Origin of the sequence: Streptomyces sp. NPDC088725 (assembly GCF_044751305.1) — a bacterium.
In the GTDB taxonomy this organism is placed as follows: Bacteria; Actinomycetota; Actinomycetes; order Streptomycetales; family Streptomycetaceae; genus Streptomyces.
This window is the reverse complement of the sequence record NZ_JBIVLO010000006.1, coordinates 1-457,077: the sequence shown is the minus strand read 5'-3', so window position 1 is coordinate 457,077 and position 457,077 is coordinate 1. Positions and strand designations below refer to the sequence as shown.

Annotated in this window: 397 protein-coding genes, 8 tRNA genes, 1 rRNA gene, 6 pseudogenes and 1 riboswitch (1 of these 413 only partly in view); of the genes and pseudogenes, 137 read left to right on the top strand and 275 right to left on the bottom strand. The window is 70.7% G+C overall.

Features of this window, described 5'->3' with window-relative positions; translation table 11 throughout:
* On the bottom strand, window positions 1-551 hold the 5' portion of the coding sequence (locus ACIP6N_RS18420; RefSeq protein WP_401816789.1) for a PLP-dependent aminotransferase family protein. It extends 949 nt beyond the left edge of the window; the window shows 551 of its 1,500 coding nt (coding positions 1-551); the start codon lies at window positions 549-551; its stop codon lies beyond the left edge, outside the window.
* Between the two features lie 116 nt (window positions 552-667).
* Between ACIP6N_RS18420 and ACIP6N_RS18415 the strand changes: the two genes are divergently transcribed.
* The 4 genes from ACIP6N_RS18415 to ACIP6N_RS18400 all read left to right on the top strand — a co-directional run bounded on the left by ACIP6N_RS18415 (window position 668) and on the right by ACIP6N_RS18400 (window position 4,158).
* Window positions 668-1,336 (top strand): YitT family protein, encoded by a 669-nt coding sequence (locus ACIP6N_RS18415; RefSeq protein WP_401816890.1) that lies wholly within the window; start codon window positions 668-670, stop codon window positions 1,334-1,336.
* Window positions 1,333-2,097 (top strand): glycerophosphodiester phosphodiesterase, encoded by a 765-nt coding sequence (locus ACIP6N_RS18410; RefSeq protein ID WP_401816787.1) that lies wholly within the window; start codon window positions 1,333-1,335, stop codon window positions 2,095-2,097. Before ACIP6N_RS18415 ends, ACIP6N_RS18410 begins: the two co-directional genes overlap by 4 nt.
* Before the next feature lie 85 nt (window positions 2,098-2,182).
* Entirely contained in the window at window positions 2,183-3,520 is a 1,338-nt protein-coding gene (locus tag ACIP6N_RS18405; protein ID WP_401816889.1) for an MFS transporter, read from the top strand.
* Window positions 3,521-3,783: 263 nt separating this feature from the next.
* Entirely contained in the window at window positions 3,784-4,158 is a 375-nt protein-coding gene (locus tag ACIP6N_RS18400; RefSeq protein WP_401816786.1) for an RNA polymerase-binding protein RbpA, read from the top strand.
* Window positions 4,159-4,328: 170 nt separating this feature from the next.
* Here ACIP6N_RS18400 and fxsA read toward each other — a convergent pair whose 3' ends face one another.
* The 4 genes from fxsA to ACIP6N_RS18380 form a co-directional block, all read right to left on the bottom strand.
* Window positions 4,329-4,910 (bottom strand): FxsA family membrane protein, encoded by a 582-nt coding sequence (gene fxsA, locus ACIP6N_RS18395; protein ID WP_401816785.1) that lies wholly within the window; start codon window positions 4,908-4,910, stop codon window positions 4,329-4,331.
* A 115-nt stretch (window positions 4,911-5,025) separates the two neighbouring features.
* Window positions 5,026-5,793 (bottom strand): polyprenol monophosphomannose synthase, encoded by a 768-nt coding sequence (locus ACIP6N_RS18390; protein ID WP_401816783.1) that lies wholly within the window; start codon window positions 5,791-5,793, stop codon window positions 5,026-5,028.
* A gap of 533 nt (window positions 5,794-6,326) precedes the next feature.
* On the bottom strand, window positions 6,327-7,967 hold the full coding sequence (locus tag ACIP6N_RS18385; protein WP_401816782.1) for an amidohydrolase: 1,641 nt from the start codon (window positions 7,965-7,967) through the stop codon (window positions 6,327-6,329).
* 181 nt (window positions 7,968-8,148) lie between these two features.
* Window positions 8,149-8,589 carry an Lrp/AsnC family transcriptional regulator gene (locus tag ACIP6N_RS18380; RefSeq protein ID WP_401816780.1) on the bottom strand — a complete coding sequence of 147 codons (441 nt, stop codon included), beginning with the start codon at window positions 8,587-8,589 and terminating at the stop codon, window positions 8,149-8,151.
* Window positions 8,590-8,793: 204 nt separating this feature from the next.
* On the opposite strand from ACIP6N_RS18380, the gene ACIP6N_RS18375 reads away from it, so the two are divergent.
* Window positions 8,794-9,192: a hypothetical protein gene (locus ACIP6N_RS18375; RefSeq protein WP_401816779.1), complete on the top strand. Its 399-nt coding sequence runs from the start codon at window positions 8,794-8,796 to the stop codon at window positions 9,190-9,192.
* A 184-nt stretch (window positions 9,193-9,376) separates the two neighbouring features.
* Here ACIP6N_RS18375 and ACIP6N_RS18370 read toward each other — a convergent pair whose 3' ends face one another.
* Window positions 9,377-10,549: an acyl-CoA dehydrogenase family protein gene (locus ACIP6N_RS18370; RefSeq protein WP_401816777.1), complete on the bottom strand. Its 1,173-nt coding sequence runs from the start codon at window positions 10,547-10,549 to the stop codon at window positions 9,377-9,379.
* A gap of 467 nt (window positions 10,550-11,016) precedes the next feature.
* On the opposite strand from ACIP6N_RS18370, the gene ACIP6N_RS18365 reads away from it, so the two are divergent.
* Window positions 11,017-12,291, top strand: a complete 1,275-nt coding sequence (locus tag ACIP6N_RS18365; protein WP_401816775.1) for a glycoside hydrolase family 18 protein — start codon at window positions 11,017-11,019, stop codon at window positions 12,289-12,291.
* Window positions 12,292-12,411: 120 nt separating this feature from the next.
* Here the strand turns inward: ACIP6N_RS18365 and ACIP6N_RS18360 are convergent, their stop codons facing one another.
* Both ACIP6N_RS18360 and ACIP6N_RS18355 read right to left on the bottom strand, forming a co-directional pair.
* Window positions 12,412-13,116, bottom strand: coding sequence for a TetR/AcrR family transcriptional regulator (locus ACIP6N_RS18360; protein ID WP_401816773.1), 705 nt, complete (start codon window positions 13,114-13,116; stop codon window positions 12,412-12,414).
* Window positions 13,117-13,285: 169 nt separating this feature from the next.
* Complete coding sequence (locus ACIP6N_RS18355) at window positions 13,286-14,677, bottom strand: peptidase C39 family protein (RefSeq protein ID WP_401816771.1); 1,392 nt, start codon at window positions 14,675-14,677, stop codon at window positions 13,286-13,288.
* Between the two features lie 222 nt (window positions 14,678-14,899).
* Here ACIP6N_RS18355 and ACIP6N_RS18350 point away from each other — a divergent pair.
* Together ACIP6N_RS18350 and ACIP6N_RS18345 are read left to right on the top strand one after the other, a co-directional pair.
* Window positions 14,900-15,572 (top strand): annotated as a pseudogene (locus ACIP6N_RS18350) (uridine kinase).
* 319 nt (window positions 15,573-15,891) lie between these two features.
* Window positions 15,892-17,790 (top strand): AAA family ATPase, encoded by a 1,899-nt coding sequence (locus ACIP6N_RS18345; protein WP_401816769.1) that lies wholly within the window; start codon window positions 15,892-15,894, stop codon window positions 17,788-17,790.
* 94 nt (window positions 17,791-17,884) lie between these two features.
* Here ACIP6N_RS18345 and ACIP6N_RS18340 read toward each other — a convergent pair whose 3' ends face one another.
* The 11 genes from ACIP6N_RS18340 to ACIP6N_RS18290 all read right to left on the bottom strand — a co-directional run bounded on the left by ACIP6N_RS18340 (window position 17,885) and on the right by ACIP6N_RS18290 (window position 28,118).
* Complete coding sequence (locus tag ACIP6N_RS18340; RefSeq protein ID WP_401816767.1) at window positions 17,885-18,985, bottom strand: hemolysin family protein; 1,101 nt, start codon at window positions 18,983-18,985, stop codon at window positions 17,885-17,887.
* The gene (locus ACIP6N_RS18335; RefSeq protein ID WP_401816766.1) at window positions 18,982-20,346 is read right to left on the bottom strand and encodes a hemolysin family protein; all 1,365 of its coding nucleotides are present in this window, start codon (window positions 20,344-20,346) and stop codon (window positions 18,982-18,984) included. Before ACIP6N_RS18335 ends, ACIP6N_RS18340 begins: the two co-directional genes overlap by 4 nt.
* 213 nt (window positions 20,347-20,559) lie before the next feature.
* Complete coding sequence (locus ACIP6N_RS18330; protein ID WP_401816764.1) at window positions 20,560-21,039, bottom strand: PH domain-containing protein; 480 nt, start codon at window positions 21,037-21,039, stop codon at window positions 20,560-20,562.
* Complete coding sequence (gene hisG, locus ACIP6N_RS18325; RefSeq protein WP_401816762.1) at window positions 21,039-21,887, bottom strand: ATP phosphoribosyltransferase; 849 nt, start codon at window positions 21,885-21,887, stop codon at window positions 21,039-21,041. Before hisG ends, ACIP6N_RS18330 begins: the two co-directional genes overlap by 1 nt.
* 77 nt (window positions 21,888-21,964) lie before the next feature.
* A complete protein-coding gene (locus ACIP6N_RS18320; RefSeq protein WP_401816761.1) occupies window positions 21,965-22,237 on the bottom strand; it encodes a phosphoribosyl-ATP diphosphatase in 273 nt (90 codons plus the stop codon).
* Between the two features lie 35 nt (window positions 22,238-22,272).
* Window positions 22,273-22,758 carry a 6,7-dimethyl-8-ribityllumazine synthase gene (gene ribH / locus ACIP6N_RS18315; RefSeq protein ID WP_401816760.1) on the bottom strand — a complete coding sequence of 162 codons (486 nt, stop codon included), beginning with the start codon at window positions 22,756-22,758 and terminating at the stop codon, window positions 22,273-22,275.
* 88 nt (window positions 22,759-22,846) lie between these two features.
* Window positions 22,847-24,124 (bottom strand): bifunctional 3,4-dihydroxy-2-butanone-4-phosphate synthase/GTP cyclohydrolase II, encoded by a 1,278-nt coding sequence (locus ACIP6N_RS18310; RefSeq protein ID WP_401816759.1) that lies wholly within the window; start codon window positions 24,122-24,124, stop codon window positions 22,847-22,849.
* A complete protein-coding gene (locus ACIP6N_RS18305; RefSeq protein WP_401816758.1) occupies window positions 24,121-24,774 on the bottom strand; it encodes a nicotinamide riboside transporter PnuC in 654 nt (217 codons plus the stop codon). Before ACIP6N_RS18305 ends, ACIP6N_RS18310 begins: the two co-directional genes overlap by 4 nt.
* A complete protein-coding gene (locus ACIP6N_RS18300; protein WP_401816757.1) occupies window positions 24,771-25,436 on the bottom strand; it encodes a riboflavin synthase in 666 nt (221 codons plus the stop codon). The genes ACIP6N_RS18305 and ACIP6N_RS18300 overlap by 4 nt, the downstream gene beginning before the upstream one ends.
* A gap of 1 nt (window position 25,437) precedes the next feature.
* Window positions 25,438-26,544 carry a bifunctional diaminohydroxyphosphoribosylaminopyrimidine deaminase/5-amino-6-(5-phosphoribosylamino)uracil reductase RibD gene (ribD, locus tag ACIP6N_RS18295; RefSeq protein ID WP_401816755.1) on the bottom strand — a complete coding sequence of 369 codons (1,107 nt, stop codon included), beginning with the start codon at window positions 26,542-26,544 and terminating at the stop codon, window positions 25,438-25,440.
* Window positions 26,545-26,686: 142 nt separating this feature from the next.
* A riboswitch (FMN riboswitch) is annotated at window positions 26,687-26,817 on the bottom strand.
* A gap of 113 nt (window positions 26,818-26,930) precedes the next feature.
* Entirely contained in the window at window positions 26,931-28,118 is a 1,188-nt protein-coding gene (locus tag ACIP6N_RS18290) for an ROK family transcriptional regulator (protein ID WP_401816753.1), read from the bottom strand.
* A gap of 175 nt (window positions 28,119-28,293) precedes the next feature.
* Here ACIP6N_RS18290 and ACIP6N_RS18285 point away from each other — a divergent pair, with 175 nt between their 5' ends.
* Window positions 28,294-29,511 (top strand): MFS transporter, encoded by a 1,218-nt coding sequence (locus ACIP6N_RS18285; RefSeq protein WP_401816752.1) that lies wholly within the window; start codon window positions 28,294-28,296, stop codon window positions 29,509-29,511.
* On the opposite strand, the gene ACIP6N_RS18280 is transcribed toward ACIP6N_RS18285, so the two are convergent.
* The 3 genes from ACIP6N_RS18280 to ACIP6N_RS18270 form a co-directional block, all read right to left on the bottom strand.
* Window positions 29,471-29,923 (bottom strand): acyl-CoA thioesterase, encoded by a 453-nt coding sequence (locus tag ACIP6N_RS18280; RefSeq protein ID WP_401816751.1) that lies wholly within the window; start codon window positions 29,921-29,923, stop codon window positions 29,471-29,473. The two genes, ACIP6N_RS18285 and ACIP6N_RS18280, sit on opposite strands and share 41 nt — an antisense overlap.
* A 186-nt stretch (window positions 29,924-30,109) precedes the next feature.
* Window positions 30,110-30,397, bottom strand: a complete 288-nt coding sequence (locus ACIP6N_RS18275) for a hypothetical protein (protein WP_401816750.1) — start codon at window positions 30,395-30,397, stop codon at window positions 30,110-30,112.
* A gap of 168 nt (window positions 30,398-30,565) precedes the next feature.
* The gene (locus ACIP6N_RS18270; protein ID WP_401816749.1) at window positions 30,566-30,712 is read right to left on the bottom strand and encodes a hypothetical protein; all 147 of its coding nucleotides are present in this window, start codon (window positions 30,710-30,712) and stop codon (window positions 30,566-30,568) included.
* A gap of 546 nt (window positions 30,713-31,258) precedes the next feature.
* Between ACIP6N_RS18270 and ACIP6N_RS18265 the strand changes: the two genes are divergently transcribed.
* The 3 genes and pseudogenes from ACIP6N_RS18265 to murJ all read left to right on the top strand — a co-directional run bounded on the left by ACIP6N_RS18265 (window position 31,259) and on the right by murJ (window position 36,425).
* Window positions 31,259-31,444, top strand: a complete 186-nt coding sequence (locus tag ACIP6N_RS18265) for a hypothetical protein (RefSeq protein WP_401816747.1) — start codon at window positions 31,259-31,261, stop codon at window positions 31,442-31,444.
* 120 nt (window positions 31,445-31,564) lie between these two features.
* Window positions 31,565-34,586: pseudogene (locus ACIP6N_RS18260) on the top strand (Tn3 family transposase).
* Between the two features lie 150 nt (window positions 34,587-34,736).
* Complete coding sequence (gene murJ, locus ACIP6N_RS18255) at window positions 34,737-36,425, top strand: murein biosynthesis integral membrane protein MurJ (protein ID WP_401816746.1); 1,689 nt, start codon at window positions 34,737-34,739, stop codon at window positions 36,423-36,425.
* Window positions 36,426-36,517: 92 nt separating this feature from the next.
* On the opposite strand, the gene ACIP6N_RS18250 is transcribed toward murJ, so the two are convergent.
* On the bottom strand, window positions 36,518-36,889 hold the full coding sequence (locus ACIP6N_RS18250; protein ID WP_401816745.1) for a hypothetical protein: 372 nt from the start codon (window positions 36,887-36,889) through the stop codon (window positions 36,518-36,520).
* Between the two features lie 122 nt (window positions 36,890-37,011).
* Here ACIP6N_RS18250 and ACIP6N_RS18245 point away from each other — a divergent pair, with 122 nt between their 5' ends.
* A complete protein-coding gene (locus ACIP6N_RS18245; RefSeq protein WP_401816744.1) occupies window positions 37,012-37,404 on the top strand; it encodes a DUF4440 domain-containing protein in 393 nt (130 codons plus the stop codon).
* A 100-nt stretch (window positions 37,405-37,504) separates the two neighbouring features.
* On the opposite strand, the gene ACIP6N_RS18240 is transcribed toward ACIP6N_RS18245, so the two are convergent.
* Entirely contained in the window at window positions 37,505-38,134 is a 630-nt protein-coding gene (locus tag ACIP6N_RS18240) for a class I SAM-dependent methyltransferase (RefSeq protein ID WP_401816743.1), read from the bottom strand.
* Window positions 38,135-38,240: 106 nt separating this feature from the next.
* Window positions 38,241-39,215, bottom strand: coding sequence for a tyrosine-type recombinase/integrase (locus ACIP6N_RS18235; protein ID WP_401816742.1), 975 nt, complete (start codon window positions 39,213-39,215; stop codon window positions 38,241-38,243).
* 401 nt (window positions 39,216-39,616) lie between these two features.
* On the opposite strand from ACIP6N_RS18235, the gene ACIP6N_RS18230 reads away from it, so the two are divergent.
* On the top strand, window positions 39,617-40,351 hold the full coding sequence (locus ACIP6N_RS18230; protein ID WP_401816740.1) for a DUF5995 family protein: 735 nt from the start codon (window positions 39,617-39,619) through the stop codon (window positions 40,349-40,351).
* A gap of 33 nt (window positions 40,352-40,384) precedes the next feature.
* Window positions 40,385-41,317, top strand: coding sequence for an LLM class F420-dependent oxidoreductase (locus ACIP6N_RS18225; protein ID WP_401816739.1), 933 nt, complete (start codon window positions 40,385-40,387; stop codon window positions 41,315-41,317).
* Window positions 41,318-41,371: 54 nt separating this feature from the next.
* Here the strand turns inward: ACIP6N_RS18225 and ACIP6N_RS18220 are convergent, their stop codons facing one another.
* The 12 genes from ACIP6N_RS18220 to fmt form a co-directional block, all read right to left on the bottom strand.
* Window positions 41,372-43,093 (bottom strand): flavin monoamine oxidase family protein, encoded by a 1,722-nt coding sequence (locus tag ACIP6N_RS18220; protein WP_401816738.1) that lies wholly within the window; start codon window positions 43,091-43,093, stop codon window positions 41,372-41,374.
* 139 nt (window positions 43,094-43,232) lie between these two features.
* Window positions 43,233-44,030 (bottom strand): carbon-nitrogen hydrolase family protein, encoded by a 798-nt coding sequence (locus tag ACIP6N_RS18215; protein WP_401816737.1) that lies wholly within the window; start codon window positions 44,028-44,030, stop codon window positions 43,233-43,235.
* 144 nt (window positions 44,031-44,174) lie between these two features.
* A complete protein-coding gene (locus tag ACIP6N_RS18210; protein WP_401816735.1) occupies window positions 44,175-44,642 on the bottom strand; it encodes an Lrp/AsnC family transcriptional regulator in 468 nt (155 codons plus the stop codon).
* 186 nt (window positions 44,643-44,828) lie between these two features.
* Window positions 44,829-45,710 carry an RNA polymerase sigma factor SigF gene (locus ACIP6N_RS18205; protein ID WP_401816734.1) on the bottom strand — a complete coding sequence of 294 codons (882 nt, stop codon included), beginning with the start codon at window positions 45,708-45,710 and terminating at the stop codon, window positions 44,829-44,831.
* A gap of 138 nt (window positions 45,711-45,848) precedes the next feature.
* Window positions 45,849-47,297 carry a GuaB1 family IMP dehydrogenase-related protein gene (locus tag ACIP6N_RS18200; protein WP_401816888.1) on the bottom strand — a complete coding sequence of 483 codons (1,449 nt, stop codon included), beginning with the start codon at window positions 47,295-47,297 and terminating at the stop codon, window positions 45,849-45,851.
* Window positions 47,298-47,500: 203 nt separating this feature from the next.
* The gene (locus tag ACIP6N_RS18195; RefSeq protein WP_401816886.1) at window positions 47,501-48,517 is read right to left on the bottom strand and encodes a sugar-binding transcriptional regulator; all 1,017 of its coding nucleotides are present in this window, start codon (window positions 48,515-48,517) and stop codon (window positions 47,501-47,503) included.
* A gap of 129 nt (window positions 48,518-48,646) precedes the next feature.
* A complete protein-coding gene (gene rpe, locus ACIP6N_RS18190; protein ID WP_401816732.1) occupies window positions 48,647-49,330 on the bottom strand; it encodes a ribulose-phosphate 3-epimerase in 684 nt (227 codons plus the stop codon).
* Between the two features lie 148 nt (window positions 49,331-49,478).
* Window positions 49,479-51,428 (bottom strand): DUF3732 domain-containing protein, encoded by a 1,950-nt coding sequence (locus ACIP6N_RS18185; protein WP_401816730.1) that lies wholly within the window; start codon window positions 51,426-51,428, stop codon window positions 49,479-49,481.
* A complete protein-coding gene (locus ACIP6N_RS18180; RefSeq protein WP_401816729.1) occupies window positions 51,425-51,916 on the bottom strand; it encodes a three component ABC system middle component in 492 nt (163 codons plus the stop codon). The genes ACIP6N_RS18185 and ACIP6N_RS18180 overlap by 4 nt, the downstream gene beginning before the upstream one ends.
* Window positions 51,913-53,121, bottom strand: coding sequence for an ABC-three component system protein (locus tag ACIP6N_RS18175; RefSeq protein WP_401816727.1), 1,209 nt, complete (start codon window positions 53,119-53,121; stop codon window positions 51,913-51,915). The genes ACIP6N_RS18180 and ACIP6N_RS18175 overlap by 4 nt, the downstream gene beginning before the upstream one ends.
* Window positions 53,122-53,412: 291 nt before the next feature.
* Window positions 53,413-54,846 (bottom strand): RsmB/NOP family class I SAM-dependent RNA methyltransferase, encoded by a 1,434-nt coding sequence (locus ACIP6N_RS18170; protein ID WP_401816726.1) that lies wholly within the window; start codon window positions 54,844-54,846, stop codon window positions 53,413-53,415.
* Window positions 54,847-54,878: 32 nt separating this feature from the next.
* The gene (gene fmt / locus ACIP6N_RS18165) at window positions 54,879-55,823 is read right to left on the bottom strand and encodes a methionyl-tRNA formyltransferase (RefSeq protein ID WP_401816725.1); all 945 of its coding nucleotides are present in this window, start codon (window positions 55,821-55,823) and stop codon (window positions 54,879-54,881) included.
* 278 nt (window positions 55,824-56,101) lie between these two features.
* On the opposite strand from fmt, the gene ACIP6N_RS18160 reads away from it, so the two are divergent.
* Complete coding sequence (locus ACIP6N_RS18160; protein ID WP_401816724.1) at window positions 56,102-56,644, top strand: hypothetical protein; 543 nt, start codon at window positions 56,102-56,104, stop codon at window positions 56,642-56,644.
* Window positions 56,645-57,072: 428 nt separating this feature from the next.
* Here ACIP6N_RS18160 and ACIP6N_RS18155 read toward each other — a convergent pair whose 3' ends face one another.
* Complete coding sequence (locus tag ACIP6N_RS18155; RefSeq protein ID WP_401816723.1) at window positions 57,073-59,220, bottom strand: primosomal protein N'; 2,148 nt, start codon at window positions 59,218-59,220, stop codon at window positions 57,073-57,075.
* A 240-nt stretch (window positions 59,221-59,460) separates the two neighbouring features.
* Between ACIP6N_RS18155 and ACIP6N_RS18150 the strand changes: the two genes are divergently transcribed.
* Both ACIP6N_RS18150 and ACIP6N_RS18145 read left to right on the top strand, forming a co-directional pair.
* The gene (locus ACIP6N_RS18150; protein ID WP_401816722.1) at window positions 59,461-60,777 is read left to right on the top strand and encodes an aldehyde dehydrogenase family protein; all 1,317 of its coding nucleotides are present in this window, start codon (window positions 59,461-59,463) and stop codon (window positions 60,775-60,777) included.
* 202 nt (window positions 60,778-60,979) lie between these two features.
* Window positions 60,980-61,981, top strand: a complete 1,002-nt coding sequence (locus ACIP6N_RS18145) for an oxidoreductase (RefSeq protein WP_401816721.1) — start codon at window positions 60,980-60,982, stop codon at window positions 61,979-61,981.
* 174 nt (window positions 61,982-62,155) lie between these two features.
* On the opposite strand, the gene metK is transcribed toward ACIP6N_RS18145, so the two are convergent.
* The 13 genes from metK to pyrR form a co-directional block, all read right to left on the bottom strand.
* Window positions 62,156-63,364, bottom strand: a complete 1,209-nt coding sequence (metK, locus tag ACIP6N_RS18140) for a methionine adenosyltransferase (RefSeq protein WP_401816720.1) — start codon at window positions 63,362-63,364, stop codon at window positions 62,156-62,158.
* A gap of 308 nt (window positions 63,365-63,672) precedes the next feature.
* The gene (gene coaBC, locus ACIP6N_RS18135; RefSeq protein ID WP_401816718.1) at window positions 63,673-64,905 is read right to left on the bottom strand and encodes a bifunctional phosphopantothenoylcysteine decarboxylase/phosphopantothenate--cysteine ligase CoaBC; all 1,233 of its coding nucleotides are present in this window, start codon (window positions 64,903-64,905) and stop codon (window positions 63,673-63,675) included.
* 130 nt (window positions 64,906-65,035) lie between these two features.
* Window positions 65,036-65,308 (bottom strand): DNA-directed RNA polymerase subunit omega, encoded by a 273-nt coding sequence (rpoZ, locus tag ACIP6N_RS18130; protein ID WP_040019913.1) that lies wholly within the window; start codon window positions 65,306-65,308, stop codon window positions 65,036-65,038.
* An 82-nt stretch (window positions 65,309-65,390) separates the two neighbouring features.
* Complete coding sequence (gene gmk / locus ACIP6N_RS18125) at window positions 65,391-65,954, bottom strand: guanylate kinase (RefSeq protein ID WP_401816716.1); 564 nt, start codon at window positions 65,952-65,954, stop codon at window positions 65,391-65,393.
* Between the two features lie 38 nt (window positions 65,955-65,992).
* Window positions 65,993-66,316 (bottom strand): integration host factor, encoded by a 324-nt coding sequence (locus ACIP6N_RS18120; protein WP_040019917.1) that lies wholly within the window; start codon window positions 66,314-66,316, stop codon window positions 65,993-65,995.
* Window positions 66,317-66,538: 222 nt separating this feature from the next.
* On the bottom strand, window positions 66,539-67,423 hold the full coding sequence (gene pyrF / locus ACIP6N_RS18115; protein WP_401816715.1) for an orotidine-5'-phosphate decarboxylase: 885 nt from the start codon (window positions 67,421-67,423) through the stop codon (window positions 66,539-66,541).
* Window positions 67,420-68,529 carry a quinone-dependent dihydroorotate dehydrogenase gene (locus tag ACIP6N_RS18110; RefSeq protein ID WP_401816714.1) on the bottom strand — a complete coding sequence of 370 codons (1,110 nt, stop codon included), beginning with the start codon at window positions 68,527-68,529 and terminating at the stop codon, window positions 67,420-67,422. Before ACIP6N_RS18110 ends, pyrF begins: the two co-directional genes overlap by 4 nt.
* 102 nt (window positions 68,530-68,631) lie before the next feature.
* Window positions 68,632-71,940: a carbamoyl-phosphate synthase large subunit gene (gene carB, locus ACIP6N_RS18105; protein ID WP_401816713.1), complete on the bottom strand. Its 3,309-nt coding sequence runs from the start codon at window positions 71,938-71,940 to the stop codon at window positions 68,632-68,634.
* Complete coding sequence (gene carA / locus ACIP6N_RS18100) at window positions 71,933-73,078, bottom strand: glutamine-hydrolyzing carbamoyl-phosphate synthase small subunit (RefSeq protein ID WP_401816712.1); 1,146 nt, start codon at window positions 73,076-73,078, stop codon at window positions 71,933-71,935. Before carA ends, carB begins: the two co-directional genes overlap by 8 nt.
* Entirely contained in the window at window positions 73,075-73,683 is a 609-nt protein-coding gene (locus ACIP6N_RS18095) for a hypothetical protein (protein ID WP_401816711.1), read from the bottom strand. The genes carA and ACIP6N_RS18095 overlap by 4 nt, the downstream gene beginning before the upstream one ends.
* A complete protein-coding gene (locus ACIP6N_RS18090; protein ID WP_401816710.1) occupies window positions 73,680-74,966 on the bottom strand; it encodes a dihydroorotase in 1,287 nt (428 codons plus the stop codon). Before ACIP6N_RS18090 ends, ACIP6N_RS18095 begins: the two co-directional genes overlap by 4 nt.
* Window positions 74,967-74,968: 2 nt before the next feature.
* Window positions 74,969-75,979, bottom strand: a complete 1,011-nt coding sequence (locus ACIP6N_RS18085) for an aspartate carbamoyltransferase catalytic subunit (protein ID WP_401816708.1) — start codon at window positions 75,977-75,979, stop codon at window positions 74,969-74,971.
* Window positions 75,980-76,093: 114 nt separating this feature from the next.
* The gene (gene pyrR / locus ACIP6N_RS18080) at window positions 76,094-76,690 is read right to left on the bottom strand and encodes a bifunctional pyr operon transcriptional regulator/uracil phosphoribosyltransferase PyrR (protein ID WP_401816706.1); all 597 of its coding nucleotides are present in this window, start codon (window positions 76,688-76,690) and stop codon (window positions 76,094-76,096) included.
* Window positions 76,691-76,928: 238 nt separating this feature from the next.
* Between pyrR and bldD the strand changes: the two genes are divergently transcribed.
* The gene (gene bldD / locus ACIP6N_RS18075) at window positions 76,929-77,429 is read left to right on the top strand and encodes a transcriptional regulator BldD (protein WP_401816704.1); all 501 of its coding nucleotides are present in this window, start codon (window positions 76,929-76,931) and stop codon (window positions 77,427-77,429) included.
* A gap of 139 nt (window positions 77,430-77,568) precedes the next feature.
* Here bldD and nusB read toward each other — a convergent pair whose 3' ends face one another.
* The 15 genes from nusB to rpsD all read right to left on the bottom strand — a co-directional run bounded on the left by nusB (window position 77,569) and on the right by rpsD (window position 92,052).
* Entirely contained in the window at window positions 77,569-77,997 is a 429-nt protein-coding gene (gene nusB, locus ACIP6N_RS18070) for a transcription antitermination factor NusB (protein ID WP_401816703.1), read from the bottom strand.
* A 2-nt stretch (window positions 77,998-77,999) separates the two neighbouring features.
* Window positions 78,000-78,566: an elongation factor P gene (gene efp, locus ACIP6N_RS18065; RefSeq protein WP_401816701.1), complete on the bottom strand. Its 567-nt coding sequence runs from the start codon at window positions 78,564-78,566 to the stop codon at window positions 78,000-78,002.
* Between the two features lie 50 nt (window positions 78,567-78,616).
* On the bottom strand, window positions 78,617-79,735 hold the full coding sequence (locus tag ACIP6N_RS18060; protein ID WP_401816699.1) for a M24 family metallopeptidase: 1,119 nt from the start codon (window positions 79,733-79,735) through the stop codon (window positions 78,617-78,619).
* Between the two features lie 81 nt (window positions 79,736-79,816).
* Entirely contained in the window at window positions 79,817-80,536 is a 720-nt protein-coding gene (locus ACIP6N_RS18055) for an AAA family ATPase (protein ID WP_401816698.1), read from the bottom strand.
* Between the two features lie 528 nt (window positions 80,537-81,064).
* Entirely contained in the window at window positions 81,065-81,505 is a 441-nt protein-coding gene (gene aroQ / locus ACIP6N_RS18050) for a type II 3-dehydroquinate dehydratase (protein WP_401816697.1), read from the bottom strand.
* On the bottom strand, window positions 81,502-82,593 hold the full coding sequence (gene aroB / locus ACIP6N_RS18045; protein ID WP_401816696.1) for a 3-dehydroquinate synthase: 1,092 nt from the start codon (window positions 82,591-82,593) through the stop codon (window positions 81,502-81,504). The genes aroQ and aroB overlap by 4 nt, the downstream gene beginning before the upstream one ends.
* Window positions 82,590-83,072 (bottom strand): shikimate kinase, encoded by a 483-nt coding sequence (locus ACIP6N_RS18040; protein ID WP_401816885.1) that lies wholly within the window; start codon window positions 83,070-83,072, stop codon window positions 82,590-82,592. The genes aroB and ACIP6N_RS18040 overlap by 4 nt, the downstream gene beginning before the upstream one ends.
* 50 nt (window positions 83,073-83,122) lie before the next feature.
* Window positions 83,123-84,307, bottom strand: coding sequence for a chorismate synthase (aroC, locus tag ACIP6N_RS18035; protein WP_401816695.1), 1,185 nt, complete (start codon window positions 84,305-84,307; stop codon window positions 83,123-83,125).
* A 138-nt stretch (window positions 84,308-84,445) separates the two neighbouring features.
* Entirely contained in the window at window positions 84,446-85,276 is an 831-nt protein-coding gene (locus tag ACIP6N_RS18030; RefSeq protein WP_401816693.1) for a shikimate dehydrogenase, read from the bottom strand.
* Window positions 85,269-87,161: an endolytic transglycosylase MltG gene (gene mltG / locus ACIP6N_RS18025; RefSeq protein WP_401816691.1), complete on the bottom strand. Its 1,893-nt coding sequence runs from the start codon at window positions 87,159-87,161 to the stop codon at window positions 85,269-85,271. Before mltG ends, ACIP6N_RS18030 begins: the two co-directional genes overlap by 8 nt.
* 123 nt (window positions 87,162-87,284) lie before the next feature.
* Window positions 87,285-87,749: a Holliday junction resolvase RuvX gene (gene ruvX / locus ACIP6N_RS18020; RefSeq protein WP_401816690.1), complete on the bottom strand. Its 465-nt coding sequence runs from the start codon at window positions 87,747-87,749 to the stop codon at window positions 87,285-87,287.
* Between the two features lie 6 nt (window positions 87,750-87,755).
* Window positions 87,756-90,425, bottom strand: a complete 2,670-nt coding sequence (gene alaS, locus ACIP6N_RS18015; RefSeq protein ID WP_401816689.1) for an alanine--tRNA ligase — start codon at window positions 90,423-90,425, stop codon at window positions 87,756-87,758.
* On the bottom strand, window positions 90,425-90,760 hold the full coding sequence (locus tag ACIP6N_RS18010) for a DUF6167 family protein (RefSeq protein ID WP_401816688.1): 336 nt from the start codon (window positions 90,758-90,760) through the stop codon (window positions 90,425-90,427). The genes alaS and ACIP6N_RS18010 overlap by 1 nt, the downstream gene beginning before the upstream one ends.
* Before the next feature lie 7 nt (window positions 90,761-90,767).
* Window positions 90,768-91,211, bottom strand: a complete 444-nt coding sequence (locus ACIP6N_RS18005; protein WP_401816687.1) for a DUF948 domain-containing protein — start codon at window positions 91,209-91,211, stop codon at window positions 90,768-90,770.
* 226 nt (window positions 91,212-91,437) lie between these two features.
* Window positions 91,438-92,052 (bottom strand): 30S ribosomal protein S4, encoded by a 615-nt coding sequence (rpsD, locus tag ACIP6N_RS18000; RefSeq protein WP_401816685.1) that lies wholly within the window; start codon window positions 92,050-92,052, stop codon window positions 91,438-91,440.
* A gap of 177 nt (window positions 92,053-92,229) precedes the next feature.
* On the opposite strand from rpsD, the gene ACIP6N_RS17995 reads away from it, so the two are divergent.
* Window positions 92,230-92,922 (top strand): DUF2470 domain-containing protein, encoded by a 693-nt coding sequence (locus ACIP6N_RS17995; RefSeq protein ID WP_401816684.1) that lies wholly within the window; start codon window positions 92,230-92,232, stop codon window positions 92,920-92,922.
* Window positions 92,923-92,947: 25 nt separating this feature from the next.
* Here the strand turns inward: ACIP6N_RS17995 and ACIP6N_RS17990 are convergent, their stop codons facing one another.
* The 4 genes from ACIP6N_RS17990 to ACIP6N_RS17975 all read right to left on the bottom strand — a co-directional run bounded on the left by ACIP6N_RS17990 (window position 92,948) and on the right by ACIP6N_RS17975 (window position 97,234).
* Complete coding sequence (locus tag ACIP6N_RS17990; protein ID WP_401816683.1) at window positions 92,948-94,312, bottom strand: replication-associated recombination protein A; 1,365 nt, start codon at window positions 94,310-94,312, stop codon at window positions 92,948-92,950.
* A 135-nt stretch (window positions 94,313-94,447) separates the two neighbouring features.
* Window positions 94,448-95,086 (bottom strand): vitamin K epoxide reductase family protein, encoded by a 639-nt coding sequence (locus ACIP6N_RS17985; protein WP_401816681.1) that lies wholly within the window; start codon window positions 95,084-95,086, stop codon window positions 94,448-94,450.
* 146 nt (window positions 95,087-95,232) lie between these two features.
* Window positions 95,233-96,495, bottom strand: coding sequence for a histidine--tRNA ligase (gene hisS, locus ACIP6N_RS17980; protein WP_401816680.1), 1,263 nt, complete (start codon window positions 96,493-96,495; stop codon window positions 95,233-95,235).
* Between the two features lie 13 nt (window positions 96,496-96,508).
* Window positions 96,509-97,234 (bottom strand): MBL fold metallo-hydrolase, encoded by a 726-nt coding sequence (locus ACIP6N_RS17975; RefSeq protein WP_401816679.1) that lies wholly within the window; start codon window positions 97,232-97,234, stop codon window positions 96,509-96,511.
* A gap of 144 nt (window positions 97,235-97,378) precedes the next feature.
* Between ACIP6N_RS17975 and ACIP6N_RS17970 the strand changes: the two genes are divergently transcribed.
* Window positions 97,379-98,170, top strand: a complete 792-nt coding sequence (locus ACIP6N_RS17970; protein ID WP_401816678.1) for a peptidylprolyl isomerase — start codon at window positions 97,379-97,381, stop codon at window positions 98,168-98,170.
* A 153-nt stretch (window positions 98,171-98,323) separates the two neighbouring features.
* Window positions 98,324-99,553 carry a DUF349 domain-containing protein gene (locus tag ACIP6N_RS17965; RefSeq protein ID WP_401816677.1) on the top strand — a complete coding sequence of 410 codons (1,230 nt, stop codon included), beginning with the start codon at window positions 98,324-98,326 and terminating at the stop codon, window positions 99,551-99,553.
* A gap of 147 nt (window positions 99,554-99,700) precedes the next feature.
* Here ACIP6N_RS17965 and ACIP6N_RS17960 read toward each other — a convergent pair whose 3' ends face one another.
* The 15 genes from ACIP6N_RS17960 to pgsA all read right to left on the bottom strand — a co-directional run bounded on the left by ACIP6N_RS17960 (window position 99,701) and on the right by pgsA (window position 115,137).
* Window positions 99,701-102,343: a RelA/SpoT family protein gene (locus ACIP6N_RS17960; protein WP_401816676.1), complete on the bottom strand. Its 2,643-nt coding sequence runs from the start codon at window positions 102,341-102,343 to the stop codon at window positions 99,701-99,703.
* Between the two features lie 185 nt (window positions 102,344-102,528).
* Window positions 102,529-103,074 carry an adenine phosphoribosyltransferase gene (locus ACIP6N_RS17955; RefSeq protein ID WP_401816674.1) on the bottom strand — a complete coding sequence of 182 codons (546 nt, stop codon included), beginning with the start codon at window positions 103,072-103,074 and terminating at the stop codon, window positions 102,529-102,531.
* Window positions 103,071-104,186, bottom strand: a complete 1,116-nt coding sequence (secF, locus tag ACIP6N_RS17950) for a protein translocase subunit SecF (protein WP_401816672.1) — start codon at window positions 104,184-104,186, stop codon at window positions 103,071-103,073. The genes ACIP6N_RS17955 and secF overlap by 4 nt, the downstream gene beginning before the upstream one ends.
* Window position 104,187: 1 nt before the next feature.
* A complete protein-coding gene (gene secD / locus ACIP6N_RS17945; protein WP_401816671.1) occupies window positions 104,188-105,954 on the bottom strand; it encodes a protein translocase subunit SecD in 1,767 nt (588 codons plus the stop codon).
* 145 nt (window positions 105,955-106,099) lie between these two features.
* Window positions 106,100-106,594 carry a preprotein translocase subunit YajC gene (gene yajC, locus ACIP6N_RS17940; RefSeq protein ID WP_401816669.1) on the bottom strand — a complete coding sequence of 165 codons (495 nt, stop codon included), beginning with the start codon at window positions 106,592-106,594 and terminating at the stop codon, window positions 106,100-106,102.
* A gap of 165 nt (window positions 106,595-106,759) precedes the next feature.
* On the bottom strand, window positions 106,760-107,845 hold the full coding sequence (gene ruvB, locus ACIP6N_RS17935) for a Holliday junction branch migration DNA helicase RuvB (RefSeq protein ID WP_401816667.1): 1,086 nt from the start codon (window positions 107,843-107,845) through the stop codon (window positions 106,760-106,762).
* Window positions 107,846-107,867: 22 nt separating this feature from the next.
* Entirely contained in the window at window positions 107,868-108,494 is a 627-nt protein-coding gene (ruvA, locus tag ACIP6N_RS17930) for a Holliday junction branch migration protein RuvA (protein WP_401816665.1), read from the bottom strand.
* Window positions 108,491-109,048, bottom strand: coding sequence for a crossover junction endodeoxyribonuclease RuvC (gene ruvC / locus ACIP6N_RS17925; protein ID WP_401816664.1), 558 nt, complete (start codon window positions 109,046-109,048; stop codon window positions 108,491-108,493). Before ruvC ends, ruvA begins: the two co-directional genes overlap by 4 nt.
* A gap of 131 nt (window positions 109,049-109,179) precedes the next feature.
* A complete protein-coding gene (locus ACIP6N_RS17920; protein ID WP_401816662.1) occupies window positions 109,180-109,932 on the bottom strand; it encodes a YebC/PmpR family DNA-binding transcriptional regulator in 753 nt (250 codons plus the stop codon).
* A 62-nt stretch (window positions 109,933-109,994) separates the two neighbouring features.
* Window positions 109,995-110,585, bottom strand: a complete 591-nt coding sequence (gene pdxT, locus ACIP6N_RS17915; RefSeq protein WP_401816661.1) for a pyridoxal 5'-phosphate synthase glutaminase subunit PdxT — start codon at window positions 110,583-110,585, stop codon at window positions 109,995-109,997.
* Between the two features lie 6 nt (window positions 110,586-110,591).
* The gene (gene pdxS / locus ACIP6N_RS17910) at window positions 110,592-111,494 is read right to left on the bottom strand and encodes a pyridoxal 5'-phosphate synthase lyase subunit PdxS (protein ID WP_401816660.1); all 903 of its coding nucleotides are present in this window, start codon (window positions 111,492-111,494) and stop codon (window positions 110,592-110,594) included.
* Window positions 111,495-111,628: 134 nt separating this feature from the next.
* On the bottom strand, window positions 111,629-112,126 hold the full coding sequence (locus ACIP6N_RS17905) for a hypothetical protein (protein WP_401816883.1): 498 nt from the start codon (window positions 112,124-112,126) through the stop codon (window positions 111,629-111,631).
* Window positions 112,127-112,385: 259 nt separating this feature from the next.
* Window positions 112,386-113,552 (bottom strand): glycosyltransferase family 4 protein, encoded by a 1,167-nt coding sequence (locus ACIP6N_RS17900; protein WP_401816659.1) that lies wholly within the window; start codon window positions 113,550-113,552, stop codon window positions 112,386-112,388.
* Window positions 113,549-114,469, bottom strand: coding sequence for a phosphatidylinositol mannoside acyltransferase (locus ACIP6N_RS17895; protein ID WP_401816658.1), 921 nt, complete (start codon window positions 114,467-114,469; stop codon window positions 113,549-113,551). Before ACIP6N_RS17895 ends, ACIP6N_RS17900 begins: the two co-directional genes overlap by 4 nt.
* Entirely contained in the window at window positions 114,466-115,137 is a 672-nt protein-coding gene (pgsA, locus tag ACIP6N_RS17890) for a phosphatidylinositol phosphate synthase (protein WP_401816657.1), read from the bottom strand. Before pgsA ends, ACIP6N_RS17895 begins: the two co-directional genes overlap by 4 nt.
* 369 nt (window positions 115,138-115,506) lie before the next feature.
* Between pgsA and ACIP6N_RS17885 the strand changes: the two genes are divergently transcribed.
* Window positions 115,507-117,162 carry a hypothetical protein gene (locus tag ACIP6N_RS17885; RefSeq protein ID WP_401816656.1) on the top strand — a complete coding sequence of 552 codons (1,656 nt, stop codon included), beginning with the start codon at window positions 115,507-115,509 and terminating at the stop codon, window positions 117,160-117,162.
* Between the two features lie 65 nt (window positions 117,163-117,227).
* Here ACIP6N_RS17885 and ACIP6N_RS17880 read toward each other — a convergent pair whose 3' ends face one another.
* Window positions 117,228-117,791 carry an HIT family protein gene (locus ACIP6N_RS17880; RefSeq protein WP_401816655.1) on the bottom strand — a complete coding sequence of 188 codons (564 nt, stop codon included), beginning with the start codon at window positions 117,789-117,791 and terminating at the stop codon, window positions 117,228-117,230.
* Between the two features lie 75 nt (window positions 117,792-117,866).
* On the opposite strand from ACIP6N_RS17880, the gene ACIP6N_RS17875 reads away from it, so the two are divergent.
* The gene (locus ACIP6N_RS17875) at window positions 117,867-118,535 is read left to right on the top strand and encodes a potassium channel family protein (RefSeq protein ID WP_401816654.1); all 669 of its coding nucleotides are present in this window, start codon (window positions 117,867-117,869) and stop codon (window positions 118,533-118,535) included.
* Between the two features lie 61 nt (window positions 118,536-118,596).
* Here ACIP6N_RS17875 and thrS read toward each other — a convergent pair whose 3' ends face one another.
* Window positions 118,597-120,573 (bottom strand): threonine--tRNA ligase, encoded by a 1,977-nt coding sequence (thrS, locus tag ACIP6N_RS17870; RefSeq protein WP_401816652.1) that lies wholly within the window; start codon window positions 120,571-120,573, stop codon window positions 118,597-118,599.
* 260 nt (window positions 120,574-120,833) lie between these two features.
* Between thrS and ACIP6N_RS17865 the strand changes: the two genes are divergently transcribed.
* Window positions 120,834-121,580, top strand: coding sequence for an exonuclease domain-containing protein (locus tag ACIP6N_RS17865; RefSeq protein WP_401816651.1), 747 nt, complete (start codon window positions 120,834-120,836; stop codon window positions 121,578-121,580).
* 114 nt (window positions 121,581-121,694) lie between these two features.
* On the opposite strand, the gene ACIP6N_RS17860 is transcribed toward ACIP6N_RS17865, so the two are convergent.
* The 3 genes from ACIP6N_RS17860 to ACIP6N_RS17850 all read right to left on the bottom strand — a co-directional run bounded on the left by ACIP6N_RS17860 (window position 121,695) and on the right by ACIP6N_RS17850 (window position 122,598).
* Window positions 121,695-121,766: transfer RNA gene (locus ACIP6N_RS17860), tRNA-Val, on the bottom strand.
* A gap of 181 nt (window positions 121,767-121,947) precedes the next feature.
* A tRNA-Val gene (locus ACIP6N_RS17855) sits at window positions 121,948-122,019 on the bottom strand.
* 72 nt (window positions 122,020-122,091) lie between these two features.
* On the bottom strand, window positions 122,092-122,598 hold the full coding sequence (locus tag ACIP6N_RS17850; protein WP_401816650.1) for a TIGR02611 family protein: 507 nt from the start codon (window positions 122,596-122,598) through the stop codon (window positions 122,092-122,094).
* Window positions 122,599-122,788: 190 nt separating this feature from the next.
* On the opposite strand from ACIP6N_RS17850, the gene ACIP6N_RS17845 reads away from it, so the two are divergent.
* Both ACIP6N_RS17845 and ACIP6N_RS17840 read left to right on the top strand, forming a co-directional pair.
* Window positions 122,789-123,202 carry an SsgA family sporulation/cell division regulator gene (locus ACIP6N_RS17845; RefSeq protein ID WP_003959770.1) on the top strand — a complete coding sequence of 138 codons (414 nt, stop codon included), beginning with the start codon at window positions 122,789-122,791 and terminating at the stop codon, window positions 123,200-123,202.
* 204 nt (window positions 123,203-123,406) lie between these two features.
* Window positions 123,407-123,988 (top strand): CGNR zinc finger domain-containing protein, encoded by a 582-nt coding sequence (locus tag ACIP6N_RS17840; protein ID WP_401816649.1) that lies wholly within the window; start codon window positions 123,407-123,409, stop codon window positions 123,986-123,988.
* 39 nt (window positions 123,989-124,027) lie between these two features.
* Here the strand turns inward: ACIP6N_RS17840 and ACIP6N_RS17835 are convergent, their stop codons facing one another.
* The gene (locus tag ACIP6N_RS17835; RefSeq protein WP_401816648.1) at window positions 124,028-124,198 is read right to left on the bottom strand and encodes a hypothetical protein; all 171 of its coding nucleotides are present in this window, start codon (window positions 124,196-124,198) and stop codon (window positions 124,028-124,030) included.
* A gap of 205 nt (window positions 124,199-124,403) precedes the next feature.
* Window positions 124,404-124,874 (bottom strand): hypothetical protein, encoded by a 471-nt coding sequence (locus ACIP6N_RS17830; protein WP_401816647.1) that lies wholly within the window; start codon window positions 124,872-124,874, stop codon window positions 124,404-124,406.
* A gap of 172 nt (window positions 124,875-125,046) precedes the next feature.
* Here ACIP6N_RS17830 and ACIP6N_RS17825 point away from each other — a divergent pair, with 172 nt between their 5' ends.
* The gene (locus ACIP6N_RS17825) at window positions 125,047-125,565 is read left to right on the top strand and encodes a DsbA family protein (RefSeq protein ID WP_401816646.1); all 519 of its coding nucleotides are present in this window, start codon (window positions 125,047-125,049) and stop codon (window positions 125,563-125,565) included.
* 27 nt (window positions 125,566-125,592) lie between these two features.
* Here ACIP6N_RS17825 and ACIP6N_RS17820 read toward each other — a convergent pair whose 3' ends face one another.
* The 3 genes from ACIP6N_RS17820 to ACIP6N_RS17810 are packed head-to-tail and all read right to left on the bottom strand — an operon-like array spanning window position 125,593 to window position 128,364.
* Window positions 125,593-126,426: a GNAT family N-acetyltransferase gene (locus ACIP6N_RS17820; protein ID WP_401816645.1), complete on the bottom strand. Its 834-nt coding sequence runs from the start codon at window positions 126,424-126,426 to the stop codon at window positions 125,593-125,595.
* 60 nt (window positions 126,427-126,486) lie between these two features.
* Entirely contained in the window at window positions 126,487-127,308 is an 822-nt protein-coding gene (locus tag ACIP6N_RS17815) for an aminotransferase class IV (protein ID WP_401816644.1), read from the bottom strand.
* Window positions 127,309-128,364, bottom strand: a complete 1,056-nt coding sequence (locus ACIP6N_RS17810) for a chorismate-binding protein (protein WP_401816643.1) — start codon at window positions 128,362-128,364, stop codon at window positions 127,309-127,311. It lies immediately after the preceding gene.
* Between the two features lie 146 nt (window positions 128,365-128,510).
* On the opposite strand from ACIP6N_RS17810, the gene ACIP6N_RS17805 reads away from it, so the two are divergent.
* The 5 genes from ACIP6N_RS17805 (at window position 128,511) to ACIP6N_RS17785 (ending at window position 129,002) form a co-directional block, all read left to right on the top strand.
* Window positions 128,511-128,583, top strand: a tRNA-Gly gene (locus ACIP6N_RS17805).
* A 33-nt stretch (window positions 128,584-128,616) separates the two neighbouring features.
* Window positions 128,617-128,690 (top strand) — tRNA-Cys (locus tag ACIP6N_RS17800).
* Between the two features lies 1 nt (window position 128,691).
* Window positions 128,692-128,763, top strand: a tRNA-Val gene (locus ACIP6N_RS17795).
* Between the two features lie 21 nt (window positions 128,764-128,784).
* Window positions 128,785-128,856: transfer RNA gene (locus ACIP6N_RS17790), tRNA-Val, on the top strand.
* Between the two features lie 71 nt (window positions 128,857-128,927).
* Window positions 128,928-129,002: transfer RNA gene (locus ACIP6N_RS17785), tRNA-Val, on the top strand.
* A 62-nt stretch (window positions 129,003-129,064) separates the two neighbouring features.
* Here the strand turns inward: ACIP6N_RS17785 and ACIP6N_RS17780 are convergent.
* The 4 genes from ACIP6N_RS17780 to ACIP6N_RS17765 form a co-directional block, all read right to left on the bottom strand.
* Window positions 129,065-129,361 carry a zf-TFIIB domain-containing protein gene (locus ACIP6N_RS17780; RefSeq protein ID WP_401816641.1) on the bottom strand — a complete coding sequence of 99 codons (297 nt, stop codon included), beginning with the start codon at window positions 129,359-129,361 and terminating at the stop codon, window positions 129,065-129,067.
* 68 nt (window positions 129,362-129,429) lie between these two features.
* The gene (locus ACIP6N_RS17775; RefSeq protein WP_401816640.1) at window positions 129,430-130,494 is read right to left on the bottom strand and encodes a phosphotransferase; all 1,065 of its coding nucleotides are present in this window, start codon (window positions 130,492-130,494) and stop codon (window positions 129,430-129,432) included.
* 770 nt (window positions 130,495-131,264) lie between these two features.
* Entirely contained in the window at window positions 131,265-131,471 is a 207-nt protein-coding gene (locus tag ACIP6N_RS17770; protein WP_401816639.1) for a hypothetical protein, read from the bottom strand.
* A gap of 218 nt (window positions 131,472-131,689) precedes the next feature.
* Window positions 131,690-131,947 (bottom strand): hypothetical protein, encoded by a 258-nt coding sequence (locus ACIP6N_RS17765; RefSeq protein ID WP_401816638.1) that lies wholly within the window; start codon window positions 131,945-131,947, stop codon window positions 131,690-131,692.
* Between the two features lie 204 nt (window positions 131,948-132,151).
* Here ACIP6N_RS17765 and ACIP6N_RS17760 point away from each other — a divergent pair, with 204 nt between their 5' ends.
* Window positions 132,152-133,366 carry a protein kinase gene (locus ACIP6N_RS17760; RefSeq protein WP_401816882.1) on the top strand — a complete coding sequence of 405 codons (1,215 nt, stop codon included), beginning with the start codon at window positions 132,152-132,154 and terminating at the stop codon, window positions 133,364-133,366.
* A gap of 36 nt (window positions 133,367-133,402) precedes the next feature.
* Here the strand turns inward: ACIP6N_RS17760 and ACIP6N_RS17755 are convergent, their stop codons facing one another.
* From ACIP6N_RS17755 to ACIP6N_RS17745, 3 genes are read right to left on the bottom strand one after another with little or no spacing between them, the layout of a single operon-like run.
* Window positions 133,403-134,761, bottom strand: a complete 1,359-nt coding sequence (locus tag ACIP6N_RS17755; RefSeq protein WP_401816636.1) for a tetratricopeptide repeat protein — start codon at window positions 134,759-134,761, stop codon at window positions 133,403-133,405.
* Window positions 134,758-135,510: a class F sortase gene (locus ACIP6N_RS17750; protein ID WP_401816635.1), complete on the bottom strand. Its 753-nt coding sequence runs from the start codon at window positions 135,508-135,510 to the stop codon at window positions 134,758-134,760. The genes ACIP6N_RS17755 and ACIP6N_RS17750 overlap by 4 nt, the downstream gene beginning before the upstream one ends.
* Window positions 135,507-137,207, bottom strand: coding sequence for a DUF4331 domain-containing protein (locus ACIP6N_RS17745; RefSeq protein ID WP_401816633.1), 1,701 nt, complete (start codon window positions 137,205-137,207; stop codon window positions 135,507-135,509). The genes ACIP6N_RS17750 and ACIP6N_RS17745 overlap by 4 nt, the downstream gene beginning before the upstream one ends.
* A 429-nt stretch (window positions 137,208-137,636) precedes the next feature.
* On the opposite strand from ACIP6N_RS17745, the gene ACIP6N_RS17740 reads away from it, so the two are divergent.
* Both ACIP6N_RS17740 and ACIP6N_RS17735 read left to right on the top strand, forming a co-directional pair.
* The gene (locus ACIP6N_RS17740) at window positions 137,637-139,331 is read left to right on the top strand and encodes a nickel/cobalt transporter (protein ID WP_401816632.1); all 1,695 of its coding nucleotides are present in this window, start codon (window positions 137,637-137,639) and stop codon (window positions 139,329-139,331) included.
* 16 nt (window positions 139,332-139,347) lie between these two features.
* A complete protein-coding gene (locus ACIP6N_RS17735) occupies window positions 139,348-139,689 on the top strand; it encodes a hypothetical protein (protein WP_401816631.1) in 342 nt (113 codons plus the stop codon).
* A 49-nt stretch (window positions 139,690-139,738) separates the two neighbouring features.
* On the opposite strand, the gene ACIP6N_RS17730 is transcribed toward ACIP6N_RS17735, so the two are convergent.
* Entirely contained in the window at window positions 139,739-140,236 is a 498-nt protein-coding gene (locus ACIP6N_RS17730) for a hypothetical protein (RefSeq protein WP_401816629.1), read from the bottom strand.
* Between the two features lie 107 nt (window positions 140,237-140,343).
* A complete protein-coding gene (locus ACIP6N_RS17725; protein ID WP_401816627.1) occupies window positions 140,344-141,633 on the bottom strand; it encodes a hypothetical protein in 1,290 nt (429 codons plus the stop codon).
* 366 nt (window positions 141,634-141,999) lie between these two features.
* Between ACIP6N_RS17725 and ACIP6N_RS17720 the strand changes: the two genes are divergently transcribed.
* Window positions 142,000-143,064: a cytochrome c biogenesis protein CcdA gene (locus ACIP6N_RS17720; RefSeq protein ID WP_401816625.1), complete on the top strand. Its 1,065-nt coding sequence runs from the start codon at window positions 142,000-142,002 to the stop codon at window positions 143,062-143,064.
* Between the two features lie 108 nt (window positions 143,065-143,172).
* Window positions 143,173-143,781: pseudogene (locus tag ACIP6N_RS17715) on the top strand (cytochrome c biogenesis protein DipZ); the annotation flags it as partial.
* A 97-nt stretch (window positions 143,782-143,878) separates the two neighbouring features.
* Here ACIP6N_RS17715 and ACIP6N_RS17710 read toward each other — a convergent pair.
* Both ACIP6N_RS17710 and ACIP6N_RS17705 read right to left on the bottom strand, forming a co-directional pair.
* Window positions 143,879-144,607 (bottom strand): hypothetical protein, encoded by a 729-nt coding sequence (locus ACIP6N_RS17710; RefSeq protein ID WP_401816623.1) that lies wholly within the window; start codon window positions 144,605-144,607, stop codon window positions 143,879-143,881.
* Complete coding sequence (locus ACIP6N_RS17705; protein ID WP_401816622.1) at window positions 144,604-145,206, bottom strand: RNA polymerase sigma factor; 603 nt, start codon at window positions 145,204-145,206, stop codon at window positions 144,604-144,606. Before ACIP6N_RS17705 ends, ACIP6N_RS17710 begins: the two co-directional genes overlap by 4 nt.
* A gap of 401 nt (window positions 145,207-145,607) precedes the next feature.
* Here ACIP6N_RS17705 and ACIP6N_RS17700 point away from each other — a divergent pair, with 401 nt between their 5' ends.
* Complete coding sequence (locus ACIP6N_RS17700; RefSeq protein ID WP_401816620.1) at window positions 145,608-146,453, top strand: SAM-dependent methyltransferase; 846 nt, start codon at window positions 145,608-145,610, stop codon at window positions 146,451-146,453.
* 53 nt (window positions 146,454-146,506) lie between these two features.
* Here the strand turns inward: ACIP6N_RS17700 and ACIP6N_RS17695 are convergent, their stop codons facing one another.
* Window positions 146,507-146,851, bottom strand: coding sequence for an ArsR/SmtB family transcription factor (locus tag ACIP6N_RS17695; RefSeq protein ID WP_401816618.1), 345 nt, complete (start codon window positions 146,849-146,851; stop codon window positions 146,507-146,509).
* Window positions 146,852-147,095: 244 nt separating this feature from the next.
* Here ACIP6N_RS17695 and ACIP6N_RS17690 point away from each other — a divergent pair, with 244 nt between their 5' ends.
* Entirely contained in the window at window positions 147,096-148,091 is a 996-nt protein-coding gene (locus tag ACIP6N_RS17690) for a zinc-dependent alcohol dehydrogenase family protein (protein WP_401816617.1), read from the top strand.
* A gap of 230 nt (window positions 148,092-148,321) precedes the next feature.
* On the top strand, window positions 148,322-149,908 hold the full coding sequence (locus ACIP6N_RS17685; RefSeq protein WP_401816615.1) for an MFS transporter: 1,587 nt from the start codon (window positions 148,322-148,324) through the stop codon (window positions 149,906-149,908).
* Here ACIP6N_RS17685 and ACIP6N_RS17680 read toward each other — a convergent pair.
* From ACIP6N_RS17680 to ACIP6N_RS17645, 8 genes are all read right to left on the bottom strand, one after another.
* Window positions 149,881-150,708 (bottom strand): TrmH family RNA methyltransferase, encoded by an 828-nt coding sequence (locus tag ACIP6N_RS17680; RefSeq protein WP_401816613.1) that lies wholly within the window; start codon window positions 150,706-150,708, stop codon window positions 149,881-149,883. The genes ACIP6N_RS17685 and ACIP6N_RS17680 overlap by 28 nt on opposite strands.
* A gap of 50 nt (window positions 150,709-150,758) precedes the next feature.
* Window positions 150,759-151,979, bottom strand: coding sequence for a uroporphyrinogen-III C-methyltransferase (gene cobA / locus ACIP6N_RS17675; protein WP_401816611.1), 1,221 nt, complete (start codon window positions 151,977-151,979; stop codon window positions 150,759-150,761).
* A gap of 570 nt (window positions 151,980-152,549) precedes the next feature.
* Window positions 152,550-155,600, bottom strand: coding sequence for a nicotinate-nucleotide--dimethylbenzimidazole phosphoribosyltransferase (gene cobT / locus ACIP6N_RS17670; protein ID WP_401816610.1), 3,051 nt, complete (start codon window positions 155,598-155,600; stop codon window positions 152,550-152,552).
* Between the two features lie 293 nt (window positions 155,601-155,893).
* Window positions 155,894-157,114, bottom strand: coding sequence for a precorrin-6y C5,15-methyltransferase (decarboxylating) subunit CbiE (gene cbiE, locus ACIP6N_RS17665; RefSeq protein ID WP_401816609.1), 1,221 nt, complete (start codon window positions 157,112-157,114; stop codon window positions 155,894-155,896).
* A 107-nt stretch (window positions 157,115-157,221) separates the two neighbouring features.
* Window positions 157,222-157,860, bottom strand: a complete 639-nt coding sequence (locus tag ACIP6N_RS17660; RefSeq protein WP_401816607.1) for a GNAT family N-acetyltransferase — start codon at window positions 157,858-157,860, stop codon at window positions 157,222-157,224.
* Between the two features lie 81 nt (window positions 157,861-157,941).
* Window positions 157,942-158,829, bottom strand: coding sequence for a MetQ/NlpA family ABC transporter substrate-binding protein (locus ACIP6N_RS17655; RefSeq protein WP_401816606.1), 888 nt, complete (start codon window positions 158,827-158,829; stop codon window positions 157,942-157,944).
* 25 nt (window positions 158,830-158,854) lie between these two features.
* Window positions 158,855-159,526, bottom strand: coding sequence for a methionine ABC transporter permease (locus tag ACIP6N_RS17650; RefSeq protein WP_401816605.1), 672 nt, complete (start codon window positions 159,524-159,526; stop codon window positions 158,855-158,857).
* Entirely contained in the window at window positions 159,523-160,569 is a 1,047-nt protein-coding gene (locus ACIP6N_RS17645; protein WP_401816604.1) for a methionine ABC transporter ATP-binding protein, read from the bottom strand. The genes ACIP6N_RS17650 and ACIP6N_RS17645 overlap by 4 nt, the downstream gene beginning before the upstream one ends.
* A 463-nt stretch (window positions 160,570-161,032) precedes the next feature.
* Between ACIP6N_RS17645 and ACIP6N_RS17640 the strand changes: the two genes are divergently transcribed.
* Window positions 161,033-161,392 carry a hypothetical protein gene (locus tag ACIP6N_RS17640; RefSeq protein ID WP_401816603.1) on the top strand — a complete coding sequence of 120 codons (360 nt, stop codon included), beginning with the start codon at window positions 161,033-161,035 and terminating at the stop codon, window positions 161,390-161,392.
* Between the two features lie 2 nt (window positions 161,393-161,394).
* Window positions 161,395-161,865 (top strand): hypothetical protein, encoded by a 471-nt coding sequence (locus ACIP6N_RS17635; RefSeq protein ID WP_401816602.1) that lies wholly within the window; start codon window positions 161,395-161,397, stop codon window positions 161,863-161,865.
* A gap of 25 nt (window positions 161,866-161,890) precedes the next feature.
* Here ACIP6N_RS17635 and ACIP6N_RS17630 read toward each other — a convergent pair whose 3' ends face one another.
* The 3 genes from ACIP6N_RS17630 to ACIP6N_RS17620 form a co-directional block, all read right to left on the bottom strand.
* Window positions 161,891-162,394, bottom strand: a complete 504-nt coding sequence (locus ACIP6N_RS17630; RefSeq protein ID WP_401816600.1) for a GNAT family N-acetyltransferase — start codon at window positions 162,392-162,394, stop codon at window positions 161,891-161,893.
* Window positions 162,395-162,431: 37 nt separating this feature from the next.
* A complete protein-coding gene (locus tag ACIP6N_RS17625; protein ID WP_401816599.1) occupies window positions 162,432-163,001 on the bottom strand; it encodes a sigma-70 family RNA polymerase sigma factor in 570 nt (189 codons plus the stop codon).
* A gap of 73 nt (window positions 163,002-163,074) precedes the next feature.
* Complete coding sequence (locus ACIP6N_RS17620; protein ID WP_401816597.1) at window positions 163,075-164,241, bottom strand: glycerophosphodiester phosphodiesterase; 1,167 nt, start codon at window positions 164,239-164,241, stop codon at window positions 163,075-163,077.
* Window positions 164,242-164,431: 190 nt separating this feature from the next.
* Here ACIP6N_RS17620 and ACIP6N_RS17615 point away from each other — a divergent pair, with 190 nt between their 5' ends.
* Window positions 164,432-165,139, top strand: coding sequence for a lysophospholipid acyltransferase family protein (locus ACIP6N_RS17615; protein ID WP_401816595.1), 708 nt, complete (start codon window positions 164,432-164,434; stop codon window positions 165,137-165,139).
* 81 nt (window positions 165,140-165,220) lie between these two features.
* On the opposite strand, the gene argH is transcribed toward ACIP6N_RS17615, so the two are convergent.
* Together argH and ACIP6N_RS17605 are read right to left on the bottom strand one after the other, a co-directional pair.
* Window positions 165,221-166,648, bottom strand: coding sequence for an argininosuccinate lyase (gene argH, locus ACIP6N_RS17610; RefSeq protein ID WP_401816593.1), 1,428 nt, complete (start codon window positions 166,646-166,648; stop codon window positions 165,221-165,223).
* Window positions 166,649-166,729: 81 nt separating this feature from the next.
* The gene (locus ACIP6N_RS17605) at window positions 166,730-167,923 is read right to left on the bottom strand and encodes an argininosuccinate synthase (protein WP_401816592.1); all 1,194 of its coding nucleotides are present in this window, start codon (window positions 167,921-167,923) and stop codon (window positions 166,730-166,732) included.
* A gap of 179 nt (window positions 167,924-168,102) precedes the next feature.
* Here ACIP6N_RS17605 and ACIP6N_RS17600 point away from each other — a divergent pair, with 179 nt between their 5' ends.
* From ACIP6N_RS17600 to ACIP6N_RS17580, 5 genes are all read left to right on the top strand, one after another.
* Window positions 168,103-168,801, top strand: a complete 699-nt coding sequence (locus ACIP6N_RS17600; RefSeq protein ID WP_401816591.1) for a L,D-transpeptidase — start codon at window positions 168,103-168,105, stop codon at window positions 168,799-168,801.
* A gap of 126 nt (window positions 168,802-168,927) precedes the next feature.
* Window positions 168,928-169,647, top strand: coding sequence for a GntR family transcriptional regulator (locus ACIP6N_RS17595; RefSeq protein WP_401816589.1), 720 nt, complete (start codon window positions 168,928-168,930; stop codon window positions 169,645-169,647).
* Window positions 169,644-170,660 (top strand): ADP-ribosylglycohydrolase family protein, encoded by a 1,017-nt coding sequence (locus tag ACIP6N_RS17590; RefSeq protein WP_401816587.1) that lies wholly within the window; start codon window positions 169,644-169,646, stop codon window positions 170,658-170,660. Before ACIP6N_RS17595 ends, ACIP6N_RS17590 begins: the two co-directional genes overlap by 4 nt.
* 45 nt (window positions 170,661-170,705) lie before the next feature.
* Window positions 170,706-172,172: a purine-cytosine permease family protein gene (locus ACIP6N_RS17585; protein ID WP_401816585.1), complete on the top strand. Its 1,467-nt coding sequence runs from the start codon at window positions 170,706-170,708 to the stop codon at window positions 172,170-172,172.
* Window positions 172,169-173,215, top strand: a complete 1,047-nt coding sequence (locus tag ACIP6N_RS17580; RefSeq protein ID WP_401816584.1) for a PfkB family carbohydrate kinase — start codon at window positions 172,169-172,171, stop codon at window positions 173,213-173,215. The genes ACIP6N_RS17585 and ACIP6N_RS17580 overlap by 4 nt, the downstream gene beginning before the upstream one ends.
* Window positions 173,216-173,392: 177 nt before the next feature.
* Here the strand turns inward: ACIP6N_RS17580 and ACIP6N_RS17575 are convergent, their stop codons facing one another.
* Genes ACIP6N_RS17575 through argC form a run of 5 tightly spaced genes read right to left on the bottom strand, consistent with a single transcriptional unit; the run spans window position 173,393 to window position 178,339 of the window.
* The gene (locus ACIP6N_RS17575) at window positions 173,393-173,935 is read right to left on the bottom strand and encodes an arginine repressor (RefSeq protein WP_401816583.1); all 543 of its coding nucleotides are present in this window, start codon (window positions 173,933-173,935) and stop codon (window positions 173,393-173,395) included.
* Between the two features lie 24 nt (window positions 173,936-173,959).
* Window positions 173,960-175,165: an acetylornithine transaminase gene (locus tag ACIP6N_RS17570; RefSeq protein WP_401816582.1), complete on the bottom strand. Its 1,206-nt coding sequence runs from the start codon at window positions 175,163-175,165 to the stop codon at window positions 173,960-173,962.
* Window positions 175,162-176,163 carry an acetylglutamate kinase gene (argB, locus tag ACIP6N_RS17565; RefSeq protein ID WP_401816580.1) on the bottom strand — a complete coding sequence of 334 codons (1,002 nt, stop codon included), beginning with the start codon at window positions 176,161-176,163 and terminating at the stop codon, window positions 175,162-175,164. Before argB ends, ACIP6N_RS17570 begins: the two co-directional genes overlap by 4 nt.
* Window positions 176,160-177,314 (bottom strand): bifunctional glutamate N-acetyltransferase/amino-acid acetyltransferase ArgJ, encoded by a 1,155-nt coding sequence (gene argJ, locus ACIP6N_RS17560; RefSeq protein WP_401816578.1) that lies wholly within the window; start codon window positions 177,312-177,314, stop codon window positions 176,160-176,162. The genes argB and argJ overlap by 4 nt, the downstream gene beginning before the upstream one ends.
* Window positions 177,311-178,339 carry an N-acetyl-gamma-glutamyl-phosphate reductase gene (gene argC, locus ACIP6N_RS17555; RefSeq protein ID WP_401816577.1) on the bottom strand — a complete coding sequence of 343 codons (1,029 nt, stop codon included), beginning with the start codon at window positions 178,337-178,339 and terminating at the stop codon, window positions 177,311-177,313. Before argC ends, argJ begins: the two co-directional genes overlap by 4 nt.
* Before the next feature lie 486 nt (window positions 178,340-178,825).
* Between argC and ACIP6N_RS17550 the strand changes: the two genes are divergently transcribed.
* The 7 genes from ACIP6N_RS17550 (at window position 178,826) to ACIP6N_RS17520 (ending at window position 185,509) form a co-directional block, all read left to right on the top strand.
* Window positions 178,826-179,611, top strand: coding sequence for a hypothetical protein (locus tag ACIP6N_RS17550; protein WP_401816576.1), 786 nt, complete (start codon window positions 178,826-178,828; stop codon window positions 179,609-179,611).
* Between the two features lie 519 nt (window positions 179,612-180,130).
* Window positions 180,131-180,886 carry a hypothetical protein gene (locus ACIP6N_RS17545; RefSeq protein WP_401816574.1) on the top strand — a complete coding sequence of 252 codons (756 nt, stop codon included), beginning with the start codon at window positions 180,131-180,133 and terminating at the stop codon, window positions 180,884-180,886.
* Window positions 180,861-181,508 (top strand): hypothetical protein, encoded by a 648-nt coding sequence (locus ACIP6N_RS17540; protein WP_401816572.1) that lies wholly within the window; start codon window positions 180,861-180,863, stop codon window positions 181,506-181,508. Before ACIP6N_RS17545 ends, ACIP6N_RS17540 begins: the two co-directional genes overlap by 26 nt.
* A 318-nt stretch (window positions 181,509-181,826) precedes the next feature.
* Window positions 181,827-182,468, top strand: coding sequence for a hypothetical protein (locus tag ACIP6N_RS17535; protein ID WP_401816570.1), 642 nt, complete (start codon window positions 181,827-181,829; stop codon window positions 182,466-182,468).
* 23 nt (window positions 182,469-182,491) lie between these two features.
* Window positions 182,492-183,823, top strand: a complete 1,332-nt coding sequence (locus ACIP6N_RS17530; protein ID WP_401816569.1) for a hypothetical protein — start codon at window positions 182,492-182,494, stop codon at window positions 183,821-183,823.
* Window positions 183,824-183,837: 14 nt separating this feature from the next.
* Window positions 183,838-184,542, top strand: coding sequence for a hypothetical protein (locus ACIP6N_RS17525; RefSeq protein ID WP_401816568.1), 705 nt, complete (start codon window positions 183,838-183,840; stop codon window positions 184,540-184,542).
* Window positions 184,543-184,771: 229 nt separating this feature from the next.
* Window positions 184,772-185,509 (top strand): dienelactone hydrolase family protein, encoded by a 738-nt coding sequence (locus tag ACIP6N_RS17520; RefSeq protein WP_401816566.1) that lies wholly within the window; start codon window positions 184,772-184,774, stop codon window positions 185,507-185,509.
* 291 nt (window positions 185,510-185,800) lie between these two features.
* Here ACIP6N_RS17520 and ACIP6N_RS17515 read toward each other — a convergent pair whose 3' ends face one another.
* Window positions 185,801-186,526 carry a DUF6193 family natural product biosynthesis protein gene (locus ACIP6N_RS17515; protein ID WP_401816565.1) on the bottom strand — a complete coding sequence of 242 codons (726 nt, stop codon included), beginning with the start codon at window positions 186,524-186,526 and terminating at the stop codon, window positions 185,801-185,803.
* Between the two features lie 453 nt (window positions 186,527-186,979).
* Between ACIP6N_RS17515 and ACIP6N_RS17510 the strand changes: the two genes are divergently transcribed.
* Window positions 186,980-187,363: a hypothetical protein gene (locus tag ACIP6N_RS17510; RefSeq protein WP_401816564.1), complete on the top strand. Its 384-nt coding sequence runs from the start codon at window positions 186,980-186,982 to the stop codon at window positions 187,361-187,363.
* A gap of 180 nt (window positions 187,364-187,543) precedes the next feature.
* Here ACIP6N_RS17510 and ACIP6N_RS17505 read toward each other — a convergent pair.
* Window positions 187,544-187,903 (bottom strand): annotated as a pseudogene (locus ACIP6N_RS17505) (MBL fold metallo-hydrolase); the annotation flags it as partial.
* 236 nt (window positions 187,904-188,139) lie between these two features.
* On the opposite strand from ACIP6N_RS17505, the gene ACIP6N_RS17500 reads away from it, so the two are divergent.
* On the top strand, window positions 188,140-188,742 hold the full coding sequence (locus ACIP6N_RS17500) for an ALF repeat-containing protein (protein ID WP_401816562.1): 603 nt from the start codon (window positions 188,140-188,142) through the stop codon (window positions 188,740-188,742).
* Window positions 188,743-188,812: 70 nt separating this feature from the next.
* Here ACIP6N_RS17500 and ACIP6N_RS17495 read toward each other — a convergent pair whose 3' ends face one another.
* The 6 genes from ACIP6N_RS17495 to ACIP6N_RS17470 all read right to left on the bottom strand — a co-directional run bounded on the left by ACIP6N_RS17495 (window position 188,813) and on the right by ACIP6N_RS17470 (window position 200,797).
* Window positions 188,813-189,124 (bottom strand): acyl carrier protein, encoded by a 312-nt coding sequence (locus ACIP6N_RS17495; protein ID WP_401816561.1) that lies wholly within the window; start codon window positions 189,122-189,124, stop codon window positions 188,813-188,815.
* Window positions 189,125-189,338: 214 nt separating this feature from the next.
* Window positions 189,339-190,472: a Rieske 2Fe-2S domain-containing protein gene (locus tag ACIP6N_RS17490; protein ID WP_401816559.1), complete on the bottom strand. Its 1,134-nt coding sequence runs from the start codon at window positions 190,470-190,472 to the stop codon at window positions 189,339-189,341.
* Window positions 190,473-190,482: 10 nt separating this feature from the next.
* Window positions 190,483-192,024: a cytochrome P450 gene (locus tag ACIP6N_RS17485; protein WP_401816557.1), complete on the bottom strand. Its 1,542-nt coding sequence runs from the start codon at window positions 192,022-192,024 to the stop codon at window positions 190,483-190,485.
* A gap of 8 nt (window positions 192,025-192,032) precedes the next feature.
* The gene (locus ACIP6N_RS17480; RefSeq protein WP_401816555.1) at window positions 192,033-193,067 is read right to left on the bottom strand and encodes a 3-oxoacyl-[acyl-carrier-protein] synthase III C-terminal domain-containing protein; all 1,035 of its coding nucleotides are present in this window, start codon (window positions 193,065-193,067) and stop codon (window positions 192,033-192,035) included.
* An 18-nt stretch (window positions 193,068-193,085) separates the two neighbouring features.
* Window positions 193,086-199,268: an SDR family oxidoreductase gene (locus ACIP6N_RS17475; RefSeq protein ID WP_401816554.1), complete on the bottom strand. Its 6,183-nt coding sequence runs from the start codon at window positions 199,266-199,268 to the stop codon at window positions 193,086-193,088.
* Entirely contained in the window at window positions 199,265-200,797 is a 1,533-nt protein-coding gene (locus ACIP6N_RS17470) for an acyltransferase domain-containing protein (RefSeq protein ID WP_401816553.1), read from the bottom strand. The genes ACIP6N_RS17475 and ACIP6N_RS17470 overlap by 4 nt, the downstream gene beginning before the upstream one ends.
* Before the next feature lie 1,029 nt (window positions 200,798-201,826).
* Between ACIP6N_RS17470 and ACIP6N_RS17465 the strand changes: the two genes are divergently transcribed.
* Window positions 201,827-202,318: a peptidylprolyl isomerase gene (locus ACIP6N_RS17465; RefSeq protein ID WP_401816552.1), complete on the top strand. Its 492-nt coding sequence runs from the start codon at window positions 201,827-201,829 to the stop codon at window positions 202,316-202,318.
* A 439-nt stretch (window positions 202,319-202,757) separates the two neighbouring features.
* Here the strand turns inward: ACIP6N_RS17465 and ACIP6N_RS17460 are convergent, their stop codons facing one another.
* The 6 genes from ACIP6N_RS17460 to ACIP6N_RS17435 all read right to left on the bottom strand — a co-directional run bounded on the left by ACIP6N_RS17460 (window position 202,758) and on the right by ACIP6N_RS17435 (window position 208,765).
* A complete protein-coding gene (locus ACIP6N_RS17460; protein ID WP_401816551.1) occupies window positions 202,758-203,279 on the bottom strand; it encodes a MarR family winged helix-turn-helix transcriptional regulator in 522 nt (173 codons plus the stop codon).
* 165 nt (window positions 203,280-203,444) lie between these two features.
* On the bottom strand, window positions 203,445-204,419 hold the full coding sequence (locus ACIP6N_RS17455) for an amidohydrolase family protein (RefSeq protein ID WP_401816550.1): 975 nt from the start codon (window positions 204,417-204,419) through the stop codon (window positions 203,445-203,447).
* Entirely contained in the window at window positions 204,419-204,976 is a 558-nt protein-coding gene (locus ACIP6N_RS17450; protein WP_401816549.1) for an NADPH-dependent FMN reductase, read from the bottom strand. The genes ACIP6N_RS17455 and ACIP6N_RS17450 overlap by 1 nt, the downstream gene beginning before the upstream one ends.
* Before the next feature lie 32 nt (window positions 204,977-205,008).
* Window positions 205,009-206,478, bottom strand: a complete 1,470-nt coding sequence (locus tag ACIP6N_RS17445) for an aldehyde dehydrogenase family protein (protein WP_401816547.1) — start codon at window positions 206,476-206,478, stop codon at window positions 205,009-205,011.
* A gap of 605 nt (window positions 206,479-207,083) precedes the next feature.
* Window positions 207,084-207,902 carry an SAM-dependent methyltransferase gene (locus ACIP6N_RS17440; RefSeq protein WP_401816546.1) on the bottom strand — a complete coding sequence of 273 codons (819 nt, stop codon included), beginning with the start codon at window positions 207,900-207,902 and terminating at the stop codon, window positions 207,084-207,086.
* Window positions 207,903-207,904: 2 nt separating this feature from the next.
* The gene (locus tag ACIP6N_RS17435; protein WP_401816545.1) at window positions 207,905-208,765 is read right to left on the bottom strand and encodes a DUF5753 domain-containing protein; all 861 of its coding nucleotides are present in this window, start codon (window positions 208,763-208,765) and stop codon (window positions 207,905-207,907) included.
* 148 nt (window positions 208,766-208,913) lie between these two features.
* Here ACIP6N_RS17435 and recQ point away from each other — a divergent pair, with 148 nt between their 5' ends.
* Window positions 208,914-210,956, top strand: a complete 2,043-nt coding sequence (gene recQ / locus ACIP6N_RS17430; RefSeq protein WP_401816543.1) for a DNA helicase RecQ — start codon at window positions 208,914-208,916, stop codon at window positions 210,954-210,956.
* 33 nt (window positions 210,957-210,989) lie between these two features.
* Here recQ and ACIP6N_RS17425 read toward each other — a convergent pair whose 3' ends face one another.
* Both ACIP6N_RS17425 and ACIP6N_RS17420 read right to left on the bottom strand, forming a co-directional pair.
* Entirely contained in the window at window positions 210,990-211,565 is a 576-nt protein-coding gene (locus tag ACIP6N_RS17425; RefSeq protein ID WP_401816542.1) for a histidine phosphatase family protein, read from the bottom strand.
* A 98-nt stretch (window positions 211,566-211,663) separates the two neighbouring features.
* A complete protein-coding gene (locus ACIP6N_RS17420) occupies window positions 211,664-212,914 on the bottom strand; it encodes a glycoside hydrolase family 10 protein (RefSeq protein ID WP_401816540.1) in 1,251 nt (416 codons plus the stop codon).
* A gap of 187 nt (window positions 212,915-213,101) precedes the next feature.
* Between ACIP6N_RS17420 and ACIP6N_RS17415 the strand changes: the two genes are divergently transcribed.
* Window positions 213,102-213,962 carry a 3-hydroxybutyryl-CoA dehydrogenase gene (locus tag ACIP6N_RS17415; protein WP_401816880.1) on the top strand — a complete coding sequence of 287 codons (861 nt, stop codon included), beginning with the start codon at window positions 213,102-213,104 and terminating at the stop codon, window positions 213,960-213,962.
* A 93-nt stretch (window positions 213,963-214,055) separates the two neighbouring features.
* Here ACIP6N_RS17415 and ACIP6N_RS17410 read toward each other — a convergent pair whose 3' ends face one another.
* From ACIP6N_RS17410 to infC, 8 genes are all read right to left on the bottom strand, one after another.
* Complete coding sequence (locus ACIP6N_RS17410; RefSeq protein ID WP_401816539.1) at window positions 214,056-215,099, bottom strand: PP2C family protein-serine/threonine phosphatase; 1,044 nt, start codon at window positions 215,097-215,099, stop codon at window positions 214,056-214,058.
* Window positions 215,100-215,306: 207 nt separating this feature from the next.
* Entirely contained in the window at window positions 215,307-217,835 is a 2,529-nt protein-coding gene (gene pheT, locus ACIP6N_RS17405; RefSeq protein ID WP_401816538.1) for a phenylalanine--tRNA ligase subunit beta, read from the bottom strand.
* Window positions 217,835-218,962, bottom strand: coding sequence for a phenylalanine--tRNA ligase subunit alpha (gene pheS, locus ACIP6N_RS17400; RefSeq protein ID WP_401816537.1), 1,128 nt, complete (start codon window positions 218,960-218,962; stop codon window positions 217,835-217,837). Before pheS ends, pheT begins: the two co-directional genes overlap by 1 nt.
* A gap of 125 nt (window positions 218,963-219,087) precedes the next feature.
* On the bottom strand, window positions 219,088-220,251 hold the full coding sequence (locus ACIP6N_RS17395; protein WP_401816536.1) for an ATP-binding protein: 1,164 nt from the start codon (window positions 220,249-220,251) through the stop codon (window positions 219,088-219,090).
* 116 nt (window positions 220,252-220,367) lie between these two features.
* Window positions 220,368-221,201: a TrmH family RNA methyltransferase gene (locus tag ACIP6N_RS17390; RefSeq protein WP_401816535.1), complete on the bottom strand. Its 834-nt coding sequence runs from the start codon at window positions 221,199-221,201 to the stop codon at window positions 220,368-220,370.
* A 156-nt stretch (window positions 221,202-221,357) separates the two neighbouring features.
* Window positions 221,358-221,744, bottom strand: a complete 387-nt coding sequence (gene rplT, locus ACIP6N_RS17385) for a 50S ribosomal protein L20 (RefSeq protein ID WP_401816533.1) — start codon at window positions 221,742-221,744, stop codon at window positions 221,358-221,360.
* A 102-nt stretch (window positions 221,745-221,846) separates the two neighbouring features.
* On the bottom strand, window positions 221,847-222,041 hold the full coding sequence (rpmI, locus tag ACIP6N_RS17380; protein ID WP_401816532.1) for a 50S ribosomal protein L35: 195 nt from the start codon (window positions 222,039-222,041) through the stop codon (window positions 221,847-221,849).
* 124 nt (window positions 222,042-222,165) lie between these two features.
* Complete coding sequence (gene infC, locus ACIP6N_RS17375; RefSeq protein ID WP_401816531.1) at window positions 222,166-222,864, bottom strand: translation initiation factor IF-3; 699 nt, start codon at window positions 222,862-222,864, stop codon at window positions 222,166-222,168.
* A gap of 351 nt (window positions 222,865-223,215) precedes the next feature.
* Between infC and ACIP6N_RS17370 the strand changes: the two genes are divergently transcribed.
* Window positions 223,216-223,608 (top strand): DUF1844 domain-containing protein, encoded by a 393-nt coding sequence (locus tag ACIP6N_RS17370; RefSeq protein ID WP_401816530.1) that lies wholly within the window; start codon window positions 223,216-223,218, stop codon window positions 223,606-223,608.
* Between the two features lie 46 nt (window positions 223,609-223,654).
* On the opposite strand, the gene ACIP6N_RS17365 is transcribed toward ACIP6N_RS17370, so the two are convergent.
* The 3 genes from ACIP6N_RS17365 to ACIP6N_RS17355 all read right to left on the bottom strand — a co-directional run bounded on the left by ACIP6N_RS17365 (window position 223,655) and on the right by ACIP6N_RS17355 (window position 226,739).
* Window positions 223,655-224,401 (bottom strand): SseB family protein, encoded by a 747-nt coding sequence (locus ACIP6N_RS17365; RefSeq protein ID WP_401816528.1) that lies wholly within the window; start codon window positions 224,399-224,401, stop codon window positions 223,655-223,657.
* 74 nt (window positions 224,402-224,475) lie between these two features.
* Entirely contained in the window at window positions 224,476-225,696 is a 1,221-nt protein-coding gene (mycP, locus tag ACIP6N_RS17360) for a type VII secretion-associated serine protease mycosin (protein ID WP_401816526.1), read from the bottom strand.
* Window positions 225,693-226,739 carry a hypothetical protein gene (locus ACIP6N_RS17355; RefSeq protein WP_401816525.1) on the bottom strand — a complete coding sequence of 349 codons (1,047 nt, stop codon included), beginning with the start codon at window positions 226,737-226,739 and terminating at the stop codon, window positions 225,693-225,695. The genes mycP and ACIP6N_RS17355 overlap by 4 nt, the downstream gene beginning before the upstream one ends.
* Window positions 226,740-227,152: 413 nt before the next feature.
* On the opposite strand from ACIP6N_RS17355, the gene ACIP6N_RS17350 reads away from it, so the two are divergent.
* Window positions 227,153-228,355, top strand: a complete 1,203-nt coding sequence (locus ACIP6N_RS17350) for an amino acid deaminase/aldolase (protein ID WP_401816524.1) — start codon at window positions 227,153-227,155, stop codon at window positions 228,353-228,355.
* A 32-nt stretch (window positions 228,356-228,387) separates the two neighbouring features.
* Here ACIP6N_RS17350 and ACIP6N_RS17345 read toward each other — a convergent pair whose 3' ends face one another.
* From ACIP6N_RS17345 to ACIP6N_RS17335, 3 genes are read right to left on the bottom strand one after another with little or no spacing between them, the layout of a single operon-like run.
* On the bottom strand, window positions 228,388-229,179 hold the full coding sequence (locus ACIP6N_RS17345) for a 3-oxoacyl-ACP reductase (protein WP_401816523.1): 792 nt from the start codon (window positions 229,177-229,179) through the stop codon (window positions 228,388-228,390).
* A 6-nt stretch (window positions 229,180-229,185) separates the two neighbouring features.
* Entirely contained in the window at window positions 229,186-230,562 is a 1,377-nt protein-coding gene (locus ACIP6N_RS17340; protein ID WP_401816521.1) for an aldehyde dehydrogenase family protein, read from the bottom strand.
* Window positions 230,563-230,570: 8 nt separating this feature from the next.
* Window positions 230,571-231,935 (bottom strand): glutamine synthetase family protein, encoded by a 1,365-nt coding sequence (locus ACIP6N_RS17335; protein WP_401816519.1) that lies wholly within the window; start codon window positions 231,933-231,935, stop codon window positions 230,571-230,573.
* A gap of 87 nt (window positions 231,936-232,022) precedes the next feature.
* Between ACIP6N_RS17335 and ACIP6N_RS17330 the strand changes: the two genes are divergently transcribed.
* The 3 genes from ACIP6N_RS17330 to ACIP6N_RS17320 all read left to right on the top strand — a co-directional run bounded on the left by ACIP6N_RS17330 (window position 232,023) and on the right by ACIP6N_RS17320 (window position 235,152).
* Window positions 232,023-232,766, top strand: coding sequence for a FadR/GntR family transcriptional regulator (locus tag ACIP6N_RS17330; RefSeq protein ID WP_401816517.1), 744 nt, complete (start codon window positions 232,023-232,025; stop codon window positions 232,764-232,766).
* 190 nt (window positions 232,767-232,956) lie between these two features.
* Complete coding sequence (eat, locus tag ACIP6N_RS17325) at window positions 232,957-234,387, top strand: ethanolamine permease (protein WP_401816516.1); 1,431 nt, start codon at window positions 232,957-232,959, stop codon at window positions 234,385-234,387.
* Window positions 234,388-234,468: 81 nt separating this feature from the next.
* Window positions 234,469-235,152: a gamma-glutamyl-gamma-aminobutyrate hydrolase family protein gene (locus tag ACIP6N_RS17320; protein ID WP_401816515.1), complete on the top strand. Its 684-nt coding sequence runs from the start codon at window positions 234,469-234,471 to the stop codon at window positions 235,150-235,152.
* 31 nt (window positions 235,153-235,183) lie between these two features.
* On the opposite strand, the gene ACIP6N_RS17315 is transcribed toward ACIP6N_RS17320, so the two are convergent.
* Entirely contained in the window at window positions 235,184-236,125 is a 942-nt protein-coding gene (locus tag ACIP6N_RS17315) for a LysR family transcriptional regulator (RefSeq protein ID WP_401816513.1), read from the bottom strand.
* Between the two features lie 198 nt (window positions 236,126-236,323).
* On the opposite strand from ACIP6N_RS17315, the gene ACIP6N_RS17310 reads away from it, so the two are divergent.
* Window positions 236,324-237,472 (top strand): TDT family transporter, encoded by a 1,149-nt coding sequence (locus ACIP6N_RS17310; RefSeq protein WP_401816512.1) that lies wholly within the window; start codon window positions 236,324-236,326, stop codon window positions 237,470-237,472.
* Here ACIP6N_RS17310 and ACIP6N_RS17305 read toward each other — a convergent pair.
* The 4 genes from ACIP6N_RS17305 to ACIP6N_RS17290 form a co-directional block, all read right to left on the bottom strand.
* On the bottom strand, window positions 237,411-238,133 hold the full coding sequence (locus ACIP6N_RS17305) for a helical backbone metal receptor (RefSeq protein WP_401816510.1): 723 nt from the start codon (window positions 238,131-238,133) through the stop codon (window positions 237,411-237,413). The genes ACIP6N_RS17310 and ACIP6N_RS17305 overlap by 62 nt on opposite strands.
* Before the next feature lie 30 nt (window positions 238,134-238,163).
* The gene (locus ACIP6N_RS17300) at window positions 238,164-238,715 is read right to left on the bottom strand and encodes a helix-turn-helix domain-containing protein (protein WP_401816508.1); all 552 of its coding nucleotides are present in this window, start codon (window positions 238,713-238,715) and stop codon (window positions 238,164-238,166) included.
* Between the two features lie 163 nt (window positions 238,716-238,878).
* Window positions 238,879-241,509: an ABC transporter permease/substrate binding protein gene (locus ACIP6N_RS17295; RefSeq protein WP_401816507.1), complete on the bottom strand. Its 2,631-nt coding sequence runs from the start codon at window positions 241,507-241,509 to the stop codon at window positions 238,879-238,881.
* On the bottom strand, window positions 241,502-242,638 hold the full coding sequence (locus tag ACIP6N_RS17290; RefSeq protein WP_401816506.1) for a glycine betaine/L-proline ABC transporter ATP-binding protein: 1,137 nt from the start codon (window positions 242,636-242,638) through the stop codon (window positions 241,502-241,504). Before ACIP6N_RS17290 ends, ACIP6N_RS17295 begins: the two co-directional genes overlap by 8 nt.
* A 232-nt stretch (window positions 242,639-242,870) precedes the next feature.
* Here ACIP6N_RS17290 and ACIP6N_RS17285 point away from each other — a divergent pair, with 232 nt between their 5' ends.
* The 6 genes from ACIP6N_RS17285 to ACIP6N_RS17260 all read left to right on the top strand — a co-directional run bounded on the left by ACIP6N_RS17285 (window position 242,871) and on the right by ACIP6N_RS17260 (window position 249,693).
* On the top strand, window positions 242,871-243,776 hold the full coding sequence (locus ACIP6N_RS17285; protein ID WP_401816878.1) for a 5'-3' exonuclease H3TH domain-containing protein: 906 nt from the start codon (window positions 242,871-242,873) through the stop codon (window positions 243,774-243,776).
* 111 nt (window positions 243,777-243,887) lie between these two features.
* Window positions 243,888-244,733 carry a siderophore-interacting protein gene (locus ACIP6N_RS17280; protein WP_401816504.1) on the top strand — a complete coding sequence of 282 codons (846 nt, stop codon included), beginning with the start codon at window positions 243,888-243,890 and terminating at the stop codon, window positions 244,731-244,733.
* 292 nt (window positions 244,734-245,025) lie between these two features.
* The gene (locus ACIP6N_RS17275; RefSeq protein ID WP_401816503.1) at window positions 245,026-245,610 is read left to right on the top strand and encodes a sigma-70 family RNA polymerase sigma factor; all 585 of its coding nucleotides are present in this window, start codon (window positions 245,026-245,028) and stop codon (window positions 245,608-245,610) included.
* Entirely contained in the window at window positions 245,607-246,359 is a 753-nt protein-coding gene (locus ACIP6N_RS17270) for an anti-sigma factor domain-containing protein (protein WP_401816502.1), read from the top strand. Before ACIP6N_RS17275 ends, ACIP6N_RS17270 begins: the two co-directional genes overlap by 4 nt.
* A gap of 9 nt (window positions 246,360-246,368) precedes the next feature.
* Window positions 246,369-247,775, top strand: a complete 1,407-nt coding sequence (locus ACIP6N_RS17265) for a cryptochrome/photolyase family protein (RefSeq protein ID WP_401816501.1) — start codon at window positions 246,369-246,371, stop codon at window positions 247,773-247,775.
* Window positions 247,776-248,031: 256 nt separating this feature from the next.
* Complete coding sequence (locus ACIP6N_RS17260; protein WP_401816877.1) at window positions 248,032-249,693, top strand: MFS transporter; 1,662 nt, start codon at window positions 248,032-248,034, stop codon at window positions 249,691-249,693.
* Window positions 249,694-249,708: 15 nt separating this feature from the next.
* Here ACIP6N_RS17260 and ACIP6N_RS17255 read toward each other — a convergent pair whose 3' ends face one another.
* The 5 genes from ACIP6N_RS17255 to ACIP6N_RS17235 form a co-directional block, all read right to left on the bottom strand.
* A complete protein-coding gene (locus ACIP6N_RS17255; RefSeq protein ID WP_401816500.1) occupies window positions 249,709-250,542 on the bottom strand; it encodes a DUF1295 domain-containing protein in 834 nt (277 codons plus the stop codon).
* On the bottom strand, window positions 250,539-251,846 hold the full coding sequence (locus ACIP6N_RS17250; protein ID WP_401816498.1) for a class I SAM-dependent methyltransferase: 1,308 nt from the start codon (window positions 251,844-251,846) through the stop codon (window positions 250,539-250,541). Before ACIP6N_RS17250 ends, ACIP6N_RS17255 begins: the two co-directional genes overlap by 4 nt.
* The gene (locus ACIP6N_RS17245; protein WP_401816875.1) at window positions 251,843-253,081 is read right to left on the bottom strand and encodes a class I SAM-dependent methyltransferase; all 1,239 of its coding nucleotides are present in this window, start codon (window positions 253,079-253,081) and stop codon (window positions 251,843-251,845) included. Before ACIP6N_RS17245 ends, ACIP6N_RS17250 begins: the two co-directional genes overlap by 4 nt.
* Window positions 253,082-253,206: 125 nt before the next feature.
* Window positions 253,207-254,031, bottom strand: a complete 825-nt coding sequence (locus ACIP6N_RS17240; RefSeq protein ID WP_401816497.1) for a DUF1365 domain-containing protein — start codon at window positions 254,029-254,031, stop codon at window positions 253,207-253,209.
* Complete coding sequence (locus tag ACIP6N_RS17235) at window positions 254,025-255,299, bottom strand: NAD(P)/FAD-dependent oxidoreductase (RefSeq protein ID WP_401816496.1); 1,275 nt, start codon at window positions 255,297-255,299, stop codon at window positions 254,025-254,027. Before ACIP6N_RS17235 ends, ACIP6N_RS17240 begins: the two co-directional genes overlap by 7 nt.
* Window positions 255,300-255,452: 153 nt before the next feature.
* Here ACIP6N_RS17235 and ACIP6N_RS17230 point away from each other — a divergent pair, with 153 nt between their 5' ends.
* From ACIP6N_RS17230 to ACIP6N_RS17215, 4 genes are all read left to right on the top strand, one after another.
* On the top strand, window positions 255,453-257,144 hold the full coding sequence (locus tag ACIP6N_RS17230; protein WP_401816495.1) for a molybdopterin-dependent oxidoreductase: 1,692 nt from the start codon (window positions 255,453-255,455) through the stop codon (window positions 257,142-257,144).
* 125 nt (window positions 257,145-257,269) lie between these two features.
* Complete coding sequence (locus ACIP6N_RS17225; RefSeq protein ID WP_401816493.1) at window positions 257,270-257,923, top strand: fasciclin domain-containing protein; 654 nt, start codon at window positions 257,270-257,272, stop codon at window positions 257,921-257,923.
* 102 nt (window positions 257,924-258,025) lie between these two features.
* Window positions 258,026-259,603, top strand: coding sequence for an amino acid permease (locus ACIP6N_RS17220; protein WP_401816492.1), 1,578 nt, complete (start codon window positions 258,026-258,028; stop codon window positions 259,601-259,603).
* Window positions 259,604-259,655: 52 nt separating this feature from the next.
* A complete protein-coding gene (locus ACIP6N_RS17215) occupies window positions 259,656-260,606 on the top strand; it encodes an ADP-ribosylglycohydrolase family protein (protein WP_401816490.1) in 951 nt (316 codons plus the stop codon).
* A gap of 89 nt (window positions 260,607-260,695) precedes the next feature.
* On the opposite strand, the gene ACIP6N_RS17210 is transcribed toward ACIP6N_RS17215, so the two are convergent.
* Window positions 260,696-261,859 carry an FAD-dependent oxidoreductase gene (locus ACIP6N_RS17210; RefSeq protein ID WP_401816488.1) on the bottom strand — a complete coding sequence of 388 codons (1,164 nt, stop codon included), beginning with the start codon at window positions 261,857-261,859 and terminating at the stop codon, window positions 260,696-260,698.
* Window positions 261,860-262,033: 174 nt separating this feature from the next.
* Here ACIP6N_RS17210 and ACIP6N_RS17205 point away from each other — a divergent pair, with 174 nt between their 5' ends.
* Window positions 262,034-262,666: a TetR/AcrR family transcriptional regulator gene (locus ACIP6N_RS17205; protein WP_401816487.1), complete on the top strand. Its 633-nt coding sequence runs from the start codon at window positions 262,034-262,036 to the stop codon at window positions 262,664-262,666.
* A gap of 112 nt (window positions 262,667-262,778) precedes the next feature.
* Here ACIP6N_RS17205 and ACIP6N_RS17200 read toward each other — a convergent pair whose 3' ends face one another.
* From ACIP6N_RS17200 to ACIP6N_RS17150, 11 genes are all read right to left on the bottom strand, one after another.
* Window positions 262,779-265,607 (bottom strand): DEAD/DEAH box helicase, encoded by a 2,829-nt coding sequence (locus tag ACIP6N_RS17200; protein WP_401816485.1) that lies wholly within the window; start codon window positions 265,605-265,607, stop codon window positions 262,779-262,781.
* A gap of 150 nt (window positions 265,608-265,757) precedes the next feature.
* Window positions 265,758-266,711 (bottom strand): twin-arginine translocase subunit TatC, encoded by a 954-nt coding sequence (tatC, locus tag ACIP6N_RS17195; protein ID WP_401816483.1) that lies wholly within the window; start codon window positions 266,709-266,711, stop codon window positions 265,758-265,760.
* Window positions 266,712-266,773: 62 nt separating this feature from the next.
* Window positions 266,774-267,067, bottom strand: coding sequence for a Sec-independent protein translocase subunit TatA (gene tatA / locus ACIP6N_RS17190; protein ID WP_401816482.1), 294 nt, complete (start codon window positions 267,065-267,067; stop codon window positions 266,774-266,776).
* 242 nt (window positions 267,068-267,309) lie between these two features.
* Window positions 267,310-267,507 carry a hypothetical protein gene (locus tag ACIP6N_RS17185; protein ID WP_401816480.1) on the bottom strand — a complete coding sequence of 66 codons (198 nt, stop codon included), beginning with the start codon at window positions 267,505-267,507 and terminating at the stop codon, window positions 267,310-267,312.
* A 55-nt stretch (window positions 267,508-267,562) separates the two neighbouring features.
* Window positions 267,563-267,805 carry a hypothetical protein gene (locus ACIP6N_RS17180; protein ID WP_401816479.1) on the bottom strand — a complete coding sequence of 81 codons (243 nt, stop codon included), beginning with the start codon at window positions 267,803-267,805 and terminating at the stop codon, window positions 267,563-267,565.
* A gap of 60 nt (window positions 267,806-267,865) precedes the next feature.
* A complete protein-coding gene (locus tag ACIP6N_RS17175) occupies window positions 267,866-268,822 on the bottom strand; it encodes a helix-turn-helix transcriptional regulator (protein WP_401816478.1) in 957 nt (318 codons plus the stop codon).
* A gap of 17 nt (window positions 268,823-268,839) precedes the next feature.
* The gene (locus tag ACIP6N_RS17170; protein ID WP_401816477.1) at window positions 268,840-269,796 is read right to left on the bottom strand and encodes a helix-turn-helix transcriptional regulator; all 957 of its coding nucleotides are present in this window, start codon (window positions 269,794-269,796) and stop codon (window positions 268,840-268,842) included.
* Between the two features lie 122 nt (window positions 269,797-269,918).
* Complete coding sequence (locus ACIP6N_RS17165) at window positions 269,919-270,290, bottom strand: FKBP-type peptidyl-prolyl cis-trans isomerase (RefSeq protein WP_401816476.1); 372 nt, start codon at window positions 270,288-270,290, stop codon at window positions 269,919-269,921.
* Between the two features lie 96 nt (window positions 270,291-270,386).
* Window positions 270,387-271,400: an FKBP-type peptidyl-prolyl cis-trans isomerase gene (locus tag ACIP6N_RS17160; protein WP_401816475.1), complete on the bottom strand. Its 1,014-nt coding sequence runs from the start codon at window positions 271,398-271,400 to the stop codon at window positions 270,387-270,389.
* 179 nt (window positions 271,401-271,579) lie between these two features.
* A complete protein-coding gene (gene pafA, locus ACIP6N_RS17155) occupies window positions 271,580-272,941 on the bottom strand; it encodes a Pup--protein ligase (RefSeq protein WP_401816473.1) in 1,362 nt (453 codons plus the stop codon).
* Window positions 272,942-272,950: 9 nt separating this feature from the next.
* Entirely contained in the window at window positions 272,951-274,237 is a 1,287-nt protein-coding gene (locus ACIP6N_RS17150; RefSeq protein ID WP_401816472.1) for an MFS transporter, read from the bottom strand.
* A 120-nt stretch (window positions 274,238-274,357) separates the two neighbouring features.
* Between ACIP6N_RS17150 and ACIP6N_RS17145 the strand changes: the two genes are divergently transcribed.
* Entirely contained in the window at window positions 274,358-275,383 is a 1,026-nt protein-coding gene (locus ACIP6N_RS17145; RefSeq protein WP_401816470.1) for a LacI family DNA-binding transcriptional regulator, read from the top strand.
* 89 nt (window positions 275,384-275,472) lie between these two features.
* Here the strand turns inward: ACIP6N_RS17145 and prcA are convergent, their stop codons facing one another.
* The 6 genes from prcA to arc all read right to left on the bottom strand — a co-directional run bounded on the left by prcA (window position 275,473) and on the right by arc (window position 281,487).
* Window positions 275,473-276,243, bottom strand: coding sequence for a proteasome subunit alpha (gene prcA, locus ACIP6N_RS17140; protein WP_401816468.1), 771 nt, complete (start codon window positions 276,241-276,243; stop codon window positions 275,473-275,475).
* 36 nt (window positions 276,244-276,279) lie between these two features.
* Window positions 276,280-277,125 (bottom strand): proteasome subunit beta, encoded by an 846-nt coding sequence (prcB, locus tag ACIP6N_RS17135; protein WP_401816466.1) that lies wholly within the window; start codon window positions 277,123-277,125, stop codon window positions 276,280-276,282.
* Window positions 277,077-277,253, bottom strand: coding sequence for an endonuclease domain-containing protein (locus ACIP6N_RS17130; protein ID WP_401816465.1), 177 nt, complete (start codon window positions 277,251-277,253; stop codon window positions 277,077-277,079). The genes prcB and ACIP6N_RS17130 overlap by 49 nt, the downstream gene beginning before the upstream one ends.
* Window positions 277,254-277,607: 354 nt before the next feature.
* Complete coding sequence (locus tag ACIP6N_RS17125) at window positions 277,608-277,826, bottom strand: ubiquitin-like protein Pup (RefSeq protein ID WP_401816463.1); 219 nt, start codon at window positions 277,824-277,826, stop codon at window positions 277,608-277,610.
* 134 nt (window positions 277,827-277,960) lie between these two features.
* A complete protein-coding gene (gene dop, locus ACIP6N_RS17120) occupies window positions 277,961-279,472 on the bottom strand; it encodes a depupylase/deamidase Dop (RefSeq protein WP_401816461.1) in 1,512 nt (503 codons plus the stop codon).
* A gap of 248 nt (window positions 279,473-279,720) precedes the next feature.
* Window positions 279,721-281,487 (bottom strand): proteasome ATPase, encoded by a 1,767-nt coding sequence (gene arc / locus ACIP6N_RS17115; RefSeq protein WP_401816459.1) that lies wholly within the window; start codon window positions 281,485-281,487, stop codon window positions 279,721-279,723.
* Window positions 281,488-281,740: 253 nt separating this feature from the next.
* Between arc and ACIP6N_RS17110 the strand changes: the two genes are divergently transcribed.
* Window positions 281,741-282,061: a ferredoxin gene (locus ACIP6N_RS17110; RefSeq protein ID WP_401816458.1), complete on the top strand. Its 321-nt coding sequence runs from the start codon at window positions 281,741-281,743 to the stop codon at window positions 282,059-282,061.
* A gap of 77 nt (window positions 282,062-282,138) precedes the next feature.
* Here the strand turns inward: ACIP6N_RS17110 and ACIP6N_RS17105 are convergent, their stop codons facing one another.
* The 3 genes from ACIP6N_RS17105 to ACIP6N_RS17095 form a co-directional block, all read right to left on the bottom strand.
* Window positions 282,139-282,735, bottom strand: coding sequence for a hypothetical protein (locus ACIP6N_RS17105; RefSeq protein ID WP_401816457.1), 597 nt, complete (start codon window positions 282,733-282,735; stop codon window positions 282,139-282,141).
* Window positions 282,736-283,004: 269 nt separating this feature from the next.
* Window positions 283,005-283,907 (bottom strand): tRNA (adenine-N1)-methyltransferase, encoded by a 903-nt coding sequence (locus ACIP6N_RS17100; protein ID WP_401816455.1) that lies wholly within the window; start codon window positions 283,905-283,907, stop codon window positions 283,005-283,007.
* Window positions 283,908-283,967: 60 nt separating this feature from the next.
* Complete coding sequence (locus ACIP6N_RS17095; RefSeq protein WP_401816453.1) at window positions 283,968-285,218, bottom strand: site-2 protease family protein; 1,251 nt, start codon at window positions 285,216-285,218, stop codon at window positions 283,968-283,970.
* Between the two features lie 78 nt (window positions 285,219-285,296).
* Here ACIP6N_RS17095 and ACIP6N_RS17090 point away from each other — a divergent pair, with 78 nt between their 5' ends.
* Window positions 285,297-286,250 carry a RecB family exonuclease gene (locus ACIP6N_RS17090; protein ID WP_401816451.1) on the top strand — a complete coding sequence of 318 codons (954 nt, stop codon included), beginning with the start codon at window positions 285,297-285,299 and terminating at the stop codon, window positions 286,248-286,250.
* Window positions 286,251-286,325: 75 nt separating this feature from the next.
* Window positions 286,326-286,997 (top strand): response regulator, encoded by a 672-nt coding sequence (locus tag ACIP6N_RS17085; RefSeq protein WP_401816450.1) that lies wholly within the window; start codon window positions 286,326-286,328, stop codon window positions 286,995-286,997.
* 160 nt (window positions 286,998-287,157) lie between these two features.
* Here the strand turns inward: ACIP6N_RS17085 and ACIP6N_RS17080 are convergent, their stop codons facing one another.
* From ACIP6N_RS17080 to metH, 3 genes are all read right to left on the bottom strand, one after another.
* On the bottom strand, window positions 287,158-288,759 hold the full coding sequence (locus ACIP6N_RS17080; protein WP_401816448.1) for an ABC transporter substrate-binding protein: 1,602 nt from the start codon (window positions 288,757-288,759) through the stop codon (window positions 287,158-287,160).
* Between the two features lie 503 nt (window positions 288,760-289,262).
* The gene (locus tag ACIP6N_RS17075) at window positions 289,263-289,964 is read right to left on the bottom strand and encodes an HAD family hydrolase (RefSeq protein ID WP_401816447.1); all 702 of its coding nucleotides are present in this window, start codon (window positions 289,962-289,964) and stop codon (window positions 289,263-289,265) included.
* Between the two features lie 127 nt (window positions 289,965-290,091).
* Entirely contained in the window at window positions 290,092-293,601 is a 3,510-nt protein-coding gene (gene metH / locus ACIP6N_RS17070; RefSeq protein ID WP_401816445.1) for a methionine synthase, read from the bottom strand.
* Window positions 293,602-293,887: 286 nt separating this feature from the next.
* Between metH and ACIP6N_RS17065 the strand changes: the two genes are divergently transcribed.
* The 5 genes from ACIP6N_RS17065 to ACIP6N_RS17045 all read left to right on the top strand — a co-directional run bounded on the left by ACIP6N_RS17065 (window position 293,888) and on the right by ACIP6N_RS17045 (window position 299,708).
* Window positions 293,888-294,652, top strand: coding sequence for an IclR family transcriptional regulator (locus ACIP6N_RS17065; RefSeq protein WP_401816444.1), 765 nt, complete (start codon window positions 293,888-293,890; stop codon window positions 294,650-294,652).
* Window positions 294,653-294,886: 234 nt separating this feature from the next.
* Window positions 294,887-295,675: an MIP/aquaporin family protein gene (locus tag ACIP6N_RS17060; RefSeq protein WP_401816442.1), complete on the top strand. Its 789-nt coding sequence runs from the start codon at window positions 294,887-294,889 to the stop codon at window positions 295,673-295,675.
* Window positions 295,676-295,715: 40 nt separating this feature from the next.
* On the top strand, window positions 295,716-297,269 hold the full coding sequence (gene glpK, locus ACIP6N_RS17055; protein WP_401816441.1) for a glycerol kinase GlpK: 1,554 nt from the start codon (window positions 295,716-295,718) through the stop codon (window positions 297,267-297,269).
* A gap of 53 nt (window positions 297,270-297,322) precedes the next feature.
* Window positions 297,323-298,933 carry an FAD-dependent oxidoreductase gene (locus ACIP6N_RS17050; protein WP_401816440.1) on the top strand — a complete coding sequence of 537 codons (1,611 nt, stop codon included), beginning with the start codon at window positions 297,323-297,325 and terminating at the stop codon, window positions 298,931-298,933.
* Window positions 298,934-299,036: 103 nt separating this feature from the next.
* Window positions 299,037-299,708: a FadR/GntR family transcriptional regulator gene (locus ACIP6N_RS17045; RefSeq protein ID WP_401816439.1), complete on the top strand. Its 672-nt coding sequence runs from the start codon at window positions 299,037-299,039 to the stop codon at window positions 299,706-299,708.
* Between the two features lie 82 nt (window positions 299,709-299,790).
* Here ACIP6N_RS17045 and ACIP6N_RS17040 read toward each other — a convergent pair whose 3' ends face one another.
* The 5 genes from ACIP6N_RS17040 to ACIP6N_RS17020 all read right to left on the bottom strand — a co-directional run bounded on the left by ACIP6N_RS17040 (window position 299,791) and on the right by ACIP6N_RS17020 (window position 305,603).
* Window positions 299,791-300,819, bottom strand: a complete 1,029-nt coding sequence (locus ACIP6N_RS17040) for an ABC transporter permease (protein ID WP_401816437.1) — start codon at window positions 300,817-300,819, stop codon at window positions 299,791-299,793.
* Window positions 300,816-302,345 (bottom strand): sugar ABC transporter ATP-binding protein, encoded by a 1,530-nt coding sequence (locus ACIP6N_RS17035; protein ID WP_401816436.1) that lies wholly within the window; start codon window positions 302,343-302,345, stop codon window positions 300,816-300,818. The genes ACIP6N_RS17040 and ACIP6N_RS17035 overlap by 4 nt, the downstream gene beginning before the upstream one ends.
* A 1-nt stretch (window position 302,346) precedes the next feature.
* Window positions 302,347-303,420: a sugar ABC transporter substrate-binding protein gene (locus ACIP6N_RS17030; RefSeq protein ID WP_401816435.1), complete on the bottom strand. Its 1,074-nt coding sequence runs from the start codon at window positions 303,418-303,420 to the stop codon at window positions 302,347-302,349.
* Between the two features lie 72 nt (window positions 303,421-303,492).
* Window positions 303,493-304,284 carry an SDR family NAD(P)-dependent oxidoreductase gene (locus ACIP6N_RS17025; protein WP_401816434.1) on the bottom strand — a complete coding sequence of 264 codons (792 nt, stop codon included), beginning with the start codon at window positions 304,282-304,284 and terminating at the stop codon, window positions 303,493-303,495.
* The gene (locus tag ACIP6N_RS17020; RefSeq protein ID WP_401816433.1) at window positions 304,284-305,603 is read right to left on the bottom strand and encodes an enolase C-terminal domain-like protein; all 1,320 of its coding nucleotides are present in this window, start codon (window positions 305,601-305,603) and stop codon (window positions 304,284-304,286) included. Before ACIP6N_RS17020 ends, ACIP6N_RS17025 begins: the two co-directional genes overlap by 1 nt.
* A gap of 250 nt (window positions 305,604-305,853) precedes the next feature.
* Here ACIP6N_RS17020 and ACIP6N_RS17015 point away from each other — a divergent pair, with 250 nt between their 5' ends.
* The gene (locus ACIP6N_RS17015; protein WP_401816432.1) at window positions 305,854-306,876 is read left to right on the top strand and encodes a PAC2 family protein; all 1,023 of its coding nucleotides are present in this window, start codon (window positions 305,854-305,856) and stop codon (window positions 306,874-306,876) included.
* 103 nt (window positions 306,877-306,979) lie between these two features.
* On the opposite strand, the gene mshC is transcribed toward ACIP6N_RS17015, so the two are convergent.
* The 5 genes from mshC to ACIP6N_RS16990 form a co-directional block, all read right to left on the bottom strand.
* Window positions 306,980-308,209 (bottom strand): cysteine--1-D-myo-inosityl 2-amino-2-deoxy-alpha-D-glucopyranoside ligase, encoded by a 1,230-nt coding sequence (gene mshC, locus ACIP6N_RS17010; RefSeq protein ID WP_401816431.1) that lies wholly within the window; start codon window positions 308,207-308,209, stop codon window positions 306,980-306,982.
* Window positions 308,210-308,350: 141 nt separating this feature from the next.
* Entirely contained in the window at window positions 308,351-309,217 is an 867-nt protein-coding gene (locus ACIP6N_RS17005) for an alpha/beta fold hydrolase (protein WP_401816429.1), read from the bottom strand.
* Between the two features lie 536 nt (window positions 309,218-309,753).
* Window positions 309,754-310,581: an SCO1664 family protein gene (locus tag ACIP6N_RS17000; protein ID WP_401816427.1), complete on the bottom strand. Its 828-nt coding sequence runs from the start codon at window positions 310,579-310,581 to the stop codon at window positions 309,754-309,756.
* A complete protein-coding gene (locus ACIP6N_RS16995) occupies window positions 310,545-311,135 on the bottom strand; it encodes a DUF3090 domain-containing protein (protein WP_401816426.1) in 591 nt (196 codons plus the stop codon). Before ACIP6N_RS16995 ends, ACIP6N_RS17000 begins: the two co-directional genes overlap by 37 nt.
* 109 nt (window positions 311,136-311,244) lie before the next feature.
* Window positions 311,245-311,931: a histidine phosphatase family protein gene (locus ACIP6N_RS16990; RefSeq protein ID WP_401816424.1), complete on the bottom strand. Its 687-nt coding sequence runs from the start codon at window positions 311,929-311,931 to the stop codon at window positions 311,245-311,247.
* A gap of 61 nt (window positions 311,932-311,992) precedes the next feature.
* Between ACIP6N_RS16990 and corA the strand changes: the two genes are divergently transcribed.
* Window positions 311,993-313,003, top strand: coding sequence for a magnesium/cobalt transporter CorA (gene corA, locus ACIP6N_RS16985; RefSeq protein WP_401816422.1), 1,011 nt, complete (start codon window positions 311,993-311,995; stop codon window positions 313,001-313,003).
* 55 nt (window positions 313,004-313,058) lie between these two features.
* Here the strand turns inward: corA and ACIP6N_RS16980 are convergent, their stop codons facing one another.
* Complete coding sequence (locus ACIP6N_RS16980; RefSeq protein ID WP_401816421.1) at window positions 313,059-313,847, bottom strand: ferritin-like domain-containing protein; 789 nt, start codon at window positions 313,845-313,847, stop codon at window positions 313,059-313,061.
* 280 nt (window positions 313,848-314,127) lie between these two features.
* Window positions 314,128-315,180, bottom strand: coding sequence for an LLM class F420-dependent oxidoreductase (locus tag ACIP6N_RS16975; protein ID WP_401816419.1), 1,053 nt, complete (start codon window positions 315,178-315,180; stop codon window positions 314,128-314,130).
* Between the two features lie 138 nt (window positions 315,181-315,318).
* Here ACIP6N_RS16975 and ACIP6N_RS16970 point away from each other — a divergent pair, with 138 nt between their 5' ends.
* Both ACIP6N_RS16970 and ACIP6N_RS16965 read left to right on the top strand, forming a co-directional pair.
* Window positions 315,319-316,302, top strand: coding sequence for an aldo/keto reductase (locus ACIP6N_RS16970; protein WP_401816418.1), 984 nt, complete (start codon window positions 315,319-315,321; stop codon window positions 316,300-316,302).
* Between the two features lie 41 nt (window positions 316,303-316,343).
* The gene (locus ACIP6N_RS16965) at window positions 316,344-318,638 is read left to right on the top strand and encodes a helix-hairpin-helix domain-containing protein (protein ID WP_401816873.1); all 2,295 of its coding nucleotides are present in this window, start codon (window positions 316,344-316,346) and stop codon (window positions 318,636-318,638) included.
* 65 nt (window positions 318,639-318,703) lie between these two features.
* Here the strand turns inward: ACIP6N_RS16965 and ACIP6N_RS16960 are convergent, their stop codons facing one another.
* Window positions 318,704-319,354: a hypothetical protein gene (locus ACIP6N_RS16960; RefSeq protein WP_401816417.1), complete on the bottom strand. Its 651-nt coding sequence runs from the start codon at window positions 319,352-319,354 to the stop codon at window positions 318,704-318,706.
* 47 nt (window positions 319,355-319,401) lie between these two features.
* Here ACIP6N_RS16960 and ACIP6N_RS16955 point away from each other — a divergent pair, with 47 nt between their 5' ends.
* The gene (locus tag ACIP6N_RS16955; RefSeq protein WP_040020223.1) at window positions 319,402-319,590 is read left to right on the top strand and encodes a DUF5703 family protein; all 189 of its coding nucleotides are present in this window, start codon (window positions 319,402-319,404) and stop codon (window positions 319,588-319,590) included.
* A 56-nt stretch (window positions 319,591-319,646) separates the two neighbouring features.
* Here ACIP6N_RS16955 and ACIP6N_RS16950 read toward each other — a convergent pair whose 3' ends face one another.
* From ACIP6N_RS16950 to ACIP6N_RS16940, 3 genes are all read right to left on the bottom strand, one after another.
* Entirely contained in the window at window positions 319,647-320,507 is an 861-nt protein-coding gene (locus ACIP6N_RS16950) for a chaplin family protein (protein ID WP_401816416.1), read from the bottom strand.
* Window positions 320,508-320,647: 140 nt separating this feature from the next.
* A complete protein-coding gene (gene chpH, locus ACIP6N_RS16945) occupies window positions 320,648-320,881 on the bottom strand; it encodes a chaplin ChpH (protein WP_401816415.1) in 234 nt (77 codons plus the stop codon).
* Between the two features lie 176 nt (window positions 320,882-321,057).
* On the bottom strand, window positions 321,058-322,383 hold the full coding sequence (locus ACIP6N_RS16940) for a M20/M25/M40 family metallo-hydrolase (RefSeq protein ID WP_401816413.1): 1,326 nt from the start codon (window positions 322,381-322,383) through the stop codon (window positions 321,058-321,060).
* A gap of 184 nt (window positions 322,384-322,567) precedes the next feature.
* Here ACIP6N_RS16940 and ACIP6N_RS16935 point away from each other — a divergent pair.
* Window positions 322,568-322,655: transfer RNA gene (locus ACIP6N_RS16935), tRNA-Leu, on the top strand.
* A gap of 370 nt (window positions 322,656-323,025) precedes the next feature.
* On the opposite strand, the gene ACIP6N_RS16930 is transcribed toward ACIP6N_RS16935, so the two are convergent.
* On the bottom strand, window positions 323,026-323,943 hold the full coding sequence (locus tag ACIP6N_RS16930) for a hypothetical protein (RefSeq protein WP_401816412.1): 918 nt from the start codon (window positions 323,941-323,943) through the stop codon (window positions 323,026-323,028).
* Between the two features lie 197 nt (window positions 323,944-324,140).
* On the opposite strand from ACIP6N_RS16930, the gene ACIP6N_RS16925 reads away from it, so the two are divergent.
* Window positions 324,141-324,458 carry a hypothetical protein gene (locus ACIP6N_RS16925; protein ID WP_401816411.1) on the top strand — a complete coding sequence of 106 codons (318 nt, stop codon included), beginning with the start codon at window positions 324,141-324,143 and terminating at the stop codon, window positions 324,456-324,458.
* A gap of 212 nt (window positions 324,459-324,670) precedes the next feature.
* Here the strand turns inward: ACIP6N_RS16925 and ACIP6N_RS16920 are convergent, their stop codons facing one another.
* Together ACIP6N_RS16920 and ACIP6N_RS16915 are read right to left on the bottom strand one after the other, a co-directional pair.
* On the bottom strand, window positions 324,671-324,940 hold the full coding sequence (locus ACIP6N_RS16920) for a hypothetical protein (protein ID WP_401816409.1): 270 nt from the start codon (window positions 324,938-324,940) through the stop codon (window positions 324,671-324,673).
* 111 nt (window positions 324,941-325,051) lie between these two features.
* Window positions 325,052-325,264: a hypothetical protein gene (locus ACIP6N_RS16915; protein ID WP_401816408.1), complete on the bottom strand. Its 213-nt coding sequence runs from the start codon at window positions 325,262-325,264 to the stop codon at window positions 325,052-325,054.
* A 323-nt stretch (window positions 325,265-325,587) separates the two neighbouring features.
* On the opposite strand from ACIP6N_RS16915, the gene ACIP6N_RS16910 reads away from it, so the two are divergent.
* The 3 genes from ACIP6N_RS16910 to ACIP6N_RS16900 all read left to right on the top strand — a co-directional run bounded on the left by ACIP6N_RS16910 (window position 325,588) and on the right by ACIP6N_RS16900 (window position 327,737).
* The gene (locus ACIP6N_RS16910; protein ID WP_401816406.1) at window positions 325,588-325,893 is read left to right on the top strand and encodes a TraR/DksA family transcriptional regulator; all 306 of its coding nucleotides are present in this window, start codon (window positions 325,588-325,590) and stop codon (window positions 325,891-325,893) included.
* Window positions 325,894-326,057: 164 nt separating this feature from the next.
* Window positions 326,058-326,477, top strand: a complete 420-nt coding sequence (locus ACIP6N_RS16905) for a PPOX class F420-dependent oxidoreductase (RefSeq protein ID WP_401816405.1) — start codon at window positions 326,058-326,060, stop codon at window positions 326,475-326,477.
* Window positions 326,478-326,723: 246 nt separating this feature from the next.
* Window positions 326,724-327,737, top strand: coding sequence for an alpha/beta fold hydrolase (locus ACIP6N_RS16900; protein ID WP_401816403.1), 1,014 nt, complete (start codon window positions 326,724-326,726; stop codon window positions 327,735-327,737).
* Between the two features lie 68 nt (window positions 327,738-327,805).
* On the opposite strand, the gene ACIP6N_RS16895 is transcribed toward ACIP6N_RS16900, so the two are convergent.
* Together ACIP6N_RS16895 and ACIP6N_RS16890 are read right to left on the bottom strand one after the other, a co-directional pair.
* Window positions 327,806-331,861 carry a hypothetical protein gene (locus ACIP6N_RS16895; RefSeq protein WP_401816401.1) on the bottom strand — a complete coding sequence of 1,352 codons (4,056 nt, stop codon included), beginning with the start codon at window positions 331,859-331,861 and terminating at the stop codon, window positions 327,806-327,808.
* Window positions 331,858-333,174, bottom strand: a complete 1,317-nt coding sequence (locus ACIP6N_RS16890) for an MFS transporter (RefSeq protein ID WP_401816400.1) — start codon at window positions 333,172-333,174, stop codon at window positions 331,858-331,860. Before ACIP6N_RS16890 ends, ACIP6N_RS16895 begins: the two co-directional genes overlap by 4 nt.
* A gap of 403 nt (window positions 333,175-333,577) precedes the next feature.
* Between ACIP6N_RS16890 and aroA the strand changes: the two genes are divergently transcribed.
* The 6 genes from aroA (at window position 333,578) to ACIP6N_RS16860 (ending at window position 343,999) form a co-directional block, all read left to right on the top strand.
* Window positions 333,578-336,598 (top strand): 3-phosphoshikimate 1-carboxyvinyltransferase, encoded by a 3,021-nt coding sequence (gene aroA, locus ACIP6N_RS16885; RefSeq protein WP_401816399.1) that lies wholly within the window; start codon window positions 333,578-333,580, stop codon window positions 336,596-336,598.
* A 107-nt stretch (window positions 336,599-336,705) separates the two neighbouring features.
* The gene (locus ACIP6N_RS16880; protein WP_401816398.1) at window positions 336,706-337,875 is read left to right on the top strand and encodes an acyl-CoA dehydrogenase family protein; all 1,170 of its coding nucleotides are present in this window, start codon (window positions 336,706-336,708) and stop codon (window positions 337,873-337,875) included.
* On the top strand, window positions 337,872-338,729 hold the full coding sequence (locus ACIP6N_RS16875; protein WP_401816397.1) for an SDR family oxidoreductase: 858 nt from the start codon (window positions 337,872-337,874) through the stop codon (window positions 338,727-338,729). The genes ACIP6N_RS16880 and ACIP6N_RS16875 overlap by 4 nt, the downstream gene beginning before the upstream one ends.
* A 43-nt stretch (window positions 338,730-338,772) precedes the next feature.
* Window positions 338,773-340,989, top strand: a complete 2,217-nt coding sequence (locus ACIP6N_RS16870) for an FAD-dependent oxidoreductase (protein ID WP_401816396.1) — start codon at window positions 338,773-338,775, stop codon at window positions 340,987-340,989.
* A 52-nt stretch (window positions 340,990-341,041) separates the two neighbouring features.
* Entirely contained in the window at window positions 341,042-342,292 is a 1,251-nt protein-coding gene (gene fabF / locus ACIP6N_RS16865; protein ID WP_401816394.1) for a beta-ketoacyl-ACP synthase II, read from the top strand.
* A 45-nt stretch (window positions 342,293-342,337) separates the two neighbouring features.
* Window positions 342,338-343,999, top strand: a complete 1,662-nt coding sequence (locus ACIP6N_RS16860) for a class I adenylate-forming enzyme family protein (protein WP_401816392.1) — start codon at window positions 342,338-342,340, stop codon at window positions 343,997-343,999.
* A 24-nt stretch (window positions 344,000-344,023) separates the two neighbouring features.
* On the opposite strand, the gene ACIP6N_RS16855 is transcribed toward ACIP6N_RS16860, so the two are convergent.
* A complete protein-coding gene (locus tag ACIP6N_RS16855) occupies window positions 344,024-344,908 on the bottom strand; it encodes a DMT family transporter (RefSeq protein WP_401816390.1) in 885 nt (294 codons plus the stop codon).
* A gap of 153 nt (window positions 344,909-345,061) precedes the next feature.
* Here ACIP6N_RS16855 and ACIP6N_RS16850 point away from each other — a divergent pair, with 153 nt between their 5' ends.
* Window positions 345,062-346,000, top strand: coding sequence for an RluA family pseudouridine synthase (locus tag ACIP6N_RS16850; RefSeq protein WP_401816388.1), 939 nt, complete (start codon window positions 345,062-345,064; stop codon window positions 345,998-346,000).
* On the opposite strand, the gene ACIP6N_RS16845 is transcribed toward ACIP6N_RS16850, so the two are convergent.
* The 3 genes from ACIP6N_RS16845 to ACIP6N_RS16835 all read right to left on the bottom strand — a co-directional run bounded on the left by ACIP6N_RS16845 (window position 345,994) and on the right by ACIP6N_RS16835 (window position 348,517).
* Complete coding sequence (locus tag ACIP6N_RS16845; protein ID WP_401816386.1) at window positions 345,994-346,623, bottom strand: MBL fold metallo-hydrolase; 630 nt, start codon at window positions 346,621-346,623, stop codon at window positions 345,994-345,996. The genes ACIP6N_RS16850 and ACIP6N_RS16845 overlap by 7 nt on opposite strands.
* Window positions 346,623-347,708, bottom strand: coding sequence for an S-(hydroxymethyl)mycothiol dehydrogenase (locus ACIP6N_RS16840; protein ID WP_401816385.1), 1,086 nt, complete (start codon window positions 347,706-347,708; stop codon window positions 346,623-346,625). Before ACIP6N_RS16840 ends, ACIP6N_RS16845 begins: the two co-directional genes overlap by 1 nt.
* A 107-nt stretch (window positions 347,709-347,815) precedes the next feature.
* Window positions 347,816-348,517, bottom strand: coding sequence for a FadR/GntR family transcriptional regulator (locus ACIP6N_RS16835; RefSeq protein ID WP_401816384.1), 702 nt, complete (start codon window positions 348,515-348,517; stop codon window positions 347,816-347,818).
* Window positions 348,518-348,637: 120 nt separating this feature from the next.
* Between ACIP6N_RS16835 and ACIP6N_RS16830 the strand changes: the two genes are divergently transcribed.
* Entirely contained in the window at window positions 348,638-349,147 is a 510-nt protein-coding gene (locus ACIP6N_RS16830; protein ID WP_401816383.1) for a gluconokinase, read from the top strand.
* Between the two features lie 50 nt (window positions 349,148-349,197).
* The gene (locus ACIP6N_RS16825; protein ID WP_401816381.1) at window positions 349,198-350,595 is read left to right on the top strand and encodes a gluconate:H+ symporter; all 1,398 of its coding nucleotides are present in this window, start codon (window positions 349,198-349,200) and stop codon (window positions 350,593-350,595) included.
* A 96-nt stretch (window positions 350,596-350,691) separates the two neighbouring features.
* Here ACIP6N_RS16825 and ACIP6N_RS16820 read toward each other — a convergent pair whose 3' ends face one another.
* The 3 genes from ACIP6N_RS16820 to ACIP6N_RS16810 all read right to left on the bottom strand — a co-directional run bounded on the left by ACIP6N_RS16820 (window position 350,692) and on the right by ACIP6N_RS16810 (window position 355,192).
* On the bottom strand, window positions 350,692-352,239 hold the full coding sequence (locus ACIP6N_RS16820) for an APC family permease (protein WP_401816380.1): 1,548 nt from the start codon (window positions 352,237-352,239) through the stop codon (window positions 350,692-350,694).
* Between the two features lie 57 nt (window positions 352,240-352,296).
* A complete protein-coding gene (locus ACIP6N_RS16815) occupies window positions 352,297-353,256 on the bottom strand; it encodes a hypothetical protein (protein WP_401816379.1) in 960 nt (319 codons plus the stop codon).
* Window positions 353,257-353,536: 280 nt separating this feature from the next.
* Window positions 353,537-355,192 (bottom strand): FAD-binding dehydrogenase, encoded by a 1,656-nt coding sequence (locus tag ACIP6N_RS16810; protein WP_401816377.1) that lies wholly within the window; start codon window positions 355,190-355,192, stop codon window positions 353,537-353,539.
* A gap of 145 nt (window positions 355,193-355,337) precedes the next feature.
* Here ACIP6N_RS16810 and ACIP6N_RS16805 point away from each other — a divergent pair, with 145 nt between their 5' ends.
* The 4 genes from ACIP6N_RS16805 to ACIP6N_RS16790 all read left to right on the top strand — a co-directional run bounded on the left by ACIP6N_RS16805 (window position 355,338) and on the right by ACIP6N_RS16790 (window position 357,649).
* On the top strand, window positions 355,338-355,850 hold the full coding sequence (locus ACIP6N_RS16805; protein ID WP_401816376.1) for an NUDIX domain-containing protein: 513 nt from the start codon (window positions 355,338-355,340) through the stop codon (window positions 355,848-355,850).
* Window positions 355,851-355,860: 10 nt separating this feature from the next.
* Complete coding sequence (locus ACIP6N_RS16800) at window positions 355,861-356,256, top strand: YidH family protein (RefSeq protein WP_401816374.1); 396 nt, start codon at window positions 355,861-355,863, stop codon at window positions 356,254-356,256.
* Window positions 356,253-356,588, top strand: coding sequence for a DUF202 domain-containing protein (locus ACIP6N_RS16795; RefSeq protein ID WP_401816373.1), 336 nt, complete (start codon window positions 356,253-356,255; stop codon window positions 356,586-356,588). Before ACIP6N_RS16800 ends, ACIP6N_RS16795 begins: the two co-directional genes overlap by 4 nt.
* 149 nt (window positions 356,589-356,737) lie before the next feature.
* Complete coding sequence (locus ACIP6N_RS16790) at window positions 356,738-357,649, top strand: MBL fold metallo-hydrolase (RefSeq protein WP_401816372.1); 912 nt, start codon at window positions 356,738-356,740, stop codon at window positions 357,647-357,649.
* A gap of 4 nt (window positions 357,650-357,653) precedes the next feature.
* On the opposite strand, the gene ACIP6N_RS16785 is transcribed toward ACIP6N_RS16790, so the two are convergent.
* A complete protein-coding gene (locus ACIP6N_RS16785) occupies window positions 357,654-358,943 on the bottom strand; it encodes a glucarate dehydratase family protein (protein WP_401816371.1) in 1,290 nt (429 codons plus the stop codon).
* A 201-nt stretch (window positions 358,944-359,144) separates the two neighbouring features.
* Here ACIP6N_RS16785 and ACIP6N_RS16780 point away from each other — a divergent pair, with 201 nt between their 5' ends.
* Both ACIP6N_RS16780 and ACIP6N_RS16775 read left to right on the top strand, forming a co-directional pair.
* Entirely contained in the window at window positions 359,145-360,167 is a 1,023-nt protein-coding gene (locus ACIP6N_RS16780) for a phosphotransferase family protein (protein ID WP_401816370.1), read from the top strand.
* 9 nt (window positions 360,168-360,176) lie between these two features.
* Window positions 360,177-361,391: an acyl-CoA dehydrogenase family protein gene (locus ACIP6N_RS16775; protein ID WP_401816368.1), complete on the top strand. Its 1,215-nt coding sequence runs from the start codon at window positions 360,177-360,179 to the stop codon at window positions 361,389-361,391.
* A gap of 359 nt (window positions 361,392-361,750) precedes the next feature.
* Here ACIP6N_RS16775 and ACIP6N_RS16770 read toward each other — a convergent pair whose 3' ends face one another.
* Genes ACIP6N_RS16770 through ACIP6N_RS16760 form a run of 3 tightly spaced genes read right to left on the bottom strand, consistent with a single transcriptional unit; the run spans window position 361,751 to window position 364,794 of the window.
* On the bottom strand, window positions 361,751-362,344 hold the full coding sequence (locus tag ACIP6N_RS16770; RefSeq protein WP_401816367.1) for a TetR/AcrR family transcriptional regulator: 594 nt from the start codon (window positions 362,342-362,344) through the stop codon (window positions 361,751-361,753).
* A 33-nt stretch (window positions 362,345-362,377) separates the two neighbouring features.
* On the bottom strand, window positions 362,378-364,033 hold the full coding sequence (locus ACIP6N_RS16765; protein ID WP_401816366.1) for an AMP-binding protein: 1,656 nt from the start codon (window positions 364,031-364,033) through the stop codon (window positions 362,378-362,380).
* Complete coding sequence (locus ACIP6N_RS16760) at window positions 364,030-364,794, bottom strand: SDR family oxidoreductase (RefSeq protein ID WP_401816365.1); 765 nt, start codon at window positions 364,792-364,794, stop codon at window positions 364,030-364,032. The genes ACIP6N_RS16765 and ACIP6N_RS16760 overlap by 4 nt, the downstream gene beginning before the upstream one ends.
* Window positions 364,795-364,971: 177 nt before the next feature.
* Between ACIP6N_RS16760 and ACIP6N_RS16755 the strand changes: the two genes are divergently transcribed.
* From ACIP6N_RS16755 to ACIP6N_RS16740, 4 genes are all read left to right on the top strand, one after another.
* Window positions 364,972-366,213, top strand: coding sequence for an exo-beta-N-acetylmuramidase NamZ domain-containing protein (locus ACIP6N_RS16755; RefSeq protein ID WP_401816364.1), 1,242 nt, complete (start codon window positions 364,972-364,974; stop codon window positions 366,211-366,213).
* A 186-nt stretch (window positions 366,214-366,399) separates the two neighbouring features.
* Window positions 366,400-367,011: a hypothetical protein gene (locus tag ACIP6N_RS16750; RefSeq protein ID WP_401816363.1), complete on the top strand. Its 612-nt coding sequence runs from the start codon at window positions 366,400-366,402 to the stop codon at window positions 367,009-367,011.
* Window positions 367,012-367,324: 313 nt separating this feature from the next.
* Window positions 367,325-367,840 carry a hypothetical protein gene (locus tag ACIP6N_RS16745; protein WP_401816361.1) on the top strand — a complete coding sequence of 172 codons (516 nt, stop codon included), beginning with the start codon at window positions 367,325-367,327 and terminating at the stop codon, window positions 367,838-367,840.
* A 27-nt stretch (window positions 367,841-367,867) separates the two neighbouring features.
* Window positions 367,868-368,332, top strand: a complete 465-nt coding sequence (locus tag ACIP6N_RS16740) for a MaoC family dehydratase (RefSeq protein ID WP_401816360.1) — start codon at window positions 367,868-367,870, stop codon at window positions 368,330-368,332.
* On the opposite strand, the gene ACIP6N_RS16735 is transcribed toward ACIP6N_RS16740, so the two are convergent.
* The 3 genes from ACIP6N_RS16735 to ACIP6N_RS16725 all read right to left on the bottom strand — a co-directional run bounded on the left by ACIP6N_RS16735 (window position 368,329) and on the right by ACIP6N_RS16725 (window position 370,563).
* On the bottom strand, window positions 368,329-368,973 hold the full coding sequence (locus tag ACIP6N_RS16735; RefSeq protein WP_401816359.1) for a TetR/AcrR family transcriptional regulator: 645 nt from the start codon (window positions 368,971-368,973) through the stop codon (window positions 368,329-368,331). The genes ACIP6N_RS16740 and ACIP6N_RS16735 overlap by 4 nt on opposite strands.
* Window positions 368,974-369,042: 69 nt before the next feature.
* On the bottom strand, window positions 369,043-369,330 hold the full coding sequence (locus tag ACIP6N_RS16730; protein ID WP_401816358.1) for a YiaA/YiaB family inner membrane protein: 288 nt from the start codon (window positions 369,328-369,330) through the stop codon (window positions 369,043-369,045).
* A gap of 81 nt (window positions 369,331-369,411) precedes the next feature.
* Entirely contained in the window at window positions 369,412-370,563 is a 1,152-nt protein-coding gene (locus tag ACIP6N_RS16725; protein WP_401816357.1) for an acyl-CoA dehydrogenase family protein, read from the bottom strand.
* 62 nt (window positions 370,564-370,625) lie between these two features.
* Here ACIP6N_RS16725 and ACIP6N_RS16720 point away from each other — a divergent pair, with 62 nt between their 5' ends.
* The 8 genes from ACIP6N_RS16720 to ACIP6N_RS16685 all read left to right on the top strand — a co-directional run bounded on the left by ACIP6N_RS16720 (window position 370,626) and on the right by ACIP6N_RS16685 (window position 382,872).
* Window positions 370,626-371,273 (top strand): TetR/AcrR family transcriptional regulator, encoded by a 648-nt coding sequence (locus ACIP6N_RS16720; protein WP_401816356.1) that lies wholly within the window; start codon window positions 370,626-370,628, stop codon window positions 371,271-371,273.
* Between the two features lie 565 nt (window positions 371,274-371,838).
* Window positions 371,839-372,861 (top strand): phosphate ABC transporter permease subunit PstC, encoded by a 1,023-nt coding sequence (pstC, locus tag ACIP6N_RS16715; protein WP_401816354.1) that lies wholly within the window; start codon window positions 371,839-371,841, stop codon window positions 372,859-372,861.
* 4 nt (window positions 372,862-372,865) lie between these two features.
* The gene (gene pstA, locus ACIP6N_RS16710; RefSeq protein WP_401816353.1) at window positions 372,866-374,110 is read left to right on the top strand and encodes a phosphate ABC transporter permease PstA; all 1,245 of its coding nucleotides are present in this window, start codon (window positions 372,866-372,868) and stop codon (window positions 374,108-374,110) included.
* Entirely contained in the window at window positions 374,110-375,897 is a 1,788-nt protein-coding gene (pstS, locus tag ACIP6N_RS16705; protein WP_401816352.1) for a phosphate ABC transporter substrate-binding protein PstS, read from the top strand. The genes pstA and pstS overlap by 1 nt, the downstream gene beginning before the upstream one ends.
* Entirely contained in the window at window positions 375,894-378,653 is a 2,760-nt protein-coding gene (locus ACIP6N_RS16700; protein WP_401816350.1) for a hypothetical protein, read from the top strand. Before pstS ends, ACIP6N_RS16700 begins: the two co-directional genes overlap by 4 nt.
* 206 nt (window positions 378,654-378,859) lie before the next feature.
* The gene (locus tag ACIP6N_RS16695) at window positions 378,860-380,833 is read left to right on the top strand and encodes an Ig-like domain repeat protein (RefSeq protein ID WP_401816349.1); all 1,974 of its coding nucleotides are present in this window, start codon (window positions 378,860-378,862) and stop codon (window positions 380,831-380,833) included.
* Between the two features lie 118 nt (window positions 380,834-380,951).
* Window positions 380,952-381,941: a sortase domain-bontaining protein gene (locus ACIP6N_RS16690; protein ID WP_401816347.1), complete on the top strand. Its 990-nt coding sequence runs from the start codon at window positions 380,952-380,954 to the stop codon at window positions 381,939-381,941.
* A 115-nt stretch (window positions 381,942-382,056) separates the two neighbouring features.
* Window positions 382,057-382,872, top strand: a complete 816-nt coding sequence (locus ACIP6N_RS16685) for a phosphate ABC transporter ATP-binding protein (protein ID WP_401816871.1) — start codon at window positions 382,057-382,059, stop codon at window positions 382,870-382,872.
* A gap of 37 nt (window positions 382,873-382,909) precedes the next feature.
* On the opposite strand, the gene ACIP6N_RS16680 is transcribed toward ACIP6N_RS16685, so the two are convergent.
* A complete protein-coding gene (locus ACIP6N_RS16680) occupies window positions 382,910-385,132 on the bottom strand; it encodes a molybdopterin oxidoreductase family protein (protein ID WP_401816346.1) in 2,223 nt (740 codons plus the stop codon).
* A 169-nt stretch (window positions 385,133-385,301) separates the two neighbouring features.
* Here ACIP6N_RS16680 and hmgA point away from each other — a divergent pair, with 169 nt between their 5' ends.
* The 3 genes from hmgA to ACIP6N_RS16665 all read left to right on the top strand — a co-directional run bounded on the left by hmgA (window position 385,302) and on the right by ACIP6N_RS16665 (window position 388,736).
* Window positions 385,302-386,630: a homogentisate 1,2-dioxygenase gene (gene hmgA / locus ACIP6N_RS16675; protein WP_401816344.1), complete on the top strand. Its 1,329-nt coding sequence runs from the start codon at window positions 385,302-385,304 to the stop codon at window positions 386,628-386,630.
* A gap of 12 nt (window positions 386,631-386,642) precedes the next feature.
* Complete coding sequence (locus ACIP6N_RS16670) at window positions 386,643-387,392, top strand: GntR family transcriptional regulator (RefSeq protein WP_401816342.1); 750 nt, start codon at window positions 386,643-386,645, stop codon at window positions 387,390-387,392.
* A gap of 120 nt (window positions 387,393-387,512) precedes the next feature.
* Window positions 387,513-388,736 (top strand): type ISP restriction/modification enzyme, encoded by a 1,224-nt coding sequence (locus ACIP6N_RS16665; protein WP_401816340.1) that lies wholly within the window; start codon window positions 387,513-387,515, stop codon window positions 388,734-388,736.
* Between the two features lie 465 nt (window positions 388,737-389,201).
* On the opposite strand, the gene ACIP6N_RS16660 is transcribed toward ACIP6N_RS16665, so the two are convergent.
* Window positions 389,202-389,465 carry a hypothetical protein gene (locus ACIP6N_RS16660; protein ID WP_401816338.1) on the bottom strand — a complete coding sequence of 88 codons (264 nt, stop codon included), beginning with the start codon at window positions 389,463-389,465 and terminating at the stop codon, window positions 389,202-389,204.
* 227 nt (window positions 389,466-389,692) lie between these two features.
* On the bottom strand, window positions 389,693-390,502 hold the full coding sequence (locus tag ACIP6N_RS16655) for an SGNH/GDSL hydrolase family protein (RefSeq protein ID WP_401816336.1): 810 nt from the start codon (window positions 390,500-390,502) through the stop codon (window positions 389,693-389,695).
* Window positions 390,503-390,816: 314 nt separating this feature from the next.
* Between ACIP6N_RS16655 and ACIP6N_RS16650 the strand changes: the two genes are divergently transcribed.
* The gene (locus tag ACIP6N_RS16650) at window positions 390,817-391,935 is read left to right on the top strand and encodes a DUF5925 domain-containing protein (protein ID WP_401816335.1); all 1,119 of its coding nucleotides are present in this window, start codon (window positions 390,817-390,819) and stop codon (window positions 391,933-391,935) included.
* A 57-nt stretch (window positions 391,936-391,992) separates the two neighbouring features.
* Here ACIP6N_RS16650 and ACIP6N_RS16645 read toward each other — a convergent pair whose 3' ends face one another.
* The 5 genes from ACIP6N_RS16645 to ACIP6N_RS16625 form a co-directional block, all read right to left on the bottom strand.
* On the bottom strand, window positions 391,993-392,367 hold the full coding sequence (locus tag ACIP6N_RS16645) for a GntR family transcriptional regulator (RefSeq protein WP_401816333.1): 375 nt from the start codon (window positions 392,365-392,367) through the stop codon (window positions 391,993-391,995).
* A 169-nt stretch (window positions 392,368-392,536) separates the two neighbouring features.
* Entirely contained in the window at window positions 392,537-394,069 is a 1,533-nt protein-coding gene (locus tag ACIP6N_RS16640) for a trifunctional class I SAM-dependent methyltransferase/NUDIX hydrolase/VOC family protein (RefSeq protein ID WP_401816332.1), read from the bottom strand.
* Between the two features lie 55 nt (window positions 394,070-394,124).
* Window positions 394,125-395,627, bottom strand: a complete 1,503-nt coding sequence (locus ACIP6N_RS16635; protein WP_401816330.1) for a tripartite tricarboxylate transporter permease — start codon at window positions 395,625-395,627, stop codon at window positions 394,125-394,127.
* Entirely contained in the window at window positions 395,628-396,158 is a 531-nt protein-coding gene (locus ACIP6N_RS16630) for a tripartite tricarboxylate transporter TctB family protein (RefSeq protein ID WP_401816870.1), read from the bottom strand.
* Window positions 396,159-396,247: 89 nt separating this feature from the next.
* On the bottom strand, window positions 396,248-397,231 hold the full coding sequence (locus ACIP6N_RS16625) for a Bug family tripartite tricarboxylate transporter substrate binding protein (protein ID WP_401816328.1): 984 nt from the start codon (window positions 397,229-397,231) through the stop codon (window positions 396,248-396,250).
* 283 nt (window positions 397,232-397,514) lie between these two features.
* Here ACIP6N_RS16625 and ACIP6N_RS16620 point away from each other — a divergent pair, with 283 nt between their 5' ends.
* Window positions 397,515-398,198, top strand: coding sequence for a response regulator (locus ACIP6N_RS16620; protein ID WP_401816869.1), 684 nt, complete (start codon window positions 397,515-397,517; stop codon window positions 398,196-398,198).
* A 93-nt stretch (window positions 398,199-398,291) separates the two neighbouring features.
* Here ACIP6N_RS16620 and ACIP6N_RS16615 read toward each other — a convergent pair whose 3' ends face one another.
* The 7 genes and pseudogenes from ACIP6N_RS16615 to ACIP6N_RS16585 form a co-directional block, all read right to left on the bottom strand.
* Window positions 398,292-399,212 (bottom strand): esterase/lipase family protein, encoded by a 921-nt coding sequence (locus ACIP6N_RS16615; RefSeq protein WP_401816326.1) that lies wholly within the window; start codon window positions 399,210-399,212, stop codon window positions 398,292-398,294.
* Window positions 399,213-399,358: 146 nt separating this feature from the next.
* Window positions 399,359-400,396 carry a DNA polymerase thumb domain-containing protein gene (locus ACIP6N_RS16610; RefSeq protein ID WP_401816325.1) on the bottom strand — a complete coding sequence of 346 codons (1,038 nt, stop codon included), beginning with the start codon at window positions 400,394-400,396 and terminating at the stop codon, window positions 399,359-399,361.
* On the bottom strand, window positions 400,393-403,911 hold the full coding sequence (locus tag ACIP6N_RS16605) for a DNA polymerase III subunit alpha (protein ID WP_401816323.1): 3,519 nt from the start codon (window positions 403,909-403,911) through the stop codon (window positions 400,393-400,395). The genes ACIP6N_RS16610 and ACIP6N_RS16605 overlap by 4 nt, the downstream gene beginning before the upstream one ends.
* A gap of 211 nt (window positions 403,912-404,122) precedes the next feature.
* Window positions 404,123-405,208: a S1 family peptidase gene (locus ACIP6N_RS16600; RefSeq protein WP_401816321.1), complete on the bottom strand. Its 1,086-nt coding sequence runs from the start codon at window positions 405,206-405,208 to the stop codon at window positions 404,123-404,125.
* A 325-nt stretch (window positions 405,209-405,533) separates the two neighbouring features.
* Window positions 405,534-406,352 (bottom strand): DUF1684 domain-containing protein, encoded by an 819-nt coding sequence (locus ACIP6N_RS16595; protein WP_401816320.1) that lies wholly within the window; start codon window positions 406,350-406,352, stop codon window positions 405,534-405,536.
* 46 nt (window positions 406,353-406,398) lie between these two features.
* Window positions 406,399-406,583 (bottom strand): annotated as a pseudogene (locus ACIP6N_RS16590) (F420-dependent methylene-tetrahydromethanopterin reductase); the annotation flags it as partial.
* Window positions 406,584-406,711: 128 nt separating this feature from the next.
* Window positions 406,712-408,646 carry an FAD/NAD(P)-binding protein gene (locus tag ACIP6N_RS16585; protein WP_401816868.1) on the bottom strand — a complete coding sequence of 645 codons (1,935 nt, stop codon included), beginning with the start codon at window positions 408,644-408,646 and terminating at the stop codon, window positions 406,712-406,714.
* Window positions 408,647-409,805: 1,159 nt separating this feature from the next.
* Between ACIP6N_RS16585 and ACIP6N_RS16580 the strand changes: the two genes are divergently transcribed.
* Window positions 409,806-410,243: a cell division protein SepF gene (locus ACIP6N_RS16580; RefSeq protein ID WP_401816319.1), complete on the top strand. Its 438-nt coding sequence runs from the start codon at window positions 409,806-409,808 to the stop codon at window positions 410,241-410,243.
* A gap of 19 nt (window positions 410,244-410,262) precedes the next feature.
* Here the strand turns inward: ACIP6N_RS16580 and ACIP6N_RS16575 are convergent, their stop codons facing one another.
* Window positions 410,263-411,459, bottom strand: a complete 1,197-nt coding sequence (locus ACIP6N_RS16575; protein ID WP_401816318.1) for an acyl-CoA dehydrogenase family protein — start codon at window positions 411,457-411,459, stop codon at window positions 410,263-410,265.
* A gap of 106 nt (window positions 411,460-411,565) precedes the next feature.
* Window positions 411,566-413,236: an MFS transporter gene (locus ACIP6N_RS16570; protein WP_401816316.1), complete on the bottom strand. Its 1,671-nt coding sequence runs from the start codon at window positions 413,234-413,236 to the stop codon at window positions 411,566-411,568.
* Window positions 413,237-413,683: 447 nt separating this feature from the next.
* On the opposite strand from ACIP6N_RS16570, the gene ACIP6N_RS16565 reads away from it, so the two are divergent.
* Window positions 413,684-414,670, top strand: a complete 987-nt coding sequence (locus tag ACIP6N_RS16565) for a phosphatase PAP2 family protein (RefSeq protein ID WP_401816314.1) — start codon at window positions 413,684-413,686, stop codon at window positions 414,668-414,670.
* A 76-nt stretch (window positions 414,671-414,746) separates the two neighbouring features.
* Here the strand turns inward: ACIP6N_RS16565 and ACIP6N_RS16560 are convergent, their stop codons facing one another.
* The 3 genes from ACIP6N_RS16560 to ACIP6N_RS16550 all read right to left on the bottom strand — a co-directional run bounded on the left by ACIP6N_RS16560 (window position 414,747) and on the right by ACIP6N_RS16550 (window position 416,290).
* Window positions 414,747-414,962 (bottom strand): I78 family peptidase inhibitor, encoded by a 216-nt coding sequence (locus ACIP6N_RS16560; RefSeq protein WP_401816313.1) that lies wholly within the window; start codon window positions 414,960-414,962, stop codon window positions 414,747-414,749.
* Between the two features lie 85 nt (window positions 414,963-415,047).
* Window positions 415,048-415,215: a hypothetical protein gene (locus ACIP6N_RS16555; protein WP_401816312.1), complete on the bottom strand. Its 168-nt coding sequence runs from the start codon at window positions 415,213-415,215 to the stop codon at window positions 415,048-415,050.
* Window positions 415,216-415,330: 115 nt separating this feature from the next.
* Window positions 415,331-416,290, bottom strand: a complete 960-nt coding sequence (locus ACIP6N_RS16550; RefSeq protein WP_401816310.1) for a hypothetical protein — start codon at window positions 416,288-416,290, stop codon at window positions 415,331-415,333.
* Between the two features lie 325 nt (window positions 416,291-416,615).
* Here ACIP6N_RS16550 and ACIP6N_RS16545 point away from each other — a divergent pair, with 325 nt between their 5' ends.
* Together ACIP6N_RS16545 and ACIP6N_RS16540 are read left to right on the top strand one after the other, a co-directional pair.
* Complete coding sequence (locus tag ACIP6N_RS16545) at window positions 416,616-417,401, top strand: hypothetical protein (protein WP_401816308.1); 786 nt, start codon at window positions 416,616-416,618, stop codon at window positions 417,399-417,401.
* Window positions 417,402-417,622: 221 nt separating this feature from the next.
* Complete coding sequence (locus ACIP6N_RS16540; RefSeq protein WP_401816307.1) at window positions 417,623-417,910, top strand: hypothetical protein; 288 nt, start codon at window positions 417,623-417,625, stop codon at window positions 417,908-417,910.
* An 80-nt stretch (window positions 417,911-417,990) separates the two neighbouring features.
* Here ACIP6N_RS16540 and der read toward each other — a convergent pair whose 3' ends face one another.
* The 18 genes from der to ACIP6N_RS16450 all read right to left on the bottom strand — a co-directional run bounded on the left by der (window position 417,991) and on the right by ACIP6N_RS16450 (window position 438,139).
* Window positions 417,991-419,451 carry a ribosome biogenesis GTPase Der gene (der, locus tag ACIP6N_RS16535; protein WP_401816305.1) on the bottom strand — a complete coding sequence of 487 codons (1,461 nt, stop codon included), beginning with the start codon at window positions 419,449-419,451 and terminating at the stop codon, window positions 417,991-417,993.
* Window positions 419,452-419,517: 66 nt separating this feature from the next.
* Window positions 419,518-420,207, bottom strand: coding sequence for a lysophospholipid acyltransferase family protein (locus ACIP6N_RS16530; RefSeq protein ID WP_401816302.1), 690 nt, complete (start codon window positions 420,205-420,207; stop codon window positions 419,518-419,520).
* Window positions 420,165-420,881 (bottom strand): (d)CMP kinase, encoded by a 717-nt coding sequence (gene cmk, locus ACIP6N_RS16525; protein WP_401816299.1) that lies wholly within the window; start codon window positions 420,879-420,881, stop codon window positions 420,165-420,167. Before cmk ends, ACIP6N_RS16530 begins: the two co-directional genes overlap by 43 nt.
* Before the next feature lie 122 nt (window positions 420,882-421,003).
* A complete protein-coding gene (locus ACIP6N_RS16520) occupies window positions 421,004-422,089 on the bottom strand; it encodes a prephenate dehydrogenase (protein ID WP_401816297.1) in 1,086 nt (361 codons plus the stop codon).
* Window positions 422,086-422,448, bottom strand: coding sequence for a chorismate mutase (gene aroH, locus ACIP6N_RS16515; RefSeq protein ID WP_401816294.1), 363 nt, complete (start codon window positions 422,446-422,448; stop codon window positions 422,086-422,088). Before aroH ends, ACIP6N_RS16520 begins: the two co-directional genes overlap by 4 nt.
* Window positions 422,449-422,565: 117 nt before the next feature.
* Window positions 422,566-423,606, bottom strand: a complete 1,041-nt coding sequence (locus ACIP6N_RS16510) for an ADP-ribosylglycohydrolase family protein (protein WP_401816291.1) — start codon at window positions 423,604-423,606, stop codon at window positions 422,566-422,568.
* Window positions 423,603-424,346, bottom strand: coding sequence for an NUDIX hydrolase (locus ACIP6N_RS16505; protein WP_401816866.1), 744 nt, complete (start codon window positions 424,344-424,346; stop codon window positions 423,603-423,605). Before ACIP6N_RS16505 ends, ACIP6N_RS16510 begins: the two co-directional genes overlap by 4 nt.
* A 50-nt stretch (window positions 424,347-424,396) precedes the next feature.
* A complete protein-coding gene (locus ACIP6N_RS16500; protein WP_401816290.1) occupies window positions 424,397-425,485 on the bottom strand; it encodes an AAA family ATPase in 1,089 nt (362 codons plus the stop codon).
* Entirely contained in the window at window positions 425,482-426,138 is a 657-nt protein-coding gene (gene pnuC / locus ACIP6N_RS16495) for a nicotinamide riboside transporter PnuC (RefSeq protein ID WP_401816289.1), read from the bottom strand. Before pnuC ends, ACIP6N_RS16500 begins: the two co-directional genes overlap by 4 nt.
* A 131-nt stretch (window positions 426,139-426,269) precedes the next feature.
* Window positions 426,270-427,580 carry a pseudouridine synthase gene (locus tag ACIP6N_RS16490; RefSeq protein ID WP_401816287.1) on the bottom strand — a complete coding sequence of 437 codons (1,311 nt, stop codon included), beginning with the start codon at window positions 427,578-427,580 and terminating at the stop codon, window positions 426,270-426,272.
* Entirely contained in the window at window positions 427,580-428,239 is a 660-nt protein-coding gene (scpB, locus tag ACIP6N_RS16485) for an SMC-Scp complex subunit ScpB (protein WP_401816286.1), read from the bottom strand. The genes ACIP6N_RS16490 and scpB overlap by 1 nt, the downstream gene beginning before the upstream one ends.
* Window positions 428,236-429,369 carry a segregation/condensation protein A gene (locus tag ACIP6N_RS16480; RefSeq protein WP_401816284.1) on the bottom strand — a complete coding sequence of 378 codons (1,134 nt, stop codon included), beginning with the start codon at window positions 429,367-429,369 and terminating at the stop codon, window positions 428,236-428,238. The genes scpB and ACIP6N_RS16480 overlap by 4 nt, the downstream gene beginning before the upstream one ends.
* Before the next feature lie 48 nt (window positions 429,370-429,417).
* Complete coding sequence (locus ACIP6N_RS16475; protein WP_401816282.1) at window positions 429,418-430,047, bottom strand: hypothetical protein; 630 nt, start codon at window positions 430,045-430,047, stop codon at window positions 429,418-429,420.
* Entirely contained in the window at window positions 430,044-431,165 is a 1,122-nt protein-coding gene (locus ACIP6N_RS16470) for a ParA family protein (RefSeq protein ID WP_401816279.1), read from the bottom strand. Before ACIP6N_RS16470 ends, ACIP6N_RS16475 begins: the two co-directional genes overlap by 4 nt.
* Before the next feature lie 383 nt (window positions 431,166-431,548).
* Window positions 431,549-432,664 (bottom strand): alanine dehydrogenase, encoded by a 1,116-nt coding sequence (ald, locus tag ACIP6N_RS16465; protein WP_401816864.1) that lies wholly within the window; start codon window positions 432,662-432,664, stop codon window positions 431,549-431,551.
* 170 nt (window positions 432,665-432,834) lie between these two features.
* Complete coding sequence (locus tag ACIP6N_RS16460) at window positions 432,835-434,958, bottom strand: tetratricopeptide repeat protein (protein WP_401816862.1); 2,124 nt, start codon at window positions 434,956-434,958, stop codon at window positions 432,835-432,837.
* A 734-nt stretch (window positions 434,959-435,692) separates the two neighbouring features.
* Window positions 435,693-436,319 (bottom strand): NUDIX domain-containing protein, encoded by a 627-nt coding sequence (locus tag ACIP6N_RS16455; protein ID WP_401816278.1) that lies wholly within the window; start codon window positions 436,317-436,319, stop codon window positions 435,693-435,695.
* A gap of 155 nt (window positions 436,320-436,474) precedes the next feature.
* Window positions 436,475-438,139, bottom strand: a complete 1,665-nt coding sequence (locus tag ACIP6N_RS16450) for a CTP synthase (protein ID WP_401816277.1) — start codon at window positions 438,137-438,139, stop codon at window positions 436,475-436,477.
* Window positions 438,140-438,579: 440 nt separating this feature from the next.
* Here ACIP6N_RS16450 and ACIP6N_RS16445 point away from each other — a divergent pair, with 440 nt between their 5' ends.
* Together ACIP6N_RS16445 and ACIP6N_RS16440 are read left to right on the top strand one after the other, a co-directional pair.
* On the top strand, window positions 438,580-440,388 hold the full coding sequence (locus tag ACIP6N_RS16445; RefSeq protein WP_401816860.1) for a glycoside hydrolase family 15 protein: 1,809 nt from the start codon (window positions 438,580-438,582) through the stop codon (window positions 440,386-440,388).
* Window positions 440,389-440,931: 543 nt separating this feature from the next.
* Window positions 440,932-441,537: a hypothetical protein gene (locus ACIP6N_RS16440; protein WP_401816275.1), complete on the top strand. Its 606-nt coding sequence runs from the start codon at window positions 440,932-440,934 to the stop codon at window positions 441,535-441,537.
* A 927-nt stretch (window positions 441,538-442,464) separates the two neighbouring features.
* Here ACIP6N_RS16440 and ACIP6N_RS16435 read toward each other — a convergent pair.
* The 6 genes from ACIP6N_RS16435 to ACIP6N_RS16410 all read right to left on the bottom strand — a co-directional run bounded on the left by ACIP6N_RS16435 (window position 442,465) and on the right by ACIP6N_RS16410 (window position 448,773).
* Complete coding sequence (locus tag ACIP6N_RS16435; protein WP_401816273.1) at window positions 442,465-443,088, bottom strand: hypothetical protein; 624 nt, start codon at window positions 443,086-443,088, stop codon at window positions 442,465-442,467.
* Window positions 443,089-443,184: 96 nt separating this feature from the next.
* Window positions 443,185-444,267, bottom strand: a complete 1,083-nt coding sequence (locus ACIP6N_RS16430) for a glycosyltransferase family 4 protein (RefSeq protein WP_401816272.1) — start codon at window positions 444,265-444,267, stop codon at window positions 443,185-443,187.
* A gap of 534 nt (window positions 444,268-444,801) precedes the next feature.
* On the bottom strand, window positions 444,802-446,547 hold the full coding sequence (gene recN / locus ACIP6N_RS16425; protein WP_401816271.1) for a DNA repair protein RecN: 1,746 nt from the start codon (window positions 446,545-446,547) through the stop codon (window positions 444,802-444,804).
* Window positions 446,548-446,733: 186 nt separating this feature from the next.
* Entirely contained in the window at window positions 446,734-447,639 is a 906-nt protein-coding gene (locus tag ACIP6N_RS16420) for an NAD kinase (protein ID WP_401816268.1), read from the bottom strand.
* Window positions 447,636-448,451, bottom strand: coding sequence for a TlyA family RNA methyltransferase (locus tag ACIP6N_RS16415; protein ID WP_401816266.1), 816 nt, complete (start codon window positions 448,449-448,451; stop codon window positions 447,636-447,638). Before ACIP6N_RS16415 ends, ACIP6N_RS16420 begins: the two co-directional genes overlap by 4 nt.
* Before the next feature lie 7 nt (window positions 448,452-448,458).
* Window positions 448,459-448,773, bottom strand: coding sequence for a hypothetical protein (locus ACIP6N_RS16410; protein WP_401816265.1), 315 nt, complete (start codon window positions 448,771-448,773; stop codon window positions 448,459-448,461).
* A gap of 43 nt (window positions 448,774-448,816) precedes the next feature.
* On the opposite strand from ACIP6N_RS16410, the gene ACIP6N_RS16405 reads away from it, so the two are divergent.
* Window positions 448,817-449,164: an SCP2 sterol-binding domain-containing protein gene (locus ACIP6N_RS16405; RefSeq protein ID WP_401816263.1), complete on the top strand. Its 348-nt coding sequence runs from the start codon at window positions 448,817-448,819 to the stop codon at window positions 449,162-449,164.
* On the opposite strand, the gene ACIP6N_RS16400 is transcribed toward ACIP6N_RS16405, so the two are convergent.
* From ACIP6N_RS16400 to ACIP6N_RS16385, 4 genes are all read right to left on the bottom strand, one after another.
* The gene (locus tag ACIP6N_RS16400) at window positions 449,153-450,001 is read right to left on the bottom strand and encodes an ABC transporter ATP-binding protein (RefSeq protein ID WP_401816261.1); all 849 of its coding nucleotides are present in this window, start codon (window positions 449,999-450,001) and stop codon (window positions 449,153-449,155) included. The genes ACIP6N_RS16405 and ACIP6N_RS16400 overlap by 12 nt on opposite strands.
* A gap of 129 nt (window positions 450,002-450,130) precedes the next feature.
* The gene (locus ACIP6N_RS16395) at window positions 450,131-451,192 is read right to left on the bottom strand and encodes a FecCD family ABC transporter permease (RefSeq protein WP_401816258.1); all 1,062 of its coding nucleotides are present in this window, start codon (window positions 451,190-451,192) and stop codon (window positions 450,131-450,133) included.
* Window positions 451,189-452,241 (bottom strand): FecCD family ABC transporter permease, encoded by a 1,053-nt coding sequence (locus tag ACIP6N_RS16390; protein ID WP_401816256.1) that lies wholly within the window; start codon window positions 452,239-452,241, stop codon window positions 451,189-451,191. The genes ACIP6N_RS16395 and ACIP6N_RS16390 overlap by 4 nt, the downstream gene beginning before the upstream one ends.
* Window positions 452,242-452,309: 68 nt before the next feature.
* Window positions 452,310-453,341 (bottom strand): HAD-IIA family hydrolase, encoded by a 1,032-nt coding sequence (locus tag ACIP6N_RS16385; RefSeq protein ID WP_401816254.1) that lies wholly within the window; start codon window positions 453,339-453,341, stop codon window positions 452,310-452,312.
* Between the two features lie 74 nt (window positions 453,342-453,415).
* Between ACIP6N_RS16385 and ACIP6N_RS16380 the strand changes: the two genes are divergently transcribed.
* On the top strand, window positions 453,416-454,750 hold the full coding sequence (locus tag ACIP6N_RS16380) for a DUF1015 domain-containing protein (RefSeq protein WP_401816252.1): 1,335 nt from the start codon (window positions 453,416-453,418) through the stop codon (window positions 454,748-454,750).
* A gap of 83 nt (window positions 454,751-454,833) precedes the next feature.
* On the opposite strand, the gene ACIP6N_RS16375 is transcribed toward ACIP6N_RS16380, so the two are convergent.
* The 3 genes and pseudogenes from ACIP6N_RS16375 to rrf all read right to left on the bottom strand — a co-directional run.
* Window positions 454,834-455,688, bottom strand: a complete 855-nt coding sequence (locus tag ACIP6N_RS16375; RefSeq protein ID WP_401816859.1) for a tetratricopeptide repeat protein — start codon at window positions 455,686-455,688, stop codon at window positions 454,834-454,836.
* 102 nt (window positions 455,689-455,790) lie between these two features.
* Window positions 455,791-456,831 (bottom strand): annotated as a pseudogene (locus tag ACIP6N_RS16370) (hypothetical protein); the annotation flags it as partial.
* Window positions 456,832-456,985: 154 nt separating this feature from the next.
* Window positions 456,986-457,077, bottom strand: a 5S ribosomal RNA gene (gene rrf / locus ACIP6N_RS16365); the annotation flags it as partial.

The window sequence follows — 457,077 nt, the reverse complement described above, 5'->3', positions numbered from 1 at the left end:
ATCTGCTCCGGCATGGTCGGGATGCCGGCCCGGGTGTACCGCTCGGCGAGCTGGCGCCGGAGCGCGGGCAGCCCTGCCGGGTAGTCACCGTGGGTGTGCGCGTACGGCGGCAGCTCCTCCAGCGCGCCCTGGACGCCGCGGGTGAGCCAGGGCTCGGGGGCGGGCAGCGCGGCGGTGCCGAGGTCGATGACCGTGCCGAGCGCTTCTGGCGGCAGGGGTTCGAGCCCGCGCGCGGGCAGCGGCTTGCCCGCCGGTACGGAGGTCCAACTGCCCGCGCCCCTGCGGGATTCGAGGAACCCCTCGGCGCGCAGCGCCTCGTAGGCCGCCGCCACGGTCGTCCGGCTGACGGAGAGCGAGAGGGCCAGTTCGCGTTCGGCGGGGAGCCTGGCGGCGACCGGGACCCGCCCTTCGAGGACGAGCAGCCGGATCCCGTCGGCGAGCGCCCGGTAGGCCGGCGGCTTGCGGGTGCCGGGGCCGGCGGGCCCGGTCTGCTGGGCCTTGAGCTGCCGAGCGAGCTGGGCGGCCCCGACCGCCGAAGTCCACTGGGTCATGGAATTCAGTCCACCTTCACCGAATTGGCCATGGTTGACGTCTGTCAGCCAGCCACAGAGTGACATGCGCCAGTCCACTTTCGCCACCAGGGGGAACCACCATGTCCAGAACCGCCATGTCCCTCACCTCCGGCCTCCGGGGCATCCGTCTCCCCCGCCGCCTCGTCCAGCTGTACGCCGGTCTCGCGCTGTACGGGGCGAGTTCGGCGCTGATGGTCAGGGGCGGCCTCGGCCTCGAACCGTGGGGAGTGCTCCACCAGGGGCTCGCCGAGCTGACCGGGCTCTCGATGGGCGTGGTCTCGGTCGTGGTGGGCGCGGTCGTGCTGCTGCTGTGGATACCGCTGCGGCAGCGTCCCGGACTCGGCACGGTCTCCAACGTCTTCGCGGTCGGCGTCGCGCTGGACGCCACGCTCGCGCTGGTACCCGACGCGCACGGTCTCGTGGCCAGGACCGGCCTGCTGATCGCCGGCATCGTCCTCAACGGCGCCGCCACCGGCCTCTACATAGCGGCGCGCCTCGGGCCGGGACCGCGTGACGGCCTGATGACCGGCCTGCACCGGCTGACCGGCCGGTCGCTCCGGCTCGTCCGTACGGCGATCGAGGTCGCCGTCGTCGCCACCGGCTTCGCGCTCGGCGGCTCACTGGGGATCGGAACGGTGCTCTACGCGCTCGCGATCGGCCCGCTCGCCCAGCTCTTCCTGCGCGTCTTCGCCATCCCCGCGGCGCGGAGCGGCAGCGCGGCCGTCGCCGCCGGGTCACCGGAGCAGGCCATACTGCGCCCGTGACTTCTGGACGCCATCCCTACCTCGACCACCCGACCCCCATCCCGTTCGCCCACCGGGGCGGCGCGGCGCACGGGATCGAGAACACCGCCGCCGCCTTCCGCCGTGCGGCCGGTCTCGGGTACCGCTACTTCGAGACCGATGTGCACGCCACCGCCGACGGCCGGCTCGTCGCCTTCCACGACGCGACCCTGGACCGGGTGACCGACGCCCGGGGCCGGATCGCCGATCTGCCCTGGTCGGAGGTGAGCCGGGCCAGGGTCGGGGGCAACGAGCCGCCGCCGCTCTTCGAGGATCTGCTCGAGGAGTTCCCGGAGGCCCGCTGGAATGTCGACATCAAGGCCCTTCCCGCCCTGGTCCCGCTGGTCGAACTGATCCGCAGGACCGACAGCTGGGACCGGGTGTGCGTGGGCTCCTTCTCCGAGGCGAGAGTGCGCGCCGCGTACCGCCTCGCGGGGCCGGGGCTGGCCACGTCCTACGGCGTACGTGGCGTACTCGGCCTGCGGCTGCGCTCGTACCGGATCCCCTTCCCCGTTCGCGCGGGCGCCGTGTGCGCACAGGTTCCCGTGGAACAGAACGGCATCCGGGTGGTGGACGAGCGCTTCGTGAGGACGGCACATGCCCGGGGCCTTCAGGTCCATGTCTGGACGGTCAATGAGGCGGACCGGATCTCGGAGCTTCTGGATCTTGGCGTGGATGGCATCATGACCGATGATCTGGAGACGCTGCGCACGGTGTTCACCGAGCGGGGAGTCTGGAATTGAGGCCGCGTCACGACACGGCCCGCCCGGCTCGGGCGCTTCGTACGGGGAGAGCGGGGGGACGCGGGTGAGCGCCGGCACGGTGGACATGACCGACGGGCCGGCCGGAGCGGCGAAGGACCGGGTGCGCGAGCAGCGCGGCTGGTACTTCTACGACTTCGCGTCGTCCGTCTACTCGACGAGCGTGCTCACGGTGTTCCTGGGCCCGTATCTGACCGCGGTGGCGAAGGCGGCGGCCGACGCCGACGGCTTCGTCCATCCGCTGGGCATACCCGTGCGGGCCGGTTCGGTCTTCGCGTACTCCGTCTCGGTATCGGTCGTGGTGGCGGTGCTGCTGATGCCCCTGGCCGGCGCGGCGGCCGACCGTACCGGCAAAAAGAAGCCGCTGCTGGCCGTCGCCGCGTACGTGGGAGCCGCCGCGACCCTGGGGATGTTCTTCCTCGACGGGGAGCGCTACCTGCTCGGTGCCCTGCTGCTGATCGTGGCGAACGCCTCGCTGTCGGTCTCGATGGTCCTCTACAACGCGTTCCTGCCGCAGATAGCCGGGCCCGAGGAACGCGATGCCGTCTCTTCCCGGGGATGGGCCTTCGGATACACCTCGGGCGCCTTCGTCCTGATCCTCAATCTCATCCTCTTCACCGGTCATGATTCGTTCGGCGTCTCGGAGTCCACGGCGATCAGGATCTGCCTCGCCTCGGCCGGGCTGTGGTGGGGCGCCTTCACGCTGGTCCCCCTGCGGCGGCTGCGCGACCGCGCGGTGCCGCGCGGCGGCGAGGGAGCCGTCGGCACGGGCTGGCGCCAGCTGAGGAACACCCTCAAGGACATGCGGCGCCACCCGCTGACGCTGTCCTTCCTGCTCGCCTATCTCGTCTACAACGACGGCATACAGACGGTGATCTCCCAGGCTTCCGTCTACGGCTCCGAGGAGCTGGGCCTGGACCAGACGACACTGATCACGGCCGTGCTGCTGGTGCAGATCCTGGCGGTGGCGGGGGCGCTCGGCATGGGGCGCATGGCCAGGACGTACGGCGCGAAGCGCACCATCCTGGGCTCGCTGGCCGTCTGGACGCTGATACTCGCGGCGGGGTACTTCCTGCCCGCGGACGCGCCGGTGTGGTTCTACGGTCTCGCCGCGGCGATCGGCCTGGTACTCGGCGGCAGCCAGGCGCTGTCCCGCTCGCTGTTCTCCCATCTGGTGCCGCACGGCAAGGAGGCGGAGTACTTCTCGGCGTACGAGATGAGCGACCGCGGGCTGAGCTGGCTGGGGCCCCTGGTCTTCGGTCTCGCGTATCAGCTCACCGGCAGCTACCGGGACGCGATCATCTCGCTCGTGGTGTTCTTCGTCCTCGGATCCGTCCTGCTGGCAAGAGTGCCGATCAGACAGGCGGTCGCGGCGGCGGGCAACCCCGTACCCGCGCGGATTTAGACGTTGAAGTCAAAGGGCGGTAGTGTACGCGTTTGGCCTGACAGGGGGACCGTTCCTGCATGCCGTAGAAATGAAGACGGCGGGTGACATCTCCTGTCAGATGTGACAAACCGGGCACCGGCGGGTAACCCACCCCTTGGAAAGCAGCGGCACGACGGCGACGCAGACCCAGTACGGGAATCATTACCGCCGACCGGACGTTGACCGGATGACGACGACAGCGACACCTGTCCTGTGGGCGACAAGCCCGGGAGGCACGATTCATGAGTGAGCGAGCTCTCCGCGGCACGCGACTTGTGGTTACCAGCTACGAGACGGACCGCGGCATCGATCTGGCCCCGCGCCAGGCGGTGGAGTACGCATGCCAGAACGACCATCGATTTGAGATGCCGTTCTCGGTTGAGGCCGAAATTCCGCCGGAGTGGGAGTGCAAGGCGTGTGGCGCCCTGGCACTCCTGGTGGACGGGGATGGCCCCGAAGAGAAGAAGGGCAAGCCTGCGCGCACGCACTGGGACATGCTCATGGAGCGGCGCACACGCGAGGAACTGGAGGAGGTGCTGGCCGAACGGCTGGCAGTCCTGCGTTCCGGCGCCATGAACATCGCCGTGCACCCGCGGGACAGCCGGAAGTCCGCCTGACCGCGTAACAGCAGCACAAGAGCGACCGTAAAGCCGCGGGCTCCGACACATGAACGTATGTGGCGGAGCCCGCGGCTTTTGGCTGCGGTTTCTGACTGTGACCCGCGGCTCGCGGCTCGCGGCTGCTGGATTCCGCCGGCCGGTGACCGCCCGGCCTTCCGCCGGCGGTTCTACGGGGTGAGCGGAGGACGCGGGCCGTCGTTCCCGTCGCGGCGGGGCGGCTCGTCGTCCTTGATGACCTCGCCCTGCACCACCTTGCCGTCCTGCTGCCGCATCCGGGCCTGCTGGAAGGCATCGCCCAGCGTGCCGGGCGCGGCCCGGCGCATCCGCCGCTCCACCGACCGCTCGACGTACCGGCTGAGCATCGACCGAACGGGCGGCACGAGTAGTACCAGGCCCAGGACGTCGGTGATCAGCCCCGGCAGCATGATCAGCAGGCCGCCCAGCATCAGGAAGCCGTTGCCGGGGGTGCCGGTGCCCTCCTCGGGCGGAACGGCCGCTCCCGCCTGCTGCTGACGCTGCAAGGTCTCCGTCAGATTGCGGAAGGCACGGCGGCCCGCGCTCTTGATGACCACGGCACCGAGTACCCCAGCGCCCAGCAGCAGCACGAGCACGGCGAAGCCGCCTGCGGCCGTACCCACGAGCACCAGGAGCCAGACCTCCAGCGCCAGCCAGACGGCGATGCCCAGGGGCACGAACCTGAGGGCACGGGAACGCCTGGGAGTTGTCCCGGGGGGATGAGCTGTCGTCATACGACCAGTGTGCCTGGGCGCACGTGAAGATGACGTATGAGAACGATCAAGAGAACGAGCAGAACGAGCAGAACGGGCAAGCCGAGCGGAACGACCGGGGCGACCCGGAAGCCGGTCAGAGGTTCTTGCGTCCGAGGATCCGGTTCGTCCGGGACTCGACACCCCAGGCGGTGACCTTCCAGAGCGCTTCGACCAGGATGTCCTTGCTCATCTTGGAGTCGCCCAGCTCGCGGTCCACGAAGGTGATGGGGACCTCCACGACATGGAAGCCCGCCTCGACCGCGCGCCGGGCCAGGTCGACCTGGAAGCAGTAGCCCTGGGAGGAGACGGCGTCGAGCCCGAGACCCTCCAGGGTGGCCGCGCGGAAGGCCCGGAAACCGCCGGTCACATCGCGGATCGGCAGGCCGAGCAGGAAGCGCGAGTAGGTGGAACCCCCGCGGGAGAGCACCTCGCGGCTCTTGGGCCAGTTGACGACACGCCCGCCGGGCACCCAGCGTGAGCCGAGGACGAGATCCGCGCCCTTGAGCGCGGTCAGCAGCCGGGGCAGCTCCTCGGGCCGGTGCGAGCCGTCCGCGTCCATCTCCACGAGGACGTCGTAGCCGTGCTCGATGCCCCAGCGGAAACCCGCCAGATAGGCGGCGCCGAGCCCTTCCTTGCCGGCCCGGTGCAACACCTTGACGTGGCTGTCCCCGGCGACGAGCTCATCGGCGATGTTGCCGGTGCCGTCGGGGCTGTTGTCGTCGGCGATCAGAATGTCGGCCGCCGGGACGGCAGAGCGCACCCGGGCGACGATCGACTCGATGTTCTCGGCCTCGTTGAAGGTCGGGATGATCACCAGGGCCGCACCGAGCGCGCCGTACAGCCTCTGACCATCGTCGTTCACTACTGCCCCTTAGTCGCCCTACGCCGGTGCCCCACCCTATCGAGCGCGCGGCGGGCCGTGGCCCACTCGGTGGCGGGGCGTCGGACGAAAAGGCCGTGACGGAAAAAAGGGGAGATGTGCGGGGATGCCACAGATCGGGACCCGGCGTCCTTCGGGCCGACCTGGGACCCGCTGGCTGCGGGTCGACCGAAAGCCGTTGTCTACTGAACGCCGGGCCCCGCCCGGGTCGCACCTGTCGGCCGGCTGGAACTCTCCCCTCCCACCCCCGGAACGCGGGTGCTGGACCTGGCTCCCAGTGGTGGTGCGCCGGTGCGACACACCACCCCGTGGCCCAGCGGCGTTCGGCGGCCGCTCGGAGGTTGCCGGACGGACGTCCTGCGGTGGACTCGGCCGAACCTACCCGCCCGTGGCGGCTTGATGTCAACATTCGTTCCACCTGCGTTCATGTTCCGAAAGGGCAGGTCAGGACGAAGAGCCGCAGGTCGCGACCGAGGCCGGGAAACATCGGGCGGGCGGTACGAAATGTCCCTACGTCACTCTTTCGGTCCCACGTACACCGTGCGACCGCCGACGACGGTCCGCAGACATTCGGGCAGCGGGCGGCCCGGCGTGAGATCCGGCAGACCCGGCGTTCCCGAGCGCGGGTCGGTGGACCAGCGGGCCACCCGGTCGTCCGGCGCCTGGACCACCAGCTCCTCGGTCCGCCAGAGGGCGTAGTCGGCCGGCGCGCCCGGGACGAGCGTCCCGGCGTCGTCGCGGCCGACCGCACGCCAGCCGCCCCGCGTGTGGGCCGTGAAGGCGGCGCGTACGGAGATCCGGTGCGCGGGGGTGCGGTGGAAGGCGGCGGCCCGGACGGTGCCCCACGGGTCGAGCGGGGTGACGGGGCTGTCGGACCCGAGGGCCAGCGGAACACCCGCGCGCAGCAGCCCGGCGTACGGGTTGAGGGTGCGGGCGCGCTCGACGCCGAGCCGCTGGGCGTACATGCCCTCGTCGCCGCCCCAGGCCGCGTCGAAGGCGGGCTGCACGGAGGCGGTGAGGCCGAGTTCGGCGAAGGCGGCGACCGTCTCGGGGGTCAGCATCTCCGCGTGCTCGACGCGGTGCCTGGCGGCCCTGACGCGGGCCGGGCCGAGTTGTTCGGCGGCGGCCCGTACGCCGTCGGCCACCGCGGCGATCGCTGCGTCTCCGATGGCGTGGAAGCCGGCCTGGAGACCGGCCTCCGTGCAGGCCGTGACGTGTGCGGCGATGGCGGCGGCGTCCAGCTGGGCGGTGCCGGTGTGGGCGGCGTCGGCGTACGGGTCGAGCAGCTGGGCGGTGTGCGAGCCGAGGGAGCCGTCCACGAAGAGATCACCCGCGGCGCCGAGCGCGCCCAGCTCACGGACGCGCCGCGCGCCCTTCTCGTCGGTGATGTGCTCGGCCCAGTACCCGTGGATCCGGGGTCCCGGCTCCCGCTCGGCCAGTTCGAGCAGTGCGGTGAAGTCCTCCTCGTCGGAGATCTCCGGACCGCCGCATTCGTGGAGGCTGCCGATACCCAGCGAGGCGGCCCGCCGGCGCGTGGCGCGCTGCGCCTCCGCGCGCTGCCGCGGGGTCACGGCGGCGTGCGCGGCGGCGCGTACGGCGTGGTGGGCATCGGCGGTCAGCGGGGCGTCCTGCCGGTAGCCGGTGAGCCCGGTGACACCGGGGACCAGATCGAGCAGGGCGGTGGTGACGACCGCCGAGTGGACGTCGATCCGGGTCAGGTAGAGCGGCCGGCCGCCCGCCGCCTCGTCGAGTTCGTTACGGGAGGGGTGCCGCCGCTCGGGCCAGCGTGCCGCGTCCCAGCCGTGCCCGAGGAGGATCCGGTCGCCCGGGTGCGCGGCGCTGTGGGCCCGCACGAGGGCGAGGGCGTCGGGCAGGCTCCCGGCGCCGGACAGATCGAGGCCGGTGAGGGCCAGGCCCGTCGCGGTGCTGTGTACGTGGGCGTCGGTGAACGCCGGGGTGACGAGGGCGCCCTGGAGGTCGACCACCTCCTCGACACCGGCGGCGAACGCGTCCGCGGCCCCCTCGGAGCCCACCCAGGCGACATGGCCGCGTTCGACGACCATCGCGGTGGCGAAGGGGTCGGCGGGGCTGTGGACTTCTCCACCGCGCAGCAGCACGGTGCGGTGTTCGCTCTGGGGGGCGGTGCTCTCGGTCATGCCCCCCAGTCTCCCGCCTGCGGGAACGCGCCGGACGCGCGGGGCCGGGACCGCCGGCGGCCGGGACGGGAGGTTCACCCCGGCGGAAAGTACCCGTGAGCGGCCCGTACCCGCGACATCCGGGCATGTCGGGGCCTGCCGGACGGCGGTCCGGGAGGCGGAGACGCCCCGGAAGAATCCCCTAAAGGGACGGCGGCCGGGACTCGTACGGGGTGGAGAGGACCACCGTCGTACGGGTCGAGACGCCCGCCAGGGAGCGGATGCGGGTCAACAGGTGCTCCAGCTCCAGCGGGGCCGCGACCCGGACCTTGAGGATGTAGTTCTCGTCGCCCGCCACGCTGTGGCACGCCTCGATCTCCGGGACCCCCGAGAGCCGCTCCGCGATGTCGTCGGCGGCGCTGGGGTCGAAGGGCTTCACCGAGATGAACGCGGTCAGCGGCAGGCCGACCGCCTCCGGGTCCACCACCGCGGCGTAGCCCCGGATGACTCCGCGCTGCTCCAGCCGCCGTACCCGCTGATGCACCGCCGACGTGGACAGGCCGGTGGCCTTGCCCAGGTCGGTGTAGCTCATCCGGCCGTCCTTGACGAGCAATTCCACGATCTGACGATCCAACTCCTCCATGCGGATCAACCTATGGCCCCGGTGGCCTTCCGGCACAGTCGGCGGCGATGCGGCCCGGGACGTGCGCCCGTCATGTGACGAACACCACAGCATCCTGGCGGGGTCCGCCGGGGCCGCACGGTTACCGCGCACGCACGGAGGGAACTGTTCGCTGTGGTCGAGACCACAAGTGCCTGGTCGGCCCACCCGAGGGGGAATGTCTCCATGCAAAACCTGAAGTCCACCGGACACGCCGGACCGGAGTCCGCCGATCTCGCCGATCCGGACGAAACCGACTCGTACGACACCTTCGAGATGTACCGGGTCATCTGCCCGCACTGCGCGCAGCCCATCGCGCTGCTGGCGGACGAGAACGTGCTTCCTGAGCACGCACTGTGCCCGACTCCGTGGAATCCCTTCGTCCTTTCGGTGTGCGCGGGCACAGGCCGCCCGGCGTCGGACGCCAGGCCCGCCGACGAGTCGTCGAAGGCCCAGGAGCAGGACACCGCGCTCCTGCTGACACTCCCTCAGGGGCTCGACTGGCGGACGCAGCCGTTCTCGCACGTCGGCGGTCAGGGCTCGCGTCCGGTCAAGATGGCGCGCGTGCGGCGCCACGCGGCCTGAGCGCACGCTCCAGGAATTCCGCACTCCCGCATCCGGAACCCCCGCACCATGACCGCGTGTTCGGCATGGTGGGGGTTCAGGCTGCCTCCGCGCGTGAGGCCGTCTCCGTGAGGCAAGCCGTCCGGCGGGGCAGGCCGTCCACACGGGGCGGGCCGTCCTCGTGCGCGAGGCCGTCTCCGGCGGGTCAGCGGGTCTCGGCTCCCACCAGGTGTCTGGCGATCACCATGCGCTGGATCTGGTTGGTTCCCTCGACGATCTGCAACACCTTCGCCTCGCGCATGTAGCGCTCCACCGGGAAGTCGGCGGTGTAGCCGTAGCCGCCGAGGACCTGCACGGCGTCCGTGGTCACACCCATCGCCGCGTCGGTGCAGAACAGCTTTGCCATGGCGGCCTGTTGGGAGAACGGCAGGCCCGCGTCCCGCAGCCGCGCCGCGGACAGGTAGAGCGCGCGTCCCGCCGCGACGCGGGTGGCCATGTCGGCGAGCAGGAAGCGCAGCCCCTGGAAGTCCGCGATGGGCCTGCCGAATTGCTGACGGTCCGTCGCGTAGCGGACGGCTTCGTCCAGGGCCGCCTGCGCGAGGCCGACGGCGCAGGCCGCGATGCCGAGGCGGCCCGAGTCGAGCGCGGACAGTGCGATGGCGAAGCCCTGCCCCTCGTCACCGATGCGGCGCGCGTCGGCCACCCGTACGCCGTCGAAGTGGAGTTGGGCGGTGGGCGAGCCCTTCATGCCCATCTTCTTCTCCGGCGCGGCCGCGCTCAGGCCCTCGGCGTCACCGGGGACGAGGAACGCCGTGATGCCCCGCGCTCCCTCAACTCCCGTGCGGGCCAGCACCGTACAGAAATCCGCGATGCCGCCGTGGGTGATCCAGGACTTGGTGCCAGTGATGATCCAGTCGTCGCCGTCCCGTACGGCCCTCGTACGCAGCGAGGCGGCGTCGGAGCCGGAGGCGGGCTCGGAAAGGCAGTAGGCGCCGAGGAGTTCGCCGCCCAGCATGGCGGGGAGGTGATCGGTCCGCTGCTGCTTGGTGCCGTAGCCGGCGAGCGCGTGGCAGGCGAGGGAGTGGACACTGACGCCGAGACCGACGGTGAGCCGGGCCGAGGCCAGTTCCTCGAGCACCTGGAGGTAGACCTCGTACGGCTGGTCGCCACCGCCGTGGGCGGAGTCGTACGGAAGGCCGAGGAGGCCGGATCTGGAGAGAACGGAGAAGAGCGCGCGCGGGAAGTGGCCCGCGTCCTCCTCCTCGGCCGCGGCGGGGATGATCTCCCGCTGGGCGATGTCGCGCACGAGCGCGATGAGATCCCGGGACTCCTCGGTGGGCAGGTGACGTTCCACGGGCTGCGGGGCGCTGTCGGGCATGTCGGCGCTCTCCTCCTTTTCGGGGCGCTACGGCGGTCGCTCGCGGGGTGGGGCGGCGGCGCCGACTGAGATCCGGGGACTGCCCCCGGACGGAGGTCCTCCTCAACCGATGCCGCCCTCCCGGATCGCGGGCGCGGCGGACCAGCGGTTGTGGCGCGTTGAGTATGCCCGATCGGCAGCCTTACGTCACGGATGGACGGTTCCCGTCCGGTACGACTTCAGTTCGCCCTCTCCCCCGCTCGTGTCACGGCCCGACGAGGAGCGCGGTCCGGCTTCGCCGCCGCCCGTATCACGACCCGGCGGGGCGTGGTCCCGCTTCGCCGCCCGGAAGTTGGTCCACACCATTGACCCACTGGTCTAGTCCTTCTAACGTCCTCCTCAGCACCTACCGCGTTCGTCCCCAGCAAGCGGTTGCGCGCTTCTCCCCTCACCTTTCTTCCTGTCTTCCTCCCCCACGAGGAGTCCTCATGCTCAGACCCCACCGCCCCGGCACCCGTCTCCGGGTGCTGCTCGCGACCGCGTGCACCGCCGCGCTCGGCGTCACGCTGCTCGCCGGAGCCGGCACCGCCGCCGCCCGCGAGGACAGCACCGCGGGCGCCGCGAAGGCCGCGTCCGTGACCGCTCCCGCCGCACCGGCGGCCGCGGGAGGCAAGGTCGTCGGTTACTTCACCGACTGGGGCGTCTACGACCGGAATTACCACGTCAAGAACATCGAGACGTCCGGCTCCGCCGACAAGCTGACGCACATCAACTACGCCTTCGGCAATGTGACCGGCGGCAAGTGCGCGATCGGCGACGCCTACGCCGATTACCAGAAGACGTACACCGCCGACCAGAGCGTGGACGGCACCGCCGACACCTGGGACCAGCCGGTGGCGGGCAGCTTCAACCAGCTGCGCGAGCTGAAGAAGCTCCACCCGGGCCTCAAGGTCCTCTGGTCCTTCGGCGGCTGGTCCTGGTCCGGCGGCTTCGGCGAGGCGGCCCGTAACCCGGCGGCGTTCGCCCAGTCCTGCCACGACCTGGTCGAGGACCCGCGCTGGGCCGACGTCTTCGACGGCATCGATGTCGACTGGGAGTACCCCAACGACTGCGGCCTGACCTGCGACACCAGTGGGCCCGACGCCTTCAAGAACCTCGTGTCCGCGCTCCGCACCTCGTTCGGGTCCGATCTCGTGACGGCCGCGATCACCGCCGACGGCTCCGACGGCGGCAAGATCGACTCGACGGACTACGCGGGCGCCGCACAGTACCTCGACTGGTACAACCCGATGACGTACGACTTCTTCGGCGCCTTCGACGCACAGGGCCCGACCGCCCCGCACTCGCCGCTCACGTCCTACGAGGGCATTCCGACGGAGGGCTTCAACTCCGACGCGGCCATCACCAAGCTCAAGGGCCTCGGCATTCCGGCGGAGAAGCTGCTGCTCGGCATCGGTTTCTACGGACGCGGCTGGACCGGCGTCACCCAGGCGGAGCCCGGCGGTACGGCGACGGGCGCGGCGCCCGGCACGTACGAGGCGGGCATCGAGGACTACAAGGTCCTGAAGACGTCGTGCCCGGCCAACGGCACGGTCGCCGGCACCGCGTACGCCTTCTGCGGCAACCAGTGGTGGAGCTACGACACCCCCGCCACCATCGCGGGCAAGATGGACTACAAGAACCAGCAGGGCCTGGGGGGCACGTTCCTCTGGGAGCTGAGCGGCGACACCTCGAACGGTGAGCTGATCAACGCCATCGACTGAGTCCGCGAGGGAGCTCCGGCACGCACTCTCAAAAGGGCACCGGCACGGAAACAGGCCGTACGGGCCGGGGTTCGACGCCTCCGGCCCGCACGGCCACCGTCGGGCCGGCCGGCACCCGACTCACTGCCCGGGAGGCGTGTCCGCCGGACGCGGCTCCGGATCCGTACCGTCCAGGCCGGTGCAAGGCCGCCAGGCGAGGTCCGGTGGCGGGGCCTGGCATTCGGGGGCGAATTCCTCGATGGTGCTCAGCGTGTGACGCAGCATCCGCACCAGCAGATCGCGCGGAATCTCCAGCGGCAGTTCTTCCCGGTGGGCCAGCCATTCGAGCGTGAGCCATTCGACGCTGCTGAGCCAGCCGAGAAGCGCGAGCCGGGCGATCGGCGGAATGTCCGCGGTGCCGTACGCGCCGTCGGCGAGCGTCGAGACGAGTCCGGTACGCACGGCGTCGCGAATGGCCTGGACCTGGGTGTCGAAGCCGACTCCGCCGGTGATGATGGTGCGGTACGCCGCCTCGTTGTCCTGGGCGAAGCGGAGATACGCCTCGACCGTGCGCTGGATCCGCTGGGTGCGCGGCAGTTCACCGCTGGCCGAGGCGAGCACGACGAGTTCGCCCACGGAGTCCTCGATAATGGCGAGGTAATAGCCGCGTTTGTTCTTGAAGTAGTAATAGATCAGGCCCTTGGCGACCCCGGCGTGCCTGGCGATGTCGTCCATCGACAAAGCGTCGTAGGACGTGTCTGAGAACAACTTCCTACCGGTTGCGATGAGTTCGGACCGCCGCAACTGGGAGCGTACGGACGGGCCGCGCTGCTGGCTACGATTCAATTCGCGTCCTGCCCTCCGGCTGCCACAGAATTTAGGCAGTATGGCAGAGACGCCTCAAGGTGTTTCCGCCGGTAGCCCCAGGTTGGAGCGGACGCCGGAACGCCGGACTCTCCCGCGCCTCCGCCGCGCCCCGGGCCCGGAGCACGGCGGAGTGGTCACCCGCGGGACGTCAGAGCAGACCGAACGACCTCAGCGCGCGGCGCTGCCCGGCGTCGGGCTCGGCCGGCCAGTAGACGTAACACACACCTCCGGTGCCGGAGACCACCGCACCCGACGCGTTGTGCCGCTTGGTGCGCAGCCAGACCGTCTCCCACTCCGCGCGGCGGTAGACCCGGCGCACGGCCGCGTCGTCGGCCGAGGCCGGGTCGTTGGCGATGACGTCCCCGGCCTCCGTGAAGCCGATCACCGTCATCAGATGGCCCGCCGTGCCGTAACCGGCGCCCGTCAGCTCCTCCTTGAGGAAGGACTGCGAGGTGATGACCGGGATACCGGCGCGGACCAGGGTCTCCACGTCCGTGAGCGAGCCGAGCCGGGTGACGGCCGAACTCATGACCCGGTACGTCGCGGCGTACGCGGCGTTGAACGGCCAGTTGCCGCAGCCCTCGTACTGGTAGTCGTACGTGTACCGGGCCGCCTGGCAGACCTGTGGGTCCGCGTAGTCCGGGTTCACCCAGGCCAGGTCCTCGGCGGAGGGACCGCGCCCCCAGTACTGGATGATCATCGCCGACGAGGTGGGGCTGCACCAGGCCTCGCCGCCCCCGTTGTACTGCGGGTACTGCCCGGCGTGGACATCCTGCGAGAAACGCGGCACGGCCAGCTCCCGCGCGAGCCCCGGCTCCGAGGCGGGCACGGTGAACCGGTCGGGGATGTCCGAGGCGATCGCGCCGACCCGGTGGACCACGGGCGTCAGCCGGGTGTCCGGCCTGCGGAAGAGCGTGAGCCGCAGCTGGTACGACGCCAGTCGCAGCCCGCTCGCCGCGTCGTCCACCGCGAAGGTGTCCGTCGAGACACTGCTGCGGCCGTCGCCCTGACCGTCGACGGAGGTGCGGCGGATGTCGTCCTCGCCGTCCCCCGAGGTCCAGCGGCCCAGCACGTACCACGGCACCTCCGTGCCGTCGGAGTAGCGGCCGCCCAGTTCGACCTGGAGCCAGGTGCCCGACGGGGTGTGGGCGTTCCAGGAGGCGATGACCTCGGTGGCGGGGACGCGCGGGCGGTGGACGGGCGAGGTCCAGGTGCCGTACTCCCACGCCGCGCTCCTGCCGGTGTGCGGATCCGCGTAGTCGACGCGTCCCGTCGGCGTCGCGATGACCAGTCCGTGTCTGCCGCCGGCGACGGCCTGGGTGCCGTAGGCGGTGCCGGCCCGCCAGTCGTCGTACGAGGCCCAGAATCGGTTGTCCACGAGAGGCGTCCCTGAGTGGTCCCTGCCCTCGTCCGCGCCGCCGCCGGCATGGTCGGGGGCCGGTGGGGCGGCGGCGGCCGGGACGGCGGAGGCCGCACCGGCGCCCGCGGCGGCCGCGAGCGCGGCGGCGAGAACGGTTCGGCGAGAAGTAGGTCTGGTCATGAGACCCCCGGTCGGAAGCGGAAGGACGACGTAGCAGAAGGACGACTTGGCGGGAACCGCGACGGGCGGAACGGCGACTGCTCGACAAGTGGTGGTCAACTATTGCGGTTCGCGGCGGCATTCGGCCAGACATCCGGGCCGCGTCGTCCAAGCAATATTGGTCTCGACCACTGACGTGACCTGCGGCGCCGTCCGGGCGGCCGTGCTCGTAGGCTGGGGCGGATGGACGATCTGACAGAGGTGACCGCGACCCTGCGTACTCTGCCGCCCTCCTGCGGCCCGGTGCGGCTCGTCGCGGTCGACGGCCACGCGGGCTCGGGCAAGAGCACCTTCGCGGCGCGGCTGGCGGAGGCGCTCGGCGGCGCGCCCGTCCTGCACCTCGACGACCTGGCGACGCACGAGCAACTGTTCGACTGGACCGGGCGGCTGGCGGCGCAGGTCACCGGTCCGCTCGCACGCGGCGAGAGCGCGAAGTACGCACCGTACGACTGGACGCTGCGGCGCTTCGGCGCGCCGCGCACACTGGAGCCCGCCCCGGTCGTCCTCGTCGAGGGTGTGGGGGCAGGGCGCCGGGCGGTGCGGCCGCTGCTCGCCCGGCTTCTCTGGATGGAGCGCGGCGCCGACGAGTCGTGGGAGCGGGGGCGGCGGCGGGACGGGCCCGGGCAGTCCGTCTTCTGGGACGGCTGGACGGCCGCCGAGACCAGGCACTTCGCCGGGGACCCGTCCCGTCCTTTCGCGGACGCCCTGGTGCGCGAGGTGCCGGAGGGGTACGTCATGCTCGCGGGACCCGGATCCGGCAGCACCAGCGATCCGGCCAATTACCCGGAGTGATCAGCCCTCACCACCATACCGAGCAATCGGAAATCAGCCTCGCGGCCGCCTCACCGCCGCTTGACCGGGGGCCCGGAGTGGTCTTACGTTCTCAACGCGCGGCTTCTCGCGGCCGCCCGCAGACGCGAAGCCCCCGGTTGTTCCCCCGTGACCGGGGGCTTCGTTCTGCCCTCGGCAGCGTTCCCGGGCTTCTCGCACCGCTCCCTCACTCACCCTGGGTCACTGCTCAAGCTGCTTCGCACCGCCCTTAATTGGGCACCATCTGCGCAGGTACGATGCATCTCGGTGCGGTCAATTCCCGTCCGCCAAGAGGTGGTTCAGCACGCTGCCGACGGGCGCCCGCCCGGCGGGACATCGCGGACGCACATTCTGTGGGGGACCTGATGGACATCGGCACACAGGGTACGGGCGCCCCGGCCGACCTCGCCTGGGTGCGCGGCGTGGACGCCTACACCATGGGGGCGTACGCCCAGGCGGAGAAAGAGTTCAGAACCGCCGTGGGACTCGACCCGGGGATGGCCGACGGCTGGCTGGGACTGCACGCGCTGCGGGTCGACACGACCACCGCCCTGCTGCACATGCACAGCCATCACGAACGCTTCGGCGAGCAGCGCTCTCGCCACCGCCGTACGTTCAACTCCTGGTACTGGCTGGGCTGGTGGGTCCAGCCGGTGCTGGAGAGCGGGCGGGATCTGCTGCTCGCCCACGCCTCGCACTGGCTGGACGGCAGGCATGTGCCCGAGCTGGACCGGGCGTTGGCGGCCCTGCCGCCCGTCGACGCCGATCCGCAGGTGCGGTTCCTGCACGCCTGCCGGGCCTATCTGGTCAAGGACTGGGACCAGTTGGTGCGCCATACCCAGCATCTGACGGACGATCCCATGCTCGGCATCGAGGCGGGACTCTTCGGCGGCATGGCCCGGGTGCGGCTCGAAATGTACGGCCAGGCGGAGCCGGTGCTCTCCGCCGCGCTGATGCGCTGCCGCAGCGAGCAGCCCCAGCGCAAGGAGCTGCGGTACTGGCTCGCCCGCGCCCGGGAGGGTGCCGGGCGCAGTGCGGCGGCGCTGCCCCTCTACCGCGCCGTGCACCGGACAGATCCGGCGTTCATGGACACCGCCGCCCGGCTCGCGGCGATCACCGACTCCGACGGGTACGACGGCTCCGACGATCCGGCGGGTCTCGCCTCCGTGGCGCTCGCCGGCATCGGCCAGGACCTCGCGGACGCCAGGAACGAGCCGGAGGGGCCGCTCGGCTCCGAGCTGCGCTTCGGAAGCGAGCCGCCGGCCGCGCTCGGCGGCGCCAAGCCGGTCGTCCTGCCCGAGAGCGCGCGCACGAAGGCGCCCGCGCCGCCCGCGCACTCCGCTCCCCCGCGCTTCCCCAACGGGCCCACCGATCCGGTGCTGCTCGCCGAGGCGCTGGCCGAACTGGAGCGCATGGTCGGTCTCGAACCGGTCAAGCGTCAGGTCAAGGCGCTCTCAGCGCAGCTGAAGATGGCCCGGCTGCGGGCCGGCGAAGGTCTGCCCGTCCAGCCGCCCAAACGGCACTTCGTCTTCTCGGGTCCCTCGGGTACCGGCAAGACGACCGTCGCGCGGATTCTCGGCCGGGTCTTCTACGCTCTCGGCCTGCTGGGCGGCGATCATCTGGTCGAGGCCCAACGGGCCGATCTGGTCGGGGAGTTCCTGGGGCAGACGGCGGTCAAGGCGAACGAGCTGATCGATTCGGCGATCGGCGGGGTGCTGTTCGTCGACGAGGCGTACAGCCTCGCCAACTCCGGCTATTCCAAGGGCGACGCGTACGGCGACGAGGCCCTTCAGGTGCTGCTCAAACGCGCCGAGGACAGCCGTGACCGTCTCGTGGTCATCCTGGCGGGCTACCCGGAGGGCATGGACCGGCTGCTGTCCACCAACCCCGGGCTCTCCTCCCGCTTCACCACCCGCGTCGACTTCCCCAGCTACCGCCCGCCAGAACTGACCGCCATCGGCGAGGTGCTGGCGGCGGAGAACGGCGACACGTGGGACGAGGAGGCGATCGACGAGCTGCGCTCCATCAGCGGGCATGTGGTGGAGCAGGCCTGGATCGACGAGCTGGGCAACGGCCGCTTCCTGCGCACGCTGTACGAGAAGAGCTGCGCCTACCGCGATCTGCGGCTCTCCGGCTACAGCGGTACGCCCACGCGCGGCGATCTGGCCACGCTGCGGCTGCCCGATCTGATGCAGGCGTACGGCGAGGTCCTGTCGGGCCGCGGCCCGGTCGACCGCGCGCCCCAGGACCCGCCGGGGCAGTGACTGCCTCCGGCGGGTCCTGGGGCGCTGCGGCCCGACGGGCCGCTCGGCGCGCGTTCAACACGGGCTGAGGCCCGGCTCGTTCGGTGCGCGCCGCTCAGCGCGCCAGGACCTGGGCCGCGGGGTCGGCGCGCTGCTCGCCGACCAGCGCCGGCTGCCTCTCGCTCTCCCGGTGGGACGGGTCGTGGACCTCACCGACCAGCATCTCCAGCACGTCCTCCAGCGCCACGAGACCGAGCACGCGCCCGGAGGCATCGGCGACCTGAGCGAGGTGGGTGGCGGCCCTGCGCATCACGGTGAGGGCGTCGTCCAGCGGCAGTTCCGCCCGGAGCGTCGCCATCGGCCGCCAGACGTGCTGCGGTACGGCACGCTCGCCGGCCTCCAGATCGAGGACGTCCTTGACGTGCAGATACCCCATGAAGGCCGCGTTGCCCTCCGCGCACACCGGGAACCGGGAGTAACCGGTGCGTACCGTCAGCTCCTCGATCTCCCTCGGGGTGACCGCGGGCGTCACCGTCACCAGTGAGGCCCGGGTGAGCAGCACGTCGGTGACGGGCCGGCTGCCCAGCTCCAGCGCGTCCTCCAGGCGCTCCTGCGCCTCGGGTTCGAGGAGTCCCGCCTGCCCGGAGTCCTCGACCAGCCGGTTGAGCTGTTCGCTGGTGAAGACCGACTCGACCTCGTCCCGCAGCTCCACGTGGAACGCCCGCAGCACCAGCCGGGCGCAGGCGCCCAGCGCGGCGGTCACCGGGCGGCACAGCCGGGCGAAGCCGACCAGGCCGGGGCTGAGCCACAGCGCGGTCTTCTCGGGGGCCGACATGGCGAGGTTCTTCGGGACCATCTCGCCGATCACCAGGTGCAGGGAGACGACCAGCGCCAGGGCGATGACGTAGCCCAGCGGATGGACCAGTCCCTCGGGAAGCCGGGCCGCGTGGAAGACGGGTTCGAGCAGCCGCGCCACCGTCGGCTCTGCCACCGCGCCGAGGGTCAGGGAGCAGACGGTGATGCCGAATTGGGCCGCTGCCATCATCTGCGGCAGATTCTCCAGTCCGTACAGCGCCTGCCTGGCGCGCGCGGACCCGCGGGCCGCGTGCGGTTCGATCTGGCTGCGGCGTACGGAGACGAGAGCGAACTCCGCGCCGACGAAGAAGCCGTTGGCCAGCACCAGCAGGAGGGCGAAGCCGAGTTGCAGCACGCTCATCGGGAGACCTCCACCCGCTGGGGCGTTCCGGCGACCGCGCCGCCGGGTGCGTCCGGGACGTGCACGAGGCGGACCCGTTCGGCCCGGTAGCGCTCCACCTGGCGTACCGAGAGCCGCCAGCCGGGGAGTTCGGCCCTGTCGCCGGGGGCCGGGATCCGGCCCAGCAGATCGGCGACCAGACCGGCGAGGGTCTCGTACGGGCCGTCCGGCACGTCGAGGCCGATCCGCCGCAGGGTCAGGACGCGGCAACTGCCCGCGGCCTCCCACGCGGGGCTGCCGTCCTCGGGGGCGACGGGGGCCAGTTCGGGCCCCTCGTCCCCCTCGGCGTCGTGTTCGTCGCGTACCTCGCCGACCAGTTCCTCGACGATGTCCTCCAGGGTCACCACCCCGGCCGTACCGCCGTACTCGTCGACGACCACGGCTATCGGCTGTTCACTGCGCAACCGCCCCAGCAACTGCTGTACGGGCAGGGTCTCCGGCACCAGCAGCGCGGGGACGGCGATCCGGCCGGCCTGGGTCCGCAGCCGTTCGTGCACGGGGACCGCGAGCGCGTCCTTGAGATGCACCATTCCCACGATCTCGTCGATGCGCTCCCGGTAGACCGGGAAACGGGACAGGCCGGTGGCCCGCGTCAGATTGAGGACGTCCGCCGCGGTCGCGTCGGACTGGAGGGCGCTCACCTTCACCCGGGGGGTCATGACGTGCTGCGCGGTGAGACCGCCGAGGGACAGGGTCCGTACGAACAGGTCGGCGGTGTCCTGTTCGAGGGTGCCCGCCCGGGCCGAGTGGTGGGCCAGCGAGACGAGTTCGCCCGGCGTGCGGGCCGAGGCGATCTCGTCCGTCGGCTCGACGCCCAGCGTCCGCACCAGCCGGTTGGCGACGGTGTTGAGCAGGGAGATCACGGGCCGGAACACCGCGGAGAAGAGATGCTGGGGGCCGGCCACGAACCGGGCGACCTGGAGCGGCCGTGAGACCGCCCAGTTCTTCGGGACGAGTTCGCCGATCACCATCTGGACGGCGGAGGCGAACAGCATGCCGAACACCACCGCGATCCCGGAGACGGCCCCTTCGGGCAGTCCGGTCGCGGTGAGCGGCCCGTCGAGGAGCTGGGCGAGCGCGGGCTCGGCCAGCATGCCGACGACCAGCGAGGTGATGGTGATGCCGAGCTGGGTGCCGGAGAGCTGGAAGGACAGTTCCTTCAGCGCCTTGACGACAGTGAGAGCGCGGCGGTCGCCCGCGGCGGCGGCGCGCTCGGCGTCCGGCCGGTCGACGGTGACGAGACCGAATTCGGCGGCCACGAAGAAACCGTTGGCAAGGATCAGGAGGAACGCTGCGGCAAGCAGCAGAAGGGAGATGGTCATGCCGCCGCCTCGTCGAAGGGGGCGGCGCACGTACTACCGGATGATCCGTCCATTGCTGGAGGGAATCACTCCTCGGGTCGCAGGGTGCCCCGCGGGCCGGTCACGGCCCTCCGATGCGGGGCGAGGCGCACTCGGCGCCTCAGCACCAGAGTAATCAAGACAGGGGGCCCGAGGGCAGGGGCTCCGGGCTCGGGGTTGCCCCCGGAACGGGGTTTACGTGTGGTCGGTGCCGGTGCCGTGGATCTCGGTGAGCGCGCGCAGGGCGCGCGCGTCGCGCAGGGCGTGTTCCCTGGCGATACCGGGCTGGATGCCCAGCACGGGCAGGCTGCTGCCGTCGCTCAGATCCAGGAAGACCCAGGGGTCTCCGTGGCGCAGATTGACCCGTACGATCTCGGCCCACGCCAGATGGCGCGTCCGGGTGAGATTGACGACGGTCACCCCGGACGCGCCGGCGACGACCTTGGGCCTGCTGAGCAGGGCCAGCACACCGAAGAAGACCAGGGCCGTGAAGACGAAGCTGAGCCGTTCCCCGGTGTCCATGCCCTCCAGCAGGAAGGCGATGCCCGTGATGACCGCGAACATCACCGCGCCGACGCTCAGCAGCACGGCCCTGGTCCGGGTCGGCCGGAAGGTGACCGGGAGCGCGGGGAGCGCGGGCGCGCGCACCGGGTCCCGGTCCTCGGAGAGCGCCATCAGAGGCGGCAGGCGTGGATGGCGGTGGTGAGGATCGCGCGAGCGCCCAGCTCGTACAGATCGTCCATGATCCGCTGCGCCTCCTTGGCGGGGACCATCGCGCGGACGGCGACCCAGCCCTCGTTGTGGAGCGGGGAGACGGTGGGCGACTCAAGACCCGGGGTGAGGGCGACGGCGCGCTCCAGGTGCTCCGCGCGGCAGTCGTAGTCCATCATCACGTAGCTGCGGGCCACCAGGACGCCCTGCAGCCTGCGGAGGAACTGCTGCACCTTCGGTACGTCGGTGTCCGCGCCCGTGCGGCGGACGACGACCGCCTCCGACGTCATGATCGGCTCGCCGATCACTTCGAGTCCCGCGTTACGCAGCGAGGTGCCGGTCTCCACCACGTCCGCGATGATCTGGGCGACCCCCAGCTCGATCGCGGTCTCGACCGCGCCGTCGAGGTGTACGACGGACGCGTCGACGCCGTGGTCCGCGAGGTGCTGGGCGACGATGCCCTCGTACGAGGTGGCGATCGTCATCCCGCCGAAGTCCTCGACACCGCGCGCCGTGCCCGGCCGCGTGGCGTAGCGGAACGTGGAGCGGGCGAAGCCGAGCGGGAGGATCGCCTCGGCCTCGGCGCCGGAGTCCAGCAGCAGATCGCGTCCGGTGATGCCGATGTCGAGCTTGCCCGAGCTGACGTAGATCGCGATGTCGCGCGGGCGGAGGTAGAAGAACTCGACCTCGTTGTCCGGGTCGACCAGGACGAGTTCCTTGGATTCCTTGCGCTGCTGGTAGCCGGCCTCATGGAGCATCGCCGACGCAGGCCCGGAGAGTGAACCCTTGTTGGGAATGGCGATGCGGAGCATGAGGTCGTATTCCTTTGCGCGAAGGGGTGGTTGTGCGGCCTCGGTCAGCCGGACCGGGCCGCTCGGGAGCGGACCGGTCAGAGATGGGCGTAGACGTCGTCGAGGGAGATACCGCGCGCCACCATCATCACCTGGACGTGGTAGAGGAGCTGGGAGATCTCCTCGGCGGCGGCTTCCTTGCCCTCGTACTCGGCGGCCATCCACACCTCGGCCGCCTCCTCGACGACCTTCTTGCCGATGGCATGCACGCCCTTGCCCACCAGTTCGGCGGTGCGGGAGGTGGCGGGGTCGCCGTCGGCGGCCTTCTTCTGAAGCTCGGTGAAGAGCTGCTCGAACGTCTTCTTCGACATGATGGCGCCTACCTTACGGGGCCCCGCGTGGCCTCTCAGCGCCAGGGTTCGGAGATCGAGCGCAGCGTGGTCGCGGTGGCGAGCGCGGCGGTCACGGCCTCGTGGCCCTTGTCCTCGCGCGAGCCCTCCAAGCCCGCCCTGTCGAGCGCCTGCTCCTCCGTGTCGCAGGTCAGGACACCGAAGCCGACCGGGACGCCGGTGTCGACAGAAACCTGGGTGAGCCCCTGGGTGACCCCTTGGCACACGTACTCGAAGTGCGGTGTGCCGCCACGGATGACGACGCCGAGGGCGACGATCGCGTCGTAACCGCGCTCGGCGAGGACCTTGGCGACCACCGGCAGCTCGAAACTGCCCGGGACGCGTACGAGGGTCGGCTCCTCGATGCCGAGGTCGTGCAGGGCGCGTTCGGCGCCGTCGACCAGACCGTCCATGACCTTCTCGTGCCACAGCGCCGCGATCACGGCGACCCGGAGGTCTCCGCAGTTCTTCACACTCAGTTCAGGTGCGCCCTTACCGCTCACGTCTCTCCTCGAAGCTCGGTGGTGCTCGGTGATTCTCTCGGTGGTGCTCTGTAATGCTGGACGGCTCGTGTTACTGGGACGGGTCGTGTTACTGGTTGCCGCAGGCGGCGTCGAGACCGGGCAGGTCGTGACCCATCCGGTCCCGCTTGGTCCGCAGATAACGGAGGTTGTGCTCCCCCGCCTGGACAGGCATCGGCTCGCGTCCCGTGACCCGCAGCCCGTGCCGCTGAAGCGCCTCGGTCTTGTCGGGGTTGTTGGTCATCAGCCGGAGGCTGTGGACTCCGAGGTCTTCGAGGATCTGCGCGCCCGCCGCGTAGTCGCGGGCGTCGGCGGGCAGGCCCAGCTCCAGGTTGGCGTCCAGGGTGTCGCGGCCGCGCTCCTGGAGTTCGTAGGCACGCAGCTTGGACAGCAGGCCGATGCCCCGGCCCTCGTGGCCGCGCAGATAGACGATGACACCGCGGCCGGCCTCGGTGACACGCCTCATCGACGCCTCCAGCTGGGGTCCGCAGTCGCAGCGCTGGGAGCCGAAGACGTCGCCGGTGAGGCATTCGGAGTGCACGCGTACGAGCACGTCCTCGCCGTCGCCGATGTCCCCGTGGACGAGGGCGACATGCTCGACGCCGTCGGCCGCGGAGCGGTAGCCGTACGCGGTGAACTCCCCGGAGACGGTGGGCAGTCGGACCTCGGCCTCACGGCGTACCTTCGGCTCCGAGGTGCGGCGGTAGGCGACCAGGTCCTCGATGGAGATGATCGTCAGACCGTGCTTGCGCGCGAACGGGATCAGCTCGGGCAGCCGCAGCATGACCCCGTCCTCACCCGCGATCTCCACGATCGCCCCGGCCGGACGCAGGCCCGCGAGCCGCGCCAGGTCGACGGCGGCCTCGGTGTGGCCGTTGCGTACGAGGACACCGCCGGGCTTGGCGCGCAGCGGGAAGACGTGGCCCGGCTTGACGAAGTCGCCCGTCCCCGCCGTCCCGTCGGCGAGCAGCCGCAGAGTGGTGGCCCGGTCGCTGGCGGAGATGCCGGTGGTCACGCCGTGTGCGGGGGCCGCGTCGACGGAGACCGTGAAGGCGGTGCGCATCGACTCGGTGTTGTGGTCGACCATCTGCGGGAGTTCCAGCCGGTCGAGGTCCGCGCCTTCCATGGGCGCGCAGATCAGGCCGCGGCACTCGCTCATCATGAAGGCGACGATCTCGGGGGTGGCCTTCTCGGCGGCGATGACGAGGTCGCCCTCGTTCTCGCGGTCCTCGTCGTCCACGACCACGACGGGACGGCCCGCCGCGATGTCGAGGACGGCCCGTTCGACGGGGTCGAGGGCGAAGTCCTCGGCGTTGTCGGTGGAGTACCAGGTAGGCAGTGCTGTCATGCTGCTGCTCCTTCCAGAGCCATGGCACCGGCGCGCCGCGAGCGCAGCCACCAGTCGCGCATTCCCCACAGGACAAGGGCCAGGTAGATCACGTACACGAAGCCGGAGAAGGCGAGGCCGCCACTGAACGCGAGCGGTACGCCGACCACGTCCACCAGCAGCCAGGCGAACCAGAATTCGACCAGTCCGCGGGCCTGGGCGACCATCGCGGCGAGGGTGCCGACGAAGATGTACGCGTCGGGCCAGGGGTTCCAGGACAGGTCGGGCACGGCGACGAAGAGGCCGCCGACCGCGAGCGTGCCCAGGGCAGTACCGCCGATGAGCAGTCCGCGCTCGCGCCAACTGCCGAAGCGGATGGCGACCGAGCCGTCCTGGGCCTGCCGCTTGCCGCGCTGCCACTGCCGCCAGCCCCACAGCGCCACCACGATGACCAGCAGCTGCTTGCCGACTCCGCCGCTGAGGTGGGCGGAGGAGTAGGCGGCGATCAGGATGAGCCCGGAGAGGAACTGCGCGGGCCAGGTCCAGATCGAACGCCGCCAGCCGAGCGCCAGGGCGAGCAGTCCCATGACGTTGCCGATCATGTCGGACCACAGGATGTGCTGGCCGAAGGCCGTGAAGGCCTCGCTGTTCAGCCAGGAAACGGTGCTCACCGGGCACGCTCCTCGGGGGCCGCGCCCAGGTCCTGGCCGGCACCGCCCGCGCCCGGACCGTCGAGCGCCTGGCTGCCGGGGCCGAGCAGCCGCTCGACGTACTTCGCGATGACGTCTACCTCGAGGTTGACCGGGTCGCCGGGTCCCTTGAGGCCGAGCGTGGTCAGGGCGAGGGTGGTGGGGATGAGGCTGATGGTGAAGTAGTCGGGTCCCGCCTCGACGACCGTGAGGCTGACGCCGTCCACGGTGATCGAGCCCTTCTCGACCACGTACCGGGACAGTTCCGGCGGCAGCGAGACCTTGACGATCTCCCAGTGCTCGGAGACCTCGCGCGCCACCACCGTGCCGGTGCCGTCGACATGTCCCTGGACGATGTGCCCGCCGAGACGGCCGCCGACGGCCATGGGCCGCTCCAGGTTGACCCGGGATCCCGTCCGCAGCGCCCCGAGGCTGGAGCGGTTCAGCGTCTCGGCCATCACGTCGGCGGTGAACTCGCCGTCCGCGAAGTCCACGACGGTGAGACAGACTCCGTTGACGGCGATCGAGTCGCCGTGCTTGGCGCCGTCCGTGACGACGGGTCCGCGCAGCCGGAAACGGGAGGCGTCGCCGAGATTCTCGACGGCGGTGACCTCACCCAGTTCTTCGACGATTCCGGTGAACACTTCAGTGCTCCTTCGTGGCAGGTACGGGTGTGGCGGTGATGCGCAGATCGGGGCCGATCGGGACGACGTCGGTGACATGGAGCCGCAACGCGTCCGCGATCGTGGAGATTCCGGCGTCGCCGAGGGCCGCGGGGCCCGCGCCGAGCAGGACGGGCGCGAGGTAGCCGACGACCTTGTCGACCGCTCCCGCGGCGATGAAGGAACCGGCCAGCGCCGGACCGCCTTCGAGGAGTACGGAGCGGACGCCGCGTGCGTACAGGGCGTCCAGCAGAGCGGGGATGTCGAGGCCGCGCGCGGCCCGGGGCAGTCGTACGACACGGTCGGCGTGCCCGGCGGCGGTCAGCTCTCCGGTGTCCGCGTCCTCGGCGACCGCGATCAGGGTGGGCGCGGCGCCGTCCAGGACCCGGGCGCCCGGCCGTACGGCGGTGGCCTCGGTGTCCACGACCACCCGCAGGGGCTGGACGGCGCCCTCGACGCCGCGTACGGCGAGATGCGGGTCGTCCGCACGGGCCGTCCCGGAGCCGACCACGACCGCGTCGGCCCCGGCGCGCAGCCGGTGGACGTCGGCGCGGGCCCCGGCGGAGGTGATCCAGCGGCTGGTGGTGTCGGCGGCGGCGATCCGGCCGTCGAGGGTGGCCGCGTACTTCCACAGGACGTACGGGCGGCCCCGGCGTACGGAGGTGAGCCAGGCGGCGTTGCCGGCTTCCGCCTCGTCCGCGAGGAGGCCCTGCTCGACCGTGATCCCGGCCGCGCGCAGTGTGGCGGCGCCGCCGGTGGCCTGCTGGTCGGGGTCGCCGACGGCGAAGACGACCCTGGTGACGCCGGCCTCGATGAGCGCCTGGGCGCAGGGGCCCGTCCTGCCGGTGTGGTTGCAGGGTTCGAGCGTGACGTACGCCGTGCCGCCACGGGCGCGGTCGCCCGCCGCGCGCAGGGCGTGGATCTCGGCGTGCGGGCCGCCGGCGCGCTGGTGGAATCCCTCGCCCGCGACCTGTCCCGAGGCGTCGAGGATCACGCATCCGACGACCGGATTGGGGCTTGTGGCGCCGAGGGCGCGGGCGGCGAGCGTGACGGCTCGGCCCATGGCGTCCGTGTCGGCGGGGGTGGCCACCGGGTTCTCCTGCCTCTTCGGGCACGGACTCCGGGGCCTGTCGATGACGACAGAGAAGCGGGAACACACGCGGGACGCCGAGAGCGGTCGGCGGCACCGTCCGAAGACGCTCCGCCCACAGCGGCGTACCCTGCATGGCCCGCCGCGCACTGCCTCCCATCCGGACTTTCACCGTCGGTTCAGGAATCTCACCTGATCAACCGTCCACTGGATGCGGACGGGTCGCGGACTATAACCGCCGGCTCGGAATTACACCGACCCCGGAGTGCGCTGCTTCTGGTACCCGACCAGTCTGCCACGTCCGCCCGGCGGCCATGCGGGTGAGTGTTGTGGACTGGCTCACAGGGGCGGCGCCGCGACCGCTCGCGAGCCGGTCACCGGCCCGGTCACAGAGTGAGGGGCGCGGGCGCGAACAGCTCGTCCTGCGCGGCGTCCCGCGCGGTCAGCAGCGCTCCGCGCAGCACCGCGGCGCCGCCCAGCGAACTGGCCCTGACCTCGGTGCGCAGCGGTGACAGGACAGCGAGACGGCGTTCCACGCGCGCGGCGAGTCCGTCGCCTCCCGCGTGCCCGATCTCGCCCGAAAGGACGACCCTGCCGGGATCGAGGAGCGCGGTCGCGGCGGCGGCGCCGACGGCGAGCCGGTCGGCGAGGATGTCGAGGAACGCTGCGCCCGCCTCGCCCGCGTCCGGCGCGGCGCGTACGTACGCGGCGGCGGGTGGCTCCTGGGGCGCGGGGGTGGCCGAGAGCCCGTACCGCTCGGCGAGTTCGCAGATCGCGGCCGAGGAGGCGAGGCTGTGGAAACCGCCGTCGCAGTCGGTCGCGGAGGGCAGCCGGGAGGTGCCGGGCACGGGCAGGAAGCCGATCTCGCCGGCGCCGCCCGAGATGCCGCGGCGGAGTCTGCCGTCGAGCACGACCGCCGCGCCCACGCCGTGGCCGAGCCAGAGCAGGACGAAGGTGTCCTGGCCGCGGGCGGCGCCGAGACGCTGCTCAGCGAGGGCGGCGAGGTTGGTCTCGTTCTCCACGAGGACGGTGGCGGGCAGGCGTTCCTGGAGGGCGGCGACGAGTCTGCGGTGCCAGGCGGGCAGCCCTGTGGTGGGGCGGAGTTCGCCGGTACCGGGAGCGACGAGTCCGGGCGCGCCGATGCCGACGCTGTGCAGGCGTACCGCGCCGCCTTCGCGCGCCGTGCGTTCCAGCAGGGCGGCGGCCTGTTCGACGGCGGCCTCGGTGGCGGTGTCGCTGCCGATCGGCAGGACGGCCTCCGCGAGGGTGACGCCGAGCAGATCGGCCACGACGACGGAGACGCTGTGGGTCCGCACGTCGAGGGCGGCGAGATGGGCCCGGTCGGCGACGATCCCGTACACCCGGGCGCTGGGACCGCGGCGGCGGTCGCTCGTCTGCCCGACCACATGGACGAGTCCGGCCCCGCGCAGCCGTTCGACCAGGTCGGCGACGGTGGGGCGGGAGAGTCCCGTGAGCGTCTTCAACTGTCCTGCCGTCAGCGGCCCTTCCTGCTGGAGCAGCCGCAGGGCGAGCCGGTCGTTGATGGCTCGGGCGGTTCTCGGGGATGCTGCCATGCCGGGGATCCTCCCAGACCTCTCAGACCTCTCAGACCGCCCAGACCTCACGTATGTCACGGCCGGACGGTGCTACTGATGAGTGCACTTTTTATCAGGCAGGGTTCCTGATAATTTGCTTCGGCGCGCCGCGGAAGAGTGCGTGGGACCGGGACTCTCAAGGGGGATGCGGCGGATGTCTGCTGACGTCGACTTCGACAAACAGCGCTTGCGACGGGCCAGGATCGCCGTGGCGCTCGTCTTCTGTGTACATGGCGCGGTCAGCGGCAACTTCGCCACCCGGGTCCCCTGGATCCAGGATCACGCGGGCGTCAGCGCCGGCCAGCTCGGGCTCGCGCTCGCGTTCCCCGCGATAGGTTCCGTGATCGCGATGCCGGTGGCGGGCTCCGTCAGCCACCGTTTCGGCGCCCGCAACGCGCTGCGCGGACTGCTCGCCCTGTGGACACTCGCACTGACGCTGCCCTCCCTCGCGCCGAATCTGATCACGCTGTGCGTCGCCCTGTTCGCCTTCGGCGCCACGGCCGGCATGTCGGACGTGGTGATGAACTCCAACGGCGTGGAGGTCGAGAACCGCCTCGACAAGTCGATCATGTCCGGCCTGCACGGCATGTGGAGCGCGGGCGCCCTGATCGGGTCCGCCTCCGGCGCGCTGGCCGCGCATCTGGGCAGCGACGCGCGGCTGCATCACGCGCTCGCCGCCGCGGTCCTCACGGTCCTCGGCCTGATCGCCTGTCAGGGCATCCTCGACGTGCGCAGCGAACCCGAGGCGGAGCCGCCGCCGCGCTTCACGCTGCCGCCGAAGTCCGCGCTGATCATCGGCCTGGTCGGGTTCTGCGCGGTCTTCGCGGAGGGCGCCAGCCTGGACTGGTCGGCGGTCTATCTCCGGGACATCCTGGGGACTTCACCCGGTCTCGCCGCCGCGTCGACCACGGCCTTCACGCTGACGATGGCCATCACGCGCATGGTGGGCGACAAGGTCGTGGACCGGTTCGGCGCGGTACGGACCGTACGGCTGGGCGGCGGGCTCGCCACGGTGGGCGGCCTGCTCGTGGTGGTGGCGCCGAACCCGGCTGCCGCCCTGGGCGGCTTCGCCTGCATCGGACTCGGAGTCGCGGTCGTCGTGCCGCTGGCCTTCGCGGCGGCGGGGCGCAGCGGGCCCAATCCGAGCCAGGCCATCGCGGGCGTCGCCACCATCACGTACACCTCGGGGCTGGTCGCGCCCTCCGCGATCGGCGGGATCGCGGACGCCACCTCGCTGACGGTGTCCTTCGGCCTGGTGACGCTGCTGGCCTGCGGCCTGGTGGTCGGCGCCGGGGTCCTGCGCGCGGGCGACCGGCGGACGACCCCGCAGGTCAGTGCTCCGGCCTCAGCAACTCCTGAGCCAAAGCCCTGAACGGCTCGCTCCACGCGGCGGGCCGCAGCGTGGCGGCATCGACGCGTACGAGGACGCGGCTGCCGCGGGCGTACGTCCCGGCGCCGTCCGCGGAGCAGAAGCGGAACCCGTACGTGAGCCCGGTACGGCCGAGGCGCTCCAGCCAGAGGTGGACGGCGTAGGGGCCGGTGCGGGTGACGGGCCGCTCGTAGCTGACGCTCAGCTCCTTGACGGCGTTGCAGGCGTCGCCCGCCTCGGCCCAGTCGCCGGTGTAGGCGAAGCCGCGTTCCTCCCAGTAGGCGGTCCAGGCACGCTCGGCCATCACCGGATAACGGCCGTTGTGGAGCAGGCCGAGCGCGTCGAGATCGTCGAAGTGGACGACGGCGGGGACGAGAGCGCCGTAGTGGAGCGCGTGCGGTGCGTCGGCGGTCACGGGCAGGACTCCTGAGCTGCGGGACGAACGCGTGCGCGATGAATGATCGCGCGTGCGGGTGTCACTCCAGTCTAGGCGGCTGCCCTAAGCGGCTGCTCAGGAGTCCTTCCGGCGACGCTCCGCCCGGTCGCTCACCAGCCAGTGAGTGCGCCTCTCCCCCTGTCCTTCGGACCGGGCGGAAGCGTGTCACTTCTTTTTGCCGACTTTAAGTATCTGGTCGACCCGGGCGACGGACAGACCGCCGAGGAGTTGGCCGACCTGCGCGAGCGTCCGGCCCGTCTTCAGTTCGGCGACCGCCGCCGCACGGGCCGACTTGACGTCGTGCCCGAGCCTGGGGAGGAGCGTCTCGCCCACCTCGCGAGCGATGTCCTGGCGCTCTATGGGGTCGGATACGGCCGCCAGTTCGCCGGTGATGGCGGCGGAAGCTGCGGCGAGGTGCTGCTCAATACGGGCGATCGGGGTGTCGTCGGTCATGCACCCAGCCTATTGGTGCCGCTCATTCGGATTGAGGGTTTTGAATCCCCTGTGAGATTGCGGCACTTGCGCGGAAAGCCGTGACAAACGAAGGAGTGACTCGCCGTTGTCGTCGCGACCGAAATCCGCCTGCTCGCATGGCGCAGAGTCCCTGTCTCGTGGTCGCGGTCAGCCGAGGCGGGCGCGCCGTGCAATGACCGCCTCCGTGTAGCGTTGCCGGGTCAGATCCTCAGGCTCGATGCCCAGCGATTGAAGCGCGGTACGAACGTCGGCAAGGGCCGGCTGTACGTCGTCTTCGTCTACGATCGTCTCCACCTCGATGAAAGTGCCGTCGGACGCGGACGAGTGTGGCGAGCATCTGCCGACCACTGGCCTCGAAGCTGTAGTTCCGGCAGCGCTTTTCGAACGCGATGACGGGCACGTAGCCCAGGCCCTTGACGATCAGTGCGCCGCCTCGGCGTCGATGACCTCGGTCTCGTGCTCGGGCTTCGAACCGGACTCCTCATCAACCTTCGCCTCCTTGAAGGTGAGCAAGGTCCGGGTGCCGTGTGCACCGTGCGCACGCGTAGCTCTTGGTCTCTCTTTTCGAGAGATCCGTCCGGCCCGTCGTAGTAGGCATCCTGGTACACCTCGACCCGCGCGGTGGCCAGTTCTTCCAGCTTTCGCGTCACAGCTTCGGGCGCATGCACGCACGCACACCTTCAACTCCGCCTCGATCAAGGGCAGTTCCCCTTTTCTCGTCAGACCGTGCGTTCAGCAGTATCGAGGGTCGCCTCGAACATCCGGCGAAAACCTCGGAACAGAGGGCCGTGAGGCGTCTCCATCACTCTGTACGTCGCGGACTCGTGCCCCTCCCAGCCCGTGTCGAATGCTCCGACGAACATGACCGCGTGCCCGGTGGAGCAGCACTGGAGCGACGCGGACCTCTCGCCGTTCGGTCACGTCGCGACCGTGTACCCGGAGATGACGCCCGAGCACACCGCCGCGTACACCGCCGTCATGGAGCACGCCGAGGAATGTGCGGACTGCGACGCACTAGGGGGTTGAGGAACATCGGAACGAAAACTGGCGCTAAGCCCGTCGCGTGCCTGAGAGCGCTTTGACCTGGTCTTCTGTGGGGGCGGAACCTTCGACAGTCGTGTTGATCATTGACTGTGGAGGTCCGGGGTGCCGGTCGAGTTTCTGACGGATGCACAAGCCGCCGCGTACGCGGCGTTCGACGGGGCGCCGTCCCGTACGGAGTTGGAGCGGTTCTTCTTCCTGGACGACGCGGACCGGGAGTTGGTGGAGGCGAAGCGTCGGTCCCACAACCGGCTGGGCTTCGCGGTACAGCTGACGACCGCGCGGTATCTCGGGGTGTTCTTGGACGACCCGACCGACGTGCCGGCCGAAGTCGTCGACTACCTCGCCGAGCAGCTGGGCATCGAGGACTCTTCGGTGCTGAAGGCGTACGGCGAGCAGCGGTGGAAGACCCCGTTCGAGCACGTGTGGGAGCTGCGCGAACTGCTGGAGTACACGGAGTTCGCCGAGGCAGAAGCCGAGTTGCGGGTGTGGGTGGACGCGCGGGCGTGGACGACCGGGGAGGGCCCGAAGGCTCTGTTCGACGCGGCGGTGGGGTGGCTGCGTGAGCGGCGGGTGCTCCTGCCCGGCGTCACGACGCTCGCCCGGCTGGTGGCCTCGGGGCGGGAGGCGGCGAACCAGCGGCTGTGGGACAGCCTTTACGGGCTGCTGAGCACCGGTCAGCGGGCGGTGCTCGACTCTCTGCTGACCGTTCCGCCCGGCGCGCGGGTGTCGGAGCTGGACCGGCTGCGGCGCGGTCCGGTGCGGATCTCCGGGCCGCAGATGAAGTGGGCGCTTGAGCGGGCGGCGGAGATCGACGCGTTCGGTATGGGTGAGCTGGACGTGTCCGGGATACCGCCGCGGCGGCTGGCAGAGCTGTCGCGGTACGGCGTGGACGGCAAGGCGTCCCTACTGCGGCGCCACGGCGATTCCCGGCGCCTGGCCACCCTGCTGGCCACTGCGGTCTATCTGACGAGCAGGGCGGTCGACGACGCGCTGGACCTGCTGGAGGTGCTGATCGCGACGAGGCTGCTGGCGCGGGCGGAGCGGGAGACGGCGAAGCAGAAGCTGAAGACGCTGCCGAGGATGGAGCGGGCCGGGATCAGGCTGGCGACCGCGTTCCGGGTCGTGTTCGACACCACGAGCGAGCAGGTCGACACCGATACGGGGGTGATCAGCCCGCCGGAGGTGGCGACGCTGACGGCGATGTGGGAGCGGATCGAGGAGGTGGTGCCGCGCGAGGAGCTGGCCGCCGCGATCGCCGCGTTGTTCGAGCTGGCGCCGCCGATCGACTCGGACGCGGACGAGGCATGGCGGTCGATGCTGGTCACCCGGTTCCCCACCGTGCGGCCGTTCCTGGCTCTCCTGGTCCAGGTCGTCGACTTCGGTGCCACCCCGGAGGGCCTGCCGGTCCTCAAGGCGCTGAAGTCGCTGCCGGACCTGATGGGGCGCAAGAAGGTCGGACCCGACGAGATCGACACGTCGCTGCTGGTGGGCTCGTGGCGCCGGCTGGTGCTGAGTGCGCCGCACCTGGAGGCGGGCACGGTGGACTGGAAGGCGTACGTGTTCTGCGTGCTGGAGTCGTTCCATCGGCTGCTGCGCCGGCGTGAGGTGTTCGCGAAGAACTCCTCGAAGTGGGGTGACCCGCGGGCGAAGCTGCTGGACGGTGAGGCGTGGGAGCAGGTCCGCCCGACCGTGCTGGCTTCCCTGAACCTGCCCGGCGAGGCGGGTGAGCATCTGGCGGCGCGGGCCGCGCTGCTGGACGGCACGTACCGGGAGGTCGCCGGGCGGGTGCCGGCGAACTCGCAGATCGTGTTTGACGACGCCCGAACCCGCCTCCCTCCTGGACCTGCGGAAGGCGGTGGAGGCGATGCTGCCTCGCGTCGACCTGCCGGAGGTGTTGCTGGAGGTGTTCTCGTGGACCGGCGCCGACCAGGCGTTCACTTCGATCACCGGCGGTGAGGCGCGGCTCAAGGACCTGCACGTGACGGTTGCCGGGCTGCTGGTCGCGCACGGCTGCAACGTCGGGTACACGCCGGTCATCGGCGGGATCGACGAGCTGAAGTACGGCAGGTTGTCGCATGTCGACCAGACGTATCTGCGTCTGGCCACCTACCGGGCTGCGAACGCCACCCTCATCGAGCACCAGGCGTCCATCGGCCTTGCGCAGGTGTGGGGCGGCGGGCTGGTCGCCTCCGTGGACGGCATGCGGTTTGTTGTTCCCGTCCCCTCGGTCTACGCCCGCCCCAACCCCAAGTACTTCGGGCGCCGAGGCGGCGCCACCTGGCTGAACATGATTAACGACCAGGCGGCGGGGCTTGGCGGGAAGGTGGTCGCCGGCACCCCACGCGACTCCCTGTACGTGCTCGATGTCCTCTACGACCGGGACGGCGGCAAGCGCCCGGAGACGATCGTCACGGACACCGCCTCGTACAGCGACATCGTCTTTGGGCTCCTCACCCTGGCCGGGTTCGCGTACGCGCCGCAGCTGGCTGACCTGCCGGACCAGAAGATGTGGCGCATCGACCGCACCGCCGACTACGGCGCCTTCCAGGAAGCGGCGCGAGGCCGGGTCGACCTGGCCCGGATCGAGCGGCAGTGGGAGGACATCCTGCGGATCATCGGCTCGATCCACACCGGCGCCGTTCGCGCGTACGACGTGATCCGGATGCTGTCGCGGGACGGACGTCCGACCCCTCTGGGCGACGCGATCGCGCACTACGGACGGATCGCCAAGTCCCTGCACATCCTGCGCCTGGCCGACGAGCCCGGCTACCGCCGTCAGATCAAGGCGCAGGCCAACCTCCAGGAGGGCCGCCACGCCCTCGCCCGGAAGATCTTCCACGGCCGCTCCGGGCAGCTCTACCAGCGCTACCAGGACGGCATGGAGGACCAGATCGGCGCCCTCGGCCTGGTCCTCAACGCCGTCGTCCTCTTCAACACGCGGTACATGGACGCCGCAGTGAACCAGCTGCGCGCAGACGGCTTCGACGTCCGCGACGAGGACCTGGCCCGCCTCTCGCCGTTTGTACGGCAGCACATCAACATGCTGGGCCGGTACTCCTTCCAGCTTCCTGACCTGCCCGGCGGACTGCGGCCCCTACGCGATCCGGATGCCAGCGAGCAGTGAGGACCTTCCCGGCCTGACGCGCCTGCGTACGGCATGACCGAACGGCCCGGAGTTTCCATTCGCCGCGATGCATCGACTGGGGACTGCGGGCCGACCTGAGAACCCGGGGCAGTGCCCATGATGATGATGTCTACGCCGTAGATTAGGCACATGGTGGAGGGGACACCGGGCGCGGCGAGAACGCGGTTACCCGGGAAGCAGAAGCGAGGGCGGCACGCCGCTACGAAGTCCGGCGCGGCCAAGGGCGGGCTGATGCGCTCGTCCATGCTGATGGCAGCAGGGACGGTGGTGTCCCGTGCAACGGGCCTGCTGAGAACAATCCTACAGGCCGGGGCACTCGGGACGGGACTCCTCGCTACGACGTACAACCAGGCCAACGTGGTGCCGGCGAGCCTGTACTTCCTGCTCATCGGCGGCGCGCTGAACTCCGTACTGGTTCCGCAGCTGGTGAGGGCCAGGATGGAGCAGCCGGATGGCGGACGGGCCTTCGAGCAGCGTCTGGTCACCCTCACGATGTCCGTGCTGGGAATCGGTACGCTGCTGGCCGTCTGGGCGGCGCCGCAGATCATCAGCCTCTATCAGAGCGATTCACCGGCCAACCACGAAGCGTTTCAGCTGACGGTGGTCTTCGCGCGGTTCCTGCTCCCGCAGATCTTCTTCTACGGACTGTTCAGCATCCTGGGCCAAGTGCTCAACGCCCGGAACAAGTTCGGCGCGATGATGTGGACACCTGTCCTCAACAACGTCGTCCTGATCTCCATGTTCGGCGTATACCTCGGCATGATGACCGTCCCGGACTCCGTCCAGGACATCACCCAGACCCAGGTCACGCTGCTCGGCGCGGGCACCACACTCGCCCTGGCGATCCAGGCTCTTGCCCTGATCCCCTTCGCCAGAGCCGCCGGCTTCCGCTTCCGCCCACGTTTCGACTGGCGTGGCACCGGACTGGGCAAGAGCATCAGCGCGGCCCGCTGGACCTTGCTGTTCGTCCTCACCAACCTCGTCGCCAGCACGGTGGTGACCCGCTACGCCTCCGCCGCGGACACGGCACTGCCCAAAGGCGGCGTGGGCTTTTCCGCCTACACCTACGCGCAGACCATCTGGTCGCTGCCGCAGTCGGTCATCACCGTCTCGCTGGTCACCGCCCTGCTGCCGCGAATGAGCCAGGCCGTCGCCGAACACCGCCTGGACGACATGCGCGGCGACCTCTCCCGAGCCCTGCGGATCAGCGGCGTCGTCATCGTTCCCGCCGCCTTCTTCTTCGTCGCCCTCGGCCCGCAGATGGCACAGGTGATCTTCGCCCACGGAGCGGCCCACCCGGCATCCATCGTGCCGCTGGGCCAGATGCTCCAGGCCTTCGGATTCGGCCTGATCCCCTTCTCGGCGCAGTACATGCTGCTGCGCGGCTTCTACGCCTTCGAGGACACCCGGACCCCGTTCTGGATGGCCGTGTGGATCAGTACCGCAAACATAGCCCTGGCCACCGCCTGTCATCTGCTGCTGCCCCCGCGGTGGGCCGTCACCGGCCTGGCCGCCGCCTACGCCGCCTCGTACGCTATCGGCCTGCTCATCACCGCGCTGCTGTTGCGACGACGCCTCGAAGGCCGGCTGGACGGCAAGCGACTGTGCCGCACGTACGGCAAGCTGACAGCCTCTGCCCTCGCGGCGGGAACGCTCGGCTGGTTCGTGGCCCGCGCATGCTCCAACACCGTCACCTCGACGACCTGGGCACCGGCGCTGGGCCTCGCTGCGGGCGGCCTCACCATGTGCCTGGTGTTCGTGCTGCTCGCACGAATCTTGAAGGTCAGTGAGCTGCGGGGCCTGCCGGGCCTGGGGTGAGCGCACGGTCTCGGCTGAGCACCCGCGGCAAGGGTGCTGGATAGACCGTGATGCGGATGTACCCGGGCCCGCGCCGACACCTGGCCGGACGGTCAGACAGCGCGCAGTCGAGGGGGGTCAGGCTGCTCCGGCCCGACCTCCGCAACGACCGTGAGGGGAACGGGGGTTTCGGCGTCGGTGGTCTCCTCCGCCCGGCGGCGCAGCTTCGACTTGAGGCTGATCAGCCCGCTCTTGACGTGCGGAGCGGCCTTCACCGCAGCGGCCCCCAGCGCCACGCCCGTGCCAAGGATCACCAGAGCCGCCTTCGTCCCGTCGAACAGCACGGCGTGCGTGTTGAGCGTGTTGTCGTCGTTCCGCGCCAGCGGGCTCTTTCCGCCCGGAGTACTCGACTGCGAGAGGTGTGTGTCGGAAGGATGCTCTACCAGCATCAGTTCCCTGATCGAGTCACCCCAGTTGAACTCCATGACGCAACTGTAGAGGCGACCAGGCGGGCCGCGGCCCGGAATGCCATGGTCTCCACTTTGGTCAACGGACGAGGACCCGAAGACCCTTTGCCGAGGGCTCCTGGGCGGGAGAGGATGCGTCCATGATCGACACGAATGAGAACCCCGCGGAACAGGCCGCGATCGCCGCGGCGAAGGACGGTGAACTGCGCCTGCACGATCCCGCCGTCCGGGCCTCCGCCGTCGGCGTCCGGCTGTTCGACCCCGAGTTCGTCGAGGTCGGCGCCTCCGGGCGGCGCTGGACGTACGAGGAGATGGTCACGGCCCTGCCCACCCTTCACGGCGGAGTGGACAGCCCGCGCATCGAGGCATCCGGCATGCGCGGGGTGCTCCTCGCCCCGGACCTCGTGCACCTGACGTACGAGAGCGTCATCGCCGGACACCGGGCTCGCCGCAGCTCCCTGTGGCGCAAGGGCGAGGGCGACACCGGATGGCGGCTCTACTACCACCAGGGCACCCCCGTCCCCGAGGGCTGAACACACCTTCATTCAGGGCCTTCGGGCGCCTTATCTCAGGTCCGAAGTTGAGTGAAGGTATGTCGACCGAACTAACTCAAGAGCTCTCGCAGGTCAGTCTCTACGCGCGGCGGGCCAGCAAGTGTGTGTCGAGGAAGCCGCGCTCGGACGCCGGGTCGTGGAGCAACCGGGCCACCGTGACGAGGCCGGCCTCGGCCAGCAAGTTGGCAAACTGCTGCGCAGGCCAGCTATAGGCGGGCGCCACCTTGTGATCGAAGCGGACTGGCTCCGGCCCCTCCGTCCCGAAGAGGGACACCAGGAGCAGACCCCCTGGTGCCAGAACACGCACCTGCTCAGCGAGCAGCGCGGGCAGTTCTTCAGGCGGGGTATGGATCATCGAGTAGTGGGCCAGCACTCCACCGAGCGCGCCGTCCTCGACCGGGAGGGCCTCCATTCGCGCTTCGTCGAACCGCAACGCCGGCTGGGCCCGCCGAGCGTGGTCGACCATGGCCGGGGAGAGGTCGATGCCGAAGGCGTCCAGCCCCAGGTCGTGCAGCATGGCCGTCAGATGACCGGGTCCGCACCCGACGTCGGCTACCCGCAAGTTCCCCGTATCACGCACCAGCTCGGCGAAGGTGCCGATCATGTTCCGCGCGAACGGCCGCGTCTCCAACCGGCTAGTGAACATCGACGCATAGAGCTCGACGACCCCGTCGTAGGCAGCCCTGGTCTCATTCTGGTGTTCTAACACGGGCAGGAAACTAACACCCCCGCCGTTCACGGCTGTTCTCCGGCCCTTCCCCTCGTGTCGGCGCAAGCAGGCGTGCAGCCGCAAGCCGACTTCATGGGCAGCAGGGTCAGCGGCGCGCGTTGCCGGGGGCGAGCAGGCTGGTCAGCTCAGAGATCGCTTCGGGCGACGGCTTGAAGTAGCGGCGGACGTTCTCCGGCTTCTTGTGCCGGGACTTGGCCATCAGCATCAGCAGGGAGGCTCCCTGCTCTCCGAGGTGGGTGAGGGCGGAGTGGCGGTACTCGTGCAGGTCCCAGCCGGTCCCCGGTCCGTGCACCGCAGTGTGCTCATCGAGCAGGGCGCGGGCCTGGCCGTAGGAGAGGCGCGCCAGGCCAGTGTCCGGGCACACGTCACGCAGGCTGACGATCTTCCCCGGGCCGGGGCGGCGGTGAGTGACGAACACCGGGCCCCGGGTACGGCCGCGCAGCAGGCGGGGCAGAAGCCGGGCGGTGCCGGCGTCCCAGTAGACGGTCTCCAGCACGAAGTCCTCGCGGGCCTGCCCTCGGCGGCGGGCCTTGCTCCGGGCACCCTTGGCCTTCACGGGACAGCTGCGCGCGGCGAAGTCCAGGTCCTCGATGTTCACGCCGAGGATCTCCTCGGACCGCCCGGCGGTCTCGTAGAGCATCCGCCACAGCGTCTTCTCTCGCAGGTGGACCTCGCGCCGGGCGATGAGCCGGTCCACGGCCATATTCGAGCGGGCTGGGGTCTCGGAGTCCGGCACTGCCAGCCGCTTCGTCCAGGCCGGGACCGCCGGGCTGTCATACCCGTACGACTCGCACCAGCCCAGCCACGACAGAACCGCCGCCCGGCGGGCGTTCCAGGTGTTGACCGCCGCGGTGCCCCACAGCAGTTCCAGGGCCTCGCCGATCTCGTCATCCGCGACGGACCCGATCGGGCGAGCCACTCCGAGCCGTTCGGCGGTCTTGCCGACGCCGACTCCGTAGCTGCGGACAGTGTTCGGGTTGCGGAGCGAGTCGAGGAAGGCGTCGGCCACCGCGCGGACGGTCAACGCCTTCCCGGCCGGCAGTTGCACGACGGTGGGCACTGCTTCCCCCTTGCCACAGATAACAGGGCCTCTTCATGTGCGGCCCGGAGAACGTCACCGCAGGTGACGAACCAATCTCCCACAGATAATAGGGCGTTATCTGTGGGACAACTTCAGGGAGTTCCGGTAGCCGAAGCTCCGTCAGCCGCCCACCAGGGCCGATCCAGGCTTAGCGCCAGTTTTCGTTCCGATGTTCCTCAACCCCCACTACTGCCCTGCGAGACCGGCACCGGCCTCCGGAAGGCGCTGCGGGCGGCGCGGCCGTGACGGGCGGGGCACCGGGCGGCCCGAGGGGGCGCCAGGCGCCGCCGCGCGAGGCCCGTTACCCCATTCCGGGGAAGCCGTCGGCGACCGGCGCTTCCGGCGGGGCGAGAGGAGGTCCCGGCTGGGAGCCTTCCCGGATGGAGCGGATGGAAAGCCGTACGACAGGGACCCCGGCCGGCCCGCCGTCGCTCGACCGTGTCGTGGCGCGGCTGCGCGCCCTGCGCGCCGAGTGGCCCGTCACCGACGGGGTCGCGGTGTTCAATCGTGTGTACCTCTCGGTCACGGAGGAGATCGCCCGGCAGATCGACGCGGGCTCGTTCGCCGAGCGGGGGCCCGCCACGACGCTGGATGTGCTCTTCGCCGAGCGGTATCTCTCCGTCGCCGAGGGCATGGCCAACGGCCTCCGAGCTCCCGCCTGTTGGTGGCCGCTGTTCCGCCGGCGCGACCATCCGGACGTGCTGCCGCTCCAGTTCGCGCTCGCCGGGATCAACGCGCACATCGGGCACGATCTGGCGCTCGCCGTGGTGGACACCTGCGCGGCGCTCGACTGCGAACCCGCCGAGCTGGCCGGTTCGTTCGATCAAGTGGGCGGCGTGCTCCGCCGGTTGGAGGAGCGCATCCGGGAGGAGGTGATGCCGGGGCCCGATCTGCTGGAGCTGGCCGAGCCGTTCACTCATCTTGTCGGCAGCTGGAGCCTGGAGCGTGCGCGCCAGGCGGCCTGGGCGTCGGCGCTGCTGCTCTGGCGGCTGCGGGCCGTGCCCGCGCTCGCGGCGCGATTCACCGACCGGCTGGACGCGGGAGTCGGTGCGGTGGGGCACCGCCTCGTGACACCATGGCGGTTGAGTGCTCAACAACTCACCGGCATAAGGTAGTTGCTCCAGTTTCCTGCACGAAGGAGTGCGTTGATGTCGATCAAGCTCGGACTGGGTCTCCCGCAGATGAAGGCGTACGACCTCGGACGGGACGTGCCCCTGGTGGCACGGACCGCCGAGGAGACCGGCTACGAAAGTCTCTGGGTCTTCGAACGCGCCCTGGTCCCCGAGCCCATGACGCAGGGGCTCTACGGCATACCGGGACTGCCCTGGCCGGACCACTACCGCGGCGTCGCCGATCCGCTCGTCACGCTCACGCTGGCTGCCGCCGCCACCCGGAGCGCGCGCCTGGGCACCAGCGTCCTGATCGCGCCTCTGCACATCCCCTTCCAACTGGCGCGCACCCTCGCCACGTTGGACAACGCGAGCGGCGGCCGGGTCGTCGCCGGTCTCGGTACGGGCTGGTCGGTCGACGAGTACGCGGCCGCGGGCGTGGCGCCGATGGACAAGCGCGGCGCGGTCCTGGACGAACTGCTCGACGTCTGCGCGGCGGTCTGGGGCCCCGACCCCGTCTCGTACCAGGGTGAGCTGACCACCATCGCGCCGTCCGAGGTCGGCCCCAAGCCCGCGCGGCCCATCCCGGTCTACCTCGCCGGCTCCGGCGGGCGGGCGCTGCGCCGGGTGGTGGACCGGGCCGACGGCTGGATGCCCGTCTCCATGGGCGCCGCGCAGGTGGCCGAGGACTGGCGGAAGCTGCGGGACCTGGCCGCCGAGCGCGGCAGGGAGCGGCCGCTCGACGTCTGCGTCAGGGCGAACCTCTCGTACAGCGCGAAGCCGTTCGAGGGCGAGGGCCGCCAGGCCTTCCAGGGCAGTGTGGCGCAGATCGTGGAAGACCTCGCGGAGCACGCCGCGATGGACGGTGTCACGGAGCTGCTGATCGATCTGTCGGCGACGGTGCACGACGCCCGGGAACTGATCGACGTCTCCTCGGAGTTGTACGCGGCCGCCCGCGCCGCGGGCATCTGACCGTACGCACCGCACGTGTGGGGGCCGGCCGCCGGGCGGCGGCCGGCCACCGCGTCAGTCCTCCGGCAGCTCGACCGGCGCGATGTCGTCGTAGACGTCACCGGGCCCGGGGTTCGTGCCGTCGGTGGCGCCCCCGAAGTGGTGCATCACGCCCCACACCGCGTTGAGCGCGGTCTGCACGGCTCCCTCGGCCCAGCCCGCCGTCCAGGAGATGTCGTCGCCCGCGAGGAAGATCCCGCGCTTGTCCGCCGCGAGCCTGTCCTGCATGAAGTGGGTGAACAGGCGGCGCTGGTAGCGGTAGTGGCCCGGCAGGTTGGCCTTGAACGCGCCCATGAAATACGGCTCGTTCTCCCAGGAGACCGTGATCGGACTGCCGATGATGTGCCGCCGGATGTCGACCTTCGGATAGATCTCGCGCAGTGAGCTGAGCATGACCTCCATCCGCTCCTCGGCGGACAGCGGCAGCCACTTGAGACTGTCGTCGCACCACGTGTACGAGAGGCAGATGACGGCCGGCTTGTCCGGGCCGTTGTCCAGCAGGTACGTACCGCGCGTCATCCGGTCGGTGAGCGTCATCGACATCACGTCACGGCCGGTGGGACGTCCGCTGTCGTCCACCTCCTCGTCCTTCCAGAACGGCCGGTCGACGGGCACGAACAGTTTGGACGACTCCATGTAGTGGGTGCGCTCCATCGCCGTCCAGTGGTCGATCGGGAACAGCGAGTCGTCACAGGCGATCTTGGACAGCAGCAGCCACGACTGGGCGGTGAAGACCGCCGCGCGGTAGGTACGGATCCGGCCCGAGGCGTCCGTGACGGTGATCCCGTTCCCCGCCGTACGGTGGAGTCGTGTCACCGCGGGCAGCGGCTCGCCGCCGTGCAGCGACGCCAGCGAGGTCCCGGCCGGCCAGTGCGTGATCTTCACCGGCTCGCGTTCCCACAGCCGCAGCGGCAGCTGCTCGCTGCCGCCGACGATGCCCCGGTGGTGGTCGTCGGCCTCGGTGTAGACGACCCGCAGGATCTCCAGGATCGAGTTCGGGAAATCGGTGTCCCAGCCGCCCGTGCCGAACCCGACCTGGCCGAAGATCTCGCGGTGGCGGAAGGACTTGAAGGCCGGTGAGTCGCAGAGGAAACCGTAGAAGGTCTGGTTGTCGAGCTTCTCCACCAGCCGCGACCAGATCTCCCGGATGCGCGGCACGTCACGCTCGCGCAGCGCGCGGTTCATGTCGGAGAAGTCGGCGCCCTCTTCCAGGCAGGTGTTCCAGGCGTCCATCACGTCGCGGAAGACCTGCGGCAGATCCTCGACGGTCCGCGCGTAGTGGGACTCGCCCTTGAGATCCACGACGGTGGACGGGGTGCCGGGGGCCAGCGGGTTCGGGAACGGCCGGGTCTCCAGGCCCACCAGGTCGATGTAGTGCTGGAGCGCGGTGGACGACGGCGGGAAACGCATCGCGCCCATCTCCGCGGTCAGTTCGGGGTCGCAGCCCTCGAAGCCGACGGTACGCAGCCGGCCGCCGATCCGGTCGGCCTCGTACACCACCGGCTTGAGGCCCATCTTCATCAGCTCGTAGGCGGTGATGATCCCGGACAGCCCGCCACCGATGACGGCGACCTCCGCGCCGTGTTCGGTGGCGGGTATCTGGCCGAGGCCGGCCGGATGCGCCAGGAAGTCGTCGTACGCGTAGGGGAAGTCGGGCCCGAACATGGTGATCGGCGGCAGCGTCTCGCCGGCCGGTACGTCGGCGTGCGGGACGGCGGTGGGCACTGTGGACGTCATGGGGGCACAACTCCTTGCGGGTACGACCGGGGCACGGCTCGGGTTCGGCGCGGGCATGGCTGGGGAACGGCTCGCGGCGGACAGCGCGCGCCGAGGGGAGGATCTGAGGGAACTGACTGAGCCCCCGAGGGGGACGGGTTCAGGAAAGCGAGGCGTAGAGGCCGGGACGGCGGTCGCGCAGATACGGGTTGGCCTCGCGGGAGGCGCGCAGCAGCTCGGGGTCGGCGTCCGCGATCAGCAGCTCGTCCCCGCGTCCGGCCCGCGCCCCCGGGACGCCGTCCGGCGCTGCCAGGCAGCTCAGACCGACGAAGTCGAACTCGCCCTCCTGACCGGTGCGGTTCACGTACGCCACATACATCTGGTTCTCGAAGGCGCGGACCGGTACGAGCGTTTCGGCGACGAACTCGAACGGACGCATCTGCGCGGTGGGCACCAGCAGCAGATCGGTGCCGGCCAGCGCGTGGGCCCGTACGTTCTCCGGGAACTCGACGTCGTAACAGATCATGATCCCCAGGCGTACTCCGCCCACCTCCGCCTGCACGACGGGCTGCTCCCCCGGCGTGAACCAGGCGCGCTCGAAGGGGCCGAAGAGGTGGGTCTTGCGGTAGTTGGCGAGCCGCGTGCCGTCAGGACCGATCAGCTGGGCCGCGTTGAAGACCCGCTCGCCGTCGCGCTCGGGGTAGCCGTACAGGACGGCGAGGCCGTGGCGTACCGCGATCTCGGCGACCGCGTCCGCGCCGGGGCCCGCCGCGGGCTCGGCGAGCCGGGCCACGTCCTCGCCGATGGCGTACCCGGTCAGGAACATCTCCGGGCAGACCAGCAGCCCCGCGCCCGCGTGCGCGGCCCGGCCGGCCGCCTCGTCGAGCACCGTGAGATTGCCGGCCACCGAACCAGGGCTTCCTGAGCTCTGGAGCAGGGCGGTACGCAGCGGCGGCATGGCAGACCTCGGGAAGATGAGGGGGACAAGAAGGGGATACGGCGAGACGTATTGACGGTACGGTCCTGCGGCGGGCGCGGACAAGACGCGTCCGTTGCGTGCCGACCACCGATTCGTTGCGCCGGGTGCCGTCCGCGCGGCGATTCATTGCGAAGAGGCGTCCTGCCTGGTCAGGCCGTAGCGCCTGAGCAGGGGCGAGAGGACGAGAACCGACTTCGTGCGCTCCACGTACGGCTCGCCCGCGATCCGTTCGAGCACCTGCTCGAAGTGGCGCATGTCGGCGGCGAAGACCTGGACGACGGCGTCCGCCTCGCCGGTGACGGTGGAGGCGGCGACGACCTCGGGGAAGTGCTCAAGGCCCCGCTGGATGGCCTCGGGCGAGGTGTTGCCGCTGCAGTAGATCTCGATGAAGCCCTCGGTCTGCCAGCCGAGGGCCGCCGGGTCCACCCGCACGGTGAAGCCGGTGATCGCTCCCTCGGCGCGCAGCCGGTCCACGCGCCGCTTCACGGCGGGCGCGGAGAGGCCGACGAGCGAGCCGATGTCGGCGTAGGAGCGGCGGGCGTCCTCGCCGAGGGCGTGGACGATGCGTTCGTCGAGATCGTTGAGTCGCACTGCTGGTGGATCACTTCTCTGCGGGACCGGCGAGCGGCGGTGGCCGTCACCGAAGTAGAACATGCGTGGGTGAACCAGGGGTAAGCGACGACCCGCGACGACGGAGGGGTGTCCCGCAGTGCGGGACACCCCTCCGTCATACATCTGAACACCCGTACGCGTATCTCACGGGATCACCTCAGGCGGTCACTCCACCACGAGCAGCCCCGCGCGCAGCCGTCCGGTGATGCGGGTCAGCAGCCTGGAGACGTGCATCTGGGAGACGCCCAGCTCCGCGCCGATCTCCGACTGGGTCATCTCGTCACCGAAGCGCATCTGCAGGATCCGCCTCTCGCGGTCGTCCAGTTCCTCGATGAGGGGCTTGAGCGCCACGACGTTCTCCGCCGTCTCCAGGCTCGCGTCCGGAGAACCGAGCCGGTCGGCGAGCGGGGCCGAGGTCTGCGACGCGTCGTCCGACGGCATGTCGATCGAACCCGCGGTGTATCCGTTGCTGGCGACGATGCCCTCGATGACCTCGTCCTCCTCGATACGGAGGTGCGCGGCCAGCTCGGCGGTCGTCGGCGCGCGGTCCAGCCGCTGCGCCAGCTCGTCGGTCGCCTTGGCCAGATCGATACGCAGCTCCTGCAGCCTGCGCGGCACGTGCACGGCCCAGCTGGTGTCCCGGAAGAAGCGCTTGATCTCGCCGATGATGTAGGGAACGGCGAAGGTCGCGAACTCCACCTCACGGGTGAGTTCGAACCGGTCGATCGCCTTGATCAGGCCGATGGTGCCGACCTGGACGATGTCCTCCATCTGGTCCGAGCGATTGCGGAAGCGTGCCGCCGCGTAACGGACGAGGGCCACGTTCAGCTCGATCAGGGTGCTGCGGACATAGCTGTACTCGTGGGTCCCTTCCTCCAGCTCGGTCAGCCGGGCGAAGAAGAGCTTGGAGATTTCGCGCGCGTCCTTGGGGGCCACATCCCCAGGGCACTCCACGTACGGAAGGTCCAGCTCAGCCGCTTCCGCGTGCTGCCGGATCCCGTACTGCGGTCGGTCGGTCGGGACCGGGACCGTGCTCGCAGTGGACACTGGGTCCTCCCCTGCTCTGTAGGTAAGTGCTTCAGCCGTGTACCCCGGACTTCGCCGGTCATGTCTGCTGAATCAAAGAAGTTTCTCAGCTCTCCGGGAAACCGGTTCCCCCGGGGTACTCCGACGAGGTCGTGCCGGCTAGCTCCAGCTGGCGTGCAGCGGCTTGCCCTCGGCGAATCCGGCGGCGCTCTGGACTCCGACGACGGCCTTCTCCGCGAACTCCTCCAGGGAGTTCGCGCCCGCGTACGTGCAGGAGGAACGCACCCCGGCGATGATCGAGTCGATCAGGTCCTCGACGCCCGGGCGGGTGGGGTCGAGGAACATCCGCGAGGTGGAGATGCCTTCCTCGAAGAGGCCCTTGCGTGCCCGGTCGTAGGCCGACTCCTCGCTCGTACGGTTGCGCACGGCGCGGGCGGAGGCCATGCCGAACGACTCCTTGTAGAGCCGTCCGTCGGCCGCCTGCTGAAGGTCGCCCGGCGATTCGTACGTACCGGCGAACCACGAGCCGATCATGACGTTGGAGGCTCCGGCGGCGAGCGCCATGGCGACGTCGCGGGGGTGGCGCACCCCGCCGTCGGCCCATACGTGCTTGCCGTGCTTCTTCGCTTCCGCCGCGCACTCCTTGACGGCCGAGAACTGCGGCCTGCCGACACCGGTCATCATGCGGGTGGTGCACATCGCGCCGGGTCCGACACCGACCTTGATGATGTCGGCGCCCGCCTCGATCAGGTCGCGTACGCCATCGGCGGAGACGACGTTGCCCGCGACGATCGGCACCTCCGGGTCCAGCGCGCGGACCGCCCGCACGGCGGCGAGCATCGATTCCTGGTGACCGTGCGCCGTGTCCACGACGAGCGTGTCGACACCGGCGCCGAGCAGCTGCTCGGCCTTGGCCGCGACCTCGCCGTTGATCCCGACGGCGGCGGCGATCCGCAGCCTGCCCCGGGCGTCGGTGGCGGGGGTGTAGAGCGTCGCGCGCAGCGCGCCCTTGCGGGTGAGGATACCGACGAGCCTGCCGTCCGCGTCGACCGCCGGGGCGAGCTTGCGGTTGGCGCCGTCGAGCGCGTTGAACGCCTCGCCGGGGTCCATGTCCGCCGCGATCGTCAGCACGTCCTTCGACATGACCTCCGACAGCTGGGTGAAGCGGTCGACGGCGGTCAGGTCGTGGTCGGTCACGATCCCGACGGGCCGCCGCTCGCTGTCCACCACGACACCGGCGCCGTGTGCCCGCTTGTGCAGCAGGGAGAGCGCGTCGCCGACGGTCTGGGAGGGGGCGAGTGTGATCGGGGTGTCCAGCACGAGGTGACGGGACTTCACCCAGGAGACGACCTCGGCGACGACCTCGATCGGGATGTCCTGGGGAATGACGACGAGCCCGCCGCGCCGGGCGACGGTCTCCGCCATGCGGCGGCCCGCGATCGCGGTCATGTTCGCGACGACCAGCGGGATCGTGGTGCCCGTGCCGTCCGGGGTGGAGAGGTCCACGCCCTGGCGGGAGCCGACGGCGGACCGGCTCGGCACCATGAAGACATCGTCGTACGTCAGGTCGTACGGGGGCTGGAGGTCATTGAGAAAACGCACGTGCAGAACATCCCAGTCGATCGGAGCCGTACCCCGGTCGGTGGAGCCGGGGGAAATCGCACGTACCTCATTGTCCCATGCCCGGTCCGGGAACAGACAGGAGAGAAACCTCCAGCTCAGGGCGGGTGCCTTCGGAGGAAGCTCCAAAGCACGGGCGTCTGTCGCCCGGTGTCACCCGCCACGAGGGACGCACCTTCGCCCCGTGTCCGTCACTGGCTGTCGGGGTCCATCCGCTCCAGCGCGGGCCGCGGCGCCGGGTCGAACTCCGTCAGGAGGTAGTCCGCCGCCACCGTGTCCGTGACGAGGCTGGTGACCAGCCCCGAGCGCAGAACGGCTCCGATGGCCGGCCCCTTGCGCAGCCCGCCGGCGATCGCCACGACCTCGGGGATGCGGCGCAGCCGGTCGGCCTCGACGGTGATGCAGCGCTCGCCCAGGTCGCGGCCGACCCGCCGGCCCTCGGCGTCGAAGAGGTGCGCGGACATCTCGGCGGCGACCCCGAGCGAGGCGTAGTGGCCGCGCTCCTCGTCGGTGAGCATGTCGTGGACCGTGGAGATCCCCGCCTCCCACGATCCGATGGAGACCGCGGCGACGGTGACCTTGTCGAAGTAGTCGAAGGCGCGGGCGATGCCCGGCTGCCTGCGCAGCGCGGCGGCCGTCGCCGGATCGGGCAGCAGCATCGGCGCGTAGATGGGGTGAGCCTCTCCCCCGGACACCTGGGCGGCGCGCCGTACGGCCTCGACCGAGCCGCGCTCCGCCGTCCCCGCGTCGTACACCCCGGTGAGCTGGACGACCGTGCAGGGCGGCAGGCGGTCGAGGGCTGCCGCCATGTGGATGGTGGATCTGCCCCAGGCCAGGCCGAGCACATCTCCCTCGACGACCAGCTCGCCGAGCAGATCGGCGGCCACCTCGCCCAGATTCTCCGGGTCGGGCGACTCGTCCGCGCCTTCCGCGGGCGACTCGACGACCACCGCGTGGCGCAGGCCGTAGCGGGCGCGCAGCGCGTCGGAACGCTCCGCGTCCAGTTCCGCCGGGACGCGGATCTCAATCCGTACGAGGTCGCGCTCCAGCGCCGTCTCCAGCACCCGTGCCACCTTGAAGCGGCTGACGCCGAACTCCTCGGCGATCTGGATCTTGGACTTGCCCTCCAGATAGAAGCGGCGCGCCATGGCCGCCGCCTGCACCAGCTCCGCGGGTCCCATCCGCAGGGCCGACCGACCCGCCGACATACCAGACACCGCGATCTCCTTCTTTCCGCAATTCCGCACTCCGGATCCGCTGTTCATCCTGTCAGACGCAACGGCCCTTGATCAGCCCTGATGGGCCTTGTTCACGTTCCCGACCACGCAGGCCACGGGTCAGTGCGCGCACGCCCATGAGGCGGCGGCGGTGGCCTCGGCGGCCTGGCTACGCAGCATCCGTACGGCCGCCGCGGGATCGTCCGCTCCGTAGACGGCCGAGCCGGCCACGAAGACGTCGGCGCCCGCCTCCGCGCACCGCTCGATGGTGGAGGCGGAGACCCCGCCGTCCACCTGGAGCCACAGCTCAAGACCGTGCTTGGCGATCAGCTGCCGGGTACGGCGGATCTTGGGCAGCATGATGTCGAGGAACGCCTGGCCGCCGAAGCCCGGCTCGACGGTCATGATCAGCAGCATGTCGAGTTCCGGGAGGAGGTCCTCGTACGGTTCGACCGGCGTCGCGGGCTTCAGTCCCATGGACGCCCTGGCCCCCTTGGCCCGGATCTCCCGCGCCAGCCGTACGGGGGCGGCGGCCGCCTCCGCGTGGAAGGTCACGGAACCCGCGCCCGCCTCGGCGTACTGCGGCGCCCAGCGGTCGGGGTCCTCGATCATCAGGTGGCAGTCCAGCGGGGTGTCCGTCGCCCGGGCCAGCGATTCGACCACCGGCACGCCGAGCGTCAGATTGGGCACGAAGTGGTTGTCCATGACGTCGACATGCAGCCAGTCGGCGCCTTCGACGGCCTTCGCCTCCTCGGCGAGACGCGAGAAGTCGGCGGACAGAATGCTGGGGTTGATCTGAGCCATGGCCCAAGCCTGCCATGGACCGCGGGCGCCTCTGTCCACGGCCCACGTCTTGGCACGTGCCGGTGCCCGCGATACGCGCCGGAGCGCGCCATTCGCGCCGCTGACGCCGGTGTCCGTGCTGCTCCGCTCCGCGGCTCCGCCCGGCGGGTCACTCGCCGGAGTCGTAGGTGATCCAGTGCTCAGGGACGAGGGCTTCTCCGTTGCTCCGTCTCCAGCGTGCGCGCACAGCGCTGCGGAAGGGTTCGTCATCCGGCTCGGCATGTTCAAGGACGATGACCTGGAAGGCGCCGGCGAGGGATTCGACGGTCGATTGGATCGTCCGGTAGAGGTCGAGCCGCGCAGCACGGGCGGCCCCGGACCCGCCGCCGGGAGTCTCGTCCGGGAACCCTGCCGGGGAAGGCTGGTCGAGAACGAGAAAACGCGGAACCGGGCTGTCGATCTCGCTGAACCACTCGTGCAGGCTCAGCAGGGTCGCGAGGTGATAGCCAAGGCGGTCGCGCGCACTGCCCGTCTCCGGCACTTTGACGGGCCCGTGCCGTGTGTCGGCGATGAGAGCCAGCGCTCGGGGGTCCAGGCGCAGGGGATCACCGTGGTGCCGCAGCCCCAGGGCGACGGCTTTGGACCGGATCTTCTGGTCGACCAGGGAGAGGCGGCTGCTGAGCAGATCCTCCTGAGCGCTGCTGCCGAGCCGTTCCTCGATCGAGGCGATCTCCGCGGCGATTTCCTCCCGGCGGTCTTCCGGGGGAGTCTGGGCATGGCGGGTCATGGTGTCCAGGAAGAGGCTGATGCGCCCCTGGACGACTGCGGCCCGGCGCCGCGGATCGTCCTGGGCGGTTGCCCGCCGACCGGCGCTCAGGACCTCGATCTCCTCCTGATTGCGGGCCAGCGCCGAGCGCAGGTCCGCGAGCGCGTCCTCCTCCTCCGCGATACGCGCGTCGATCTCCGGCCCGGCCTCTCCCATCGCGGACATCTCAGCGTCCACGCGTTCAAGGTCCCGCCGCATGAGCCGGGACACCTGCCCGGCGCCGGGCGCGTGACCGCCGCACACCGGGCACAGCTCATCCTGCGGGGTCGGCTCCGGGTGTGCCCGCCGCAGCAGGCCGAGGGTCGCGAGCCGGGCGTGCTGCTCACGTACCTGGCCGAGGAAATCGTCCTTCTCTCCGGCGAGGGTCTTGAGGTTGGACATCCGTACGCGGGTCCGGGAGTAGGCCTGACGCAGCTCGCTCCGCGCCGTGTGGAGAGCGGACAGCGGGTCCTCAGTCGCGGGTGGTTCCGTGTCGGGGGCGCTCGCCCCGACGGCTCGGCGCAGTCGGTCGACGACCTCGTCGCCGGACAGCGGGCGTCCCGGCGGGGCCGGGGGCAGCAGATTGGCTTCGACGGCTTCTCCGTGCAGCCCGGCCGCCGTCCCTGAGGCGGGCCGGAAGGGCCGGGCTGCCGTCAGGCGCTCCTGTTGTTCGACCAGCTGCCGGCGCAGGAGCCTGAGGCGGTGTTCGAGCTGGGCGCGTTCGGGATCCGCCGCGCCCAGGAAGTACGGGAGCATCGCTCGCAGGGCGGGGCGGTGGAATTCGTCCGTCTGACCGTGAAAGAGAAGGTCCTGGCCGGCGGCGTCGTTCTGCTTGTGCAGGCAGAAGAACAGGCTGTGCCGCACGGACGGGGAGAGCCGGCGGGGGCTGCGTGCCACCGGCAGCCGCACAGCGGGGTCGATGCCCGTGAACCTGGACAGGACCTTCTTGGCGACGTCCATCGGCATGGAGAAGGTCAAGTCCGCGAAGCCGGGCGGGGGCGCCCCGGGAGCCTGGGAGACAACGCAGAAGGTGGAGTTGGTCGCCGCCTTGCCCGCGGGTGCGGGACGCGCCACGAACAGCTGCTCGTCGCCCTTGACGACGGTGAGCGCGAAGACGTCCACGAAGTTGCGGAGCGGCGCTCCCCTGATGACGAAGTCGTCGCTGCCCAGGCAGTAGTCGACGATGGTCAGGATGGCGCTCTTTCCACGTCTGGAGTCCCCCGTGATGATGTTGAGCGAGCCTGTCCTGAACGAGACTGTACGAATCTCGCCATCCCTGTTGTAGAGGGAGATGGCGCTGATCTGGAACGTCAAGGCCTCACTCCTAGCAGGGTCATGACGGTGCTTGTGCTGCCTGCGCCGGGCAGCCAGCGCCCCAGCAGCAGCGCGGCCTTCTGGACGGCGACGACCTCGTCGCTGCCGCCGGTGATCGCCTTCTTCAAAGCTCTGTGGGGAACGTGGAGGCGCCCTTGCGCATCGCACGTCAGCGTGTGGGTCTGCAGGGCCATCAGCAGCCCGGGGCGGACCACGTCCGCGAGTGCCGTCGCGTTCAGGGCCATCGAGGCGCGCACGCCGGGATGACCCTGCACCCAGCGGTGCAGTCCGCTCGCGATCGAGCGCGGCAGCGCGGTACGGATCGCCGGCTGCAGGGCCATGACCGCGGCGAGGGTCGCGATGACGACCGGGCACGGCGTGTCGAACTCCGTCTGATGGCCTTGCACCGCACGGGCCGCGACCAGACCCGTGAAGGCGGGGTTGTACAGGGCACGCTCGTCGCGGCTGAGAGTGCTGAACCCGCTCATACCGGCGGGGTCCCCACGGGCTCCAGCACGGCCATGAGACGAGCGACGAAGTCCACGTGCCAGCCGATCCTGTAGTCGTCGGCGAGAATGTGGAACGAGCCTTTGGCGACGAACGGCTCATCGCACTCGGGGCGGATGCGCCGCTGCGTCTCGGTCATCGCCCACCGGTAGATCCTCGTGGCCGCGGCGATCTTCTCCGCTTCGGCCGCCTCCCTTCCGAGGGTGTCGACCATGTCGTCGAAGAGTTCTTCCCACTCCTCGATCAGGCGGCGTTCGTAACCGCCCAGCTCTCTGGGCAGCAGAAGGTTCTCGTTCAGCCACCGCGAGCGCTGGGTGACAGCTCTCATGTAGTCGCGCACCGCTCGGTTCACGCGCTTCGATCCCAGCTCGATGAGTTCCATCTGGCGCACGAACGGCCGGCCGGAATACCTGGCGAGGTCCGCCTGCATCTCGGCGATGTCCTCGTCGATGGGCAGGTTCGCCCGCCCGAACTGGTTGCGCAGATCGGAGAAGACCGCGTCGAAGTCCATCCCCGTGATCGCGTCCGAGCCGCCGGCCCGCAGTTGCTGGATGGTGCGCCGGAAGAACCATCCCTCCAGGCGGACGAGGAACGAGGTGGCGTGCTCACGCCCCACGGCCATGATCGCCGCCTGCCGCAGCTTCTGCTCGACGGCGTCCACATCCGGGGCGTTGCCGATCACCTGGATCCTGGACACCATGCGTGCCAGCTGCGAAGGCTCCAGGAGATCGAATGCCGCGAAGGCCTTCGCCAGGGAACCGCTCCTGGATGTCCTGCGGGTGGTCATCAGCGCCTTCAGGGCATTCTCTTCATCGCGCTGCCCCGAATCCGCTGACTGCAGCATGCTGCCCGCGCTCCCCTCGGGCAGTTCCGCGGTGGTGAGCAGGATGAGATCAGTCTGGCCGAGATCGAGGTGACCACCGTGGACCGCGTGGGCCCAAATGCGCAGGGTCTTCCACAGATCCGTACTCGCGTTGGTCATTTTCGTGCCGGCGGCACGGTGTTTGAGCTGGTAGTACGTCCGCCCGTCCCGGCGGACCTCCTCGATGTCGTCCCCCGCCTCGATGGCCAGTGCCCAGTCAAGGCTTCCGAGACGGTTCACGCACAAGTGGAGGGCTTCACGCAGTTGGTAGACGTAGCCGAGTGCTGAGGCCGACGCCTCAAAATGGGGTTCCCGCTCAGCCATGTCCCGCTCCCTGGAGGCTGAAGCTCACCGCAAGGGACCCTATCGTGCCACGTACTGCCTCTGACCAACACCCCCTTCGCACAGCGAAGTTGACGCGGAAACCGCGGAACCACCCGGTGCCGGTTCCACGGACCCCATACCGGCAGGCGACCGGCGGGGCTGCCCGTCGCGGTGTCCGGTGCCTGTGAGCGCGGGGCGGCCGGACGCGCCGCAGCGTCCCGGCTCCCCACCGCGCTCACCCGGACCGCCGGTCGCCGTCTCTCCGGCTCGCCCGGCCGCCGTACCGGCCCGTCAGGCGGTGCGCCGCAGCAGGGCCAGGTACATCGCGTCCGTGCCGTGCAGGTGCGGCCACAGCTGGACGTCGGGTCCGTCCCCCAGCGCGGGGACCCCGGGCATCAGCGGCCTGGCGTCGATCCACTCCGCCTCGACGGGCTGCCCGCCGCGGCCCTTCAGGACGTCCTCGACCACGACGCGCGTCTCGGCGAGGTGCGGCGAGCAGGTCGCGTATCCGACGACGCCGCCGACCCGGACCGCGCCCAGCGCCTCGCGCAGCAGATTGCGCTGGAGCGGGGCGAATCCCTCCAGGTCCGTGACCCGGCGGCGCCAGCGCGCCTCCGGCCTGCGGCGGAGCGCTCCGAGTCCGGAGCAGGGCACGTCGACCAGCACGCGGTCGAAGGAGCCCGGCAGCCAGGGCGGGCGGGTGCCGTCCGCGGTGATCACCTGGTAAGGACCGGGGTTTCCGGCCAGCGCGCGTTCGACCAGCCTCGCCCGGTGCGGCTGCTTCTCGGCGGCCAGCAGCGAGGCGCCGCGCCCCGCGGCCAGCGCCGCGAGCAGCGCGGCCTTGCCGCCGGGTCCCGCGCAGCCGTCGAGCCAGCGCGCGTCCGGACCCTCCACGGGGGCGTTGGCGAGGGCGATCGCCACCAGCTGGCTGCCCTCGTCCTGTACACCGGCACGGCCGTCCCGTACGGCGTCCAGCGCGCCGGGCTCGCCGCCCTCGGCCAGCCGTACGGCATAGGGCGACCAGCGGCCGGGCAGCCCAGACTCCTCGCCGACCGCGTCCATCAGCTCATCGGTGGTGGAGCGGCCGGGCCTGGCGACGAGCGTCACCTCGGGCCGTTCGTTGTCGGATTCGAGCAGATCCTCGATGCCCGCGCGCCCGCCGCCCAGCGCGTCCCAGAGTGCGGAAACGATCCAGCGCGGATGGGAGTGGACCACCGCGAGGTGGTCCTCCGCGTCCTCGTCGTACGGCGGCGCCACCCGGCCGAGCCAGGTGTCGAGATCGTCCTGCGCGATCTTGCGCAGCACGGCGTTGACGAACTTGGCGCGCCCGTCCCCGAGCACCACCCGCGCCAGCTCCACACTCGCGGAAACGGCGGCGTGCGTGGGGATCCGGGTCCCCAGCAGCTGGTGCGCGCCCAGGGCCAGCACGTCGAGCACCGGCGGATCCACCTCGCGCAGCGGCCGGTCGATGCACGCGGAGATGATCGCGTCGTACGTCCCCTGCCGCCGCAGGGTGCCGTAGACGAGTTCGGTGGCGAGCGCCGCGTCGCGCGTCTCGAAGTCCGGATTCTCGCGGGCCTTCTTCAGCAGCGGCGGGAGCACGAGGTTGGCGTACGCGTCACGTTCGTCGACGGCCCTCAGCGCCTCGAAGGCGAGGATCCGCACGGGATCCTTCTTGGGGCGGCGGTACGGCTTGGGGGGACGGCGACGGGCCTGCTCGTTCAAAGGTGCTCCGCGGTGAGAAGAGTCGTTCCCCCTCAGCCTACGTCCGCCGCGCCGAGCCTTTCGCCCTGGGCGATCCGCACCCCGCGGGCCCAGTCGGCGGCGCGCATCGGCTTCTTGCCCTGCGGCTGGACCCACAGCAGCTCGACGGCGTACGAACCGGTGCCCGCGTAGACGTTGTTCTTGCCGACCGCGAGCACTCCGGGGGCCAGCTCCGTACGGTCGGGCGCCGGCGCCGCGTGGATCAGCTTCAGCCGCTCGCCCCGGAAGACGGTCCAGGCACCGGGCGCGGGCGTGCACGCGCGGACCACGCGGTCGACCCGCAGGGCCGGCGCCGACCAGTCCACCCGGGCGTCCTCGACGCCGAGCTTGGGCGCGAGCGAGATGCCGTCCGCGGGCTGCGGCACGGGCTTGAGCGAACCGTCCTCGATGCCGTCCATGGTGGCGGCGAGCAGCCCGGCCCCCGCGAAGGCGAGCCGGGTCAGCAGGTCCCCGCTGGTGTCGGTGGGCCGTACCTCTTCGGTGATCACGCCGTACACAGGACCGGAGTCGAGCCCTTCCTCGATCTGGAAGGTCGCCGCGCCGGTGACCTCGTCGCCCGCCATCACGGCGTGCTGGACGGGCGCGGCGCCGCGCCAGGCGGGCAGCAGCGAGAAGTGCAGATTCACCCAGCCCTGCAAGGGCACGTCGAGGGCGGCCTTCGGCAGCAGGGCGCCGTACGCGACCACGGGACAGCAGTCGGGCGCGATCTCACGCAGCCGCGCGAGGAAATCCTCGTCGCGGGGCCTGGCGGGCCGCAGCACCTCGATGCCCGCCTCCTGCGCGCGCTGCGCGACCGGGCTCGCGACGCGGTGGCGGCCGCGGCCCGACGGCGCGTCCGGCCGGGTCACGACAGCGACGACCTCATGCCGGTCGGAGGCGATCAGTGCGTCCAGGGCGGGTACGGCGACCTCGGGGGTGCCGGCGAAGACGAGCTTCATCGGTGACTGACTGCCTCTCGGGCTGGAACCTGGGACCGGCACCCGGGGCGGGGCCGGTGCCCTGGACCGGGGGCCAGGGCTGGAACGACGAGCGGCGCACCAGTCTATGGGCCGCCCACCGGGGGTGCACACGACCGTCCGCGCGCCTCGGATTACGCGGATACGCCCCCGTAGCGTGACCACATGGCCCGCTGGCGCGTTGTCAAGAGAGATTGACCCCCACGCGGGCCGCACCGGTGCGGCCCGGACCTTTCCACGCCGGTTCGAGAGGCTTGTTCATGGCCGACCACGCAACCCACGACGCCCAAGCCCGAGCGAGTCTGCACCTGTTGGTGCGCGACATCGAGCGGGTCCGCCGCCAGGTGGACGCTCTGCGCACCCTCACCGCTCAGCTGGGCAACGTCTACCGTCCGCGCCGATCGGGGCCGTCCACGGGCTTCGTCGTCTACGGCAGAGCCCCGGCACCGACCGTCCGTCTGGCGCAGGAGCTGCGGGACAGCGTCGAGACCCTGGTGACCGCGGCGGTGGACTTCGACCGCTCGCTCGGCTTCTCGTGGGACGCGGTCGGGTCGGCGCTGGGAGTCACCAAGCAGGCGGTGCACCGCCGTTACGGCTCGCGCCGCAGTGTGGCCCAGCAGCCGGGCCCGGTCGAGACCGACCAGGACGCCACGGCGTCCACCACCACCTCCACCGTGCCGGCCGTGCCCCGGCCGCCGGTTCCTACGGTGCCCGCGGCCCGCTCGATGCCACCGCAGCCGACGGTGCAGTCGCTCCGCGAGGAGACCAGGCCGGGCGCGTTCCCCGGCCCCAGGGGCGGCTGAGCGCGGAACGGCCGCCGGCGGGCACGGGTTTGCGCGCAACCGGCTTGCGCGCGCGCCCGGCGGTCCGCCGGCGGTCACGTGCAGGCGCGGTGCCGGGGCGGAGAGGGCGCCGGACTTGGTTCTCGGTCGCGCCGCGCGGTTGCCCGCGCCGGTCGCGTATGCGGGCTGCGCGAGGCGGCCGTGGCCGGACGACGGCAGACGGTGTCGTCCGCCTCGCGCCCCCGGCGTACTCCTCCGGGGCTTCCCCGCAGCCGTCCCGCTCAATTGGCCGTCGCACTCACGCGGCGGTCCCACGCACATGGCCGTCCGACTCACCCGGCCCTCCCACGCAGGCGGCCGTCCCACTCTCGCGGCCGGTTCGGGAGCGCGTCCCGTCACGGCCGGCTCCCTCACCCCACCCCGCCTGCGTGCGTCAGCCGATGGCTCCGTCAGCCGATGTCCGGGGGATCGATCCGCACCCGTACCGGATCTCCTCCGCCCCGCGCCAACCGACCTGCCTGCGCCGCCTTGAGCGCCGCCGCCAGCGCCGCGCCGCCCCCCGGCCGGACTCGCAGCAGCGCCCGTTCCCAGCTCTCTCCCGGCGGCGGATCTCCCGCCCGGCGCGGTCGCGCCGGATCCGTCATCGGCAGCGGCACGGGGCCCAGCACCTCCACGCCGTCCGGCAGTGACGCGGCCGTCAGAAACGCCTCGAGCACACCGACCCGGCCGGCCACCGCCGCCATCCGCGACACCGGCGGGAACCCCAGCTCGGCCCGCTCCGCCAGCTCCCGCTGTGCGTGCCCCACCGGGTCCCACCGCACCAGCGCCTGCACCGGCCTCAGCGTCGGCTCCGCCACCACGACCACCACACCGCCCTCGCCCTGTCCCCGCACCAGCGCGGCGGCCTGCGTCCAGCGCCGCAGTGCCTCCTCCCCGGCCCGCAGATCGGGCCGGCCGAGCATCGCCCAGCCGTCCAGCAGCAGCGCGGCCGCGTAGCCACCCTCCGCCACCGGCTCCGCCCCCGGCGTGCTCACCACCAGCGCGGGCCGTCCCGGCACCGAGTCGAGCACATGGTCACGCCCCGACGTACGGACCGGCACGGCCGGAAACGCGCGGCCCAGCTCCTCCGCCGTCCGCCGCGCCCCGACGACCTGCGCGCGCAGCCGCGTACTCCCGCACTCCACGCACTGCCAGCCGGCCTCGGCCCGCCCGCACCACGCACAGTGCAACTCCCTTTGCTGAGAAGCCTCCAGCGGGCCGGCGCAGTGCCTGCACCGGGCCGGCGTACGGCACCGCTCGCAGGCGAGCCGGGGTACGTAGCCCCGCCTCGGCACCTGCACCAGCACAGGTCCGGTCTTCAGCCCGTCCCTGACGGCCTGCCAGGCGAGACTGGGCAAACGGGCCGCCCTGGCCGCCTCGTCGCGCGCCAAGTCCCCGTCGCCGACGGTCCGTACGCGCGGCGCCGCGTTGCGCACCTGCTCGCGGTCGGCAGCGATCGGCAGCGCCCATCCCGTCTCGACCAGTTGCGCGGCCTCGACCGTGCACCCCGTACTCCCCAGCAGGAAACCGCACTTGTCGTGCGCGGCGCGGAGCAGCAGCACCTCGCGCGCGTGCGGCTGCGGGGCGTGCTGTTCGCTGTGGCTGCCGTCGCCGTCGTCCCAGATGGCGACGAGCCCCAGATCACGCACCGGCGCGAACATGGCCGCGCGCGTCCCGATCACCGCGCGGACCGAGCCGCGCCGTACGGCCAGCCACTCCCGGTACCGCTTCTCGGGGCCGGCCTCCGCGGTGAGCAGGGCATGGCGGCCCTCGCCGAGCACGGCTGTGAGGGCGGTGTCGAGCCGCGCGGCGACCCGGCCGTCCGGCACGACGACGAGCGCGCCCCGGCCCGACGCCAGCGTCGCCGCGACGGCCCGCGCCAGTTCGTCCGCCCACTCCGGCCCCGGCAGCGCCGTCCACACGGCGCGCGGGGCGCCACCGGCGGCGAGGGCGTCGAGGAACGCCGCGCCCTTCCCGTACCGCACCCATGTCCCCGGGTCGGGCGCGGCGGGCGGCTTCGGCGGTTCGGGAGAGGGCTTCGACTCGGCGCGCGCGTTCCTCGGCGGGATCGCGAGCTGGAGGACGTCCGCCAGGCTTCCCGCGTACCGGTCGGCGACGGCGCGCGCGAGCCCCAGCAGCTCCGCGCTCAGCACCGGCTCGGGCGACACGACTCCGGCCAGCGCGGCCAGCGGCCCCGAGTAGTCGGAGTCGGCGCGCCGCTCCACCACGAACCCGTCGATCAGCCGCCCGCCCTCGCGCCGCCCGCCCCGCACCTGATGCGCCCCGGCCCCGAACCGCACCCGCACCCGCACACCCGGCTGCGCGTCCTCGTCCAGCTCCTCCGGCACGGCGTAGTCGAAGAACTGGTCAAGATGGAGCACGCCCTTGTTGACCACCACCCGTGCCACCGGAAACTCCCGGGCCAGCGCGGCCCCCCGCCACGTCCGCGGCTTGGCCCGCGGCACCTTGGCCTTCCGCACGGTCTCCCGAATGAGCGCAAGCTGCTCAGGGCCACCGCCGTCGGCGGAGCGCCCGGACTGCTCGTCGTCGCTGCTCACAGCCAAATTCCTACCAGACAGCACTGACAGAGCCGACCTGCGTGCGCCATACGGCCTCGGCCCCGGTCCTGGCGTTCCCGCTTCCTGAGCCGGGCGGGCGGCTCCGGCGGAGACTGCGCAAACCAGGCCGGCGGGAGCGCGGCCGCCCTGGGATTCCGGCGAGGGGGCCTCCCCCGGAGGTAACCGGCGCGGCCTAGTGTTGGTACGTACACACATCTGTCGCGCCACTCAAGGAGCCATGTGCAGTCCACCGTTGGACAACCCGCCGATGTCGTCGCCCGGCTGCGTGCCACCTTCCGTACCGGCCGTACCAAGCCGCTCGCCTGGCGTACGGAGCAGCTGCGCGGGCTGCGGGCCATGCTGACCGAGCACGGTCAGGAGTTCGCCGCCGCGCTGCGGGAGGATCTGGGAAAGCCCGAGCGTGAGGCGTTCCGTACCGAGATCGACTTCACCGTGCGCGAGATCGACCACACGCTGGAGCGGCTGGAGGGCTGGCTGCGGCCCGAGCCCGCGGAGGTTCCCGAGCACCTCGGTTCAGCGACCGCCTGGACGGTGCAGGATCCTCTGGGTGTCGTGCTGGTCATCGCGCCGTGGAACTACCCGGCGCAGCTGCTGCTCGCGCCCGTGGTGGGCGCGCTCGCGGCGGGCAACTGCGTTGTCGCGAAGCCGAGCGAGATGGCCCCCGCCACCTCGCGTGTCGTCGCGGAATTCCTGCCGCGCTACCTCGACAGCGACGCGGTGGCCGTGGTGGAGGGCGCGATTCCGGAGACGACCGCGCTCCTTGAACAGCACTTCGACCACATCTTCTACACCGGCAACGGCGCCGTGGGCCGTATCGTGCTGCGGGCGGCCGCCGAGCACCTCACGCCGGTGGCGCTGGAACTCGGCGGCAAGTCGCCCGCCTTCGTCGACCGGGACACCGACCCGGCGACGGTGGCCGCCCGGCTCGTGTCCGCCAAATTCCTGAACGCAGGCCAGACCTGTGTCGCCCCCGACTACGTCATCACCGACCCGGGGACAGCGCGCGCGCTGGAAGAGGCGCTGGCGAAGGCGGTACTGGAGAAGTTCGGCGCCGATCCGGCTGTCTCGCCCGACTACGGCCGTATCGTCAACGAACGGCACTTCGACCGGCTGACCGGCCTCCTCGATTCGGGCCGTACCGTCGTCGGCGGCGAGCACGACCGTGCGAACCGCTACATCGCCCCGACGGTGCTGGCCGGGGTGTCGCCGGATTCCCCGGTCATGGCCGAGGAGATTTTCGGCCCGCTGCTGCCGATCGTGGAGGTCGAGGGGCTGGACGAGGCCATCGCGTTCATCAACGACCGGCCCAAGCCGCTGGCGCTGTACGCGTTCACCGAATCCTCCGCGACCCGCGACCGGCTGACGGCGGAGACCTCGTCGGGTGCCCTCGGCTTCGGCCTTCCCGTGGCCCATCTCACCGTGTCCGACCTGCCGTTCGGCGGTGTGGGCGAGAGCGGCATGGGCCGTTACCACGGCCGCTACTCCCTGGAGACGTTCAGCCACCGCAAGGCCGTGCTGCACAAGCCGCTCAGCTGAGCCGGGAAAGACCTCCCTGTGAGCCCTGTGGCGGCCGGCGCTTCTGCGCGCCGGCCGCCACGCCCGCTCGGGCCCGAGTGAGCGTGGGAGGGGACCGGCTCTTCCCGCGTCCGTACGGTCACGTACGCCGTACGGATCAACAAGCAGTCCTCTCCCGGGAGGCCGGCCGTACGCTGCTCGTAATCACGAGGAGAGGCCTGCCATGCCCACGCCGCAAAAGCCCGTCAATTCCGGTTTCAGCGCGCAGTCCACCACCGCCGATGTCATTGACGGGATCGACCTGTCCGGCAAAGTCGCCGTTGTCACGGGCGGCTATTCCGGTATCGGCCTTGAAACCACCCGAACGCTGCGCTCGGCGGGCGCCGAAGTCGTCGTGCCGGCCCGCGATCACGACAAGGCCGCGAACGCGCTGAAGGGGATCGACGGAGTCGAGATCGAGGCGATGGAGCTGACCGACCCGGTGTCCGTCGACGCCTTCGCGGAACGGTTCCGTGCTTCCGGCCGGCCGCTGCACATCCTGGTGAACAGCGCGGGAATCATGGCCTCCCCACTGATCCGGGACGCCCGGGGATACGAATCACAGTTCGCGACCAACCACCTGGGCCACTTCCAGCTCACGGCCCGCCTGTGGCCCGCCCTGCGCGAGGCGGACGGAGCGCGAGTCGTATCGGTCTCGTCCTGGGGCCACCGCTTCTCACCGGTCGTGTTCGAGGACCCCAATTTCGACCGCCGCGACTACGACCGCTGGTCGTCCTACGGCCAGTCGAAAACAGCCAACGTTCTCTTCGCGTGCGCCTTGGACGAGCGCGGGAAAGACGACGGGGTACGCGCCTTCTCCCTCCACCCGGGCGGCATTGCCAACACGAATCTCGGACGGTACATGAAGACAGAGGAACTTCAGGCGGCGGGTTTCCTCGACGAGAACGGAAATCCCGTGGCCAATGCCGAGGCCACGCTCAAGACGGTGGAACAGGGGGCCGCGACCAGTGTCTGGTGCGCGACGAACCCGCGGCTCGACGGAATGGGCGGCGTCTATTGCGAGAACGTCGAGGTGGCCGGCCTGGTGCCCGAGGACGAGCGGGAGGGCTGGACCCTCGAAGACGCGACCCGTCTGGTGGGCGTGATGCCCTACGCGATCGACCCCGAGGCCGCCACCCGCCTGTGGCACCTGAGCGAACAGCTCACGGGCACCACGACGGCCTGACGCCGGCCGATCAGCCGCGAAGGCCGCGTCGAGCCGGTGGCAGAACGCACATCGTTCCGCGCGCCAGGGCGTCCAGACACTGCCGCATGGAGCCGCACAACGCGACGGGCCCCGGACACCAACTGGCGTCCGGGGCCCGTCGTACGTGTTCAGGACCTTTCAGCCCCTGCGGCCCTAGAGCCCCGTGATCGCGCGGAGCGCGTCCACGCGGTCGGTGCGCTCCCAGGTGAAGTCGGGGAGTTCGCGGCCGAAGTGGCCGTATGCCGCCGTCTGGGCGTAGATCGGGCGGAGAAGGTCGAGGTCACGGATGATGGCCGCCGGGCGGAGGTCGAAGACCTCGGCGATGGCCTGCTCGATCTTCTCGGTGTCGATCGTGGCCGTGCCGAAGGTCTCGACGAACAGGCCCACCGGCTCGGCCTTGCCGATCGCGTAGGCGACCTGGACCTCGCAGCGCGCGGCAAGGCCCGCGGCCACCACGTTCTTCGCGACCCAGCGCATCGCGTACGCCGCGGAGCGGTCCACCTTCGACGGGTCCTTGCCGGAGAAGGCGCCGCCACCGTGGCGGGCCATGCCGCCGTACGTGTCGATGATGATCTTGCGGCCGGTCAGACCGGCGTCGCCCATCGGGCCGCCGATCTCGAAACGGCCGGTCGGGTTGACCAGCAGCCGGTAGCCCTCGGTGTCCAGCTTGATGCCGTCCTCGACCATCCCGTTCAGCACGTGCTCGACGACGAACTCGCGGATGTCGGGCGCGAGCAGCGAGTCCAGGTCGATGTCGGAGGCGTGCTGCGAGGAGATGACGACCGTGTCGAGGCGGACGGCCTTGTCGCCGTCGTACTCGATGGTGACCTGTGTCTTGCCGTCGGGGCGCAGGTAGGGAATGGTCCCGTTCTTGCGCACGTCGGAGAGCCTGCGGGAGAGCCGGTGTGCCAAGTGGATCGGGAGGGGCATCAGCTCGGGCGTCTCGTCGCACGCGTAGCCGAACATCAGGCCCTGGTCGCCGGCGCCCTGCTTGTCCAGATCGTCCTCATCGCCCTCGACCCGCTGCTCGTACGCGGTGTCGACCCCCTGCGCGATGTCCGGGGACTGCGCGCCGATGGACACCGACACGCCGCAGGACGCGCCGTCGAAGCCCTTCTTCGAGGAGTCGTAGCCGATCTCCAGGATCTTGTCGCGCACGAGCTGGGCGATCGGTGCGTACGCCTTCGTGGTCACCTCGCCCGCCACATGGACCTGGCCGGTCGTGATGAGGGTTTCCACGGCGACCCGGGAGGCCGGGTCCTCTCGCAGGAGCGCGTCGAGAATCGTGTCGCTGATCTGGTCAGCGATCTTGTCGGGGTGACCTTCGGTCACAGACTCCGAGGTGAACAGGCGGCGGGACACATCGCTCCCTGGGGTTGCAGCGGCTGCTGGCTCATCATGGTCGGACCGGCCGGAGGCTGCGAGCCCCTCGACGTTCCTGAGGACAGTTTATCGGTCGTATCGGGCCAGAGGTCCAGGTGTCTCGCTCCGTGGGAGTGGCGTGGCTTGAGATCACTGATTTTCAGCACGCGAAAATCTTCCGCACCCCGGGTATCGGAACACCAATTTCCTGTTGCCCAGGCCCACTCCGACGAGAGGAACACCGGCGCCGAGATCGATCGGGCACCGATTCGGCGCGACGAAGAATTCGTACGTTTTCGGGTGCGTCCTCAGCCTCGATGCCCCTCCGACGCCTCCGCCGTCCCAAACCTCGGGACGACCAGATCCCAGATGATGTCCGCCAGCGCTTCCTTCGGACCGTACGGAACCGGCGTCTCGCCGCCGTCCGCCGCCAGGACGACCGCTTCGTTCTGCTCGGATCCGAAGGTCTTGCGCTCCCCGACCTCATTGACGACCAGCAGATCGCAGCCCTTGCGCCGCAGTTTGTGCCGGCCGTTCGCCAGGACGTCGTCCGTCTCGGCGGCGAAGCCGACGATCACCTGGCCCGGGTGCGCCCGCCCGGCCGAGATCTCCGCGAGGATGTCCGGGTTGCGGACCAGCACCAGCGGCTCGGGCTCCTGGCCGTCCTTCTTCTTGATCTTGCCTGTGGCGTAATCGGCGGGCCGGAAATCCGCCACGGCCGCCGCCATGACCACCGCGTCGGCCCCCGCCGCCGCCTTCAGCACGGCTTCCCGCAGCTGGATGGCCGTCCCGACATGCACCACATCCACCCCGGCCGGGTCCGCGATGCCGGTGTTGGCCTCGATGAGGGTCACGCGGGCGCCGCGTGCCGCCGCCGTACGGGCCAGGGCGTAGCCCTGCTTCCCGGACGAGCGGTTGCCCAGGTAGCGGACGGGGTCCAGCGGCTCGCGCGTGCCGCCCGCGCTGACCACGACATGGCGTCCCGAGAGGTCGGGTACGGAGATTCCCCGGGCCAGCACCCGGCGGCAGACCTCGAAGATCTCGCCCGCGTCGGGCAGCCGGCCCTTGCCGGTGTCGACACCCGTCAGCCGTCCGACGGCGGGCTCGATCACGACGGCTCCGCGCCGGCGCAGCGTCGCGACGTTCTCCTGGGTGGCGGGGTGTTCCCACATCTCGGTGTGCATGGCCGGAGCGAAGACGACCGGGCAGCGCGCGGTGAGCAGGGTGTTCGTGAGCAGGTCATCGGCGAGGCCGTGGGCCGCCTTGGCGAGCAGGCCGGCGGTGGCGGGTGCGACGACGACCAGGTCGGCGGACTGTCCGATCCGCACGTGCGGCACCTCGTGGACGTCGGTCCAGACCTCGGTGGACACGGCGTGCCCGGAGAGCGCCGACCAGGTCGCGGCCCCCACGAAACGCAGGGCGGACTCGGTCGGTACGACCCGTACGTCGTGGCCCGACTCGGTGAGCCTGCGCAGCAGCTCGCACGCCTTGTACGCGGCGATTCCGCCGGCCACTCCCAGAACGACCTTCGGCTTGTCCACCGTGTCTCCCTCCGCCCTCGCGCCCCCGCACTGTGCCGTGGCTCTCCTATGACACACCACAGGCCCGGCAGTCACGCTGCCGGGCCTGTGGATAAAGAGCGATTGAACCTATGGACCTACCGGGCTGAACCTACTGGGCCGGGCCCTCAATGGCCTCGGAGGTCAGCAGACCCGCGTTGATCTCACGCAGGGCGATCGAGAGCGGCTTCTCGTGGACGTGGGTGTCCACCAGCGGGCCGACGTACTCGAGCAGGCCCTCACCGAGCTGCGAGTAGTAGGCGTTGATCTGACGCGCGCGCTTGGCGGCGTAGATCACCAGGCTGTACTTCGAGTCGGTTGCCTCGAGCAGCTCATCGATCGGCGGGTTGATGATGCCCTCGGGTGGGGTCATGGAAGAGGACACTCTCTAGCCTTCCGAAAATAAATCAGGAAAATCTGGCAACTCGGTTCGCTCGGACAACTCGGAGCAAACTGAGCACAACGAATCAGACAACTGCCACCAAGGCTAGCAGCTCACGCGCCACATCCTCGACGGAGGTGTTGACCAGTGACGTATCGAACTCCGATTCGGCCGCCAGTTCCACCTTCGCGGCCTCCAGCCGGCGGGCGATCACCTCGGCCGACTCGGTGCCCCGGCCGGTGAGCCGGCGCACCAGCTCGTCCCAGCTGGGCGGCGCCAGGAAGACCAGCCGCGACTCGGGCATCGATTCCTTGACCTGCCGGGCGCCCTGGAGATCGATCTCCAGGAGCACGGGTTCGCCCTGGTCCAGGCGGTCGAGCACCGCGCGGCGGGGCGTGCCGTAGCGGTTGCCCGCGAACTCCGCCCATTCCAGCAGTTCACCGTTGGCGACCAGCTTGTCGAATTCCTCGTCCGAGACGAAGAAGTACTGGACACCGTGGCGCTCACCGGGGCGCGGTTTTCTGGTCGTGGCCGACACCGAGAGCCATACCTCGGGGTGGACCTTGCGCATATGGGCGACGACCGTGCTCTTGCCGACCCCGGAGGGGCCGGAGAGCACGGTCAGCCGCGGACGTACTTCTGCTGCCATGCAGCGATTATCCAGCTTCCCGGGAGTGCCCGGGAACGTCAGGCAGGGCTACCGCCGAACTCGCGCTCCAGAGACGCGATCTGGTTGGAGCCAAGACCGCGCACACGCCGGCTCTCGGAGATACCGAGACGCTCCATGATCTGCTTGGCGCGGACCTTGCCCACGCCGGGCAGCGACTCGAGCAGGGCGGAGACCTTCATCTTTCCGATGACGTCGTTCTCCTGCCCCTGCTTGATGACGTCATGAAGGGATGCGCCGGAGTGCTTGAGTCGATTCTTGACCTCGGCCCGCTCCCGGCGAGCCGCGGCGGCCTTTTCGAGCGCGGCTGCGCGCTGTTCAGGGGTAAGGGGCGGAAGAGCCACGCCTACGTCACCTCGGATGTCGAACTGTCGGATACGGACCGGTGAGGAACCTGTTCGCCCCACACCAGGGCGAGCCACGAACAGCGAACTGCTCACTGGCTCTCGACGGAGACTAGCGGCCAACTCCGCCCGAGTCAGCGAGAACAGACGAAAAGTCCTGGTCAGCATCGATCGACAGGCACATTTACGACAATTTGCTCAGGTTTTGTCTCGTGAACGCCCTCATCCGCTTCCGTACGCACCTCCGACGGCCGTCCGAACGTCCTCCGCGAAGCGCTCCGCGGCGTCCCGCAGCGCGGTCACGTCGGGACCGTGCCGCAGGATCCCCCGGCTGACGCTCGGGACCACGTTGCCGACCGCCGCGCCGAACACACCGGGCAGATCGGCGGGCGTCGCGCCCTGCGCACCGATGCCGGGGGCCAACAGCGGTCCGTTGACGGCGAGATCGGCCCGCGCGTCGCCGAGCGTGGCGCCGACGACGGCGCCGACGGAGCCGAGTGGCGCGCTGTCCGCGTTCTCCGCCGCGATGTGATCGAGCATCACCTGTGCGAGCGAACGGCCGTCGGCGGCGGTGGCGCGCTGGACCTCCGCGCCCTCCGGGTTGGAGGTGAGGGCGAGGACGAAGACACCGGCCCCGGAGACCGCCGCCGCGTCCAGGGCCGGCCTGAGCGAACCGAAGCCGAGGTACGGGGAGACCGTGACCGCGTCCGAGAAGAGCGGCGAGTCCTGGTCGAGGTAGGCCGCCGCGTACGCGCCCATCGTGGAGCCGATGTCACCGCGCTTGGCGTCCATCAGTACCAGCGCCCCGGCCGACCGTGCCTCGGCGACGGCCTTCTCCAGGACGGCGACGCCGCGCGAGCCGAAGCGTTCGAAGAACGCCGACTGCGGCTTGAGCACGGCGACCTGGCCGGCCAGCGCCTCGACCGTCGTGCGGGTGAAGCGTTCGAGGCCCTTGATGTCGTCGGCGAGGCCCCACGCCTCGAGCAGCGCGGCGTGCGGGTCGATGCCCACGCAGAGCGGCCCGCGGCTGTCCATGGCCCGGCGCAGCCGGGTACCGAAGGGCTCCGGAGGGGTGGTGCGGGTCGTGGTGCTCGGCGCGACGATCATGCGGTCACCTTCCGGGTGTCGGCGCCGACCGCGTCGGCGAGGGTCGCGTACGGGCTGACCGCCAGACGCGCGGCGAGGCCCTTGTGCATCGCGCGCATCCAGAACGGGCCCTCGTAGATGAACGCGCTGTAGCCCTGGACGAGCGTGGCGCCCGCGAGGATGCGCTGCCAGGCGTCGTCCGCGTTCTCGACGCCGCCGACCCCGACGAGCGTGATCCGGTCGCCCACACGCGCGTACAGGCGGCGCAGGACGGCCAGGGAGCGCGCCTTCAGGGGTGCGCCGGACAGGCCGCCGGTCTCCGCGACCACCGCCGGGTCCGACACCAGGCCGAGACCGTCGCGCGCGATCGTGGTGTTGGTGGCGATGATGCCGTCCAGACCGAGTTCGACGGCCAGGTCGGCGACGGCGTCGATGTCGTCGTCCGCCAGATCGGGCGCGATCTTCACCAGCAGCGGGACACGGCGCTGCGGGACCGCGCGGTCGGCGGCCTCGCGTACGGCGGTCAGCAGTGGCCTGAGCTGGTCGACGGCCTGGAGGTTCCGCAGTCCGGGGGTGTTGGGCGAGCTGACGTTGACGACGAGGTAGTCGGCGTGGGCCGCGAGACGTTCCGCCGAGAGGACGTAGTCGGCGACCGCTTCACTCTCCGGGACGATTTTGGTCTTGCCGATGTTGACGCCGACAGTCGTACGGAAGACCTCCCGCCGCGCTTCCAGGCGCCGCGCGACGGCGGCGGAGCCGTCGTTGTTGAAGCCCATCCGGTTGATCAGGGCCCGGTCCTTGACGAGCCGGAACAGCCGCCGCTTGGGGTTGCCCGGCTGCGGCTGCCCGGTGACCGTGCCGATCTCGACGTGGTCGAAGCCGAGCATCGACATGCCGTCGATCGCGACGGCGTTCTTGTCGAAGCCCGCGGCGAGCCCGAAGGGGCCGTGCATCCGCAGGCCGAATGCCTCGGTCCGCAGCTCCGGGAAGCGGGGCGCGAGGGTGGCGGCGACGAACGTACGCAGTACGGGGACGCGGACGGCCAGCCGGATCCAGCGGAAGGCCAGGTAGTGGGCGCGCTCGGGTTCCATCCTGCGGAAGATCAGACGGAAGAAGATGCTGTACATGGAGTGGATGCTCTCCTCAAGGAGAGGGGGACACCGCTTCCGGTGTCCCCCTCCAGCCTGCTGGTTCTCTGCTGCCCTGCGAGCGGATAAACCTCAGTCCGGCTAGTCGCGAGCCGCGATCAGATGCTCCGCGTGCTCCTGGAGGGAGCGGACGCCGACGCCACCGTGCTTGAGCGCGTCGATGCCCTGTACGGCGGCGGCCAGCGCCTGAACCGTCGTCAGGCACGGAACTCCACGCGACACGGCAGCCGTACGGATCTCGTAGCCGTCGAGGCGGCCGCCCGTGCCGTACGGCGTGTTGACGATGAGGTCGACCTCGCCGTCGTGGATCAGCTGGACGATGGTCTTCTCGCCGTCAGGCCCCTCGCCCTGGAACTGCTTGCGTACGACCGACGCCTTGATGCCGTTGCGCTTGAGCACCTCGGCCGTGCCGGACGTGGCGAGCAGCTCGAAGCCGTGCGCCACCAGTTCGCGCGCCGGGAAGATCATGGAGCGCTTGTCCCGGTTGGCCACGGAGATGAAGGCGCGGCCCTTGGTGGGCAGCGGGCCGTACGCGCCGGCCTGCGACTTGGCGTACGCCGTGCCGAAGACCGAGTCGATGCCCATGACCTCGCCGGTGGAGCGCATCTCCGGCCCGAGGACGGTGTCCACCCCGCGGCCCTGCATGTCACGGAAGCGCGACCAGGGCATCACGGCCTCCTTGACGGAGATCGGCGAGTCCATGGGCAGCGTGCCGCCGTCGCCGTTCTTCGGCAGCAGGCCCTCGGCGCGCAGTTCGGCGACGGTGGCGCCGAGCGAGATACGGGCCGCGGCCTTGGCGAGCGGCACGGCGGTCGCCTTCGAGGTGAAGGGCACCGTGCGGGAGGCCCGGGGGTTGGCCTCCAGGACGTACAGGATGTCGCCGGCCAGCGCGAACTGGATGTTGATCAGTCCGCGGACCCCGACGCCCTTGGCGATGGCCTCGGTGGAGGTGCGCAGCCGCTTGATGTCGAAGCCGCCGAGCGTGATGGGCGGCAGGGCGCACGCCGAGTCACCGGAGTGGATACCGGCCTCCTCGATGTGCTCCATGACGCCGCCGAGGTACAACTCCGTGCCGTCGTAGAGCGCGTCGACGTCGATCTCGATCGCGTCGTCGAGGAAACGGTCCACCAGGACCGGGCGGGTGGGGCTGATCTCGGTGGACTCCGCGATGTACGAGGAGAGCCGGGTCTCGTCGTAGACGATCTCCATGCCGCGTCCGCCGAGCACGTACGAGGGCCGTACGAGGACCGGGTAGCCGATCTCGTCCGCGATGGCCTTGGCTCCGGCGAAGGTGGTGGCGGTGCCGTGCTTGGGCGCGGGCAGGCCGGCCTCGGCGAGCACCTGGCCGAAGGCGCCGCGGTCCTCGGCGGCGTGGATCGCCTCGGGGGGCGTGCCGACGACCGGTACGCCGTTGTCCTTGAGCGCCTGGGCGAGACCGAGCGGGGTCTGGCCGCCGAGCTGGACGATGACGCCCGCGATCGGGCCCGCCAGCGACTCGGCGTGCACGATCTCCAGGACGTCCTCCAGGGTGAGCGGCTCGAAGTAGAGCCGGTCGGAGGTGTCGTAGTCCGTGGAGACGGTCTCGGGGTTGCAGTTGACCATCACGGTCTCGTAGCCCGCGTCGCTCAGCGCGAAGGAGGCGTGGACACAGGAGTAGTCGAACTCGATGCCCTGGCCGATCCGGTTCGGACCGGAGCCGAGGATGATCACGGCCGCCCTGTCGCGCGGCGCGACCTCGCTCTCCTCGTCGTAGGACGAGTAGAAGTACGGCGTCTTCGCGGCGAACTCGGCGGCGCAGGTGTCGACCGTCTTGTAGACGGGCCGGACGCCGAGCGCGTGCCTGACCTCGCGGACGACGTCCTCGCGCAGATCGCGGATCTCGCCGATCTGCGCGTCGGAGAAGCCGTGCCGCTTCGCTTCGGCGAGCAGGTCCGCCGAGAGCTTGCCGGCGCCCGCGAGGTCGTCCGCGTACTCCTTGATCAGGAACAGCTGGTCCACGAACCACGGGTCGATCTTCGTCGCGTCGAAGACCTCCTCGGGGGTGGCGCCGGCCCGGATCGCCTGCATGACGGTGTTGATCCGGCCGTCGGTGGGGACCTTCGCGGTCTCCAGCAGCGCGGCCTTCTCCCCGGGATCGCCCGTGAAGGAGAACTGGCTGCCCGCCTTCTCCAGCGAGCGCAGGGCCTTCTGCAGCGCCTCGGTGAAGTTACGGCCGATGGCCATGGCCTCGCCCACCGACTTCATGGTGGTGGTGAGGGTCGCGTCGGCGGCCGGGAACTTCTCGAACGCGAAGCGCGGCACCTTGACGACGACATAGTCGAGGGTCGGCTCGAAGGACGCGGGCGTCTTCTCCGTGATGTCGTTCGGGATCTCGTCCAGCGTGTAGCCAACGGCGAGCCGGGCGGCGATCTTCGCGATCGGGAAGCCGGTGGCCTTGGAGGCGAGCGCCGAGGAGCGTGAGACGCGCGGGTTCATCTCGATGACGATGATCCGGCCGTCGTCGGGGTTGACGGCGAACTGGATGTTGCAGCCGCCGGTGTCGACGCCGACCTCGCGAATGATCGCGATGCCGATGTCGCGCAGCCGCTGGTACTCGCGGTCGGTCAGCGTCATGGCGGGCGCGACCGTGATCGAGTCGCCGGTGTGCACGCCCATGGGGTCGAAGTTCTCGATGGAGCAGACGACCACGACGTTGTCGTTCTTGTCGCGCATCAGCTCCAGCTCGTACTCCTTCCAGCCGAGGATGGACTCTTCGAGCAGCACCTCGGTGGTCGGCGACAGAGTGAGGCCCTGTCCCGCGATCCGGCGCAGCTCCTCCTCGTCGTGCGCGAAGCCGGAGCCCGCGCCGCCCATGGTGAAGGAGGGCCGTACGACGACGGGGTAGCCGCCCAGTGTCTCGACGCCGCTCAGGATGTCGTCCATGGAGTGGCAGATGACCGAACGTGCGGACTCACCGTGGCCGATCTTGCCCCGTACGGCCTCGACCACGCCCTTGAACAGCTCGCGGTCCTCGCCCTTGTTGATCGCCTCGACGTTGGCGCCGATCAGCTCGACGCCGTACTTCTCAAGGACGCCCTGCTCGTGCATGGAGATGGCCGTGTTGAGCGCGGTCTGTCCGCCGAGGGTGGGCAGCAGCGCGTCGGGGCGCTCCTTGGCGATGATCTTCTCGACGAACTCGGGGGTGATCGGCTCGACGTACGTGGCGTCGGCGATCTCCGGGTCCGTCATGATCGTGGCGGGGTTGGAGTTGACCAGGATGACGCGCAGGCCCTCGGCCTTGAGAACGCGGCACGCCTGGGTACCGGAGTAGTCGAATTCAGCGGCCTGGCCGATGACGATCGGTCCTGAACCGATGACCAGGACGGACTGGATATCGGTGCGCTTAGGCACGCTGGTCCTCCATCAGGTATACGAAGCGGTCGAAGAGGTACGCGGCGTCGTGCGGGCCCGCGGCCGCCTCGGGGTGGTACTGGACGCTGAACGCGGGCCTGTCGAGCAGGCGCAGGCCCTCGACCACGTTGTCGTTGAGGCAGACGTGGGAGACCTCGGCGCGGCCGTACGGAGTGTCCGTGACCTGGTCCAGCGGGGCGTCGACGGCGAAGCCGTGGTTGTGCGCGGTGATCTCGACCTTGCCGGTCGTACGGTCCTGCACGGGCTGGTTGATGCCCCGGTGGCCGTACTTGAGCTTGTACGTGCCGAACCCGAGCGCGCGGCCGAGGAGCTGGTTGCCGAAGCAGATGCCGAAGAGCGGTGTGCCGCGCTCCAGGACGCCCTTGACGACGGTGAGGTCCGCGGTGGCGGGGTCGCCGGGGCCGTTGGCGAGGAAGACGCCGTCGGGACCGACCGCGTAGACCTCGTCGAGGGTGGCGGTGGCGGGCAGGACGTGCACCTCGATGCCGCGCTCGGCCATGCGGTGCGGGGTCATGCCCTTGATGCCGAGGTCGAGCGCGGCGACGGTGTACCGCTTGGTGCCGATCGCCGGGACGACATACGTCTCGGGGGTGGTGACCTCGGCGGACAGGTCGGCGCCCGTCATCTCGGGGGCCTGCTGGACGCGGGCGAGCAGCGCGGCCTCGTCGGCGAGCGCGTCGCCCGAGAAGATGCCGACGCGCATGGCGCCGCGTTCCCGCAGGTGGCGGGTGAGCGCGCGGGTGTCGATGCCACTGATACCGACGACGCCCTGGGCGACCAGTTCGTCGTCGAGCGAGCGCCGCGAGCGCCAGTTCGACGGGGTGCGCGCGGGGTCGCGTACGACGTAGCCGGAGACCCAGATGCGGCGTGACTCGTCGTCCTCGTCGTTGACGCCGGTGTTGCCGATGTGCGGGGCGGTCATCACGACGACCTGGCGGTGGTACGAGGGGTCGGTCAGCGTCTCCTGATAGCCGGACATGCCGGTGGAGAACACCGCCTCTCCGAAGGTCTCGCCGACGGCACCGTAGGCGCGGCCCCGGAAGCTGCGGCCGTCCTCCAGGACGAGTACGGCGGCGGACGCCTTCTCACGGGCGGTTCCCCGGGGGGAGGTCGTCATGATGCGCCTTCCGTGGTGGTGATGGACGTGTTCGGGGTGATGAAGTGGTTCATGTAATTGATCGCCTCGACCCATTCCGCGTGTTCCGCGGACCGGTCGGAGCGGAAGCCGGAGTCGATCAGCTTGTCGCCGTGCTGCCAGGTGACGACGAGCAGCCCGCCCTCGGTGAGGACCTTGCCCGCGATGCCCTTGTCGAGCCTGGCCTCGCGCAGCTGTCCCGCCGGGACGAAGAAGTCGTTCGCGCCGGGGCGTACGACCTCCAGACCCGCGTCGGTGAGGGTCAGCTCGACGCGGCTGCGGGCGCCGAGGCCGTGGGCGACGATGCGGTCGAGCCACTGGCCGGCCGTGGTCGAACCGTGGTAGCGGCCGGTCATGGAGAGCCTGACCTCACCCCGGTCCCCGCCGGTCGCCCCGGGCAGGCCGGGCAGTTCGGGCACGTCGGACTGCAGGCTCCCGCGCCACTTCCAGCCCTGGCGCATCAGCCAGTACACGAGCGCGATGAAGATCAGCAGACCGGCGACCCAGCCGATGCGGGCGGACCAGTCGGTCACTTCCGCCGACTTCTGCTCCGCGGCCAGGGGGAGGTAGAGCTTCACACTTGTCACGCCAGAATCCCGTCGATGACCGTCGCCTTGCCCCGCAGGAAGGTGTGGGTGACGCGTCCGGGCAGCTCACGCCCGGCGTACGGGCTGTTGCGGCTGCGCGAGGCGAAGCCCGCGGGGTCCACGACACCACGGTAAGCCGGATCGACGAGTGTCAGGTTGGCGGGCTCGCCGACCGCGATCGGGCGGCCGTGGCCCGCCAGGCGGCCGATGCCGGCCGGGCGGAAGGACATCCGGTCCGCGACGCCCGCCCAGTCGAGGAGGCCGGTGTCGACCATCGTCTCCTGGACGACGGAGAGCGCGGTCTCCAGACCGACCATGCCCATGGCGGCCGCGGCCCACTCGCAGTCCTTGTCCTCGTGCGGGTGCGGTGCGTGGTCGGTGGCCACGCAGTCGATGGTGCCGTCGGCGAGCGCCTCGCGCAGGGCCATGACGTCGGCGTCCGTGCGCAGCGGCGGGTTCACCTTGTAGACCGGGTTGTACGACCGTACGAGTTCGTCGGTGAGCAGCAGGTGGTGCGGGGTGACCTCGGCGGTGACGTTCCAGCCCTTCGACTTCGCCCAGCGGACGAGGTCGACGGACCCGGCCGTGGAGAGGTGGCAGATGTGGACGCGCGAGCCGACGTGCGCGGCGAGGAGGACGTCGCGGGCGATGATCGACTCCTCGGCGACGGCGGGCCAGCCGCCGAGTCCCAGCTCCGAGGAGACGGTGCCCTCGTTCATCTGGGCGCCCTCGGTGAGGCGCGGCTCCTGCGCGTGCTGGGCGACGACGCCGTCGAAGGCCTTCACGTACTCCAGCGCCCGGCGCATGATCACCGCGTCGTCCACGCACTTGCCGTCGTCGGAGAAGACGCGGACCCCGGCGGCCGAGTCGTGCATGGCGCCCAGCTCGGCGAGCTGCTTGCCCTCCAGGCCCACGGTGACGGCGCCGACGGGCTGTACGTCGCAGTAGCCGGATTCCCTGCCGAGCCGCCAGACCTGCTCCACGACGCCCGCGGTGTCCGCGACGGGGAAAGTGTTCGCCATGGCGTGAACGGCCGTGAAACCGCCGACAGCGGCCGCCCTGGTGCCCGTGAGCACGGTCTCGGAGTCCTCGCGTCCCGGCTCGCGCAGATGCGTGTGCAGGTCGACCAGTCCCGGCAGCAGGACCTTTCCGCCGGCCTCGACGACGGTGGCGTCCGCGGCTTCGATCCGTTCGGCGATCTCCGCGACGGTCTCGCCGTCGATCAGGACGTCCCGTACCTCGCCGCCGAGCACCCGGGCGCCCCGGATAACGATCTTGCTCATGATTACTTGTTCTCCTCGGTACGGGCGTGGGTGACGGCGGGTTCGTTGCCGCCCAGCAGCAGGTAGAGCACGGCCATCCGGATCGAGACCCCGTTGGTGACCTGCTCGACGGCCGTGCAGCGGTCGGAGTCTGCGACCTCCGCGGTGATCTCCATGCCGCGGTTCATCGGTCCCGGGTGCATCACGACGGAGTCGGCGGGCATGCGGCCCATCCGCTCGCCGTCCAGGCCGTAGCGGCGCGAGTACTCGCGCTCGGTCGGGAAGAAGGCGGCGTTCATCCGCTCGCGCTGCACGCGCAGCATCATCACGGCGTCGGAGTCGGGCAGTACGCGGTCCAGGTCGTACGAGACCTCGCACGGCCAGTGCTCGGCGCCGATGGGCACCAGCGTGGGCGGGGCGACGAGCGTGACGTGGGCGCCCAGCGTGTGCAGCAGCAGGACGTTGGAGCGGGCGACCCGGCTGTGCAGGATGTCGCCGACGATCGTGACGCGCCGTCCTTCGAGGTCGTGGCCGATCCCCGCGTCGGCGCCGACCAGCCTGCGGCGCAGCGTGAAGGCGTCGAGCAGCGCCTGGGTGGGGTGCTCGTGGGTGCCGTCCCCGGCGTTGACGACCGCGCCGTCGATCCAGCCGGAGGTGGCGAGCCGGTACGGGGCCCCCGAGGCGTGGTGCCGGATGACGACGGCGTCGGCACCCATCGCCTCCAGGGTCAGCGCGGTGTCCTTGAGCGATTCGCCCTTGGAGACCGACGAGCCCTTCGCGGAGAAGTTGATGACGTCGGCGGACAGCCGCTTGGCGGCCGCCTCGAAGGAGATCCTGGTCCGCGTCGAGTCCTCGAAGAACAGGTTGACGACGGTACGGCCGCGCAGGGTCGGCAGCTTCTTGATGGGCCGGTCGGCGACCCGCGCCATCTCCTCGGCGGTGTCGAGGATCAGGACGGCGTCGTCACGGGTGAGGTCGGCGGCGGAGATGAGGTGGCCGGGGGTGCGGGGGCTTGCCCCTGGGAGGCGCAGCATCGGGATCGCTCCGGTGTGTGGAGGTGTGCGGGCATGCGGGCGCGCCGGCGCCGCCGGTGCGTCCGGTCCGCGCGTACACGGTGGCGCGCGGGCGGGGTGGCGTACGGGGCGGCGCTACTGCTCGCCGGCCGCTGCCGGCTCCCGCTGACCGAGCAGCACGGTGTCCCGGCCGTCCTCCTCGGAGAGCTGGACCTTGACCGTCTCGCGCAGCGACGTGGGGAGGTTCTTGCCGATGTAGTCGGCGCGGATCGGCAGTTCGCGGTGGCCGCGGTCGACCAGGACCGCGAGCTGTACGGCCCTGGGGCGGCCGATGTCGCCGAGCGCGTCGAGGGCGGCGCGGATGGTCCGGCCGGAGAAGAGCACGTCGTCGACGAGGACGACGAGACGTCCGTCGACGCCGTCACCGGGGATGTCGGTGCGGGCCAGTGCGCGGGCGGGCCGCAGGCGCAGGTCGTCGCGGTACATCGTGATGTCGAGCGAGCCGACCGGAATAGCGCGGCCGGTGATGTCGGCGAGCTTGTCGGCGAGCCTTCTGGCCAGAAAGACACCACGGGTCGGAATGCCGAGAAGCACCACGTCGTCGGCGCCCTTGGCGCGTTCGACGATCTCGTGGGCGATACGGGTCAGGACGCGGGCGATGTCGGGCGCCTCGAGTACGGGGCGTGCGGCACCGGGGCTGTCCACGGCGGAGCTGGGGCTGTCTGTGTCCATGAAAAGGACCTCCTTCTCCGCCTCACGGGACGGACCTTAAAGGACGTCGAAATTGCGCCACCCACGCTACCAGGAGCCGACGGGACGCCGGCCGGACCCCCTGCCGATCCCTCGCGAATCCCCTGCTGATCCTTTACGGATCCCTTGCGGGAAGGCGGTACGGACCCTTCGGCTTGACGCATCCAAGTAACGCTGCGTAACCTCACAGTGAGTTACCAGACTTCGTCCGGGGAGCTATATGTCCAGCGAATACGCAAAGCAGCTCGGGGGCAAACTCCGCGCCATCCGCACCCAGCAGGGCCTCTCGCTCCATGGCGTTGAGGAAAAGTCCCAGGGCCGCTGGAAAGCCGTCGTGGTCGGTTCGTACGAGCGCGGCGACCGTGCCGTGACCGTGCAGCGGCTGGCCGAGCTGGCTGATTTCTACGGGGTTCCGGTGCAGGAGCTTCTTCCTGGCACGACGCCCGGCGGAGCTGCTGAGCCGCCGCCGAAGCTCGTCCTGGATCTGGAGCGTCTTGCCCACGTGCCGCAGGAGAAGGCGGGCCCGCTCCAGCGCTACGCGGCGACGATCCAGAGCCAGCGCGGCGACTACAACGGCAAGGTGCTGTCGATCCGCCAGGACGACCTGCGCACGCTGGCCGTGATCTACGACCAGTCGCCCTCGGTCCTGACCGAGCAGCTGATCAACTGGGGCGTGCTCGACGCGGACGCCCGGCGCGCGGTCGGCCACGAGGAAAGCTGACCGCATTACGGCGCGGATCAGCAGAAACGTCACCTCCGGAGGGTGGCCCCGCAGTGCGCGGGGTCACCCTCCGGTGCTGTGACAGCCATGGGCCGCACGTCCCGCGCCGGCCTGTCACGCAGACCGGCGCCGGGGCGTGTCAGACGCGGCGCAGACTCGGCTTGAGGTCCTTGAAGCGGCCCAGCAGGCCGTTCACGAACGACGGGGACTCATCGGTGGAGAACTCCTTGGCGAGCTGTACCGCCTCGTCGATCACCACCGCGTCCGGCGTCTCGTCCACCCACACCAGCTCGTACGCGCCGAGCCGCACGATGTTCCGGTCGACGACCGGCATGCGGTCGAGCGACCAGCCCACCGAGTAGGTGGAGATCAGCTCGTCGATGCGGTCCGCGTGCTCCGCGTACCCCTCGACCAGCTCCATGGTGAACTCGCCCACCGGCGGCTGACGGTCGTCGGTCCGGGCATGCCGGATCCAGTCCGCGAGGACCGTCTGCACGGACGCCCCGCGCTGGTCGGCCTCGAAGAGGATCTGGAAGGCACGCTTACGGGCCTTGTTCCGGGCAGCCACGGTTAGCTGTTCACCCGGCCGAGGTAATCACCGGAGCGGGTGTCGACCTTGATCTTCTCGCCGGTGGTGATGAAGAGCGGGACACCGATCTCGTATCCGGTCTCCAGCGTGGCCGGCTTGGTGCCACCGGTGGAACGGTCGCCCTGGACGCCCGGGTCGGTGTGCTGGATGACCAGCTCGACGGCGGCGGGCAGCTCGACGTAGAGCACCTCGCCCTCGTGCTGCGCGACGCTGGCGGTGAAGCCCTCGATCAGGTAGTTGGCGGCGTCGCCGACGGCCTTGCGGTCGACCATGAGCTGGTCGTAGGTCTGCATGTCCATGAAGACGTAGTACTCGCCGTCCATGTACGAGAACTGCATGTCACGGCGGTCAACGGTGGCCGTTTCGACCTTCACGCCGGCGTTGAAGGTCTTGTCGACGACCTTGCCTGAGAGCACGTTCTTCAGCTTGGTACGCACGAAGGCCGGGCCCTTGCCGGGCTTGACGTGCTGGAACTCGACGACGGACCAGAGCTGGCCCCCGTCGAGCTTGAGCACCAGGCCGTTCTTGAGGTCGTTCGTGGAAGCCACGGTTGAGGAATCTCCTGGACTGAAAGCTGGCGGACGACCCGGAGTGCGCGCTAGAGCGCGAGCAGTTCCTTGGTCGTGATGGTGAGTAGCTCGGGTCCGCCGTCCGCCTCTGGGCGGACGACGAGCGTGTCATCGATGCGGACACCGCCCCGGCCCGGAAGGTGGACCCCCGGTCCGACGGTGACCGGCACACAAGCGTCCAGTTTACCCATGGCCGCGGGGGTCAGCTGCGGGTCCTCGTCGATTTCGAGTCCGACGCCGTGTCCGGTACGGGCCGCGAGCCCTTCCGCGTGCCCCGCCGCCTCCAGCGGCTGACGCGCCGCACGGTCCACGTCGCGGCAGCCCGCGCCCGGCACAAGGCCCTCCCGACCAGCCCGTTGTGCCGCGAAAACCAGGTCGTAGAGATCCACCTGCCAGTCGGCGGGGCTCGTGCCGATCACAAACGTACGGCCGATCAGACACCGGTATCCGCGGTAGTCGGCGCCGAGACCCACGGAGAGGAAATCGCCCTCCTCGACCCGCCGGTCCGTGGGCCGGTGCCCGTTACGGCCCGAGTTCGGCCCGGTGCCGACCGAGGTCGCGAACGCCGGGCCGTCGGCCCCGTGGTCGACGAGCCGGCGCTCCAGCTCCAGCGCGAGATGCCGCTCCGTACGGCCCACCAGGATGGATTCCAGCAGCTCGCCGAGTGCCTGGTCGGCGATCTCGGCCGCGATCCGCAGACAGGAGATCTCCTCCTCGTCCTTGACGAGACGCTGCTGCTCGACGGCGCCCGCGAGGTCCGTGAGGCGCAGCCGGGGGGCGGTCGCGCCGATCGCGCGGTATCTGACGACCGTCAGGTGGTGTTCCTCGACGGCGAGCGAGCCGGTCGCGGCCGCGCCGCCGGCCGAGGCGAGTACCCCGGCCGCCGCGACGGCGGGGTCGCCGCCGGTGGCGGGCAGCACGGTCAGCCGCAGCTCGGCATCGAGGCGGCCCTCCGCCGGGTCGCCCAGTGGGCTGCCCGCGCACAGGAGGGTGTCCGTGTCCGGGCCCAGCAGCAGTACGGCTCCCGGGGGCGCCCCGCCCGCGAGATAGCGGACGTTGGCCGGGCGGGAGACCAGGGCGGCCGTGCTGCCCGCTGCGGAACATCGGTCGCGCAGCCGCGCACGGCGTACCGCATACACCTCAGACATGATCCGATGGTATGAGCGCAACCCTCGTCCGGCCGGTTCAACGCGTCCGACCGGGGGGCCGGCCGCCGGGACGCGGCCGGGTCACCAGCTCGGCGGGCTCGCTATGGAGCGGGCGAGGACGTCGTCGAGGACCCGGGCCGTCGTCTCCACGTCGTATGCGGAGTTGTCGATGATCGGCAGCCCGGAGCCGTACCAGCCGGCCATCCGGCCATGGATACCGGCCACCTCCTCGTCGGAGAGACGGCGGTTGCCGCTGCGCTGCGCGTTGCGCTCCAGGACGATTTCCAGACCGGGCAGCAGGACGACGGGCAGCAGCCCGGGTCCGACGTGCCGCTTCCAGCCGCCGAGCCCGACCACGGGACGGTCGGGGAAGACCGCGTCGTCCAGGATGCAGGAGATGCCGTTGGCGAGGAAGTTGCGGGCGGAGAAGCCGCAGGTGCGGCGGGCCAGCCGGTACTGCGCCTCCGAGTGGTCGTTCCAGCCGCTCTGCGGGTCGGCGAAGCCGGAGCAGACCCATTCGCGGACGTCGTCCAGGCTGATGTGCGCGGTGGGCACGCGCCGGTTCTGCGCCCAGTGCCTCGCCACGGTCGTCTTGCCCGCGCCCGCGGGGCCGATCAGCAGCACGGCGAGGGTGGCCGCGCCGGTACCGCTGTCGGTGGGCGGCGGCGCGGGCAGCGCTACGGGGCCGCCCGGCGGCAGCTGGATGTGCCCGGTGGAATCGGCCGTCGGCGGTGACGGGGGGCCCTGCGGCGGCGGGGGCGCCTGCCGGGGCGCCGTCGTCGCGGGAGGCCGTCCCGGCACCGGGGGTGTCCCCGGTGCGGCGGCCCGCCGCACCGGGGGTGTCCCCGGTGCGGCGGGCGGTGCGAGAGGCGCGGGAGGTACGGGCGGCGCGGGGGGCTCCCCGGCAGGGCGCGGCGGATACCGGCCCGGAGCCTGCGGGCCGCTCTGCTGAGGTCCCTGGGGCTGCCGAGGCGCCTGGGGCTGGTGAGGTACCGGCGGCTGCTGAGGTACCGGCGGGGGGCCCTGGGGAGGCCCCTGGGGGCGACTGCCGTACGGAGGCCCCTGAGGTGCCTGGGGAGACACCTGCGGCCCCTGCGAGGGCCCCGGGTCTGCCCCGGGCCCGGGAGGCGGTGTCTGGGGCGCCCATCCGCCGGAACCCTGTCCGGGTCCCTGAGGAGGCGGCAGCGGATCCCCCACTGCGTGCTGCATCCGGTGCCACTCCGTCTCGTGCGACTGACGCTGGTCCGCGGCCTGTTGGACCACGTGCTGCCGAACGCTACCGCCCCCGGCCGCCCCCGTGGGAACGGCCGGGACCGGTTCCCGCGCTTGTCAGGTGGTCAGTTCTTCGGCAAGAGCGCGCAGGGCGAGCCGGTACGAGCCGATCCCGAACCCCGCGACCGTGCCGCTGGCCACCGCCGCGACCACCGAGGTGTGGCGGAATTCCTCGCGTGCGTACGGGTTCGAGATGTGCACCTCGATGAGCGGCGCGCGGCGCTGAGCTGCCGCGTCACGCATCGCGTACGAATAGTGCGTGAAGGCGCCCGGGTTGAGAACGACCGGAATTGAACCATCGGCGGCCTCGTGCAGCCAGCGGATCAGCTCGCCCTCGTCGTTCGTCTCGCGTACGTCGACGTCGAAGCCCAGTTCCTTGCCGAGGGTGCGGCAGGCCTCGACCAGACCCGCGTACGACGTCGAGCCGTACACGTCGGGCTCGCGGGAGCCGAGGCGGCCGAGGTTCGGTCCGTTGAGGACGAGGACCCGTCGGGTCACGCCGAGACCTCCCCGTACGCGGCGAGCAGCACCGCCGGGTCCGGGCCCTCCAGCACGGTCGGTTTGGCGAGGCCGTCCAGGACGATGAAGCGCAGCAGGTCGCCGCGGGACTTCTTGTCGACCTTCATGGTCTCCAGGAGCTTCGGCCACTGGTCGCCGCGGTAGGTCAGCGGCAGTCCGACCGACTCCAGCACGGAGCGGTGCCGGTCGGCCGTCGCGTCGTCCAGCCGGCCGGCGAGACGGCCCAGTTCGGCGGCGAAGGCCATACCGACGGAGACGGCGGCGCCGTGCCGCCACTTGTAGCGCTCGTTCTTCTCGATCGCGTGCGCCAGCGTGTGGCCGTAGTTCAGGATCTCCCGGCGGCCCGACTCCTTCAGGTCGCTGGAGACGACCTCCGCCTTCACCCGGATCGAGCGCTCGATCAGCTCGGCGGTGTGCGGTCCGGCAGGGCTGCGCGCGCCCTGGGGGTCGGCCTCCACCAGATCGAGGATGACCGGGTCGGCGATGAAGCCCGCCTTGATGATCTCGGCCATGCCGCTGACGTAGTCGTGGACGCCCAGCGAGTCCAGTGCGGCGAGGTCGCAGAGCACCCCGGCCGGCGGGTGGAAGGCGCCGACGAGGTTCTTGCCCTCGGCGGTGTTGATGCCGGTCTTGCCGCCCACGGCCGCGTCGACCATGCCCAGGACGGTGGTCGGCACGGCGATCCAGCGGACCCCGCGCAGCCAGCTCGCCGCGACGAATCCGGCCAGGTCGGTGGTGGAGCCGCCGCCGACACCGATGATCACATCGCTGCGGGTGAAGCCGGTCTGGCCGAGCGCCTTCCAGCAGTAGGCCGCGACCTCGATGGTCTTGGCCTCCTCGGCGTTCGGCACCTGGATCGCGACGGCCTCGTAACCGGCCTCCGCGAGGTCCTGGCGCAGCGCGTCGCCGGTCTCGGCGAGCGCCTCGGGGTGCAGGACGGCGACCCGCTTGGCGCGGCCGACCAGGCCGGGAAGCTCGCCGAGCAGTTGCCGGCCGACCAGCACTTCGTACGGGTCCGTACCCGCCGTGCCGCCGACCTGGATACGGGTGACTGTCTGGTCGGTCATACGTCCTTCAATCCGAGTGCGTCGAGGACGGCCTGCGCGACCTCTTCTGGGGTGCGGTCGTCCGTCGGGACCACGACACGGGCCACGTCGGTGTACAGGGAGCGGCGGGCCTCCATGAGCTGCTTCCACTGCTGGCGCGGGTTGACGGCCAGCAGTGGGCGCGCGGTGTTGAGGCCCACCCGCTTGACCGCCTCGCCGACCTCCATCGTCAGGTAGACGACCGGCAGTCCGGTGAGCAGTTCACGGGTGGCCGCGTCGAGGACGGCGCCGCCGCCGAGCGCCAGGACGCCCGTGTGTCCGGCGACCGCGTCCTTCACGGCTTCCCGCTCCAGGTCGCGGAAGTACGCCTCGCCCGCGTCGACGAAGATGTCCGCGACCGGGCGTCCTTCGGCGGCGACGATGTCGGCGTCGGTGTCCCGGTAGCCGGTACCGAGCCGGTCGGCGAGCAGTTCCCCGACGGTGGACTTGCCGACGCCCATGGGGCCGACCAGCACCACGAGAGGACCGCCCGCCGGACCGTTCCCGCCGGTCACCGGATCGCCAGGTTCTCGAGGTACGAGCGGACGTTGCGGCGCGTCTCCGGGACGCTGTCGCCACCGAACTTCTCGGCGACCGCGTCCGCCAGCGTCAGCGCGACCATGGCCTCCGCGACGATGCCCGCGGCGGGCACGGCGCACACGTCGGAGCGCTGGTGGTGGGCGCTCGCCGCCTCGCCCGTGGCCACGTCGACGGTGGCCAGCGCGCGCGGCACGGTCGCGATGGGCTTCATCGCGGCCCGTACGCGCAGCAGTTCGCCGGTGGACAGACCGCCTTCGGTGCCGCCGGAGCGGCCCGAGGAGCGCCGGATGCCCTCGTCGGTCCGCACGATCTCGTCGTGGGCCTGCGAGCCGGGTACGCGCGCCAGGTCGAAGCCGTCACCGACCTCGACGCCCTTGATGGCCTGGATGCCCATCAGGGCGGCGGCGAGCCGTGCGTCGAGGCGGCGGTCCCAGTGGACGTGCGAGCCGAGGCCGACCGGGACACCGTAGGCCAGCACCTCGACCACACCGCCGAGGGTGTCGCCGTCCTTGTGGGCCTGGTCGATCTCCGCGACCATCGCCTCGCTCGCGGCGGCGTCCAGGCAGCGCACCGGGTCCGCGTCCAGCTTCTCGACGTCCGACGGCTTCGGGAGCACGCCGTACGGGGCCTTCGCGCCGGCCAGCTCCACGACGTGGGAGACGATCTCGATCCCGGCCGTCTCCTTCAGGTACGAGCGGGCCACGGCGCCGAGTGCGACACGGGCGGCGGTCTCACGGGCGCTGGCGCGCTCCAGGACGGGCCTGGCCTCGTCGAAGCCGTACTTCTGCATGCCCGCGAGGTCGGCGTGGCCGGGCCGCGGGCGGGTCAGGGGCGCGTTGCGTGCCAGTTCGGCGAGGGCGGCGGGGTCGACCGGGTCGGCGGCCATGACCTGTTCCCACTTGGGCCACTCGGTGTTGCCGACCATGATCGCGACGGGCGATCCCATGGTCAGGCCGTGCCGTACGCCGCCGAGGAAGGTGACCTCGTCGCGCTCGAACTTCATCCGCGCGCCGCGTCCGTAGCCGAGGCGCCGCCTGGCCAGGTGGTCCCCGACGATCTCGGTGGTGATCGGCACACCGGCGGGAAGACCCTCCAGCGTCGCGACGAGTGCGGGGCCGTGCGACTCTCCCGCGGTCAGCCAGCGCAACCTGCTCAACGGTGCTCCTCATCCTCGCGCCTGGAACTGCGAACTGCGACGGCGCGACCGGGTGCGCGGCCCTGGCCCGCCGCCCCCGATCCTCCCACGGCCGGGGGCGCCTTCCGGCCCCCGGTCCAGCAGACGGACGTCGGAGAGCTAGCGGGCTTCGAGCGCCTGTTCTCCTGCCGCGCGCATCGCGGCGAGCGGCGCGGGCGAGCGGCCGGTCATCTGCTCCACCTGCAGGACCGCCTGATGGACCAGCAGGTCGAGGCCGCCGACGACCGCGCCGCCGCGCGCCGACCAGGCACCGGCCAGTGGCGTGGGCCAGGGCTCGTAGAGCACGTCGAAGAGCGTGCCGGGATGCTCCGGGACCAGGCCCGCCAGCTCGTCGGTGGCGCCCGCCGGGGTGGTCGCGATCACCAGCGGGGCGTCGAAGGCGTCCCGGGCCGCCGACCAGTCCGCTGTACGGATGTCCACGCCGAGCCGTGCGCCCCAGCCGCGCATCTCGGCCGCGCGGGCCTCGCTGCGTACGTAGGCGGTGACCGGGCCCGTGCAGACGCGGGAGAGCGCGGCGAGCGCGGACGACGCGGTCGCCCCGGCGCCCAGGACCGCCGCGGACTCCACGGCCGTCACACCGCGCTCGTCCAGCGCGGCGATCATGCCGGGGATATCCGTGTTGTCACCCACGCGCAGGCCGTCCTCCCGGAAGACGACGGTGTTGACCGCCTCCACGGAGGCCGCGGTCCCGCTGATCCCGTCGAGCAGCGGGATGACCGCGCGCTTGAGCGGCATGGTCAGCGAGAGCCCCGCCCAGGCCGGGTCCTTCAGCCCGCCGAAGAAGCCGGGGAGCCCGGCCTCGTCCAGCTCGACGCGGTCGTACGTCCAGCCGGCCAGTCCCAGTTCGGCGTAGGCGGCGCGGTGCAGGACCGGCGAGAGGGAGTGTGCGATGGGCGATCCCAGGACGGCCGCGCGACGTGCCTCAGCCACCGCTGCCGCGCTGCTGGTTGTCGAACTTCTCCTTGAGCTTCTGGAACTCCGCGTAGGTCTTGGCGAACTCGGTCTTGTTCGCCCCGTCGGTCGCCACGAAGTAGATCCAGCCGTCCGAGGTCGGGTTCAGCGCGGCGGCCAGCGCCTCGTTGCCCGGGTTGCTGATGGGCCCCGGCGGGAGGCCCTTCTGCGTGTACGTGTTGTACGGGTCGTGATTGCTGTTGATCTCCGACTCGCTGATGTTGATCTCGCTCTGGCCCTTGAGGTAGTTGAACGTCGAGTCGAACTGGAGCAGCTGGTTCGTCTCGGTGTTCGTGGGCTTCAAGCGGTTGTATATGACCTCCGCCATCTTGCGGAAGTCGTCGTGCGTCTTGCCCTCCACCTGGACCAGGCTGGCGACCGTCAGCATCTGCCACGGGCTTTCCAGCTTGTACTTCTTGGCGTTGGCCTCAAGATCGAGCTTGCCGTACTCCGCGTTCGAGCGGGCGACCATCTTCTTCAGGACGGCCTCGGGCTTCGTGCCCTTCGCCACCGGATAGCTCGCCGGGTAGAGGAAACCCTCCAGCGGATCCTTGAGCTTCGGGTGATTCTTGGCCCAGTCCGGCAGGCCGAGGCTGTTCGCCTGCTTCTTCGCGACGTCCTCGGTGGTACCGGTCTTGAGTTCGAGCTGCTTGTCGATCAGCTCGTAGATCTTGGCATTGCGCGTGCCCTCGGGGATGACGAGCGCGTTACGGCTGCCGGGATCCAGCATCTTCGCGACGGCCAGCTCGGCCGACATCCCCTTGCTGAGCGAGTAGACGCCCGCCTGGATCGCATTGCCCTTGGGGTTCTTGTTCTGCGCGGAGACGAAGGCGCCCTGGCTCTTCACCACGCCGCTCTTCACCAGGAGGTTCGCGATCTCGTAGCCGTTCGCGCCCTGCGGCACCTCGATCTGGACGGCGCCCGTGCCCGCGCCCACGTAGTCGGGCGGCGGGCCGAACCTGTCCTGCCAGAAGTTGTAGCCGACGTAACCGACACCGCCGACGGCGCCCACGAACACCAGGGTCAGCACCAGGCACGCACGGCCGCTGCGCCCCTTCTTGGCCTTGCCCCGGCGGTCTCCGCCGTTGCCCCGGCGGCCGCCGTCCCGGTCATCGTCGTCGTCCGCCGGGTCGTCGCCGTGATCCGCCTCACCGGTGAAGAAGGGGTGCTTCTCCTCCTCCTGGCGCTCGGCGTCCCACTCGTTCGCGGCTTCCGGCTCGGGCCCCGGCTCGGGCGGCGCACCGCGCCGGGGCCGGGGCTCCGGCTGAGGGTAGGTCTCGGGAGTGCCGTAGTAGTCGGCGTTCTGGCCCTGGGCGCCCTGCTGGGGGGGCGCCTGCTGCCCGTGGTCCTGCTGAGGGTGGCCCTGCTGGCCCTGGCCGCCCTGCGGACCCGCGTAGGGCACGGCGCCGTTCGGGCCGTACTGCTGCATGGCCGGCTGCTGGCCCGTGTCCCAACCACCGTTGTACTGCGGGTCGTTGTACTGCGGCTGGCCGCCGTACTGCTGGGGGTCGCCGCCGTACTGCGGCTGCTGGCCGCCCCCGTACTGCTGTTGGCCGCCGTTGAACTGCTGCGGGTGCTGGGGGTGCTGCTGCGGCTGCTCGAACTGCTGCTGACCGCCCGGGTGTTGCTGCTGCTGACCACCCTGGTACTGCCCGTTGTACTGCTGCTGGTACGGGTCCTGGCCGTCCCCGTGCGGCGCCTGCGGCTGCTGCGGGTACTGCTGCTGCGGGTATTGCTGCTGCGGCTGTCCGCCGTAGGGAGCCTGGCCGTCAGCGGCCTGTTGTTCGCCCCACCCCTGGTCCCCGTACAAAGGGTCCTCTGGGTGCCACGGTTCGGAGCCGGGGCCCCGGCCATAGTCAGTCATCGATCCCCTAGAGCCGCGAGGCGGCGGCCGTAGCACCCAGCGGTACGGCGTCCGATTCGCCTCTTCGTTGTGCGTCAGCTGTTCGAACGCCGCCGCATCGCGCGGAACGTTACCGTATCGCGATCAGATGACCACTTCGACGCCTTCACCCGGAGCACCGCCCGAGACGCGTTCGGTCTCAAGAGCGCTCTGGAGGATGACGACCGCTGCCGCCTGGTCGATCACGGACCGGCCTTTTCTGGACTTCACGCCCGAAGCGCGCAGGCCCTGGCCGGCCGTTACTGTGCTCATCCGTTCGTCGACCAACCGTACCGGCACCGGGGCGATGCCTCGTGCCACCTCCTGGGCGAATACACGTACCTTCGCCGCGGCGGGCCCCTCGCCCCCGTTCAGGGAGCGGGGGAGCCCGATCAGGACCTCGACCGGCTCGTATTCCTCGACGATCTGCCGCAACCGCCGGTGGGCGGCCGGGACGTCACGTCCCGGCACGGTCTCCACCGGTGTGGCGAGAATCCCGTCGGGGTCGCACGAAGCGACCCCGATCCGGGCGTCCCCGACGTCGACCGCGATCCTGCGTCCGCGTCGCACGGCCGGTCAGGCCGTTTCGCCGACGAGGCGCTCGACGGCCGCCACGGCATCCCCGATGGCGGCCACGTTCTGGCCACCGCCCTGGGCGACGTCCGGCTTGCCGCCACCGCCGCCGCCGAGGGTCTTGGCGGCGGCGCGGACCAGCTCGCCGGCCTTGAGACCCTTCTGACGGGCGGCCTCGTTCGTGGCGATCACCGTGAGCGGACGGTCGTTCGCCGTGGTGAACAGCGCCACGACGGCCGGCCGGTCGCCGGAGATCCGGCCGCGTACGTCGAGCACCAGCCGGCGCAGGTCGTCGGCCGACGTGCCGTCGGGGACCTGTCCGGTGACCAGCGCGGTACCGCGTACGTCCTTGGCGCTGCCGGCGAGCCCGGCGGCGGCGGCAAGCACCTTCTCGGCGCGGAACTTCTCGATCTCCTTCTCGGCGTCCTTCAGCTTGGCGAGCATGCCGGAGATCTTCTCGGGCAGCTCGTCCGAGCGCCCCTTGACCAGCTCCTGGAGCTGGGCGACGACGGTGTGCTCCTTGGCGAGGAAGTTGTACGCGTCCACGCCGACCAGAGCCTCGATACGGCGCACCCCGGAGCCGATGGACGACTCACCGAGCAGCTTCACCAGACCCAGCTGGGCGGTGTTGTTGACGTGTGTGCCGCCGCACAGCTCCTTGGAGAAGTCGCCGATGGTCACCACGCGCACGCGCTCGCCGTACTTCTCGCCGAACTCCGCGATGGCGCCCTGCTTCTTGGCGTCGTCGATGGACATGACCTCGGCCTGGACGTCGAGTTCACGGGCGAGCACTTCGTTGATCTTCTGCTCGACGTCGGTGAGGACCGTGCCGGGTACGGCGGCGGGCGAGCCGAAGTCGAAGCGGAAGCGGCCCGGCGAGTTCTCCGAACCGGCCTGGGCGGCCGTCGGGCCGAGGGCGTCGCGCAGCGCCTGGTGCGTGAGGTGCGTGGCGCTGTGGGCGCGGGCGATGGCGCGGCGGCGCCTGATGTCGATGGCCGCGTAGGCGGAGGCGCCGACCGTGACCTCGCCGACCTGTACGGCGCCCTTGTGCACGTACACACCGGGGACCGGCTGCTGGACGTCCCTGACCTCGATCACGGCGCCGGTGTCGAGCCTGATCCGGCCCTGGTCGGCGAGCTGGCCGCCGCCCTCGGCGTAGAAGGGGGTGCGGTCGAGCACGACCTCGACCTCGTCGCCCTCGGTGGCGGCGGGCGAGGAGATCCCGTCCACGAGCAGGCCGACGACGGTCGACTCGTTCTCGGTCGAGCCGTAACCGGTGAAGTCGGTGGCGCCCGAGGTGTCGGCGACCTGGCGGTAGGCGGAGAGGTCGGCGTGGCCGGACTTCTTGGCCCTGGCGTCGGCCTTGGCCCGGTCCCGCTGTTCCTTCATCAGGCGGCGGAAGCCGTCCTCGTCCACGGAAAGGCCCTGCTCCGAGGCCATCTCCAGGGTGAGGTCGATGGGGAAGCCCCAGGTGTCGTGCAGCAGGAATGCCTTGTCGCCGGAGAGGACCGTGCCGCCGGCGCCCTTGGTCTCCGTGACGGCGGTGTCGAGGATGTTCGTCCCGCCCTTGAGGGCCTTGAGGAAGGCGGCCTCTTCGGCGAGGGCGACGGTCTCGATGCGCTTGCGCTCGCCGCGCAGCTCCGGGTACTGCTCGCCCATCGTCTCGATGACGACGTCGACCAGGTCGGCGACGACCGGGCCGGTGGCGCCGAGCAGACGCATGTTGCGGATGGCGCGGCGCATGATGCGGCGCAGCACGTAGCCGCGGCCCTCGTTGCCGGGGGTGACGCCGTCGCCGATGAGCATCACGGACGTACGCATGTGGTCCGTGACGACCCGCAGGGAGACGTCGGAGCCGTGGGCGGCGCCGTACTGGACGCCGGTCAGCTCGGTGGCCTTCTCGATGACGGCCATCGAGGTGTCGATCTCGTACAGGTTCTGTACGTCCTGGAGGATCATGGCGAGGCGTTCGAGGCCGAGACCGGTGTCGATGTTCTTCGAGGGCAGGTCGCCGAGGATCGGGAAGTCCTCCTTGTCCTCGCCGGCGCCGCGCTCGTACTGCATGAAGACCAGGTTCCAGATCTCCACGTAGCGCTCGTCGTTGACGGCGGGGCCGCCCTCGGGCCCGAACGCGGGACCGCGGTCGTAGTTGATCTCCGAGCAGGGGCCACAGGGTCCCGGCACGCCCATGGACCAGAAGTTGTCCTTCTTGCCCAGGCGCTGGATGCGCTCGGCCGGTACGCCGATCTTCTCGCGCCAGATCTGCTCGGCCTCGTCGTCGTCGAGGTAGACGGTGATCCAGAGCTTCTCGGGCTCCAGGCCGTACCCGCCGTCCGCCACGGAGCTGGTCAGCAGCTCCCAGGCGTGGGTGATGGCGCCTTCCTTGAAGTAATCGCCGAAGGAGAAGTTGCCGCACATCTGGAAGAACGTGCCGTGCCGGGTGGTCTTGCCGACCTCTTCGATGTCCGGCGTACGCACGCACTTCTGCACGCTGGTGACGCGCGGGGCGGGCGGCTTGACCTCGCCGAGGAAGTACGGCTTGAACGGCACCATGCCCGCCGGGACCAGCAGCAGAGTCGGGTCGTCCGCGATGAGCGACGCCGAAGGCACGACGGTGTGCCCGCGCTCCTCGAAGAAGCTCAGCCAGCGGCGGCGAATTTCAGCCGACTCCATCAGTGGTCCTCATTCCGGTTGTGCGGGTCGTGAGACTGCGTGGTTCTGGGGTATGTGCGGTATTCGACGGCGTCGGCGGGGCGACGCGCGGGCAGGGCGCGGTGTGCCGGTGCCTCCAGGCCCAGCGCCTCGCCGAGTTCGGCCTCGCGCCGGTCCATGCCGGACTTGATGTCGACGGCGAAGTCCTTGAGCCGGTGCCCCGTCTCGATGGCCTTGTTCGCCGCCTGCGCGGCGAGGCTCTCCGGGGTCAGCTGCCTGAGCTTGCGGTTGACCTTGGTGGTGGCCCACACGCCGGCCGCTGCGCCCGCGGTGAACCAGAACGTACGGCGGAACATCGCTGGGTCAGCCCTTCTTCTTCCTGCGCCTGGCGGACGGGACGGTCCGGCCGACGACCACTCTGGTACGGGGCTCCTGGGCGGGCCCGTTCGCCTCGGCCGGTGCTCCCCTGCGTCCCATCGCCTGCCGTACGCCGTAGCCGAACGCGGCGACCTTGACCAGCGGGCCGCCGAAGGTCGAGGCGACGGTCGTGGAGAGCGCGGAGGCGTTCGAGGTGACTTCCTGGACGTCCGTCGCGATCGCGTCGACGCGGTCGAGCTGGGTCTGCGCGGAGCGGACCGTCTCCGACGCGTCCGCGAGCAGGGGGACGGCCTGTTCCGTCACGTCCGCCACGAGCTTGGTGGTCGCCTTGAGCGTCTGGGCCAGCCTCACCAGCACCACGGCCAGGAAGGAGACCAGAATCGCCCAGAAGACGGCCACCAGGATCCCGGCAACCTCTCCACCGGTCACACCGCACCGCTCTCTGTCAGTCGTCGCTGTCTGTCGCTTGCCCGGTCACGTCCGGTCGTCTCGACGGGCGCGCCAGGTGCCTTCCGACCCTATCGCGCCGGGGCTCGCGCCCTGTACCGGATTACGCGTGGGACGGGCTCCGGCGGAAAAAGCGAAAACCCGCCCCTCCCCGCCGTGAAGGACGGGGAAGAGACGGGCTGAAACGCTCGGTGGTGCTACGCCGTGATCAGCGGGCGTAGTACTCGACGACCAGCTGCTCGTCGCAGATGACCGGGATTTCCTTGCGGTTCGGGTCGCGGTCCAGACGGAACGCCAGCGCCTTCAGGTTGACCTGGAGGTAGCGCGGGGTCTCACCGTCGGTGTCGTAGCCACCCTCGCGGGCCACCTGGAAGGGGACCTTGTCGCGGCTGCGCTCACGGACCATCACGACGTCGTCGGGACGGACACGGAACGACGGCTTGTCGACCTTGCCGCCGTTGACCTCGATGTGGCCGTGGACGACCATCTGGCGGGCCTGGTAGATGGTGCGGGCGATGCCCGAACGCAGGACCAGGGCGTCGAGGCGGCGCTCGAGCTCGATGACCAGGGCTTCGCCGGTCTTGCCTTCGGCCTTCTTCGCGCGGTCGTAGGCGCGGGCCATCTGGCGCTCGCTGATGTCGTACTGGGCGCGCAGACGCTGCTTCTCCAGCAGACGGACCTTGTAGTCACTGTTCTGCTTGCGTCCACGGCCGTGCTCGCCCGGCGGGTACGGACGGGCCTCGAAGTACTTGACAGCCTTCGGCGTCAGCGCGATACCGAGCGCACGCGACTTCTTGACCTTGGGACGCGACTGGTTAGGCACGTTCTCCAGACCTCCGTTGTAGGTTAGGTTAGGCTCACCTTACTCAAAGGAGATCGCATGTCTCGCCCTGGGAACACCACGCGCATCACAGACAGCCTCGACGCACAGGGCATCGATTCGACGGAGGTCCGATCAGCTCATGGTCAGCCGCGTCCCAGCGGGCTTGAAATCGATCGGATGCCGTCAGCAGCCGAACGCACACGAACTCTCGTACAGAGTACATGCTCAGCAGTACTGATCATTCCGGGCCTGAACGGCGCCGGGGCGCAGCAGCTGGTGCCCGACGAGCGGACCGTGGACGCCGACGGCGACATCCTGCTGGTCTTCCCCGCCGATTCCCCCGCCGTACGGGCCGCGCGGTACGCGCAGGACGACGAGCTGTCCGCCGTACTGGAGATCACCGATGTGGCCCCGGTCTCCGTACCCCACCGGATCCGCGGCCGCGGCTGGGTGTCCGGCTGGCTCACCCGCGTACCCGGACGGGCCGTACCCGGGCGCGGGACCGTACGCCTGGAGGTCGGCGAGGCGTCCGTGGACGACCTCTGGGGCGCCGATTCGGTCGAGCCGGAGGAATTCGCGGCGGCCGTTCCCGACCCGCTGGCCGAGCACGAGGCCGAGCTGCTCCAGCATCTGCACGCCGCGCACAGCGCCGAGGTCCAGCGGCTGTGCGGACTCCTCGGCGAACGGGGCGACGCCGCGACGGGCGCGGGCACCGCCGCGGTGCCCGTCGCACTCGACCGTTTCGGGCTGCGGGTGCGCTTCACCGGTGTGCGGTGCTTCGACGCGCGCTTCGACTTCCCCGAGCCGGTGAGCGGTATGACCGGGCTGCGCCGGGCGGTGCACACGCTCTTCGACGCGGCCGCCTCCTGAGGATGCCCGCACGGAGTAGGGGCGCTCAGGAGCCGTCGCCGCGCAGCCGTTCGCGTACCTTGTCGACGACATCGGCGTAGCGCGCCTCCGCGCCGTACCGCGTGGGTTCGTAGTACCGCTTGCCCCGCACCGTGTCGGGAGCGTACTGCTGCGCGGCGATCCCGCCCGGGACGTCGTGCGGGTAGACGTAACCCTGCGCGTGGCCGAGCTTGGCCGCGCCCTTGTAGTGGCCGTCGCGCAGATGCGGCGGAATGGGTCCGGTCAGTCCGCGCTTGACGTCTTCGAGGGCGGCGGAGATCGCGGTCGTGGCCGCGTTCGACTTGGGGGCCAGGGCCAGGGCGATCGTGGCGTGGCTCAGGGTGAGGGCCGCCTCGGGGAATCCGATCATGGCCACGGCCTGGGCGGCGGCGACCGCGAGCGGCAGCGCGGCGGGGTCGGCGAGACCGATGTCCTCGCTCGCCGAGATCATCAGGCGCCTGGCGATGAACCGGGGGTCCTCCCCCGCGTCGATCATCCGGGCCAGGTAGTGCAGCGCCGCGTCCACGTCGGAGCCGCGGATCGACTTGATGAGCGCGCTCGCCACGTCGTAATGCTGGTCCCCGTCGCGGTCGTACATCACCGCGGCCCGGTCGACGGTCTCCTCGACGGTCCGGAGGCTGATCTCCTCCTCGCCCTTGGAGATCGCGGCGCCGGCCGCCGCCTCCAGCGCGGTCAGCGCGCGCCGGGCGTCACCGCCGGCGATCCGCAGCAGGTGCGCCTCGGCGTCCTCGGGCATCGTGACCGCACCACCGAGGCCGCGTTCCTCCGCGAGCGCCCGCCGCAGCAGATCGCGCAGGTCGTCGTCGGTCAGTGGCTCCAGCGTGAGCAGCAGGGAGCGGGAGAGCAGCGGAGAGATCACCGAGAAGTACGGATTCTCCGTGGTGGCGGCGATCAGCGTCACCCAGCGGTTCTCGACGGCGGGCAGCAGGGAGTCCTGCTGGGCCTTGCTGAAGCGGTGGATCTCGTCCAGGAAGAGGACGGTCTCCTTGCCGTACCCCCCGGAGGCGCGGCGGGCTCCGTCGATGACGGTCCTGACCTCCTTGACACCGGCGGTGATCGCGGACAGCTCCACGAAGCGCTTGTTGGTCGCCTTGGAGACGACATACGCGAGGGTCGTCTTGCCGGTGCCTGGAGGGCCCCAGAGGATGACGGAGGAGGGTCCCGCGGGACCTCCGCCGCCTTCGGAAGCCACATCGACAAGGCGGCGCATCGGCGAACCGGGCTTCAGCAGATGCTGCTGCCCGACGACTTCGCCGAGGACGCGCGGGCGCATCCGGACGGCCAGGGGACTGCTGGCCGGGTCCTTCTCCTGGCGGTCTTCGGCGGCTGCGGTAAAGAGATCTGGCTCCACGCGTGAAGCCTATGTCAGCGCACTGACAAGGCAGCCGGTGCGGGCAGCGGCCGCCGGTGCGGGCAGGGTACGGCCTTGCCGGCAGGGACTCCCTCGTGGGCAGGGGCGCTTCGCCGGCAAGGGCAGCCGGCTCCGTCAGCCGGTCCAGAAGTCCCACCAGCGGGTCAGGATCAGCATCCCGATGACACCGAGGTGCAGCACGGGAAGGACCCAGGTGAACTCGCCGAGGAAGCCGCGCAGCCAGCCGGGCGCGGGCAGGATTCCCTTGCGGAGGTTGTGCGAGGTGACGTACCAGAACATCACGATCGTGCCGACCCAGGCGAGGCAGCACCACAGGCAGAGCGCGTTGATGCTGTAGAGCGACTGGTACTGGAGCCAGGTGCAGAAGCCGACGCCGAACAGCGTGCCCGCGTTCAGTCCCAGCCAGAACCATCCCCGGAAGCGGGCGCCGGCGAGCAGGGCCAGTCCGATGGCGATGACGACGGAGTACGTGGCGAGGCCGAGCATCGGGTTGGGGAATCCGAAGACGGCCGCCTGCGCGCTCTTCATCACGCTGCCGCACGAGACGACGGGGTTCAGGCTGCACCCGGGGGTGAAGTTCGGGTCCTGGAGCAGCTTGAACTTGTCGAGCGTGATCACCCAGGAGGCCAGCAGCCCGGCCGCGCCCGTGACCATCAGCAACACGGCGAACGCGCGGCTGCCGCCGACCGTGCGCGGGGCTCCCTCGTCCTCCCTCCGGGAGGAGGAGACGTCGTCAAGCGCTGTACTCGTCATATCGCGGTTCCATCGGGTCGGTGGTCTGTGGGGGCACGGTCATTGTGCCGCACACCCGCCCGTTGCCACTGTTCGAAGGAGATAAGGGCGCAGGACGGACAGCGGGCCCGGACGGTGACCGTCCGGGCCCGCTTCCGTACAGATGCTCAGCCGAGGCGGCCCGTCAGCTCCGCCACGAGCGCGTCGAGCGGGACCGCGGTCTGCTCGCCGCTCTCCATGTCCTTGAGCTGCGCCACGCCTTCGGCGAGGTCGCGCTCGCCCGCGACGATCGTGAAGCGGGCACCGGACCGGTTGGCGCTCTTCATGGCGCCCTTGAGGCCCTTGCCGCCGTAGCTGAAGTCCGCCGCGACACCGGCCTTGCGCAGTTCGGTGACGACCGCGAAGAGCGTCCGCCTGGCCTCCTCGCCCAGCGGTACGGCGAAGACGCTGGTGGCCACGGGGAGGTCCAGCGTGATGCCCTCGGCCTCCAGGGCCAGCACCGTACGGTCCACACCGAGCGCCCAGCCGACCGATGGCAGCGCCGGGCCGCCGATCATCTCGGAGAGACCGTCGTACCGGCCGCCGCCGCCCACCGCGGACTGCGCGCCGAGACCGTCGTGGACGAACTCGAAGGTGGTGCGGGTGTAGTAGTCGAGGCCGCGCACCAGCCGCTCGTCGTCCTCGAACGCGACCCCGGCCGCCGTCAGCAGTTCGCGGACCTCTTCGTGGTACGCCTTGCAGGCGTCGCACAAATAGTCGCGGAGTACCGGAGCGCCGGTGAGTTGACGCCGGACGTCGGGGCGCTTGTCGTCGAGGACCCGCAGGGGGTTGATGTCGACGCGGCGCCGGGTCTCCTCGTCGAGGTCGAGACCGCGCAGGAAGCCCTGGAGCGCCTCCCGGTAGACCGGCCTGCACTCCTTGTCGCCCAGTGAGTTGAGCAGGATGCGGAACGTACGCAGACCGAGCGTGCGGTACGCCTGGTCGGCGAGGATGATCAACTCGGCGTCCAGCGCCGGGTCCTCGGCGCCGATCGCCTCGGCGCCGACCTGCGAGAAGTGCCGGTAGCGGCCCTTCTGCGGGCGCTCGTAGCGGTAGTACGAGCCCGAGTACCAGAGCTTGACCGGCAGATTGCCGAGCTTGTGGAGGTTGGCCTCCAGCGCGGCGCGCAGGACGGAGGCGGTGCCCTCGGGGCGCAGCGCGAGCTTGTCGCCGCCCTTCGTCTCGAAGGCGTACATCTCCTTGCTGACGATGTCGGTGGACTCGCCGACACCGCGCGAGAACAGCTCCACCTTCTCGAAGCCGGGCGTCTCGATGTAGCCGTAGCCGGAGTTCTTCAGCGGGGCGGCGATCGCCTCGCGTACCGCGAGGAAGACCGCGGAGTCCGGCGGGATCAGGTCGTAGGTGCCCTTGGGGGCCTGGAAAGTACTCATGAGAATCGCTGCTTCACATTCCTCGTCGCGGCGGAGCGCTCGGGCCGCCGCTCGCGTGTGCGGCCGCCACCTCCCGCAGATACGGGTTGGTGGCGCGCTCCTGGCCGATGGTCGTCTGGGGGCCGTGGCCCGACAGCACCACGGTCGAGTCGTCGAGCGGCAGGCACACACGGCCCAGCGACTCGATCATCTCGGCGTGGTCGCCGCCCGGCAGATCGGTGCGTCCGATGGAGCCGGCGAACAGCAGATCGCCCGAGAAGAAGACCGGCGGGATGTCTGCCCCTCCGACGGCCTCGGGCATGCTGAAGGTCACCGACCCCTTGGTATGGCCGGGCGCGTGCGCGACGGTGAAGTCCAGCCCCGCGAGCCTCAGCTCGGCGCCGTCGGCCAGCTCCCTGACGTCGTCCGGCTCCCCCACGGTCAGCTCGCCCATCAGCGGCATGCCGATGGAGCGGCCGAGGGCCTTCTCCGGGTCGCTCATCATGAAGCGGTCCGCGGGGTGGATCCACGCCGGTACGTCATGCGCTCCGCACACGGGAACGACGGAGGCGACGTGGTCGATGTGGCCATGGGTGAGCACGACCGCGACAGGCTTGAGCCGGTGCTTGCGCACCGCGTCCGCGACGCCCTCCGCGGCCTGGTGGCCCGGGTCGATGATGACGCACTCCTCACCGGCGGCGGGGGCGACCAGATAACAATTGGTCCCCCAGGCCCCGGCGGGGAACCCGGCAATGAGCACGATCGTCCTTATATGTCGTCCGGCGGAAGAATGCAGCAGATCAGAGCCTACCGGCGCTCCTCATTCCACAGGTAACCCATATACCGTACGGGGGTCCTTAGCCAGGCCGGACAGCATCACGTGACCTTTGGAGGAGAAGACCCGGTGGTCAACAGCGATCAGCGGCGGCGGGAGCTCGCCCGGAAGAAGTTCGAGCGGCAGCAGGAGCGGCGGGCGGAGGCCCGCCGGAAGGCGAAGCGGCGCAATATCGTCATCGCCGCCGTGGTGGCCGTCGTGGTGGTGGCGGGCGGCGTCGCCTTCGCCATGGGCGGCGACGACGGCACGAAGGACGACGCGGCCGCTCCGTCCGCCGCGCCCACGCCCACTCCTTCGCCCTCGGAGAACGCGAGTGACGCGCAGGAGCCGAAGATGACGGTGGACACGAAGGCGAAGTACACGATGTCGCTCAAGACGAACGAGGGCGACATCGCGTTCACGATGGACGCGGCGAAGACACCGCACACCGCGAACTCCTTCAAGTCCCTCGCGGACAAGGGCTACTTCGACAACACGAAGTGCCACCGCCTGACCACCGAGGGTATTTTCGTCCTTCAGTGCGGCGATCCCAAGGGCGACGGCACCGGCGGTCCCGGCTACACGATCCCCGACGAGAACCTGACCGCGCTCGGCAAGGCGGGCGCCGACGGCACCGTCACCTTCCCGGCCGGCACGGTGGCGATGGCCAACACGGGTCAGTCGCACACCGGCGGCAGCCAGTTCTTCCTCGTCTACAAGGACACCGAACTCCCGCCCACGTACACGCCCTTCGGGACGATGGACGCGGCCGGTCTGAAGGCCGTGGAGTCGGTGGCCAAGGCCGGTGTCGAGGGCGGTGCGGGCGACGGTGCGCCGAAGAAGGCCGTCACCATCTCGAAGGCCACTGTCGACAAGGCGTGAGCCCTGATTGAATTCGGCCCCGCCGAGTGCGGACAGCCGGGCGGCCGGTCGCCTAGATTGGCGTTGTGACAGGGCGGGCACAGCCCGCCCCAGGAAACTGTGGACGATGCCCGGGGGCGAACTCCCCCGCAGGCATCAGGTGGAGGAGGCGCTGTGAGCAGCGACCCGTGGGGCCGCGTCGATGAGACGGGCACCGTGTACGTGCGTACGGCCGAGGGCGAGCAGGTCGTCGGATCGTGGCAGGCAGGCTCTCCGGATGAGGCTCTGGCCTATTTCGAGCGCAAGTACGAGGGCCTGGTCGTCGAAATCGGCCTCCTCGAACGGCGGGTGAAGACCACCGACCTGTCCGCGAAGGACGCGACGGCGGCCATCGACCACCTTCGTGGACAGGTCGAGGAACATCACGCCGTGGGCGACCTGGACGCGCTGCGTGGGCGTCTGGACGCCCTCGTCGCGACGGTCGGCACCCGTCGCGAGGAGCGCAAGGCGCAACGCGCGAAGCAGACCGACGAGGCGCGGGTCGCCAAGGAGGCGCTGGTCACCGAGGCGGAGGAGCTGGCGAAGAGCGACCAATGGCGCTCCGCCGGTGAGCGGCTGCGCGCGCTCGTGGACACCTGGAAGGACCTGCCGAGGCTCGACCGCAAGTCGGACGACGAGCTGTGGCACCGCTTCTCGCACGCGCGTTCCGCCTTCTCCAAGCGCCGCAAGGCGCACTTCGCCGCGCTCGACGCGCAGCGTGAGGACGCCCGTAAGGCCAAGGAGAAGCTGGTCGCGGAGGCCGAGTCGCTTTCGGGCTCCACCGACTGGGCCGCGACGGCCGCGCGTTACCGCGATCTGATGACGGACTGGAAGGCGGCGGGCCGCGCCCAGCGCGAGTACGAGGACGATCTGTGGAACCGCTTCCGCGGTGCCCAGGACGTCTTCTTCGCGGCGCGCGGCGAGGTCTTCGCCGAGCGTGACGCCGAGCAGACGGAGAACCTGAAGCTCAAGGAGGAGCTGGCGGCCGAGGCCGAGCGGCTGGTTCCCGTACGGGACCTCAAGACCGCGCGGGCGGCCTTCCGGTCCCTCAACGAGCGCTGGGAGGCCATCGGTCATGTGCCGCGCGACGCACGGCCCAAGGTCGAGGGCCGGATGCAGGCGGTGGAGCGCGCTCTCCAGGAGACCGAGGAGAACGAGTGGCGCCGGACGAACCCGGAGGCGCGCGCGCGTGCCGCGGGTCTGACGGGCCAGCTCCAGGCGGCCGTGGACAAGCTGCGCGGGCAGATCGACACCGCGCGCGCGGCGGGCAACAACAGCAGGGCCGACAAGCTCTCCAGGGAGCTGGAAGGCCGGCAGGCGCTGCTCGACCAGGCGCTCAAGGGCCTTGAGGAGTTCGGCGGCTGAGGTTCTGACCGCGCGCCGACCGGCGCACGATACGGAAAGGCTCCCCGCACTGCTTGTGCGGGGAGCCTTTCCGTATGACCGCGTTGCCTGCGCGTGGCCGCGTTGCCCGCGTATACGTCCGTGCGTCGGTCGCGGCGCACCCGGGCGTTACGGCCTGCGCGCCGAGGTGACCCGGTAGACGTCGTAGACGCCCTCCACGCCCCGTACCGCCTTCAGGACGTGTCCCAGGTGCTTGGGGTCGCCCATCTCGAAGGTGAAGCGCGAGGTGGCGACCCGGTCGCGGGAGGTCTGGACGGCCGCCGAGAGGATGTTGACGTGCTGGTCGGACAGGACGCGCGTGACGTCCGAGAGCAGCCTGGAGCGGTCCAGCGCCTCGACCTGGATGGCGACCAGGAAGACCGAGGACTGGGTCGGCGCCCACTCGACTTCGAGGATCCGCTCGGGCTGCTGCGAGAGCGAGTCGACGTTCACACAGTCGGCGCGGTGCACCGAGACGCCGCTGCCCCGCGTGACGAACCCGATGATGGGGTCGCCGGGAACCGGCGTACAGCAGCGGGCGAGCTTCACCCAGACGTCGTCGACGCCCTTGACGACCACGCCGGGATCGGCGCTGGACCGGCGCTTGCTGCGGCCGCGTGAGGGCGGGGCGCTCTCGGCGATGTCCTCGTTGGCGGCCTCCTCGCCGCCGAGGGCCTGGACCAGCTTCTGCACGACGCCCTGCGCGGCCACATGGCCTTCCCCGATCGCCGCGTACAGCGACGAGATGTCGGGGTAGCGCATCTCGTGCGCGAGCGTGACCAGCGAGTCGCCGGTGAGGATCCGCTGGATCGGCAGGTTCTGCTTGCGCATCGCCTTGGCGATGGAGTCCTTGCCCTGCTCGATCGCCTCGTCGCGGCGCTCCTTGGAGAACCACGCCCGGATCTTGTTCCTGGCCCGCGGGGACTTGACGAAGCCCAGCCAGTCCCGGGAGGGGCCCGCGCCCGACGCCTTGGAGGTGAAGACCTCCACCAGGTCGCCGTTGTCGAGGGTCGATTCGAGCGGTACGAGCCGTCCGTTGACCCGCGCTCCTATGGTGCGGTGGCCGACCTCGGTGTGCACGGCGTAGGCGAAGTCGACGGAGGTCGCCCCGGCCGGCAGCGCTATGACGTCGCCCTTCGGCGTGAAGACGAAGACCTCGTTGCGCGACAGGTCGAAGCGCAGGGACTCCAGGAACTCGCTGGGGTCCTCGGTCTCCTTCTGCCAGTCCAGCAGCTGGCGCAGCCACGCCATGTCGTTGACGGTGTCCTGGCCCGCGCCCTTGTAGGTGGACCTGGGCACGTCGGTACGGACCTTGGAGGCGCCCGCGACGGCCTCCTGCTTGTACTTCCAGTGCGCGGCGATGCCGTACTCGGCGCGGCGGTGCATGTCGAACGTACGGATCTGCAGCTCGACCGGCTTGCCGTTGGGCCCGATGACCGTCGTGTGCAGCGACTGGTACATGTTGAACTTGGGCATCGCGATGTAGTCCTTGAACCGCCCGGGGACCGGATTCCACCGGGCGTGGACGGTGCCGAGCGCCGCGTAGCAGTCGCGGACGGTGTCGACGAGGACGCGGATGCCCACCAGGTCGTAGATCTCCGCGAAGTCACGGCCGCGGACGATCATCTTCTGGTAGACGCTGTAGTAGTGCTTCGGCCGTCCCGTGACGGTGGCCTTGATGCGGGCGGCGCGCAGGTCCGACTGGACTTCGTCGGTCACTATGGCCAGATATTCGTCCCGCTTCGGGGCCCGCTCGGCGACGAGCCGCACGATCTCGTCGTACATCTTCGGGTAGAGGATCGCGAAGGCGAGGTCCTCCAGCTCCCACTTGATGGTGTTCATGCCCAGGCGGTGGGCGAGCGGGGCGTAGATCTCCAGCGTCTCGCGGGCCTTCTTCTCCTGCTTCTCCCGCTTGAGATAGCGCATCGTGCGCATGTTGTGCAGCCGGTCGGCGAGCTTGATGACCAGGACGCGCGGGTCCTTGGCCATGGCGACGACCATCTTGCGCACGGTTTCGGCCTGCGCGGCCTCGCCGAACTTGACCTTGTCGAGCTTGGTGACGCCGTCGACGAGCAGCGCGACCTGGTCGCCGAAGTCACGGCGCAGGGTGTCGAGGCCGTACTCGGTGTCCTCGACGGTGTCGTGCAGCAGTCCCGCCATCAGCGTGGCCGGGTCCATGCCCAGCTCGGCGAGGATCGTGGTCACCGCGAGGGGGTGCGTGATGTACGGGTCGCCGCTCTTGCGCTTCTGGCCGCGGTGCCAGCGCTCCGCGACCTGGTAGGCGCTCTCGATCTGCCGCAGCGTCGAGGACTCGATCTTGGGGTCGTTGATCCGGACGGTCCGCAGCAACGGCTCGAGCACCGGGTTGTACGGCGAGGAGCGCTGCACGCCGAGGCGCGCGAGCCTGGCGCGGACGCGGTTGGAGGACCCGCCGGAGCGGGGAGCGGACGCGGTGGAGGGCTTGGGGGCGCTGACGGGCGTCGCACTGTGCGGACGCTCGGGCGCGGCAGGCTGGGGCTTCGCCGGGGGCCGCGCCTCGGGGGCCTGAGCGGCCTGAGCGTCCGGGGCCTGCGCGGTCGGCCGGGGTGCGGGCTGCTGGGGTGCGGGCTGCTGGGGCGTCGTACCGCTCTCGACGGGCTTCGCGGGCGTCTGCGCAGGCCTCACCCCGGCGTCGGCAGCGGACTGCGTCTGCGGCGCTTCGGGCGCCGCCGCAGACCGGTCGGCGTGCGGATCGGGCGTTGCGGCAGCCAGTGGCTTGGCCTCGTCTGGCAAGAGCGCTCCTCGTGCGGATCCGGGGACCCCGGTCAGGCCCGGCTACTCCATGGTATCGACCTCGGGCGTACCGCTCGCCCCGGGAGTGGGGGCTGTGGACAACCGCGGACGGGCACCCGGTTGTTCCCGGATGCCCGTCCATGCCTGTCACTAACCGATTCTTTCCGGGGTATCGGTCCCGGTTGTCAGACCGTGATCAGCGCCTCGAGCGGTACTCCGCGCAGTGCCGGTTCCAGCCGGTCCCTGCCCTTGAGGAAGCCCAGCTCCATCAGTACGGCCACGCCCACCACCTCGGCTCCGGCCCGCCGGACGAGTTCGAGCGAGGCCGCCGCCGTACCGCCGGTGGCGAGGACGTCGTCGATGACGATGACGCGGTCGCCCTCCGTCAGATCCTCCGCGTGCACCTCGATCTCGGCGCTGCCGTACTCCAGCTCGTACGTCTGCGACAGCGTGGCCCCCGGCAGCTTTCCCGCCTTGCGTACGGGGATGAAGCCGAGGCCCGCCCTGACCGCCACCGGGGCGGCCAGGATGAAGCCGCGCGCCTCCAGGCCGACGACCTTCGTGGCGCCGTACCGCGCGCACAGTCCGGCCAGCGCGTCGGTCAGTGCCGAAAAGGCCTTCGGGTCGGCCAGCAGCGGCGTGATGTCCTTGAACATCACGCCCGGCTTCGGGTAGTCGGGAACGTCCCGGATGCGGCTGACCAGCAGCTCCCGGGTGCTGTCGTCGGTCACCGGCGCCGCCCTGTCGGACGGCCGCGGCCGTCGCGGCCCCGCGGGCCCACGACCGCTGCGGCGGGGCCGGGGATCTCGTCCTCGTAGCCGTCCCGCTCGTCGTACCCGGACTCGGCCGGTTCCTCGGCGGACTCGCCCCTGGCCGCGGCGGCGGCCCGCTTGGCGAGGACGCGCTTCTTCAGTGCCTTCATCTGCGGCTCGCGTTCCTTGAGGTCGGCGACGAGCGGCGTGGCGATGAAGATCGAGGAGTACGCGCCGGCCGCGAGGCCGACGAACAGCGCGAGCGAGATGTCGTTCAGCGTGCCGGCGCCGAGGACACCGCCACCGATGAAGAGCAGACCCGCCACGGGCAGCAGCGCGACCACGGTGGTGTTGATGGAACGCACCAGGGTGCTGTTGATGCTGCGGTTGGCGATCTCACCGTAGGACCAGCGCGTCTGCTTGGTGAGGCCCTTCGACTGCTCCTTGAGGCTGTCGAAGACCACCACGGTGTCGTACAGCGAGTAACCGAGAATGGTCAGCAGACCGATCACGGTGCCCGGTGAGACCTCGAAGCCGACCAGCGCGTACACACCGACGGTGATGGTGAGGTCGTGGATCAGGGCGACCAGCGCGGCCAGCGCCATCCGCCACTCGAAGGCGATGGCCAGATAGATCACCACCAGGAGCATGAAGACGGCGAGGCCGGTCCATGCCTTGTTGGCGATGGTCTCGCCCCAGCTCGGGCCGACGAGGTCGGCGGCGATGTCGTTCTGGTCGACCTTGAGGTCCTTGGCCAGCTCGCTGCCCACGTGGTCGGCCTGCTGGGTGTCCAGCGCGGTGACCTGGATGCGCAGGGTGCCGTTGCCGAGCTTCTGGACGACCGCGTCGTGTCCGGAGGCCTCCTTGGCGAAGGTCTCCGCCTGCTGCACGGACACGCTCGTCTTCGGGGTGGTGAAGACGGCGCCACCCTCGAAGTCGATGCTCATGTTCAGACCGCGCACCGCCAGGCCGACGATGGCCGTGATGGTGATCAGGATCGAGATCCCGTACCAGATCTTGCGCTTCCCGACGAAGTCGTAGCCGACCTCGCCGCGGTAGAGACGGGCGCCGAATGCTCCGAGTCGCGACATCTCACGCCTCCTTGGGCTGGTCGGTGGGAGAGCCGGTGCGGCGGGCGCGGCGCAGGGGCGGCTTGGCGCCGAGCCGCTTCGGGTCCAGGCCGGACCAGGGACTGCCGCCCGAGAAGAACTTCGTACGGGCGAGGAGCGTCATGACGGGCTTGGTGAAGAAGAACACCACGACCACGTCGAGGACCGTGGTCAGACCGAGGGTGAAGGCGAAGCCCTGCACCTTGCCGACCGTGACGACGAACAGCACCGCGGCGGCGAGGAACGACACGAAGTCGGAGACCAGGACCGTGCGCCGGGCACGCGGCCAGGCCCGCTCCACGGCCGGACGCAGCGTACGGCCTTCCCTGATCTCGTCCCGGATCCGTTCGAAGTACACGATGAACGAGTCCGCGGTGATACCGATGGCGACGATCGCACCACAGACCGCGGGCAGGTTGAGCGCGAAGCCGATACCGGGGCCGAGCAGCGACATGATCGTGTACGTCATGACGCCGGAGGCCAGCAGGGAGAGCAGCGCGATCAGCGAGAGACCGCGGTAGTAGGCCACCAGGTAGATGATCACCAGGCCCAGACCGATCGCACCGGCGATCAGACCCGCCTCCAGCTGCTCGGTACCGAGCGCGGCGGTGACGGTGGTGACGCTCTGCGTCTCGAAGGAGAGCGGCAGCGCACCGTACGACAGGACGTTCGCCAGGTCCTGGGCGGACTGCTGGTTGAAGCTGCCGGAGATCTCGGCGCTGGCGCCCAGCGTCCCGCTCACCGAGGGCGCGGAGACGACGTCGCCGTCGAGCACGATGGCGAACTGGTTCATGGGGGGCTGCTGCTGCGAGATCTTGCTGGTGATCGACTGGAACTTCTTGGTGCCGCCGCCGGTGAAGTCCAGCGTCACGATCCACATGTTGCGCTGCGGGTCGAGGACGCCCTTCGACTTGGCGACGTCGGTGCCTTCGAGTTCCGCCGGGCCGAGCACGTACTTGTCGTACGTCTTGCCCTCGGTGTCGAGACCACAGGCGACGATGGTGTCCTTGGGCGCCGCCGTCTGGTTGACCGAGGTGCGCGCGCTCTTCTTCGAGCAGTCGAGTTCTTCGAACTTCTTCTGCAGCGCGGCCGTGGCCGGGTCGGGTGCCGGCGCGGGGCTGGCGGACGGATCCGCCGGCGGGGCGCTCTCGCCGGGAGCTGAGGCGCCCGGGGTCGGCGTCGCGTCCGCCTTGAGCGCGTCCGTCACCGCACGGCCCTGGGAGGTCGCGCTGTCCGAGGGCTGCGGCGACGAGGAGGGGGCGCCGGCCGAGGGCTTGCCGCTCGGCTTGGCGCTGGGGCTCGGAGAGCCGGTGGTGGAGGGCTGCGGGGGCGTGGGGCTGCCCGGCTGGACAGTCAGCACCGGACGGAAGTACAGCTGGGCGGTCTGGCCGACCTGCTTGATGGCCTGCTTCTCGTTCGTCCCCTTGGGGACGTTGACGATGATGTTCTTGTCGCCCTGGGTCTGGACCTCGGCCTCGGAGACACCAAGACCGTTGACACGCCGCTCGATGATGCTGACGGCGGTGTCCATGTTGGTCTTGTTGATCGCGTTCGGCTTGCCAGGCGTGTTCTTCGCCTGGAGCGTGATGCTCGTGCCACCCGCGAGGTCGATCCCGAGCCTCGGCGTGGTGTGACCGGAGGCGAACATCCCGCCGGTGAGCGCGACCAAGGCGATCAGGAACAGTGTCAGGGTGCGCCCTGGCCTGCCGGATGCCCCGGCTGGCCTTCGACCCTTATTAGGTGCTGCCACCTTCTCGTTTCTCCCTGTCCAACCGCCCCTCGCCCGGTTGCGCCGGAGCGGCCACGAAGTGATGTGGGGACCCTGCCCCCCGCAGAAATCGACACATACCGTGCGCCGCGCGGGCCGCCGTAACGGCCCGCGGTCACGGACGTGGCTACTTCGCGCCGGCCTCGCCGTCGGTCTTGCCGTCCGCGGACTCGTCCTCCGACCCGGACTTGGTGTCCTTGGCCGCGGTGACGTCGGCCTCGGGCTTCTTGCCCAGGTCGATCCTGGCGTCGTCCGGGGTGCTGTCGAGCTCGGTCAGCGACGAGGCGTCGTCGGGAACGACCGGGCCGTCCAGCTCCAGGCCTTCCTCGTCGTTGCTGTCGTCACCGTGGACGATGCGGTTGTACTCGTCGTCGGCGAGGACCGCTCCGATCGCGTTCTTCGCGTATGCGGCGTGCACGCCCGGAGCGACCTCGAGGAGGACCAGTTCGTCATGGACCTCCTTGACGGTGGCGTACATGCCGCCGATGGTCCGGACACCCGAGCCGGGCTGCATTTCGTTACGCATCGAAGCCGCCGCCTTCTGCTTCTTCTTGGCGGACCGGGTCATCAGGAACATGGCCCCGATGAGCACGATGAAGGGGAGGAGGGCTGCAGGACTCACGAGGAGGAACTTCCTTCACACGACCGCATGATGAAGCGGTCTGTATACGGGGGTGGGCATGCCGACCCGGAAGGGTGGCATCGGCGGAGTCTAAGCGAGTCCGCATCGTTGGAACAACGCCCAGCATCGCACCGGGGTTCCTGATTTGGACGACTGCGCCTTATGTCACGTCCTGAACAAGCCCGGCTGCCCGCCGGGCTGCTGCGGCGGGACAAGCCCCAGGTGGGTCCAGGCCGCAGGTGTGGCGACCCGGCCGCGGGGGGTCCTGGCCAGAAGTCCTTCCCGTACGAGGAAGGGCTCCGCGACCTCCTCCACGGTCTCACGCTCCTCTCCCACGGCGACGGCGAGGGTCGACAGGCCCACGGGACCGCCGCCGAACAGCCCCAGCAGCGCCTGGAGCACGGCGCGGTCGAGCCGGTCCAGACCGCGCGCGTCGACCTCGTACACCTTCAGTGCCACGGCGGCGATCTCGCGCGTGATGCGGCCGTCGGCCTTGACCTGCGCGTAATCCCTGACCCGGCGCAGCAGGCGGTTGGCGATACGGGGCGTGCCCCGGGAGCGGCCCGCGATCTCGGCGGCTCCCTCCGCGTCGATCTCCAGGTCGAGGAGCTGAGCCGAGCGGTGGATGACGCGCTCCAGCTCGCCACTCCCGTAGAACTCCATGTGGCCGGTGAAACCGAAGCGGTCGCGCAGCGGGGGCGGCAGCAGCCCGGCCCGGGTGGTGGCCCCGACCAGGGTGAACGGCGGCAGCTCCAGCGGGATGGCGGTGGCGCCCGGGCCCTTGCCGACGATGACGTCGACCCGGAAGTCCTCCATCGCCATGTACAGCATCTCTTCCGCGGGCCTGGACATCCGGTGGATCTCGTCGAGGAACAGGACCTCGCCCTCCTGGAGGGAGGAGAGGATCGCCGCGAGATCCCCGGCGTGCTGGATGGCGGGGCCCGAGGTGATGCGGATCGGCGCGTTCATCTCCGTCGCGATGATCATCGAAAGAGTGGTCTTGCCGAGGCCGGGTGCGCCCGACAGGAGGACGTGGTCCGCGGTGGCGCCGCGCGCGAGCGCCGCCTTGAGCACCAGGTCGAGCTGTTCGCGGACGCGCTCCTGGCCGACGAACTCGTCCAGCGACTTGGGCCGCAGCGCCGCCTCGACCGCCTGGTCCTCGCCGTCCACGGACGCGGACGCGGCGACGAGCCGCTCGGCCGCTCCCACGGTGTCGGTCGCGGACGGCGACTCGGTCTCGTCCCAGTTCACTGTGCATCACCTCGGAGTACGGTCAACGCGTGCGGTTCAGGCTCTGGAGCGCGGCGCGCAGCAGCTGCGGCACCGGCGGCCGGCCGCCCTCGGCGACGGCGGCCTCGGCCTGCGGGGTGACGGCGGCGACGGCCTCGTCGGCCTCCCTGGTGGCGTAGCCGAGGCCGATCAGGGCGGCGTGCAGCTGATCGCTCCAGGAGGCCGCGGACGCCGCGGCGGCGGTGCGGCGGCCCGCTGCCGGGCCGACCGGCTCGCCGAGCCGGTCCTTCAGCTCCAGCAGGAGCTTCTGGGCGCCGCGCTTGCCGATGCCGGGGACGGCCGTCAGCGTCTTCTCGTCGCCTGCGGCGACCGCGATCCGCAGGGTGTCCGGACTGTGCACGGCGAGCATGGCCTGCGCCAGCCTGGGCCCGACGCCGCTGGCGGTCTGCAGCAGCTCGAACACCTGGCGCTCGTCGTCGTCGGCGAAGCCGTAGAGCGTGAGGGAGTCCTCCCTGACGACGAGGGAGGTGGCGAGCCTCGCCTCCTCGCCGACGCGCAGCTCGGCGAGCGTGCCCGGGGTGCACTGGACGGCCATGCCGATGCCGCCGACCTCGATCACGGCGGTGGTCGGGGCGAGAGCGGCGACCGGGCCGCTGACGAAGGCGATCATCGCGTGACCTTCCTGGCAGGTGTGGTGGTGGGGATACGCGAGGCGCGCGCGGCCGCGTGTGCCTGTTGCAGCCGGTTCACGGCGGGGGCGCGCCAGATGTGGCAGATGGCGAGCGCCAGCGCGTCCGCGGCATCGGCAGGTCTGGGCGGCTCCGCGAGCCGCAGCAGCCGCGTCACCATGGCGCCGACCTGGGCCTTGTCGGCGCGGCCGCTGCCGGTGACCGCGGCCTTGACCTCGCTGGGGGTGTGCAGCGCGACGGGCAGCCCGCGGCGCGCGGCGCACAGCATCGCGACCGCGCTCGCCTGGGCCGTGCCCATCACCGTACGTACGTTGTGCTGGCTGAACACGCGCTCCACCGCGACGAGTTCGGGCCGGTACTCGTCGAGCCAGGCTTCGAGTCCCTGCTCGATGGCGACGAGCCGCACGCCGATCTCCGCGTCCGCGGGCGTACGCACGACTCCGACGCCGAGCATCGTCAACGGCCGTCCCGCGACGCCTTCGACGACTCCGACACCGCACCGGGTCAGCCCGGGGTCCACACCCAGGATCCGCATCGCGCCCTCCCCCACCCGCTCGGTCAACTGTTCCCGCTGATCAGCACAGTATCGGTCGCCACTGACAACGCGACGGGCCGACGGAGGTGTGTCCGTCGGCCCGTCAGGCAAAGGCTGCTGAGAAGCGGCGGTCAGGCGTCGACCTTCTCCATGACGTCGTCCGAGACGTCGAAGTTGGCGAAGACGTTCTGCACGTCGTCGCTGTCCTCGAGCGCGTCGATCAGCTTGAAGATCTTACGAGCGCCTTCCTCGTCCAGATCGACCTGCATGGTCGGCACGAAGTTGGCGTCGGCCGAGTCGTAGTCGATGCCGGCCTCCTGGAGCGCGGTACGCACCGCGACCAGGTCGGTGGCCTCGCTCAGCACCTCGTAGGTGTCACCGAGGTCGTTGACCTCCTCGGCGCCCGCGTCGAGGACCGCGCCCAGGACGTCGTCCTCGCCCAGCTCACCCTTGGGGACGATCACGACGCCCTTGCGGTTGAACAGGTACGAGACGGAACCCGGGTCGGCCATCGAGCCGCCGTTGCGGGTCATGGCGACCCGGACGTCGGAGGCGGCGCGGTTGCGGTTGTCGGTGAGGCACTCGATGAGCACCGCGACACCGTTCGGTCCGTAGCCCTCGTACATGATCGTCTCGTAGTCGGCGCCGCCGGCTTCGAGACCGGCGCCGCGCTTGACCGCCGAATCGATGTTCTTGTTCGGTACCGAACTCTTCTTCGCCTTCTGGATGGCGTCGAAAAGCGTCGGGTTGCCCTCGACATCGGCACCGCCGGTGCGCGCCGCGACCTCGATGTTCTTGATCAGCTTCGCGAAGAGCTTGCCGCGTTTGGCGTCGATCACGGCCTTCTTGTGCTTCGTCGTAGCCCATTTAGAGTGGCCGGACATCTGCCTGTCTCCTTCGCGTAACCAATTCTGCTCCGTTCGGCAGCGATCCTACCGGGACACGGTCACCGTGCGGCGCGCACCATGTCCGTGAAGAACCGGTGCAGCCGGTGATCGCCGGTCAGCTCCGGGTGGAACGACGTCGCGAGGGCGTTGCCCTGCCGTACGGCGACGACGTGTCCCCCGTACTCGGCGAGCACCTGTACCTCCGCGCCCACCGATTCGACCCAGGGCGCCCGGATGAAGACGCCCTCGACCGGGGCGCCCCCGACCCCCGCCACCTCGACGGCCGCCTCGAAGGACTCGTTCTGCCGCCCGAAGGCGTTCCGCCTGACGATCATGTCGATACCGCCCACGGTCTCCTGGCCCGAGCGGGGATCGATGATCTTCTCGGCCAGCAGGATCATCCCCGCACAGGTGCCGTAGACGGGCATCCCGGCCCCTACCCGCTCCCGCAGCGGCTCCAGCATCCCGAAGAGCGCGGCCAGCTTGGACATGGTGGTGGACTCGCCGCCCGGGATCACCAGACCCTCGACGTCCGCCAGCTCCTCGGGGCGCCGTACGGTCCTGGCCTCGGCGCCCGCCGAGGCCAGCGCCGCCAGATGCTCCCGGACGTCGCCCTGGAGGGCCAGGACGCCGATCACAGGGGTGCTCATCGGTGCCTACCAGCCACGGTTCGCGTAGTGCTCGGCGTCCGGGAGGGTGTCCAGGTTGATCCCGACCATGGCCTCGCCCAGATTCCGGGACGCGTCCGCGACGACCTTGGGGTCGTCGTAGAAGGTGGTGGCCTTCACGATGGCCGCCGCGCGCTTCGCCGGGTCGCCCGACTTGAAGATGCCGGAGCCCACGAACACGCCCTCGGCGCCGAGCTGGCGCATCAGCGCCGCGTCCGCGGGAGTGGCCACCCCGCCCGCCGAGAACAGCACGACCGGCAGCTTGCCGAGCGCCGCGACCTCCTTGACGATCTCGTACGGAGCGCGCAGCTCCTTGGCGGCCGCGTACAGCTCGTTGGTGTCGAAGCCGCGCAGCTTCGCGATCTCGTTCTTGATCTGCCGCAGGTGACGGACGGCCTCGACCACGTTGCCGGTGCCGGCCTCGCCCTTGGAGCGGATCATGGCCGCGCCCTCGGCGATCCGGCGCAGCGCCTCGCCCAGGTTGGTCGCACCGCAGACGAACGGCGTGGTGAAGGCCCACTTGTCCGAGTGGTTGACCTCGTCGGCCGGGGTCAGGACCTCGGACTCGTCGATGTAGTCGACGCCCAGCGACTGGAGGACCTGCGCCTCCACGATGTGGCCGATGCGGGACTTGGCCATGACCGGTATCGAGACGGCTCCGATGATGCCCTCGATCATGTCCGGGTCGGACATCCGGGCCACGCCGCCGTCCTTGCGGATGTCGGCGGGCACCCGCTCCAGGGCCATCACGGCCACGGCGCCGGCGTCCTCGGCGATCTTCGCCTGCTCGGGCGTGACGACGTCCATGATCACGCCGCCCTTGAGCTGCTCGGCCATGCCTCGCTTGACGCGTGCGGTGCCGGTCTCGGGGGTCTGGGGGGTAACGGACACGGAGCGACCTCACTGGCTGAAAACGGTGGACTTCTTCGCTCCGAGCAAACGCCCCGGAGCAGTCCACAGCAAGGGCCAATGAATGACCGGTGGCTCGTTCTCAGTCCGCCGGGCCGCTGAGGTGCCCCGGGTGCTCAGGTGCCGGGCCGGTCGGCGAGCGCGACGGGCGGCTCGTCGTCCATCTCGAAGGCGAGCGAGAACGGCGCGTGTCCCGCCAGCCGGAACCAGCGCACCTTGCGGTGCCTGCGCAGCGCGCGAGCCGCGCGTACGGCGTCGTTGTGGAACCGCCGGGCCATCGGTACGCGCCGTACGGCGGCGGCGAGTTCATCCGCGGCCTCCTCGCCGCCCGGCTCGGCCCGTACGGCCTCCACCTGCGCCGGCTCGCCGAACACGGCCCGCAGCGCCTGGCTCAACTCGCTCTCGGCGAACTCCCGTTGCTCCTCCTCGGCCTGCCGGGCCGCGTGCGCGGCCTGGTACAGCACGATGGACGCGGCGGGATCGAGCACACCGGAGGTGGCCAACTCCTGCGTGACGGAGGCCCGTCGCAGCAACTGGGCGTCAAGTGCGGCTCGGGAGGCGTCAACGCGCGTGTGGAGCCGGTCAAGACGTCCGGCGGTCCAGCTCAGGTACATCGCGAACGCGACGACGACGATGACGATCCAGATAAGGGTGCTCACGCACGGCAGGCTACCGGCCCGGCCACCACGGCCACGGCTCACCGCCGGCCGGAATCACCGGGCCACCGGGCCACCGGGCCACCGGGCCACCGGGCCACCGGGCCACCGGGCCACCGGGCCACCGGGCCACCGGGCCACCGGGCCACCGGGCCACCGGAGGGGAAGGTTCCCACCCCGCCCCTCCCCGAAACCGTGACAGGCCGTCCCGCCGGGCTCAGTCCCGCGCCGCCAGTCCGAACCTCGCCCGCAGCCCAGTCGTCCGCTCGTCCGTCGCGACCGAGGCCGCGCCGTCCGTGACCGTCTCGTACACGGACAGGATGTCCGCGCCCACCGTCGACCAGTCGAACCGCCGCACGTGAGCGCTGCCCCGGGCACGCAGCCCCGCACGGCCCTGCGCGTCGCCCAGCAGTTCCACGGCGGCGGCCGCCAGCGCGTCCGCGTCCTCGTTCGCGAAGAGCGCGCCCGCCGAACCCTGGTCCAGCACCTGCGCGAACGCGTCCAGGTCGCTCGCCAGTACCGGCGCGCCCGCCGACATCGCCTCGACCAGGACGATCCCGAAGCTCTCGCCGCCCGTATTGGGGGCGACGTACAGATCGACGCTGCGCAGCAGCCGTGCCTTGTCCTCGTCGCTCACCATGCCGAGGAATTCGACGCGTGAGCGCATCGCCTCGGGAAGCGACTCCACCGCCTCCTCCTCGTCCCCGCGCCCCGCCACCAGCAGCCGGGTACCGGGGTGCGCGTCGAGGATCTTCGGCAGCGCCCGCATCAGGACGGGCAGCCCCTTCCGGGGCTCGTCGATGCGCCCTATGAAGCCGATCGTGCCGCCCTGCCAGGCCGGATTGACCTCGGCCTTCGCGAAGAAGCCGACATCGACGCCGTTCGGGATGACCACCGCGTCGCCGCCCAGATGCTCCACCAGCGTCCGGCGCGCGTACTCGCTCACCGCGATCCGCGCGCTGATCTTCTCCAGCGCGGACTGGAGAATCGGATACGCCGCGATCATCGCCCGCGACCGGGGGTTCGACGTGTGGAACGTCGCGACGATCGGTCCCTGCGCCGCCCAGCAGGCCAGCAGGCCGAGGGAGGGCGAGGTGGGCTCGTGGATGTGGATCACGTCGAATGTCCCGTCGTGCAGCCACCTCCGTACCCGCGCCGCCGACAGGAAGCCGAAGTTGAGCCGGGCCACGGAGCCGTTGTACGGGACGGGCACGGCACGGCCCGCCGAGACGACGTACGCCGGCAGCGGTGTCTCGTCGTCGGCGGGAGCCAGCACCGAGACCTCATGACCCAGCCGGATCAGGTGTTCGGCCAGATCTCTGATGTGGAATTGGACGCCGCCCGGCACATCCCACGAGTACGGGCAGACGATGCCGATCTTCACTCGTTCCCCCGCCGGGGCTCACGAGGATCGAGGTCCTCGAGCCATAGCCGCTGCAACATGTGCCAGTCCTCCGGATGTTCCGCGATTCCGCCGGCGAACGCGTCGGCCAGCGCCTGCGTCATCACAGACGTCTTCTCGGCGCGCGTACCTGTCCCGGGTACCTCGACAGGCGGGTGTATCCGGGCTCGCATCACCGGTGACGCCTCGTACCAGAGGTTCACGGGCAGCAGCGCCGCGCCGGTCTGCTGGGCCAGGAGCGCCGAGCCTCCCGGCATCCTGGCGCGGCTGCCGAAGAAGTCGACCTCGATCCCGGAGGCCGACAGGTCGCGGTCGGCGACCAGGCAGACCAGGCCGCCGGCACGCAGCCGCCGGGCGAGGGTGCCGAAGGCGGAGCCCCCGGTGTGCGGCAGCACCTCCATGCCCAGGCTCTCGCGGTAGGCGACGAAGCGGTCGAACAGCGATTCGGGCTTGAGCCGTTCCGCGACGGTCGTGAACGGCACGCCCATCGTCCTCGTCACCCAGGCTCCCGCCAGGTCCCAGTTGGCCAGGTGCGGCAGCGCCACGATCGCGCCCCGCCCGGACTCCAGGACGTCCTTCAGGTGGTGGTCGCCCTCCACCCGGACGTCCGCGGCCACCCGCTCGTCGGTCCAGGTGGGCAGCCGGAACGACTCCATCCAGTACCGCATGTACGAGCGCATCCCGGCCTTCGAGAGCGCCGCGAGCCGTTCGGGGCCCGCGTCCGGCACGACGCGCGCCAGATTGGATTCGAGCCGCAGGACGCTCGGACCCCGCCGCTTCCAGACGGTGTCGGCGATGGTCCGGCCCAGGGCGGCGGCCACGGGCTCCGGCAGCGTTTTCACGGTGCTCCAGCCGAGCCCGTACAGCGCGTCGGTCACGCGGTCGCTCGCCCGGCTCATGACGTGGTCCCACTCCCCCGCGCGGCCGTTCCCGCCGCGTCGGCCTCCGCCGATTCCCGGCGTACGGTCACGACGCGCTGCGCGAGCGTCACGATGCTGCCGACCGCCACGATCCACAGGGCGATCGGAAGCAGAATCTCGATACCGGGCACCCCGAAGGTGCGGTGGAATCCCGCGAGACCGGCCGCGACGAGCGAGATGACCAGCCGCTCCGCGCGCTCGACCAGCCCGTTGACGGCCACCGGCAGCCCGATGGACTCGCCCCGCGCCTTCGTGTACGAGACGACCTGGCCGCTGGCCAGGCAGAAGATGGCGACGGCGCAGAGCACGTTGTTGTCCCCGCTGCCCGCGTACCAGAGCGCGAAGCCGGCGAAGATCGCGCCGTCCGCGACCCGGTCGAGGGTCGAGTCCAGGAACGCGCCCCAGCGGCTGGAGATACCCGCCTGCCGGGCCATATTGCCGTCGACGAGATCGGAGAAGACGAAAATCGTAATGACGATGGTGCCCCAGAAAAACTCCCCGCGCGGGAAGAAGACCAGCGCACCCGCCATCACACCGGCCGTGCCGATGAGTGTGACCGCGTCAGGACTGACTCCCCGGCGGAGCAGAAACGCGGCGAACGGCGTGAGGACACGCGTGAAGAATGCACGCGCGTACTTGTTCAGCATGGCCTTCCCGACGGTCGTGGGCCGGGCGGCCCCGTTGGCCCCCGGCGGCCCCATCGTAGCCAGGACCGCCGCTCCGCATGTCCGAGACCCGCATCACGTTCCCCGGTACGCCGGATGGACGGTCCGTGACGGCGGCGGAAAGGTCCGGGCGCGCGGGCACGAACAGCGTGGCCGCGCGGCGTAGTTGCGTTGGCCGGGACCGATTCATCACGGTGGCTGAAGTCTGCTCGGTTTCATGACGCGGACAGCACAGCCCGGTTACGCTGGGGTGCCCAGCTCAGCAGGTGTGCCGGGCACGGAGGTGTGCGGGACGCGCCGGTCGGGAAGAGGCCGCGAGAGCGATCCGTGCGGCGATGGGTGGGGGCGGCAGTGGCGAATGACTTCTTCGACTTCAGCCCTGGAGCGCAAATCCCGCTCCAGGGCACGGCAGGACAGACCGCGGCGACGCAGGCCCTCGCCTCGGCCGCGTACCGGGACAGCCCGGTCGAGGAGATCCTGAAGGCCGACAACGAGTGGCACAAGTCCACGGTGAAGCCGGGCAGTTCCAAGCTCTTCGCGCCAAATCTGGGCGAGGCGTTCTCGCGGGCCGTCCAGGTCAGGATGCTGGGCGCCGGGCGTGACGCGCTCATCCAGTCGTTCGGCACCGAGCCGCAGACCGTGGTCGAGCACTGCCTGGCCGCGAACCACATCCGCAAGGAACGGGACAAGAAACTCACCGCGGTGACCGTGCTGTTCGGGGTGCTCTTCCTGCCCGGACTGCTGCTGTGGCTGGGCGTGTTCCAGCTCCGCAGGAGCCTGGCGGCCTCGAAGAGCAAGTACGCGGGCGCCATCGGGCCGCTGCTGATGGTCGCGGTGGGTGTGCTGGCGGTGATCGTTCTCGTTGCGCTGCCGTTCTTCGGTTTCCTCGGCCTGTATCTGCGCGCCATGATCATCGCCCCGGCCATCGGCTGGGTGCTGGCCAAACGGATCTGCGAGTCGACAGCCAAGGACCTGCGCGCCCGCTGGAGCGACCTGCTGGCCGGCGGCGGCATCGGCGCGAAGATCCCCGAGGCCGTCCCGGGACATCCCAATGAGACCGCGCGGGAGGAGCTGCGCCAGTCACTTGAGAACCTCACCGCGGAGCAGTACTCCAACGTGGTCTTCTACGCGGGCCGCAAGGGCATACTCGGCATGGGCACCCGCTGGGGCAGCTGGCAGCTCGCCGAGCAGATGACGTCCCGGGTACCGGGCAAGGAGTTCAATCAGTTCCGCAGCTACGACGTGGCGCGGGCGATCCACGACCAGCTGAAGCTGCTGGAGCGCGGCCCGCTCAACTCGGGAGGTTTTCCCGCGCCTTCGGTCAAGCACTGGATCGTGGTCTCGGTGGGTGACGGCGCGGGCTCGGTGAAGAGGCCGGGCGGCCCCGAGGTGGAGCACTTCCAGGTCAAGGGCCACGAGATACAGCGCATCTGCAACCACCAGCAGTTCGACAGCGGCGACCGGCACTACCTGGGCATCCAGTTCGTCACCTGGGGCGGCGATCTGGTGATCACGATGATGATCACGGTCACCGTCCTGTTCAACACCCTGCGCATCGAGGTGACGGGGCACGCGCTGGGTCCCGTGCACTCCCTCTTCAAGGGCGGCCCGTCGGCGAAGACCGTCTCGCGGGCGAAGACCGTGAAGTTCTGGGAGACCACCAGCCGGACGCTGCCGCTGGTCGACGCGGGCGAGGTCGTCAGGATCGCCGTACGGGCGCCTCTCACGTGGTACCAGCCGGTCCTGGACCACCTCGGCGGCAAGCTGGTGCTGCCCGAGCCGTTCGGGCTGCGGCACGCCTGGGCCGAGCAGCCCTGGGGGGACCGCTTCAAGGCCGACGACGTGCTGCGCACCGCCACCCCGGTGCTGCGCGCGACGCATGCCGCGGTGCTGCGGGTGCTGGAGGAGAACGGCGTGGACACCGCGGGCTTCGCGGGCCGGGCGGGCTCCCTCAGCGGCGCGGTGCAGGACGCCTCGCCGAAGAAGGCGGACACGTACGACGCGTAGGGCACATCCAACAGCCGAAGGGCGCGCCGGGCAGGAACCCGGCGCGCCCTTCGGCTGTCCGGACCTTACGGCTGAGCGGGCCAGGCGTCGGCCAGCATGGCGCGGGTGTCCGCGAGGAGTTGCGGCAGCACGCGCGTATGGCCGACGACCGGCATGAAGTTGGTGTCGCCGCCCCAGCGGGGTACGACGTGCTGGTGCAGGTGAGCGGCGATACCGGCGCCGGCCGCCGCGCCCTGGTTCATGCCGATGTTGAATCCGTGCGCGCCGGACGCGGTGCGCAGCGCGGTCATCGCGCGCTTGGTGAAGAGGGCCAGCTCGGCGGTCTCCGCCTCGTCCAGGTCCGTGTAGTCGGCGACGTGCCGGAACGGCACCACCATGAGGTGTCCGCCGTTGTACGGGTACAGGTTCAGCACCGCGTACACCCACTCACCGCGCGCGATGATGAGCCCGTCCTCGTCGGACTTGGCGGGAATGGCGCAGAAGGGACAGCCGTCGTGGGCGCCCGGCCCCGTGGGCTTGTTCTCGCCCTGGATATAGGCCATCCGATGGGGTGTCCACAGGCGCTGGAACGCGTCCGGGTTCCCCACTCCGATCTGCTGCTCCGGCTCACTCGTCATGCTGTGCAGCATATGACTTCGGGCCCGTGAAGCGTGTCGCCGGGCCTCGTCCCCGCCATCCGCGCTCCTCGGGACGATGCTGGGGCGATGCATGTGAGCAACGGGCCGCTGTGGCAGCGCCGCTGGGACCGGCTGGTGGAGGTGCCGCTGTTCGCGGCCTCGCCGGTGTTCCTCGGGTGCTACGCGGTACGCGTCCTCGACCAGGGAGCCGATCCCGTCCTGCGCGATGTCGCGGGGCTGCTGATGCTGCTGGTCTGGGCGCTCTTCCTGGCCGACTACCTGGTCCGGCTGGTGCTCAGCGGCCAGCACGTGCCGCGCTTCGTACGCACGCACTGGCTGGACACCCTGGTGCTGGTGCTGCCCCTGCTGCGCCCGCTGCGGATCGTGAACGCGTACACCGTGGTGCAGCGCAGGCGCGGCCGGCCGCGGCTCAGTCTGTACGGGCGTGTGATGGCGTACTCGGGCATCGCCTCCCTCCTCCTGTCCTTCGCCGCATCGCTCGCCGTCTACCAGCAGGAACGCGGTGCGCCCGGCGCCACGATCCGCTCGTTCGGCGACTCGGTGTGGTGGGCCTGCTCGGCGATCACGACGGTCGGGTACGGAGATGTCACGCCGGTGACCCCGTGGGGGCGGGTGTTCGCGGTGGGACTGATGGTGTGCGGGATCGCGCTGCTGGGAGCGGTGACGGGTTCGTTCTCCGCATGGCTGATCCAGGTGTTCAACCGGGAGGACGAGAAGAGGTCTCCGGGGAACTGAACGTTCCCGGGAGACCTCTGTCCCGTACGAGTGCCGGCCGCGAGTGGCGCCGGGCCGGGTACTACACCTGGACGCGGCTCTCCACGGCGTCGACGAGCTTGGCCAGCGCCTGGTCGCGCGGGACGCCGTTCTCCTGCGTGCCGTCGCGGTAGCGGAAGGAGACCGTGCCCGCCTGCATGTCCTCGTCACCGACGATGATCATGAACGGGACCTTCTGGCGCTGCTGGTTGCGGATCTTCTTCTGCATCCGGTCCGAGGACGCGTCGACCTCGACCCGCAGGCCCTTGCGCTTCGCCTCGGCGGCGAACTCCCGCAGGTATTCGACGTGGGCGTCACCGATCGGGATGCCCACCGCCTGCACCGGCGCGAGCCAGGCCGGGAACGCGCCCGCGTAGTGCTCGAGGAGCACCGCGAAGAACCGCTCGATCGAGCCGAACAGCGCCCGGTGGATCATGACCGGCCGCTGCTTGGTGCCGTCGGGGCCGGTGTACTCCAGGTCGAAGCGCTCGGGCAGGTTGAAGTCGAGCTGGACGGTCGACATCTGCCAGGTGCGGCCGATGGCGTCCTTGCACTGCACCGAGATCTTCGGACCGTAGAACGCGGCGCCGCCCGGGTCGGGGACCAGCGGGAGGCCCTGCTTCTCGGCCACCTTGCGCAGCGTCTCCGTGGCCTCTTCCCACGCTTCGTCCGAGCCGACGAACTTCTCCGGGTCCTTGGTGGACAGCTCCAGGTAGAAGTCGGTCAGACCGTAGTCGCGCAGCAGGTTCAGCACGAAGGTCAGCGTCGAGTCCAGCTCGTCGGCCATCTGCTCGCGGGTGCAGTAGATGTGCGCGTCGTCCTGCGTGAAGCCGCGGGCCCGGGTCAGGCCGTGCACCACGCCGGACTTCTCGTACCGGTACACCGTCCCGAACTCGAAGAGACGCAGCGGCAGTTCACGGTACGAACGGCCCCGCGCGTCGAAGATCAGGTTGTGCATCGGGCAGTTCATGGGCTTGAGGTAGTAGTCCACGCCCTCGTCGAGCTGCATGGGCGGGTACATGCCGTCGGCGTACCAGTCCAGGTGGCCCGACTTCTCGAACAGCTTCCCCTTGGTGGCGTGCGGGGTGTAGACGAACTCGTACCCCTCCTCCTCGTGCCGGCGGCGCGAGTAGTCCTCCATGGTGCGGCGGATGATGCCGCCCTTGGGGTGGAAGACCGCGAGCCCGGAGCCGACCTCGTCGGGGAAGGAGAACAGGTCCAGCTCGTTGCCGAGCTTGCGGTGGTCGCGCTTCTCGGCCTCGGCCAGGAAGTCGAGGTGCGCCTTCAGCTCGTCCTTCGACGGCCAGGCGGTGCCGTAGATGCGCTGGAGCATCGGGTTCTTCTCGCTGCCGCGCCAGTACGCGGCGGCGTTGCGCATGAGCTTGAACGCCGGGATGTTCCGGGTGGTGGGCAGGTGCGGACCGCGGCAGAGGTCCTTCCAGCACAGCTCGCCGGTCTTGGCGTCCAGGTTGTCGTAGATGGTCAGCTCGCCGCCGCCCACCTCGACGTCCGCGCCGTCGTCGGTGGAGGCCGCGCCCTTGATGCCGATGAGTTCGAGCTTGTACGGCTCGGCGGCCAGCTCCTCGCGGGCGGCCTCGTCGGTGACCACGCGGCGCGAGAAGCGCTGTCCCCGCTTCTGGATCTCCTGCATCTTCTTCTCGATGACCTTGAGGTCCTCGGGGGTGAACGGCTTCTCGACGTCGAAGTCGTAGTAGAAGCCGTCCTTGACCGGCGGACCGATCCCGAGCTTGGCCTCGGGGAAGACCTCCTGCACGGCCTGCGCCATGACGTGCGCGGTGGAGTGGCGCAGGATGTTGAGGCCGTCCTCGGAGGAGATCTCGACGGGCTCGACGACCTCTCCCTCGGTGACCTCGTACGCCAGGTCCTTCAGCTCGCCGCCCACACGCGCGGCGACGACGGTGCGCTCACCGGGGAATAGTTCGGCCGCCGTAGTGCCCGTCGTCACCACGCGCTCTTCCCGGTCGGAATCGCGTTGGATGATCACACGGACGTCTGACACCGGTCTCTCCTGACTCACGGGGCGCGTCAGCAAACGCTGCGCGCCCCAATCGTACCGAGCCGGAGGGCGGGGCCGCTCAACGGTTTCCCCCGGCGGCCGCCGGGCCCGCCGTCCCACCCGTCCTCCGGCGCACGCCCCATGGGGCCGTACAGAGGTGACCAGGGCGTCGTAAACAGCGCATACGGCACGACCTGTCCGGGTAGCACCGATTCGTGCCGTGGACGAACGGCATCTGGCAGGTATGCACGAGGAGTTCGGCGATGACGAGTTGGTACGAGGGTCCCCTGGCCGCGTTCGGCACCGAGACGACGGGGGTGGACGTCGAGGAGGACCGAATAGTCTCGGCCTCCCTGGTCGTCCAGGAGGCGGCGGGCGCGGAGCTTCAGGTGACCCGCTGGGTGATCGACCCGGGGGTGCCCGTTCCCGCCGAGGCCACCGCCCTGCACGGGCTGACCGAGGACTTCCTGCACCGCAACGGCCGCTGGCCGGCGCCCGCGACGGAGGAGATCGCGCGGGCGCTGGCCGCCCAGCACGCCGCGGGCAGGCCACTGGTGATCATGGACGCTCCGTTCGGTCTGACCATGCTCGACCGGGAGTTGCGGCGGCACCGCGCCTCGTCGTTCGCCCGCTACCTGGAGCGGACACTGCTGTGCGTACTGGACCCCCGGGTCCTCGACAGGCACCTGGACCGCTACCGCAAGGGCCGTCGCACGCTCACGGATCTGTGCGCCCAGTACGGGGTGGCCCGGGGGGAGGCGCATGAGGCGACCTCCGACGCGACGGCGGCGCTGGACGTGGTCAGGGCGGTGGGACGCCGGTTCGCGCTGCGGATGGAGCGGCTGACCGCCCCGGAGCTGCACACGCTCCAGGCGGTGTGGCACGCGGCGCAGGTACGGGGGCCGCAGGCACGCGCCCGGCGGGCATGGTTCCCGCTCGGCGGCACGGCGGTGGCTTCGGACCCGGCAGACTGGCCGCTGCGGGACGAACTGCCGCTGGCGGCCGCCTGATCGGAAGGTGGGGCCCGGACGCCACGAGGTCCCGACCGCACGGAACGCCCCGAACGCGCGAAGGTTCCGAACGCGCGAAGGCCGGTCCGTCAGTGACGGACCGGCCTTTCCCGGTGGGCGATACTGGGTTCGAACCAGTGACCTCTTCGGTGTGAACGAAGCGCTCTCCCACTGAGCTAATCGCCCGGGAACGGACTGAACCTTACAGGTCTCCGCGGGTTTCGATCAAACCGCGCGACGGCGGCCCCGGCATCACAGGGACGGCGGTCCACGCCCGGCCCCCGGAAGCGCGCCGGGCTCCCCCACCGGGTCGGAAACAGACCGAGGCCCCGAAGACCTGGCAGGTCTTCGGGGCCTCAATTCCGGGTGGGCGATACTGGGTTCGAACCAGTGACCTCTTCGGTGTGAACGAAGCGCTCTCCCACTGAGCTAATCGCCCGGACGCACCGCACACATTACCCGATGCCGGACGAGCTCCCGGACCGTCCCGCACTCACGGACGGATCCTGGCTCACTGATCGATCTTCCACGGCATGACGACGCCGAACTTCACGAGGTAGACGGCGAGCAGCGCCGCGATGATCACCAGACCGACGACCGTGAGGATGATGTTGCGCCGCCGGACCTTGGGGTCGAGAGCCTTCTGAGCCGCTTCCGTGACTTTCCGCCTGGTCCAGCGGAGCACCAGCTGTGCCCAGACGAACTCGGTCGCCCAGATCGCCATGCCGCCGAAGATCACCAGCCAGCCGGGACCGGGCAGAGGCAGCATCACGATGCCCGCGGCAACCACCGCCAGGCCCACGACGAAGACACCGACCTGCCAGCTCACGTGGAGCGGCCGCGACGCCCTGATGAAGGCCGGCGCGCGAGAGCCGAGCGCACGCTCGGCCTTCCGCCCGGACTCCGCCCCGCCCGGCTCCCCCGCCGCGTCGGCCCCACCCGGCGATACCCCCGACGCCTCCGGCCCCTCCGGGATCGCCGACGCTACGTCGTCCTGTTCGTCACTCTCCGCATGCATGCGAGCCAACCTACCCGAAGCGACCGCGTCACTGGAATGGCGGCATAACCTGAAGTTACACCCCGCTGTCCGAGCGACTTGAAACCGCACAAAACAGACAGAGGGGTTTACAACGGCACGGTACGTGGCATGTCGATTTCGCCGACGTGCGAATCCCCGAGCGCACACTGAGCGAAAGGCCCTGGCGCTTATGAACACCACGGTCAGCTGCGAGCTGCACCTGCGCCTCGTTGTATCGAGCGAGTCCTCACTGCCTGTACCCGCGGGCCTCCGGTATGACACGGCCGATCCCTATGCCGTGCACGCCACCTTCCACACAGGAGCCGAAGAGACGGTCGAGTGGGTCTTCGCCCGCGACCTGCTCGCCGAGGGGCTGCACAGGCCCACCGGCACCGGCGATGTCCGAGTCTGGCCGTCCCGCAGCCACGGTCAGGGCGTCGTCTGCATCGCTCTCAGCTCTCCGGAGGGCGAAGCCCTGCTCGAAGCCCCGGCGCGGGCCCTGGAATCGTTCCTCAAGCGAACCGACGCGGCGGTGCCACCCGGTACCGAGCATCGGCACTTCGACCTCGACACGGAGCTGTCACACATCCTGGCCGAGAGCTGAGCCAGGCAGAGACCTGCTCGGCGCCGTCCGACTCGGGGAGACGGCGCCGCGCGGACAACCGCATACAGCAGGACACCGGCGCCGTCGTCGCGGAACCCACCGCGGCGACGGCGCCGGTGCGCGCGGCGCCCCTGCCGGGAAGGGGTATTAGAGTCATGCCGATTCGGCGGGCACCGCGCCCGCCTGACGGCCAGGGAGCGAATCGTGCTGATCCCTCACGACACCCGGACCGCGCTCGACACCGTCGTCGATCTCGTGAACACCATGCCGCAGGACGACGGGGACACCGGCGGTGAGGGCCGGGCCGACGGGCTCGCCGACCTGGAATCCCTGTACGTCTTCCTGCGCGCCCACCAGGTCAGTGGGGTGGGCGACGACCTCGGCCACCCGGATCTGGGCGCCGTACTGGCCGTACGGGACCGTTTCGCGCAGGTCTTCGCGGCGCCCGACGCACCGGTCGCGGCCGCACTGATCAATCAGCTGGTGGCGGCCGCGGGGACGACCCCGCAGCTGACCGACCACGACGGCTACGACTGGCATGTGCACTACTTCGCGCCGGGCGCCTCCGTCGCCGATCACCTCGCGGCCGACTGCGGCATGGCGCTCGCGTTCATCGTCGTGGCGGGTGAGCAGGAGCGGCTGCGCCGCTGTGAGGCCCCGGACTGCGGGCGCGCGTTCGTCGACCTGTCGCGCAACCGCTCCCGCAGGTACTGCGACAGCCGCACCTGCGGCAACCGCCTGCATGTGGCCGCGTACCGGGCGCGCCGCAAGGAAGCGGCCGGCTGAGCCGCACGGGAGTCACAGGCGTCGCGGGAATCACGGCAGTCACAGGAGGAAGAGATCGTGCACGGCCGCCAGCAGCAGCAGCGCGCCGACCACGGTCAGGAAGATCATCAGCGGTGGCTGGGAGAGCGCGAAAAGGCAGCCGCGCGGCTCTTCGGCGGGTACGGGGGCTACGGGGGCTACGGGGGTTTGATCCCGTGATGTATCGAGCATCTCGGGAGCGATGATGACGCAGCACGTCACCGGCTCATGACCAAGAGAACTCGTTCGAGCGGGAGTTCGTCATATTCCGTGGAATCTGCCGCGGAATATGCTTGGGTGACGGCTCGCCGCTGACGTCGGCCCTGGTCAGATGCTGTGTTTCAGACGCGGTGTTCCGGTCGCAGCGGTCCGGACGCGGCGATTCGGACGCGGCGATTCAGATGCCGTGCTTCTTCAGGATGGCCTCGATGTCGCTGAAGTCGTCGCCGTTCTTCGTCCCGCCAGGCGCGGCCGTGCCCTTCCCGGCGGGCGTCGACCCGGTTCCGGCGCCCGTTCCCGTCCCACCCCTGAGCGAGGGCACGGATGCCGTCGGCGCGACCGCGTCACGCTGCGCGGCCCTCGCCGCTTCCTTCCGCTGCTTGCGGGTCCCGACGGTACGCCGTTCCACCGCACGGGTCGTGATGAAGAGCAGCCACGCGAGCGCGAGGACGGCGAATCCGCCCCAGGCCACCGGACTGAAGGCGGTGTGCGCCAGCCATTTGACGACGCCCGTCATCACCAGACCGATCGGCACCAGCGCGAACGCGGCGATCCGCGTCGCCCGGAGGAAACGCTTCCGGTACGCGGTGACGGCGGCGATGCCCAGGCCCGCCACTGACACCGCTGACAGAACGGTCTCGGCAATCATCGGGAGCCTCCAGGCAGCGTGCGGTCGACGGTCGGACGTGACTCTTTCTCCACTGTGCACCCCGGAGGGGTGAGAGGCCACGTTCCAGGGTCACCATCAGGGAGATCTGAGGGACGCTGTCCTCCCCAGGTGCCGGTTCCGCGTGGTCGCGCGTGCTGCGAGACTGGCCCCCATGAGCGACTCCACCCCCGCGCGCCCCGTCGTCCTCGACATCTGGTGCGAACTCCAGTGCCCCGACTGCCGCAGCGCCCTGGCCGACGTACACGCCCTGCGCGCCCGCTACGGGGACCGTCTGGAGCCCCGCCTCCGGCACTTCCCGCTGGAGAAGCACCGGCACGCGTTCGCCGCAGCCCAGGCGGCCGAGGAGGCCGTGGAGCAGGGGCAGGGGTGGCCGTATGTGGAAGCCGTGCTGGCCCGCACCGACGACCTCGCGGCCGGAGGCGAGTCCTTCCTGGTGGAGATCGCGGGCGAGCTGGGTCTGGACGCCGAGGAGTTCGACACCGCCCTGATCGACGGGCGCCACATGCTGATCGTGGACGCCGACCAGGCGGAGGGCAAGGCGATCGGCGTGACCGGCACACCGACGTACGTCATCGACGGGGAGCGTCTGGACGGCGGGAAGAGCCAGGACGGGCTGCGGGAGCGCATCGAGGAGATCGCCGACCGGCTGCTCGGCGACGACGCCCCCTGAAGCGGGCGCCTCTCTGAAGGCTCCTCTCTAGAGCAGCTTCTTGTAGAAGTGCCCGCTGGTCGTGGTGTATCCGAGCGACACGTAGAGCCCGACCGCCGGGGCGTTGTCCGCGAAGACGTGGAGGCCGAGCCGCGCCGACCCGGCCTCCGCGCAGAGGCGTTCCGCGAGCAGCATCAGCGCCCGCCCGAAGCCCCGGCCGCGGTGCGCCTCGCCGACCCTCACGTCGTACACGTACGACGTCCTCTCCCGGCCCTCGCGGTGGCTGACCCAGACATGGCCGAGAACGGTGGCGCCCTCGACCAGGACCCACATCGCGACGCCCGGGGTGGCGAGGCCGTCCGGCAGGTTCTCCCGGTGGCTCGCCACTGATTTGGCGCGGGCCTCTTCCGGGCGGGCTCCCCGGTCGGTCCACGACCGCGCGTAATTCTCCACCGAGTCAGCCCGCCAGCGCGCGAACTCCGCCTCGTTCATGGGGCGGCCCTCGACGCCCGCGGGGAGCGCCGGTGGTTCGCCGGGCAGTTCCTTGACCATGTTGCGGCTGCGTTCGGTGTAGCCGAGCGACGCCAGCATCCGCCGTGCGGCGGCGGCTCCGGGCGGCGCGGAGGCCAGGACCTGATCGCATCCCCAGCCGCGCAGCACCTCTTCCGCCGCGAGCGCGGCGACCGTACCGCGACCGCGGCGGCGGTCCGGTTCGTCGATCCGCAAGGAGCCCAGGAGACCGACCGCGGGGCCGAATCCCGGATCCGTGCCGATGTCGATCGTGCCGACACGACGGCTGTTGACGCACACGTCGTACGTGCGCGACTTCGTTCCGTCATCGGCCTGCTGAAGCGGCCCGGCCGGCCGCAGTGTGGTGGTCACCCTGGGAGTTCTACCCGCCCCGGGAGGCCCGCGTCACCTGCTGTGCGGGCCGTCGCGGGTTCACGGGTCGAGGTCCGCGCCGGACCGCTCCTCGAAGATCCGCATCGCCTTGGCGGTCACCGGGCCCGGGACGGCGGTCAGTTCGCGGTCGTCGACGCGGTGAACCGCCTGGACGTCGCGCAGACTCGACGTCAGGAATACCTCGTCCGCGCGCTCCAGGACCGCGACCGGAAGGTCCGTCTCCCTGGCGCCCGTCCACTCGGCCACCAGGGCGCGGGTGATGCCCGCCAGGCAGCCCGACGCGACGGGCGGGGTGTGCAGTTCGCCGTCGAGGACGACGAAGACATTGGAGCCCGTTCCCTCGCAGAGCTGTCCGACCGTGTTGGCGAACAGCGCCTCGGTCGCGCCCTGTTCGTGGGCGCGGGCGAGGGCGACGACGTTCTCCGCGTACGACGTGGTCTTCAGCCCGGTCACCGCGCCGCGTTCGTTGCGCGTCCAGGGGACGGTGATCGCGGCGGTGGTGTCGGGGCGGCGCTTCGTCCCGCCGAGGGCGACGACCAGCGTCGGTCCCGTGTCGCCCCGGTCGGAGCCGAGCGGGGACAGCCCGCCCGTGTACGTGATCCGCAGCCGGCCCAGTTCCACGGGGTTGGCGTCGAGGACGGCCGCGCAGGCGCGGCGCACCTCGTCGAGGTCGGGGTCCGCCAGCCCGAGGCCGCGGGCCGAGCGGGTCAGCCGGTCCAGATGGCGGGTGAGGGCGAAGGGGCGTCCCTGGACGGTCTTGACCGTCTCGAAGATGCCGTCGCCCACGGTCAGTCCGTGGTCGAACACGGACACCTGTGCGTCTTCGGACGATCGCAGCCCGCCGTTGACCCAGATCTTCATCTACGCGGTCCTTCCACTCGGGGCGTACACGTCCGACGCTATCGCGAGCAGCCGGCCCGCCTTCAGCTCGGTCTCGTCCCACTCACGCTCCGGATCGGACCCCCAGGTGATCCCGGCGCCGGTGCCGAAGCGCAGGACGGGGCCCGGCACGGTGGTGCGGTCGATCCAGAACGTCCTGATCCCGACCGCCAGTGAGGCCGTGCCGCGGTCGGCGTCCACCCAGCCGATGCCGCCGCAGTAGGGACCGCGCGGTGCGGTTTCCAGCGCCTGGATGATCTCCAGTGCACTGGACTTGGGCGCTCCGGTCACCGAACCGGGCGGGAAGGTGGCGGCCAGCAGCTCAGGCCAGCCGGCCGCCGCGTCGAGTTCGCCGCGTACGGTCGAGACGAGATGGACGAGACCGGGATGGGGCTCGACCTCGCAGAGCGCGGGGACGGTCACGGATCCCGTGGCGCAGACCCGGCCGAGATCGTTGCGCACGAGGTCCACGATCATGACGTTCTCCGCGCGGTCCTTCTCCAGGAGATCGGCCGCGGTGCGGCCCGTGCCCTTGATCGGCCCCGACTCGACGGTACGGCCGTCGCGGCGCAGATACAGCTCGGGCGAGGCGGTGGCGATCTCCACGCCGTGCGCGGGCAGCCGGATCGTTCCGGCGTAAGGGGCGGGGTTGCCCACCGCGAGCAGCGCGGTCAGCGCGTCGATGTCGGCCCCCGCCGGATCCGGCAGGGGCGCGGAGAGCACCCGGCAGAGGTTGGCCTGATAGACGTCACCGGCAGCGATGTGCTCGCGTATACGGCGGACGCCGGTGAGATACGCGGCGCGGTCGAGCGAGGACGTCCAGTCACCGGGCAGGGGCCCGCGCCACCGGCCCGGGACCGGGGCGGGCACCGGACTGGACCGTACGTCGGCGAAGCGGGCGCAGGTGAGACGGCCTTCGAAGTCCGCGGCGACGGCCCAGAAACCGGTGGAGTCAAGGGCTTCCGGATCATGGGTGACGTCGCGGAGACCGGAGGCGACGAGGCCGCCGAAGCGGGCCAGGGGAGCGAGGGCGTGCACGGCGCCGAGTGTAGAACGGGGTCCTCCGGGTTGCTCTGGCGTGAACGCACCGCAGCACGCTGCGTAAACGCGTTTTTGTGCTGGACCCGGAATCCGCTAGAGTTCACCACGTCGCCGGGCCGCACAAACGGACCGGGAAACGGCACGCGGACGTAGCTCAGTTGGTAGAGCGCAACCTTGCCAAGGTTGAGGTCGCCAGTTCGAACCTGGTCGTCCGCTCGATGTGGGGGATATTTCGCGGCCCCCGCTCTTGGTGGAGTGGCCGAGAGGCGAGGCAACGGCCTGCAAAGCCGTCTACACGGGTTCAAATCCCGTCTCCACCTCCAAGGACGATTAGCTCAGCGGGAGAGCGCTTCCCTGACACGGAAGAGGTCACTGGTTCAATCCCAGTATCGTCCACTGGATCCGCAAGGATTCCCCGCGCGATTAGCTCAGCGGGAGAGCGCTTCCCTGACACGGAAGAGGTCACTGGTTCAATCCCAGTATCGCGCACGCGTTCAGCAGTAGGCAGTGTGGTTCAGCAGTACGCAGTGCATGGATGTTCGCAGTAACGCAGGTCCCGCGCGCGATTAGCTCAGCGGGAGAGCGCTTCCCTGACACGGAAGAGGTCACTGGTTCAATCCCAGTATCGCGCACCACCAGAAGCCCCGGTCGTCACGACGACCGGGGCTTCTTCGTGCTTTTCGTGTGACCGGACCGGTCAGGACGAGAACAGCATGTGCCCGAAGCCCTTCTTGCGGTGGTGGCCGCCATAGTGACCGCCGCCGTGCTGCGGGGCGCCCCAGGCAGGCGCGTGGGCCGCCGGGTAGGGCTGCGCCGGGTACGCCGGCGGGGCGGGCGGTACGGGGCCCTGCTGCTGCCACTGCGACTCGATCCGGCTCAGAGCCTCCAGCTCGCCGTAGTCGAGGAAGATCCCCCTGCAGCCGCTGCACTGTTCTATCTCGACGCCATTGCGGTTGTAGGTGTGCATCGGTGCGTGGCACTTGGGGCACTGCATCGTCGGGTCAGCTCCTCGCCGTTCGTCTGGCACCGCCGGAACGTGGTTCCGGCGACGGTCGGTTCACTTTACGACGACGCGTCGCAGGCCAACTCGGTTGCGAGCGCGGCGATCCGGCCGCAGGCGTCGATCATCAGCTGTTCGGCCTCGTCGACATCGCGGTCCTCGGCGGCGGACCTGGCGATGGCGAGTGCGGCGGTCTGGACGGTCAGGGCCCGGGCAGCGACGTCGAGTCGGGGCCAGGGGTCGCCCTCGGCAGGCACGGCGGGACCGTGCGCCGACCGGTAGCCGGCGAGAAAACGCTGCCACGCTTCCTCCGGCAGCAGCCCGGCGGCGTACCAGGCGGCCGGGCGGGCCAAGTCCCAGGCGGGGGCGCCGATTCCGAGATCGTCCACGTCGATGAGCAGCCATGGCCCTTCGGGGGCGGGGTGGCGCACGAGCTGGCCGAGGTGCAGGTCTCCGTGGCAGAGCGTGACGGCCTCGTCCGGGCCGGCGGCGGCCGGGCTGCGGGCCTCGTCACGTGCCCAGGCGGGCAGCCGTGCCCAGGCGCGCTCCACGGGGACGACGGCAGCCGGCCGGCGCCCCCCGGCCACCGCTGCCCGCATCCGGGCGAGGGCACGAGCGGCCTTGGCGGGCCCGCGCATGGCGGGCAGCGGACCGGGCAGCGCGGCGAGCGGTACGGAGTGCAGCCGGGCGGCGAGGGCACCGGCCTGCTCCCAGGGGGCGGCGTCGGGGTGGTCGGGGTCCACGGGGGCGCCGTAGGGCCACAGGGTGACGAGCCTGCCGGGCCCGCCCTCGCGGGGTGCGTCGTCGCCGGGCGCGTCCTCGTCGGATTGGGGCGGGGGAAGCGGCGGCAGCAGGACGCCGGTGAGCAGCGGGTGCGCGGCGACGGCCGTCCTGGCCCGGTGCGCGTGCGGGTCGGTGTCGTCCGCGTGGGCCTTGGCGACGGCGCTGCCGTGCCGTACGACGGTGCCGTCGCGGCGGTCGGCCAGTACGGCTGCTTCGCGGCCGCCGGGATCGTCGCGGCTTTCGCGCCCGTCACGCGCGCAGGCGGGGCAGTGGGGCGGGGGGAGTTCACGGTGGGCGGCGGCGCGGGCGGCGCGGGTGAGCGTGCGTACGACGGATACGGTCATGGTGCGCTCCCCCGGTGCGGTGTCCTGCCGGGCGGGAGCATACGTGGGAGCGGGTGGCACGCTGCGCGGGGCTGTCCCCTCCCCGCCCCTTCCCGAAACCGGGGCAGGCCCCGGACCCCGAAGGGCACAAGGGACGCGGGGCTGACGCCCCCACTCCCAAGCGCCCGCCTCGCGGCGCGATGCGCCGGTGCGTCGGCAACGCCTCGAAGCGCATGATTCGCCGCGCACGCAGGCCGGAGCTAACGGCGGGAGGTCCCCGGTCGGCGCCTCCCGAGACCGGGCAGCAGCACGAGGGCGTACAACCCGATGCGCCCGCTTCGCTGCGCGGACAGGACCGGAGCCCGCGTCCGGCGGGATATCTGCCCGCGCTGCCGGAAGCAGGGCAACCCCGACACCCCTGAAGACCACCCGACGCGCAAGCCGTGGTGAGAAGCAGGCACACCGCACTGAGCCCGCGTCAGAACAAGCCCCGGCCCCCGAACACACAACGCACGACGCGGCCCGGCTGCAAAAGACACACGCCCGGCCCGGCAGCTGCCCGCGCTTCCGGAAACGGCGTAACTCCCGCGCCGGAGCAGGCCCCGGCCCCCGGGCGCACGGTGCCGCCGGTGGCCGCGGACGCGCCGACCGGCTCTCGCCCAGGTAGCGCGATGGCCGGTCAGCTCCCCAGCTGACCGGCCAAACGCTGCCGTCCGCCGCACCCCCGTCCCCACGGGGTTTATTGGCCGTATGTGCCTGACTCGGGCCGCTCTCCCTCGTCCGGGACGCCGTCAGCGCCCCAGCATCACGCCTACGGACGACGCTTGTGTGACCACCGCTTCCCAGCCGCCGAAGACGACTACGAGCAGCGCCGCCAGAGGAAGGACCATCGCCGCCGCGACCAGCGGATGGCGTCTGCCGGACGGGCGCGTGCCGGACGCGGCGAATGCCCTGCGTCCTCGCATGCGGATCATTGCCCGCGACGCCGTGTCCGCCATGGTCCCTCTCCTGTCCAGTCGTACGGCAGCGTGGGTCCGGCCCCGGGAGAGGGGGGCACCATTCGCCGCTCGACTTCAACATTAGGGATCCGGCGCGGTCACGTCGTCATGCCCGCGTACCGATTGCCGGGCCTGCGGGAGGATGAGTCCCGGCCGTGCCGACTACTCCCCTGGGTGGAGAGCGGGACACGGCTGTGCATACATGAGCGGGAAGGGAACTAAGAACCGGATACTTCCAGGACGGAGTGGTCCGGGGAGTCCTCCCTCGGTACCGGCTGTTCCACGAGCGCGAGCACGCGCGTGGCCATGAACCGCGCCGTACGTACCGCCGATCCGTTCCTGGTGACTTCGCTCACTTCCACCACCCCTCTGCGCACCGCCGTCTCGACCCGGCGGCCCGCTCTGCTCGCGATCACCTCGTACGTACGCGTCGTGTCACCCGCGTCCACGACTATCTCGACCCGGTCACCCTTCACGATCCAACTCCCCCTTCCGCGACGGACCATTGCGATCTCGCACGGGTCAGGGGATCTGGATCCGCCGTCCCCTGACCACCCCTCAAGTTTCCCACCCGGCACTGACAATCGGTCGGCCCGGGAGGGCGCGGCCTATGAGCGCGCCGGGCGGGCTGTACGTAAGCTGTGCCACGGCACACGGACGACCGGGCAGCGGGGATGGACATGGCGATGATGCGGCTCCGGCGCGAGGACCCGCGTGTCGTCGGTTCGTTCAGGATTCACCGGCGGCTCGGCGCGGGCGGTATGGGTGTGGTCTACCTGGGCTCCGACCGGCGTGGGCAGCGCGTCGCGCTGAAGGTGATCAGGCCGGATCTGGCGGAGGATCAGGAGTTCAGGTCCCGTTTCGCGCGTGAGGTGTCCGCCGCGCGGCGTATCCGCGGTGGCTGTACGGCGCGGCTGGTGGCGGCGGATCTCGACGCGGAGCGGCCGTGGTTCGCCACCCAGTACGTACCGGGGCCTTCGCTGCACGACAAGGTGAACGAGGAAGGTCCGCTGAGCGCCGCCGACGTGGCGTCCGTGGGTGCGGCGCTGTCCGAGGGGCTGGTGGCGGTGCACGAGGCCGGGGTCGTTCACCGTGACCTCAAGCCGTCGAACATCCTGCTCTCCCCCAAGGGCCCGCGCATCATCGACTTCGGCATCGCCTGGGCGACCGGGGCGAGCACGCTGACGCATGTCGGTACGGCGGTGGGCTCGCCGGGGTTCCTGGCGCCCGAGCAGGTGCGGGGCGCGGCGGTGACTCCCGCGACCGACGTGTTCTCGCTGGGCGCGACGCTGGCGTACGCGGCGACCGCCGAGTCGCCCTTCGGGCACGGCAGTTCGGAGGTCATGCTCTACCGGGTGGTGCATGAGGAGGCGCAGCTGCACGGCGTGCCCGACGCGCTCGCACCGCTCGTACGGGCCTGTCTCGCCAAGGACCCGGAGGACCGGCCCAGCACGCTCCAACTGTCCATGCGGCTCAAGGAGATCGCGGCCAGGGAGGCCCAGGGACTCTCGGACAGCCGGCCGCCCGCCCAGCGGGAGCGGCGCGAGCAGGAGCTGCCGACCGGGCGGATGACCGAGCGCTATACGGAGCGGAGCGCCGACCGGTCCGCCGAGCGCGGTCCGCACGCCGAGCGCGGTCCGCACGGCCACGCACCGGGTGCTTCCGGCACCGCGGCGCCCCGGCCGCCCGCTCAGCGCGGCACTTCGCCCCGCAGCGGACGCTCCCGCCCCCAGCGGCAGCGTCAGGGGGCCGGCCGGCGCGGGAACGGCGTCGCGCGTATCGCCTCCGGTGTTCCCAGGCCCGCCAATCCGCGTCTGCTGCGGCAGCGCATCATCGTCTTCGTCGTGGTGACGCTGATCGTCGCTCTGGGCATCGCGGCCGCGCAGCAGCTCTGAGGCGTTCGCGCCGCGCGGGTTCACCCGCGCGGCAGGTCAATTCCCTCTCGCCACGGCGGTCAGGGCCGCCCGTGCCTTCGGCGCGTGCAGCGGGCTGAAGCGGGGGTTGAGCGCCAGGGCCCGGGTCAGGTCGCGGTGGGCGGAGGCGGTGTCGCCGAGAGCGCGGTGGATCATCGCACGGTGGTAGTGGAAGAGCGCGTTCCTGGTGCCGAGAGCCAGTGCCCGGTCGGATTCCGCGAGCGCCTCGCGGTCGTGGCCGTTGACGTGCAGGGCCCAGGCAAGAGCGTCGTGGGAGTCGAGGAAGGGGCGGCTCTTGATCCCCCGGCGCGCGATGACCAGGGCTTTCACGGGACTTCCGTGGTCGGCTTCGAACAGCGCGGCATCGGCGTCGGGAGTGACGCCGTTGCGGGTGAAGAGTTCCTGTTCGGCCCGGAAGATCTGGTACTGCTGGTCGGCTTCCCAGGTACGGCCGAGCGACTGGTAGAGCTCGCCGAGCTGGAGGACGTATTCGGGCAGCGGGACCCGTTCCACGGCCCGGGTGAGATCGGTGACGGCGGCGTCGGTCTTTCCGAGAGCGGCCTCGGCCCTGGCTCTGGCCTGGAGCAGGGCGGTGTAGGAAGGGGCGGCGCGCAGGCCGGCGTCGGCTTCGGTGAGCGCGGCGGCCGGGTCGCCGCTGTTGAAGGCGAGTTCGCTGAGGTAGTAGCGCGCGAAGGCCTGGTCGGCCGGTCCGCCCGCGTCCTGGAGCGCTCGCCGCATGTCGGTGCGGGCGGTGGCGGTGTCACCGCGCAGTTCCGCGACGTAGGAGGCTCGGGCGAGGGACGGTGTGCCGGGTTTGAGGTCGACCATGCGCTGTACGGCGTCCGCGGCCTCGGAGTAGCGGCCGAGCTGGGTGTAGGCGTCGGCGAGGGTCCCGTACAGGGAGGAGTTGTACGGGTTGACGGCGAGGGCACGCCGGGCCCAGTCCCGCGCCTGGCCGAAGCGGTGGCGGCCCGCTTCGAGGGCGGCCATGCCTCCCATCGCGGTGAAGTTGTCCGCCGGCTCCACCGCCAGGGACCGCTTGAGGACCGCTTCGGCCTTGGGGTAATACGTCGGGTCGGCGGTCGACTTGGCCTGCTGGACGTAGTTCAGCCCCAGGGTGCCCAGCGCGACGGCGTCCGTCGGTGTCTGCCTCAGGTGGGCCTGGAGCGCGGTGATGCCCGTGGACAGCGGGTCGGCCCCGGTGGCGTGAGCGCCCTGTTCGGTGGGCGGCGCCTCGTGCCGGTCGCTCCGGCCCGCGGGCCAGGGCGCCAGGCCCAGTCCTCCTGCGAGGAACAGCCCCGCTCCCAGCGCGGTGGCGACGGCGGCGGACAGCAGAGGGCGTCGGTACTTCGGATTCCGACGGAGGAACGTGGTCAATTCCTGCTCCGGTGGTGGGTGTGGGAGGGCGGGGTGGACGGCTTCGGGGTGCCGGGGGCGGCGAGTGTCGCGTAGAGGACGACGTTGTCGCTGTATCCGCCCTGCTCGTTGTCGTAGGTGCCGCCGCAGGTGATCAGCCGCAGGGCGGGAGGTCCCGCGGCCGCGTAGACCTGGTCGTCGGGAAACGCGTCCTTCTCGTACTGGCGCAGGGCCCGGACGGTGAACGTGACGCTGCTGCGGTCGCCGCGGTCGACGGTTATCGCGTCTCCGGGACGGAGCGAGGAGAGGCTGTAGAAGGCGGCGGGGCCGGTGGCCGAGTCGACGTGGCCCACGATGATCGCGGCGCCCGGGTCGCCCGGCCTCGGGCCCTCGCTCCACCAGCCGACCTGGCTCGGGTTCTCCGGGGCGCCGAGACGGCCGTCCTCCTGTATGCGCAGGCGGGTCAGAGGCCGGTCGAGTCCGATACCGGCGATCCGTATGCGTACCGGCGGTGCCGCCCGGGCCGTTCGGGCGCCCTGGTCGGCGGCGCCCTGCGGGAGGGGGAGAGAGCCGATGTCCGCCCGGGCCGGGGTCCGGTGCGGGGCCGCGACCAGCGCGGAGGTGCCGACGGCTGCCAGGACTATGCCGGCCGCGGCGGCCGCCGCCGCGAATACGCGGCCCTGGCGCGTGGGGCGGCACCGGCGGATGTGCCGCGGTCGCCCGCCCTGCCGTGAGGAGGGCGGGCGACCTTCTGCGGTGGGGGTGGTCATACCTGGCCGGCACGCCGTCGGCGCAGGGCCAGAAGTCCGGCGCAGGCCAGCAGGGCGCCGCCGCCGACCGCGGTCACCGGCACGACGGGGAAGCCTCCGCCGGCGGTGCCGCCGAAGCCCGCGCCGACGCCGCCGTCGGGATGCAGGGAGTCGGCCTGGTTGACGGCGGCCGTGTTGGGCAGCGCCACGTACGGGAAGGTGGCACCGGGCTGCCGGTAGGGGGAGTCGACCCCGTCGCCCGCAGCCAGCGCGGGCACGATCTTGCCGGTCTGCGCGGCGCCTTCGAGGGCCTGGAGCTCGATGTCGACGACATCGTCGTTGAGCCGGCGGCCGTTGGGGAAGCCCTGGAGGTCGTTGCCGAGCACTCCGAGACGGTTGGGCTTGGCGGAGACCGGCACGGACATGTTCAGCCGCAGCTCTTCGGCGGGAACGAACGCGCTCTTGTTCACATCGGCGTTGAGCAGCTGCGAGTTCAGGTCCGCCTTGATGGGCCCGCACGCCTTGCAGATGCCGGTGAGGAAGATCTCCACGAGGTCGTTGCGCGGAGTGGGCGGCGCCGGGATCCCGTAGATGCTCTGCACGACCATGGGCAGGATCGGGTCCTTGACCTTGTTCACGACCGGAGTGACCGTGTGGTCCTCGTACGGGGACAGGGTGTTGAAGGCGTCCTTGTACTTGAGCGGCACGACCACCTCGTTGACCAGCGGGTTGCCGAGCCGGGAGACCTGGTGCCAGCCGGGTTCCGCGCCCTTGTCGGGTGCGCCCTGCCCGCTTGTGAGCTGCCCGCTCGCGCCCTGTCCGCTCGTACCCTTGCCGTCCTGCGGCGCGGCGTTCTCGCCGCCCTTGCCGCCTGCGGCGGTGACGACCGCGCCCTGACGGTCCGTGGTGGCCCACACGCCGATCACGGGGTTGCGGGTGGCGTCGCCCTTGAGAGCCACGCTCTTCTTGGGCACCTCGATGGCGATGGTGTTGACGTTGTAGCCGGCGAGCGTGTTGTGGCCGGTCTCCGAGAGATTGCCGCCGTAGAGGAGGTCGAAGATCCGCAGATCCAGGAAGAACGGGTCGGACGCCTGCCCGGCGTACGTCTGGCCGCCGCCCGGGAGCTGCACGACGGCCTCCTTGCGCAGCGCGGCGTAGTCGGGCATCGACGCCTTGCCGACCTTGGAGGGGGCGGCGGGGGCGTCCTTGAGCAGCGTCCTGGTGTTGCCGGTGCTGTCGGTGACCGTCAGGGAGTACGTCTGACGGAAGTTCAGCGTCGTGTCGTTCAGGGAGTTGACGACACCGGTGTTGTAGAGGAACTGGTTGGCGGAGTCACGGATGTGATCGGTGAACGCCCAGGTGTAGGTCGTGTCGGGCTTGCCGTCCCCGTCTCCGTCGACCTTGATGTGGTAGCGGGCGTCGTTGGCGAACGGGTAGAAGTTCGGTCCGCCGTTGGGCTCCTCGAACGGGATCCAGTTCGCCACCAGGGTCACCATGTCGTGGTTGTCCGGGCTGGTGAACGCGTAGAGGTCGGTGTTGTCGGCCTTCGGGTCACCCGCGGTCAGCGGCGCCTCCCGGTGGCTGGACGCGGAGCTGACGCCGGGGGTGAGGCCGGTGAGCGCGGCCGAGGTCACCAGGGCGAGGGTGCCGAGGGTGGCGAGAGCGCGTTCGGCCGGCCGGGCCGGGGGCCTGCGACGCGATGGGCTGGAGAACTGCATGTGCCGTCCGTTTCCTGTGAGAGCCGCTGCCCCGTGGGCGGGGACCTGAGCGGCTGAGGGCGTCGGGAAGCTCGGAGACCCACACGGACCCGCCCGCTTCCGTCGCGAGTGACGTCAGCTTTAAGGCGATAGGCACGTAATGTGACCGAAGCTATGAATAAGGCACCATGCATGAGGTATGACCGCAATGCCGCTGAGCCGAATGAGCTCTCCGGCGCCTTCTCCTGAGCAACGTCTCCTGGACTACTCCTCCTGAGCCGACCCGATGGCCTTGATGCCCCGTGCGGGTGACGGGACGTCCGGGTCAGCGCGCACGCCGGTCAATCGGGTACGTGTGACTTCACGTCCTCGGACAGACCGTGAGGGCGGCGGGTGCCCGGCCAACGACTCGGGGCGCGTACCCGCGCCGTCCGGCCCTCGGAGGGATTCATGACGTACAGCCACCTCGTCAGTCGCGCGGCGGCGACGGCCGCGGGCGTGGTGTGGCTGCTCGGTGTGTCCGCCCCTGCCGCCGAGGCCCACCCGCTCGGCAACTTCTCCATCAACCACTACACGGGATTCACCCTTCGTCCCGGCCGGGTCAGCGTGCTGGCGGTCACCGACGCGGCGGAGATCCCCACCCTTCAGGCCGCACCGGGAGTGGACACCGACGGCGACGGCAGCCAGAGCGAGAGCGAACGCGCCGCGTGGGCCACCGCCCGGTGCGCCGAGACGAGCAGGAGACTCGTCGTCACCACCCCACGGCGGCTGGCCTGGACGGTTTCCTCCGCCACCTTCGGCTACCGGCCGGGGCAGGGCGGCCTGCGCACCAGCCGGCTCGAATGCCGGCTCCAGGCCCCGCTCGACCTTTCGAGCGGCCCGGTGACGCTGCGGGCCGACACCGGCGTTGACGCCTCCCGGGTCGGCTGGAACGAGATCACGGCGCAGGGGGTGGGCGCCCACCTCCAGCACTCCAGCGTGCCCGGCACCTCGTCCACCGGAGAACTCCGCGACTACCCGCGCGACCTGCTCGCCACCCCGCGCGGAGACACGAAGGCGCGGTTCACCGTCCTCGCGGGTGACACGGCGCCGGGCGCTGACGGAACGTCGTCCGAGGCGGGCTCCGGGGGCGGCCTCACCGCGCGCTTCGAGGCGCTGTCCCAGTACGTGACCTCACTCGCCGGTGCCCGGAACCTCACCGTCCCGGTCGGGCTGCTGGCGGTCCTGCTCTCCTTCGTCCTCGGCGCCGGCCACGCGCTGCTGCCGGGCCACGGCAAGACCGTCATGGCCGCGTACCTGGCCGGACGGCGGGGCCGTACCCGCGACGCCGTCACCGTCGGTGCCACGGTGACGGCCACGCACACCGCAGGCGTCCTCGTCATCGGCCTCTGCCTCACCGCTTTCTCCTCGCTCGCGGGCGACACCGTGCTGAACTGGCTCGGAGTCGCCGGCGGCGCTCTGGTGACGCTGGTCGGGGCGAGCCTGCTGACCGACGCGGCGCGCCGGGCGCGCCGCGACCGCGGAGTCAGCATCGCCGACGATCCGGCGGCCGACGTGCCCCAGTCCGCGCTGGTCGGCGCGGCCGGCTCCGCCGCGACGCCCGGAGCGGAACTCGGTACGGTCTCGACGGAGCATCACGTCCGGGCTCACGGTCATGACGAGGGACCTGCCCACGGCCACGGCGAACACACGCACGATCACGCGCACCCTCACCCGCACGCGGGCCCCCACCCTCACAGGCACGGCGAACCACACCGTCACGGCCTGCTCGGCCACCGCCACACCCACACGCCGTCCGGCGCCGGGGACCAGCCGTTCACCACCCGTGGTCTCGTCGGTCTCGGGATCGCCGGAGGTCTGGTGCCGAGTCCGTCCGCCCTGATCGTGCTCCTCGGGGCCGTCGCGCTGGGCCGGACCTTCTTCGGCGCGGCCCTTGTCCTGGCGTACGGGGTCGGCATGGCGTCCGCGCTGACCGCCGTCGGCCTGCTCCTCGTACGGCTCGGGGGCCGGCTGGGCAGGCTCGCGAACCGTCCGGCGTTCGCCCTGGTACGCCGCGTTACGCCGTACACCGCCCTGCTGACAGCCCTGCTCGTCCTCGTCGTCGGGCTCGGCCTGATGGCCCGCAGCCTGCCACCCGTCCTGTAACGCACCGGGAGCGCACATGACGTACCGCCGGATCATCTCCTCCGTGTCCCTGCTGGCCGCCCTCGCTCTGAGCGGCTGCGCGCCGTCGCCCGGCGGCTCCCTGGACGCGCAGCCCGGCACGCCGTCTCCCACCTGCCGGGTGCACCAGAGGAACGAGCCCGCCGCCAAGTACAGCGCGGGGTCGCGCGCCGACACACGGGCCGTCCTGGAACTGCTGCGGTACTACACCGCGAACGGGACGAAGTCCTTCTGCGACGGCAAAGCCGCCAGCCGCACGGACCGCCGATGGAGCGACCTCTACACCAGGCTCGTGGGCGAACACGGCAACCGTCCCGGGCGTGACACGCAGGTCCGCTGAACCCTCCTTCACGGGAAGGCCCGCGAGGTGTCCCATTGAGGCGCGCGCCCTAAATATGCTGCAACTGCCCGGCGGTGACGCCCGGGACGGTATCGAGGGCGGGCCAGGTGTGGGTCTGGAGCGCCAGGCGTGCGGCGACGGCGGGGTCGGTACGTCCGAGGAACGCGAGGTGCCTGATCGCGTGCGCGGCGACGTTGTCGAGTGACAGATCCGGCGGTGCGGGACGGCCGGGACTGGGTGAGCGTGCGATGTCGTGCGGGTCTGTCAGGGGGATGCCCGGACGGCTCGGGTCGGGGTCCGGGTGGACGAAGTAGGTCAGGATGATGTGGCCCTCGTCCGTGGCGCGCCAGCTGCTGGAGTGCACGATGTGCCGGTCGTCGTGCTCGTCCAGGAGCGCGAGGCGACGGGCGGTGTCGTCGGGGCGGGCGCGGCGGTCCAGGCCGGTGACCAGCCTGCGGTAGGCGAAGCCCTCGCCCGGATCGTGGCGCAGGAGCAGTACTTCGACGAGGACGGGCGGCGGAGTGACGGGCGGGGCGGGCGTCATCACGTGACGGCTCCTGGGTCGGCGGGCGGGCCAGGTCCTTACAGGACCCACCCCAGCCTCATCGCAGGCATGACGCAACTGCAACATATGCGCAGTTAGGCGGTCGCGCTTTATTTTTCCGCGGATACGGAGTTTCCGGAGGCCGGTGGAATGAGGGCGCCGCCCTCGGAAAGCTGCCACACGCTGCCTTCGGAGGCATCCCGTATCCGGACCCCGCCGGCCGCGAGGACCTCGCGTAACTGGTCGGCCAGTTCGTACGCGCCCTGGGCGCGCAGGCGCCGGCGGAGACCGAGCAGGGGGTCGAGGACGCGACCGAGGGTGTGTTCTGGCTCCACCATGCCCCGTTGAGCGGGCTGGGCCATCTGGCGGATCATGCCACGCAGGACCGTGCGGGCCCATTCCCCGCCCTGGTCCTCCTCCATGTCGGCGGCCCACGCGGCGATCACGGCCTCCAGGCCGAGGATCGCCTCGACCATGCCTGTGGCGTCCCGTGCCGAGCGAGCGGTGTCGAAACGCGCTTCCGACGCGGCGACCGCCTCCTGGAGGGTGACCGGACCGTCGTCCGAGGACGCGTCCGTCCGGTCATCGGCGGAGGGCTGCCGGGGCGCGGGAACGTTTCCCGGCGTCTTGCCGCCGACCGAGTCGCGCAGTTGATCCAGTGTCAGGACAGTACCGGCCGGGATCGGTGTGCTGACGCCCCTGCGCCGAATGGTCATCACGCCACGCCCCCACACCCGCGCCGCGGACGCGGCGAGGTCGATGATGACCGCGGTGTGCTCGTCGATGCCCAGGACTGCGCTGTCGTCAGGCAGTTCCCGCTCCAGGGCGGCCAAGCGGGGTTCGCCGAGATAGCAGAAACGGGTGTCGTGGGTGCCGCCTTCGGCGTTGTCGTAGTGCGGGATGACCGCGACCTTCACGCCGAGTACCCCGAGCAGGTCCAATCCGTCCAGCCAGACGGGGGGATGCCCGGCCTTGTAGACCTCGTAGACAGGCAGCGCGGCGAACCCGGCGGTGCACGCCGCCGCGGACGCCATGACCGTGACCCCGTACCCCCGGCGCACCCGCTCCGACAGGACCTCTCCCAGGCGCTGGGCGTGCCAGCGGCTGAGCGCGTAGGAAGGGCTGCCGGGGCCGGAGAACACCCAGGCCGCCCTTCGCACCTGATCGCGCACGCCGTCCATGTCCCCTGCCCCCGTACCGGTGTCCAGGTCGGGTGCGACTTGGGTGGTGAGGCCCACGCTGCGGTGGAAGTAGTCCCGCGCCCGCGAGGAGATGTCATCGCGGTTCACCTGGAATCCGTAGGGCGTCTCCAGGATCACCGCGCCGGGATCGCCGCCCAGGTGCGCGACCAGCTCCCGGTGCAGAGTCACCATCGTGGGACTGGTCTCACCCGAGCCCATCAGTGCCAGAACTCCCCGACCAGTGTCCACCCGGCCCCGCCCCTCCGCCCGGAGCGTCCGTCCACCGGGCATGGGCGCCCCTGGATCCGACTCCCCCCAGCGCCCGTATCCGTACCCTGCGGACATCGGGCCCATACCACCGTTTCCGCCGGGTTGGCGGAAGTACGAGGCTCCGTCACGGCGGGGAAGCCGGACGCGCAGGGCACAACGGCCGCCCCTGGAAAGGCATTTGCCAGGCTTTTTTGGCATCGGCCTTGCCAATGAGAGGCCTGAGGCGCGAGCCGGGTCCAATCCGCGAGGCGGGTCTCTCCGAATAGCCCGCGTGGAGGCCGGGAACCCGGACCTCCGAAGCGGAGGGCCTCACCCATGGTGACCTTGATTTTGATCGGACTGCTGGGAGGGCTGATCACGGCGGTTTCGCCGTGCATCCTGCCGGTCCTGCCCGTCGTGTTCCTGGCCGGCGGGCCGGGGACGGACGCGGCTGACGAGACCGTCTCGCGGCGTGCGGACACCTCGGCGGGAACACGCGAGGCCGCGTCGGCCGGAGAGCACGGCGACGTCCTGGTGGCGCCCGCTCCGGTGCGGCCGCGCACCGTTCGCAATCGCCGCCCCTACGCGGTGGTGGCGGGCCTGGTGGTCAGCTTCAGTTTCTTCACTCTGCTGGGAGTGACGCTGATCTCCGCGCTCGGGCTGCCCGAGGACATCATGCGGTACGTCGGCCTGACGCTTCTCGTCCTGATCGGTCTCGGGCTCGTCTTCCCCCGCGTCGAGAGCCTGCTGGAGAAGCCGTTCGCGCGGATTCCGCAGCGTCAGGTCAACAAGGAGGGCAGCGCGCTCGTCCTCGGACTGGGGCTCGGCCTGCTGTACGTACCCTGCGCAGGTCCGGTACTGGCCGCGATCACGGTGGCCGGAGCGCGCGGTGAGACCAACGCCGGCATCGTCGCGCTGACGGTTTCCTTCGCCGTCGGCACGGCGATCCCGCTGCTCGCCTTCGCGCTCGCCGGCCGCCGGGTGGCACAGCGGGTCGCGGCTTTCCGTACCCGGGCGCGCAAGCTGCGGATCACCGCCGGTGTGCTGATGATCGCTCTCGCCTGCGCGCTGGCCTTCAATGTCACCGACGCCATCCAGCGGGCTCTGCCCGACTACACGGCCGCGGCGCAGCGCACGATCGAGGACAGCGACACGGCCCGCCAGCAGCTCTCCGGTCTCTACGACAACTCCAACAAGGAGCTGTCCCGCTGCGAGGACGGTGTCGACGAGTTGCGTTCCTGCGGCAAGGCCCCCGCCATCGACGGCATCTCCGCGTGGCTGAACACGCCGGGCGGACAGCCCGTCGACCTCGCGTCTCTGCGCGGGAAGGTCGTGCTGATCGACTTCTGGACCTACTCCTGCATCAACTGCCAGCGCAGCCTGCCGCACATCGAGGCCTGAGACCGTGCCTACAAGGACGCCGGGCTGCGCGTCATCGGCGTCCACTCACCGGAGTTCGGCTTCGAGAAGGACGCGGGCAACGTAGCGGACCAGGCCAGGAAGCTCGGCGTGGCCTACCCCGTGGCCCTCGACAACAAGCTGTCCACCTGGAACAACTACCGCAACCGGTTCTGGCCCGCCAAATACCTGATCGACACCGACGGCACCGTCCGGTACTTCAAGTTCGGCGAGGGCACGTACGACCGGACCGAAGACCTCATCCGTGACCTGCTGAAGCAGGCCGACCCGGCCGTCAAGCTCCCCGCGAAGACCACGGGCACCGCGGACGCCCTCACCAAGGACCGGACGCCGGAGACCTACCTGAGCACCCTGCGCATCCGCGGATACGCCGGCGACCCGATCGTGGACGACAAGGCCACGGTCTACCACTTCCCCGACAGCATCCCGGCCAACGGGGTGGCGCTGGACGGCACATGGACGGCCGGGTACGAGCACTTCACCGCCGGTGCCGGCGCCGGGCTCGCGCTGAACTACCGTGCCAGGAACGTCAACGCGGTCCTCGCGGGCGACGGACCCGTACAGGTCCTCGTCAACGGCAAGGTGACCAGGACCATCCAGGTGAAGGGCACACCCACTCTCTACCCGCTGGTCGACCACGACCGGCCCGAGGACGCCCGCCTCGAAATCCGTCCGGCGGCCGGCATCCAGGCGTACTCCTTCACCTTCGGACAGGGCCGGCGCACCTCAGGCCCTGCCGGGCACAACCGCGTTCTCCCGGCGGGGCGTTGGCCCTGTCCGATGCGTGGCGCGGGCGTCATCCGCGGTCACGGTGCACGCCGTCCGGAGCCAGTGGGTCCCACTCAAGGGCCGCGTCGGCCAGATGCTGTACGAGGCCGGCCGACACCTGCGGCATCTCGCCGTGCTCCTCGTCGGCGCTCTCGACCGGGAGTTGGTGGATGACGGCGGCGACGCGGGAGGGAAGCATCACGTCAAGTCCGTTGTGGCAGCGGGAGATTATGTCGGCGCGTATCGCGGCGGGCAGCAGTTCGACCGGGGAGTCCAGGACGCGCTCCACCCGGCGGGGACCCGCGGCCAGGGCCTCCGCCTGAAGGCGCCAGACGTCGGCATCGGCGCCTTCGCCGAGACTCCGGTGCAGCAGGCTCAGACAGGACGCGGAGGTGTAGTTACCGCCGCCGGCCGCGAACTGCCACCAGAACTGGGCGGCGTCGCGGTATCCGACGACGTACAGAAGAGCGCCGAGAACGACCGCGCCCTCGGGATGAATACGCCGGTCGTTGACCAGCCGGCCGAGGGAAACGGCCGCCGTCGGCGTCGCCAGGACGAGAGCGGCGGCCAGTCCCAACTCGTGCTCGGCCTGGCGCTGGTCCGAGGGCAACGGCGAGGGCGCGGCCATCAGTTGCCGCCATGCCATGCCCGCGGGGGCGGAAAGCTGTTCCGAGGGCGGTTCGGCGAGCCTTACGTGGTCCGCCGCGACGGGCGACCGTTCGTCCTCCCGCAGGAGAGATTCCCGTCCGCTGCTCACTGTTCGCCCTCCTGCCGGCTGCCCAGCCTCCGGGCAAGCGCTTCACCGGCCTGTTCTGCCGCGGAACGCGCGCCGGCTTCCGTGATTCCGAGGTACTCGGCGATCACCCGATACGTCAGGCCGAGGTGATACCGGAGGATGATCACATCACGTCTCCGCTCGGAGAGTGCGCAGATCTGCTCGTGGAATCGCCTCCGGCCGTCTTCGCCGCCCCCCGCTACTGCCCCCGGCGGCCCGGCCCCCGCACGCCCAGTCTCCACCGGGCAGACGGAGTCCCGCACCTCGTCCACCCACTCCGGCACGGCCTCCTGGCGCCGGCCCGGCCCGGTGTTGAGCGCCGCGGCGACGCGCATCTCTTTCCGGACGTGCTCCTTGATCAGCATCCAGGCCTCGAAAGCCGGGACAGGCTCCCGGAGGGCCGTCGGCCAGTTCCGCCAGAGGTGTTCCTTCATCTCCTCGACCACTCTGGCGGCGGCGGTCAGGTCCCACAGCCAGGTCCGGGCGAAGCCGGCCCATGCCCGCTCGTGCGTCTCGCAGAACGCGTCGAACGTCAGGCGGGGCCGATGGTCGCGCCGTACCGCCCAGTCGCTCTCTTTCACGCGCTATTCCTCCCCGGCGACCGCCCGATCGGGGCATCGCCCGGCGCTGTGCCTCCCCGCCTCCGGCCGGTAGTCCGGGACGGCTGGGACGGCTGACGAACAGGGAACTGCCGTCCCCCGCAGGAACATTGGAGCGCATCCACCGCCCGGATGGTGAGCCCATCGAGGTACGACAGTTCAACCGTTCACATGGGCAATTGAGATCGCCACATCAGGTCGGACATCGCCTCTCCGCGATCACCGAACGATCGGGTTCTGTCGCACCACGCCCGCTGGAGCACGGTCCGTCCGATGGTCGGCGCACCCTTGCCTGCTCCGGTGCGGGTGTGGGACAAGTAAAGAGGCCCCTGCACCAGGGTTCGCCGGTCTTTGCCGACTCCTGGTGCGCGAGGGGACGGTCCATGACTTTGGGGGAGCAAATGGACGACGACCGGGCACAGACGGCGGCAACCGAACCGGACACCGCGGTGAATCTCGACATCCACCTGGCGCACTCCGCCCGGATGTACGACTACTACCTCGGCGGCACGACCAATTTCCCGGCCGACCGGGAGGCGGCGGGCCGAGCGCTGGCCGTGTTCCCCGTCGCTCGGGCCGCCGCCCGCTCCAACCGCGCGTTCATGCACCGCACGACGCGGGCGCTCGCGGAGTCCGGCATACGCCAGTTCCTCGACGTCGGCACCGGAATTCCCACCTCACCGAACCTGCATGAGATCGCTCAGCGAGCAGCACCCGAGGCGGATGTGGTCTATGCCGACAACGACCCGATCGTCCTCATCCACGCCCAGGCACTGCTGCGCAGCACCTCCCAGGGCCGTACGGCGTACGTGCAGGCCGACGTGCAGGAACCCAAGGCGGTGCTCGACGCCGCCCGAGAACTGCTCGACTTCACACAGCCGATCGCGCTCAGCATGAACGCGCTGCTCCACTTCGTGCCGGGCACCGCCCACGAGATCGTCGAGTCGTTCAAGGACCGGCTGCCGAGCGGCAGCACCCTCACGATCAGCCACCTCACGCCGGATTTCGCGGCAGAGGAAACCGCCCGGCTCGTCGAGGTGTACACCGCGTCCGGCACCCAGGTGGAAGCCCGCACGAAGGAGCAGTTCACGCGGTTCTTCACCGGCTGGGACCTGCTCGACCCAGGCGTCGTCGCGACGCCGCGATGGCGTCCGTCTCCGTCGTCTGATTCCGAGCCCGTGACCGACGCCGAAGCGTCTTGTTACGGAGCGGTCGCCATCCGGCCCTGACCGCCCAGCGCCGCTCAGGGGCGGCCGGCGGGCCCGTCGGCAGGCGGGTTCCGTCAGGCGGGCGCGCCGGCGGTCGCGACATGGGCGTCGGCGATGCAGGCGTCGAGGAGGCCGGGGAAACGGCCGTCGAGGTCGTCGCGGCGCAGTGTGTTCATGCGCGACGTGCCGACGTAGTGCTGGCGGATGATTCCGGCCTCGCGCAGGACGTTGAAGTGGTGCGTCGCGGTCGAACGGGCCACCGGCAGGTCGAAGTTTCCGCAGCTGATGTCCGCCGGGGCGTCATGGAGCTGCGTCACGATGCTGCGGCGCACGGGGTCCACCAGCGCCTCCAGAACCGCCTGGAGGGCGATCTCCTGAACGCTCGGATGCTCGGGCACCCGGCTGCTTTGACGAGTCACCGGCTCTCCTCCTCGTCCGTAGCACGCTCGGTGATGAGCCTGCTGAGCGGTGTGCACATGGGGGCCAGAGTACGTCGACACTCTTCGAATGTCGACATGGTTCGAAGTTCCACAGTTCACACAGTTCGACACCCATCAAAGTTTGACAGTGGTCGTCATAAGAGTTCTAGTGAAGAGGCGGGGCGGAGCGGGCGCGAAACCGGCATTCCGCACACACGCCTCCATGACGACCAGGAGATACACCATGAACCGCACTGTCCGTTTCCACAAGACCGGTGGGCCCGAAGTCCTGCGCCTGGAGGACGTACCCGATCCCGTCCCCGGACAGGGCGAGGTCCTCATCAGGACCAGGGCCCTGGGGCTGAACCGGGCGGAGTCCATGTTCCGCGGCGGCGATTACGGCGTCGATCCTGTCTTCCCCTCGGGCATCGGCTACGAGGCCTCCGGTGAGATCGAGGCCCTCGGTGCGGGCGTCACCGGCCTCGCCGCCGGCGACAAGGTCAGCATCGTGCCGGCCTTCGCGATGACGGACTACGTGGTGCACGGCGAACTGGTCGTCGCCCCCGCGCACGCGGTCGTCATCCATCCCGAGTCCCTGTCCTGGGAAGAGGCCGCGTCGGTGTGGATGATGTTCATCACCGCCTACGGAGGTCTCGTCGACCTGGCCGGTCTGCGCGCCGGAGAGACCGTACTGATCCCCGCCGCCTCCAGCAGTGTCGGGATCGCCGCCATCCAGATCGCCCGCATGGTCGGCGCCAGGCCGGTGGCCCTGACCCGTACGAGCGCGAAGCGCCAACCGCTCCTGGACGCGGGCGCGGACGCGGTCATCGCGACCACCGAGGAAGACGTCGTCGCCCGGGTCAGGGACCTGACGGACGGCGCCGGAGTCCGGGTGATCTTCGACCCTGTCGGCGGTCCGGCCCTCGCGGACCTCGTCGCCGCCGCCGCTCCCGGCGCCACCATCGTCCTCTACGGACGGCTCGACTCCGAGCCCGCGCCTCTCGACGTCGGCGCCGTCCTCTTCAAGCGCCTGACCATCCGGGGCTACGAACTCTTCGAGATCACCCTGGACGAAGCACGCCGCCGCAAGGCCGTGGACTTCGTCCGCACGGGCCTGGCCGAGGGACATCTGACGGCCGTCATCGACGCCACCTTCCCCCTCGACGCCGTCGTCGACGCCCACCGCCACCTCGAAGCGGGCGGACAGGTCGGCAAGGTCGTCGTCACCGTCCCCCGGTGACAGTCCCCCGTTCGCACTCCCCCGGCGGCACTCTCCGCCGGTGACACAGGGACCGGACCTCCGGCCTCGGTGAGCACACGGGGCTCCGGCCGGCCGGAAGCCGGCCGGAGCCCCCGCACGGCCAACTCGTCCCCACCTCCCGGGCCCCGGTCAGGTGAACCGGAGGACGCCGAAGAACCACGGTGAAAGCCCCTCCGTACACAAGCGCAACGAAAGTCAGGTCCCTGGCCATGAGCAACACAACCACCGCAGAGGAAGTCCCGGCCCTCTCACGGAAACCCGCCTGGGCCACGCTGCTCCTCGTCAGCGTGGCCGTCTTCCTCCTCCCCATCGCCATGACGGGCGCGGGAGTGGCACTCCCCGAGATCGCGAAGGACTTCCACCCCAGCTCGCAGGCGCTCCAGTGGGTGGTCAGCGGTTACAACGTGACCTTCGCCGCGCTGATGCTGGCCTTCGGCACCATCGCCGACCGGGTGGGCCGCCGCCGCATCTTCCAGATCGGCATCGCGCTGTTCGCCGTCAGCGCCCTCGTCGGGATGCTGGCCAACTCGGTCATCCTCCTCGACATCACCCGGATCACCGGAGGCATCGGTGCCGCCGCGACGCTGACCGCCGGTTCCACGCTCGTCGCGTCCCGCTTCGAGGGAACCCAGCGGGTGCGCGCCTTCGGCATCTTCGGCACCGCCCTCGGCGCCGGACTGGCCTTCGGGCCGCTCGTCTCCGCCCTGATGATGGAATTCATGGGCTGGCGCGGCATTCTGCTCCTCCCGGCGGCTCTCGGCATGCTGGTCGCCGTCTTCACGCCCGCGCTGAGGGAATCGCGCAACCCGGACGCCAAGCGCGTCGACTGGACGGGAACCGTCACCTTCACCCTCGGACTCGTCCTCCTGATCTTCGCGCTGGTCGAAGCGCCGACGTACAGCTGGACGTCCGGCCTCGTGCTCGGCTCGCTCGCCGCGACCGTCCTGCTGTTCGCCGCCTTCGCGGTCGCCGAGAAGAAGCAGCGGCACCCGATGTTCGACCTGTCCCTGCTGCGCAACACCGGCTTCATGGGCGTCAACGCCGCCGCGGTCGCGATGGCCTTCACCCTGCTGCCCCTGCTCGTCCTGCTGCCGACCTACTTCAGCGCCGTCAAGGGATACAGCGCTCTGGGCGCCGGATCCGTTCTGATCATCGTCACCATCCCGACCCTGATCATCCCGATGCTGGCCCCCGTCATCGCCAAGTGGCTGTCGGTGCGCGTGCAGCTCACCGCCGCGATGCTGATAGCCGCCGGCGGCATGATCTGGCTGAGCACCATCCAGCCGGACACCGGCATCGCCGCACTGGTCGGTCCGCTGCTGCTCACCGGTACCGGCTACGGCATGACGCTCGCCATCGTCGACGGGGCCGCCATCTCCAGCGTGGACCTCAAACGCGCCGGTATGGCCTCCGGGATGTTCAACGCCATGCGTCTCACCGGTGACACGGCGGCCGCGGCCGTCGGCGGATCGCTCCTCCTGACGATCACGTCCTCGCACCTCGCCGGCAAGGTCGCCGACCCCGGAAAAGTGACGGCAGACCTGAACAGCGGTGTGCACACCACCTCCGCCGTCGCGGCCGACGCCTTCACCAGCGCCCTGCACGTGGTGATCTGGGTGAGCGTCATACTCGCGCTGATCACCGCGCCGCTGCTGTGGCGCGCGCTCCGTCCGAAGAAGACGCCGAGCACGGTGGTGGCCGCGGGCGGTCCTTCCGGCACCGGACCCGCCATTGCCGCCGACGCCGGCCCGGCCGGCGAGGATCTGGTTCAGGCGGACCGCGGGCGGGTCGTGTAGAAGACCACGGCCGAAGCCGCCGCCACATTGAGTGAGTCGACGCCGGCGTCCATCGGGATACGAACGTGCTCATCGGCGGCGGCGAGCACCCCGGTGGTCAGGCCGGCGCCCTCCGTGCCGAAGACCAGGGCCAGTTTCTCGTCCTGCCGCGCGGCGAGCTGGTCCAGGGTGATCGCCCGGTCGCTCAGGCAGAGCGCGGCGACCGTGAAGCCGGCGGAACGCAGGATCCCGATGTCGGCGGGCCAGGACTCCAGACGGGTCCACGGCACCTGGAACACGGCTCCCATCGAGACCTTCACGGACCGCCGGTAGAAGGGATCCGCGCACCGGGGCGTCAGCAGGACGACGTCGACGCCGAGAGCGGCGGCGTTCCTGAACGCGGCCCCCAGGTTGGCGTGATCCACGATGTCCTCGAACACGGCCACGCGCCGGACCGTGGACTGCCCGGCCTCCCCCAGCAGTTGGCCCGGCGCCGGCAGCGGCTTGCGCTGCATGGAGGCGAGAGCCCCGCGGTGTACGTGGTACCCCGTGACGCGTTCCGCCAGCGCCGGGTCGACCGCGTACACCGGGGCGTCGGCCTCGTCGATGACGTCCCGCATGACGTCGACCCACTTGGCCGAGAGGAGCATCGACCTCATCGCGTACCCGGCCAGCCCCGCACGGCGGATGACCTTCTCGCCCTCGGCGATGAACAGCCCCTCGGCGGGCTCGCGCCTGCGCCGCAGTTCGACGTCGGTCAGGTCGGTGTAGTCGCTCAGACGGGGGTCGTCCGGGTCGTCGACGGTGATGAGTTCAGCCATGGGGTGATCGTGCCTTCTCCGGGGCGGCGGGGGTTTTCGGGGGCCTGCGGTCAGCCGAGGGCCACGACATCGCCGATGACGATGACGGCCGGCGGCCGCACCCCGGCGGTCCGCGCGGTCTCCCCCACCGTCGCGAGCGTGGCGTCCACCCGCCGCTGGGCCGCCGTCGTGCCTTCCTGCACCAGGGCCACGGGCGTCCCGGGGTCCTTGCCGTGCGCGATGAGCGCCTGCGAGATCGGGCCGATCTTGTCGACCGCCATCAGCAGGACGAGCGTCCCGCGCAGCCGGGCGAGCGCCGCCCAGTCGACCAGCGAACGTTCGTCGTCGGGGGCGACATGGCCGCTGACCACCGTGAACTCGTGCGCCACACCACGGTGGGTGACGGGGATTCCCGCCGCGCCCGGCACACTGATCGAGCTGGAGATACCGGGGACCACCGTGCAGGCGATCCCGGCCGCGGCGAGCGCCTGGGCCTCCTCCATCCCGCGCCCGAAGACGAACGGGTCACCGCCCTTGAGGCGGACCACTGCCTTGCCCGCTTTCGCGTGCTCGATCAGCGCCTCGTTGATCGCCTCCTGAGCCATGGCACGGCCGTACGGGATCTTCGCGGCGTCTATCACCTCGACGTGCGGCGGCAGCTCGTCCAGCAGATCGCGCGGGCCGAGGCGGTCCGCGATGACGACGTCCGCCTCCGCGAGGAGTCTGCGGCCGCGCACGGTGATCAGATCCGGATCGCCGGGACCACCACCGACGAGCGCGACAGGGGGTGTGCCGGTGCGGACGCGGTGACGCGGAGCCGCGAGGGTGCCCTCGCGCAGGCCCTCCACGATGGCGTCCCGTACGGCGGCGGAGCGGCGGGGGTCACGGCCGGTGAGCACCGCGACGGTGACGCCCTCGCTGCGGCCGGTGGCAGGCGTCCACGCGGTGGCGGCCTCGGCATCGTCGCTGCGCACGCACCAGACCCGGCCGCGCTCCGCTTCGGCGGAGGCCGCGGCGTTGGCGGCGGGGTCGCTGGTCGCGACGAGCGCGTACCACGCACCGGCCAGGTCGCCCTCGGCGTACCGCCTGCGCTCCCAGCGGACTTCGCCGGTGCCCGCCATGGCCTCCACGGACGGGGTGGCCGACGGCGAGACGAGAACGATGTCCGCGCCGGCCGCGATGAGCGCCGGGAGCCTGCGCTGCGCGACCTGTCCGCCGCCGATGACGACGACGCGCCGCCCGGAGAGGCGCAGTCCGACGGGGTAGGCGGGGTGCTCGGCGTGCTCGGCCATGTCGGTAGGGGCTCCTCGGGCGACGGGCGGGGTAGGCGGTGGGCCGCGACTACGGTGAAGCGGCTGGTGGGGCGGGGTACGCCCTCAGACGACCACCTTACGGGCGGTTCTGGTCGGGGTGGTCTCGGTACGGGGTTGCCGTCCGGCGGGGGTTCGTTGTCCGGCGTGGGCCGGGTGTTGCGCGCTGCGGTCGCGCTGTCCTGTGCGCGCCGCCCTGGGCCGGGGCGTCTTGGGTGCGGTCGGTGCCGGGTTCCGCGGAGGGGAAGTGTCCGCCACTGCATGATTTACGGCGTGTACAGGCGCGGTGGACACCGGGCCGGTGGTTTCCACGCCGCAAAGTCACGCTTTACGTTCTGGACACCACCCCTCCACGGCCCCCTTCCACCCGCGAGCCGTCATTCCCGCGGGTTGTTCCTCCGACACGCCCGCCACCTCGCACCCGCTTGTTCAGGGCCGCTACGTGGCCCGGGTCCGCGCTGCGGTGACCGGCGATGCGTGATGTACGGCCTGTACGGGCGCGGTGGACACCAGGCCAGTGGTGTCCAGCCGCAAAGCCGTCATTTGCGCGGGTTATTTCTCCGTCACGCCCGCGGAGTCGAACGTCGCCACCTCGTGCATCGCGCGCGCCGCGCTCTGTACCAGCGGCAGCGCCAGCAGCGCGCCCGTGCCCTCGCCCAGGCGCAGGTCCAGGTCGACCAGCGGGCGCAGGCCCAGCTTGTTCAGGGCCGCTACGTGGCCCGGCTCCGCGCTGCGGTGGCCGGCGATGCAGGCGGCCAGGGCCTCCGGCGCGATCGCCCGTGCGACCAGTGCGGCCGCTCCCGCGCTCACGCCGTCCAGGATCACCGGCGTACGCATGGACGCGCCGCCCAGCAGGAAACCGACCAGTGCCGCGTGTTCCAGGCCGCCGACCGCCGCGAGGACGCCGATCGGGTCGGCCGGGTCCGGCTGGTGGAGGTCCAGACCGCGCCGGACCACGTCGACCTTGCGCGCGTGGGTCTCGTCGTTGATGCCGGTGCCGCGCCCGGTGACCTCCGCGGGGTCCACGTCGGTGTACACGGAGATCAGCGCCGCGGACACCGTGGTGTTGGCGATTCCCATCTCGCCTGTGATCAGCGCCTTGTTGCCCGCGGCCACCAGGTCGCGCGCGGTCTCGATACCGACCTCGATCGCCGCGAGTACGTCGTCCCTGGACAGCGCGGGGCCCGTGGTGAAGTCGGCCGTTCCGGCGCGGACCTTGCGCGGCAGCAGTCCTGTGGTCGTCGGCAATTCGCTCGCCACACCGACGTCCACGACACAGACCTCGGCCCCGACCTGCGCGGCGAACGCGTTGCACACCGCGCCGCCCGCCAGGAAGTTGCCGACCATCTGCGCCGTGACCTCCTGCGGCCAGGGAGTGACCCCCTGGGCGTGCACGCCGTGGTCGCCCGCGAAGATCGCGACCGCGGCCGGTTCCGGGACCGGCGGGGGGCAGATCCGGGAGAGGCCGCTCAGCTGGGCGGCGATGATCTCCAGCATGCCGAGCGCGCCGGCCGGCTTCGTCATGCGCTTCTGGCGGTCCCACGCCTCGCCCAGGGCCTTGGCGTCCAGCGGCCTGATGGCCGAGACGGTCTCCTGGAGCAGGTCGTGCGGTTCCTCGCCGGGCAGGGCACGGCGGCCGTACGTCTCCTCGTGGACGACCCAGGACAGCGGACGGCGCTTGGACCAGCCCGCCTGCATCAGCTCGGGCTCCTCCGGGAACGCGTCCACGTATCCGACACAGAGGTAGGCCACGACCTCCAGGTGCTCGGGCAGGCCCAGCGCGCGCACCATCTCGCGCTCGTCGAAGAAGCTGACCCAGCCGACTCCCAGGCCCTCCGCACGCGCCGCGAGCCACAGGTTCTCGACGGCCAGCGCCGAGGAGTACGGCGCCATCTGCGGCTGGGTGTGCCGGCCTAGGGTGTGGCGGCCGCCGCGGGTCGGGTCGGCGGTGACCACGATGTTCACCGGGGTGTCGAGGATGGCCTCGATCTTCAGTTCCTTGAACTGCTTGGCCCGGCCCTTGGGCAGCGACTTGGCGTACGCGTCCCGCTGGCGCTGGGCCAGTTCGTGCATCGAACGCCGGGTCTCCGCGGAGCGGATGACGACGAAGTCCCAGGGCTGGGAGTGGCCGACGCTCGGCGCGGTGTGCGCGGCTTCGAGGACGCGCAGCAGCACTTCGTGCGGGACGGGGTCGGAGCGGAAACCGTTGCGGATGTCGCGCCGCTCGCGCATCACGCGGAGTACGACGTCACGCTCGGCGTCGTCGTAACCGGACGCGGCGGCGGGAGACTGGGGCGCCTCTGCGGGTGCGGATGCCGGCGCGGGCTCGGCGGGTGTCTCCGCCGCCGGCTCGGGTTCGGCGGCGGGCTCGGGTTCAGGGGTGGGGGCGGGCTCGGTTTCGGGCTCGGGGGGCAGTTCGGCCTCCGGGACCGGGGCCGGTTCCGGCTGTGCCTCGGCCTCGGGAGCCTGGATCGGTTCGGGCTCGGGCTCGGGGACCTGGGCTGCCTCGGGCTCGGGTACCGGTGCGGGTTCCGGGGCCGGTTCGGGCTCCGGGGCCGTCGCGACCGGCTCGGGCTCCGCCGCCGGGGCGGGCTCCGCAGCGGCCTCGGGCTCTGCCTCCGGGGCGGGCGCGGGCTCTTCCGCCGCTTCCGCGACCTGGGCCGGGGCGGGCTCCACGACCGGCTCGGGCTCGACGGGCTCGGGCTCGGCCTCAGCGACCGGCTCGGACTCCACGACCGGTTCGGGGGCCGGTTCGGGCTCGGGCTCGGGGGCCGGCTCCTCGGCGGCCACCGGCTCCTGCGCCGGTTCCTCTGCCAACTCCGGTACCGGAACGACCGTTTCCGCCGGTGCCTCCGCCTGCGCCGGGATCTCGCTCAGCTGCGGGCCCGGCAGTGCGTCCGGCTCCTCGCGCGGGATGTCCAGGTGCCCGGGCCCCGCGGCGTGCGGCCCGACCGCCTGCGCCTGCACCGGGGCGGGCACGGGCACGGGCTGTACGGTCCGGCCGGCGGGCCCGCGGTCGGCGAGCGAACGCACCACACCGCCCGTGGCGTCGGGCACCTGCGGGCCCAGGTGGAGCGGCCGGCGCGCGGGGGCCGGCGTCGGGGCGGGTACGGGGGTGGGGGCGGGGATCGACGCGGGCGGCGGGACACGTACGGCGCTCAGGTCCACCGGGCCGGAGTGCCGGCCGCTTGATTCCTGCGCGCCCTGCCCGGCCGGATACTCCGGCACGGCTTCCGCCTGGAACCCCTGCTCGGCCCACTGCTGCTCGGCGGCGAACTGCTGCTCCGCGAACTGCTGATCGCCCTCCGGCATCGGCGCCGGCTGTTCTATGGGCGGCTCCTGGGCGTGCGCCTCTTCGACGGCCGCCGGACCCGCGTGCGCCCCCGGAGTCCCGTACCCGCCCGGAGCCTCCGACGGCACCGGCTGGGGGTCTCCCCACGCGCCCTGGGCACTCGGCATCAGCAACAGGTCCTCGTCCTCGGTGGTCGCGCCCGCTGAGGGGGCCTGGTACGGGTACGCGCCCGGAGCGGGGATGCCCGGCTGCTCCACCGTGCCCGCGTTCTCCGGCAGTACCTCGCCCGGGACCTGGCCGGTGTCAGTCATGCGTACCCCTCGCCCATTGGTTGTGCTCCTTCGGCCCTTCACCGGGGCGCCCGTTCCGCGGCGCCGCCGGCGCCCGTCAGGAACAACGAGCGTGGGCGCCGTGCGGCACGAATGGCCGACGGTCGGCACGTCGTGCGTCCTCCCGGATCCGCCGTATCACATCAGGGTCCAAAACGGTCCCCTTTTCCGGACATTGACGAACGAAGCGACGAACGACCGGCTGCGGTACAACGATCGGCCAGCCTACCTCCCGCCGTCCGGCAGGAGGGCGGGGGGCGTGGTCAGGGGCCCGGTCAGGCGGCGTTCTCCGGCCGCTGCGCCGAGAGGAGAAAGACGACGGAGCGCTCACGCTCCGCCCAGTCGCCGGTGTCCATGCCGACGGACTGGAGCAGCACGCACTCCACCGCGTAGCCGCCCTCGCGCAGCGCGGTGGCGATCGCCTCGGCCTCGTCGCGGGTCGCCGCGTGCGTGACGATGCGCTCGGGCCTGCGGTCGGCGCAGGCGATGACGACGTCCACGCCACCGCCGCCTATCCGTACGACGTCGGGCTCGGGCAGCCGTTCCAGCACGTGCGGCGCGCGGCCCTGGACGACCTGGAGCTGGACGCCGGCGCGGCGGGCGGCCGCCGCGGTGCTCGCGCAGGCGCCCGGTTCGTCGTCCACCGCGATGACGGCGGCGCCGAAGCGGGCCGCCTCGGCGGCGATCGCTCCGCTGCCGGAGCCGATGTCCCAGATCAGGTCGCCGGTGCGGGCACCGATCCTGGCGAGTTGGGCGGCGCGCAGCCAGGTCGACTCTCCCTCGTCCAACTCGATGCCGTACTCCTCGGTGGGCAGTGCCCAGCCGCGGGCGGCGGCCGGGTAGCCGGGGTCGCGTCCCGCGATCCAGCCGCTCACCGGGGAGGCGGCGGTGCCGATGCCGCCGATGACGATGACGACGTTGGGGTCGCGCCAGTTGTGGTCGGCCGCCTTGTCCGAGGTGAGGACGGAAACCTGTTCGCGCTCGGTGCCCAGTTCCTCGCAGATGACGAAGGTGCGGTGAACGCCTTCGAGGAGCAGGGCGAGTTCGGCGGGTCCCGCGCCGGGTGAGGTGAGGACGGCGACCTTGGTGTGCGCCCGGCAGACGTTGACGGCGCGGCGCAGTGTTCGGGGATGGGCGGCGACGATCTGTGCGTCGTCCCAGGCCATGCCGGCCCGCGCGAAGGCGGCAGCCACGGCGGAGACCGCCGGGACCACTTCGACCTCGAGGCCGTGTTCGGGCGCGCGCAGGGTGCGTACGACGCCGAAGAAGCCGGGGTCCCCGTCGGCGAGGACGACGGCGCTGCCGCGGTGTCCCGCGATGTGGCGGGCCGCCAGGTCGATGCTGCCGAGCTGGATGCGCTCCGCGCTCTCCGGCACCTCGGGGAGGCTCAGGTGATGGGCGGCTCCGGCCACCAGCGTGGCGGCGGAGAGTGCGGACTCGGCTGCCGGGGTCAGGGGTGAGCCGTCCCAGCCGATCACCGTGACGCGGTCGGCCATGGTCGTCAGTCTCCCGGGGGTTGTCGCAGGCGGGGGCAGGCTGAGATTACCCGCCCGCCGCGTGCCGCTTCGCGGCGGCCCGGCTCCGAGCGGGCGCGGAGCGGCTGTCAGTTGCGGTCGGTGAAGGCCCCGTAGCCGCCGGCGTCGGCCATGTGGTCCGGGGCGCCTTCGAGGTCTTCGGGCAGCAGGCTCCAGACGATGAGGTCGGTGCGGATGTCCGTCCAGCCGCCGTCCTCGGTCTGGGTGCGCGCTATCCAGGCGTTGCGCAGCACGCCTTCGCTGATGCAGCCGATGTTCTGCGCGACCTGCTGGGAGGCGGTGTTGTTGGCCGGGGTGCGCAGCTCGATGCGTTCGAACTCCTGGTCGCGGAAGAGCCATTGGGCGACGGCCAGCAGTGATTCTGTGGCGTATCCCTCACCGCGCGCCCAGGAGGCGGTGACGTAGGCCGCCTGGGCCGCGCGGACGCGCCAGTCGGTGCTGTGCAGCCGTACGAAGCCGACGAGCCGCTGGGTGAGGAATTCGTTGACGGCGAAGACGATGCCGCGCCCCTGGGTGCGTTCCGCGGGGGCGATCCTCCTGACCCAGGCCTCCGCGTTCTCCCGGGTGTACGGATACGGCACGGACGTCCACGCGGTGACCATCTCGTCGTTCATCATCTCGATGTGCGCGGGGATGTCGGCGGGCCGGAAGGCCCGCAGCACCAAGCGCTCCGTGCTGATGGAAACGTCCGGAAAGGTGGTAGTCATGCGCAGCTCCATGCCTCAGTCCGTCGTAAACGCACAGCATGCAGCATGCGGTGGGGGGTGCGCATCGCGCACCCCCCCGCACTACTTGACGGGTCCGGAGGCGGGAATGACGGAGCCTTCGTAGGTGTCGTCGATGTACTTCCTGACCTCGGGCGAGTTGAGCAGCTCGGCGAGCTTGAGCACACGCGGGTCCTTCTCGTTGCCCTTCTTCACGGCGAGGAAGTTGGCGTACGGGTTGTCCCCGGCACTCTCCACGGCCAGGGCGTCCGTGGCCGGCTTGAGCTTCGCCTCGACCGCGTAGTTGCCGTTGATGACGGCGGCGTCGACGTCGTTGAGGGCGCGGGGCAGCGTGGCGGCCTCCAGCTCCTTGAACTTCAGGCCCTTGGCGTCCGCGACGTCGGAGAGGTTGCCGTCGGAGCCGACGCCGTCCTTCAGCGTGATCAGACCGTTGTCGGCGAGGAGGCGCAGCGCGCGGCCCTCGTTGGTGGTGTCGTTCGGTACGGCGACGGTCTTGCCGGAGGTGAGGCCCTTGAGGTCGTCGGTCTTCTTGGAGTAGAGGCCGAGGGGCTCCAGGTGGACGTTGACGACGGGCACGATGTGGGTGCCCTTCTTCTTGTTGAAGTCGTCGAGGTACGGCTTGTGCTGGAAGTAGTTGGCGTCGACCTCACCGCTCTCGGTGGCGGTGTTCGGCAGCACGTAGTCGGTGAACTCCTTGACTTCCAGCTTGAGTCCGGCCTTCGCGGCCAGGTTCTTCCTGACGAAGTCGAGGATGTCGGCGTGCGGGACCGGGGACGCTGCCACGACGAGCGGCTTCGACGCGTCGGCCGTGCCGTCCTTCCCGGACGAGGCGCCCGGGTCTGAGGAGGTGCCGCAGGCGGTGAGGACGAGGGCGGAAGCAGCGGCGGCGGCAACCGCGGTGAAGGTGAGTTTCGTGCGCACGAAAAGTGCCTCTCTCAGTGTGTCGGACATGGGGGGTGGGGGGTGCGTGGGGAAGTCAGGAGGTGGCGCGGACGCGGCGGGCCAGCAGCCGTACGGCGAGGTCGCCGATCAGCTGGATCACGGTCACGATGACGATCAGGACGACGACCGTCGCGATCATGAAGCCGTTCTCGAAGCGCTGGAACCCGTAGGTGACGGCCTTGGATCCGAGCCCTTCGCCGCCGACGGCGCCGGCCATGGCCGAGTAGCCGATCAGCGCGATGACGGTGGTGGTGGCGCCGGAGACGAGCGACGGCAGGGCCTGCGGGAGCAGCACCTTGCGGACGATGGTGGGGATGGAGCCGCCCATCGCCTGGACGGCCTCGACCAGTCCGTGGTCGACCTCGCGGATCGCCGTCTCCACCAGGCGGGCGAAGAAGGGGATGGCTCCGATCGCCAGCGGCACGATCATCGCGGTGGGACCGATGAAGGTGCCGACCACCAGTGTGGTGAAGGGGATCAGCGCGATCAGCAGGATGATGAACGGCAGCGAGCGGCCGACGTTCACGATCGCGCCCACGATCTTGTTCACCGGGGTGTTCTGCAGTAGTCCGCCCTTGTCGGTGAGGACGAGCAGGATGCCGATGGGCAGTCCGCCGGCGACGGTGACGAGCCCGGACCACAGCACCATGTAGAGGGTGTCCACGGTGCCCTGGGCCAGCAGGGGCTGCATCTGCGACCAGGTCACTTGGCATCTTCCTTCACGGGCGCCGCGCCGGTCGCGGAAACGGTCTCGAGCTGGAGCCCCTGCTCGCGCAGGAATCCGATCGGCACGACGTTGTCCTCGTAGCGGCCGGGCAGTTCGACGCGCATGCGGCCGATCTGGCGTCCGTTGACGGTGTCCATGGCGGCGCCCAGGATCGAGATGTCGATGTTGTACGTACGGGAGAGCTGGGAGATCACGGGCCGTCCCGCGGTGTCGCCGTGGAAGGTGATGTCGATGACCGTACGGCCGGGGTCCGAGGGCGCGCCGCCGACCGGGAACAGCTCACGTGCCAGCTCGGATCCGCCGGTGGCGAGCAGTTCGCCGACCGTGCCGGACTCGACGATTCTTCCTCCGCGCATCAGCGCGGCCGAGTCGCAGATGGTCTTCACGACGTCCATTTCGTGCGTGATGAGCAGGATGGTCAGGCCGAGCTGCTGGTTGAGGTCGCGCAGCAGCTGGAGGATCGAGCGGGTCGTCTCGGGGTCGAGGGCGCTGGTGGCCTCGTCGGAGAGGAGCACCTGGGGGTTGCCGGCCAGGGCGCGAGCGATCCCGACCCGCTGCTTCTGCCCGCCGGAGAGCTGCGCGGGGTAGGACGCGGCCTTGTCGGCGAGGCCGACCAGGTCGAGCAGTTCCAGGGCGCGCGTGGAGCGTTCGCGGCCGGAGACGCCGAGGATCTCCAGCGGCAGTCCGATGTTGTCCTTGACGGTGCGCGAGGAGAGCAGGTTGAAGTGCTGGAAGACCATGCCGATCGAACTGCGCGCCCGGCGCAGTTCCTTGCCGGCCCGGCGGCCGCGGCCCGCGAGGGCGGTGAGGTCCTGGCCGGCGACGGTCACGGTGCCGGCGGTGGGCCGCTCCAGGAGATTGACGCAGCGGATGAGCGAGGACTTGCCCGCGCCGCTCCTGCCGACGACGCCGAACACCTCACCTTCGCGTACGTGCAGGTCGACGCCGTCCAGGGCGGTGACTTCGCGGTCCGGGGCGTGCGCTGACCGGTAGACCTTGGTCAGGCCCGTAGTCGTGATCACAGGGGTATCCGTCACTGTCGAGTGCGCGGCGAAGTGTCAGCCGGGCACGGGGCATTCGTCATTCGGGGCGGGGGCGGGGCACGTCCGGGAGCGGGACGGCGAGACGCGGCCCACGGCCGTCAGGGCGTGGGCGGGCGGTCTGTCCGTGGACTGCCGGGGCTCGCTTCGGGGCGCGAGAAAGTCAGGCGGGGACCCTCAGTGGGCGCACATTCGACACAGACAACGAGCACCGGGCGTCAACATCGCCTCGGTCGCGGTGGCGCGCTCGCTCGTCGTGGTCATGCGGGTAAGTAAAGCAGACGTCAAGACGAACCCAGGAAGATCGTCCGTATAGCGGACAGTTCCTTCATCACATCCGGCCCGTCCACGGCGTTCCGCTCCGTCTGTCCGCTCCGTTCCACGCCCTTCGCTCTCTCCGGGGGCGCGCGCGGCGGACCCTTCGGGACGTAATACGCTCGGGCTCATGCTTGTCGCCCTGACGATCGCGGTGTCGGTGACCGCGCTCGCCCTCGCCGCCTGGTGCGGTTTCGCCGCGTACCGGGACCAGCCCACGAAGGACTGGCACTTCATCGGCATGGCCGTCGTGTCGGTGCTGGCGCTGGCGCAGCTGGTGGTCGGGATCGTGCAGCTGGCCCGCGGCCAGGAGGCCGACCAGGGCACGGTGATCTTCGTTTCGTATCTGGTCGGCGCCGTATTGGCGATCCCCGCGGCGGGCTTCCTGTCGCTGACCGAGCGGACGCGATGGGGCTCGGTGACGGTCAGCGCGGGTGCGGTCGTCCTGGCCGTGCTGGAAGTACGGCTCTACGACATCTGGGGACACTGACGATGGACACGACGGCGACCGGCGCGACCCCGGAGACACGGCCGGAGCGGAGCCCGGGGGCGCGGCGCGAGCGCCTGGTCCGGGGCCCCGGGGTGCTGCTGGTCTGGCTCTACGGTGTGATGTCGGTGGGCGCGGTGTCCCGGTCGGTCTACCAGATCGCCACCGACTACGGGCGCGCCCCGCTGTCCTATCTGCTGTCCGCCGCCGCGGGCGCGGTGTACGTGTTCATCACGTACACGCTGGTACGCGGTGGAGAAACGGCGCGGAAGGTGGCGCTGGTGTGCTGCGCCGCCGAACTCTTCGGCGTACTCGCCGTCGGTACCTGGACGCTGATCGAGCCGTCGGTCTTCGCGGACCACACCGTCTGGACCTGGTACGGCATGGAATACCTCTTCATCCCGGTGGCCCTGCCCGTCACCGGCATCATGTGGCTGCTCGCGTCCCGGCGGGGTCAGGACCTTCCCAGGCCCTGACCCCGGAGCCATGGCGGCCGGCGCCTCAGACGCCGGCCGCGTGCAGCCCGGCCTTCGCGTCCTTCCGCAGGGTGACGACCGTCAGACGGGGGCCCGCCTCCTCGCTGGAGACCGGCACATAACCGCGGCCGCGGTACAGGCGCAGGTTCCCCTCGTTGCGGTGGCCGGTGACGAGCTGGAAGCGCTCGACCGACGGCTCCGCAGCGAAGTGGGCCTCGATCGCGTCGAGCAGCCGGCCGCCCAGGCCGTGCCTGCGCAGGCGCGGGTGGACGATCAGCCGGGAGATCCCGGCGGTGCCCGTCGCGTCGGCCACGCCCCGTACGGACGCCACCACTTCGTCGCCGAGCCGGGCCACCAGACCGTGCCCGCCCTCCAGCTCGGTGCGCAGTTCGTCGAGGGTCTGGGTGAGCGGCGCGATGGAGTAGTCGCCGTACACCTCGGCCTCGTTCTGGTAACACAGGTACTGCAGCTTCAGGATGTGCTCCGCGTCCTGCGCTTTCGCCGCTGAGATGGTCACGCTCATGCCCATGTGTGCATGCCTCCCGCTCACCTGGTTCGCCGGTTGTCTACCGCTCCTTTCCCCCGACTTCCGGAGCCGCAACCTCCGCCGCCAGCATTCGGCGCAGGCATCCCAGACATCGGGAACGCATCGGCCCCAGACTCCCCTGTGAGATACCCAACTGCCCGGCGATCTCGCGGTAGGTGGGGTCCTGCGACGAGAGCATCGCGGTCAGTACCGGAGGGCAGAGGCCCGGCGTACGGGCGATCGCCGCGCGGAGCACGCGGTGCCGTTCCGCACGCAGCGCGACGGGCTCAGGGCCCCATTCGGGGTTCGTGGCGGGGTCGTTGCCGTGTGCGCGCGGGGGCGGGTACGGCCGCTCCCTGGCAGCCGTACGCCGGGCTCTGCGCGCTTCGGCCCGTACGGCGGTGCGCACCCAGCGCGCGGCGTCGAGGGGCGGGCCCTCGCGCTCCAGCCGCTCCAGCAGCCTTACCCACACGGCCTGTTCGAGGTCCCGGGGCTCCGTGCAGGCCGCGGGCGCCTCGGCCCTCGCCTCGGCGCGTACGAGCGGGGACAGCGCGCCGATGACGGCGTCGGACGCGGAGCGCGGGGCGGGGGTGCTTTCAAGGCAGGTCATGTCCGGCGGGACGTCCCGCCGGACATGACGGTTGCTCCCCGGACCAGTCATCACCCGACCGGGGGACGGTGGATCAGCGGCTGACGAAGTCCGCGCGGGCCAGCAGGCCGGTGTCCGCGTTGTCGGTGAAGATGCCGTCGATGCCCGTCTCGAAGTACGCCTTGAACGCTCCGAAGGCGTCGCCGTACGCGTTGGGGTCGCTGCCGCGCCGGAAGTCCGCGGGCAGGAAGGTGTTCTCGTTGCGCATGGTGTACGGGTGCAGGAGCAGGCCCTCGGCGTGCGCGTCCCTGACGAGCGTGGTCGGCTCCGTCAGCCTGCCCGAGGCGTCCCTGGGGATGATCAGGTCGAGCGTCGGGCCGATGCCCTGCGCGAAGGACGCCAGCCATGCCAGGCCCTTGGGCGTGACCAGGTCGTCGACCGTACGGGGGTCTCCCGCGACCTTGAAGTCCCACGGAGTGGTGCCGGCCGCGTCGAGCAGGACGACCCGGGGCGCGTCGACGAGCCGCGCCATCCGCCGCATGCTGTCCGGCTCGAAGGACTGGAGGAAGACAGGCGCGTCGGCGCGGTCGCGGCCGTACCTGCGCAGCAGCTTCGCGAAGCGCTCCTCCAGGCCGAGGCCGATCCCCCGGAAGTAGGTGGGGTGCTTGGTCTCCGTGTACAGCCACACGGGCCGGCCGCGGCGCCGGCCCTCGTCCTCCGCCCAGCGCAGGACCTCCTCGTAGGTGGGGATCTCCCAGTGACCGTCGTAGAGGGTGTTGTGCGGACGGTTCGCGGGGATACGTTCCTTCGCGCGCAGCGTCTTGATCTCGGCGAGGGTGAAGTCCTCGCTGAACCAGCCGGTGATGCTCACACCGTCGACGATCTTGGTGGTCTTGCGTCCCGCGAACTCCGGGTGGTCCGCGACATCGGTCGTCCCGGTGATGTCGTTCTCGTGACGGCAGACCAGATGGCCGTCCTTGGTGGGGACGAGGTCCTGCTCGATCACGTCCGCGCCCATGTCCAGCGCCAGCTGGTACGAGCCGAGAGTGTGCTCGGGGCGGTAGCCGGAGGTCCCGCGGTGCCCGACGATCGTGGGCACGGGCAGCCCGGGACGCGGGGAGCCGTGCCCGGCGCGGGGTCGCTCCGCGGCCTGCGCCGAGGCGGCCCGCGCGGTGGCCGGCAGTGCCACAGCGGCGGAGCCGAGCACGGCCGCTCCCAGTACGGTCCGCCGTCCGGGCGTGTTCCGCGCACCCTGTGTCATGAACTCTCCTTGGTCCTGGACGTTTCGCTCACCGAACGCGCTTCGAGCGTAGGCGGATTCGCCTCCCGAACATCAGAACGCGCGCGAACGTCGCACAAACAAACACACGTCAACAATGTGTATCCGTCCTGTGAACCCGATGTGCGATCACCCGTGACCCGCGAGTATCGTCCTCAACTGCACAGACTTCGTGCCCGTTCAGCACCGCCACGACCCGGAGGACCCGTTGTCCCGCTTCACGTTCATCAAGGCAACGCTCGGATCCCTTGTGCGCCTGATGTTCCGGATCCGGGTGGAAGGCGCGGGAAACATCCCCGGGGACGGCCCTGTCATCCTCGCCGGCAACCACCTGACGTTCATCGACTCGATGATCCTTCCGCTGGTCTGCGACCGGCAGGTCTTCTTCATCGGCAAGGACGAGTACGTCACGGGCAAGGGCATCAAGGGCCGTGCCATGGCGTGGTTCTTCACCGGCGTCGGCATGATCCCGGTGGACCGAGACGGCGGTCGCGGCGGTGTCGCGGCGCTGATGACCGGCAGCCGCGTGCTGGAGGGGGGCAAGATCTTCGGTATCTACCCGGAGGGCACCCGCTCCCCCGACGGCCGGCTCTACCGCGGCCGTACCGGCATGGCGCGCCTGACGCTGATGACGGGCGCGCCCGTCGTCCCCTTCGCGATGATCGGCACGGACAAGCTCCAGCCGAACGGCAAGGGCATGCCGCGCTCGGGCAAGGTGACGGTCCGCTTCGGGAAGCCGATGGAGTTCTCGCGCTACGACGGCATGGAGCGTGACCGGTACGTGCTGCGCGCCGTGACCGACTCGGTGATGACCGAGGTCATGCGGCTGGGCGGCCAGGAGTACGTGGACATGTACGCCACGAAGGCGAAGGCGGCCTGACCGCCATCGGCTGAGGACCGCAGTCTTCGAGGCCCCGGGCCGCCTGTGGACAGGCGGCCCGGGGCCTTCGGCCGTTTCCGGCTACTTCTTCGCGTCGGACCAGGCGCGCTGGATCACCAAGTCGGCCTTGACCTCTGCGAGTTGCACGGCGACCGCCGAAGGGGCGGTACCGCCGCGGCCGTTACGGGAAGCCAGCGCGCCGTGCACGTTGAGGACCGACCTGACCTCCGGCGTGAGGTGCTCGGAGATCTTGGCGAACTGCTCGTCGGTGAGCTGGTCGAGCTCGATGCCCTGGGCTTCGCACTCCTTGACGCACTCGCCCGCGACCTCATGCGCGACCCGGAACGGCACGCCCTGCTTGACCAGCCATTCGGCGATGTCCGTGGCGAGCGAGAAGCCGGCCGGGGCCAGCTCTTCCAGCCGGGCGCGGTTGACCGTGAGCGTGGCCATCATGCCGGTGAACGCCGGGAGCAGCACCTCCAGTTGGTCGCAGGAGTCGAAGACCGGCTCCTTGTCCTCCTGGAGGTCGCGGTTGTAGGCGAGCGGCAGCGCCTTCAGCGTGGCCAGCAGACCCGTCAGATTGCCGATGAGGCGGCCCGACTTGCCCCGGGCCAGTTCGGCGATGTCCGGGTTCTTCTTCTGCGGCATGATCGAGGAGCCGGTGGAGAACGCGTCGTGGAGCGTGACGAAGGAGAACTCCTTCGTGTTCCAGAGGATGACCTCTTCGGCGATCCGCGACAGGTTGACCCCGATCATCGCGGTGATGAAGGCGAATTCGGCGACGAAGTCCCGCGAGGCGGTGCCGTCGATGGAGTTGCCCGCGGAGCCGCGCTCGAAGCCGAGGTCCGCGGCGACCGCCTCGGGGTCGAGGCCGAGCGAGGAGCCCGCCAGGGCGCCGGAACCGTACGGGGAGACCGCCGTGCGCTTGTCCCACTGCCGCAGCCGCTCGGCGTCCCGGGACAGCGACTGGACGTGGGCCAGCACATGGTGGGAGAAGAGGACGGGCTGGGCGTGCTGGAGGTGCGTACGGCCCGGCATCGCGACGGCCGGGTGCGCCTCGGCGAGGCCGACCAGCGCGTCCTGGAGTCCGGCGATCAGGCCGCCGATGATCCGGGCGTGGTCACGGAGGTACATCCGGAAAAGCGTGGCGACCTGGTCGTTGCGGGAGCGGCCCGCGCGCAGCTTACCGCCGAGATCGGGACCGAGCCGCTCCAGCAGGCCGCGTTCCAGGGCGGTGTGGACGTCCTCGTCGGCGATGGTGCCGGTGAACGAGCCGTCGGCGACGGCGGCTTCCAGGTCGTCGAGCCCGGCCTGCATCCGGGCCAGCTCGTCATCGGTGAGCAGCGCCGCCTTGTGGAGCGCGCGGGCGTGGGCGCGGGAGCCGGCGATGTCGTACGGCGCGAGCCGCCAGTCGAAGTGGACCGAGGCCGAGAGGGCCGCCAGCGCGTCCGACGGGCCGTCCGCGAACCGGCCGCCCCACAGCCGGACATCACCGTTGTTGCTGCTCACTGCTGCTCCTCAGAAGGGGTGGGAAAACGAACGCCTCCCCGCCGCGAAGGACGGGGAGGCGGCTGTCGTACGGCAGGTGTATCAGGCGAGGTCGCGGCGCGCGGCGATCTTGGACGAGAGGCCGAAGATCTCGATGAAGCCCTGGGCCTTGGACTGGTCGAAGGTGTCGCCCGAGTCGTAGGTCGCCAGGTTGAAGTCGTACAGCGACTGGTCGGACTTGCGGCCGGTCACCACGGCGCGGCCGGCGTGCAGGGTCATCCGGATGTCACCGGTGACGTGCTGGTTGGCCTCGTTGATGAAGCCGTCCAGGGCGCGCTTGAGCGGCGAGAACCACAGGCCGTCGTAGACCATTTCGCCCCAGCGCTGCTCGACCTGCCGCTTGTAGCGGGCGAGTTCACGCTCGACGGTGACGTTCTCCAGCTCCTGGTGCGCGGTGATCAGCGCGATCGCGCCGGGAGCCTCGTACACCTCACGGGACTTGATGCCCACGAGCCGGTCCTCGACCATGTCGATCCGGCCGATGCCCTGGCCGCCGGCCCGCTCGTTGAGCTGCTGGATCGCCTGGAGGACGGTGACGGGCTTGCCGTCGATGGCGACCGGGACGCCCTCCTTGAAGGAGATGACGACCTCGTCGGCCTCACGCGCGACGGCGGGGTTCTCGGTGTACTCGTAGATGTCCTCGATCGGCGCGTTCCAGATGTCCTCCAGGAAGCCCGTCTCGACGGCGCGTCCGAAGACGTTCTGGTCGATGGAGTACGGGGACTTCTTGGTGGTGGCGATCGGGAGGTTCTTCTCCTCGCAGAAGGCAATCGCCTTGTCCCGGGTCATCGCGTAGTCGCGGACCGGGGCGATGCACTTCAGGTCGGGGCCGAGCGCGGAGATACCGGCCTCGAAGCGCACCTGGTCGTTGCCCTTGCCGGTGCAGCCGTGGGCCACGATGCCGGCGCCGTGCTTCTGGGCGGCGGCCACGAGGTGCTTGACGATCGCGGGCCTGGAGAGAGCCGAGACCAGCGGGTAGCGGTCCATGTAGAGGGCGTTGGCCTTGATCGCCGGGAGGCAGTACTCGTCGGCGAACTCGTCCTTGGCGTCCGCGACCTCGGCCTCGACCGCACCGCAGGCGAGCGCGCGCTTGCGGATGACGTCCAGGTCCTCGCCGCCCTGGCCGACGTCCACGGCGACGGCGATGACCTCGGCGCCCGTCTCCTCGGCGATCCAGCCGATGGCGACGGAGGTGTCCAGGCCGCCCGAGTAGGCGAGTACGACGCGCTCGGTCACGGGTATCTCCTTACGATGCATTCACTGATGGGTATAACTATGCAGTGGTCCGTATGCTTTGTCAAAGTGCCTGGTGAGAGGCCCAGCGGCGCGGTGTGCTCCGCTCGTTCGGGTGGCGCCGGACCCGGACGGCCCAGGATGTGCGGCCGGTGGCGGTCCTCCGGCATACCGTCCTGAGCATGCGTATCGCTCTGGTTCTCGGTTCCGTCCTGCTCACGGTCGTCGGCGCGACCGGCGCCTCGCCCGGGGAGCCGCCGCTGCCCGCGCGGATGGCGGACACCGGTGGCGGCAGCCAGCTGATCACCGCTGAGGCCGCGAGTACGTCGGCGACCAGCGGGCGCCTCACCTGGTGGGACCGGCGCGGGGACTCGTGGGTGGCCGCCGGGTCCGCGCCGGCTCGGTTCGGGTCCGGCGGTCTGGTCGAGGGCGAGGCGCGACAGCAGGGCACATCGACCACGCCGACCGGTCTTTACGACCTGCCGTTCGCGTTCGGGATCGCGCCGCCGCCCGCCGGGACCACGTACGCCTACCGGCCGGTGACGGACGCGTCCTGGTGGTGCGAGGACAACGCCTCGCGGGCGTACAACCGGTGGGTCGAAGGGCTGCCCGCCGACTGCCGGCCCGGCGAGGCCGAGCATCTGGCCGACTACACGGTCCAGTACGCGCGCGCCCTGGTGGTCGGCTACAACTACGACCGCCCGGTGCACGGCCGCGGCGCCGGGATCTTCCTGCATGTGAACGGCAAGGGCGCGACGGCCGGCTGCGTCTCCGTACCGGCGGAGGCCATGAGCGCGATCCTGAGCTGGGCGGATCCGCGCCGTGAGCCGCACATCGCGATGGGGACGACGTCCGGGAGCACCGCGATCACTCGCTACTGAGAGGGTCGCAGGAGGCCACCGAGGGCTGTCGGTCCGACAGCCCTCGGAGCCCGGCCGCCGGGCCCGGCGGAAAAAATCCGCCGGACGCTATGGACCGGCCCGATGGGCCGAGCCTAGTGTTCGGACATGCCTGGACAGGTCCACAAACACCATCACATAGCCCGGGTCCTGGAGGACGAGATCCGCGCCGGGATCCACTCCGCCGGTGACCGGCTGCCCGGCGAGCACGCGCTCCGGCAGCGGTTCGGCGTGAGCCGCACGACGCTGCGGCAGGCGCTGCGGGTCCTCGGTGAGCAGGGACTGATCGCCACGCACGCGGGGATCGGCTCCTTCGTCACCTTCGACGGTACCCCGCTGGACAACCGGCTCGGCTGGACCCGGGCACTGGCCGGTCAGGCGGTCGAACTGACCACCGAGATCCTGCGCTTCGAGACGGTCGCCGATCAGGAACTGGCCGTTCTCCTCGGCATACCGTCGACCGCCTTCGTCGCCCTCGACCGGGTCAGACGGCTCTCCGACGGGCAAGGAGTCTCGCTCGAACGCAGCAGAGTCCCCGCCGTCGGAGACCTCGCCCGGCTTCCCGAGCGCGGCCTCGACGGCGGCTCGCTGAGCAGGACACTGATCAGCGCGGGCCGCCTCACCCACTCCGGCGAGGGAAAGGTCTCGGTCCGCGGGACGGACGCGGCGGAGGCCGCCGTACTGGGCCGCTCCCCCGGGGAACCGTTCCTCCACCTGGACCAGGTATACCGCGCCGCCGACGGCACCGTGATCGAGCAGGTCAGCAGCCTGCTGGACCCCGTCAGATTCCACCTGCACGTCCGATCGGGCCGAGGAGGCCAGCTGTGACCGACCGACACGACCGCGCGCTCGGCGCGTACTACGGACTCGCCCTCGGCGACGCGCTGGGCATGCCCACCCAGGTGATGTCCCGGGAGGAGGTCGTACGGGTCTACGGAACCCTCACCGGCTTCGAACCCGCCCGGCCCGACAACCCGGTCAGCGCGGGCATGGCGGCCGGCTCCGTCACCGACGACACCGACCAGGCCGTCATCGTCGGCAGGCTGCTCGCGGAGGGACACGGCAGGATCGATCCGCTGCGCCTCGCCCGTGAACTCCTCGACTGGGAGAAGGAGATGAAGGCCAAGGGCTCCTTCGACCTTCTCGGCCCCTCCACCAAGGCCGCGCTGGACGCCGTCTCGCGCGGTGTGCCGGCCCGCGAGGCGGGACGGTACGGCTCGACCAACGGCGCCGCCATGCGCGTCACCCCGGTCGGGATCGCCTTCGCCGCGGATCCTGTCGAGGACTTCCTCGACCATGTCGTGGAGTCCTGCCAGGTCACCCATGACACGACCGTCGGCATCGCGGGCGCCGCGGCCGTCGCCGCCGCCGTCAGCACGGGAGTCGGTGGCGGCACGCTCGACGAGGCCGTCCGCGCGGCCGTCACCGCCGCGCGGGCCGGCGCCCGGCGCGGGCACTGGATCGCGGGCGCCGACATCGCGTCCCGTATCGCGTGGGCGTGCGAGCTGGTACGGGGGCTGCCCGAGACCGAGGCCCTGGACCGGATCTGCGCGCTCGTCGGGACGAGCGTGGCCAGCCAGGAGTCCGTACCCGCCGCCTTCGCGGTGCTCACCGTGGCCGGCGGCGACCCGTGGCGCAGCGCGCTGCTCGCCGCCAGTCTCGGCGGTGACAGCGACACCATCGGCGCGATCGCGGGCGCGGTCACCGGTTCCGTCGCGGGGCTGTCCGCGCTGCCCGAGGACGCCGTACGCACGCTCCGTACCGTCAACGATCTCGAACTGGAGCCGCTGACGGACCGCTTGCTCGCGCTGCGCCGGCCGCGGCCCGCCGCTTCCGCGTGACCCCGCGTATCCCCGCCCCTTCGTACCTTGCTAGGAGGTTCCGTCATGACCCGTTCGGAGTCGAACGATCGCGTCGGCACCATTGAGACCCGGGGCATCGAGCCCGTCCCCGACAACGAACGTCACGGCCACGCCGGGCAGATGTTCTGGACGTGGTTCGCCGCCAACATCTCCCTCCTCGGGCTGCCGCTCGGTGCGACGCTCGTCGCCTTCCGGGGGCTGAACATCTGGCAGGCGATTCTGGTCGCCGTCGTCGGCTCCTTCGGGTCGTTCGCGCTGGTGGGCGTGTTGAGCCTGGCGGGCAAGAAGGGCGGCGCGCCCGCGCTGACCCTCTCCAGGGCGGTCTTCGGGCAGCGCGGCAACGCGGGGCCGACCCTGATCAGCTGGCTGAGCCGGGTCGGCTGGGAGACGATCACCACGACCACCGCCGCGTACGCCCTGCTCGCGCTGCTCGGCATCGTCTTCGGGGTGGACCAGAACACCGTGCTGACCCTGGTGTGTCTGCTGGTCTTCATCGTCTGCACACTGCTGATCAGCGGTCTCGGCCACGCCACCATCATGTGGATCAACAAGTGGGCCACGGTCGTCTTCGGTCTGCTGAATCTGATCGTGATGGGCTTCCTCGTGGCGACCGTCGACTGGGCCAAGGTCCTCGACGCGCCCACGGGTCCGAGCAGCGGGGTCATCGCCGGTATCGGCTTCATCGCGGCGGGCACCGGTATCGGCTGGGCCAACGCCGGTGCGGACTACGCCCGTTACCTGCCGCGCGCGATCCCGGGCCGGCGGCTGGTCACGGCCTCCGCGTTCGGCGCCGGGATTCCGCTCGTGCTGCTGATCTCACTCGGCTCGCTGCTGTCGGCGGGCGACACGACGCTTGCGAGCGCCGCCGATCCGGTGGCCGCCATCAACGGGATGCTGCCGTCGTGGATGGCGATCCCGTACCTGATCGCGGCCTTCGGCGGACTGCTGATGTCGAACCACCTCTCCACGTACTCTGCCGGGCTCACGATGATCACGCTGGGCGTGCGGGTGCCGCGACCGCTGGCCGTCGGGCTCGATGTGGTGCTGATGTTCCTCGGCGGTATCTACTTCATGCTGATCGCCAAGGACTTCTACGGTCCCTTCTCCACCTTCCTGACGCTGCTCGCCGTGCCCATCTCGGCGTGGGTCGGGGTGATCCTGGTGGACGCGCCGCGCCGCCGTACGTACGACCCGGCGGCCCTGATGGACACCACCCACACCAGCCGTTACTGGTACACCGGCGGCTTCCATCTGCCGGCCGTCCTCGCCTGGGCCGCGGCGATCGTGGCCGGACTGCTGTTCACGGAGGCGTCGACGAGCGCCGACGACGTCTGGTTCGCCGGTCCGTTCGCCGGCAGCTGGCTCGGCGTGAACGGGCTCGGCTGGGCGATCTCCATGGCCGTCGCCGCCGGGGTGTACGCGGTGTCCGGCGGTCGGCCCCGGACCGCGCCCGAGGCCCACTCCCCCGCGCTCCAGGAGGCCGGACGATGAGCCGCCTGGTGCTCGCGGGGAACGTCATCGCCGATCTGGTGATCGAGATCCCCGCGCTGCCCGAGCGCGGCGGTGACGTCATCGGCACCCGTACGGAACTGACGGCGGGCGGCGGCTTCAACACCCTGGTCGCGGCCGGCCGCCTCGGTACGGAAGCGGTCTTCGCCGGGCTGCACGGCACGGGCCCGTACGGCGACCTCGTGCGCGAAGCACTCGCGGCCGAGGGCATCCGGGCACTGCTGCCGGTCCGCGAGGACGGCGACACCGGGTTCACGGTGGCGATGGTCGACGCCGGAGGCGAACGTACCTTCGTCACCGGCTTCGGGGTCGACGCACGGCTGACCGAGGCCGATGTCGCCTCCGTGGAGCGGCAGTTGAGGCCGGGCGACCTGGTGCAGCTGTCCGGGTACGGTCTGGTGATGCCGGTCAACGGCCCGCTGCTGTCCCGCTTCACGGCCGCGCTGCCCGCGGACGTCACGGTCTGCTTCGATCCCGCGCCGCTGGTGGCGGACATCCCCCAGGCGCTGCTCGCGCCCGTACTCGCGCGTACGGACTGGCTCAGCTGCAACGCGCGCGAGGCGCGGCTGCTGTCGGGACACGCGGACCCCGGTACGGCCGCGAAGGCGCTCCGGGAGCGGCTGGCCCCGGGCGCGGGTGTGCTGGTACGGGCGGACAAGGACGGCTGCTGGCTGGCGGCACCGGGTTCGGCGGACGGTGGCGGGAGCGAGCCGGTGCATGTGCCGGGGTTCCCGGTGCGGGCCGTCGACAGCAACGGCGCGGGGGACGCGCACGTCGGCGCGTTCCTGGCGCTGCTCGGCCAGGGCTTCGATCCGCTGACGGCCGCGCGCGGCGCCAACGCGGCAGCGGCGTACGCGGTGACCCGGCGCGGCCCGGCGACCGCGCCTGACCGGACGGAGCTGATGGCGTTCCTCGGCGACGATCCGCTGGCGCAGCGGCTGGCCGGCCGCCGGGGCGGGAGCCGCCCAGCGGGTCGCCGTACGGATGGCCGCAGTGAGCGTGGGCCGTTGAGCGGATCACCGTAGGGTTGACCACGGTGCGCGGGCCGTTGACCGGGGCGCCGTACGGTCGGGCGCACGGCTGACCATGGCGAGCGGGGCCGCTGAGCGGGTCGCCGTACGGTGGCCACGGTGCGCGGCCCGTTGACCGGGTCGCCGTTCCGCCCGGGAGCCGCCCAGCGGGTCGCCGTTCCGACCGGGCCGTCAGCTGGAGCGGTCGCTCCGGGTCAGTTTCAGCAGGTGTTCCGCGAGCGCCTGGCCGCCCGCCGGGTCGCGGCTGATCAGCATCAGGGTGTCGTCGCCCGCGATCGTGCCGAGGATGTCGTTCAGCTCCGCCTGGTCGATGGCCGAGGCGAGGAACTGGGCGGCGCCCGGCGGTGTCCGGAGTACGACGAGGTTGGCCGAGGCCTCCGCGGAGATCAGCAGTTCGGCGGAGAGCCTGCGCATGCGCTCCTCCTTCGCCGACTCGCCGAGCGGGGCGTGCGGGGTGCGGTAGCCGCCCTCGCTGGGAACGGCGTAGATCAGCTCACCACCGGTGTTGCGGATCTTCACCGCGCCCAGCTCGTCCAGGTCGCGCGAGAGCGTGGCCTGCGTGACGCTCAGACCGTCGTCCGCGAGCAGTTTCGCCAGCTGGCTCTGGGAGCGCACGGGCTGCCGGTTGAGGATGTCCACGATCCGGCGGTGGCGGGCCGTGCGCGTCTGCGGCACGGACGGCCCGCCGTGCTCTGTGTCCTGGATCTCGGTCATCGCCGTCTCTCGGTCATCGTCGTCTCATTCTCCGGCTCGTCCGTCCTCGTCCCCCTGTGCCGCGTCGAGGACGCCGGGCAGCGCCCGGAGCAGGGCGTCCACCTCGTCGTCGCCGATGATCAGCGGTGGCATCAGCCGTACGACGCCGGGGGCGGGCACGTTCACCAGGAATCCGGCTTCCTGAGCCGCCTGCTGCACCCGGGGCGCTACCGGCTCGGTGAGCACGATACCCAGCAGCAGGCCGGAGCCGCGGACATGCGAGACCAGCGGATGGCCGATTCCCTCGATCCCGTCCCGCAGCTTCTCGCCGAGCCGCTTGACCTGGTCGAGCGCGCCGTCGGCGCCGAGCGTGTCCAGTACGGCGAGTCCGGCGGCGCAGGCGACCGGGTTGCCGCCGAATGTCGTGCCGTGGTGGCCGGGCAGCAGCAGGTCGGCGGCCGGGCCGAAGGCGATGGTCGCGCCGAGCGGCAGTCCGCCGCCGAGGCCCTTGGCGAGGGTGACGACATCGGGCTCGACGCCGTCGTGCGCCTGGTGCTCGAACCAGCTTCCGGTCCTGCCGACGCCCGTCTGGACCTCGTCGAGGACGAGCAGTGTGCCGGTGGCGCGGGTGATCTCGCGCGCGGCCTCCAGGTATCCCCTGGGCGGGACGACCACGCCGATCTCGCCCTGGATCGGCTCGATGATCACGAGCGCGGTCTCTTCGGTGACGGCCGCGCGGAGCGCCTCGATGTCGCCGTACGGGACATGTGTGACGTCTCCCGGCAGTGGCAGGAACGGTGTCCGCTTGCCCTGCTGGCCGGTGAGCGCGAGCGCGCCCATCGTGCGGCCGTGGAAACCGCCGTCGGTGGCGACCATGTGCGAACGGCCGGTCAGCCGGCCGATCTTGAACGCGGCCTCGTTGGCCTCCGCGCCGGAGTTGCAGAAGAACACCCTGCCGGGCCGGCCGAACAGCTGGATCAGCCGTTCAGCGAGGGCGACGGGCGGTTCCGCGATGTAGAGGTTCGAGACATGTCCGAGCGAGGCGATCTGGCGGGAAACCGCTTCTACGACGGCGGGGTGGGCGTGTCCGAGGGCGTTCACCGCGATACCGGCGACGAAGTCGGTGTAGCGCGTGCCGTCCGCGTCCCAGAGCGTGGCGCCCTCACCGCGTACGAGCGACAGCGTCGGCGTGCCGTAGTTGTCCGCCATGACGCCCTGCCAGCGCTGGACGAATTCCTCGTTGCCGGTCACCGCGCTCCCCCTTCTGTTCCTGTGAGGTTGTGATCGGTCACGTCCCGCTCGGACTCGCTCTGGCCGTCGGGTACGACCATCGTGCCGATGCCCTCGTCGGTGAAGATCTCCAGCAGGATCGAGTGCTCGACCCGGCCGTCCAGGACGCGGGCGGTGTTGACGCCGTTGCGTACGGCGAACAGGCAGCCCTCCATCTTCGGCACCATGCCGCTGGACAGCTCGGGCAGCAGCTTCTCCAGCTGGGCGGCGGTGAGCCGGCTGATCACGTCGTCACTGTTCGGCCAGTCCTCGTAGAGGCCCTCCACGTCGGTCAGCACCATCAGCGTCTCGGCACCGAGCGCGGCGGCGAGCGCGGCGGCGGCCGTGTCGGCGTTGACGTTGTAGACGTGGTGGTCGTCGGCGCTGCGGGCGATGGAGGAGATGACCGGGATGCGGCCGTCCGCGAGCAGCGCCTCGATGGCGCCGGTGTCGATCTCGGTGATCTCACCGACCCGGCCGATGTCGACGAGTTCGCCGTCGATCCGCGGGCGGTGCCGGGTCGCGGTGATGGTGTGCGCGTCCTCACCGGTCATGCCGACGGCGAGCGGGCCGTGCTGGTTGAGCAGCCCGACCAGCTCGCGCTGGACCTGGCCGGCCAGCACCATCCGTACGACGTCCATCGCCTCGGGCGTGGTGACGCGCAGCCCCGCCTTGAACTCGCTGACCAGGCCGTGCCGGTCGAGCTGCGCGTTGATCTGCGGGCCGCCGCCGTGCACGACGACCGGCTTGAGCCCGGCCTGCCTGAGGAAGACGACGTCCTGCGCGAAGGCCGCCTTGAGTTCGTTGTCGATCATGGCGTTGCCGCCGAACTTGATGACGACGGTCTTGCCGTAGTGGCGCGTCAGCCAGGGCAGCGCCTCGATGAGGGTCTGCGCCTTGGGAAGCGCCGTGTGCTTGCGCGCGGTGGGCTGGGGGACGACGCCCCCGGCCTTCTCCGGGCCGTTCTCCTGGGCGCTCATGAGCTGTACGCGCTGTTCTCGTGGACGTAGTCGGCGGTGAGGTCGTTGGCCCAGATGACGGCCGACTCCGCGCCCGCGGCCAGATCCGCGGTGATCTTCACTTCGCGGTAGCGCATGTCGACCAGGTCGCGGTCCTCGCCCACCGAGCCGTTCTTGCAGACCCACACGTCGTTGATGGCCACGTTCAGCTCGTCGGGCTCGAAGGCCGCGCTCGTCGTACCGATCGCGGACAGCACCCGGCCCCAGTTGGGGTCCTCGCCGTGGATGGCGCACTTGAGGAGGTTGTTGCGGGCGATGGAACGTCCCACCTCGACGGCGTCGTCCTCGGACGCGGCGTTGATCACCTCGATCCGGATGTCCTTGGACGCGCCCTCGGCGTCGCCGATCAGCTGCCGCGCGAGGTCGGCGCAGACCGTACGGACCGCCTCGGCGAACTCGCCCTGGTCCGGGGTCACGCCGGAGGCGCCGGAGGCCAGCAGCAGCACGGTGTCGTTGGTCGACATGCAGCCGTCGGAGTCGACGCGGTCGAAGGTGGTACGGGTGGCCGCGCGCAGCGCCGTGTCCAGGGCGTGGCTCTCGACGTCCGCGTCGGTGGTGAGTACGACCAGCATCGTGGCGAGGCCCGGCGCGAGCATGCCGGCGCCCTTGGCCATCCCGCCGACCGTCCAGCCGGGGCCGCTCGCGACGGCGGTCTTGTGGACGGTGTCGGTGGTCTTGATGGCGATGGCGGCCTTCTCGCCGCCGTGCTCGGAGAGTTCGGCCGCGGCCTTCTCAAGTCCGGGCAGCAGCTTGTCCATCGGGAGGCGCAGACCGATCAGTCCGGTCGAGGCGACGGCGATCTCGCCCGCGCTGTGCCCGTCGAGGATCTCCGCCGCCTTCTCGGCGGTGGTATGGGTGTCCTGGAAGCCCTGCGGCCCCGTACAGGCGTTGGCGCCACCGGAGTTGAGAACGACAGCGCTCACCTCGCCGCCCTTGAGCACTTGCTCGGACCACAGGACGGGCGCGGCCTTGACACGGTTCGAGGTGAAGACACCCGCCGCGGCGCGACGCGGTCCCGTGTTGACCACGAGGGCCAGGTCGGGGCCGCCGTTCTCCTTGATCCCGGCGGCGATGCCCGCGGCCGTGAATCCCTTCGCTGCCGTGACGCTCAAGGTGCCACTCCGATCGTGGAGAGTCCGGTGTCCTCGGGGAGTCCGAGGGCGATGTTCATGCTCTGCACCGCACCACCTGCGGTGCCCTTCGCCAGGTTGTCGATGGCGCTGATCGCGATGATGCGTCCCACGGCCTCGTCGTACGTGACCTGGAGCTGTACGGCGTTGGAACCGTAGACGGACGCCGTGGCGGGCCACTGCCCCTCGGGGAGGAGCTGGACGAACGGCTCGTCGGCGAAGGCCTTCTCGTACGCGTCCCGTACGTCCTGGGCGCTCGTGCCCGGCTTCGCCCTGGCGGAGCAGGTGGCGAGGATGCCGCGGGGCATCGGGGCCAGCATCGGCGTGAAGGAGACGGCGACCCGCTCCCCCGCGGCGGCGCTGAGGTTCTGGATCATCTCGGGGGTGTGCCGGTGGCCGCCGCCGACACCGTACGGCGACATGGAGCCCATGACCTCGGAGCCGAGCAGATGCGGCTTGGCGGCCTTGCCCGCACCCGACGTGCCCGACGCGGCGGTGATCACGGCCTCGGGCTCCGCGAGCCCGGCCGCGTACGCCGGGAAGAGCGCGAGCGAGACGGCCGTCGGATAGCACCCGGGCACCGCGATGCGTTTGCTGCCGGCCAGCGCGGCACGCGCGCCGGGCAGCTCGGGAAGCCCGTAGGGCCAGGTCCCGGCGTGCGCGGAGCCGTAGAACCGCTCCCAGTCACCGGCGTCCTTCAGCCGGAAGTCGGCGCCCATGTCGACCACGAGCACGTCGTCGCCCAGCTGCTCGGCCACAGCGGCGGACTGCCCGTGCGGCAAGGCGAGGAACACCACGTCATGCCCGGCGAGCACCTCGGCGGTAGTCTCTTCGAGCGCCCGCCCGGCGAGCGGCAGCAGATGCGGCTGAAGCTCCCCGAGCCGCCGGCCGGCGTTGGAACTGCCGGTGAGCGCGCCGATCTCGACCCCGGGATGCGCGAGCAGCAGACGGAGCAGCTCCCCACCCGCGTACCCACTCGCCCCTGCCACCGCTGCGCGTACAGCCATCGAACACCCTCCTCGGTTAGGCATGACTATACGTTTCGCCGCAGGTTTATGCAATGAATGGCCGGGGGGCGTCCTCGGCACTGCGACCGAGATTTTTACTTGGAGGACGAGCGCAGTAGTTGGCGGATCTTGCTTCGGTAACGCTGCGTTGTTGAGACTTGGCCCTTGAGCGTTGCAGCTAACTTGTGCCTACCTGTGACTGAGCTCGGTAGATGGCCCTTGAGCATTCCGGTTGGCTTCTGTGCATGATGGGTGGCCCCGTATGAACCGCTGGATCACCGTCGAGGCTTCCGGTGGGCCGCCGGGCCAGCCATGATCAAGTTGCGGGGATTCGACGGTGGGGGTGTGACGTGGACTGGCGGACCGATCCGACGTTCGAGATGTGTCGGAGAGTGACGGACGGGGCGGACCTGGCCTCGTTCTCGGGGGGGTCCGTTCGACGTGCGGGCGGCGGTGGCCAGCATCCTGCCCGAGCCTCGACAGGCCTTGGACTTGGATGCCGTCCCGTGGGGTAACTTCCCCCATGGGTACGACGTCCGGGAGGCGGTTTCCCTCCTGCGCGCTGGCGGCGAACCGGTCGTGGACGCGACGGGTGTGCTGTGGGGCCTGTGCGCCGACGACAGCCGGGCCGCCGCTGCCCTTGCCGTGCCGTTCCTCATTCCCCTCGCCATCAACGCCCACCACCCACACCGCACCGCCGCCCTCGCAGTCCTCTCCGGCCCCGCCCGTGCCAGGCACCACGGCGTCGCCTCTCGCGAGGAATTCCTCCTCCACCGCAACGATTCCCGGCGCCACGCCCCCGATACCCACGACGACTACGGCTACGAGGTGACCGGCTACCCGGCCGGCTGGTCGGTGGCCGCCGCCCGAGCCGCGATCACCACCGCCACCACCGCGCTCCTGCCCCTTCTTGGAGACTCCGACCCCACCGTCCGCGTCGACGCCGCCTACGCCCTGGCGACCGCCGCCGATCCCGCCCACACCATCCGGACTGCCTTGGCCAGCGGATTCGCCACCGAAGGCGACGCCATGGTCCGCGCCGCCCTGCTCCTGGCCGCCGCCGAGATCACCCGGGCCCACCCGCACCCGCCGACTGTCAGGTGGCTGCGCGAACGGTGGCACGACCGAGCGGAGGCCCCCGAAGCCCGTCTGTCGGCGGCGGTCGGCTGGCTCTGCCTCACCGACCAATCCGCACCGGAGGAGCTCCGCCGGGCCGTCGACACCCTCGCCGACAACGAGCGCGCACACGCCATGGAGGCCTGCCGTGGATGAGCGCCGCCTCGGGCACCAACGAACCAGGACTCCTGCGCTGCAGACGCTGCATGCTCCACCCAGAAGAACCTGACCCGGAAGAGGTCTTCTGGGACTCCTTGTTCTGAGTAACCGGTCTGTGGTCGTGCATCGGAATTGTCCAAGGGGGGGCCAACTGCGGTATTCGGTCACACCACCCAACTCGGGCCCACACCGCCCCGGCTCATGAGGTTCCTGAGCGGGCGTTAGCCTCAGCGGATGATTCCTGAGTCGCCACCGAAGGTCATCACGCGTCTCCGTGACGGGCGGATCCACGCCTACGTCGTGGGCGCTGGCATCTACGGGACGCTGGAGCCAGCAGCGGTTTTCCAGCCGAGGGATGGCGAGGAGGTCGTAGAGTCGGTGGTTCGGCAGGATTTGGAGCGGGTCGTGTACACGACGCTGAACGGAGTCGTCTGCCTTACGCGCGCTGGCGACATCATGTGGGCCTCGGACTTCGAACCGCGCTCTGACGTACGCCATGGCCACCGGCCTGGATGCGTGCTGTCTCTGGACGGCCGGACGGTGTGGGTCTACCGGCCGGACGCGATGGCGGGCCGCGGGGGCGGGGACCAGTGGGTCGTGCACGACGCCGACAGCGGTGTGGTTCTCGCCCGCCGGGAACTGGAGACGGTCGGGCACGGCGCCTTCCACCACGTGCATCCCGTGGACGGCAGCATCTACCTCGACATCGGTGAGGGCCAGGACGGCTCCGTCATTCTCCGGGGCACGGTCGGGGCGGACAGTGAGCCGGAGTTCGTGACGTACCCGTGGCAGGACCGCTGCCTGATCGACCTGGCTCCGTCCGGGCGCCAGTTTATGACCGTGGACCACGGGCAGGCGGACGTCGCCTTCCATGGCCACCCCAACGGGGACGTGCTCTTCACCTTCCCTGTCGAAGCCTTCGGGTACGACCCGGAGGAGTCCTTCGTGGAATGGAGCGGCGGCTACCTGACCGAGGACACGGCCATCGTCACCCTAGGCGGTGAGAATGAGGACGAGGAGGAGTGGTTCCGTCACCACCTGGTCGACGTACACACGGGCACCCTCAGCGGCGAGTTCACCGTTGAGGCGAGCAACCCGTACGAGCTTTTGCCCCTGGGCGACGGTTCCTGGCTCACCGGCGGCGCCGGTGGCGACCCCGTCCGTTGGTCCAGCGCTCCACAGCCCTCGGCACCGCCGCACCAACCTCTCCATACGAGAGGCAGCAACCGTGACAGCAGACCCCCGAGTGCCGCTGATTCCTCAGGCGCCTGAAGGCTTGAGCCGGCGAGCTCGCTACTTCGTCGAGGGACACGGGCTGCGTGTTCCACACCGCGACCTAAAGCCCTTTCGGGAGGCATGGCTCAAGCAAGGAATTCCGGATGCCGAGATCGACCGGGCCATCGCCTTCCAAGAGTGCTGGGGCGGTCTCGCCCTGCCCCCGGCCCCCGAATACGAGGGCGGCCCGCGCATTCTGGATGCCGAGGCCCCCGAGGGCTCGGCCGCGAACGGATGGCGGTTCCCGGCCGGCGACTGTCGCGTCTCCATGGCCCACGGGTTCATGATCGGGCCAGGAGGTGAGTTCGGGATCGACGCTGACCACTGGACGCCGCTGCACGCCAGCACAGAGGGATGGGTGGAAGCCCTGGCACTGGCCAGCCACGCGGGCTACTGGGCCAAGACCATCACGAAGATCAAAGGCACCGCCGTCGAGGACCTGAACCTCGACGGATTCGAGCCGGTACCCGAAGTCCAGGGACTCGCTGACACCTGGTGGCGGGGCAAGGACTCGCTCATCGCCATCTACCGCGGCGAAGCCTCAGGCTTCGGCGCCCCTCATTGCCTGAGGGCCCATATCTACGGCGGGCTCGATGCATGGGGCCTGGCCGGCAACTGACTCCCGAAGGCCGAGCCCTCGGTCCCGCCGCCGAGCGTTCGGGTTGCCACAGAGGCCAAATTACAGCGCTAAGTCACAGTTGTGATCAGTTCCGAAGATCGTGCCTTGTCGCCATGCGGGTGGTGATGCTCTGAGTGAGTGAGCGAGGTAGCCAGGGCAAGGATCCGGTCGAACTCGAGTCGCCTCGACGAGCTCGTCGAGGAGTACAGCGGGGATTTCGCATTTCGGGACGAACTCGATCTCGCGGATGGCTGGATCTGTCGGTGGAGTTCGACGTGGCGGGTGGGTGCCGGGGAAGTCTGCTGGCCGGTCCGCGACATGGCTCATGTTCCGGTGCTGTCGTCGCGGCCGATGCGGGGATTCACATGGCGAGCGAAGCAGCGGCACCGGCCCGGCCTGGAGGTGATGGCGTCCACGGGCAGGGGGCACGGCTTCGAGTCGCTGGAGGAAGTGCGGCTGCTGGTCGCGCTGGACTTCGTGGGGGCCTCGGAGGTGCTGTCGCAGCCGTTCCGGCTGGACTTTGCGTACAAGGGCGGGTCGTCCTGGCACATCCCGGACTACTTGGCCGTGATCGGCGGCGGGATGTGGCTGCTGGACGTACGCCCGATGGGACTGATCAAGGACGAGGACGCACTGAAGTTCGCGGCCGCCAGGGAGATGGCGGCTGCGTGCGGCTGGCAGTACTCGGTGATCGCGGGCTGGCGCCCGCACGTCTGGAGCGTCCTTGACCACTTGTCGTCGCGTCGTCGGCCGGTGAGGGATCTGCTGGGCATGCGGGACCAACTGCTCACGATCATCGACGGCCGAGAAGGGCGCGTGATGACGTTCTCCGCGCTGGCGGACGCGACCAGCGTGCCCGCCGTCGGCCGGGCCAACATCGTCCGGCTGCTCTGGCAGCGCGAGCTCGGCGTCGATCTGGGCAGCACCCTGCGCGACAGCTCGCTGATCTGGGCGGCGTGATGGCGGCGCGGGCGTTTCTACAGATGGCGCCGGGCAGACGGGTCGCGCTCAACGGCGTCGAGTGGACAGTTGAGGATGTCCACGGCCAGCACGGCCGGCTCGTGCTCGTGGATGGCGGCGGCAACGCTGAGACCCGCTCCTTCCGCTGGCTCATCAACCACGCCGACCTGCGACTCCTTCCGGCGTCCGAAGCGCCTGGGCGGCCGGCGCCGGTCTCCCGGCAGCCGAGGACACTGGCCGACCTGACCGAGGACCAGCTGGAGCGGGCCCGGCTGCGGGCTGCGCATGTGCTGGAGGCTGAGACAGGGTTCCGGGAGGGGCACCCGGCTCGAGCCCTGCCCGGAGAGCCTCGCCCGGCTTACGACCCGGACCGCACGACACTGACCCAGCGCCGGCACGCGAAGGCGGTGGAGATGAAGGCGATGCCCCGTCCGGAGGCGGTCCGGCTCGGGCTGCAGCACCTCAGTTTCCGGACGCTGGAGCGTCTGTCGGGACTCGCGGGCGACAGTCTGCTGCTGGCCTGCGCGGACGGACGCTGGACCCGGCGACGCAGTGGCCATCGCAGCGTGACCGAGGAGGTCCGTGAGGCGATCTTCGCGGTCAAGGCCGAGTGCGGGGAACGCGCCCGCCTCAGTCTGGCCGCCCGGCACCGGTTGATGCACCAGTACATGCGCGAGCGGTTCCCGGCGTTTCCGGCCGAGAAGATCCCTTCCCGTTGGACGTTCGCGGACATCTGGAGAGAGTGGTTCGGGCCCGGAGGCGCCCGGCCGCGCTACGGACGGACGGCGCAGGCCGCCGCGGAGGCCGGCGTTTCGGGCCGGATGGTGGTCCACCGCCCGGGCCAGGTCCTGGTGCTGGACTCGACACCGATGCCGGTGAAGCTGCGCGAGACCGTGTTCGGGGACGCGGTCACCGCGACGCTGACCCTCGCGCTCGATCTCTACACGCACGGGCTGCCGGCCTTCCGGCTCACGCTGCAGTCCGACACCTCGGTCGACATCGCGATGCTGCTGCGGGACGTGATGCTGCCGCTTCCGATGCGGGAAGGCTGGGGCGAGGAAATGGAGTGGCCCTACGCCGGGGTCCCGGCCGACGTGATCGCCGAGTTCACCGGGCACAAGGTCGCCGCCCTGCCGTTCTTCGCCCCGGAGACGGTCACCACCGACCACGGCGGCCCCTACAAGAACCACGACCTGGTGGAGGCCGAGCGGGAGATCGGCTGCCGGATCCTGCCCGCCCGGGTCTCATCCGCGAAGGGTTCAAGGACAAAGCCGGACGGGCGTCCTGGAACGGGCTCGTATCCAGGCACGAAGGAACTTGCTCTCAGGGATTCCGAGCCGCCATTGAACCACTGACACGATCATTTCGGATGGCCAAGGGCACCGCTAATGTCCGCTCGGCCACGCGCAATGACTACCAACCTGAGCAGATCCCTGCATTCTTGGAGAAAGACTGGTTCACGCACCATCTTCCCAAGCTTCCTGAGACATCCCCCAAGCTCTTACGCAGGACAGCGGCGGTTCGTCTAGTGCAGTGGGTTCTTGGCGGTTCCATGGGGGATTCTGCGGCATACCTGGGAATTCCCAGCCGTGGAGCAAAATTCCATACAGGAGTAGCCGTGAGCCGGGTCGATCCTTTTGAGTTCCACATGGCGCTTGAAGGTATTGCCGGTGAGATCTGCTCGACGTCGTCTCCGGTCGACTATCGTCGGCGCCGAGAAGCCCTGAAAGGTTGGGCGCTTGATCAGGTTGCCTGGGAGGACATCATCAAACAGCTGACACCGGCCCCGGCCAGCTGGCATCCACCAGCGTTCGACGATCGCAAGCGGCAAGTCGCCTCCGTCTTCGTCTGGGTTCAAGTGACCCAAGGCGAGCACGTCTTCGCCCCGAGACCGATTGAGGCCGCTCAGACGCCGGACGTCCAGCGCAAGTGGGGGCTCACGCGCAACACAACGTGGTGCCATCTGACCCGCCCCGATGCCGCCCCTCACTACGCCGACCTGCGCAAGGTCCTCACCGAGTACGCATGCCAGCTGGCCCGGAGCATCGATGACAGGGAGTCCCTTCCCCAGTGACAAGGCCACGCGGCTTCGGAACCGCCCACCACCCTCATACGCAGTGAGCGTTCATGGTCATGATCCGCCGGTTATCCCTCCAGGGGTGTGACATCGGCACGCCATGAGGGCAACGAGATGATCTTGACGTCCTGAGCGCTCGGCCGTATGTCAGACGGACACGAGCACTGTTCTGCCAGCGGCAGAACACCGGCCGGACCGGGCTGGACGATCACTACAGTCCAGTCTCATGACGACGATTACGACGCGTACGGTTGAGTACCCGGCCGACGGTTTGACGATGATCGGGCACCTCGCGCTCCCGGCCGGTATCGACCGCCGACCTGCGGTACTGCTCGGACCAGAGGGCATGGGGCTCAGCGATGTCGAGCGTCGCCGGGCCGATGCTCTCGCCGAGCTGGGATACGTAGCGCTGGCCTTCGACCTTCACGGCGGGCGCTATCTGGGCGACCCCGAGGAGATGCTGGCCCGTTGCATACCACTGCTCGCTGATCCCGACCGGTTGCGGGGCATCGGCCATGCGGCGCTCGACGTGTTGCGCACCGAATCGCGGGCCGACCCCGACCGGATCGCCGCCATCGGCTACGGCACCGGGGGCGCCATCGGGCTGGAACTCGGGCGCGACGGCGTCGACCTGCGCGCGATCGGGACAGTCAACGCAACTACCACGGGCCGACCGGGCGAGGCAGCACGCATTCGCTGCCCGGTGTGGGCAGGGGTCGGCTCGGAAGACCCGATCATGCCGCCCGCGCAACGGGACGCGTTCACCGCCGAGATGCAGGCCGCAGGCGTCGACTGGCGCCTCGTGGTCTACGGCGGCGCCCTGCACGCCTTCCACCACCCGACGGTCGACCACCCCACGGTCCCCGGCGTCGGCTACCACCCACAGCACGCGCAGCGCGCCTGGCGCGACGTCGTCGACCTGCTCGCCGAGTGCCTGCCCGTGACGGAAGATCTGCGGGCATGACCCAGGCAAACAGCCTGGCGCCAGGCTGGTCCGCGTCGGGCACTCACAGTCCCCTCCCCTCAAGTCCTCATAGCAGAAGCACATTCGGGCGGATGCTCGATCGCGGAGACTCGTTCGCAACTGCCGCAGTAAATACCGGACCTACTGCGACGGAGCCCCTGCCGTGATTCTCGCGACCTGCGGCGGTCCATTCCGGCCGCCAGGGCGAGGTCTACGCATCTACTGCGGCCTCACTGTGCTGACCTCGCAGTCCGCTGCTGCGCTGTCGACCGAGCCGTTTGCCAGGCGGGATCATCCGCCGAGTCCGGACGGCAGTTGGCGCGCTGCCACTGCTACGGCCTCCTGCGCTGTGGCGAATTGGCCGAGGTCCTGGCTGATGAGGCCCCTGCCCACTCCGTATGTGCCGTCGCTGTTGGCGCTCAGGCACGGTCCGACGACGGTCAGGTCCGGGCGGGTGGTGGTCGAGAAGCGCAGTGCCCAGTGGCTCGTGAATGGGTAGAGAGCGCGCAGCGCCGGATCGGCGTGCGCCGCCTCGATCAGGTTGTGGTACGTCTCCCGCCAGGCGTATTCCAGTTCGGCCGCCTCCTGGCGCATGCCTCGCCATTCAGATTCCGTCAAGCGCGCGGGATCGTTGTCGGGCACCTCGAACCGGCCGGTCAGGTGCACGAAGGGTGCCGCTTGTCGGATGTCGTCCAGGGTCGCCCCGTCGTGCCACGCTCGGGCAGCTCTGGCGACCTCCGCAAGGTCGTCCGTCCTGCCGTCGATGAGGGACATGCTCTGGAACGGTTCCTCGCCGCGGATCGACCACCGCCGTTCGTGGGCCCAGGCGCTGATCGCCAGCGGCTCGCGGTGCGGCAGGGTGCTTGCGACGGCCGCGTGGCGCAGCGGAGCGAAGTCCGGGGACGTGACGGGGAAGGCGTCGAGGCGGCCGTCCGCCTCGGCCCGGAGCGCTGCGGCGAGGCTGCCGCAGGCCGCGACGTCGGGGTACAGGACGGAGGGATCGGGAGGTGTAGGCACGGCTCCGGATTGTGCCCGAGTCGCCGATCCCAGGGCAGCCGGATGGCGCGCTAGAGGCTTGGCCGGCTCCATCAAGGTGCTGATAGCACCCGGTCAGGCCGTGCAGGACGTCGGACCGCCTCACGAGACACTCACGCACAGTGAACATCCACAATCATGATCCGCCAACTAACCCTCTCAAGATCCGCCAACAAGAATTCTCCAGGCGCTCGTGACCTGCTCAGTTCAGCTCATGATCCGCCAACTAAAATTCTCGGTCACAGCTGTGACTGAGCGATTCTCCTGGCGGACGAACGGTTGAACCGGCGAGACCAGGTTTCTCAGCCGACGCATCCAGAGCGGTGCCCGGTGCCGACATCAGCAGGGAGGAAGGGGTATGCGCCTTTCGCGCAACGCGTTTTCCGCTTGCGACGCGCCATGGCTTTCGGACGGCCCGGCGAGCAGACTGCGCATATGCAGCTCCCCGCCGAAGCCGTTTCCGCCGCCGAGCTGATCGAGGTCGTCAGGGTCTCCGCCCTCCCGACCGAGCGGGGAGTCCCCTACCCCGGCAGGACGGTCGCCCATTGGATCGGGAGCGAGGTCACGGACGTTCTGACCTTGATCGAGAAGCTGCCCGACAGCGAACAGGGCCGCTGCGGCTTCTCGCCGGGCTGGAGCGTGCGGGCGTACGAGGGCTCTCTCGACCTGGCACTGTTCGAGGCAGCGTTCTGTTTCAGCTGCCACGAGGTCCGCATGCATGGAAGGGCCGTGCCACCCGCGCTGGCCACGCAGTTCTTCGACTCGGACGCCACGCAGGGCCAGGCCCTCCTGGCCCTCTTCCGCGCGGCGGCCCTGTAGCCGGCCGGCCCGGCCGAGCGGAACGGGTTCGCGCAACCCTGTGGCGTCCCTGAGCAGTTCATCCGTCTTCCCGAGCATCGTGCCCGGCCTGGCAGGGGAAACGAGCGCTCCGTACGCGGAGGCCGGCCGGGCCAGGGCGCCGCCGCGCTCCGCCCGGCGCGGGCTGTCCGTGCGTATCCGGTGGTAGATCTCTTTTTCGGTGATGTAGCCGCGGTTCACACAGTCCGGTTGGCCGCTGTAGACGAACGCGTACGCCCGCCGATCGCCCGTACGTGGAAGCCCGCGGCCGTGAACTCCGCTCCGGACGTCACCCCGATGACCTCCAGCCGCGGAATGTTCGCTTCGGCCGACGCGTATACCGGTACACCTAGCCCAGCCAGGCGAAGGACATCGATGTGATCGGCGTGTTCGTGGGTCACCAGCACGGCGTCCGCGCCGGTCAAAGCGGATGGCTCGCTCCATACGCCGGAATCGACGACGAGTACCCGGCCGTCGTGTTTCGAGCCGCACACAAGCATGGGGGTATTTCGTGACCCGCACGGCCACCCCACGTACAACGCTGCGGCCAGCGTCGCGGCCGATCTCGCTCGGGATGTGCGCCTGAGCACGGCAGTTGGCGCGTCGGCGCAGTGGGCGCAAGGCAACTAACGGGGTGTCAAGACTGCCGGAACACAGCAGTGGTCTCCGGTCGGGGCCGGTGGGATCATCCCGGGGCCGGTAGGTGGATGCGGCTACCGGGGTCCTGAAACCACCTCGTTCTCAAGGCAGGTTCACACATGAGACAGACCCGTACAGCCTTCGCTCTCGCGGCAACCGCCCTGGCTTCCGCGCTTCTGCTCACCACCCCGGCTCTCGCCGCACCACCGGCCGCCACAAACACCGCCGTCGCGGCGGCGGCTGCCCCGGACGGTTCCACAACGCCGATGGGCGAGATGTCCGAGGAGGATCTTCGCATCGCGATCCTGCGCATCATGGCCGGCGAGAACAGCGGCAGGGGTGTCGTCCGGGAGGCCAGCGCGGCTCTCGACGGCACCGTGGAGGACATGCGTGCCTTCCTGAAGACCGGCTACCGCCTCGCGCAGGCCGAGGACGACCGCGTCGCCATCGCGACCATCCTCGCCACCACCGATCCCCAGAGAGACAAGGGGGTCATCCGCGAAATCAACAAGGTCCTCGACACCAACACCCCCGAAGCCCTCCGCGCCTTCCTCGAAACCGGCTACCGCCTCGCCCGTGCCGAAGACGACCGCGTCGCCATCGCCCGCATCCTCGCCGACAAGAACATCAGCGACGCGCTCCGTGCGGCGGCGGAAGACGTCATCGACGGCACGCCGGAGGAGCTGCGGTACTTCCTGGAGCACGGTCAGTACGAGGTCTAACGCCGCGGAACCGGCGACAGGCGCCGGCCATGGGGGTGCCCAGCGGGCGGAACCGCCCGCTGGGCTCGCTTCACGCGCCCGAGGCGCCGGGGGCCGGCTGGCGGAGCCGTTCGACCAGCTCCGACATCCGCAGCACCGTGCGGAAGTTTTCCGTCCGCAGATCGGCGCCGCGTATGGAGATGTCGTACGTCCGCTCCAGATGCACCACCAGTTCCATGGCGAAGAGCGAGGACAGCCCGCCCGAACCGAAGACGTCCGCGTCGGTCGTCCAGGTCCTGCCCGTACGCTTCGTCAGGAACCGCAGCAGGTCTGCCTGGACGGCGCCGGGGTCACCGGGGTCGCCGATGGATTCCGGCACCGGCTGGTCGGATGACGTGGTCATGCCTGTTCTCCCTGTACTCGTTTGAAGCCGCGCCCGCTCTCGCGGCCGAGGTGGCCGGCCTTGCCGACTCGGCGCCCGCGGTACGCGCCACCACTCGGACCGCATCGTTGATCATGGGGCCCGGGTGGCGCGCACGACAAGGGGGGCACGTCCGCGAAACCCTTCGCCCGGGCCCGGGAGCGCGCCGTGCGCGCCACCCGGGCCCAGGTCCTGCTCACTCCTCCGAACTGCTCACCTCTGCCTGGGCAGTTCGCTCGGACTCGCTCCGGGAGGCCCGCTTGGCCGCGAGGCCGCCCGTCGGTTCCGTGTAGAACTGCTGCGCCCACTGCCGGTACCGGCCGATCGGACCGTCGCCCTTGGCCAGCTTCGGCTGCTCGACGTGTTCCTGGTGGTGCCACATCAGCAGGTCCGCGCCGGTGTCGAGGCTCGCCAGCCGCTGGAGGAGCGTGCTGAACAGCCGGGCAGCCGGCAGCGCCGTCAGGCGCGCGATGTTCTCCGGCAGGCCGGGGATGCCGGTCAGCTCCAGCTTCGTGCCGAACCGGAGCTGGATGCGGCCCGGGCTGGTCGGGGTCGCGTGCAGCATCACGTACAAGTTGCCCGCACCCGCGGGCAGTTCCGTACGCGCAGCGATGCTGGCCAGGCCGATCACCGTGAGCGTGTAGGACTGGCGGAATCCGCGCATCATGGTGCCGTACGCGGTCGCGGTGACGGTGCTGACCGGCTCCCCGGTCACCGGCATGCCGCCGATGTCGAGATCCTTGAGGCCGTGCAGCGCCGGCAGGTGACCCCAGTCGAACGCGTTCTCGATGACATCCTGCGGGTGGCCGGCGATGTCATAGGTGTCGTGGCTGAACGGCTGCCGGTCGTCCATCGGGAAGGCCGGGACCTCCCACTGCGGTGGCAGGCCGAGGGCGTGCCACCACACGTAGACGGAGCCGTTGGCCTCGCACACCGGGTACTGAGTCAGCGACGCCTTCGGCGGCGTCTTGTCGTAGCCCGTGCGCACACAGGTACCGGACGGGTCGAACTCGAAGCGGTGGAAGGGGCAGACGATGTTCTCGCCCTCGACCGTTCCGCCGACCCCGAGATGCGCTCCCAGATGCGGGCACTGGGGCCGGACCGCGCGCAGCACACCTTTGGACGTCCGGTAGAGGACGACCTCCGCGCCCGCGAGCGGACGGGTGGTGATGGATCCGGACCGCACCTCGTCGGAGAAGGCCAGGCAGAACCATCCGTTGGGGTACGGACGGGAGGGTGCGTGCAGCGCGTCGGCCGGGGCCGCGGCCGGCATGCCGACCTCCCGGGAGCTGAGCAACTGCTTCACCAGTGGTTTCAGGTGAGGCCTCATGGCATCACTCCTAGTGCTTCACCGGGCAGGTGGCCGCGCCCGGCTGGGTGGACGACTGGGCGGGTGTGGCGGGCTCGGCCTCCGCGGCGGGAGCGGCCGCTGTCGCGGGCTCGGCCGGCGTGGCAGGGGCTGCCGCTGCAGCGGGTTCCGAGGACGTGGACGGCTCGGCCGCGCGCAGTTCGGCGTCGCCGGCGCTGTCCTTCTTGCGCTCGGTGAGCCGCAGGAACAGCCCGCGCGAACTGAGGCTGGTCTCCACCTTCGGCTTGAACGGCTCGTCGCCGACGGGGGTCAGCTCCCAGCGGGAGACGATCGCGGTGAGGGCCAGGATGGCCTCGGTGAGGGCGAACTGGTCCCCGATGCACTTGCGGGGCCCCGCGCCGAACGGGATGTAGGTGGCGCGGTCGGGCTGGCCCTCGAGCCAGCGGTCCGGGTCGAACCGGTCGGGCTCGGTGTAGAGGTCGGGCCTGCGGTGCAGGAGGTACGGGCTGAGCACGAGCGTGCTGCCGCTCTTGAGCTTTACGCCGCCGAGTTCGGCGTCCTGCCTGACCGTACGGGTCATCATCCAGGCCGGCGGGTACAGCCGCAGCGTCTCGGTGACGACCCGGCCCGCCAGTTCCAGCGAGGGCAGGTGCGCGGCGTCGAGCTTGCCGCCGGCCAGGACGCTGTCGGTCTCGGCCTGGAGGCGCCGCTGGACGTCCGGGTTCGTGGCGAGCAGGTGCAGCGCCCAGGCCAGGGTGATGGCCGTGGTCTCCATACCGCCGAGGAAGAACGTGAGGGCCTCGTCCGCCAGTTCGGCGTCGCTCAGCTGCTTCTGGCCGTCCTCGCTCTCCTCGTCGACCGCTCCGACCAGCGTGGAGAGCAGGTCGGCGTGGTCGGTCGGGTCGGCGCGCCGGTCGGCGATGACCTCCGCGATGGTCTCGGCCAGCCGGTCGCGCGCGGCGTCGTAACGACGCTTCTGCGGCGTGGGCAGCTGGCGGAGGAAGGCCGGGGTCATCATGCGGCGGAAGAACGCGCTCACGATGGTGGCGGTGTCGGCGAGCGCGCGCCGCATCGTCTCCTCGGGCAGCGCGCCGCTGAACATCGTCTCCATGGTGGCCCGCGTCGTCAGCGTCATCATTTCCTGGGTGACGTCCAGGATGTCGCCCTCGCTCCAGGATTCCGCCTTCGCCTCGGACGCCCTGGCGAACACCGCCCCGTATCCGGGGAGCCGGGTGGGGTGGAACGACGGCTGGCACAGCCTGCGCTGGCGCCGGTGCAGGGTGTACGAGCAGGTGGACAGGCCGTCGCCGATGACCTCGCGGATCCGGTCGTAGATCGGGCCGCCCTTGTCGTAGACCTTGTCGTTCAGGAACACCTGGCGGGTCAGGGCCGGGTCGCAGATCATCACGGCGGAACTCGGGCCCAGCTTGACGCGGACCATCTCGCGGTACCCGGACAGGGACATGATGAAGGCGAGGGGGTCGCGGAGCAGGGGCAGTGCGTGGCCCAGCAGCGGCAGGCCCTGCGGAGCGACCGGCACCGAGGCGGCGGTCGCTGTGGTGGTGTCTGTCATGGACTGTCTCATTCCGTGTGTGATCGACCGGACGGTGCCGCGTCGACGGGATCGCGGGTGATCTCGATCAGCGCGGTGGTCCAGCGGAAGCCGAGTCCGAAACTCACGACGAGGATCCGTTCCCCGGCTCGCAGGGTGCCCGAGCGGAACGCCCGGTCGAGTGCGAGCAGGACGTCGCACGGTCCGGCGTGGCCGAGGTGCCGGCCGAAGGTCCAACTGGTCTCGTCGGAGCGGAGGTTGAGCGGTGAGTTGCCGAGTACCAGGTCGAGCACGCCCGACCCGATCGCGATGGTCGCCACGTGCGCGATGTCCGCCGGTTTCACGTCGGCCTCGTCGAGGACGTTCTCGACGCAGCGGCGGGTGGACCGCTGGAGCGCGTCGATGTGGGGCATCAGCCCGGTTTCCTCGATCTGGAACGGACGGCCGGTGGCCGCGGGACGGCCGGCTCCGGCGTAGCCCTCCCTGGCCCGGGTCAGCTCCTCCAGCCTCGGCTCCACGACCTGGGAGGTCGCGACCAGGCGGGCGAAGCCCGTACCCCGGGTGAGGACGGCCGCGGCGCCCGCGTCACCGGCCACGTAACCGATCTCCCGGACATGGCCCCACCGTTCTTCGGGGAACCGGGCCGCGGCCGTGACCAGCGCGGCTTTCGCGGCCGGCCGGGCGGTGAGGTGGTCGGCCGCGGTGACGAGCGCGGCGGCCCCGCCGTCACTGGCGGCGCCGAGTTCGATCCCGTTGGTGTCCGGCCCTCCGAGCACCCGCACCAGGTAGGGCGCGGGCGTGTAGTGGTCCTCGTCCTGGAAGTTGGCGTGCACGAGCAGACTCAGGTCGGCGCCGGTGACGTCGGCGTGGCGCAGTGCCTTGAGTCCGGCGCGGGCCGCCATCTGTGTGGGCGTGTGGTCCGCCGAGACGGCGGACGAGGTGAATCCGTTGAGCGCCGCCATGGAGGGCTTCCCGGTGGCGGGTGCACCCCACGGCTGTCGCTCGGGCTTGATGGGGGGTATCCACGCGCCGGTCCCGGCGATCGTGATGTCCTGCCACAACACTGGCTGTCTCCTCGGCTCTCACGAAAGGGACGACTGGGGAACGCGGACGCGGGGCCTGACCACTTCTCCGCTGTGGTCCAGGGCATGTGCGCTGACTCCGGTGATCCGGGCCAGCACCCGGCCGTGACCGGTCGAGGCGGTCAGGGTCCCGGTGTCGAAGTCGCAGTGCAGCCGGATGGACGGGTCCTCCTCGCTGAGCCGGCAGTCGTTGCCGGGCCCGCCGAGATCGACCTCGTCGAGGCCGGCCATCGGGCCGAACAGCGGCGCCTGGTCACCGTCCGGTGGCAGCAGCAGCAGATGCACCATCGCGTCCAGCAGGATCGTCGGTACGGTCATCCCGGCCAGGACCGGAGCCCAGGCGGCGTGGTCCAGGCTGAAACGGGCGCTGTTCCCGTCCGCCCCACGGGCGTAGTCACTGGTCCCGGCGAACGGTCCGGTGAGCGAGATGGGCGGGTCCGGGGAGTAGACCGGCATCGCGAAGTCGGGTTCGGGTGCGTAGGACGACGTGTCGGGCGGGCCCGCGAGCGCGGGGTAGCGCTCCGCGAGCACGACCGTCGTCTCGCACAGCAGGTCGTTGAAGCGCAGCACCTTGCCGTTCTTGCCGATCCGGTGCGCCGTCATCTTGACGGACACCTCGGTGCGGTCACGCCCGCGGCTGATGACCCGGGCCTCCACCGAGACGGTGCGCGGCGGTCCGGCGAGCCTGACCTTGATCGACGCCCGGCAGACGAGGCCGCGGAATCCGGTGACCACGAGACCGGGGCAGAGGGCCGCGGCCGCGCCGGCCGCGGCTTCGAGGGTGAACGTGCCGGGCAGCGTGTACTCGCCGTTGACCCGGTGGTGGCGCATCCACCGTCCGTCCTGTTCGGCCAGGGTGGCCGGGTCCCAGGTCTTGGTGAAGACGGCCCAGTCCGTGCCGCGGTGCAGGACACCGTCGAGCAGCGGCGTGGCCAGCGCCGGGTCCGGCGTGGCGGGCGGCGGCGCGTCCGGCGCGGGGACCCGCAGGTCGGTGGAGGAACCGTAGGTGCTGATTCCGCGCAGGCCCAGCAGGTGCCGTTCCTCTTCCCGGATGAAGAACGCCACTCCGGCGGCCGGTGGCCGGGTCACGGCGGAGAGGAACTGCGCGCAGCCCTGCGCGGTGCTGATGTAGGCGTCCATCTGGTTGCGCTTGAGGGTCTCCCGCATGCTGACGCTGCTGGCGACGCCGACTTCCCGCCAGCCGCTCCAGAGGACCGCGATCTCGTGGTGGCCGGCGGGTCCGTGCCGCTGGGCCCTGGCACTGGCGTACGCGAGGTATTCGTTGACGGCGCAGTAGTCGATGTCACCGGGCGCGGGAGCGAGCGTCGCCAGGGTGCTGAAATTGCACCAGATCCGGGGCGGCCGCCCGGCCAGGGCGCGTTTGAGGTTGCGGTAGCCGGTCGCCTTCGTGGCCCTGACCGCCTGGAAATCGGTCAGGGTCTTGGCGTGCAGCGCGCGCGAACGCAGGTCGAGGACGGTGTTGATGAGCAGGTCGATCTGTCCGTGCCGGTCGAGGACCTCGCCGAGGAGCGCGGTGGTGCCCTCGGCGTCGAGGACGTCGCACACCCGGTGGTGGACCCGGTCGGGGCCGCACAGTTCGCCCAGCCGCCGCACCGTGTCGCGTACTTCCAGACGCGCCTGGGCCTTCTCGTAGGCGGTCCGCAGCTCGCGCACCGAGGCGCCGGGGCGCTTGCGGCGTTCCGCTGCCATGAACTCGGCCTGCGGCGGCAGCGCGTCGTCGGTCTCCGGCAGCGGGGTGCGGCCGATGACGTAGACGTGCGGCCGGTCGCTGGTGCGGGCGACGGCGTGCAGCAGCTCGGGGGTGATCCCCCGGGCGCCGCCGAAGGCGACCACGACCGCGCCGGGCGGCAGCGAGGCCTCTCCCGGCCGGAGCGGTGTCGCCGGGTCGTCGGCGACGGCCAGCGCGAACCAGTCGTCCCCGCGGCAGGCCAGCGTGTGCGTCGGCACCTGGGCGGCGCCCGCCCGTGCCAGCTGGTCCAGGGCGGTCGCCGCGTCCGGCGCGTCGCTGAGCAGGGTCACCCCGTCGCACTGCGGGACCTCGGCCCGTACGGAGCGTACGAGACCGGTGAACAGTCCGCTGAGCGGCGGCGGCAGGTCGTCCGGCACCGGCCCGAGCAGGACCGCGCTGAGCGAGCCGCCGGTGCGCAGCGTGGGCAGCGCCGCTTTGAGCGTGGTGAACGTGAGGTCCTGGAGCGCTTCGATCCGGGCGGCCTCCGCGTCGTCGCACCCGTCGTCGTCGACGGGCAGCCGGGACAGGACCCGGATGTGGCGCGGGACGAACGGCAGGCCGGTCAGGGCGTCCTGGGCCTCCTCGGGCGGGACGTGGGTGGCGGCTGCGAGGCCGGAGCGCGTCGACCAGACGGCGATGTCCTGACCGCTGATCGCCGCGGCGAGATCCGCGGCGTCGGTGATGACGACGGTGCCGGGCGGGATCGGTGGCGTGGCCGGGTTGTCCCGCGGCGGGGCCGTCGGAACGAGACGGAAGGTCTGGCGGCGGCCCGTGGCCTCCTCGGCGGCTTCCGGCGAGGCGGTCGCAGCGGGCGGGGCGGCGGGCGCGACCGCAGCCGGCGCGGTGCCCTCCGGGATGGTGTGTACCGGCTCGGTGCGGTCCGGCTCCGTGCGCGGCGACGGCTCCGCCGCCTCCCGCGCCGAACCGGGGTGGCCCGGGTCGCCCGGCGGGGTGAACCGGATCAGCGGCGATCCGGCGGCGGCGGGCGCCACCACGGTGCCCGTTCCGGTGACGACGCCCTTGAGGACCGACAGCAGCGCGTCCAGCGACAGGTACGTGTGACCGGAGCCGGCCAGGACGGGCAGGGCGTGCGCGGGCGTGACCGGGTGCCGGGAATCGGCCGGGCCGACCGCGGTGGAGAGCGTGCCCATGACGGGCAGGCCGTGCTCCACCGCGATGGAACGGCGGGTGACCGCCAGGACGGCGGCACCTTCCGCGATGGACCTGCCGTCCGGCACCAGGCCGTCGAGGTGACGGTCCCAGCCGCTGATCGGCCGCAGGCAGACCGCGCCGATGAGTGCGAGGTCGCAGGCCCGGTGCCGGAGCTGGCGCAGGGCCAGGTCGACCGCGGTGTGCGCGGAGTCCCGGTGGGAGTAGACGCTGGTCCCCATGCCCTGGAGGTCGTAGTAGTTGGCGGCCCTGCCCGACAGGATGCAGGAGACCGCCCCGGTGAAGTCGTCCTCGTTCAGGTCGCCGGGGATCACGCCGCGGGCTTCCGCCATCCCCTTCGCGAGGTATTCCTTCAGCGACCGCGCCTGCTCCTTGTCGGGCAGGATGTCGAACGTGGTGGCGCACTCATTGGCGTGCACACGCAGCGCGGCCCGGGTGTTGTGCGTGGTCGGCAGCGTCGAGCCCACCATCACCGCCGTGCTGGGCCGCAGCGTGGTGCCCGGCTCGCCGAGCTGGTCCAGCAGCGGGCCGAGCGCCTGGAGCATCATGAGGTGCGCCGCGTCCATGTGACGCATCGTCAGCGGCGGGATACGGATCTCACGGGGGGACGGCAGGGGGTACGGCGAACCGAAGCCGGACTCCGGAAGCGATCCCTCACCACCGAGCCAGGCGGGCACCTGAGCGGCTTCCAGGCCGGGCAGGTGGGTGTTCCACCCGACGACTACCAGGTCCTCCGTGTCGGCGGCGGCGTCAGCGCCCTGCCGTTCGGCGGGGGCGGCCTGCGGCACGCGGTCGGACAGGACCACGTGCGCGTCCGCTCCGCCGAGGCCGAACGACGAGATCCCGACGACGCGCGCTCGCGCGTCGGACGACGACCAGGGCGCGTCCGTGACCGGCACGGTCAGCCGTTGGCCGTCCTCCAGCAGCGGGTGCGGATCAGTGACCACGGGCTGGCCGGGGACCGCGCCGCGTTCGAGAGCGACCAGCGCGTGCGCGACCGAGACCAGACCCGCCAGCACGCCGGTGTGGCCGAATACCTGCTTGTTCGACGTCAGCAGGCACGCGTTCTGCTCCCGCTCCTCCCGTGAACCGAGCCGGGAGAGCAGCGAGCGCAGCTCGATCTCGTCGCCGACCGGCGTGCCGGTGCCGTGTGCCACGACCCAGTCCACCTCGTCGGCCTCGACACCCGCGTCGGCCCAGGCCCGGGAGATCGCCATCTCCTGGCCGCGCGTGGCCGGGGCGTGGATGCCCTTGCCGCGGCCGTCGGCGGCGAGACCGGTGCCCCGGACGATGCCGAGCACCTTGTCGCCGTCCTCGACGGCACGCGCGTACGACTTGAGGGTGAGCATGACGGAACCCTCACCGATCAGGGTGCCGTCGGCGGCCTGGTCGAAGGGGCGGATCCGGCCGCTCATCGAGATGCCCTGGGCACGGCAGAAGAGCGTGAACCCGATCGGCTCGATCACGGACGTACCGCCGACCAGCGCCACGTCGCAGGAGCCCTCGCGCAGCGCCTTGACCGCCGCGTCGATGGCGAACAGCCCGCTGGCACAGGCCGCGTCGAGTGTGAGGTGCTGCGAGTCGTCGGGGATCAGCCCGCGCAGCGCGTTGCGGGAGACGGCCGCCGGCAGGTAGTCCTTCGGGTCGCCGCCGTCGCCGCCGTAGTACGAGGTGATCGCGTGGTCGGCCAGCTCGGCCAGCCACTCGCCGTCCTGGCCCTCGGGGATCGCCTCGCGCACCATGCGCCGGTACTCGTCACCGAGCACGACGCCCTGCGGGCCGAGCCCGGTCTGGTCGTGGATGCCGGTGGTCGCGGCGAGCCACCGGTCGGTCGGGCGCCGGCCCACGCCCGCCAGGGCCTGGACGGTGCAGTGCCGCAGCCAGTGCGTGGGCCGCGGCCACCCGGGGTGGTCGGCGTTCCCGTCCGGCTCGGTGACCGAGGCGGGGTCGGGGACGAAGTCGTGGAGGTATCCGGCCTCGCGGACGTAGAAGGCGTCGGTGTCCTCCCGGGTGGGCCCCCAGAAGTGCTTGAGGTCGAAGGCGGACGGTTCGCTGGAGAGCAGGACGCCCTCCCTGAGCCGGTCCCAGAACTCCGACGGGTTGTTCGCGCCGGGCAGGGCCAGGCCGAGGCCGACGACGGCGATGGCTCCGGGGTCCACGTCCGGTCCGGGGTCCGACGCCGGCTTGTTCACCGGTGCGGGCGCCTGACGGACGGCCGCCGGAGGTTCGACTTCTTCCACGGTCTCCGCCTCCGGCGCCGCGACCGGCGCCTCATTCGTCACTGGAACCGTCACTGGGGTGGCCGCCGGCGCCGGAGCGGGCGCCGGCGGAGCTTCGGCTTCCGCCGGCTCCGCCTCGGCCGCCGGTGCTTCGGCCTCGGGGACGGGCACGGTCACCGCACGCGGCGGTGCCACCGCCGCCGGGACCGGAGCCGGCCGGCGCCGGGCGGACGTACTGACCTGGTCCGCGAGCTTGCTGTGCAGTCGCAGGCCCTGCATCCCGCCGATGCCGATACCGCCGTCGGCCACGATGCTCTGGCCGGTGATGAAGCCGATGTCCTCGTGCAGGAAGTGGACGATCAGCTTGGCCGCGTCGGGGGTCGAGAGGGTGCGGCGCATCAGGTCACTGGTCGCGGCCGGATCACCGAGCGCCGCCGACGGGTCGTCGAGGTTGACGACGATCTCGCTGGCGATGGAGCCGAGCAGCACGGTGTTGACGCGAGTGCCCTGGTCGACCAGTTCGAGCGCCAGATAGCGGACCAGCGATTCCAGGGCCGCTTTGGTGATGCCGCCGGGGCCGTATCCGGGAACCGGCTGGTGTGCGCCGACGCTGGACAGGCAGAGGATGGTCGTGTTCTCCCTGCCCACCATCAGCTCGGCCGCCCGGCGCGAACAGTGGTAGGCCCCCATCACGTTGGTGGCCCAGGCCCGCTGCCAGTAGGTGTCGTCGATCTCGAACAACGGCAGGAACGCGCCACCCGCGGCATTGTTGATCAGAATGTCCAGGCCGCCGTGCCGCTCCTGAATCTGATCGAACATGCGGTCGATCTCACTGGTCTTGGCGACCGAGGCGCGGATGAACTCGCAGCTGTGACCCGCCTGCTCCAGTTCCTCCTGGAGCAGCTTCGCCTGATCCACCGAGTGGAAATAATTGACGATCACATGCGCGCCGCTCTGCGCCAGGCGGCGGACGATGTCCGCGCCGAGGCTCTTCGCGGCCCCGGTCACCAGCGCGACCCGGCCGCGCAAGTCCGTGGAGGTCATCGACCCGCAGCCTCCGCCCGGGCCTGCACGATGGCTTCCGCGATCCGGCGCAGTGTGCCGGAGGTCAGCAGGGAGGAATTCGACCGCAGGTCGGGCAGGTCGAACTTGTCGGAGACCCGGCCGAGCAGGACGACCTGCTTGAGCGACTCCACACCCAGCTCGGACTCCAGGCCGTCGTCCTCACCGAGCAGGTCCGGCGGGTAGCCCAGGAAGTCGCCGTAGAGCGTCCGCAGTTCCTCCAGCACCGTTTCGTAGTCCAGCCCGCCGGACGCCGGCGCGGCGGCGGGCGCGGCAGGGGCCGCCTCGACCGGGGCGACGGGTGCGGGGGCCGTGGCGACCGGGGCCGGAGCCACGGGCGCGGGGGCGACGGGTGCGGGAGCGGGAGCGGGAGCGGGGGCCGGTGCGGGAGCGGCGGCGACCGGGGCCGGCGCGACGGGTGCGGGAGCGACCGGGGCCGGGTCGGCGACCGGCACGTAGGACCGGGGAGCCGTCAGCGTGGGCACGGGAGCCTGCGCCAGCGGAGGAGCAGGCGGCGCGGGTGCGCTCACGCGCGTGGCGGCACCGAGCCTCGACGACGCGGACAGGCGCGAGCGGTACGCGCCGGCGTCGGCGGGATCGTCGATCAGCGCCCGGACCGCTTCGACCGCGTTGCTCTCGTTCAGCGGGACGACGCTCTGCACGCCGGGAACCGACGCCTCGACGAACTTGGTGACGACGGGCCACTCGCCGCACTCCACGAACGCGTCGGCGCCCGCCGCGTGCAGTTCACGGATCGTCTGCAGCATCCGGACCCGGGCGGTGAGCGCGCCGGCGACCAGGTCGACCGGATCGTCGTCGCCGATGTCCCGGCCCAGCCACGGCGAGCAGACGCGCCAGCGCCCGGCGCCGTAAGGAACGCGCGGCGCGGTCTCCCGCAGGTCACGCGCGGCCTGTGCCATCGCGGGGGTGTGGGTCGGGTGCGGGACGTCCAGCGGGAGGCTCGGCCAGCCGAGCGAGTCGGTCACCCGCTCCAACTGCTCGATCAGCGCTTCCGGGCCACTGATGACGCTCTGCCGGGGGGCGTTCTCGCAGGCCAGTACGAGGTGGGGATGCTCGATCAGCCCGGTGAGCGCCTCCGCCCTGCGGCCGTCCACACCGACGGCGAGCATCTTCCCTTCCCAGCTCTGCCGGGTCAGCACCTGGGAACGGGCCACGGCGAGGCGCGCGGCGTCCTCCACGGACAGGTGTCCCGCGGCGGCCAGGGCCCACAGCTCACCGATGCTCTGCCCGACGATCGCGACGGGCTGAACGCCCTCGGCGATCAGCATGTGGTGCGTCGCGATACTGACCGCGAATATCTCCAGATACTGAACTTCCGGGCCGCGCCGCTCACTGGTGTCGTTCTCCCCGATCAGCCGGGGGCTGATATTGGGCAGCTCCATTTCCCGAGCTGCCTTGTCAATACGGGACAGCGCTTCACGTACGGACTCGTAGCGGTTGTAGAAATCGCGCAGAATACCCCCGCGCGGAGCAGCCACCGTACCGGGCATGACAAAGACAGAATTCACCACGTGCACCACCCACAATCTCCGTCCCGACCGCCGGCGAAGTCGCATCAGCCAGTCGGGGCCCTTAAACGCCATGACGAAAGCAACGGCACATGTTCACTTGCTTCGCAGCACCCGAACGATGGACACAGCGAAAGGCGACCCAGATCTCCCCTCGGTGTTTTCCATTCTCCAGCGAATGCTGAGCCTGAACGGAATGTTCCTTGCTAACGGGGTCGCGATTGACGTTAACCGTGCCGCTCCCGGAGGGTCAACGATCCCCGTACCTAACTTTCGGCCTACCGATCATTTTTATGTTTTCCAATCATGTAACGACAGGTGGCAATTGCACTCTTGCCGCCGGACGGACTTTCGTGTTAGCCGCACCCGAACAATTGCGGTATTAATTACCACCGTGTCCGTTTCGATCCGGCGCGGCCCAGGGGCTCGAACGTGACACGCCAGGGAGCTCGGCCGGATTTTCGACCAGTCAGCTTGGCCGAGAACGATCGTTTGGAATGCCGATCGTCGATCACTGACTTCCTAGGGGGTGGCCTGTGGCTGATAGTGGTCGACTCGCGATCAGGCCTGGTGACAGCGGTGTGAGCAGGCGCTCGGGGTCGGGCACGAGTCGGGCTGTGGTCGCGCCGAAACGGGGAAGAACGGGCGCGGAACCTCTTCACAGGCGAGCGGTATCAGCCGCTCCGCTCCTGGGTGACGGGGCCGGGGTGTCGCGTCCCGAGCCGCCGGCGAGTCCGCGGCTCGGACGGCGAAAGGCGGAAGGCGGGGCCCCTACCGGCCGGATCACCCCCCAGGACCGTGCGGAGGGGCCCGCCATCCCCCTGGGTGGTCACTCTCCGCGACCGTCGACCGATCACCACGTCACGGCACGGGGCCGCGACAGCACCGGACCACGTGAAGGCCCACCGGGAGGAGGAATCCGCGCGGGAGTACGGCGGGATCCGCGCAGCCAGTGACGCTCCGGCGGGACGCGAGGAGGCCCGGCGGATCGGGAAATGCCAGAATGGCTGTATGACGAGCAACGTTTACTTCGACATCACCATCAACGACGAGCCCGCCGGGCGGATCACGTTCAAGCTGTTCGACGACGTCGTGCCCAAGACGACGGACAACTTCCGCAAGCTGGCCACGGGCGAGCTGGGCTTCGGCTACGCCGGATCGGGCTTCCACCGCGTCATCCCGCAGTTCATGCTCCAGGGCGGTGACTTCACCGCGGGTAACGGCACGGGTGGCAAGAGCATCTACGGCGAGAAGTTCGCCGACGAGAACTTCAAGCTCAAGCACGACAGGCCCTTCCTGCTGTCGATGGCCAACGCGGGCAAGAACACCAACGGCTCGCAGTTCTTCATCACCACCGTCGTGACCAGCTGGCTGGACAACAAGCACGTCGTGTTCGGCGAGGTCGTGGAGGGCCAGGAGCTGGTCAGCAAGATCGAGTCGCTCGGCTCGCAGTCCGGCGCCCCCAAGGCCAAGATCACCATCTCGGCGTCCGGGACCGTCTGAGTCTCACCACTTCCCGACCCCGAGGGGGCGGGCCGGCCGGACGCGCCGGCCCGCCCCCTCGGGACGACGGGAGCCGCGCGGCGGCGGCGCCCCGGTCCCGTCGCCGCGCGGCGCGCTCCCTCACACGAGCCGAGCGGGACGCTCCCTCGCACGAGCTGCGCGCAACGCGCTTCCGGGACTCCGCGCCGGCAGACGCCCTGGATTCGACCAGGCGACCCACTCCGGCCGCTTCACGTACGCCGTGACTTTCTTCCTGACCTCGGGCACCCTGCCCGCTGTCCGAGGAACCGCCGCCCGGGAGATACGGGGACGATCCGGCGTACGGCGGCATCGCCGGCCAGGAGTCGGCAGCCGAACCCGGCCCCCGGACACAGCAACCCGGCCCGGACACCCGGCGGCGGGCGGTCGGGCCGGGCGGTCGGGTCCGGCGGCGGTGAGGTCAGCGGGGGCGTGCGAGCGCGTGCGGCCGCCGGTCGCCCAGTGCCACCAGGACCTCACGCAGCCCCTCCGCCGCCTTGGCGGTGGCGTCGGCGTCAACCGGGCCCAGCACGCTCAACTGCGCTCCGACAGCTGCCTCGACGACCGCCTGCGCCGTTTCGACGCCCAGGGCCGTCAGCCGCACCCAGGACGAACGCGCGTCCTCGGGGTCGGGTTCGCGGTCGACCAGCTGCGCGGCCGCCAGCTTCCGCAGCGCGTTGCTCGTACCGCCGGACGTCAGAAGAAGTCGTTCGGACAGGTCGGTCGGTCTCAGGCGGTAGGGCTCCCCCGTCGAACGCAGCGCGCTCAGGATGTCGTACTCGGCTCTCGTCACCCCGTACGGGGCCAACTGCTTGACGAGCACGTCCGCGAACAGATTATGCAGCCGCGCCACGCGCTTGATCAGCTCGAATTCGGGTCCGACGATCGCCGGCATCTCGGCACGCCAGGCGGCCGCGATCGAGTCGACCAGATCCTCAGTCATTCTCAGTCCTCTCGTGCCGCCCCCTGCGTGGCGCCAACTTGTCACCCTATAGGAGCACATCGGAAAAGCTTCCTGAACAGCTTCATGAGCGCGGGCCGGTTCGTGATATCTGCGTTCACGACCCGGCCCGCTGTACTTCATATCCGCTTTTTCACACCGACGGCGTCAGGAGACGGCGCCTCCGGACAGGCGCGGGAACACATCCCCCGCCGTGTGCCGCAGCATGTTCTCGCGTTCCGCCGGTTCCAGTACGGCCGTGTCGGCCAACTGCCCGGCCAGTGACCGCACGACGCCCGCAGGCGTGAACGGGTAGTCGCTGCCGTAGAGCAGACGCGACGGGTCAACCAGCCCCAGCAGGGCGGGAAGCGCCCGGGGAAGTGCCGCGCCGGCCGTGTCGTAGTACAGCCGCCGGAGCACGCTCACGACGTCGGCGGGTGTTCCCTCCACGTCGAAGGCGTTGCCGAGTGACTGGACGCGATCGGCCAGCATCGGCAGCATTCCGCCGGTGTGCGGGACGATGAACCGGATGCCGGGGTAGCGCTCCAGGCTGCCGGAGAACACGAGGTCCAGCACGGCACGGGTCGTGTCGAACGGGAACTCGATCAGCGGACGGGGGCGGTTCGGCGATACGTGCTCCCACCCGCAGGCCGACGTCGGGTGCAGCAACACCGCGGCCTCGCGCCGGTCGAGTTCGGCGAGTACCGGAGCGAAGGCGGGGTCGCCGGGGTAGCGGCCACCGGCGTTGGTCAGCAGGACCACACCGTCCGCGCCGAGGTCGTCGAAGGCGTGCCCCAGCTCGGCGAGCGCGCCGTCCACGTCCGGCAGCGGCAGGCTGGCCAGCAGCCCGAACCTGTCCGGATGACCGGCCACGATCTCCGCGCCCTCGTCATTGACCCGACGGGCGAGGGCCCGTGCCCTCGCGTCGTCACCGAAGTGGACGCCCGGCGAGGAGACCGACAGAACCATCGCGCCGATCCGCAGCTCGTCCATGAGGCTGAGCGCCTCGGGGGCGGACCACGTCGGGACGGCGGGGATTCCGTCGGCCTGGCCGAGACCCGCTTCCCGCAGCGCATCCTGGTAGGAGGGCGTCAGGAAGTGGCTGTGTACGTCGATGGCCCGGGACAGTGAGATGTCGGCCATCACGCACTCTCTCTGATCTCGTCCCGGAAGACGGTCAGCAGCTCACGCAGCAGCGAGAGGGTGGTCTCGTCGCTGAATTCGCCGTTCTCGTCGCATCGCTGATGCGCGCCGAAGACCATCAGCTCGGGCTGGACAAGCACCTCGCAGCGGGTCGCCATGAGCACCTGGCGGAGCGCCATCTGCCCGCGCGCCGTGCCGAAGTTGCCGGGTGAGGCTCCCGTGACCGCGACGGGCTTTCCGCCGAGGCTGGACGCGCCGCCGGGGCGGGACGCCCAGTCGAGGGCGTTCTTGAGGACTCCCGACACCGAGTAGTTGTACTCGGGCGAGGAGATCAGGAGACCGTCGGCACGGGTTATCGCGTCACGCAGGTCCGCGACGGGCTCGGGGGGTTCCGTGCCGTCCAGGTCCTGGTTGTAGGGCGGGATGTCGCCGAGGCGCTCGTACAGCTCGATGGTGAGACCGTCCGGCGCGTGGTCGCGGGCGGCGCGCAGCAGGGCTGTGTTGAGGGACTGCTCGCGCAGGCTGCCCGAAATGGCGAGCAGGGTGACGTCGTTCATGAAGGTGGCTCTCTGCCTTTCGGTCTGTGCCGTCAGAGCGGCAGCTGGCGCTCGCCGCTCTGGACGTTCACCCAGACCAGCTCGGTGAAGTCGTCGCGGGAGTGCGGTCCGCTGCGGCCCCATCCGCTGTCCTTGACGCCACCGATGGGAGCGGTGACGTCGTCGTCGATGGTCGGGATGTTGATGTGCACGGCGCCCGAGTTGATCTGCTGGGCGAGCTCCAGGCCGCGGAAGCGGTCACCGGTCAGGATCGACGAGGTCAGGCCGTACTGTGACTTGTTGATCACTTCGAGCGCCTCGTCGGCGCTGTCGACGGGCTGCACGATCAGCAGCGGGCCGAAGGTCTCCTCGTAGGAGGCCTCCGCGGTGTCGGGAACGTCCACGAGGATGGTCGGCTCGTGCACGAGGCCCTTGAAGGAGCCACCGGTGACGACGCGGGCGCCCTTGTCGACGGCGTCCTGGATGCGGGTCTGGACGAGCTGCACGGCACGCTCGTTGATCAGCGGACCGACGACGGTGGACGGGTCGCGCGGGTCACCCTGCGGCAGGGCCTCGGCGCGCTCGGTGAGCCGGGACAGGAACTCGTCGTAGAGGGGTCGCTCGACGAGGATCTTGCGGGCGCACAGGCACACCTGGCCCTGGTGGAAGAAGGCGCTGAACGTGGCGACGCGCACGGCGTAGTCGAGGTCGGCGTCGGCGAGCACCACGATGGGGTTGTAACCGCCCAGCTCCATCACGGTCCGCTTGAGGGTCTTGCCGGCCCGGTCGGCCAGGAAGCGGGCGGTGCGGGAGCTGCCCACGAAGTTGATGATGCGTACGTCGCGGCTCTCGTAGAACACGTCGGCGATCGGGCCAGCGGCTCCGGGAGCGTGCGAGACCACGTTGACGACACCGGCCGGGAAGCCGGCTTCCTCGGCGACCTGGGCGACGATCAGACCGGCGGAGATCGGGGCTTCCTCGGACGGCTTCACCACGACGGTGTTGCCGGCGGCGATGGGCTGGACCACGGAGCGCCAGGCGAGGACGTTGGCACCGTTCCACGGGGTGAAGCTGGCCACGACGCCGAGGGGGCGGCGGACGGCCATGGAGAAGTCACCGGCCACGTCCGTCGACAGGATCTCGCCCTTCGGCTCCAGGACCCAGCCGGCGGCCTGGCGCAGGACCTTCTGCACCACGTTCTGCTGGAACTTGGCGAAGAAGATGGAGCAGCCGGTCTCCTCGGCGAGGATGGCGGCCAGCTCGTCGTGGCGGCGCTCGACGATGTCGGCGGCGCGGAGGAAGAGACGCTGCTTCTCGGTCGGGGCCAGCGCGGCCCAGGCGGGGAAGGCGCGGTTGGCGGCGGCGACCGCCTGCTCGGCGTCCTGCGCGGTTCCCGCGGCGGCCCGGGCGTAGACGGATCCGTCGTACGGGTTGAACACGTCGAAGTGCTCACCGCTGGACGAATCGGCCCACTGGCCGTCGATGTAGTGCTGGTAGACGCGGGGGTTCTGCGACTCGGTCATGACCGACTCCTCACGAAGGTGTGATGTGGAGGTGCCCACCCTGCGGTTCGGGGTGAACCGCATGAGGAAAGCTTGTTGAAAAGCTATCTCCAAACCTTTGTGTTGGCAATAGTTCGGCGAGATGGGTTTCCACGAGTCAGAAACTCGCAGGTCACAGCCGTGATTCACGGGTCGGGCGACCAGAGTGGGACCGCCCGAGGAGGCAGGAATGCACACGCGTGGCCGGTCACGGCCACCTTGCGGTCGATGAGGCCCCGCACAGATCCGTCCCCGGGGAGGACGGCGCGGTGACCCGGAGGGGAACCCGGCGTCCAGCCCCTTCGCCGCCGGGCGCCGGCGGTCCCCGCACGCGGCCGGACGGGCCCGATCCGGCCCTGCTCGATCCCGCACGGCCCCGCGGGCGGTCGCGTCGGCGCCGGCCTCGTCGCTCGCGTACACGGCCGGGCCGGCGCCGGTCTCATCGCTCGCGTACGCGGCGGGCCCGCACCGGTCGCGGAGACGATCCGGCCCGCGAGCGCGCAAAGGGGCGCAGCCCGGTCAGGGCTCTCGGGCCGGACCCGCGCGGAACCGGTCAGGACCGGCGGGCCATACCGGCGCGGAACCGGTCAGGGCTTGCGGGCCACACCCGCGTAGAAGGAGACCGCCTCGTCCGTGGCGCCCGCCAGGGTCTCGCCGTCCGGACGCCAGCGGTGCGGCACCGTGAGACCCGGCTCCACCAGCTCCAGGCCGTGGAAGAAGCGGCGCACCTCGGCCTCCGTTCGCACCTGCGCCGGAATGCCCCCGCCGTGATAGACGTCCAGGACGCGGTCGATCATCTCGCGGTCGAAGTCCGGCGTGCAGTGGGAGAGCACCAGATAGCTGCCGGAGGGGAGCGCGTCGAGGAGAGTTCTGACGGTGTCGTACGGGTGGTCCTCGTCCGGCACGAAGTGCAGCAGGGCGTTCAGGGACAGCGCGACCGGGCGGCTCAGGTCCAGGATCTCGTGCAGTTCCCGCGCGGCGAGGATGCTCTCCGGGTCCCTGACATCGGCCTGGATGTAGGCGGTGCGGCCCTCGGGGGTACTGCGCATCAGCGCCTCCGCGTGCCGCAGGACGATCGGGTCGTTGTCCGCGTAGACCACGCGGGCGTCCGGGGCCGCCCGCTGGGCGACCTGGTGCAGGTTGGGCCGGGTGGGGATGCCGGTGCCGATGTCCAGGAACTGGCGTAAGCCCGCCTCCTCGGCGAGCCAGCGTGTCGCCCGGTGCATGAACAGACGGTTGGTGCGGGCGCAGATCTGGACGGTCGGGAAGACCTTCTCGACCTTCGCGGCGGCCAGCTTGTCGGCTTCGTAGTAGTCCTTGCCGTGGAGGTAGAAGTCGTACATCCGCGCGGAATGAGGCTTGGTGGTGTCGATCTCGTCGACCGACGGCTGATCGAGGTCCGTCACGCTCACAGCTCCTTGCGTATGCGTTGGAGGAAGTCCCTGCTGCGCCGTACGGACGCGGCCCGCGCGGACATGCTGTCGAGGACTTCGAGATAGGCGGAGACGTCCGGCCGCTGGTCCAGATAGACCGCGCCCGTCAGGTTCTCGGTGTAGACGATGTCCGGCAGTTCGAACGTGTCGAAGCGGAACAGGTGGAACGGCCCGAACGCGCCGAGGTGCGGGCCGACGGCGAACGGCATGATCTGGAGCGTCACGCTCGGCAGGGCGGTGGCTTCGAGCAGCCGGTCCAGCTGCTCCCGCATCACCTCCGGGTCGCCGACGGGCCTGCGCAGCACCGCCTCCTCCAGGAGGATCCACAGGATCGGCGCGTCCGGCTTCACCAGCAGTTGCTGGCGCTTGGTCCGCAGCGCGACGCGCCGTTCGACCTCCTCGGGGTCGCGGTGGAACCCGGCGCTGAGCACGCCTCTGGCGTACTCCTCGGTCTGGAGCAGCCCGGGGACGTAATGGGGTTCGTACGTCCTGATCAGGCTCGCCTCGTCCTCCAGGCTGACGTAGGCGCTGAACCAGCCGGGCAGGGCGTCACGGTAGCGGTGCCACCAGCCCGGGCGGTTCGCCGCCTTCACCAGCGTGACGAACTCCTCGGCCTCCTTCTCCGCCACCCCGTACGTCCGCAGAAGCACGCGGACATAAGGGATTTTCAGGCTTACTTCGGAATTTTCCATACGGCGGATCGTCAGCGCTGCCACATCGAGCGCGGCCGCTGCCGCTTCGCGCGTCACCCCCGACTTCTCGCGCAGGGCTCCCAGCCGCTTGCCCAGCACGATGCGCAGGACCGTAGGAGCGGTACTCGTACGAGCCTCGGTCACGTAGCCACCTCCTGACGCTTCATCATCAGGGCAATTCTCGCAGGTAGTTGGAAAGGCAACCAGGCATATGCCACCGTCCTCCGTACGGACCGCGTTCCCGCTTCCGGCGGCGGAGGGCGCTGTCGTGCCGCGCACGTAGAATCGGCGGATGAGCGCTCCCGAAATCGCCGAAGAGACAGGGCACGAGACCGAGGAAGCGGGGCCCGGGGCCGAAGAGGCAGGCCACGGGGCCGGTGAAGCCCTGCGGGTGCTGCACCGCGTCTTCGGCTACGACTCCTTCCGGGGGAGCCAGCAGGAGATCATCGAGCATGTGACCGGCGGCGGTGACGCGCTGGTCCTCATGCCGACCGGCGGCGGAAAATCCCTCTGCTACCAGATCCCGGCGCTGGTGCGCGGCGGGGTCGGCGTGGTCATCTCTCCGCTCATCGCCCTCATGCAGGACCAGGTCGACGCCCTCAGGGCGCTCGGGGTCCGGGCCGGATTCCTGAACTCCACGCAGGATTTCGAGGAGCGCCGGCTCGTGGAGGCCGAATTCCTCGCCGGGGAGCTGGATCTGCTCTACCTGGCACCGGAGCGGCTGCGTGTGGAGGCCACGGCACGGCTGCTCGACCGCGGCACGATCTCGCTCTTCGCCATCGACGAGGCACACTGCGTCGCCTCGTGGGGCCACGATTTCCGGCCCGACTACCTCGCGCTCTCCGCGCTGCACGAACGCTGGCCCGATGTGCCGCGTATCGCGCTGACCGCGACCGCCACCGAGGCGACCCACGCGGAGATCGCGTCCCGGCTGAAGCTCCAGGACGCGCGGCACTTCGTGGCGAGCTTCGACCGGCCCAACATCCAGTACCGCATCGCGCCGAAGAACGAACCGAGGAAGCAGCTGCTCGGTCTGCTGCGCGCCGAGCACCCCGGGGACGCGGGGATCGTGTACTGCCTGTCCCGCGCCTCGGTGGACAAGACCGCCGAGTTCCTGGTGAAGAACGGGATCGCCGCGCTGCCGTACCACGCGGGGCTCGACGCCCGTACGCGAGCGGAGAACCAGGCGCGCTTCCTCCGGGAGGACGGCCTGGTCATGGTCGCGACGATCGCGTTCGGCATGGGCATCGACAAGCCGGACGTACGGTTCGTCGCGCATCTCGATCTGCCGAAGTCCGTCGAGGGCTACTACCAGGAGACGGGGCGCGCCGGACGCGACGGGCTGCCGTCCACCGCGTGGCTGGCGTACGGGCTCCAGGACGTCGTCCAGCAGCGGAAGATGATCGACACCTCGGAGGGCGACGACGCGCACCGGCGGCGGCTCGGCGCTCATGTCGACGCCATGCTCGCGCTGTGCGAGACGGTCGAGTGCCGCCGGGTCCGGCTTCTCGCGTACTTCGGCCAGAAGAGCACCGCGTGCGGCAACTGCGACACGTGCCTGACGCCCCCGGAGTCGTGGGACGGCACGGTCCCCGCGCAGAAGCTGCTGTCGACGGTGGTCAGGCTCAAGCGCGAGCGCAACCAGAAGTTCGGGGCCGGCCAGATCACCGACATCCTGCTCGGCAAGAAGACCGCCAAGGTGATCCAGTTCGACCACGACGCGCTGAGCGTCTTCGGCATCGGTACGGAGCTGCGCGAGTCGGAGTGGCGCTCAGTGGCGCGCCAGTTGCTGGCCCAGGGGCTGATCGCCGTCGAGGGCGACTACGGGACGCTGGTCCTGACGGACAAGAGCACGGAGGTGCTGGGCGGCCGGCGGCCGGTCGTGCTGCGGCGCGAGCCGGAGAAGGCGGCCAGGCCCGCCAAGGCGGAGAAGACCGCCAAGCAGCGGTCCGCGCCGGTCGAGCTGCCCGCGCAGGCGCAGCCGGTGTTCGAGACCCTGCGCGCGTGGCGGGCGGCGACGGCGAAGGAGCAGGGCGTTCCCGCGTACGTGATCTTCCACGACGCGACTCTGCGCGAGATCGCCACCCTGTCCCCGTCGAGCCTGACGGAGCTGGGCACGGTGACCGGGGTCGGCGAGAACAAGCTGGCCAAGTACGGCGAGCAGATCCTGGAAACGCTCGGCGCCGCGCCGGATCCGGGCCCGGCCCCATCCCAGGCCCCGTCCCCGGCTCCGTCCCCGGCGCCGTCCACGGCCACGGAGCAGGAGCCGGATCCGCACTGGGACACGGAGCCGGACTGGGACTGGGACGCGGAGCCGGAGCCGGAATCCGACTGATCGTCGCCGGCCGTCCCCCGCGCCGGGGCCGCTTCAGGGCCTCGCGCCGAGTGTGAGGGTCCAGCGGCCCGGACTGCCTGTCAGGGTGAGCGTGGAGAGCGGCTGGACGTCCACGTACCAGTACGTACGCGGCGACGCCTGGAGCGCGTAGACCAGCGCGGCCCGTACGACGGCCGGTTCCGTGACCGCGACGATCGCGGCGATGTCCTCGGTGGGCCGGGTGTCCAGCCAGCCCCCCACGCGGGTGATGAACGCGACCAGCGGTTCGCCGCCGTGCGGCGCCGCGCGCGGATCCGCGAGCCAGGCCTCCACGGCGGCCGGTTCGCGTAACGCGGCTTCGGCGAGGGTGAGGCCGCGCCAGCGGCCCATGTCGCAGTCGCGCAGCGCCGGCTGGGCCATCGGTGCGAAGCCGAGCGCGTCGCCGGTGGCGTGGCTGCGGAGAGTCGGCGAGCAGTAGCGGAGTTCCGCGGCCGCCAGCGGGACCAGGCTGTGCGAGGCGAGCTGCGTCTCGTGCCAGCCGGCCCGGTCGAGGGGGCGGTCGTCGCCGAAGCGCACGTCGTAGGGCTCGGAGTTCCGCGCGGCGGCGACCAAAGTGACCCGAACACTCATGGCGGTGATCGTGGGGCCCGGAGCCCGGCTGGTCAAGAGGTCGCGGCGAGTGTAAATCCGGGGTCCGCCCGGGGCGCCCCACGGCTTCCCGCCCGCGCTCAGCGATAGTGGTCGGCCACCAGCCTGCTCATCGCGCCGATCGGGTCGCTGCCGACTTCCCTGCCGGAGAAGAAACAGTGGCCGCGCACCCCGGCGAAGCCCTTGGCGAGAGCGAGATGCCGGGAGAGTTCCGCCGGGTCCTGCCAGGGCTCGACCTGGGCGGGATCGCCGGCCTTGTACAGGGCCTCGCCGACGTAGAGCGCGACGCCGGTGTCCCGTACGACGCCGTCCCACCAGCGCACCAGCTTCGCGTAATCGGCCCCGGCGAAGCCGATGCTCCAGTAAAGCTGCGGGACGATGTAATCGACCCAGCCGTTCCTGACCCAGGCGCGGGTGTCGGCGTGCAGATCGTCGTAGGTCTGGACGCCGGCCCTGGTGTCGGAGCCGAGCGGGTCGGTGGTGGCGTTGCGCCACACGCCGAAGGGGCTGATCCCGAAACGGAGGCCGGGCTTGATCTTCTTGATCTCGGCCGCTGTCCCGCGCACCAGTTGGTCGGTGTTGTCGCGCCGCCAGGCGGCCCTGTCGGGGAAGTCGCCGCCGTACCGCCGGTATGCCGCGTCGTCCTGGAAGGTCTGTCCGGCGACGGGATACGGGTAGAAGTAGTCGTCCCAGTGCACGGCGTCGATGTCGTAACGGCGTACGGCGTCCAGCATCGCGTCCTGGACGAAGCTCCTCACCTCGGGCAGACCGGGGTTGTAGTAGAGCTTCCCGCCGTACGGCAGGATCCAGTCCGGGTGGACCCGGGCCGGGTGCGCGGCGGACAGCCGTCCGGGGTCGGTGTGTTCGGCGACGCGGTACGGGTTGAACCAGGCGTGCAGTTCCAGGCCGCGGGCGTGGGCCTCTTTCACCGCGGTGCCCAGCGGATCCCAGCCCGGGTCCTTGCCCTGGGTGCCGGTGAGGCAGGTCGCCCAGGGTTCGTACGGGGACGGCCAGAGGGCGTCCGCGGACGGTCTGACCTGGAGGATCACGGCGTTGAGCCGGCGGGCGGCGGCGGTGTCCAGGTGTGTCAGCAGCTCGGTGCGCTGTACGGCGGCCGTGAGCCCCGGTTGTGAGGGCCAGTCGCGGTTGGCGATGGTCGCGAGCCACATTCCGCGCAGCTCCGCGGTGGGCGCGCGGCGACGGCGGGCAGCCGTGGCGCCGGCGGCGGTGAGCGGGTCCGCGGCCACCGGGAGAGCAGCAGCCGCCAGGGGGACCGCCGCCCCGGCCGCCGCCATCGCCGCCATGAATCCTCGTCTGCCGATCTGCCGCATGCGCCGTCCCTCGCCTGGTGAACCCGGTCCGGCCGAGCATGCCCTGCCCCGGGCCGTCCGCCGTGGACCCCGGCGGGTAACGTCGGGCCGTGGCGAGCACGGGAGATTCCGCCGGCGACCCGCGCAGGAGTACGGACCGGACACGGACCGGACACGGACCAGCGAAAGGCACGATGTGACCGACACCCTGACCGACATCGCCCGCGTCGGAGTGGTGGGCTGCGGCCAGATGGGCGCAGGCATCGCGGAAGTCGCCGCCCGCAGCGGCCTTGAGGTGAGGGTCGCCGAGACCACCGGCGAGGCCCTGGAGATCGGCCGGAGCCGTCTGCTCAACTCGCTCACGAAGGCGGCGGAGCGCGGCAAGATCACCGAGCAGGAGCGCGACGAGGCGCTGGGCCGGCTCAGCTACACCACCGATCTCGGGGAGTTCGCGGACCGCGACCTCGTCATCGAGGCGGTCGTGGAGAACGAGCAGGTCAAGACGGAGATCTTCCAGGTGCTCGACCAGGTCGTGACGCGTCCCGACGCGATCCTGGCCTCCAACACCTCCTCGATCCCGCTGGTGCGTCTCGCGGTCGCGACCTCGCGTCCCGACCAGGTGATCGGGATTCACTTCTTCAACCCGGCGCCCGTGCAGAAGCTCGTGGAGCTGATCCCCGCGCTGACGACGTCCGAGGAGACCATCAAGCGCGCCGAGGCCGTGGTGGAAGGGACGCTCGGCAAGCACGCGATCCGCGCCCAGGACCGGTCGGGCTTCGTGGTGAACGCGCTGCTGATCCCGTATCTGCTCTCCGCGATCCGGATGTTCGAGTCGGGCTTCGCGAGCCGCGAGGACATCGACAGCGGCATGGAGCTGGGCTGCGCCCACCCGATGGGGCCGCTGAAGCTCTCCGACCTGATCGGTCTGGACACGGTCGCGTCGGTGGCCGACTCGATGTACGCGGAGTTCAAGGAGCCGCTGTACGCCGCTCCCCCGCTGCTCCAGCGGATGGTGGACGCCGGACGGCTCGGCCGCAAGACGGACTCGGGCTTCTACACGTACTCCTGACGTACTCCTGACAGCAGGTCCTCGGGCCCGTCCGGCGTGCGGACGGGCCCGGGCCGTTTCCGGGAGGGCGCCGCGAAAATCCCGGGGTGACTCTCACACGGCCTCGCGGCGGGAAGGGCCCTGGCGGTCGCGGCCCGCGTCCGGGCCGGCGGACTGCGCGGGCACCCGCGAGCGGTCGTTGCGCAGCACGAGCAGCGCCACGTCGTCGGTGACCCGTCCCCGGGTGTGCCGCAGCAGCGCGCCGTGCACCCGGCGCACGACGGCCGCGGGCGAGACCGGAGCGTCCGCGGCGGCCGCCGCCAGTACGTCCACGAGACCGAAGAAGTGTCCCGAGCCGTCCCGGGCGTCCGTCGCCCCGTCCGTGTGCAGGAACAGCGCCTCGCCCGGCAGCAGCGTCCCGCACCGCCGGGGCGCGAGTTCGGCGGGCAGCGGAACGGCGCCCATGGGCGGCAGCGGCGCTCCCTCGGCTAGCGGCCGCGCGCCGCCGCCGAGCCGGTAGGGCCACGGGTGCCCGCAGTTGAGGGCCGCGATGGCGTCATCGGCGCCGATCTCCAGCAGCAGGACGGTGACGAACTCCTCGGCCGGCGGACACGGCGTCCCGAGGCTCGCCAGATGGCGCTGGTGCGCGCGGTCCAGGCGGCGCAGCACGCCGGCGAGTTCCGCCTCGTCGTACGCGGCCTCACGGAAGCTTCCGAGTACGGCGGCCACCGCCCCGATCGCGCCGAGACCGTGGCCCTTGACGTCTCCTATGACGATGCGGACCCCGTGCGGCGTGGCAACCACCTCGTACAGGTCGCCGCCGACCTCGGCGCCGCGCGCCACGGACAACTGCCGTGCGGCGAGGGCGAGTCCGTCGATCCTCGGCGGCAGCGGCCGCAGCAGCACGTCCTGCGCTGCGCGCGCGACCGCGCGCACCTGCCGCAGCTCGCGCACGGAACCGCGCCGTACGCCGGCCAGCAGCCAGGCCGCGGCCAGGAGGAAGGCCACACAGGTCGCGAGGCGCTGCAGCAGGCTGTCCATGACGGCCAGCGGGCAGGTCAGCTCCCAGACGACCACCAGCGAGAGACAGAGAACCGGAACCACACAGTCGACCACGCGCCGGCAGAACACGGCGTCCTCTGTGCACCTGCGGATCATGGGCCGCCCCCTTCGGCCGGGTGGCCGCTGGACGATGAAACAGGCCGTCGTGGCCGGATCGGATCGATTGTGTCGATCACCCGGAACCGTTCGCGCGCCCCGACCGCACTTGTCATCCGAACGAGTGAGGGGCGTGTCCGGAGATCCGGACACGCCCCTCAACAGGCGACACGCGTTCGAGCAGCCGGGCCGGCCGCCGCACGGTGACTACGCGCCGCGCAGGACCGCCCCGGTCAGCTCGGCGGCGCGGGCGACCGCCGCGTCGCGCGCGGCCGTGGCCTCGTCGACGGTCAGTGTGCGGTCCGGCGCCCGGAAGCGCAGGGCGTACGCCAGCGACTTGTGGTCCGCGCCGGTCTGCTCGCCGGTGAAGACGTCGAACAGCCGGATGAACTCCAGCAGTTCACCGGCGCCCTCGTGCAGCGCGCGCTCCACGTCGGCGGCCGGTACGTCCTTGGGGACGACCAGCGCCACGTCCTGGGTGGCGACCGGGAAGGTGGAGATGCGCGGCGCGCGCAGCGCGCCCTCGCCCGCACGCTCCAGCAGGTCGAGGTCGACCTCCATGGCGCAGGTGCGCTCCGGCACCCCGAGCGACTTGACGACGCGCGGGTGCAGCTCGCCCGCGTGACCGATCAGCGTCTCGCTGCCGTCCACCACGGCGAACAGCGCGGCGCAGCGCCCCGGGTGCCAGGGCTCGTACCGGGCGGCGCGGACGACCGGCTCGACGCCCGCCTCCCGCGCGACGGTACGGGCCGCCTCGATGGCGTCGGCCCAGTCGGCCGGGCGGCCCTTGCCCCACCAGCCGGCCTGCTCGCGCGCCCCGGCCAGTACGACCGCGGCGCGGCGCGGCTGGCGCGGCAGCGTGGCGTCGAGCGCCGCGATCTCCGCCTCGGTCGGCCGCCGGTCGACGGGAAGCCGTACGGGTACGGTCTCCTCGCCGGTCGGCAGGAACACCGAACCGGTCTCGAAGAGCGCCAGGTCGTGCGCGCCCCTGCCGTCGTTGCGGCGCAGCGCTCCGAGCAGTCCGGGCAGCAGCGTGGTGCGCAGCGCGGGCTCCTCGTCGGAGAGCGGGTTGACCAGCTTCACCGTGCGGCGGCGGTCGTCGTCGGCGGGCAGGCCCAGCTGGTCGAGCACCGCGTCACCCGTGAACGGGTAGTTCAGGGCCTCGACGTAGCCGGCGCCGGCCAGCGCGCGGCCGACGCGGCGGTGCAGCCGCTGCCGCTCGGTGAGGCCGCGGCCCGACGGCGGGGTGGGCAGCGTGGAGGGAAGGTTCTCGTACCCCTCCAGGCGGATGATCTCCTCGGCGAGGTCGTTGGGCGCGCCGAGGTCGGGGCGCCAGGACGGGACGGTGACGACCAGTTCGTCCTGCCCGTACACGTCGCAGCCGATCTCCTGGAGCCGCCGTACGACGGTCTCCCTGCCGTACGCGACGCCCGCGACCCGGTCGGGGTGGTCGGCGGGCATGGTGATGGTGTGCGGTGCGGACGGCGTGACGACCTCGGTGACGCCGGCTTCCGCGGAGCCGCCCGCCAGCAGGACCAGCAGGTCGACGGTCCGCTGCGCCGCCGCGGTGGTGGCCTCGGGGTCGGCGCCGCGCTCGAAGCGCCTGGACGCCTCGGAGGACAGCTTGTGGCGGCGGGCCGTGCGGGCGATCGAGAGCGGTTCGAAGTGCGCGGCCTCGATGACGACGTCGGTGGTGCCCAGGACCTCGCCCGTCTCGGCGTCGGTCCGCGTGTCGGCGATCTCCGTGTCGGCGCCGCCCATCACGCCCGCGAGGCCGATGGGGCCCCGGTCGTCGGTGATGACCAGGTCCTGGGCGTCCAGGACCCGCTTCGCGCCGTCGAGCGTGGTGATCTTCTCGCCGGGCGCCGCGCGGCGGACCCCGATGGGTCCCTGGAGCCGGGAGCGGTCGTACGCGTGCAGCGGCTGACCCAGCTCCAGCATCACGTAGTTGGTGATGTCGACGGCGAGCGAGACCGGCCGCATGCCGGCCTTCTGGAGCCGGCGCGTGAGCCAGATCGGGGACCGGGCCTCGGGGTCGAGGCCGGTGACCGTACGGGCGGTGAAGCGGTCGCAGCCCATCGGGTCCGCGACGTTCACCTCGTAGCCGAAGGAGTTGGGCGCGGGGACGTCGATGAGCGCCGGGTCGCGCAGCGGCAGGCCGTACGCGATGGCGGTCTCGCGGGCGACTCCGCGCAGGGAGAGGCAGTAGCCGCGGTCGGGGGTGACCGCGATGTCCAGGACCTCGTCGACGAGTTCGAGCAGTTCGATGGCGTCGGTGCCGGCTTCGTGCTCGGGCGGCAGCACGATGATGCCGTGCGTGCCGTCGTCGCCCATGCCCAGCTCCTCGCCGGAGCAGATCATGCCGTGCGAGGTCTTGCCGTACGTCTTGCGCGCGGCGATCGCGAAGTCGCCCGGGAGCACTGCTCCGGGCAGGACCACGACGACCTTGTCGCCCACGGCGAAGTTCCGGGCGCCGCAGACGATCTCCTGCGGTTCGCCGGTGCCGTTGGCGGTGCCGACGTCGACGGTGCAGAAGCGGATGGGCTTCTTGAAGCCCTCCAGCTCCTCGATGGTGAGCACCTTGCCGACGACGAGCGGGCCCTTGAGCCCGGCGCCGAGCTGTTCGACGGTCTCGACCTCGAGACCGGCCGAGACGAGCCTGGCCTGGACGTCACGGCCGGTTTCCGTCGCCGGCAGGTCGACGTACTCCCGCAGCCAGGAAAGCGGGACGCGCATCAGATCTCCATCCCGAACGGCCGGGTGAACCGGACGTCAGCCTCAACCATGTCTCGCATGTCTTCCACGTTGTGGCGGAACATCAGCATCCGCTCGATGCCGAACCCGAAGGCGAATCCGCTGTACTTCTCGGGGTCCACACCGCAGGCGACGAGCACCTTGGGGTTGACCATGCCGCAGCCGCCCAGCTCGATCCAGCCTTCGCTGCCGCAGGTGCGGCAGGGCCGGTCCGGGTTGCCGACGGACGCGCCGCGGCAGACGTAGCAGACCATGTCCATCTCGGCGGACGGCTCGGTGAAGGGGAAGTAGTTCGGCCGCAGCCGGGTCTTCATCTCCGGGCCGAAGAGCGCCTGGACCATGTGGTCGAGGGTGCCCTTGAGGTCGGCCATGGTCAGGCCCTCGTCCACGGCGAGCAGCTCGATCTGGTGGAAGACCGGGGTGTGCGTGGCGTCCAGCTCGTCGGTGCGGTAGACCCGCCCGGGGCAGACGACGTACACGGGCGGCTCACGGTCGAGCAGCGTGCGCGCCTGCACCGGCGAGGTGTGGGTGCGCAGGACGACACCGGACTCGTCGCCGCCGGTCCCCTTCGGGCCCTGGACGAAGAAGGTGTCCTGCATCTGCCGCGCGGGGTGGTCGGGCAGGAAGTTGAGCGCGTCGAAGTTGAACCACTCCGCCTCGACCTCCGGGCCCTCGGCGACCTCGTAGCCCATCCCGACGAAGACGTCGGCGACCCGCTCCATGAAGCTGGTCAGCGGGTGCCGGGCGCCGGCCGGGGTGCGGTCGTAGGGCAGGGTGACGTCCACCGCCTCCTCGACCAGGACCCGGGCGTCGCGCTCGGCCTCCAGCTCCGTCTGGCGGGCGGCGAGGGCCTTGCTGACGGCGCCGCGCGCCTGCCCCACGCGCTTGCCCGCCTCGGCCTTGGCCTGCGGGGGCAGCGCGCCGATCTCCCGGTTCGCGAGAGCGAGCGGCGAGGTGCCCGAGGTGTGCGCGGTCTTCGCGTGAGCGAGCGCGTCGAGGTCACCGGCGGCGGCGAAGGCGGCGAGCGCCTCGTCCCGCATGCGCTCGATCTCTTCCGGTTTGAGTGCGTCGACCTCGACCGGGTCGTACGACTTGTTGGGTGCCGACATCTCTTCCCGTACTTCCGATTGGCTGGCGAAACGACCCTGCTCGATTTTGCTCGATCACAGAGGGCGCGAAGGTGCCAAAGGTCGAGTCTAAAGGCCGTACGAAGGTGAAGAAGCCCGCGGGCCGCTCAGGTCAGATAGGCCGGAGCGCCGACGGGCAGGATAAATCGGAATTCGGCACCGCCGCCGGGTCCGCGGCCGACGGTGATCGTCCCGCCGTGCGCCTCGACGATGCCCTTGACGATGTACAGACCGAGACCGGTCCCGCCGCGCTTGCTCCCCCGCCAGAAGCGGGTGAAGACACGGCCCATCGACTCCTCGGGGATGCCGGGGCCTTCGTCGCACACGGTGACTGCCGTCCCTCTCGCTGTGTTGTCGGCGTGCTTGAGCAGCGCCGCCGCCACCTCGATGGTGACAGTTCCCTCTCCGTGGCGCACCGCGTTTTCCAGCAGGTTGCCGAGGATCTGGTCGATCTTGTCGGGGTCGGCCCACAGGTCGGGCAGCGGCTGCTGTATCCGGACGAGGAACCGGTCGGGGTCCTGCCCCGCCGCGGTGTGCGACTGGACGTGCCGTCCGACGGCCGCGCCGATGTCGACCGGCTGGCGGCGCACCTCCAGTCTGCCCGAGTCGATCCGGGAGATGTCCAGCAGTTCCGCGATCAGCCGCGTGACGCGGTTGGCGTCGGCGTCGACGGTCTCCAGCATCAGCCGCTTCTGGTCGTCCGTGAACCGCTCCCACTTGGCGAGCAGCGTCGCCGTGAACCCCTTCACGGACGTCAGCGGGGAGCGCAGCTCGTGGGCGACGGTGGCGATCAGCTCCGCGTGGCTGCGTTCGGTGCGGCGCCGCGCCTCGGTGCCGCGTACGCAGATCACCAGCTTGCGCACGGGCCCCTGCGGATACGGGCGTACGTAGCGCGCGGAGACCAGCACCTCGCGGCCCCCCGGCAGCAGCAGGTTGCGCTCGGGCTGGCCGCTGCGGGTGGCGAGCCCGCCGTACGGATCGGTCAGCGCCCACCAGCGGCGGCCTTCGAGGTCGGTCAGCGGCAGCGCGCGCTCCAGCTGACGGCCCAGCGCGTCGGCGGGCGACACGGCGGTGATCCGGGCGGCGGCGGCGTTGAAACAGGTCACGCGGCCGGTCTCGTCGGTGACGACCAGCCCGTCGGGGAGGTCGTCGGGGTCGAAGCCGGCCGTCGCGAAGCCGCCTGTGTCACAGGCGCCGGTACGGCCGGGGGGCTCGGAGGCATCCGTGAAAGGTTCCTGGACCCCGGCGGGCCTGCTCGCACCGACAGTCATCCCCGCATCCCACCTCTTTCACCCGGCTCAGTGGGCCCTCGAAGCCGTCACCTTACTAGCTGAACGTGATCGAGCGGACCCCCTCAGCACTGATGGACGGGCTGGGGCCTCAGATCCTAGGGGCGGACCCGCTGCGCGCGTGCGGAGGCGTAGAGGCAGACGGCTGCGGCCGTCGCGAGGTTCAGGCTCTCGGCCTTCCCGTGGATCGGGACGCGTACGACCGCGTCCGCGAGCGCGCGGGTCTCCTCGGGCAGGCCCCAGGCCTCGTTGCCGAAGATCCAGGCGGTGGGGCCGCTCATGGTGCCCGCGTCCAGCTCGTCGTCCAGGTCGCTGTCACCCGCTCCGTCGGCGGCGAGGATCCGCACGCCCGTGTCCCGCAGCCCCTGGACGGCCTGTTCCACGGGGACGCCCACGGCGACCGGCAGATGGAAGAGCGAACCGACCGACGCCCGGACCGCCTTGGGGTTGTAGAGGTCGACGGAGGCGTCGGTGAGGATCACGGCATCGGCGCCCGCGGCGTCCGCGCAGCGCAGCACCGTACCGGCGTTGCCGGGGTCACGGACGTTGGACAGGACGGCGACGAGCCGGGGCCCGGCCTTCAGGACGTCCTCGAACGGCGCGTCCAGGAAGCGGCAGACGCCGAGCAGCCCCTGCGGGGTGACGGTGTCGGACAGGTCGGCGACGACGTCGTCCGGCGCGTACAGCACCCGGGCTCCGGCCTCCCTGGCCGCGTCGAGGAGGTCCGCGTAGCGCTCGGCGGCCTCCGGTGTGGTGAACAGCTCGACGAGGGCCGGCTGCCCGTCCTCACCGCGGTGCGCGACCGCTTCCCGCACGGCCTGCGGGCCCTCGGCGAGGAACCGGTGCTCCTTGGAGCGGAAGGCACGCTTGGCGAGCCGCCGCGCGGCCGTGACGCGCGGGGATCGCGGGGAGATCAGCTCGGGGGTGCCCATGGGCGGCGGCTCTCTCACTTCTCGTACGGGCGTACGTCGTGCGGGCGGGGACCGGGGCCCGCGGCGGGCGCGGGGGCCGGGTGAAACACGCCGGACCCGCAGGCACGAGGCCTGCGGGTCCGGTGATGCGGCGGGTGCGCGCGAGACCGCGAGGTCTCAGGCAGCGGCCTTGGGGGCGTTGACGTCGCTCGGAAGCGCCTTCTGGGCGACCTCGACGAGCACGGCGAACGCGTTGGCGTCGTTGACGGCCAGCTCCGCGAGGATCTTGCGGTCCACCTCGATGTTGGCGGCCTTCAGACCCTGGATGAAGCGGTTGTAGGTGATGCCGTTGGCGCGGGCAGCGGCGTTGATGCGCTGGATCCACAGCTGACGGAAGTCGCCCTTGCGCTTCTTGCGGTCGTTGTAGTTGTAAACGAGGGAGTGGGTGACCTGCTCCTTCGCCTTCCGGTACAGGCGCGAGCGCTGGCCGCGGTAACCGCTGGCCGCCTCGAGGATTGCCCGGCGCTTCTTGTGGGCGTTGACTGCCCGCTTGACGCGTGCCACGTGTTAACTCCTTGTAGCGGGGCCGTGGTTGGACTCACACGGCCCGGAAGTGGATGGGTCCCGGTCTTGAAGCCGCGCCCCCGGTTACCGGGGGCCGCGACCTCACTTGCCGAGAAGCTTCTTGATCTTCGCGGAGTCGCCCGGGGCCATCTCGGCGGTGCCGGTGAGGCGACGCGTCACGCGCGACGACTTGTGCTCAAGCAGGTGGCGCTTGCCGGCCCGCTCGCGCATGACCTTGCCGGAGCCAGTGATCTTGAAGCGCTTGCTGGCACCGCTGTGCGTCTTGTTCTTCGGCATGGCGCCGTTCTCTCCTCGTCAGTGACGCTCCCCGCCGACCGGCGAACCGGCGCGCGGAAGCGTCAGATCTCTGATGTGTGGTTCCGGACCTGAACCGAGGGCGCCTGGATGACGCCCTCTCGGATCACGCGTCGGAAGATGCCTCGGCCGGAGCCTCGGCGGAGGCGTCGGCGTCAGCCGCTGCCTGCTGGTTCTCGTCCGCCTCGGCCGCGTCGTCGGTCGCGTAGCCCTGGCGCTCCGCCTTGCGGGCTGCCTGTGCCTCGCGAGCCTCGGCCATGGCCTCGGTCTTCTTCTTGTGCGGGCCGAGCACCATGATCATGTTTCGGCCGTCCTGCTTCGGGTTCGACTCGATGAACCCGAGCTCCTCGACGTCCGAAGCGAGCCGCTGGAGCAGTCGGAAGCCGAGTTCCGGCCTGGACTGCTCACGACCGCGGAACATGATCGTGATCTTGACCTTGTCGCCCTGCTTCAGGAACCGGACGACGTGACCCTTCTTGGTGTCATAGTCGTGCGGGTCGATCTTCGGCCGGAGCTTCATCTCCTTGATGACCGTGTGCGCCTGGTTCTTGCGCGCCTCACGGGCCTTCATGGCCGACTCGTACTTGAACTTCCCGTAGTCCATGAGCTTGCACACGGGCGGACGTGCGGTCGCCGCGACCTCGACCAGGTCCAGGTCGTACTCCTGCGCCAGCTCCAGGGCCTTCGCAAGCGGCACGATGCCGACCTGCTCGCCACTGGGACCGACGAGTCGGACCTCGGGAACACGAATCCGGTCGTTAATGCGGGGCTCAGCGCTGATGGATCCTCCTCGGTAGCACCACACGACTGTCTGGCAGACAGCCGCGTAACGTCTGTTTCTCAGACCAACCGCGGGGATTAATGAAAAATGCCCCGGACGGGACACAGGCGGCAGCTCCTGGAATACCGGAGCACCGCCGCGTCAACCGCGGGGCGCGCTTCGGGCAGCTCCATCGTCCGTACGGAACGATGGGGACCGCCTGACCGGTGACCCGCCGCCCGCGAGGGCAGTCAGGTGGGAGATCGGAGCCTCCACTTGTGGGCCGAACACCTATGCGTCCGGCCGGTCGTCACTCCAGGTTAGCACCAACCTCCCGGGGTGGCTAACCGGCAGCGGGCGCGGGGGCCCCGCGGACCCGGGGCATATCGTGTGAGCATGAGCGACGCGACCTCCCCCGAGCAAGCCCCCGACGTGCAGCTGCCCGAACAGCAGTCCCCCGACTTCGACGCCATGGCCCGCGACATCGCGGAAGTACCCGCCGTCGAGGTCATCGTCACGGTCGCGGTGAACCTGATGAGCGCGGCCGCCGTGAAGCTCGGCCTGACCGATGACGGCGACGACCACAAGGACCTGGACGAGGCCCGCAAGCTCGTCCACGCGCTGGCCGGACTGCTGGACGCCAGCACGACGGAGATCAGCTCGTTCCACGCGGCTCCGCTGCGCGACGGCCTGAAGTCCCTCCAGCTGGCCTTCCGCGAGGCCTCGCTCGTACCGGACGAGACCGGTCAGGGGCCCGGCGAGAAGTACACGGGCCCGGTCTACGGCTGACCGCCGCGCACCACCGGTCCCGCGCTCCCTGTTCCGCCGCGTGGCGTCACTGTTCGGTCGCGCGGGACCTTACGAAAAGGGGCTCGCCCGGCGGCGTGGCCCCGGCCGGCAGGATCGCCAGGTCGAGTCCGCGCACCAGGCGGGCCCTCAGTACGCCGTCGGCCGCCAGCGACGCGGCGACCCTGCGGGCCGCCTCCGCCGGGGACGCGTCCGCGGCGAGCACGAGCGCGAGCGTGCCGTCGGCGCTGCCGGGGCCGAGATGGGCCCGGAGCACCGCGGGCTCGGCCGCGACGGCGGACCGCACGGCCCCGGTGACCGCGGGGTCGTCCAGTGGACGCGTACTGGCGCGGCCCTCGGCGGCGGCGACCAGGGCGGCGCCGGTGAGCTGGTACGGGACAGGGCCCGCAAGATCGAGGACCAGCGTGTCCGCCCGCTCGTGCGCCGCTGCCTGGAGCGCCTGGTGCAGCGGTACGGCGACCGGGCGCGCCTCGGGGTCCCAGCGGGCCAGCGCGGCGAGCGACGTGAACGCGGGCAGCGCCCTGCGGTCCCCGGCCGTCAGGGTGGGTACGGCCATGTCGCTGGTCTTCTCGCGGCGCAGGCCGTTCTCGTCCGTCTCACTCTCACCGAGGACGGCGACCACGGGGACCAGCAGCCGGGCGCCCCTGAGCGCCGCGAGCACCTGCCCTTCGGCCGTCCGGTCCGCGGCCCAGGCGGCGAGGGCCGCCGTCAGGGCCGGGTCGGCGGTGCCGTCGTCGTCGGAGAAGCCTGAGTCCGGGATGTTCTTGAGCGCCACGGATCGAGGGTAGGCCCTGCTCGGGGGCCCGGCGGTCGTGGGGTGGAGCTCCGGCCGCCACGCCCTGTCCGCGGTCAGCGCACCGAGTTCCAGCGCCTGACGCCACCGCGCCACAGCACCACGGCGCCCGCGAGCAGCACCGCGCCGAGGCCGCCCACGACCGGCGCCAGCCAGCCGGCCGGTTCCGACTCCTCGCGCGGGGCGTCGGGGCCGCTGCCGAAGTACTTCTCCCGGTAGCCCGCCGACGCGCCCTTCAGGTCCGTACGTCCGGCCTTCCCGCCGGCCGCGATCGCGGCGGCGGGGTCGACGAGGCCGTACCCCTTGGCGTCGTCGCGTCCGCCCGCCGGCGCTTCGCGTGCCGTGTCCGCGAGCACCTTCTTGATCTGCGCGGGGGTGAGACCGGGGTGGGCGGAGCGTACGAGTGCGACGGCGCCCGAGACGAAGGCCGCCGCCGCGCTGGTGCCCCAGCCCTCGTAGTAGTGGCGGTCCGGGTCCGCTATGACGACGTCGTCGCCCGGGGCGCTGACGGTGGCGTACCAGCGGCGCGTGGAGAACGAGGCGCGTGCGCCGTACCGGTCGACGGCGGTCACCGCGATCACGCCGGGATAGGCGGCGGGGTAGGAGATGTGGTCGCCCTTCTCGCCTCCGTTCCCGGCGGAGGCCACGACGACGGCGCCCTTGGCGAGCGCGTACTGGACGGCGTCGTCCTCGCCGGGCTCCGGGTGGGCGGACGCGCTGTCGTCGCCGAGGGAGAGGTTGATGACGTCGGCGCCGTGGTCGGCGGCCCAGCGGATGCCCTCGGCGAGTGCGCCGCCCTTGGAGGTGCGGGCCTTGTCGCGGCCGGGGTCGGTGCCTTCGAGGATGACCCGGACGGGAAGGATCCTCGCCTTCGGCGCGATGCCGAGGACGCCTTCGGAGCGGCCCGGACCATGGCCGTGGCCCGCGATGATGCCGGCCATCGCGGTGCCGTGCCTGGCCCAGGACCGGTCGCCGCTCGTGGCGCCGAAGCCGATCAGGTCCTTGCCCGGCAGGACCTGTCCCGCGAGGTCGGGGTGGGTCCCGTCGACGCCGGTGTCGAGGACGGCGACGGTGACACCGGCGCCCTCGGTGGTGCGCCAGGCCTGTTCGGTGTGCATGGCTTCGAGGGCCCACTGCTGGGCGCGGATGGAGTCCGCGCGGGCGGTCGGCGCGGACAGCAGGGCGAAGGAGGTGGCGGCGAGAAGGACGGCCGTCAGGCGGTGCCGGGGGTGCGGTGCCGGGGGCCTCTGTGACGTGAGCGGGGTTCTGGTCGTCATGGGGAGGTCACCGTGTCCGTGCTGATCTCTTCGCGCAGTCCGTGCTCGATCCGGTCCGCCACGCCCTCGGCCTCGAAGCCGAGTCCCGCCTGCGCCGCCGCGGTGGTCGCGCCCCCGGTCATCGCCTTCGCCGCGGGCTGCGGGTCGGGGACGGCGCGCGCGTCGGCGAAGCCGGAGACGGCGTAGACCACGACGGGTTCCTGGTCGAGGACGTGCACCGTCCAACTGGCGCGCTGCCGGTCGCCGAACCCGGCGGCGACCGTGCCGGGCACGGGGAAGGTGCGGGGCATCAGGTCGGCACGTCCGGTCAGGTTCTCGTCCTGGAAGCGGGTGCGCAGGGCCTTCATGGCGGCCGGGTCGGCCTGGGTGAAGACGAGCCCGACGGTCGTGACGCTGCTGGACGTGGCGTCCGCGTACGTCGCCCGCACCACACGCGCGCAGCCGGCCTGGCGCAGTGTGTCGAGCAGCAGGGTGTCCAGGGTGCCCGCGCAGCCGCTGTCGGGCGCGACGGCGACCCGGGTCCAGGTGCGGTCGGCGCCGCCGGGGCCCGCGCCTTCGCCCTTCAGGGTGCGGGGGAAGAGGGTGTCGACGGGCACGCTGTGCCAGAGGGTGCGTGCGGTGGTGAAGCCGTCGGAGGCCGCGCTGTCGGCGGCGGAGTCGCCGGTCAGCCAGCTCCCGGTGGCCGCGCCGCCGATCAGCCCGAGCCCGAGGACCACGCAGGCCACGGCGAGCGCGGTCCTTCCGGGATGCCGGGCGGGTACGGGGCGCAGCCGGGTCGTGGTCTCCGCTGTCCCGGAGGGAGCGCCGGGCCAGGAGGGGAAAGGCGCCGGATGCCCGGGCAGCGGGGGGAGGACCCCGGCGTCGGCGGGCGTTCGGCTCGCGGGCACGAACGGGGGCCTGGGCGGGTGCGCGGGCCGGGGCGGCACCACGGGGGCCGGCGCGGCGGGCGCGGGCGGGGCAGGTACGGACGGCACGGGCGGCGCGGGTACGGGGGCTGCCTGCGGGATCTCCGGGAGCCGCAGCTGCCTGGTGGGCTCGTCCATGAGCTCGTCGGACGCCTGGTCCGGTGCCTCGCCGGGGGCCGGCTCAGAGGCAACGCGGGGACTCGGCACCGGTATACGGGGATCGGCGGGCGGATCCGTGAGCGGCTTCGGGGGAAGCGACGCGCCGGGCACCGTGCCCGGGGCGGACGTGTCCGGCGGGTCCTCCGACGAGGGCGGTACGGGCACACGTCGCGCTTCCGTACTCATCCGCCCCCCTGTGCTGTCCGTTCCGCCAGTCCGGTCCACAGCTCACCGCAGGCCCGGCCGCCCGCCGGGGCAGTGCCGTTCCCGGCCGCGTGTGCGGTCACTCTACGGGCTCCCGCGGGCCCGGCGGGAACACAGGCGCGGGCCCGGGGTGATCTGCCCCGATCGTCCCCCTACCGAGTGGAATTCAGGTCTGGCAGGCTCACTCCATGACTCCGCGTGCCACTGACAGGGCCCGGTACGACCGTGCCACCGCCGCTCTCGACGCCCCGCTCGCCGTGGTCGATCTCGACGCGTTCGACGCCAACGCCGAGGACATCCTGCGGCGGGCCGGCGGCAAGCCGGTCCGGGTGGCGAGCAAGTCGGTGCGCTGCCGGAACCTGCTGGAACGGGTGCTCGCCCGGGACGGCTTCGCGGGGATCATGTCGTTCACGCTGGCCGAGTCGCTGTGGCTGGCGCGCTCCGGTTTCGACGACGTACTGCTGGCGTATCCGTCGGCGGACCGCGCCGGGTTCGCGGAGCTGGCGGCCGATCCCGGACTGTCCGCCGCCGTCACCGTCATGATCGACGACCCGGCGCAGTTGGAGCTGATCGACGCCGCGCGCGACGGCGGCCGTGAGGAGATCCGGGTCTGTCTGGAACTGGACACGTCCCTGCGGCTGCTGGGTGGCCGGGCACGGTTCGGCGCGCTGCGCTCTCCGCTGCGCGAACCCGCCCAACTGGCCGATTTCGCCAGGTCCGTTGCCCGGCGTCCTGGCTTCCGGCTGATCGGTCTCATGGCGTACGAGGGCCATGTGGCCGGTGTCGGGGACGCCGTGCCGGGGCGGCCGCTGCGCTCGCGCGCGATCCGGCTGATGCAGGCCGCGGCCCGCAAGGAGCTGGCGGAGCGGCGGGCCGCGGTGGTGGGCGCGGTGCGGTCCGTCGCGCCCGATCTCGCCTTCGTCAACGGCGGTGGTACGGGCAGTGTGCAGCACACCGCGGCGGAGGACGCGGTGACGGAGATCGCCGCGGGGTCGGGGCTGTACATGCCGCGGCTGTTCGACAACTACACCTCGTTCAGCGGCCGTCCGGCCGCGCTCTTCGCGCAGCCGGTGGTGCGCAGGCCGGGCGTCGGTGTGGTGACGGTGCTCGGCGGCGGCTATCCGGCGTCGGGCGCGGCGGGCGGGGACCGGCTGCCCGTGCCGTATCTGCCCGAGGGCCTGCGCTACGACGCCCAGGAAGGTCCCGGCGAGGTGCAGACCCCGCTGCTCGGGGCCGCCGCCGACGATCTGCTGATCGGCGACAAGGTGTGGTTCCGGCACGCGAAGGCCGGTGAACTGTGCGAGCGCTTCGACCAGTTGGTGCTGATCGAGGGCGAGAAGGTGACGGCCGTCGTCCCGACGTACCGGGGCGAGGGCCGTACCTTTCTCTGATTCCCGAGCGGCCCTCTCAGGCCCGCGGGCGCTTATACGGGGGTGACGTACGCCCCCGAAATGCCGCCGTCCACCAGGAAGTCGGTGGCGTTGATGAACGAGGAGTCGTCGCTCGCGAGGAACGCGACGGCCGCCGCGATCTCGTCGGCCTCCGCGAACCGGCCGACCGGGATGTGCACCAGCCGGCGCGCGGCCCGCTCGGGGTCCGTCGCGAACAGCTCGCGCAGCAGCGGGGTGTTGACGGGCCCCGGGCACAGCGCGTTGACACGGATGCCCTCGCGGGCGAACTGCACACCCAGTTCACGGGACATGGCGAGCACCCCGCCCTTGGAGGCGGTGTACGAGATCTGCGAGGTCGCCGCCCCCATCCGCGCCACGAACGACGCGGTGTTGATGATGGAACCCCGTCCCTGGCGCTGCATGTAGGGAATGGCGGCCTTGCAGCACAGGTACACGGAGGTGAGGTTGACCTCCTGGACCCGGCGCCAGGCGTCGAGTCCTGTGGTGAGGATCGAGTCGTCGTCGGGCGGCGAGATGCCCGCGTTGTTGAACGCGATGTCGACGCTGCCGTAGGTGTCGAACGCCGTTTTGAACAGCGCCTCGACCTGGTCGGCGTCGGTGACGTCGACGGAGACGAACGTACCGCCGACCTCGTCGGCGGCGGCCTTGCCCGCGGTCGCGTCGATGTCGCCGCAGACGACGTGCGCGCCCTCGGAGGCCAGCCGCCGCGCGGTGGCGAGGCCGATGCCGCTGCCGGCTCCGGTGATGACGGCGGTACGGCCGACGAGGCGGCGGCAGACGGTGCCGGTCGTGGGTTCGGTCATGGGGGGTCAGGCCTCCGTGCTGATGAAGACGTTCTTGGTTTCGGTGAAGGCGGCGAGGGCGTCCGGGCCCAGTTCGCGGCCGAGTCCGGACTGCTTGTAGCCGCCGAACGGGGTCCCGTAGCGCACCGCGCTGTGGGAGTTGACGGACAGGTTGCCCGCGGCGACGGCGCGCGAGACGCGCAGGGCGCGGCCCACGTCACGGGTCCAGATGGAACCGGCGAGGCCGTACTCGGTGGCGTTGGCGAGCTGTACGGCGTCCTCCTCGTCCTCGAACGGGAGAACGACGGCGACCGGCCCGAAGACCTCTTCCGTGGCGACCGGGGAGTCCACGCCGGCGTCGGTGAGGACGGTCGGCGGGAACCAGAAGCCGGGCCCTTCGGGCGCGGTACCCCTGATGCCCTTGGCGCCGTCGGGGACGTACGACCGTACGCGCTCCAGCTGGACCGCCGAGATCAGCGGTCCCATCTGCGTGCGCTCGTCGGCCGGGTCCCCGACGACCACCGATTCGACGGCGGGGGTGAGGAGTTCGAGGAACCGGTCGTAGACGTCACGCTGGACGAGGATGCGGCTGCGCGCGCAGCAGTCCTGTCCCGCGTTGTCCAGGAAGGCCATCGGCGCTGTGGCGGCGGCCTGTTCGAGGTCGGAGTCGGCGAAGACGATGTTGGGGCTCTTGCCGCCGAGTTCGAGCGTCACGCGCTTCACGAGCGCGGCGCTCTTCGCCATGATCCGCTTGCCGACGCGGGTGGATCCGGTGAACACGATCTTGGCGATGCCGGGGTGCTCGACCAGCGCGTCGCCCGCGACCGCGCCGGCGCCGGGCAGCACCTGGAACAGGTGCTCGGGAAGCCCTGCCTCCAGGGCGAGTTCGGCCAGCCGGAGCGCGGTGAGCGGGGTGGTCTCGGCGGGCTTGAGGAGAACCGCGTTGCCCGCCGCGAGTGCCGGGGCCGCGGCCCAGCCGGCGATGGGCATGGGGAAGTTCCACGGGGCGATGACGCCGACGACACCGAGCGGTTCCAGGAGGGTGATGTCGAGTCCGCCCGCGACCGGGATCTGCCGGCCGCTGAGCCGTTCCACTCCGCCGGCCGAATAGTCCAGCAGATCCCGGAAGTTGCCCGCTTCCCAGCGGGCGTTGCCGATGGTGTGGCCGGCTTCGCGGACCTCCAGCCGCGCCAACTCCTCGTTGTGCGCGTCGACGGTGGCGGCGAAGCGGCGCAGCAGCCTGGCGCGGTCCGCGGGGGCCGCGGCCGCCCAGCCGCGCTGCGCGGCGGCGGCCCGCCGGACCGCCGCGTCGACCCCGTCCCGCGTGGTCGCGGGGATCGTGGCGACGGTCTCGCCGGTCGCGGGGTCGAGGACGTGGTGTTCCGCTGCGTGGTGCTCGTGCACGTCGTTCCTCACAGGCGTTCGAAGGAGCGGCGCAGCTCCCAGTCGGTCACCGCGGCGTCGAAGGCTTCCACCTCGACGCGCGCCATGTTGCGGTAGTGCGCGACGACTTCGTCGCCGAAGGCGGCACGCGCGATAGGACTGTTCTCCCATATTCCGGCTGCTTCTCGCAGGCTGGTGGGCACGTGCGCGTAGTCGCCGTTGTAGGCGTTGCCCGTGCATTCCTCGGGCAGTTCCAGCTTGTTCTCGATGCCGTGGAGACCGGCGGCGACCAGTCCGGCGACGGCGAGGTACGGGTTGACGTCGCCGCCGGGCAGCCGGTTCTCGAAGCGCATGGAGCGGCCGTGGCCGACGACACGCAGCGAGCAGGTGCGGTTGTCGTAGCCCCAGGCGGCGGCGGTGGGTGCGAAGGATCCCGGCTGGAAGCGCTTGTAGGAGTTGATGTTGGGCGCGTACAGGAGGGTGAAGTCGCGCAGCGCGGCGAGTTGTCCCGCCAGGAAGTGCCGCATGACGTCCGACATGCCGCCGGGGCCGTCTCCCGCCATGACGTTGGTGCCGTCGGCGTCCTGGAGCGAGAGGTGGATGTGGCAGGAGTTGCCCTCGCGCTCGTTGTACTTGGCCATGAAGGTGAGCGAGACGCCTTCCTGCGACGCGATCTCCTTGGCGCCGGTCTTGTAGACCGCGTGCTGGTCGCAGGTGAGGAGCGCCTCGTCGTACTTGAAGGCGATCTCGTGCTGGCCGGGGTTGCACTCGCCCTTGGCGGACTCGACGGTCAGTCCCGCGGCGGCCATCTCGTTGCGGATCCGGCGCAGCAGGGGCTCGATGCGTCCTGTGCCGAGGACGGAGTAGTCGATGTTGTACTGGTTGGCGGGCGTCAGGGAGCGGTAGTTGGCGTCCCAGGCCTGCTCGTAGGTGTCCTTGAAGACGATGAATTCGAGTTCCGTGCCGACGTGCGCGGTGAAGCCGTGTTCCGCCAGCCGTTCCAGCTGGCGGCGCAGGATCTGGCGCGGCGCGGCGACCACGGGTGAGCCGTCGTTCCAGGCGAGGTCGGCGACGAGGAACGCCGTGCCCTCGTTCCACGGGAGGCGGCGCAGCGTGGCCAGGTCGGGGCGCATGGCGAAGTCGCCGTACCCGCGCTCCCACGACGACATCTCGTATCCGTCGACCGTGTTCATCTCGGTGTCGACGGCGAGGAGGTAGTTGCAGCCCTCCGTGCCGTGTTCCAGGACGTCGTCCAGGAAGAACGGCGCGGCGAACCGCTTGCCCTGGAGCCTGCCCTGCATGTCGGGGAAGGCGAGGACGACCGTGTCTATCTCGCCGCTCGCCACCAGGGCGCGCAGTTCCTCGACGGTGAGCGGGGGTGTGCGGTCTGCCACGGGTTGCTCCTCCTTCGGTCGGCCGGAAGCCATCCGGAAGCCATAAGGTATGCCGGTAGACCATTGCTTGGGAAGGGGAACAGCGGCGTGGCGAAGAAGATCGAGCCGGCGGACCGGCTGACCCCCGTCCTGCGGCCGGTGCGCGCGGGCAACGGCTTCGAGGAAGCGCTCGAACAGATCCTCCAGGTGCTGCGGCTCGGCCTGGTGGCGGGCGGCGAGCGGCTGCCCGCGGAGCGTGAGCTGGCCGACCGGCTGCGGATCAGCCGGGTCACGCTCCGCGAGGTGCTGAAGGTCCTCACCGACCAGGGCCTGGTGGAGAGCCGCCGCGGCCGGTACGGCGGCACGTTCGTCCTGCCCGGGCCCGGCACGCCGGCCGCTGGCGCGAGCGCGGAGAAGGAGCTGCGGCGGCGGGTGGAGGCCGTGGACCTGGAGGACATTCTGCGCTTCCGCGAGGTGCTCGAAGCCGGCGCGGCGGAGCTGTGCGCCGTCCAGGGGCTCGGCGGTGAGCGGCGGGAGGTACTGGAGGCGGCGCTCGCGGCGACGCATGACGCGCCGCTGGCCGAGTACCGCAGGCTGGACACGCTGCTGCATCTGACGCTCGCCGAGCTGTCCGGATCGGCGACGCTGACCGCGCAGTACGCGGCGGTGCGGGCGACCGTGAACGGCCTGCTGGACTGCATCCCGCTGCTGGTGAGAAATCTGGAGCACTCGCAGCAGCAGCACACCGCGCTGGTCGGGGCGGTCCTCGACGGGGACGCGGACGGCGCGCGGGAAATGATGCGCGAGCACTGCGCGGGTACAGCGGCGCTGCTGCGGGGCTTTCTCGCCTGAGGCCGGGTGCGCGGGCTTTCTCGCCTGAGGCCGGGTGCGCGGGGTAGTGGAACGAGAGCCGGCGCCGCCGGACGCGGAGCCCGCGCCGACCGTATACAGGACGCCCCGAGGGGCTTGCGTACGGCCGTTCGAGCCGCAAAGGTGTGCTCCCACACCTTTAACCGGCTTTACGCAGAGGCAGGAGCTGCCCATGCTCGACAGCACCACCACCGAGGACGCCGACTACCTCAAACGGCGAACCCTGCGCCGCGGCAGCGCGGGCTGGCTGCTGCTCACCGGTCTCGGTGTCGCCTACGTCGTCTCCGGGGACTTCTCCGGCTGGAACATCGGCCTCTCCGAGGGCGGCTTCGGCGGGCTCGCGATCGCCACGCTCCTGATGGGCGTGATGTACGCGTGCCTGGTCTTCTCGCTCGCCGAACTGTCCGCCATCCTGCCCACCGCGGGCGGCGGTTACGGCTTCGCCCGGCGCGCGCTCGGCACCTGGGGCGGCTTCCTCACCGGCACGGCGATCCTCATCGAGTACATCCTCGCGCCGGCCGCCATCTCACTGTTCATCGGTGAGTACGTCGAATCCCTCAACCTCTTCGGTCTGACGGCCGGTTGGCCGGTCTATCTCGCCTGTTTCGTGATCTTCATCGGCATCCATCTGTGGGGCGTGGGCGAGGCGCTGCGCTTCAGCCTCGTCGTCACGGCCATCGCGGTGGCGGCTCTGCTCATCTTCGCGGTCGGCGCCTTCACCGAGTTCGACGCGAACGGCCTCAACGACATCCCCGTCGACACGGCGGCGTTCGGCTCCAACTCCTGGCTGCCGTTCGGCGTTCTGGGCATCTGGTCCGCCTTCCCCTTCGGCATGTGGTTCTTCCTCGGTGTCGAAGGCGTACCGCTGGCCGCCGAGGAGGCCAAGGACCCGGTGCGTTCGATGCCGAAGGCGCTGTCCATCGCCATGGGCGTGCTCGTCCTGCTCGCGCTCGTCACCTTCTTCGCCGCCACCGGCGCGCACGGCTCGGCCGCCGTACAGGAAGCGGGCAACCCGCTGGTGGTCGCGCTCCAGGGGGACGGTGGTCCGACGCCGCTGAGCCGCTTTGTGAACTACGCGGGTCTCGCCGGTCTCGTCGCCTCCTTCTTCTCCCTCATCTTCGCCGGTTCACGGCAGTTGTTCGCGCTGTCCCGCGCGGGCTACCTGCCCCGCTTCCTCTCGCTGACCAGCGGGCGCAAGGCGCCCTACCTGGGCCTGCTGATCCCCGGCGCGATCGGCTTCGCGCTCGCGGCGGGCAGCGGCGACGGCGGACGGATGCTGAACGTCGCGGTGTTCGGCGCCACCATCTCGTACGCGCTGATGGCCCTGTCGCACCTCGTACTGCGCCGCCGCGAGCCCGGCCTGCCCCGCCCGTACCGCACACCCGGTGGCATGCTCACCTCGGGCGTGGCCTTCTTCCTTGCCCTGTCGGCGCTGGTGGCGACGTTCCTGGTGGACAAGGAGGCGGCGTTCATCGCCCTGGGCGTCTATGTCGTCGCGCTCGCCTACTTCGCCTTCTACAGTCGTCACAGGCTGGTCGCGGCGGCGCCCGAGGAGGAGTTCGCCGCGCTCGCCGCGGCCGAGGCCGAACTGACCAGAGACTGACCGCGCAGCACAGCACCGCACCCGTGAGCAGGCATACGCGCACGAGCACGCGGGTGAACGAGAACGCCGGAGGACCGCACAGTGAAGCCGCTCATCGGCATCAGCACCTATCTGGAGGAGTCCGCCACCTGGGGCGCCTGGAATCTGCCGGCGGCGCTGCTGCCCGTCGGCTACCCCAGGATCGTCCAACGGGCGGGCGGACTCGCCGCGATGCTCCCGCCGGACGACCCGGCCGCCGCCGCCTCGGTGGTGGCGCGCCTGGACGGCCTGGTGATCGCGGGCGGCCCCGACGTGGAGCCCGTACGGTACGGAGCCGAGCCGCACCCCCGTACCGGGCCGCCCGCGCGCGAGAGGGATGCCTGGGAACTGGCCCTGATCGGGGCGGCTCTGGCGTCGGGCACTCCGCTGCTCGGGATCTGCCGGGGGCTTCAGCTGCTCAATGTCGCGCTGGGCGGCACGCTCGTCCAGCACATAGAGGGTCATGTGTCCCAGACTCCGGGCACGTTCGGCGCGCACCCGGTGAATCCGGTGCCCGGCACCCGCTACGGCTCGCTGGTGGCCGAGGAGTTCACCGTACCGACGCAGCACCACCAGTCGGTCGACCGGCTCGGCGAGGGGCTGACCGTCTCGGCGGTCGCGGCCGACGGCACGGTCGAGGCCATCGAACTGCCCGATCCGCACTGGGCGTTGGGGGTCCAGTGGCATCCCGAGATGGCCGAGGACACCCGGGTCGTGGCGGCGCTGGTCCGCGCCGCCGCTTCCTGAGCCGGGATCCGGTCCTGGCGGGCGCGGCGCCTCAGGAAGTCTCCCGCCTGGTCAGGGACAGCAGTTCACGCGCGGGACCGGCCGGTCTGGTGCCGGCCGGCCAGACCGCGCGCAGGTCCCGGCGCAGCCGTACGCCCTCCACCGCGACCCTGACCAGGCGGCGGGACGCCAGTTCCTCGCCGAGCGCGAGTTCGCTCAGGACGCAGGGTCCCGCGCCGCTCACCGCGGCGGCCTTGAGCGCGGTGGTGGAGGCGAGTTCGAGCAGGGGCTCGGCGAGGCCGCCGTACGCGGCGAGCCCGGCGTCCAGCACTTCGCGGGTGCCGGAACCCGGCTCGCGCAGGATCAGCGGGGCCCCGGCCAGCTCCGCCGGGCCGACCGGGGCCGAGCGGCGGGTCCACGGATGGCCGGGGGCGACCACGACGAGCAGCCGGTCGTGGCCGACGACGGCGGAGTCCAGCCCCTCGGGCGTGGCGAGCCCTTCGACGAAGCCGAGGTCGGCCTCGTGTGCGAGCAGCCGCTGCGCGACCACCGCCGAGTTGCCCGCGTGCAGCGAGACCGCCGTGTCGCGAAGCGTCGCGCGCAGCGCGACCAGCCAGCCGGGCAGCAGGTATTCGGCGATCGTCATACTGGCCGCGACCCGCAGCCGTGAGTCCCTGCGGTCGCGCAGCGCCTGCGCGCCCGCGTCGAAGGTGGCGGCGGCCTCGATCAGCGGCCTGGCCCAGCCGGTCACCAGCACCCCTGCGTCGGTCAGCAGGGAACCGCGCGGCGAGCGGTCCACCAGGGCGACCCCGAGTTGGCGTTCCATCGCGCGGATACGGCTGCTCGCGGCGGGCTGGGTGATGCCGACCTCGCGGGCGGCCCTGCCGAGACTGCCGAGTCGCGCGACGGCGAGCAGCAGCTCCAGCGCTCCGAGGTCGGGCACCCGGCGGGAGAGCGGCGCGTCGGCCGCCGGTCTGATCAGGGGCGCGGTCATGGCTCAGGTCACCGATCCGTCGCGGTCACGGCCGTCGACGCCACGGCCCGCACCCTCACGGTCATGGGCGTCGCGTCACGGCCAGGCGTCGCGGTCATCAGCTTTACGGTCATCAGCTTTACGGCCATAAGACCAGCCTATGGCCCCATAAACACAACGGGTCTGGTGACGGCCGTTCGCCACCGCGAAGGTGGACCCATGGTCCTCCTGGCGCCCCCGCTCTCCCCCGTCCTCACCCGCACCATTTCCGGGGCGCCCTCACTGGGCCGTCTCGGGCCCAACTGGTACGCCACGGTGATGGGCACCGCGATCGTCGGGACCGCCGGGTCGGCGCTGCCCGCACACGTTCCCGGCCTGCGGGCCGGCTGCACGGTGCTCTGGGGTCTGTCCGCCGTCATGCTCGCCGTCCTGCTGACGGCCCGCGCGTGCCACTGGGCGCGCCATCGCGAGCAGGCCCGCGCCCATCTCCTCGATCCGGCGGTGGCGCCGTTCCACGGATGCGTGCCGATGGCGCTGCTGGCCGTCGGCGCGGCGACGCTCGCCGTGGGCCGGGACGTGCTCGGCGAGCGGACGGCCGTCGCGGTGGACGCGGTTCTCTTCGGCACGGGGACGGCGCTGGGGCTCACGGTGGCCGTGGTGATCCCGTACCTGATGGTCGTACGCCACCGGCTCACGCCGGCCGACGCGTCACCGGTCTGGCTGCTGCCCGTCGTGGCGCCCATGGTCTCGGCTGCGGCCGGCCCGGCGCTCGTGCCGTATCTGCCCGCGGGCCAGGGCCGCGCCACGCTGCTGCTGGGGTGTTACGCGCTGTTCGGGATCAGCCTGCTCGCGACGCTGACGATGCTGCCGCTGATCTTCGGCCGGCTGGTGACGCACGGCCCGCTGCCGCTCGCGATGACGCCGCTGCTCCTGCTGGTGCTGGGGCCGCTCGGGCAGTCCGCGACCGCGGCCGGCCAACTGGCCCAGGTCGCGCCGGAGGCGGTCGGCGCACCGTACGGGCGGGCCTTCGGCGCCTTCGCCGTCCTCTACGGGGTGCCGGTGCTGGGGTTCGCGCTGCTGTGGCTGGTGCTGGCCGGGGCGCTGGTGCTGCGGGCGCTGCGGCGCGGGATGCGGTTCTCGATGACGTGGTGGGCGTTCACCTTCCCGGTCGGTACGTGTGTGACGGGCGCGGCGGGTCTCGCGCGCCGCACCGGCCTGGTGGTGTTCGACGTACTGGCCGTCGGGCTGTTCTGCCTGCTCGTCCTCGCCTGGGCGGTGGCCTGGTCGAACACGCTGCGCGGGCTGCTCAGCGGAGCGCTGCTCGCAGCGCCGCCGGCGCCCGGACCAGGGACGGTCCGTACCAGGTGAGGAACCGGCCGTCGACGAGCGCGGCGGGCAGCCCGGGAAAGGCCTCCGGGCCGTCGCCGGCGGTGAAGCGGTACGGCTCGTCGGGCAGGACGACCAGCTCCGCGCCCGCGGCCGTCAGTTCGTCGAGCGGGATCCGCGGATAGCGCTCGGGGTGTGCGGCGTACAGGTTGTGGACGCCGAGACGGGCCAGCAGATCGCCCGCGAAGGTGTCGCGTCCGAGGACCATCCAGGGCCGGCGCCAGATCGGTACGACGGCCGTGCGCTCGCCGTACGGGGACGGCGGCGGCGACTGCCAGGCGTCGCGCGCGTCGTCCAGCCAGCGCGGCCGCGCGGCGAGGCCGCAGCCCGCGACAAGCACCCGTGCCAGCTCGGTGAAGGCCTGATCCAGTGTTCTGACCTCGGTGACCAGTACCTCGATCCCGCGCGCCCGGAGCGCGTCGAGGTCCGGAGCCCGGTTCTCCTCCTCGTTGGCGACGACCAGATCGGGGCGCAGGGCGGTGATCGCTTCGGCATCGGGGTTCTTCGTGCCGCCGATCCGTACGACGTCGAGTCCGGCCGGCCGGACGCACCAGTCGGTGGCGCCGACCAGCAGGCCGGGCGCGCTGACCGCGATGGCCTCGGTGAGCGAGGGGACGAGCGAGACGACGCGCGGGCCCGTCACAGAACGAGGCCTTTCACAGCGGGACGCGTCTCAGCGCCGGGGATCGACGGCCGCGTCGATGTTCTCCGCGACGGCCACGACCAGCACCCGGGTGCCCGGCTCGGTGGCGCGCCAGCGGTGCCGTACACCGCCGGAGAGGTAGAGCGTGTCCCCGCGCTCCAGGCGGTGTGCCCGTCCCTCCGCCTCGACTTCCACGGCGCCGTCGGCGATGTACATCACTTCGTCGTTGCGGTGCTGGTACTCCCGGCCGGTGTCGACCTCGCCGGTGAACTCCTGCGCGTTCAGCTGATGGCCGCCCGGCACCACGCGGCGGGCTCCCGGCACCGCCGGGACGGCGGCCCGTACGACGTCGACGGTGCGCGCGGAGTCAGCAGCCGCGCGCAGCCGCTCCGGGGTGGTGTCCAGCGCGTCGGCCACCCGCTCCAGGGAGCGGGTGCTCGGCCGGGCCCGTTCGTTCTCGATCTGGCTGAGGAAGGGCACGGACAGCCCGCTGCGCGCGGCGACCGCCGCCAGAGTCATGCCCAGGGACCTGCGCCGCCGACGGACGGCGGCGCCCACCCTGAGGGCTTCCTTGTCGTCCATGCGGGGCTCCCTCCAGACCGGACCGTCATCCTCTCAGAGCCGGCCCCTCTCCGAGGGCCGGAATACCCAGAAGGGGTGAGCTTCGCACCAGGCGACGCCCACCCCTCCATTCAACTCCCATTCAACCGAGAGGAACAGCTCGGTCAGTCAGGGAACACCTCGGTCACTGAGGAGCCATCTTCTCAGCGATGCCCGGATTGTCGTCCATCCAGGTCTTGACGGCTTCTTCCTCGTGTCCCGTACCGCTCTTCTGGATCTGGTTCTCCAGGCTGCCGAGCTGCTTCTCGGTCATCTTGAAGTCCTTGAGCCACTTGGTCAGCTGCGGGTACTGCTCCGGGAAGTCCTTGCTGGAGACGTTGGTGAGCTCGTCACCGTCGCCGAAGGTCTTCTTGGGATCCGCCAGCCTGGTCAGGTCGTACTCGTTGTAGGACCAGTGCGGGCTCCACAGCACGACCGCGATCGGCTCCTTCTTCGCGTACGCGCGCTTCAGCTCGGCAAGCATGCCCGGCGTGGAGGCGTCGAGGACCTCGTACTCCTTGTCGAGGCCGTACGACGGCAGGACCTTCTGCTTGAGGACGTTCATCTCCTCGGTGCCCGGCTCGATACCGACGATCCGGCCCTTGAACTCGTCGCCCCGCCCCTTGAGGTCCGCGAGGGACTTGACGCCCTTGACGTACGACGGGACGGCGACCTCTCGCGTGGTCGGTCCGTACCAGGAACCGACCTTGTTCAGCGAGTCGTGGTACTTGTCCCAGTAGGTCTTCTGCGCGTTCGGCAGCCAGCCGTCGAACTGGACGTCGAGCTGACCGCGCGCCATCGCCGCGTACATCGGGCCGAGGTCGAACTGCTTGAGGTTCATGGTGTAGCCGCGCTCTTCGAGCACCGCCTTCCACAGGTACGTGGCGGCGATGTCCTCGTCCCACGGGAACCACGCGACCTCGAGGGGACGCTTCGTCTCGTCCTTGCCGTTCGCGGCCTTACCGCCCTGGGCGACCGGGGTCCAGGTGTCGGCCAGGCCGGGATTGTCCTTCAGCCAGATACGGACGGCTTCCTGCTCCTTGCCCGTACCGGTCTTCTGGATCTGCGCCTCGAGACTGCTGAGCTGCTTCTCGCTGATCTTGAACTTCTTCAGCCAGGCGGCGGCCTGCGGGCTGTCTTCCGTGAAGCCCTTGCGGGCCAGGGTGTGGATGCCGTCACCCGTACCGAAGGCCTTCTTCGGGTCCGCCAGCTTCGTCATGTCGAAGGTGTCGTACGCCCAGTGCGGCGACCAGAGCACGACCGCGACGGGCTCCTTCTTCTGGTACGAGCGCTTCAGCTCGGAGAGCATGCCCGACGTGGAACCGTCGACGACCTTGTACTCCTTGTCGAGGCCGTACTCCTTGAGCACCTTGGTCTTGAGCAGACCCATCTCGCCGGCGCTGGGCTCGATGCCGATGATCCGGCCCTTGAAGGTGGACCCCTTGCCCTTGAGGTCCGCGAGGGTCTTGACGTCCTTCACGTACGAGGGGACCGAGACCTCCAGGGAGGTCTCGTCGTACCAGGAGCCCAGGTCTTCGAGCTTGTCCTTGTACTTGGCCCAGTAGGTCGCGTGGGTGGTCGGCAGCCAGGCGTCGGTCTGGACGTCGATCTGGCCGCCCGCCTGGCCCGCGTAGAGCGGACCCGCGTCGTACTGCTTGGCGTCGACCTTGAAGCCGCGCTGCTCCAGCAGCTCCTTCCAGAGGAACGTGGTGGCGATGCCCTCGTCCCAGGGGATGTATCCGAGGCTGACGGACTGGCCCTGGCCGATGGCCGACGGATCGGCGCCCGCGGTCTTCTCCGAGGAGTCCGAGCCGCCGAAGACACCCATGCCGCCCGCGACGAGCGCGAGGACGAGCACGCCGGCAAGCGCCACGACGGGCTGCGGGCGGTGGTTCCAGATCTTCGCGCCGCCGGCCAGTTCCTTCGCCTTGGCCAGCGCGCGGCGGCCGAGCGGGGAGACCTGGAGGCTGAGCGAGCCGGTGATGCGGTCCAGGTAGATCGCCAGGATGACGACCGAGAGGCCCGCTTCGGCGCCGAGGCCGATGTTGATGTTGCCGATGGCCTGGAAGACGTCGCCGCCGAGGCCGCCGCCGCCGACCATGCCGGCGATGACCACCATGGACAGCGCGAGCATGATGACCTGGTTGATGCCGGCCATGATCGTCTGAAGCGCCAGCGGCAGCTGGACGCGCAGCAGGGTGTTGCGCGGGGTGGTGCCGAACGCCTCCGCGGCCTCGACCAGCTCCCCGTCGACCTGGCGGATGCCGAGTTCGGTCATCCGGACGCCGGGCGGCAGGGCGAAGACGATCGTGGCGATGATGCCGGGGGTGACTCCGACGCCGAAGAAATAGACGCCGGGGATCAGATAGACCATGGCGGGCATGGTCTGCATGAAGTCGAGCACCGGTCGTACGACGGAGCTGACGGTCTTGGAGCGTGCCGTCCAGATGCCGAGGGGCACCGCGATGACCAGCGTGATGATGGTCGCGACGAGCACCATGGTGAGCGACACCATCGCGTCGTCCCACAGCTCCATGGAATCGATCAGCGCGAAGCCGATGAACGCGAGCACACCCGCGCTCAGGCTGCGCAGCCACCAGGCGATGACGGCGAAGATACCGGCGAGCAGCAGCGGCTCGGGGGCCGAGAGCGCCGCGTTGATGCCGTCGTTCATGTGAGTGAGCAGCCAGCTGATGGCGTCGAACAGCCAGGAGAAGTTCCCCTGGAGCCAGTCGACCGCGCTGTCCACCCAGTTACCGAGAGGGATCCTAGGCACGAGCGACCGCCTTGTCGGTGGAGACCGGTGCGGTGTCCCGCGCGTCGGTGAGCGTGCCCGGGGTCATCGGCTCACCGAGGACGGCGAGCAGCCTGGAGCGCGGTACGACTCCGACCAGCTCGCCCGCCTCGTCGGTGACCGCGACCGGGATTCCGCTGGTGGAGCACGGTGTGAACAGTTCGATGATCGGCGTGGACTCGGCGACGGTGGCGGGCGTCGCGGCGAGTACGTCCGCGGCGGTGCGCAGCGTGGTGCCGCTGTCCGTCGTGACGCCGAAGGCGGTGTCCACGTCGGCCATGATCGCGCCGGCGGTGAGCACCCTGGAGCGGTCGACGTCCTGGGTGAAGGACGCGACGTAGTCGTTGGCGGGTGTGACGAGGATGTCCTCGGCGGTGCCGAGCTGGACGATCTCGCCGTCACGCATCACGGCGATCCGGTCACCGAGGCGCATGGCCTCGTTGAGGTCGTGCGTGATGAAGACGATGGTCTTCTTGAGCCGCTTCTGGAGTACCAGCAGCTGATCCTGCATGTCGCGGCGGATCAGCGGGTCGAGTGCGCTGAAGGACTCGTCCATCAGCAGCATGTCCGCGTCGGTGGCGAGCGCGCGGGCGAGGCCCACGCGCTGCTGCATACCGCCGGAGAGCTCGTCGGGCCAGGACTTCTCCCAGCCGCCCAGGCCCGTCATCTCCAGCGCCTCGGCGGCGCGCTTCTGGCGCTCGGCGCGCGGTACGCCCTGCACTTCGAGCCCGTACCCGGCGTTCTCCAGAACGCTGCGGTGCGGAAAGAGCGCGAAGTGCTGGAACACCATGCTGATCTTGTTGGAACGGACGTCGCGCAGCGCCTGCGGGCTCAGGGCCGTGAGGTCCTGGCCGTCGAAGAGGACGCGGCCCGAGGTCGGCTCGCTCAGCCCGTTGAGCATCCGCAGCAAGGTGGACTTACCGGATCCCGAGAGACCCATCACCACGAATATCTGGCCCGGCTCGACCGTGAACGAGGCGTCGATCACCGCTGCGGTCGTGCCGTCGGCACGAAGCTCTTCACGGCCCGTGCCGCTTTCGAGTTTCGCCACCGCTTCGTCTGATCGTCTGCCGAACACCTTGTACAGGTGTTCCGCTTGCAGCCTGGACACATACACCTCACGTGTAGGAACGAAAACGCCCCGCCACCCCCGCCGGCGGGCCGTGGAGCGGGCGGGGTCTGCCCGCCTTCCCGCCGCAATATGTGCATGTGCAACTGGATTCGCTCCGTTCGCGCCCCTGCCCCCGCCTTTACGGCGCAAACACATCAGTGACCCACATCACATTGACCGAAAGCCGCTGTCAGTCCGGTGCGGCATGATCAGGGGTGTGACGCGACGCCTGATGCTCCTCGACACCGCCTCCCTGTACTTCCGCGCCTATTTCGGCGTGCCCGACTCCGTGCGGGCGCCCGACGGCACCCCGGTCAACGCGGTGCGCGGTTTGCTGGATTTCATCGCCCGGCTGGTGCAGGACCACCACCCGGACGATCTGGTGGCGTGCATGGACGCCGACTGGCGGCCGCAGTGGCGGGTGGATCTCATCCCGACCTACAAGGCCCACCGCGTGGCCGAGATCCGTACGGAGGGTCCCGACGAGGAGGAGACGCCCGACACGCTCGCGCCGCAGGTGCCGGTGATCGAGGCCGTGCTGGACGCGCTCGGTATCGCCCGGGTCGGCGTCGCGGGATACGAGGCGGACGATGTGATCGGCACCCTCGCGGGCCGGGCGGACTGTCCCGTGGACATCGTCACGGGCGACCGCGATCTCTATCAGCTGGTGGACGACGCCCGGGAGGTCCGGGTGCTCTATCCGCTCAAGGGCGTCGGCACGCTCCAGATCGTGGACGAGGCGCTGCTGCGCGAGAAGTACGGCGTGGACGGGGCCGGATACGTCGATCTGGCCCTGCTGCGCGGCGATCCGAGCGACGGGCTGCCCGGCGTGCCCGGCATCGGCGAGAAGACCGCGGCGAAGCTGCTCGACGCCTTCGGCGATCTCGCCGGGATCATGGCGGCCGTCGACGATCCGGGCGCGAAGCTCACGCCCTCGCAGCGCAGGCGGCTCGACGAGGCCAGGGAGTACGTGGCGGTCGCGCCCACCGTGGTGCGGGTCGCCGGTGACGTACCCCTGCCCGGCTTCGACCCCGCGCTGCCCTCCGAGCCGCGCGATCCGGCGGCGCTGGACGCCCTCGCCGAGCGGTGGGGGCTCGGTGGTTCGCTGCACCGGCTCCTCTCCACGCTCCAGGACTGAGACGACCGCGCTCCCGGGGGTGCCCCCAGGAACCTCAAGTGTTAGCTTAGGTAAACCTAAGCAACACTGGTTTCCGGGGTTTCTGGCATCCCGGGGAGACGGGGAGACGCCATGGCAGGACAACCGGCCCGTACGGCACCGAAGGCCCGCGAGGCACAGGTCGTGCGCACCGAGTGGATCACCCCGCACATGGTGCGGCTCGTGCTGGGTGGTGACGGTCTCGCCGGTTTCGAGGCCGCCGAATTCACCGACCACTACATCAAGGTGCTGTTCGCGGCGGAGGGTGTGACCTACCCCGAGCCGTTCGACATGGAGCGGATCCGTGCCGAGTTCCCGCGCGAACAGTGGCCCACCACTCGGACGTACACCGTGCGCGCCTGGGACCCCGCGGCCCGCGAGCTGTCGGTCGACTTCGTGGTGCACGGCGACGAGGGCCTGGCAGGCCCCTGGGCGGCGCGTGCGCGGCCCGGCGAGACGGTGCGTTTCCTCGGCCCCGGCGGCGGATACGTCCCGGACCCGGCGGCCGGCTGGCATCTGCTGGTCGGCGACGAGAGCGCCCTGCCCGCGATCGCCGCGTCGCTGGAACGTGCCCCCGTCGGCGCCACCGTGCACGCCTTCGTGGAGGTCCCGGCCGCCGAGGAGGAGCAGAAGATCGTGACCCCGGACGGCGTCGAGATCACCTGGCTGCACCGCGCGGACCGGCCGGTGGGCGAGGCGCTGGTCGAAGCCGTACGGGCGCTGGAATTTCCCGCGGGCGACGTGCTCGCCTTCGTCCACGGCGAGGCCGGTTTCGTGAAGGAGCTGCGCCGCCATCTGCGCCTGGAACGGGGCATCCCCCGCGAGCGCCTGTCGATCTCGGGCTACTGGCGGCTCGGCCAGAACGACGAGGCGTGGCGCTCCGTGAAGCGCGAATGGAACGAACAGGTCGAGCGCGAGCAGGAGAACGCCGCCGCCTGAGCGAGGCATACCGACGCCCGCGACACGCGCGTACGACACACGGGTCCCCGGACAGCGACGCCGGGGGCCCGTCGCGCTGTCCGGGGACCCGACAGGCGGGACCCGTGAGCGGCGCGATCCGTGCCGGGCGCGTGCGGTCCGTGAGCGGCGCGATCCGTGACCGGCGGCCGGCCCGTGACCGGCGGAATCTCGGACCAATCCGCGACTGCTCCGGTTCCGAATCCCCGATGAAGTCCGTCCGTACCCGTTCGGACGCCGCAGGACGAAGGTCCGCACCCTGGAGGAAAGCCGCGTGAAAGAAGCCGTGTACATCGGCGGCCCCGCTTCGGCGGGGCCTGATCTGCCCGAGCTGCTGGGACAAGTGGCCCGGGGCGATCAGGAGGCGTTCTCACGCGTCTACGACCAGGTCAGCGGGCCCGTGATGGGCCTGGTGCGCTCCGTGCTGCGTGATCCCGCGCAGTCGGAGGAGGTCATGCAGGAGGTACTGCTCGAAGTCTGGCGTTCGGCGGCCCGTTTCCAGCCGTCCCGCGGCAGCGGCATGACCTGGGTGCTCACGCTCGCCCACCGGCGCGCGGTGGACCGGGTGCGCTCGGCCCAGGCGTCCAGCGACCGCGAGCACAAGGCGGCGCTGCTGGACCGGACCCCCGCCTACGACGAGGTCACCGAACAGGTGGAGGGACGGCTCGAACGGGAACAGGTGCGCCGCTGTCTGCGTACCCTCACCGAGCTTCAGCGCCAGTCGGTGACGCTGGCGTACTACCAGGGGCTGTCCTACCGGGAGGTGGCCGAACTCCTCGCGGTCCCGCTGGGCACGGTCAAAACTCGACTGCGCGACGGGCTCATCCGGCTGCGCGACTGCTTGGGGGTGAACGCGTGAACACCGCGGATCTGCACACGCTGACCGGCGCGTACGCGCTGCACGCTCTGGCGCCCGAAGAGCGCCTGGCGTTCGAACGGCATCTGCGGGTGTGCCCCGCCTGTGCCCAGGAAGTGAGTGAACTGGCCGCCACCACCGCGCGGCTGGGCCAGGCGGTCGCGGTGACCCCGCCGGCCGCGCTCAAGGAACAGGTGATGCGGCGCATCGCCACCGAGCGCCAGGACCCGCCGAAGGTCCCGGCGCAGTCCCGCGCGGGCGCCGGCCTGCGCCGCGGCAACACGGTCTCGCGCTTCGTGCTCGCGGCCTGCCTGGCCGCCGCGGCCGGGTTCGGCGGGATAGCGGTGTGGCAGCACCAGGAGGCACAGGACGCCCGCACCCAGGCTCAGGCGTCACAGCGGCAGTCGCAGGCCCTGGCCTCGGTGCTCGCGGCGCCGGACGCCCGGGTCCGCACGGGAAAGCTGACGGACGGCGCGACCGGCACGGTCGTGGTCTCGCGTGACCAGGACAAGGCCGCGTTCATCGCGTCGGGGCTGCCCAAACCGCCGAGCGGCAAGACGTACCAGCTCTGGTACGACGACGGCGGCAAGATGCGGGCAGCGGGTCTGCTCGACCCGTCGGCCGGCTCGGACGCCGTACTGATGACCGGCCGGCTGGGTCCTGCCTCCGGCATGGGAATCACCGTCGAGCCCGCGGGTGGTTCCGATCAGCCCACCTCCGATCCACTGGCCCTGATGAACTTCCCCGCGTAAGGAACGCACATGACGGTCGCCGTGCTGCTCTTCACCTCCGATCTGCGGGTGCATGACCAGCCGGTGATACGTGCGGCCCTGCGCGGCGCGGACGAGGTGGTGCCGCTGTTCGTCCTCGACCCCGGGGTACGGGCAGCGGGCTTCGACGCGCCCAACCGGCGGGCCTTCCTCGCCGATTGTCTGGGCTCACTGGACGCGGGGCTGCGTGAGCGGGGCGGCCGGCTGATCATCCGTACGGGGGATGTGGCCGCCCGGGTCCGTGAGGTGGTGCACGAGAGCGGTGCCCATCAGGTCCATGTCGCGGCGGGCGTCAGCCGGTACGCGGCGCGCCGGGAGGAGCGGCTGCGTACGGCGCTGGCGGGCACGGGGTGCGCGCTGGAGGTGCACGACGCGGTCGGCAACGCCGTACCGCCCGGCCGGATCACCCCGGCGGGCAACGACCACTTCGCGGTCTTCACGCCGTACTTCCGCCGCTGGCAGGAGACGGGGCTGCGCGAGACGATGGCCGCGCCGAGGTCCGTACGGGTGCCCGCGCTCGACAGTGATCCGCTGCCGGAGCGCGCCGCTGTCCGGGGGACCTCGCCCGGTCTGGCCGAAGGCGGCGAGCAGGCCGGACGCAAGCGGCTGACGGCCTGGCTCGGCGGCAGAACCTCCGGGAGCAGGGCCTCGGGCGACGGGACCTCCGGCAAGGGGGTCGGCGCGTACGAGGACAACCATGACGACCTGTTCGGGGACGCCACTTCCCGGCTCTCCCCGTACCTCCACTTCGGGTGTCTCTCCCCCACCGAGCTGGTCCACCGGGCCAGGCGCGGGGGCGGGGCGGGCGCCGCGGCCTTCGTACGCCAGCTGGCCTGGCGCGACTTCCACCACCAGGTGCTCGCGGCGCGTCCCCGGGCCGCGTGGTCGGACTACCGGACGCGCGGCGACCACTGGCGCTCGGACGCGGACGAGATCAACGCCTGGCGGGAGGGACGTACGGGCTATCCGGTCGTGGACGCGGCCATGCGGCAGCTGCGGCACGAGGGCTGGATGCACAACCGCGGCCGACTCCTGACGGCGAGTTTCCTGACCAAGACGCTGTACGTGGACTGGCGGACCGGCGCACGCCACTTCCTGGATCTGCTGGTGGACGGGGACATCGCGAACAACCAGCTGAACTGGCAGTGGGTGGCGGGCACCGGCACGGACACCCGGCCCAACCGCGTGCTCAATCCGCTGATCCAGGCCAAGCGGTTCGATCCGCGCGGTGATTACGTACGGCGCTGGGTGCCCGAGCTGGCGGGGCTGGCGGGCGCCGCCGTGCACCAGCCGTGGAAACTGACGGCTCCCGAGCGCGCGGAGCTGGACTATCCGGACCCGATCGTGGACCTCGCCGAGGGCCGGGAGCGTTTCTCCCGGGCACGCGGGCTCGACTGAGGCGTACCCCATACGTGCGGAGCACCGACCGAGTGCGTACGGAGCGGGCGGCACCACGCGGCAAATGGCCCAGGTGGCGCGTCCGTGCCGGAGCGGAACAGGGCCGACCGGCATAAATTGGCTGACGTCATGCACGTATACGTGACGGGAGTGATGCCCGGTGCGCAAGCCGTTCGCGGGCCGGGCCGAGGCAGGGCCGGCCCTCAACCGTGAACCGGGGCCCCGCTACAAGTGGATCGCCCTGACCAACACCACCATGGGTGTCCTGATCGCGACGATCAACCAGTCGATTCTGCTGATCGCGCTGCCCGACATCTTCCGCGGCATCGGCGTGAATCCGCTGGAGCCCGGCAACATCAGTCTGCTGCTGTGGCTGATCATGGGCTACCTGGTGGTCACCGCAGTGCTCGTGGTCAGCTTCGGGCGCCTCGGTGACATGTACGGCCGGGTGCGGATGTACAACATGGGGTTCGCGGTCTTCACCGTCTTCTCCGTGCTGCTGTCGGTGACCTGGACACACGGCACCGCGGCGGCCCTGTGGCTGATCGGCATGAGGATCCTGCAAGGCGTCGGCGGCGCGATGCTGATGGCGAACTCCAGCGCCATCCTCACCGACGCCTTCCCCACCCGGCAGCGCGGTCTGGCCCTGGGGCTGAATCAGGTGGCGGGCATCGCGGGTTCGTTCATGGGCCTGATCCTCGGCGGCCTGCTCGGGCCCGTCAACTGGCACCTGGTGTTCCTGGTGTCCGTGCCGTTCGGTCTCTTCGGGACGGTATGGGCCTATCTGAAGCTGTACGACACCGGTGTACGGGCCCCGGCCAGGCTCGACTGGTGGGGCAATATCGGCTTCGCCGCCGGGCTGGTCGCCGTCCTGGTCGGCATCACGTACGGGATCCAGCCCTACGGCGGCCAGACCATGGGCTGGACCAACCCGTGGGTGATCGGCGCGATCGCCGGCGGGATCGCGGTTCTGGCCGGGTTCTGTGTGGTGGAGACCAAGGTCGCGGAACCGATGTTCCATCTCGGGCTGTTCCGGATCCGCGCGTTCACCGCCGGGAATGTGGCCAATCTGCTGGCGTCGCTGGGGCGCGGCGGCCTGATGTTCATCCTGATCATCTGGCTCCAGGGCATCTGGCTGCCCCGGCACGGCTACGACTTCCACGAGACCCCACTGTGGGCCGGTATCTACATGGTGCCGCTGACCATCGGATTCCTGGTCGCGGGACCGTTCTCCGGCTGGGCGTCCGACCGCTTCGGCGCCCGGACCTTCGCCACCGGCGGCATGCTGCTCGCCGCCGCCACCTTCGCGGGTCTTGAGGCACTGCCCGTCAATTTCAGCTATCCGGTGTTCGCACTGATTCTGTTGTGCAACGGGCTGGCCATGGGCCTGTTCGCGTCTCCCAACCGGGCGGCCATCATGAACAGCCTGCCGCCCGACCAGCGGGGCGTGGGCGCCGGGATCAGCACCACCTTCCAGAACACGGCGACGGTGCTGTCCATCGGCATCTTCTTCACGCTGATGATCACCGGGCTTTCCAGCTCACTGCCCGCCGCGCTCACCCACGGTCTGACCGCCCAGGGGGTGCCGGCCTCCGACGCGGCCAAGGTCGCCGCGCTCCCGCCGGTCGGCGTGCTGTTCGCCTCGCTGCTGGGCTTCAACCCGATCCAGAGCCTGCTGGGGCCCGGTGTGCTCGCTCACCTGCCGCGGAGCAGGGCCGACTTCCTGACGGGCCGCGCCTTCTTCCCCGAGCTGATCTCCGGGCCGTTCTCCGACGGTCTGTCCGTCGCCTTCGACTTCGCGATCGCCGCCTGCCTCGTCGCGGCGCTCGCCTCCCTGCTCCGCGGCGGCCGCTACATCCACGACGAGCAGCGGCCGGCCTCCGAGGAGGCCGCGCCGCCCACGATCGAGGGCCCGTGACGTCCGCCGCGCCGACTACGTACGGCTGTCCCCGGCCGCGTCCGCCGGTCGCCCGCGCGGTGGCAACGGGAAGAAGCCGCTGGTGCGGGCCACGTACGCGGCGTATCCCGGACGGTCCGCCATGTGCCGCTCCAGCAGGCGCTTCCCGCTGCCCATGGTCAGCAGGAAACTCATCACCAGCGGGCTGACCACCGTGGCGGCGGCCACGACCGGGTCGTCGCAGACGATCAGGAAGAGCCCCCACCAGACACAGAAGTCACCGAAGTAGTTGGGGTGCCTGGTCCAGCTCCACAGCCCGCGGTCCATGATCCGGCCCTTGTTCGCCGGGTCCGCCGTGAACCGGGCGAGCTGGCGGTCGCCCACCGCCTCGAAGAACAGCCCGACCAGCCACACCGCCACCCCCGCGTACGCCACCGGGCCGACCGGGCCTGTGACGTACTGCGCCGCCTGTACGGGCAGCGAGATCAGCACGACCAGCAGGCCCTGGAGGAGATAGACCATGCGCAGGGCGTACGCGTTCCGGTTGCCCGGCGCCTTGTCGAGCATCCGCTCGTACCGCTTGTCCTCGCCGTGCCCGCGCCCGCGCGCGGCGATATGGGCGGCGAGGCGCAGGCCCCAGACGGCGGTCAGCACGGTCACCAGCAGCCGCCGCGCCTCGTCGCCCTGTCCGGTGGAGACGGCGTACGAGGCGACCGCGACCGCCGTGAAGCCGATGCCCCACGCGATGTCGACGATCCGGTGCAGGCCTCTGGCGACGGCGATCGCGAAGGTGACGAGCATGACGGTGAGGGCCGCGCCGGCCGCCACGCCGATCCCCTGGCCGAACGCGCCCCACGGGTAGCCGTTCACCGCGGGCCGCCGTCCCGGTGCCAGTCGCGCGGGGTCGGTGCCATCCCGCTGGTGCCGTCGGCCTCCGGGCGCACGGCGAGGATCTGGTCGACGCCCATGCGCCGTTCCTCGAACGCGAGCCGCCCGCCCACGAGGTACAGCCGCCAGACCCGCGCGGTCTCCTCGCCCACCAGCGCGGTGAACTCCGCCCAGCGCTCCTCCAGCGTGGTGTGCCAGGCACCGACCGTACGGCCGTAGTGCTCGCGCAGCGACTGCACGGACCGCACCTCGAGTCCCGCGCCCTCCAGCAGCGAGACGGTGTCGCCCAGCGGGCGCATGTGCATGTCGGGGGCGATGTACGACTCGATGAAGGCGCCGCCGCCCGGAGCGGTGGCGCCCCGGGACATCTGCTGCACGAGCACCCGCCCGGCCGGCCGGAGCATGCCGTGCAGGGTGGCGGTGAACGCCGGGTATTCGGCGTCGCCGACGTGCTCACCCATCTCGACGGTCGACACCGCGTCGTACGCGCCGCGCTCGATGTCGCGGTAGTCGCTGAGCCGCACCTCGACCAGTTCCTCCAGACCGCGTTCCCTGACCTGGGCCCGTACGTACTCGGCCTGTTCGCGCGCCAGGGTGACGGCGGTGACCCGCGTCTTGTACCGCTCGGCCGCGTACAGGGTCAGCGATCCCCAGCCGCAGCCGATGTCCAACAGCCGTGCGCCGGGCCGCAGTCCGAGCTTGCGGCAGATCAACTCCAGCTTGTCGCGCTGCGCGTCGGCGGGGGTGTAGTCCGGCTCGTCACTCGTCCAGTAGCCGCAGGAGTACGCCATCGTCTCGTCCAGCAGCAACGCGTAGAAGTCGTTGGAGAGATCGTAGTGATGACTGATCGCGGCCCGGTCGCGTGCCTTGCTGTGCCGGGTGCCCGTCAGCCGCGCCTGGGAGGACGGCGCGGGCGGACGCGGCCCCACGGCGCCGAGGCGCAGCGCGGTGCGTACCGCGCGGGCGCGGTCGGCCAGGGTGAGCTTCGGCGGGCGCAGACCTCGCTCGCGCACAGCGCTCCACACGGTGCGCAGGCCGTCGGCGAGGTCGCCCTCGATGTCGAGTTCGCCGGTGATGTACGCCTGGGCGAGGCCCAGTTCGTCCGGCTGCCAGACCAGCCTGCGCAGCGCGCGGCGCGAACGGAGCACGACGACGGGCGCGCCTTCCGGGCCCGCCGTACTGCCGTCCCAGGCGCGCAGGCGCAGCGGCAGCCGGTCGCCGAAGAGCTGTTCGGCGAGGGGGAACAGCTGCTGGGCGGCGCCGGTGCGCCGCTGAGGACCCGTCATCGGGAAGTCTCCTCCTTGGTGAGCAGCATCTGCTGCACGTCGAGATAGCCGGAGCGGAAGCCCGCCTCGGAGTAGGCGAGGTAGAAGCTCCACATGCGCCGGAACGTCCGGTCGAAGCCGAGGGCGCCGACCTGTGGGGCCTGCTCCTCGAAGCGTTCGCGCCACAGCCTGAGCGTCTGCGCGTAGTGCGGTCCGAATCCGTCGCGCTCGCGTACGCGCAGCGCGGTGTGGTCGGTGGTGACCTGCTCGATCGCCTCGACGGAGGGCAGGAGTCCGCCGGGGAAGATGTACTTCTGGATCCAGGTGAAGGTGTCCTTGGTGGCAAGCATGCGGTCGTGCGGCATGGTGATCGCCTGGAGCGCGATCCGGCCGCCGGGCGCGAGCAGCCGGTCGAGCGTCCGGAAGTAGTCGGGCCAGAACTCCGCGCCGACCGCCTCGATCATCTCGACGCTGACCACGGCGTCGAAAGTGCCCTCGACCCTCCGGTAGTCGCGCAGTTGGATGGTGACGCTGTCCTCGTGACCCGCCTCTCTCACGCGTTCCCGGGCCAGCTCCCGCTGTTCCTGGGAGAGCGTCACGGTGAGCACGCGCGCGCCGCGGGCCGCCGCGCGGATGGCCAGTTCGCCCCAGCCGGTGCCGATCTCCAGCAGCCGGGTGCCCTGTCCGACGCCCGCCTGGTCGAGGAGCCGGTCGATCTTGCGGTGCTGTGCGGCGGCGAGCAGGGACCGGTCGGCGGGGAAGCCGCGGAAGAGGGCGGAGGAGTACGACAGCGACTCGTCGAGGAAGAGCGCGAACAGCTCGTTCGAGAGGTCGTAGTGGTGGCTGATGTTGTCGCGCGAGCCGTCGGGGGTGTTCCGCTGGGCGGCCGGCTGCTTGAGCGCCCACGCCGAGCGGAGCTTCTGGAGGGGCGCGGGGATCAGGCTCGCGGCATGGTCGGCGAGGACGGTCAGCACGCCGACGAGGTCGGGGGCCTCCCACTCCCCCGCCATGTACGACTCACCGAAGCCGACCAGGCCGCCGGCGCCGATCCTGCGGAAGAACGCGCGCGGTTCGCGCACCTCCATCAGCGGACCGCCGCGTCCCAGCGTCTCGGTCGCGCCGAGCCTGATCCGCAGGGGGAGCCGGCCGAGCGCGTACCGGACGACGCGTTCCGCGACGGCGGTGCGGATCCAGGACGCGCGGGGCAGCCGCGCCACGTCGGGCCAGCGGCGCGCGTCGACGGCGTCCGTTTCCAGTACGTGTGTGTCGACGGCGTCCGTTTCCGGTGCGTGTGTGTCAACGGCGTCCGTTTCCGGTGCGTGTGTGTCAACGGCGGGTGCGTTGACGGCGGTTGTCGATGGGGAAGACTGGGCTGAAATGCTCACTTCACACCCTCCTGGGGCCGATGACGGGGACGGGGCAGCACGGGAAGTCCGCGCAGCCAGAGCCGGATGCCGTGCAGCCGGATTCCGGCGGAGACGACAGCGGTGGACCACGGGTGGCGCAGTGCGGCGCGCACCAGGGACCTGGATGTGGCGGGGCGGCGTTCGCCCCGCACGGTCGCGGCGAACGGACTGCCTCCGGCACGGTCGAGCCGCACCGCCAGGCGAAGTTCCGCGCCCGGTTCCGGCAGCCGCATGGTGTAGGCGCCGTCGACCGGGAAGAACGGGGAGACGTAGAACTCCTTGGCCACGGTGGCCTGTTCGCTCGCATCGGGGCGCAGCAGATAGCAGTGTCGCTCGCCGTAGGTGTTGTGGACCTCGGCGACCACGCATTGCCGCTCGCCGTCCGGTCCGTGGCACCAGAACAGCGTCAGCGGATTGAAGACGTGCCCGAACACCCGGGCGTGCGCGAGCATCGTCACCTGTCCGCCGCGCAGGTCGATCCCGCGGGCGGCGAGGAAGGCGTCCAGGCCGGCGCGGATGGTGGGATGGGTCCCGCCGAAGTGGTCACGGGCGTCGAATCCGGCGAGCGGACGCAACAGGCGGGGCAGGCGCGGTGGTTGATCGGGGTCGATCAACCACATATAGGTGCGCAGGCTCAGCGAGTAGCGGCTCGGGGCGGTCCGTACGTGGCCGACGGTGCAGGTGTAGAGGGCGGGGACGCTGCCGATCGCCTCGTCATTTCCGTCCGAGCCGGGCTCGTCTGCCGTGCCGCGCCCGCCGGCCGTACCGGTGCCACCGGCCGTGCCGGTGCGGCTCACCATGTCACGCCCAGCGCGGCGGCCGCCTCGACTCCCGAGCGGCAGCCGTCCTCGTGGAACCCCCAGCCGTGGTATGCCCCCGCGAAGGCGGTGACCGGCCCGCTGAGCGAGGGCAGTTCTTCCTGGGCAGCCACGGACTCGGGCGTGTAGACGGGGTGTTCGTAGACCATGCGGGCGAGCACCTTGTCGGTGTCCACGCGTTCGGCGCCGTTCAGTGTGACCACATAGGTCTCGGGGGCGTCGAGCCGCTGGAGCCGGTTCATGTCGTAGCTGACGCGTACGGCGTCGGCGCCCGCCTCGCAGGAGGGCAGCCACAGGTTCCAGGAGGCGCGGGCGCCCCCGCTGCGCGGCAACACGGCCGTGTCGGTGTGCAGTTGGGTGGGGTTACGGGAGTACTTGAACGCGCCGAGCACCCGTCGTTCGTCGTCCGTTGCGTCCGCGAGCAGCCGCAGCGCCTGGTCGGGGTGGACGGCGACGACCACGGAGTCGTACCGCCGGGGGACCCCGTCGTCGGCGGTGATCTCGACGCCGTCCGCCAGGCGGCGGACGGACCGTACCGGCGTGGAGGTGTGCACGGCGGCGAGCCGCTTGGCGACGAGGTCGACGTACGCGCGTGATCCGCCGCCGACCGTGCGCCACACGGGCGAGCCCTTGATCGCGAGCATCCCGTGGTGGTCCATGAAGCGGAACAGATAGCGCGCCGGGTAGCGCATCGCCGTCGTGGCGTCGCACGACCAGACCGCCGAGACGAGCGGCGTCATGAAGTGGGCGGTGAAATAAGGGGAGAAGCGGCCGCGTGCGAGGAATTCGCCGAGCGTGAGAGCCGCGTCCGCGCTGTCCCGGGACGCGAGGAGCCGGCGCGCCTGCCGGTGGAAGTTGGGGACTTCGGTGAGCATGCGCAGATAACGCGGGCGCAGCGCGTTGCGCGGCTGGGCGAAGAGGCCGGTCAGGCCGCGCGCGCCGGCGTATTCGAGCCCGCACCCCGCGCACCGTACGGACATGCTCATCTCCGACTCCTGGGTGGTTACTCCCAGTTCACCGAAGAGCCGCAGCAGGCTCGGGTACGTACGCTCGTTGTGCACGATGAAGCCGGTGTCGACGCGGTGCACCCGGCCGTCGGCCGACGGTACGTCGTGGGTGTGCGCGTGCCCGCCGAGCCGGTCGTCCGCCTCGTACAGCTCCACGTCGTGCTCGCGCCGCAGTACGTACGCGGCGGTCAGTCCCGCGACTCCACTGCCGACCACGGCCGTTCGCCGCCGTTCGCCACTCATACCGCTCCCTCGTACGTCCATTCGGGCAGGGCCCTCACAGAACCTTCGAAGCCACGGGGGCCGGGGATTGGTCCCGTCAGCGATCTTTCTCCCGGGACCGGAAAACTTAATTCCTTCGGGTGAACGACCAATCCGCCATGCTTCCCGCACCGAATGGCCGGTGTGAGCGAAGATCTGAAAGCCCCGCCTTCAGCCGTACGGGCGCCGGAGGCCGGACGTCCCCGGTGGACGGCCCGGCTGCCGCGCGTCGTGGCGGCCGCGTCGAGCGGATTGATCACGGGCTTCGCGGCGCTGGGCGTCGCCGAGCTGGTCTCGGCGGCGATCAGGCCCGAGGCGAGTCCCATCACGGCGGTGGGCGGCGCGGTCATCGACCGCACTCCCCCGGCGCTGAAGGACTTCGCCGTACGGAACTTCGGGACCAACGACAAGCTGGTGCTGCAGCTCGGCATCCTGGCCCTCCTGGCGGTCTTCGCCATGACGGTCGGCGTGGTCGCGCTGCGTCACCGGCTCGCCGGTTCCGCAGCGGTTCTGGTCTTCGGCGCGGTCGGCGCGGTGTCGGCGGCCGGGCGGCCGGACAGCGGTCCGCTCGACGCACTGCCGTCGGCGGTCGGCGCTCTGCTCGCCTGCGGGGTGCTGTATCTGCTGGCCGGCAGGCTGGTGCCCGGTACGTCCCCGCTGTCTCCCGCGTCCCCTCCGGCCGGCGGGCCGGACGGTACGCGGGACGGGGCGGGCGGAGCGGCCGGAGCCGGCGGGGCTTTCGACCGGCGCGGCTTTGTGATCGCCGCGACCGCCGCGGTGGCGGCCTCTGCCGGAGCGGGCGTCGTGGGACGCCGGCTCAACGCATCAGGGGCGGCCGAGGCCGCCGCCTCACGGCAGGACATCGTCCTGCCACACCCCGCCTCGCCGGCCCGCCCCATACCCACGGGCGCGGATCTGCGGGTGCCGGGGATGAGTTCCTTCACCACGTCCAACAAGGACTTCTACCGGGTGGACACCGCGCTGGTGGTGCCGCGGGTCGATGCCGCGAACTGGCGGCTGCGGATCCACGGCAGGGGCGTTCCGGAGCCGCTGACCGTCAGCTACCAGGACCTGCTCCAACGGGAGCTGATCGAGCGCGACATCACCCTGACGTGCGTGTCGAACCCGGTGGGCGGCCCGTACGTGGGCAACGCGCGCTGGATCGGCGTACGGCTGGCCGATCTGCTGCGCGAGGCGGGCGTTCGTCCGCCCTCGGAAGGCGGGCCCGCCGACCAGCTCGTGGCCCGCTCGGTGGACGGCATGACCATCGGCTCACCCGTCGACACGGTCATGGACGGCCGCGACGCCATGCTCGTCCTGGGCATGAACGGCGAGCCGCTGCCCTTCGAACACGGCTTCCCGGTAAGGATGCTGGTGCCGGGACTGTACGGTTATGTCTCGGCCTGCAAGTGGCTGGAGGACCTCGAACTCACCACGTTCGACGACTACGACGCCTACTGGGTGAAGCGGACCTGGTCCCGGCGGGCGCCCATCAAGACCGAGTCGCGGATCGACACCCCGCGGCCGTTCGCCGGCCCCAAGGCCGGAAAGGTGCCGGTCGCCGGGGTGGCCTGGGCGCAGCGTCGCGGTATCAGCAAGGTCGAAGTACGGGTCGACGGCGGTCCCTGGCACGAGGCCAGGCTCGCGGCCGAGGACTCGCGCGACACCTGGCGGCAGTGGATGTGGGAGTGGCCTGCCACCTCCGGCAGCCACACCCTCGAAGTCCGCGCCACCGACCGGGACGGCTACACACAGACGGACGAACGGGCCGAGACCGTACCCGACGGCGCGACCGGCTGGCACTCGGTGGTGGTCGCCGTGACCTGACGCGGCCGTTGCCCGGCACTCTCCCGCAGCTTGTGCGAACAGCACCTTCTGAACGCACCTTCCGAACAACACCTTCCGAACAACACCGCACAGATTCCGTGCGTCCTCTTTCAAGGAGAAACCTCATGAACGCCACTCGTTTCCACCGTGCCGCTGTCGCCGTCGTCGGCCTCGCCGTTCTGCCGCTCGCGCTGAGCGCCTGCTCCAGCGACAGCAGTGACAGCAAGGACAGCGGCGACAAGGCGTCGTCGGCCGCCCCGCAGGCGCCCGACACCTCGGACGACGCGGCCGCCGGTATGGGCGACAAGCCGTTCGGCTCGGCGTGTGCCTCGGTTCCCAAGGAAGGCGCGGGCAGCTTCGACGGCATGTCCAAGGACCCGGTCGCCACCGCCGCCTCCAACAACCCCGCCCTGTCCACGCTGGTCACCGCGGTGAAGAAGGCCGGCCTCGTGGACACACTCAACAACGCGGAGAACATCACGGTGTTCGCCCCGACCAACGACGCCTTCGCCAAGCTCCCGAAGGCCGACCTGGACAAGGTCCTGGCCGACAAGGCGATGCTGACCAAGATCCTCACGTACCACGTCGTCGGTGAGAAGCTCACCACCAAGCAGCTGGCGAGCGGCACGTACCCGACGCTGGAGAAGTCGACGCTGAGCACGTCCGGTTCGGGTGAGGCGTACAAGGTCAACGACACCGCGAACGTGGTCTGCGGCAACGTTCCCACCGCCAACGCCACGGTCAACATCATCGACACCGTTCTCATGCCTAAGATGTAAGCGAGGAGTTGGGCGCCGTTCGGACACGGACGCGTAAGGCCGGGGAAACAGCGTCTCCCTCATTTCTGTCTCACCCGACAGGGATCAGCGACAGGGGCTGCCATGACCGGCACCGCGTCCACGGACGTACGGCAGGAACCATCCGGGACCGGCCGGCGCGACTCAGTCGCGCTGGCCGGTTTCGGCTATCGGCAGGAACTGCACCGGAGCATGGGGCGCTACGCCTCGTTCGCCGCCGGGTTCTCCTTCATATCCGTCCTCACCACCGTCTTCCAATTCTTCGCGTTCGGCTACTCGTTCGGCGGCGCCGCCTTCTTCTGGACCTGGCCCGCGGTGCTCACAGGCCAGCTTCTCGTGGCGGCTTGTTTCGCCGAACTGGCCGCCCGTTACCCGCTGTCGGGCGCGATCTACCAGTGGTCGACCCGGCTCAGCACCCCGTCCTTCGGCTGGTTCGCCGGCTGGACCATGGTGATCGGTCAGATGGTCGTGGTCGCGGCGGCCGCGCTGGCGCTCCAGGTCGTCCTGCCCGCCGTCTGGTCCGGCTTCCAGCTCATCGGCACCGATCCGGCGCCCGCCTCGGTGAGCGGAGCGGCCAACGCGGCTTTGCTGGCAGTGGTGTTGCTGGCTCTGACAACCGCGGTGAACATGCTCGACAACCGGGTGATGTCGGCCGTCAACCGCATCGGGGTCACCGCCGAGATCATCGGCGCCGCGCTGATCGTGGTGCTCCTCTTCACCCACAGCGCGCGCGGGCCCGGCATCACCCTGCACACGGGCGGCCAGGGCGGCGCCGTCGGCGCGCTGCTGGTGGGGTCGTTCACCGCCGCGTACGTCCTCATCGGGTTCGACAGCGCGGGCGAGTTGAGCGAGGAGACGCGCAGCCCGCGCCGTACCGCACCACGCACGATCCTCCTCGCCCTCGCGTCCGCCGGAGTGCTGGGCGGACTGCTGCTGCTCGGCGGACTGCTCGCCGCTCCCAGCCTCACCGACGGGCGGCTCGGCACGGAGGGGCTTTCGTACGTCCTGACCAGCACGCTCGGCGACGGCGTCGGCCGGGCGCTGCTCGTCGACGTGGCGATCGCGATCGGCGTCGCCACGCTCGCCATCCAGACGTCGGGCTCCCGCATGCTCTTCTCGATGGCGCGCGACGGCGCGCTTCCGGGGGCGCACCGGCTGGCGAAGGTCTCGCCGCGCACCGGCATGCCCGCCGCCACCGCACTGGTCGTGGGGACGGTGGCCGCGGCGCTCTGTCTGCTCAACCTGGCCTCGCCGGAGGCGTTTCTGGCCATCGGTACGACGTGCATCGCGATGGTCTACCTGGCGTACGTCATGGTGACGGGCCCGATGCTGGTCCGCCGGCTGCGCGGCACGTACACCGCGAAGCCGGGCGAGGCCGCGGCGGCCGAAACCGGGACCGACGAGACGGGCAAGCCGCTTTTCTCACTGGGCCGTTGGGGACTTCCGGTCAATGTGCTCGCCGTGCTGTACGGAACGTTCATGGCGGTCAATCTGGCCTGGCCCCGGGCCGCCGTGTACGACCCGGCGGGCGGGCACTGGTATTTCCAGTGGTTCACGATCCTGTTCCTCGCCCTCACGGTGAGCGCGGGCGGCGCGATCAAGTGGCGTGAAATTAAAAGCAGTTTCAACAACTTCCGGCGCCGGAACGGGGATCGCAGCTAGCCTCGGCGGCCGGAACCCGCACACGTCAGCAGAGGCAGTCAGGGAGTGTTCTGTGCATCGAGCGGACACAGCGGACAGAGGAGACAGAGACAACAGAGCAGCCGGAGCTGTCGTCGGCTCCGCCGTCGGAGACGCCCTGGGCGCACCCTTCGAGTTCGGTTACGCCGGTTTCTACTCGGTGAAGTTCCCGGACGGTGTGGGCGAGATGTGCGGGGGCGCCGGCTGGGAACCCGGCGAGGCCACCGACGACACGCAGATGGCGGTCCTCGTCGGCGAATCACTGCTGGCGTGCGGGGGGCTGGACGCACCGGACATGTTCGAGCGGTTCAGGCGCTGGGCCGCCGGGGACCCCAAGGACATCGGCCTGCAGACCGAGTCGGTCCTGACGAGCGGCGACGCCTGGGATCTGGCGGCGGCCATCCACTATCAGCGCACCGGACGGGCAGCGGGCAACGGCTCGTTGATGCGCGCGGCCACCTCCGCCGTGTACTTCGCGTCGGCCGGCCAGGACGCCACGATGTCCGCGGCCCGGAAGATCGCCGCGCTCACCCACGGCGACCGCGCCGCCTGGGAGGGCACGGCCGTGCTGCACGAGCTGATACGGGTCGCCATCGAGGGACGCGACCCGCTGCGCGCGGTCCCCGGCGCACTCACCAGGGTCCACGAACATCACCGCGGGCGCTGGGCCACCGTGCTCTCCGCCGACTGGCGCCCCGATCTGGCGACGGAGTTCAACGGAGCGGTGTGGCCGTGTCTGGGCTCGGCTCTCTGGGCGCTGCGCACGACGGACTCGTACGAATCGGCGCTGGCTGCCGCGATCGACCTCGGCGGTGACACGGACACGGTCGCCGCCGTGACCGGCGCTCTCGCGGGCGCGCTCTACGGGCTCGACGCGATCCCGCGACGCTGGACGCGGGCGCTGCACGTACCGCTGCCCGGGTACGGCGACCGGGTCATGGACGCGGCCGAACTGACGGCGATGGCACGGGCCCTGGCCGGCTGAGGCCACCGGCCCGGACGCGCTCTCACAGCCACCCGCCACCACGACCGAATCCCTCAGGCCGCCGTCACGCTTCCTGTCGGAGATGCGGCTCAGGCCTGTCCCGGCGCCCCGTCCTGGTCCTGGGGACCACCGTTGAAGAGCTCAAGGAATCCGAAGGGCGCGCGGTCGCCGAGCAGGAGATCCAGCATGTCGCGCGCGTCGGCGTAGAAGGGCTCGGTGCGCGGGAACAGCGCCTCTTCGTAGGCGGTGAGAGCCGCTTCGGCGTCATCGGGGTGAGCGGCGATCGCCTTGCCGAGTTCGGCTCCGTCGAACATCGCCAGGTTCGCGCCGTCACCGGACGGCGGCATCAGGTGAGCGGCATCGCCGAGGAGCGTCACTCCGGGCACGCGCTCCCACCGGTGTCCGTCCGGGAGTGAGTGAATCATGCGGGCGACCGGCGCGGTCTCGCCGTCGGTGATCAGCGCGGTGAGTTCCGGTGCCCACCCGTCGAACTCGGCCGCGACCCGAGCGGTCGCGGTGGCGGCATCCGTGAAGTCGATGCCGGCGATCCACTCGGCGGGGCGGTTCAGCTCCACGTACGTGTGCAGGATGTTCCCCGCCTCGCGGTGCGCGGCGATTCCCTTCCCCGGGGTCAGCGCACACATCGCGCCGGCGCCGACCGCCCCGGCCGTCGCGGCGTGCCGCTCGTCGGCGTCGTAGAGGTAGGTCTCGATGAACGTCGTGCCGGTGTACGCGGGCTCGGCGCCGGAGAGCAGCGGGCGGATCTTCGACCAGGCGCCGTCGGCGCCGACGAGGAGACCGCTGGTCACGGTCGAGCCGTCGGCGAAGGTCAGTTCGTGCCGGCCGTCGCCGAGGGACCTGACACCGGTGACCTTGTGTCCCCACTGGACCGTCCGGTCGGGCAGGGAGTCGAGCAGGATGCGCCGCAGGTCTCCGCGGAGCACTTCGGGACGCCGCGCCGTGCCGTCGTCGGGTTCGTCGTACAGCAGTGTGCCGTGCTGGTCGAGCACGCGCATCGCCTCGGCGCCCTCGTGGATGATCGCGCGGAACTCGCCGGTGAGGCCGGCGTCGGCGAGCGCGCGCTGCCCGTCGCCCTCGTGGATGTCCAGCTGGCCGCCCTGCGTGCGGGACCCGGGCGACGCTTCGGCCTCGTAGACCGTCGCGGGGATGCCGTGGACGTGCAGGACCCGGGCGAGAGTCAGGCCGCCGAGACCGGCGCCGACGATGACGATCGTGGGGTGGCTCGCGTTCATGGGCTTCCTCGTTTCTGTACGGACGGAACGCGAGGCGTCGGCCCGGACACTCATATGGATCGGCGTTCCAAAAGTAATATGGAACGCCGATCCACTGTGTGTCAAAATGAGGCCATGCCACGAACACGGGGAAGAGCACCCACAGGGGGTCGCGCCGGCGCCCTTTCGCGAGAGGTGATCGTCGGCGCGGCCGTCGCGCTGCTGGACGAACACGGCGAGCGGGGGCTCACCTTCCGGTTGCTGGCCCAGCGGCTGAACACCGGACCCGGCGCGCTGTACTGGCATGTGGCGAACAAGGACGAACTGGTCGCCCTGGCCGCCGATCAGGTGCTCGGCCAGGCCCTCGCCGAGGCCCCGCGCGGCGGGGAAGGCGCCGGGCTGCGCGCACTTGCCGTGTCCGTCTTCGACGCCCTGCACCGGCACGCGTGGGCGGCGTCACGCGTCAAGGCGCCGGTCAAGCTGCCGAACGCGCTGCGCCTGCTCGACCGCATCGGCACCCTCGTCGCGCGAACCGGGCTGCCCGCCGAACGGCGTTTCGCGGTCGCCACCGCGATCTCGTACTACATCACCGGCGTCAGCGCCCAGATCGTCGCGCCGTTCACCACCGCCGACGTGACCACCGACCGTGACGCCTTTCTCACCCGGACCGCCGAACGCTGGAAAGAACTCGACCCCGCCGAGTATCCCTTCCTGACGCACACCGCCACGGACCTGCGCGACCACGACGACCGCGACCAGTTCACCACCGGCCTCGACCTGCTCCTGGGCGGCCTGAACGTGACGGCGGACCCGCGACCGCCCGTGTGAGGCCGCGCTACACCGGACACGACGGCGAAAGGCCCCCGCCGCATCGATTCGGACGCTGAATCGATGCGGCGAGGGCCTCATCCACCTCGCTCCGCGCACACAGGCGCCGGTCTCAGCCGACCGAGCTGTACGCCACCACTCCGCGCAGCACCGCGTCGACCGCCTTGCGCGCGTTCTTCGCCACCGTGCTGTCCTCACGGGGCGCGGCGGCCGCGATCTGGCCGAGGACATCGATCACCTGCTTGCACCAGCGCACGAAGTCACCGGCCGGCATCTCCGCCTCGCGCAGTACCTCGTCGAGTCCCTTGCCCGAGGCCCACATGTAGACGGGCCAGGCGAAGCCGAGGTCCGGCTCGCGCTGGCCGACCCCTTCCGTCTGGCTGATCTTCAGGTCTTCCTCCAGCGCGTCGAGACGGCCCCAGATCCGTACCATGTCGCCCAGCGCGGCTTTCGCGTTGCCCGAGGGGACCTTGGGCGTCACCGCGTCGTCGGCCTGCCGCGCCTCGTACACCAAGGCCGAGGCACAGGCGGCCAGTTCGGCGGGGCCGAGCCCCTCCCACACGCCGTCGCGCAGGCACTCACTGGCGAGCAGATCCAGCTCGCCGTAGAGCCGGGCGAGCCGCTTGCCGTGCTGGGTGACCTCGTTCCCGCGCAGGTAGTCCAGCTCGGTGAGGAGCGCCACGATCCGGTCGAAGGTACGGGCGATTGTGTTCGTCCGCCCCTCGATCCGCCGCTCCAGCTGCCGGGTGTCACGCTGGAGCCGGTGGTAGCGCTCGGCCCACCTGGCGTGGTCCTCCCGCTCGTCGCAGCCGTGGCAGGGGTGCGCGCGCAGCTCGGTGCGCAGCCGGGCGATCTCGCGGTCGTCGGCGGCCTCCGCGCGCTTCTTGCGGCGCCGCTCGGGCTCGATGTGCCCGGCCTTCGCGCGCAGCGCGGACGCCAGGTCCCGGCGGGACTGCGGCGAGCGCGCGTTGAACGACTTGGGGACGCGCATCCGCTCCAGCGGCTCGACCGGCACCGGGAAGTCCATCGACGCGAGCCGCTTGACCTGCCGCTCCGCGGTCAGTACGAGCGGGCGCGGCCCTTCCTGGTACTCGAGGCCCCGGTGCCCGTTGGCCCGGCCCGCGGGCACGCCGGGGTCGAGCACCAGCGCGAGGCCGGCGAACTTCCCCGTCGGCACGTGGATGACGTCGCCCGGCTTCAGCTTCTCCAGCGAGGAGGCCGCGGCCGCCCTGCGCTGCACCGCGCCCTGCTTGGCGAGGTCGTTCTCCCGGTCCTTGAGGTCGCGGCGCAGCCGCGCGTACTCCTCGAAGTCCCCGAGGTGGCAGGTCATGCCCTCGCGGTAGCCGTCGAGCCCTTCTTCGTTCTTCTGCACCTGCCGGGAGATCCCGACGACCGACTTGTCGGCCTGGAACTGGGCGAAGGAGGTCTCCAGCAGCTCGCGCGAGCGGTGCCTGCCGAACTGCTGCACCAGATTGACCGCCATGTTGTACGACGGCCGGAAACTGGAGCGCAGCGGATACGTACGCGTCCCGGCGAGCCCGGCGAGCGCGCCCGGATCCATGCCGCGCTGCCAGAGCACGACGGCGTGGCCCTCGACGTCGATGCCCCGGCGGCCGGCGCGGCCGGTCAGCTGGGTGTACTCACCGGGGGTGATGTCGGCGTGCTGCTCACCGTTCCACTTGACCAGCTTCTCCAGCACCACGGACCTGGCGGGCATGTTGATGCCGAGCGCCAGGGTCTCCGTGGCGAAGACCGCCTTGACGAGGCCGCGCAGGAACAGCTCCTCGACGACCTCCTTGAAGGTGGGCAGCATGCCCGCGTGGTGCGCGGCGACACCGCGCTCAAGACCTTCGAGCCATTCGTAGTAGCCGAGGACATGCAGGTCCTCGCGCGGAATGGACGCGGTGCGCTCCTCCACGATCTCGCGCACCCGCTGCCGCGCGTCGTCCCCGTTCAGCCGCAGGCCCGCGAACAGGCACTGCTGTACCGCGGCCTCGCAGGCGGCCCTGCTGAAGATGAAGGTGATGGCGGGCAGCAGGTCCTCGGCTTCGAGGCGCGCGATGACCTCGGGCCGCGACGGTGTCCAGACGCGGCTGCGGCTTCTGCGCTCGCGCTCCCGGTCGGCCTCGCGGACCGACTTCCCCCGGCGGCGGTCGCGGGGGTTGTACGTACGCTGATTCTCCATCCGGGCCATCCGGACGAGGTCGGGATTGGTCTCGCGCCTGCCCGCGCCGCGGCCGCCGTGGTCGCTCTCCTCCTCGAAGAGGTCGTACATCCGGCGGCCCGCCATCACGTGCTGCCAGAGGGGCACGGGCCGGTGCTCGGAGACGATCACCTCGGTGTCGCCACGGACCGTGTCCAGCCAGTCACCGAACTCTTCCGCGTTCGACACCGTGGCGGAGAGGGAGACCAGCGTGACGGAGTCGGGGAGGTGGATGATCACCTCTTCCCAGACGGCGCCCCGGAAGCGGTCGGAGAGGTAGTGCACCTCGTCCATCACGACATAGCCGAGCCCGCGCAGCGACTGCGAGCCCGCATAGAGCATGTTCCGCAGCACCTCGGTGGTCATGACGACCACCGGAGCGTCGGAATTGACGCTGTTGTCCCCGGTCAGCAGGCCGACCTTGTCGGCGCCGTAGCGCTTGACCAGGTCCGCGTACTTCTGGTTGGACAGGGCCTTGATGGGCGTGGTGTAGAAACACTTGCGGCCCTCGGCCAGGGCCAGGTGCACGGCGAATTCGCCGACGATGGTCTTGCCCGAACCGGTGGGCGCCGCGACCAGCACGCCCTTTCCGGCCTCAAGGGCCTGGCAGGCCTCGATCTGGAAAGGGTCCAGGCCGAATTCGTACATCTCGCGGAAAGGCCCGAGCTGCGTGGCCTGCTCGGCGGCGCGGGTCCGGGCAGCGGCGTACCGCTCGGCTGGTGAGAGGTCCTCAGTCATCTTGCTCTCGAGCCTACCCGTCACGTCTGACAGTCACCGCGATCTTTTACCGCGCTCGCCCCGTACCGGCCGAGCACCCGGTGGCGCGTACCCGGGCCGGATCACGCGCGGCACCGCGTCGGCCGCCGCGCGCACCGCACCGGCTCGGGCTCAGGTGATGTCGTCGTAGCCGTTCACCCGGTTCGACCGGCCGCCGTCGGCCTGCTCCGGCAGAGAGGGCGACGCGGAGACCGGCTCGATCGCTCCGACGCTCTCGGGTGTCAGGTCCAGCTCGGAGGCTTCGTCGTCGTCGGGTTCCGAAGCCGCGCGCAGCGCCCTGCGCCGGTCATTGAAGAGCGCGATCGCCACGGCGACGAAGTACAGCACCCAGATCGGGCCCGCCAGCGCCAGCATGGTGAGCGGGTCGGTACTGGGCGTCGCGACCGCCGCGAACACCGTGATGCCCATGATCATGATCCGCCACCAGCCGGCCATCCGCTTGCCGGTGATGATCCCACCGAAATTGAGCATCACGAGGAGCAGGGGCAGCTCGAAGGAGAGGCCGAAGACGACCACCATGCGCGTGATCAGATCGAGCAGATCGTCCAGCGGAAGCTGGTTGTCCAGCCCGGCGGGCGAGAAGTCGAGGAGAACCTGCGCCATCGTGGGCAGGGTCTCGTACGCGAAAAAGCCCCCCGCGAGGAAGAGCGGGAAGCCTGCGGCGACGAAGCTGAGCGAGTACTTGCGCTCGTGCCGGTGGAGACCGGGAGCGACGAAGGCCCACAGCTGGTAGAGCCAGACCGGCGACGAGAAGACGACGCCGGCCATCAGAGACACCTTGAGCGCGAGCGTGAACGGTGTCAGCAGGCCGTTCAGGACGATACGGGCGCACGTCCCGTCCTCCTGCTTGGACAGGTCCGCGAACGACGAGTGGCAGCCGACGGCGTGGAGCACCGGATTGGTGAAGAACTCGATGATGTCCTTGTAGACGAAGGCGGAGGCGATCGTCACGACGACGATCGCCAGCAACGCCTTGGCGACGCGGTTGCGCAGCTCACGCAAGTGCTCCACGAGGGGCATGCGTCCCTCGACGTCCTTCTCCTGCTTGCGGGCAGACTTAAGCAACCCACGTCCTCATCTCGTGCGGCGGACGGTCCCTGCCGGCACCGTCCGCTCCGGCCCTGGTGTCAGCGCTGTGCGGAATCCGTCGGCTCGTTCACCGGGCGGGCGCTGGTGACGTCGCCGGGAGCGGCCCGGATCGTGCGCGGCACGGCCTGGTCCTGGGTGGTGTCGTGCGGCGGGTCCGCCGGGGTGGCGGCCTGCTGGCCGCCTTCCGACTTCATCGCCTTGGCCTCGCTCTTGAGGATACGAGCCGACTTGCCGAGCGAACGCGCCATGTCTGGAAGCTTCTTCGCGCCGAACAGCAGGACGATCACGACGAGGATGAGAATGATCTCGGGGGCTCCGAGCCTTCCGAACATAAGCGTTTCCTTCTCACCGAGGCGGCATGGGACGGGGCCTGCACCGAATTCGGCCGACTCCGGACCGGGATCCGCCGTGTGTACGTGCAGCGATCGTAACGCTCAGGGGTAAACCGGGGGCAAGCCCTGCGCGTACTTCCGGTTGCGGCCCGTTATCGCACTGCCGGGGCCGCGCTGTGCAGCGTACCCTCCTGAAGCCCGCCGCAGCAGGGGGCGTTCGCCATGACGGTGCTTCGCGTTCACTACCGCAGGGCTTCGCCGGTCGTGGCGAGCCGTGTGGCGGCGTGTTCCAGGTCCTCCGCCGCGCGGTTGATCCGGTCGGTCGTGGCGGCGACTTGGCGGCCGAGGCGCTGGGCTTCGAGGAAGACACGGATCGCCAGCAGGCCGAGTACGGCGATGCCGCAGAACCCCAGAGCGATGGCAAGCATAGGCCAGAACATGGGACGAGCCTAGTGCCCCTGACCGGCGGGTTCCGCCGGTCGGGCGGACGAGGGCTCAGACGGTGGAGTGGAGGCGCAGCGTCCGCACCCCGCCGCCCGTGAGGAGTTCGACGATGCGCTCACCCGCCGGCTTGCGGACAGCGGTCTCGCACTCCGGGCAGGTGAAGGAGTAGAACGTGGTCTTCCTGCTGGCGCCGATCGCCAGCAGGATCGCGCCCGCGGACAGTTCGAAACGGGCACGGCACTCCGGACAGGCCGCCTGGAAGAGAACCGGAGGAGCGGGCGGCACCTCGGACATGGCTGCACATTCGGAAAAACCGGAATTTTCGGAAGCGGCCGGCATCTTTCGCTGATCTCCTTATTCCTGGCCGTCGTAGGCCGCCAGGGCCTCGAGCGCCGCCGACCGCGCACTGTCCGTCAGATCCTGCGGGGAGACGATCCTGCCGTCCCCGCCGAGCCGCAGCGCGAGCCGCCTGAGCGAAGCCGGTGCGGGGGTACGCAGGGTGATCCGCAGTCCGCCGTCGGGAAGTTCGACCGCGCTGTCGTGCGGGTAGTACTCCGCCACCCACCGGCCGCCCGGACCGACATCGACCACCACTTCGGGATCGTCGGCCGACGGCTGGACAAGCCCCTCCGACAGATCACGCAGTTCCAGCTCCGGCGGCGCGGCCGGGGCGTCGAGCAGCCTGATCTCGGCGACGCGGTCGAGCCGGAAGGTCCGGCGCGCCTCCGAGAGCCGGCACCACGCCTCCATGTACGTGTGCCCCACCGCGAACAGCCGGATCGGGTCGACCTCGCGCTCGGTCAGCTCGTCACGAGCCGGTGAGTAGTAGCGCAGCCAGAGCCTGCGGCGCTTGGAGATGGCCCGGTCCACCTCGGCGAACACGCCGCCCTCCGACTCGAAGGTCACCGAGAGCCGGGAGCTGGCCCCCGCCGCCTCGCCCGCGGCTGCCTCCAGCTTCGCGGTGGCGCGCAGCAGCGCCTGCCGGTCGCTCTCGCGCAGCCCGGGCAGGGTCGCTACGGCGCGTGCGGCGACGAGCAGGGCCGTCGCCTCGTCGGCGGCGAGCCGCAGCGGCTGCGCCACGTCGTCCGCGTTGTGCCACCAGATGCGGTCGCCGTCGGTGTCGATGTCGAGCAGGTCACCGCCGCGGAAGCTGGTCCCGCACATGGGCAGCACGTCGAGGTCGGCGATGAGTTCGTCCTCGGTGATACCGAACGCGCGGGCGACATCACTGACATGGGCGCCGGGGCGCTCCCGCAGATAGGTCACCAGCGAGAGCATCCGCCGGGTCTGGTCGATGGCGTTGGCTGCCATGGTGTGTACGAGCCCTCTCAGCCCTTGGCCACGGCGCGCAGCCGCTCCACGACGTCGGCCCGCAGATCAGCGGGCTCCAGGACGACCACATCGGGGCCGAACTCCACCAGCCAGGCGTCGAGCCCGTGCCCGTACGGCACATTCAGCTCGTCCCACCCGTCTCCCAGGTCCCGTGACGACAGCGCCCTGGCGCGCAGCGGGTATCCGCAGCCGGAGCGCAGCCTGATCAGGGCGGAGCGGGTCGCCGTCTCCCCCGCCCAGCTCTCCACGGTCTCGCGCACGGTCACGGCGTCGGGCACCGGCGCCTGGAACTCCCCGGCGCGTGAACGGACCCGTCCGGCGATCCTGGAGAGCCGGAAGACGCGCTCGGCGCTCCGGTCGCGGTCCCAGCCGGCCAGGTACCAGTGGCCGCGCCAGCATTCCAGCGTCCAGGGCTCGACCTGGCGCTGCTCGGAGAGCGCCGCGTTGGCCTTGCGGTAGTCGAAGACGACGGGACGGCGGTCGCGGCAGGCGAGCATCAACGGCTCGAAGGCGGCCTCGTGGACGGGGATGCGCGGTTCGAGGGCGCTGTGATGGACCTCGTACGAGTCCTCGGCCTCGGGCATCCCGGCCGCGCGCAGCTTCTGCAGGGCACCGCTCGCGGCGCCCGCCAGGCGTGCCTGCTGCCAGACCTTGGCCGCGAGTCCGAGGGCCGCGGCCTCCTCGCCGTCGAGGGTGATGGCGGGCAGTCTGTTGCTGTCGCGACGGGCCAGATATCCGGTGTCGCCCTCGATGTTCTCGACCGTCTCGATCACCAGACCGAGTTCGCGCAGATCGTCCTTGTCCCGCTCGAACATCCGGTTGAAGGAGTCGTCGGAACCCGCTTCGAGGTAGGCCTCGATGGAGCCACGCAGCTCCCGTTTGCTGAGCGGGCGCCGGGTACCGAGCAGGCACAGCGCCAGATTCATCAGCCGCTCGGCCTTGGCAATGGCCATCGACGCTCCGCACCCCTTTTGATCGTGCCGCCTCCGCGCGTCGACCGTACCGCCCCGGGGTGCCCCGGCAAAGCCGAGGGCCCATGCCGGACAGCATGGGCCCTCAGGGTGTCATGAAGTGATCAGACGGAGATCAGATCGCAGACGAAGATCAGCGTCTCGCCCGGGGCGATCGCGTCACCGGCGCCGCGGTCACCGTACGCGAGGTGCGCGGGGATGGTCAGCCGGCGGCGGCCGCCGACCTTCATGCCCTGCACGCCCTGGTCCCAGCCCGCGATGACCCGGCCGGCGCCGAGCGGGAAGGAGAGCGGCGCACCGCGGTTCCAGGAGGCGTCGAACTCCTCACCGGTGGAGAAGGCCACGCCGACGTAGTGGACGGAGACCTTGTCGCCGGCCTTGGCCACCGGACCGTCACCCTCCCAGATGTCCACGATCTGCAGATCGGTGGGCGCCGGGCCTTCCGGGAAATCGATCTCGGGCTTTTCGATACTCACTGAACTGCTCCTCCACAGATGAACGGACAACCGGGACAGTCTTGCACCCGTCCCGGGTGCTCACGCCGTCGCCAGGTCCTGAGCGGGCGCCGGACCCTACGCGGTCGCCACGATGTCCACGACGAAGACCAGGGTGGAGTTGGCCGGGATGGTGTCACCCTGCGCCTGGTCCTTGTAGCCGAGCGCCGGCGGGATGACGAGCAGCACGCGGCTGCCGACCTTCTTGCCCACGAGGCCCTTGTCCCAGCCCTCGATGACCTGGCCCTGGCCGATGACGGTGGCGAACGGCGAGCCGGTCTTCCAGGAGGAGTCGAACAGCGTGGCCTCCGGCTTGCCCTCGTTGGGCTTCCAGGTGGCACCGCTGTACTGCATGTAGACGGTCTGGCCGTTCTTGACGGTGGCGCCCTTGCCCTCGATCAGCACCTTGTCGACCAGCTCCTTGGGCGGGTCGTTCTTCGGCACGGAGATCGTGGCCGGCGCGTCCTTGTCCGCCTTGATCTGCGGCAGGTCCGACGGGATCGACGACTGGGTGCCCTGCGCCCTCTTCGGGATCACCTCTTTGATGTCCAGCACGAAGATCAGGGTGTCGGTGCCGGTGACGCCGAGCTGCTGGCTGCCCGCGGATCCGAAGGCCGCGGCGGGCGGCGCGACGACGAGCACGCGGCTGCCGATCTTCTGGCCCACGACCGCGTCGGCGAAGGCCGGGATGACGGTCTTCGCGCCGGCGGGGATGAGCTGCGGCGAGGCGCCCTTGTCGTACGAGCTGCCGAGCTCCTTGTTGCCCTGCCAGATCTTGCCGGTGAAGTTGGCCATCACCAGTTCGCCCGACTTGACCGTGGCGCCGTCACCCTTGTCGAGCGTCTTCACGACGAACTTGTCGCTCGGCTTCTCCTTCGGGGCGGTGATCGTCGCCTTCTTGCCGTCCGCCCCTGTGACCTTCGGCAGGGGGCTCGCCGTGTCGACGGGCTTGGGAACGGGCGCCTGCGAGGGCGGCGCGGACGCGGAAGGAGAAGAAGCGGCGTCGTCCTTCTTCTTGGAGTCGTCACCACCTCCGCAGGCGGTCAGCACCAGTGCCGGCAGGATGAGCAAGGCTGCAAGGCGGCGTCGCACAGTGGATCCTCGTGGGGGTAGCAGGGATGTCGGTGGCGCCACTCTACGACCCCATGTCGGCCGTCCCGGCGTGCGGCATGCGCGTGGGCCCCGTGCAGAACTCGCACGGGGCCCACGCGCATACGGTGCGCACGACCGCCCACAAACCGCCCGAACCGGTGAAACCGGCGCCACGCGGCCTACATTCCGGCGATCAGCTTCTCCACCCGGTCGTCCACCGACCGGAACGGGTCCTTGCACAACACGGTGCGCTGCGCCTGGTCGTTGAGCTTGAGATGCACCCAGTCGACCGTGAAGTCCCTGCGCTGCTCCTGGGCCCGGCGGATGAAGTCGCCGCGCAGCCGCGCCCTGGTGGTCTGCGGGGGCACCGACTTGCCCTCGAAGATCTTCAGGTCGTTGCAGACCCTGGCGGCCTGGCCCTTTTTCTCCAGGAGGTAGTACAGCCCGCGCCGGCGGTGGATGTCGTGGTAGGCGAGGTCTATCTGAGCGACTCGCGGATGCGACATGGTCATGTTGTGCTTGGCCCGGTACCGCTCCAGGAGCTTGTACTTCATGACCCAGTCGATCTCGGTGTCGATGCGGTCGAGATCTTCGGCCTCGATGGCGTCGAGTGTGCGGCCCCACAGCTCCAGGACCTGTTCGACCACACCGGTGCGGATGCCCCGGCGGTCCACGAAGTCCACGGCCTTGTCGTAGTACTCCCGCTGGATCTCGATGGCCGAGGCCTCACGGCCGCTGGCCAGGCGCACCTTGCGCCGGCCGGTGATGTCGTGGCTGACCTCGCGGATGGCCCGGATGGGGTTCTCCAGCGTGAGATCACGCATCACCGTGCCCGCCTCGATCATGCGCAGCACGAGATCGGTGGCACCGACCTTGAGCAGCATGGTCGTCTCGGACATGTTCGAGTCACCGACGATGACATGGAGACGCCGGTAGCGCTCCGCGTCGGCGTGCGGCTCGTCACGGGTGTTGATGATCGGACGGGAACGGGTGGTGGCGGAGCTGACACCCTCCCAGATGTGCTCGGCGCGCTGGCTGACGCAGTAGACCGCGCCCCGCGGGGTCTGGAGCACCTTGCCGGCTCCGCAGATCAGCTGTCGCGTGACGAGGAAGGGAATGAGAATGTCCGCGAGCCGCGAGAACTCTCCGTGGCGGGCGACGAGATAGTTCTCGTGACAGCCGTAGGAGTTTCCCGCCGAGTCGGTGTTGTTCTTGAAGAGATAGACGTCGCCCGCGATTCCCTCCTCGTGCAGGCGGCGTTCGGCGTCGACGAGCAGGCCTTCAAGAATGCGCTCGCCTGCTTTGTCGTGGGTGACCAGCTCAGTCAGATTGTCGCATTCGGGAGTTGCGTATTCCGGATGCGAACCCACGTCGAGGTAGAGGCGGGCGCCGTTCCGCAGGAAGACATTGCTGCTGCGGCCCCATGAGACAACACGGCGGAAGAGGTAGCGCGCCACTTCGTCAGGTGACAGTCGGCGCTGTCCCCTGAACGTGCACGTGACGCCGTACTCGTTCTCCAGCCCGAAAATGCGGCGGTCCATGTCTGAACATTACGCTTGATGGCCCGTGCTGAAACCGGGTTCGACCGCCCCGCTTGGATCATTTTCCGTTCCGGGCGTGGCATTGGAAGGACGGCCGGGAGCCGCGAGTACCCGCTGAGTGGTCAGCAGCACGAGCAGTGCGGCGATTCCGCCGCCTGCCGCGACCGCGAAGCTCGCGGACGTACCGCCGATCTCGACGGCCGGGCCGGCCACCGCCGTGCCCAGCGCGGCGCCGACCCCGAAGGTCGTCACGAGCCACGAGAACGCCTCGGTGACGGTGCCCCGCGGGGCATGCCGGTCGACGACGATGAAGGCGCAGGCGAGCGCGGGCGCCAGGAAGATCCCGGCGACCAGGCCGAGCCCGGTCATCGCGACCACGCCCGGCGTGAGCATCAGCGGCAGATAGCCGAGGGCGAGCAGCGCGACGATCACCCGCAGCCTGCGCTCGGGCGTGCCCGTCCAGCGGACGGCGCCGTACGCCACACCGCCGAGCAGCGCGCCGAGGCCCAGAGCGGCCATCAGCCAGCCGTACGCCGACTCCTGCCCCTGGTCGTCGGCATAGGCGACGCCCGCGACCGTGATGGAGCCGAGCGCGACCCCGACGAAGAGGAACGCGCCGAGCAGCGCGAGCAGTCCTGGCGCGCGCAGGGCGCCGAGCCAGTGCGCTTCGCGGGGCTCGGAGCGCCAGGCACGCGAGGGCTCGGACACGACGACGGAGAGCGCGCCGAGCACGCCGACGGCGTTGAGGACGAGCAGCGCCGCGGCCGGCGACCAGAGGCCGACCAGCAGCGTGACGAGCAGTGGGCCGACCGTGAACATCACTTCCTGCGCCACGGCGTCCATGGCGTACGCGCGGTGCACCCGGTCCTCGCGGCCCAGCACGCTCGGCCACAGGGCGCGCAGCCCGCCTTCGAGCGGCGGTGTGAAGAGGCCGGCGACCGCGACGGCCAGGTAGGCGAGCAGCGGTGTGCCGGTCCCCGCCACGACGAGCAGCACCGCGCCGAGCGCGGACACGAGGGCGGCGGGCAGCTGCACACGCGGCTGCCCGTACAGGTCGACCGCCCGGCCGAGCAGCGGCTGCCCCACGGCGTTGGCGATGCCGTACACGGCGGCGAGCGCGCCGGCGAGCGTGTAGCTGCCGCCCGCCGCGCGGACGAGCAGCACGATGGCGATCGGCGCGGTGGCGTTGGGCAGCCGTCCCACGAGGGTGCCGGTCAGCAGCCGGGCGGCGTGCGGCGCCTTGAGGATGTCCGCATATCCGCCGGCGCCGGGGTTACCGCTGGATGCCGCGGCCATGTCTCTCTCCGTCCCCCCGGTGCTGACCGGGGTTGTACGTATAACGTCCGGCGTTATACGTACCATGTGCGCAAGGCGCGGGTCCACCGCGGTCTCACCATCCGACGGAGAGCGGCAGCCATGACCGAGCAGGCCGCCAGGCCCACCAGCAGGGATGTCGCCCGGGTCGCGGGCGTCTCGCAGGCCACCGTGTCGCTGGTGCTCGGCGGGAAGTGGCGCGGGCGTGTCTCCGAGCGCACCGCGGGGCTGGTCCGGGACAGCGCCAGGGATCTGGGCTACCGGCCCAACCTCGCCGCCCGCAGCCTCAGGCTCGGCCGCACCAGAACAGCTCTGCTCGTCGTGCCCGCCCTCACCCACGAGTTCTTCGCCCGCGTCTACACCGGAGCGGCCGAAGTCGCCGCGGAACACGACTTCGGGGTGGTCCTCTACCCCTCACCCGCCGGAGTGGGCCCCGCGAAGGACCCCTTCGGCTCCGCGCGCACCGCGCTGGACGGCGTGATCGCCTCCTCGATGGCGACGGACGCGCTGAGCGCGCTGCGGGACGCCGACCTGCCGCTGGTCATGCTCGACAGCGACCCGGCCGGCCCCGGCGCCGCCGCCCGGGTGAACCTCGACATCGCGGACGGCATGCGGCAGGTGATGGCCCATCTGCTCGGACTCGGCCACCGCCGCTTCGCCCACCTCTCCTCCGCCGTCGCCTCCTGGACGTTCGACGTCCGCCGCGACGCGGTGACCAGGGCGGTACAAGGCGTGCCGGACGCGACCGTACGCACCGTGCCCGCGCCGCTGGAGGTGGACGCCGCCAGGAGGGCGGTGGAACGGACGCTCACCGCACCGGGACCGCGCCCCACCGCGCTGGTCTGCGACGGCGACATCCTGGCCGCGGGCGCCTGCAAGGCGGTACGGCGGCTCGGCCTGCGGGTGCCCGAGGACATCTCCGTCACCGGTTTCGACGACCTCGCGCTCGCCACGGCCGTGGAACCGGAACTCACCACCGTGCGGCTGCCCGCGGAAGAGGTCGGCGCGCGCGGCATGTCGGCGCTCCTGGCGGTCCTCGACGGCCGCGGCCCCGAGACCGGCGATCTGCCGGTCACCCTGGTGCCCCGGGGATCCACAGCTCCGGTGGCGGTCGCGGACCGGCCATGAGCCCGTCCGTGCACCGCCCGCCGTGCGGGCTCCGCGCACACGGCTGTGCCCCGGTCCGCGCGCGGACCGGGGCACAGCACGGGCAGAACCTACGCGTCGGAGTCGGTGTCCGTCGTCTCGTCCGTGTCCGACGGGGCGTCGGTCGGGGTCGACGCGGCGCCGTCCGCCTCCAGCAGGCGGGAGAGCTGACGGCCGACGATCCGCTTGAACTTGCGCTGCTGCGGACGCTCACGGTCCAGGACCGCCACCTCCAGCCGCTCCGCGGGAATCTCCCGCTCGCTGCCGTTGGTGTCCCTCGACAGCGCCTGGACGGCCAGCTTCAGCGCCTCGGCGAGCGACATGCCGTCGCGGTGCCGCTGGTCGAGGAAGGTGCTGATCTGCTCGGAACTGCCGCCGACCGCGACCGAGCCGTGCTCGTCCACGATGGAACCGTCATGCGGCAGGCGGTAGATCTGGTCGCCTTCCGGGGTGGCGCCGACCTCAGCGACGACCAGCTCCACCTCGTACGGCTTCTCGCCTGCGCTGGAGAAGATCGTGCCGAGCGTCTGGGCGTAGACGTTGGCGAGACCGCGGGCCGTCACATCCGCGCGGTCGTAGGTGTATCCGCGCAGATCCGCGTAGCGCACACCGCCGATGCGCAGATTCTCGTACTCGTTGTACTTGCCGGCGGCGGCGAAGCCGATCCGGTCGTAGATCTCGCTGAACTTGTGCAGCGCACGGGACGGGTTCTCGCCGACGAAGACAATGCCGTCGGCGTACTGCAGCACGACCAGACTGCGGCCGCGGGCGATGCCCTTGCGGGCGTACTCCGCCCGGTCGGCCATCGCCTGCTGGGGTGAGACATAGAACGGCGTCGACACCGGCTATCCGTCCCTTTCTGTCAGTGGCGGGTTCATTCAGAGCAGGGCGGCGCGCGGGCCGTCGGGCTGTTCCATCCGGCGCTCGAGGATCGACCGGGCGATGCCGGCGGACTCCGTGTCGGACAGCCGCCGGAAACCCTCCTCCGTGATGACGGTGACAATCGGATAGATCCGGCGGGCCACGTCGGGACCGCCCGTCGCCGAATCGTCGTCCGCGGCGTCGTACAGCGCCTGGATGACCAGCGTCGTGGCCTGCTCCTCCGTCAGATCCTCGCGGTAGAGCTTCTTCATGGCCCCGCGGGCGAAGATCGACCCGGATCCGGTGGACGCGTAGCCGCTCTCCTCGGAGCGGCCGCCCGTCACGTCGTACGAGAAGATGCGGCCCCTCTCGCGGTCCACGTCGTAGCCCGCGAAGAGCGGGACGACGGCCAGGCCCTGCATGGCCATGGCCAGATTGGAACGGATCATCGTGGAGAGCCGGTTGGCCTTGCCCTCCAGCGAGAGCTGTGCGCCTTCGACCTTCTCGAAGTGCTCGAGCTCCAGCTGGAAGAGCTTCACCATCTCCACGGCGAGACCGGCGGTCCCGGCGATGCCCACGGCCGAGTACTCGTCGGCCGGGAAGACCTTCTCGATGTCGCGCTGCGCGATCATGTTGCCCATCGTCGCGCGGCGGTCACCGGCGAGCACCACACCCCCGGGGAACGTCACGGCGACGATCGTGGTGCCGTGCGGCGCCTCGATCGCCCCCTGCAGGGGCGGCAGCGACCGCTTGCCCGGCAGCATGTCCGGCGACTGGTCCGACAGGAAATCCATGAACGAGGACGAGCCGGGCGTCAGGAAGGCAGCTGGTAGACGCCCGGTGCTACGAGTGTTGGCTTCCACGCGTTTCCCTCCAGGTAGGCGGTGGCCCGCCGCAAGGTGTCGGGACCATCCCCCAACTTGCCGATGGCCGAATTGCAGTTGAAGCACCGTACGCCACGGACCCTACCCGCCTGACGGCGGTGATCCACATGAAGTGCGGGAGCAGACAGGCAGATCGTGCGGCTTCCTGTCCGGAGCGGGATCGGCCGTCGCGCACAGCCGCGGTGGCGCCGTCATCAGGCACGGAGATTCCGTACCGGACATTCTCCCGTCCGGGCGGATTCCCACGGTCTGTTGTCACGGCGAATTGCCACGGCCGATTGCGGCTGCCGACAGCCGCAACGGCACGCGGGGAAGCCGGACCCGCAGGCCGTCGCGCCGAGATGTCGCTCGCGATGGCCTGCGGCGGAAGCGTTTGTCCCCGTCGGGAACAGCTCTTCCCGGGCACGGAATCGAACGTGCCCGGCCGGGGCGTCACTGCCAGGGCGTCAATGCCCGGGCCCTCACTGCCCGCCCTTCTGCACGAAGGAGCGAACGAAGTCCTCGGCATTCTCCTCGAGCACATCATCGATTTCGTCCAGAACGGAGTCCACGTCGTCCGACAGCTTCTCCTGCCGTTCCTTCAGGTCTTCCGAGCCCTGCGCGTCCTGCGCCTGCTCTTCGGCCTCCTCCGTGGAATGCGTTGCCTTCTGCTGTCCGCCGCCGGTGTCCTTGGTCGCCATATCCCTCACCCCGCTCGGTTCGCCCCGCTCGATGTGACCTTCAAGATCCGACCCTACAAGCAGGGTCCGACATCGGCCCCGTAGTTCTCACAACGCACGGGGCCTACTCCGATGATTCCCTGACCGGGACCATTTCAGCCTCCGGAAAGCACCCGGACCAGGTCTTCCGCGGTACGGCACCGGTCCAGCAGATCCTTGACGTGTTCACGAGTGCCGCGCAGCGGTTCCAGGGTCGGCACCCGTTGCAGTGAGTCGCGGCCCGGAAGGTCGAAGATGACCGAGTCCCACGACGCGGCCGCGACGTCGTCCGCGTACTGCTCGAGGCAGCGGCCGCGGAAATACGCCCTGGTGTCCTCCGGCGGCTTGGTCCTGGCCCGCTCGACGTCCTGCTCGTCCAGGATCCGCTTCATCCTGCCGCGGGCCACCAGCCGGTTGTAGAGGCCCTTCTCCGGGCGTACGTCGGCGTACTGGAGGTCCACGAGGTGCAGGCGGGCCGCGTCCCAGTCCACGTTGTCCCTGCGGCGGTAGCCCTCGAGAATCTCGCGCTTGGTGATCCAGTCGAGTTCACCGGACAGACTCATCGGATCGTTCTCGAGCCGGTTGAGGGTGTCCTCCCAGCGGGCCAGGACATCCCTGGTCTGCTCGTCGGCGTCGGAGCCGTACCGCTCCTCGACGTACTTCCTGGCCAGCTCGAAGTACTCCATCTGAAGCTGGACGGCGGTGAGTGTGCGGCCGCTGCGGAGAGTGACGAGGTGGCCGAGCGCCGGGTCGTGGGAGACCTGGTGCAGGGTGCGGACCGGCTGGTCGACGCCCAGGTCGACATTGATGAAACCGTCCTCGATCATGGCGAGGACGAGCGAGGTCGTACCGAGCTTGAGGTAGGTCGAGATCTCCGAGAGATTCGCGTCCCCGATGATCACATGCAGCCGCCGGTATTTCTCGGCGTCCGAGTGCGGTTCGTCGCGGGTGTTGATGATGGGGCGCTTGAGGGTGGTCTCCAGGCCGACCTCGACCTCGAAGTAATCCGCCCGCTGGCTGATCTGGAAGCCGTGTTCGCGGCCGTCCTGGCCGATACCGACCCGGCCGGCGCCCGTGACGACCTGCCGCGAGACGAAGAACGGCGTCAGATGGCGCACGATCTCCGAGAACGGGGTCTCCCGCTTCATCAGGTAGTTCTCGTGGGTGCCGTAGGACGCGCCCTTGTTGTCGGTGTTGTTCTTGTACAGGTGGATCGGCTGGGCGCCCGGAAGCTGGGCGGCCCGCTCGGCGGCCTCTGCCATGATCCGCTCGCCGGCCTTGTCCCAGAGGACGGCGTCACGCGGGTTGGTGATCTCGGGTGAGCTGTACTCCGGGTGGGCGTGGTCGACGTACAGCCGCGCGCCGTTGGTGAGGATCACATTGGCGAGACCGATGTCCTCGTCCGTGAGCTGACTGGAGTCGGCCGTCTCGCGAGCGAGGTCGAAGCCGCGCGCGTCCCGCAGCGGATTCTCTTCCTCGAAGTCCCAGCGGGCGCGCCGCGCCCTGAGCATCGCCGCCGCGTACGCGTTGACGATCTGGGATGAGGTGAGCATGGCATTGGCGTTGGGGTGACCCGCGACGGAGATGCCGTACTCCGTCTCGATGCCCATTACTCGCCGTACGGTCATGCGGCCCTCCTTGCCCGGCGGCGCTCCCCTTCGGGAGCCCCGCTCAAGTACCGCTGTCTCTCCGGTGCGTGTGCGGTGCCCGTCCCCGCACTGCGTGACTCGGCGGTACCGGAGAGCCTAGAACGCCATTGCGCTGCTGGGGAGATCAATTACGCCATTGCTTGATGTCAGGACGGGTCCGGGAAAAGAACCGGCTGCGGATGCCCCTACGGACCTCCGCAGCCGCCCTTCGCCACTACAGACACTGATTACAGGTACTGGCCCGTATTCGCCACCGTATCGATGGAGCGTCCGGAGTCCGCGCCCTGCTTTCCGGTCACCAGGGTGCGGATGAACACGATCCGCTCGCCCTTCTTTCCGGAGATCCGGGCCCAGTCGTCCGGGTTGGTGGTGTTCGGCAGGTCCTCGTTCTCCTTGAACTCATCCACGCACGCCTGGAGGAGATGGGAGACCCTGAGGCCCTTCTGGTTGTGGTCGAGGAAGTCCTTGATGGCCATTTTCTTGGCCCGGTCGACGATGTTCTGGATCATCGCGCCGGAGTTGAAGTCCTTGAAGTAGAGGACTTCCTTGTCGCCATTGGCGTACGTGACCTCGAGGAAGCGGTTCTCCTCGGACTCGGTGTACATCCGTTCGACAACTGTCTGGATCATGCCCATGACCGCGTCCTCGCGGGACTCCTGGTGCTCGGACAGGTCGTCCGTGTGGAGCGGCAGCGAAGAACGCAGGTACTTGGCGAAAATGTCCTTCGCGGCCTCCGCGTCCGGACGCTCGATCTTGATCTTCACATCGAGACGTCCCGGCCGCAGGATCGCGGGGTCGATCATGTCCTCACGGTTGGAGGCACCGATGACGATGACGTTCTCCAGGCCCTCCACACCGTCGATCTCGGCGAGCAGCTGGGGGACGATGGTGTTCTCCACGTCCGAGCTGACACCGGATCCACGGGTGCGGAAGAGGGATTCCATCTCGTCGAAGAAGACGATGACGGGGGTGCCCTCGCTGGCCTTCTCCCGGGCACGCTGGAAGACCAGGCGGATGTGCCGCTCGGTCTCACCGACGTACTTGTTGAGGAGTTCGGGGCCCTTGATATTGAGGAAGTAGCTCTTCCCCGCGGGCTGTCCGGTCACCTCGGCGACCTTCTTGGCAAGGGAGTTGGCCACGGCCTTGGCGATGAGCGTCTTTCCGCAGCCGGGCGGACCGTAGAGCAGGATGCCCTTCGGCGGACGCAGCTCGTGCTCCTTGAAGAGGTCCGGGTAGAGGTACGGAAGCTCGACCGCGTCGCGGATCATCTCGATCTGGCCGCCCAGACCGCCGATCTTGTCGTAGTCGACGTCCGGGACCTCTTCGAGGACCAGCTCCTCGACCTCGCTCTTGGGAACCACCTCGTAGACGTAACCGGAGCGTGAGTCGAGCAGCAGGGCATCACCGGAGCGGATGGTGATGTCCAGCAGCGGCTCGGCGAGCCGCACCACCCGTTCCTCGTCGGTGTGCCCGACCACCAGGGCGCGCTCGCCGTCCTCAAGGATCTCCTTGAGGGTGACGATGTCCCCGGCACGCTCGAACTCCATGGCCTCGACCACGTTGAGCGCTTCGTTGAGCATGACTTCCTGGCCGCGCCTGAGCTCGGCGAGCTCGACGCTGGGGCTGACGTTCACCCGGAGCTTGCGGCCCCCGGTGAAGATGTCGGCCGTATCGTCCTCATTGGCCTGCAGGAATACACCGAAGCCGGCCGGCGGCTGCGCGAGCCGGTCCACTTCTTCCTTGAGAGCCACGATCTGATCGCGGGCCTCGCGGAGCGTATTCGCCAGCCGCTCGTTCTGCGCGGACACGCCTGCCAGGTTCGTCTGCAACTCGACGATCCGCTCTTCGAGAATCCTCGTGTGTCGCGGAGAGTCGGCAAGCTTGCGTCGCAGGACGGCGATTTCCTGCTCGAGATAGGCAACCTGGCCGGCTGGGTCTTCTGACCCCCGCCCGGGCCGGTTGCCGCGGTTGATGTCGTCGTCGTGGGCTGCCACGGTCCTCACCTCCTCCAAGGGGAGCTGGACGCTTCCTGACCCTACCTGGGTGGGTGGGTGTTGAAACCCCTAGATCACAAAGACTGTCGGGGCGTGTCCGATCTTCACCCTTGCGCTCTCCCCTACGCCAGGGAATACCCACGGTTCAACATCGGAAAGCCGCCGGTTGTATCGTCGGTTGTGTTCAACACCCGTCAGGGTTGGCGCGACTTACTTCATAGTGCATCACCCGACGCACGAAATGGCAGGAGAAATGACCGTGCAGCAGGAGGTCCCCACCGAAGGCGCCGCCGAGGTCCGTGAGCCGCTGGAGGTCTGGATCGACCAGGACCTGTGCACCGGGGACGGAATCTGCGCGCAGTACGCCCCCGAGGTCTTCGAGCTGGACATCGACGGGCTCGCCTACGTGAAGAGCACCGAGGACGAGCTGCTGCAGTCGCCGGGGGCCACCACGCGCGTCCCGCTGCCACTGCTGCGCGACGTGGTCGACTCGGCGAAGGAGTGCCCGGGCGACTGCATCCACGTACGCCGTGTCTCGGACCGGGTAGAGGTGTACGGCCCGGACGCGGAGTGAGTTTCCCGCGACACCGGTGGCCTGATCCGGAGTGGCCTGATCCGGCCCGTCACACGGCGTGAACGCTGTGTGACGGGTCAGACGCTCCGGCCGTCGGCGAGGTCGTTGCGTACGAAGGAACCGTTCCGCCACTGCCAGGAGACCCGCTCCTGCTCGTCGGGGCAGCAGCTGGGCACCTGGTCCGAGGAGTAGCCGAGGAGCGTCGCGAGGACCACGCCGTCCCGTACGGCGAAGCCGTCCGCGACGCTCTGCTGTTCCTTCGGGTCGAGCAGGGTGGCCACGACGCGCGGCTCGGCCGCCGCGTCCTTACCGGCTCTGGTCAGCACATAAACGCCGCTCGGCGGGGTGCCCGCGGCCGTGTCACAGCGGACCACCGCGACCGTCTCGGGGTTGTGGTCGCCGTCGAGATCGCCCGAGGCCTGCTTCGTGACGACGGTGCCGATCCCCCCGCATTCGAGCGGGAAAGCCACTCCCCCGGTGTCGGGCGCAGGGAGCGGGGAGTCGTCGTGGGCGATGGCGCCGGCCGGCCCGGAGGCGGACTGGGACGCCGTGGCGGCGCCCGGCTGGAGCAGACCCGCGAGCGCGACGACCCCTGCCATGGCGGTCGCGGTCGTGAGCCAGTGCATCACGTGGGGCCGGGTGTGCGCGAGGTCCGGGACGTCGGAGAGCTGCACGCGGAGTGTCTCCTGTGAGGGCGGTGCCGGGGGGACAACGAAAAGAGCCGGGAGGGTGGGGGAGAGACAGCATCGTGCCACAGGTCACAGCGCGGCGGAACAGCGGGGTCCGAACGATCGTCGCAGCGTAGGGCCAACATAAAGGCGCCGCCGCCGAGTTCCCCCGTGCGGGCGGGAACTCGGCGGCGGCGGTGTCGTGTTGACGGCCCGGGGCCGGGCCCTGAAAGCTCGGATCAGCTGCGCCGGCCGCTGGTCCTCGGGACCTCGGATCAGCCGCGCGAGCCGCCGGCGCTGCCGGGACCGTCGTAGTCGTCGCCGTACGAGCCCTTGGCGGGCCGGCGGCGGCGCAGCGGCGGCTCGACGCCGTCGGCGAGCCTGCGGGCTGTCACCAGGAAGCCGGTGTGGCCGATCATCCGGTGGTCGGGGCGTACGGCCAGGCCCTCGACGTGCCAGTTGCGGATCATCGATTCCCAGGCGGCCGGCTCGTTGAACGTGCCGAACTCGCGGATGGTCTCGACGGTCCGGGAGAGCTGCGTCGTCGTGGCGACGTAGGCGCAGAGGATGCCGCCGGGGACGAGCGCCTTGGAGACGGCCTCGACGCACTCCCAGGGGGCGAGCATGTCGAGGATCACGCGGTCGACCTCGGTGTCCGACAGGTTGTCCTGGAGGTCACCGACCGTCAGCTGCCACGCGGGGTGGGGTTCGCCGAAGTAGCGTTCCACGTTCTGCCTGGCGATCTCGGCGAAGTCCTCGCGGCGCTCGTAGGAGTGCAGCATGCCCTGGTCGCCGATGACGCGCAGCAGGAAGGCGCTGAGCGAGCCGGAGCCCACACCGGCCTCGACGACACGTGCGCCGGGGAAGATGTCGGCGAAGGCCAGGACCTGGCCGGCGTCCTTCGGGTAGACCACGGCGGCGCCGCGGGGCATGGACAGGACATAGTCGGGGAGCAGGGGGCGCAGCGCGAGGTAGGCGACGTTTCCCGTGGTACGGACAACACTGCCCTCGGGAGCACCGATCAGCTCGTCGTGCGGGAAGGACCCTTTGTGGGTGTGGAAATTCTTCCCGGCTTCGAGCGTGAAGGTGTAGTGGCGTCCCTTGGGATCGGTGAGCTGGACCTGGTCCCCGACCTTGAAGGGCCCGCGTCGGCGGGCGGCACCGGTCGGTTCGGACATGTCCTCAGACTAACGCCTCTTCCGGGGCCCGATTCGCCGTCGGGCCCCTTCGCCCCGCGGTCAGTGGGCGTCGGGCCGGGCCATGGCCGCCACGAAGGCGCGTTCGACGTCCGTCGTGGACAGGACGCCGTAGATCTCGCCCGTCTCCTCGACGACCAGGTACTCGGTGGCGGGACTGGCCCTGAGGCGGTCCAGGAGCGCTTCTCCGGCGAGGTCCGCGGGCACCTTCATGCCGTCGGTCAGGTCCTGCGAGAGACCGCTCACAGCGACCCAGGGGCGGCGGTGCTGCGGGACGCCGACGATCGCCGTCTCACGGACCAGGGCCGTGGGATCACCGTGCGGGTCCACGACCACCAGGGCGCGGGCTCCCGCCTCGTTCGCACGTCGCAGCGCCTCGGAGAGCGGGGTCTGCGGCTCGACGGGCACGGCCCTGCGGGTGAGTGTGCGGGCGGCGAGCTCCGGGAGGTGTTCGCGCAGCCGCGCCATCCTGAGACTGTTGCCGGCTCCGGTCCAGATGATGGCCGCGAGGATCGCGGCGAGCAGGGCGTCGGTGACGGTCTCCACGCCGCCGGCGTGCTGGCTGGAGCTGCCGAAGCCGCCGGTCTGGGTGAGCAGCGGAAGACCGATGAGGACGACGACGGCGAGCGCCCTGCCCACCCACGCGGCGGCGATGGTGCCGCTCATCGGCTTTCCGGTGATCTTCCAGACGACGGCGCGCAGCATCCTGCCGCCGTCCAGCGGGAGGCCGGGGAGCAGGTTGAAGGCCGCGACGATGAGGTTCGAGATCATCAGGCCGGCGAGCAGGACACCGGGGATCGTTCCGGCTTCGACGGCCAGCAGGGAGAGGTAGAAGACGCCGGCGAGCACCAGCGAGAGCAGGGGGCCCACGAAGGCGAGTACGAACTCGCGGCCCGGGGTCTCTGTCTCCTTCTCGATCTCGGAGACGCCGCCGAAGAACTGGAGCTGGATCCGGCGTACGGGCAGCTTGAAGCGGAGGGCCGCGACCGTGTGGGCCAGTTCGTGGACGAGTACGGAGGCGTAGAACGCAACCGCGAAGAACAGCGCCACCAGGTAGCGGGACGCGCCGAGGCCGGGCAGGACCCGGTCGAGCTGGCCGCCGAAGATCCAGGTGATGAGGGCGGCCACCAGGAACCAGCTGGGAGCGACGTAGACGGGTACGCCGAAGGGGCGGCCCATGAGGATGCCGCCGCCGGGATCCGCGGGCCTCGGCGGCTTGCCGCCCGGGGCCTCGGTTCCGGTGCCGGACCGCGGCTCCTTCTTGCTCCCGCCGCTCTCGTCGTCCTCTTTCACGGGTTCCCTTCGTCGGCGGCAGTTCCTCGGCGACCGTGTCGCTCACTCGATCATGCAGTGCGAGACGCTCTTCAGTCGATGGTATTCCGCTTGCTGTCAGTGTCGGGTCGTAGGGTCTGCGTCATGAGTACCAGCCTGCCGCCCTCTTCGCTGTCGCCGTCGCGTGCGAGCGACTTCATGCAGTGCCCTCTGCTGTACCGGTTCCGCGTCATCGACAAGCTGCCGGAGAAGCCGAGCGAGGCGGCCACGCGCGGCACGCTGGTGCATGCGGTGCTCGAGCGGCTTTTCGACGATCCGGCGGTGGAGCGTACGGCGCCGCGGGCCAGAGCGATGGTCCCCGGCCAGTGGGACCGGCTGCTGGGGTCGCGTCCCGAGCTGGCGGAACTGTTCGCGCAGGACGAACGGGGAGAGCGGCTCGCGCGCTGGCTGAGCGAGGCGGAGGGGCTGGTGGAGCGGTGGTTCTCGCTGGAGGATCCGACCCGCCTCGAACCGGCGGAGCGCGAGTTGTTCGTGGAGACGGAGCTTTCTTCCGGGCTGCGGCTGCGCGGGGTGATCGACCGGGTCGATGTGGCGCCGACGGGTGAGGTGCGGATCGTCGACTACAAGACGGGCAAGGCGCCGCGTCCGGAGTACGCGGAGGGCGCGCTGTTCCAGATGAAGTTCTACGCCCTGGTGATCTGGCGGTGGAAGGGAGTGGTTCCGCGCCGTCTCCAGCTGGTGTATCTGGGCAGCGGGGATGTACTGACGTACGACCCGGTGGAGGCGGATCTGGAGCGGGTGGAGCGCAAGCTCCTGGCGCTGTGGGACGCGATCCGGACGGCGACGGAGACGGGCGAGTGGCGGCCGCGGCCCACGAAGCTGTGCGGCTGGTGCGACCACAAGGCGGTGTGCCCCGAGTTCGGCGGTACTCCCCCGGTCTATCCCCTGACGGTCCCGCCGGTGAGTGCCGCGCCGGACGTACCGGACACGCCTGGCGGACCGGCCGCACCGGGCCGGGAATCCGTCCGGGAGGGTGCCGGGGAGCCCGCGTAGGTCCTGTCCGCCGGAGCCGGGGGCGGAGGGCTCAGGGCAGAATGGGGCCGGCCCCCTGACTGAAGGAGACTCCTTGTGACTGTCCGCGTCCTACTGGTCGACGACCAGCCGCTGCTGCGCACCGGCTTCCGGATGATCCTGGAGGCCGAGGGGGACATCGCGGTCGTGGGCGAGGCCGGGGACGGCCTCCAGGCCATCGATCAGGTCAGGGCGCTCCAGCCCGATGTCGTGCTGATGGACATCCGGATGCCGCGGATGGACGGGGTCGAGGCGACGCGCCAGATCACCGGCCCCGGCCGGGACGGTCCGGCCAAGGTGCTCGTCCTGACCACCTTCGACCTCGACGAGTACGTGGTGGAGGCGCTGCGCGCGGGGGCGAGCGGCTTCCTGCTCAAGGACGCGCCGGCCAACGAACTGGTGCAGGCCATCCGGGTGGTGGCGGCGGGCGAGGCGATGCTCGCGCCGAGCGTCACGCGCCGGCTGCTCGACAAGTACGCCGACCATCTGCCGTCCGGCGACGAGACGGTGCCCGACGCCCTGCACACGCTGACGGAGCGTGAGGTGGAGGTGCTGAAGCTGGTCGCGCGCGGCCTGTCGAACGCGGAGATCGCCGCGGACCTCTTCGTGAGCGAGACGACGGTCAAGACGCACGTGGGCCATGTGCTGACGAAGCTGAGCCTGCGCGACCGGGTACAGGCCGCGGTGTACGCGTACGAGAGCGGGCTGGTCCGCCCCGGGGCCCAGTGAGCTGATCAGGCGCGGGGCCCGGCGGGGAGGGTCCGGCACGCGGTACCCGCCGCCCGGTGGGAGGTCCTGGGGGACGACGCCGGCGCCCGACCACGTGGCGCTCGCCGCGCGGTCCCGCCGGCCGCGTGCCGAAGCGTGCGGCCGGCGGAGTGGCACAGGGTCAGGAAGTGCCGCGTCCCAGCTCCCAGAGGTGGAGGTTGGAGCCCGAGTCGAGCGTCCATTCCACACCCGTGATGTCCGAGCGTGCCGCGATGTACTGCTTGCCCTGCCACAGCGGCAGCAGCGGGACATCCTCGGCCACGATGTCCTGCAGCTCCGCGAAGGTGGGCGCGGCGGCGCTGCGGTCGGCCTCGCGGCGCGAAGCGGGGATCAGCTGCTCGCGTGCCTTCTTGCTCACGTACGGGGTGTTGAGGATGTTGTCCGCGTCCAGGAACGGCGCAATGTAGCTGTCCGGGTCGGGGAAGTCGGGGTACCAGCCGAGTCCGAAGACCGGGAACTTGCCGTCGTTCTTCGTGGGGAGGAACGTCGCCCACGGCTGGCCCTTGATGGTGATGTCGAAGAGCCCGCTGGCGTTCAGCTGGTCGCGGAGGTTCTCGAACTCCTTCGCGGTGGCGGCGCCGTAGTGGTCGGTGGTGTAGTTCAGTGTGAGCTGCACCGGGGTGACGATGCCGGCGTCCTGCAGCAGCTGCGCCGCCTTCGCCTTGTTCGCCTCGCCGTACTTGTTGAAGAACGAGTTGGTGTGACCGGTGATGCCGGAAGGGATGACGGAGTAGAGCGGGTCCGACACACCGCCGTAGACCTTGCTGACGAGAGCACCGCGGTCGATGAGCGCCGCCATGGCCTGGCGTACCGCTTTCTCCTTCACGACCGGGGCACCGGTGTTGAAGGCGAGATAACGGATTTCCTGGCCCGGGATCTCGGTGAGGTTGATGTCTTCCTTGGGCGCGGTCTGCATGCCCCGGATCTGCTCCGGCGTCATGGAGCGGTTCATGACGTCGATGTCGCCCTTGTCGAGGGCCGCGGCCATCTTCTCCGCGGTCTCGAAGTACCGCATCTCGACCTTGTCGTTGTGCAGCTTGAGGGCGCCCTTGTAATTCGGGTTCTTGGTGTAAGTCGCCTTCATCAGCTTGCCGTTGGCGGTCTCGGCCTTGAACGTGTACGGGCCCGAGCCTTCGACGGTGAAGCCGTTCAGGAGCTTCTTCGGCTCATAGACCTTCGGGTCGATGATGCCGGCGATAGGGGTCGACAGCTTGTACGGGAACGTCGCGTCGGCCCGCTTGAGGTGGAAGATCACCTCAAGGTCGCCCTTGGTCTCGATGGTGTCGATGTTGGTGAGCAGACCGACGGCGCTGTTGGGGTCGTTGATGTTCCGCACGCGCTCGATGGAGTACTTCACATCGGCGGCCGTGATCGGGTTGCCGTTGGAGAACTTCAGCCCCTCGCGCAGGACACAGCGGTAGCTTTCACTGCTGGTGTCCGTGAAGGTGCACTGGCTGGCCGCGTCGGGCAGCGGCTCACCGCCACCGCGCGGTATGTAGAGCAGCGACTGGACGGTCTGGCGCAGCAGGTTCCAGATGTTGGTGTCGTAGGTGTACGCCGGATCGAGGGGCGCGGGCTCCGTCTTGGTCGCGACGAACGGGTCCGTGGTGCCCACGACGATGGCCTTATCGCCGTCGTGGGCACCGTCCGAACCGCCGCAGCCGGCGAGCACGGGCGCGAGCAGACCGACCACGGCCGACAGCACCAAAGTCTTGCGGTTCATCCTGGACGTACTCCTCATCCGGCACTGGAATAGAGCTGTGCACAAGGAGACTCCGTCGCAACCGCCCGGGCGGGGCAGCGCGACCGGGCCGGGATGCGTGCCGATCCGCCCTGCGTTCACAGTGACTTGATTGCCGCCGGGGACGCGGCGCCGACGCGACGAAGTACTCGCGACGAGATTAGACGGCAGCGCCGGGAATGCGGGAACGGGCCCCGGGCGAACCGTAATCACAAAGTGATGCGCAATAGGGACCGGCTGATAGGAAGGCACCGGCATGTTTCGTGCAGGTGTTCATCAAACGGGACACAAGGGAGCAGGAAACCCCGGCCGGCGCCGTCGTGGATCACCCCCGCCCGCCACTGTCGATGACGACGGGAGTGACAAAGGTCACGCCGGAAGGCTTTTGCCCATCTCGGGATTACGTACTGCTCATGTCACGGAAAATACACACGCAATAGCGATGAGTTTCTGTTGCATTCGCCTGCCCACGCCCGGTGCGCGCTTCAGTGTCCGTGCGTCATCAGGCCACGCAGGAATACCAGGTCGACTTCTTCGAGCGACCCGACGACGGTCCGTCCCGCCGCGGGCGCGATGGGGGCGATGGAGGGCACGGCCACCACCCGGCAGCCCGCCGCCTCCGCGGCCGCCACACCGGTCGCCGTGTCCTCGACGACGACACAGCGCGCCGGGTCGACGCCCAGGCCCCGGGCCGCGACGAGGTACGGGTCGGGGTGCGGTTTCGTACGGTCCACCTCGTCGCCCGCGACGCTCAGTGCGAAGTTCCCGGGGCCGAGGGAGACCAGGATCCGGTCGATGATGCGGCGGTGCGAGGCGGACACCAGGGCGGTCGGTACGCCGTGCGCCGCCAGTTCGGCGAGAAGTCTCGCCGCGCCGGGCATCAGTGGCACGCCGAGGCCGATGCGCTCCTCGAACTTGTCGTTGAGCAGCACGGTCAGCTCGTCGAGGGAGATGTCGGCGCCGGTGGCCTCGATGAGGAAGCCGGCGCTGCGGGTCATGGGCCCGCCGACCACCACCTCGCGCCAGGCCTCGTCGAGGGGGTGGCCGAGGTCCTTGAAGACCTCGGCTTCCGCGTCCCACCAGAACCCCTCGGAGTCCACGAGTGTGCCGTCCATGTCGAGGAAGACGGCCTGCAGGGCGGACCCGTCGGCCGTTCGGGTCAGGGACGCGGGGACCGTACTGGTCATCCGGCACACCTCCATGAGGGACGAGAAGGCCGGTCACCTGCCCGGGAGGCTTTTCCCTCCCGGGCACGCGACCGGCCTGCGCTGGGCCGACAAGTGTACGACTCGACCGCGCGTCGCGCCGGTCGGATTACCGAGCGTTGAAGTACTTGGCCTCAGGGTGATGGATGACGATCGCGTCGGTGGACTGTTCGGGGTGGAGCTGGAACTCCTCCGAGAGGTGGACACCGATCCGCTCGGGCTCCAGCAGCCTGGCGATCTTCGCGCGGTCCTCCAGGTCGGGGCAGGCGCCGTACCCGAGCGAGAAGCGGGCTCCCCGGTACTTCAGGGCGAACATGTCCTCGACCTGGTCCGGGTCCTCGCCCGCGAAGCCCAGCTCGGAGCGGACCCGCGCGTGCCAGTACTCGGCGAGCGCTTCGGCGAGCTGGACGGACAGGCCGTGCAGTTCGAGATAGTCGCGGTAGGCGTTCTTCTCGAACAGCTCCGCGGTCCGTTCTCCGATCCTCGATCCGACGGTGACGACCTGGAGGCCGACGACGTCCGTCTCGCCCGACTCCTCCGGGCGGAAGAAGTCCGCCAGGCACAGCCGGCGGCCGCGGCGCTGGCGCGGGAAGGTGAAGCGGGTGAGCTCCGCGCCGTCCTCGCCGAGCAGGATGAGGTCGTCGCCCTTGGAGACGCAGGGGAAGTAGCCGTAGACGACGGCCGCTTCCAGCAGGTTCTGGGTGTGCAGCTGCTCCAGCCAGCCGCGCAGGTGCGGGCGGCCCTCGCTCTCCACCAGCTCCTCGTACGACGGTCCGCCCTTGCGGGCTTCCTTCAGGCCCCACTGGCCCTTGAAGAGCGCCCCTTCGTCCAGCCAGGACGCGTACTCCTTGAGCTGGATGCCCTTGACGACCCGGGTGCCCCAGAACGGCGGCTCCGGGACCGGGTTGTCGGTGGCGGTGTCCGACCGCGCCGGGCCCTCTTCCGGGCGCTCCTCGACCGTCACGGGCGTGGCGGCCTTGACCCTGCGCTGCTTCAGCTCGGGCAGGACCGCGCCGGGGACGCCGCGCTTGATGCCGATCAGGGCGTCCATCAGCCGCAGGCCCTCGAACGCGTCGCGGGCGTAGCGGACTTCGCCCTCGTAGATCTCGTGCAGGTCCTGTTCGACGTAGGCCCGGGTCAGCGCGGCGCCGCCGAGGATGACGGGGAAGTCGGCCGCCATCTTGCGCTGGTTCAGCTCCTGGAGGTTCTCCTTCATGATCACGGTCGACTTCACCAGGAGACCGGACATGCCGATGACGTCCGCCCTGTGCTCCTCGGCGGCCTCCAGAATCGCGGAGACGGGCTGCTTGATGCCCAGATTCACCACGTTGTAGCCGTTGTTGGAGAGAATGATGTCGACGAGGTTCTTGCCGATGTCATGGACGTCGCCGCGGACGGTGGCGAGCACGATCGTGCCCTTGCCGTCGTCGTCGCTCTTCTCCATGTGCGGTTCCAGATGCGCGACCGCGGTCTTCATGACCTCGGCGGACTGGAGGACGAACGGCAGCTGCATCTGGCCCGAGCCGAACAGCTCGCCGACGACCTTCATGCCCGCGAGCAGCGTGTCGTTGACGATGGCGAGAGCCGGACGGGTCTGAAGCGCCTCGTCGAGGTCGGCCTCCAGGCCGTTCCTCTCGCCGTCGATGATGCGGCGCTGAAGGCGCTCGTCCAGCGGCAGCGCGAGAAGCTCCTCGGCCCTGCCGTCCTTCATCGACTTGGTGTTGACGCCCTCGAACAGCTCCATGAGCTTCTGCAGGGGGTCGTAGCCCTCGGCGCGCCGGTCGTAGATGAGGTCGTGGGCGACCTTGACCTGCTCCTCGTCCAGCCGCGCGATCGGCAGGATCTTGGAGGCGTGCACGATCGCCGAGTCGAGGCCGGCCTTCACGCACTCGTCCAGGAACACGGAGTTGAGGACGATGCGGGCGGCCGGGTTGAGGCCGAAGGAGATGTTGGACAGGCCCAGCGTGGTCTGGACGTCGGGGTGACGCTTCTTCAGCTCGCGGATCGCCTCGATGGTGGCGATGCCGTCCTTGCGGGACTCCTCCTGACCGGTGCAGATGGTGAAGGTCAGGGTGTCGATGAGGATGTCCGACTCGTGCACTCCCCAGGTGCCGGTGAGATCACTGATCAGCCGCTCGGCGACCGCGACCTTGTGTTCGGCGGTACGGGCCTGGCCCTCCTCGTCGATGGTCAGCGCGATCAGCGCGGCGCCGTGCTCCACCGCCAGCCGGGTGACCTGCGTGAAGCGCGACTCGGGGCCGTCGCCGTCCTCGTAGTTGACGGAGTTGATGACCGCGCGGCCGCCCAGTTTCTCCAGACCGGCGCGCAGCACCGGCAGTTCCGTGGAGTCAAGGACCAGCGGGAGGGTGGAGGCGGTGGCGAAACGGCCCGCCAGCTCGGCCATGTCGGCGACGCCGTCACGGCCCACGTAGTCGACGCACAGGTCCAGCAGGTGGGCGCCTTCGCGGATCTGGTCGCGGGCCATCTCCACGCAGTCGTCCCAGCGGCCTTCGAGCATGGCCTCACGGAACTTCTTCGAGCCGTTGGCGTTCGTACGCTCACCGATGGCCAGGAACGCCGCGTCCTGCCGGAAGGGCACCGACTGGTAGAGCGACGCGGCGCCCGGCTCCGGGCGCGGCCGGCGCGGGGTCGGGACCGTGCCGCGTACGCGCTCGACGACCTGGCGCAGGTGCTCCGGGGTGGTGCCGCAGCAGCCGCCGACCAGGGAGAGGCCGTACTCGTGGACGAAGTTCTCCTGCGCGTCCGCCAGCTCGGCGGCCGTGAGGGGGTAGTGCGCGCCGTCCTTGCCGAGGACCGGGAGGCCCGCGTTGGGCATGGCGGAGATCGGGATCCGGGAGTGCTGGGCGAGATAGCGCAGGTGCTCGCTCATCTCGGCGGGTCCGGTGGCGCAGTTGAGGCCGATCATGTCGATGCCGAGCGGTTCCAGCGCGGTCAGCGCGGCGCCGATCTCGGAGCCCAGCAGCATCGTGCCGGTCGTCTCGACGGTCACCGAGCAGATGATCGGCAGGCTGGTCCCCGTGACCTCCAGGGCCCGCCGGGCGCCGAGGACGGCGGCCTTGGTCTGGAGCAGGTCCTGGGTCGTCTCCACCAGGAGCGCGTCGGCGCCGCCCGCGATCATGCCCTCGGCGTTCTGCTGGTAGGCGTCACGCAGGGTCAGGTACGGGGCGTGGCCGAGCGTGGGCAGCTTGGTACCGGGGCCCATCGAACCGAGCACCCACCGCTGCTGTCCGGTGGAGGCGGTGAACTCGTCGGCGACCTCGCGGGCGATTCTGGCGCCCGACTCGGACAGTTCGAAGACCCGTTCGGGGATGTCGTACTCCGCGAGCGCCGCGAAGTTCGCGCCGAAGGTGTTCGTCTCCACGCAGTCGACACCGACCGCGAAGTACTCCTCGTGCACGGAACGGACGATGTCCGGGCGTGTCACGTTCAGGACCTCGTTGCAGCCTTCCAGATCCTGGAAGTCCTCCATCGTCGGGTCCTGCGCCTGAAGCATGGTGCCCATCGCGCCATCGGCCACCACCACCCGCGTGGCGAGCGCTTCTCGGAAGGCTTCGATGCGGGTCCGGCTGTCAGTGGAAGGGGTCGGCTGCGAGGCCATAGAAATACTCCCGGGGCTGCGACGGCTGTCGGCTTTGCACCTTCTGGAGGAAGGGGCACGCGGCCAGCGTAGCCGGGAGAGTCCCGTAACGGTCGCGCGTTCCACGAGGCGGACGCGGCGCGGCACCACCGTGCGGAGCCGTCTGGAGCAACGGAAGCCGCCTGTCGCGGCGCCGGGGACACTCCGTTCCGCGGTCTACTGGTGGACTCTTCCGACGGTGAGGTGACGGTCGGCATAGGCCGATACTGTTCAGCATTGTCGAACTGCATGAGGGAGGGGCGGACCGATGGCGAAGAACATCCAGTCGCTGGAGCGAGCCGCGGCGGTGCTGCGGCTGCTCGCGGGCGGCGAGCGCCGGCTGGGCCTGTCCGACATCGCTTCCTCGCTGGGCCTGGCCAAGGGCACGGCGCACGGCATCCTGCGCACGCTCCAGGCGGAGGGCTTCGTCGAACAGGACCCGTCGTCCGGCCGCTACCAGCTGGGGGCCGAGCTGCTGCGGCTCGGGAACAGCTACCTGGACGTGCACGAGCTGCGCTCGCGCGCCCTGGTCTGGACGGACGATCTGGCGAGGTCCAGCGGGGAGAGCGTCCATCTGGGGGTGGTGCACAAGCAGGGCGTCCTCGTCGTTCACCACGTGTTCCGCCCGGACGACAGCCGGCAGGTGCTCGAGGTCGGCGCGATGCAGCCGCTGCACTCCACGGCGCTGGGCAAGGTGCTGTCGGCGTACGACCCGGTGGCGCACAGCGAGGCCGTCGAGACGGAGCTCACCGCCTTCACCGCGCGGACCGTCACCGGCCTGGAGGCGTTCGAGTCCATCCTCGGACTGACCAGGGCGCGCGGCTGGGCGTCCGACGTGGAGGAGACCTGGGAGGGCGTCGCCGCGGTGGCCGCGCCCATCCACGACCGGCGGCGGATGCCGGTCGGAGCCATAGCCGTCACCGGTGCGGTGGAACGGATCTGCACGGCGGGAGAGCCGCGCCCCGAGCTGATCACGGCGGTCCGGGAATGCGCGAGGGCGGTTTCCAGAGATCTCGGCGCCGGGCGGTTCTGACCCGGAAGGCGGATGACCGGCGGGGAGCGAGGTTCCCGACTGCCGGACCCTTGACGGCGTGTTGCCAGCAGGACAACACTGCCGATCACCGGTCGACATTGTCGAACGCCTTTCGGCCATTCGCGTTAGGGTGTGACAGTGCCAACGGCCGGGAACGCCCTCACCTGAGGGCTCGGTCCGGCGGTGCGAGCCGGCGGCCCGGCTCCCCCTGGACGAAGGACAAAGGAGTCTCGGGTGTCCAGCCTGGATATCTTCATCGGCGAGACCACCGGTACCGCCATCCTGATCCTGCTCGGTGGTGGCGTGGTCGCCGCCGTCACTCTCAAGCGTTCCAAGGCACTCGACGCCGGCTGGCTGGCCATCACTTTCGGCTGGGGCTTCGCCGTACTGACCGGCGCCTATCTCGCGGCCGGTGTCTCCGGCGCTCAGCTCAACCCCGCCGTCACCCTCGCCCTGGCGATCGAGGGCGGCACCAAGTGGAGCGACGTACCGCTCTATCTGGGCTCCGAGCTGCTGGGCGCGATGATCGGTGCTTTCCTGGTATGGGTGGTCTACATGGGCCAGTTCACGGCTCATCTGACCGACCCGGAGATCATCGGGGCACAGCCCGGGGTGGAGGGACTCGTCGACCAGGAGGCGGCGCCCACCGCGGGACCGGTCCTCGGCATCTTCTCCACGGGTCCCGAGATCAGGAACGTCGTGCAGAACGTACTGACCGAATTCGTCGCCACGTTCGTCCTCGTCATCGCGATTCTGACGCAGGGCCTGAACGGCGCGGGCAACGGGCTCGGCACGCTCGGCGTGCTGATCACGGCACTCGTCGTGGTGGCCATCGGTCTCTCGCTGGGCGGTCCCACCGGGTACGCCATCAACCCGGCCAGGGACCTCGGCCCGCGTATCGTGCACGCGCTGCTGCCGCTGCCCAACAAGGGCGGCTCCGACTGGAGCTACGCGTGGATACCGGTTGTCGCACCGCTGATCGGCGGTGCGGCCGCGGGCGGGTTCTACAACCTCGCCTTCTAGCGAGCCCCTTTTCCCTTCGCACCGAGCAGGAGCAGACACCGTGAGCGACGCACAGAGCACCGGGACTTCCTCCCACGGGACGGGACCGTTCATCGCGGCCATCGACCAAGGGACCACATCGAGCCGCTGCATCGTCTTCGACGTCGACGGCCGCATCGTGGCCGTCGACCAGAAGGAACACGAGCAGATCTTCCCCAAGCCGGGCTGGGTCGAACACAACGCCAGGGAAATCTGGACCAATGTCCAGGAAGTCGTGGCGAACGCCATCGAGAAGGCCGGCATCACCTCGGCCGACGTGCTGGCCATCGGCATCACCAACCAGCGCGAGACCACCATGCTCTGGGACAAGAACACCGGTGAGCCCGTCCACAACGCCATCGTCTGGCAGGACACCCGTACCGACGCCCTCTGCCGGGAACTCGGCCGCAACGTCGGCCAGGACCGCTTCAGGCGCGAGACCGGTCTGCCGCTCGCGAGCTACTTCGCGGGACCCAAGGCGCGCTGGCTGCTGGACAACGTCGAGGGGCTGCGCGAGCGGGCCGAGCGGGGCGACATCCTCTTCGGCACCATGGACTCCTGGGTCATCTGGAATCTGACCGGCGGCACCGACGGCGGCGTCCACGTCACGGACGTCACCAACGCCTCCCGCACGATGCTGATGCGGCTGGACAACCTCCAGTGGGACCCGAAGATCTGCGCCTCCATCGGGGTGCCGATGGAGATGCTGCCGGAGATCCGGTCCTCGTCCGAGGTGTACGGCAACGCCAAGGGCGGCGCCCTCGACGGCATCCCCGTCGCCTCCGCGCTCGGGGACCAGCAGGCGGCCCTGTTCGGCCAGACCTGTTTCGCCGAGGGCGAGGCCAAGTCCACGTACGGCACCGGCACGTTCATGCTGATGAACACCGCCGAGAAGCCCGTCAACTCGTACAACGGCCTGCTGACCACGGTCGGCTACCGCATCGGCGACAAGAAGGCGGTGTACGCCCTGGAGGGCTCCATCGCCGTCACCGGGTCGCTGGTGCAGTGGATGCGTGACCAGATGGGCCTGATCAACTCCGCCGCCGAGATCGAGACGCTGGCGTCCTCGGTCGAGGACAACGGCGGCGCGTACTTCGTACCGGCCTTCTCGGGCCTCTTCGCCCCGCACTGGCGCTCGGACGCCCGCGGGGTGATCGCGGGACTGACCGGCTACGTGACCAAGGCGCACATCGCCCGCGCGGTGCTGGAGGCCACGGCCTGGCAGACCCGCGAGATCAGTGACGCCATGACCAAGGACTCCGGCGTCGAGCTGACCTCGCTCAAGGTCGACGGCGGCATGACCTCCAACAACCTGCTGATGCAGACGCTCTCCGACGTCCTGGACGCGCCGGTGGTGCGTCCGATGGTCGCGGAGACCACCTGTCTCGGCGCCGCCTACGCGGCGGGGCTCGCGGTGGGCTTCTGGCCGGACACCGACGCGCTGCGCGCCAACTGGCGCCGGGCGGCGGAGTGGACGCCGCACATGGACGCGACGGTGCGCGACCGCGAGTACAAGAACTGGCTCAAGGCCGTGGAACGGACCAAGGGCTGGCTGGACGAGTCCGACGACAGCTGACCGCTGACAAGCAGCGCGGCTGCCGAACGCAAGACAGTGACGAGGAGTCAAGAATGAGCACCCTGCAGAGCGCCCCCGCACTGGGGACGCACCCGGCCGGCGGTACTCTGCCGAGCCGTGCCGAGACCCGGGAACAGTTGTCCAGGGCGACCTACGACCTCCTGGTGGTCGGCGGCGGCATCCTGGGCATCTCCACGGCCTGGCATGCCTCCCAGTCCGGGCTGCGGGTGGCTCTGGTGGACGGTGGCGACTTCGCGGGCGCCACCTCCTCCGCGTCCTCCAAGCTGCTCCACGGCGGACTGCGCTACCTGCAGACCGGCGCGGTGAAGCTGGTCGCCGAGAACCACTTCGAGCGGCGTGCGGTGTCCAGCCAGGTGGCACCGCACCTCGCCAACCCGCTCACCTTCTATCTGCCGGTCTACGAGGGCGGACCGCACAGCGCGGCCAAACTCGGCGCAGGCGTCTTCGCCTACTCCGCGCTCTCCGCGTTCGGTGACGGCGTCGGCCATGTCATCAGCCCGGCGAAGGCCCGGCGCGCCGTGCCCGAGCTGCGTACGAACGGCCTGAAGGCCGTGGCCGTGTACGGCGACGACCAGATGAACGACGCCAGGATGGCCCTGATGACGGTCCGCGCCGCGGTCGAGTCCGGCGCCACCGTCCTGAACCACGCCCATGTCACCGGGCTGCGCTTCACCGGCGGCCGGGTGACGGGCGCCGAGCTGCGGGACAGGACGGACGGCTCGGAGTTCGGGGTCGACGCCCGTCTCGTACTGAACGCGACCGGACCGTGGGTCGACCACCTGCGGAAGCTGGAGAACGCGGGCGCGGAACCCTCCATCCGGCTCTCCAAGGGCGCCCACCTGGTCCTCAGGCGCACCGCGCCGTGGAACGCGGCGCTCGCGACCCCGATCGACAAGTACCGCATCACCTTCGCCCTCCCCTGGGAGGACATGCTGCTGCTCGGTACGACGGACGAGGCGTACGAGGGCGAGCCCGGCGATGTCGCGGTCAACGAGAAGGACATCCAGCAGATCCTGGACGAGGCCTCGCTGTCCGTGCGCGACCAGCAGCTGTCGCGCGATCTGATCACGTACTCCTTCGCCGGTCTGCGGGTGCTGCCCGGCGGTCCCGGCGACACCTCCAAGGCCAGGCGCGAGACGGTCGTGACCGAGGGCCCCCGCGGGATGCTGTCGGTGGCGGGCGGAAAGTGGACAACGTTCCGCCACATCGGCCGCATGGTGATGACCAAGCTGGCGCAGTTGCCGGGCCACCCGCTCGCCGACAACATGGAGCCGATCTCCGACCTGCCCAAGAAGATGCCGCTGCCCGGAATCTCCAACCCGCACGCGGTCGCCCACCGGCTGATGATCGACGGCGGCGGCACGGGCCCGTCCATGGCGCCGGACACCGCCCGCCATCTCGCCACCCACTACGGCTCGCTGGCCTTCGACGTCGTACGGCTGGCGAACGAGCACCCGGAGCTGGGCGAACGGATGCACCCGGAGGCCCCGGAGATCTGGGCGCAGGCCGTCTACGCCCGCGACCACGAATGGGCCGAGACGGCGGACGACGTACTGCGCCGCCGTACGACGCTGACGATCCGCGGGCTCGCCACCGACGGGATACGCGCCAGGGTCGAGGACCTGCTGGGCAAGCGGGACTGACGGCCGCGCGGAAGAGGGACGGGTCCCTGGCCGGGAGCCGTCCCTCTTCCGCGTCCGGCGACGCATAATGGGAGCCGATACATCGGATGTATGGAGGTCGCCCATGGCTGTCACCGACGAGGCCATAGAGAAGATCAAGGGAATGATCGTCTCCGGCGCGCTGCGCCCCGGCGACCGCCTCCCCAAGGAGAGCGAACTCGCCGCAGAACTCGGCCTGTCCCGCAACTCGCTGCGCGAGGCGGTGCGCGCCCTGTCGCTCATCCGCATCCTCGATGTACGGCAGGGCGACGGCACGTACGTCACCAGCCTCGACCCGCAACTGCTGCTCGAAGCGCTGAGCTTCGTCGTGGACTTCCACCGGGACGACACCGTGCTGGAGTTCCTGGCGGTCCGCAGGATCCTGGAGCCGGCCGCGACGGCGATGGCGAGCGCCCGGATCACGGAGGCGGATCTCGACAAGCTGAGCGGGCAGCTGGACGCGCTGGGCGACGAGCCCTCCGTGGAGCAACTGGTCGCCTCCGACCTGGAGTTCCACCGGGGCATCGTGCAGGCGTCGGGCAACTCGGTGCTCTGCTCACTGCTCGACGGGCTGTCCGGGCCCACCACCAGGGCCCGCATCTGGCGCGGACTGACCCAGGAGGACGCGGTCAGCCGTACGCTCCACGAGCACCGTGCCATCCTCGCCGCGCTGCGCGACCGGGACGCCGACGCGGCGCGGTCCTGGGCGACCGTGCACGTCGCGAGCGTGGAGATGTGGCTCAGATCGACGCTGTGAAGGCCCCGCCAAGACGCTCCGGAAGGCCGCACGCGCCGCGGCCCCGGGATCCGTGACGGATCCCGGGGCCGCGGCGCGAGGCTCAGTCCTGCTTCTCGCCGCTCGCGAACCGCGAGATGACCAGCGCGACGATGATGATCGCGCCGTTGAGGAACTGGTTCCAGAGCGCGGGCACCCCGCCCAGCGTCATCACGTTGACCACCAGCTGGAGGGTCAGCACACCCGTCAGCGCGCCGAACAGCGTGCCGCGTCCGCCCTTGAGGCTGATGCCGCCGATGACGGCGGCGGCGAAGACCTGGAAGATCCAGCCGTTGCCCTGGTTGGCCGCGACCGAGCCGTAGTGACCGGTGTAGAGGACACCGGCGAAGGCCGCGAGCAGCCCGCCGATCGCCAGCACGATCCAGGTGATCCTGTCCACCCGGATACCGGCGGCGCGCGCCGCCTCCGGGTTGCCGCCGATGGCGTACAGCGCACGCCCGTAGCGCAGCCAGGCCAGCGCCGCGCCGCCGACGGCGAACAGCGCCAGACAGATCCAGACGGCGGCCGGGGCCCCCAGCCAGTCGGTCTTGCCGAGGTAGCGGAAGGACTCCGGGACGTCGGTGATCGACTTGCCCTCGGTGATGCCGATCTGCAGCCCGCGCAGCATGGTGAGCATGCCGAGGGTGGCGATGAAGCCGTTGACGCGCAGCTTGAGCATCAGGAAGCCGTTGATGGCCCCGATGGCCACACCGGCCAGCAGGCACAGCGGGATGGCCGTCCACTCGGGCAGCAGGCCGAGCCCGGCGAAGCGGCCGCCCTCGGTGGGGAGCACCAGCCACATGGCGATGACCGGCGCGATGCCGATCGTCGATTCCAGGGACAGGTCCATCCGGCCGCAGATCAGGATCAGCGCCTGGCCGAGCACCAGCAGGCTCAGCTCGGAGGACTGCTGGACGACGCTGATCAGGTTGTTGGAGGTCAGGAAGACCGGCGAGACGATGAAGCCGATCACCAGCAGGACGAGGATCACCGGCACGAGCGAGAAGTCGCTCCACCTGATGAGCTTCAGCCTGCCGCGCGGCCCCGCGCTCCTGGCCTCGTCCACCGCCGGCGGACGCATTGTCTCGGTCATTCCCGCTCCCCCACACCTTCCATGGCGGCGACCAGTTCCCGGTCGGTCCACCCACTCCCGAACGTGGCGACGACGCGCCCGTGGAACAGGGCGAGCACCCGGTCGCACACCCGCAGATCGTCCAGCTCGTCCGAGATGATCACGGCCGCGCTGCCTTCGTCCGCCACTCTGCGTACGACGCCGAGCAGCGAGTCCTTCGATTTCACGTCGACGCCCGCGGTGGGGCGTACGGCCACCAGCGCGCTGGGGTTGCGGGCCAGCGCACGCGCGACCACGACCTTCTGCTGGTTGCCTCCGGACAGTCCGGTGACCGGCTGCTCGGGCCCGGTGGTCTTGATGTCCAGCGAGTCGATCATGGACCGTGCGAACTCCCGTGTGCGGGAGGGCAGTACGGTCCCCCAGGGACCGAGCTGGTCGGCGACCGTCAGGGTGGCGTTCTCGGCGACACTGCGCTGCGGGACCAGCCCCTGGAGGTGTCTGTCCTCGGGGATGTAGCCGATCCCGGCGTCCAGGGCATGCGGGACGCTGCCCGGCTTGACCGTCCTGCCGTGCATCGAGACGCGTCCCGAGGTCGCCGCCTTCATCCCGACCAGGATCTCGCCGAGCGCGGTGTTGCCACTGGCCGCGGCTCCGGCCACGCCCAGCACCTCACCGGGCCGCACGGCGAGATCGAGCGGCTCGAACTCGCCTTCCAGGGCGAGCCCTTCGGTGCGCAGGACCGGCTCGGCCGACTCGTCGGGCACGGCCGCGTCCGACGCGTGCCAGGCGGCAGCGGCGCTCGCGGACTCGCCGGTCATCGCCGACACCAGCTCCGTCTTGGAGAGTTCGGCGACCGGCGCGGTCAGCACGTGCCGGGCGTCGCGGTAGACGGTGACGGTGGCGCACAGCTCGTACACCTCTTGCAGGTGGTGCGAGATGAAGAGGAACGCCACTCCCTGGCTCTGGAGTTCGCGCAGCTTCTCGAAGAGCCGGTGGATGCCGCGCGCGTCGAGCTGCGCCGTCGGCTCGTCCAGGACGATCAGGCGGGCCCCGAAGGACAGCGCCCGCGCGATCTCCACGAACTGCCGCTGCTCGATGGGGAGGTCCTTGGCCCGGACGCCGGGGTCGACCTCGACCCCGTACCCGGCGAGCAGTTCCTGTGCCCGTTTGCGCAGGCCGCGCCAGCTGATGAAGCGGCCGCTTCCGGACTCGCCGAGGCCGTAGTTGTTCAGGAACAGGTTCTCGGCGACGGTCAGATCGGGGACGACCATGGACTTCTGGTAGACGCAGGCGATCTTGGACTGCCAGGCCGCGGTGTCGCCGAAGGCGGGCGCGGGCTCGCCGCCGAAGGTCACCTTCCCCTCGTCGGGGCTGTGCAGCCCGGTGAGGACGCTGACCAGGGTGGACTTGCCCGCGCCGTTGCGTCCGACGAGCGCGTGGGACTCACCGGGCCTGACCGTGAGCCGGACACCGTCGAGCGCCACGGTGGGACCGAAGCGCTTGACGATGCCTTCCGCGTGTACCGCGGCGGGTGCTGCCAGTTCCATGTCAGCTCTTCTTGTCCAGCTGGTTGGCCCACAGCTTGGCGTCGTCCACGTTGTCCTTGGTCACCAGGGGCGCCGGGAGCTGGTCCTCGAAGCCGTTGGGGATCTTGATGATGGTGGAGTCGTGGTCGGTGGGACCGGCCTTGGGCTTCTTCCCGGCGAGGGCGTCCTTGGCGTACTCCAGCGCGTACTTGGCGTACAGGTCGGCCGGCTGGGAGACGGTCGCGTCGATCTTCCCGGACCGGATCGCGTCGAACTCCTGCGGGATGCCGTCGTTGGAGATGATGGTGATGTGGCCCTCGGTGCCGGGGGCCTTCAGCAGCTTCTTCTGCTCCAGCAGCGCCAGCGTCGGCTGGAGGAAGACCCCGCCCGCCTGCATGTAGATGCCGTTGAGGTCGGGGTTGGCGGCCAGCGTGGACTGGAGCTTGGCCGAGGCCACGTCGCCCGCCCAGTTGGTGACCAGCTCGAAGACCTTGATGCCGGGGAAGTTCTTGTCCATGCAGGCCTTGAACGCCTCCGAGCGGTCACGGCCGTTGATGGAGGAGAGGTCGCCCTGGAACTCCGCGACCTTCCCCTTGCCCTTGAGCTGCTTGCCGAGGTACTGGCAGGCCTGCTCGCCGTACGCGCGGTTGTCTGCCCGCACGACCATGTAGACCTGCCCCTTGTCCGGGCGGGTGTCCACGCTGATGACCGGGATCTTCTTCTTGTTCAGCGTCTGGAGCGTCTCGGCTATCGCACCGGTGTCCTGCGGGGCCATGACGACGGCCTTGGCGCCCTGGTCCGTCAGCGCCTGCACGTTGGAGACCAGCTTGCCGATGTCGTTCTGCGAGTTCGTCAGCGGCAGCGCGTCGACCACACCGTCCTTGACGCCCTTGGTCACGTACTGCTGGTAGGAATTCCAGAAGTCGCTGTCGCTGCGCGGCAGATCGATCCCGACCTTGCCACCGCCCGCCGCACCACTCGATTCCTCACGGTTGCAGCCCGCCAGGGCCGTCACGGCGAGCAGTACGGCGCAGGCGGCCGCACCCGTCGTGCGCAGCCGGCCGAGTGGGGGTCGCCCCACGGAGTTTCGCAGCATGGATGTCCCGTCCTTGGGCTTGAGTGGTGTCGGCTCTGGTGGTGGGGGCTTTGGGGCTTTTTCGCGGGGGGCTCAGGTGGTGGGGCGCAGGCGCAGGCCCTGCATCCCGCCGTCGACCGCCAGCGCCGTTCCTGTGACGGCGGAGGCGGCGGGTCCCGCGAGGTACGCGACGGCCGCGGCGACCTCGTCCGCGCTGACCAGCCGTCCCGACGGCTGGCGGGCGGCGAGCGCGGCGCGTTCGGCCTCGGGGTCGGGCGCGGAGTCCAGCAGCCGGCCGACCCACGGTGTGTCGGCGGTGCCGGGGTTGACGCAGTTGACGCGGACGCCCTCGCGGATGTGGTCGGCGGCCATCGCCAGGGTGAGGGAGAGGACCGCGCCCTTGCTCGCGCTGTAGAGCGCGCGCTGCGGCAGTCCCGCGGTGGCGGCGATGGAGCAGGTGTGGGTGATCGAGACGCAGCCCGGCCGGTCCTGGGCCGCGCGCCGCAGGTGCGGCAGCGCGTGGCGGGCGGTGCGGACCATGCCGAGGACGTTGATGTCGAGGACGCGGTGCCACTCGTCGTCGGCGTTGTCGGCGACGGTGCCCTGCGCGCCGATGCCCGCGTTGGAGACGACCGTGTGCAGCGCGCCGAACTCGGCGGCCGCCGCGTCCACGGCCGTCTTCACGGCGGCGTCGTCGGTGACGTCAGCCGTGAGCGCCAGCGTCCCGTCCGGCGCGCCCGCGGTCTCCCTGTCCAGTACCGCGACGCGGGCGCCCCGCGCGAGCAGCAGCGTCGCGATGGCCGCGCCGATGCCGGAGGCGCCGCCGGTCACCAGGGCGCTGAGCCCGTCGAAGTCCTTCAGCTGTGACTGGGGTTGGACCGCCATTACGAACTGACCTCCTGGGTGGTGCGGCGGGCCTGCCAGACGGGCCCGTCGGGATAGCTGTGTTCGGCGATCGACGCGGGGAGCATCCTGGCGGAGAAGCCGGGGGCGCTCGGGGTCCGGTACCGGCCGTTGACGATGACCGTGGGGTCCTCGAAGTGCTCGTGGAGATGGTCGACGTACTCGATGATCCGGTCGTCCCAGCTGCCGGAGACGGCGACGTAGTCGAACATCGAGAGGTGCTGGACCAGTTCGCACAGTCCCACGCCGCCCGCGTGCGGGCAGACGGGCACCGCGTACTTGGCCGCGAGCAGCAGGATCGCCAGGTTCTCGTTGACGCCGGCGACCCGGGCCGCGTCGATCTGGACGAAGTCGACGGCGCCGGCCTGGAGCAGCTGCTTGAAGACGACGCGGTTGGCGACGTGCTCGCCGGTGGCGACCTTGACCGGCTGGCCCGCCCGGATCGCGGCGTGGCCGAGGATGTCGTCGGGGCTGGTGGGTTCCTCGATCCAGTGCGGGTCGTACGGCGCGAGCGCCGACATCCAGTGCAGCGCCTGCGCGACGTCCCAGCGCTGGTTGGCGTCGACGGCGATCCGGATGTCGGGGCCGACGGCGGAGCGGGCCAGCTTCATCCGCCGGACGTCGTCGTCGAGGTCACCGCCGACCTTCAGCTTGATCTGCCGGAAGCCGTCGGCGACCGCCTGCTCCGCGAGGGTGACCAGCTTGGTGTCGGAGTAGCCGAGCCAGCCGGGCGAGGTGGTGTACGCGGGGTAGCCCTCGGCCCGCAGCCGTTCGGCGCGCTCCGCGCGGCCCGGCTCCGCCGCGCGGAGGACGGCCAGCGCCTCTTCGGGGGTGAGGGCGTCCGTCAGATAGCGGAAGTCGACGAGTGAGACCAGCTCTTCCGGCGTCATCCCGGCCAGGAACTCCCAGACCGGCTTGCCCGCGTTCTTGGCCGCCAGGTCCCAGGCCGCGTTGACGACGGCGCCCGCGGCCATGTGCATCACGCCCTTCTCCGGGCCGAGCCAGCGCAGTTGCGAGTCGTGGGTCAGCTCGAAGTAGAGCGCGGCGAGATCGGCCGCGGTGTGCGGGGCCGGGCGTCCGACGACGTAGGGGCGCAGCGCCTCGATGGCCGCCGCGGTGACCTCGTTGCCGCGCCCGATGGTGAAGCAGAAGCCGTGACCCTCCGAGCCGTTCGTGGTACGCAGGACCACGTAAGCGGCCGAGTAGTCGGGGTCCGGGTTCATCGCGTCGGAGCCGTCGAGCTGTTCCGAGGTGGGAAAACGGATGTCGAAAACCTCGAACCCCGTGACGGTCGGACTCATGCACGCTCCCCTGAAGAACATCGGACCTCTTTCGGTCATCCGATGTATAGCGTCGCTGACGCCCAAACGTCCAGAGCTGGACAGAAAATCGCCCGCACAGCTCGGATGAATAGGGCAACAAACCCCTCGGCTTCCCGGACTGTGCCCCACCGCGGGGAAGTTCACCCGGCCGTGAACAGTGCTGCGGGGCGCGACCCGGAAAGCCGTAAGGTTGGTCCGTAGTCAAGAGAACTTCGGAAGGAGGCACCGTGTGATCGAGCTCGAGGGGGTACCCGAGCTGATCGACCCGGTCATGGTGGCCGCGTTCGAGGGCTGGAACGACGCGGGCGACGCGGCCTCCACAGCGGTCGGTCATCTGGACCGGGAGTGGAAGGGCGAGGTGTTCGCGGCGCTCGACGCCGAGGACTACTACGACTTCCAGGTCAACAGGCCGACGGTGTACCTGGACGACGGCGCGCGCAAGATCGTCTGGCCCACCACCAGGCTCTCCGTGGTCCGGGTCGGCGGGGACACCCCGCGCGACCTGGTACTGGTCCGCGGGATCGAGCCGTCCATGCGCTGGCGCTCCTTCTGCAACGAGATCCTGGGCTTCGCCCATGAGCTGGGCGTGGAGATGGTCGTCATCCTGGGCGCGCTGCTCGGCGACACGCCGCACACCAGGCCCGTGCCTGTCAGCGGAATGACGTCCGACGCGGACCTCGCCAGGACGATGGATCTGGAGGAGACGCGGTACGAGGGGCCGACGGGCATCGTCGGCATCCTCCAGGAGGCGTGCACGCACGCGGGCGTGCCCGCGATCAGTCTGTGGGCGGCCGTGCCGCACTACGTGTCGCAGCCGCCCAACCCGAAGGCGACGCTGGCGCTCCTCAACCGTCTCGAGGACCTGATCGGTCTGCGGATCCCGCTGGGTGAACTGGCCGAGGACGCCCGCGCCTGGCAGCTGGGCGTGGACCAACTGGCCGCCGAGGACAGCGAAGTGGCGGAGTACGTCCAGTCGCTGGAGGAGGCCAGGGACACCGCGGAGCTGCCCGAGGCGTCGGGCGAGGCCATCGCCCGCGAGTTCGAGCGGTATCTGCGCAGGCGCGAGGGGAGTCCCGGACAGTCCGGTGGCGGTCACGCCACGGAGACCGGCGACAGCGCGTTTCTGCGCGACTCGTCCGGTGGCCGCGGCCGGCCGCCGAGAACGCCGCGCGGGGGCCCGGAGACCGGTCAGGAACCCGACAAGGGGCCCCGGTCCGAGCCGGACGACGAGGATGATTCATCCGATGACTGACGCCTTCGAGGACTGACGTCTTTCCCGGACGCGGCGAAGACACGTGAGGGGGCGGCACCCACCGGTGCCGCCCCCTCACGTATGTCCTCTTCGTGGCGCTCCCTCAGAGCGCTACGCCGAGCAGCGCGTCGACGGCGCGTGAGACCACGCCGGTCGCGCCCTCTTCCGTACCTCCGGTGGACTGCTGCGACTGTGCCCATCGGTCGACGGCGGCCAGCGCCGCCGGGGAGTCCAGGTCGTCCGCGAGCGCGGTACGGATCTCCTCCACGAGCGCGTCGGCGGAGGGCCCGTCCGGGCGCGAGACCGCGGCCCGCCAGCGGCCGAGGCGGTCCACGGCGTCCTGGAGCACCTGGTCCGTCCACTCCCAGTCCGACCGGTAGTGGTTGGCGAGCAGGGCGAGCCGGATGGCCGCCGGGTCGACGCCGGCCTTGCGCAGGGTGGACACGAAGACGAGGTTGCCCTTGGACTTGGACATCTTCTCGCCGTCCAGGCCGACCATGCCGGCGTGTACGTACGCCTGTGCGAACGGGTGCTCGCCGGTCAGCACCTGCGCGTGCGAGGCGCCCATTTCGTGGTGCGGGAAGGCCAGATCGCTGCCGCCGCCCTGGACGTCGAAGTTCATGCCGAGGTGGTCGAGGGCGATGGCCACACACTCGATGTGCCAGCCGGGCCTGCCGGGAGGCAGGGTGCCGCCGTCCCAGCTCGGCTCGCCGGGCCGTGCGGCCAGCCAGAGGATCGGGTCGAGGGGGTTCTTCTTGCCCGGGCGCTCGGGGTCGCCGCCGCGCTCGGCGGACAGCAGCCGCATCGCCTCGGCGTCGAGCCCGGAGACCTCGCCGAAGTGCGGGTCGGCGGCCACCGAGAAGTAGATGTCGCCGTCGAGGTCGTACGCGGCACCGGCGTCGAGCAGCCGCTCCACCAGCGGCACGATGCCCGGTATGGCCTCGACGGCACCGATGTAGTGCTGGGGCGGCAGCATGCGCAGTGCGGTCATGTCCTCACGGAAGAGCGCGGTCTCACGCTCCGCGAGGGCGACCCAGTCCTCGCCGTCGCGCTGAGCGCGCTCCAGCAGCGGATCGTCCACGTCGGTCACGTTCTGGACGTAGTGCACCTGCCGCTTCGTGTCCAGCCAGACCCGCTGAACGAGGTCGAACGCGTTGTAGGTGGCCGCGTGACCGATGTGGGTGGCGTCGTACGGGGTGATGCCGCAGACATAGATGCGGGCGACAGGACCGGGCTCGAGGGTCACTCGGCCGTCTGTCGAGGTGTCATGAATCCTGAGGTCGCGACCCTTGCCGGGCAGGGCGGGGACCTCGGAAGCGGGCCAGGCATACATGCCATGAGCGTAACCGGCTGGAAGCTCCGGATACGAACCGGATAGAAGGTACGGGTCCGGATACGGTCGGGTCCCGGCGAAGGCACGGCCCCCGCGTCCGCCCCGGAGGACGGAGCGCGGCGGGATCCGTGTCCGCCGCGGCTACACGCCGGTCTTGTCGAGGAAGGAGCCGATCAGTTCGCCGGCCTCGTCGAGAGAGCTTTCGAGGAGGAAGTGACCGCCGTCGAGCAGGTGGACCTGGGCCTCGGGGAGGTCTCCGTGGAAGGCCTCCGCCCCGGCCGGACCGAAGATGGGGTCGTTCTTGCCCCAGACGGCGAGCAGCGGCGGCCGGTGCGTACGGAAGTACTCGTGCACCGCCGGATAGAGCGGCGAGTTGGTGGCGTAGTCACGGAACAGCGCGAGCTGGATGAGGTCGTTGCCGGGGCGCGACAGCAACTGGTAGTCGTGATTCCAGGTGTCGGGGCTGACCAGTGTCTCGTCGGGCACACCGGTGAGGTACTGCCACTTCGTCATCGTGAGCGAGAGCGCGGAGCGGATGGCGGCCTCGGTGTCCGGGGTCTGCTCGCGCTGGTAGTCCCAGACGGTCTTCCAGAAGCTCTCGACGAATCCGCTGTCGTAGGCGTTGCCGTTCTGGCTGATGATCGCGGTGATCGAGTCGGGATCGCCGAGGGCCAGCCGCCACCCGATGGGTGCCCCGTAGTCCTGCACGTACATGGCGTAGCGGGTGATGCCGAGCTGGTCGAGCAGGCCCTTCGTGAGGCCGGTCAACGCGTCGAAGGTGTAGGTGAACTCATTCACGGACGGCGCGTCCGAGAGCCCGAAGCCGAGGTGGTCGGGCGCGATGACGTGGTGATTCCCGGCCAGTTCCGGGATGAGACCGCGGAACATGAACGAGCTGGTCGGGAAGCCGTGCAGAAGAACGACCGCGGGGGCGTCGGCGGGTCCCGCCTCCCGGTAGAAGATCCGCTGCCCGTCGACGGTCGCGTAACGGTGATGAACGACGTTCATGGCTGACCCCTTTGATTGTTTTGGCGGTTACACCCAAAGGTCGGATCAAGCACTCGGATTGCAGGGTCACGACGGACCGTGTACGGAAATCCACAACCCTGCGAGGTCGCCGCGACGGAGGGGTATCCGCTCACGATCGGCCGTGCGACCTTGGGGTCGGACGAACGCCGAGATGGTCGATACGGCGCGTTCTCCCTGGTAGGGCCGCTCAGTCGGCGCCGCGCTCGCGTCGTCAGTGATGCCCGCATGGCGTACGCGGCCTCGATGAGCGGAGCCTCGTACGCGTCGTGGAGCATTTCCGCTTCGCCCCGCGATCGACAACGAGAACCGTCCGGTCTTTCCACGACGGCACCGACGGATTTTCTCCTCCGTCATGCCCCTGATTCCACCTTAGCGACCTCCCCGCCACCCGCTCTTCCCCGATCATGGAATTCCGTCACCACGGACAGGGATTGACGAGCGGCCCCGGAAGGGCGTCCGACATCGCATTCACACATAACCCGGGCGCCCGCATCTCAGGGGGCGCGGCCGCGACGTTAAATCGGAGGCCAGGGAATGGCGGGCCACTGCCCCGAGGGCTGCGGATGGCGCCCCGTGCCGCGCAGTTCACGGACCCGGGCGCGGACGGCTTCCGTCTCGGCCGGCGTGATCAGTCCGGCCAGCCGGACGGCGAGCGGCGCGTCGGGCGCGAGGACTTCCTCCAGGCGGGCCAGTACCTCCAGGGCCTCCGCGGTGAGCGGTTCGCCCGCCCAGCCCCACAGGAGGGTGCGCAGCTTGTCCTCGACGTTGAAGGTGACGCCGTGGTCGATCGCGTAGAGCCGCCCCTCGGGCCCGGGGAGCAGGTGGCCGCCCTTGCGGTCACCGTTGTTGATCACCGCGTCGAGCACCGCGAGGCGGCGCAGCCGCTCGTCGTCGGCGTGCACCAGCAGGGCTGTCCGCCCCTCCCCGACCTCGGCGAAGCCGACCGCCTTCCAGCCCTCGCCCGGCTCCTCCTCCTCGACGAGCGCGAGCAGCGAGGTCGCGTCCTCGTCGCCCCCGGGCTCGATCCACAGCTGGCACATGCCTTCGCCGTACGGCCCTTCACGCAGCACGGTGGGCGGTACGAGGTCCCAGCCGGTCGCCTCGGAGACCTCGTACGCCGCCACCTCGCGCTGGGCGAGTGTGCCGTCGGGGAAGTCCCACAGCGGCCGCTCGCCCGCGACGGGCTTGTAGACGCAGTGCGCTTCCCGGCCCTCGTAGGAGAGGGAGCAGTAGAGCACCGCGTTCGACGCGTCAGCGACCCGTCCGCGCACGGTCAGTTCGCCCTTGGCGAGCAGATCCACCGTGGTCACACTCCGCGGCGGTATCCGTTCTGGCGCGGGCATACGTGTCCTTCCGGATCGAGCGGCAGGCTGCACAGCGGGCACGGCGGCCGGCCCGCGTTGACCACGTCCAGAGCGCGCTTGGCGAAGGCGCGCGCCTGCGCGCCCGACAGCCGCACGCGGAGCATGGGCGGGCCGTTCTCCTCGTCCTGCAGCAACCGCTCCTCGGCATCGGCGAGCGCCTCGTCCGTCTCGGCGTCGAGTTCGACGAGCGCCTGCGCCTCGACGATCATGCGCTGCTCGTCGCCGTCCCACGCCAGCGCCATCGTGCCGACCCGGAACTCCTCCTCGACGGGAGCGTCCAGCGGTGCGGAATCGGTGACGTCGGAGGGGGCCACGGCCGGGACCGGCGCATTGCCGCCGGTACGGCGGACCACTTCGTCCAGCAGCTCGTCTATCCGCTCAGCGAGGGCTGCCACCTGCGTTTTCTCCAGAGCGACGCTGGTCACGCGCCCTGCGGCGGAAGCCTGCAGGAAGAACGTACGGCGTCCAGGCAGCCCGACCGTACCGGCCACGAAGCGGTCCGGCGGATCGTAGAGGTACACCTGACGGGACACGTCCTGTCTCCCTTGGGAAGTGGCGGAAAAGAAAAGGGGGCGGGCCGGGGTCCCCGGGAGGATCCCCCAGATCGCGCGGACGGCGCGTCCACCCTACTGCGCCGAGCGATCACGGTGCTCCCGCGCCGCCCCCTACGACCCCCGTACCGCCACTTGTCTCCTCGCGCGGCGCGAAGCCGCTGAAGTCGCCGGTGTCGCCGATCCGCATCACGAACGGGCTGAGCCGGGTGTAGCGGATGGCCGTGACGGAGCACGGATCCACGTGGATCCGCTGGAAGAGGTCGAGGTGCATCCCCAGGGCGTCGGCGATGACCGACTTGATGATGTCTCCGTGCGAGCACATCACGAAGACGGCGTTCTCGCCGTGCTCCTCCTCGACGCGCGCGTTCCACTCCCGTACGGCCTCGACGGAGCGGGCCTGCATGGCGCGCATGGACTCGCCGCCGGGAAACGCGGCTGCGGAGGGGTGGCGCTGGACGACGGACATCAGCGGCTCGTCGTTCAGCTCGGAGAGCTTGCGGCCCGTCCAGTCGCCGTAGTCGCACTCGCCGATGCGCTCGTCGGGGTGAACCTCCAGCTCCGGCCTGGCGTCCAGCAGCGGCCGCAGGGTCTCCCGGCACCGCTGGAGCGGGCTGGTGACAGCGGTGACCAGCGGCACCCCGGCCAGCCGCCCGGGCAGCGCGGCGGCCTGCGCGGCGCCGCGCTCGTCGAGGGCGACGCCGGGCGTCCAGCCCGCGAGCAGGCCCGCGGTGTTGGCGGTGGACCGTCCATGACGTACGAGTATCAGCGTGGCCATGTCCGTCAGCCTAAGCCGGACGGCTCCTCCGGGGTGCGTAGGGGGCGCGCGAGCGGGAAGAATGCCCGCCGTGATCGTGGACTGCGGCATTTACCGCGACGGACGCCGAACCGACGGGCCCGCCGACTTCTCCGAGGCCCTCGCGCAGGCCCGTGCCTCGGGGGACGCGTTCCTCTGGCTCGGGCTTCACGAACCGACGGAGAAGGAGTTCTCGCTCGTCAGCAGCGAGTTCGGGCTGCATCCGCTGGCCGTGGAGGACGCGCTCAACGCCCACCAGCGGCCCAAGCTGGAGGTGTACGACGACTCGCTGTTCGTGGTCCTCAAGCCCGTGTCGTACGAGCCCGAGTCGGACACCGTCACCACCGACGAGCTGATGGTGTTCATAGGCGATTCGTTCGTGGTGACGGTCCGGCACGGCGAGGGCGCCCCGCTCGGCGTGGTGCGTGAGCGGCTGGAGGCGGAGCGGCGGGTCCTCAGGCACGGCCCGACGGCGGTCCTGTACGCCATCAGCGACGCGATCGTCGACCATTACATCGATGTCGCGGCGGAGCTTCAGGTCGACCTGGAGGAGCTGGAGGCGGAGGTCTTCGCACCCAGCGGCTCCGACTCGGGAGGCGCGTCGTCCGGCACCTCCACCGCCGCCAAGATCTACAACTTCAAGCGCCAGGTGCTGGAGTTCCGCCGCGCCACCGTGCCGCTCGCGATGCCGATGTCCCGGCTGTCGGGTGACGAGGTGCCCTTCGTCCACGACGGGGCGAAGCCGTTCTTCCGGGACGTCAACGACCATCTGCTGCACGCGAACGAGCAGGTGGAGTCGCTCGACCGGCTGCTGTCCGACATCCTGTCCGCGCATCTGGCGCAGATGGGGGTGCGGCAGAACGACGACATGCGGAAGATCTCGGCGTGGGCGGCCATGGCGGCGGTCCCCACGCTGGTCGCGGGCATCTACGGCATGAATTTCAAGCACATGCCAGAGCTGAAGTGGGTGTGGGCGTACCCCGCCGTGCTCGTTCTGATGCTGAGTGTGGTGTACGGCCTGTACCGCCAGTTCAAGCGGCGGGGCTGGCTCTGAGCCCGCCCCGCCGCCCGGCTCCGGAGGGTCGCCTCGAAGGGTCGTACGGGCGCTCCTACGGGAACGCCGGTGCCGGGGTCGCGGGGCCGCCGAGGGCGTCGAGGCGTTCCGGCATCGCGAGCCGCACCATCCGGCGCCAGCCGCCCGACCGCTCGTACAGGTACATGGCGTTGATCCCGGCGGTGAGCAGCGCGGACTTGGGCGCGGACCAGCCGAGGATGCGGCCCATGTGGTCCATCACGGACAGGCTGACCTGCCGGTAGACGCCGATCTCGGCTCTGACGCACTCGTTCAGGGTGCGGTGGATCAGCTGGCCGTGGCCCCGCGCGGCCAGGCGCAGCAGTTCCTCGTTGGAGTAGGCGAGGTGGTTGTCCTCGTCGTGGCTGATCATCCTGACGGCCTTGCCAACCTCGGGATCGGCACCGAAGTACTTCATCAGCATCACCATCTGGTCGGCGGCGCGCTGTTCGGTGACCCGGCTGTGCGAGAGGTAGACGACGATGTCCTCTTCGGTGAGGGGTTCCTCGCGCCGCAGCTTCTCGTGGGTGAGTCCGATGCCCCGCTTCTCCAGCAGCCCGGTGTAGTCGGTGTCCTGGGGGACCTCGACCGGATCGAGCCCCCGCTTCTTCAGCAGGGCGCTGAAGAGGCGGCCGTGCTTGTCCTCGTCGGCGCCGTGCCGGGTGATCTTGGGCGCGAGGTCCCGCATGCTGTCGGGTACCAGCGCGGCTATCCGGCCGTTCTCCCAGCCGCCCTGAGCCTCGCCACTGGCCGCGATGGAGCAGAAAAGCTGGAAGGAACGGTCGTTGTCCAGGATTTCCTGAAACAGGCTTCGGGCCGAAAGCATCACTGCACCTCCATACAGACGTCCGCAGAAACCGAGTCAAATGGGGTGCGGGTGAAGAGGCAACAGGTGAGGCCGTGCGCTGGGCCGAAAGAAGGAATATGAAGCCGCTCCCGGTGTGTGACCGACCGTGTCCGGGCGCGTTGAGGTATACGACGGCCGTGGCGGGGAAGCCCCCGAGCCCCCACCACGGCCGGGGTCCTCCGCGTTCGCGTCGCCGCCGTCCTGCGACGCGCTCGCCCTCGCGCCGTCTTCTCCCGAGCCGCCGCTTTGCTGAGCGCTCCTACGAGGCGAGGCCCGAGCGCTCCAGCGCCTCCGTACCGGCGCGCAGCGCGGCGATCCGCTCGTCGAGGGTGAACCCGGCCGGCGAGAGGGTCAGCGTGGTGACGCCTGCGTCGGCGTACGCCCGCATCCCGTCGGCGATCCGCTCGACGGGACCGAGCAGCGTCGTCGAATCGATCAGCTCGTGCGGTACGGCGGCGGCCGCGCCGTCCTTGTCGCGCGCCAGGTACTTGTCCTGGATCTCGGCGGCGGCCTTCTCGTACCCCATGCGCTGGGCGAGCTGGTTGTAGAAGTTCTGCTTGCGGCTGCCCATGCCGCCCACGTACAGCGCGGTGTACGGACGGAAGGTGTCGGCCAGCGCGTGGATGTCGTCGCCGACCGCGATCGGGACCGTCGGGCAGACGTCGAACCCGTCCATGGTCAGACCGGCCTTCTCGCGGCCGGCCCGCAGGTGGGCGATCGCCGTCTCCTCCAGATGCGCGGCGGAAGGGAAGATCAGCAGCGCGCCGTCGGCGATCTCGCCGGTCTGCTCCAGGTTCTTCGGGCCGATCGCCGCGATGTAGAGCGGGATGTGCTCGCGCTGGGGGTGGACCGTGAGCTTGATCGGCTTGCCCGGGCCGCCGGGCAGGGGCAGCGTCCAGTGCTCGCCTTCGTACGACAGCCGCTCGCGGGACATCGCGCGGCGGATGATCTCGACGTACTCGCGGGTGCGGGCGAGGGGCTTGTCGAACTTCACTCCGTACCAGCCCTCGGAGACCTGCGGCCCCGAGACGCCGAGGCCGAGCCGGAAGCGGCCCCCGGAGAGGGAGTCGAGCGTGGCCGCGGTCATGGCCGTCATCGCGGGCTGACGGGCCGGGATCTGCATGATCGCGGAGCCGACGTCGATGGACTCCGTCTGCGCGGCGACCCACGTCAGGACGGTGGGAGCGTCGGAGCCGTACGCCTCGGCAACCCAGCAGACGTCATAGCCGAGCCTGTCGGCCTCCTGCGCGACAGCGAGGTTGTCGCTGTCCATCCCCGCGCCCCAATATCCGAGGTTGATGCCGAGCCGCATACATACTCCCTTGCTCGTCTACTCACCAGTAACGTCCTTGTGTCCCGGGACTCTAGCGCGCGGTACGGACATGCGTCAGGGCCGGGTTGTCCACAGGCTCTCTTCCCCGCGGGGTCCCGGCCAGTAATCTCAGCCCCCATGGAGCAGAGGCATCTCGGCCGTACCGGCCTGCGAGTGTCCCGGATCGGGCTCGGCACACTGACCTGGGGGCGGGACACCGGCGAGCACGACGCGGCCGACCAGTTGAAGGCCTTCTGGGAGGTGGGCGGCACCCTGGTCGACACCGCCGATGTGTACGGCGGCGGTGAATCCGAATATCTGCTCGGTCAGCTCGTCGAACGGCTCGTGCCGCGCCGCGATCTGGTCATCGCGACCAAGGCGGGCAGCGTGGCGGACCCCGACCGCCCGTTCGACGCCTCCCGGGGACATCTGCTCGCGGCGCTCGACGCGTCGCTGGGGCGGCTGGGAACCGACTACGTGGATCTGTGGCAGATCCACGCCTTCGACACCGGGACCCCGCTCGAAGAGACGCTGCACGCGCTGGACCTCGCGGTCAGCAGCGGCCGCGCCCGGTACGCGGGCGTGTCGAACTACTGCGGCTGGCAGCTGGCCAAGGCGGCGACCTGGCAGCTGGCCGCGCCCGGCATACGGACCAGGCTGGCCAGCACACAGATGGAGTACTCACTGCTTCAGCGCGGCATCGAACGCGAGGTACTGCCCGCCGCGATGGACCTGGGGGTGGGTCTGCTGCCCTCGTCGCCGCTGGGCCGCGGGGTGCTCACCGGCAAGTACCGGCACTCCACCCCGTCCGATTCGCGGGGCGCGTCGGACCAGATGTCGCCGTTCGTCGAGCCCTATCTCGACGAGGCGGCGAGCCGGATCGTGGACGCGGTCACGACGGCGGCCGACGGACTGGCCACGACGCCGCTGGCGGTGGCGCTGGCCTGGATCAGGGACCGCCCTGGAGTGACGGCCCCGATCGTCGGAGCGCGCAACGCGCGTCAGCTCACGGCCGCGTTGTCAGTGGAGAGCCTTAGTCTTCCTGACGAGATCTGCCAGGCGCTCGACGATGTGTCGGCGCCCGTGCACCGCTATCCCGACCAGGACTGGAGCACGCTGTGAGTACGGACCGCGAGACCACTGCCGTGGAGGAGGCCGCGTCCATGGCCGACACCGGGGTGGCCCCGGCCGCCGCGAACGACGGGGAGCCGGACGCGTCGGGCACGGACGCCGCGCCGGAGGCATCCGGCGCGGCGCCGAACGACGCGGACGCGGAGCACGCGGGGCCCACGAGCGCGGACGCGGACGACGCGGGCACGGAAAGCGCGGGGCCCACGAGCGCGGACGCGGACGACGCGGGCACGGACGGCACCGAGACCGCGGAAGCCGCCGGGGACGCGGCCGGGGAGGCCGCCGTGCTGTCCGAGGCGCAGGCCGAGCTGGCCGCGCAGCGCGAGCTGCGGGAGCGCATCGCGCGGCGGAAGGCGGAGAAGGACGGACCCGTCCCGGCGGGGGCGAAGCTGAGCGGGCAGGCCGCCGATCTGCTCGCCGCCGTACGCGCCATGGAGAGCGGCGAGAAGGTCGACCTCTCGCACCTGCGTCCGCCGGAACCCGCGTCCGTGCCCGCGCCTGCCGCCGCTGCGGGCCCCTCCCCCGTGTCCGGGCCGCCGCGCGGACCGGTCCACGTACCGGCTCAGGCGCCCGTCACGGCGCCTGGTGATGTGTCTGCCGTACGGGCGGTGCTCGTGGAGGGTGGGGCGCCGGAAGCGCTCGCGGGGGCGGTCTGCGCCGTCCTCGGCGAGCCGGCCGCCGACGTTCTGCGGGAGGATCCGTGGCAGCTGCTCGCCGTGCCCGGCGTACGGCCCGAACAGGCCGACGGATTCGCGCGGGCGCTCCTCGGCGCCGCGTGCGGTCCGGGTGACGAGCGGCGGGCCGCGGCACTCGTCGGCTGGCTGCTCGAACGGGCCGCGCTCCAGGGCCACACCGCGCTGGAGGCGTCCGCGGTCCGTGCCGCGCTCGCCGGACATGCCGTGCCCGAGCCCGACGAGGCGGTGGAGCATGCCATCGCGGACGGCGTCGTACTCGTCTTCCAGGACGGCCTCGAAGAGGACGGCGCCGGGGAACCGGACGAGGAGACGGAGGCGGACGGAGAGAGCGGCGCGGCGTCCGGCCCGGCCGCCGCGCCGGTGCCGGTGCTCCTGGGGCTCGACCGGTATGCCCTCGCCGAGGAAAGCCTGGCCGACGGGCTGGCCCGGCTGGTCAAAACCGGTCCCGACGGCTCCTGGGAGGAGATCGCCGCGGCAGCGCCCTCACCCTCCGCGGCCGAGCTGATCCGCGCGGCCGCCGGAAACGGCCTGGTCCTGCACACCGGCGGTGAGACCGCGCGCGGTGAGCCGGTCGCGCTGGCGGAGGCCGCCCGTTCCCTCGGTCTGCGGACGGCCGTCGCCACGCACAGCGAGAACGGCCGGAACAGGCTGGGCGCCGGCGCGGTCACCGTGGCCGGACTGCTCTCCGGCGCCGAGGGCCCCGGCCGGGAGAGCGACGGCACCTTCTCGCTCGATGTCCTGGTGGTGCTCGACGCACCACAGCTGGACGTGGAGACGGCGGCGATGCTGGTCGAGTCGCTGCCGGACGGCAGCCGCCTGGTGCTCAGCGGTGACTCCGGAGTGCTCTGGTCGGCGGGCGCGGGCCGGGTGTTCGCCGACCTGCTGGCAGCCCGGGTGTGCCCGCAGATCGCCTCGCGTACGCCGGATCCCGGACCGATCGGTGAGCTGGTCTCCGGTATCGGCATCGGGGAGCTGAACCGGGTGGAGGCCCCCGGCAAGGAGGTCGTGATCGTTCCGGTGCGTGACGCGGGCGAGGCGGTGCACCGCACGGTGCAGCTCGTCGCGGACTCCGTACCGCGTGCGCTCGGGGTGTCCTCCGCGCAGACGCAGGTGATCACGGTGGGCCACGGCGGCTCGGCGGGCACCCGCGCGCTCAACGCGGCGCTCAAACAGCGGCTCAATCCGGGCCCGGGCCGGTTCGGCGGCTTCGATCCCCAGGACAGCGTCGCGTACGTACCGTCCCCCGGCAGGACGCTGCGGGGTTCCGTGGTCTCCGCCGACGCGGAGGGGCTGCGTCTGGACTGCGAGGGAACGCGGGTCGTCGTGCCCAGGGACCAGGTCGAGTCGGCCGTACGGCACGGCTGGGCGCTGACCGCACACCAGGCCGCCGGGATGCGGTGGCCCGCCGCGGTCGTCGTACTGCCCGGCGACGCGGCGCAGGCGCTGAGCCGCCCATGGGTCTATACGGCCTTCAGCCGGGGTGAACGGCATCTGTCGATCGTGCACGGCGTCGACCAGGCGCTGCCGCACGCGGTGGCCGAGGTCCCCTCCCAGGAGCGCACGACCAGGCTGCGCCCCCTGATCGAGGGCCTGCTGGCACCGGCGGCGCCCGGCGGACCGACTGGCGACTAGATCCCGTCCGGGGGGGCGCCTGTGCGGGGTCCGTTCAGACCACCGGCTCCCGCACAGGCACCCGCTCAGGCGTCCTGCTCCTCCAGGTCGTCCAGGTCCGTGTCGAGGTCGTCCTCGTCGAAGACCGCACTGACGTCGAAACGGCAGACGACCTGCTGGGGGTCGGCCTGGTCGAAGGGTGCGCTCAGCCATTCCCCCGGTTCCGGGAGTTCGTCCGCGGCCGACACCCACAGCGTGGAGTCGCCCTCCTCCAGGCCGAACTCCTTGTGCCGGGAGGCGATCTCGTCCGGTTCGTACTCGCCGAAGAGCACTCCGAGCGCGGCGTGGACGCTGTTGCCGACCACGGCCCCGGAATCGGCACCACCATCGGCGTCGGCGATGCGCTGTGCCTGTGCGAGCAGCCGCTGCGGCTCCGTCACGGCGTAGTCGCGCCGGATCAGCACGCTGAGGGCGTTCGGCTCCTCGGGTCCCGCGTATGGCGGAAGCGAGTCGTCCGGATCCGGGATCTCGAAGGGGGTGACCTCGTCGTACCGGTTGTAGAGCCGCTCGTCGTAGACCTCGGCCGCGGCAGCGAGGGCGTTGAACGCTTCGGAGACGGCCGGGTCGTCCTCACCCGTGCGGTTTTCGACCGCCGCAAGGTGGCGGTCCAGAGCGACCTTCACCGCCTCGGCGGCGACGCGTACCTCGGCAGCGGTGGGCTGCGCAGCATCAGACATAGTGCAGACGCTATCCGTACCTGGGCTCTGGACGCACAATAGATGCGATGACGGAATACGAATTTGTCGATGTGTACGTGCCGCGCGGGGTCTCACGCAAGGAAGCGACGCGTCTGCTGACCGACCATGCCGAGTACGGGCACTGGGAATTGGACCGTCTGAGCCTGCACCGGGACGGCAGCCGGAGGGTACGGCTCCGCCGGCGCATCATTCGTCAGGTGCGCGCCACCTGGTGAGAACGACGGAGCGGGCCCCGCTGTTGCGAGGCCCGCCCCCATCCGTACGCATCCGGTTACGCGGTGGCGCGGGTGCGGCGGTAGATGACGCTGCCCGCCAGCAGCAGGCCCGCGCCCACCGGGATCACGGTTCCGAGCGAACCGGCACCGGTCTGGGCGAGTTCGCCGCGTCCCACGGGCTCCACGACGGTCTGCGCGCCGGGGGTGTTCGGGGCGGACGGCGTGCCGTGGCCGCCCGGCGCGGCCGGCTTGCCGGGGGTGGCCGGCGTGCTCGGCGTGCCCGGCACAGCCGGAGTGCCCGGCTGTACGGGCTTCGCCGGACCGGGGTGCTGGGGCTCCTCGGTGGGCGGGGTGACGGCCGGCGCGTCGTTCTCACAGCCCTCGCCCGTGACCGGGTTGCCGAGGCCGACGACGTTGACGCCCAGCCCGCAGACGTTCACGGGAACGTCGATCGGGACCTCGATCGTGTTGCCGGATCCGACGCCCGGAGAGTGGTCCGCACCCCCTCCGGCATGCGACCCGCCGCCGTGCTGCGGAGCGTGAGGCGTGCCCGAGTCGTGCGAGCCGCCGGAGTGCTGGCCGCCGTGGTGCGCTCCGCCGCCGTGCGCACCACCGCCGCCGTGCCCTCCGTCGCCCGGTCCGTCGTGCGGCCCCTCGTGCGGGCCGCCGGTGCTCGACGCGTTGACGCAGCTGTTGCCGATGGCCGGGTTGAGCAGCCCGACGACATTCACGGTGTTGCCGCACACGTTGACCGGGATGTGGACGGGTACCTGGACGCTGTTCCCGGCCAGTACGCCCGGCGAACGCGTCGCGTCCCCCTGTGCTCCCGAGTCCGCGTGCGCGTAGCCGCCGCTGAGGGCGAGTACGCCGCCCGCGGCCGCCACGGTGATCAGGCCCTTGCGCGTGACCTGTCTCATAGCTTCGATCCCTGCCTTCTGCCTTGCGGAAATTGCCCCTCGGCTCACGTGCCGGGGCAGGACGCCCGGGCGGCCCCGGAGTGCGTGGCACGCGCTCCGGGGCCGCTCGGGCTCACACCCTCACGGGTTGAGGTACAACGTCACTTGTTGATGCAGGTGTTGCCGAAGGCGGGGTTCAGCAGCCCGATCACAGAGACCGTGTTGCCGCACACGTTCACCGGGACGTGAACGGGCACCTGGATGACGTTGCCGGACGCGACGCCCGGGGAACCCACGGCAGCGCCCTGCGCGCCCGAGTCGGCGACGGCCATGCCCGCGCCCGCGAGCACCAGACCACCGGTGACGGCCGCGGCAGCAACGATCTTCTTGATCATTATTCCTCCTAGTTGGCAATGCGGTCCCAACCGCGGACCGCACTACCTGTAACGAGGAAGGAGTAATGAGGCTACGAGCGTATCGTCGGATTCACTCTTTTCAGTCAAATAGGCACGCGCTGCCGATTGTTGATGATTCGAGTCGGACGATTCGAGTCAGCGACGGTCGGCGGGGGTCAGCAGTTGTCGATGAACCGGTCAAGGACCCGTACGCCGAACTTCAGACCGTCGACCGGCACCCGCTCGTCCACACCGTGGAACATCCCCGCGAAGTCCAGCTCGGGCGGCAGCTTGAGCGGCGCGAAGCCGAATCCGCGGATCCCCAGGTCGTCGAAGGACTTCGCGTCCGTGCCGCCGGACAGCATGTACGGGACGGCCCGCGCGATCGGGTCCTCCGCCGAGAGCGCGGTCTGCATGGCGTCCACGAGCTTGCCGTCGAAGGTGGTCTCCAGCGCCTTGTCGCGCTTCACGGTCTCGCGCTTCACCCGGGGCCCGAGGATCCGGTCGACGTCGGCCAGGAACTCGTCCTCGTACCCGGGCAGGAACCGGCCGTCGACATGCGCGACCGCCTGTCCCGGGATCACGTTCACCTTGTACCCGGCGCCGAGCATCGTGGGGGCGGTGGAGTTGTTCAGAGTGGCGCCGATCATCTTCGCGATGCCGCCCAGCCGTACGAGCGTGGACTCCATGTCCTCCGGATCGACCGGGACGCCGAACGCGTCGGACAGCTCGTCCAGGAAGGACCGCACGGACTTGGTCACCCGCACCGGCCACTTGTGCCTGCCCAGCCGGCCCACGGCCTCGCACAGCTCCGTGACCGCGTTGTCCTTGCTGATCATGGAACCGTGTCCGGCGGTGCCGTCCACGGTCAGCCGCATCCAGTTGATGCCCTTCTCCGCCGTCTCCACGAGGTAGAGCCGCAGGTTCTCGTTCACGGTGTACGAGAAACCGCCCACCTCGCTGATCGCCTCCGTGACGCCCTCGAAGAGACCCGGGTGCTTGTCGACGAGGTACCGCGCCCCGTACGTCCCGCCGGCCTCCTCGTCCGCGAGGAAGGCCAGCACGATGTCGCGCGGGGGCTTGCGGCCGGTGCGCAGCCTGTCCCGTACGACCGCGAGGGTCATGGCGTCCATGTCCTTCATGTCGACCGCGCCGCGGCCCCAGACACAGCCGTCCGCGATCTCCCCGGAGAACGGGTCGTGCGTCCAGTCGTCGGCGTTGGCCGGGACGACATCGGTGTGGCCGTGGATGAGCAGCGCGGGCTTGGAGGGGTCCTCGCCCTCGATCCTGGCCACGGTGGAGGCGCGGCCCTTGTGCGACTCGAAGATCTGCGGTTCGAGGCCCACCTCGGCCAGCTTTTCGGCGACGTACTCGGCGGCGGCCCGCTCCCCGGGCCCCGAGTGGTCTCCGTAGTTGCTGGTGTCGATCCGGATCAGATCGCGGCAGAGATCGACGACCTCGTCCTCACCCGAGACGGTCCTGCCCGCGTTCGGCTCACCCACGCTGCTCACTCCCACGGTCGTCGCTGTAGTTCCACCCCATACTCGCGCGCCGGGCCCCGGCACCCAAGAGCACCCCCCACGCGTCATACGCCCGTCACACAGAACAGCGCGTGATCGGAGGCCCCTGAATGTTTGCTATGGTTTTCCACGTCGGAACGGCCCTGAGCCGCCCGGCAGACACCTTGTCCGGGTGGCGGAATGGCAGACGCGCTAGCTTGAGGTGCTAGTGCCCTTTATCGGGCGTGGGGGTTCAAGTCCCCCCTCGGACACCAGCAGAAACCCCAGTTGATCTGGGGTTTTTCTGTTTCCCGGGCCGTGGCGTGACCAACCGCCCGGCCGGCGGCCGAGGGAATTTCCTGGTCAGACCAGGGAAGGGAACCCGAGCCGTTGAAGCACTCGGCCGAGAAGTGGCCGAGCATGGGAGGCGGGAAGAAGTGCCGTCGGCTTCCTTGGCGCGGGAACACAAGGAATGACGGCCTCCGTCAACCCAGGGCTTGGCCGGCAGGAGCCGCCACAGGGACGCAGCCCGGGGGATCGCCCCTGTCCGTCGACTCTCGGCATGACGGGCGTATCCGGAGGGCAAGCACAACGGGCGCCGAACGAGGGGACCCCGGGCGGCTTTCCGGAGGGGGATTCCGGGCGCTACGTCCAGCTCGGCGACGGCCCGGCGGGCTCTCCGTACGGCACCGGTCGGCTGGTGAGTGTGTCCAGGAGGATGCGGTCGCCGAGTGGTTTCCGCAGCTGGACCTTCACGTTCTGTTCCGTCATGCCGGCGGTGCAAGGGCCTTTCCGCGCCCCGGCGACGGAGGCGTACAGCACTACGTTCTCGTCGGTCTCCAGTACGTTGACGACGGGGCCCTTGTCGCACGATCCGCTGGTGGCCCGCACCGTGAGCGAACGCCCGTCCTTCGCCGTCCCGGCCAGGCGGGCGACGCGCCAGAGACCGCCGGCCGCTCCCTCCTCGGCCCCCTTGATGGGCGAGTCGGGAAGCGTTGACGGGGTGACGGCGACGCGTTTGAGCGGAGTGTCGTAGCCCTCCAGCGTGAACAGCCAAGCGGGGACGGTCGCCGTGCCCCGGCTGGTCCTGATCCTCATGTTGCCGAGCCCGGCCCCCGTCACCGTCAGCCGGGGACCGTCGCCGTGGTTGAGGGCGAGCGACTGGTACGCCCTCCTCGCGTCCCACAGCGGGCGGGTGAGCGTGACTCCGTTTCCCCAGTCCACCGTTCCCAGTCCGGTTGCGGAAGCAGCGGTCGGCAGGTCGCCACGCAGGACGAAGTTCTTGTTCTCGTAGGCCTGTTCGTCCGCCGCACCGCGCCACCCTGACTCCGGAATCCGCACCGCGTCCGCCATCGGGTAGTAGCCCTCCCTCCAGGCGACAGCGGCCGCGGAACCCTCCCAGGAGTCAGCCACTTGACGGGCGCGTCTCTCCTGCTCCCGCATCGACTGGTTGCTCGCCCGGCCGTCGTCGGGGCGTGGACCACCACCGCACCCGACAAGAAGGCAGACACTCAGGAGGGGCGCGAGGGACAGGCCGACGAGACGCTTCGCGTGCGCGTGCATGGAATCCTCCGGGTGCGTTCGACGACGAACTCCCCTCACGGAAGCGGGGCATGGAGATTCTTCTCCGCCCCGTCGCCGGCCGCGTGCACGTCGCCGAACTGTTCGCCAGATTTTCAGCTCCACACCTTCCGGCCGCACCCGAATCGATACTGCCACGGAGCGTGGACAGCCCTCAGCCCGAACACCACGGAGGTGCCATGGAGACAGAGATCTATTCCCGCCTGCGCGAAGCCCGACTGGAGGTGGTCGGCTGTGTCGTGCAGGACGAGGGCGCATCAGTCGAGGAGGCATTCCAACGGGTCGTACACATCGACGCCCTGCCTGCCCAACGGATCAAGCGCGGCTCGGCCGACGCCGCCCGCCGGATCACCACCGACATTTCCGCACTGGCGGACCCGGATGGAGAGCTGCCTCTCATCGCCCGCGCTCTCGCCGGCGTCAAGGTCTGCGCAGCCAGCACTGAAGGAAGTGAGAACTGGATCCCTGAAGCGGACCTTTCGCATGAGCGGCCGTGACTCGACCCGACCCAGCAAACACACGCGAAGGCGCCCCGCCCCTGGGACTTGGTCGGCGGAAGCCGTCCCGGAGCGCTCGTTTCCCGTCACGCCGGCGAACTGATCGACGGCCGCCGGCGGCTGGTGAGCCGTCCCCCGGACGCTTGTCAGGTCAACAAGGCAGGCGTCGGCAGAGGACGGGTTTGGTCAATAGGCGGGGAGGCAGGTCCAGTTCACAGACTGGACAGGTCGGACGGAACCCTGTCCCGCTCACTCCGTACTGCTTCCTTCTGCTCGTACTGTGCCAGTGCCAGCCCGAGGCCGAAGAACGTAGGTGCCCATTCGCCCACGAATATCCCCCACCGGTCGGCGCGGGCCATATCTCCTACGGGCTCGTACTTGATCGAGCCCGCCCACGACGCGATGGCGAGGCCGATGGACACGACGCCCGCGGTGTACGCGTGCTCGCTGCGGAGGCCCTTGTCGTGCAGCATTTTGATCATGATGGCTCCAGACGATCGAGGTTTTATGTCCCTCTCCATCGTCACCCTGCCGGGCACCTCCTGCATCTGGTACCGAGGCGATCCCCGGCCAGGAAATCGGCCGGTGTCTGTTTATTCCACCGGCGTTCGCGGGACGGTCGGTCGGCCCGGGCGGCGACCGTCGCCGTCCCGTGCGGTGATGTCGGGCCGAGGGCGTGACACGGCCGAGAAGTGGGCTGAACGCAGGCTGTGTTCAGCGGGGCTGGTGAGGTCGGGGCGGGTGGAGCGCTCGGCTTGCAGGTGGTAGTCGTAGTCGGCGCGGACCATGTGGCGGTAGTCGCGCACGCACTGGTGGTGCGCGATGCGGTCCGCGCCGGCCAGCAGGGCGGTGTCCGTCCGGGCGAGAAGGTCCTTAAGCTCGCCGTCTCCTTCTCGGACTCGTCATCCTCAAGCCGGAGGGCAGACGGTTCATCCCCGGCGCGCGTGATCGCCGGCTCTTCCGAGTGCCTCATGGTCTGCGGCCACCCTTCTTCGAATGTCTCGGGTGGAATAAGAACATCACGCATTTCTTTACGCGTGTTGTGGAGGATTTCGGCACAAGCTCCGGACATTCACCGGCGCGCGAGAGAGCCGCGACCACGCTGATCAATGAGGCGCGGGCCGAGAGCGTGCGGCTGATTGATTCGCTGGCGCGACTGTGGGACGACGTCGTGGCGGCCTCCGCCCTGACGGGGAACGACGACGAGCACGATCCCGAGGGGGCGACCGTCGCCTTCGAGCGGGCGCAGTTGCGGGATGTGCTGAAGCAGGCGCGCGCCGATCTGGAGGAGCTTGACCGGGCCGCTCAGCGGGTGGCCGCCGGGGAGTACTGGGTCTGCGAGCGCTGCGGAGAGCCGATCCCCGCCGCGCGACTGACCGCACGCCCGACCGCGACGACCTGCGTCGGCTGCGCGAGCACGAACACCAGGCGGTGAGGTCGGGAAACCATCGGCTCGCCGACGGTTCGGGCGGCGGACAGAGTGCGATTCGAACGCGTGAAGCCACGGGAAGCGTGGAACACTCCGGTCACAGACGATCACGCCGGGCGATCACGTTGATTGTCCGGCGTTCACGCAGCACGTGTCACGGAGAGTGTTCCATGTCGAAGCCCCCGCTTCCCGAAGAGGCCATCGCGATGCTGGCGAAGGCCAATCCCGCCGTCGTCACGACCCTGCGCCCGGACGGCCAGCCCGTGTCCACGGCCACCTGGTACCTCTGGGAGGACGGCCGGGTACTCGTCAACCTGGACGAGGGACGCAAGCGGCTGGAGCATCTGCGCAATGACCCCCGGGTGACGCTCACCGTGCTCGACGAGAGCAGTTGGTACACACACCTCAGCGTCATCGGCCGCGTCACCGAAATCAGCGAGGACGAGGGACTGGCCGACAGTGACCGGCTCGCCCAGCGCTACCTCGGCAAGCCCTACCCGCGGCGGGACCGGCGCCGGGTCAACGCGTGGATCGAGATCGACACCTGGCACGGTTGGGGCACCCTGAAGGACAGCGACCAGGTCGGCTGACAGCCGCTCAGCCCGCCGGGGCGGGACGACGATCCCCCCGGGAACGCGTCGGGGCCGGACCGTGGCGAGCCGCCGTCCGGCACTGACGCGTTCCCGGAGCCGCACCCCGCTCCCGGTGCCGGCGCCGCATCCATCACCGGAAGACCTTTACAGCCGTCACTCATACGGCTCGCTCGATCGCTCACCGCCACTCTCGCTGGGGCAGAGTCGTCCTCACTCGCCCCTCGCCCCGAAGAAAGAGCGATCATGTCCGCGATCCCGCGCGCCCTGTCCCACCGTTTGCTTCTCCTTGCCGCCGTTCTGCCGGCCGCCGCGCTCATATCCGCCGGTCCCGCGTCGGCCGCTGTCGCGGACGGGGGCGGCGCGGGTCATGGGGAGGGCAAGCCCACCATCGTCCTGGTGCACGGGGCGTGGGCGGACGGCTCCGGGTGGAAAACGGTCATTGAAAGCCTGCAGAGCGACGGTTACCGTGTCGTGGCCACCGCCAACCCACTGCGCAGCCTCTCCGGGGACTCGGCGTATCTCGCCGCACTCCTGAAGACCATCAAGGGGCCGATCGTCCTCGTCGGGCACTCCTACGGCGGCGCCGTCATCACCAACGCCGCGACCGGCAATCCCCACGTCAAGTCGCTCGTCTACATCGCGGCCTTCGAGCCCGACACGGGAGAGACCGCCACCCAGCTGTCCACCAAGTTCCCCGGCAGCCACCTGAGCGACGACCCGAACGCCCCGATCCCCACGGCGCTCAGAGCGGTCCCGATCCCCGGCGTCAGCAGCACGACACCAGGCACCGATCTGTACCTCAAGACCGACAAATTCAGAGACGTGTTCCTGAGCGACCAGGTCGACAAGACCACCTCCGCGGCGCTCGCCGCCGCGCAACGGCCCATCACACCGGTCGCGTTCGCCCAGCCGTCCGGTACTCCGGCCTGGAAGACCATCCCGTCCTGGGCCCTCATTCCCCTCCAGGACCAGGCGATCGGCACCGCCAACGGGCGCTTCATGGCCAAGCGGGCCGGCTCCCGCACCGTCGAGGTCAACGGGCCGCACGCCGTCTATCTCACCGACCCCGAGGCCGTCACCGATCTCATCCTGCGTGCGGCAGGCCCGCGTTCCGGTGACCACGACGGGCCGAGCCTCGCCGAAACCGGCTTCTCCCGGCGCGACGCGTTCGTGACCGGCACCGGAGCCCTGGCCCTGACCGGCGGAGCGGCCCTCATCGTCTTCTCCCGCAAGCCCCGTTCGACGAAGCGGACTTGACCCGTACCTGAGGTCCGATCGCCATGTCCGGGCGGACGCCGTGACGACCGCGTCCGCCCGGACGCATGTCACCGGCCGGTGATCCTGACCGGACCGAACAGGCCCGTACGCACCTGTCCCGCCGCGATCGCGCGGGTGGGAGACGCTTCCTCGAGGTAGCCGGCGAGGGTGCCTCGTACGACGACCTCGATGTCGTTGGCGCCCTTGCGCAGTGTGTCGGTCACTTCGAAGGTCCACGGTCCCCACACCCGCTGCCCCACGGGCCTTCCGTTCACCGTCACTTCAGCGGTGCCACGGACGTCGCCGAGATCGAGGAGCGTCCGACCCGTGGGGCCGTCGGGCAGGAACGCGGTCGTCCGATAGCGGACGTATCCGCCGAGGGCGCGCAGGCCCAACTCGGCCCATTCCGTGAGCGTTACGTCCGTCTCCTCGACCTCCGCCCGTACCGCGGCGTCGAGCAGCGCGCCGCCCCTGCGGCCGTCCACAGCGACGATCCGGACCAGCACCGTGGCCCCTGCGGCGAGTGGGCCGGGAAACCGCACCCACCCTTCGGCGTCTGTCCCGTACTCCTGGCCCCCGGCCTCTCCTGCCTCCTCCAGGAGAACGGAGCAGGTCAGCGGGGTGGGGATCCGCAGGGCCGTCGTACCGAGCGGAGCTGTGAAACGCAGCCACTCCACCCGTTCGGGCCCCGGTGCCGTGTCGGGTACGAGTGGCCGTACGACACCGGCTGCGGCGGACGCGGGCTCCAGCCAGTGGGCGCCGGGGAGCGGATGCGGGCGCGCCCAGGCGCAGATGAACCGCGGGTCGCGGCCGCCGTGCGAGGGGCGCGGGCGCAGCGGTACGGGCGCGCCCTCGCAACTGGCCTGCCAGTGTGCGCCGCTGAGCCAGCCGAGACCGCCGCGCGCCGCAGGAGTTGAGTCCAGGGCGGCCGCGGTGGGCGCCGTACCCGCGTCGGTGACCCGCAGGGTGAGGGTGTTCTCGCCCGTGCGGAGCCGCTCGCCGATGGAGTACGGGTGGACGCGGACCTCGCGGTCGTCCGGGTACGGGCTGAAGTCGCCCTGACGGCCCACCTCCTGGCCGTTGACGAGCACCGCGCACGCTCCGTCGCTGCTGACCTGCACGACCGGTTCCGCGGGGATCTCGTCCAGGTGGGCGCGCAGGGTCAGGTCGTGTGTTCTGCCGGGTACGGAGCCGTCGCCGGCCGTCATCCACTCGGGACGGCGGAAGGCGCCGGGGTCGGAGACGACCGCGAAGGACGCGCGGACGGGTCCGTCCTCCAGCGCCCGCAGTTCGATCTCCACGACGACGTCACGGCCGTACGCCTCCGGCGGCAGTGGGCTGAAGGTCTGGTATCCCTCGCCGGGGGCGGTCAGTTCGGTGCCGTCGAGCAGCACGCGGCGGGCCGCGTTCGCGCCCACCGCGAGGAAGAGGCCGGAGTCGGCTGAGACGTCCTCCGGGCCCGGAAGGGTCAGGTGGGTGCGGACGGCGACGAGGCCGTCCGCCGGGACCTTGCGCCAGTCGAGGAATTCCTCGGGGACATATCCCTTGGGGCCGAGGCGCTCGTCGTGTGCGATGTCGTCGCGGATGCCCCGCGAGAGGGACCAGTGCGCGGGCCGCCAGTCGCCCGCTCCTTCCCGCACGTGCGCGAACGGGCCGAATCCGGCGGTCGCTTGGCCCCACTCCGGATTCTCGTCCTCGCGGTGCTCCATGCGCCACACCTCGACGGGCAGGATCCCGGGACGGTCGGCCGCCGCGAGGTCGCCCCGGCTGTTGTCGAGGGTCGAGACGGCGAGTGCGCGCCAAGGGCCTTTCACATGAATGCTGTTGGTTACCGGACCCAGCAGTTCGTGGGTCGGCAGCGGAAGTTCACCGGCGATCACCAGAAGAGCGACGGGGCCGTCCGTGAACGGCACATCGAGCAGCCAACTGCCGTCCGGCCCCTGGGTGACGGCGAGTTCGGCGCGGTTCCCGGTGCCGGGATCCCAGCGCTGGACGCGCGGCTGTTCGGGCAGGCCCTGGACGGACACCTTGGCACGACGCTCCACCGATGGCCTGAAGTCGTAGCCTTCGGTGCGCAGTTGGCGCCAGTACTCCTGCCAGGGGAAGCTTCCTCCGGTCAGCCGGTCGTCCGCGTCGAGGGTGACGACCGGCGCCCTGGTGCCGCTGATCTCGTCGTGGGCGATCAGGGTCAGTACGTATGCGTCACCGTGCCGGCGCAGCAGGTACGGGGCGTCCGAGGTGATCCGTACGGGGCCCCCCGCGACCGCTGCCGGGACGTCGGCCGCGCTGTCCACCACCGTGATCAGCCGCCGGTCGACGGCTTCGGCGAACAGCTTGCCGGCCGCCGCGTCCTCGTCGGCCGCCGCGCCCAGGAACACCCGGGGTGCGCTTCCCGCGCACACCACCCGGCCGCCCGCCTCCGCGAAGCGGACGAGGGTGCGGGCGGCGGCGGTGTGCAGCGCCCACGGCTCCGGCAGGACGACGGTCCGGTAGCGCTCCCCACCGATCTCCAATACCGCCGCGCCCGTCGCGTCGGTCATGATGCCCGCACGGGCGAGGGTCGTCTCGTCGAAGACGTCGTGGTCCAGCCCCGCGCGCTCCAGCACACCGCGCCGCTCGTCGAACCACGTGTTGACGCCGTTGAGTTCGTGGTAGACGGCGCTCGCGGCCCGCGCGGGAGCGAGCGGTCCTTCAAGGGTGAGGCAGCTCTGCGCGGTCGTCGTCGGCGACAGCAGGATCGTGTCGCACACGTGGCTGCCCAGGGTCAGTACGGAACAGAGCCGCGCCACGGCCGTCGAGAACACGTGGTACGCGGGCCAGTACGGCTGGCGCCAGCAGGTGGACGGCGGCGCCCACTCCCACCAGCCGCCGGGGGTGCTGTAGTAAATGGCGTGCGGGTCATACAGGTTGGCGCCCCTGCGCAGGAACGGCGCGAGCCAGTCGTACGTCTCCTCCAGCGTGCCGCCCCAGCCCGAGGAGTGGAACGCCTCGATCCAGGTGCGGCCGTGTCCGTGGGCGTGCGCCATGGAGCTGTGCACCTTGGCGTCGCCCCAGTGGTCGCTGCCCGGGGCGCCGTAACCGGCGTGGGTGGCGTGGTAGTCGCCGTACACCCGTACCCCGCCGACCGGGTCGCCCTCGCGGGCCGGTGACGGCTGGTCGAAACCGCAGATCAGGCCGTGCCGGTCGAAGAACGCCTGCTGCGGGCCGAAGAAGGCACGGCGGCCGAGCCGGGCGCGGTGCTCGTGGTAGTCGCGGCGTACCCGCGCGGCCTGCGCGGCCGTACCCGCATCCGCGCCCGCGCCATCCGTCTCGTCCTCCCAGAGCGCCCACAGCTCCGGGACGGGGTCGTAGCCGTACGTCTCGGTGAAAGTGGCCGCGAAGTCGCGGCCCCAGGTGGGCATGGCGGGCAGTTCGTCCTGGAAGAAACCGCCGATGACGCTGCCGAACCACCGGCCCGCATGCCGTTCCAGCGTGCCGTGCACCCGGTCGAGGAGCGCGGCGCACGCTGCCTCGCCGAAGTAGTCGAAGCCGCCGGCGCCGCAGTGCACGAGGGTGATCTCGGCGGGCCCGCCGCTCCAGTGGACCGCGCCGTCCGTGAGCGGGACAGCGGTACGGCCGCCGGGCCCGTGGACGTACGCGCTCAGCGCCGTGTGCCCGGCGGGCGGACGCATACCTGCCGAAGCCGTGGCCCCGGTCACGGTCACCGTCGTCCGGTGCAGCGTGAGGCCGGCGAAGTCCGGCTTCGCGGAGATCAGTTGCCCTTGGAAGTTGGCGCCGGAGAACCCGATCTGGTCGTACATCCACAGGCTGAAGCCCAACTCGGCGGCGTCGGCGCACGCCTGGTCGAGCAGGCTCAGCCAGGGCGCGCTCAGATACGGCGGATCGTCGGCGAGCGCGCCGAACATCGGGCCGGTCGGCGCCAGGCACATCACGACGGCCTGGCGGATGCCCTGGGACACCATCTCGGCCATCTGCGCGCGCAGCCGCTCCCGGGTGACCTTCGCACCGCTCCACCACCAGAGGGGCAGCGGGCCGTACGCGGGCGCGGGGTCGGTGAAACGGGACAGCAGCTCGGACGACGCGGAATCCATCCGAAGGGCAGGACCCACCGGACGCCCTGTCATGCGGCGGTCCTTTCCGTCTGGATCTGCTCCAGGGACTTGCCCGCCGTGTCCGGCATGAGGAAGAAACCGACCGCGCCGCTGATGACCAGGAAGACCGAGAGCAGAGCGGCGACCGGTGCGATACCGGTGGAGGCGAGGTGCGGCACGAAGTAGCTCCAGATGCCGAGACAGGTACGCGCCATACCGAACGTGAAGCCCTGCGCGGTGCCGCGCAGCATGGTCGGGAAGAGTTCCTGGCTGAACGTCTTGTAGAACGCCTCGCCCGCCAGCGCCGCCCCGACACCGAACAGGAAGGTGTTGAGCAGGATCGTCGGCACGGTGAAGGGAACCACCAGGAACAGCGCGTACGAGAGGGTCCCCATCACCGCCCCGATGCCCCACATCACGCGGCGCGTGGTGTGGTCGCGGTCGCTGAAGCGCATGAACACCAGGAACGTCGTGAGGATGCCGATCACGAACCCCGTGCAGGACAGCGCGACGCTGGTGGTCTGGCCGCCCGCGCCGAGGCTCTTGACCATGTACGGGGTGAAGATGCCGGCCGTGCCCGCCGCGAGGCTGGAGAAGATGTAGATGGTGCCGGTCCACAGCAGTGCCCGCAGGTTGGGCCCGCTGAACAGCTGCCGTACCCCGGCCGTGGCGGCGGCGCCCTTGCTCGCCGCCGTCTTCCACACCTCGGACTCGGTCATGCCCTTGCGCAGGGCCCAGGTGATGACCGCGACGACGAAGAGGTGCAGGAAGACGATACGGATCCCCAGCAGACCGAGCCGGGAGAGCCCGAGGGCGAGCAGCAGGACGATGATCGGTCCGGCGTTCCAGGCGACCTGCGTGAGGCCGAGCAGCTTGCCCCGGGACTTCGCCGGTGACAGCTCTCCGACCAGCGCGAGCGAGGTCGGCACGTCGGCGCCGACGGCCACGCCGACCACGAAGGTGCCGATGAACAGCATGGCGGGGTTCACCGCGAGTGCGATGCACATGATGGCCAGCGCGTAGATCAGCAGATCCCACTGGTAGATCCGTTTGCGGCCGAGCTTGTCGCCGAGACGGCCGCCGATGAACGCGCCGACGGCCGCGCCGACCGCGTTGGGCCCGAGCGCCGCGAGGGTGCCGACGCCGGTGACGCCCGCGTCGGCGAGGTGCAGCTTCTCCTGGAACAGCGCGAGCCCGGCGCCGAGCGCGACGATCGAACCGGCGTCGAGGTACGAGGCCATGCCCGCGAGCACCGACCAGCGCCACTGCTGGCGGCTGACGGCCTCACCGGATCCGCCGGCCGGGACTGAGGCCGCGTCACCCAGGGCCGCTTGCTCTGTTGTCATCCCGCGACTCCTTCGCCGTAGAACGCCTCCGGAGGACATTCTCCGCACGGAAACGCCTCAACCGTAGGAGAGTACGAGTCGGAGTCGGCGGCACCATGCGGCAGCGGGCGCGGCGGCCACGGCGGGGTCTGCCGGTTTTCGTGGTCAGCCAGCCGACCGCGCATCCCCCGTATGGGCCACTGTGCGGTTCGACCGGCGACGTCACACGTCTGCCCGGCTCCACTTCCATAACGTAACAACTGCCGTCCAGCGGACGGTTCCATCACCGAGCCAAGGCACGTCCGCGCCCGAGGTCCTGTCCGTGCCGCCCCGGCGTCCCCGCGCCGGTCGAGCCGCAGGCCTTCTGGCGCCGGTCGTCCGTGACGCGGTGTGCCCGCCCATGGCCAGGGAGTAACGCACCCCCATGCACCTTCTCGTCAAAGGGATCCAGCACCAGTTGACCGGTGAGGTCCTTGTCCCCAACTCGAAGTACCACGCGCACCGCGCACTGATCCTCGCGTCGCTCGCGGACGGCGTCAGCCGCGTCCACGGGCTGTCCGACGCCCGGCACGTCCTGTACACCGTGCAGTTGCTGCGCGGTCTGGGCGTCAAGATCTCCACGGACGGTGACACCTTTGTGGTGCGGGGCCTCGGCGGCCGGTACCGGCCGCGGCGCGCGGCCGTCTCCGCGGGCAGCTCGGGCACCACGCTCTATTTCATGATCGGTCTCGCCTCGCTGTCCGACCGGCCGGTCACGGTGACCGGTCAGAAGTACTTCCGCAGACGTCCCGTGGGTCCGCTGCTGGCCGCGCTGCGCCAGATGGGCGTACGTCTGGAGGCGGCGGACGACTGTCCTCCGGTCCATGTCCAGGGGCGGCGTCCGGCGGGCGGCCGGGTCCGGATCGCCGGGACGCTCTCCCAGTGGATCTCCGGGCTCATCCTGCTGGCGCCGTTCGCCACCGGGCCGACCACCATCGAGGTGGACGGGGAGCTGAACGAGCGTTCGTATCTGGAGCTGACCGTCGCGATGATGCGTCAGTTCGGCCTCCGGGTGACCGTGTCCGAGGACTGGCGGCGCTTCGACGTGGAGCCTGACCAGCAGGCGCGGCCCGCCGAGCTGACGCTGCCTCCGGACATCGGTTCCGCCGCGTTCGGCATCGCGGCCGCCGCGCTCCACCCCTCGGACGTACTGCTGCGGGGTATGACCCGGCTCGAAGGCGGTCCCGCCGACCATCCCGAGTTCCACTTCCTGGACATCGCACGCTCCATGGGGGTGCCCATGGAGCTGGACGAGGCGGCGGGCGGCGTACGGATCAGGCAGAACACGCCCGAGCTGAAGGGCGTCACGGTCGACTGCCGTGAGGTACCCGACATGCTGCCGATCCTCGCCACGCTCGGTACGTTCGCGTACGGGGAGTCGGTGTTCCGGAACATCGCGCACACCCGGCTCAAGGAGTCGGACAGGGCGGCCGCGATGCTCCAGCTCAACGCCATGGGCGGGGATCTGGAGCTGTCCGGCGACGCCCTGCGGGTGCGCGGTGTGGGGGGTCTCGTCGGCGCGAAACTGTCGTCGTTCAACGACCACCGGGTGCTGATGTCGCTGGCGGTCGCGTCGTCCCGGGCGCGCGGGCACGCCACGCTCACCTATCCGAACGCGTACCGGATCTCGTATCCGACGTTCCTGGACGCCATGAACACGCTGGGTCTGCCGATGTCGGTGGAGAACAGCGCGCCCGCGGCCGGCAAGAACGGCGCCGGGCGGCTGGAGAGGGAGGTGGCGAAGCCGGAACTGGCCGCGCGGATCACGCTGCCCGAATGGCTGCGGCGGCGGGCTGCCGCCCGGCCCGGCGACACCGCGCTGATCGACGTACGTCCCGACCGCGACGAGACCGTCACCTGGCGGGAGCTGGCCGACCGGGTGGACCGGGCCGCGTCGCTGCTGCTGGCGCTGGGGGTGCGGCCCGGCGAGAACGTCGCGTACCAACTGCCCAACCGCGCCGAGTTCGTGGTGCTGTCGCTGGCCTGTCTGCGGATCGGCGCGGTGTGCTGCCCGGTCATCCCGTTCTTCCGGGAGCGCGAGGTCGCCTTCGTCCTGCGCCGTTCCGGCGCGCGGGTGATGGTCGTGGCCGACCACTACCGCACGCGCGGGCCTGCGGCGGAAGTGCTCGGGCTCCGCGACGGGGACCGGGGGGCACTGGAGCACGTCCTCGTGCTGTCCTCGGCCGGCGGCCCCGCCGACCTGCCGGCGGACTCCGCGAAAGGCCAGGTGACCGACCCGGCCGGCGGTCCGGTCGTACGGGACTGGGAGCAGGCGCTCGCGGAGACGGTGACCGATCGCACCGCGCTGGACGCGTATGTTCCGGACCCGGACGCGACGGCGCAGTTGCTGTTCACGTCGGGCACCACCGGCGAGCCCAAGGGCGTGACGCAGCCGTCGCGGAATCTGGTCAGGGCCGTCTCCATGGAGATCAAGCACCTGGGTCTCGGTGCGCGTGACGCCGTGTGGGTGCCCTCACCGCTCGCCCACCAGACCGGGTTCCTGTACGGGATGGTGCTGGCGACGGTGCTCGGCGTACCGCAGATCCTCCAGTCCGAGTGGGACGCCAAGCGGGCGCTCACGTCCCTGAACGAGCACGGCGCGACCTTCGTCCAGGCCGCCACACCGTTCCTGTCCGACCTGGTCAAGGCGGTCGAGGACGGCGGCGAGACGCCGCGTCACCTGCGGATCTTCGTGGCGACGGGGGCGACGGTGCCGCGCGGTCTCGCGGAGCGCGCCGGCCGGGTGCTCGGCGCCGATGTCTGCGGCGCGTTCGGTACGACGGAGACGTGCCTGGGCGCGCTGTCGGCCCCGGCCGACGAGCCCGCGCAGCGCTGGGGATCCGACGGCCGGGCGCTGGACGGCGTCGAGCTGCGCGTCACGGACGAGCGGGGCCGGGTGCTGCCGGCGGGCGAGGAGGGCAACTTCGAGCTGCGCTCCCCCACCGTCTTCGACGGCTACCTCGGCGGTCCCGAGCTGACGGCGGAGGTCTTCACGGACGACGGCTGGTACCGCACGGGCGATCTGGCCACCCTCGACCAGTCCGGTTTCCTGCGGATCACCGGGCGCGTCAAGGACGTGATCAACCGTGGCGGTGAGAAGGTTCCCGTCGCCGAGATCGAGCAGTTGCTGTTCGCGCATCCGGCGGTCGAGGACGTGGCCGTGGTGGCCATGCCCGACGACCGGCTCGGCGAGCGCGCCTGCGCGTTCGTGGTCCTCGAGGACGGCGCGGCACTGGAGTTCGCGGCCATGCGGCGCTATCTGGACGAGCACCAGGTGGCCAAGCAGTACTGGCCGGAGCGGCTGGAACGGCTTGCCGAGCTGCCGCGCAACCCGGTCGGCAAGGTCCAGAAGTTCGCGCTGCGCGAGCGGGCGCGCGGATTGCGCCCGCACGCGGACACGGTCTGAGTCCTGAACCCACCACCGCGTTCGCACCCGAGTCCGTAGCAAGAAGTCCGAACCTTTACTGGTATCAGCGCATACAACACCTGCAAGACGGAAGGCAGAAGCAGCACATGACAGAAGATCAGCGGTTCGACCGGCTCCGCACCCAGGTCCTGGGATGGGTGGAGGGACCCGGCGAGCGCTGGGCGGAGCGTATCGAGGAGACCGGAGAGGTCCCCGAGGCGCTGTGGGCCGAGCTGAACGGGCTCGGCTTCCTCTCGATCGCGGCGCCTGCCGAGTACGGCGGCCAGGGCCTCGGCTTCGCGCGCTGGATGGAGCTGATGGAGATCTTCTCCCGCTCCCACGGCTCCGTACGGATGATCGTGCATGTCGTCAACGGCATCTGGCGGTCGATGGACGGGCACGCGACCGACGAGCAGCGCAAGCGCTTCGTGATCCCGTCCGTCACGGGCGAGATCAAGATCGCCTTCACACTCACGGAGCCGGGCAACGGGACCGGCGCCGACATCACCACCTCGGTGGTCCGCGAGGGCGACACGTACTACCTGTCGGGCCACAAGCACCTGATCACCTTCGGGATGCGCTGTGACTACTACCTGCTGGCCGCCCGCGTCGAGGGCAGCTCGGGGCACGACGGCACGGTGGCGCTGCTGGTGCCGAGGAACGCGGCGGGCGTGCGCGCCGAGGACACCTCGAACACGATGGGCGTGACGGGTACGGACCACGCCTCGCTGTCCTTCGACCGGACGCCGGTGCCGGTGGATCACCGGCTGGGCGCCGAGGGCCAGGGTCTTGAGGTCTTCCTCGGCGGGTTCCTGACCCCGTCGCGGATTTCGGTGGCGATGAGCTGTGTGGGTCTCGCGCAGCGCGCCCAGCAACTGGCCGTCGACTACGCGCGCGGGCGGGTGACGTTCGGCAAGGCGCTCACACAGCGGCAGGCCGTCCAGTTCATGCTCGCCGAGAACGCGGCGGACATCGAGGCGGCGAAGCAGCTGGTCCTGCACGCCGCGCGGCGGTTCGAGGAGGACGCGGACGACGCGTCCATGCAGTCCTCCATGGCGAAGATGCACGCCGTGTCGATGCTGACGACGGTCACCGACAAGGCGTTGCAGATCCACGGCGGACTCGGCTACTGGAAGTCGTCGAAGATCGAGCGCGTGTACCGGGATGCCCGTGCCCAGCGCTTCGAGGAAGGCACCAACGAGGTGCAGAAGGCAGTGGTCTTCCGCGAGCTGCTCCAGCGCGCGGCGGCCGAGGTCGAGGAGGGAACGACCCGATGAGCGGCAACGAACAGCGGCAGCACGGGAGCGGGCACGGGTCCGGACGCGAGCGGGTCTCGCTGATCACCGGCGCCTCGCGCGGCATCGGCCGCGCCCTGGCCCTCACCCTCGCCCGGCAGGGCGGCACGGTGGTCGTCAACTTCAAGCGGAACACGGACCTGGCGGAGAAGACCGTCGCCGACATCGAGGAGGCCGGTGGCCAGGGCTTCGCGGTCCGGGCCGACGTCGAGACGACCGAGGGCGTCAGGGCGCTCTTCGACGAGGTTGCCAGGCGCTGCGGGCGGCTCGACCACTTCGTCTCCAACGCGGCGGCCAGCGCCTTCAAGAACATCGTCGACCTCGGCCCGCACCACCTGGACCGCTCGTACGCGATGAATCTGCGGCCCTTCGTGCTCGGCGCGCAGGAGGCGGTGAAGCTGATGGACGACGGCGGCCGGATCGTCGCGCTGTCGTCGTACGGGTCGGTCCGCGCGTATCCCACCTACGCGATGCTCGGCGGGATGAAGGCCGCCATCGAGAGCTGGGTGCGGTACATGGCGGTGGAGTTCGCGCCGTACGGCATCAACGTCAACGCGGTCAACGGCGGTCTGATCGACTCCGATTCGCTGGAGTTCTTCTACAACGTCGAGGGCATGGCGCCGATGCAAGGGGTGCTCGACCGTATTCCGGCGCGCCGTCCCGGCACCGTGCGGGAGATGGCCGACACGATCATGTTCCTGCTCGGCGAGGGCTCCGGCTACATCACCGGGCAGACCCTGGTGGTCGACGGCGGGCTGAGCGTTGTCGCTCCGCCGTTCTTCGCCGACGCCGGTGAGGCGCTGGCGCTGCCGCCCCGTCCGACCCGCGACGCATGAGGCGCGCCGCCACCGCTTGCTGACCGAGAGGAGAGACCCGACCGTGTTCGACCACGTCTTCAGGCCCGGCGCCATCGGCGGGCTGACGCTGCCGCACCGCCTGGTCATGGGGGCCATGCACCTCAATCTGGAGGCCCTGGACGACGGCGGCGCCGCGCTCGCCGCCTTCTACGCCGAGCGGGCCAGGGGCGGCGCCGCGCTGATCGTCACCGGTGGCACCGCCGTGACCCCGGCGGGCGCGGGCGGCCCCGGTTACGGCATGACCGGCGACCCGCGGCACCGGGCGGCCCTGCGCGAGGCCGCGCGCGCGGTGCACGAGGCCGGCGGGCTGATCGCGCTCCAGCTCTTCCACGCCGGGCGGTACGCGCTGCCCGGCGCCCCGGGCACGGACGGCGGTGCGCCGCTCGCGCCGTCCGCCGTGTACAGCCGTTTCTCGCGCGCCACTCCGCGCGAGATGACGGCGGAGGAGATCACCGCGACGATCGCCGGCTTCGGGCGGGGCGCGGAGGTGGCATGTGAACTCGGCTTCGACGCGGTGGAGGTGATGGGATCGGAGGGTTATCTGATCAACCAGTTCACCGCGCCCCTCACCAACCGGCGGAGCGACGCGTGGGGCGGCGACGCCGAGCGGCGCCGGCGCTTCCCGGTGGAGGTGCTGCGTGCCGTACGGGCGGCGGCCGGGCCCGGGTTCCCGGTGCTGTTCCGGATGTCGGGCGCCGATCTGGTGCCGGACGGTACGTCCGCCGAGGAGACGGCCGCGCTGGCCGTGGCGCTGGCCGGGGCGGGCGCGGACGCGCTCGCGGTGGGCATCGGCTGGCACGAGTCCCCGGTCCCGACCGTGCAGGCCCAGGTCCCCGCCGGGACCTGGGCCGGGTACGCCAAGGACGTCAAGCGGGCGCTGCGCGCGGCCGGACACGGCGCGGTGCCCGTCATCGCCTCGAACCGCTTCAACCGGATCGCGCAGGCCGACGAGGTGCTGGCCGGTGGCGAGGTCGACTTCGTGGCCATGGCGAGGCCCTTCCTCGCGGACGCGGCGATCGTTTCCAAGTCCCGTGCGGGGCGGGGGGCGTTCGTGGACGTCTGCGTGGCCTGCAACGAGGCGTGCGTCGACCGCTCCTTCGGCACGGAGCGGGTGTCCTGCCTGGTCAACCCCCGGGCGGGCTACGAGAGCGAGTTCCCGGCCGGCGGCTATCCGGACCGGCCGGGCAGATACGCCGTGATCGGCGCGGGCCCCGCGGGCCTTGAGGCCGCGCGCACGCTGGCCGGACTCGGGCACCGCGTCGAGGTGTACGAAGCGGCGGCCGAGCCCGGCGGGCAGTTCCGGATGGCCGCGCTGGTGCCCGGCAAGGAGGAGTTCGGCGAGACCGTGCGTCTTCGCGTACGGGAGCTGCGTGAGCTGGGTGTGCCGCTGCACCTCGGCCACCGGATCGGTCACCGTGACGTGGCCGCGCTGAGCGCGCTGGACGGGGTGGTCCTCGCGACGGGTGTGGTGCCGTACCGGCCGATGCTGCCGGGGCTGGCGCTGCCCCATGTGCTGGACTACGCGCAGGCGTTCGCGGCCCGGGACGCGCTGGGGCCGCGGGTCGCCGTCATCGGTGGCGGCGGGATCGCGGTGGACCTGGCGCAGTTGCTGACGGGAAACGCGGACGCCGCGCCGACCCCGGAGGAGTTCCTGGCCGCGCACGCGGTCGGCGCGCTCGGGGCGTCCAGCTCACCCGCCGTCGCGAAGCCCGCCGTCGCTACGCCCGCTGTTCCCGCGCCCGCCGTTCCGGCGCCCGCGCGCGTGGCGCCCGTACGCGCACCGCGCGAGGTGACGCTCATGCGGCGCGGCGCCCGGATCGGCACCGGAATCGGGCCGAGCACCCGGTGGGTGGTGATGGCGGAACTGCGCGCCAACGGCGTACGGCTGGCCACCGGAGTGACATACGAGGAGATCACCCGTGAGGGCGTGTACGTGCTGGACGCCGAGGGCGGCCGGCGACTGATCGCGGCCGACCACGTCGTACTCGCCGCCGGGCAGGAGCGCGAGCGGGACGTCGTCGCGACCCTGCGCCGGGCGGGCGTGCCGTTCGAGACGGCGGGCGGGGCCGCCGGGACCGACGGGCTCAACGCGGTGCGCGCCACCGCCGAGGGGCTGCGGGCCGCTCACCGGATCACCCGGGCCGCGCGTCACGTTCAGAACACACCGAACACACGGAACACACTGAGCACGCACATCGGACACGCCACACCGCATACGGGAATCGCTCAGCTCCGGTGACTCTGTCCCACTACGGCCGAGTTATGGCCAACGGCCGAGCAGGAGGAATGCCGTGCAGAGCAATCAACAAGTCGTGGTGACGGGCTTCGGCGCCCTCACGCCCGTCGGCAACGACCGCGAGTCCACCTGGCAGGCGCTGCTCGCGGGCACGTCGGGGATCGGCCCGATCACCCGCTTCGACGCGTCGCGGCTGCCCACCAGGATCGCGGGCGAGGTCACCGGCTTCGACCCGGCCCAGCTGCTGGACCGGAAACGGGAGCGGCGCTCGGCCCGCTTCTCCCAGCTCGCCGTCGCGGCGGCCCGTGAGGCCGTCGCCGACGCCGGTCTGACGGTCGGCGCCGAGGCGGGCGGCGTCGACGCGGAGCGGGTCGGCGTGGTGCTCAACAACGCGGTCGCCGGGATGGACGGGGTGGAGGCGGCCGTCGACGCGATGCACGCCGATCCGCGTACGGTCAGCCCGTACTTCGTCTCCTCCGTCATCCCGAACATGCCGGCCTGCGAGGTCGCCATCGACCTCGGTGTGCACGGTCCCGTGACGGCGGGCGCGCTCGCCTGCGCCAGTGGGATCTACGCCCTGCTGGAGGCCCGCAGGCTGATCCTGTCGGGCGAGGCGGACGTCGTCGTCGCGGGCGGTACGGACTCGGCGATCACCCCGGTGATGTTCACCGGCCTCTCCACCATGGGCGCGCTCTCCCGGAACAACGACGACCCCACGCGCGCCAGCCGCCCCTTCGACGCGGACCGGGACGGATTCGTCTTCGGCGAGGGCGCGGTCGTCTGTGTCCTGGAGTCGGCGGAACACGCCCGCGCGCGGGGTGCGCGCCCGTACGCGGAGGTGGCCGGCGGCGCGCTCACCTCGGACGCCTTCCACGTCAGCGCCCCCGACCCCAGCGGCGCCGGCGCCGTCTCCGCGATGCGGCAGGCGCTGCGCGCCTCGGGTACGGACGCGAGCGACGTGGACTACATCTGCGCCCACGGCACCAGCACCCGGATCAACGACCTCACCGAGAGCCGGGCGATCCGGGACGTCTACGGGGCGCACGCCTACGACCTGGCGGTCAGTTCTCCGAAGTCGATGGTCGGTCATCTCATCGGAGCGGCGGGCGCGCTCTCCGCGATGGTGTGCGCGCTGGCCGTGCGGGACGGTGTCGTTCCTCCCACCATCAACCTGGACACGCCGGGCGAGGAATGCGATCTCGACTACGTGCCCCATGTCGCGCGCAAGGCCGACGTACGCGCGGCCGCGGTGAACGCGTTCGGCTTCGGCGGTCAGAACTGTGTCGCCGTCCTGCGGGCCGTCTGAGGCCGTGCCCGTGTCACACCGTATGTCTCCGTGGAGCTGCCTGATATGAACACTCCTGCCTACGATCCCGACGCCTTCCGTTCCGTCTTCGAGCAGCGGTTCACCTATTGGTCCGGTTTCGAGCGCAACACCCACCGGTACGCCCGCGCCACCGCCATGTCGGACCCGGCGACCGGGCGGTCCTGGACGTACGCGGAGCTGGGCCGGGAGGTCGAGCGGCTGGCCGCCGGGCTCGCCGCGTCCGGGGTGCGCCCCGGCGATCTGGTGGCGTACCAGCTGTTCAACGGGCCCGAGTTCGCGCTGCTGTATCTGGCCGCTCAGCGGCTCGGCGCGATCGGCTCGCCCGTCAACTTCCGTCTGGCGCCCGGCGAGAGCGCACATGTGCTGGACACCGGCCGGCCACGCGTCTTCGTGTACGACACGGCCGTCACTCAGAACGCGGGCCGGGCGCTCGCGCTCGCCGGCCACCGTCCCGCGCTGATCGCGCACGTCGGCTCGGGCCGGGACGGGGACGGCCCGCTGCCGGACTCCGTCCCGTTCGGGGACCTGGCGGCCCGGGGCGCGGGCACGGCCCCGCCGCCGGCGCCGGACGGCGGGATCTACGCGGAGACCACCCGCCTCTACACCTCGGGCACCACGGGACTGCCCAAGGGCGTACCGCTCAACAACGCCACGGAGGTGCTGTCCGCGCACGACGTGATCATGCACTTCCCGCTGTCGCCCGAGGACCGCACCCTGAACATGACGCCGTGGTTCCATCGCGGCGGTCTGTACGCGGGCGGCCCCAACCCCGTCTTCTACGCGGGCGCGGAGGTGGTGCCGCTGCGTCACTTCGACGCGGACACCGTCCTCGATCTGGTGCAGGAGCGCGGGATCACGTTCCTGATCGGTGCGCCGACCAATCTGGAGCGGCTGGCCGACGCGCAGGTGCGGGAGCACCGCGACCTGTCGGCGCTGCGCGGCATCGTCACGATGGGCGCGCCGCTGGACCGGGCGGCGGCCTTGCGGTACCAGGAGGTACTGACACCGCGGATCTTCAACGGGTACGGCACGACCGAGGCGTTCTGGAACACCTTCCTGCGCCCCGCCGACCTGCCGGAGCACGCGGGCAGCGCGGGGCGGGCCAGTACGGACGACGACGTGGCCGTGGTGCGGGTCCACGAGGGCCGGCGGGCGGCGCCCGGCGAGCTGGCGGCGAAGGACGGCCGGGAGATCGGCGAGGTGATCGTCCGGTCCCCGAAGTCGGGGTACGGCTACATCGGCAGGCCCGACGAGGAGGCGGAGAATTTCCGCGACGGCTGGCTGTACATCGGCGACCTCGCGACCTGGGACGAGGACGAGTACGTCACGATCGTCGGCCGCCGCGACGACATGATCCTGTCGGGCGGCGAGAACGTCCATCCGGTGCAGGTGGAAGAGGTGCTGGGCGAGCACCCCGGGGTCGCCGACTCGGTGGTCGTGGGCGCGCCCGACCCGGTGTGGGGGCAGCTGGTCACCGCGTACGTGGTGCGCAAGGACCCGGCGCTGACGGCGGCCCAGTGCGAGAAGCACTGCCGGGCGCACCCGATGCTGGCTCCGTACAAGCGGCCGCGCGCCTACCGGTTCGTCGACGCGCTGCCGGTCACCGCGACCGGCAAGAAGATCCACTACCGGCTGCGGGAGCAGGCGGCCGAGGACGCCGCGGCCGGACTGCTCGAACGGGTCTGACGGTCCGGCTTCCCCATTCCCGGGTCAGCGAAGCCGTCTGCGCTTCGGTTTCGGCTTCGGCCGGGTCCCGGTGGCCAGGGGGGAGCGGGCCAGTTCGATGCAGCCGGCGGTGATCAGGGCGACCGCGAGGAGTTCGGGCAACAGCCACCAGCCGGTGCGCAGGTGCTCGCTGAACAGCGTCACGCCGTACGTGATGCTGATCAGCGCGTCGCCGAGGGTGAGCATCGGCTGGGACGCCACCAGCGCACCGGCCTGGAGGGCGTTCTGGAGGAGGAACAGCGCGCCGACGCCCGCGACGGCGGTGCCGTACAGCTGCCAGGAGGAGAACAGCGCGACCACCCCGTCGCCGTCCTCCAGACGGGCCACGGCGTCCTTCATCAGGGCCGCGGTCAGGGCGTATCCGCACGCCGCGGCCAGTGCGAACAGCGCGGCCCGCAGGTTTCCGCAGGCCCGCTGCGCCCAGCTGATGATCCCCGCCTCGAAGAGCACGGTGATGATCAGCGCCGGAATCCAGGCGGTCCCGTTCACGGTCTCGGTGCCACCTCCCGGCGCGGCCGACGCCATGCCCAGGGCGAGGCCGGAAGTCACCGCCGCCACGCCGAACCACGCGCCGCGCGGCAGCGGGTGTCCGAAGACGTACGAGGCCATCAGCAGCGTCGTGGGCAGCTCGATCACGAAGATCGGCTGGACCACCGCGATCGGTCCTGTGGCGAGGGCAACCGCCTGGCAGACCGCCGCCACGACCACCATGCAGATCCCGGCCAGCCACACCTTCTGCCGGACCAGATGCCGGATCAGCGAGAAGTGCATCGCCTCCTTGTCGGGCACGATGGACGCGGCACGGCGCTGGAGCACGGAGGCTGAGCCGTTGCTGATCGCGGTCAGTACGGCGAACAGGACACTGATCACCGAACCATCATGGGGCTGGCGGCCACGTGATCCCGTCTCATCCCGCCCCGCGGGGTGGGACGGGCTGCGGGAGGGGGCCGAATGAGGTACGTTTCCCCAGCTCAGAGCCGAGAGACCGGAACCGGCAGAGGCTGAGGTGGAGGGAGCAGAGCCGTGGTACGCAGGAACAGCGCCCCGCCCGCGCCGCTCCCCCAGCGGGACGGCGTCGACCCGGTCCGGCTGCGGCTGCCGCCTGATCCGGGGCACGACTGGCCGACCGTACGGGACCACCTGATCGCGCGGTTCGGACGCGCCGTCGGCGGGGAGCGGATCGACGCGATGTTCGGGGAGGGGCGGTTCGTCGGGGCCGACGGGCGGCCGGTCGGGCCGGCGGAGCCGTACACCGCCGGGCGGTACGTGTGGTTCCACCGGGACTTCGCGCCCGAGGAGCGGGTGCCCTTCGGCATCGGCGTCGTCCACCGCGACGAGCGGATCGTGATCGCCGACAAGCCGCACTTCCTGGCCACCATGCCCCGGGGCGGCCACATCACCGAGACCGCGTCGGCCCGGCTGCGGCGGGACCTCGGCCTGCCCGCGCTCCAGCCCGCGCACCGGCTCGACCGGCTGACGGCGGGGCTGGTGCTCTTCGTCGTACGGCCGGAGGACCGGGGCGCGTACCAGACGCTCTTCCGTGACCGGCGGGTGCGCAAGGAGTACGAGGCCATCGCGCCGTACGACCCGGCGGTGGCGCTGCCGGTGACCGTGCGCAGCCGGATCGAGAAGGAGCGCGGGGTCATGGCGGCCCGGGAGGTGCCGGGCGGGGAGCCGAACAGCGAGAGCCGTGTCGAACTGCTCGGACACCACGGCGGGTACGGCCGCTACCGGCTGCTGCCCGCGACCGGCCGTACCCATCAGCTGCGGGTGCATATGAACGCGCTGGGGCTCCCGCTCCTGGACGACCCGGTCTATCCGGTCGTCCAGGAGCCGGGGCCCGACGACTACTCCCGGCCGCTGCGGCTCCTCGCGAAGGTGTTGGAGTTCACGGATCCGCTGACGGGTGAGCCGCGCCGCTTCGAGAGCCGGTTGTCCCTCGGCCCTGTCCCGGGTCAGTGACCCCGCTGAAGCCACTCCGCCAGGTGGGGTGCTTCCGCGCCGATGGTGGTCGGGTCGCCGTGTCCGGTGCGTACCACCGTATCCGGCGGCAGGGTGAGCAGCCGGTCGCGGATCGAGGACACGATCGTCGGGAAGTCGGAGTACGAGCGCCCGGTGGCGCCGGGGCCGCCCTGGAAGAGGGTGTCGCCGGTGAAGACGGTCGACAGCTCGGGCGCGTAGAGGCAGACCGCGCCCGGCGCGTGGCCGGGGGTGTGGAGCACGGTCAGGGTGATGCCCGCGACGGTGAGCGTGGCGCCGTCGGCGAGGTGCTCGTCCGGGATCTGCTCCGGGTACGTCTGCTTCCACAGCGGAAGATCGTCCGGGTGGAGCAGCACGGGCGCGCCGGTGGACGCGGCGAGGGCCGGCGCGGCGTCGATGTGGTCGTTGTGCGCGTGGGTGCAGACGATGGCGCGCAGGGTGCGGCCGCCGAGGGCGGTCTCGATGGCCGCGGCGTCGTGCGCGGCGTCGATGACGATCGCCTCGGAGTCGTCACCGACGATCCAGACGTTGTTGTCGACGTCCCAGGTGCCGCCGTCGAGTGAGAAGGTGCCTGAGGTGACCAGGTGGTCGATGCGCGCGGTCATCAGAACGTCACCACCGAACGCAGCACATCGCCCTCGCTCATGCGGGCGAAGGCCTTTTCGACGTCGCCGAGACCGATGGTCTCGGTGACGAAGGCGGCCAGGTCGATGCGGCCCTGCTGGTGCAGGTCGATGAGCATTGGGAAGTCACGGGACGGCAGACAGTCGCCGTACCAGGAGGACTTGAGGGAGCCGCCGCGGCCGAAGATGTCGAGGAGCGGCAGTTCGAGCTTCATCTCCGGTGTGGGGACGCCGACCAGGACGACCGTGCCCGCCAAGTCACGCGCGTAGAAGGCCTGTTCGTAGGTCTCGGGGCGGCCGACCGCCTCGATGACGACATCGGCGCCGAATCCCCCGGTCAGTTCGCGGATCGCCTCGACGGGGTCCGTGGAACGGGAGTTGACGGTGTGGGTGGCGCCCATCGACTTCGCCGTCGTCAGCTTGCGGTCGTCGATGTCGACGGCGATGATCCTGGCCGCGCCCGCGAGGCGCGCGCCGACGATGGCGGCGTCACCGACACCGCCGCAGCCGAAGACCGCGACGGAGTCGCCGCGGCCGACCTGTCCCGTGTTGATCGCCGCGCCGATACCGGCCATCACACCGCAGCCCAACAGGCCCGCGACGGACGGCGATACGCCCGGGTCGACCTTGGTGCACTGGCCGGCCGCGACCAGGGTCTTCTCCGCGAAGGCGCCGATGCCGAGGGCCGGGGAGAGTTCCGTACCGTCGGTCAGCGTCATCTTCTGCGTGGCGTTGTGGGTGTTGAAGCAGTACCACGGCCTGCCACGCAGACAGGCACGGCAGTTGCCGCACACCGCACGCCAGTTGAGGACGACGAAGTCGCCGGGCGCGACCTCCGTGACACCTTCGCCCACCGACTCCACCACGCCCGCGGCCTCATGGCCGAGGAGGAAGGGGAAGTCGTCGTTGATCCCGCCCTGCTTGTAGTGCAGATCGGTGTGGCAGACGCCGCACGCCTGTACTTTCACCACAGCCTCGCCCGGACCCGGATCCGGCACGACGATCGTCTCGATCCGCACCGGCTGGTTCTTGCCGGGCGCGACGACTCCTTGCACCTGCTGCGACATCCCAGGGACCTGCCTTTCCTCACAGCCATGAGCGCTTCACGCGCTTCCGGCACTGTTGTTCCCGCTCACCACCACTATCCCGTGCCGGGACGCGTGGCGAGGGACTGTCAGGGCGCGAGCACGTCCAATTCGTGCAGGGCGCCGACGGCGATCTGCCTGGTCAGCTCCTCGGCGCGGCGGCCGTCGCCGTCCCGGACCGCCTCGGCCACCTGGACGTGCAGGGTGACGGCCGCCGGGTCGGGGTCGTCGAACATCACCTGATGGCGCGTGCGTCCGGTGAGGACTTCGGCGACGACGTCGCCGAGGCGCGCGAACATCTCGTTGCCCGACGCGTTGAGCACGACCCGGTGGAAGGCCATGTCGTGCACGAGGTACTCCTCGAGCCTGCGGCCCCGCGAGGTGGCGACCATCCCGAGGGCCAGCCCGGCGAGTTCGGCACACTGCTCGGGCGTGGCGTGCCTGGCGGCGAGCCCCGCGGCGACCGGCTCGATCGCGGAACGCAGCACGGTCAGGGAGCGCAGCTGACGCGGCCGGTCGGTGCCGGCCAGCCGCCAGCGGATGACCTGCGGATCGTAGACGTTCCACTCCTCGGTGGGCCGTACGGTCACCCCCACCCGGCGCCGGGACTCCACCAGATGCATCGATTCGAGGACCCTGACCACCTCGCGGACGACGGTGCGCGAGACGTCGAAGCGCTGGGCCACCTCGTCGGTGCGTACGACACTGCCCTGCGGGTACTCGCCCGCCGTGATGGCGAGGCCGAGGGTGTCCAGCACACGGGTATGCAGGCCCCGGCCTTCTGTGGTCATGGACGTAAGCCTACGATGCCGATCGACCATGCAAAAGTATGACGTTTTCATCACAGCCTCTTGAATACGTCGTACCTAATGAGTTTCAGTTGCGGGTCGGATCTGATCGAGAGGGCAATCATGAGCACCACCCACGTCGTCGTGGTGATGGGCGTAGCAGGCACGGGCAAGACCACGATCGGGCCACTGGTCGCCGCCGCGCTGAACGTTCCGTACGCCGAGGGCGACGACTTCCACCCGCCGGAGAACGTCGCGAAGATGTCGGCCGGCACGCCCCTGGACGACGCGGACCGCCTGCCCTGGCTCGACGCGATCGGCGCGTGGGCGCACGGCAGGGCCGGTCAGGGCGGGGTGGTCGCCAGCTCCGCGCTCAAGCGCGCCTACCGCGACCGGCTGCGGGACGCGGCGCCCGACACCGTCTTCCTGCACCTGACCGGCGACCGGCCGCTCATCGAGCGGCGGATGGCGGAGCGCAAGGGCCACTTCATGCCCACGGCCCTGCTCGACTCGCAGTTCGCCACCCTCCAGCCGCTGGAGGACGACGAGACGGGCGTGTCCGTCGATGTGTCGGGCACCCCGGAAGAGATCACCGAACGGGCCGTCGCCGCGCTGCGCCGCCTGGAGCGGTGAGCCCGGACAGGCCGACCCTCCCCAACAGCCTCACACCCTAGGAAGTCTCCGTGAGCACTCTCAACGTCGAGATGCTGGCAGCGGATGCCGCAGAGCCGATCACCTCGGCGGGCAACGCACAGCTGGGCATCGCCGTACTCGTCGGCATAGCCGTCATCGTCGTTCTCATAACGGCCTTCAAACTGCATGCCTTTCTCTCCCTGACCATCGGTTCCCTGGCGCTCGGCGCCGTCGCGGGAGCGCCGCTGGACAAGGTGATCACCAGCTTCACCACCGGCCTCGGCTCGACGGTCGCGAGCGTGGGCGTACTCATCGCCCTGGGCGCGATTCTGGGCCGGCTGCTCGCCGACTCCGGCGGCGCGGACCAGATAGTCGACACGATCCTCGCGAAGGCGAGCGGGCGGGTCATGCCGTGGGCCATGGTGCTCATCGCCGCCATCGTCGGTCTGCCGCTCTTCTTCGAGATCGGCATCGTGCTGCTGATCCCGGTGGTCCTGCTCGTCGCCAAGCGCGGCAACTTCTCCCTGATGCGGATCGGCATTCCGGCCCTGGCCGGGCTCTCCGTGATGCACGGGCTGATACCCCCGCACCCCGGTCCGCTGGTGGCGGTCGACGCCCTCGGCGCCAACCTCGGTGTCACGCTGGCGCTCGGTGTGGTCGTCGCGATCCCGACGGTGATCATCGCCGGTCCGGTCTTCTCGAAGTACGCGGCGCGCTGGGTGGACATCCAGCCCCCGGAGAAGATGATCCCGCAGCGCCCCTCCGAGGAACTGGACACCCGGCCGAGCTTCGGCGCGACGGTCGTCACCGTGCTGCTGCCCGTCGTACTGATGCTGGGCAAGGCCCTGGTCGACATCGTCATCGACGACCCGAAGGACAGTGTCCAGCGCGTCGCCGACGTGGTCGGCTCCCCGCTGATCGCACTGCTCCTGGCTGTGCTCGTCGGACTCTTCACGCTGGGCCGCGCGGCCGGTTTCACCAAGGACCGGCTCTCCTCCACCGTCGAGAAGTCCCTCGCCCCGATCGCCGGTGTGCTGCTGATCGTCGCGGCCGGTGGCGGTTTCAAGCAGACGCTGGTCGACTCCGGAGTGGGCCAGATGATCCTGGACATCTCCAAGGACTGGTCGATCCCCGCGCTCCTGCTGGGCTGGCTGATCGCCGTCGCGATCCGGCTCGCCACCGGGTCCGCGACGGTGGCCACCATCTCCGCCGCCGGACTCGTGGCGCCGCTCGCCGCGGACATGTCCAGCACGCACGTCGCCCTGCTGGTCCTCGCGGTGGGTGCGGGCTCGCTCTTCTTCAGCCATGTGAACGACGCCGGGTTCTGGCTGGTGAAGGAGTACTTCGGGATGGACGTCGGACAGACGATCAAGACGTGGTCGGTGATGGAGACGATCATCTCCGTCGTCAGCCTCGGCTGCGTCCTGCTGCTCTCGCTGGTCTTGTAGCGACCTGACGCGAAGGCCCCCTGCGACCGCCGGAAACCGGTGGCCGCAGGGGGCCTTCGCGTTTGTCGTCCGTCAGAGACGCGGTACGCGGGTGCCTCAGACCCCGGCGCTCCGCGATCCCGCGGCCTTCTCCAGCTGGAACGCCTCGTTGCCGAGCCCGATCCTGGCGTACACCTCGGGCTTCACGGAGCGCAGCACCAGGCCGTAGACGAGGCCACCGGCCAGGACGATCCCGACGACGGCCGGCAGGATCCAGCGCAGCGAGGAGCCGGGCCCTGCCCCCACCAGCACGCCGAAGTCCCTGACCGTGTAGAAGGCGACCATCAGCAGCACGATCCCCGCGATTCCGGAAGCGACCAGACGCGGCGCCTGGGGGCGGCCGGCCCCGCGTCGTACGAAGAAGGCGATGACGGCGAAGGCGGCGGCCGCCATCAGCAGGATGATGCCGAGCGCTCCGAGGTTGCCCATCCAGGTGAACAGGTGCAGCACGGGCCCGGTCGGGTCGCCGGCCGGCTTGTCGTCGGTGAGCGCGAAGGCGAGCACGACGACGACGGCGAACGCGGACTGCAGGAGCGATCCCGAACCGGGCGCTCCGCTGTTCTTGTTGGTCCGGCCGAAGGTGGCGGGCAGCAGGCCCTCGCGGCCCATGGCGAAGGCGTACCGGGCGACGACGTTGTGGAAGCTGAGCAGCGCGGCGAACATGCCGGTGACGTACAGGATGTGCAGGAGGTCGGTGAAGGTGGACCCGAGCCTGCTCTCGGTGAGCGTGAAGATCAGTCCGGGCCCCTCCTTCGCGGACGCGCCGACGACCGCGGCGGGGCCGGTCGCGACGGACAGGGCCCAGGCGCTGAGCGCCAGGAAGAGGGCGGAGAGACCGACGCCGAGGAACATCACACGGGAGACGACGACGTGCGGCCTGCTGGTCTCCTCCGCGTACACGGGGGCCTGTTCGAAGCCCACGAACGCGGCGATGCAGAAGCAGAGGGCGGTGCCGATGCCCGCACCGCTCAGGTTCTCCGGGTTGAAGGCATGGAAGGAGACGCCCTCCTTGCCCGGGTCCGCGACCGAGGAGATGTCGAAGATCACGACGAGAGTGACCTCGATGAGCAGCAGGACGCCGAGGACGCGGGCGTTGAGGTCGATCTTCAGCCAGCCGAGCAGTCCGACGGCAGCGACGGCGACCAGGGAGGGGATCCACCAGGGGACGGTCACACCGAAGTAGGTGTCGAAGAGTCCGGACACCTCGAAGCCGAGCAGGCCGTAGATGCCGACCTGCATGGAGTTGTACGCGAAGAGGGCGACGAACGAGGCCCCCGTGCCCACGGTGGAGCCGAGACCGCGGGCGATGTACGCGTAGAACGCGCCGGCGTTGTGCACGTGCCGGCTCATCTCCGCGTATCCCACGCTGAAGAGGACCAGCACGACGCCGAGCGTGACGTAGAGCAGCGGCTGGCCGACGACGCCCATCACGCCGTACACGGTGGGCATGAGGCCGGCGACGGTCATCAGGGGCGCGCTGGCCGCGAGCACGGACAGCAGCAGTCCGGCCGTGCCGAGGCGATTGGCGCGCAGTGCTCCCTCCTGCCCCCGGTACGTGTTGATCTCGCTCGTACGCGAACTCGTACGCGAACTGCCCGTCGACATGGCAGAAGTGTCCTTTCGGGATGCGGGGCGGATGCGGGGCGGGTGTGGAGCGGCCGTTCAGCGGAGACCGAGCGCGGCGTCGCGCGCGGCAAGGAACGCTTTGTGCGGATCCCGGTCCGGGTACGACCAGGGAGCACGGGTGGGATGCGGGCCGATCCGGTTGAACAGCGCGGCGGCCTCGGCGATCCCGCCCTGGTACAGGTGGGCGTGCGCAAGGAAGTTGAGGTCGACGCGGTTGCGCGGCTGGCGCTCGGTCTCGCACTCCAGCCACCAGTCGAAGGCCGTCGTGAGCACCTGCCGTGCGCGGCGTCCCTTCCAGTGGGGCGAGACGGCCGGGTCGGCGGGCTCGTGGCCGGACGTGGCGAGCACCCGGTAGCGCTCGGCGTGGGCGACCACGGGAAGCACGGCGAGCGGGGAGTCGGGCGGCGCGTGCTCGGCGGCCCAGGCGGCGAAGTCGTAGACCTCGTGCAGCGGGTCCTGGCCCGCGCCGGGATGCCGCTCCGCGAGCCGCGCGGCCATCAGGTGGTGCGCGTGGTGATGGCCGGGGTGACGGGTCCTGACCTCGTCGAAGAGCTGCGCGGTCTCCTCCTCGGTGCCGAGGGTGCGCGCCAGAATCAGCAGACCGAGCCAGGGAGTCGGGTCGGCCGGGGCCTGTCTGACGGCCTGTCGGCAGATCTCGCGCGCCCGGGCTTCCTTCGCCTTGCCGCGCAGCACACCGAAGACGGTGGCACAGGCGGACAGGGTCGTGGCGTCCGCGCTCTCCGGCTCGGCGATGAGCCATTCGCCGGCCCACGCCGCGGCGCCGGGCGCCTGGGCGAGTACGACGACGCGGTGCCCCCTGCGGTCCCAGTCGTCGCCGGTGGCCGCCAGCAGAGTGCGCGCCTCCGACCAGCGGCCCTGAGCCAACTGATCTCTGGTGAGGGCCAGTTCTTCGTCGTCCAGGGCCGGATCGAAGAACTGGCCCGATCTCGAGCGCCGTCTTCGGGGGCGGCCGAGGGGTGGCGGAGGCGGTGACATCCGCGGAAATCCTCCAGGGCACGTGTCGAGCGATGATCGCGCACAGCAAAGCCGTAGCCACCGCTCCACGTCAAGGCCCGAATCGTTACGTAAGGCGGCCAACTGGCACATCGACGGACCCGGTTGAGCGGTATGGTCGGCCGCTGACCGGTCAACTTCTCTCTTTTGGGGTCCAGTTCGGGCTTGATCGGGTCACGGCGGGAGAGATCACATCAGCGGCCCGGGGCGCCCGCTTCACTCCGGCCGCTCCATGGGGTGTCCGGAGTACGAGACGTCTCCGTCAGTCGACCGCCTTCGCCGCGGAACGGCCCGCCGTACGGCCCGAGAAGATACAGCCGCCGAGGAACGTGCCCTCCAGGGACCGGTAGCCGTGTACGCCCCCGCCGCCGAACCCGGCCGCCTCGCCCGCCGCGTACATCCCGGGCAGCGGCTCCCCGCCCGCCGTGAGGACGCGCGAGGAGAGGTCGGTCTCCAGACCGCCGAGTGACTTGCGCGTCAGGATGTTCAGCCGTACGGCGATCAGCGGGCCCGCCTGCGGGTCCAGGACGCGGTGCGGGGCGACCGTACGGGTCAGCCGGTCGCCCAGGAACCTGCGCGCTCCCCTGATCGCCGTCACCTGGGCGTCCTTGGTGAACGTGTTGGCGATCTCCCGGTCGCGCGCGGTGATTTCGCGGCGCAGCTCCGCCTCGTCGATCAGCGTCTCCCCGGTCAGCGCGTTCATACCGCGGACGAGCGCGCCGAGGTCCCGCTCCACCACGAAGTCGGCGCCCTTGTCCATGAACGCCTTGACCGGGCCCGGCACTTCGGTCCGGGTCCGGTCGAACACACCGCGGACCGACTTGCCCGTCAGATCGGGGTTCTGCTCGGAGCCGGAGAGTGCGAACTCCTTGCCGATGATGCGCTGGTTGAGCACGAACCACGTGTACTCGTAGCCGGAACGCGTGATGTGCTCCAGCGTCCCGAGGGTGTCGAAGCCGGGGAAGAGCGGCACCGGCAGTCGGCGGCCGCGGGCGTCGAACCAGAGCGACGAGGGTCCCGGCAGGATGCGGATGCCGTGCGCCGCCCAGACCGGGTCCCAGTTCGCGACGCCTTCCGTGTAGTGCCACATCCGGTCTCCGTTGATGTGACGGGCGCCCGCCGACTCCGCGACGCCGAGCATCAGCCCGTCGACATGCGCGGGCACACCGGAGAGCATCGTGCGCGGCGGGGTGCCGAGCCGCTCCGGCCACTGCTCGCGGACCAGGTCGTGATTGCCGCCGATACCGCCCGAGGTGATGATCACGGCCTGCGCCCTGAGCGTGAAGTCCCCGGTCACCGTGCGGCCGCTCGCGCTGCCGCGCGGCGCGGCGCTCGGTTCGAGGACCTCGCCGGTGACGGTGTCGACGGCGCCCGCCGTGCGCCCGAGGCCGGTGACGCGGTGCCGGAAGCGGAACGTGACGAGGCCCCGCGCGACGCCCTCGCGCACCCGCCGTTCGAACGGCGCGACCACCCCCGGGCCCGTGCCCCAGGTGATGTGGAAACGCGGCACCGAATTGCCGTGCCCGGTGGCGCCGTAGCCGCCGCGCTCCGCCCAGGACACGACGGGGAAGAACCGCATTCCCTGCCGGTGCAGCCAGTCGCGCTTCTCGCCGGCCGCGAAGTCGACGTACGCCTCGGCCCACCGGCGCGGCCAGTGGTCCTCCTGCCGGTCGAAGCCGGCCGCGCCGTGCCAGTCCTGGAGGGCGAGATCCCGGCTGTCCTTGATGCGCATCCGGCGCTGCTCGGGCGAGTCGACGAAGAACAGGCCGCCGAAGGACCAGTGCGCCTGCCCGCCGAGCGACTGCTCGGGCTCCTGGTCGAGGATGATGACGGAGCGGCCCGCGTCGACCAGTTCGGCGGCGGCGGCCAGGCCCGCGAGGCCGGCCCCGATCACAATCACATCAGCGTCGTGGGCCATGGATTCCATCCTTCTCGGATCGGGGACTCGGGTCGGGCGGCTCGGATCGGGCAGTTCGGATCGGGGCCACACGGGCGGGTGCTCCGGGCGGGTGGTCCGATCTTGCGTACGCGCGAGTAACCCGTCAACTGGTTGGATGGTCCGCATGGCACCTGAAGACGAGATCCTGGACGTGGTGGACGAGCACGACCGTGTCACCGGGCAGGCCCCGCGCGGCGAGGTCTACGCGAAGGGGCTGCGGCACCGCTGCGTCTTCGTCCTGGCGCGGGACGCCGAAGACCGCATTTTCGTGCACCGCAGAACCGCGACGAAGATGGTCTTCCCGTCGCTGTACGACGTGTTCGTGGGCGGGGTCGTCGGTGCGGGCGAGAGCTACGACGACGCGGCGCTGCGCGAGGCCGAGGAGGAGCTGGGGGTCAGCGGACTCCCGCGCCCCGAGCCGCTGTTCCCGTTCCTCTACGTGTCCCCGGACGGCCGGCAGAGCTGGTGGTCGTACGTGTACGAGGTCCGCTGCACCCTGCCGGTGGACCCGCAGGCGGAGGAGGTCGGCTGGCACGGTTTCCTCACGGAGGACGAGGTGGAGCGGCGGCTCGGTGAGTGGACGTGGGTGCCCGACGGCCTCGCGGCGTATGAACGGCTCAAGGCGTTCCGCGCGTAGGGTGCGCCAGATGAGGGACTTTGCACGGAGCCTGCGGCTGTGGTTCTCGCCCGGGCGGATAGGCGACGAGGGCGAGACGCCCGACTACCGTTTCTCGCTCGCCAACGAACGTACGTTTCTGGCCTGGATCCGTACCGCGCTCGCCCTGGTCGGCGGTGGGTTCGCGGTCGACCAGTTCCTGCCGCGTCTCGGCGGGGCCGCCCGGGTGGGCCTGGCGGTCGCGCTGCTCGCGGCGGGCGCGCTCTGCGCGCTGCGCGCGGTGAACCACTGGATGCGGTGCGAGCGGGCGATGCGGCACGGCGAGGACCTGCCGGTGACCCGCTTCCCGACCGTACTGAGCGCGGTGGTGGCTGTGGTCGCCGTGGTGATGCTGGTCATCGTGGTGCTGGGCCGGGCGGGCCGGTGACCCCACCGCCGCGACCGCCCAGGGACCCCGGACTGCAGCCGGAACGCACCCGGCTGGCCTGGCGGCGTACGACCCTGTCCTGCACGGTGACCGCGGTGCTCGCGGTCCGCCAGGCGACCCGGCACGGCGGCACCGCGGGCGGCCTGACGGCGGCCGCGCTGAGCGCCCTCGTCTGGCTCGGCTTCCTGGCCGTGGCACACCGCCGCATGGTGACATTGAGCACCGCGGCACCGGACCCTCTCCCCCCGCGCCCGCTCCCGGTTCAAGCGGCGATCGCCACGGCGGTGTGCACGGTGTGCCTGACGGTGTTCGCGGCGACCGCGCTGTGGTGAGGGGCGCGGGCCGGGACGGGTGAGGGCGCGCGGAAAGGGGGCCGAAGAGCGGAACGGGGGCGGCCCGGCTTCCCTCCGGGCGGGCTCACCTGGCAGTCTCCTTCCGACTGCTTCAGTCTTCCCCCTCCGTTGAACCGAAGGATGCTCCGATGCCTGCCACGGATCCCTACCTCGTCCGACTCGCACCGGCGGTGCACGCCTACGTTCAGCCGGACGGCGGCTGGTGCCTGAACAACGCCGGGTTCATCAGTGACGGGGAGTCGACACTCCTCGTGGACACCACCGCCACCGAGCGGCGGGCCGTGCTGCTGCGGGACGCGATCGTGGCGGCCGGTGTGCCCCTTCCCCGGACTGTGGTGAACACGCACCACCACGGCGATCACACCTACGGCAACGCCGTGTTCACCCCGGAGGCCACGGTGATCGGTCACGACGCGTGCCGCGCCGAACAGCTGGCCGCCGGCCGCCAGCTCCATCTGCTGTGGCCGCAGACCGACTTCGGGGACATTCACATCACGCCGCCGAGTGTGACGTACAGCGACCGGCTGACCCTTCATGTGGGCGGCATCGAGGTGCGGCTGATCCACCCGGGCGTCGGTCACACCACCGGTGACACCATCGTGCACCTTCCGGAGCAGGGGATCGTCTTCACCGGCGACCTGATCTTCCAGGGCGGCACGCCCTTCGTCCCGATGGGCTCACTGAACGGGTCGCTGCGGGCACTCGACCTGCTGCGCTCGCTGGACGCGTCCGTCGTGGTGCCCGGACACGGCCCGCTCACCGACCCGTCCGCGTACGACGCGACGGAGCGCTATCTGCGGTACGTGGCCGACTTGGCGGAGGCCGGCCGTGCCAAGGGCCTCTCGCCGCTGGAAGTGGCCGCGGAGGCCGACCTCGGGGAGTTCGCGGCGCTGCGCGAGAGCGAGCGTCTGGTGGCCAATCTGCACCGGGCGTACGCGGAGCTGGACGGGCTGCCCGAGGGCTCGCCGCTGGACGCCGTCGTCGTCTTCACCGAGATGACGAAGATGAACGGCGGCGTCCCCGTGGCCTGTCACGCCTGACGGCTCACCAGCGCGGGATGGACGGCGTCACCCACGCGGGGTCGGCCTTGCGCATCGCGGCCGCGTCGTCGCGCTCGCGCATCGCCCCGTCGTCGTCCAGCCAGCGCCGGTGCAGCACGGCCAGCTTCTCGCGGTCGAGTTCGACCCCGAGGCCCGGCGCGTCGGAGACGTCGAGCCTGCCGTCGCTGAAGGTGTGCCGCGCGGTGATGATGTCCTCCGTCTGCCACGGGTAGTGGCTGTCGCAGGCGTAGTCGAGGTTCGGGACGGTGGCGGCGACGTGCGTCATGGCGGCGAGGCTGATGCCCAGGTGTGTGTTGGAGTGCATGGAGAGACCGACCCCGAACGTGCGGCACACCGCCGCGAGTTCACGGGTCCTGTGCAGTCCGCCCCAGTAGTGGTGGTCCGAGAGTACGACCTGGACGGCGTCGCGGGCGAAGGCGTCGGCGATCTCCGGGACGGTGGTCACGCACATGTTGGTGGCCAGCGGTACGGAGGTGCCCGCCGACACCTCCGCCATCAGGTCCGTACCGGTCGCCGGATCCTCCAGGTACTCCAGGACCCCGGCCAGCTGCTCGGCGACGTACAGCGAAGTCGGCACGGACCAGGCGCCGTTCGGGTCGAGCCGCAGCGGCTGTCCCGGGAACTCCTCGGCCAGCGCGCGGATCGCGGCGATCTCCTGATCGGGCTCGAACACACCGCCCTTCAGCTTGAAGGACGAGAACCCGTGGTCCCGGGCGAACCGCCGCGCCTGGGCGACGACTCCCGAAGGGTCGAGCGCCGCGCCCCAGTCGTCCTTCTCGCCGCCCTCCGGGTGCGCGGCCCAGCGGTAGAAGAGATACGCGCTGTACTCCACGCTGTCCCGGACCTTGCCGCCGAGCAGCGCGTGCACCGGCAGGCCGAGGGTCTTGCCGAGCGCGTCCAGGCAGGCGACCTCGAACCCGGAGACCACGGACAGCCGCAGCTTGTCGGCGGTCTGCACCCCGCGCAGGCCGCCCGCGTCGACCCGTTCGTCCGCGCTGCCCGAATCGCCGCAGACCTCGTCGGCCAGCGCGAACAGACCGTTCACATCGGTGATCGGCCGGCCGGGCAGGGCGTCGGCCAGCGGGCGGGCGAGAGCCAGATACTTCCCGTCGCCGTAGGTCTCGCCGACACCGGTGACACCGCCCCGGGTGACGATCTCCACGACGAGCCGTGGGGTATACGGCTGGTGGACGCCCTGCGTGTTGAGCAGCGGCGGATCCGCTATGAGGATCGGAGTGAGCCTGACCTCGTCGATGAGCAGCGCGGTATTCATACGTGAACTGTATTCAGGGTGACGACCGGTGAGCTAGAGGGCGCCCCGTGGTTTCGGCCTCCCGTCGCTGCCTGGTTTCGGTCTCCCCTCGCGCCTGGTTTCCGTCTCCGCCGCCACCTGTGCGGGTCGGGCACTGGACTACATACCGACTGGTCGGCATCATGAGATCCGACCGTACGACCACCCACGGAGGTACGAACGATGAGCGAAGTCCCCCCGCCAGGCCTCGATCCCCAGCAGCTGCGCGGCCATCTCGACCGCACGCGTCCGGGTCTGGTGAACGGACCGCTCAGCGCGCGCCTGATCGAGGGCGGCCGGTCCAACCTGACGTACGTCGTCACGGACGGCACGGGCCAGTGGGTGGTCCGCAGGCCGCCGCTCGGCCATGTGCAGGCCACCGCCCACGACATGAAGCGCGAGTACCGCGTGATCAGCGCGCTGCACCCGACCGCTGTGCCGGTGCCGCAGCCGCTGCTCTTCTGCGACGACGAGTCCGTGCTCGGCTCCCCGTTCTACGTGATGGAGTACGTGGCGGGCACACCGTTCCGTACGGCCGAACAGCTCGCCCCGCTCGGCCCCGAGCGCACCCGCGCCGCCGTCCTCGGCCTGGTCGACACACTCGTCGAACTGCACGCCGTCGACCCCGTAGCGGTCGGGCTCGCCGACTTCGGCCGGCCCGAGGGCTTCCTCGACCGTCAACTGCGCCGCTGGGGAAAGCAGCTGGACGGCTCCCGCAGCCGCGAGCTGGCCGGCATCGACGAACTGCACGCGGCCCTCGGCCGTGCGCTGCCGGGCTCCCCCGAGCCCACCGTGATCCACGGCGACTACCGGCTCGACAACGTACTCATCGGCGGGGACGACCGGATCAAGGCCGTGCTCGACTGGGAGATGTCCACACTCGGCGACCCGCTGACCGACCTCGGCCTGCTGGTGATGTACAGCGCGCGCCTCGAACTGCCCGGCTCCCCCATCAGCACCACGGCCGGCGCCCCGGGCCATCCCGCGCCCGCCGAGCTGATCGAGCGGTACGCGGCCGCCTCCGGCCGCGACACCACCGCCATCGCCTGGTACACCGCGTTCGCCTGGTTCAAGCTCGCCGTGATCCTGGAGGGCATCCACTACCGCTACACCCTCGGGCAGACCGTGGGCGCCGGCTTCGACCGGATCGGCGACCTCGTCCCCGTCTTCATCCAGCACGGCCTCACCACCCTCCAGGAAGGCTGAACACCCGCCATGGACTTCGCATTTGACGCCAGGACGCAGGAGCTGCGCACCAAGCTCCTCACCTTCATGGACGAGCACGTGTACCCGGCCGAGGCCGTCGCGCACGAACAGCACGCCCTGCTGGACAGCCCCTGGGACACTCCGGCGGTCGTGGCGGAACTGAAGGCGGAAGCCCGCGCGCAGGGCCTGTGGAACCTCTTCCTCCCCGACGAGGAGTACGGCGCCGGCCTGACCAACCTCCAGTACGCGCCCCTCGCCGAGATCACCGGGCGCTCGCCCCACCTGGCCCCCACCGCACTCAACTGCGCGGCGCCGGACACCGGAAACATGGAAGTACTCGCCCAGTTCGGCTCCGAGGAGCAGAAGAAGCAGTGGCTGGAACCACTGCTCGCGGGCGAGATCCGCTCGGCTTTCGCGATGACGGAACCCGAAGTGGCCTCCTCCGACGCGACGAACATCCAGACCCGCATCGAGCGCGACGGCGGCGGCTACGTCATCAACGGCCGCAAGTGGTACATCTCCGGGGCGATGAACCCGGACTGCGCGGTCTTCATCGTGATGGGCAAGACCGACCCGGACGGCGCCGACATCCGCCGCCAGCAGTCGATGATCCTGGTCCCGCGCGACACCCCGGGGCTCGAAGTCCGGCGCGCCATGCAGGTGTACGGCTACGAGGACCACCTGCACGGCGGCCATGCCGAGGTGACCTTCGACAACGTACGCGTCCCCGCGGCGAATCTGGTGGGCGAGGAGGGCGGCGGCTTCGCGATCGCCCAGGCGCGTCTCGGCCCGGGCCGCATCCACCACTGCATGCGGCTGATCGGGATGGCCGAGCGCGCGATCGAGCTGATGTGCCGGCGCGCGGTGTCCCGGACGGCGTTCGGGCGGCCCATCGCCGACCAGGGTGTGGTGCAGAACTGGATCGCGGACGCGCGGGTGACGGTCGAGCAGCTGCGGCTGCTGGTGCTGAAGACGGCCTGGCTGATGGACACGGTGGGCAACCGGGGCGCGCACACGGAGATCCAGTCGATCAAGATCGCCACACCTCGTGCGGTGGTTTCCATCCTGGACCGCGCGGTGCAGTTGCACGGCGCGGGTGGGGTGAGCCAAGACTTTCCGCTGGCGGAACTGTGGGCGGGAGCACGGACGTTGCAGCTCGCGGACGGGCCGGACGAGGTGCATCAGCGGTCGCTGGCGCGGCGGGAGCTGAAGCGGTACGTGTAGCCCTCCGGGCGGGGGCGGGGGCGGGGCGTCGCGCCCCGTCGCCGTCTCGCTGGGTCCGTCCCGTCGTCGTGGCCGGGGTGTTGTGGCCGGGGTGTTGTGGCCGGGGTGTTGTGGCCGGCGTTGTCGCCGGGTTCCGCGGAGGGGCCATGTCCGCCACTGCATTATTTACGGCGCGTGGACGCGTGGTGGGCACCGGACCGGTGGTGTTCTGCGCCGCAGAGTAACGTCTTACGTTCTGGACGTCACCCCTCCACGGCCCCCTTCCATCCACCGGTCGATGGTCTCTGGATGGACCCCGACCGGACATCACCCCTCCACGCCCCGGACTGTCCGGCCCTCAGGTCGCAAGGACGGCAGCGTTACGGCCTGAGCGCCCTCAGCAGGAGGTCTGCCAGGTGGTCTGCTACCTGCTGGGGGGTGAGGGGGCCCTCCGGGCGGTACCACGTGGACAGGTGGTGCACGGAGCCGAAGTGGTAGTCCACCACCAGGTCCGACGGTGTGGCCGTGGAGAAGACACCGCTGCGCTGGCCCTCTTCCACCAGCGCCCGGAAGCGTTCGTGGTAGCGGCGGCGTTCCTGGCGTACCTCTTTGTTCTTCTCCGGGCTCAGGTGGTGCATCGAGCGGAAGAAGATGGCGGCGTCGTCCAGGTTGTCGATGGTCGTCACGACGACGTCCGCCGCCGCGGCCCGCAGCCGCTGTTCCACCGGTTCGTCGGCGTCGGCGAACGCGTCGAGTCTTTCCTGCTGGAGACGCAGGACGCGGGCGTAGACCTCCTGGAGGAGGTCTTCCTTGGAACCGAAGTAGTGGTACAGCGCGCCCTTCGTGACGCCTGCCGCCTCGACGATCTCCTGGACCGAGGTGCGGTCGTAGCCCCGTTCGGCGAAGAGCCGGGTGGCGGCGGCCAGCAGCCGCTGGGGGACGGGCGTGCCGTCCCCGTCCGTCGTCCTGGCCATGTGCCGCCACCCGCCTTCCGCTCTGCGCGTTCCCTACTGCGGAGAACGCAATTCTCGCCTGAGGATCTTCCCACTCGTGCTCTTGGGCAGTTCGGGCAGGATCTCCACCTCGCGCGGGTACTTGTACGCGGCCAGCCGTTCCTCGCAGTACGCGGACAGTTCGCCCGGCTCCACCGAGGCACCGGGGAGCAGGCTGACGTAGGCCTTCACGCTCTCGCCCCGGTAGGCGTCGGGGATGCCGACCACGGCTGCCTCGCGCACCGAGGGGTGGGTGTAGAGGGTGTCCTCGACCTCGCGCGGCCAGACCTTGAAGCCGGAGGCGTTGATCATGTCCTTCTTGCGGTCGACCACGTACAGCCAGCCCGCGCTGTCCATGAACCCGATGTCGCCGGTGCGCAGTTCGCCGTCCGGGAAGGTCTCCGCGGTCGCCTTGGGCAGGTTCCAGTAGCCGGAGACCACCTGGGGGCCGCGTACCGCGATCTCGCCCTGCTCGCCGAACGGGACGTCCGCGCCGTGTTCGTCGATGATCCGTACGACGGTGTCGGCGCCGGGTACGCCGACGGCGAGTGTGCCGGAGACGGGGTCGACCGGTGCCTCGCGCTGCGGGGGTACGGCGGCGCAGGGCGCGGTGCATTCGGTGAGGCCGTAGCCGTTGCGTATGTACGGGCCGACGTCCGCGCGGAACTTCTCGACCAGGGCGGGCGGCAGCGGCGCGCCGCCCGAGGACAGCACCGTGAAGGAGCTGAAGTGGTCGCGGGTGACGTCCGGATGGGCGGCCAGCGCCATGAAGGCGGTGGAGGGGCCGACGGTGTACGCGGGGCGGTGCTCGGCGAAGGCGTCGAGGACGACGCCGGCCTCGAAGCGGTAGGCGAGCGCGAGGGTACCCGCGTTGGCGAAGCAGGCGGCCAGTTCGCAGACCATGCCGGTGATGTGGAAGAGCGGCGCGAGCGCGAAGTAGGTGGCGCCTTCCGCGATGGTGTGGCCGGTCCGCTGGCGTTCGGCGTTGACCATCATGTTGCTGTGGGTGTTCATGGCGCCCTTGGGGGTGCCGGTGGTGCCCGATGTGTAGCTGATCAGGGCGGTGTCACCGGTTCCGGGATCGCGCTCGGCGGGCGCGGACAGGCCGCTGCGGGCTACGGACAGCAGGTCGTCGGCGTCCGGTGCCTGCGGGAGGCGTGCGAAGGCGAGGACCCGGGGATCGTCGCGGGTCTGGAAGTCGAGTTCGCAGGCCGTGAGAGCGATCCGTACGGGCGAGTCCGCGGCGGTGTCCCGCAGATACGCCTCCCAGGCGCGGTCCGAGCAGATCAGGGCCTTCACCCCGGCGTCGGCCAGGACGTGCGCGACTTCGCGGGACTTGTACATCGGGTTGAGCGGTACGACGATGGCGCCCGCCTTCCAGGCACCGAGCGCCGCGAGGACGAAGTGCGGGCTGTTCTGGAGCATGATCGCGACCCGGTCACCCCGCTCCAGGCCCCGGGCGGCGAGATGCCCCGCCACGGAGTCGGACAGTTCGTCGGTCTCGCGGTAGCTGAGCCTGGCGTCGGAGTAGGCGAGCGCGGGGTGGTCGGGCACGCGCCCGGCTGACGCGCGGAACGCGTGCACCACGGAGGCGGGCGGGTCGATGGGGGCCCGCTGGGCCTCGCTGAGCAGGCCGAGCCAGGGTTTGTCCGCGTAACCCGGTGTGCTCATTCCGAGCCCCCTTCCCACTTCTGCTGGATCCGGTTCATGGTGCCGAGCCATCGGTCGGTGTCCGTGGCGCGTCCCTGGTAGAAGCCGGCCACCTCCGGGTGCGGAAGCACGAGGAAACGGTCCTCCGCCATGGCGGCGAAGAGCGCGTCGGCGACGGCCTCCGGCTCGATGGCGGTGGGGACGAGCACCAGTTCGCCCGCCGAGCCGGAGGCCGTCAGCATGTCGGTCCGTACGCCCTGCGGACAAATCGCGTGGACCTTGAGGCCGCGGTGGCGGTAGGTGAGCGAGAGCCATTCCGCGTAGGCGAGCACGCCGTGCTTGGTGACGCTGTACGGAGCCGCACCGATCATGGTGAGCAGACCGGCCGCGGAGACGGTGGAGACGAACCGGCCGCTGCCGCGCTCCAGCCAGTCCGGCAGCAGGACGCGGCTGGCCCGTACGTGCGCCATCACGTTGACGTCCCAGGCCTGCGCCCAGACGTCCTCCGGGGCCTCGGGGCCGCCTTCGGAGCCGAGGCCCGCGTTGGCGCAGTAGATGTCGACGGTTCCGCCGAGGGCGTCACGTGCGCTCTCCACGATCTCCGAGGCGTCACCGGGGACGGCGACGGCGCCGATCTCGGCCGCGAGTGCGCTGATCTTGTCCGCGCCGAGGTCGTTGACCACCACACGGGCGCCTTCCGCGGCGAATCTGCGCGCGAGCGCGGCGCCGATACCACCGCCGGCCCCTGTCACCACAACGCCTGCGCCCTGCACCGTACTCATCGGACCTGCCTTTCCGGTTCTTCGCCGACCGCTCCGCCGACGTCAGCAGACTAACCAGTCGGTATGTTGCGGGGGAAGGGGCGGGGAAGGGGCTTCGCACAGGGTGTCCCGTTCCGTAAGGAGGCGCGGAGGGTTACCGTCTCGGTATGCCCGACGCGGCAGCCCGGAGGTGGCGCGATGAGCCTGTCCCGAAGAGGTCTGCTGGCCGCGGGTGGCGCGGTGGGCGCGCTGGCGGCGGCTCCGCCGGCGACCGCGCGTGAGAGACGCGGCGCGGGCACGCGTACGGGCTTCGAGCGGCTGGCCGCCGACGGCTACCGGCCGCTTGCCGGGCAGCGGGTCGGCCTGGTCACCAATCCGACGGGCGTCACCCGGGACGTGCGCCACATCGTGGACGTGATGCACGCGGACCCCCGGGTGAACCTCCTCGCCGTCTTCGGCCCCGAGCACGGTTTCCGGGGGACGGCCCAGGCGGGCGGTTCCGAGGGACGGGCCGACGATCCGGCGACCGGGCTGCCCGTCTACGACACGTACCTGAAGACCGGACAGGCGCTCGCGGACATCTTCACCGCGTCCGGCGTCGACACGGTCGTCTTCGACATCCAGGACACCGGCGCGCGTTTCTACACGTACGTCTGGACGCTGTACGACTGCATGGAGGCGGCGGCCCTCGCGGGCAAACGTTTCGTCGTGCTGGACCGGCCGAACCCGCTCACCGGGCGGACCGCCTCCGGTCCCGTTCTGCACCCGGAATTCGCCACGTTCGTGGGGCGCGAGCCGATCTCACAGGCGCACGGCATGACCGTCGGCGAGCTGGCACTGCTGTTCAACGGCGAATTCCTCACCACACCGGCGGATCTCGAGATCGTACGGATGTCCGGGTGGCGGCGCGCCGATTTCTTCGACGCGACAGGGCTGCCCTGGGTGCCGCCGAGCCCGAACATGCCGACGGCCGACACGGCGCTGGTGTATCCCGGCACCTGCCTCTTCGAGGGGACGAATCTGTCCGAGGGACGCGGCACGACCCGGCCGTTCGAACTGCTCGGCGCGCCGGGCGTCGACCGCGGGTGGGCGGAAGCGGCCAACGCGCTGGGACTGCCCGGGGTGCGCTTCCGCGAGGCGTACTTCGCGCCGGTGTTCTCCAAGTTCACGGGCGAGACGATCGGCGGGGTGCAGCTGCACGTCCACGACCGGGAGCGATTCGACCCGGTGCGTACCGGCATCGCACTGCTGGTGACCGCGAAGAACGCGTGGAGCGGTTTCGCCTGGCGTTCCGACAACTGGATCGACAAGCTGACGGGGTCGGACCGCGTCCGCACGATGATCGACGCGGGGGCCGGTACGGACGAAATCACGGGCGCCTGGCAGGGTGAACTGGCCGCGTTCCGGTTCTTGCGTCACGCATACCTCCTGTACCGCTGAGCGCGAGCGTCACGGGGAACGCGGGGAAAGCACACGCGATTCTCACGTGATTCTCACCGGAATCCCGCCTGAAATCGGCCGAGATGTCCGATCCTGAAATGGCCATCTATTTTTTGATGGAGCCGAATGGGGCAGACGTACGTCCATTCCACAACGCCGAATTATGAGCGACGGAGGTGGCATACGATGGCCGGATTCCGGAGTCTTGCGAGACAGGTGCGCGATCCGCGATGCGATCTGGCCTTGCGACGGTATTCACTGCGCAAGTGCTTGGAACGGTTTGCCCCCTATGGGCACCGGGCGACCTGGGATCATCTGTGCGCGAGGCACGACATCGAACCCGAGGACAGGGCGCCCGACCCGGCACGGCTGATTGCCGCGCTGGACGAACTGGAAGAGGCGCGGGTCGTATGGCTCGCGTACGAGGTGAACTTCGCCGAGCGGCGCAAGCGTGAGAAGCACGACGGGCTGAGGCGGCCCGGGAGCTTCGACGACTGGCACCGGCTCACCTGGGGCGGCAACGGCGTGGCCCGGTGCGACAACCCGGCCGTACATCCGTCGGAATCACTCGCCGAGGTGCTGCGACGGCTGATCTCCGGTCTTGAGTCCGGCCCGGGAACGACCTGTCCGGTGTGCGCGGAGCGCGGCATCGTGTGGCGCCCCGACCTGTCCCACGAACCGTGGTCGGGCCCGGTCTGCACGGGCTGCGGGATCGTCGTGCCCCAGCCCGTACTGACCACGGAGGCACTGGCCGAGGCAAAGGGGACGGCACGCGAGCCGCTGGCTTCGGTGGCCTGACACAGCCGCTGACTCCGGGGGCATGAGACGCACGCGGCGGCGGCCTGACGGCCGCCCCGCGGCCTGACCGGACGGGTCTGAACAGCCGGGGAGTTCGCGGAGCCGGTGTGCGAGAACCCAGTGTCGGGCGCCGGGATGTACGTTCGATTCATGCCGTGCTGTGGCCGGTCGGACCAGGGAGCCGCGTACCGAAGATGAGGCCACCTTCGTCGCGGTGCGGCTGCCGTGTGACGTGCGGGCGTGCTGGTCTGCAGGCCGGCAGCCGAGGGACACTCAGTCGCCGTCGGCCAAGGGGTCCTGGAATCATCGCGGTATGAACGCGGCCCCCGTCGACCGAGCGCGACGTATCGCCTGTGACCGATTCCCCGACGCGCTCGGCGTGGTCCTGGCCGGGGCGACGGCTGCCGGGCGGGCCACCGCCCGCAGTGACGTGGATCTGGCCGTCCTCATCGGGGACGGTGGCGAGACCTGCCGGGAGACCATCCGGTTCGAGGGACGTGCCGTGGAGCTCTTCGTTCACACCCGTGCCGGTCTGGCAGAACTCTTGGCAGCGGACGTGGCCGCACGCCGTGCCGTGCTTCAGAGCATGCATGCCGCCGGTCTCGCCCTGATCGACACGCATGGTGAGGCCACGCGTGCCCGCGTGCCGGCCGGGGCGGACCTCCGAAAGGGGCCACCTGCCCTGGAACGGGAGACCGTCGAGACGAGGAGATGCGTACTGACGGACGCACTGGACCCCCAAAAGCTCAGAGGTGTCCGTGCGTTGACAGGAGTATGTCCGGCCGCCCATTCTGAGCAAGCGCTTAGGAAGGCGTTTCCGCAGGGATGACGGGCTGGAAAGGCAGGAACCAGGGACATGGCTGAGCCGAGGATCTTCACGTCCGCCGACGAGCTGCGCGCCGGGGTCGGTGAGCAACTGGGGTACAGCGACTGGCTGGAGATCGACCAGAAGCGGATCGACCTCTTCGCGGAGGCCACCGGTGACCACCAGTGGATCCATGTCGATCCGGAGCGCGCCGCGTCCGGTCCCTTCGGCACGACGATCGCGCACGGCTATCTGACCCTGTCGCTGCTGCCGGCGCTCGTGCCGCAGATCATCTCGGTCGAGAACCTGAAGATGGGCATCAACTACGGCACCAACAAGGTCCGTTTCCCCTCCCCCGTGCCGGTGGGCTCACGGCTGCGCGCCTCGGCCGCGCTGACGGAGGTCACGGACGTGAGCGGCGGCGGCGTGCAGGTGACCGTTCTCGTCACCGTCGAGCGCGAGGGCGCCGGAAAGCCGGTCTGTGTAGCCGAGTCGGTGTCCCGCTACCACTTCTAGGCCACGGTCGGGGCCCCGGGCTTGACCGCGACCATCCGCAGCACGAGGTCGGCGTAGAGCGCGCCGACCTCGTCGGGCGTCCTGCGTCCCGCCGCGTTGAACCAGCGCGCCACGTCGATGCAGAGCGAGAGCACCGCGAGCGTGGTGCCCGGCACGTCCTGGACGTCGAACTCGCCGTCCCGCACCCCGTCCGTGAGGATCCGCCGCACCGCGGCGCCGCTCTGCCGGCGCAGCTGGACGATCTCCGCGCGGTGCTCGTCGCCGAGCGCGTCCAGCTCGTACTGCACGACACGCGCCGTGGTGTGCCGCTCCGCGTGCCAGCGGACGAAGGCGCGTACGGCCTCGGCAAGGCGCTCGGACGCCGTGCCCGGGCTTTCGGCCGCCCTGGTCAGCAGCTCCAGCGCCTTGTCGTGGCCGATCCGGCTGATCCGGTGGAGGAGTTCTTCCTTGGTCTTGTAGTGGATGTAGAGCGCAGCCGGACTCATACCCGCGCGGCCGGCGATGTCGCGGGTGGTGGTCGCGTGGTAGCCGCGTTCGGCGAACGCCTCGACGGCGGCGACGAGCAGCCGCCTGGCGGCCTCGGGGGTGACCTCGTCCCACGGCTGGTTCTCGCCGTCGGCCGTCTGCTCCACCGGACGCATCGCTCACCCCTTGACTGGACAGGACAGCCACCATACCCCGAACCTGAGCAAGCGCTTAGGGCAGCGCGCTCACAGCTTCTGGAACGGGTCGTGTTCGGCGAGGATCTTCTCGATTCTTGCCTGGTCGACGCGGCTGACGAGCTGTCCCGCCTCCTGCCGGTCCCTGACGACCTTGGCGAGTGTGAACGCCGAGGTCGTCAGATAGAGGACCGCTATGGCGAGGAAGCTCCGTACCCACACGTCGGCGTCCAGGCGCACGACGCCGACGGTGACGGCGACGAGAGCGAGGGCGAAGGAGGCGACGGCCTGTACGTAGAACGCCGCGGTGTTCTGCTGCTTCACGGGAGTGTCGGTCATGGCCACAGCATCGGCCGCCGCGGGCCGCGGCACATCCGTACCCGTACTCAGACGGTACTCAGCCCGCACCGGCCACCGGGGTCAGAAGGCCGAAACCCCCGTCAGCGCACGGCCGATGATCAGTTTCTGGATCTGGCTGGTGCCTTCGTAAAGCGTCATCACGCGGGCGTCGCGCAGAAGTTTGCCGACCGGGTACTCGTCGATGTAGCCGTAACCGCCGAAGACCTGAAGGGCGTTGTTCGCGGCACGGACGGCGGCCTCCGACGCGAAGAGCTTGGCCTGCGACGCGGCGGTGGCGAACTCCTCGCCCCGGTCGATGAGATCGGCGACCCGCCAGGTCAGCAGCCGCGCCGCGTCCACGTCCACCGCGATGTCACTGATCAGCTCCTGGACCAGCTGGTACCGCGCGATGGGCTTGCCGAACTGCTCACGCTCGCCCGCGTAGCCCACCGCCGCGTCAAGCGCCGCCTGGGCGATTCCGACGCATCCGGCGGCGACCGACATCCGGCCCTTGGCCAGCGCGGACATGGCGAGGGAGAAGCCCTTGCCCTCGGGGCCGATCAGTGAGCCCGCCGGGATCCGCACGTCCTCGAAGACCAGCTCCGCCGTCGCCTGGCCGCGCAGGCCGAGCTTTCCGTGCAGGGTGCGGCGGGTCAGCCCCGGGGTGTCGGCCGGCACGAGGAAGGCGGAGATGCCTCTGTGTCCCGGGGTGTCGTTGGTGCGCGCGAAGAGCAGGACGACGTCGGCCGAGGTGCCGTTGGTGATGAACATCTTCGTGCCGTTGACGACCCAGCCGTCCCCGTCGCGTACGGCCTTCGTCGTGAGGTTGCCCGCGTCGGAACCCGTGCCGGGTTCGGTCAGGCCGAAGCAGCCGATGGTCGCACCCGAGGTCAGTCCGGGCAGCCAGGCCCGCTTCTGTTCCTCGTCGCCCCAGGCGGCGATCGTCTTGGCGACCAGCCCCAGCGAGACCGAGACGATGCCGCGCACGGACGAGTCGCCGCGCCCCAACTCCTCGGTGACCAGGCAGTACGAGAGGTGGTCGCCGCCCGAACCGCCGTACTCCTCGGGCACGGTGAGCCCGAGGAAGCCGAGCTTGCCGAGCTTGCCGACGATGGCCCTGTCGACGCTCTCCGCGCGGTCCCACTCGATCACATGAGGGGTGATCTCGCGGTCGACGAAGTCCTTGGCGAGGCTCCGTACGGCCTCCTGCTCCTCGCTCAACTCCAGGTTCACGCGGGCACCCCACCTTAATTACCACTGCTAGTTTATGGCTGGCGGGCCCTACTATGTGCCGCATGGCCAGACCGCGCAAGCCCCTGCTCAGCAGAGAACGCATCGTCGCCACGGCGGGCGCCCTGGTGGACGCCGAAGGGCTCGACGCGCTCTCCACGCGCCGGCTCGCGGCGGAGCTGGGGGTGAGCGGGCCGTCCCTCTACAACCACTTCCGCACCAAGGACGAGATCCTGGAAGCCGTCGCGGACGCCGTCAGTTCCCAGGTCGATCTGTCGATGTTCGAGGAGTGCGACGGACGCGACTGGCGTACCGCGCTGTACGACTGGGCCCTCTCGTACCGCGCGGCCCTCACCGACCACCCGCACCTCGTGCCGGTCCTGGCCCGGGGTCCGGGCCGCCGCCCGGCGGGCCTGCGGGTGGCGGACGCGGTGTTCGGCGCGATGGTCAGAGCAGGCTGGCCGCCCGCGCGGGCCACGCACATCGGCGCACTGACGCGCTACTTCGTGATGGGCTCCGCGCTCGGCTCGTTCGCACGGGGTTTCGTCGACGACGCGGCGGCGTACGACCCGGCCGACTACCCGCACCTCGGCCAGGCGCATCTGCTCGCCGACCGGCAGCGGCAGGTGGACGACGGCGCATTCGAGACCGGGTTGCGGGCACTGATCGACGGCCTCGCGATCCAGTACGAGCGGTACGGGAGCCGGGGTTAGAGGGCACTGCGCACTCTCTCGCCGGTCGGCCGAAAAATCCGCACCGGTTCCGTACAACCCTTACCCGCCTCCGCGCGTCATATCTCCGCACGCGCCTCCGCACGCGGGCCGTTCACACCGACCGCGCCCCGGCCCTGAGCGCGGCACCGGGCGCCTCGCTCACACGGTTCCCGCCGCCCGGGAGAACGCCGCACCCCCTGCCCCGCCACCGGGGGAAGCTCCGCCCATGCCGCTCCGAGCCTCTCGAACGCGGCGGGCCGAGAGCGACAGGCCGTCAATCCGGCCTCGCTACACCGCGGTTCGCGGCGTTCAGGACACACCGTCCCGCCGGCGGACAGGACCGCCCGGCAACTCCGCCCGGAGGGCGAGAGGACGCACAACACCCTGGAAAAGTCCACCCACTTCGCTGTATCTACCATGTTTCACCACGCCTCCTACTGCATTCGCTCGCCTGTTGTTCATCTTCTGCCCGCTTTGGTACGGAGATTCGGACATTGACGCCTTGTTGGCTCTCCATGTCGCGTAGCCCGTCGGCACGCGAGTAGAGGGTGGGGAGAAACAAGACGTGGCATCCACACAAGTGGTGTCCCGGATACCTGAGGCGGACGGTGGCGACGCGCCCCGTCGGCTGAAAGTCGCCAAGGGGATGGGAGACCGGGTCTTCCGGGGGCAGCTCACGGCTGCCGGTATCGCGGTACTCGCCGTCATGGCCGCCGTGGGGCTGTTCCTGCTCCTGCGGGCCGGGCAGGCACTGAGAGTCCAGGGCTGGGGATTCCTGACCACCGAGGAGTGGCAGCCCGACGCCCAGAACTTCGGCATCGCCGCGGTGCTCACCGGCACGGTGCTGATCGCGGGTGTGGCGGTCGTCGTCTCCCTGCCGCTGGCCGTGGGGACGGCGCTGTTCATCTCCGAGGTGGCACCGCGCCGGATCCGCCGCACGCTGGTCGCGATGGTCGACCTGATGGCGGCCGTACCGTCCGTGGTCTACGGCCTCTGGGGGCTCTTCTTCTTCCAGGGCCACGTCATCGGGCTGTCCCGCTGGCTGTCCACCTGGTTCCACTGGGTGCCCTTCCTCAAGGTGGACGGCGCCGAGCCGGGCGACCCGCTCGCCTCCGCCAGCGTCTACACCGCCTCCACCTTCATCGCCGGGATCGTCGTCGCGATGATGGTGGCGCCGATCATGTGCTCGGTGATGCGCGAGGTGTTCACCCAGGCGCCGGCCGGAGAGCGCGAAGGCGCCTTCGCGCTCGGCTCGACCCGGTGGGGCATGATCCGCTCGGTGGTACTGCCGTACGGCCTGGGCGGCATGATCGGCGGCACGATGCTCGGACTCGGCCGCGCGCTGGGCGAGACCATCGCCGTCTACCTGATCATCTCGCCGGTCTTCACGATCCAGCCGCACATCCTCCAGACCGGCGCCAACTCGGTCTCCTCGCTGATCGCCCTGCACTACGGCGACGCCTCGGAGTTCGGCATGTCGGCACTGATGGCGGCCGGCCTGGCGCTCTTCCTGCTGACCCTGGTGGTCAACTTCACCGCCTCTTCCATCGTGGCCCGCTCGCGGTCCGGCGCCCAGAGTGAGGGATGACGAGATGACTGTCCTGCTGGACAAGCCCAGGACCCTCACCACCACACTGCCGCGGCGGCCGGGCGGCGGGCAGGACGTCCCGGAGCGCCGGCGCGCCCTCGGCGGAATCGGCCGGGGCGAGGTCCTCAACCTGGCCGGCGCCGCCGCGACCGGTCTGTGCACCGCCGTCCTGCTCTTCGGCCGGCTGGCCCCGCTCTCCGGCGCCCTCGGCTTCGCCGTCGTGACCTACCTGGTCTTCCTCGTCGCGTACGCGCTGCTGGCCTGGCTGGAGGACGACGGACCCGCGGTGCGCGACAGGCTGATGACCGTGGTCCTGTGGTCCGCGGCCCTGCTGCTCTTCACCGGCCTCGTCATGGTCGTCACCTTCACCCTGTGGCGAGGCAAGGACGCCCTGCCACACGGCAACTTCTTCACCCAGGACATGACGCAGGCGGGGCCCCTCGACCCGATCACGGTCGGCGGCATCGCGCACGCCGTGCTCGGCAGCCTGATCATGATCGCCATCTCACTGGCCATCACCATCCCGCTCGGCGTGGCCTGCGCGGTCTACCTCAACCAGATGAGCGGACGCTTCGTACGCTTCGTACGGACCGTGGTCGAGGCGATGACGGCCCTGCCGTCCATCGTGGCCGGGCTCTTCGTCTACGCCACCTGGATCCTCATCCTGCACTTCCCGAAGTCCGGCCTCGCGGCGGGCCTCGCGATCAGTGTGATGATGCTGCCGATCATCATCCGGGCCTCCGACGTCGTGCTGCGCCTGGTCCCCGGCAACCTCACCGAGGCGGCCGAGGCACTCGGCGCGCCGCGCTGGCGGACCGTCTGGCACGTGATCCTGCCGACCGCCCGCTCGGGTCTGGCCACCGCCGTCATCCTCGGTACCGCCCGCGGTATCGGCGAGACCTCCCCGGTGCTGCTCACCGCGGGATACACGGCGGGGCTCAACGCCGACCCGGCGAACGGGCCGATGATCTCGCTGCCGCTGGCCGTCTTCACCTTCGTCAAGTCCCCCGAACCCGCCATGATCGCGCGTGGGTTCGGAGCCGCCGCCGTCCTGATGGCGCTCGTGCTCGTGCTCTTCACCATCGCCCGGGTGATCGGCGGACGGGGGCCGGGACAGCTGAACAAGCGCCAGGCGCGCCGCGCCGCCCGTGCCTCCCGCGAGGACCTCGCCCGGTTCGAAGCGACGCGCTCCCCGGTCACCCCGCCGTCCGTTCCCGACGCCACACCGCTGCCTGGAGAGAACTCCTGATGCCCCGCCGCATACCCTTCCCCGTCGCGCTCCTCGCGACGCTCCTCGCTGTCCTGGTAACCGGGGTGTTCGGTCCCGGTGTCCAGCGCGCCTCCGCGGACAGCGGTTACGTCCCGCTCTCCGGGGCCGGTTCGACGTGGGCGTTCAACGCCGTCGACCAGTGGCGCAAGAACGTCAAGCAGTACGGCATGTCGATCCAGTACGCGCAGAACGGCTCGTCCGACGGACGCCGTCAGTTCCTCAACGGAACCGTCGACTTCGCGGTCTCCGACATCCCGTTCCAGACCAACCCCACCGACGGTTCCGCTCCCGAGCGGCCGGCCCCCGGCTCCTACGCCTACATGCCGATCGTGGCGGGCGGCACGGTCTTCATGTACAACCTGAAGGTCAACGGCCAGCGGGTGACCAACCTGCGGCTGTCCGGTGAGAACGTCACCAAGATCTTCACCGGCGCCATCACCACCTGGGCCGACCCGGCGATCGCCGCCGACAACCCCGGTCTGAAGCTCCCCGCGAAGAAGATCGTGCCGGTGGTGCGCTCCGACGGCTCGGGCTCCAGCGCCCAGTTCACGCTGTGGATGTCCAAGCAGCACACCGCGTTGTGGAACACCTACTGCGGCAAGGTCGGCCGGTCCGGCTCCTGCGGCTCGACCTCGTACTACCCCACCCGGCCGGGCATGATCGCCCAGTCCGGTGACCTCGGTGTGGCCGGGTACGTCGCTCAGGACTACGCCGAGGGCGCGATCGGCTACGTCAACTACTCGTACGCCAAGAACGCGAAGTTCCCGGTGGCCAAGATCCTCAACCACGCCGGGTACTACACCGAGCCGACCCCGCAGAACGTCGCCGTGTCGCTCATCAAGGCGAAGATCAACACCAACAAGAGCTCGCCCGACTACCTCAACCAGGACCTGAGCGGCGTCTACGCGGACTCGGACCAGCGCAACTACCCGCTGTCCAGCTACTCGTACATGATCCTGCCGCTGAAGGTGCAGGGGCAGTTCACCAAGGCCAAGGGCAAGACGCTCGGAGCCTTCTCGTACTACTTCATGTGCCAGGGCCAGCAGTACGCCCCGGAGTTGGGCTACTCGCCGCTGCCGATCAACCTGGTGCAGGCGGGCTTCGACCAGATCCGCCGCATCCCCGGCGTGGAGACGCAGAGCGTCAACATCAAGGGCTGCCACAACCCGACGTTCAGCGAGAACGGCACCAACACCCTCGCCAAGAACGCGCCGTACCCGCAGCCCTGCGACAAGAAGGGCGCGCCCGCCTGCAACACCGGCAGCGGTGGCGCGAAGCCGGCGAGCGGCAACGGCGGCACGGGTGGCAGCGGCAACGGCGGTGGCACCAGCGGCGGCGCGAGCGGCGGCACCACCGGCGGCGGCACGGGCGGCACCACAGGCGGTGCGACGGGCGGCGCCACAGGCGGCACGACCGGCGCCGGTACGGGCGGTGCGACGGGCTCCGGTACGGGCGGCGCGGCTGCCCCCAACGGCGTGGGCGCGACCGGCGGCACGGCCGCGGGCGGTCCCGCCGCGGTCGACCCCGACACCGGTCTGCCGGTCGGCGGCGGCGCGGACGGCGGCCAGGCGGACGGCGGCGCCGACGGTTCGGGAGGCGTGCCCAGCCAGACCGTCCTCGGTCAGCCCGTCGCGGTCGGCGGCCAGGACGGCTGGGGCGGCCCCCAGACGCTGATGCTGCTCGCGGCCGTCACCGTCCTCGGGCTGATCTTCGCCCCCGCCGCCGCGTCCCGCGCGCTCACCCGCCTGAAGGAGGGGTCCCGTTGAGAAGCCCGCGCTCCACGTCCGAGGCGTCCCGTCCGCCGCTGCTGCGGCGGCTGGTCCGGCGCGTGCTGGCCGGTACGGCCGTCGGCGCGCTCGCCGGCGCCGTCCTCGCGCAGACCGTGTCCGTGGCGATGCCGGCCTCCGAGCCGGCGGCGGCCGCGTCCTCGGCCGTCACGGTCTCCGGCCGCGGCGAGTTCAAGGACATGCGGTTCACCGTCAGCCAGACCCGCAACCTGGCCAGCCAGGCGCTCAAGGTGTCCTGGACGGGCGGCACACCGACCACGGTGGCCGGTTCGCAGTTCAACACCGACTTCGTCCAGCTCATGCAGTGCTGGGGCGACGACGACAAGTCCGTACCGGAGAACCCGGGACCGCCGCGTACCCAGTGCCAGTTCGGCGCCTCGCCGACCACCGGACGGGGCAGCTGGCCCGGCAACCAGTACGACGACACCCGCCAGGTCTTCTACAGCGCCGCTCCGAGCCGGTACGGCCAGGACAGGGAGTACGGCGCGGGAATGCCGTTCGGCCGGGGCGAGGTGCCCTTCAAGTCCGTCGACGGCGAACTGATCACCAGCGACACCCAGAACAACCCGCTGTTCAGCTACAACACGACGAACGAGATCGGCTTCGGCCGCACCGGCTCCGACGGCACCGGTACCGAGTTCTTCGAGGCCCAGACCAAGAACGAGGCCCCGCACCTGGGCTGCGGAGCCCCCGTCAAGCACCCCGACGGCACCGTCTCCGGCCGCTCCTGCTGGCTGGTCATCGTCCCGCAGGGCCACCTCAACCTCGACGGTGAGCCCTACCAGGACACCACCCAGGTCAACGCCGGTTCCCCGGTCTCGTCCACGAACTGGCGCAACCGCATCGCCGTCAAGCTCGACTTCAACCCGGTCGGCGTCGGCTGCGCGATGGGCGCCGAGGAGCGTGACACCACCGGCAGCGAGCTGGTCTCGGACGCCATGAACAGCTGGCAGGCCGCCCTCTGCTCCACCGGAACGGTCTACGGCTACACGACGGTCGGCGACCCCGAGGCCCGCGACCGCCTCGCGGACAACGGCACGACCCTCGTCTTCAGCACACGCCCCGTCACCGGCCCCACCAAGCCGGAGGATCCGCTGACCTACGCGCCCACCGCGCTCTCCGGCGCCGTGATCGGCTTCAGCATCGAGCGCCAGCCGCGCTCGAACGCGCCGGCCGACGTCAAAAAACGCGCGGGTACCCGGGTCGAGTCGCTGGACCTCACCCCGCGCATGGTCGCCAAGCTGCTCACCGAGTCGTACCGCAACTCCCCCTGGAGCGCGGTCCGCAGCGAGTACGTCAACGGCACTTCCAAACTGGTCGCGGCCAAGGGCTACGGCTGGGCGCTGAACAACCCGACCGGGCTGGTCACCGACCCGGAATTCGTCAAGCGCAACCCGGAGTTCGCCGATCTCACCGTCGCCTCGAACCCCAGCACCGACACCGACCTGATCACCGCGCTGGGACACACCGACGCCGCCGCGCAGGTCTGGGACTGGGTGCTCTCCGACCACGAGGCACGGCAGTTCCTCGCGGGCGTGCCGGACGACTGGGGCATGCGGGTCAACCCGTACTTCAGCACCAACGCGGACCTCAACCCGAACGGCGTCGCCTTCACCCCGGAGCGTGACGACTTCCCGAAGAGCGACAAGTGGAGTGTCATTCCGCCGGGCAGCGAGGCCGAGATCCCGCAGACGATGACCGACTTCCACCCGTACGTCGACGACCTGCACTCGGGCGCGCTGCGCACCCGCCGCGCCGACCAGCTGTGGAAGTCGAACTGGGACGCGCTGGCCACCCCGCCGGCGTGGAAGAGCCCCGGTCCGCAGATTGCCGGACAGCGCTTCATGCTGACCGTCACCGACGCCGCCTCCGCGGCGCGCTACGGTCTCCAGACCGCGCGTCTGCGCAACGCGGCCGGTGAGTTCACCGCCCCGTCCGCCGGTGCGCTGGCCGCGGCGGCCGCCAAGGCTCCCGTCAAGGACGGGGTCCGCCGGATCGACCCCGCGGCGAAGGTGAAGGGTGCCTACCCGCTGGCCATGGTGGTGTACGGCGCGGCCCGTCCGGCCAAGCTCACGGCCGAGGCCCGTAAGCAGTACGCCGCCCTCCTGACGTACGCGGCGGCCGAGGGCCAGAGCACCGGCACCGCCCCGGGCAACCTGCCCGCCGGCTACGCACCGCTGCCGGCCGCGTTCCGCACGGAGGCGCGGAAGGCCGTCCAGGAGCTGGTCTCCTGGAAGCCCGCCAAGGGCGAGAGCGGCCCGGAGGAATCTGCCGGTTCCTCCGGCGGAACAGGTGAGGGCACGGACGGTGACGGCGCCGGTAACGACGGCGGCGCGGCCGAGAGCGGCGCCGGCGCGACCGGATCCGCGGGCAGCACCGGCACCGGAAGTACCGGCGCCACAGGCGCCACCGGCGGCAGCGCCCCCGGAGCCGAGTCCACGCCCGGCGCGGCGCCGAGCGGTTCCGCCGTTCCCGCCTCCGGCGCCGGACCGGTCATCGGCACCGGCGTCCAGACGCTCGCCGGCGGCATCACACCGGGCGACCCGGCGGCCGCCCTGCGGTACGCGGTGCCGATCGGAGCGGGCCTCGGCCTGCTCGCCGCCGTGGCCGCGCCCTTCGTCGGGGGCCAGAGGCTGCCGCTGCGGGTGAAGCTGCCCGGCGGACGTACCGTCACCGTCCTGCCGCGGCTGACACTCCCGGCCAGGCTGCGCGCGCTCCGGCTGCCCGGGCGCTGACCGGAGCCGGCCGCCCGCGTACGCACACCGGGCCGCCAGGCGGCGGGCTCCCCCAGAAACGGCCGTCCGCCCCGAGTGCAAGTCGGGGCGGACGGTGAGCACAACCCTGCCAGAACGGCCGGCCGGCCGGACCGGCAGGCAAGAACCGTGTACCACGCCAAGCAGTTCTCACACGTCACATCCGTCCCTTGGTTGGAGACAGACTCATGGGTACCAAGCGTCCCACCGCCGCACTCGCCGCGGTCCTCACCGCCGCGATCGCCGCAGGCACCATCGCCGTCGCGGGCCCGGCCATGGCCGACCCGGCGACCGGCACCTTCGGCACCTACGTCGGTGTCGGTTCCGACACCACCCAGGATGTCGTGAACGCCCTCGCCGGCACCTCCCTCGCGAAGGTGGCGTCCTACAACGCGACGGGCTCCGGCACGATCAAGACCCGTGCGAAGGGACCGGAGTTCACCCGGCCGAACGGATCGGGTGCCGGCACGAAGGCCCTGAGCGCCGCCCTGACCGGCGACAAGGACCCGAGCAAGCCCGCCGACGGCGCCGTCATGACCGGCCAGGTCGACTTCGCCCGCTCCTCCGGCGGCCCGAGCACCTCCGGTGACACCCTCGTCTACATTCCCTTCGGCCGTGACGCCGTGGGTTACGTCGCCAAGGGCGACCACCTCAAGAACCTGACCCCGGAGCAGCTGAAGGACATCTACTCCAGCTCCGACCCGAAGGTCGGCGGCAAGCCGGTCCACCCGTTCATCCCGCAGGCCGGCTCCGGCACGCGGAAGTTCTTCCTCGGCGCCATCGGGGTGGCCGACAACGCGTCCCTGCCGATCGCCTCCGACCACGTGGTCGAGGAGAACAAGGCCAACGACGTCATCCTCCAGGACGGCGACCTCATCCCGTTCTCGGTGGCGAGCTGGGTCGCGCAGATCAACAACGTCGCCCCGGACCGCAGTTCGAAGGCGGCCAAGGCCGGTGCCTTCGTCGGCGCCCTCCAGCTGAAGTCCTCCGCCCCGGCGGTCTCCCCGGTCACGGCCGACAAGGCCGGCAAGCTCAGCCCCGTCGAGTCGTACTACAACGACGCCACGTTCGGCCGCGACGTGTACAACGTCGTGCCGAGCCGCGCGATCGACGAGAGCAGCGCCTTCTTCGACAAGGGCCTGTTCGACCTGTTCGTCTCCTCCGGCACGCACAAGCCGGCCATCGCCTCCGACGCGGCCAAGAACACCATCGCCCAGTTCGGCTTCCTGAACGAGTCGTACAACGGCTCGATCGACCCGGGCAACCACGCCAAGTACGGCGGCCTGGAGGGCTCCACCGCCGCGCAGGACAAGCCCGGCGCCGTGCGCACGTTCACCGGTTCCGTCGCCACCCCGCGTCAGCTCAAGCTGACGTGGACCGCGCCGTCCGCCACCGCCCTGCCGGTGACCGACTACCGCGTCCTCGTCAAGAACGCCTCCGGCGCCGTCGCGTACAGCAAGGACGTCAAGGCCCCGGCCACCTCGCTGACCGTCAGCCTGCCGGCCGGCAAGTACACCGCCCAGATCTTCGCGGCGAACCTGGTCGGCGCCGGCGCCGTCAAGTCCCTCTCCGCCACCGTCACCGAGGCCCCGGTCGTCAAGACCGCCTCGAAGACGACCGCCACGGCCTCCCCGTCCAAGGTGGCCTACGGTGTCTCCCGCAAGATCAACGTCGTGACGACCGGAAAGTCCGTCCCGACCGGCAAGGTCACCATCAAGGAGGGCAAGACCTCCCGCGGTACGGGCACGCTCGACAAGTCCGGCAAGGTCTCCGTCGCCCTGTCCAAGGGCCTCAGCGTCGGCACGCACACCCTGACCGTGTCGTACGCCGGCGACAGCAAGCTGACGGCGTCCTCGGCCACGGTCAAGATCACCGTCACCAAGGCGACCCCGAAGCTCAAGCAGAGCGCCCCGTCCACGGTCAAGCCGACCGCCAAGGCCAAGGTGACGGCCACGGTCACCGCGACCGGCTACGTCCCCACCGGCAAGGTGCAGATTCTCGAGGGCAAGAAGGTCCTCGCGACCGCCACCCTCAAGAACGGCAAGGTGACCGTGACCCTGCCGAAGCTGGCCAAGGGCAAGCACTCGCTGAAGGTGCGCTACGTCGGCACCAGCACCACCAACGCCCTCACGGGCAAGGCGTTCACCATCACGTCCAAGTAGTACCGGTCCCGGCCGCGGCGGGCATCCGTCCGCCGCGGCCGGGAGCCTCACCGCCATCCAGCCCCACCACCATCCAGACTTCCAGACCACCCCCGTACCCCCGAGGAGGCCGGCCGCCGTGACGGTTACCGTCCAGACCCCGCCGCCGGCAGCGGCCGGCGCCGTGACGCCGGAGACCGCCGCCCAGCCCGACCCGTCGCCCGCGTCCGGTGGGACGCCCGGCAGCCCCGCCGCCCGGCCGTCCGCCGCGGAACCGCGGCTGCCCGCCGGCCGCCAGATCGGACGCGGGGCGCTGCTCGCCCTCGCGGTCCTGCTGCTCGGACTCGTCGCCAACCTCGTGCTGATCAGCGGTCTCCAGCACCGCGCCGCGCAGCAGACGGCGTTCGACGCGCTGCGCGCCTCCCTCGCGGAGGGCACCGCCCCGGTCGGCCAGACGGACCAGCAGGGCAGGCTCCTCGCGCCCGGCACGCCTGTCGCGCTGCTGCGGATCCCGGCACTGCACCTGCGCGAGGTCGTCCGTGAGGGAACCTCCTCCGACGTCCTCTCCGGCGGTCCCGGCCACCGCAGGGACACCCCGCTCCCCGGCCAGACCGGCACCAGCGTGCTGATGGGCCGCGCCGCCGCCTACGGCGGGCCGTTCGGCGGCCTCGCGGACCTCAAGCCGGGCACCACGTTCTCCGTGACCACCGGGCAGGGCCGGCACACGTACAAGGTGCTGGGCTCGCGCCGGGCCGGCGACCCGTCGCCTCCGCCGCCCGCCCCGGCCGGCGGCCGGCTGGTGCTGGTCACCGCGGCCGGCACCTCCTACCTGCCCGGCGGGGTGCTGCGCGTCGACGCCGATCTGGTGTCCAGGACCGCGGACACCCCCGACGCGGTCATCCGCCCCGGCTCCCTCGCCGAGGACGAACAGCCGATGGCCTCCGCCGGAGGCGCCATGTGGGAGCTGGTGCTCTGGCTCCAGCTGCTGCTCGCGGTCGCCGTCGCCGCCGTCTGGGCCTGGCACCGCTGGGGCCGCCAGCAGACGTGGATCGTCTTCCTGCCGGTGACCGCTGCCGTCGGCCTTCAGGTCGCCGACCAGGTCACCCGGCTGCTGCCCAACCTGCTCTGACGCCCAGGCCCTGTCGGGCCCTGTACCGCCGGACCGTTCCCCTCCCCCGTACCGTCCCTCCGCGACACCCGAGGTGCCCGCCGTGAATGCCCCCGCCACCGCAGTCGAGTCGACCATGACGCTGCCCGTCACCCCGCCGTACGCGGAAGGAGAGGGGCCGGCCACGCTGGACGCCCGCTCCGTCTCCGCGTGGTTCGGCACCCACAAGGTGCTGGACCGGGTCTCGCTGACCATGCCCGCCGGGCAGGTCACCGCCCTCATCGGCCCTTCCGGCTGCGGCAAGTCGACCTTCCTGCGCACGCTCAACCGGATGCACGAGATGATCCCGGGCGCCGCGATGGGCGGCGAGGTCCTCCTCGACGGCGACGACATCTACGCGGTCGGACGGCGGCTCACCGAGGCCCGCCGGCACATCGGCATGGTGTTCCAGAAGCCCAACCCGTTCCCGGCGATGTCCATCTACGACAATGTGCTGGCGGGTCTGAAGCTCACCGGCAAGCGCGCGACCCGGGACGAGAAGGACCAGCTCGTCGAGGAGTGCCTGAGCCGCGCGAGCCTCTGGAAAGAGGTCCGTGACCGGCTGCGCCAGCCCGGTGGCGCGCTCTCCGGCGGCCAGCAGCAGCGGCTGTGCATCGCCCGCTCGCTGGCCATCCGGCCGCGCGTGCTGCTCATGGACGAGCCCTGCTCGGCCCTGGACCCCACCTCGACCCGCCACGTCGAGGAGACCATCAGGGAACTGGCCAGCGAGGTCACCGTCGTCATCGTGACGCACAACATGCAGCAGGCGGCGCGCGTCTCGCAGAACACCGCCTTCTTCCTCGCCGCGCAGGGCACGCCCGGCGGCATCGTGGAGCACGGCCCGACCGAGGCGATGTTCGGCGCACCGCAGGACTCCCGTACCGCCGACTACGTCAACGGCCGCTTCGGCTGATCCGCCCCGGGACCAGGCACGGGGCAGCGCCGCCGTCTCACCGCACGGGTGCGAGTTCGACCGGGAATCCGTTCAGGACGGTGGTGCCCGAGAGGGGGTCGAGCCGCGAGCCGTCGAGCAGTTGGTTGACGTTGACCCCGGGGCGCGCGGCGGCCACGGACATACGGGTGCCAGGACGGTTGTGCCCCCAGCCGTGCGGCAGGCTCACCACACCGGTCCTGATCGTGTCGGTGATCTCCACCGGCGCCTCGACGGTTCCTCCGTCCGAGGTGATGCGTACGGGACCGCCGTCCTCAAGTCCGAGTCTGGCCGCGTCGGCCGGGTGGATCTGGAGCGTGCAGCGATTCGAACCGCCGCCCAGTGCGGCGACGTTGTGCATCCAGCTGTTGTTGGAACGCAGGTGACGGCGCCCGACCAGGACGAGCGAGGCGGGCCGCTCGTCCAGCGCGGCGCGCAGCCGCGGCAGATCGGCCGCGATGGGCGCGGGCAGCAGCTCGACGCGTCCGCTGCGGGTCTTCAGCAGCGCGGGGATACGAGGACGCAGCGGCCCGAGGTCGATGCCGTGCGGATGGTCCAACAGCCGTGCGAGGCTGATCCCTTCGGGGTTCGCGCCGAAGCCGTCGCCGTACGGGCCGAGGCGCAGCATCAGGTCGAGCCTGCGCTCGGGTCCCGTACTGCCGGTGAGCGCACCGGCCAACTCGCCAGGTGCGCGCCCGTGTACGGGAGAGAGCGGGTCGGTGACGGCCTTGTCGAGAGTTCCCTCGATCACCGCGTCGTCGACGGCGCCGGGGGGCGCGCCGTGCAGGCCCCGCGCGATGAGGACGAGCCGGGCGAAGATCTCGCTCTCGTCGATCCTGTCCTGGTCCAGGGGGACGGCGCGCGGGCTGTAGCGGACCTGGTTGTGCACGGCGAGGGTGTTGAAGGCGAAGTCGAAGTGCGGGCTCTGCGCGGGCGGGGGCGGGGGCAGGACGACGTCCGCGTGGCGTGAGGTCTCGTTGAGATACGGGTCCACGCTGATCATGAAGTCCAGGCTCTCCAGGGCCCGGTCGAGGCGGTCGCCGTCGGGAGCGGAGAGTACGGGGTTGGCCGCGGAGGCGATCACCACGCGGATCCGGCCCTCTCCCGGGGTCTCGATCTCCTCGGCGAGCGCGGCGAGCGGCAGTTCGCCCTTGGCCTCCGGATGCCCGGACACGCGGCTCGCCCAGCGGCCGAGCGCGAATCCCTTGCCCGGGGCGGGGAGTCGGGGCGCGCGGTCGGCGGCGGAGAGGGGGAAGAGCGCGCCGCCCGGCCGGTCGAGGTTGCCGGTGAGGACGTTGAGGACGTCGACCAGCCAGCTGGCGAGGGTGCCGTACTCGACGGTGCTGCTGCCGATGCGGCCGTAGACGGCCGCGGTGGGAGCGGCGGCGAGTTCGCGGGCGATCGTACGGATCACACCGGCGTCGACGTCGCAGGCGGCGGCGACGGCTTCGGGCGTGAAGTCCCTTACGGCGTCGTGTACTTCCTCCATGCCCTCGACATGGCCGGCGAGCGGACCCGGCGCGGTGAGCTTCTCCTCGAAGAGGACCTGGGCGAGGGCGGCGAGCAACAGGGCGTCCGTGCCCGGCCTGATGGCGATGTGCCGGTCGGCCAGCTTCGCCGTACGGGTGCGGCGCGGGTCGACCACGGTGAGGGTTCCGCCGCGTTTGCGCAGCGCCTTGAGCTTGCCGGGGAAGTCGGGCGCGGTGCAGAGACTCCCGTTGGATTCCAGGGGGTTGGCGCCCAGGAGCAGCAGGTGGTCCGTCCGGTCCAGGTCGGGTACGGGTATGGCGTTGGCGTCGCCGAAGAGCAGTCCGCTGGAGACGTGCTTGGGCATCTGGTCGAGGGTGCTCGCCGTGAAGACGTTCCGGGTGCCGAGCGCGCTCACCAGCAGGGCCGGGTAGAGTCCGCCGGCCACGGTGTGGACATTGGGGTTACCGAGGATCAGGCCGACCGCGTCCGGGCCGAACTCCCCTATGAGGGAAGGCAGTCGGGCGGCGATCAAGTCGAACGCCTCGTCCCAGCCCGCCTCGCGCAGTTCGCCGTTCTCCCGGACGAGCGGGACACGCAGCCGGTCGGGGTCGGAGTCGAGCGCTCCGAAGGAGGCGCCCTTGGGGCAGACGAAGCCCTTGCTGAAGACGTCCTCGCGGTCGCCCCTGGCTCCGGTGACGCGGCTTCCCTCGATGGTGAGCGAGAGCCCGCACGTGGCCTCGCAGAGCGGGCAGATGCGCAGGGCGCTGTGCATGGATCCTCCGGGACGGCGGCGGTGACGCGCGAACCACACAGAGCATACCGACCGGTACGTATCAGGGAAGGGGTTCTCCGGTGCGGCGTGGTTCCCTTCGCGGCCCGGAAGGGTAATCCTACGGTTGTCCATAGGATTCCTCAGGATTCACCGAGCACGGGAGCGGACGATGAGCGGCATCGAGCGGGCGAGAAAGACGGCCGAGGAGCTGTCCCACTCCCCGGGATTCGGCAATGAACACAGTTCGGAGGCGGTGCCCGGCGCGCTGCCGCACGGCCGCAACGCACCGCAGCGCGCGCCTCTCGGGCTCTACGCCGAGCAGTTGAGCGGCAGCGCCTTCACCGAGCCGCGCGCACACAACCGCAGGTCGTGGCTCTACCGCATCAGGCCTTCTGCGGCGCATCCGCCGTACGTCCGGATCGACAACGGCGGTCTGCGCGGCGCCCCCTTCACCGAGTCCGTCCCCGACCCCAACCGGCTCCGCTGGGATCCGCTGCCGGAGCCCGCTCCCGGCACCGATTTCCTGGACGGGCTGTGGACACTGGGCGGCAACGGCGACGCGGCGCAGCGCACCGGCATGGCGATTCACCTCTACCACGCCAACGCCCCCATGACGGACCGGGTGTTCGGTGACGCCGACGGCGAGCTGCTGATCGTCCCGGAGCGCGGCGGACTGCTGATCCGTACCGAACTCGGCCTGCTGGAAGCCCTTCCGGGGCATGTGGCACTGATCCCGCGCGGTCTGCGCTTCCGGGTCGAACTGCTCGACGAGACGGCGCGCGGCTATGTCTGCGAGAACTACGGCCGCCCGTTCACACTCCCCGACCTCGGCCCGATCGGCGCCAACGGCCTTGCGAACGCACGGGACTTCCTGGCGCCCGTCGCCGCGTACGAGGACGTGGAGCGGCCGGTGCAGGTGGTGAACAAGTTCTGCGGGAACCTGTGGGCAGCGACGTACGACCACTCGCCGTTCGACGTGGTCGCCTGGCACGGCAACCACGTGCCGTACGTCTACGATCTGCGCCGTTTCAATGTCATCGGTTCCATCAGCTACGACCACCCCGACCCGTCGATCTTCACCGTCCTGACCTCGCCCTCCGACACTCCTGGCCTCGCCGGGGTCGACTTCGTCGTCTTCGCGCCGCGCTGGCTGGTCGGCGAGGACACGTTCAGGCCGCCGTACTTCCACCGCAACGTGATGAGCGAGTACATGGGCCTGATCGAGGGCGCGTACGACGCGAAGAGCGCGGGCGAGGGCGGATTCGTCCCCGGCGGCGGTTCACTGCACAACATGATGTCGGCGCACGGCCCCGACCGGGAGACCTTCGACCGGGCGAGCGCGGCGGAGCTGAAGCCGCAGAAGATCAGCGACGGTCTGGCCTTCATGTTCGAGACCCGCTGGCCGGTGACCGCCACCGGCCAGGCCGCGAACGCACCCCACCTGCAGGAGGACTACGACCGCGTATGGCAGGGTCTTCAGCGCCACTTCAGGCCCTGATACGGAGTTGACGTGACCGCCTTCGCCCCCGACTCACTGGTCCTGAACCGCAAACTGCCGCTCTGGTACCAGGTGTCGCAGTCGCTGCGCGCCTCGATACTGGTCCGCCGCGCGGTCGATCCGCTGCGGCTGCCGACCGAGGAACAGCTCGCCGCGCACTACGGCGTCAGTGTGCTGACCATGCGCCAGGCGCTCAAGGAACTGGAGCGGGAGGGCCTGATCAGCCGGCACCGGCGGCGTGGCACGTTCATCGAGCCGGGGGCGCGGCGCGGCGCCCCGCGCCGGCTGCTGGGCTCCATCGACACGATCGTGGCCCAGCAGTCCGGTGAGCTGACGACGCTGCTGGGCCACGGCCCGGCCCCGGTCCCGGGTGAACTGGCCGAGTACTTCCCGGATCTGGACAGCGTGGTGACGTACACCCGGCTGCGCCGCGACAGCGAGAGCGGCGAGCCCGTCAACTGGGCGGAGAACGCGGTGCGTCCCGAGGTGGCGGCCACGCTCGATGTCGCCGATCTGGAGCGCTGGCCGATGACGAAGGTGCTGCGCGACGCGGTGGGGGTACGGATCAGCCGGATCACCGACACGGTCGAGGCGCGGCTCGCGGAGCCCGCCACGGCCGAGTTGCTGCGGGTGCCGCTGCTCAGCCCGATCCTGCACTACACGGGGGTGACGTACGACGAGGCGGGCAGAGTGGTGGATGTGGCCAGGATCCGCTACCGGGGTGACCGCTTCTCGTTCTCGGTCACCGTCGACGCGGAGTGAACACGGGCCGGGCGGGGGCCCGGTCCGGCACCAGGTCGCGATCCGCCCTGCCCGGTAAGGCGGTTACGATGCCGCCGACGGCGTACAGGGAGAAACAGGGCGACGAGAGGACATGTCCGCATGACGGCGACGCGGTCCGGCGCGGCCGGGGACGCTCCGCTCTCCGAGGCCCCGCTGCTGAGCGACCTCATGCCGTGGTCGGCGGCCCCGATGCGGCTCGGCAGATCCTGGATCCTCGCGCCCGATCCGCAGTCCCTCACCGCTCGCTGGGACAGGCTCGTCGCCGCCGGAGGAGCGGAGCATGAGGCGCTGTTCGAGCCGACCCGGGCGCGTACGCCGGACACCGCGGCCGCCGCGCTGCCCGGACGCGCTACGGGCACGGGGCGCTTCGCCCGGGAGACGGGCCGCTGCCCCGAACCGCTGCGGGTGGCGCACGGGCCCTTCGACGAGCAGTGGCTGATCCCGGACCACCGGCTGATCGACGCGGCCCGCCCCGAGTTGTGGCGGGTCGCCGACGAGCACCAGCTGTTCGCCGTCGAGCAGGGGTACGTACCGGCCGCGCCCGGGCCCGCGCTGCTGGTCAGCGCCCTGCTGCCGGACGGCCGCGCCCCGGTGGGCAGACCGGGCCGGATCCGGCCCCTGTACCGGCGTCCCGGCGGCACGGAACCCAATCTGACCCCGGGACTGACCGCGCTGCTGTCGGCCCGCTACGGCCACCAGGTCGCTCCTGACGAGGTGCTGGCCTGGTGTGTGGCGGTCGCCTCGGCCACGCCCGCGGGTCCCGCGGTCCCGCTGCCCGCGGAGCCGGAGCGCTGGGCGGCCGGTGTCGGGCTGGGGCGGCGGATGATCCGTATCCAGGTACGCGGGGCACGGGGCGGCGAACGTCCCAGGCTGCCGGGCGGCCGGCGTCCGTACGTACGCGCGGCCGTGCCCGCCCGGCCGGAATCGATCACGTATGACGCAGGCGGAGAGGCGCTGTTGCTCGGTACCGGCCGCATCTCGCCGGTACCGGCGGCGGCCTGGGAGTTCCGGGTCGGAGGCGTACGCGTGCTGGAACTGTGGTTCGAGCGGCGTACGGCACGGCCGCAACCGGGCACCCTGGAGGAGATCAGGCCGTCCGGCTGGCCCCGGGAGCGGACGTCGGAACTGCTCGAACTGATCACCGTTTTGGCGCTCCTCGGCGAACTCCCTTCGCCTCACGACGCGTTGCACGCGGGCCCGACGATCAGTGGAGCCGAGCTGCGCGGGGCCGGCGTCCTCCCCGTCCCGCCTTCGGCCCGGCGCCCCGCCTCGGTGTTCGACCACCACGAGGAAGGCCCGGACGGCCAGTTCGCACTGCTCTAGGGCGTCCCTTCCCGCAGGCCACGCCCCGCACCCCGCAGGTCACGCCCGGCTTCCGGCGAGTGGAGGGGCTGGTTCCGGACAATGCCGAGAGGTACCTCCGACCCGCCTCCGAGCTGGCGGACGGCCGGTCCGCACAGCGACATGGCCGGAATGATGCCGTACATCCCGTGGCTGATTCCATGCGCTCACCGGGGCCGCCGCTCGTACTATTCGTACCGCTCGATGTGCGGGTACACGCACGGCGGACACGAGCGCTGAGCAGGCAAAAGGCAAGACAGGGGCCGGGGTTGCACGAGTGGGGCGGCCGGCCGGCCGGTGGTGGGGAGTGGTCCACCGGCCGCGCCGCCGTAACAGGTATTCCACGCTCGACAGGGCGCTCGCCGAGCATTCCGGCGCACGACGCCGGTCAAGGTGACGACCTCGGCGCACTGCCTGCGCGCTGCCGTCACGGCATTGCCGCAGGGATCAGCCGCGGCTGCCGAAGAGCGACCGGCGCAGCAGGCGCAGCGGCGCGAAGAGCAGCACGCGCGCGCTCTTGCTCTTGCGGGTGTGCGCCGCGTCACGGGACGTCAGCTCACGCATCAGCGACGTCGCCTCGGCCGTCTCCCGCTGCGGGACGGCAGGGCCGCCGAGCACCGAAAGATGGCGGTCGAGACGCGAACTGGCCGCGCTGCTCCCGCAGGTAATGGCAGGGACTCGCGCCCTGCTGTGGACCGTTATCTGTTTCATGTCACTCCCCACCCGTACAAGGGCACCCGACCCGGGCAGGGTAACCCTATCGCCCTCTTACGACACTCGTGTATCCCGTCTCCGGGATTAACCACACCCGTAAGGGAATTGACGGCAACGTCCCGATCTATCTTATTTCAGGGCGACTTGGACAAGTCGCTCCCGTCGGCATGCCGTTCCGGCGAGGCGGCCGGCGCCCCGGGAGGGGAGGAGCGCCGGCCCCGTGCTTACGCGGCGGAGGTGAACGCGGGCAGGTAGCCGCCCGACTGGCCCTGCTGCGTGGGGTGGTAGGACTCGCCGATGTTCAGCAGGTCCAGGCTGTGCAGCCACTCCGAGCCCGAGCAGATCTCGTGACCGGAGAAGTTGGGCGCGACATCCACGAAAGTGAAGCCGTGGTCGGCGGCGCGCTTGGCCGTGGCCGCGTTGAGGTAGTCCGAGGCACTGTTGATCGCCGAGCGCTCCGCCTCACTGAGACCGGCGATGCAGTTGCCGGAGAGCTTGTAGAAGCGGGGGTAGCCGAGGACGACGACCCGCGCGGAGGGCGCCTTGGATCTGATCGCCGTGTACACCGCGTCGAGCCGTCCCGGCAGGGTGGAGTCCACGAAGCCGCGCGCCGTGGCGACCCGGTTCAGGCAGGTGGCCTCCGACTGGAGTACGCAGGTGGTCATGACGTCCGAGAATCCGGCATCGTTGCCTCCGATCGTGATCGAGACGAGGTCCGTGCCGGCGTTGAGCGGCGCCAGCTGGCTCGCCGTCACATCACCCGTAAGAGCGCCCGAGCAAGCGGTGAACGCGAACGACGAGGGTGCGTGGGACGCCGCCCACAGCTGCGGATAGGCGCGGGGAGTGCGCTTGCAGTCGCCGCTGGCGCTGTCGTAGCCGCCGGATCCGACGCCCGAGGAGTACGAGTCCCCCAGGGCCACGTAGTCGACGGCCGCGGCCGATTGAGCGGCGCCCGCCGCGCCCGCTCCGGTGAGAGCGAGTACGGCGCCGAGAACGAGCGCGGACGAATATGCCGTGATTCGGGACAGTTTCATGGAAGCTCCTTTTAGCAGTATTTCTGCCTGAACTTTGTTACCAGACCGCACACTTCACTGGAAGCGGTCATGACAAGAACGTTCGGTGAGTTTTTCCGCCGCCTCATTCTGATCAGGGATCATCGGGATGTGACCGTCGAAGTACGGCCAAATAAGCAAAAAGATAAGCCTTGTTGCAGGAGTTTCCATACAGTCACATTCATCAATACCGTCGTACATTCACCCGCGCCGATTCGGCGCGCCGAGCCGGACGAAGCGCCGCCACAGGGCAAAACACCGTGCATCGGCCGTCGCTGTGCCGGATCATGGGCGACATGTCTGCCAAGCCTCAGGACGCACTGCCGATCCGGCTCAATGTCGACGACAGCGACTCCCCGTCGGATGTGGTCGACGCGCTGTTCCTCGGCCGCTTCGCGACGGGCGAGCAGCCCTACTCCCACAGCTCCACCATCGACCGCGTCAAGTCGGGCGTGACCCTGCTGCCGCCCGGCGCCACCGTGCTGCGCTCCGCCCGCGACGACGACCGCAGCGCCACGCTCGCCGAGGGCAACGGCTGGACGCTGCTGGTGTCCCGGTGGAACCGCGGCGCCGATGTCACGGTGACGGCGGTCAGCTCCGACCTCGCGGAACAGATCCACCGGCTGGCGACGGACGGCGCGCAGGACGAGCCGGAACCCCAGCCGGAGAACGTGACCATGGGTTTCTGGTACGTGTCGCCGCGCCGTGGTCCGCACCGCACCACCCGTCAGATCACCGCGGGGACGTGGGACGAGGTGCGGCCCAACTACACGGCGCCGGTGGCCGACGCGCTGGACCGGCTGATGAAGGTGACCCCGGACGACATCGCTGGCCGGCTGCTCCTGCTGCACGGCCCGCCCGGTACGGGCAAGACCTCCGCGCTGCGGACGCTGGCCCGGTCCTGGCGCGACTGGTGCCAGGTCGACTGCGTGCTCGACCCGGAGCGGCTGTTCAACGACGTGGGTTACCTGATGGACATCGCGATCGGCGAGGACGACGGCTCGGCCAAGGGCCGCTGGCGACTGCTCCTGCTGGAGGACTGCGACGAACTGATCCGCGGCGAGGCCAAGCACACGGCGGGTCAGGCGCTGTCACGGCTGCTGAATCTCACCGACGGACTGCTCGGCCAGGGCAGGAACGTCCTGGTGGGGGTGACGACCAATGAGGACCTGGAACGGCTGCACCCCGCGGTGGTCAGGCCGGGACGCTGCCTGGCCAGGATCGAGGTGGGCTCGCTGACCCGGTCGGAGTCCGTGTCCTGGCTGAACGGCGAACAGGGCGAACAGGGCGACTGGGAAGCGGCCGTCGGCCGCGAGGGCGCGACGCTGGCCGAGCTGTACGCGCTGCGCCGGGGCCGCGGCCCCGGCTCCGTACCGGCCCAGCAGTCGGGCTCGGACGCGGGCCTCTACCTCTGAACCCGGGAGCCTCCGAGACCGGGCCCCCGAGCCCCCGAGACCGGCGGGCCCGGAGGCCTACTTCGCGTACTCCGCACGCAGCGCGTCGTCCACGGCGGCCGACGCCGCTTCCCTGTCGAGCCCGAGCCGCCGCGCCCGCTCCGCGTACGCCTGGGCGGCGGCCGCGACCTCGCGCTCGGCCGCGTCACCGGCGGCGGCGATGAACGTGCCGTTCCTGCCGCGGGTCTCGATCACACCGTCGCTCTCCAGCGCGCGGTACGCCTTGGCGACGGTGTTGGCGGCGAGGCCGAGATCCCCGGCGAGCCCCCGTACGGTCGGGAGCCGGTAGCCCACCGGCAGGGTACCGGCGCGGGCCTGCGCGGAGATCTGCGTGCGCAGTTGCTCGAACGGAGCACTGGTGCCTGCCGGGTCGATCACGATCTTCAAGGTCACGGCCTGATTCTCCCTCATGACCCCGGCCGCGGCGGTGTGGCCGGGGGTGCCCCGGTCCCAGGGCGTGTTGCGAAAGTCCCGCCTGACTCTCGGCGTTGTCGTCGGTCGACGACGCTCCGCGTCGCCTCCCTCCTCCGCCTCGCGATGCACGACACCGGACCCCGCTCCCTCATCCAGCCTGATCCAGACGAAAGACCCCGGCCACCAGCTCGACCTCGTATCCGTCGGCGTCCTCCAGACACGCGGTGTGCCGGCCCTCACCACCGGCATACGGATGGCGGTCCGCGGGGAGCGGCGACCAGCCGTGCTCCGGCGCCCGGCGGACCAGCGCGTCGAGCGCGGTCCGGTCGGTGACATGGAATGCCAGGTGGTTGAGCCCCGGCCCGCGGTGGTCGTGGCCGCCGGCTACCAGGTCGGGCGACTCCTCGATCACCACACAACTGTCGGCGCGCCGGAAGCTGCGGCCGTGCTCCCACCGCTGGTACGGGACATGGCCCAGCTCACCGAGCAGCCAGCCCCAGGCCGCCTCGGCCCGGAGCAGGTCGGGCACCGACAGCTCGATGTGGTGCACCTGGCCGCCGGTGGTGGCGGGCAGTCTCACCGCCCGGTCCGGGAAGGCCCGTTCGTCCCGGCCCTCGGATCCGTCATGTCCGGCCGGACCAAAGGCGATCGGGTCGTCGTCCTCGTGCCAGTGGATGACGAAGCGCTCGCCCGCGCGATAGGCCTCCAGAGCCGCCCGGCAGAAAGCGGCCATGTCGCCGGGCAGTTCGGACAGCGGATGCCAGGAGAGCCCCGAGCACTTCTCCGGCTCCTTGTTGTACGGCTCTCCCCCGCGGCCGTATTCCGCCTCGAAGAACCAGCCGATCCTGGGCCGCCCGCCGGGGCCCCGGTGCTGCATGACCAGCGCGACGCGCAGGTCGTCCGGGGCCAGCTCGACGCCGATCTCCTCGTACGCCTCACGGATCACGGCCGTACGGACGTCCTCACCGGCCTCGACATGGCCCGAGGGTCCGTTGAGCAGACCGTCGGCGTACCCCGTACCCGCACGGCGGGCGAGCAGGACCTCGTCTCCCCTGCGCAGGATCAGATGGACGTCGACCACTTCTGTGTGGCGCACCCGGCCCGCCAGGCGGGCGATCAGCGCGTACCGTTCGTCGTCCACGGCGTGGCCCCACAGGGCCCGGTCCGCGGAGAGCGGTTCGTGGTGGACGCGCTCGGTCAGCGGGGCGAGCGCCGTGATGAGGCGGGACGCGGGCAGGCCCGTGCCGTTCCAGACCCCTTCGACCAGCACCAGCCTGCCGCCCGGCCGCAGCAGCGACGCCCAGTGGCGCAGCACCGCTTCCGGATCCGGCAGTGTCCACAGCACGTGCCTGGCCAGGATCACGTCGAAGGTCCGGCCGCCGGCGGGCGGCCGGACCGCGTCCCCGACGACCACCTCGGCACCGGTCCCCGCCAGCTTGGCCCGGGCCAGCTCCACCATGCGCGGCGAGAGGTCGACGGCGTGTACACGGTGCCCCTGCTCGGCGGCGAGCAGCGAGAGGCTGCCCGTGCCGCATCCGAGGTCGAGCACATCGGCCGGGGCAGCGGGCAGCCAGTCGGCGAGCCGGGCCGCCCAGGCCGTGCGCACGGCGGGGTCGAGCAGCCCGTGGTCGGGCTCCTGGTCGAAGGTGTCGGCTTCGGCATTCCAGTCGGTCGTGGTCATGTGCCGATGCTCGCACCCACCACTGACAATGAGGCTCGTGGCGGCAGAGGGGCCGTCAGGAGGCAGCCCGCTTCCGCACGCCCTTGCTCACCGCCTTCTTCACGAGTGGCCAGGCGAGCAGAAGCAGGACCACCACGTACACGGTCACCGAGAAGGGCGTGTCGACCAGCCCGGTGACGCTTCCGTCGCTGATCTGGAGGGCCCGCCGCAGCTGCTGCTCCGCCGCCGGGCCCAGGATCACGCCGATCACCGCGGGCAGCACGGGCAGTCCGTAGCGCCGCATCCCGAAACCGATCAGACCGATGATCAGCAGAATCACCAGATCGAGTGCTTCCCCGCCGACCGCGTACGCGCCGACCGCCGCGAAGAAGAGGATCCCGGCGTAGAGGTAGGGGCGCGGGATGCGCAGCAGCTTCGTCCAGATGGGTGCGAGCGGCAGGTTGAGCGCGAGCAGCAGCACCATGCCGACGAAGAGCGAGGCGATCAGGCCCCAGACCAGGTCGGGTTCGCGCTCGAAGAGCAGCGGGCCCGGCTGGATGCCGTACTGCTGGAACGCGGCGAGCATCACGGCCGCTACGGCCGTCGTGGGCAGTCCGAGCGTCAGCATGGAGACGAGCGTGCCCGCCGCCGAGGCCGAGGCGGCCGACTCGGGACCCGCCACCCCTTCGATGGCGCCCTTGCCGAACTCGTGCCGGTGCCTGGAGAGCCGCTTCTCGGTGACGTACGAGAGGAACGTCGGGATCTCCGCGCCGCCGGCCGGGATCGCGCCGAAGGGGAAGCCGATGAGCGGTCCGCGCAGCCAGGACTTCCAGGTGCGCCGGAGGTCCGCCTTGCCGAGCCAGGGGCGGCCGACGGGAATCGCCTCGCCGGAGGAGCGCCGCAGGTGCGCGGCGACCCACAGCGCCTCACCGATCGCGAAGAGTCCCACTGCGACGATCACCACGTCGATGCCGTCGGCGAGTTGGAGCGTGCCGAAGGTCAGCCGCTGCTGGCCGGTCATCTGGTCGAGGCCGACGAGACCGAGGGTGAGACCGATGAGCAGGGAGGCGAGGCCTCGGATGCGGGAGGAGCCGAGGACGGACGTGACGGCGATGAACGCGAGCACCATGATGGCGAAGTAGTCGGGCGCACCGATGTCGACGGCGAGCGAGGCGACCGTCGGGGCGAGCACCACCAGCAGGATCGTGCCGATCATGCCGCCGGCGAAGTGCCCTACGGCCGCGGCGGCGAGGGCCTGGGCGCCCCGGCCCGCCTTCGCCATCGGGTTGCCTTCCATGGCCGCCACCACGGAGGCGCTCTCACCCGGGGTGTTGAGCAGGATGGAGGTGGTGGAGCCGCCGAACATCGCGCCGTAGTAGATCCCGGCGAACATGATGAACGCGCCGGTCGGTTCGAGTCCGTACGTCACCGGCAGCAGCAGCGCGACCGCCATCGCGGGGCCGATGCCCGGCAGCACACCGATCGCCGTGCCGAGGAGCACACCGATCGCGGCCCAGAGGAGGTTGACCGGCGTGAGCGCCGTACCGAAGCCGTCCAGAAGGGAGTTGAGAGAGTCCATTCAGATCACTCCCATCAGCGGGCCGCCGGGAAGCGGGACACCGAGCAGGTTGTTGAAGAGGAAGTAGGTGCCGAGCGAGAGCCCGGCGGCGATCAGCGGGTCGCGGTCGGGGTGGCGGCTGCCGAGTGCGTACGCCGATCCCCAGAAGAGCAGCGCGCCGGAGACGGGGAAGCCGAGTGGGCCGATGAGAACGGCGTTGCCGAGGAAGACCCCGGCGAGCAGCAGGACGGTGCGCCAGTCGCTCGGTTCGCTCAGGTCGATGTCCTCGCCGCCCTCGGCCTCGCCCCGGCCGCCGCGCAGTACGTCGAGGGAGAGCAGTACGGCGACGACCAGCAGCCCGGTGCCGACCACGACCGGGACGGTCCTCGGGCCGACCGGACCGCGCTGGGTGATCTCGACGTCCATGCCGAGAGCGTCGGTGAGCACCAGGACGCCGAGCACGAACAGCAGCACACCGACGCCGAGTTCGGAGTGGCGGTGCAGCCAGGAGCCGTGCGGGGCCGGTGTGTCCGGGGCCGGGGCACCGGAAATCAGTGTGTCCGGGGCCGGTGTGTCGGAGGCGTGGGTGCTGGAAGTCGGTGTGTCGGGGGCGGGGATGCCGGGGGTTCCCGTTCCTGAGGTCACAGTCCCAGCTCCTTCAGCACCGACTCCACGCGCCTGTCCTCGGCCGCCAGGAAGTCGCCGAACTTCTCGCCGGTCAGGAACGCGTCGTCCCAGCCGTTCTTCTTGAGGGATTCCCGCCACTGCGGCGAGTCGTGCAGCTTCGTGAAGAAGGCGAGCAGCTTCGCGCGTTCGGCGTCGGAGAGTCCGGGCGGTGCGACGACACCGCGCCAGTTGGTGAAGTCGGTGTCGACTCCGGCCTCACGCAGGGTCGGCCCGTCCAGACCGGGGACGCGCTCGGGACCCGTGACGGCGAGCAGCCGCAGTTCGCCCGCCTCGATCTGGTCGCGGTACTCGCCGACGCCGGAGACGCCGAAGGCGATCTTGCTGCCGAGGATCGAGGCGAGCAGTTCGCCACCGCCGTCGAACGGGACGTAGTTGACGTCCTTCGGTGTGATGCCGGCGGCCCTGGCGAACAGCATCAGCGCGAGATGGTCGGGCCCGCCGGCCGAAGACCCGCCGCCCACGGGCACCTTGGCCGGATGCGCGCGCCAGTCCGCGAGCAGGTCGCCGAGCGTTTTGTACGGGGAGTCCTTCGCGACGACGACGATGTCCGACTCCTCGCTGACCCGGGCGATCGGAGTCGTGTCGGCGAGTGTCTTGGGCGCGTTGTTGGTGCGTACGGCGCCGACGACCCCGAGGCCCATGGACAGGGCGAGCTTGCCATTGCCGTGCTCACCGGCGACCCGGGTGAGACCGACGGTGCCGCCCGCGCCCGGCAGGTTGAACACCTCGATGTTGTGGCCGAGTTCGGCGTCCTCGGCGTTCTTCGCCAGGGTGCGCGCCGTGATGTCGTACCCGCCGCCCGGCGAGTTGGGCACCATGAACTGGAGGCCGGGGATCTGCGTGCCGGCGCCGGAACCGCTGCCCGTGGTGAGCAGCGGCGGCCCCACCAGCACGAGCAGCGCGGACCCGAGCAGGGCGAGTGGAGTGCGCAATCGCACGTGAGCCGCCTTTCGGAGCTGTGAAGTGGGCCACATGTTGCCCGCGCGTCAACAAGCTGTCTCTCTTCCGGAACCAACGGACGTTGTGGTCGTTGTGGTCGCGGTTCGGTGTCGCGATCGGCAATGTCTGCCCGTCGGGGAGCGGCGTCCGGTGTGTGTGATCGCAAGGCGGCCGGGAGCCCTCGTGGCGGAGCTACTCGGGCTTTTGGCCAACGCGGCAGCGCGCGTGCCGGGCGTCGTGACGGGCAAAGGCTGCCGGGCGGGGCACTAGCGTGACGGCGTGATGAAAGTGCTGGTGGTGGACGACGACTTCATGGTCGCGAAGGTGCACAGCCGTGTGGTGTCCGCGATGGACGGCTTCACGGTCGTCGGAGTGGCGCACAACGGCGCCGGCGCCTTGCGCGCGGCCGAGCGGCTGCGACCGGATCTCGTCCTGCTCGACATCTATCTGCCGGACATGGACGGCATCTCCGTACTGCGCGAGCTGCGCGCGGCGGAGGAGCGTGACGCGAGCCGTACGGGCGTCGACGCGCTGGTCATCACGGCGGCCCGGGACGCGGGTGTCATCCGCGCGGCGCTGCGCACCGGTGCGCTGCACTACCTGATCAAGCCGTTCAACCAGGCCGCTCTCCAGGACCAGTTGCGCCATGTCGCCGCGCTCCGCAGCCGTCTCGCCGCACTGGGCGAGGCCCGTCAGGAGGACGTGGACCAGATTTTCGGCACGCGCCCGCCGGGCAGCAGGGAACTGCCGAAGGGGCTCGCGCCGCACACCTCGGACCTGGTGGAACGCACGCTGCGCGACCATCCGGACGGTCTGTCGGCGACGGAATGCGCGGACGCGGGCACGCTGTCCCGGGTCAGCGCCCGCCGCTACCTGGAGCATTTCGTGGACACGGGCCGGGCGGAGGTGACCCTGCGCTACGGCGGCACGGGCCGGCCGGAGCGCCGTTACCGCTGGATCAACTGACCACGTGGCGGCGGACGTCCGGTGACGCACACCGCCCGCCTCCGGCGAACAGCGCGTTCACCGAGGGCGGGAGGGGAGACAGCCCGACGGCTGTCAGCCGGTCACCGAACCGCAGGTGGTCGGGGAGGCGTTGGCCGGGTCCAGGGCGTTGGCGATCTCGTGGTTGACGATCATGTCGGTGGTCCCGATCGTCACGTGCTCCGAGAAGTCGGCCGCGCACAGGTTCTGGAGCAGCACGTTGTGTACGTCGGGGCCTTCCAGGAACTGGCTTTCGTACGGCGTGACCACCTCGTCGTACTTGGTGGAGATGACGGTGTAGTGCACGCCGGGGACGGTGTCGCCGCCCTCGTTGAGCTTGGTGATGAACGGGGAGCCCGCCACCTGGTCGGTGAGCGCGGGGGTGTTCTCCGTCAGCAGGTCCTCCGCTCCGGGGAAGTACGGCAGCAGTCCGGTCAGTCCGAGCAGGGTGGTGCCGTGGTTGCTGGGCGCGATGCCGATCAGGGCGTTCGTCTTTGCCGCCCCGTCCAGGTACTTCAGGTAGTAGCGCGGCATCATGCCGCCCTGGGAGTGACCGACGATGTCGACCTTCTCCGCGCCGGTGGCGGCGAGGACGCCGTCTATGTAGGTGGCGAGCTGCCCGGCCGATTCGTCAATGGGGCCGAGGGCGTTGAAGAACGGCACGCCGGGGAGCTGCCCGTAGTCGAGGGAGAAGACGCAGTAGCCGTGGTCCACCAGGTACGGGGCGAGGATCAGCCAGTTGTCGGTGCCGTTCGCGAAGGTGCCGTGGACGAGAACGACCGGACGGGGGTGGGCGGCCGACGGCTTGCAGGAGTAGTCGTTCCAACCGCTGCTGGTCTCGTCGGCGTTCGCCGCGACGGCCGACTGCCCGGCGGCCGTCGCGGAGACGGGGGCGGAGGTGGCCGGGGCGGTCGCCGCGACGGCGGGGGTGACGGTGATCGTGGCGGCCAACAGCAGCCCGGCCAGGGGGCCGAGCGTACGTTTCCAGGGCAGCATCAGGCGGTCTCCTTGCGACTCAAGAGAATGGCGACGGCTGTCAGCTCACATGGCCCGGACCACAAGGGATGACTGTACTCATGACAAGTTACGCACGAGTAGATTGACGAAGGGAAGTTACGCGTCGGTAAAAAATGTGGCTGCCGTCACGCGGCCAGCGACCCCGGCATCAGCACCTGGGGGCCGAACTTCGCGCGGGCCAGATCCGCCACCGCCTCGATCCGGCGCGCCCGGTCGTCGACGGGGTCCAACGTCAGCTGGCGCGTGGCCCGTTCGGCCGGGATCAGATCCTCGGCCCGCACGGAGAGGGCCCGTACCCGCGCGCGTTGCAGCCCGAGCGACTCATGGATCCGGTACACGGCTGAGCTGAGCGCCGCCGAGTGGGCGGTCGGCTCGCGCAGGACACGGGTACGGGTGGTCGTGGAGCGGTCCGCGTACCGCACGGTGAGAGTCAGGGAACGGCACACCTGCTCCGTCCCGCGCATCCGGACGCCCAGTTCCTCGGTGATCGAGAGCAGCGCCCGCCGCTGCCGGTCCCGGTCCAACTCGTCCCGGGAAAAGGTCCGTTCGGCGCCGAGCGAGCGGGCTGCCGCGTTCGGCACAACCGCCGTACGGTCGATCCCCTGTGCCTTCTCGTACAGCTCGCGGCCCATCCGCACCCCCGCGATCCGCTGGAGTGTCGACAGCGGCACGCCCGCCGTTTTCCCGACGGTGTCGATTCCGTACGCACGCAGCGCGCGGGCCGTGGCCGTGCCGATACCGGGCAGGGCGGCGACCGGCATCGGCGCCAGGAACCGCCTCACCTCGCGTTCCCCGTCCGCGATCACGAGCGTCGTTCCCGGCTCGGCCCGCCGCGCGGCCATCCTGGAGAGCATCGGGGTGGCGGCCACGCCGATCGTGCAGTCGGCGCCGGCGTGCGCGAGCGCGCGCACCCGCAGGACGGCGGCGAGCCCTCGCGCGTCCTGCCCGAAGTACCGCTCGGCGCCCCGGACATCGACGAGCGCGGCGTCCGGCGGCAGCGCCTGGACGACCGGGCTGATGTCCTCGGCCAGCCCGAGCAGCACGGGCAGCGCGGCCTCGATACCGGACCCTGCGCCCGCCTCGCTGCCGGACCCGCCCCGGGAGCCTTCGCCGGAACCGCCATCCGGTTCGGCCGCGTACCGAAACCGCACGCAGAGGATCATCCCGCGCTCCCCGGACTGGAGTGCCACAACTTCCGCCCGGTGGGCAGGCCTTCACCGGCCGGCTGAAGGTCGGACCAGGGGCTCATCTCGTAGCCCGTGGAAAGTTTGATACGCCTGCCGTCGCCCCCGGCCGAGTCTCCGGAAGGCGCCGGCGCGTTCAGCGCCGCCGCCACCGCCTCCAGACCGCCCTTCTCCCGCAACTCCACCAGCTCCGCCAGATTCCAGGCTGCCGCGCCCACCACGCTCAGGCTCTGGGAGCCGCGCCGCTGCACCACTCCCCGCACCAGCAGCAGCCAGGAGTGGAAGACCGTGTGCGCGCACGCCGCGTGGCTGTCCTCGAAGAACGCGAGGTCGACCAGGCCCGTGCCGTCGTCCAGCGTCGTGAAGATGACCCGCTTGCCCGAGCGGATCGGCGGGGTCTGCGTGGCGACCTTGGCGCCCGCGACCAATACGGTCGCGCCGTGCGGCACGTCACGCAGCCGCTTGGCCGGCATCACGCCCAGCTCCTTCAGGAACGCGTGGTGGTCCTCCATCAGATGACGGGACGCGTCCATGCCGAGAACGCCCAGCTCGGCGCTGAGCCGTTCCGCGTCGCCCAGGTCGGGCAGACCCGCGGGAGCGGCCCGCTGCCCGCCGTCGAACGGGAGTTGGTCACCGCGAGCCCCGGACCTGCCCCCGGACCCGGGCCTCGTGCCGGACCCCGACCGGCGCTGCGCGCCGTGCAGTTCGGACAAGTGCAGCAGCAGATCACGGCGGTTGGCGCCGAACCTGTCCAACGCGCCCACCTGTGCCAGCCGTTCGGCAACAGGCCGGCCCGGCCTGGCCCGCTGCCAGAAATCCAGCAGCGAGGAGTACGGCTGCCCCGACTCGATCCGCGCGGACTCCGCCTCGCTGATGCCGTGGACGTCGGAGAGCGCGAGCCGCAGCCCCCACACACCAGGCCCGCCGGCCCCCGCCGACTCCGCACGCTCAGACACCAGTTCGATTCTATGAGCGACCGCCGACCGGTTCACATCCAGCGGCAGCACCGGCACTCCGCGCCGCCTCGCGTCCGCGAGCAGCAGCCGCTTCGGGTACATCCCCGGGTCGTGCGTGAGCAGCCCGGCGTAGAAGGCGGCGGGGTGGTGCGCCTTGAGCCAGGCCGACTGATACGTCGGCACGGCGAACGCGACCGCGTGCGCCTTGCAGAACCCGTACGAACCGAACGCCTCCACGATCTCCCAGGCCCGGGCGGTCACTCCGGGCGCGTACCCCTTCCGCCGGGTCCGCTGTTCGAACCAGGCGCGGATCCTGCCCTGCGATCCGGGGTCGGACAGACCCCGCCGCACCTTGTCCGCCTCCTCCCGGCCGCAGCCGGTCATGATGTCCACCATCTGGATGATCTGCTCGTGGAAGACCACCACCCCATAGGTCTCGCGCAGCGGCTCCTCCAGGTCCGGGTGCGGATAGCGGATGGGCGCCCGGCCGTGCCTGGCCTCGATGAACGGCCGCACCATGTCGGCCGCGACCGGGCCGGGACGGAAGAGCGAGATGTCGACCACCAGGTCGTGGAAGGTGGCCGGCCGGAGCCTGCCGACCAGATCGCGCTGGCCCGGCGACTCGATCTGGAAGCAGCCCAGGGTCTCGGCGGAGCGGATGAGCCGGTACGTCTCCGGGTCGCCCTCGGGCACCTGCGCCGGATCGTCGAGGTCGAGCACCTCTCCCGTGGCGCGCTCGATCTCGGTGACCGCGTGGGCCATCGCCGACTGCATCCGTACGCCCAGTACGTCGAGCTTGAGCAGCCCGAGGTCCTCGACGTCCTCCTTGTCGAACTGGGACATGGGGAAGTGCTCCCCGCTGGTGGGCACCACCGGTGTACGGCGCAGCAGCGACGCGTCGGAGAGCAGCACCCCGCACGGGTGCATGGCGACTCCGCGCGGCAGCGCGTCCAGCGCCTCCACCAGCTCCCACAGCCGGCCGTACTTCTCGCCCGCTTTCCGCAACTCACCTTCCACCGCGCGCAGTTCGGGCAGTTCCCGCATCGCGGCACGCGCGTCGCGGGCGCGGATGTGCGGGAAGGACTTGGCGATCCTGTCGATGTCGGCCGGGTCCATGGAGAGGGCAGCGCCCACATCCCGTACGGCGTGCCGCACCCGATACGTCTCCGGCATGGCGACGGCCGCGACCCGCTCGGGTCCGAAGCGGTCGAGGATGGCCCGGTAGACCTCGAGCCGGCGCGCGGACTCGACGTCGATGTCGATGTCGGGCAGGCCGGGCCGCCGGGTGGAGAGGAACCGTTCCATCAGGAGGCCGTGCTCGACCGGATCGGCATGCGCGATCCCCAGCAGGTGGTTGACCAGGGATCCTGCGCCCGAGCCGCGGGCGGCCACCCGGATGCCCATCTCCCGGATGTCGTCGGTAACCCGCGCGACGGTGAGGAAGTACGAGGCGAAGCCCATCGTGTCGATCGTGCGCAGCTCGGTGTCCATCCGCGCCCAGTACGCCCGGTGGTCGGGGCGCCGGTCGTAGCCGCGCCGCACCATCCCGGCGGCGGCGCGCGAGCGCAGCACCCGCGCGGCGGTACGGCGGTCGGCGCCGACCAGGCCGGGCTCCGGGAAGTGGACGGTGCCGATCCCCATGTCGTCCTCGGGGTCGACCAGACAGCTCGCCGCGGTCTCCTCGGTCAGGGCCAGCAGCCGGTACGCGGTGTCACGCCGGAACCCGGCGGCCTCGGCGACCAGCTCCGCGGTACGGGCCATCGCGGCCGGATCCTTGAGCCAGCGCTCCCCGGTGTCCAGGCCCTTGCGCGGGTCGATGGGGACCAGGCGGCGGGCCGCGTCGAGGACATCGGCGACCGGGCCCTGCCCGGCGTCGGCGTAGCGCACGGCATTGCCGAGTACGGCCCGTATGCCGTGCTCGGTGGCGAAGCCGAGGGTCCGGGCGGCCTGCCGCAGCGATCCCGGGCCCGTCCCCGTACGTCCGTGGTGCGTGATCTCCAGGCGCAGCGCGTCACCGTAGCTCTCGCGCCAGGGTGCGAGCAGTCGCGCTGCGCGGTCGGGGCGTCCCGCCGCGAGGGCGCGGCCCACCTCGGAGTCGGGCCCGAGCAGGACGACGAGACCGTCGCCGTGGTTGTCCTGCCAGGGCAGCAGCGGACCGCCGTCCCCGCCGGCGTGCGCGGTGGTGACGAGCCTGCACAGGTCGGCCCAGCCCGCCGCGCCGTCGCGTGCGAGGAAGACCGCGCGGGGCGCGGATTCGTCGATGAAGGCGCCGCCGCGCACCGGCGTGCGCCGGCGTTCGGTGGGGCCGTTCTCACGTGCCCGCTCGCCCACCGCGAGGTCCACCCCGAACAGCGGCCTGACCCCCGCCCCGGCGCACGCCTTGGCGAAGCGGACCGTGCCCGCGAGGGTGTCGCGGTCGGTCAGGGCGAGGGCGTCCATGCCCCGCTCGGCGGCGGCCTCCGCCAGCCGCTCCGGGTGGGAGGCGCCGTACCGCAGGGAGAACCCGGACACCGTGCGCAGATGCGTGAAGCCGGGCATCCGCACCTCCTGGGTCTTTCTGGACCGAACCGAATCTCACCCCCCGGTTCTCCACCATAGACCAAGTTTCGAACGTACGTACGATCACGCTTCCGGGCCTCGCACCGCCATGCTTCCGGGCCCCGTACCGCCGGAAAACCGGAAGTGCCCGGCCCACCAGTGGTGGGCCGGGCACTTCCTCAGAACGTTCCGGTCAGCGGAGCCGTTCCGGTCAGCCGATCTCGGCGCCCAGCGCGGAGAGCGCCGCGGGTACCGGCTGGAAGAACGTCTCGCCGCCCGAGGAGCAGTCGCCGCTGCCGCCCGAGGTCAGGCCGAGAGCGGTGCTCCCCGCGAAGAGCGCGCCGCCGCTGTCGCCGGGCTCCGCGCAGACCGTGGTCTGGATGAGTCCGTCGACGATCTCGCCGTTGCCGTAGTTCACGGTCGCGTCGAGTCCGGTGACCTGACCGTCGTGCACCTGAGTGGTGGAGCCACTGCGGGTCACCGTCTGGCCGACGGTCGCCTCGCCGGCCTTCGTGATCGGCTGGGTGCTGCCGTCATAGAGGTCGACCTCGCTGGGGTGCGGCACGTCGGAGGTGTACTTGACCAGCCCGTAGTCGGTGCCCGGGAAGGCGGAGGCAGCGTTCGCCCCGATCTCGGCACCGGTCTGGGAGTCGGACCAGCTCTGGACGGCCTCCGTGCAGTGCCCGGCGGTGATGAAGTACGGCTCGCCGCCCTTGACCACGTTGAAGCCGAGCGAGCAGCGCGCGCCGGAGCCCCAGATCGCGTCGCCGCCGGCGATCAGGGGCTTGAACTCCCCTGCCGTCTTCTTGAGTTCGGCCTTGCCGCCGAGCCCCTTCACCACGCTGTCGAGCTTGGCGAGCGCGTCGCCCTTGACCGTACGGTCGGCCGTGACGACCACCTTGTCGGTCACCGGGTCGACGGCCCAGGACGTACCCGGGATGGACGCCTTGTCGCTGAGCGTCTGCCGGGCGCTCTTCAGTTCCTTGAGGGAGTTCGCGACGATCTTGGCCTTGCCGCCGGCCTGGCGTACGACCTCGGCCGCCTGCTCGTCGACGACGTTCACGACGAGCGCCTTCGACGAGGCGTCGTAGTACGAACCGGCCGCGTCCGCGCCCAAGTCCTTACCAAGGGTGGAGGAGAGCTTTCCGGCCGCCGTCGCCGTCAGGGACTTCACCGTGAACTGAGGCGATCCCTCGCTGGCGTTCGCAGTCTGGAAAGTGAGACCCGCCGCCACCAGAGCGACAACGGCTGTGCCGGCCACCGCCGCCCGCTTCTTGGATATGTGTCGATTCTTCAACACTGACCTCCTGTGGGGGACCGGGCCGGAGCAAGTGGGGTGCTCCGGCACGGAGGATGAGCCGCCCACTATTCCTAGACCGGCCAGTAACACACAAGGTCGGCTTCAGGACGCGCACATGACAGTCCGCATACGCCCACGCGATCTCCACCGCGGGACCGCCCGGGAGTCCGAGCGGGAACGATCCCGTTTGCGAACACTCGGTGCGATCACCGGTTCAGCAGGGGGTAAGGTCCAGCCCTGTCTTGAATTCACCGTCCCACGGCGTGTTTCAGCGACCGGGAACAGTACCGGACGGCTCCTGTCAGCGCGCCGGACGGCGCTGTCAGCCCGTGGCGAGATTCCGTTCACCCGCCGGGACGCCGATCGGCAGTGTGTTGCCCGGCGGCGGGAACGGGCAGATGAAGTGCTCGGCGAAAGCGCACGGCGGCAGCAGCGTGCGGTTGAAGTCCACGACGACCGTGCCGTCCGCGGCGGGCGGCGCCGGACGCAGGAACCGGAAGCGGTAACTGCCCTTTCCGCTGGTGGTGTCCGCGAAGACCGCCCAGAGCGAGCCGTCGGGCTCCACCGCGACCTGGAGCGTGTGCTCCGCGCCGTCGACGGTGAAGGCGATCTCGCCGCCGAGGCCGAGGCCCCGTTCGCGCCCGTCGGCGTTCTCCACCCGTACCGTGCGGTGCTCGTCGTACGGGCGGAACCGCCCCGCCAGCGCCCAGTGGCTGTCGTACGGCGTCGCCTCGATGCCCCGGAAGGCGCGCCGCGCGTCGGAGCGCGGGTCGAAGTCGCGTACCGCCCAGAGCCCTTCGCGGCTGAGGAGGACCAGCCGGCGCTCGCCGGACGCGATCCGCGACTCCTGGATCGGGCCGCGGTCGGCGGTCAGCCGGATCTCGCCGTCCAGCGGTTCGCCGTCGGCGGTCAGTCCGTCGTTGACCGCCGCGGTCAGTACCACCTCGTCGCCGTCCTCCCGCCACACGCCGGGAACGGCCGGCACCCGCCCGTCCGGGTGGTCGGCGAGCCAGTGCGTACCGGTGAGGGAGAGCGGGCCGTGCGGTTCCGCCACCTGCGCGGTCCGCCGGTCGTGCCAGTGCTTCCACTCCCCGGCGGGGTCTGAGAATGCGTCATGCGCGTCGCGTACATCAGTGCTCATGGTGGTCAAGCCTTCCACACGGGGTCGGGAAGACCCAGGTGCGACCTCAGCGTGGATCGCCGGCCCGCTCCCGCGCCTGCGCGTCGGTGTCGCCGAGGACGGTGGCCACCGGCCTGATCCTCAGCTCGGCGGGGCTCCTGCCGTAGGCCGCGAGCCGTGCCTTGACGCCGGCACAGAAGGCGCGGCTCCCGACTCCAGCCCACTGTGCCGGGTGAAGACGATGCCCGCGGCCAGACGCAGGGGGCGGATGGCGGACATGGCGGCCTTTCAACTGCGGGAGCGCACACGGAAAACGGGTACTGGGCGCCGTTCCGGGCGGCCCCGGGGCCGGGCTCGCCCGTCCGGGACCCGCGCCCGGATCAGGCGCTCAACTCGGCGTCCGTGCCCAGTCCCGCGTCCGCTCCCGGTCCCGCGTCCGCGCCCACCGGCGCGGGTGCGGAGAGGTCGCGCAGGAAGGTGAGCACGGTCCGCGCGGCCGCGTCGTTCTGCCGGAACGCGGGACCGCCCGTACGCGGCCGGGTGAACGCGCCGCTGGAGCGCGCGGTGGTGTACGGGCCGAGCGCGAAGCGGCGCGGGTGCGGCCGGCCGTCGCTCTCGACGAGCCGCGCGTCCCCGGGATCGACGCGGACCAGCCCGTTCGAGACCGCGGCGGCACCCTCCTCGTACAGCGCGCGCAGCAGCGGGCTGCGGGTACGCGCCGGCGAGGCGTCGGGCAGCCGGGCCTCGACCAGGGCGCGCGCCTCGACGTGCTCCCCCGGTACGCCGGCGCCGCCGGCCCGGAAGATCCCGTTCCGCTCGTCCGCCTCGACGGTCGTACCCGCGCCGAGGAAGCGGACGACACCGGCCCGGGACAGCGCGAGCAGCTGGCGCAGCCGGGGCCCCGGCGGCCCGGACGCGAGGTAGCTGAAGAAGCCGTGCCACTCGCCTCCGGTGTCACCGAGGTCGCCGAGACGGATCAACTGGCCGTAGACCGAAAGCAGTCCGAGGAAAACGGCGAGGTCCGCGCTGTGGGACGGGTCGTGTCTGCGGGCGAGATCGGCCTGTATGTAGTCGCGCAGTCCGTCCTGGAGCGCGTCGGACGAGGAGAAGCGCAGCCCCTCGAGCGGCCGGTCGAGGGCTTCGAGGTCGAGCCGGTCGGCCGGGTCGGGGACGGCCTCGGCCGCCACGCCGCGCAGCTCGGGGCTGCCGGGCGCGGCGTCCGCGTACCGCTTCTCGAAGTCGCTCCAGCCGCCCCGGGTGCGCTCGGGGTGCGCGGTGAAGAGGCGGTGGTAGTGGGCGTAGCCGAGTTCCTTGTCGATCAGGGGTCTGATGTCGCGCCGGAAGTCGAGCGGGTGCGCCGCGCCGGTCAGCGCGCCGATCTGCTCGGGGCCGAGGAAGCGGGGCAGCGGCGGCCGTTCGCCGTCCAGGCCGTACCCGAGCTTGGAGTGGTACGGGACGCCCCGCCGCGACCCGACGTGCAGAACCGGTTCACGTCCCGAGGGGTGATAGACCAGCTCGCCGTCGTCGCGGTCGGCGTCTCCCGAATAGCGGCCGCCGCGCCCTTCGGTGAGGAGCACCATGAGGTCGACGAAGGCGAGTCCGAAGCCGCGGACGATGACGGGCTCACCGGCGCGCAGGGCGGAGAGATCGCTGTCCGCGGTGAAGTCCGGGGGCAGGTGGACCAGTCCGTGCCGCTGCGCGAAGTCCTGCAACTCCACCTGTTCGGCGTCCGGTTCACCGTCGAGATGGCCGATGGTGAACACGACGAGATCGGCGATCAGGGGTTCGGTGCGGCCTTCCAGCCACACCCGCTGCCGGCCGCCGCGCGGACCGCTGACGCGCAGCGCGCGCGTGCGGTGCTCATGGACGGTGGTCCCGGGCGGCAGGGCCGCGACGGTCTGCTCGTACATCCAGCTCAGGTAGGCGCTCTGCACCCGGCGGCTCGGGAAGGACTGTCCGGTCAGGGCGGCGATCTCGGCGCGCAGCGCGGGGTCGGCCGAGGTGTGCGCCCGGCCCTCCCGGACCGCGCGCGCCCACTCGTGGAGCGCGGGTCCTTCCCGTACCGGGCCTGCCAGGGGTACCGAGTCGTCGGTGTACATGGTGACGTCCTCGGCCATGGAGTTCATCCAGAGGAGCGGCGACTGGTCGGTGCGCCAGATCCGGCCGCCGCCCGGTGCGTGCGGGTCGACGAGGTGGATGTCCAGCGGGAGACCGTCGTACAGCTCCGGTGCGCTGGCGGCGATCCGCTCCAGGAAGCCGGTACCGCGCGGGCCCGCCCCGATCACGACGACGGACGGGGTCGGGGCCGGGGTCATGGGCAGGATGCGGGAGGGTTTCGAGGACACAGGCATGCGAAGACTCCGTGGATACAGAGATCGAACACGGGGTGTGCCTTCACCTGCGCAGACGGACCGAGCCCCTCAGCACGATCCGAATCCGACAGTGAGGCTACGTCGTGTGCGCGGTCCGCTGTCAAGGTCGTCCACACTCTGAACGGTCCTGCCCGGCCCGGAACGCTGCCCCCGAACATCCGCCTCGGGAGCGCCTGCCCCCGGAAGCGCCTGGCACCGGGCGTGGTTGACGCACCACCGGATGCCTGTTCCACTTGGCGCATGTATGCGCAGCAGTGGCTGGTCAGGCGCTCCCACATCGACTTCGGTCGCGTGTGGTCCTCGTCCTGTTGAGCTGACTCCCGGTCCTGCCCGCACCTTCGGTCTTTCTGGCGTATCGACGCCACTCCCCGTGCCTTCACCAGCCGCAGAGCACCACCCCCCTCCCCTCAATACCGCTCTACCGCCATACCCACTGGTCGCGTCTCCGGCCGTGCCTGTCGCCGTCAAGAAGGCGCGGTCCGGGGATGTCCACAATTCGTGTACGCGCGCCGCGCGGTCCGCGCACCGCCGTGCCTCCGCCGTGTCTCCGCCGGCGGGCGCACCGTCGCGGACGGGTGGCTGCCACGCGTCCGACGTGCCGTCAGCTTCCCGCCTCTCCCCCGCATCCCGGCCATCGTGCCCGCGCCTTTTCGCCGCCTCCGGAGGTTCACGCCCCGCACAGCGGGAAGAGTTCTGCTGTGCGCCACCGGTCGTGGCACGCCCGGTCTGAGTCTCCGTCAAAAGCTGGACGATCAGCCCGTCGTAGTTGGTAACACCCCCGGGAGACTGACCGTGGTCGGAGCGAAGTGCCAGGCGCGGCCCGCAGAGATGAACCCTCCACCTCGTTCATCTGTGCGGGAGACGGCGTATCGAGTGATCCGTTCACCCGTACGTCCCCCGCGTCACCCATCTGGCCGGAATTTCATATTTTGGCCAGAGTCAGCCCCCGTACGCAGGAAGAACCTTGACGAATCGCCACATCCTCTGCACCGGTACCGTCACGAATCGCCTGCAAGGCACGTATCCCCTTGGCGCGGAATCCGGATTATGGACGACGATAGGGATGCGGAACCACAAGTGACCGCGGTGAAAGGAGGCGTCCATGGGATCGGTGCGCAAGGCGAGTGCCTGGCTGGGCCTCGTTGAGGACAACGACGAGCGGTACTACGACGACGACGAGTACGCCGAAGGTGCGGAGAGCGCCGACCGGTGGAAGACCGACCCCCGGGTACGCGTCGCCTCACAGGCCGCCCCCGAGCAGGATCGCAGGATCGCCACCGTCTCCCCGGACAGCTTCCGGGACGCGCGGGGCATCGGCGAGCTGTTCCGGGACGGCGTCCCGGTCATCATGAACCTCACCGCCATGGAGGCCGCCGACGCCAAGCGCGTCGTGGACTTCGCCGCGGGACTGGCCTTCGGACTGCGCGGCTCGATCGAACGCGTGGCCACCCGGGTCTTCCTGCTGACCCCCGGCAACACGGAGATCGTCACCGGGGACAAGAGCGTTCGCGCCCAGGACGGTTTCTTCAACCAGAGCTGAGCCAAGGCTGCTCATCGGTTCACCGGAAGGCATCAAGACCGGTGAGCGCCTTGCCGAGTACCAGCTGGTGCATCTCGACGGTGCCCTCGTAGGTGAGCACCGACTCAAGGTTCGTCGCATGCCGCATCACGGGATACTCCAGCGAGATCCCGTTGGCGCCGAGGATCGTCCGCGAGGTACGGCAGATCTCGATCGCCTCCCGCACATTGTTGAGCTTCCCGAAACTGATCTGTTCGGGCCTGAGCCGGCCCGCGTCCATCCGCCGCCCGAGATGGTGCGCGAGCAGGATGCCCTTGTGCAGTTCGAGCGCCATGTCCGCGAGCTTGGCCTGGGTGAGCTGGAAGCCACCGATCGGCCGGCCGAACTGCTCACGGGTCCTGGCGTACTCCAGCGCCGATTCGAAACTGGCGCGCGCCGCACCCATCGAACCCCAGACGATCCCGTAGCGGGCATGGCTCAGACAGCCCAGCGGTCCGCGCAGTCCGGTGACCCCGGGAAGCACCGCGTCGGCGGGAAGCCGTACGCCGTCGAGGATCAGCTCGCTGGTGACCGAGGCGCGCAGCGACCACTTGTGCGTGATCTCGGGCGCCGAGAAACCCGGTGTGCCCGCGGGGACGAGGAAGCCGCGGATCCCGTCGTCGGTCCGCGCCCAGACGACGGCGACGCCGGCCACCGAGCCGTTGGTGATCCACATCTTGCGTCCGGTGAGCACCCAGTCGCCGCCGTCCCGCTTGGCGTACGTGCGCATGCCCGCCGGATCGGAGCCGTGGTCGGGCTCGGTGAGGCCGAAGCAGCCGATGGTCTCGCCCGCCGCCATACCGGGCAGCCAGCGCTGCTTCTGCTCCTCGGAACCGAAGCGGTGGATCGCGTACATCGCGAGTGAGCCCTGTACGGAGACGAGGGAGCGGATGCCGGAATCGGCCGCCTCCAGCTCCAGACAGGCCAGTCCGTACTGGACCGCGGTGGCGCCCGCGCAGCCGTATCCGTCCAGGGACATCCCGAGCGCGCCCAGCGCGCCCAGTTCGCGGGCCAGTTCGCGGATGCCGGGCAGCTCGCCCGCCTCGTACCACTCGGCGATGTGCGGCAGGACCCGGTCGGCGGCCCAGCTCCGCACGGTGTCCCTGATCGCCAGGTCCTCCGGGTCGAGCAGATCGTCGAGGCCCAGGGGGTCACCGGGGTCGAAGGGCGGCGGCTTCTGGGCGGACGGTGCGGACATGGGGGCCTCCGGCGGCTCGCACGGACGAACTGGCACTGGCATGAATACGCGCGTACGGAACCGGCGGGCGGAACCGCCGGACCAAGCTAGCAGCGGTCGTTACGGCTCAGGGGGCCGCCTTCCCGAAGGAGGCGCGCTCCGCGTAGGCACGCCGCACCGCCGCGTGCTCCGTTGACGGGGGCTCCACCGCCGGACATTCCACGGGCGCGCGGCTCGCCGGTACCGGAACCGGCTCCCGGCAGTCCATGACCCTCGGCAGCCGCAGCGCGGCCAGCCCTCCGGCCAGCAGCAGACCCGCGCTGACCAGCAGCGTCACATGCAGGCCGTGGACGAAGGAATCGCGCGCGGCCCTGCGCAGGGACTCGCCCGCCGCGCCCCCGAGCCCGGTCGCCACCTGATAGGCCTCGCCCAGCGAATCGGCCGCCGCGGCCCCCGCGCCGGCCGGAACGCCCGGCACGGACGCGAGGCCGGGCGCGTACGCCGCGTTCATGACGCTGCCGAGGAGGGCGATCCCCATGCCCGCGCCCAGTTGGTAGGACGTCTCGCCGATGGCCGCGGCTCCGCCCGCCTGATCGGCGGGCGACTCGCTCAGCATGGATTCGTACGCGCCGAACAGGGTGGTCTGCAGACCGAAGCCGAGCAGTACGAAGCCGGCGGTCAGCAGGACGGGCCGGTCGTGCTGCCCCGTCGGGACCAGTGTCACTACGGCGGCGGCGGTGAGCACGAATCCCCACGCCACCATCCGGCGCGGCCCGGCCCTGCGCAGCAGCACGGATCCGGTGGCGCCGGCCGCCACGGCGGCGAAGGTGAGCGGCAGCAGACGCAGGCCGGTCGCCAGCGGGCTGAGGCCCAGCACCAGTTGGAGGTACTGGACGGCGATCAGTTCGAGTCCGACCAGGGCCAGCATGGCCAGGACGATGCAGCCGACGGACGTGGAGAAGGCGGGCCTCGCGAACATCCGCAGGTCGATCAGCGGATGGCTCCCGCGCCGCTGCCTGCGGACGAAGAGGACGAGGAGGGCCGCTCCCGCGCACAGCGGCACGAGGGTGCCGGGACCGAGCGGTGTCTCACCGGCGCCGAGCCGCTTCACCCCGAAGACGATCCCGAGCACCCCGGCCGCCGCCGTCAGAGCGCCGAGCACGTCCCACGGACCGTCCGTACCGCCCTTCGACTCCGGCAGCACCAGGCGGCCGAGCGGCACGATGACGGCGAGCAGCGGCAGGTTGATCAGGAAGACGGAGCCCCACCAGAAGTGCTCCACGAGAAAGCCGCCCAGTACGGGCCCGACGGCGGCGCCGACCGCCGCGACCGCGGACCAGACGCCGATGGCCATCGCCCGCTCACGCCGGTCGGGGAAGACCGCGCGCAGGACCGACAGCGTCGCCGGCATGATCATCGCGCCGCCGGCGCCGAGCAGGGCGCGCGCCCCGATCAGTACCCCCGGCGAACCGGCGAAGGCCGCGATCCCCGAGGCCACACCGAACAGGCCGTATCCGAGGAGCAGCACTCTGCGCCGTCCGACGCGGTCGCCGAGGGTGCCGAAGAGGATCAGCAGCGCGGCGCAGACCAGCGGATACGCGTCCACGATCCACAGCAGTTCGACCCCGCTCGGGCCGAGGTCGGCGGTGACGGCGGGGACGGCGACATGCAGTACCGTCCCGTCGAGCGCGACCAGCAGCAGGCTGAAGCAGAGGACGACCAGGACGACCCAGCGGTTGCCGCCGTCGCCGTGACGAGCGGCGCTCAGCCGCCCTCCGGCCGTGGTCGTGCCCGGCATCCGCGTACCTCCCCCTGTATCCCCCGCGCTCGGCGGACCAGCGGGGACAGTAGTCTCACGGGCGGCCCGACGTGACGGGGCAAGTGCGGCGCCAGCGTACGCGAGTTGACGCGTGTGGCACGTGGTGCATCTCTCACCTCTCCGCCCCAGAGAACACGGCCCTGGATATCGCGCATGGCGCTCACCTGTGCTATGCGCCGCCCGGAAGACTGTAACGAAGGACATGCGAGCACCGGGGAAATTCCGTGCGACGCCAAGGTGAACGAATTCCGTCACGCGCAAAGTCACTTCCCCGAACGCACGCGCCGATTAATTGGCCGCAAGGTCACGCGGCTTTCGGGAACTCCCGGGATAAAGCCCGATCCGAGACGCAGTCCACATCACATCGTCATCACAAAGAGACCTGAACGAGCTGCCGGGACACTCACTCGCTGTAACGTCGATTACGTGCGTACCGACATCTTCGCCCGACTGGACCGGGAGCCGGAACCGCCGAAGATAGAGATCCCGCGGATGAGCCGCACCCGTATCGCTCTCTTCGGCGGAACGCTGGCGTTCTATCTCGCCATCGTCATTGCCGTGCTCGCCTCGTCCTGGCTGGTGACCCTCGACTGGAAAGTCATGCTGTTCCGGCCCTACCAGCAGTGGCCGGGTCTGCACGCCTTCCTGGACTACTTCGTGGTGCTCGGCCAGCGCGGGCCCACGGCCGTGATGATCGCGGCCTGGCTGGGCTGGCGCTCCTGGCGCCAGCACACGCTCCGCCCGCTGATCGCCCTGGGCATGGCGCTGCTGCTGCTGAACATCACCGTCGGCGCGGTCAAGATCGGCCTCGGCCGGCTGGGCCCGCACTACGCGACGCGGATCGGCTCCGCCGAACTCTTCTCCGGCGGCGATATATTTCCCTCGGGTCACACCGCGAACGCCGTCGTGACCTGGGGAATCCTGGCCTATCTGGCCACCACGCCCCGCGCCAGGCGCTACCTGTCGATCCTGTCGTCCGCACTCGCGCTGGGCGTCGGCGCGACAACCGTCTACCTCGGCACGCACTGGCTCAGCGACGTCCTGCTCGGCTGGGCCGCCGGCCTGCTGATCCTGCTGGCGCTGCCCTGGTCCGAGCCACTCATCGGCCGCTGCGAGCGGACCGTCTTCGCCGTACGCGCACGGTGGCGCAAACACCGCGGACGGGCCGCGGCCGCGCCCGCGTCAGGCGGTGGTCCGTCTCCCGACGGGCCGCCGCAACGGCCGTCCTCCAGCGGCGACGAGCCGCCCAGGCAGGTCGTCGGCGCAGGTCACAGCGGCCACAACGTGGCCGGCAGGAACACGGCCGCGCAGCTCGCCCAGTCACGGCCGCACACGGTGCGCTCAGAACGGGCGCCGACCGCCCCGGGCGGCAGCCGCCGGCCACCGCACTCACGGCCGGTGGCGGGCGGCTGACGCCTCGCGCGTCCCTGCGTCAGGCCCGGGAACCCTTAGCGGGCCCGCGGTTCCGTCAGCCGGGCCCGCGCGTCGCTCAGCCGTGCCAGCAACGGACGACCTTGCCGCCGTCCACCTCGAAGTTGAGCCGTCCCACGAGGTATTCCAGGGTGATGATCACGCCCGGCGGCAGCGCTCTGACCGTCGTCCAGCCACGCTCCCTGGCGCGCCGTTCGGCGCTCTCGGCGTCGAGGCCCACGTAGGACTCGGGCGCGTCGTCGGGCTGTGCCGGAGGGGTCGGTAGCGATGCCATGCCACTCACCGTAGGCGCCCGGGGGCGGCGAAGGAAGCCTCGACGGTGTTCTCGGGACCCTCGCCGTCACACTTCTGTCACAGGATCACGCCAAACGGCCGATAGAGGCTTTTTCTCCTTGCGGGACCGTTCCTGACGCCCTGAGAAGAAATTCAGGACCTCCGACGATCACATAATTCTTCTCTTTTTGAATTCCTTTGCCGATATCCGGCCGTCGAATGGCGTGAATTGCTCGACGGTCGGAAGTGTTCACGTTTTCTCCGCACAATCCGCCGACGAACAGTACGGTTCTGTCCGGTGCCCGTCAGAACCAGGCTCCGGTTGAATCCGTCCCGAATCACCCGTATGGAGCCGTTGTATGTATCGCTTTACACGGGGGCGTCACTCCGCGCGAGCCACCGGAGGAGAGCCGGGCCGGGCACGGTGACCGGTACCGGGTCGAGCCGGTCGAGCGGGTCGATCCGCACGGACAGGTCGTTGTCGCCGGTGTAGCAGGGCGTGGCCCGCCGGCCACCACCGCCGTGGACCGGGTGCGCGAGGGCCCGCTTGTCCCAGATGTCGTCCAGGATGCGGGCGATCCGTATCCCGGCCGCGTCCTGGGCGGGCCGCAGCCACAGGTCCCACCACTGCCGGTCCACGGCGGGCCCGCCGTCCAGTGAGCCGTACGGCAGAGTGAAGACGAAGGCGCCGCCGGCACCGGTCACAGCCACCCCGCTCACCCGGTCCCCGCCCCGCAGCCGGGCCTCCACCACCGCGCCCCGGCCCAGCTCGGCTCCGTACAGCGTGCCCTCGACCGTCACCGTGCCCGGCGCGCAGCGCACCGACCGCGCCTCGGCGTGCGGTGCGCGCAGCCAGGACCGTACGGCGAGGCGTCCGTCGGCGGTGGGGTACGGGATCCGGGCGGCGACCCCGCCCGTCCCGGGGCTCCGGCCGGCCGGCGCGCGCACATCCAGGGCGCCGGACCGTACGGGCCGCTCACCGCGCACCCCGGTGCGGACGTCCCAGTGGCCCTCCGCCAGTTCGACCGTGCTGGGCAGTACGGCCCGCACCCAGGGCCCGCCGGTGCACGTCAGCGGCAGCCGCATCTCGTCGGCGGAGACGGCAAGGCGGGCGGAGGCGGTGGAGGCGGCGGCACTGGAGATGGCAGGACCGGCGGGGTCCGCGGGATCCGCGGGATCGTCGTCGCGCCTGCGCAGCACCAGCGCCGCGTCCGGTCTGGCCGGGCCCGTGATGTCGAAGGTGATGCCACCCGCGGAGTCCGCGATGCAGTCGGCGGCGCATTCGGTGCGCGGCGCACGGCGCGCGGCGCGTCCGGTGGGTCTGGTCATGCGGCTCTGCCCTTTCGGTCACCCCCGCCGGCGCCGCACGCGTGGATGCGGCGGACGGGAGAGGCGCGTACGTTCCTGGGACCCGGACCGTTCGCGGTCCCGGTGGTCCGGCTGCGGTCCTGATGGTCCGACTGGGGAGATGCGAAAACGCCGCATCCGGTGCCAAGACCGAGCACATTTGTACGATCACTGCCCCTATCGTGACCCCCTCGTGGCGAAACGATTCCGTTCGCTTTCGCGCGTGACCCCGGCCGCAGCTCACCCGTTGTCCTGACTACGAGCCGGGAACAGCCCGGCTCACGCACCGAAGTCCGAGGAGCCACCCGTGCCGCGCATGCTCGATGTCAGCGAGGACGTCCGTGCCGAGATCGGCGACGAAGAAGCCGACCGGCTGCTCGCCGGCGAGAACGCCCCGGGCAGCTACGACTGCACGTCCTGCCGCACCCCGGGCGATTCCGAACAGGAGCGGACGAGCACTGTGCTGTTCGTCGGCGAGGAGACCGCCGTTCTCGCCTTCGCCCACGCCACCTGCATCCCGTCCCAGATCGTCCAGGTCGCGGAGGACCAGCTCCAGGGCGCGGTCAGGTCCATCACCGGGGGCGAACCGCAGGCGTCCGGGGGGCCCACCTCCATCGGCGGCCAGGCCGTTCTTGGCGTCACCAGTGGTCTGCTGCTGATCAAGGGAGAGCTGCACCCCGCCCTGGTGGTGGAGCCGACAGGACCGATCGCCCGGGCGGGATCCAACGGCACCACCGACGAATTCCTGCCCCTGCTCCAGGAGCAGGGCTTCCAGCCCGTCGACAACCTCGAGGAGGCTCCCGGCGGGCTCCCCGGCTGGTCGGTCCTGCTCGCCATGGGCCAGCTGCACGCCGTGCTCCAGCCCGGCGCCGGGAACAGCACCCCGGTCGCCTGGTGGCAGGCCCATCAGCCGCTCCAGGTCACCGAGGGCTGGCGGGCCGCGGCCAACCGGTCGAACACCGTGCTGGTCTTCGCCGCGCCCGTCGGCGCCATCGGCCAGCAGCCTCGCGAGGACCTGCTGCGCGACGCCCTGGAGAAGGCGGCGGCCAACGGCCGCCTGGTGGCCGCCGCGATGCCGCTGGCCGGCACCTGACCGGGCCGCCCGCCGCGCGGAGCCTCCGCTCCCCGGCGGGCACGGCTGACCGCACGTACGGTGGGGCGCACCGCCCGAACGGCGGTACGCACCCCGGGGCGCGGGCGGCGCGAACGGCGAATTCCGGGGAACGCCCGCATCCCGCGGACAGCGGGGTCGTTGGCACATACGTGCACTCATACGACCCTTCCCGCCCCCAGTTCCAGAGCCAGATTCCCTCCATGCGCCCCGCGCAGGACGTAGCGGACGGGTACTCGATGACGCCGATCTACGACGCGCTGTACTCCGAATACCGCCGGTCCTTCAGAACGCTGCCGGGTGACCGGAGCGGCGAGGAGAACCTCGACTTCAAGGCCTTCGGCGCCGGTGCGTTCGGCGCCGGACTGCACGCCGCTCGCGGCGGGCTCGGCTACTCGCCCTCCGTGGGGTCGTGGCAGCGGGATCCGCGCCAGCAGAACGGGCGGCACACCCCGGCCGCCCTGCCTCCAGGGCCCCGCCGCGGCGCCTGAGGTGCCTGTCGTGAACCGGTGAAAGCCGTCGGGCCCGGTGCGGAAGATTCCGCACCGGGCCCGACGGCTCTGTCATGTCCCTACTTCTTGCGGCCGCGCTTCTCGCGCACCCGCACCGAGATGTGGATCGGCGTACCCGCGAAGCCGAACTCCTCGCGGAGCCGGCGCTCGATGAAGCGCCGGTAACCCGCCTCGATGAAGCCGGAGGCGAAGAGCACGAAGCGCGGCGGCTTCGTACCCGCCTGCGTACCGAACAGGATGCGGGGCTGCTTGCCGCCCCTGACCGGGTGCGGATGCGCCGCGACCAGCTCGCCGAGGAAGGCGTTGAGCCTGCCGGTCGGCACCCGGGTCTCCCAGCCCTCAAGGGCCGTCTCGATCGCCGGGACGAGCTTCTCCATGTGGCGGCCCGTGAGCGCGGAGACGTTCACCCGCGGCGCCCACGCGATCTGGCCCAGCTCGGTCTCGATCTCGCGTTCCAGGTAGTAGCGACGGTCCTCGTCGAGGGTGTCCCACTTGTTGTACGCGATGACGATGGCGCGGCCCGCCTCGACGGCCATCGTGATGATCCGCTGGTCCTGGACGCTGATGGACTCGGTCGTGTCGATCAGGATGACCGCGACCTCGGCCTTCTCCACGGCCGCCGCGGTGCGCAGCGACGCGTAGTAGTCCGCGCCCGCCTGGAGGTGGACCCGGCGGCGGATACCGGCGGTGTCGATGAACTTCCAGACCGTGCCGCCCAGTTCGATGAGTTCGTCCACCGGGTCACGGGTGGTGCCCGCGATCTCGTTGACGACGACCCGGTCCTCCTTGGCGACCCGGTTCAGCAACGACGACTTGCCGACGTTCGGGCGGCCGATGAGCGCGATGCGCCGGGGGCCTCCGACAGCGGTGCCGAAGGTCTGTGCCGGGGCGTCGGGCAGGGCTTCGAGTACCGCGTCGAGCATGTCGCCCGTACCGCGGCCGTGCAGGGACGAGACGGGGTGCGGCTCGCCGAGACCGAGTGACCAGAGGGCCGTCGCGTCGGCCTCCCCGCTCTGGCCGTCGACCTTGTTGGCGCAGAGCACGACGGGCTTGCCCGCCTTGCGCAGCAGCTTGACGACGGCCTCGTCGGTGTCGGTGGCGCCGACCGTGGAGTCCACGACGAAGACCACCGCGTCGGCGGCCTCGATGGCGTACTCGGCCTGGGCGGCGACGGAGGCGTCGATGCCCAGGACGTCCTGCTCCCAGCCACCGGTGTCGACCACCTTGAAGCGCCGGCCGGCCCACTCGGCCTCGTACGTGACCCGGTCACGGGTGACGCCCGGCTTGTCCTCGACGACCGCCTCACGGCGGCCGATGATGCGGTTCACGAGGGTCGACTTGCCGACGTTCGGGCGGCCCACGACGGCGAGGACGGGCAGCGGGCCGTGACCGGCCTCGCCGATCGCGCCCTCGACCTCCTCGGGGTCGAAGCCCTCCTGTGCGGCAATCTCCATGAACTCCGCGTACTCGGCATCGCCAAGCTCTCCGCGCTCGTCGTCGGAGTCGATCTGGTCGTTCATGAAGTCCGTACCTCGTTCATCTTCATCGTGATCGGTGCGCCGCGGCACGCGGAGCACTACTCAAAGTCAGGCCTGGCGCCCGGTGAGGCGTCTGGCGTTCTCCAGGTGCGCCGACAGCCGCTCCTGGAGTCGTACGGTGGCCTCGTCCAGCGCCTTGCGCGTACGGCGCCCGCTTCCGTCGCCCGCCTCGAAGGCGTCGCCGAAGACGAGGTCCACCCGGCCGCGCAGCGGGGGCAGCCCCCGTATCAACCGTCCCCGGCGTTCTGTGCTTCCCAGGACCGCGACCGGCACGACCGGCGCGCCGGACCGTACAGCGAAGTATGCAAGGCCGGAGCGCAGCGACGCGAAATCGCCGTCACCCCGGGTGCCCTCGGGGAATATCCCCAGCACCCCGCCGGCCGCCAGCACACCCAGCGCGCCGGTGATCGCGGCCCGGTCCGCGACCGCCCGGTCCACCTTCAGCTGCCCGATGGACCGCAGGAACGGATCGAGCGGTCCGGTGAACGCTTCCTTCTTGATCAGGAAGTGCACGGGTCTGGGCGCGCTGCCCATCACCATCGGACCGTCGATGTTGTGCGAGTGGTTGACGGCCAGGATCACCGGGCCGCTCGCCGGGACGCGCCAGGCGCCGAGCACCCGCGGCCTCCACAGGGTGCGCATCAGCCCGATGCCGATGCCGCGCCCGATCGCGGCGCCCCGCGGTGACGCTCCGCTCACCTGGCGTTCCGCTTCTCCCCCACCAGGGTCACGAGGCATTCGATGACCTGCTGGAGCGTGAGATCCGTGGTGTCGACCTCGACCGCGTCGTCCGCCTTCGCGAGCGGGGACGTCTTGCGGGTGGAGTCCGCCTCGTCCCGCTTGATCAGCGCCTCCTTCGTGGCGGTGACCGCGGCGGCGCCCTGGCTGCCCAGCTCACCGCTGCGGCGGGCGGCGCGCGCCTCGGCCGAGGCGGTCAGGAAGATCTTGACGTCGGCGTCGGGCAGGACGGTCGTACCGATGTCACGTCCCTCCACGACGATGCCGTTCGGCGCGGACGTGGCGACGGAGCGCTGCAGCTCGGTGATGACGGTCCGCACCTCGGGCACCGCGCTGACCGCGCTGACCTTGGACGTGACCTCCGGCGTACGGATCGGACCCGACGCGTCCACCCCGTCGACCGTGATCGTCGGCGCCGCCGGGTCGGTGCCCGAGACGATGACCGGCTTGCTCGCGGCGGTCGCGACGGCCGCGGCGTCATGGACGTCGATGCCGTTGCTGATCATCCACCAGGTCATCGCGCGGTACTGCGCGCCGGTGTCCAGGAAGCTCAGTCCGAGCTGGGAGGCAACGGCCTTGGAGGTGCTCGACTTGCCGGTCCCGGAGGGGCCGTCGATGGCGACGATCACAGCGGCCGGGGCGGTCCTGGCAGCGGTTTCCACAGTGTCGGACACCTTCCTGGTTCACGGGCTGAGGGCGGTGGGACGTCTTTACGCCCCCCACAAGGTTACCGAGAACTCAGGACCGCGAATGCACCCGTTCGGCGGCGCCCCCGCACGGGGCCCCGGCACCCCCGTCACGTCCGGATCGACCAGCCCTGTTCCCGCAGGGCCGAGGCGAGCACCGGAGCCGCCTGGGGCTCCACGATCAGCTGGACCAGACCCGACTGCTGGGCGGTGGCGTGCTCGATCCGTACGTCCTCCACGTTGATCCCGGCGCGGCCCGCGTCCGCGAAGATGCGCGCCAGCTCGCCGGGGCGGTCACTGACGAGGACCGCCACGGTCTCGTACGCGGCCGGCGCGGCGCCGTGCTTGCCCGGCACCCGGGCCCGGCCCGCGTTGCCCCGGCGCAGGACGGCCTCGACGGCCCCCGCGCCGCCGAGCCGCTTGTCCTCGTCGGCGGACTGGAGCGCGCGCAGCGCCCCGACCGTCTCGTCCAGGTCGGCGGCCACGCCGGCCAGCACGTCGGCGACCGGGCCCGGGTTCGCGGTGAGGATGTCGACCCACATCCCGGGGTCGGAGGCCGCGATCCTGGTGACGTCACGGATGCCCTGGCCGCACAGCCGGACCGCCGTCTCGTCGGCGTTCTCCAGCCGCGCCGCGACCATCGAGGAGATCAGCTGGGGGGTGTGGGAGATGAGGGCGACCGCCCGGTCATGGGCGTCCGCGTCCATGACCACCGGGACGCCCCGGCACATCGAGACCAGTTCCAGGGCGAGGTTCAGCACCTCGGTGTCGGTGTCGGGCCCCGGGGTCAGCACCCAGGGGCGTCCCTCGAAGAGGTCGGCGGTCGCGGCGAGCGGTCCTGACCGCTCCTTGCCCGACATCGGGTGCGTACCGAGGTAGGACGTCAGGTCGAGGCCCAGCGCCTCCAGCTCGCGCCGCGGACCGCCCTTGACGCTCGCCACGTCCAGGTAGCCGCGGGCGGTGCCACCGCGCATCGCCTCGGCCAGCGTGGCGGCGACGTGCGCGGGCGGCACGGCGACGACCGCCAGGTCGACGGTCTCCCCGGGCACCTCGTCGGTCCCGGCGCCGAGGGCCGCCGCCGTGCGGGCACGGTCGGGGTCGTGGTCCCTGAGGTGGACGGTGACCCCGCGCCCCGCCAGGACGAGGGCCACGGACGTGCCGATCAGGCCGGTGCCGATGACGACGGCGGTTCTCACTGGGCGATGTCCTTGCGCAGGGCGGCCGCGGCGCCGAGGTAGACGTGCGCGATCCGGGACTTGGGGAGGTCCGACTCGATGTGCGCGAGGATACGCACCACACGCGGCAGGGCGCCCTCGATGTCCAGTTCCTGCGCGCAGATCAGGGGGACGTCGACGATGCCCAGGTCCCTGGCGGCAGCGGCCGGGAAGTCGCTGTGCAGGTCGGGGGTGGCCGTGAACCAGATGCTGATCAGATCGTCGGAGCTGAGGCCGTTGCGCTCCAGGATCTCGCTGAGGAGCTGCTTGACCTGGTCGCTCATGTGTCCGGACTCGTCCCGCTCCAGCTGGACGGCTCCGCGGACCGCTCGTACCGCCACGGCGTTCTCCTCAGTGATCGATTGCTCCGTTCAGCGTAAGGGCTGCCCGCCTGTCCCCGCCGGTACGTGGCCGTCTGCCCGCCGGGCACACGGGCGGGGACAGGCGGGCGCCGCGCGTCAGGCGTCCCAGAGCGCTCCGAGGGCCAGCAGCTCGCTCCGGTACTCGATCCGCCCGGCCCACGCGGCCGGCCACGCCGCCACGCCCAGCCGCGCCCCGGCGAACGCGCCTGCCAGGCAGGCCAGCGAGTCCGAGTCCCCCTTCGTGCAGGCCGCCCTGCGCAGCGCGGTGACCGGGTCCTCGGGGAAGAGCAGGAAGCAGTGCAGCGCGGTGGCCAGCGCCTCCTCTGCGATCCAGCCGTCGCCCGTGGCCAGGCACGGGTCGGTCTCCGGCGACGGGGTGCGCAGGGCCTGCTGGAGGCGTTCCAGGATGCCCAGGCACTCGTCCCAGCCGCGCTCGATGAAGCGCTCGGGCGTCGTGTCCTGGCTGTCCCGGCTGTACGTCCACAGGTCGCCGAGCCACTCGTGGTGGTAGCGGGAGCGGTTCTCGTACGCGTACGAGCGCAGCAGGCCCACCAGTCCCAGCGGTTCCGCTCCCGCCGCCAGCAGGTGGACCGCGCACGCCGTCAGGTCGGAGGCGGCCAGGGCCGTCGGATGGCCGTGGGTGAGGGCCGACTGCAACTGCGCCGCTCCGGCGCGCTGTTCGTCGCCGAGGCCCGGTACGAGCCCGAGCGGCGCGACCCGCATGTTGGCGCCGCAGCCCTTGGAGCCGAGCTGACTCGCCTGCTGCCAGGGGCGGTCGCTGTCGAGCAGCCCGCAGGCGACGAGGCACGTGCGGCCGGGCGCGCGGGTGTTCTCCGGTGAGTGGTACCAGGCGACGAACTCCTCGCGCACCGGCCCTTCGAGAGTGGCGGCGTCGAGCGGACCGCGTGCCATGGCGGTCCGTATGCCGCGCCCGAGCGCCAGCGTCATCTGGGTGTCGTCCGTGACCAGCGCGGGCTCCGGCAGGCTCATCTCCCGCCAGGGCCCGTACGCGGTGAGGATCCTCGGTACGTCGCTGAACTCGGTCGGGTAGCCGAGGGCGTCACCGAGCGCGAGCCCGATCAGCGAGCCGGTGGACGCCTGCCCGGTGCGGGTTCCGCCTGTCGTCTGCGCGGTCATCGTGTGCGTCCTTCCGGTCGGAGCAGAGGTGGGTGCAGTCGGGTGGCGTCCCCCGCGCGGTACAGCGCGGCCGGTTTGCCGCGGCCCCCGGTGCGGCGCGGCGGTCCCTCCGCAGGCTGTACGAAGCCGGGAGTGGAGAGGACCTTGCGCCGGAAGTTGGGCCGGTCGAGCGCTGTGCCCCAGACGGTCTCATAGACCTGCGCCAGCTCTCCGAGGGTGAACTCGGGAGGGCAGAACTCGGTGGCGAGCGTGGTGTATTCGAGCTTGGCGCCGACCCGTTCGTCGGCATCGGCGAGGATGTCCGCGTGGTCGAAGGCGAGCGCGGGCACCGACCTGAACTCCGTCCACCGGGCGCGGGCCGCGTCCCCGCCGCCGCGCGGCTCCGGCAGATCGGGGACGAGCGCGGCGTACGCGACGGACACGACCCGCATCCTCGGGTCGCGGTCCGGATCGCTGTAGGTGCCCAGCTGTTCGAGGTGGAGCGCCGTGGCTGTCTCCTCCGACAGCCCTGTCTCCTCGGCGAGTTCACGGCGGGCGGCCTGCCCGGCCGACTCCCGGGGCAGGACGAAACCGCCGGGCAGCGCCCAGGCTCCCGCGTACGGCTCCTGTCCCCGCTCGACGAGCAGGACGTGCAGCCGGTTCTCGCGGACGGTGAAGACGGCGAGGTCGACGGTGACGGCGAACGGCTCGAAGGCGGACGGGTCGTAGCCGCCCGGGGGTTCGCGGCCCTCCGCCGGCATGTCGCGTCCTGACAGGGCGTCGCCTTCCGGCACGCCGGGTCCCGGGGTGCTCATCGTCGCTCCGGAAGCGGTGGTGCGAAATCCCAGCCTCGGGCGAGCAGTTCGTCCACGGCCTCGACCGCGGCTGCCAGCCGGTCCTGATGCGGCCCGGCGACGAGCCCGAACTCCCTTCCCGTGCGGGTCAGTTCCGCCCGGAAGCGCTCGGTCATCCAAGGGCGCAGCTCCTCACCGTCGCGCAGTCCGTCGTCCTCGAAGTCGACGCCCGTGTGATCGGTGAGCAGCCACAGGTCGTGGGAGACCAGGCCGGCGATCTCCTCGACGCGCGGATCACGCCCGCCGATGTAGCGCTCGTGCCAGACGGTGGTGGCGAAGGAGTCCGTGTCGCAGAACAGCACGGGCGATCCCGTCCTGGCGGCCGTGTCCTCCAGCTCGTTCTGCCGCCGGGCGATCAACGGGAATTCGTCCGGGGTGAATTCGACGTCCTCCCACTGCGCCTGCGGCCGTCGCTCGCGCAGCGCGGCCAGTTTAAGTTCGCTGAACTCCCGCCCGTACTCGGGCACATACCGGGTCCGCTCCCATACTCCGCCGCGCTGCCTGTAGTGCTCGGCGAGCGCGCGGGCGAGCGTGGTCGTGCCCGTGGACTCGGCGCCGAGCACGACGACGCGGCGGGTGAGCGCGGCGCGTACGGGCGGGGCGAGGAAGTCCCAGCAGCCGACGGGGTCTTCCCGTATGGCCGTGCCGGAGACCGGGTAGGCCGTACGTCCCGGGTCGACGCAGACGGACGTGGCGCCGAACCGCCGTCCCAGTTCCTCCCCGTACGGCTCGGAGGTGAAGACGGCGTCCAGCGGCCCGGGGACGGCGCTGCGGAAGATCGCCATGTGCGCGTCCCAGACGGCCGCGTCACGTACATCCATGGGCACGTCGTCGACAGCGCCCACGACCGTCACGTCCGGGTGCGTCTCGCGCATCCAGGCGACGCGGTCGGCCAGGGAGACGGATTCGACGGAGGACGCGCAGACCAGCACGGTCAGCTTCGCGCAGCGCTCCCTGGCGGTGCGTACGAGATGGTGGTGCCCCGCGTGCGGCGGATAGAACTTGCCGAGGACCAGGCCGTGTTCGTAGCCGGGCGAGGCCGTCACAGGACCGCTGCCCGACGCTGCGCGCGGTCCGGTCCCGTCAGGTCGCGGGACCAGTTGCGCAGTCCGGCCACGCACAGGGCGAGGAAGCCCACGTACAGCAGTGAGGTCAAGTAAAGGCCCTTGTAGGCGTAGAGCGGGATGTAGACCACGTCGGCCGCGATCCACAGCCACCACGACTCCAGCAGCTTGCGGCACTGGCCGTACGTCGCCGCCAGCGAAAGCGCGGTGGTGAGCGCGTCCCAGAACGGCACGGTCGAGTCGGTGAATCTGCCCAGTACCAGGGTCAGTACGAGTGTCCCCAGCGCCCCCGCCGTGAACAGCGAGACCCATTCGGCACGGCTGGTACGCCGCACCGGCAGATCGGTGGAGCCTGGTCCACCCCCGTGGGTCCAGGTCCACCAGCCGTACCCGGCGAGGGCGATGAAGACGACCTGGAGCGCCGCGTCGGCGTACAGGCCGGACTGGGTGAACAGCACGATGAAGAAAAGGTTGTTGGCGATTCCGACCGGCCAGTTGGCGAGGTGCTGGCGGGTGACGAGCCAGACGCACAGGGCGCCGCTGCCGAAGCCGAGGACTTCGGTCCAGCTGACCGCGGTGCCGAGCAGGGTCACCAGGGGCCGCTGCAACGGGTCGAGCAGTTCGGCGAGGCTCACGCCCACCTCCTTAATGGTCACGGTGACTATAAAGGAGGGGCGGGGCGCCGGGCAAGCAAAAAACCCGCGGCCGGCGGCCGCGGGTCTCGCTTCGGTGCCGGAAGCCGCTCCTGCGGCCCCGGGCGGGCGTTCTACAGCCCGACTTCCTTCATCAGCATGCCGACCTCGGTGTTGGTGAGGCGGCGCAGCCAGCCGGACTTCTGGTCGCCCAGCGGAATCGGGCCGAACGACGTCCGTACCAGCCGGTCGACCGGGAAGCCGGCCTCGGCGAGCATGCGGCGGACGATGTGCTTGCGGCCCTCGTGGAGGGTGACCTCGACCAGGTAGTTCTTGCCGGTGTTCTCGACGACCCTGAAGTGGTCGGCCTTCGCGTAGCCGTCCTCCAGCTGGATGCCGTCCTTGAGCCGCTTGCCCAGATCGCGCGGCAGCGGGCCCTGGATCGCGGCCAGGTAGATCTTCTTGACGCCGTACCGGGGGTGGGTGAGGCGGTGGGCCAGTTCACCGTGGTTGGTGAGCAGGATGATGCCCTCGGTCTCCGTGTCGAGCCTGCCGACGTGGAAGAGCCGCGTCTCACGGTTGGTGACGTAGTCGCCCAGGGACTGGCGGCCGTCGGGGTCCTCCATGGTGGAGACGACACCGGCCGGCTTGTTCAGCGCGAAGAAGAGGAACGACTGGGTGGCGACGGTCAGGCCGTCGACCTTGATCTCGTCCCTGTTCGTGTCGACGCGCATGCCCTGTTCGAGGACGATCTCGCCGTTGACCTCGACGCGCGACTGCTCGATCAGCTCCTCGCAGGCGCGGCGTGAGCCCATGCCGGCACGGGCGAGGACCTTCTGCAGGCGTTCGCCCTCGGCCTCCGCACCCGGGTTGGTCCTGGGGGTCTTGATCTCGGGCCTGTCGGCGTACCTGTCACGGTTGCGCTGCTCGATCTTGGCGTCCAGCTCGCGGGGACGGGCCTGGCCGCCGGGGCCGCGGCGGGGACGGCCGGGGCTCTGCGGGGACTTCGGGCCGCCCTTGGCGCCGCCGCGGGCCGAGGCGCCGCGGGCACCGCCGCCGCTGCGCGCGCCGCCGCCCTCGCCGTCACCGGAGGAGAACGCCGAGGAACCGCCCGCGCGACCGGTGCCACGGGGCGTGCCCGTCGCGCCGGAAGTACCGGTGGGACCCGAGCGGCCGACGTCGTAACGGCGCTCCTCGGGACGCGGACGCGACGGACGCTTCTGCTGCTCGTCCTCGCGGCCGCTGCCCGACGTCCGGGCGCCGGGGTTCCTGCCACCCGCGCCACGGCTGTCCCGGCCGCCGGAACCGGCGCCGCGTCCGCCACCGGACCCCGCTCCCCGGCCGCCGCCGGATCCCCGGTTGTCCCGGCCGCCGCTCCCGCCGCCGCTCCTGCTGCCGCTTCCGCTGTTCCTGTTGCCGTTACCGTTGCCGTTGCCGCTTCGCATCAAATTTCCGTCTTGTCGTCTGCGTGGAGGTCCGGTGCGTCCGGATCGAACGACGGAACACCTTCAAGGGTTTCGGCCTCGATCGCATCCGCCTCGGGAAGGAAGGGCGCGAGCTCCGGAAGTTCGTCCAGACCACGCAGGCCCATCCGCTCCAGGAAGTAGTTCGTCGTCCTGTACAGGATCGCACCTGTTTCAGGTTCCGCGCCCGCCTCCTCGACCAGGCCCCGCTGGAGGAGGGTGCGCATCACGCCGTCACAGTTCACTCCGCGTACGGCGGAGACCCGTGAACGGCTCACGGGCTGGCGGTACGCGACGACCGCCAGCGTCTCCAGGGCGGCCTGGGTCAGCCGGGCGTGCTGGCCGTCGAGCACGAAGCCCTCGACGGCCTGCGCGTACTCGGCCCGCGAGTAGAACCGCCAGCCGCCCGCGACGAGCCGCAGCTCGAAGCCGCGGCGCTGCGCGGTGTACTCGTCGGCCAGCTCCCGCAGCGCCGTGGTGACGGCCCGGTGCGGGCGGTCGAGGACCTTGGCCAGGTGTTCGGCGGTGGCGGGCTCGTCGACGACCATGAGGACCGCCTCCAGCGCGGGCTTGAGACCGATGCCGCTGACCGTACCGCCCGTGGTCCCCTCGGTGTCCGTCCTGTTTCGCTGCTCGTTCACGCCGTCTCCTCGGGGGCCCGGTCGAATTCGTCGGTCACGATCGGCTCCACGTCCTCGCCTGCGGCCGTCCAGCGGACCATGAGCGGCCCCAGGGCCTCTTCCTGCTCCAGGGAGACCACCCGCTCGCGATACAGCTCCAGAAGCGCCAGGAAGCGCGCCACGACCGTGAGGGTGTCGGCGGCGTCCTCGGCGAGCACCTGGAAACTGACCTCGCCACGCTCCCTGAGCCGCGCCACGACGATCCCCGCCTGCTCCTGCACCGAGACGAGGGGCGCGTGGATGTGTTCGACGTACACCTGTGGCCGGGGCCTCGGCTGCATCGCCTTCACCGCGAGCGCGGCGCATCCCTCCGCGCCGATGCTGAGGACGACCTCGGGCAGCAGCGCGGCGAGATGCGCCTCAAGACCGACGGTACGGGGATAACGCCTGGCCTCGGTCTCCAGGCGGGTGTGGAAGATCTCCGCGACCTGTTTGTACGCGCGGTACTGCAGAAGCCGCGCGAAGAGCAGGTCCCGCGCCTCCAGGAGCGCGAGGTCCGCCTCGTCCTCCACCTCGGCGGCGGGCAGCAGCCGGGCGGCCTTGAGGTCGAGCAGGGTGGCGGCGACGACGAGGAATTCGGTGGTCTGGTCGAGGTCCCAGTCGGGCCCCATGGCCCGGATGTACGTCATGAACTCGTCGGTGACCGTGGAGAGCGCGACCTCGGTCACATCCATCTTGTGCTTCGAGATGAGCTGCAGGAGCAGATCGAAGGGGCCCTCGAAGTTGGCGAGCCGCACGGTGAACCGGCCGTCGTCGGAGGGAACTGGAGCGTCCTCGGTGGGGATGTCCTTGGTGGCGGTGTCCTCCGTGGGGCCGTCCTTGACGGGTACACCGTCGACGGGTACGTCATCGGTGGGACCGGTCAGGGAGGACACGGCCCGGGCCGTGTCCTCCGCTGCGGCCTCCACCTCGTCGATGTCCACCGCGACGGCGTCCACCTCGCCGGCGTCCGGGGCCTGCGCGCCGACCGGGTCCCGGGGTTCCGGCAGGGCCGCGGGCGCGGCGCCGGTGGACGCCGGCGGCGTCGGCGCCGCACCCGGGCCACGGCCGAGGGAGCGGCGGGGCGGGCGTACGGGGTCGGTCGGCGGCATCGGGGTCCAGGAGGCGGGGAGCGGAAGGGCAGCCCGCGCAGGCTACCCTCAGCGGCCGCGCAGGCGCCGTACCAGGATGCTCGCGTCGCCCCGGGACTCCAGGTCCGCGAGGACCACCGCGACCGCCTCGCGGACGATCCGCCCGCGATCCACGGCGAGGCCGTGCTCACCGCGCAGGACGAGCCGCGCGTGTTCGAGGTCCATCAGTTCCTCGGCCGAGACATAGACCGTGATCTTCTCGTCGTGCCGTTCGCGGCCGCTGGGGCGGCGATTGGCCCCGCGACCCCTGCGGCGCTGCTGGCCGCCCTGCTGCCCGTTGTTCTGCTGGCCGTTGCCCTGCGCGCCGCCCGGTCCGCCCTGCGCGGAGGCTCCGCCGCCCTGCGACTCCTGCGGCCTGCGGGGGCCCTTCATCCCGGCGGCCGCCTGCTCGGCGTCGGCGCTGCGGCTTCTGGGCGGCGGCTGGGACGGGGCCGGGGAGCCGGAGTCCGCGGCGGAGTGCTCGTCCGCCGTGGCCGCGGATCCGTTCTGGCCCGTCTCGGCCGCCGGATCACTCTCCCCCGCCGGAGCGGGTACCCGGGGCTCGCCGTTCGCGTTCCTGCGCCGGTCGGCGGGCGACGACGACTGCAGCGCCGTGCCCCCGGTCGTACGGAACAGCTCGTCGGCCCCGGGAAGACTCACTCGGCGTGACACCGGGCGAGCACCTCCCTGGCCAGCTGGCGATACGCGGCGGCGCCGACGGAGTTGGAGGCGTACGTGGTGATCGGCTCACCGGCGACCGTGGTCTCCGGGAAGCGCACCGTCCGTCCGATCACCGTGTGGTAGACGTGATCGTCGAAGGCCTCCACGACGCGCGCGAGGACCTCACGGCTGTGCACCGTGCGGGAGTCGTACATGGTGGCGAGGATGCCGTCGAGTTCCAGCTCGGGGTTGAGCCGCTCCTGGACCTTCTCGATGGTCTCCGTCAGCAGGGCCACACCGCGCAGCGCGAAGAACTCGCACTCCAGGGGCACGATGACCTTGTGAGCGGCCGTCAGCGCGTTCACCGTCAGCAGGCCGAGCGAGGGCTGACAGTCGATCACGATGTAGTCGTAGTCCTGGAGCAGCGGCTTCAGCGCCCGCTGGAGCGTGGACTCGCGCGCCACCTCGCTCACCAGCTGCACCTCGGCGGCCGAGAGGTCGATGTTGCTCGGCAGCAGGTCCATGTTGGGCACGGCGGTCTTCAGAAGCACCTCGTCGGCCGCCATGCCCCGCTCCATGAGCAGGTTGTAGACGGTGAGGTCCAGCTCCATCGGATTCACGCCGAGGCCGACCGAGAGGGCCCCCTGCGGGTCGAAGTCGACGAGCAGTACGCGCCGGCCGTACTCCGCGAGCGCGGCACCCAGGTTGATGGTCGACGTCGTCTTGCCGACGCCGCCCTTCTGGTTGCACATCGCGATGATCTTCGCGGGGCCGTGGTCGGTCAGCGGGCCCGGGATCGGGAAGTACGGCAGGGGCCGCCCCGTCGGGCCGATCCGCTCGCGGCGCTGGCGGGCCGCGTCGGGCGCGAGGGTGGCCGCGTACTCGGGGTCGGGTTCGTACTCGGCGTCGGGGTCGTAGAAGTGCCCGTCGGGCACTTCGTCGTAGTCGGCGAAGGGGGTGGTCTCTCGGCCGCCCTCGTTACCGGCCATGGCGTTCACGTGGTGGCCGTCCATCGTCTGGTGGGCTGTCGTCAGATGCTGGTGCGTGGCGAAGGTGCGGACAGCGACGGAGCCGACACCTTCGCGCCCGGACGACGGGCTCTGGCCCCTCGCAGGCATTCCTGGTTGACCACCCCCGGGAGTAAATGTCGACTCATTCACAAGTCGTCTTACCTCCTTGGACGTGACCAGGAAACTTTATCGATAGGTCAGCGTGGCGCCATGCCGACGGTTTGCGACTCTATGGCGTGTCACCGCTTCGCAGCAACACAATCCGACGGACCCGGCCGGATGTGTCGGTGCCCGAACACCCCTCTGTCAAGGGCGCACCACCCTCTCACCAAGGCATGAGCCCCGCGTTCCACGGGTGTGCGAATCGGTGAAAAGGTTACGTTCGCGCGCGAGTTGGCGAGGGGTCACGAGGTGGCCCGATACACGTGAGGCCGGACCTCGCTGAGCAAGATCCGGCCGTTGTCGTGATGTTGACGAGAGGCGTTGACGCGTCAGCCCAGAAGGGCGTTCAGTTCGACGTGCGGCAGGTCGTGGGCCTCGGCGACCTCGCGGTAAACCACCTGGCCCTCATGGGCGTTGAGGCCCTTGGCGAGCGCGGGGTCGCGGCGGAGCGCTTCGATCCAGCCACGGTTCGCCAGTTCCACGATGTAGGGCAGCGTGGCGTTGGTGAGCGCGTAGGTGGACGTATTGGGCACGGCGCCCGGCATGTTGGCCACGCAGTAGAAGACCGAGTCGTGGACGCGGAAGGTCGGGTCCGCGTGCGTCGTGGGGTACGAGTCCTCGAAGCAGCCGCCCTGGTCGATTGCAATGTCGACAAGTACACTTCCGGGCTTCATCTTGGCCACGAGCGCGTTGGTGACCAGCTTCGGCGCCTTCGCTCCCGGGATGAGAACGGCGCCGACGACGAGGTCCGCCTCGACGACCGCGCGCTCCAGCTCGTACGCGTTGGAGGCGATCGTCTGGACCTTCGTGCCGAAGATCCGGTCGGCCTCGCGCAGCTTGTTGATGTCCTTGTCGAGCAGCGTGACGTGGAAGCCCATGCCGACGGCGATCTGCGTGGCGTTCCATCCCGAGACACCACCGCCGATGACGACGGCGCGGCCCGGGGCCGTGCCGGGGACACCGCCGGGCAGCACGCCGCGGCCGCCGGCCGAGCGCATCAGGTGGTACGCGCCGACCTGCGGGGCGAGCCGGCCCGCGACCTCGGACATGGGGGCGAGCAGCGGCAGCGCGCGGTTCGCCGTCTCGACGGTCTCGTAGGCGATGGCGGTGGTGCCCGAGTCGAGCAGCGCGTCCGTGCAGGCGCGGGACGCGGCGAGGTGCAGGTACGTGAAGAGGATCTGGCCCTTGCGCAGCCGGTGGTACTCCTCGGCGATCGGCTCCTTGACCTTCAGCAGCAGATCGGCGGCGGCCCAGACCTCGTCGGCGGAGGGCAGGATCCGCGCGCCGGCGGCGGTGAACTCCTCGTCGCTGATCGAGGATCCGGCGCCGGCGTTCTCCTCGATGACGACCTCGTGGCCGTGGCGCACCAGCTCGTGCACACCGGCGGGGGTGATGGCCACGCGGAACTCGTTGTTCTTGACCTCGCGGGGGATGCCGACCTTCACGTCGATCACGGTCCTTGACTCAGGGCTTACCGGGGTAATGCCACACATAACCGGCGCGGGGGCGCGTCGGAAGGCACCGCAGGGGGGAGTGCGGTGGAGTCAGTCTAATGAAGGATTTCCCTCTGTCTAGCCTTGCAAAGTATTAATCTTGGCACTGAGTGCCAAAGATTTCACAGGCCGGGGCCACGATTGACCCCGGAGGTTCCCTCTGAGCGCTCCGTCACCTCCGGTCCCCCGGAACCGAGCAGGCGGCCGGCCGAGGCGCGGTGCAGCCGGGCGGCAGCCGGGTCGCCGAGCCGCTCCAGCGTGTCCGCCAGCCTGAGTTGGAGCGCCGCCTCCAGCCGTGTGTCCTCGGCCAGCCGTGCCCATTCGACCGCTTCCCGGCAGGTGCGCAGCGACTCGTGGAGGCCGCCCGCGTACTCCTGGACCCTGGCGATCTCGCCCAGCGCCCGCGCGTGGCCGGGGAGATCGCGCAGACGCCGGTGTCCGGCGGCGGCGGCCCGCCAGTCGCGCAGCGCCTCCGCGTAGCGGCCGGCGTGGGTGTGGACGGTGCCGAGACGGCCGTAGAGGCGCGCCTCGTCGGCCCGCTCGCCCCGGCTGAGGCGCTGCGCGAGGGCCCTGCCGTACCAGTCGGCGGCCCGCTGCCAGTCGCCGAGGTCCTGGTACGCGCCGCCGACGGACTCCATCGCGCGGCCGGTGGCGTAGAGGTCGTTCGCGGCCCGTCCCGCGTCGAGCGCGGCGCGGTAGCGGGCCAGCGCGTCCCGGGTCCGCCCGGTCCTGGCATCCAGATCGCCGATGTTCAGCAGGGCCGCCGCACGCTCGCGGTACAGCTCGCGCCGCTCCGCGATGTCGAGGACCAGCTGGTGGAGCCCGTACAGCTCGGGAGCTGCCGCCTCCGTACCGCGGTGGGCCGCGAACGCGCGTACCAGCGCCGCCACATAGCGGCGGGCCAGGGTGTCCAGATCACCGTCCGCGACGGCGAGGCGGGCGGCCGCCAGCAGGGCGGGCTGCCGGGTCCGCAGCCAGCGGGCGGCGGCGGCCTCGTCCGGGAAGCGCAGCGCGCTGGGCAGGCCGGAGAGCCGTTTGCGCGCCAGGGACTCCTCCGGCTCGGTGATGGCACGACAGGACGTGAGCAGCCGTACGGTCCGCTCCAGCATCCGCGCCCTGGCCAGCTGCACCTCGGCGGGCCTGTCGTGCTCGGCCAGCAAGGCGCGCAGCAGGGGTACGAGGCAGCCGGGGACCTCGTACTGGTCACCGGCGGTACGCAGGAGCCCGAGCGCGGTGAAATCGTCGAGCGTCGTACGCGCCTCCGGCACCGAGCAGCCGGCCAGCGCGGAGGCGCTGTGCGGGTCCACGAGACCGGCGGGCGCGAGCGCGAGCAGCCGCAGCGTCCGCGCGGCGGAGCCCGGCAGGCTCTCGTACACCAGCCGGAAGGCGCGGGCGAGGGGCCGGTCGGTGACCGGCCGCTCGGAGTCGTGCGGCAGCGCGCGCAGTTGCCTGGCGAGATCGGCCACCGAGGCGGTGGGACGAGCGGCGAGCCAGCCGCCGGCGAGGACCAGCGCGGCGGGCTGACCGCCGCACGCCTCGGCCAGCGATTCGGCGGCCTGCGGATCGACGGTGATCCGAACGGCGCCGGTGAAGGTCGTCAGCAGGTCGATGGCGGCCTTCGCGTCCATGCCGCCCAGCGTGCAGGGGCGTACGTCGGGGATCCCGGTGAGCGGGCCCTGCGCGACCGCGACCACCAGGCAGTCGGGGTTGTCGGGCACGAGCGGATCGACCTGTCCGGCGTCCGGCGCGTCGTCGAGGAGCAGCAGGACCCGGCGTCCCGCCATGGCCTCGCGCACCATCTGGCACAGTTCGTCCTCGCCCGCTCCCGGCGGGGTGGCGACCTCGAAGGTGTCCAGGATCTCGCGCGCGGTGCGCTCCGTGGGTACGGGCTCGCCGCCCGCCTCGGTCAGCCGGACGCGTACGACGCCGTCCGGATACCGGGCGCCGACCTGGCGTGCGAACTCCGTGGCGAGCGTGGTGCGGCCGGCCCCCGGCCGTCCCGCGACGAGGAGCACCCGGGCACGTGGTGCCTTGCGGCCCGCGATCGTGTTGAGTCCGGCGCGTTCGACGTCCTCGTGCAGGGCCTTCAACTCCCGCTCGCGCCCGGCGAAACCGGCCCGCGCCTCGCGTGAGGCCCGCTGCGGGCGGGGCGCGGGCCCGGAGGTGGCGGGCCCGGCGTCCGTGGGTCCGGAGGCGGCGGGCCTGGCGGTGCCGCGCGGGGCGCGGCCGGCGGTCCCGCTCGTGATCCGTCCCGCGGGCACCTGCGGCGGCTCCGCGAATCCACCGGTCGCGGCGGCGTCACTCGCGGACGCACCGAACGCGGAGGCGTCACTCGCGGAGGCGCCGGTCGCGGACGCGCCGGTCGCGGACGCCTCGGTGGCGGACGCCTCGGTCGTGGAGGTGTCGGCGATGGACGGGTCGCTGGTGGACGTCGCGGACGCACCGATCGTGGAGGGGTCGGCGATGGACGCCTCGCTCGTGGACGCGCCGGCCGTGGCGTCGTCGTCCCGCTCGGGAGCACTCTCCGTCACGCGGACCGGCGCGGGTCCGTCCACGCGGTTTCCCGCGCCGGCCGCGTTCCCGGCCGCGCCCGGCTCGACGTCCGTACGCGCGTCCTGGCCGCCGCTCCCGGCCTGAGGGTTCGGCACCGCCGCGTCCGTCCGCCCGGCGCCGGCGTCCGACAGAGCGTCAGAATCGGCCGGTGGCACGGTGGTTGGCCGCACGGTCTCCGCCGTGGCGGGCGTACGGCCCGGGCCACCCACATCCACCGCCTGATCCGTCACGGGCCACGCTCCCGTCCACCTGTGCACGAGCCGAGCCCGCCGGGTCTCCGCACGGGCGGTCCGAGCCTAGTTCACTCTCTGCGACGGACCTGCTGGAGCGTGGCCGGTAAATCCCCCAACCGGATCGGATTTTCATCCAGTTGATCAGATTGTTTCCGTCCGGCGGCGGTCTGCCGGGACGGCAGGACGGGACGGGATCAGGAGGTGAACGGCCGCGCGGGCCACGGCGCGTCCGCCGGACGCAGCGCGTCCGCGCCGTCCCCCGCGAGCGCCGCCGTCAGCGCGAGGACACCCACCGCCAGGCAGTTGTTGTGCAGCTCGCCGGCGAGCACACCGCGCACCAGCTCACTCAGCTCCACCCGCGCCACCTCCATGTCGGCCTCCTCCTCGGCGACCTCGAAGCGATCGCCTTCCGCCTCCGCGAGATCGCGTGCGAGGAAGACACGTACCGCCTCGTCACAGCCGCCGGGCGTCGTGTAGACGTCCGTCAGCACCCGCCAGTCCCCGGCCTTGATGTGCGCCTCTTCGTACAACTCTCGCTGCGCCGCGTGCAGCGGGTTCTCGCCCGGTACGTCGAGCAGTCCCGCCGGGATCTCCCAGAGCCTCTGGCGGACGGCGTGCCGGTACTGGCGCAGTACGACGACCCGGCCGTCGTCGTCCAGGGCGAGGATCCCGACGGATCCCGGGTGGACCTGGTAGTCGCGGGTCACGACCGTGCCGTCGGGCATCACCACGGAGTCCGTGCGGACACTGGTCTTGTTGCCCCGGAACGGCGTCACGGTGGCGGTGACCTGCCATTCCTCGGGGGTGTCCTTGACGGTCATGAAAGCGTCCTCCCACACAACAGCACACAAGCGGAACGAAAAGCGGAAGCCGGGGCACCGATCCCGAAAGATCCGTACCCCGGCTTACCACCGTATCTCGTCCACCTGTGCGAGCCCGCCGGTACCACGACCGGCGGGAGAGGCCCGCTGGGGGCCTACGCCTTCAGGCCCTGCTGGCGCTCGACCGCCGCCTTCACCAGGCCGGCGAAGAGCGGGTGGGGGCGCGTCGGGCGCGAACGCAGTTCCGGGTGTGCCTGGGTCGCGACCAGGTACGGGTGGACCTCGCGCGGGTACTCGACGTACTCGACCAGCTTGTTGTCCGGGGAGGTGCCGGAGAAGACCAGACCGGCCTTCTTCTCCAGCTCCGCGCGGTAGGCGTTGTTGACCTCGTAGCGGTGGCGGTGGCGCTCCTCGACGTACGGCAGGTCCTCGTACGCCTCGCGCACGATCGACCCCTCCGCGAGCTTCGCCGGGTAGAGACCGAGCCGCATCGTGCCACCCAGATCGCCCGCGCCCTCGACGTACGCCAGCTGCTCCTCCATCGTGGAGATCACCGGGTGCGCGGTGCCCGAGTCGAACTCGGTCGAGTTCGCGTCGGGGATCTCCGCGACATTGCGCGCGGCCTCGATCACGATGCACTGGAGGCCCAGGCAGAGGCCGAGCAGCGGCACCTTGTTCTCGCGGGCATAGCGGATCGCGCCGACCTTGCCGGTCACCCCGCGCTCACCGAAGCCGCCGGGGATCAGGATCGCGTCGACGTCACCGAGCTGCTTCGCGGCGCCGGCCGGCGTCTTGCAGTCGTCCGAGGTGACCCATTTCACCGTGACGCGCGCCTTGTTGGCGAAACCGCCGGCGCGCATCGCCTCGGTCACCGAGAGATAGGCGTCGGGCAGGTCGATGTACTTGCCGACGAGCGCGACGGTGACCTCGTGGTCGGGGTTGTGGACCCGGTCCAGCAGGTCGTCCCAGACCGTCCAGTCGACATCGCGGAACGGCAGGTCCAGCTTGCGTACGACGTACGCGTCCAGGCCCTCCGTGTGCAGCACCTTGGGGATGTCGTAGATCGACTTGGCGTCGATCGCGGCGACCACCGCCGCCTCGTCGACGTCACACATCAGCGAGATCTTGCGCTTGATGGAGAGCGGCACTTCCCGGTCGGCGCGCAGCACGATCGCGTCCGGCTGGATACCGATGCTGCGCAGCGCGGCGACCGAGTGCTGGGTGGGCTTGGTCTTCAGCTCACCGGAAGGACCGATGTAGGGAAGCAGGGAGATGTGCACCACGAAGACGTTGTCCCGGCCCACTTCGTGGCGGACCTGGCGGACGGTCTCCAGGAACGGCTGGGACTCGATGTCACCTACCGTGCCGCCGACCTCGGTGATCACGACATCGACGTCGTCGGTCGCCATGCGCCGGATGCGGTGCTTGATCTCGTTGGTGATGTGCGGGATGACCTGGACCGTGTCGCCCAGATACTCGCCGCGGCGCTCCTTGGCGATGACCGTCGAGTACACCTGGCCGGTGGTGACGTTGGCCGAACCGTCGAGGTCGACGTCGAGGAAGCGCTCGTAGTGGCCGATGTCCAGGTCGGTCTCGGCGCCGTCGTTGGTGACGAACACCTCACCGTGCTGGAACGGGTTCATCGTCCCCGGGTCGACGTTCAGGTACGGGTCGAGCTTCTGCATGGTGACCCGCAGACCCCGTGCCTTGAGCAGCGCACCCAGGCTCGAGGCCGTCAGGCCCTTGCCGAGGGAGGATGCGACACCCCCGGTGACGAAGATGTGCTTGGTCGTCGAGGATGTCGAGGATCGGGGCGGCATGGCCAAGACGGGGCTCCCGTGGTCGCGGTCTGATGTGCGTACCGGCGATCCTGCCGTCGTCCGGATCTCGGAGTCCGAGCCGAAGTTCGAGGGGATTCGCCGTCGCTGCGGGTTCGGGGCCCCTTTGCGTCGCAGGGTGACCACCGGTCCACGGGCTACCAGGGTATCAGCGACCTGGAGGCACTGCTTCCGGCCACAGGTTGCCTCGACTTTCCCCTAGGGTTTCCCCCTAGTTACCCCTGACTCACCCGTTCAGCAGGCTCACGTTGCGGACACCGTGACGCGGAACTCTGGCGTGCGTCGTATCCTGCTCGGACATTCGCTGCCGAGTAGGCCGGCAAACGGCACCACCCAAGCCCGTATTCCCGGAAAAACAGCTCGTCAACGACCCTTGACCGCAGTAAGCGCCCCACGGGGCGGACGTGGCCGTTCGACTGGAGATGCACGTGGCCGGGCGCATCGAGGATTACGCACTCATCGGAGACATGCAGACCGCAGCCCTGGTCTGCCGGGACGGCACAGTCGATTGGCTGTGCCTGCCCCGCTTCGATTCACACGCCGTGTTCGCGGCACTGCTCGGAACCGACGAAAACGGTTTCTGGCGGCTCGGACCCGCCTATTCCGCGGGTTCGGAGCCGCCCCAGGCCACCCGGCGCCGCTACGTCGGTGACTCACTGATTCTCGAATCGGAGTGGGACACCCCGCGAGGCACGGTCCGAGTGACCGATTTCATGCCGCCGCGTGACGGCGCCCCCCAGGTGATCCGGATCGTGGAAGGCGTCAGCGGGCGGGTGCCGATGCGCTCCGCCCTGCGGATGCGTTTCAGCTACGGCCGGGTGACGCCGTGGGTCCACAAGGTCGACAACCGCACGGTGGCCGTCGCCGGCCCCGATTCCGTGTGGCTGGACACCGAGGCGGAGACGTACGGCAAGGACCTGACGACGTACTCCGACTTCACGGTCGCTCCGGGCGACCGGATCGCCTTCACCATCAGCTGGCAGCCCTCCCACCGGCAGCCGCCGGCGCTTCCCGACCCCGAGGGGTCCCTGGAGGCCACGTCCGATTTCTGGCGTGAATGGGTCGAACACTGCACGTATCACGGCCCCTACCGCGAGGCCGTGGTCCGTTCGCTCATCACGCTGAAGGCCCTGACCTACGCGCCGACGGGCGGCATCATCGCCGCCCCGACGACATCGCTGCCGGAGGAGATCGGCGGCGTACGGAACTGGGACTACCGCTACACCTGGCTGCGCGACGCCGCCATCACGCTCTCCTCGCTGCTGCGCACCGGCTACCGCGACGAGGCCCGCGCCTGGCGCGAGTGGCTGCTGCGGGCCGTCGCGGGCGACCCGGAGAACCTCCAGATCATGTACGGCATCGCCGGTGAACGTGAGCTGGGCGAGGCGGAGCTGGACTGGCTGCCCGGATACGAGAATTCGGGCCCGGTCCGGGTCGGCAACGGCGCCGCGCACCAGCTTCAGCTGGATGTGTACGGCGAGGTCACGGAGGCGCTGCACCTGGCCCATATGACGGGCCTGGCGCGCAACGACTACGCCTCGGTCCTCCAGCTCAAGCTGATCCAGTACCTGGAGGATCACTGGGACCAGCCGGACGAGGGCATCTGGGAGGTCCGCGGGCCGCGCAGGCACTTCGTGCACTCCAAGGTGATGGCGTGGGTCGCCGTCGACAGAACGATCAAGCTGATCGAGTCCGGGGACGCCGACGGGCCGCTGGAGCGCTGGCGCGAGCTGCGGGACGACATCCACCGCGATGTCTGCGAGAAGGGGTACGACAAGGAGCGGAACACCTTCACGCAGTCGTACGGCTCGCAGGAACTGGACGCCTCCCTGCTGCTCATTCCGCAGATGGGCTTCCTGCCTCCGGACGACAAGCGGGTCATCGGCACGATCGAGGCGATCCAGCGGGAGCTGTCCACCGAGGACGGTTTCGTCATGCGGTATCCGACCGGCGGCGGCGAGGACGGCCCCGACGGCCTGGCGGGTCACGAAGGCGCGTTCCTGGCCTGCTCGTTCTGGCTCGCGGACGACCTCGCGATGATCGGACGGGTGGACGAGGCGCGCAAGCTCTTCGAGAAGCTGCTCAGCCTCCGCAACGATCTGGGGCTGCTCTCCGAGGAGTGGGACTCGGGGGCCCAGCGCCAGGTGGGGAACTTCCCGCAGGCGTTCAGTCACGTGCCGCTGATCGACACGGCGCTGCGGCTGACGGCATCGGGCGCGTACGGCGGTTAGTTCCTGTAGAGGTCCTGCTTTCCGCGCCGTGATGTCGTCACCATGTCGTTTATGGCGCAGCAGGGGGATGCATGCATCCCCCTGCCAACGGTTTCACCCTTCATGTACAGGATCGGCCCCCGGTCGTCATCAATGCGATACGACCGGGGCGGGCCACCGGGGTACGGCGGTGATCAAGCCTCCGCAGCAGGAGCGGGCCGGGCGGAGACTTGTCCCTGCGCCGTCGCAAGGCCCAGCACTCGGTCAACGCCGGGGCGTCCACGGACGCCCCGGACGAGCTGATGCCAGAGAAGACCTCACTGCCCGAGCGAAGTGGCCCGACCACCGCCTGGCCTTCTCGTGCACTCCCGCGGAGCCGTTGGACCGCCAGGGTTGACGAGAACACGCGTAGAGTTGTGTGCCCATTCGGCCCCGGGGGGAGCGCAACTTTCACGGAACTCGATCTACCAGAGTGCCTCCCGGATTCCCCTTACGGCAGGGGTTCGAGGGGACCTCTTCGGCAACGCCTGGAACTCGCTCCGCGCGACTCCCCTGGTCCGCGGCATGGGCGCCAACGGGATCATCGACTTCGTGGTCGGATCCGATGTACTGGCCAGGACCTACGGTGGGTTCTCCCACTCCGGCCAGGCCGTCACGCGCGCGGGGGGCGCCAGCCTTGTCAAGGTGTTTACAAAGGCGAGCAACGTACAGCGGTTCACAAACAGCCTCCCCAATGCGGTGGAGGGTGCTTCTGCCTTCCGTACGGGCCTGGGCACAGCGGCCAAGACAGCGGGATTTCTTCGCGGGGCGGGCATCGTCGGTGGTGTCGCCTCGACGGGTTTCAGCGCCGCGAATGTCATCTCCCAGGGCAACCCGGTCGAGGCGTTCAAGAAGAACGGCGCCGGGTACGTCGCGGATGTCGCCGAGGTGGGTTTCAACGCGTCGATGACCGCGGCCATGATTGCGCCCAACCCCCTCACGATCGGTCTGGCTGTCGGCACCGGTCTCATCTACGGTGGCGCGAAGGTGGTCGAGCACTGGGACGAGGTCAAGAAGGGCGCGGGGAAAGCCGCAGGCTGGATCAGCGACAAGACATCCAAGGTCGGGGCAGGGATCGCCGACGGTGCGAAGAGCCTTGCGAAAAAGGCGAATCCAGCGAACTGGTTCTGACCGAAGACTGTCCCGTAATCCATGGCGCGACAGCACACGGCGTCAAATGCGGTGCATCGCAGGGTGGAGGGACGCCCGCATACTGGATGTATCCGGGCGTCCCGACAACACGGCAAGGCGCCGTAGCTGCTGTTGTCGCCCCACCAGGGACTGCAGGGCGGCACGGCCCTGCGGCCCGATCCGGCTGCCCGCCGCCGTACCTCACGCTTCGCGCAGTACCGCAAGAGAAAAGGCCAACCGCCGGTCCAGCCAGCTCGCCTGCGTCGAGTACCACCTGACGTCTCCGACGGGCGCTGAGGTCAGCGCCACCTGATCCGCTGCCTTCCAGGTCACCGGCTTGGAGGGACTGTTGCTACTGTCGTCCGCCCCGAGGCTCAACACTGAACCGACAATGCTGCCTATCGCCTTTCCCGCGCCTCGGCCCACAACCTCCCCAGGGCTCCCATTGGCCCAGTGGTAACGGGCGATGATCTCCGGATGGCCAGGTTGTTCGAGCCACCAGAGGTGCTGGACGACACGCTTGGCCGACGGAGCACGGAGGACGGACCCGATGTCCGACGCCTGCCCGTCGCGCACACGGAATCGACGGGAATTGTCGTTCTCCGTTGGCGGGTCCGGTGTGACGGAGCAGAGGAGCCGCTGTGCGCTCTCGTCCTCGTATAGCCGGAATCCTGACTTGGCTACAGAGGCGTTCCCTTCAAGGGGCACGACATAGACAGCGGGGACCAGAAAGATGTCGTTTCCCCGGCTCTTCTGGACCCGGATCGCGTGCGGACCCGGCGCGGCCTTCCCTCGTAGGGATGGCGGACGCATAGCAGTGCCGACCGTGAACCGTCCGACGCTGTCCCAGTGCACCGGGTCGAAGGACGGCGGCTCCGCCCCTCGTTTCCTGCCGAATGCCATGGTTTTCCTTCCTGACCGTCCTTCTCAGGTGCGACGCCGCAGCCTGCCGTACAGGATGAACGCCTCCATCGCGGCGAACAAACCGGCGCAGGTCCATGCCATGCCGGACGACAGACCGTTGACCGAGCCACTGAGCCTGGGAGCAAGCCAGCCGTCCGGGTCCGTGACCAAGACGACGCGCCGGCCAGGCCGAAGGCTCTTGTCGCAGCCGTCCGAGTCACCCAGTGAGTATTTCGGGGACTTGGCGACATCGGTGCGGACGACATAGCAGGTCAGTCCTTCACCGTGTTTTCTGTAGTAGCCATGGGTGCCCGTGATCACGCCTTCGTAGTGGACCCCGCGCTGGCCCAGTACATAGTCGTTCAGAGCCGGCCCGGTGAAGAGCATCAGGGCGAACCCAAGCGCGGCCACACACGCCCCAAGCCCCGCGCCGCACATGGCCCAGACGACGAACAGCACAACGAGCGCGAGGAAGGTGGCCAGTAGCACCAAGAGAGTTCCCTGTCGCTGTGCGAGCCAGCCGCAGGCCACCATGACCAGAGGCGTGAGGACGAGCGCGCCGGCCGTGCCGGGCCATCTGCGCGGGCAGCCAGGGGCCAGGTTGCTCCGCAGTGCCTGTTCCACACCGACCGCTTCCGGTGTCGTCACTTCCGTGTCCTATCCATTCTCCGGCAGCTCCCGTGCCCTCCGCGGGGACGGACCTGCTCGGTTCGCGGGGCGCCGGGTGGCTCGGATCCGTTCCGGTTAACCCGCCCGTTGGGCCAACTCGTCGTACACGCTGAGCACTTGCGTGATCGTTTCCTCCTCCGTCGGCCAGGTCGCCGCTTGTTCGCGACCCGCCTCGGACATCTCCTGCCTGCGTCCCGGGTCGCCCAGCACCCGCAGGACCGCTTCCGAAAGCGCCGCGGCGTTGCCGTACGGGACCAATTCGGCCGCGTCGCCGACCAGTTCGGGCACCCCGCCGACAGCCGTGGCGACCAGCGGCACCCCGAGCCGCAGCGCCTCCTGCGCGAGGGCCGAACGCGCCTCCCAGCGGCTCGGCAGGACGGCGAGGTCGGCGGAGGCGAGGAGTTCGGCGGTGTCGTCACGTCCGCCGATCAGGCGGACGGGCAACTCGGCGTTGTCGATGCGGCGTTGCAGCCTGCCGCGCTCGCGGCCCTCGCCAGCGATCGCCAGCAGCGGCGTGGGGTCGAGACCGCGCCAGGCACGGGTCGCGTCCAGGAGGGTGTCGTACCCGTGATGTCCCTCAAGACTGCCCACCGCTATCAGCAACGGTCTTGCGATCGCGCCGATTTCGGCGCGCACCTTGCTGTCGGGCCCGCCGGCCGGCACACGGGCCGCGGGCACCGTGAGCGGCGAGAGGCGGGCATCGCGCGCGCCTCCGGTACGGGCACGGTCGACCAGTTCTGAGGAGGTGGCGAGCACAACGGCCGCCGCTCTGACGGCTTTTCGCTCCATCAGCCGCATCAGCTGGGCCCGTACGCCTTCCGTGTGCACCCGCGAGTGCCAGGTGACGACCAGCGGTACGCGCAGCCCGCCGAGCGCGAACGCGGCCCGTACCGCGGCGTGCACTCCGTGCGCGTGCACCACGTCCGCACCCGCGCACGCGGCGCGCAGCGCGGCCACGGCCGCGGGATCACCACGGCGCGGTACGGGGACGTGCCGGGCGCCGGAGCTCCGGAAATCGAAGGCGCGGTCAAGCTCCTTGGGAGAGCACACCGTTACGCGCACTCCCCGGGCCACCAGCCCCGCCGTCAGCGACCGCACATGCGCGCCGCTGCCCCCGCTGCCGCCGCCGAGCACCTGGACCGTACGCAGTTGGGTCACGTGGCCAAGGCTCCTGAATCGGGATCGGGGACTCGCTCCAGGATGCCAGCCCGTACGCACGTTCCGGCACCGCCGAGGGGTCGTTCATGTGTCCGGCGTTTCAACTGCGCTCGCGGGATTCACTCAGCCGGGTGACAGCGCGGAACGACCGTACCGGTTCACCGTACGCCGTCCCTGCGATCACGCCCAATGAGCGCACAGCTCTCCCGCCGGGCGGCGATCACGGAACCGACGGCGGCGGTCCGGGAGCGACCGGCTGGCGGTCCCGGACCGACAGGCGGGCAGGAGACCTGGGAAAACGGGCCTGAGGAGCAGCCGCGGCTCACGGACGACCGGGCTCACGCACCACCGGCAGCCGCGCGCTCAGGGCCGGCCGCGCGGGGCGCCGGGCGACTCCGTCACCGCACGGCGTAGGGCCTCGGCGGCAGCTGAGCCGACGCGACAGCCGGACCCGCCGGGCCGGGGCCCGACGCCCACCCCGCACCCCGCTGCCCTGCGCCCCGCTCGGCCCACGCCCCGCTGCCGCCGAGAGCGTTACGCGTCCGCCCGGGCCGTGGCCAGCAGTTCTTCCGCGTGGGCCCGGGCCGTTTCCGAGTCCTCCTGGCCCGCGAGCATCCGCGACAGCTCCCGTACCCGCTCCTCGCCCTCCAGGACCTTCACCCCGGACCGGGTCACCGAGCCGTCATTCGTCTTCTCGACCAGCAGCTGGCGGTCGGCGAAGGCCGCGACCTGAGGGAGGTGCGTGACCACCACCACCTGCGCGGACTTCGCGAGCTTCGCGAGCCGCCGGCCGACCTCGACCGCCGCCTTGCCGCCGACGCCCGCGTCCACCTCGTCGAAGAGATACGTCGGCACGGGGTCCGAGCCCGCGAAGACCACTTCCACCGCGAGCATCACCCGCGACAGCTCACCGCCCGACGCACCCTTGGCGATCGGCCTCGGCGGAGCGCCGGGATGCGGAGCCAGCAGCAGTTCGACCTCGTCCACGCCGTGCGTGCCGTACAGCACGGCCCGGCCGCCGACCTCGATGCCGGACGTCTCGTCCGCCGCCTCGGTCTGCCGGATGTCGAACGAGACGCGGGCGTGCGGCATGGCCAGCGAAGCCATCTCGGCCGTGACCGCCTCCGCGAACCGCGCCGCCGCCTCTGTCCTGACGTCGGTCAGCGCCTGCGCGAGGACGGAGAGCTCCGACCGCAGGGCGTCGCGCTCCGCGGTCAGCTCGCCGATCCGCTCGTCGTCGCCCTCCAGCTCGGTGAACCGGGCGGCGCTCTCCTGCGCCCAGGCGAGCACGCCCGCGATGTCCTGGCCGTACTTACGGGTCAGGGTGGTGAGGGCGGCGCGCCGTTCCTCCACGGCGGCCAGCCGCAGCGGGTCGGCGTCCAGATTGTCGGCGTATCCGGCCAGCTCACCCGCGACGTCCGCGAGCAGGATGGCGATCTCCCCCATCCGCTCGGCGAGCCCGGCGAGCGCGGGGTCGTGGGAGCGTACGGCGTCCAGGGCCCGCCCCGCCCCTCCTACGAGCGTCGTCGCGTCGACGCCCTCCGGGTCCTCGGGGTTGCCCGCCAGCGCGGCGTGCGCGACCGACGCGGCGGACGCCAGCGCCTCCGCGTGGCCCAGGCGCTCGGCCTCCGCGGCGAGTTCGGTGTCCTCCCCCTCCAGGGGCTCCACGGCCGCGATCTCGTCCAGGCCGAAGCGCAGCAGGTCGGCCTCCTGGGCGCGCTCGCGGGCGCGGGTCGTCAGCTCGTCCAGCTCCGTGACCACCGCCCGCAGCCTGCGGTAGGCGGCCAGGTAAGCGGCGTGCGGCGCGGTGACGGCGTCGCCCGCGTACCGGTCGAGAGCCTGCCGCTGCCGCGAAGGGCGCAGCAGGCCCTGCTGGTCCGTCTGGCCGTGGACGGCGACGAGGTCGTCCGCCAGCTCGGTCAGCACGCCCACGGGCACGGAACGCCCGCCGAGGTGGGCACGTGAGCGCCCCTCGGCGGAGACCGTTCTGCTGACGAGCAGCGCGCCGTCGTCCAGCTCGGCCCCGGCCTCCTCGGCCCGTACCGCCGCCGGAGAACCGGCGGCCATGGTGATCCGTCCTTCCACGACAGCTGCCTTGGCACCGATCCGCACCAGCGCGGGGTCGGCTCGTCCGCCGAGCAGCAGCCCCAGGCTGGTGACGACCATGGTCTTGCCCGCGCCGGTCTCACCGGTCACGGCGGTGAACCCCGGTGACAGTTCGACCACCGCGTCGTCGATGACCCCGAGCGACCGTATACGCATCTCCTCCAACACGGTCATGACCATACGAGGTCTGAACGGTCCCGTGCGACGGCCCCCACCCCGGCCGCCCGCGAGCGGACGGCCGCGGGGCACCCGCCGGCGGCCTTCCGGGACGCGCGGAGCGCTCGGAGAACGCGCGCCGAACGGGGTTCGCGCGCAGGCCTTCAAGGCCCTGACCTGCGCGTTTCTCGTCTCAGGAGGGTTTCAGTGCGGCGCTCCGCGCCAGCCGGCCACCGGCAGCGCGAACTTGGCCACCAGCCGATCGGTGAAGGACGCGTGGTGCAGCCGCGCAAGCCGAACGGGTACAGCGCCTCGCCGTACCTCCACCCGCGCGCCCGACGGCAGTTCGACGGTCCTGCGTCCGTCGCACCACAGCACCCCGTTGGGGGTGTCCGGCTGCACCTCCACCGCGAGCACCGAGGTCGGCGCGGTCACCAGCGGCTTCGCGAACAGCGCGTGGGCGCTGATCGGCACCATCAACAGCGCCTCGACCTCCGGCCACACGACCGGTCCGCCGGCCGAGAAGGCGTACGCCGTGGACCCGGTGGGGGTGGCGCAGACGATGCCGTCGCAGCCGAAGCCGGTGACGGGACGGCCGTCGATCTCCAGCACCACCTCCAGCATCCGCTCGGGCGACACCTTCTGCACGGCGGCCTCGTTGAGGGCCCAGTCCGTGTGGACGACGGTGCCGTTGCCGCGTACGACGACATCGATGGTCATCCGCTCCTCGACCTCGTAGGAGCGGCCCACGACCCGGTCGACGACCTTCTCCAGATCGTCGCGCTCCGCCTCGGCGAGGAAGCCGACCCGTCCCAGGTTGACGCCGAGCATCGGGACCCCGGAGGCGCGGGCGAACGCGGCGCCGCGCAGCAGCGTGCCGTCGCCGCCGAGCACGATCAGCAGCTCACAGCCGTCGAGCACGTCGGGGGTGGCCTCGGTGACCGTCTCCACGGAGGGCGGCAGCGGCAGGTCCACCGCCTCCGCCGCCAGGACGCGCACGCCGATCCCGCTGCGTACCAGCCCGTTCACGACCAGTTCCGCGCTGCGGATCGCGGCGGGTCTGCCGGTGTGGGCCAGCAGGAATACGGTGCGGTCTGTGTTCGTGGTCAACGGGGTCCCTCCGCCACTGCACGGTCGACATCCGCCGGATCGAGTGCGGGCGCTCCGGCGCGGAGCCACAGAAAGTACTCGACGTTCCCCGAGGGTCCAGGCAGCGGGCTGGCCGTGACGCCCCGTACGCCCAGGCCGAGCGCCGCCGCCCGTCCCGCCACGTTCCGTACGGCCTCCGCGCGCAGTTCGGGACTGCGTACGACGCCTCCGCTGCCGAGCCGTTCCTTGCCGACCTCGAACTGCGGTTTGACCATGAGGACGAGGTCGGCGTCGGGGGCCGCGCAGCGCACCAGCGCGGGCAGTACCAGTCCGAGCGGGATGAAGGACAGGTCGCCGACGATCACGTCCACGGGGGTGCTGTCGATCAGTTCGAGCGTCAACTCGCGTACGTTCGTACGGTCCTTGACGGTGACCCTGTCGTCGCTCTGGAGCGACCAGGCGAGCTGCCCGTAGCCGACGTCCACCGCGACCACGTGGTCGACTCCGGCGCGCAGCAGGACGTCCGTGAAGCCGCCGGTGGAGGCTCCCGCGTCGAGTGCGCGCCTGCCGCGGACCGTCAGCCCGAGCGGTTCGAAGGCCGTGAGCGCGCCCGCGAGTTTGTGCCCTCCGCGCGAGACGTACTCGGGATCGCCGTCGTCCTTCGCGACGACCACGGCGGCGCTGGTCTCCACCTGGGTGGCGGGTTTGGTCGCCGTGGCGCCGCCGACCTTCACCCGGCCCGCGGCGATCAGCTGGCTCGCATGCTCGCGTGAGCGTGCGAGGTTACGGCGTACCAGCTCGGCGTCGAGTCGGCGGCGTGCCAGTCCTGCCACGTTCGGTTCAGCTCCTGTGGTCGTGCGCGGGCGAGTGCCCCGGGGCGGGCCGGGGCGCCGGTGCCGCAGGCGGTCCCTGCGGTCCGGGGCGTGCGTCGAGCGCGGTCAGCGCGTCGCGCAGCCCCCGGTGTACATCCTCGTACACCTCGGCGTGACCGTCGGCGCCGAGGTGGTCGGCGTCGGCGAGACGTGTCAGCAGCCGGTCCACGCCCGTGTCACCGGTCGGGGCGCGTTCCACGCCCAGCGGGGCGGGCTCCGCCGGGTCGTACGCGGGGGGCTGCGCCGGGGGTCCCGCGGGGGCGCCCGCGATCGAGTCGCTCATGCGCCAGACGCTACCCCGAAGCGCTGCGGTACCGTCGTCCGCGATGGCGACCATGGAGGAGTGCCGCAGCGCACTCGACAAACTTTCGGACAATCTGGCACAGGCGGACGGCGAGGCGCGCGGCGCGGCCGGGTTCGACCGCTCTCTCAGCTGCCACATAACGGACCTCGACACCACCTTCACCGGCAGGCTGAACAACGGCCGGATCACGGTGCTGGACACCTCGGCGGGACCGCCCCGGGAAAAGGCGCAGATCCGGCTGGCGATGGCCGGTGACGACCTGGTCGCGCTGGTCGACGGCGAGCTGAATTTCGCCAGGGCCTGGGGCGCGGGCCGGGTCAAGCTGGAGGCGGGCTTCCTCGATCTGATGCGGCTGAGGTCACTTCTCTGAGGGGACGGACGCCGCGGACGGCAGCGCGACGGCCTGGCGGGTTACGGCCTGGCGCGACCGGCGTCCCGCCGGCACCACCAGCGGCGTCCCCGTCTCGGGGTCCTCGATGACCCGGCAGCGGAGCCCGAACACCCGCTCCACCAGCGCGGCCGTGACGACCTCGGCGGGCGGCCCCTCGGCCACGATCCGCCCCTCGCGCATCGCAATGAGGTGCGTGGCGTAGCGCGCCGCGTGGTTGAGGTCGTGCAGGACGGCGACGAGCGTGCGGCCCTGGGTCTCATGCAGGTCGGCGCAGAGGTCGAGCACGTCGATCTGGTGCTGGATGTCGAGGAACGTGGTGGGTTCGTCGAGCAGCAGCAGCGGTGTCTGCTGGGCGAGGGCCATGGCGATCCAGACGCGCTGGCGCTGGCCGCCGGACAGTTCGTCGACATAACGGTCGGCGAGTTCACCGACGCCGGTCGACGCCATCGACTCCTCGACCACACGCTCGTCCTCCCGTGACCACTGGTGGAGCAGACCCTGGTGCGGATAACGGCCGCGCGCCACCAGGTCGGCGACGGTGATGCCGTCGGGCGCGATGGACGACTGCGGCAGCAGGCCGAGTGTCCTCGCCACCTTCTTCGCGGGCATCGAGTGGATGGGAGCGCCGTCCAGCAGCACGCTTCCCCGCGCGGGCCTGAGCATGCGGGAGAGCGCGCGCAGCAACGTCGACTTGCCGCAGGCGTTCGGGCCGACGATCACGGTGAAGGAGTGGTCGGGGATCTCCACCGACAGATCGCGGGTGATGATCCGCTGGTCGTATCCGAGGGTCACCGATTCCGCGGTGAGGCGCTGCATGGTCGTTCTCCTCATGTCCACCGGGGCCTTCACGTCCACCGGGCTTTTCACGTCCACGGGCTCCTCATGTCCACCCGGCCGGCCGGGTTCGCCGGATTCACCTGGTTCATACGCGTCCCGCCCTGTGGTTCACACGCGTCCCGCCTTGCGTTCGGTCCCCAGGAGCCAGAGCAGATAGCCGCCGCCGAGCACCCCGGTCACCACGCCGACGGGCAGCTGCCGGTCGCCGAAGGCATTGGTCGCGGTCCAGTCGGCGACGAGCAGCAGCACGGCGCCCATCACGGCGGAGGCTCCCGGCTGCGGTCCCGTCGAACGGGTCAGCGCGCGGGCGAGCCGGGGCGCGCCGAGCGCGACGAACGAGATGGGCCCGGCGGCCGCGGTGGCCGCGGCGACGAGCAGCACGGCCGCGCCGAGCAGGACGATCCTGGTCCGCTCGACCGGCACGCCCAGCGCGTACGCCGCGTCGTCGCCCATCTCCAGCATGCGCAGCGGCCGTCCGTGGCCCAGCGTCAGCGGGATCAGTACGGCGCAGACCGCCAGCAGCGGCCACAGCTCGCTCCAGCCGCGTCCGTCGAGCGAGCCGGTCATCCACAGGACGGCCCTGGTCGCGTCGATCAGACTGGCCTTGGTCACGAGATAGTGGTTGGCGGCGGTGAGTACGGCGGCCACGCCGATGCCGACGAGGACCAGCCGGTAGCCGTGCACGCCGCGCTTCCGGGCGAGCAGATAGATCCCCGCGCCGGTCACCAGAGCGCCGACGACCGCGCCGCCCGCCACGGCGGCGGTCCCGCCATGAAAGAGAGCGATCACCATCAGCGCACCGGCGGTCGCTCCTTGCCCGAAGCCGATCACATCAGGGCTGCCGAGCGGATTGCGGGTGACCGACTGGAAGACCGCCCCGCCGATCCCGAGAGAAACTCCGACGAGCAGCCCCACCAGGATCCGCGGCAGCCGCACGTCCTGGACGATGAACTCCTGGGCCGGGGTGCCGTTCCCGGAGAGGGTCGCGACGACATCTGCGGGCGGCATCGGATAGTCGCCGCTGCCGATGAGCACGATCCCGGCCGCGAGCGCGGACCCGGCGAGCAGCAGGACAACGAGGGCGGCACGCCGGTCGACCCGTACGGAGAACCCTCCCCGCGTACGGACCGTCCCCGTGGTGCGGCGGGCGGGAGGCGCGGTGGCGGTCACAGCTGGGCCGTCCTCTTGCGGCGTACCAGGTGGATGAAGACGGGCCCGCCGATCAGCGCTGTCACGATGCCGGCCTGCAGCTCGGAGGGCCTGGCGACGATCCGCCCTGCCACATCGGCGCCCAGCAGCAGCACGGGCGACAGGACAGCCGCGTACGGCAGGATCCAGCGCAGGTCGGGCCCGGTGATGGTCTGTACGAGATGCGGCACCATCAGCCCGATGAAGACGATGGGACCGCACGCGGCGGTCGCGGCTCCGCACAGCAGCGTGACGCTGACCATGGCGAGGAGACGGGTACGGGTCAGCCGCGCGCCCAGCGCGCGGGCGGTGTCGTCGCCCATCTCCATGGCGTTCAGCGGCCGGGCGATCAGCAGCGCGATCACCACCCCGGCGGCAATGAACGGCCACACCTTGCCGGCTGTCGCCATGTCGGCCGAGGCGAGCGAGCCGACGGTCCAGAAGCGGAGCCGGTCCAGCGCGGCCGAGTCCAGCAGCTGTACGGCGTTGACATAGCCGTAGAGCACGGCGGTGGCCGCGGTGCCCACGAGCGCGAGCCGTACGGGGGTGGCGGCGCGGCTGCCGCCCAGCGCGTACACGAGCACGGAGACGACCGCGGCGCCGAAGAAGGCGAACCACACGTATCCGGTGATCGAGGTGACGCCCAGAAAGCTGATGGCGGAGACGACGGCGGCCGCCGCCCCCGCGTTGACGCCCAGCAGCCCGGGCTCCGCCAGCGGGTTGCGGGTCAGCGCCTGCATCACGGCGCCGGCGAGCCCGAGAGCCGCCCCGACCAGCAGGCCGAGCACGGTTCTCGGCAGCCGGACCTCGGCGACGACCACATCGTTGCCGGTCCCCGTGGAATGGAAGAGACCGTGCCACACCTCGGCCGGCGGAACGGACTTGGCGCCGGCCGCGATGCTCGCGACGCAGACGAGCAGCAGGACGGCGACGGAGACCAGCAGCCCCGCGGCGCGCAGTGTGCCGCGCCTGCGGGGTGTCGCGGGGGATGCCGTATCCGCGCTCTGTTCGGGGGGACTGTCGACCAACACCAGGTTAGGTTAGCCTACCCTGCCTAGCTGGCATCGGAGAGGCCCCCCGGAACGGCGGCCGGGACGGCCTAGAGACCGAGCTTCGCCAGTGCCTTCTCCGCGTCCAGCGCACAGGAGCCCTCGCCCGCGTGCGTCCACGCCGCCGCGCACAGCGCACGCAGCCCGTCCAGCGCCTCACCACCGCCGTCGAGCGCCAGCGCGTCCCCCTGTACGGAAGCGGTCCAGCCACCGCAGCCGAAGCCGCCATCCGCGCCGGTCACTTCGGGCTGCCCGGTCAGCAGCCCGCGCAGGTCCGCGTCCACGTAGGTCGGCCGGTGCCTGGGCTCCGCGGCGAGGAGATGCGCCGCGTCCGTCACCCCGGTCAGCACGAGCAGCGAATCCACGTCTCCGTTGAACGCCCCCTCGATGTCGGTGTCCAGGCGGTCCCCGACGACCAACGGCCGCTCGGCGCCGGTCCGCAGGACCGTCTCCCGGTGCATCGGCGGCAGCGGCTTGCCCGCGACCTGCGGCTCCGCGCCGCCCGACGCGATCCGTACGACCTCCACCGCGGCTCCGTTGCCCGGCGCGATACCGCGCCCGCTCGGGATCGTCAGGTCGGTGTTGGACGCGAACCACGGCACGCCCCGCCTGACCGCGTAACCGGCCTCGGCGAACCGGTTCCACGCCATGTCGGGCCCGCCGTACCCCTGGGCCACGGCGGCCGGGTCGTCGTCGGCCGAGTCGACCGGTTCGAGCCCCCGCTCGCGCAGCGCGGCCCGGAGCCCCTCGCCGCCGATGACCAGCACCCTCGCTCCCGCAGGGACCTGATCGGCGATCAGCCGCGCCACGGCCTGCGCCGAGGTGATCACGTCGGAGGGCTCGGCGGGCACGCCCAGCTCCGTCAGATGGTCCGCCACCGCGTCCGGTGTGCGCAGCGCGTTGTTGGTGACGTAGGCGAGCCGCATGCCGCTGTCCCTGGCCGTACCGAGCGCGTCCACCGCGTGCTCGATCGCCTCGCCACCCGCGTACACGACCCCGTCGAGATCGAGCAGAGCCGTGTCGTACGCCTCGTTCAGCGCGGTCGCACTGCCGCCGGGCATGGTCCTGCTCTGCTCACTCATCTGACTTCCGCTCCTCGCTCGGGACTTCCTCCCCCGATCATCGCTTATCACCGCACCGCACATACGATGCACAAATGAACACAACGGGTCGTGAGGGCAGGAACGGAGGCGGATACGGAGACGGGAGCGAGGGCGCGGAGAGCGGCGACGGACTGCGGCTGATTCCCTTCCGCGGGCTGCGTTACGTTCCCGGGCTGGTCAGCAGCCTGTCCGCCGTGACGTCACCGCCGTACGACGTCGTCGTCAGGCCCGACGGACTGCACCACCTGGAGTCCGCCGACCCGTACAACATCGTCCGGCTGATCCTCCCGCAGGCCGCGACACCCGGGGACAGGCACCGGCAGGCGGCACGGACGCTGAACCGCTGGCTGTCCGAGGGCGTCCTCGCCCCCGACCGTGAACCCGCGCTGTACGTCTACGAACAGCGCGGCGGCGACCTGGTGCAGCGCGGTGTAATCGGGGCTCTGGCCCTCTCCGCCCCCGCCGACGGCATCGTGCTCCCGCACGAGGACGTCATGCCGGACATCGTGGAGGACCGCGCGGCGCTGATGCGCGCGACGGCGGCCAATCTGGAACCGCTGCTCCTGACGTACCGTGGCGAACGGGACACGGCGGGCGCGAGCGGTACGGCCGCCGTCATCGACCGCGTCGCCGAGCGCTCCCCGCTCCTCGCCACCACGACGGAGGACGGTCTCAGCCACCGTCTCTGGTCCGTCACCGATCCGGCCGAACTCGCCGCGGTCACCAGGGATCTGGCGCGCCACCAGGCCCTGATCGCCGACGGCCACCACCGCTGGGCGACGTACCTGCGGCTGCGCGCCGAGCACTCCCCCGAAGGCCCGTGGGGCTACGGTCTCGTCCTGCTGGTCGACACGGCCCGCTATCCGCTCCATGTCCGCGCCATCCACCGGCTGTTGCACGGGATGCCCGTCGAACGGGCCCTCACGGCCCTGGCGGGTTCTTTCCGCGTCCGCACGCTCGAAGGACCTCTGAGCCGGGCGCTCGACACCCTCGCCGCCGCCGCGACGACGGGCAACGCGTTCCTGCTGGCCGGGGACGGCCGCTTCCATCTGGTCGACCGTCCGGACGAAGCGCTCCTGACCCGTACGGTCAGAGCCGACCGGCCGGCGGCCTGGCGGTCCCTCGACGCGACCGTCCTGCACGCCACGCTACTCGATCACATCTGGCGGATCCCGGACGCCCCGGAGCACATCACGTACATCCACGACACCGAGGCGGCCGTCAACCAGGCGGAACGGCACGGGAGTACGGCCGTACTGCTGCACCCGGTACGCGAGGAAGTCGTACGGGAGCTGGCCCGCCAGGGCGTCACGATGCCGCGCAAGTCCACGTCCTTCGGGCCGAAGCCGGCGACGGGCCTGGTGCTGCGGAGCCTGGCTCTCGACTGACCCGGGAGACGGACCGGCATCCGGGCCGGACATACGGAAGAGGGCGGCACCCCGGTCGGGGTGCCGCCCTCTTCCAGACGCGGTCAGTCCTTGTGGTGCGCTTCGGGCTCGTCGTCGTCTTCATCGTCGTCGATGTCGTCTTCATCGATGATCTCGTCGTCGATGTCGACGGCGGACTCGTCGGCCGCGGTGTCCGGCGTCTCGTCCGCACTCACCGTGTCGTCGTCGGTGTCGGTCTCGGGAGCCGTGTCGGGGTCCTCGACCAGGGCGTCCAGGAACTCGACTCCCTCCAGCTCGGCGAGCCGGTCCGACGCGTCGGTCGCCCCGTCCTTGTCCGCCTCGATGGTCTTGGCGAACCACTCGCGCGCTTCGTCCTCACGCCCCGCCGACAGGAGCGCGTCGGCGTACGCGTAACGCAGCCGGGACGTCCACGGGTGGATGGCGTGCCCTGCCAGCTCGGGGCCCTGCAACGTCACGATGGCGGCGTCGATCTGCCCCATGTCCCTGCGCGCACCGGCCGCGACGAGCCGCATCTCGACCTGACCCGCCTTGTCGAGCTTCTGCACCTCGGGCTCACCGGCCATCGCCATCGCGCGCTCGGGGCGGCCGAGACCACGCTCGCAGTCCGCCATCACGGGCCACAGGTCGACGTTGCCGGTCATCCGCTTGGCTGCCCTGAACTCGGCCAGCGCCTCGGCGTACTTCTGGGTCGCGTACGCGGCGAAGCCGGCGGCCTCACGTACGGCGGCGACCCTGGAGGCGAGCCGGAGCGCGATACGCGAGTACGCGTATGCCCGCTCGGGATCGTCATCGATCAGCTGGGCGACCATGACGAGGTTCCTGGCGACGTCGTCGGCGAGCGTCTTGGGCAGGCTCATCAGCTCCTGCCGCACGCTCTTGTCGATCTCGAAGCCGGTGACCTCGTCCGGAATCGGCAGCCGCTTGATGGGCTCGCGGTCGCGCTCCCGCTCGTCACGGCGCGCGTAGCCGCCACCACCGCGGTTGTCGTCGCGCCCGCGGTACCCACCGCGGTCGCCGCCGCGGTCGTCACGACGACCGTAGCCGCCACCGCCGCCGGGACGGCCGCCACGGTCGTCGTCACGACGCTGGTAACCGCCACCACCGGTGGGACGGCCACCGGCCGGACGGGCGCCGCGATTGTCGTCACGACGCGGGCCGCCGCTGGGACGGTCGTCACGGCGGAAGCCGCCACGGTCGTCGTCGCGACGGGGCGTGCTCGGCCGGTCGTCGCGGCGCTGGTAACCGCCGCCGCTGCTGGGACGGCCACCGCGGTCGTCGTCACGGCGGAAACCGCCACGGTCGTCCTCACGACGCGGGCCGCCGCTGGGACGGTCGTCACGGCGCTGGTAGCCACCGCCGCTGCTGGGACGGCCACCGCGGTCGTCGTCACGGCGGAAACCGCCACGGTCGTCCTCACGACGCGGGCCGCCGCTGGGACGGTCATCGCGACGCTGGTAACCGCCACCGCTGCTGGGACGGCCGCTGCCACCCCGGTCGTCACGACGCTGGTAACCGCCACCACCGGTGCTCGGCCGACCGCCACTGGGACGGTCGTCACGGCGGAAGCCGCCACGGTCGTCGTCGCGACGGGGCGTGCTCGGCCGGTCGTCGCGACGGGCGAAACCACTGCCACTGCTGGGACGGCCGCTGCCGCCCCGGTCGTCACGACGCTGGTAACCGCCACCACCGGAGCTGGGACGACCACCGCGGTCGTCGTCACGGCGGAAGCTCCCCCGGTCGTCCTCACGACGCGGGCCACTGCTGGGACGGTCGTCACGACGCTGGTAGCCACCGCCACTGCTGGGACGGCCGCTGCCACCCCGGTCGTCACGACGCTGGTAACCGCCACCACCGGAGCTGGGACGACCACCGCTGGGACGGTCGTCACGGCGGCCGTAGCCGCCGGCGCCACTGCTGCTGGTGGGGCGGCCCCCACGGTCGTCATCGCGACGGGCCGTGCTGGGCCGGTCATCGCGCCCGCCGCGGTAGCCGCCCCGGTCACCACTGTCCCTGCGACGCTGCTCGCGCTCAGGTCGGTCGTCGGAAGAGTTGGGGGACATCGGTACGGCTCCTGTCTGCGGGTACGCAGTCATTCTCGCGCACCCGGCCTTCGGACGCGCTTCAGTAATACGGTGGAACACCTGACGAAAAGCGGAAAAACAAAAAGGACCCTTGGTCCAGCATGAACGCTGGACCAAGGGTCCTTGAAAGATTGTTCGGCGGCGACCTACTCTCCCACAGGGTCCCCCCTGCAGTACCATCGGCGCTGAAAGGCTTAGCTTCCGGGTTCGGAATGTAACCGGGCG

Excerpts from the sequence above, each read along its gene's own strand:
- ACIP6N_RS18415 (WP_401816890.1), top strand. The coding sequence starts at position 668 with ATGTCCCTCACCTCCGGCCTCCGGGGCATCCGTCTCCCCCGCCGCCTC.
- ACIP6N_RS18405 (WP_401816889.1), top strand. The coding sequence starts at position 2,183 with ATGACCGACGGGCCGGCCGGAGCGGCGAAGGACCGGGTGCGCGAGCAG.
- ACIP6N_RS18400 (WP_401816786.1), top strand. The coding sequence starts at position 3,784 with ATGAGTGAGCGAGCTCTCCGCGGCACGCGACTTGTGGTTACCAGCTAC.
- fxsA (WP_401816785.1), bottom strand. The coding sequence starts at position 4,910 with ATGACGACAGCTCATCCCCCCGGGACAACTCCCAGGCGTTCCCGTGCC.
- ACIP6N_RS18385 (WP_401816782.1), bottom strand. The coding sequence starts at position 7,967 with ATGACCGAGAGCACCGCCCCCCAGAGCGAACACCGCACCGTGCTGCTG.
- ACIP6N_RS18380 (WP_401816780.1), bottom strand. The coding sequence starts at position 8,589 with ATGGAGGAGTTGGATCGTCAGATCGTGGAATTGCTCGTCAAGGACGGC.
- ACIP6N_RS18375 (WP_401816779.1), top strand. The coding sequence starts at position 8,794 with ATGCAAAACCTGAAGTCCACCGGACACGCCGGACCGGAGTCCGCCGAT.
- ACIP6N_RS18370 (WP_401816777.1), bottom strand. The coding sequence starts at position 10,549 with ATGCCCGACAGCGCCCCGCAGCCCGTGGAACGTCACCTGCCCACCGAG.
- ACIP6N_RS18365 (WP_401816775.1), top strand. The coding sequence starts at position 11,017 with ATGCTCAGACCCCACCGCCCCGGCACCCGTCTCCGGGTGCTGCTCGCG.
- ACIP6N_RS18355 (WP_401816771.1), bottom strand. The coding sequence starts at position 14,677 with ATGACCAGACCTACTTCTCGCCGAACCGTTCTCGCCGCCGCGCTCGCG.
- ACIP6N_RS18345 (WP_401816769.1), top strand. The coding sequence starts at position 15,892 with ATGGACATCGGCACACAGGGTACGGGCGCCCCGGCCGACCTCGCCTGG.
- ACIP6N_RS18340 (WP_401816767.1), bottom strand. The coding sequence starts at position 18,985 with ATGAGCGTGCTGCAACTCGGCTTCGCCCTCCTGCTGGTGCTGGCCAAC.
- ACIP6N_RS18335 (WP_401816766.1), bottom strand. The coding sequence starts at position 20,346 with ATGACCATCTCCCTTCTGCTGCTTGCCGCAGCGTTCCTCCTGATCCTT.
- ACIP6N_RS18330 (WP_401816764.1), bottom strand. The coding sequence starts at position 21,039 with ATGGCGCTCTCCGAGGACCGGGACCCGGTGCGCGCGCCCGCGCTCCCC.
- hisG (WP_401816762.1), bottom strand. The coding sequence starts at position 21,887 with ATGCTCCGCATCGCCATTCCCAACAAGGGTTCACTCTCCGGGCCTGCG.
- ACIP6N_RS18320 (WP_401816761.1), bottom strand. The coding sequence starts at position 22,237 with ATGTCGAAGAAGACGTTCGAGCAGCTCTTCACCGAGCTTCAGAAGAAG.
- ACIP6N_RS18310 (WP_401816759.1), bottom strand. The coding sequence starts at position 24,124 with ATGACAGCACTGCCTACCTGGTACTCCACCGACAACGCCGAGGACTTC.
- ACIP6N_RS18290 (WP_401816753.1), bottom strand. The coding sequence starts at position 28,118 with ATGGCAGCATCCCCGAGAACCGCCCGAGCCATCAACGACCGGCTCGCC.
- ACIP6N_RS18285 (WP_401816752.1), top strand. The coding sequence starts at position 28,294 with ATGTCTGCTGACGTCGACTTCGACAAACAGCGCTTGCGACGGGCCAGG.
- ACIP6N_RS18275 (WP_401816750.1), bottom strand. The coding sequence starts at position 30,397 with ATGACCGACGACACCCCGATCGCCCGTATTGAGCAGCACCTCGCCGCA.
- murJ (WP_401816746.1), top strand. The coding sequence starts at position 34,737 with ATGGTGGAGGGGACACCGGGCGCGGCGAGAACGCGGTTACCCGGGAAG.
- ACIP6N_RS18250 (WP_401816745.1), bottom strand. The coding sequence starts at position 36,889 with ATGGAGTTCAACTGGGGTGACTCGATCAGGGAACTGATGCTGGTAGAG.
- ACIP6N_RS18245 (WP_401816744.1), top strand. The coding sequence starts at position 37,012 with ATGATCGACACGAATGAGAACCCCGCGGAACAGGCCGCGATCGCCGCG.
- ACIP6N_RS18230 (WP_401816740.1), top strand. The coding sequence starts at position 39,617 with ATGGAGCGGATGGAAAGCCGTACGACAGGGACCCCGGCCGGCCCGCCG.
- ACIP6N_RS18225 (WP_401816739.1), top strand. The coding sequence starts at position 40,385 with ATGTCGATCAAGCTCGGACTGGGTCTCCCGCAGATGAAGGCGTACGAC.
- ACIP6N_RS18220 (WP_401816738.1), bottom strand. The coding sequence starts at position 43,093 with ATGACGTCCACAGTGCCCACCGCCGTCCCGCACGCCGACGTACCGGCC.
- ACIP6N_RS18215 (WP_401816737.1), bottom strand. The coding sequence starts at position 44,030 with ATGCCGCCGCTGCGTACCGCCCTGCTCCAGAGCTCAGGAAGCCCTGGT.
- ACIP6N_RS18195 (WP_401816886.1), bottom strand. The coding sequence starts at position 48,517 with ATGTCGGCGGGTCGGTCGGCCCTGCGGATGGGACCCGCGGAGCTGGTG.
- rpe (WP_401816732.1), bottom strand. The coding sequence starts at position 49,330 with ATGGCTCAGATCAACCCCAGCATTCTGTCCGCCGACTTCTCGCGTCTC.
- ACIP6N_RS18180 (WP_401816729.1), bottom strand. The coding sequence starts at position 51,916 with ATGAGCGGGTTCAGCACTCTCAGCCGCGACGAGCGTGCCCTGTACAAC.
- ACIP6N_RS18175 (WP_401816727.1), bottom strand. The coding sequence starts at position 53,121 with ATGGCTGAGCGGGAACCCCATTTTGAGGCGTCGGCCTCAGCACTCGGC.
- fmt (WP_401816725.1), bottom strand. The coding sequence starts at position 55,823 with ATGAAGCTCGTCTTCGCCGGCACCCCCGAGGTCGCCGTACCCGCCCTG.
- ACIP6N_RS18160 (WP_401816724.1), top strand. The coding sequence starts at position 56,102 with ATGGCCGACCACGCAACCCACGACGCCCAAGCCCGAGCGAGTCTGCAC.
- ACIP6N_RS18145 (WP_401816721.1), top strand. The coding sequence starts at position 60,980 with ATGCCCACGCCGCAAAAGCCCGTCAATTCCGGTTTCAGCGCGCAGTCC.
- gmk (WP_401816716.1), bottom strand. The coding sequence starts at position 65,954 with ATGGCAGCAGAAGTACGTCCGCGGCTGACCGTGCTCTCCGGCCCCTCC.
- pyrF (WP_401816715.1), bottom strand. The coding sequence starts at position 67,423 with ATGATCGTCGCGCCGAGCACCACGACCCGCACCACCCCTCCGGAGCCC.
- ACIP6N_RS18110 (WP_401816714.1), bottom strand. The coding sequence starts at position 68,529 with ATGTACAGCATCTTCTTCCGTCTGATCTTCCGCAGGATGGAACCCGAG.
- carA (WP_401816712.1), bottom strand. The coding sequence starts at position 73,078 with ATGACGACCTCCCCCCGGGGAACCGCCCGTGAGAAGGCGTCCGCCGCC.
- ACIP6N_RS18090 (WP_401816710.1), bottom strand. The coding sequence starts at position 74,966 with ATGAGCAAGATCGTTATCCGGGGCGCCCGGGTGCTCGGCGGCGAGGTA.
- ACIP6N_RS18085 (WP_401816708.1), bottom strand. The coding sequence starts at position 75,979 with ATGCTGCGCCTCCCAGGGGCAAGCCCCCGCACCCCCGGCCACCTCATC.
- pyrR (WP_401816706.1), bottom strand. The coding sequence starts at position 76,690 with ATGGACACAGACAGCCCCAGCTCCGCCGTGGACAGCCCCGGTGCCGCA.
- bldD (WP_401816704.1), top strand. The coding sequence starts at position 76,929 with ATGTCCAGCGAATACGCAAAGCAGCTCGGGGGCAAACTCCGCGCCATC.
- ACIP6N_RS18060 (WP_401816699.1), bottom strand. The coding sequence starts at position 79,735 with ATGTCTGAGGTGTATGCGGTACGCCGTGCGCGGCTGCGCGACCGATGT.
- aroB (WP_401816696.1), bottom strand. The coding sequence starts at position 82,593 with ATGACCGACCAGACAGTCACCCGTATCCAGGTCGGCGGCACGGCGGGT.
- ACIP6N_RS18040 (WP_401816885.1), bottom strand. The coding sequence starts at position 83,072 with ATGGGCGTCGGCAAGTCCACCGTCGGGGAACTGCTCGCCGACCGGCTC.
- mltG (WP_401816691.1), bottom strand. The coding sequence starts at position 87,161 with ATGACTGACTATGGCCGGGGCCCCGGCTCCGAACCGTGGCACCCAGAG.
- alaS (WP_401816689.1), bottom strand. The coding sequence starts at position 90,425 with ATGGAGTCGGCTGAAATTCGCCGCCGCTGGCTGAGCTTCTTCGAGGAG.
- ACIP6N_RS18010 (WP_401816688.1), bottom strand. The coding sequence starts at position 90,760 with ATGTTCCGCCGTACGTTCTGGTTCACCGCGGGCGCAGCGGCCGGCGTG.
- ACIP6N_RS17995 (WP_401816684.1), top strand. The coding sequence starts at position 92,230 with ATGCCGTCAGCAGCCGAACGCACACGAACTCTCGTACAGAGTACATGC.
- ACIP6N_RS17985 (WP_401816681.1), bottom strand. The coding sequence starts at position 95,086 with ATGACGAGTACAGCGCTTGACGACGTCTCCTCCTCCCGGAGGGAGGAC.
- hisS (WP_401816680.1), bottom strand. The coding sequence starts at position 96,495 with ATGAGTACTTTCCAGGCCCCCAAGGGCACCTACGACCTGATCCCGCCG.
- secF (WP_401816672.1), bottom strand. The coding sequence starts at position 104,186 with ATGTCGCGACTCGGAGCATTCGGCGCCCGTCTCTACCGCGGCGAGGTC.
- ruvA (WP_401816665.1), bottom strand. The coding sequence starts at position 108,494 with ATGATCGCCTTCGTCAGCGGCCCGGTCGCCGCTCTCGCCCCGACCACC.
- ruvC (WP_401816664.1), bottom strand. The coding sequence starts at position 109,048 with ATGCGGATCCTGGGTGTGGACCCCGGGCTGACCCGGTGCGGTGTCGGA.
- ACIP6N_RS17920 (WP_401816662.1), bottom strand. The coding sequence starts at position 109,932 with ATGTCCGGCCACTCTAAATGGGCTACGACGAAGCACAAGAAGGCCGTG.
- pdxT (WP_401816661.1), bottom strand. The coding sequence starts at position 110,585 with ATGAGCACCCCTGTGATCGGCGTCCTGGCCCTCCAGGGCGACGTCCGG.
- ACIP6N_RS17905 (WP_401816883.1), bottom strand. The coding sequence starts at position 112,126 with ATGTACCTGAGCTGGACCGCCGGACGTCTTGACCGGCTCCACACGCGC.
- ACIP6N_RS17895 (WP_401816658.1), bottom strand. The coding sequence starts at position 114,469 with ATGAGCCGGGCGAGCGACCGCGTGACCGACGCGCTGTACGGGCTCGGC.
- pgsA (WP_401816657.1), bottom strand. The coding sequence starts at position 115,137 with ATGCTGAACAAGTACGCGCGTGCATTCTTCACGCGTGTCCTCACGCCG.
- ACIP6N_RS17880 (WP_401816655.1), bottom strand. The coding sequence starts at position 117,791 with ATGCTGCACAGCATGACGAGTGAGCCGGAGCAGCAGATCGGAGTGGGG.
- ACIP6N_RS17875 (WP_401816654.1), top strand. The coding sequence starts at position 117,867 with ATGCATGTGAGCAACGGGCCGCTGTGGCAGCGCCGCTGGGACCGGCTG.
- ACIP6N_RS17865 (WP_401816651.1), top strand. The coding sequence starts at position 120,834 with ATGACGAGTTGGTACGAGGGTCCCCTGGCCGCGTTCGGCACCGAGACG.
- ACIP6N_RS17850 (WP_401816650.1), bottom strand. The coding sequence starts at position 122,598 with ATGCATGCGGAGAGTGACGAACAGGACGACGTAGCGTCGGCGATCCCG.
- ACIP6N_RS17845 (WP_003959770.1), top strand. The coding sequence starts at position 122,789 with ATGAACACCACGGTCAGCTGCGAGCTGCACCTGCGCCTCGTTGTATCG.
- ACIP6N_RS17835 (WP_401816648.1), bottom strand. The coding sequence starts at position 124,198 with ATGCTCGATACATCACGGGATCAAACCCCCGTAGCCCCCGTAGCCCCC.
- ACIP6N_RS17830 (WP_401816647.1), bottom strand. The coding sequence starts at position 124,874 with ATGATTGCCGAGACCGTTCTGTCAGCGGTGTCAGTGGCGGGCCTGGGC.
- ACIP6N_RS17825 (WP_401816646.1), top strand. The coding sequence starts at position 125,047 with ATGAGCGACTCCACCCCCGCGCGCCCCGTCGTCCTCGACATCTGGTGC.
- ACIP6N_RS17815 (WP_401816644.1), bottom strand. The coding sequence starts at position 127,308 with ATGAAGATCTGGGTCAACGGCGGGCTGCGATCGTCCGAAGACGCACAG.
- ACIP6N_RS17780 (WP_401816641.1), bottom strand. The coding sequence starts at position 129,361 with ATGCAGTGCCCCAAGTGCCACGCACCGATGCACACCTACAACCGCAAT.
- ACIP6N_RS17775 (WP_401816640.1), bottom strand. The coding sequence starts at position 130,494 with ATGACCGTATCCGTCGTACGCACGCTCACCCGCGCCGCCCGCGCCGCC.
- ACIP6N_RS17770 (WP_401816639.1), bottom strand. The coding sequence starts at position 131,471 with ATGGCGGACACGGCGTCGCGGGCAATGATCCGCATGCGAGGACGCAGG.
- ACIP6N_RS17760 (WP_401816882.1), top strand. The coding sequence starts at position 132,152 with ATGGCGATGATGCGGCTCCGGCGCGAGGACCCGCGTGTCGTCGGTTCG.
- ACIP6N_RS17750 (WP_401816635.1), bottom strand. The coding sequence starts at position 135,510 with ATGACCACCCCCACCGCAGAAGGTCGCCCGCCCTCCTCACGGCAGGGC.
- ACIP6N_RS17745 (WP_401816633.1), bottom strand. The coding sequence starts at position 137,207 with ATGCAGTTCTCCAGCCCATCGCGTCGCAGGCCCCCGGCCCGGCCGGCC.
- ACIP6N_RS17740 (WP_401816632.1), top strand. The coding sequence starts at position 137,637 with ATGACGTACAGCCACCTCGTCAGTCGCGCGGCGGCGACGGCCGCGGGC.
- ACIP6N_RS17735 (WP_401816631.1), top strand. The coding sequence starts at position 139,348 with ATGACGTACCGCCGGATCATCTCCTCCGTGTCCCTGCTGGCCGCCCTC.
- ACIP6N_RS17725 (WP_401816627.1), bottom strand. The coding sequence starts at position 141,633 with ATGGGCTCGGGTGAGACCAGTCCCACGATGGTGACTCTGCACCGGGAG.
- ACIP6N_RS17720 (WP_401816625.1), top strand. The coding sequence starts at position 142,000 with ATGGTGACCTTGATTTTGATCGGACTGCTGGGAGGGCTGATCACGGCG.
- ACIP6N_RS17700 (WP_401816620.1), top strand. The coding sequence starts at position 145,608 with ATGACTTTGGGGGAGCAAATGGACGACGACCGGGCACAGACGGCGGCA.
- ACIP6N_RS17690 (WP_401816617.1), top strand. The coding sequence starts at position 147,096 with ATGAACCGCACTGTCCGTTTCCACAAGACCGGTGGGCCCGAAGTCCTG.
- ACIP6N_RS17685 (WP_401816615.1), top strand. The coding sequence starts at position 148,322 with ATGAGCAACACAACCACCGCAGAGGAAGTCCCGGCCCTCTCACGGAAA.
- ACIP6N_RS17680 (WP_401816613.1), bottom strand. The coding sequence starts at position 150,708 with ATGGCTGAACTCATCACCGTCGACGACCCGGACGACCCCCGTCTGAGC.
- cobA (WP_401816611.1), bottom strand. The coding sequence starts at position 151,979 with ATGGCCGAGCACGCCGAGCACCCCGCCTACCCCGTCGGACTGCGCCTC.
- cobT (WP_401816610.1), bottom strand. The coding sequence starts at position 155,600 with ATGACTGACACCGGCCAGGTCCCGGGCGAGGTACTGCCGGAGAACGCG.
- cbiE (WP_401816609.1), bottom strand. The coding sequence starts at position 157,114 with ATGGCCGACCGCGTCACGGTGATCGGCTGGGACGGCTCACCCCTGACC.
- ACIP6N_RS17660 (WP_401816607.1), bottom strand. The coding sequence starts at position 157,860 with ATGACTACCACCTTTCCGGACGTTTCCATCAGCACGGAGCGCTTGGTG.
- ACIP6N_RS17655 (WP_401816606.1), bottom strand. The coding sequence starts at position 158,829 with ATGTCCGACACACTGAGAGAGGCACTTTTCGTGCGCACGAAACTCACC.
- ACIP6N_RS17640 (WP_401816603.1), top strand. The coding sequence starts at position 161,033 with ATGCTTGTCGCCCTGACGATCGCGGTGTCGGTGACCGCGCTCGCCCTC.
- ACIP6N_RS17635 (WP_401816602.1), top strand. The coding sequence starts at position 161,395 with ATGGACACGACGGCGACCGGCGCGACCCCGGAGACACGGCCGGAGCGG.
- ACIP6N_RS17630 (WP_401816600.1), bottom strand. The coding sequence starts at position 162,394 with ATGGGCATGAGCGTGACCATCTCAGCGGCGAAAGCGCAGGACGCGGAG.
- ACIP6N_RS17625 (WP_401816599.1), bottom strand. The coding sequence starts at position 163,001 with ATGACCTGCCTTGAAAGCACCCCCGCCCCGCGCTCCGCGTCCGACGCC.
- ACIP6N_RS17620 (WP_401816597.1), bottom strand. The coding sequence starts at position 164,241 with ATGACACAGGGTGCGCGGAACACGCCCGGACGGCGGACCGTACTGGGA.
- ACIP6N_RS17600 (WP_401816591.1), top strand. The coding sequence starts at position 168,103 with ATGCGTATCGCTCTGGTTCTCGGTTCCGTCCTGCTCACGGTCGTCGGC.
- ACIP6N_RS17595 (WP_401816589.1), top strand. The coding sequence starts at position 168,928 with ATGCCTGGACAGGTCCACAAACACCATCACATAGCCCGGGTCCTGGAG.
- ACIP6N_RS17585 (WP_401816585.1), top strand. The coding sequence starts at position 170,706 with ATGACCCGTTCGGAGTCGAACGATCGCGTCGGCACCATTGAGACCCGG.
- ACIP6N_RS17580 (WP_401816584.1), top strand. The coding sequence starts at position 172,169 with ATGAGCCGCCTGGTGCTCGCGGGGAACGTCATCGCCGATCTGGTGATC.
- ACIP6N_RS17575 (WP_401816583.1), bottom strand. The coding sequence starts at position 173,935 with ATGACCGAGATCCAGGACACAGAGCACGGCGGGCCGTCCGTGCCGCAG.
- argB (WP_401816580.1), bottom strand. The coding sequence starts at position 176,163 with ATGAGCGCCCAGGAGAACGGCCCGGAGAAGGCCGGGGGCGTCGTCCCC.
- argC (WP_401816577.1), bottom strand. The coding sequence starts at position 178,339 with ATGGCTGTACGCGCAGCGGTGGCAGGGGCGAGTGGGTACGCGGGTGGG.
- ACIP6N_RS17535 (WP_401816570.1), top strand. The coding sequence starts at position 181,827 with ATGGCTCATGTTCCGGTGCTGTCGTCGCGGCCGATGCGGGGATTCACA.
- ACIP6N_RS17530 (WP_401816569.1), top strand. The coding sequence starts at position 182,492 with ATGGCGCCGGGCAGACGGGTCGCGCTCAACGGCGTCGAGTGGACAGTT.
- ACIP6N_RS17525 (WP_401816568.1), top strand. The coding sequence starts at position 183,838 with ATGGCCAAGGGCACCGCTAATGTCCGCTCGGCCACGCGCAATGACTAC.
- ACIP6N_RS17520 (WP_401816566.1), top strand. The coding sequence starts at position 184,772 with ATGACGACGATTACGACGCGTACGGTTGAGTACCCGGCCGACGGTTTG.
- ACIP6N_RS17510 (WP_401816564.1), top strand. The coding sequence starts at position 186,980 with ATGCAGCTCCCCGCCGAAGCCGTTTCCGCCGCCGAGCTGATCGAGGTC.
- ACIP6N_RS17500 (WP_401816562.1), top strand. The coding sequence starts at position 188,140 with ATGAGACAGACCCGTACAGCCTTCGCTCTCGCGGCAACCGCCCTGGCT.
- ACIP6N_RS17495 (WP_401816561.1), bottom strand. The coding sequence starts at position 189,124 with ATGACCACGTCATCCGACCAGCCGGTGCCGGAATCCATCGGCGACCCC.
- ACIP6N_RS17490 (WP_401816559.1), bottom strand. The coding sequence starts at position 190,472 with ATGAGGCCTCACCTGAAACCACTGGTGAAGCAGTTGCTCAGCTCCCGG.
- ACIP6N_RS17485 (WP_401816557.1), bottom strand. The coding sequence starts at position 192,024 with ATGACAGACACCACCACAGCGACCGCCGCCTCGGTGCCGGTCGCTCCG.
- ACIP6N_RS17475 (WP_401816554.1), bottom strand. The coding sequence starts at position 199,268 with ATGACCTCCACGGACTTGCGCGGCCGGGTCGCGCTGGTGACCGGGGCC.
- ACIP6N_RS17470 (WP_401816553.1), bottom strand. The coding sequence starts at position 200,797 with ATGCCCGGTACGGTGGCTGCTCCGCGCGGGGGTATTCTGCGCGATTTC.
- ACIP6N_RS17465 (WP_401816552.1), top strand. The coding sequence starts at position 201,827 with ATGACGAGCAACGTTTACTTCGACATCACCATCAACGACGAGCCCGCC.
- ACIP6N_RS17460 (WP_401816551.1), bottom strand. The coding sequence starts at position 203,279 with ATGACTGAGGATCTGGTCGACTCGATCGCGGCCGCCTGGCGTGCCGAG.
- ACIP6N_RS17455 (WP_401816550.1), bottom strand. The coding sequence starts at position 204,419 with ATGGCCGACATCTCACTGTCCCGGGCCATCGACGTACACAGCCACTTC.
- ACIP6N_RS17450 (WP_401816549.1), bottom strand. The coding sequence starts at position 204,976 with ATGAACGACGTCACCCTGCTCGCCATTTCGGGCAGCCTGCGCGAGCAG.
- ACIP6N_RS17445 (WP_401816547.1), bottom strand. The coding sequence starts at position 206,478 with ATGACCGAGTCGCAGAACCCCCGCGTCTACCAGCACTACATCGACGGC.
- recQ (WP_401816543.1), top strand. The coding sequence starts at position 208,914 with ATGAGCGCTCCCGAAATCGCCGAAGAGACAGGGCACGAGACCGAGGAA.
- ACIP6N_RS17425 (WP_401816542.1), bottom strand. The coding sequence starts at position 211,565 with ATGAGTGTTCGGGTCACTTTGGTCGCCGCCGCGCGGAACTCCGAGCCC.
- ACIP6N_RS17420 (WP_401816540.1), bottom strand. The coding sequence starts at position 212,914 with ATGCGGCAGATCGGCAGACGAGGATTCATGGCGGCGATGGCGGCGGCC.
- ACIP6N_RS17410 (WP_401816539.1), bottom strand. The coding sequence starts at position 215,099 with ATGATCCGCAGGTGCACAGAGGACGCCGTGTTCTGCCGGCGCGTGGTC.
- pheT (WP_401816538.1), bottom strand. The coding sequence starts at position 217,835 with ATGCGCGTCCCGCTTTCCTGGCTGCGGGAGTACGTCGACCTGCCGGCG.
- pheS (WP_401816537.1), bottom strand. The coding sequence starts at position 218,962 with ATGTCGGCACCCAACAAGTCGTACGACCCGGTCGAGGTCGACGCACTC.
- ACIP6N_RS17395 (WP_401816536.1), bottom strand. The coding sequence starts at position 220,251 with ATGACTGTCGGTGCGAGCAGGCCCGCCGGGGTCCAGGAACCTTTCACG.
- ACIP6N_RS17390 (WP_401816535.1), bottom strand. The coding sequence starts at position 221,201 with ATGGGCACCCCCGAGCTGATCTCCCCGCGATCCCCGCGCGTCACGGCC.
- rpmI (WP_401816532.1), bottom strand. The coding sequence starts at position 222,041 with ATGCCGAAGAACAAGACGCACAGCGGTGCCAGCAAGCGCTTCAAGATC.
- ACIP6N_RS17370 (WP_401816530.1), top strand. The coding sequence starts at position 223,216 with ATGAGCGACGCGACCTCCCCCGAGCAAGCCCCCGACGTGCAGCTGCCC.
- mycP (WP_401816526.1), bottom strand. The coding sequence starts at position 225,696 with ATGACGACCAGAACCCCGCTCACGTCACAGAGGCCCCCGGCACCGCAC.
- ACIP6N_RS17355 (WP_401816525.1), bottom strand. The coding sequence starts at position 226,739 with ATGGACGAGCCCACCAGGCAGCTGCGGCTCCCGGAGATCCCGCAGGCA.
- ACIP6N_RS17350 (WP_401816524.1), top strand. The coding sequence starts at position 227,153 with ATGACTCCGCGTGCCACTGACAGGGCCCGGTACGACCGTGCCACCGCC.
- ACIP6N_RS17345 (WP_401816523.1), bottom strand. The coding sequence starts at position 229,179 with ATGACCGAACCCACGACCGGCACCGTCTGCCGCCGCCTCGTCGGCCGT.
- eat (WP_401816516.1), top strand. The coding sequence starts at position 232,957 with ATGCTCGACAGCACCACCACCGAGGACGCCGACTACCTCAAACGGCGA.
- ACIP6N_RS17315 (WP_401816513.1), bottom strand. The coding sequence starts at position 236,125 with ATGACCGCGCCCCTGATCAGACCGGCGGCCGACGCGCCGCTCTCCCGC.
- ACIP6N_RS17310 (WP_401816512.1), top strand. The coding sequence starts at position 236,324 with ATGGTCCTCCTGGCGCCCCCGCTCTCCCCCGTCCTCACCCGCACCATT.
- ACIP6N_RS17300 (WP_401816508.1), bottom strand. The coding sequence starts at position 238,715 with ATGGACGACAAGGAAGCCCTCAGGGTGGGCGCCGCCGTCCGTCGGCGG.
- ACIP6N_RS17285 (WP_401816878.1), top strand. The coding sequence starts at position 242,871 with ATGCTCCTCGACACCGCCTCCCTGTACTTCCGCGCCTATTTCGGCGTG.
- ACIP6N_RS17280 (WP_401816504.1), top strand. The coding sequence starts at position 243,888 with ATGGCAGGACAACCGGCCCGTACGGCACCGAAGGCCCGCGAGGCACAG.
- ACIP6N_RS17265 (WP_401816501.1), top strand. The coding sequence starts at position 246,369 with ATGACGGTCGCCGTGCTGCTCTTCACCTCCGATCTGCGGGTGCATGAC.
- ACIP6N_RS17260 (WP_401816877.1), top strand. The coding sequence starts at position 248,032 with ATGGGTGTCCTGATCGCGACGATCAACCAGTCGATTCTGCTGATCGCG.
- ACIP6N_RS17250 (WP_401816498.1), bottom strand. The coding sequence starts at position 251,846 with ATGACGGGTCCTCAGCGGCGCACCGGCGCCGCCCAGCAGCTGTTCCCC.
- ACIP6N_RS17240 (WP_401816497.1), bottom strand. The coding sequence starts at position 254,031 with ATGGTGAGCCGCACCGGCACGGCCGGTGGCACCGGTACGGCCGGCGGG.
- ACIP6N_RS17235 (WP_401816496.1), bottom strand. The coding sequence starts at position 255,299 with ATGAGTGGCGAACGGCGGCGAACGGCCGTGGTCGGCAGTGGAGTCGCG.
- ACIP6N_RS17230 (WP_401816495.1), top strand. The coding sequence starts at position 255,453 with ATGGCCGGTGTGAGCGAAGATCTGAAAGCCCCGCCTTCAGCCGTACGG.
- ACIP6N_RS17225 (WP_401816493.1), top strand. The coding sequence starts at position 257,270 with ATGAACGCCACTCGTTTCCACCGTGCCGCTGTCGCCGTCGTCGGCCTC.
- ACIP6N_RS17220 (WP_401816492.1), top strand. The coding sequence starts at position 258,026 with ATGACCGGCACCGCGTCCACGGACGTACGGCAGGAACCATCCGGGACC.
- ACIP6N_RS17210 (WP_401816488.1), bottom strand. The coding sequence starts at position 261,859 with ATGAACGCGAGCCACCCCACGATCGTCATCGTCGGCGCCGGTCTCGGC.
- ACIP6N_RS17200 (WP_401816485.1), bottom strand. The coding sequence starts at position 265,607 with ATGACTGAGGACCTCTCACCAGCCGAGCGGTACGCCGCTGCCCGGACC.
- tatA (WP_401816482.1), bottom strand. The coding sequence starts at position 267,067 with ATGTTCGGAAGGCTCGGAGCCCCCGAGATCATTCTCATCCTCGTCGTG.
- ACIP6N_RS17185 (WP_401816480.1), bottom strand. The coding sequence starts at position 267,507 with ATGTTCTGGCCTATGCTTGCCATCGCTCTGGGGTTCTGCGGCATCGCC.
- ACIP6N_RS17180 (WP_401816479.1), bottom strand. The coding sequence starts at position 267,805 with ATGTCCGAGGTGCCGCCCGCTCCTCCGGTTCTCTTCCAGGCGGCCTGT.
- ACIP6N_RS17175 (WP_401816478.1), bottom strand. The coding sequence starts at position 268,822 with ATGGCAGCCAACGCCATCGACCAGACCCGGCGGATGCTCTCGCTGGTG.
- ACIP6N_RS17170 (WP_401816477.1), bottom strand. The coding sequence starts at position 269,796 with ATGGCCATTGCCAAGGCCGAGCGGCTGATGAATCTGGCGCTGTGCCTG.
- pafA (WP_401816473.1), bottom strand. The coding sequence starts at position 272,941 with ATGGACCGCCGCATTTTCGGGCTGGAGAACGAGTACGGCGTCACGTGC.
- ACIP6N_RS17150 (WP_401816472.1), bottom strand. The coding sequence starts at position 274,237 with ATGGCCGCGGCATCCAGCGGTAACCCCGGCGCCGGCGGATATGCGGAC.
- ACIP6N_RS17145 (WP_401816470.1), top strand. The coding sequence starts at position 274,358 with ATGACCGAGCAGGCCGCCAGGCCCACCAGCAGGGATGTCGCCCGGGTC.
- ACIP6N_RS17125 (WP_401816463.1), bottom strand. The coding sequence starts at position 277,826 with ATGGCGACCAAGGACACCGGCGGCGGACAGCAGAAGGCAACGCATTCC.
- dop (WP_401816461.1), bottom strand. The coding sequence starts at position 279,472 with ATGACCGTACGGCGAGTAATGGGCATCGAGACGGAGTACGGCATCTCC.
- ACIP6N_RS17110 (WP_401816458.1), top strand. The coding sequence starts at position 281,741 with ATGACCGTGCAGCAGGAGGTCCCCACCGAAGGCGCCGCCGAGGTCCGT.
- ACIP6N_RS17100 (WP_401816455.1), bottom strand. The coding sequence starts at position 283,907 with ATGTCCGAACCGACCGGTGCCGCCCGCCGACGCGGGCCCTTCAAGGTC.
- ACIP6N_RS17090 (WP_401816451.1), top strand. The coding sequence starts at position 285,297 with ATGGTATTCCGCTTGCTGTCAGTGTCGGGTCGTAGGGTCTGCGTCATG.
- ACIP6N_RS17080 (WP_401816448.1), bottom strand. The coding sequence starts at position 288,759 with ATGAACCGCAAGACTTTGGTGCTGTCGGCCGTGGTCGGTCTGCTCGCG.
- ACIP6N_RS17075 (WP_401816447.1), bottom strand. The coding sequence starts at position 289,964 with ATGACCAGTACGGTCCCCGCGTCCCTGACCCGAACGGCCGACGGGTCC.
- metH (WP_401816445.1), bottom strand. The coding sequence starts at position 293,601 with ATGGCCTCGCAGCCGACCCCTTCCACTGACAGCCGGACCCGCATCGAA.
- ACIP6N_RS17065 (WP_401816444.1), top strand. The coding sequence starts at position 293,888 with ATGGCGAAGAACATCCAGTCGCTGGAGCGAGCCGCGGCGGTGCTGCGG.
- ACIP6N_RS17050 (WP_401816440.1), top strand. The coding sequence starts at position 297,323 with ATGAGCACCCTGCAGAGCGCCCCCGCACTGGGGACGCACCCGGCCGGC.
- ACIP6N_RS17045 (WP_401816439.1), top strand. The coding sequence starts at position 299,037 with ATGGCTGTCACCGACGAGGCCATAGAGAAGATCAAGGGAATGATCGTC.
- ACIP6N_RS17040 (WP_401816437.1), bottom strand. The coding sequence starts at position 300,819 with ATGACCGAGACAATGCGTCCGCCGGCGGTGGACGAGGCCAGGAGCGCG.
- ACIP6N_RS17035 (WP_401816436.1), bottom strand. The coding sequence starts at position 302,345 with ATGGAACTGGCAGCACCCGCCGCGGTACACGCGGAAGGCATCGTCAAG.
- ACIP6N_RS17030 (WP_401816435.1), bottom strand. The coding sequence starts at position 303,420 with ATGCTGCGAAACTCCGTGGGGCGACCCCCACTCGGCCGGCTGCGCACG.
- ACIP6N_RS17025 (WP_401816434.1), bottom strand. The coding sequence starts at position 304,284 with ATGGCGGTCCAACCCCAGTCACAGCTGAAGGACTTCGACGGGCTCAGC.
- ACIP6N_RS17020 (WP_401816433.1), bottom strand. The coding sequence starts at position 305,603 with ATGAGTCCGACCGTCACGGGGTTCGAGGTTTTCGACATCCGTTTTCCC.
- mshC (WP_401816431.1), bottom strand. The coding sequence starts at position 308,209 with ATGTATGCCTGGCCCGCTTCCGAGGTCCCCGCCCTGCCCGGCAAGGGT.
- ACIP6N_RS17005 (WP_401816429.1), bottom strand. The coding sequence starts at position 309,217 with ATGAACGTCGTTCATCACCGTTACGCGACCGTCGACGGGCAGCGGATC.
- ACIP6N_RS17000 (WP_401816427.1), bottom strand. The coding sequence starts at position 310,581 with ATGCCCGCGCCAGAACGGATACCGCCGCGGAGTGTGACCACGGTGGAT.
- ACIP6N_RS16990 (WP_401816424.1), bottom strand. The coding sequence starts at position 311,931 with ATGGCCACGCTGATACTCGTACGTCATGGACGGTCCACCGCCAACACC.
- corA (WP_401816422.1), top strand. The coding sequence starts at position 311,993 with ATGCCCGCCGTGATCGTGGACTGCGGCATTTACCGCGACGGACGCCGA.
- ACIP6N_RS16980 (WP_401816421.1), bottom strand. The coding sequence starts at position 313,847 with ATGCTTTCGGCCCGAAGCCTGTTTCAGGAAATCCTGGACAACGACCGT.
- ACIP6N_RS16975 (WP_401816419.1), bottom strand. The coding sequence starts at position 315,180 with ATGCGGCTCGGCATCAACCTCGGATATTGGGGCGCGGGGATGGACAGC.
- ACIP6N_RS16970 (WP_401816418.1), top strand. The coding sequence starts at position 315,319 with ATGGAGCAGAGGCATCTCGGCCGTACCGGCCTGCGAGTGTCCCGGATC.
- ACIP6N_RS16965 (WP_401816873.1), top strand. The coding sequence starts at position 316,344 with ATGGCCGACACCGGGGTGGCCCCGGCCGCCGCGAACGACGGGGAGCCG.
- ACIP6N_RS16960 (WP_401816417.1), bottom strand. The coding sequence starts at position 319,354 with ATGTCTGATGCTGCGCAGCCCACCGCTGCCGAGGTACGCGTCGCCGCC.
- ACIP6N_RS16955 (WP_040020223.1), top strand. The coding sequence starts at position 319,402 with ATGACGGAATACGAATTTGTCGATGTGTACGTGCCGCGCGGGGTCTCA.
- ACIP6N_RS16950 (WP_401816416.1), bottom strand. The coding sequence starts at position 320,507 with ATGAGACAGGTCACGCGCAAGGGCCTGATCACCGTGGCGGCCGCGGGC.
- chpH (WP_401816415.1), bottom strand. The coding sequence starts at position 320,881 with ATGATCAAGAAGATCGTTGCTGCCGCGGCCGTCACCGGTGGTCTGGTG.
- ACIP6N_RS16930 (WP_401816412.1), bottom strand. The coding sequence starts at position 323,943 with ATGCACGCGCACGCGAAGCGTCTCGTCGGCCTGTCCCTCGCGCCCCTC.
- ACIP6N_RS16925 (WP_401816411.1), top strand. The coding sequence starts at position 324,141 with ATGGAGACAGAGATCTATTCCCGCCTGCGCGAAGCCCGACTGGAGGTG.
- ACIP6N_RS16920 (WP_401816409.1), bottom strand. The coding sequence starts at position 324,940 with ATGATCAAAATGCTGCACGACAAGGGCCTCCGCAGCGAGCACGCGTAC.
- ACIP6N_RS16905 (WP_401816405.1), top strand. The coding sequence starts at position 326,058 with ATGTCGAAGCCCCCGCTTCCCGAAGAGGCCATCGCGATGCTGGCGAAG.
- ACIP6N_RS16900 (WP_401816403.1), top strand. The coding sequence starts at position 326,724 with ATGTCCGCGATCCCGCGCGCCCTGTCCCACCGTTTGCTTCTCCTTGCC.
- ACIP6N_RS16895 (WP_401816401.1), bottom strand. The coding sequence starts at position 331,861 with ATGACAGGGCGTCCGGTGGGTCCTGCCCTTCGGATGGATTCCGCGTCG.
- ACIP6N_RS16890 (WP_401816400.1), bottom strand. The coding sequence starts at position 333,174 with ATGACAACAGAGCAAGCGGCCCTGGGTGACGCGGCCTCAGTCCCGGCC.
- aroA (WP_401816399.1), top strand. The coding sequence starts at position 333,578 with ATGCACCTTCTCGTCAAAGGGATCCAGCACCAGTTGACCGGTGAGGTC.
- ACIP6N_RS16880 (WP_401816398.1), top strand. The coding sequence starts at position 336,706 with ATGACAGAAGATCAGCGGTTCGACCGGCTCCGCACCCAGGTCCTGGGA.
- ACIP6N_RS16875 (WP_401816397.1), top strand. The coding sequence starts at position 337,872 with ATGAGCGGCAACGAACAGCGGCAGCACGGGAGCGGGCACGGGTCCGGA.
- ACIP6N_RS16860 (WP_401816392.1), top strand. The coding sequence starts at position 342,338 with ATGAACACTCCTGCCTACGATCCCGACGCCTTCCGTTCCGTCTTCGAG.
- ACIP6N_RS16845 (WP_401816386.1), bottom strand. The coding sequence starts at position 346,623 with ATGACCGCGCGCATCGACCACCTGGTCACCTCAGGCACCTTCTCACTC.
- ACIP6N_RS16840 (WP_401816385.1), bottom strand. The coding sequence starts at position 347,708 with ATGTCGCAGCAGGTGCAAGGAGTCGTCGCGCCCGGCAAGAACCAGCCG.
- ACIP6N_RS16835 (WP_401816384.1), bottom strand. The coding sequence starts at position 348,517 with ATGACCACAGAAGGCCGGGGCCTGCATACCCGTGTGCTGGACACCCTC.
- ACIP6N_RS16830 (WP_401816383.1), top strand. The coding sequence starts at position 348,638 with ATGAGCACCACCCACGTCGTCGTGGTGATGGGCGTAGCAGGCACGGGC.
- ACIP6N_RS16820 (WP_401816380.1), bottom strand. The coding sequence starts at position 352,239 with ATGTCGACGGGCAGTTCGCGTACGAGTTCGCGTACGAGCGAGATCAAC.
- ACIP6N_RS16815 (WP_401816379.1), bottom strand. The coding sequence starts at position 353,256 with ATGTCACCGCCTCCGCCACCCCTCGGCCGCCCCCGAAGACGGCGCTCG.
- ACIP6N_RS16810 (WP_401816377.1), bottom strand. The coding sequence starts at position 355,192 with ATGGCCCACGACGCTGATGTGATTGTGATCGGGGCCGGCCTCGCGGGC.
- ACIP6N_RS16805 (WP_401816376.1), top strand. The coding sequence starts at position 355,338 with ATGGCACCTGAAGACGAGATCCTGGACGTGGTGGACGAGCACGACCGT.
- ACIP6N_RS16800 (WP_401816374.1), top strand. The coding sequence starts at position 355,861 with ATGAGGGACTTTGCACGGAGCCTGCGGCTGTGGTTCTCGCCCGGGCGG.
- ACIP6N_RS16790 (WP_401816372.1), top strand. The coding sequence starts at position 356,738 with ATGCCTGCCACGGATCCCTACCTCGTCCGACTCGCACCGGCGGTGCAC.
- ACIP6N_RS16785 (WP_401816371.1), bottom strand. The coding sequence starts at position 358,943 with ATGAATACCGCGCTGCTCATCGACGAGGTCAGGCTCACTCCGATCCTC.
- ACIP6N_RS16780 (WP_401816370.1), top strand. The coding sequence starts at position 359,145 with ATGAGCGAAGTCCCCCCGCCAGGCCTCGATCCCCAGCAGCTGCGCGGC.
- ACIP6N_RS16775 (WP_401816368.1), top strand. The coding sequence starts at position 360,177 with ATGGACTTCGCATTTGACGCCAGGACGCAGGAGCTGCGCACCAAGCTC.
- ACIP6N_RS16770 (WP_401816367.1), bottom strand. The coding sequence starts at position 362,344 with ATGGCCAGGACGACGGACGGGGACGGCACGCCCGTCCCCCAGCGGCTG.
- ACIP6N_RS16765 (WP_401816366.1), bottom strand. The coding sequence starts at position 364,033 with ATGAGCACACCGGGTTACGCGGACAAACCCTGGCTCGGCCTGCTCAGC.
- ACIP6N_RS16760 (WP_401816365.1), bottom strand. The coding sequence starts at position 364,794 with ATGAGTACGGTGCAGGGCGCAGGCGTTGTGGTGACAGGGGCCGGCGGT.
- ACIP6N_RS16755 (WP_401816364.1), top strand. The coding sequence starts at position 364,972 with ATGAGCCTGTCCCGAAGAGGTCTGCTGGCCGCGGGTGGCGCGGTGGGC.
- ACIP6N_RS16750 (WP_401816363.1), top strand. The coding sequence starts at position 366,400 with ATGGCCGGATTCCGGAGTCTTGCGAGACAGGTGCGCGATCCGCGATGC.
- ACIP6N_RS16745 (WP_401816361.1), top strand. The coding sequence starts at position 367,325 with ATGAACGCGGCCCCCGTCGACCGAGCGCGACGTATCGCCTGTGACCGA.
- ACIP6N_RS16740 (WP_401816360.1), top strand. The coding sequence starts at position 367,868 with ATGGCTGAGCCGAGGATCTTCACGTCCGCCGACGAGCTGCGCGCCGGG.
- ACIP6N_RS16735 (WP_401816359.1), bottom strand. The coding sequence starts at position 368,973 with ATGCGTCCGGTGGAGCAGACGGCCGACGGCGAGAACCAGCCGTGGGAC.
- ACIP6N_RS16730 (WP_401816358.1), bottom strand. The coding sequence starts at position 369,330 with ATGACCGACACTCCCGTGAAGCAGCAGAACACCGCGGCGTTCTACGTA.
- ACIP6N_RS16720 (WP_401816356.1), top strand. The coding sequence starts at position 370,626 with ATGGCCAGACCGCGCAAGCCCCTGCTCAGCAGAGAACGCATCGTCGCC.
- pstA (WP_401816353.1), top strand. The coding sequence starts at position 372,866 with ATGACTGTCCTGCTGGACAAGCCCAGGACCCTCACCACCACACTGCCG.
- pstS (WP_401816352.1), top strand. The coding sequence starts at position 374,110 with ATGCCCCGCCGCATACCCTTCCCCGTCGCGCTCCTCGCGACGCTCCTC.
- ACIP6N_RS16695 (WP_401816349.1), top strand. The coding sequence starts at position 378,860 with ATGGGTACCAAGCGTCCCACCGCCGCACTCGCCGCGGTCCTCACCGCC.
- ACIP6N_RS16685 (WP_401816871.1), top strand. The coding sequence starts at position 382,057 with ATGACGCTGCCCGTCACCCCGCCGTACGCGGAAGGAGAGGGGCCGGCC.
- ACIP6N_RS16680 (WP_401816346.1), bottom strand. The coding sequence starts at position 385,132 with ATGCACAGCGCCCTGCGCATCTGCCCGCTCTGCGAGGCCACGTGCGGG.
- hmgA (WP_401816344.1), top strand. The coding sequence starts at position 385,302 with ATGAGCGGCATCGAGCGGGCGAGAAAGACGGCCGAGGAGCTGTCCCAC.
- ACIP6N_RS16665 (WP_401816340.1), top strand. The coding sequence starts at position 387,513 with ATGACGGCGACGCGGTCCGGCGCGGCCGGGGACGCTCCGCTCTCCGAG.
- ACIP6N_RS16660 (WP_401816338.1), bottom strand. The coding sequence starts at position 389,465 with ATGAAACAGATAACGGTCCACAGCAGGGCGCGAGTCCCTGCCATTACC.
- ACIP6N_RS16655 (WP_401816336.1), bottom strand. The coding sequence starts at position 390,502 with ATGAAACTGTCCCGAATCACGGCATATTCGTCCGCGCTCGTTCTCGGC.
- ACIP6N_RS16650 (WP_401816335.1), top strand. The coding sequence starts at position 390,817 with ATGTCTGCCAAGCCTCAGGACGCACTGCCGATCCGGCTCAATGTCGAC.
- ACIP6N_RS16640 (WP_401816332.1), bottom strand. The coding sequence starts at position 394,069 with ATGACCACGACCGACTGGAATGCCGAAGCCGACACCTTCGACCAGGAG.
- ACIP6N_RS16635 (WP_401816330.1), bottom strand. The coding sequence starts at position 395,627 with ATGGACTCTCTCAACTCCCTTCTGGACGGCTTCGGTACGGCGCTCACG.
- ACIP6N_RS16620 (WP_401816869.1), top strand. The coding sequence starts at position 397,515 with ATGAAAGTGCTGGTGGTGGACGACGACTTCATGGTCGCGAAGGTGCAC.
- ACIP6N_RS16615 (WP_401816326.1), bottom strand. The coding sequence starts at position 399,212 with ATGCTGCCCTGGAAACGTACGCTCGGCCCCCTGGCCGGGCTGCTGTTG.
- ACIP6N_RS16610 (WP_401816325.1), bottom strand. The coding sequence starts at position 400,396 with ATGATCCTCTGCGTGCGGTTTCGGTACGCGGCCGAACCGGATGGCGGT.
- ACIP6N_RS16605 (WP_401816323.1), bottom strand. The coding sequence starts at position 403,911 with ATGCCCGGCTTCACGCATCTGCGCACGGTGTCCGGGTTCTCCCTGCGG.
- ACIP6N_RS16595 (WP_401816320.1), bottom strand. The coding sequence starts at position 406,352 with ATGAGCACTGATGTACGCGACGCGCATGACGCATTCTCAGACCCCGCC.
- ACIP6N_RS16585 (WP_401816868.1), bottom strand. The coding sequence starts at position 408,646 with ATGACCCCGGCCCCGACCCCGTCCGTCGTCGTGATCGGGGCGGGCCCG.
- ACIP6N_RS16580 (WP_401816319.1), top strand. The coding sequence starts at position 409,806 with ATGGGATCGGTGCGCAAGGCGAGTGCCTGGCTGGGCCTCGTTGAGGAC.
- ACIP6N_RS16575 (WP_401816318.1), bottom strand. The coding sequence starts at position 411,459 with ATGTCCGCACCGTCCGCCCAGAAGCCGCCGCCCTTCGACCCCGGTGAC.
- ACIP6N_RS16570 (WP_401816316.1), bottom strand. The coding sequence starts at position 413,236 with ATGCCGGGCACGACCACGGCCGGAGGGCGGCTGAGCGCCGCTCGTCAC.
- ACIP6N_RS16560 (WP_401816313.1), bottom strand. The coding sequence starts at position 414,962 with ATGGCATCGCTACCGACCCCTCCGGCACAGCCCGACGACGCGCCCGAG.
- ACIP6N_RS16550 (WP_401816310.1), bottom strand. The coding sequence starts at position 416,290 with ATGACCAGACCCACCGGACGCGCCGCGCGCCGTGCGCCGCGCACCGAA.
- ACIP6N_RS16540 (WP_401816307.1), top strand. The coding sequence starts at position 417,623 with ATGCGCCCCGCGCAGGACGTAGCGGACGGGTACTCGATGACGCCGATC.
- der (WP_401816305.1), bottom strand. The coding sequence starts at position 419,451 with ATGAACGACCAGATCGACTCCGACGACGAGCGCGGAGAGCTTGGCGAT.
- ACIP6N_RS16530 (WP_401816302.1), bottom strand. The coding sequence starts at position 420,207 with ATGCCTCGTGACCCTGGTGGGGGAGAAGCGGAACGCCAGGTGAGCGGA.
- ACIP6N_RS16510 (WP_401816291.1), bottom strand. The coding sequence starts at position 423,606 with ATGACCGCGCAGACGACAGGCGGAACCCGCACCGGGCAGGCGTCCACC.
- ACIP6N_RS16505 (WP_401816866.1), bottom strand. The coding sequence starts at position 424,346 with ATGCCGGCGGAGGGCCGCGAACCCCCGGGCGGCTACGACCCGTCCGCC.
- ACIP6N_RS16490 (WP_401816287.1), bottom strand. The coding sequence starts at position 427,580 with ATGCGAAGCGGCAACGGCAACGGTAACGGCAACAGGAACAGCGGAAGC.
- ACIP6N_RS16480 (WP_401816284.1), bottom strand. The coding sequence starts at position 429,369 with ATGCCGCCGACCGACCCCGTACGCCCGCCCCGCCGCTCCCTCGGCCGT.
- ACIP6N_RS16470 (WP_401816279.1), bottom strand. The coding sequence starts at position 431,165 with ATGCCTGCGAGGGGCCAGAGCCCGTCGTCCGGGCGCGAAGGTGTCGGC.
- ACIP6N_RS16455 (WP_401816278.1), bottom strand. The coding sequence starts at position 436,319 with ATGACCGTCAAGGACACCCCCGAGGAATGGCAGGTCACCGCCACCGTG.
- ACIP6N_RS16450 (WP_401816277.1), bottom strand. The coding sequence starts at position 438,139 with ATGCCGCCCCGATCCTCGACATCCTCGACGACCAAGCACATCTTCGTC.
- ACIP6N_RS16445 (WP_401816860.1), top strand. The coding sequence starts at position 438,580 with ATGCACGTGGCCGGGCGCATCGAGGATTACGCACTCATCGGAGACATG.
- ACIP6N_RS16440 (WP_401816275.1), top strand. The coding sequence starts at position 440,932 with ATGGGCGCCAACGGGATCATCGACTTCGTGGTCGGATCCGATGTACTG.
- recN (WP_401816271.1), bottom strand. The coding sequence starts at position 446,547 with ATGACCGTGTTGGAGGAGATGCGTATACGGTCGCTCGGGGTCATCGAC.
- ACIP6N_RS16410 (WP_401816265.1), bottom strand. The coding sequence starts at position 448,773 with ATGAGCGACTCGATCGCGGGCGCCCCCGCGGGACCCCCGGCGCAGCCC.
- ACIP6N_RS16405 (WP_401816263.1), top strand. The coding sequence starts at position 448,817 with ATGGCGACCATGGAGGAGTGCCGCAGCGCACTCGACAAACTTTCGGAC.
- ACIP6N_RS16400 (WP_401816261.1), bottom strand. The coding sequence starts at position 450,001 with ATGCAGCGCCTCACCGCGGAATCGGTGACCCTCGGATACGACCAGCGG.
- ACIP6N_RS16385 (WP_401816254.1), bottom strand. The coding sequence starts at position 453,341 with ATGAGTGAGCAGAGCAGGACCATGCCCGGCGGCAGTGCGACCGCGCTG.
- ACIP6N_RS16380 (WP_401816252.1), top strand. The coding sequence starts at position 453,416 with ATGAACACAACGGGTCGTGAGGGCAGGAACGGAGGCGGATACGGAGAC.